Source organism: Fodinibius sp. Rm-B-1B1-1, assembly GCF_038594945.1.
In the GTDB taxonomy this organism is placed as follows: domain Bacteria; phylum Bacteroidota; class Rhodothermia; order Balneolales; family Balneolaceae; genus Fodinibius; species Fodinibius alkaliphilus.
In genome coordinates this window covers 115,344-576,716 of sequence record NZ_JBCFYD010000001.1, presented here as the reverse complement: position 1 = coordinate 576,716, position 461,373 = coordinate 115,344, and the positions used below count along the sequence as shown (strand labels likewise).

The window sequence follows — 461,373 nt, the reverse complement described above, 5'->3', positions numbered from 1 at the left end:
TCAGATATATTTGTTTGGCGACCAAAAGAGAAAGAGGATTTTGTATTAGCATTGCTTGCTTCTTCATCTGATAAGTTTGTAGAAGTAGCCACTAATTCTTCTTCAGGTACAAAAATGCCAAGAGCAAAATGGGATGTCCTCGAAAAGTATCTAATTGCTTATCCTCCTGAAGAACTATTGCAGAAATTAAACTTATTAGTTGGTAGCTCTTTGCAACAAATTAGGACACTGAGTTTTCAAAACAAGAGATTGAAAGAGACAAGAGATTTATTATTACCGAAGCTTATTTCGGGGAAGATTGATGTGGAGAAATTACATCAACTTGGGAATGAGGGGAATGTTGATTAGTCTTTTGTGGAAAAGGAAAATTCCTGAGTCCGTTTTATAAATGTATTGTTGGTTCAAACAGAACCGCGATTAACGTGTCCTCACTAAAAAACAAATAAACAAAACATAATTATGGATGAAAGCACAGTTAGTCTCTTCAATCAAATGAAAGAAGAGTGGGAAAAGTTAGAAGAAAACCACGAAGACTTCGATCAAAAGGATAATAAAGCTGCTGGTCGCAGAGCCAGAAAAGCTGCCAATAACTTGAAGAAGTTATTGACGCCCTATAAGAAAGCTTCTGTAGCCGAAGCCAAAGAAATGTAGGGAGAAGTTTGATTAAGCATTCGAAAAGGGATGCGGATTCTTCCGTATCCCCTTTCTCGTTAGTCTTAAAGGTATGGTTGAAACTTTGGGAAGAAAAAATGTGAGGATAAATACGGTTAAAGAAATTGCTCTGCTAAGTCAGCAAATGAGAAGTTGAAAGCGACAAGAGATTTACTATTGCCGAAGTTTATGAAAGAGAATAAAAATTTAAATACTAAAGAATAGTATCTATGAATTGGCCAATAAAGAGGTTGCCTGTTACGGACATTTTTCTTGATGAAAATAATATCAGAACACCTATTAGTGAGCCTAATCAGAGTGCTCTAATTCAAGATATGTTTAGCAATGAAAAAGCATTTAAAATTGCTAAAAGTTACTCAAGGAATAATGTCTTTCCAGATGAGCTCCCGATAGTTATAGAAGAAGATAAACGTTTCGTGGTGGTCGAAGGGAATAGGAGGCTGGCTGCTTTAAAGGCTTTATTAGAACCAGAGCTAGTTCCGAATTTCAAGAGTCGAATAAAGGATTTAAATAATCCGAATATTACCCATATTAATGTCGTAGTTGCACCTAATCGTGATAGTACTAATGATCTTGTTGCTAGTAAACACACTGTAAATTACAGACGTCCATGGCAACCATTAAGGAAGGCTTATTTTTTTAAAAGTTTAATGGAAAATGGCAAAAGTATTGATGAAATCAATCAAGAATATCCAGACCATGATATTACAAGGTCAATTAAAATGCTAGAAATGCATAAATTGGCAAAAAATTTGAAGATCAATGGAGAGGCAAAAGAAAAACTTTTGGATGAAAGAAAATTTCCAATCACAAACCTTGAGCGATTTTATAATGATGAGAATGTGCAACAATTTTTAGGCATAGAGTTTACAGAAAAAGGGAAGGTCAAAGGAAATATTAGTCAAAAAGATTTTTCCAAAAGATACAAACACATAGTAAAAGATGTTGCAGTAGGGGTTATTGATTCAAGGAAATATAACTCGATTAGTGAGAGGAAAGAATATTTGGACCTAATTGAGGATAAGATTAAATCTGAAGAGCCTGATGATGGAAGTTTTGATTCAGGCGATTTTGAAGAAGTTGAAAATGAAGAGAAAGACAAAAAGGAAAATAAAGAGAATAAAAAAAAGAATAGGTCTAAACGTACTCCTAGCGGATTGTTTTATGTTAAGGATCTTCCTTTTAATGCCACTAGCGCGTCTTTAAAATTAATGTATGATGAGCTACGGACATTAAGTGTTAAGAATCATCCTAATGCAATTCACGACTTTATGAGGAGTTTTTTGGAATGTAGTTTGGTTTACTACTTGAAATCAACTGATGAATATAATTCTATCGAAAAGCATGACAAACATTATCCCAGCCTAAGTGAAATGCTTAGCTATATTGCTTCAGATAAATGTAGTTCAATAGAGGATCAAGGTATTAAGGATATTGCTGAACAAATGATTAGAGATTGGAAGGATAAATATTCATTGACTAGAATGAATATGATACACCATAATGAAAATTGGACTTCTACACCTAAAGATGTACGTAGTGCATGGGGTAAAATCGAATCGTTAGTAAGACATTTGATTAGTGAATAAATATTATGAAGTCAATTATATCACGACCATCAAAGTTCTATAGTCCCCTTAGATATCCAGGGGGAAAAGCTAAATTAACCGAGTTTCTATCAAATGTAATTGAAAAGAATAAAATAAGCGGATGCACTTATATCGAGCCATATGCAGGTGGAGCTGGTGCTGCTTTGTCACTTTTAATATTAGAAAAGGTTGATCGTATTGTTATTAATGATTTTGACAAAGCTATTTATTCTCTTTGGGATATACTTATCAATGATCATAAGTATTTGATAGATAAAATTCGTGAAAAAGATATAAGTATTAAAGAGTGGAATAAACAAAGGGATATTTACCAAGATCCTGATTCAAATAAATATGAATTAGGATTTGCTACTTTTTATTTAAATCGAACCAATCATTCGGGGATAATTGAAGGTCGACCTATAGGTGGCTTTGATCAGTCTTCAAAATGGGGAATTGGAGCACGTTACAAAAAGGAAACACTTATAAAAAGAATTAAAAAAATCGCTCTATATAATTCTAGAATAGATGTAACTAATAAAGATGGCATCCAATTGATGAACGATTTTGATCATCAAAATGGGCGCCAACTATTTTATATTGATCCCCCGTATTATGTTAAAGGGAGTTCGTTGTATTTGAATCATTATGAATCTTCTGATCATAAAGCCTTAGCTGATTTTTTAAATAAAAATGTCGATTTAAATTGGATTTTAACTTATGATAATGTACCCGAAATTTTAGAGCTTTATGCGGACCGTTCAAGGAAAACATTCGATATAAATTATTCTGCTAATACTCATCGGAAAGCTAAAGAATTAATGATCTATTCTAATTCTATTTCTTTTCCAACAGAATATGAAGAGTAAGGGGTAGAAAGTTGCTATTGCATTGTAATCAGGGCAGGAGCCGATCGCCTGGAATTGCCATGCTGTATTTGGCCCAAAAAGAAGAAATAGCATCGGATTCTTCCTTGCAAGCTCGAAAAGAGTTTAAGGAGATTTATCCGCGGTGTAGTTTGGCCGGAGGAATGAGGGGATTTTTAAAGCAGCAGTGGGAAAATTACATGAATTAGAGATAAATAAATGATCGTGTAAATTTATGGCTGATTTAAGCCCAACAGATAAACAGTATTTTGAAGAGCTTTTTGGGATGGGAACAGGTTACATTCTTAGAAATGTAGATGCCAATATAACAAATGCTAAATTTCGATCTATTGTCAAAGATACTACTGACTTAGATATAATGACACAGAAGTACGAAAAGTATGGAACATCAAAAGCAAAAAGATTAAGAGCTTTCTGGGAAAAAGAATCTGATGAAAAAGTTGGTAATTTGTTAAATGAGTTGCTCGATATTTATGCTTTTAAAGTTAGTATGAATGGAGATGACCCCTCTGAGAATTCTATTTATACAAATTGCAAGGGGATTGCAGCTGGGTTATTAAATGAAGAGCAGAAAATTGATGAAGATAGAGAGTTCTTGAAAAAAGATTTTGGTAGTATCTCCTTTGATGGTCTAGGTCTTGAACAGCCTATTAAGGAAATTGTAGAAGCTCGTTTTGAAGAAGCTCAAAGGTGTTTAGGTTCAGGAGCGTCTTTGGCAACAATTTTTCTTTGTGGTAGTATTTTAGAAGGGGTTTTATTGGGTGTCGCAGAAAATAACCCGAAAGAATTTAATCAATGTGATGCAAGTCCAAAAGACGATGATGGGAATGTAAAGCAATTTTTTGATTGGTCATTAGCACAGTTCATAGATGTTGCTTATAGGTTAGACTATCTAAATCTCGATGTGCAAAAGTTTAGTCATGGTTTAAGAGATTTCAGGAATTATATTCATCCTTATCAGCAGAAAAAATCTGGTTTTGCTCCAGACAAAGAAACAGCAAAAATATGTTTACAAGTGTTGAGAGCTGCAATAGTTTCAATAAGTGAGTCAAATGGTAATTCTCCTGCAGCTGAGGTAGAATTTGCAGATTAAAATTTGAAATTAATCATGTCGAAATACTCCGAAGATCACGCAGTAGAACAGCCGGCCATTGATCTTTTTGACGAACTGGGATGGGAGACGATTAACGCCTACGAAGAGGTATTGGCGACTGAAAATGATGATGGTACATTAGGACGAGAAACTCGTGATCAGGTTGTATTACAACCACGACTTCGAGATAAGCTGGAGGAGTTCAATCCCGAGGTACCACAGGAACACATAGAAGAGGCCGTCCGCCGGTTGTCCCGGGACCGCTCTTCCATGCATAAGGTCCGTGCCAACAAGCAGATATACGAGCTGATGCGCAACGGAGTGGACCTGGAGTATCGCGATGAAGACGGCTCGCTTATCCGCAAAACACTAAAAGTGATCGATTGGCAGAAGCCCGAAAACAACGATCACCTGTTGGTATCCCAGCTATGGGTGCATGGGGATTATGGCAACAAGCGTCCCGATTTGGTGGCCTTTGTCAACGGCCTGCCGGTGATCTTGTTTGAACTCAAAAGGGGCGGCCGCAGTGTCAAGGACGCCTACCAGTATAATATCAGCGATTACAAAGATACGATTCCGCAGCTATTCTGGTACAACCAAGTGATTATTCTCTCCAACGGTGCCGACACCAAGGTGGGGACGATTACCTCACCGTGGGAGTTTTACGGGGAGTGGAAGAAGATCAGCGATGAAGATGAGCTGGGGCTGGTGAGCTTGCAAACGGCCATCTATGGTATCTGTGAGAAAGAACGGCTGTCGGATCTGATGGAGCATTTTATTCTCTTTGAAAGTGCCAAGTCCAACCCTAAGAAACTATTTGCCCGTAACCACCAGTATTTAGGCGTGAACAATGCCATTGAGGCGGTTAAACATATCGGGGAAAATGAAGGTAAGCTTGGTGTCTTTTGGCATACGCAGGGCAGTGGCAAGAGCTTTTCGATGGTATTTCTGACGCGCAAGATCATGCGCGAGCTGGTCGGGGACTGGAAGTTTGTCATTATTACGGACCGCACGGATCTCGATGATCAGATCTATTCCAACTTTGCTTCCGTAGGCGCCGTAACTGAGCCCGAAGATGAAATCCGGGCCGACAGCAAAGAAGAGCTTAAGCAGTTGCTCAGCGAAAATCATCGCTACGTGTTTACGCTTATTCACAAGTTTCACGACCGGGATAACGAAGAGTTTCCGGTGCTCAGCACCGACGATGATATTATTGTGATCACCGACGAGGCCCATCGTACCCAGTACGATAAATTGGCCATGAATATGCGCAAGGCGCTACCAAATGCGGCCTTCCTCGGCTTTACCGGAACGCCCCTGATCAAAGGTCAGGATGAAAAAACCCGGGAAGTGTTTGGCGACTACGTCAGTGTCTATGATTTTCAGCAGTCTATTGAGGATGGGGCCACAGTGCCGCTCTATTATGAGAATCGCATTCCCGAACTGCAGCTGACCAATGAAAATATAAATGAAGAGCTTGAAGAGCTGCTCGATGAGGCCATGCTTAACGAAGCGCAGGAAGAGAAGCTGGAGCGGGAGTTCCGCCAGGAGTACCACCTGATTACTCGGCAGGATCGCCTTGAAGCTATAGCAGAAGATATGGTCCAGCACTTCCTGGATCGCGGCTACATGGGTAAGGGCATGATGATCTGTATCGACCGCTTTACGACCGTGCGCATGTATGATCTGGTGCAGGAGGAGTGGGAGAAGGAACAGCGGCGCGTGAAGAAAGAGCTGGAGTCTGCTAATACAGACATGGAACGGGATAGGCTGTTGGAGCGGCTCAACTATATGAAAGAAACCGACATGGCCGTGGTGATATCCAAGTCCCAGAATGAGATTAAGGAGTTTGAAGAGGAAGGACTGGATATTCGTCCCCATCGCAAGCGGAAGGAGAAAGAGAATTTAGAAGAACAATTTAAAGATCCCGATGACGAGCTACGGCTGGTGTTTGTCTGCGCCATGTGGATTACCGGCTTTGATGCCCCGAGCCTGTCTACATTATATCTCGACAAGCCCATGAAGAACCACACGCTCATGCAGACCATCGCGCGGGCCAACCGGGTGTATGGAGATAAAAACAACGGACTGATTGTGGACTATGTGGGCGTCTTTCGCAACTTGCAAAAAGCGTTGGCCACCTATGCGACAGGACACGAGCCGGAAGATCCTGATGCTACCAATCCCGTCAAGGATAAAGAAGAGCTGGTGAATCAGCTACGGGAAGCCGTGGCCGAAGCCCGGGCGTTTTGTGAGCAGCAGGACGTGGATCTGGATAAAATCATTGAGGCCGAAGGGTTGGATATTTCAAAGTACCAGAAAGAATTTGCTCGGGCTATTGTTGAGTACGAGGAGTTAGGGGATGCGGTCGATGATGCCGTGGAAGAAGTGCTTATCAATGAGGAAAAAAAGAAAGAATTTGTTACCCATGCCAATGTGGTGAATAAACTGTATAAAGCGATCCTGCCCGATCCTAATGCCCAGGAGTTTCTGCCGGTTCGCTCAGCCCTTAAAGCAATTAAAGATCGCATCAAGATACTGGGTCCGGAAGAGAATGATGATATTTCGGATATCCGCAAGCAGATTGAGGGTAAGCTGGACGAGTCTATTGTAAGTGAACCTTACCGGATTGACGGGGATAATGATCTGGTAGATATTGGGCAGATTGATTTTGAGAAGCTTAAAGAGCGCTTTGCCAAGAAGAAACATAAGCGCGTAGCCCTGCAGAAGATGAAGACCAAGATTGAGAACCAGATTCAACAGATGGTCGAGCAGAACCGCACGCGCATGGACTTCAAGGAGCGCTTCGAGGAGATGATCGAGAAATACAATAACTACAGCATCAATTTGGATGTGCAGTTCGAGGAGTTTTTGAAACTGCAGCAGGATTTGAACGAAGAGCGTGAGCGCAGTGCCAAAGAAAACATGACCGAAGAGGAGTTGGCCCTGTATGATTTAATAACGCAGCGCGAAAAAATAGATCTGAAAGAGAGTGAAAGAAAAGAGATTAAAGAAGGGATATCAGAGCTTATCGAGAAGCTGAAACAGGAAAAGTTGGTTATGGACTGGACCAAACAGCAGCAGCGCATCGCTGATGTGAAAGTCACCATTGAAAATGAGCTGGATAACGTATTACCTGACCAATACGACCGTCAGCTCTTCGCTCAGACGTGTAACGAGGTGTTTGATCATGTGTATCAGTCGTATTGACTGCAAGTAATATTATTTGCCAATGGTTAGTTCTGGGGATTATCTTTGTTGTATGCTGGAAATGGAGCAGACGAATTGGATCAGTTATTAACACTTTTTGAAGACAAAAGTGTAAGCTTCCCTAAAAGTTGACCGTTTGAAAGTAAAAGGCTAAATATATGGAGGGAGACGGATTAATTACTGATACCATTCTGATACCAGAGCAAATAAAAGCCGTAAAATAGAGGAGAAATAAGCAAATAAAAAAGCCCGTAACTCTTTGTGAGTCATGGGCTTAGTAGAGAGTACGCCTGAGAGGATTCGAACCCCTAACCTCCTGATCCGTAATCTATGCGATATATTCCTGTGCGTGAAATGGGCTGCGATTTTGGCATTTCATGTAGTACTTTTTGTAGTACCGAAAGGGAATAAGGGGAAACGGTTTCCCGATTGGTGGGTGAATTCTTAGATTTCACAACAGGCGTTAGGTTGCCCCTCCGATTGACTTGCAGAAGGCTTTTTAGCTTTAAAGCTAAATCCCTTATCGGAATACTTATTTTGTATGCGGATGGCATTGCCAATGGCAATAAGGGCTACACCGACATCAGCAAAAATGGCTTCCCACATAGTGGCCATGCCCAAGGTGGCCAGAACCATCACCAGGACTTTAATCCCCAACGCAAACCCGATGTTTTGCCATACGATGCGATGCGTAAAGTTTGCGATCTCAATAGCCAGTGGTATCTTAGATGGCTGGTCGGTTTGAATAACCACATCAGCCGTTTCAACGGTAGCATCCGATCCAATCCCGCCCATGGCTATCCCAATGTCGGCCAGTGTAATGACCGGAGCATCATTAACGCCATCCCCTATGAATCCCACTGTTTTGGATGGGCTTAGTGCTTGCTCGACGTGGCGATATTTTTCATCAGGTAACAGGCTTCCATACGCTCGATCCAGCCCCAATTTTCGGGAAACATGATCAACCACTTCTTGGTTATCCCCGGAAAGCATCACGATTTCGTTGACTCCATGTTTTCGAAGGCTCTCAATAGCCTGCTTGCTATCCTCTTTAATCTGATCCGCAATGCTGATGGTACCAACATGGGTGCCATCCTCGGCCACCTGCACATAGGTATAAGGATCATCAAGGTCGGTAGAAGATATGCTGATACCATGCTGCTCTAATAGATCACTGTTTCCGACGACAACAGTTTTCCCGTTGACTGTTCCCTTTAATCCCTTGCCGGAAATTTCCTGCTGATTTTCTACGGGATGCAGCTGTTTCCCATTGGTACGGTTGAGAATCGCTTTTGCTATCGGATGGGTGGAGCCCTGTTCCAGGGAAGCGGCCAGTGTAAGCAATTCTTCCTGGCTATATCCATTCACGGGATGGATGTCGCGAACCTCAAAGCTGCCTTCGGTCATTGTGCCCGTTTTGTCCATGAACAAGGTTTTCATCTTTCGCAGCTGATCAAGGAAATCCGAACCCTTAAGCAGAATGCCGTTTCGGGAGGCTGCCCCGATACCACCGAAATAACCAAGGGGAATGGAAATAACCAATCCACACGGACAAGAGACGACAAGGAAAATAAGAGCGCGATAGAACCAATCCTGAAACACATAGTTTTCAACTACAAAATACGGGACGAACGTAAGAGCTACTGCCAGCCAAACGACGATGGGGGTATAGATACTGGCAAACCTCGTCATAAAGCGTTGCGTCGGGGCTTTTCGCTTGGAGGCCTCCTGGACCATCGTTAAAATGTTGGATAGCTTGGTATCCTCATAGCCGCTAGTCACTTTAATACGGACCGGTCGGTCCTGGTTGATTGAACCGGCCCATACCTCTTCACCCGATTCCCGACTCATGGGTTTTGACTCACCGGTCAGGGCTGCGGTATTAAAGGAAGCCTTTTCGGTTAGGAGTTCTCCATCCAGTGGTACTTTTTCGCCGGGTTTTACCTGGATTATTTCACCTGTTTCAATCTTGGAGGGGTGAACGCTTTCGGTGGTCCCATTTCGTTCTACCGTAGCCTTATCCGGTTGTTGATCTATCAGGCTCTTAATGGATTGCTTTGCCCGGTTCACCGCTCCATCCTGGGCGTATTCGCCTACCATGTAAAAGAGCATGACGGCCACTCCTTCAGCAAATTCGCCAATAGCAAAAGCACCTACAGTGGCAATGCCCATTAGCAAGAACTCACTGAATATAGTGCCGCCTTTTATCGATTTAAATGCTTTCATCCACACCGGCCCACCCACAACGATGTAGGAAAGCCCATACAATGGCAAGTACACGTAGGGCTGACCAGCAAACGAAAACCCGTGTTCAACAATCAAGGCCGCTGCTAAAAACAGGGCGCTGGTTACGGCTTCTTTATATTTTTTTATAAATGACATGATTACTTAGTTATGATTTTGTTTGAGCCATTCCCATGCACTCCCTGCTTGGTCGATGGGAAAGAATTGCATCTCTTCCTTGGTAATGGGATCGACGAGTTTCGTACCCCACTCTTGCCATTTTTTATCTCCAACTACCGCAATGCGGTCAAAATATCCGATGTATTCGGCATCAAGCTGTAGGTCTTTCCAAAACGCTGCGGTCTCCTGCCATCCCCCAAAATCTTCCAGTATCATGATTAAATGGGGATCATCAGATGCAGTTATAAACTTATTTAAAGCCGGTTTGAGGTCATCGAGGTCTTCTTTCGAAAGTTTACCCGATGCCTTAATGGCAAGAATGTCTTCATCAGTATGAGCATTCACTTCAATCATTAACACTCCGTGTTTTTATTCGACCTTTAATTTCTACTCCCAAAATAAATGCCGATTGCTAAGAGTGCTTGCATCTTTATGTGAATCTTGTGCAAAATTATGCGGAAAATGAGTTTAGGACAGCGTGTTTTAAGGTGTCATGTGATCAGCAGGCCCGTCAGTGGTTGATAGAAAAGTTGATTTCTGCTAACAGCAATGTTGTTCATCTTCTTGAACAGGAGGACAGGGTATCTCTCCAAAAGAGCAAAATACGCAGCAATCGCCCTTTTGGGCTTCAACACTTCGCCACAATCGGGACATTCCCAGAAAAATTGACAGGAAACCGTGGGCATTGTTTCGGTTGTTTTATGTCCACAGTTTGAACAGGTAATGGTTGATTCTAATTGCACCTTGCTCATAGCCGATCAATTGAATTTCGCTTGTTCTCCTTGATCTCTTTAAAATGGGAGGGTGACAACCCGGTTTCTTTTTTGAACTGCCTGGAGAAATGTTGCTGACTGCTATAGTCTAGTTCCAAAGCGATCTGGCCAAGCGTCTTTTCATCATAGACGATGAGCTCTTTGGCACGTTCAATTTTCTGCAGGATAAAGTACCGCTCTATAGACTTGCCTTCGACTCCCGAAAACAGGCGACTAAGGTGCTGGTAGTCTTTGTGAATGTTCTCAGAGAGATAATCGGACAGGTTCTTTTCTAATGGTTCTTCTGATCGGACTTGCCGGATAATGAGCTGTTTGATTTGCTCAACAATACGGCTGTTTTCATCATCGATGATGTCAAAGCCATTATTGCGAATTATAGATACCAGGCGCTCATATTCTTTCTTGGTAACAGCTTTAGATAGGTAAAGTTCACCAAGTTCAATCTTTTGGACCTCGAAGCCGGCGTCGGTGAGTTTTTCCTGCAGCACTTCAGCGCAATGGCTGCACACCATGTTTTTGATATGAAAATGTTTGTGATCCATAACTTAAAAGGTATGATAATTTGAGAAAACTGTCACTGCGGTCAAACAGTGACAGTCTCGGGGATAGTGATGGGACGTTGGTTATCGTATGACATCGTTATCGGTTTCCCCCGTGCGGATGCGTACAGCTTGTTCTACGTTGGATACAAATATCTTTCCGTCTCCGTAGTTTCCGGTGTGCCCCTTTTCAACGATCACCGAAATTATTTCATCAACTCTATTTGTGGGTACAACAGTTTCCAGCTTAATACGCTGGACCAGTTGAGCAGCTTCTTTTTCTTGGGCATGTCCCCAACCGCGCACGTCACTCAGCGTAATGCCGGGGGCATCCTCAAGGTTTTCAAGGGCGTCAATGACATAATCGATCATGTTGGTTCGAATAAAAGCTTTGATCTCTTTCATAATATTTTTGTTTATAAAACCTCCAAGGTCTTGTAAACCTTGGAGGTTTAGGTATTAAAATTTAGAGTTCGGCGTGTGTGACCGGTTCGGCAAACCACTTGTAGATGGTCGGCAGTACGACCAGCGTAAGCAGGGTAGAGGTAAACAATCCACCTACAACCACGGCCGCCAGCGGGCGCTGCACGTTGGAGCCGATATCATTGGCTAGCAGTAGCGGCAACAGGCCCAAACCGGTGGTCAAGGCGGTCATCAGTACGGGACGCAGGCGCAGCAGCGAAGCCCGTACGACTGACTTCTCGGTGGACATGCCTTCCTCTCGCAGCTGATTGATATATGATACAATCACCAGTCCGTTAAGCACCGCAATACCGAAGATCGCGATAAAGCCTACCGCAGCCGGTACCGACAGGTATAGCCCGGAAATCCAGAGGGCAAAGATGCCCCCGATGGTGGCAAACGGAATATTCAGGAAGATAAGTACCGCATAGCGCCAGCTTCCAAAGGTGGAAAACAGCATAAAGAAGATCAGTCCCAGGGTAATGGGCACCACCACCATCAGGCGATTCATGGCCCGCTGTTGGTTTTCAAACTGTCCGCCGTATTCGGTAAAATATCCGGCCGGTAGATCTACTTGCTCTTCGACTTTTTGGCGGATCTCGTTCACGACACTACCCATATCTCGGCCGCGTACGTTCAGTTGCACATAGGTTCGACGACTCGCTTTGTTGCGGGATATTTGCTTGGGCCCGGTAAAGACTTCTACATCTGCAATTTGGGAGAGCGGTACCAGCGAGCCTTTAGCGGTACGAACGGGTAACTCCCGCACTTGTTCAATGCGTTTGCGTTGGTTCTCCTGCAGACGCACGAAGATATCGAAGCGGCGAATGCCTTCGAATACCTGTCCGGCTACCGAACCGCCAATACCGGTTTCCACGGTATTCAGAAAGTCGTCAATGCTGATGCCCAGTCGCGCCAGCTGCTCGCGATCAGGTCGCACGAGGATTTGCGGTTTGCCGCCCTGTTGCTGGGCGCGGACATCCACAGCTCCTTCTACGCTTTTGGCGACCTCGGCAATCTCTTGGGCCTTTTGAGCCAGGGTATCAAGATCATCACCATACAAGCTGGCCACTACCTGGGCGCGGACGCCGCTGAGCAGCTCATCCGTACGAAGCTGGATAGGCTGGGAAAAGTTGGAAGCCACGCCCGGCAGATCTTCCTGCAGTTTTTCAGCCATCGCCGACTGCAGCTCTTCATAGCTGCGTCCTGCTTCCCACTCATCGAGCGGTTTTAGGTTCACCACGTTGAAGACCACGTTCACCGGCTCGGGATCGCCGCCTACTTCGGCACGTCCTACGCGGGAATAGATGCCTTGCACTTCGGGGAAGGTCTGCATCGACTCTTGAATACGCTTCGTGTATTCTTTGGTAGTCGGTAAGTTAGCGCCCGGAGGTAGTACAGAGCGAACCGCAAAGGTTCCTTCCCGTAAGGTCGGCTGAAATTCGGTTCCCAGGAATGGGAACACGGCCATGCTTGCGGCAAACAGCACCAAGGCCCCACCGAAGACCATCTTGGGGAACTGGGTTGCTTTTTCAATCAGCGGGCGGCTGAATCCTTTTACTTTGCGGACCAACCACGGCTCTTTGTCCATCCCTTTGTCCGGAAGGATAAAGCTGGAAATGACCGGGATGTAGGTCAGGGCTAGAAAGATGGCTCCGCCCAGTGCAAAGGTAATGGTATAGGCCAGGGGCTTAAACATTTTACCCTCGACGCCTTCCAGCGAAAAGAGCGGGATGAATACGATAATAATAATGCTGGTCGCAAAGATCACCGGGCGTATCACTTCGCGTGCAGCTTCGCCTACCACCCGCACCAGAGATACATTTTCGGTATCCCGTTCTTCCAGCAGGCGATAGGTATTTTCCACGATCACGGTGGCACTATCCCCGATCATACCAATGCTGATCGCCAAGCCCCCCAGACTCATCAAGTTCGCCGATATGCCCATGAGGTTCATCCCAATGAAGGCAATCAAAAATGCAATGGGAACGGTGGATATAATAATAAGTGTCGAGCGAAGGTCCCCCATAAAAAAGTATAGGATGACTAGCACAAGAATGGCCCCGATGTACAGGGCATTGCTTACCGTACCTACGGCTTTGCTGACGAGCTGTCCCTGCGAGTAAAACGGTTTCATAATCATGCCGTCGGGCAGTGCTTTATTAATGGCATCGATCTTTTGATCCACTTGGGCCAGCAAGTCTTGGGTATTTGTACCAATGAGCTTGAGCACAAAGCCACCCACCGATTCCTCTTGGTCTTTAATGAGGGTCCCCCGTTTAATCTCGGAGCCGAATTCCACCTTGGCGACATCCTTGACGTAAATGGGCGTACCGCCAGAGTTCTTGACAATGATGTTTCGGATATCCTTCAGCCCCTGCTTGTCTGGCTTAATCCAGCCGTAGCCGCGGACGAGATACTCTTCGCCTCCTCGTTCCAAAAAGGAAGCACCCACATTCCGGTTGTTGCTGTTGATGGCTTTTTCCAGGTCTTCTAATGTAAGTCCCCGTGAAATAAGGGCGTTCATATCGGCATTGACCTGGAACTGGCGGACATCCCCACCGAGAGAAAGTACGCCGGTAACGCCGGGTACGGTCCGCAGCTGGGGTTTTACGATCCAGTCCTGGGCCGTGCGAAGCTCCATCAAGGAGTGGTCGGCGGTATCGGTGTTGGTCACTTCGTACATCATGATGGTCCCGAGTCCGGTAGTAATGGGACCCAGTTGGGGTTGTCCCAACCCATCAGGAATAGATTCTTTGGCTTTGGAGAGTCGTTCCATGACCAGCCGCCGAGCAAAATAGATGTCGGTGCCATCCTCGAAGTAAATGTTTACGCGCGAGAGCCCAAAAATGGAGGTACTTTGCACGCGATCTAGCTTGGGCAGCCCGTACATCGAGATTTCAATGGGGTAGCTGATCTGCGTCTCCACATCCACCGGAGAAAGACCGGGGCTGGAGGTAAACACCTGCACCATGGTAGGCGATACGTCCGGGAAGGAGTCAATAGGGACATCCTCAAAAGAGAAGTATCCATAGACGCCAACGGCCGCCACCAGAATGAGGATCGTCAAACGATTCTTTAATACGTTGTCTATTATTTGTTGAAGCATAAGTCTGTCATTTAAGAAATTCTATATTGCAACGAGCTGTTAATGTCCGTGGGATGCGCTTCGTCCCTGAGCGGTAAGAGCGGACTTCAGGTCAAAGGCTCCGGCGATGACGGCTTGCTGGCCGGGTTTCAGGCCCGAAGCAATTTCTACATAGCCCTCATTCTCGCTGCCCAGCATGACCTTGACCGGCTTGTAGCTGCCGTCCTCGTTGCCGGGGACAAACACCACTTGCTCACCCTCAATCGTTTGTACCGCATCAATGGGAATCATCGCAACGTTCCGTTCTTTCCCTGTTGATATGCGAGCGGTACCGAACATTCCGGCTCGTAGCTTTCGGTTCGGATTCTCAACAACCGCGCGAACCGGCATGGTGCGCGTCTGCTTTTCGAGGCTATATGAGACCCAGTCTGTTTTTCCCTCAAACGTCTGTCCGGGGATGCTTCGAACCGAAAGGCTTACATTTTGGCCTTTGTCCAGATACCGGATATCCTGCTCGTAGGCATCAATCATCACCCACATTTTGGAGAGGTTGGTTACGTGGATGGGCGTCTCACTGGGACTAATCGTTTGTCCGGGCGAAATATCCCGCTCCTGGATCACCCCGTCGAGCGGACTCGTCAGGTAAAAGTTAGACAAGGGCTCATCGCTGCCCGCTTGTATATTTTCGATGTCCTTTTTTGACAACCCATAGAGGCGTAGAGCCTCAGCCGCAGAATTCAGTTCGGCTTTGGCTTCCTGGTAATTGGCCTCGGCATCCAGCAACTCGGCTTGTGAAGATATTTCCTGATCATACAGCGACTGCTCACGTTTGTAGCGTGCCTCTTCGGCTTTGAGTCGGGCCCGGAGTCGAATAAATTCGGCTTTGGCTTTCCCCAAGCCCACGCTGCTCATGAGGGCAATCGGTTCATCCTGCTTAACTCGATCTCCCAAGTCTTTTATGACTTTCACTACCTTTGCTTCGATACGGGGACCAACTTTTGCTATTTGATCCAGATCGTATCCAACGCTGGCGGGTCGTGAAATGGTTGAAGAAGCACTTCCTTCGGACAGCGTTTCCACTTTGATGCCGAGGTTACCTTCTTGCTGCTCGGTCAGATGCACTTCACGGGCATGCTTTTGGGTTTCTCCGCTGTGTTGCGATTCCTGTTGATGTTGTTCGTTTTGGGTGTTGGCTTGGGAATCTGAATCAGATCCACAGCCTGCCAAAAGACTACCTAATAGAAGTCCGGCAAGTGTTAATATTGTTAGATTCTTCATGATTGGTAATTCTATATTCGTTCAAAAATTAGTTTGCAGAAATTTCAGAGAGGGGCGTGCCGATGAGGCGTTCGACTTCGGCTACGGCCCGGTTGTATTCGGCCAGGGCCTGGATGTAGCGAGTGCGCGTGGAAAACAGCGTGCGCTGGGCATCCAGTACTTCCAGGTAATCGAACTTACCCTGCCGGTAACCGGTTTGGGCCGCCTCAAAAGCCGTTTTAGCTCCGGGTAATACTTGGTCTTGCAGCTGATTGACCTCATGGGCCGCTGCATCGAGCTTATTGTATGCTGTTCGCAGGTTCTTGTAGGTTTGTGAGACAGCCGCTTCCCTTTGGGTTTCCACGCGACTGAGCTCATACTTCGCCGCTTTGATATTCCCCTGATTGCGATCAAAGAAGGGTAGAGGTATAGATACGCCTACTATGGCGGCGCTGGCACCCAAATCCTCCGCGCGTTTATATCCACCGCTCACGGTGATGTCGGGAATGCCTTTTGCCTGTTCCAGGTTAAGAGCAGATTCGCGCTGCTGTAATTTGGTAGCCCACCGCGCCACATCCGGATTGCGCTGGATATAGGTTTGCACCTTGGCGTATTCGGGAATAGCAGAAGGCATACTCAGCTGACCTTTTAACTGCTTGAATTGTGGTTGCTCGCTTCCCCAGTAGGCAGCCAGTGAGCTACGAGCGGATTCCCATTTACTGCGGGCATTTTCCAGATCGATTTTTGCGCGGGAAAGCTCAACCTGGGCTTTGGTCTGGGCCAGCTTGGAGACTTTTCCGGCCTTCACTTGGGCAGATATGGAGTTGTACAGGTTTTGCGCCACATCAACCAGCTCTTTTTGCTGCTGCCACTGGCGCTGAGCTTCCAGTGCTGAGATGTAGGCTTTGGTCACTCCGGTCAGCACGTCCAGCCGTTGGGCTTCATAATCCCATCCGGCCAACTCTTTTGTGGCTCTTGCCAGTCGTTTGCGCTTAAGTCGGTCAGCGCCCAGCAGGATTTTCTGTCCCAATTTGACGGTTACTTCTCGGCCGTCGTAGCCTTCAAAGGGTCCCGTCCCGCCAAAGTTTTCCATCTCGGCGTTAAGAGTTGGGTTCGGAAGAAGCGAAGCCTGAATGCGTTCGGCTTCTTTGACGCGCACCTGCCAGCCGTAGCTTTGCAGCTGGGGATTTTCGAGCAGGGCTTTGGACAGCGCATCCGAGAAGGTCAGCGTATCTGAAATGGTGACCTTGGTTGTAGTATCCTGCGAGTTTACGTTCATATTTAAGGCGGGAGACGTCTCGTAGGTTTGGTCTCCCAGTGTGCTTTCTGAAGGTGGTTCAATAACGGTTTCTTCTGTGGCACAACCGGCAGCAAGCACAAGCATGCCGAGGGCCAGTAGTGGTTTAAATAATTTCATGTGTTTCCAGCCAATTTTTGTTGTTATAGAGGGGCAAGCAGAACCAGAAGGATATAACTATTCCTTACCTGATTACATTACTTGCAAGTGAAATGGCGATATGGAAGGGCTGGAACTACTTAGTTGTAGAGGATGCGAACAACCGTTTTGAGCGAAGCTGTTATCGTATCCTCAATCAAAGGAGGGCTGTAAGAAACAAGTTGAAAGACCCGTGATTGCGGGAGGTTTTCAACCTTACTGTTCAGAATTCCATCAAGAAATTTGAGTGTGCGTTCTTGATCAAACCGGGTGGTCTGTTGTTCTTTTGAGCAAATCAGAGAAAGGGAGACATCATGGTGACTGTCTTCTACATTATCAAAGGTAGGCTCTTCATGAACGTGCTGATCTTCAGCATGAACGACATCTTCCGAAGGGAAGCTGAAGATGGAACCGACTTCTGATTCGATATTGATTTGCCCATCTTCTTCAAAACAATAGACGAGACTGTCAACAAATCCGTGGATGCTAAGAAAATGCAGTCCAAACAGGAAAAGAAGGGCAAGCGTGATGCTCTTGAGGCTTTTCTTGTATGTGGATTGGATCTGATGCATTTGGAAATCTTTTAAATTAAGCCCAAAGTTAGGGAATAGCTGGGAGGGAAAAAAGCGAAAATGACTAAGAACTTAAAAGACTATTATAGGTTTTTAGTGATTGCAAAATTTTAACATGTTTTTCGAAAACAACAGAAGATAAAATAGGTTAAACCATATACGGAATATCGGAAGCATGAGAAGGATAAGCATAGACCATCTTTTTTAGTGCTGTTGCTTTCAGGTTCTGGTTCATAGCCATTGCAAAGAGGTTAATAATCTCTTCAGCCTTACTCCCTAAAATATGAGCTCCGAGTATGTGACCGGTTTCTTTATTGATGATGGTTTTAAAAGCAGCGGTTGATTCATTGGTCCGCCGGTAGGAATACCATTCATCTGTTTTTTTGAAGTTGACCTCTATGTCATTGCCCGCATCGCGAGCCTGTTGTTCGGTTAACCCGACCATAGCCAGAGGCGGGATGGTAAACACTGCGGTAGGCTGAGCCGGATATTCTGCTTTTCGGTGGTTTCCATCCAGCAGATTCGAAGCAACAACATGAGATTCAAATCCGGCTACCGGGGTTAATGGCAGGCCATTGGAATCAACGGCATCACCGGCAGCATAAACGTTGGGATTGCTAATACTTTGCAGGTACTCATTTACCTTAATTCCTTCTTTAGTTCGTTCTACGTTTCCTTCTTTCAGTTGCATATTATCTATGTCAGGAACGCGACCGGCACCGTGGATGACCAGGTTTCCTGTATAGGTTTGCGCATTACCCTTTTGAGAGGCTTCTACTCTATAAGAATTTCCATCCTTTGTAACGGACTTTACTTCGGTATTCAGATGGACCTTGATATTTAATTCTCCGGTCCTCTCCAACAGTATGTTAACTAAATCTGCATCAAAACCTTCCAGGGGGCGCTCTCCTTGATGCAGAATTTCTACCTGGGCGCCTGCCAGTGCAGCGATAAAGGCAAACTCAAAGGATATATACCCTCCGCCCACAAAAATAAGTTTGTCGGGTAGTTCGTCCAGTTCTAAGAATTGTGTACTGGTGATTAAGTGCTCAAATCCATCGATAGGAAGTGGAGCTGGTTTTGCTCCGGCGGCAATAAGAAAATTATTAGCTTTCAGGGTTTCGCCATTTACCTCAATGGTTTCTTCATCTACAAAAGATGCCCGTCCGTGAATAGGAGTAATGCCTACCCTCTCCATGCCCTTTTCTCGATTTTCCGGTACGGGCTGGGTAAAGGTGCGTTTGAATTCCATCAACTCCTGCCAATCGATGGACGTAGCACCGGAAATACCGTGGCCCTTCATCCTAAGGTTCCAATCAATTAGTTCAGCGGCCCCGACCAGCACTTTTTTGGGGTCGCAGCCCCGACGGGCGCAGGTACCTCCAAAGGGGCGCGAGTCAATTTGTGCAACTTTCCAGCCCGCTGTTGCGCATTTTCCGGCGGCCGTTGAGCCGCCCGATCCGGTGCCAATAACAATGAGGTCAAAGTGTTTAGCCATATCAGCAACAGGATTTATTGGCTTGAATAGGCGGACATGGGGTATCCCCGTATGAACAGAACACGCAGCAGTCGCCATTTTGTGGTTTTAGTACTTCTTCGCAATTCGGACACTCCCAAAAAAACTGGCAGGAATCGGTTGGCATTTCCTCCTCCGATTGATTCCCGCATTCAGGACAGGTGATTGTAGATATTTTAGTAATATTCGACATCGTTTAATTGTTCGGTTCTACATTATTAACGACAGTAAATCCGGTCTCATTAATAGCAGCTGTAATGGCCTCCCGGTTGGTCTTGCTCTGATCGTATTTAACGGTCGCCTTACCGGTATCATACGAAGCGTCAGCTTCTAGAACCCCATCTACACCGCTGGCAGCATTTTCGACAGTCGCCTCGCACCCGGTGCAGGTCATGCCTTTAATGTCCCAGGTGATGGTATGCACCTGGCTTTCCTGTACATAAACCACTTGTTTTTCTTGGCTGGGGAAAAAGGCGTCCGAATAATACGGGAATGCCAGCAGCAGGGCAGCCAGGACGGTTACCACACCCAGAAATCCTTTGGTCTGCCAGAAAGAGTGGTCCTCCTCACAGGTACATTCCGGATCCCATTGGGGCCTGAGCTTTTGATACCAGGCGAATCCCAGCAGCAGGGCGGTCAGACCAATTAAATACGGCCGAAAAGGCTCAACCCATGAAAAGGTCGATGCCACACCGCTAATACCTGCCAGAAATGCCAACACTGGAGTTACGCAGCAGAGGGATGCCACAAACGCGGCAAAAAGGCCGGCGCCCATCCATTTCGTATCAGTGTAATCTTGGTTTTGCTTGTTCATGCGGCTAACACCTCCAGGATATTGTTGTCTTTAATGTGATCAAAATTGGGTGAAAGAATCTCATTAAATAGCGGATTCAGCGAGTAAAAAATGGTTTGTCCGTCGCGCTCGGTTTCCACCAGTCCCCCGTCTTTCAGTTTTCGCAGGTGCTGGGAGATGGCCGGCACGCTCATATCCAGGATATCACTCAGGTCACAGGGACAAAGGTGCTCTTCTTTGCTAAGCAGATAAAGGATCTTAAGGCGCACGTCGTTGGCTGCCAGTTTCAGAATATTAGTTAACCGGTCAATAGATCCTTCTACTTCTTCCAGGGAATCAATACAACGGTTAATCTGGTTTAGGTCGGCGACCTCACGAATACATTCTTGCTTGCTCATAAATACTGGCTGTTGGTTGCGTTTTATTATTACAACATAAGTATTATAATTTACTTATTTAATTAAATACTTAAATAAAAATTTAAACTGTCCATACCTATTACTGAAGGTGGTTATCTTAGCTGTTTACCGGTTTCTGTCTCTCCTTCGAGGGCGCCAAGAATTGGGCAATCTCCTTTGGGTCCTTCCCCGGCGCATGAGTCGATCAGCTCAATCAGGATTTCCTTAATGTGTTGCAGGTCTTCAATCTTCTCTTTGACATCTTGGTATTTTTCTTGGGCCTCCTGTTTAATTTCCGAACAGGTGGTATCTTCATCCAAACGCAGCTCCAGTAGCTCCTTAATTTCGCTGAGGGTAAACCCTAGCTGTTGTGCCCGCTTAATAAATCGGATTTGATCGATGTGTCGCTGTGTAAAGATCCGGTAGCCGGAACGGCGTCGGTCTGGTTTGGGAATCAGTTCCCGCTCCTCATAATAACGAACCGTTTCTTTGTTGACCCCCGCCCGGTGGGCTACTTCCCCGATTTTAAACGTGGTGATGCCCTCATACTTTTGGTTCATGTCTTCTCTCATATGAAGAAAAATATAATAAATAAACTGGGGATGGCACCTAGAAAAGATGTCACCCCAGTAAAGTTTTTAATTAACCTTTTCCATCGTTTTCCCACAGCAACAAGTCGGGTTTTGCATTCCCGAGCAGTCGCTGGGTGCTCCTTTGGTAACCGTGACTTCGCATCCGCAACTGTCATCGGGACACCGGTAAACTTCTCCTTTTTTAAGTGGCATAACAATATCTTTTGTTTATTATAGAATGCAATTCACCTATAATATAAGGCCTGTACCATGGTCGAGAGTCAAATAATATTAATTATTGCTAGACGACCAGTGAAGCGCGGAGATTTTCCAGTTGCCTTCTACCTTTTTCAGGACAGCCAGTTCAAGACTGCTAAGATCTAATTTTCTATCGCTATAGGTGCCCCAGGTATGGGTTTGAGTTGAGACCCAGGCGGTATTTTTATCAATCGAAACATTACGTGATTCAACTTCACGTTTCATGGCACTCAGAAATTTTCCATCAGAATGAAAATGGTGAGACAAGTATTCCTCCTTAGTTTCGATATTTCCGCCTTCCAGGATTCGGACTGATTCTGAGAGTAGATTCTGGGCTGCTTGACTGTCGTTCTCAATAATGGCTTGGTGGAATGCATCAAGCGTCTTAATTACATTTCTCTCTGTAGGAGAATCTTGTCCTATAGCAATGGATGTTCCGATTATAAACAGACAAACTGCAGTTAGTGATATTCGTGTAAACATAATATAGTTTTAAAATGATTAATTGAGTTGCGTTAAGGTCATTCGATCAATAAGTATGGTTCCAGTTCCATTTAGCTTTAGCCCCACACTTCCGGCCTCAGGGGCATCCCCATGGCCATGAACAACCATCTCTTTGTTGATATAACCCCGGAAATGCGTGCCGTTGCCCACAGTGCGAATAAATAGCATCCCTGAAGCGGAGTAGGACTCCTCTGCAAATACTTCACGGTTGCCGTCACTAACCCGACCTTGGGATATTTTGCCATCGGAAGTTAAGGTCACAAAATCATAGTTTTGGGCATCCTGCACGTGGTTAACGAGCGAAATATCTCCCTCAAAATCAGACAGGTCCAGGTAGTAATCTACTTGCACGTTTTGGAAGGAATTATGGCCGGTAAAGAAATTCGACAGGGAGTCTCCGCTCAACTGCAGCAGATAGTTGTTGTCGCTTTTAACTACAGCGGGTTGCAGATCCTGAATAGAGCCTTCCAGCCAGTGGAAATTTTCGAGCAGTGCGCTCACCGCATTGGGCCCCATTTCCCATGACCAATTGCCGTTTTCCTGAACGGTGAACGTGGTACCTGTTTCAGCCATCAGGCTGTCGGTTGCGACAGAAGTGCTTTCCTCCTGTTGTAACAACTGCCCGGTGCCGGCGCCATAGCCAAAGACCAATTGTGCACCGTGATCGCCGGTTTCATAGAGGAAGAATACCCCAGGCAATGCAAGGACAAACAGCCCGATTCGAATGGCCTGCTGATCTATTTTTTGATACCAGTGGAGCAAGATCCGTAGTATGGCGTAGATACCGAAAAACCATACCGTCCAGAGAGCCCAGTCGCTATGTTCGGTTAAGATTGATTGCGCTCCCGACGGCAGAAACACGCTGTTGGCCGCAAGGTTGCCCGTATAGTAAGCGGCAATAGCCGAAACAGCGCCAACTCCGTAAAGGATCGTTGTTTTTAGATCATCCCACCAGTTATCGGGTAGAAAGAAGTTTAACAAGTCCATCAATACCGCCAGCAGAATAATGGCTATTGGGAAATGAACAAGGATCGGGTGAATATTGGGTGCCCATTCGGGAATTAATTCCATAACAAGAGTTTCTATTAATTATAACAGTTGCGTATATGCGAATGCTGATAATCCTAAAACATTAATGATAATAAATATGGAGACAGCAATTCTCTTGATCTTTCCGCCGCCTTCCATATCCATCATTTTCATTCCATGGGTCTGCATGTACTTTTTATGCAGCCATATAAGTATGCCGGCTATCCAGATAAAAATGAGATTCATCCAGAAGGTATAGTCAATTTTGAATTGGGTGATCTCCGATACGACCCGCCTGCTTTCGGGGACGATGTCCAGAAATGAGAAGAGTCCGTTTAAGATGAGTGCTGTAAGAACAATACTAACAAACATCACACCGGCTATATAAAGCGCTACCCGCCAGCCGTAGTATTTGGCATTGATGTGAACAAGCGGTGGTACCATCAGATCAGAATAGATGAAGCCCATGATACCGGCAAAGAGGACTCCGTTTTGATTCAAGACTGTTGCCAGGGGAATATTTCCCATAGAACCAATAAAGGTAGCAGCTGCTACAAAAGGAGCTACAAGGGCATTCTCCAAGGTTACCAGCCAGCCGGGCAGGTGCTGAGCTTCCGTCAGAAAAAGGCTCGCCCAGAACGATTCGGGGACCAGCACGGCCACAAAGCCGGCAATAGTAAATCCAATCAGGATATCCTCCCAGGCCATCTTCCAGTCATTGACAAATTTGTGACCTACCAGTTGCCACCCTTCTTTACTTTTGATGCGTTTTTTCCAGTCAAAGTCTTCGATCAGCTCGTCCCCTTCGCTTTCTACTTTCTCCCGGGCGGCCTCCAGCCAGCTGTCGGGATAGGTCCATTTGATGAGCAGGCTGCTTATAGCAATAAGTACAAGTCCCCCAATAAGTTCCGCGGCTAAAAACTGCCATCCCAGGAAGATTAAAATCAATATTCCAAGCTCAATAACAAGATTTGTGGATGCAAACATGAAAGCCACACCGGCAATAAAATGAGCTCCCTTTTTGATGAGGGCCCGTGCTGCTGCTAATGCAGCAAACGAGCAGGACGAGGAAGCCGCTCCAAAGAAAGTGGACAGTGAAATACTTTTGAAATCAGCTTCTCCCATATATTTGGTAAGCTCTTTCTTGGGGACAAAGGCCTGGATCATACCGCTCACAAAGTAGCCCAGCACAAAAGCCCAGCCGGCTTTCCAGAAAAAACCCAGTGCCGTTTTTGCTGATTCACCGTATAGACTTAAAAAATCCATAAGTAATAATGGTTGCTAAATTTTTGCTTTCAAGTGCATACGCCCAGTCGTTCAAACCGGGCGCATGGTATTAGATTATAATGGGATATTAAAGTACTTGATTAATAAATAACTATATCAGTTATAATCACTTAAGTAATTCATTTTTTCTCTTATTAAATTCCTCTTCATCAATTTCGCCCTCAGCATACCGGCGTTTAAGGATTTCCATCGGTGTTTCTTTAGGCTGAGTCTGACTGGCTGGACCAGAGTTCATTACGGCCCGGACAGCAACTATGACCAGCGCGATAACTAGAAACCACCAGATAAACATCATCCATCCACCTCCAAAGAAATTGAAATCATGCATAAGATCTCACCACTGTGTTGTTTAATATTAATTAAAGTAGAATCAACCATTAAAACCACATGCGAACGCCGCCGAGCAAACTCAGGTTACTCACATGTCCGCCTTCAGCGCGAGCCATATCGGCGGTTTCGCCCAGCTTGCGTTCCCAGTTGATGCCGATATAGGGAGCAAATTCCCGGACGAACTCGTAACGGAGCCGGAAGCCGAGCCCGATGTCGTTAAATCCGGATCCGACGCCCCATTCCGGAACATCCTGCAGGGCCACACTGGTTTCGAAGATCGGCTGACCGATCAGTCGTTGCGTAAATAGTAGGTCATACTCCGCTTCCAATGAGGCCGAAATATCACCGTCCTCGCTGACAAACATACCGCCATCAACGTGGAAGAAATAGGGGGCCATGCCTTGCAGGCCAATTACCGCAAAACCTCTGGACTTGTTGCCCCCATCTTCATAGGCCAGGTCGTATCTTATTCCTCCCTGAATGTCAAAATAAGGACCAATGGCCCGACTGTAGAGGCCTTGGAATTCCATTTCGGCTTCGCTCTCGGTGGTCAGCGCTTCGCCGTGAGATTTAAACCATAATTTGTTCAGATCTTTGCCTACATACCCTTGCACTTCCCACATCAGGGGATTGACGCCGCTAACGCTGCGGTACTCCAACTTTTCAGCAATCAGATAGACGTAGGTTTTATCGTCCATCATCAAGTCGTTGCTGAACTCAGGTGCTTTTTGGGCAAAGGCCGAACTGCCGGTGATTATGATGATAGCGAAAATAGTGAGAATGAATGATGAGGTGCGTTTAATCATGGTCATTATGGTGCAATTTTGTATGTCAGAAAGAATTCGTTCGTTAAGGCTCGTTGGATGTACTTACGAATAGTCCTGTCCGTAGATGCTGCCGTCTTCGTCGGCCACCTGGACCACGCGAAACATGCCGCGTTCCATGTGGTAGAGGATGTGGCAGTGGAAGGCCCAACGCCCTTTGTCACGTGGCGTAATGAGGGCCGAAATCCGCTGCGCAGGTTGTACGAGCAGGGTATGCTGGCGGGGATTGTATTGCCCGTTTCCGTTTTCCAGCTCCATCCACATGCCGTGTAGGTGAATCGGGTGTTCCATCATGGTGTCATTGACCAGCGTGAGCCGGAGCCGCTCGTTGTGGGTAAATTCAATGGGACCATCCACTTCATGAAACTGCTCGCCGTCGAACGACCACATGTAGCGTTCCATATTGCCGGTTAGGTGTAGTTCTACTTCACGCTGGGCATCGCGGGTGTCTTTGTTGGGACGCAGGCTTTTTAGATCGTTATAGACCAGTACTTTTCGTCCGTCGTTGCCAAGACCAATACCGGGTTCATCGAGCCGGTCAAACTGGTTTTGGGCAACGGCCGCTGCCCCCGGCCCGTGCTTGTCGGGGCCGTGTTTTACGGGGGTCTTCTTCATGGCCGGCATTTGCATATCGCTATGATCCATATCTCCGTGGTTCATATCGCCATGGTCCATACCCTCCATGTCGCCCATAGCCATCATCATGCCCATGTCTCTCATGCTGCGTTTGGGACGGGGGCGAAGCTCAGGTACCGGCGCTTCCATCCCTTCGCGCGGCGCAAGTGTGCCACGGGCGTAGCCACTACGGTCCAGGGATTCGGCAAAAATGGTATAGGGTTTTTCTTCTTTGGGTTCGACAATCACGTCATAAGTCTCAGCAATACCGATACGGAATTCTTCGATGGGTACCGCCTCCACATTTTGGCCGTCGGCGGCTACCACCGTCATCTCCAGGCCGGGAATGCGAACATCAAAGGCCGTGGTCCCGGCAGAAGCATTGATAAATCGCAGGCGCACTTTTTCACCTTTTTTGAACAAGGCGTTCCAGTTAGAATTGGGACCACGTCCATTCATCAGATACGTATAGGTCGCACTGGTTACATCCAGCAGATCCGTGGCGCTCATCCGCATCTTGCCAAAGGAGAGATAATCCTTAACAGCATTACCAAACCCATCTTCTTTGACATCATTGATAAATTCTCCGAGGTCTCGCTTCTGATAATTATAGTACCCTTCCTGCTTCACGCTGTGTGCCAATACGTCGTGGGGATCTTCAAAGGTCCAGTCGGAGAGTACGATCGGGTACTCACGGTCGTATTCGACCGGATCTTCATCGGCCGGGTCGATAATCATGGGACCGTAATGGCCGAGCTGTTCCTGCAGGCCCGAGTGGCTGTGATACCAGTAGGTACCACTCTGTCGCACTGGATAGCGATATTCAAAGGTTTCACCGGGGGCGATGCCGTCAAAACTAACGCCAGGTACGCCATCCATCTGGAAAGGCAACAGGATTCCGTGCCAGTGGATAGAAGTCGTATCATCCAGCTTGTTGGTTACTCGAAGCAGTACGTCTTGCCCTTCTTTGAGGCGAATGAGCGGGGCAGGTACCGTTCCATTAATACCGATGGCTTCTCCTCGCTTTCCATCGATCTGGTGTGCCATTTTGCCGATGGTCAGATCAATAACGTTGTCCGGTCCCTGGGGAGTGAGTACGTTTTCGTTTGTGGTGTTAAATCCGCCAAGGGCATAACCTGGCAAGATGGAGCTTACTCCTGCAAATGCCGCCATTGAGGCGGTATAACGTAGAAAGCGACGGCGTGTCATGTTATTATCTTCACTCATAGCTGGTTATATGTCCTCTTTTATTCAGTGTTATAGCAATATGATTCTGAGATAGTGCCGCAATATAAGGGGTAAACCTTAAATCAAGCTTAAAACATTATTGGTCAGCATCTTTTATCTTTAGGTCGTTATTTAAATAATCAGAAAGTTAGTAGTATGTGGATATTATTAGTCGAAGATGAAAAACAGCTTGCCCGTTCCCTCAAGCGTGGACTGGAAGAAGAAGGGCATGTAGTGGAAGTGATGCACGACGGAGAGGAGGCTGAGCTGCAGGGACTGGTCAATGATTACGACATGGTGATCCTGGACTGGCGGTTGCCCCATCGGGACGGCAAGCAAATTCTGGAGCATTGGCGGGCGGAAGAGCGGACCTTCCCCGTTCTCATGCTAACGGCCCTGGGGGATTTGGATCACAAAGTGTCAGGCCTTGATGCGGGCGCCGATGATTATATGGGCAAGCCGTTTTCGTTTGAAGAGCTGCTGGCCCGCGTTCGGGCATTGGGACGACGGTCCTCGGAGATGCAGAACGATGAGGTGGTCTCGGTAGGGCCCATTGAGTTGGATGCGCGCAAACACTGGGTAAAAGTATGCGGTATTAAGCGTTCGCTCAGGCCCAAAGAATTTATTCTGTTGGAACTGTTGCTTGGAGAGCCGGAAACGGTGTTTTCAAAGACGCAATTAGCCGAGCGGGTCTGGGGCTCGGCCTACCACGTGAGCGATAACACCATTGAAGCTACAATTTCAACACTGCGCCAGAAGTTGGCCGAATCGTTTGATGAATGCGGGAAAATATTCTTGGAGGATCATTCTCAGGTGATTGAAACGATTCGGGGTGCAGGGTATCGACTACATAGTGACCTAATTAACAACAATGAGTAGCATTGTGAGTAGCATAACAAGCTTTTTTGATCGGCTCTCAATCTCTAAAAAACTGGCATTTTGGTATGGGCTAAGTTTGTTCGTGATGCTCAGCCTGTTCGGTTACTTTTTATACGAGTCGTACCATCAGTCGATCCATCATAACTATGATCGCCACCTTCGGTTCGAGGCCGAACAACTGCTCCCGCATATCAACACCTCCGGGGATACGCTGGCTATTGACTTGTCGGGATATAGTCGCAATGCGGCACTTAAAAGTGGCGTCGAATACGGAACCTACGTGCGGCTATACAACCAGAACGGCCAACTCATTTACCGGAGTCCGAACTTTATCGATGTCGATCAGCCACTGGAAACAGAGATCCCCAATGAGACGGAAGAGTATTCCTTCAGCAGCCAATGGCAGGACCTGCCGGCACGAACACTTTTCTACCCGATCCATGACTCCGGTGGAACGTTTTGCGGCTGGCTGGAAGTGACCGGATTTGAATGGACGCTGCACGAAGAACTGAATCGGTTCAGAAGGTACCTGTTGGTTCTAATTGCCATAAGTGTGGCATTTTCTATTCTCGGGGGATACTGGCTTTCCCGAAGAGCACTAACGCCGGTAGCCTCTATCAATGAAGCAGCCAAATCAATCACAGCCACCGATTTAGACAAACGTATTCCGGTAAACTACCAGGTAAAAGACGAGCTGACCGACTTGGCCGAAACCTTTAATATGATGCTCAATCGCCTGCAAAAAGGCTTTGAACGAGAGAAACGCTTTACCTCCGACGCCGCCCACGAACTCATGACCCCACTTTCATCGATGCGCAGTAATGCCGAGATTATGCTCCGTAAACCCCGTTCCAAAGAGGAATACCAGGAAACGATAGAGCGTATGCTGAAAGAGGTTCAAAAGATGAGCGAAATGGTGCATCTGTTGCTGCAGCTTTCACGGGTAGAATCGGTACACCGCTCGAAGCCGGAGAAGGTTTGTATAAGCCGCATTACAGAAGCAGTGGCCGATCAACACCAGGAAAGTGCTCAGGCAAAGAATATCAGTATTCAAACGCAGATTGATCCTGACCTGCAAGTCCGGGCGCATGGAGCGTACATTGAAGAGGTGATCAACAATCTGATGGAAAATGCTGTGAAGTACACACCTGAAGGTGGCCAGGTAAAGCTGCAACTACAACGCAGCAGCGGCAAGGCAGTTATCCACCTGAATGATACTGGCATCGGTTTTGAGGAGGAGACCAAAAAGCATCTTTTTGAACGGTTTTACCGGGCCAATGAGTCAGAAGTACAACAGCAGTCCGGAAGTGGCTTAGGGCTGCCACTCGTAAAAGCCATTATCGAATTATATGGTGGAAAGATTCGAGCTTATAGTGAAGGAGAGGGGAAAGGAAGTACATTCGTGGTTGAGTTGCCGCTGGCAGATGGAAAGGAAATTTAATGCGGTTTGCTCGCTTCGATTTTTTTGAAAATGCCCTTCGCAGTTAAATCCTGAACCTTTTCAATACTCCAGCCAGCCTTTTCAACATTTTCGACCGTTTGCCGAGCAATGTGAACACCACTTATATAGTGTATTGGGCTGTCAAGTCTATCCATTAACGAACCTAGCATAGGATTTTCAGCACGCATGTGTTCCAACAGATGAAGTTTACCACCAGGCTTGGTGACGCGCAGGGCTTCTTTTAATCCCAAAATGGGATCTGGTACCGAGCAAAGCACAAAGGTTGCAACCACTTCGTCAAAATGATTGTCTGGAAAATCCATGTCCTGGGCATCCATCTCTTTAAGGATAACATGGTCTTTTTGTTTATCCTTCAGCAGCCCTTTTGCCCGTTTGAGCATGCCGGGAGAAAGGTCTATTCCTGTTATTTCAATCTCTTTAGGGTAGTACGGGATGTTTTTACCAGTGCCCACGCCGATTTCCAATACTTTTGGACCGTGGATCTGTTGCCAAAGTTTTTCTCGCCATTTTTTATACCAAAGATGTTCGACCGGCCACTCCATCAGATTATATATAACTGATGTAGCGTTGTACCGCTTTTTAGTAAATTGGGTTTGTTTAGGATTTGAATTATTCATTCGAATCGAGACTGTATATTAAATTTATTTTTATTCGGATTTATAGTAAGCGTATCATGAAATAACTCCCGTCATCACTGGTAAGTTTTTGGCGTATGATTCCCCGTTCTTTATCTATGATTTCAATTACATTGTAAGCAAAACCTTTAACTTTTATGCCGAGTACATACACACTAAGATCTACATCTGAGTTAATTTGATACTGTCCAGCTTGTAGCGTATCGTTAGTTATAACCTGTCGGTCGTAGATGGTTATTTTGCTTTTTCCTCCCAGAAAACCCACCAGTCCCTTGTCGATATTCATCTCAAATTCAATGGATTTCATTTCCCATCCTGGGTCTGGCGTTACAGGGTAAAAAGCATTGGTATCCAGTAGGTTGACCTTGATTTCACTACCTTTTCCATAGTTGGTAAAGGGAAAGACATTCAATAATATGCGCCGTTCGTCCGGTCTACAGGTGTAGATTGTTTTGGTGCTGTCTTGTAGCTCCCCTTTAGCATTGTATGAATAAAGTTCAACTGGAAGACGATAGGTATTGGCTTTTTCTTCTATGGTACCGACTATTAGCTTTTGATATGACTCAACCTCTTCCTCTTTGCTATAGTTGCATTTTTTGTACTCGTTGCCGTCAATTTCAAAGAGTAGCATTTGGGTATCCTGGCCAAAACTTAAAGACGGAAGTAAGATATACAAGCACAGGATGAAGAATAGTTTTAAGCAGTTCTCTGTTTTTTTATCAGGCATTAATCAGGTATAACTATTTAGTTATTCAACTGGCAAAGGAATGCACCCATATCCTTGCTCCAAGGCTTGTTTGGAAAATTGGTATGCTTCTTCAATGATCATTTCAGTCTTGCTGAAATCCAACACGCTCTTGAGACGGGTATTAATACAGAGATCCAAGAGGTACAGCTCTGTATTGGCAGCAATTTTTTGAATATCATTTCTCAATTTTTCGTGTTGGCTGACTTGGGCAGTACGAATGATCATATTAAACAGTCCATTTACCGTGTTTTTGAACTGGTGTCTACAATCGCTCAACATGCAATAGATGGCATCTGCTCCCAGGTCGTAAGCTTTGTCTATAGGGATGTTGTTGGTGATTCCTCCATCAACCATTTGATTGCCATTTATAATTTGCGGAGGAAAATATACCGGTAGGGCACAACTTGCTAGCAGGGCAGGTTGTAATTTACCCTTATCGATATAGGTGGAACCGGCTTTTTGAAGGTCGGTTGCTACTACCGTCAGCGGAATATCGAGTTCTTCAAAAGAATCGACTGGTAGATTCCTTTTCAGGAAATGTTTTATACCTGTGGGTTTGAACAAACTAGAAGCATTACCCCATTTCCATAGAAGCTCTGGGTTGAACCGGTAAAGTTTCTGTTCTGAAATTCCTTTCCATAGTTCTTTTAGTTGACTTATATCTAGTCCAGAGGCAATGAAAGCCCCGTTAATAGCCCCAATTGAAGTGCCAATAATATAATCTGGTTTTACCCCCTGCTCCACCATAGCTTGATAGAAACCAATTTCAGCAGCGCCTTGGGCCCCACCTCCGCAGAGAACAAGTGCGGTTTTATTAGACTTGGCATGCATATTATTGGTTGCCTTGTTCTTGTACATTCAACTCTTCTGCATTCCAGGGGGTTACACGGTCACTGTAGGTATTGCTAATTCGGATGATATCTTCTTGGGAAATATTCGGTTGATCTCCCTCACTTTTCGTACGCAGGTGATTGAGAATGGCCGCCATTTCCGCTGCACTGAGTCGTGCTTTAAAAGAAGGCATGTTGCCCTGATAAGATTGTCCGCTGACTTCTATTTCTCCCGAAAGGCCATGAAGAAGGATGCGAACGGGGACGGATTTATCACCAGTTATCCACTCTGAATCGACAAGTGGTGGGAAAGCACCGCCAATTCCTTCTGCATGATTGCCGTGGCAGGAAGCACAATTTTGGGCAAAAAGGGATTCACCGTTAAGTAAAGAAGGATCTCCCTCATCATTGAAGGGAACTTCCGACGTTTCATCCGTGCTGGGGCTCATTTGTCTCATCTTGGCATATCCTTCTGAAAGCCGCCTGTTCATCTCTGCCATTGATTGTTGCTCCCTTTTTTGATGCATAGTTGCCATTCGGTCGTGCATACTCATCATTTGGTTGTACCATTCACTTGTCATGTTATTCTGCATATGCATACCCATGCCTTCTGCCATCATCTTATCGCCCTGCATGTGCCGGTCCATGTGCATACTCATCATCTGGCGATGGTTGGTATCCATCTGTTGGTGCATCTGCTGCATTTGGGAATAAAGCGATTTCAATTCCGCTGGCAGAGTATCTGTTTCTGCTTCGTAGTTTGCCAGCAGCATTTTGTAATTAGACTGCAGGGAATCGTAAGCGGTTTCTAATTCCTCCCGTTGTTCCTCACTCATGTAGCCAGAGCCTCCCATTTGACAGGAGGATAGAAAAATGAGGAGTCCAATTGTTAACGCATAAAGTCCAATGTCTTTTTTATTCATCACAACCCTCTTCTCTAGTTAAAGTTAATTCATGATAAACTTCTTTTAATATGATTCATAACCATCCGTTTCTAAATCCTGCTTTTTTTAACCCATTTACAATGTATTTGGAGTCTTGCATGAGGTGCCATATCAATTCCGAACGATAGTTTTCTATCATCAAGACAACCGGCCCAAGATTGATACCATAATGATCGGAAGACGTCCACCCATTACTTGCATTTTTCCCATTTGGATAACTAAGATTGAAACTACATCTCAGACAATATTTTCCTGTGATCTCGGGATAAACATCTTGGAAATTTTGAATTGTTGGCAGTACAATTTCTGGTGCGAAGGGTAGTGAAGTGACTACAGCCCACGGGGCAACCGTACCATCATCGGGACCATAGGGTGCACCACGGGCAACATAGCCAAAGAAGGGGCGTTCAATGCCGTTGATTTTTTTTGTGTTCCAACCCGGGCCGTCGCTGGCTGTTATTCCCCAGAAATTTTCCCCGTAGCCTTTAAAGTCCAATGGATTTTGTATAGCGTATTCTCGCTGGACATACGTTGCCCGACGGCTGTTTTCAAAATAGTCGATTCCCTTTTCACGCATAAAGCCGTCCTGGATGCCACGAAAATCGATCCAGATTTGAGAATACTGATGGATAAACAGCGGGCCGCCGTAGATGAATTCATAGCCATATATTTTCTTCCATTCATAGGAAGAAGTCCAGGCTTTGTAGCTTTCCCTCGGCAACGGTTGGGACGGAGAGCCAAGAGCGAGGAAGTACAAGAGCCCAGCCTCGTCATAGCCTTCCCACCGATAGGGTAGAAAGCCGTCCTCTGGTGTCCACCCGTGGGTAATTGTGGCTTTACCGTTGCAAGCCCATTTCCAATCGACACGGCGATAAATCTTATCGACCAGGGTTCGGATTTCCTGTTCCTGTTTGGTTTCGCGGTCAAAAAAGGCGGCAGCCAGAAGCATACCAGCCAGCAGAATACCGGTATCGATCGTCGACAATTCGCACTTACCGGCACGTTTCCCAGTCTTCATATCCAGAAAATGATAATAGAAACCTTTGTGTCCGGTAGCATTTGGAGCGGGACTTTGCTTGCTGGTCCAAAAGAAGCGCAGGGTGGATAAGGTACGTTGAACTGCTTCGCTTCGTGATATCCAGTCGCGTTCAACTCCCACCACATAGGCTCCTAATGCAAAACCGACCGAAGCTATACTGGCAGGCGAACCCAACTGTGAATTGTCTGCTACCAGCCCGTTATTCGGATTAGTTTCATGCAAGAAATAATCGAAAGCGTGGCGTTGCAACCTATCCAATCTTCCACTATCAAAGTCGGAAGGTGGTTTGTGTTCTGATGGTATCTTTTCGAATCGAATATTTTCTGATTTTTTTGGCAGCTGACGAAATGCCTCTTCTGTTATCCTTTGGGTAGAAATACCGTCATAAAGTTTATCTTCTATAGCCTTAATTACCCGGTCAATCACTTTTGAATCAGCACCGGTAGCAACCAGCATACGGCGTAGCTTAGCCTCATTATAAGGTTCTTTTTCTCCGGATGCTTTTGTGACGTTTATCGTAGCCATAGGCAAAGTGGTTACTGATGGTCTTTAGCAGGTAGGGTACCATAATATTTGTGGTCAACCTGTTTTCGCCATTGATATCGATCTAAAATACTTTTGACTTCCGAAATCGGGGGCTTTTCGTGATAGGACCCATTTAAGAAGAGTACTGGCAGAATCAAGGGATTTCCCAGTTCAGATATCAACGCTTTTGCTTGCTTGGTATCAAAGCGTAAATCGATAAAGGTAAATGCTTGCTGTTTGGCCCGAAGCAGATTGACTAATTTCTGGAGGTATTCACACCATTCCTTGCAGTAAATAATTAAAGTTGAATACTTTTCGAGGTGATTATCATCGGAGTAATTCATTTGGGTACTTAATATTTATTGACATTACAGATATCCTGAGCTTCCTTCAATACTTGATTCTTCTTTCGGCTGTCCAGCCCTATGCTTGTCAGGATCTTATCATTCTCACATAACTGTTGGCAAAAAACGATATTCTGCTGAAGCAACTGCTGTTTATCTTTCTTACTAAGGGTTGAAAGACAAGTAATAGGATGGAGATTCACTTCGCTAATAAGATCTTTAAGCCCCACATTTTGAGGATAGTCCCAACTTAATAGTTTAAGGCCGATACAATTGCCATATTGCAGGGCATCCTTGGTAAAACGAGTATTGGTTACCACCCATCCCTGGTGTTGCTTGTCTTCGTGACCGGGCTGGCTACTCCAGTTTCTTTCCACATCCTTGAAACGCGATTGAATGTAAAGGGGGACTTTCACATTACATTTATGCCCTTTTCGGTTGTGAAATTTGCATTCTATCATGAAATGCTTGTTATCCTTCTCAGCGATCACATCAATTTCATGGGACACGCAATTACCATTTACAGTAACTCCTGTTTCAGTTTGGTAGCCTAACCTTTTAAGTAGTTCTCCAACAAACTTTTCAAAGGGGTAACCAGTAGGTCCCAGCTCCAATAATGCTTCTTTTAACTTATAACGTCCTGCGGAACGATCGGAATACTGTCTAAGCAGTCGAAAAGCCCTTTTGTAGATCTCCTGAGTGGAAATGCCATCATAGAGTATCTCACAGATTGCATTTGCAATTCGATCAATAATTTGTTGATCAGCACCTGCACTGTTGAGTGAACGCCGAAGTTTATTTTCATCAAATGATTCTTTTTCTCCGGATGCTTTGGTGACTGTGATCGGTGTCATATTTTAGACTATTATTGGATTGAAATAACTATAAATTTGATTGGCCCGAATTACTTGACCGTTGCAGAAACTGTTTCCATTTACCTTTGACCGGAAGGAAGGCCGGCACGTTTCGTTTGTACTGGAGATACTCTTCGCCAAACTCTTCAATTACTTTCTGTTCTTCTCTTCGGGCAAGCAAAACATAAGCGATAACGATAGCTGGGAACAGACCTACCGAGAAAATGGTGGGCCAGTGAATGACGCCTTCTCCAAAAAGTCCGATAAACAATCCAGTGTATTGGGGATGTCTGACCAGGCTATATAATCCGTCGGTTGCCAGCCTGTTTTCCTGTTTGGCATGATAAAGCTGACGCCAGCCCTGGATAAAAATACCGAATCCAATGAAAAGCAGGGTATAGCCCAGAATCATTGAGATCATCATGCCGGTTTGACCCATGCCTAATAATGTGGACCAGAGATTGGCATCTACATATCCACTGTCAATTCCCAGGAATCGCACCATCAGATAAATAGTAAGCGGGAAGCCATACATCTCTGCATATAGTGCAATGATAAAGCCTTGAATCAACCCCGCTCCCATCCACTCCCGCCAGGTTTTGGGCGCCAGATACTTGTATAAAAGCCAGGAGGCAAAAACGATAACAAAAAGTGCGATAATCCAGGCTCCTGAATGTTCTATTCCTCGTTCCATGTATTTATACCGTCAGTTATAGTAGTTTTGGTAATGAAAACGGATCATTTTCTAAATAAACCGTTGCTTAATACCCAATGATCGATTTGTTTTGTCTATCGATTTTTCGGGATTGGATTCTATGCCGGTTAGTGCTCGAATGGCATCGATGGTTTCGGGAATAATGATGGCCTGATTATCGACCAAATAGGCGTAATAGAGCTCATTGCCTTGCACCTTGAGCATATCCTCCCAGATGGCTACTTCGTACATGTCGCCATGGGGACGGCCCAGGTCCAGCATCAATTCCTTCACAGCATTATTTGCTGATAATTCATCATCCATGCGTATAAAAGCGGTTCGGGAAGAGGTGCCTAACGCTTCCAACACTTCCTCTTTGGATGCTTCCCGGGTCAATTGAACAGTCCAGTAGTGCAGATGAGAAAGTGTTTGAGGCACTTTTACCGCTGCGGTTACAACATTCAATTCGGGATCCACGCTCTGTGCATCAGGACCTTGATGACTGGGAATTTCCGGTTCGGGAACCAGCGTGTTCATGATGCCGTTTTTGTGGCTCTCCCACGGGTCAGTGGCTCGGCGCAACAGCGTACCTCGCGCTTTATTCAGCAGTCCTGCCCGTTTTAATGCGCTAAGCGTTCGTATGATGGATGTGGTATTGCAAGAGACCACACGGGTGCTTTCCCGATTTAAAGCAGAGGAATAATTATTTTCTGCGCTGAAGGAATGCCCGGTCGTCTCATGTTTCTCCCCGCCCTGCACAATATATTTTACACCCGCTGCTTTATATCGGTCGGCATTTTTAGCACCGAACTTTTTGGGAGCACAGTCCACGACTACATCGGTACTATCAAGCAGATCATCAAGATCACCGGCTATTTTGATGTTATTGCTGGTCATCAATTTCCGCCCTTCTTCGGTATTGGCATATATGGAGTATCCTTTTGATTCAGCTGATTGAATTCTCCAGTCGGCAGCTACATCTCCAATGCCAATAAGTTCCATATCATCTTGTAGGTCCACAGCTTCGGCTACTCTTTTTCCGATTACTCCATAGCCATTGACGGCAACTTTTACTTTCTTCATAAGTTTGGTCTTAAATATTAATTGCTTTGTTTTAAGATTTTTTTCCGTTCCTCAAATTCTTCCCGCTCAATTTCACCACGGGCGAACCTTCTCTTTAATATATCCATGGCATCTTCTTCCAGTTCTGTTTTGGGGCGATAGGGAATGATATTGAAAACAACCAATAGGATAATACCAACCACAATGAGCCACCATATCCAATGCATGCCTATAAAGTGATGATCGTAAAACATAATCCTTATTTTTTTAATTAACGGTTGGTAAATACAGTAAGGACTGTATTGAAACTTATAGTAAGATAGGAACGGACGCCTTAAAACAAGCTTAAATTGGGCGGGGATTATTTATTCTTCAGCTTGTGCAGTTATCTGTTGTTCAAGAAGAATCTTATTGAGATCAGACTTTGTAACTATGCCCCAAATCTTGTTGTTGCCAATAACAGGATACATGGATTGATCCTCCATTTGAAGGACATCAACGACATCCGCCAATAATAAATTGGGCTCAAGAGTTTTTACATCATCCTGAATAAGATCAATTATTGGGCGTTCTGATTTACCACCCTGAAGTGCCTGAATAACGGATCTATAAGACACGATTCCTACAAATTGGTCCCCGTTTTTAACAACAAGTTCAGAGGATCGGTTTTCAAGCATGAGAGAAGCGGCCTGTGCTACAGAAGCACTCAGGGAGATACTCTGGTAATTACTGGTCATGATATCTTTTGCTGTTATCACCTTCATAGATTCAGTCATGGAGACCTGTCGGGCTTCAGCCCCAGCGCCAAGAAATACAAAAATCCCAATAAACAGTAGGAATGGATTGTAAAAAAGTCCGAATAGTATAAAGCCTACGGCCAGTAGTTGTCCTATCGAGGCAGCAACTTGGGTGGCTTTGGCACGTTTCATTTTAAAAGCCAACAAGGCTCGGAGCACGCGGCCTCCGTCCATTGGAAATGCTGGTATTAAGTTGAAAACGACTAAGATGATATTAATTACAAGCAAATCAGACAGGAAATTACTCCCCGTTACATGATGGCTAATATCGAGTTGGCTCTGTCCGGTAACCAGTATCAACAAGAATAGTAAACCGGCAATAGCCACATTTACGGCAGGACCGGCAGCCGCAACAACTAATTCTTGCTTGGGGTCCTCAGGCATTCGCTCAAGTCTTGCTACTCCACCAATGGGTAATAAGTTGATATCCTGTGTATCGATACCATACCTGCGAGCTGCCAAGGCATGTCCAAATTCGTGTAGCGTCACACAAGCAAACAGTAAGGCCAGAAAGAACAGGCCCATTATAATTTCAAAAATTCCGTGCCCCTGTTGCAGGTGCATCCAGGAGAGCCATATAACCAACAGGATAAAGGTCCAATGAATAAAAACTTTGATGCCTGCTGGTTTACCGAGGTAGAGGGACCACTTCATGATGGTCTGCTTTCCTCTTGTGTATCCTGATCAATGCCAATATTATATATAGCCGCGATCAATGCACCGACCAGCCAACCCAGAATAAAGGTTTGTATGAGGCCAAACAGTGCATCCAATGGCGGTACACTCATGCGAATTATGGGTTCTACATCAAGCCCGTGCAATAGGCTATTAAAGAAGAAGATGGTTCCTTCTCTTCCAACTGAAACCATCAGGATAATACAGCCGATATATAGAACAGCGCCAGTAGTGCCAACGGCCATTCCCAATTTTTTTATGCTTAGCGTTTTCATAGTGACCTCCGTATTTAATGTTGATGATCTTGATGTTTGGATCCTTTTCGGTGGTGCCCAATCATCAGGATGTGGCAGGCAAACATTGCTACGACAAATAGAAAGATGGTTATATTACTGCTCAGCCCCAGCATTGGGGCGAAAAACAGAAGCAGAAGTGGAACACCACAACCAATAATCATCCAAAGGGTATGCTTGTTCATTTTTATGTGATATGGTTAGTTGTTGGTAAGTGAACTTTTGAGCCTGTTGAACTCTTCTTTCGATATCTCACCGGTTTGAAATCGTCTTCGGTGAACTTCGACGGCTGCATTTCTGATTTCAAGCCGGTGTTTGCCACGCAGGGCCAGATACCAGATCAGTAGAAAGACCCCGGCAAGAAGTAGCCACAGTACCGGGGCCCAATGGGTATTCAGTGCGTTTAGCCAGTCCATGATCAGTTGTGATGTTGCCCGTGGCTGTTGCCGTTCATGCCGTCTTTTTTGTTCATCATTCCCTGTCCATCCATCATGTTACCCTTCATCATCTGCATGCACATCATATGCATTTTCATCATGGATGAGTCACCCATCATCTCCATCATTTTAGAATGGTCCATTTCACCATCCTGCATCATGGACTGCATCATCTCCATATGCTTTTGCATGCGCTCCTTCATCTGGGGATCATTCATCATCTTCTGCATATTCCCCATCATCATGGTGTGATCCATGTCCATAGAGCCCATCATCTGTTGCATCATTTGTTGGCGCATCTGGGGATTTTGGGCCATGTGTTCCATCATCATAGTACGCATGGTGGAGTCCTGCATCATCTCCATCATTTGTTGTCTTTTTTGTGTCATGTCCCCCTGCTTCTGCTGAGCCATACCCATAGTTGTAAAGAGTAGCATGAAGGATAGAATCATTGTTAAGCGTTTCATTGTAGTCACCTTTTATTTGGATTTAATTCCAGTTTAATTCCTTGTTATAGGTTGCTGATTACCTTTTCTAATCTCGTTCGGACCTCGTCGGCAATAGGCTGAAGCCGGTCATTGGAAACGGCCTGCATCGAAGCCACCGGGTTGACGGCCGAAACTTCTACCGTACCATCTTCATTTTCCTCCACAATGACATTACAGGGGAGCATTACGCCAATTTTGTCTTCCGCCTGCAGCGCCTTGTGGGCAAAGTTTGGATTGCAGGCTCCCAGGATTTTATACTTTTTAAAATCTACATCCAGTTTCTCTTTCAGGGTATCCTTGACGTCGATTTCCGTCAACACGCCAAAGCCTTCTTCTTTCAGTAGGCCAGTTACCTTTTCTATGGCCTGATCATAGGAGAGATCGACTTTCTGTGATGTGAAATATTCCATAGTGTTTTTGGTCTTTTAAGATTCAATAGGTTTTGATGTTCTACTGTAACATACAACAACCTCCCTTAAAGCAACCTTAAAGTGCGCAAGAGTTAATTAAGAACTGTTGCACCCTCTTTACCGTCACGAATTCTTGTTACTCTCTCTATGGGGCAGACAAAGACGATGCCGTCTCCTTTGTGACCCGTTTTTCCATGCTTTTTAATAATATCGATAACTGTAGCTACATCGTCTGATTCCACTGCAATTTCAATCTTTGCCACATGCGTATGCATGGCCGGGAAGTTTAGAGATCCATGCTGATCATTGGGGTCGCTGAAACGACCTGTGCCTTCACCTTCGAAAACAGTCATGCAGCAATGCCCTTCTTTGCGGAGTGCTGTGTAAACATCTTCCAGTAGCATGGGTCGGATGTATGCTTTGACTAATTTCATCATAACCTCGGATTTAGCGTTCAATTTTAAGGAACCGTGCATTAATAGCCACGATTACGGTACTGAGTGACATGAGCACAGCGCCAAGGGCGGGGCTCAGAATAATGCCATAAGTGTATAACACACCTGCAGCCAACGGTATCGCAAAGGCGTTGTATCCCGTAGCCCACCACAAGTTCTGCACCATTTTCTTGTAGGTCGCTTTTGCAAGCGCGATTAATGACGCTACATCTTTGGGATTGCTCTGGGTAAGAATGATATCACCAGTCTCTACTGCAACATCCGAACCAGCCCCGATAGCAATACCCACATCGGCCTGCGCCAGGGCGGGAGCGTCATTCACACCGTCGCCGGTCATGGCCACTTTGAGTCCGCGCTGTTGTACTTCTCTAATTTTAGCTGCTTTTTCTTCGGGCAATACCTCGGCAAAGAAATCATCCAGTCCGAGCTCGTTGGCCACATAGGCGGCGGTTTGCCGGTTGTCGCCGGTGAGCATAATACACTGGATACCCATGTCGTGGAGGCTTTGAATAGCCTCGCGGGAATCTTCCCGGATATTATCACCAAGGGCGATCGCCCCCTGGAGCTGGTCGTCAATAATGACGAACACGACGGTTTTCCCCTGACCGGAAAGCTGTTCATACTGTTCTGTTGGATGGTCAATGTTGTGTTCACGCAGGTAGCCGGGACTTACCACTTTAATCTGTTTGCCATCTACGCGTCCTTCAATTCCCTTTCCTGTGATAGAGTTGAACTCCTCTACTTTCATCAGCCCGTCAGTAGCTTTCACGATGCCACGGGCAATAGGATGTTCAGAGTTTTGCTCCAGCGAGCCGGCCAGGCTCAAGAGTTGTTCCTTATCGTCGAAGCCATTGAATGTCAGGACATCCGTTACGCCAAACTCACCATGGGTCAGTGTTCCCGTTTTATCGAAGATGATAGCTCCGAGATTACGGGCTTCTTCAAAGGCGGTACGGTTGCGGATCAGGAATCCATTCTGGGCGGCCAGGCTGGTGGAAACGGCTACGACCAGTGGTACGGCCAGTCCCAGCGCATGCGGACAGGCAATCACCATCACGGTAACGGTACGTTCCAGGGCGAATACAAAATTTTCGGTAGTAAAGAAGGTCCACGCAAAGAAGGTGAGCGCACCGGCACCTAAAGCAATGATGGTAAGCCAAAATGCGGCACGGTTAGCCAAATCTTGTGTTCGGGACTTGCTTTCTTGGGCTTGCCGTACAAGGTCAATGACCTGGGAGAGAAAGGAGTCCTCACCCGTCCGGTTAACTTCAATCGTAAGAGATCCTTCTCCATTGATAGATCCCCCGATGACTTCATCGTCTTTTTGTTTGGACACTGGTTTAGATTCTCCTGTCATCAGTGATTCATTAACTGATGACTTACCGTCAATAACCATTCCATCGGCCGGAATCTTTTCGCCGGGTTTTACCAACACTTTATATCCCTTTTGCAATTCTTCAAGTGGGACGTCTTTGGTGGAACCGTCTTCTTGAATTACGTGCGCTTCCGACGGCATCAATTTTGCCAGTTCCTCAAGGGCTCGGGAAGCGCTCATTACGGATTTCATCTCGATATAATGACCGATCAGCATGATATCCACCAGCGTAGCCAGCTCCCAGAAGAAAACCTGTCCTTCTACCGCAAAGACTACGAGAGTGCTATATACGTAAGCGGCCGTAATGGCAACACCGATCAGGGTCATCATTCCGGGCTGGCGATCACTTACCTCGTCGTAGAGGCCCTTCAAAAATGGCCACCCACCATAAAAGAACACGATGCTAGAAAGGATGAATGAGATATAGGTATCACCGGTAAACTGGAGGGTATCTCCTAATCCCAAGAACCCCTGAATCATGTGAGAAAGAATCAGGATAGGAATGGTTAGGGCAATGGATATCCAAAAACGCTTCAGAAAATCCTCGGCCATGTGGGCGTGGTGTTCAGCATGCCCACCGGAGTGCTTGTGTTCTCTATGATTTTCGTGGTTATGTTCATGGTCGTGATGCTGATTGCCACTGTGATTATGATCGTGCTTCATGTCTTGGTGAGAATGTTCCATAATACCATCCTTAAGCTATTTATTGTGGTAACCCATAGATTATGGGCCTTGGTTTTCAGGTATTATAGGAAGAAGAGGCTTAAATTAAGCTTAAAAAGCTTAATTTTTATTTCTAAAAAATGGTAATCCCCAACACAACTAATTTGTGTTGAGCATTCCTGATGAATACGTACACGAGCTGATTGCTGCGACAGGATGAGATTGGGTTGAATCATTCTGGTATTCGTTTCAGAAATTCTTTTGCTCCTACAAATCCAACCACTCGTGACTCTTTGATTTCTATTCCGTTTTTATTCAGAAATATGATCGTGGGTACGCCAGCCACGCCAAACTTTTTGCGTATTGCTTCAGCTTCGGGGGATTCATAATCGGTGAGGTCGACTTTTATCGTTCGGTAGGATTGCAGTGCAGAGATAACTTCTTCATTGGTAAACGTGATCCGATCCAACTCCAGGCATGGCACGCACCAGTCAGCATAAAAATCGAGTACTACGGGTGTTCCTGCCTGGGCCGCTTTTTCCAGTTTATCGGGATGATATGATTCCCATTGAACTGTTGGTTTTGTCAGATTCATAGTGAATAGAACACCACCAATTATACCGGCAACACCCACTATTCGTTTAACGCGGTTAAATGTTTTAAGGTTTTGTCCGGAGGATTCCATAAATCCGAGGTAGATGCCACCCAGGATAAGTGTCGGGGGGAGGATATACAGTACGTATTGAGGAAACCAGGCCAGAGCAAGGAAAAACAGGGCAGCGCCGATCAAAACTACTCCAAATACCTTTTTGACCCACACCATCCATTCCCCGGATTTCGGAAGTTTGGACAGTAGACTGCTGAAGGTACCGAGGACGAGATACGGAAGCCCAAGACCGAATGCCATCACAAAGAAGGTAAAAAAGCCAAACAATGGGTTACCTTGGGCACCTACAAATGTCAGCAGGGCGATTACTGGTGGTCCGATGCAGGGGGCTGCAAAAATACCTACCATTACCCCAGAAAGAAAAAGACCTACAGGCCCTACAGACCGTTGGGATCCACCCAGCTTTTGCAATACCCATTGTGGTGGCTGCAACTCATAAAGTCCGAACATACTCAATGCCATAGCCAGCAGAATTCCCCCCACTGCAGCCAAAACGACTGAACTTTGTAGCCAGCTTCCAAACAGACTGCCCGTGTAGGCAGCCGCTACCCCCAGTACGCTGTACATAAAGACAATGCCCAATATGTAAATTAAAGCCTTTGTAAAAGACTGATATGCACTTATTTGTTGATCAGCACGTCCGCCAAACAGCGACACGGTGACCGAGAGCATGGGATACACACAAGGGGTTAGATTAAGCGCCAGTCCAATCAGGAAAATACTTAAGAATGCCCAGACAGCCCCGCGTTCACTGAACATAGTGGCAATGGAATTGTCAGGCAACAACGTTGAAGAATTGCCGGCTGTCGATGTTTGCCCATAGTCCTCAAATAGATCTTGATTGATGGATTTGTATCCGGTATTGGCTGCGGCCACTTCAACAGGAATGGAAATATCAAGGGTTGATGGTGGCAGACAAGAGTTATCATTGCATGCCTGAACGCGCAAGGTGCCTGTTATGGTGTACGATCCGGGGGATATATCGGGGGTAGTAGTGAGCGTAAAAAATATTGGGGCATTGCCCTGATATACATCGATAGGCTCATCGGCAAAGGCAAAGGTGAATCGTTCCGAATCGGGATATTGTATTCCGCTCATACTGAACCCCGAAAGAGAATCAAGGCTCAGCTCAGTACCGATCAAATAATCGAGCGTGGGTTTTTGCGCATTGACGTGCCAGGTATCATCGATATTCATTTCTACTGCCACAGCCATAGAGTCTCCAGCTGGGATTACATTTTGCGAGAGTTTGACTTCGGTGGATACTTTCCCGGTACTACCCACAGGCTGGGCTTGGAGCAGGGGACCAATACTGGATAGAAGAAAAGTGAAAAGTAGTGGAACGAGATTTTTTTGAATGTTCATAGGTGGTAGGGGCAATTGGGGATTAGGATTACCTTTCTTCTGCCAGAAGCTCTTTCAAACGGGGTTCAAGTTCTTTATTGGTCAGTGCTCCCACGGCAAAGTATCGGAGATTACCCTTCCGGCCGATAATATAGGTCGTCGGGATGCCCATCGTAGGACCGTATTTTTCCATAACGGTACCGTCGGTGTCGATGTACATCGGATAGGTAACGTTATACTCTTCCATAAACGGACGCACTACCGATTCGCCCTGTTCGTCAACTGAGACACCGAGCGTGACATATCCCTGGTCTTTGTATTTTTCGTATAAGGCAACAAGATCAGGAGTCTCTTCCCGGCATGGTGCACACCAGGTAGCCCAGATATTCATCAGTACGACTTTTCCTTTTTGATCGGAGAGGCGAAACGGTTCTCCACTCAGGAGCGTGATCTCGAAATCCGTGGCGGGGGCTTCTTTTTTAGCCTCATGTAACGGGGCGGAAGCAGGATCAAGGTGTTCCACTTTCTTGGCAGTGGCACTTCCCATACCATGTTCTGTAGTTTCGTTCTGTTCCGCTCCACAAGCTGTGAAAGCAATCAACAACATTGAATAGATAAAGTATTTCATAGTGTAAGCAGTTTTCGGTTGAACAATTTATTACCCCTATATTTCTATAGTGAAGGGGAGAATAAGCAGTTTAAGTTGTCGACCTCAAGGTTTTTGGGCTGCCGAATCGGCTTGCTGAGATTCCCATTTATCCTTTCGGACGATTTGACCGGTTGGCGTAATTATCTCTCTGGGTCCCGGCTCCTCCATGGGAAATTTGTTGATGCCCACTCCTGAATCTCGGTTTTCAGGGACGTAATGATTGTGTGAGCCGTGATTTACGGCTGTATACGGTTTGGGATTAAAAAAGCCCAGTGAATCTGCCAGGGCAAAGCCTGCAGCAATGAGCACTCCCAGTATAAACAGGTATTTGTATTTGTTTTTAGATGTCATAGCGTCATTTATGGTTTAATCTTTCCAAAATAGGCGACTTGGTCGGGCCCATTAAAAAAGTATACGTCAACTGGTCCGGGCTCTTCCGCCATACCCGGGGATTGAGCCGGCATGCCGGGCACGGTAATACCCTTGGCGTTGGGTTGTTTTTTAAGCAGTTCCCGAACTGCTTTGGCCGGGACATGCCCTTCTACGATATATCCCCTGACAACTACCGTATGGCAGGCACTGAGTTTATCCGGAACACCTTTTTGTTTCTTAACGGAGGCAAGCGTATCTGTCGGCTGCTCGGTCACTGAAAATCCGTTTTCCTCCATGTAGGTGGCCCACTTGGAGCAACACTTGCAGTTCGGATTTTTGTACATCGTCACATTGATCGGTTTGGGTTGTGCAAGGGCTACATCATCTGTTGTATTGGTTTTATCTTGTTTTCCCTGGGAGCAGCCAATAATGCCGATAAACAGGACGAGAACTGCCAAGAAATATGATCGTGAAGTTTGGTATTTCATTTTTAAAGGATATAGAGTTATTGAATTAAAAATCAGTGAGGTGGATTGGATACTATTTGGTTAGGAGCTAAGGCTATGTAATTAGATGCGAGGATATGGAAAGCCCTCCTAATAGTATCGCTTAGAGAAGAGTTGCTAATTCAGAAAAGTGCTGTTTATCAAGAAGATGGGAGGAGTAGAATAAGATAACGAATTATCCAGCGGAAGGTTTATGAATAGTCCTTTATCCTGTATGTGATTGGAAACCGTTTGTGTCGGCCAGATAGCTTTGGCAAACAACTTTTCCATGGGCAACGGGCTCGTCAGGTCGATAAGGGAATGGGAAAAAGATTGCTGGCAAACTGCCCTGAAAGTACAACTTTCAATTTGATCTGTACTTGCCGATTTATCAGCATTCTCTGTCTTAACCTCAGGGCAGCATTCGACAGACTTATCGGAAACACTGGCCACAAGTTGCGGGGTGGTCTCCATTTGACAGAACAGGGTTACCGCATGGTGAGCTGATGGCAAAACTATATTTGCTGCAAACGTGATCAGCAGCAACAATATAGCATGACGGTATTTCCTGATATTTCCTTTCAATGTAGAACCGCGATTATAGAATTCGGTAGGAAGATAAGAAATTAGGTAATCATAATAAATTGAGGGAAACAATAGGTCATGAGGGGATTACAAACCAGGGCTTCTTAAATCGTCTTATCTGGGTTAATATTAATTGGAGTTGACCTCTAACAAGGTAGCATACTTTGGCTTACTCATGAAAAAACACATCCAACCTCTAAAAATTAAAAGAACCAATACGGGATAGAGGGCAGGCGGGATATCCTGATGAATTAATAAAAATGTCATTGCCATGAAAACAATTCCCAAGATGACCGGTTCTGTCAACTTCCATGTTTGTAACCGGCATTTCTTTTTATGGATAACTACGTATAGAATTATGGGAGCTATTAATGTCCATACTATATTGGCATTCCATGTGGTAGTCGGATACGCAGAAAACAACCAAAGAATTAGGATGAGAAATCCAATCCCGCCCACAATCCCAAAGAGCACGCAATCAAACCAACGCCAGAGAGATTGCTTATTAGAGAAAGCAATTCCAAGTGGTATCACAAGAACGAACAACGACCAAAAAACAAGTTTAGGGGTTAAGACCGGCGGGTTAAGGACAGCTTTATTAGCGGGAGTATAAATTGTTTGATCATCGACCAAAGCGACAGAAGTGTCAGCATTTTGAATTTTGGCATTAGCAAAACGTTTTTTGAGAAGATTGGGTAAAAATAGCATTTCTGACCCTGAAGGAATTTCATCGGTTGGAAGACCCAGTACCAGATTAACACCCAGTTTAACCCAAGGCACCGGTTCCAGATAGGAATTGATAAACTCCCGGAAACTTTCCTGCTTCGGATTCAGTGGCTCTTGAAATCGAAGCGCGTCACCCGCAACTGCATTGATGGCGTCATAGACCCGTGTAGTACAGTTGTCATAAAAGAACTCATAGGAGTAGTACCGGTTTTCGGGCCGGGCGTTAGTCTGTAAATAGCGGAACAGTTGTTGGGTTTGCTCCAGGCTAAGATTGAGCCGCTGCTCAGTAATGGTGCGTCCGGCCTTCAGGTATGCTTGTTTTGCCCTTTCGTATTCGTTTACCGAAAGAAAATATTGCAGGTTGCCAAGGGCAAACTTCCGGTAAAAGCCTTCGGTATCAAAATCGAAGGTGCCGTAGTTGTAGGTGCGGTCGATGTTATTGGTCGGATCGGTAATCCGCAGGGCGGTGTGGCCGAAAATTGTATAGAGTTCATCGCCCGGTGAGGCTGTGATAAGACTTACCTTAGTCTCAGACGAAAGCTGTGCCTGCTGTGCCCAAAGCGGAGTGGTTAAAACCCCAAAAAATACTGCCAGCAGGATGCAGAACTTTTTGTATTTGTATATGAAACATTGATCAACAGTTAAAACGGGCATGACTTTATACAATCTCGAAATTGGCCATCATGCCGTTGTCTTCGTGCTCCAGATTGTGGCAGTGAAATGCGTACAGGCCTTTTTCGGCATCGAACTTGGTAAGCATACGTACGGTTTCCCTGCGTTCAACGCGGACCGTGTCTTTCCAGCCGCGCTCGTGCGGGGCCAGACTGCCCCGGCTGCGGTCCAGCACTTTAAACTGGGTGGCGTGCAGATGCATGGGATGCGGCATCCCGGTGCGGTTATTAAACTCCCAGACCTCCAGGGCGCCCTGCTGCACAGTTTGGTCCGCTCGCAGCATTTCAAAAAACTTTCCGTCGATAGCCGGCCCGCGCATCATCTCCATGGTCAGGTCGATGCGGCGGGTGCGGTCGGCGTCGGCCTCATCGGGGAACGACAGCTCCGTGAGGGCTTGCGGCAACCGGAAGGAATCTTCTTCCTTGTTGGTGATACGAAATTCCAGGAAAGCCCCGCCGCTATTCCCGGCACCATCCCTACCGCAGCACATGTTTCCACCGTCGTTATCACGGTTATTTCGCCTCCGGCCACGATTCCACCAACGATTTCCATTCCTTCCGCCGTCCATCATACCATTCATCATCCCGCCCATGCCGTTTCGGGGCTCGGCGGTCATGCGAACCTTCTTTCCTGCTTCATAGCCGCTGAAGTCCACCAGCAGGTCGGCCCGTTCGCCCGGCGTTAAGGTAATGGAAGAGATTTCATACGGTCGGTCGTGCAGCCCCCCGTCGCTTCCGATAACATAAAACGAGCTGTCGTCGCTAAAGGAAAAATCCAGAATGCGAGCATTCGAACCGTTCAGCAGGCGCAGCCGATAAAAACGATTACTTACTTCGTGGTAGGGTGCCTGCATGCCGTTAACCAGTATGGTATTTCCAAAGAACCCCATCCGCCGGTCCATTCTGTTCAGGTTGTAGGTCATCTGTCCACTGTCGTTGAATCTTTTATCCTGGACGATCAAAGGCAACTCGTAGTCTCCCGACGGCAAATTCAACGCCTGCTCCTCTTCATCTTCAATGATGAAAAGACCGCCTAGCCCCCGGTACACCTGCGGGCCGGTCAGCTTGTCGGGGTGGGGGTGGTACCAGTAGGTGCCGGCCCGTTGGTCAATATCGAAGCGGTAGTTGTAGGTTTGTCCGGGCTGGACAGCATCTTTAGGGTGGCCGTCCATGTCGGGCGGGACGATCAGCCCGTGCCAGTGAATAATGCTCTCTTGGTCGATGCGGTTTTGGTAGTCGATGGCCAGGCTTTCACCCCTCTTTACACGGATGGTGGGGCTGGGCAGCGAGCCGTTGAGGGTATAGACATCCGAAGACGTATCTCCGGCCAGGGTATGCCGGGCGGTTTCGGCGGCCAGCTCAAAATCGTTTGCGCGAATCTCTTCCGGGAAGACCAGCGAACGGGAAAAAGCGTTGTCAGGCAGTGCCAGATCGGTATTTCCGTCCGAGGTGCAGGCCAGCAGCCCTGGTGAAAATGTTGCCACTCCGGTACCAATACTCAAAAGTTTAAGGAATTCTTTGCGTTTCATAATAGTATATCCTTGCTATTTTACATATTGAAATTAGTAGAATTAAGCTTACATATAACTTGGACCATTTAAGACCGGTATATATTCTATTTAGATAACCTTAAAATTCGTATGGCACCCCACATTACAAAACAAAATACGACGGCTCCAATCACTAAGTCCGGCCACTTAGAGCCTGTAAAATAAACCAGAATACCGGCTGTAATTACGCCGCTATTTACAATGATATCATTCGAAGTGAAAATAGAGCTTGCCCTCATGTGGGCTTCCTGACTTTTAGCTTTATTTATGAGCCAAAGGGTAACGAGATTCGCGACGAGTGCTACAGAGGCAATGATAATCATCCATTGAAACAAAGGCGTTTCGCCTACGCCCATAAATCGGCGGAGTACTTCTAAAAATCCCAGAGAAGCCAATCCCATCTGGAGATAGCCGCTTATTTTTGCCACCTTCTTTTTCCTTGCAACGGTACTGCCTACCGCAAACAGGCTAAGCCCGTAAACGGACGCATCTGCCAGCATATCCAGGGAATCTGCGATCAGGCCCATCGAGTTGACAAGCCAGCCGGCCGTCATTTCTATGACAAAAAAGACCGCATTGATACCCAGAACCCACCACAATATCTTTTTCTCTTGTTTCTTATTAGAAGAAGGTATATCAATCACTTTTTTCGTCGTTTCAAAGGAAGAATTTAGATTTAATGAGTTAAGGGCATCGTCTATTTCAGATATCCCTTCCTCATGATAAACGCTCAGTGTACGATTTGGAATATCAAAGTCCAGCCATTGTATAGTTCCAATGTCTTCCAGTTTCATTCGAATCAGTTGCTCTTCGGAAGAGCAATCCATTTGCGTAATTTTAAACGTTGATTTCTTCATGGTTTGTTAACTCAGGGAATATAGTATGGTAAGGCTGTATTACTCGTACCGTGTACATTCGTAGATTCCTTTGGCGCTGTCGGCCAGCAGTTCTTCAGCAAGCTGTATGATTTTGTGCACGCGGGGATCGCTGGCCCGGTAATAGATATGGCGGCCGTCCCTGCGGCTTAGAGCAAGTCCGCACTCGCTGAGGCAGCGCAGGTGACTGGACACGTTGGGCTGGCTCAGGCCGGTCTGTTCCACGATCTCACCCACGGTGGTATCTCCCTCTACCAAAATCTTTAAAATGGAAAGGCGGGAGCCGTCGGAGAAGCCGCGGAACAGTTTCGATTTTAATTCGATGCCGGGTTCAGCTGTTATGGAAGGCATAAAAAGGTTGATTAATTATGTTTATATAAATATATAATTATATATTATTCAAAACAACATAACGATCCAATCGTTGTACCGGATATTCTTCTAACCCCAATATATTTGTAATATCAGCCCTTATGAACAGAAAAAAATTGTGGTTTTTGTTTGCGCCGGTCCTGCTGGCGGCACTCATCGATCAACTCACCAAACAACTGGTTCGTACGACCCCGTCCCTGCAGAACCTGGAAATCATTCCGGGTTGGCTGATTTTTGCCTACACCCAAAATCCGGGTATGGCGCTGGGAATTGACTGGTTTCCCACCTGGGCTATCAGCCTGATTTCCATTGTGGCGGTCGCCGGTATTTTTATATACGTAGCAAGGAATTTGAGCCAGGCAACCCCCGGGTACCTTATCTGCATGGGACTGATACTGGGCGGAGCGCTGGGGAATATCATCGACCGGCTGATTATGGCCAAAATAGAAGGCTACGGACATATCTTGCAGGGTCGCGTAAATGACTTTCTGTACTTTACCTTTTCCATTGGCGGTGATCCGGTATTCCCCTATATTTTCAATATGGCGGATGTGTTTATAAGCACTTCTATCATTCTACTATTATTGTTTAATCGGCGCCTGTTACCGGAACCATCAGAACAAAATAAGTCGTTAACCGACCATTCCCCTGCCTGAAATCAGTTATGCCTTATATCCAAACAGCTTATCAAACACCTTCCTAATAAATCCACCTATCCGAATAACTATTTTCCCACCAAATTGCTCAATTACCATCCGCAACTCATGTAGAAAAAGATCAAGCAGTCGCTCCTTTTCCTGTGGAGAGAGTTTTCTACCTTCTTCGCTGGTGGGGTTGGTGTATCGGGCATACAAGCGAAGAATCTCTTGGCATTTTTCAAACAGGGTTCGGATTTGAGCCGAGGCCGAAACGGCGATTATTCCCAATATTACCACGCCTATTTCGGCTAGGTTATTCGGAGTGAGCAGACTAGTTACCCATTCGCTGGTGGTAAGGAGCAGGATGGTGGTAAATAAAAAAGTTAGGAAGGTAATCATTGGTTATTCTTATTAGGTTTATGGGTTTTGTATTTGGAAATATCCATGGCTTTGACTTGTAGGTCGGAGCGGTCGTCATCAAACAAAGAGTTGCCTGGTAGCTTTTGATGTTGGTTCTTCTGGATCTGTTTGAGCCAATGGCGTCCCAGGTTTTTTGCCTGTTGTTTTTGTAGGCCTTCTCCCTGGCCTTGGAGTAGCTGGTCTATGCCGTTGGTTTGGGCCGCACCTGAAGAAATGGCTATCATGCCATAGAGATATCCTATGATCTCTAGGATGGAGAGGATGAGCAAAAGGGTTGTATCAATACCAGATGCAGACAGTTTTCCTGTTGATATAAGTCCTGAAACTGTGAGGCTGGCTATGCCACTTTTTACGATTCCTTTTCCCTTTTCAGGGGTTTTGCTTTTGAAAAGACTGATTAAGGTGGGAACAGCCTTAATAATTGGTTTTAGTATCTTCAGCATGAGAGGTGTCCTCCTTAATTAGAGACTTATACCGGTGGAGTTGGGTGGGAATGGTTTTGAATTCAATAGAGCGAATTCGCCTGTTGTGATCTTTGAATCGTTCATCCGCATGCTGGGCATGGGTTTCTAAGCTTTTTTCCAATCTATGGAGGTTGTCAGCCTGCACTTTCACTTTCTCATTGATGCCAATCATCAGCTGGTACCACTTTTTGATTTCAGCGGTCTGGTTATTTATGGAATCATAGATTCCGGTTAAAAACAGGCAGATGATCGTGGTGACAATCAGCTCTTTGTACTTTTTGAAAAAGCTATCCGTTTTTGAGTTGTTCATGGGGCATATCTCCATATCGCCTCATCCAGCGTTAAAGATTGCTTATTCGATTTGCAATAGAAGTGGCCGCTGGCAAGTGATTGGTAGTAATACTGGCCGTTGATTCGCAGCCACCGTAGCGGACGCTGGGAATGGCCGTTCCCTGCCCATCCGTCCACGTGCAAACCGATAGCCGGTACTTTGTTACCTTCTTTGTTGGTGTACATCCAATCAAAGTACAAGCCTACGCCATTAAATCCCCAAGTGGTGGCAAGCAACCAATGTTGGATTTCTGAAACTTGACTGGAAAGCCACTGGTCAAAAAGCAATACATCAAAAGCTAGTCCGTGGCCGTGAGATTTTTGGTCTCCCTTTCTCCAGGCAGAGCTGATAAGAGTTGGCAGCCCGTGCCATCGGCGCCATGCTAAAAACGAACGCAGAAATCCGATGTCCATGCGCTTGACGGTTCCTGGACCCTGGATTTCGAGTTCTTCGATAGAGAAGTGGTTGCCGTAACTGTCCAGCAGTGCGTTATAATCTTGGATATTCATTACTTTTTACCTCTTGTGGCTATAAGCAACAGGCCTAGGGCTGCCAGCCCGCCGACTACTTTTACTGGCGTTGGTATTTCGCTGTTGATGTACTTTTTGGCTTCCTTGATCAGATCTTCTTGGGTCTCACTGTTGGTTTTGTCTTGGCTTGATTCACCCAAGCCTGTTTGGCATCCGCAATCGCTTTGCAGGTACCCGGACCCATTCGCTAATGAGTGATCTGTGCAGCCGCAACCGCATGACTGGTCGGAGGAATGTAATGTATGTTCCATGATAGAGTTGTAATGAGTTGGTTATCGTTGAATGGAGTTAAAAGAGAAGTTTCCAGAGCAACAGGCCGGATATAGTTGCCCCACCTGCTGCGGCGTGTGTTTTCTTGATCTGCATGCCACCGATCGTTATTGACCCGTCCAGAAAACCACTGTTGGTACTTGGTGAGCTGCTTTGCGCGAACGATTTAGTTGCCAGTTTCTTCTTTTGAGAAGATGTTTTTGCCGTTGACTTCTGTTTGGGTCGGGTCTTCACGTTCGTAGTGACAGGTGGTTTCCTGGCCGGTTTAACCGTGACAGGCCGAGGGGCCGGAATGGGACTACGGTGTTCAATGACCGGATCCAGAACCGGCCTCTTCATAATGGGGGTTATTCTGGGTTTTGGAGAGGGTCTTCGAGAACCAGAAACGGTTCTGACGGGCGTCCTGATTTCAATAGCGGGACGTAGCCTTTGGTGTCGAATAGCGGGCAGGCGTCCTAAACCCTCCGGATAGGTCTCGTCGGCATCGATATAATGGGAATCAGTGGTCATAATTTCTGTGGGTTGATATAGTTGTAGGTAAGAAAGGCTACGGCACTTAATGGCAGCAGGTACGCCGACAGGCTAACGGCTTTGGAGAGGCCGAGTAGCTGGCCGATAAGCTGTTTTCGCTGCAGGACATCGCGGCTGTAGTCTCGGCCGGTGGTTACCGAATCCGGAGGTAGCCCCGCGTAAATAGCGGTCCGTACTTTATTTGGACCAGCGTTATAGGCCGCTATGGCCCGGGCGGTATTTCCGTTAAACTGCTGAAGAAGTTTTGCCAAGTACTGGGCTCCATAATCAATATTGGCTTGGTGGTCAAAGGGGCTATGGCGGTCGGTAAACTCAGGATGATATCGCCGGTCGATTTGCATAATACCGATGCCGTTCCCATGATCTCCAGTGCCATCAGCAGATAAGGCTAGTCCCATTCGGCTTTCTCGGGAAGCGATAGCGAGTAACAAGATGAGAGGGATACCATATCGCTTCGATGCTTCGGTAAAGAAAGGCATTAGCCCGCGCAGGCGCACGTAGGTAAGTTCGGTTGACAAGGAAATTGAGCTGGCCATTAGACAACCATTTTGATCTTATAGTTGACCTTGCGCATCTGTCCGGCCATGATGGTAAATTGGTCGGCTGGGGCAAGCGCCCGGCGGGCTACCAGCTTTGGAATCCATTCGTCATAGTCATCCCCACGGTTGGCGTAAATACCTACCTCTTTTATGGTGATGTCGGTAGTGCCCCGGTTTTCAAATACGCGAGCTAAGTTGAAATATGCTTCATTGTTAGCTTCATCAATCGTCACCTGGTCGTCAATGAGCATGCCGTGATGGATGAGCTCCCCGTCTCCGCTGCCATGGATGATACCTCCGAGGTTATAAGGAGTCTCTTGCGTGGCATCGGGAGAAAGGTCAGCGTCTGTCATAGAGACAAATTTGTTGCTTTGGCCCAGCCGGAGTCCCAGGTGCCACCCTTTATTGACTTCCGAAGCCCGGCGCTCTAGGGAGGTCATTGAGGTTCCCCCCCCGCCGATACACATCAGGTCCCGCCAGTTGGTATTGGTGTTTTCGACCGCTTGTTTTCGTAGTGCTCCCACAAATTCAGCGGTGAATCCCCCGTTGGAACCATTGAGGTTAGTATCCTGATTGAAGTTTTCCAGCTCAAAACGGCATTCATAATCCAAGGTCAGCGTTTTGCCATTTGGAAGGTTCAGAGCTGCAGGCAACACGTCACGGGCATAGAGGGTAGCAATAGTGTTAATTTCATGGCGGTTGACATTGATATGTGTCATCAGTCCCATTTCTGTGATAGCCAGGTCACCTCCGGAGTCGTTGGTAAATGGGGCCGATACGGTAAAGACGCTTTTCTGCTGGTCGGTAACCACCCCCGAAACCGATCGCGCGCCCCGAGCCAGCAGCGCGTCAATGGGATTATGAAGCCCTACATCAGAGATACTTACGGGGCGGCTGCCTTGTCCAATAGTTGGCAAAATGACACGAAAGGGTGGGCAGTAGCTTTCGGTAGTCGTAATGGGATGATAGTGCTTGGCAATGACTTGCGCCTGGTCGGCGACATAAGTTGCGGGATCAATGTCCGTGGGAGCGTCTTTGAGGCGGATATAATAGTCGCCGTGCGTGCTTTCAACCTGCCAAGTGCCATTGATTTGCGGGACCGAGCTGCATCCCCAGATATGTACCCACACCGGCTCCTCGCCGTTGGGATTGACCCCGTGCATGCCGTTAAATATGTATTCCAGATAGTACTGGCTATAAATTTCCAGCGCCCCATTGACGATATGCAGGGAGGTAATCTTCCCATCCTGCACGTAATCGTCCCCGGGGCTAATCAGGCGATTGGTTTTGCCGCCGTGCATCATCCCGTGGACATCACGCAGGAGGTTGCCCACGAAGGACTCGCAGTGCATCCGAAACAGATGCTGCCCGTCGATGCTAACATTGCAAAACAGGTCCATTCCCGATTTCGGGGTGCCAATGGAGAGAGTTTGATTGATAGTATTCATGGAGTTAGGTGATAATGGTAATGGGGTTAGTCGTGGCATTGCTGCTGGCGGCTCCCGTCAGCTCTGACACGTTTTCATCTGTGTGCAGTTCACTCGTTAGGGTTTGTGACGTTGCTTCGGGTTGGTGGTCCGCTCGGATACTCGTCTCCGGATAGCAGAAAAAGATATCTTCATGGTCGTCGATGGGTTGCAGTTCTAGGATGACCTGGCCAGTCGGAGACTGTGTTGTCCGCTGGACATCGTCGGGGGTAATGACCGAGTAAATTCGAGATTGACCAATTTGGCCACCTGCTGTCTTGGAACGCACCCGGAAATAGTGCCGGGCATCCAGATAGGTGATCGGGAAGTAGAGCGTATGATAACGCAGCATCTCTGACGGCTCCCGATGATATTCAGGAGTCGTAGCCAGATTTTCCGGATCCAAGCCCCAGTCCATTTGGGAGGAGGCTTTTTTGCCGGTAGCCCACGAAACCTGGATGGAGCCGTCAACCAGCATGCCGCTGACGACCCGCATTTTAAATCCTTCGCTAAACTCTTTACCGGTAATTTCGCTCATGTCAGGCGCTCCAGAAGATTTCGGTTACGAGGGCTTTCGAGGTTTCTAGGGCTCCGGAATCCTCATCCCACAGGCCCATCATGCCACCTTTGTAGAGTTCTTTGAACTGGCGTTCGTCCATGTGGAGCGTTTCGCCAGGCTTGAGTTTGAAGGTATAATAGCGCCCGTCAATACGGTTCTCATCCAGGGCAATCATAAATTCTCCATCGCTGCTATTATGGATGATGACACCCAGACGCATCGGATTCGAGTTAACCAATTTTACGGGATTGGTGGTTTGTTTTAATACCGGCGAAATAGAGGTTCCAATTCGCCTGCTTCCCTGCAAGCCCACTGAGATATTATTACCACGAAGTTCAAGCAATAGCGTATCCAGCTTTTGGGTCAGCTCGCAGAGAGATGCGATTAAGGCGTTCCACATAGTTATACCTCCAGTGGTTTGCTATCAGCTTGTTGGACAGCGTATGCTTCACAGAGGAAACTTACGTTGGCCTGCGAGGGGCCTTTGTTGGACGCATACACCTGAAATGGCATGTTTGAACCAACGATAAACGGCACGTTGGCATAGAATTGGCTGAACTCATCATTGAGCTGCTCGACAAATACTTCATTGCGGATGGTGGTATTATATACCTTTAGGCTGGCGGTGATATCACCGGGTCGGTCGCTGCTCATGGCCAGGCGTCGGGCTTCCACGTCAATGCTCTTAGCCTTGACACCCAGGTCAATATTCACAGCCCCTGACGGCAAGCTCGCTTGCCCATACAAAAAGCGTGGTTGTGGCATCGGGGAACCGATTTCCTCGTAAATCGCGGTGAGTTTAGCCAGCCCAAAATGATCGAATCCGATCACTTCAATATTGATGGTCTGTGGGGCGCTGTGGGTATTGGTAAGCTCAAAGACGAGGCTGTTGCTTTTCTGAATGATAAATGGAGCAAGCAGGCCATCGATGCGCTGGAAAAGCCGGTGGACTACAGCAAGCTGTAGGTCACGAAACAGGTACAGATCTTCATTAAGTCGAGCGGAGACAAACACCTTATTCATGTTAGGGGCATAGGGTAATATCTTTCGGACGCCGAAACTTTCTCCGCCCATGCCATTCATCATAACATGTCCGGTTTCCCCAGCTTGTAGCTGGATAGCTTTGGCCGGATTAAAGGGGCTGGACTCGGTTGGTGGAATAAAGTTCTTTACAATCTTCATCGCTGATGTATTAAAGGATTAGAGCAATATTGAATAACCGGCAACGGCCCCGGGCCGCTGCCGGTTAGAGAGGTTATTTTTCGGGCTTCATTTCAGCTACGACAATACTGGCGCGCAGGTACAGCAAGCCTTGGCCAGAAGTCGTCCAGTTTTCGTCACTGGGGAACACCGAGGAGTCCTCGAAGTGAACTGACAGTGACAAGGTCTGATTGACCGCCAGATCGAATGGATCGGCCAAGCGGTACTCGTCAGCGGATTTAAGAGAAGCGATGCGCTTGAAGACCACCGGAGCATCTACGGTATTCGCCGTGCCAGCTACCAACTGAACGTCGGTGCCGGAAAAGTTGGAATGCTTGGAGATGGGCACGCGCAGGAACTCTTTGTTGTCATTATCGGCCTGTAAAATGACGCCCGCATCTTTTAGCGAGTTGACGATCCCGCGGGCATCGATGCCGTTGGCCTCATCGTCCTCGATGAATTGCTTGGTCACCTCGAAGGAAAGCGCGAGGATACGTCGCTTGAGTTCGCCCGGGAAGGGATTACCTACGTAATTGTTGCGGGTGATTTTCCGCGTCGAGTTGGGCGGAAAGAAGTTAACGACAGCGCCGTTTTGGGTGACTTGCTGGGTATCAAAATAGGTTTTGATGCGCGCGCTGGCGGGGACAATAGCTTTTTTAGAAATTTGGTTACTCATAGTTCGTTGTTAGTTAAAAGGGTTGTAAGTGGGGCCGTTGTGGCCTACTGCTTGTTCCCGCAGGCAGTCCCTAGTCAGCAAGAGCTATGAGAAAAATGGGTTGCCAATTACACCTCCACGGTATCTTCAAATACGGTTTCGATTTGAGAGACGTGGCCGGTTTCCACGGGAAGTTGCACTGGTGGCGTGGGTTGGGGAGTTAAGTTCTCCTCATCCCACAGGTAGTCGCTTCCTTCCATAAGGCCCTGGGAGGGGGTCCAGTCGGGCATGACGAACTTGATCAGCTCCATCACGCCTTGCACGCCGAGTCCCATGGCTAGGCCACGAAGGTGTTTGTTTTTGGTGAACATGGTAAAGGCCATGCCGAGGGTGAGCGGGAGGCCAACGCGGGCCGCTTGCTGGACGGTAGCCGAGCTTCCGCCAAGGATAGCGGGTACGGCCAGCCCATTAAGCTGCGCACCAATTGCCTGGCCGCCCACAATGTATCCGGCAGTGATAAGCTGCTGCTTAAATTCGCTGACAGCTTTTTCGGTTGTTAGTTGTTTTGCCATAGTTGCAGGTTTTGGGGTTGTTGGGTTTTCGATTACATCCAAGTGAGTTGGATTTTTTGCAAATATTCGTTGGGTCATAGGTCGGTTCGATAAGGGTTAATTAAGGATGCCTCGGCCGTCAATATTCAGGTTCGTAATGATATATACGTCTCCATATTGAAAGACAGGACGCTTGCCGTCGTCGAAATAGTGGTAATAATGGTGGTCGTCTCCTTTCTTGTCGCCCGAGTAGATCACCTTGTCGCTGCTGTACATGATGCGCTCGGCGTGACCGATGGAGACGAGGTCAGCATCAGCCGGTGGAAATAGTTCGTAGTCGTAGCCGTCGGCCGGGAAATGGTGGAACTCCTGGTACATCTGTTCGGCATCTCCGTTGTCAAAGGCTCCTTTTAGAAGCTTCATGCGCTGGGTCGGGAAGGCAAACAGCGTGGTTCCCTCGGCGTCGATAACCATTGCTAGATCCTCATCCTCAGAAAGTATGCGCTGCATAAATCCTTTGGTGTCAATAAACTCCAGTTCACCAACGGAGCCCGCGTACACCAGTGGGTCGCCAAATAAGGTTTTCAGAGGCATGGGGAGAGATTTCGTTGTCTGTTTACTAGATCGATTCGGGCGTATTTTTTCCTCCGGTGAACTATCGCGATAAATACCAACCTCACGCACGCGAACGGTTCCTTTCACCCCATAGGTGGGAGCTATCCGATTCAGTTCTTCATAAAGTTCCGTACGGTCAGAAAATTTGGTCTTGACCAGCTCATTGACCACATCTTGCAATTTGGTTACGGTGTTTTGGTTGGAGGTGAGATCCAATTGGGCTTGCTCCAACTCTTTTTGGGTTTGCTGGTGGGTAGCCTCCAGTTCTCGCAAGGTTTTCTCCGATCGTTTCAGCTCTGAGGTGATTTGTTGAATACGGGCCTGGGCCGATTGCTGCCAGCCTCGTTCCAGGGCCAGGAAGAGCCCCGCCAGCTTACGCTTGATAATCGGCAGCCACCGCTCGGTCTTGTACATGCCCAGCTGCTGCTTGATCTGATCGTAGGTTACTTCGGCTTCGTCGTGGCCCGTTTTCTGTTTTTCGGCCTCGATATCTATCTCGTAATGGGCGTAAAAGTCAGATTCGTCCGCAATAATATTCCCTTTGTTGCCCGCCAGGCTTTGGCCCGATTGGACGGGCTCATCCATACCCCAGCCAAATTGGTTATTTAGCTGGTCGCCGGCCATCTGCTTGATGGAGCTCCACTTAATCTTGTTGTAGAAACTTCGATTAGGTGCGTTCGGATCAGGAATCAGGTTAAACAGCACCCGGCCATTGGCGTTATTTTTGGGCACTTCCAAAGCCAGCTCGTGGCGGAACCGGGGAATGCGTTTGCCGTCGGAAGACAAGTTGTTTTCAATGGTTCCGATCTCCCCGCTGTAGTCTAACCAGCCGATGCGAATGAGTCCTTGGTCAAGGGCTTCGGTGGCTGAAGTTGGTAGTTTTGAATCAATTAGTGCTTGTTCTCTTTGGATAGCAGACTCCATTCGCTCGGAACGTTTGGTCACGTCCTGGCTTGCTTGCCCAAGGGAAGACTCCAGACGCTGTGTCTCGCTTAGCAGGGAGTCGATGCGGGCCTTCAATACCTTGGTTTGGGCTTTGGATTGGAAGAATTCTTTGACTCGGGGATCGGAGTTGGTGGCGGCCACCATCTGCTCGTATTCCAGAGACTCTCCCTCGGAGTCGGCAGAGGTTTCCCGACCGTCGCCAAAGAAGAGTTCGTCGATCCAGCTTTGCTTCTTGCTGACCAGCTCCAGGCGGTACTGATCAAAAGAGTCCTTCATCAGATAAAAATGGATGTTCACTTTCCCGTGTTGGTTGCCCTGCCGGAGCCCGCGCCCGTTGCGCTGCTGAATCTGGGAGGGCGTGTAGGGCACGTCCATATGATGCAGGTCGGTGGTCCATTTTTGCAGGTTCATGCCTTCGGCGATGGATTGGTTGCCAATCAGCACTCGGTACTTGCCAATATTGAAATCGTCCTGCACCTCTTTTTTGAGGGCTTCCTTATCGTCGGATGAAGAGACAAAATAGTCGCCGCCTTTGGGGTTGGTGCCAATAATCGATCCGTTAATAATGGCGATTTCTTTGGCCGGAATACCTGCTTTTGCCAATTCTTGCTTAATAAGCTGGTGGTAGCTTCCGCCTTTTTGGCCTTCTACGGAGATCCAGTCGCAGAAGATGATTTGGTTGCGAAAGGATGGGGCAGCCGGATTTTCGCGGGTCCCAGACAGGGCCTCGACAATCATCACCGCTCGGTCAAAGGTTTCTTCCATGGCGTCCGACCCGTCGGAAAGCAACTCACGCTGTTTTTCGATTTTATTGAACAAGAATTGTTTGCCGACGGGCACTGCGTGGAGGTCTCCTTCGGTGGCTTCAATTTCACCGGCTACCTCTTCGAAGTATCCCAGAGATTTGAGTTCTTTAATGAGGGTGTGGCGGGGTTGGCCAAAGTATGGGTTCGGATTTTCTCTGGCTGGGGCAGATGTTACTTTGGAAAAATAATCGCCATAAATGCTTTCCGGTACTCTGCTAGGAGCAGGGTTTGCGCGGGTAGTATAACTTTGGGTGACGTTATTCACCAGTGCTCCGAGCTTCATAAACTTGCCATCTACGCCCGCGAAGCTGTGGTCATAGACGCGCAGATCGGTCGCAATTTTGCTGCCATCGCCGGTAATGACCAGGAAATTGTCTTTGGTCTGGCATCCGCGTTGGCGCATGCAGTCCAAGATGTTATCGGCCCGGAGGATGATATCGTCGAATAACAATTTGTGAATTTCGCTGGGCTCAATAACCTGCTGTTTGGTTTCGGCCTCGGGGCGCTTGAACTTTGGCTTTAACACTTTAGTTTGGCCCTGTTCATCTTTTACAAGGTTACCGTTATCATCTTTGAGCAGGTCTGGAAACTTCTCGTAGAATCCCACTAGTTGGTCATAGCTTTTGATGTCCATAACCTCGTCGATAATCGCCCGCATTTCTGGGAGGTTATAGTATCCGGCCACTACGCGCTCGGTTCGGTATTCGCCGTTGGTCTTTTTGACGATCTTTTCTTCCTCGCGGACAAACTGGTTGATAAAGTTGTCTAAGTTGGCAATCTGGTATTTTTCGAGCAGGTCCGGGGCGCAGAGGTTGAGCATGTGCCATACCTCCACCGGGGAATTCACGACTGGCGTAGCAGTCAAGACAAAGACGTTTTTAAAGCCTATTTTGGAAAACAGCCATTTCGTTTTTTGGAGGGCGTCTTCGGCTCTCTGGGAGGGTTTATTAGCGGCAATGCCGAGCTTGGCCGCTTTGGCGCTGCCCAGCGCGTTTTTGTAAAAGTGGGCCTCGTCAAAGAACAGGGCGTCCACACCGAGCTCGTCAAAAAAGATGTCGGTGTCTAGTCGCTTCGCACTTGCTACATTGCGGAGCTTGGCCTCCCATTCTTCTTTCATCTTCTCCAGGCGCGTGACCATCGACTTTTTGGCCGTGGAGCTGAGGGCATCATCTTCTTCGATAAGCTCGTCGAAACTATCAATCATCTGATCAAAGTATTCTACGCGCTCGCTGTACATATTCTGTTGCACCGATGGAGATAGCGGCAGACTCTTGAACGCATGGTCAGCAATAAAGATCGCATCCCAGTTGTAAAGCTGGGCCATAGTGAGTTCCTTGTGGCGTTCGGAGCCCGTCATTTTCATATTGAGGATTTTGGCTTCCGGGAACAGCATGGCGTACTCTTCGACCCACTTTTCCTGTACTTTGCCGGGCACCACAAACATCGGTTTGTGGCAAGCGCCCTGTTGCAGCAGAACCTGGGAGGTAATAATGGCCGAGAGCGTTTTACCGGCGCCGACGTCGTGGCAGTTGGCTCCGCGCCCGTTCCAAACCAACTTTTCGGCCACTGCGCGGTTGTGTTTGTACACCGCAAAATCTTTGACGCCATAGAAGGTGTCCGACATCCCGCGCACTCGAAGAGTGGCTCCATCAAATTGAGGGTTGATATGAGCATTATACTCGTGGTTATAGGCCTGCTCAATGAGTTCACGAATTTCGGTAGAGGCTTTGGTGCGTACCCATTGGTTGAACTTTTGGGGCACGCGCGTGAGCATCTGGTCGTTATGGGTGCGCTGTTTGGCACGGGAACGCTCGATCAAAGCTGTAAAGCCTTTTTCTTCGGCTCGTTTGAGCGTCATATTCGGGAGCACGTTGTCGTCCTCGTCGTAGAAGACCAGCGGGAAGCTGGAATCTTGAATATAGTTATTAATAATCTTGCTAAACGGCGTCTCGCCCCAACCTTGGTTCCAGTCATCGGCCGTTTCTTCTCCATTTTTAATATACCGCCCGCCTTTGCGAAGTTTCATATAGAAGCGGTTACCAAGATCGGCTTTGTCTTTGACGAGTCCGATATGTACGTCTCGGTAGCCCAGCTCATCTTTTATCCACTGGGTAAGGACTTTCGTTGGCAAGTAGGTGAAAATGTGGCGCGGATCGACGGTAATGCTATAGGCATCAATCCACTCCGGGAGAACTGCCTTTAGGGCTTCGGTATTTTTCTCCAGCTGATTGTCTTCGGCTATTTCCAGCTTGCGGCGGACATTACCGGCCAGGTATTGATAACGAAACTCGTAATTATTGGTCTCGGGATTGTAAAAGAAGTCAGGGTGATTTTCGATTGCTTTAGTAAGTTCTGTCCGGCTGGCTGTGCCTCCTTTGTAGGTGGACTGGTAGAAATCAAGGGTCAGCTCTTCGCCGATGGAGCGGCCGTACATGGCAATTTCGGCCAGGTCATTTGAGTCGGAAACCGCTGGTACGTAGTTGCGGTTGAACATCGAGTCGGCATCGATAATATCGGCATAGACCAGCTCTCCGCTGATGGGATCGCGTTTCACAAAGGTCGTAAGCTTATACAACCGGTTGTCGTAGCGAAATACCTCGCGGATATCCTCGTCTTCGTCGGGAATGCCGTAGCTATTGATGTGGCTTTCGAGTAGCTCCTTAAACTCCCCGCGAAGCGGCTCTTTTTGCTTGCTGTCTTGAGCCAGCGCCGTTACGAAATCATCGTATTTGTCTAGCATTTGGCAGGCCGAGTTTATCTTGGCACGAAGGCCGTCACCCGCTTTATCCGATCCACCTACGGTAACAGGTTTGAAATAGTGGCGCTGTTTTTCGTAGAATTTCTCATCATGGTAGACAATATTCCCGGCGTAATAATCGCGGGTCGTCTCCAGGCGCACGCCCTCATCGGGGATCCGGTAGAACGGCATCTTCCCCGGAAGCGGGTATGGGAAGCGAAGACCATCTCCAAGAACCTTACCGGTCAAAGCCTCATCAACTTGGCCTTTTACGCCCATGCGGGTCAAAAACTGCATGTCGTGCCCCTGAATGTGCTCACCTAATACCTGCTGGGGATATTTATGGTAGTACGGATTATAATAGGCCCCGTAAGACTGGTCCTTATGTTCGGTGATACTTACCGCGAGATCCTGGTAGGCAAAGAGCTGATTTAATTCGCTGCTTACGTCAGGATGGGTTTCGCCGTCAACATCGGGGTATTTCTGAAACAAGATCAGATCCGTTGTAACCAGTGTATCGGCATTGTCTTTGAATGCAGTGGACGGGAGCCGGTAAGCACCCACAAATCGGGCGCGCTGGACCATGGCCTGTCGAATGGCCGGATCCTTCTTGTCCATCGTGCCGACCGAAGTAATCACTGCTAGAAACCCGCCGGGCTGAAGAGCGTCCAGGGACTTCAGGATAAAGTAGTCGTGGATACGTGGATTAAGGGGAGCCAGTGGGTCTCGCTGGGTATGAATTTTGATATCTCCAAAGGGGACATTGCCTATGGCTCCGGTCAAGTTGTATAGCGACAGGTCGGTCTGGGCAAAGTTTTCGTGGCGGACCAGCTGGCTCGGGTATAGCAGCCCCGCAATGCGGGAGCTTACTGCAGAACGCTCGACCATCAGCATGCGATAGGTCTGGCGGTTGGGAAGGAAGCCTGCAAAATTGCCTACGCCCGCCCCGGGTTCTAAAATGTTGCCCCCATCCACGCCCATGGTTTGGAGTTTATCCCAGATGAGTTTGACCAACGGGTAGGAGGTGTAATGCTCGTTAAGCAGACCGCGTTCGGTTCCGGTTGCGTCTTCGCCATATCCGAGTCCACCGGCGCCCGTGTACCTGCGAAGCAGATCCAGGTCCGATTCGGTAATCGCCCGGTCCTCTTTTTCCAAGACGGCCAGTGCCGCCTCGTTGGCTTTCCGGCGTTCGGACTTCGAGAGTTTAATGGGGGCAAGTTTTTCCAGATGGATGCCGGAAAAACGGCTTCCATATTTGGCTTCTCCCGGCCGATCCATGGAGGGTTGGTATGATTGATCGTCTTCTTTTTCAGGTTTTTTTGCTTCCTGTTGGGCTGCCGAGAAAACCTGGTTAAAATCGACGCCGATGACTTGCCCGTGATCTCGAAATAATTCCAATGCCTGCTCGCGGTGCTCTGTGGGAAACTTATCGAGGGAAAAGGCCAGGGCCAGTTTCATCACGGTTTCAGTGAATGACTCTTGGAGCTGTTGGAGGTCGCTCGAAGGATTCTCACGGGTCGTCAATTTGCTGGTCAGTTTTTCTGGATTTCCAAGGAGGGAGTCGATAGAACTGGCTGCCTGCTCATCACCTTGATCAGCTTGCCAGGCCAGGTCGGTGAGCTGGTTCATTCGTTGGGTATTGAGTCTGCCATTTTTGTACGGCATGTGGGCGGCACTTGCAATTTGTGCCATCCGCTGCGTTTTTACCTGAATCTCGACGGGAATATCTCCGGCCTCCCCAGCCATCACGATGAAGTGATGCGCTCGATAGCCACCGACGGGTTCGGCGTATTTATCTTCATGTTCAAATACTTCTCCGATTGCTCCTGATACAATTTGTTTTACCACCTGGTTCAGCTCGGTTTGACCAGACAGTACGATCATGCATCCGGCCATATCGGTCAGCCCCTGAGTATAGAGCTCACCAGGATTAGCCTGCTTGATATTTCCTTTAATGCGCTTGCGACGCAATTTATTGATGACCGAATAGGGAGATTTTACTCGGCCCTTTACGGTGGCTTCGGGTTGCAGCCCTTTGAGCTTGCTGGTTACCTCGTCCAAGGCCTGCTGGTAGTCCCCTCGCAATTCGATCAACTGTTTGATTTCGTCGGTAAGCTTGGTTTCTTCGACAGTTTCGGTGTCGCCAGCCAGTTGTGGGTTGGGATCGTCAGCATTGGGGATCCCGTCCCCATCAAAATCGCCAAAAATGCCGGGGTAGTCCTCAGTTGTAATGTCTTCAAAAGGAGTAACAATCGGATTGTCTCGCATGGGGTTAGCCTAATACTTTGGTTAGGAAGGCGTCCAATTTAGCCTGACTTTCTTTGGCCGCTTCGATGTCTACTCGCTGCTGGGGTTTCCCGTCAGATGTACTGTTGTCCTTCTTTTTGGTAGTAGTTTTCTTTGATCGCTTAACAGGAGTTGGTTTCTTTTTAGAAGCTGGTTTCTTCTTGGTCTTTGGCGCAGGTGGGTTAGTCGCAGTAGATTTTTCTTTTTTGCCAAGCGCGCGTTCCTGGCGTTTGTACTCTTTGGCGCCTAGCACGACTTTGGCGTGGTCCTGCTTATAAATTCGGATTTCCAGGTCGCCATATTTGTTGACTAACTTTTTCCAGCACGCTTTGAGCCCGCCTCCTTTGCCTTCCGTGCATGCTTGGTATTCCAGGTGGCCGTCCAGCAGCAAGTCCATGATGTACCGCTTCTTGGGATAGTCGGCTGTGTACCGGATAGACAGGTGGGCGTTTTCGGATTCCCCGGAATGCTTGGACCCGTAGCAGGGCATTTTGCTTCCAAACATGGAGTTGATGCGTTTCCAGGATCGAATTTTGTGGAGCTTGTCGATCTCTTTGAGGGTAATCTTAAAAGGGGTATCCACCGGGTTTTCTCGGGTGTCCGACTTGCTTGCTTCTTTAGTGGCAGGGTTAGCTGGTGCTCCTTCACGGTCTTGGGCCGTAAAGGGTACGGCGATAGCAGTAAGTTCACGGTAGCGATTCTTTTCGGTTTCGGCTCCGCCTTCTTTGGTAACCTTAATTTCGATATCACACTCATGGGCGATGCTAGTGTTGCCTTTGTACTGTCCGTCTTTGGTGGCATGGGAGACCATGACGAACATGATTCCGTTTTCGCGACACCATTGGGCTAGCTCGACCGTTTCCTTCGCGTTGGCATCAATCACCGAAATGGAATCCAGGATGCAGGCGAAGGACCTGTTTTTAAGCAGAATTTCTTTGAGGGCCTGAATCGATTTCCATTTGGTAAAATTCAGGTTCCGGTGGGTAGCTCCCAGGCGTTTTACGCGGTCGACCAAGGTTTTACCAAAATGTTCTTCGGCGGGGATATATTCGATGCGGCCATGTTCGGCTAATGCGTCAGCGAGTCCCAGGCTCATCGTTGATTTACCGGCTCCTTTTTCGCCCCAGATAAAAATGACGGCATTCTTCTCGGGTTCGCCGAGCAGTCGCCCGTAGGGTTGGGCTATTGTTATGCCTTTGATATTCAGTTTTGCAAGCTGCTGGGCAGTCATGGATTCCATATTAATCTCGTTTCGTTCGTTTGATTGCGATTCCAATTCCAATAATGGCGATGGTCCCTATTACAAGGAGGGCTGGTTTGGGTAAGGCCCCTTTTGTTGGCACTTGTAGGGATTGCTGAGTAATGCCGAGCCTTTTGAGTAATATTTCATCAGCTGTTCCACTCGGTGGTAGTCTCAATTTTTGTTGGGCTTGCTTGACGGCTGCCTGTGTTTCGGGGCCAAAGATGCCATCAACGCCATATTTGGGAAGCCCGATACCTAGGGCTTTCAGTGCTGATTGCAGGTGCATGACCTGCGGACCTTTGTCGCCTATGCTAAGAGTCATGTTGAAGATCGTTTTCTGTTATATAGGGAAAGGCCGGCTACACCGATGGCAATACCGGCCGAGAGAATACCTGCATGTTTGATTATTGTCGCAGGCTTGCTTTTAGCGACCGAATCTTGGAGTCCGATCATATCGCTTACCGCCTGCAGATCGACGTGCTCGAAGTACTGATTGATGACGTCGGCATTTCCGTTGAATACTTGCTGGAAGGAGCGCCTGTCTTTGGTCAGATCAGCCAGGACAAGGGCCGTAGTAGCAGCTTGTCCTTTACGCCCGCTCAGGGCACGGTCGGCTAGCCCGATTGCTTTCTTAAATGCGTTTCGACTGGTTTGGCGCAGGTAACTGCTAAGATCACCCATCCCGTCATCGACGATCTGGTAGTCTCGGCCTTCGATTAACTCATTCATCAGATTTCTCCTTCTGTTTCGTCCCAGCCATTTGTTTTACGCTGTCTCGAACTCCGGGCATCAGAGGTGCCAGGAAGTACGCGCCCGCGCCAATACCAATCAGCCACAGGGCTTTGGTGAGCGTACTGTTGACGCCGCTGAATGCACCCACAGGGTCCGGTAGGTTGATTTCATACCAGGACTCGGTGGGCTGGGCGTACACTCCACTTTGTTGGCCTTCCTGGATATCCAGATCAAGGGTCATCACGTTCGAGGAGGCGAGTGGCTTGGCCTGTGAGATATTTGCCTCCGTAACATTGCTGTAGTGAAGCTCAAATATGACGGGATGATTTCGATCTGGTCGGAACGAGCGCCCGAAGACTAGTCGGGCTTGGCCGCGACAGCCATCCCACATACTGGTAACAATACGGGATATCGCTAAGACTGATCGGTTTTGGGGATCCAGGGCGGCAACCACTACATCCGGGCAGACGACAAAAAGGAACGAGTTCCAAAAGGTGCGGTAGATATCGACCTCCACATCTACTGAAAAGGGTACCCCGGATTTCGGGAGCCCGCGCTCGGGATGACGTCCGATGATGCGGAGTTCACCGGCTTCCGAGCTTATGATATTGCCGGATATGGAAGCCGAGCCTAACCCGTTGTCACTGTAGTTAGAATAGCTCACTGGTTACCTCCTTCGGGTTATGATTCGCAGCGCCAGGTATCCACCGGCAATCCATCCCAGCGTAGCTTTATTGCGGTTAAACCACGCGCGAATTCCTTTGACGGGATCCTCTTCGGCCAGGCGTCCGCAAAGGGTTTGCTTGGATTGACCCGTTACTTCCGCGCCTTTTGCTACTTCTTGCAGCTGGACGGTGGGTTGCAGGTACACGGTTTCTTGCGAGGCCGTTGGATTGGGATACCGCCCGTTGGGAATGTGTCCGTCAATAAAGTGAGAGATCCCAACCGGATGGGTTGTTGTCTGAATAGCTTCGGTCATATCAGGATTTCTTTTTTAACAGGGTGTACATAATACCTCCGCCTACGACGACAACGCCGCCAATAAGTAGAAGGGAGGTCATATTTCCATTTGACTTCTGGGCTTGCATCAACGCCATCTGTTGCTCGGGCGTCAGGCCAGTGCCCCCAGATTGAGGTTTTCCGCCATTTATAACTCCATCCACAGTTACGGCGGTATCGGCCGCTGTGGTTAAAAAGCTGGACAGGTCATTGAGGATACTGCCAAACTTGGTTTTCTTTGAGGTGCTGCTTGTGGATCCCACGGGAGGGAGGAAACTGTTTGTGTAGTTAAACGGCTGGGTCGTTTGCAAAAAATCTAACTGATCGTAGGAGCTGCTGTTCATAGGGATTGGGATATGCTTATTGGGATTTCAATTTTTTCTTTTTGGCGACAAACATGATGGCGGCTCCCAAAATGGCAACCCCGCCCACCGCTGCCCCTGCTATCATAGCTGTGGATGCGGTCTCTTGTTTGGCAGCCGTATCGGTGACGTTATGCTGTAAGGCCGTCATGAGCTGCTGTTTTTCCTGTTCTATTCTCTTCTTCTCAGCTAGCTTACGCTCGTGAGCTTTGCAGAGGGCTTGCGATTTTTCGCGCTTGCGCCTGCAGCTTTTGAGCTTTCCAAACATTTTGCCCTTGCAGCTTTGGTTGGCATACCGGCAGGGATCATCTTCCTCCCAACCTTCCAGTCCACCACTGGGAAGCTGGCTGGATATGATCAATTGATCATTTTCGGGTTGTATAGCAATGGGTTGCAGATAGGAACTACTCATAAACAGTTGTTAATGGTTGAGGGCCCAGTAGCTGATCCCGCCAAGCGTGAGAAGCCCGGCTGAGAGTCCGCCGTACAGGAGCCATTTTTTGTTTCGAGATTGTTGTTGGTTGGCCAGAAAGCTGTTGTCCAAACTTCCATATTTGTTCAGGTAATCAACGGCCGGTTGTCCGTGCTCTTGAATTACCATAGCGTACTGCTGGAGGATGGCGTTATCCTTTTGGGAAAATGAAATCACGTCCGAACGGACCCCTCGGACCATCAGGTAATCGCGCCATTGTCCGCGCTGGGTGCGTTCGCCCTTATCTTTGGCGCCAAACCATTTGGAAAACAGTGGTTTCATGGTGACGCCCATTTGCAGTGCTGACGAAGCCGCAGCGGTGAGGGTAACGGGATCAATGCCTAATCCATCCGGCATCCGGTTGGGCAGGTGCTTGGACTTTTTGATCAGCCGCTCGTCAAACCTGAACCCGGGATATTTAGCAACGGTCGTATCAAAGGATTTCCACCCTTCTGGGGATCGGAAAACGGTATAAATATGGTCATAGGTTCGTCCTGTTCGGCTGACAATCCGAAAGCCGGTTTGGATGCCCAGGCTTTGCAGCAGGGCCGCTGACAGAATCGCGTGGTCGTCGCAATCTCCGGCTTTTTGCCGGATGGTGACATCGGGGGATTGGATCCGCTCGATATTCCATGGATCGCGCACGTAGTTGATATTTTTCGTTATCCACTTGTAAATGGCACCCGCAATTTGATCTACATTCCGCAGGTCAGGAAGACCGGTGTTAATATTCCTGGGAACCTTGCGGGTAATTTTTAGCGCTAGTCCGCGGATATCCTCGCGTCCGGTATATTTGGTAACAAGCTGGGAAGCCAGTTCCAGGACGCCTTCGATTCCCGGGTATTGCTTGCGGTGGGCAATAATAGAGGCGGCAGCATCTCCTTGGGAGGAGTTTGCTGCCGCCTTAGTGCTCGTCACTGAACCATGGGTCGTGACTGCGTTGCGGGAAGTTGGTATGGGATAGCTGCTACTCAATAGTTGTTGATATCGTTGACATGGATATGATTACCGGCTGGATTTGACGAGCTTTTGCAGCTCAGCGATGACATCGGTGAGCAGTCGCCGGACCTGCGGGCTGACGGTCGTGCCCGTGAAACTCAACAATTGATTACAAGCGAAAGGGGCAGGGATATAGCAAAGCGTATTAGCGTGTTGCCCTAATCCATCCACAAGGGGATATATTGTTTTTGCAATGCGTTCGGCTCCTATATCCCTGCTTATCGCTTCCACAGAAAGTATCTTTGCCATCCGGACCCAGTCGGTCGCGGTGATTGGTTGCCCGCCTTGCTGCATCAAAGCCAGCTGGGATTTAATGCGCTTGGCATAGCAGGCGTATCCGCAGGGCTGGTCAGCCAAGTATTCCAAGGCCATTTTCAAAAGGGTTAGTTGTCCGGGGTTCATCGTGGAATCTTACAGGCTGATGGTTGGTTCGGTGTGGCCGTTGGTGTGGGGCGGGTCAAACATGCCATTCAGAGTGGCAGGTGTTCCAAGTTCGTCGGGCTCAGTTTCCGAGTTGTCGTCGGAGGGAAGGTGCCGAGGAGTCTGGTCCCCGACACCTTTGGGTTGGCTCGCCTCGTCGGTAGAGGGGCTATGGGGTTGTTGGGGTAGCGAGCCAGAAGTAGGTTGAAGTTGGCTTTTAAGAGATTCGGCCATGGCTTTAGCTTGCTCTTCACTGATATCCGGAGTGCCAGTCGGCGTATTTATTTGCTGATTTCTTGCGCTCTGACCCGCAAACAGTTGGGAGATTACGGTAAAAAACATCGGGGCATTTTCTTCCAGCATATCCAGCATGCGGCTTCCGGCGTCTCGGCCACCAGCTCGTTGTTCCATTTCCATGCGGAATTTCAGCTTTTCCAGCTCTCCAAGCTCTTTTTCGAGAGCCTTGAGGTTACTTCGTTGAATTTCTTTGAGGCGGTCAATTTCGTTGCGGTGAGATTCCTTGAGGTCGCCCAGCTCTTTTTGATGGGTTAGCAGCGTAGCCGTTTTGTCTTCGGATAGCTGTCGCTTGAGGCCCATGATTTCATCGACGAGTTGGCGAATCTTCCGGTCGGCGTCATGCAGCTCGCCTTCCAGGCGCAGAGCTCGTTGCTGGTAGTAATTTTCAGGAGTGGATCTGCTGGCTTTTGTAGTTTCTTGTAACAGGGTATCCGATTGCTCGTCAGGTGGATCAATGCGAAAGCCAATAACAATATCTTCGTCGATGCCGGTGTGTAGAGAATACAGCCCTGGGTCCAATTTGAATATTGCCTTGACCACATTGAAGGGCTGACGAAAATTAAAGGGGAGCTCCTTCTCAACTTGCTGGAGCCCGTCGGTGGTACCGGTGATGCGTCCAAAGATCGGCAGGCCCTGCTCCAGCTCTTGCAGGCAGGTGGCGTAATCCCGCTCTTGGGTTTCGTTAGGCATATTTTCCAGCGTTTCAGGCATCTGATTAGCGTTGGTTAGCGTAATGCAATAGCACCACTGTGATCAATAACTGATGCTAACGTAACACTAATTCAAATCAGGAAAAATACCCCGGGATGGGCTGGAACAGGGTGCGATGGGTTGTTTCCGTTTGGGACGGATTGGGAAAAGATGATCCTTTTAGTTTTGAATCACCACATCTTATCTCGAAGTTCTTTTTTGTAAATGTAAAACAACCGAAAAAATATCATGGGGAATTTGCCTCAACATCACTCATCGCATAAGCAGGAAGCAAAAAGTCTAGGAAAACTCAGAGAACTACTGCCAAATGACCTATTCATACTTAGGAGTGAAGATGGAGGAGATTATGGGGTGGACCGAATTTTAGAAGTAGTTAGTGATGGCAGCGTCACAAATATACGTGCTCATGTTCAAGTAAAAAGTCAAAAGAAGGAAACTAAAAGTGATAGTGTTCGATTCCCCGTACCGATAAATACTATTAATTATCTTCTTAATACTATACACTCCTTGTTCATTATTTATTCAGTTGATGAAGATGCTTTTTATTGGGAGTGGACACGTCAGATTGCACTTTCAGCAAACGCAAAACAAATAGATCTGGAAAGTACTAACCAAAAAACTTTTAGCTATACTTTCCAGAAGATGCTTGATACAAGTGCCTTTGAGGATATCCACAAAAAGTTGATTGCTGATAATCACCTGTTAAAAGATATTGAAGTTGATCGCCGCCCTCTTGAAAAATCTTTGATTGAATCACTTCAAGGGACTGTAACATATCGTGAATTGATACTTCTATACTTACAAGGAAAATATGAAGTAGTTATAGGATTTGTTAGAGACAATTCATTAGATAATCCGGAAATAAACTCTCTGGTATCATGGTGTTACTATCAGACTCATAATTATCAACAGGCACTTAGATTTATAGTCAAAGCGCTTCGAAAAAAGTCTTCAGATACTCAATTGTTAAAAATGAAAGCGGCTATTTTGTGTGATAAAGGGCGAAAAGAGCAACACAAGGAAATGGTTAAAGATGCAAAAGCTATCATGCTTGATATAAGTCGCGATTCATGGGGATGGGATGATTATTACAACTTTGGAAATATGTGTGCTGGCTTAGAAGACTATTCTGAGGCGTTGGAATATTATAAGAAAGCACTGCAGGGTAATCCTAATGATCCCAGAATTTGGAAAAATTTAAGCGAATGCTATTACTACCTTAAGGAACATGAAAAAGAGATGGAATGTCTCGACAAAGCCTTAGAGCTAAAGCCGGATTTAATTGAAGCCTTAATCAGCAAAGCTGCTACTTTAGGTAATATTTTCAGTGAATATCATCAAGCGATTAAGTTATTGAATAAAGCTTTACGCATTTCTGAAAATGGATATTTTGATAACAGTGTAATCTATTATTGGTTAGCTAAATTTCATGAAGATCTAGGTGAGACACAGACTGCCTTAAGCCTTGTTGGATCAGGGCAACAAATTTATCCGGGTGATAAGTCATTGAAAAGTCTAAAACTATCAATATTGATTAATTCTTGGAATAAAGATGAGCAAATAAAAAAGCAGGCAATACAACTTTTAAAAGAATTGATTTCAAGATTTCCAAAGGATTTTGGATTAAGAAAAGAATTGCTAAAAATTTATTTCGAAGAAAAAATCACAAAGGAGGCTGTATTATTAATACAAGAATCACTTGAACTTGTGGGGTTTAACTTTTCCGATGAATATGTTTCTAATTTAGAGTATGAAGACTTGAGAATTCTGTTTAACAATATGGATTCATATATGGTATATCGTGAGAGTAATAATATTGGGAAAGAGTTTTTTAAAAATTTTGATCTTAAAATAAAGACCTTACAAAAGATCGAATTTAAATTTGCAATACAATTTGCCAAGTTAGTTGATCAGATAGCCCCAGACCTTTCAAAAAGCAAACTCATTTCAGTACTTGAAAAACACCTAAAGGAATTTATCGATCTTAATAAATTTTGCAGTGAACTACTTATCAAAAAACACAAAACTGATCCAGTGGAAAGGCAGTCCGAAAAAATGACTCAATTAGTTATAGTTTTACCAGAAGTATTACTTGTCGAAGCTTCAAGACAGATGGGTTGGCTATTGGGCCAGAATAATTATGATGATAACTTTAAGGACCAGGTACTTAAAGAGTTAAATCATATAGAAGAGTGGTTTGATCTTAGCATAGAGCCAATTGTAAAAGGGGCTTACAATGTAATTCGTTGGTCAGAATAATGTTAAGTACTTCTTCAAAAGGAGGTGCATAAAGTTTTAAGTTCTATTTTACATAATTAGGAATTAAATCAACGCGAACCAAAATATTTTTATGGGTAGAAGAAATTCTGGAGATGAAACATGGCATAGACTTAAAAATTGGACTAAAGGTAGCAAAGAAGCAGAGCGACTGGCATCGCAAACATTAAGATATGAAGGATTCAAATTTTTAGATCCTTCTCATCCCCATGGTGGTCCTGATCAAGGTAAAGATATAATCTGTTATAAAAATAATAAGGTATTTTTAGTAGCAGTTACTTTTTCAAAAAATGAACTTAGTTGGTCAAAATTGAAGAAAAAGTTTAACAATGACTTCAAAAAAATGACAGATCAACAAGGTTTTATCTTTTTTACAAATCAAGAAATAACTGTTGCTGAAAGAAAAGAATTAAAAAATATAGATGAGAAAATAGAAATAGATGTTTATCACTTAGAGAGAGTTTCTCAAGCTTTAGATTCTCCACCTTGTTATGGCGTAAGGCTTGAATTTCTCGATATAGATATGACAAAGGAGGAACAAATATCTTTTATTAGTTCAAGAGATGAAGTATTACACGAAATAAATGATAGAATTAATGAAGTGATTAAAGAGAGTAAAAACAATATACCCACTGAAGAACTCAGAGAGTTTCAAAATGTTCTGAATCAGATAACTGGCTTTTCAAATGCATCACAAATATCCGTACCTGGATTATCACAGAAAGGCCATGTCTCTAAGTTGAGAGTACCATTAGATGAATTAAAAGAGTTTAAAAAAATACTCCAATCTATCGCAGGAAGTAACATCCATACACGAGCGATTATAGGAGATCCAATTAGTAGATTACAAGTTCCGCTAAGTCAATTAAAGGAGTTTAAAAAAATCCTCACATCGATTGTTGGTAAAGAAGGTATTGGAGCTCATCATTCCTTAGGTCTCAATCAAATAAATAGACTGCAAGTCCCTCTCCAACAATTAAAAGAATATGAAGAAACTCTTGATCGTATAATCGAAAAGAAAAATAAAATCGAATAAAGTTATCAGAATAACTCTTTAAAAAAGGAAGATGCTATTTGGTTAAGCCTCGCGACCTGTTTTTGTTTTAAAGTTACTGATTAACTCAATGTTCAGGCGTCACTTATTTTAATAAAGCTTATGTAAGTCAATTCTAACAAATACAAAATTATGTATATCGACTTTCATAAATATAATTATGACTTAGTACCCAATGAGCTACAAGAAAAGTTCGAGAAGAGAGATAAAGATGCTTATGAAAACATTATCAATGAGTGGATAAATGATAATATTGATGATATGATTGACCGTAAATGGGAGATTGAAGAAATCCAATATTTATCTGAGACAAGTGACTTTATTAAACTCATTCGTGAAGCAGAGAGTTTATATGAGTTAGGTTTCTATACTAGTTGTATTGCTTTGATAGGTGTTTCAGCTGAAGATTTTCTAAAATATCTAGCAATCAAACTTGGTAAACCTGAATACGAAAATGATACACAGTATCAAAGATCAAACAACCTTTTAGATGATGGCTTAATAACACAAGATATCTTCGATTCAATTGATGATATAAGAAAAATTAGAAATGACTGTTTGCACTATAATGATGACTTTAAAGTTAAAAATGAAGCAGAATTAAAGAGAGATGCTCTAAATGTATTAAATAGCTTAAAATCAGTTATTAGATCAATTCTCTTTGCTAATGACAAATTGACCCCTGAAAACTTCGTTGAGTTAATAAAAAATATTGCGAAACCCGATAATGAAGACGCAAGAAACTTTAATGAGACAATAATGAAGCTGAGGAATGTATCTTCTCATTTACTCAAATTTCCAACTGCATTCTCACCAGATCAAGACTTAGTTGTGAAGGAGGACTTTTATAAAATTCTTGATCTTGATATCGATTTCAAAGAAACAACAATTGAAGGTCAAGTATATGTGCCAGGCGCAACTGTTGTTGTTGATTTAACTGATGAATTGATTGAGTACATTAAGTCGACCAATCTTGAAGAAAATAATGTGATTTATGCGATCATAGTATCCGAGCCAAATCAATTTGGGATGACAGCTGAGTGGGATTTTTATCAATTAAAAAAAATAAATGACTTCGAAAAAATAGCGGCCGCATTCGGTGGGTAGTAGTTAAAAAAATAGTTTATTCGAATGAAGTGGGTTTTCTGATCTTGGTAGCCTAACTTTTTATGATTACCCTTTCATTTATAGTCAATTTTAATACTTAGGTCAGCAATTTTTACGTCTGACTGTTTGAAATCGAACCTTTCATGTCACGTACAAGAGAAAAAAGAGTTGGTGAACAGCTACATGTGAATGAACGTCCAGTAAAATTTACTTATTGGCCTATTCTAAGAAGGGGGCGAGGAAGAGCAACAACTCAGACACAAGTTTTTACTAATGATCCATGGGGATTAATCAGGGCATCGCTAAATGAAATTGAAAATGACCAAATAAGGACGGATGCAGAATATTATTTTGAACAATCTGTAGACTTTCAAAAAGCTTATAATAATAGTACATCCATAGCCTCAAAACCATTGCTTCTATATTATTGTATGATGAATCTGGTTAAGACTTTACTGCTCAAGCGAGGTTTTAAACCTTCTGTTGATGAAGCTAAACATGGCTTACAGGAATCTAACTCAGACTTATCTTTCGAAAATCATAAACTAGTTTATTACCGGTCATCTGGTACAACCTCCAACTTGTTTGACGATTTCTATCAATTTTTGACTAATGATCGATTGAAAAATAGAGCAATAATTAAATTATCAGATATTGTTTATCAAATTTTAAATGGTCATAGAATAATGTGTTCCTCAACACGAAGTGCAGAAAAATTTATCTCTTTAAAGGATATTACATTGTTAAATAATGATGATAATGAGCTATGGATGAATTTTAAAGTTGAGAAACATGATTTAAGGAGGTTGAGAGTTTCGGTAAAAGACTTCTTAAAGCGGACAGATTTAAAAGATAACTTCTCTCATGTTTCCAGCGATGGTATTTATTATGAATTTGAATTAGATACCCCTATAACTCACGGTGGTTGGCCTTCTGATTATTTAGAGCAATTAAGCAATAAATTAATACCACCAACATGGGTGGTATTGTCGAGTAGCAAGCCTTACAGAAAATATTATGCCTATATGGCAAATAAATCTGATAATGAGCTAGTTCTACCACAATTAGCCTCTATATATGCTTTTTCATTCTATCTAAGTTCGATTACAAGATATAGACCATCCCAATTTAAGAAGATTATGAAGTCAAACTACAGTACGTTTGTCTCTGAATTTATAAATAACCAATTAGTACAATTTGTTTACTTAGTAGCGAGTGAATTTGCAAAAAGAGATGTTGTAAAACCATCGATAGTTTAGATACTTGCTAGCAATAGGGAAACGGATATGCTTTTTTCTTCCTGGTTAGTTTCCCTAAATTTTTCAGCAAGAATTAACCCAAACAATTAAAGGCAAGTTTATTACAAATAGCTAAAATTCTGATCCAATTTAAGCCCTTATCATTCTCAGAGTTTAATTAACATAATTGAAAAAATGACTTTAGAAGAAGAGAAAAACGAGCTAACACAAGATGAATTTTTATGGATAGAGAGTGTTTATGAACAGACGAATGGGGAAGGAAAAGCAAATTCCCGAGAATTATTAGTAGACCTTTGGGATGATTTATCTGATGACTTTCACCCAACAAATGTCAATTCAAATTTTTATGTGAGTGATACGAGAAACGACAGATATCAAGAACTTACTTTATTGGGGGTCTTTTTAGTTGATCCAAATAATCAATTACTAAATGATACTGATGCAGTAATCAAAGAAGTTAGAAAGCAATTAGTTGCTAATCCTCAGCTAGAGGAAGTTAGTTCTGCAAGAATTGCTGAAAGTCTAAGTATTCAAGAGGAAAGGGTCAGGAAGATCTTTGACTATTTGAGGGACCTCGGAAACTTTTGGTCTGGAGCATCAAGTGAAAAAGATGTAGAAGGGTACTCAAAAATAAGGTTAGAAAGAGAAGGTGTTATAATAGAGTATCTCAGTTATTCTGATATAAAGGATCAAATCAATAAGAAACTAGAGAAACGCAGTAATAGTAATAGAAATGAATTTTCTATTCCTGAGAAGCAAGAAGAGGAAAAGGAGGGTATTTACAAAAATACCGTTTTTATTATGATGCATATGAATGAAGACATTCCAGGACTGGAAGATGTAAAAAATACTATTAAAGAAGTCTGTGATAAATTTGGACTAAAAGCAATCAGAGCAGATGATATTGAGCATCAAGATCGGATTACCGACGTGATTCTAAAACATATACGGAAATCTGAATACTTGATTGCGGATTTGTCTGGTTCAAGGCCTAATGTTTACTACGAAATCGGCTATGCTCATGCAATGGATAAAAAACCGATTTTATATCGAAAGAAAGGAACCGAAATACATTTTGATTTAGCCATTCATAATGTGCCGGCATACAGTAACATTACCGAACTTAAATCAATGCTTATAAATAGATTTGAAGCTTTATTGGGTAGAAAGCTTGCGGAAGGTTAAAGTGAAGTAGTCCTATCCCAGATCCCAATCAATATCTTTCAGCCGCTCAGCAACCCTTTTAATATCTTGTAGTACAGCATCATCTTCCGGAAGATCGCCAATAACCAACTCACTAAAAGTGCCGTTATAAACAGACCTGATCTTATCCCAGGTTGCTTCGGGTTTGTCAAAAAGAAGGGCTGATGCAGGATGCTTGTACAGCCAGTTGTATTTGTCGCCATAGCTTTCGATATCGTCTGCTCCCACTTGAAGCAGCATCTCATCCAGCTTATCGCTTTCAAAGAAGTCTTGAATTGCCGGTTGCTTTAACAGCATGTGAATATCGTAGGTATGGCGGACTTTATTCCCGAGATCCTCATAGGGATTTTCGGCGTGAGAAAATCGGACCAGTGACATTATCTTTTCGCAAAAGGTCCGTTCTATCGTTAGTACTTTCAAGGGGAAGGGAGCTAATCCATATTTTTCAATGAGCTCTTTCTGACCTCTCGCTTTCATCATATCGGCTATAAACGAGTGAACCTCTACTTCTTCATGAGGTTCAAAATGTCCCAGCCTTGAAACCTCAACTATGATTTTATCGCGAACCTGCCCATAGGTTTGGTCATATCCATGTTTTGCATACTCGTAGGCTACCTTTCTATTTTTCCCACGTTTCATGGTAATCCTGGGTAATTCTACTTCCTCCAAATCGGTATCATCAACCACTTTGCTAACATCCCGGACTCTTTTGTCCATTTGAGTGTTGGACAGGTCGGGATCTTCTAACACCACAAGATCTATATCCTCCGAAAACCGGTTGATCGCCTGGTAGCATTTAGCAAGCGAGGTACCGCCCTTAAATACAGCAACGTCTTTCATGTCTGAATGAAAGATCGCATGGAGGGCATAGGTTACCCAATAGTCTTTCTCGATATAGATTTCCCGAATATTCTTATGATCGGCGGTAGCTCTTATAGCGTCCCGAAAGATTTCGGCATCTTCGTGTAGGTTCATCTAGATAATATTCCAGTTTTGGGCTGTGGACAAGCTACTGCTAAGACTACCGAATTCATAACTCGACAAGGGATTCAGGCTATTCTTCAATTTAGGAAAAGCGCTGTTGAATTCCTGATCGGTAAGCAAGGCTCCCAGCAGCGCCCGCACGCGGGGAGGATATTGCAGGGCATATGTAATTAGCCTATTTCTGTCGGTAGTACTCAAATCACGTATGCGCCCTTGAAGTTGCCCGATAGCATCATCGATATCTAGGTCCGGGATTTTCTTAAAATCCTTTATGGCATCCAGGATCTCCAGGAAACGGATGTTGTCGTCAGTGGGATCCACGTAGCTTTTGACTGATTTTATCTTCAGGTTATCAATCTTGGCATTTATCCTTTTTTTATTGCAGGCCAGGGTAACGGTTTTTGGGATCTGCGTCGTAAGCCCCATCCGATTGTACAAAGATAGACCGGTGATATAGGCTATACGATTGTCGCCTTCATACGTATAGGGTTTAAGCAGCTGTTCTTCATTAGGCTTTAAATCACCAAATACCGATTTCTTGGGCTTGTAAAACAGGCCTTTGGAAATCCTTTTTACAGCACCGTTGGATATCAACCGCTCGATGGCTTTGGTAGCAGCCCCGTACTCGCTATTATCGATGTCGAGCTGGTCATATTTAAATGTGGTTCCTTCGTCAAAGGAGGAAACTTTCTCTTTTATTCTTTTTGCAGTACTCATAATGCTAGGTGTTATACTAGTGACCTTTCAACAGCTTGTATCAATATAGCATTTAATCATTAGATATGTCAAGTTATTTGCGTTGTTTACTTGACGTAGTGGATATATTTATTTTCGCTCGGCAAGAAAGCTTTGAACTTGTTACGGAATATGCTGAGTAGAAAATCTAATGCTTGTATAAGTGCAGGCTACTAATAAATCGCTATAATTTTCCTGGAACTGAAGAGGATTGGCTTATTTTTTCCTTTTGGTAGTTACTGATGTGTTTTAGAGGGGTTTGTTATTCACAAGTAAAAGCTGATACTAGTTTATTTTTATTTAACTCTTTTAAATTATTACCACATACTATTCCAACACTAAATCTGGCTCTTGTGATTGCAACATAAAATTTTGCTTTCGTTTGATCCTTTAAGTTTGTTTCAGGATCCTTTATCCATTTCAACATGCTTTTTGTAGGGTAAATCAAAACTCTATCATAAGTTTGCCCTTTGGATTCTCCAAAATTTAAAACGGGATACTCTTCTAATACTTTCTTGTTCTTACTACTCCACCGAAGTTGAATGGGATCATACTTTTCTAAATATTTAAACCGATCTTTGCTCTTAACAAGAAATATTCCATCATGTTCAGTCTCTTCACTATTTGCTGATTTCGCAGGTTCAAAATCTGGATAAAGTCTATTTGCAAAGTTACATATTTCAGGATTATTTCGGTGCGAATTTGATAGTGTTGTTCTATCTACTTCAACATTCTTATCGTCACATTCATCGTTAATAAAATCCGCAATTTTTCCATTCTGATATTTTTTGAACTTCTTCTCCCAGTGGGTCAAGTATGTAACTTGCCTCGGATCCCCCACGAGAGTTAAAGATGAATTGCTACTAAATATTTGTTTCAAAAAAGAAAGGTCATAACCAGCTAAATCTTGGGCTTCATCAATAAAGATATTCTGATATATCTTTGATATGCGATCTATTACTAATCCATTACTTTCAAGGTTACATTTGTACACAAATTTCGAAAGCTTGTCAGAATAAATCTTATTTCCTTTTGAAAAATAGTGTCTCTTGAAATTTTTTGATTCCTTAAAAGGAATTGGATTCCCTTTGTAATAGTATTTTATTCCTGATTGTTTATTAACAAATGTAAGCCCTTTTACTTTTTCCTCAAACAAGAAGCTTTGAAATGGCTTTACACCATGTTGTATTAAAAAAGAAAACCAAGTTTGAATGGTAATATCTTCTGGGATAAACCCATTTAGTTCTATAAACTTTTTCCTTATTTCTTTTTCATTTACTTGAGTATAAGTAGTAATTAAATTATTACCCTCTTCGACTGATAGCGCTTTTTTAACTATATGAGTAGTCTTACCCGCTCCTGCAGCTGCAATCAATAGTTTATTTTTACTCATCTCTCTCGAACTTAAAAGAGTTAAGTATATACTGAGGAAAGCTTATTTCTTGATCGGAATTGAAAATCATTAAGGCACAATCAGTTTTATTGTTGTACATATATTTAAGAATTCCATCCTCATCATAATCAGTGTTAAAGACTTTATTTAAAGTTTTTACGTCATTCTCTTTCAATATTTTTGGTTCAAGTGTATTGTAATTAAACTCTTTATTACTGATCGTCAGATCCCCATCATCAATTTCACTGTCAAAGCAAATATTGATGCAGTCTTTAGAATCTTTATCTAGATAATTCTTGTATTTTTTCTTTAAAGCTTCAATATCGCCATCATTATCAGTTACAACAGATACTTCTTTCTTTAATTTTTCAGCAATTTCTAAAAATCTTTTAAATGAGGTACCAACTGATATTACATCTATTCCATCCTGTATTGGAAGTTTATCATTTTCATCTAGATAGGCTCTTTGAACAATAAGTTCATCGGAATCCCCTTCAACGAGTATAGCTTTATCACATAAGATCAGTCTTAGTGTATCATATCCTGAAAGTTTCTTGAAGAAAGTCTGTGTCGATTCTTCAAGATCACTTAGCTGTGTAATCGATAACTCATGTAAAAGAAGTAAGTTTTCTAAGCCGAGTTTATTCGCGACAAAACTACTATGCGTTGAAATGAGTATCTGTTTGTCCTCACTTCCAGCCTCAATGTCATGAATAAGTTGGTTAAGTTTAGTATGAGATAAATGATTCTCTGGTTCTTCAAGCAGTATCAAATTGGCTTCTTTAGTTTTTTTATGACTCAAAGCCAATTTAGTTTTGATAACACATTGTTCTCCTTTCCCAATATGTTGAAATGGGATTTCATCCAGATAAGTCATCAAAGTATTTTTCCATGCATCTCTCGAAGAAAGTTCAACAGATAGTTCTACTTCTTTATCTGAAATATCCGATGACTCTTTGATTTTTTTATTAATTGCTTGAATGGCATCTTCATCCCGAAATACATCTTTCATTTTTCTATGAGCTTGAGAAATATCAACTATTTCTTTTGACTCCAACAAATTCCTAATAATACGAGATATATAAATATCAGATCCACTTTTATATCTAGAGTTTGATGAATCTATTAAAGCTGATTTCACAGGTAAACTTCGAGGTGTAATAGACGAGTCTCTGGCAAACGACTTCCAATAGTATTTATAATATTCTATAGGTAAAGACTTGATATCATCCTGTTGAACCAAATGTTTATACTCATCCTTATAGTTTTCATCAAACTCAATGTTGAAAGAAAAACCACATGCCTTATTACTTTTCAAACTGTTACCATTTCCTATAAACTCTGCTGCATCATCGGAATCAAAATAAACCTCAATCAAGATACTTGGAGGTTCAATAGGATCTTTTTCTAAACTTGCTAAATACTTCGTGACCTCTTGTTTATTAAAAAGGTATTCTGACAATTCACTAGAGATGTGCCTACCATTTATCCAACCAGTTAATGCTAAATGAATTGCATCTAAAATTGTGGACTTACCAGCCTCATTGTCCCCAACTATAATATTTAGCCCTTCTTGCAAATCAATTTTAAAAGTGCCACTAAAACATTTAAAATTTTTGATAATTACTTTTTCAAAAATCATCTCTTAAAGAATTATTTAGTTTTAAATATTTACACTCATTCCCACTATCCCAATCTCTACCTCAATGAATCCATGAGGAATATATTAAAGCTGATCTATTTTCTGTTTCATTGATCCTAAAGCTGTTTCCAATAACGGAAATAATCATAAACTCTGTCAGGATCGTTTAAGACATTTTGTAAGTCTAAATTCGTAAGGTCTATATTAATTCTATTACCATCTTGGCCCAATTCATTTAGAGTATCATAAATATTTAATCCCGGATCAGATGGACCCGGTAGCAAAACTATAAATTTTCTTTCTCTTTGATCGGTTTCTAATGTAAATGCTACAGCAAATGATTTTAGGCTTTCAGGTTTCGTAATTAAATTGATTCCTTCAAATTCTGATGGAAAGTCTACATCTGCAATCCCAAACCCAGGATACTTTAAGTCGTTATAATTTTGAATTTGCTCTCTTATAACGTGCATATGCGGATTGATTAAACTGGCATACCCAAACTCACTTACCAACCAAAGATAGGCTATTCTTAACTTTGCAACTCTTGCACGACTTTTCCTGTGCTCACCATAAATAGTAACTCTGATATTTTCCATTTCTGCATCACCTCTTTTGAATAAGCGGTGATAATGTTTCTCATGGGAACTTCCTTCAATCGCAAGAAGTTTAATTCCACCTTCTTCAGTATGGTGAATAGTTCCACCTATATTCCATTTGTTATCTACCTCAAATCTTGCTTTTCGCTTGATATTAGATATGCCAGAGAAAAAATCCTTTGTGAGTAATTGTTCTTTTAAATGTTTATCGAGAGAACTTCCCTGCTCATTGTTACACATCTTACAGGTTAAAAGTTTTACATTTCCCCCCAATGTTTTAGGAGGAACATCTTCCAGAGTTAGGTGATCTTCATATTCTTTTGATAGTCCATTTTTATCAAAAATCTTATGACACAGGGGACAAATGTATCCAGATGTTTTTTTCCCTTTTAAGTCAAACTTTGGATGGTTTTTCAGTAATTCTAGATTCTTGGAGAAGATATTGTAGATTTTCTCTCTTCTTTTATGCCCAGATGTTTTTTTCATTTTTATAAGTCTATTTAACTTAGACTATCTTCCACAATTCCAATCTCCTCCTCACTTAACCCATAAAGCTTATACACAAGCTGGTCTATTTCTTCTTCCAGTTCGCTGGTATCGGCTTCGGGATTTTCTTCTTTGGCAGTAAGGATTTGGTCGACCTTTTTCTCAAATTTTTTCTGATTTTTATTATTTGTCTCTTTAATTGGGAGAGTTCTAATATCAGTTAATGTTAATTGGGAGAAGTCATCTTTACTTGCCAAAGATGATCCGCCTACAACTAAATATGAAAAGAAGCTGCTGTTAATTAGCGACAGGATATATTTAATTCTAAAAGAGTCATCAATTAACAAAACATTATATATGTCTTTTTTGTTAACAAACTCTTTTTTTGTAAAAGTACCCATCATTCTGAACTGTCGACTTATTAGACGACGAATTAATATACGCTCTCCTTTGAAATAAGAGTACTCACCCGGCTTTTCTCTAAGATTATCTCCATATTTAACCCATTTATAATCTTCTTTAAGAGTATACCTGTATAAGTCTCCAATAAAGTAGCGTTTTCTATCTTTACCTTTGGTATCATATACGTCTCCATCATTTGCTAAAATACCTCGTGTTGTATCACAAATTTCTTCTAATAAGGAGGATTCCTTTAATGCTTTGTTTTTGATTTCGTAATAGGTGGGTTTAAATATGATCTCATACTTCTCTTCATTTTCCCAATAATCTGAGGGTAATATCTTCCACGATATTTCATTTAATTCGTCATCGCTTATTTTTTCTCTTGGGTGAAACTCAAATACTTCTGAGTTATAAGAATCTCGTTTTTTATTTTGGAATAAGTATATTCCAGTATCAATGTATGCGTCCTCAAATACATCATATGGCAGTATAATTGCTTGTGTTATAGTACGTTCATCTTTAAGGTGCTCTCTAAGCCATTTGTAGTTTGAACCAGTTAGCCAAGATACAGGTGTGATATATGATGTATAAGAATCAGCCTTGCCGATCATATGTCCCAATTCAATAAAAGCAGAATAGACGTCATAGTTACCTTTCACTGCATAAAACTTATTTTTCAGATACTGCTTTTCATTAGAAGTTAGGGTAGTACCATAAGGAGGATTTGCTATTAGTACGTCAAAACCTGTAAAGTTGCCATCCTCATCCAGCACCTCCGGAAATTCAAAGCGCCACTCAAATGCCTGGTCATAGAAGGTAGCATTTTCTAGCTCTTTCAACTCCTCTTCTAACTTGCCAATTTTCTTCTTGACCTTTTTAATCTTCTTCTGCTCCTTTTTGCTCTTCTTTTCCCCTTCAAAAAGGTCCAGCTTTGCCTCTTCCTTAATCAGAATCTCGCGCTGTTTCTTCAGTTTTTGTCGGACGGGGTGCAGTTCTTTTAGTCCCACCGAAAAGCTCTCCTTAATAGAATTAATCTGCTCTTTCAGTGCCCGCTTGTCCTCGCGGTCGCCGGTTTCCTTATAGCTTCGGACGGCCTGTTTGTATTCCTCAATTGTCAGATCGTCGTTATTGGCCAGAATTTGAGAAAGGTTGGCATCCAGATCAAAGCGACTGACCAGCGAATTGCTTTGTTTGATATTGATATCAATATTGGGAAGCACTTCGAGCTGTTGAAAGTCCGTACTTTCCTTGTAATAGGCATGCTTAAGCAGCTCAATCCATAGGCGGAGTCGACAGATATTGACCGAGTTGGGATTGATGTCTACCCCGAATAGGCAGTTTTCAATGAGGATATTCTTTTCCCGAAATAGCGCTTTCTGCAGTCGCTGGGTGTCGGGACCCACGGTACGTTCAATGGTTACATTTTCTTTCCACTCGGAATGCACCCGGTATTCGAAAAAGGGATCTTGTCCCACCGAAATGCTGAGCTCATCATTGTCCACGCTGATCTCCACATCCCGAATGCGGTGATTATCCTCATCCACAAAGATGCGGAGATCACTTTTAATGGCTATCAACTCATTCAGGGCTGAAACCAAAAAGTGTCCGGACCCTACGGCCGGATCACAAATCGTGATGCTGTTGACGATTTCGTTGGCCTTATCATATGGGATTTCGTGGCGGGATATCTTGGCGGCTATATCATCAATGGACCCGCAGTCCCAGTTCTCGTAGGTTTCATTAAACTTTTGCACCACCGCCCGACGAATGGTTTCGCGACACATGTATTCGGTAATATAGCCGGGCGTAAAGAACGAACCATCTTTATAGCCGTTAATCTTTTCAAAGATGCGTCCCAGCACCGAAGCGTTAATAAGCGTTTTAGCTTCTTTCTGGACCTCGGCCGTACCTTCCGTGTTAAAGTTATAGGCATCAAGAAAACGCAGTAGGTATTCGAGAGCAGACCGCTTTTCTCCTTTGAGGCGCTGGCCGTCCCGGTTGCGAATTTTACTTCGGTTGTACACCGGCATTTGTAGCCCGTCTTCCAGCTCCGATATGCGAATAGTATCTTGCTCAATATCAGCCACATCAAACAGAGAGCTGTTTAGGTAGGGGATATGCCCAAAGTGCTTGTTGATGCGCTCGGAGCGATCCTCCTGAGGGACGGCCAAAACCTGGAAGAAAAGTTTATTTAGTCCATCATATTCGTCAATGTCGCGATGGCTTAAAAACCGAAACCGGTCATCTTCCCGGTGGTATTTAAAGAGTTGGGATTCCAGTAGTTTCAGAAACAGGATCCGGTTAATCCAGGTGATTAATAGCTGAATGGCCACATTAAATAGCTGCTCCTGTTCATCTTCGCCAAACCCCGATCGGTTGGGGAGCCGTGAAATTACGTTCAGGCTTTTAAGCTGGGTGATGGTGTTTTCAATTAAGGAAGCATGCTGGCGGTTTTCCTCATCCAGCCGGGTAATGTAGTGGGTGCCTTTCTCCTTGTATTCTTTCAGGCCCATGATATAGAGCAGCTCACGGTAAAAGGCTTTGTTGAGCTCGTTGCTGTCACTGGCAAAGGGTTGTTTGAGCAGATGCGTAGGCGTAAATAGTTTAAAAACCGGCACCAACTTTTTCTGCTCATCACGGCTGAGCTCATCTTTTTCCAAAAGCCTTCGATACCTACTCAGATCTAATTCGGCTGCAGTAATATTTGCCTCAAGTTCATCCACAAATTTCGCCAGGTGATCATAGACAAACTGGGTACCGGAACTAACTTTTTGTCCCTGTTTCCACTCCTCATACCAGTTTTGAAGCTTTTTGGATTCGTAGAAATAACGTTCGAAATCTTGGGCATCAAAGATATACCAGTGGTACACATCGGTAATGATGATATGTTTGATATCTTCGTTGCCGTTATCGATGCGTTCCCGTAGATAGTAGAGAATGGATTCGTGCAATGCCTTACGGTTTAGGTCATCCCCGGTAATCATCTCCGAACTATTGGATGGCCGCTTGGCTTCAATGATGACACCCACATTCGACTTTCGGGTTTTGCCGTTATGGATGGCCAGATCTTGTCGCTCCTTGGTGTTGATGTAGTGGTCTTCCTCGAAATTGGTTTTGCTGAAGAAAGGTTTGATCAGGTTTTTCAGATGTTCTTCGGATTCGCCTTCCTCCACCGCATCGTCAGCCTGGCTCAACAGCTTTAACAGTCGCTGACGAAAGGTTTCGAATTCGGTCTCGGTAATCGACTCTTGCAGGAATGCGTTGTCAACAGCTCGTCTTGGGGATATCGTCTCTATCTGCATCAGTAATTGTTAAATAAACCAACGTTAGTTTGACCTCATTCTAAGGACTGGGAGGGGAAAGAGCAAAAAGGAATAACGCTATGGGGTTAAGTAAGCCTCATTCCAAATTTTTTGAATAGTTCTTTTAGAAAGCCTACTAGTTTACCAAAAGGAAAGCTATTTTTATTCAGATCGTGCTTATGCCAGAGACCTATAATATGTTGAACAAACCGGTAAATATTAGGACTCAAGAATTAGAGCAAAAGCCGACCGAGAATTAGACGGTCGGGAATGGGATCAAATTCCCGGTAAGGATGTAATGGGCTCCTGTAGTTTAGGTTAAGTGTTATTGACTAATCTTCAGTGTTTTCATGGTACCCAAGTTCAATATTTTTTTCCCTAAACTTATCATAGATTTCTTGAGGACTACCATTTTGCGTAATCCATTCAGCAACTATTGATAAAACCATCTTCATATCCTCAAGATACCCCATTCTGCTATCAGCCCCACGAATACCATTTTCATCTAATTTATGTCCTCGTGTCAGCAGGATATTCTTTTCTTCATATATTGTATCCCGCATTTCTTTGTAATAGTCTCCAGATGGGAGATGTTCTATAAGTAATGATTGAATACCTTTATAGTAAATATCGTGTTTCTTTTCTGGGTCATCGATATTCTCTACAGCTGTATTAATTTCATCAACTTTAATTAAATCCCCATCAGGTGATATATCTAACTGTTTTCCTTTAATATTATCAGCTTCTTGAAACAAGGAGGCTTTTTCTAAATCGTCCTCTGAAACCTCTTGTTCTTGCTTTTGGTCAGTTTTATTATTTGAATCCTCTTTATTCATAATGCTAATTAGTTGAAAGTTTGAATTTTGCTTTTGAGCTCTTTAACTCCTTGTTCTATGGTTTCTTTTTCCCACGGAATTAAATTTAAGTCTTTTACAGCCTCATCAGAATCTGGAATTAAATCGTTAAAAGCTCCCCATATGTTTGGATTCTCATCTTGATGATCCCACTGATAGAATACATATATTATTGATGGGTGTACATTATACTTTTCTGCCTGGGACTCCACAATATGCTTGTTATTAATCATAGGCTCTACATACTTCATTTTGTCATCTGAGAATAGAATTTCTCGGGCAAATTCATCTGCTTTATCTTCTTGTAGTAGAAATAGTTCTGATCGTTCTTCTCCAGTTAAATGAAAAGTATTATTCCTTTTAATATCATCTAAGTCATAAAGAACATGGTGTAGCTCATGTATGAGAGCAAACCAAATGGTTGGATATCTTTTTTGATAATTTGTAATGACTATGCATGGTTTCCCATTAACTATAAAAGTACCTCCTCGAACTTGAGTGTTTTTTAGGTAGGGTTGATAAATTACAGTAACTCCTGCATTGTACAGGGCTTGGATAACAATTTTAAATCCTTTTTTTACATCCTTAGTATAAGGTCTGATTTTAGGGATCAATTCTTTTAAGCTATTACGGTCATATTCATTAGGATTATGAATCTTTTCAAACATGGCGTAACAGGACTTAATCCAAAAAGTCCTCATTTTTTCCTGAGGTTTCTGGTTAGAATTGCTAAACATTACCCCAGTCATTAACCTATCGTAATCTGAAAGTCTATCTAAGCCGAAATACTCTAAAATCCTATTTTCGATTGATTCAAAGTCATTTATCGAATCAATGAAACCAATACTTTTTAAGGATTTTAGGTCAAAATTTTCAACAAGATAAGTTCGTTTGCTAACTGACCCCAATTCACTAACCTTGTGAGTATCATCTTGATGATAAATATTGGCTAGTTCGTTTGGCTCTATCTTTAGAAAATGACTTAACTTTAAAAGCAGAAAATAATCTATTTTTTTTGCTTCCTTTCTTAGTATCCGTTTTAAAGTATTGTAATCTATTTGTAAGACATTCGCTATCTGAGAATCAGACAAATCAAGCTCTTCCTTCCTTTGGTCATAGATTTCATGGAGGTTACGATCATGGCTTGATGACTTCAGGATATTGTTAATATGATCTAAAAAAATCTCCTCAGACATACTATCTTAATTAAATTTGAAATATTTCAATCTAAAAATACCATTATAAACAATAAAAATAAAGAAATTTGAAAAATTTCAATATTTATTGCTTTATGAGTTACTTTCAACAAATGTCCCTCATTTGAAAAGAAACTTTTAATAAAAGCAGATTTTAACAGTTAACGGGTAAAGATTTTATCCCAATTTGTTTGGCTACATAGTAGGTTGAATTTCCATCTACGATATCAAAAAAACCTTTTTCTTCACTTGGTCTAATAGAAATGGATTTTCGCCGGGGTATTATTCCATGATATGCCTGACGCATATAAATGTAAGCATTAGCAACTCCCTTTGGGCGTTTTCTTGTTGGGCGGAGCCAGCTGATAGGAACAATGGCTGTAGACTCTTCGATAATGAAGAAACGATCTAGACGTTTGGGATCCAGGCAAAACATGCGCTGGTAATTGTGTAGGTATGTCCCAACTTGTTCCATGTCGAGCCAATCGGTGAGGATTACATATACATCCTCATCATTTGTATAGCTGATCTGTATTAATTGACCTGTTTTATCTACAGAAATATGCAGTTTCTTGTAATCATGATAATGGCTGTTGATTTCATCTACTTTAGCTGCCAGATGAGCTGTTGATATAGATGGATTCACCATCTTTTGTCTGGTAATTGGCATTTCATCTATACGGTTATAGGTTTTCGCCATGGGGATTCTCCTGGATTGTCTGAATGATATAATCCACTTCTGACTTACGGCATAGCTTAACGGCTTCCCGCCCGGTACTTTTATTCCGCCCGTAACTGCGTACGGTTATCATTTTGCGATAGCCGCACCGGTAAAAGGTGGTCCGGGAGATGCGTCCCAGCTTCTCACACATATAGCTTATTGCTTCTCCGATGGTCATTAATTGGTCTTGGTTTTCATTTCCTTCGGATAAATGAGTTGGATTGTTTGGCATATTTTCTGAATTAGACATAATCTTTCTAATTTTCTAACCACCCGTGGTTAAGTGTTTAAAAGTTATGGACTTAAATTGGTTATAAATGTGGTTAGATCAATCTTATCTTTCTAACCAAAATCTAACCGTTCTAACCTGTTTCTAACTACATTTCTAACCATTATTATTATTTTATAACTAACTAATATTATTATACTTACAGTGTTTTAAGTGTGGTGTTTTTGTTGTTGGTTAGAAAATTAGACGCTATTTCTTAAAACCGGCTGAAAAGTCGCTTTTGGGATAAATACTTAAAAAGGCGCTGCTGTGTTATTGGTTGCATAAGTGTCATCAAGGTTCGGTTCGTTTATTTGTTGATGTTTATTGGTATTAGCTTCAATACGTTTACCAAAGGCTCGTAGCCAGGCCGGGGTTAAATATTGCGGTGGAATACAGTAGCCGTGCCTGACTTCCTTATTACTTGGTTTAGTAGAGAATTCAGACTTATAATAGTGCGTTGTCGCTTTTCCATTAATATCCAGGGCTTCGATCTCCTCTCGTACTGCATCCTGACTAGCGTATTCTCGTCCCTTGTTATAATTAGAGTACACATCCCATATTCCACTCCAGTAAAGAACCAAATGATTCTTTGCATTGAGTCCATAGTAATGCTTGGGCAATTCGCCATTTTCATTGATGATTTCGAGACTAGCCAGAAATTGCTGCAGCGGGGTTTGTTGAATCTCGCGTTCGGCCGAATTGGCTAAAAACTCCACGCTATATCGAAAGATCTCAGAGTTGACGCGATTTTCTTTTATTAAGTCCTGCAGTTCATTTAAATCTTCCTCACTGGACACGTGTCGGTTACTTTTAGTATCAAGAGAAGGAGTAAAAAACTCAGCGAATTCAACATCACCTGGGCGGCAAACAAATAGGTCAACCGTAATAAGGGCCGCCATATTTTCGATCTGCCGGTCTTTAATTTGAAATTGAGTTCCTTCTTTGTCGCTACGTTTGGCAAGTTCTTCCTCTACGGCTTCGGTAAGCAGGCGTTTGATCCAGTGCAGCTCGCTTTTAAACAGTGTTCGGTTAAAGTCATTGAATTTGTATAGCAGAGAAATAAAAAGTCGTTGCATCTCCCGTTTATGGTTCTCAAACCACCACAGATTTTGTACGTCTCCTCGTTTTTCTTTGGCATATTCAATCATGATACACCGTGAGCGAAAGTGGTCTTCGCTGGGTTTATAGTTGGAGATAAACATCAGCTGTGATCGTACGGGGCTCCAGGCATTCTTCGAGCGGTCGTGGGATGCACTAACGCCACGTTGTCTCAACTCGTACCACATGTTAAATACTTGTGGTGTGATTTTGCCTTTTCCGGGGACAAATTCGTCCATGATCACCGGTATCTTGCTGTGGTTCGCTAACTTATTTTCTGCTGATTTTAGCGTTGGGTTGGAATCTACATCCGTAAATGATTGGCCAAAGAAGTTCAGCATAATCTGTGATAGCTGTCCCTTTCCGGTCGAGGGATCACCATACAAATAGAGAAAGACGACATGTTTGAATACGTCATAGATTTCATCGAAGAATAGAAATGAAAGCATGTAGGAGAAAATGAGGTAGCCCTCCGCTCGTTTTTCAGGCTGTTGTCCAGCTATAAGTTCGCCAAACTTATCCCGAACGGTATCAATGAAGTATCGCAGGTTTTGGTCAGTATAAAGATGATGTTCGTCATCGGTGTAGAATCCATCAATAGGAGATTTAAGGTCCAGCTGGGGCGCGGGCTCAATTCGTCCGGGTTTCACATAAAAGGTAGTGTCCGCAGCTACCATGGGGAACAGGCCGGAATCTACATTGGGTGCGATAATATATTGTGGATCCCGAAGATGATCGTTAGGAATATTGATTAACGCATTGCGCGTCAGATAGAATTTATACCCATGATGCTCAATAAACCCGTAATAATTGAACTCATAGACCGTCTGCGGTTGCCATCGGTTACACAGAAAGCTCATAAAGAAAAGGATCTCATCATCAGACTTAAATCGTGCCGACTGATAGGAATGTTTAAAGATCTGCACCTGGAATGCTTTCTTTGAGAGAAGGTCCACGGGCTCCAATATGAACAGCTCGCTTTGCGTAAGGGTACGACTATCGGGCAGCAGCCAACTTACTTGGCACTCATATAGGGTTTCATCCCATTTTAGCGTTTCAGGATTGTATCGGATGATCTTAGAGTGAATTTCAATATCAAAATTGCCAATTTTGCGACTAGTGCCATCGGTTTCGTTGCGATACCAACCAAAATCCAGGGGATCGGAGCTGTCGACGTATTCAAACGGTTCTTTTTGAGTTTCAGAGGCTGTTGATGGTTTAATTTCGGTTGGTTGTTGCCGGTTGTTTGGTGATAGTAGTGTTAAGGGCCCTTCCTGGTTTTTGCTGCTCATTTATTTGTCGTTGAGATATTAAAATTTTGTGTTCGCTCACATGGTTGAGCTCATAGAGGTTGTCGCCATATCCGTAAATCACCCAGAGGTCGTAATCTTCCACCAGCTGGGTTTCGATCATGCGGACGATCTCCCTGCGCGGCTTTCCGTCGCCATCGATAAATTCAATGGGATCACCAAGGGTATAGCGGGTACGTATTTTGGCCATAGGTAATGCGATTGGTTTAAAAGGTTAGTCGAATTCCTTTGGCTCTGCAAAGGGCATCGATGGGAAGGTCAAATTCACTGTTTATACGGTGGCTAATTGTTTGCTCGGAAATCCCTAATGCCTGTTCCATTTTGCACAAGCGGAGATCTGAAATGTAATAGGGTTTCTTAAACCACTGTCGAAAAGTGTTGAGCTTGACATTGGGGAACAGGATCTCCCGAAACTTATCATAGGTTTCATACTGATCAAGCATTTCACCCTTGATGACATTCAGCCGGAGACGGTTTACATCATATTTGGTTATTGTTGGATACACTGCAAAATTATCTTTTTAATATTGTTGGTTAGTAGTATTATAGACCTGTTATAGGTAAAGAGTACCGTTACCAGGAGTGGTAATTTAGTGATGCGATAACATCAAAACAACTAAAAAACGTTGTGATGATGACTTTTTTTGAGAAATGAGAGATAGGAAATTCAGCTAAAACAAGGACATAAATAGAATAATACCGTGAAAGAAATTGAAGAAGATATTCTCCAGGAAAATATTCAGTATTTGTTAGATGAATATTACGATGGGAACGTATCGGAAATGCAGCGACAAACTGGAGCTAATCGCTCGGTCATATCTGAACTAAAAAATGGGACAAAAAGTGAGGTGAATAGCTCAACCTTACGTCACTTTGCAGAAGCTGGCATTAACATTAATTGGCTGTTGACCGGGGAAGGCCCTCATTTTGTGATAGGCAGTGAGGAAGAGCTTAAAACGGAGCTCAAGCAAAAGCAGTTGCTGGAAAATAGGATGGTGGAGATCAAAGAATTGGTGTCAGATATCGACCAGCAGTTAGAGGAACATCCGGAGCTCAAACTGGATCCGGATGTCATGTCAGCACTGTTGGACTTGCTAAAAAAGGCAATTTAGCAGAAAGTAAAGACTACTCGTTTTGTTTAAATAGTCGTTCGATTACAGTTCGTTCAAAGTATTTTCGCCGGGGACCTGTCTGAAAACTCGGGATGTATTTTTTATGGCCGGGAAGAAAGTTACTTCGATTTAATATAGTGCGATGGGAAATTCCATACTCTTTCTGGATTTCTTGAGCTGTCATATATTTTGATTTATCTGGTTTTACCAATATAGAATCTAAAACAAAATCCAATTTGGCTTCCAGGGTAGCTATTGTTTGGAGAAGAGAATCTTTGGGGTCTTGTTCTGTCATGATATTCCTTTGATGCGTGATTTTTTTAGCCACAAAAAGAAATGACTTTTCAGAACAAAATGCACCTCTTTAATTAAAAAAAGTTAATGAAAAAATGTCCTGTCAAAGCGCCTTAGAAAGTAGAAAAATGCTTAGGTAATAAGTCCATTCCTGTTAGCCGTGTTGAGTAGATCATTAGGTACGAGATGTACATACTTGTTGGTTACCTCCAAGCTTTTGTGACCCAACATATTTTTCACTTCTATCACGTTAAATCCATTACGCAGAAGGAACGTAGCACAGGAATGTCGAAGACTGTGGAAATGAATCGAATCTTTTAGCTTGGCCTCTTTGGTTGCAAAGTATTTGAACCGTTTCGAAACATTATCACCCATAAGAGCCTTTTCCCCATTGGGAACTGACATAGGGCTTGGAAACACAAGACCATTTTTAGGGTTTTCATTGAATTTATGCCACTGCTTTAACTCAGTATAAAGGTTGTCAAAAATAGGTACCGTGCGTTCATATCCATTTTTGGTGTCGGTAACGCGAAGAAACCGATCTTCAAGATTTACATGTTCCCATCGAAGCTGAATAATTTCCTTTCTTCTTAGCCCGGTATAAAAGGCTAAGGTGATAAGTGGAATAAACCAATGTTGTTTCTGCTGATCAGTTTTAATGGCTCCTGACTCTTGATGCTTTTTCTGATACGCTTTGAACTTTTCGAAGATCTCTTTGAGCTGTGCCTCATCTATAATTTTATCAACAAGATTATCACGAGTTTTAGGTAACCCAATATTATCGCAGGGATTGGATTCCAAAATTTCCTTATCTACTATCCAGTTAAAAAAAGCTTTGAGATGTATTAGGTAGTTCTTTTTCGAAGCGTTGGCCAGATGAGGCTTCAAGCAAAACTTTTTTATATCATTGGTATTGATCATTGTTACAGGCATACTGTATCCGACCTGTTCCATGAACTGGCTAATAACTTGCCGGTAAGTTTTTTTGGTCTGTTCTGTTACGTTTGTTTTGTCTTTTAAGAATTGTCTCTGAAGCGTATTAATGACGGGACTGGTAAGAGACGTGCCATCGAGCTCTTGCTCTTTCTCATATTCCTGGAGATTCCAATCATCGTCGAATGGATTTATTTTGCCAGCATCATAGAGCTTTTCATACTCTAGCTTTTTTTGTTCTGCTATCTTCTTGTATTTGGTACCGAGGGCATAGGTCTTTTTATAAGACTTGCCATTCAGGGTGGTTTTAAAGACGATCGAATAGTTCCCACTTCTCTTAGTTAGACTTGCCATATGTAATTTGATCGGGTTGGTTAAGAGTACACCAGAAATGTAGTACCAAATGTAGTACCGAGCAAGGAAAATAGGGGCTATTTGGGAAAAGGTTTCCCGAAAAGGAGAGATGGTAGTTAGTGTATATACCAACAAAAAACCCCGCTCATCGTGAAATAAACGGGGTTTTTGGGATAAAAAAGAAGAGTACGCCTGAGAGGATTCGAACCCCTAACCTCCTGATCCGTAATCAGATAATAACCATATTTCATAATATTTCAATTTAGTAAAGAATGTTACCTAAATCGTTGCTAAACATGATTTTATGGGTTACATTGTATTGCAGATACTTCATAACGAAACACCTTTAATCATTAAAATCCTGATACCAGCCTGATACCAGAATCAATATTTGATAGCATGCCTGATAAGGATTCAGGTAGCTTAGGGTTGGATAAATTTTAGTAGTTATGCCGAAACAACACTTGACCGCTCGATTCCTTAAAACGTTAAAGCCAGACCCAGGTAATCCAAAACGTGTTGAATATTATGACCAGCACCGGATCGAAAATAACAAGCTGAAAGCCAAGGGAGTTAAAGGTTTTTTTATTCGCTTAACCAAGGCCGGAAATATCTATTTTTATTATCGGTATTGGTTTAACGAAAAGGCCAAAAGTTATAAGATTGGCAGTTATCCGAATATCAAACTATCCGAAGCCAGGGAGGAGGCCCGAAGCCTTGCTGCTGATGTGAATGATGGGATCGACCCCCAGGCCGAAAAGAATAAGCGAAAGCACCAGCCGAAAACAACGCTTTTTGAAAAGTTGGTTAGTGAATATAAACAGCACCACCTACCAACATTAAGAGAGGCAACCCGTGAAGAGTATAAGCGGATCATAAAAAAAGAGTTGGAACCTAAGCTGAAAGGATTGAAAGTAAATGAGATAAAGGCCCCGCGATTAAGCAAAATATTGAGCCGTAAAAAGAAAGAGGGTTATCCCACAATGGCTAATCGGATACGCGCCGTTCTATCTTCTATGTTTGATTATGGTAGAACTGATCCTGAAATAGATTTAAAGGATAATCCCGTTGATGATACCCGCCGTTATAAGACTGGAGAAAATAAGCGCGATCGGTATTATGAAGATGAAGAGATTAGAACACTTTGGGAATGGTTTGAGCTATTCGACCAGCCCGTGCAATCGGTTTTTAAGATGCTGCTAATAGCAGGGCAACGGAAAACCGAAACAATGAACATGAAATGGGATGATATCAGCAAGGTAAAAAAGGATGATTTTGAGGGTATGGTTTGGACAATCCCGGCCGAAGATGCTAAGAATAAAAAAGCCCATGATGTACCGTTATCAGATTTAGCTTTACAGGTTATTGAAACCATGCGGCCGATAACTGGAGAAACCGACTATGTTTTTTGTTCACCCCGAAAGGATAACGAGCCTATCAAATGGATAAAATCATCAACTAAGAAGATCAAAGATGATAAGGAAAATGGGATAGCTGACTTTCGCCCCCATGATTTACGGCGCACGGTTGCTACCTACATGGCAGATTCAGGTATAAGCCCTATGATTATAGGCAAGGTTTTAAATCATAAAGGATTAGCTAAGGAAAACACTATTACGGCGCGTTATAACCGCGCCAGCTACTTAGAGCAAAAACAAGAGGCTCTCAATAGATGGGGTTGGAAGTTAGATAGTATCCTGAAAGAGAAAGAAGCGAACGTAACCCAAATGAAATCAGCTTAAAAAAATGAGTGAAGAGGAAAAGTATTTTACAAAACTGGATAAAGAGGATCTGGAGGCAAACCGGAAAGCGTTTAAAGAGCACCTAAGAACACCAACGGTTTACCCGGAACGCACCGTTGAAATGATGTATGATATACCAGATAAAACCCACCAAGTATCAATAGATGAAGTTACACCAAGTGAGGATATCCTTAAGCCAACGCGCCAAAATCCATTATTTGATAAGCTTCATTTTCAATCAGTACCAAAGCTGGAACGCTATATTAAGCAACACAAAGTTACATTAGAGAGGATGATAAAATATTACAGTAATTGGGAACCAACGGCGCGCGAAGAAAGCAATTTGCCAGCCCCGGGAAAAATAGCTGAAAGGTTTTACAAAAGGCCAAAAAATACACGCAAAAGTTATGATCCGGAAGAGATAAAACCAGTTATGATAGCAACCCGAGATTATATCTTAAATGAAGGGATTAAAAACATGTATGGTCATGTACATACGATTTATAAGAAGGTTGAAGATTTAGAAGGGAGTAAAAACGCACAGAAAAACTGGATCAGGTTTTATGCAGAAGAGGCAGGATTAAAACACAATGAAGGATAGGTTAGCACAGAGTAACAGCCCCTTCCATACCCTTCCAGACCTATTCCAATTATAAAGGCCATTGCCTTCCAGTTTTCACGGCTTTTAGATTGAAGCAGAAAGAAACAGCAACCACTAATAAACTGCTTCAATTATGAGTACCGATCTTAAAATTATTCGAGTTTCCGACCTTGCAGAAATGTTGAATGTATCCCGGGTTACAGTTTGGAGGATGCAGAAAAGAGGTGAATTACCACCGCGCAAAAAGTTTACCAACAGATGCGTGGGATGGAAGCAATCAACTATCGAAGATTGGTTTGATAGCCGCCCTTATGCCGATCCCGAAGTTGAAGAGAGCCAGGAATCCAATCTTGAACCCGTGCAATAAAAAAAGGCCGCTGTTTGCAGCAGCGACCCGAAGAGGAAAAAGACTATCCTTAAGGTAAGTCTTAGTACTCAAAATTGCACACCTGAAAAAAAGAGGAGGGAAGGACTATGAACGAAGAAAAAAAGAGATCACAGATACAGCAGGTTTTCAAGGCTTTAAAGACAAGGCCGAAAACCACAAAGATGATCCAAAAGCAGACTGGAATCCCCAGAGAGCATATCACGCGATACATCGCCCGGCTGGAAAAGCGGAAAAAGGTAACAACTGTTGAGCGTAAACCTTGTGAGATAACAGGTTGTACGGCGAAATACTATTCAACGGATGAAGCCTATTTCCCAGATGAAACGCAATCCCAGTTATTCCCACCGAAAACAAAAAGTAAGATCTACGAATTATGAAAACAGCTAAGGCTAAGCCCCCACAAACAGCCGAGACCGCCGAGCGTTTAGCAAGGCTTTACCATTCTGTTGAGTATGGAGCTGATACCTTTCTGGAAGTGTTCGAGGCTCTCACGGACAAATTTAGTGATCCCGAGCGCCAGGAGGTGCTACATCATTTCAACCAGAGAATTTCAAATAGCAGGAATGGGCAATAAGTATATCATACCATATAAACGATTTATTGGTTGCCTTATCCCAAACTTTCTAATGAGGAGAAAGGAAATGTCCCAAGGTGCTAAACTATGTTACGGCCGTTTGGCTCAATACGCTGGAAGGGATGGGAAAGCGTATCCTAAACAAAAGCAGTTATCCAAAGAGTTGGGAGTCTCCAGCAGGATGATCAGAAAGTATCTTAATGAATTGATAGGAGCCAATCTAATCGAGGTACAGCAGAAAGGGAAAAAGCAGCCCAATAGTTACAGGTTTTTACGGCATAGCTGGATGGACCAGGACAAGAAGTATGCTAAAAGTGAGCGGAACAATGGTTCCACACACCCCGGAACTAAAGTTCCACCCACACAGGACTATAGTTCCACCCCCGATAGGAACAATAGTTCCGGTCCATATAAAGAGAATCATAATGAAGAGAATCAGAGAAGAGAATCAACAAACTCTATAGCGCGTGAGGATTGCGAGAAGATATTTTCTGTTTATCCCCGGAAAGTCAAAAAGGTTAAAGCTCTAAAGGAAATTGAGAAAGCTATTAAACGACTGGAGGGAACCGAGGTTGATAAAAGAGTTATTAGCGAGCCAGTAGATTGGCTCTTAGAGAGAGTAAAAACTTTTGCCAGTTCCCCAGCCGGTAAAGGGGATCGGTTTACACCACACCCCGATAACTTTTTTAGGGATGAACGGTATCTGGATGATCAAAGAGAATGGTTCAAGAATGGCAAAGATGGAAACTCTAAATCACGAACGGATGAATATTTTGAACAAGGTGAGGGGTTATTTGAGACAATAGACAAAGACACCGAGGCCGTTTTTGAAGGCAGGAGGCAAGCCGAAAACATAACAGAAAACAAATATGAGGATGATATTCTTGAATCGTGAAATAACGGCATTATCTGACATCATATCAGGAGGCTATAAAATAAAAGTATTTCTATAAGCGCATGAACGACAAGGAATTAAGAAAAATAAAGAATAGTGAATATTTCCCTTTTATGGTTTTGGTATCAGGATGGTAGCAGAAAGTTAATCACAACCCCCAAATTTTAAACCAATGAGTAAAGAGTCAGAAACCAATCATGTCGAACGCTTTATTGAGCGGAATCATAAGAAAGCTGGAGTCAAAAAGGTTCCAGGTGATACACCGCTTGAAAAAAGAATCAACAAAAATAGAATCGAATCAGGCAGAAAGCCTAAATCTTAAACGCATAAATATTTATTAATTATGAGATCAACCGAAGAGATCACAACTGACATTAATAAACTGGAATCCGAAGTTAACGAGCTGGAGACCCGGCGCGATGAATTAGAGGATCAACTATCCGAGATTAAGGATGATTATTCGATGCTGATGGATGCCAAAGAAGTACAGGAAAAGATCAGCAACGTTACAACAACCCGGGAACTCATTTCCGAGGCTATCCAGGAGCGAAAAGAAAAGCTGAATGAGTTGCGCGCCGAACGTGAAAAGGTCGAGAGTAAAGAAGTAAGAGAGCAACGCCTACAACGCTGCATTGAGCTTGCACAAAAAGCAGATGCAGCCAATAAGGAGTACCGGAAACTCTTTGAGCAACTGGATGAAGATCTACTGGACAAGATGTTAGCGATTGCCAAAAAGCAAAAAGAGTGGGCTAATGCTGCAAATACATTCCTAACCATTGCCAACAAATTAGAACCAGCTATTAAAACCAGACACGAACCCGAGGATATGACAAGGGCAGAGCTGGAAGAGGCAGCGAAAAGTCTCATTGAGGAGATCGAAGAGGCAGGTAATGTTGATACCGGCGCGGCTATTACTGAAATCTATTGCGATTACAAGTATTACAGAATTGCTAAAAACAACGGCCGTGAACTGAAACCTAATACCGATCATTTCGGATGGGCAATATTCGACATGCTCAAAAAGGTGAATCGAAAGATCTTATCAGATTAACCGCCCGGGAATGGTAGTTGGTTCCAAGGGAACCAGCTGCTAACACCCCATGCAATCATAACAACGTTTAAACACCCTATAGAACTATGGCAGATGATAAACAGCGATGCGGCGCGAAATGTAGAGATGGAAGCAAATGCCGTAACTATGCAATGGATAACGGCCGTTGCAGAATGCACGGGGGAAAATCTTTAAAGGGAAAGGATTCTAAAACGTGGAAAAGTGGAATATACAGCCGTTATGCCTCCAAGTCTTTAAAAGATGTTCTGGATCAGCTGCAAGAGCTTCCGAGTGAGGAGCTTCTTAATGCAGATAATGAATTGAGGTTACTCCAGGCATTAATCATTGAATCCAAGGCCTTAAAAAATGGAACTGGAGAGCTGGAAGAGATTGAAGGTTTATCTAAGGTTATTGATAGACTTGTCAAAGCAAAGCAGCGCGCCGTTGCCTTAAAAATCGAAGAGCAACGCCTTATCCCGGCCGAAGATGTGAGTCTGTTTTTATCCTTTATTGAGGATCTATTGATCAACCGTATGGATGAAGATGAAGCCTATCAACTATTAGACGAAATGCAAAGATATCAAATTTCAGACCATGCGACTAACTGATTTAATCGAAGATCCCGGGAAACGATGGGATGCTGATAAATTAAACTTTGATGTTTTGACAAATGAAGAGCTGGAAAGGATCATTGAGCTAACGGAAGTTGGTATCCAACATGAGAGGGATCCAGAAGCAAACAGGCCAATGACTCCAAGCGAAAAGACAGAACTCAATAAAATATGCCGAAGGGCTGCTAATGCAAACAGAGATTTAATACTATGAGAATCGATCAACTTATAAAAGACCGACAACCTAAAAAGCCGATTCCAAGAACGCTGAATGGATTTTATAAGATTATCAATGACCCTAACTATGATGATCCTTTTTACAACGAAGACAAAGATGAGGAGGAAAAACCATGCGATTAGATAAACTACTTAACCAGATGCGTATCAACAGAAATAAAAGCCCTAATATCCCTCCTACCTTTTGGCTTAAACCAGTTAAAGTTCAGCGTGAGGAGTTAAAAGAAATAGGACTATCCGATGTGATGGCGATTGAATGGGTTGAAACAAACGAGGCTGATCATGCGACTGGATAAACTAATTGAGCAACGGAAAAAGCAGAAACTAAATGAGCAACCAGATAATCTTGTGATTTATGACTTGGAAGCACCCGGTAAACCGAAGCCTCCAAAAGATGCAACGAATGTTGTCATCATGTTACCAGATAACGGCCGGGACCAGTAAAATTTCAATAACAGCGATACAACCCAATGGCATAGCATGTCAAACAAAATTTTAACCGCTTAGAACTAAAATTTAAAAGCCGATTAAAGGCAATAACTAAATCAGTCAAATATTATGGCTCAATCAATCACAGTAAGTGAAATTATTCTTGAATCACCAGATGGAACGCAAATCACTTTAAGATTAGATAACGATGGATACTTAGTATTTGGTCCGGATGGTGGTAAGCGATTAATGATTGATAAATCATAAGACCTCAAATCTCTTAAATTACAAACTCGAAGACTATGGCACAGTCAAGCATAACACTGGAAAGCCCGGACGGAACAAAGACAGTAGAAATAAAACTCCAAAACGATGGCTACTTGTATTACTATGGTAGTGATGGAGAAACAGCCAAAGCCACCCGAGTAGTTAAAGATCCCCAATATACCGAACCACAGTACGACTAAATAAATAACCCCGGCGCGCTTATTGTGCAAAGATACCAGGCTTTCGGCTTTACGGCTGGAAGCCTTTTTTATTTTGCACCCAAAAGGGATTCACATTTTGTGATTTGTCATTGTATTCTTAAATGGAAAACACCCGCCAAAACAACGATTTAAGCATGCAATAATTTTAGCCGTTTTTTTGTAAAAATTGCCCTTATAATTTGTGAAGGCCGATTTTTTGCCCTATAGTTGAACTGAACGCCGCTGAAAAAGTGGTAAAAAATGAACATCAATTAAGACCGATACATCATGAATAATACAAAGAATTTACTTGACGAAATCATCAAAAATGGAAATCGAAGCGCAGCGGAAAAGCTAAATTTTCTGAATCAACGCCGGGATCTAATTTCCGAAGAGAGATTTGAAGAGCTTGAAAAAATCTGCATGGACCAAATGATCAATCCATTATTCGATCGAGACTTTGCAGCATAAAGAAAGCCCCGGACTAATTCTTTGCGGGAACGTCCGAGGCTCCTATAATCCCAAACAAATGAGATCACTATTATGAAATCTACAAAAAAAACCGACCTACAGAAAGCACTCAACAACTTCATAACCGAGCTAAAGCAACTGGCAGAAGCCTATCCCGAAAGCGACTTTGATAATTACTTAATTGAAGAGGTTGCTCCAGTATTGAAAAAGGATGATCAACTCTTTTCTACATCTGTTTTCAGCAAACTTAGGATAGCCGTTATTTTAAGCCGATCAGAATTAGAAAACAAAGGTTATCCTTTGAAAGATGCTATGAGCTTTATGAATGATGATGCTATTTGTTGGCTACTGGATCATATCTATTCATGCAATAATGCGATAAACATGCTAAGCCAATTTAAAAACGGCTATAAGATAGATCCTGAAGATTACAAATATGCGTATGATGGTTTAAACTCTGACAAAAAACAGCTTCAGAAATGGCTTAATTTTGATCTTTACGATCGTATCCAGATATATCGAAATGAAATAAAAGAACTCCAGGGAGGGCAATGATTATGATATCACAAGAACAGGTAAAAGAAATGGATAGATTGGACCTTGACGAAGAGTTGAGGCGAAAAATGGAAGTCTTAGGACTTTGTGTTCATGGGATACTAAAACATCATGAGTGTTCACCCGGTTTAGCATGGGCTTTCGAGGAGGCCGACACTTTAGTTAGTGAATTAAGAGAACGGCATTGGGAAAACACAACCCCCGGAAACGAAGATTAACTGATCATAGCCCTACTTTTGTTCAGGCTCTCACAGTAAAATGTGAGGGCTTTTTTATTTTACGCACAAAATTCCAGCTATTTCAGAGGGAAATATTACAGGGGTTACGGCTCATTTTCTGATACCATTCTGATACCAGAGTTAATAAAAGCCTTAAAAAGATAGGGTTTTTATCAAAAGAAAAAGCCCGTAACTCTTTGCGAGTCAAGGGCTTATCAGAGAGTACGCCTGAGAGGATTCGAACCCCTAACCTCCTGATCCGTAATCAGGTGCTCTATCCAGTTGAGCTACAGGCGCAGTTCAATAAGAGGCCAAAGATACGCCTATATTTATTTCATTTCAACTCTTTTTGGTATAAGAATTTTATGATAAGTCTTAACATTTTAAAACAAAATTCAGATCATATCGTAAGCCATTTCTGTTTACTTTATAAATTATATCTAAAATCCATCAACAAAGAATACATACTATGAAAAAGATATTATTGATGTTGTGTGTTGGGGTTATGTTTACAGCCTGTTCTACGACAGAGCAAACGGTAGACAAACAAACCGATGATACACAGCAGGAAAATAAATTTGAAGAGCTAACTAAGGATGCCGAAAAGCATGAAGGTTATTTTGATCTTTATCAAAAAGATGGAAGCCTTTATTTGTCAGTGTCTGAGGATCAGTTGAATGAGCAGTTTTTGATGAATTTTGAACTTGCTCGCGGTATTGGGGCAGCCGGACTTTATGGGGGGAGCATGCTTTCAATCTTTGAAGGGCTTGTAGTATCCATGGAAAAAAATGAGGGTAAAGTCATGCTGGTTCAGCATCCGCATCGCTATAATGCCGGTGGAAATGAGTCGTTGGAAAATGCACTTAATCTCGCGTATGGGACTTCAGTCCTTGAAACAGCCGAAGTAGAAGCCTTTAATGCGGATAGTTCTCAAATGCTGATTAACGTACATGATTGGTTTGTGGGAGAGCTTTCGAATATTTCTCAGCGATTAAGCTATGCTGTGGGAAGCAATGGACAACCTGGACGTGTTACGTTTGATAAAAGTCGATCACATTTAGAAAAGGTGCAGGCATTTCCTGAAAATGTAAATATCCAAGCTAAACTTACGTTTAATAATGCAAGTGGAGATGCTCCGCGAACGGTAGCGGATGGCCGATATATTCCTTTGTCATTATTTTATACCATGGTGAAGTTGCCAGAAGAGCCGATGAAACCACGGATGGCTGATGATCGCACGGGATATTTTATGACGGTGCATAAAGATTTTTCTAAAGAATCTGATAACTTTTACAAGCGCTATGTTAATCGATGGCGATTGGAGTGTGAAGACGAAGTTGCTGATGGGGAGTTGTGTACACCTAAAAAGCCTATTACCTATTATATCGATCATACCGTTCCGGAAAAGTATCGTGGTGCGATGATGGATGGAGTGGAAGCATGGTCTAAAGCCTTTGAGGCCGCCGGTTTTAAGGATGCTGTACAAGCTGAAATGTTGCCCGAAGATGCTATGGCCGAAGATATCCGATATCCTACCTTGCGTTGGAGTACCTCTGATCAGCCGGGTTATGGAGCTATTGGACCATCAGTAGTAGATCCGCGCACAGGAGAAATTATGGATGCTGATATTCTTTTTGAAGCCAGTATGTTATTGGGAGATAAGCAGACCTATCGTAATTTAGTTGAGCCGCGAACGGCCATCGATGAAATCTTTAACGTGAGTGATAAGGAGTTGGCACTTATGAGTAAAGGGGTGAAAACGGAATCCTTTTATAATGAGATGAATGCCCAGTTTGATCTTGCACAAAGTGTCCTGATGGCTAACGGCCAGCTTAAAGCTGATGACCCCGTGCCAGAGGAGTTTGTGAACCAAGCGCTTAAATGGGTGACCATGCACGAAGTTGGGCATACGCTTGGTTTGCGCCACAATTTTCGTTCTTCTATAGATACCCCGCTTGATAAACTGTATGATAAGGAGTGGGGCGAAGAAAATGGCGTGTTTAGTTCGGCTATGGAATATCCGTCGATAAATCTCCATCCCGAAAATAAATCTGAAGACGCTTACTATTACAATCCTGGTGTTGGCTCATACGATCGTTGGGTAATTTCTTATGGATATACAACTGATGATGAAAAGGCTGAGGAGATTGCCCGTCAAGCTGCACAGCCAGGACATGCTTATGGGACTGACGAAGACGCTCGTGGTGCCGGGGCGGTCGATCCGCATGTAAATGTGTATGACCTTGGGTCCAATCCATTGGCTTGGGGAAAAGAGCGAGCTGATCTGCTGAGTGGGCTTATCCCTCAAATTGCTGATATTAAACTTGAGGATAATGCACCTTATTTTGAAGCCACAGATTTATTTCAGAGTTATCTTTATCAGTATGCTCGCGTGCTTGCACCGGCCATAAAGTATATTGGTGGTCAGCACCAGTATCGAGATCACGTAGGTGATCCCGACGGACGTATGCCTTTTGAGCCAGTAGATTATAAAGAGCAAAAAGAAGCGCTTAATATGATCGTGGATTTTGCTTTTGTGGAAAATGCTGTAGTCTTACCTCAAGATATTTTCCAAAAAATGGGCGCTGACCGATGGAGTCACTGGGGAAATAGTACCACCTACGGCGGTCGCGTTGATTATCCATTACATGGTACGATGCTCGGTATCCAAGATGCCTTGCTGGAGCAGCTTTTGGATCCGGTTCGACTATCTCGAATACGAGATACTGAGGTGAAGTTTGGGGCTGACCAAACGGTGACGATTCCAGAGTTGATGACTGCTTTAACTGAGTCAATATGGTCAGAGGCACAAACTTCTCCCGGAAGCAATATCGCGAGTAATCGACGTGATTTGCAGCGAGCTTATCTTAATAAAATGGAAATGCTCGTAACAGATGCTCCTGATGAAGCTCCTGCTGATGCACGATCTATAGCCCGTCAGCAATTAAAGACATTGCATAGCTGGTTGGAAGCTCGTTTAGCACCACCGACTTATGATTTCGATGAGTATACGCATGCTCATTTGGAAGAGTCAAAAGCCCGTATCGAAGCGGCGCTTGAAGCTGGCTTAGAAATTGAAAGCTAATTGTATTCTGGATGCTGTCACATAAAGTGATAGCATCCTTTATTATACGATATAATCCCGGTGTTTAGCATCGGGATTTTTTATGCACGGAATCTTTTTCGTGCTAATAGATATGTTCCGGCTGGCAATTCTGCCGAAGCATCCCCAACACCTGTTCAAAATCACCCGGCAGCTCTGAATCAAATTCTACCATTTCGCCCGAGGTTGGATGCTCAAAGCCCAGTGTTTTGGCATGCAGGCATTGACGTTGAAGCGAGGCGAAGAGATTGTTAAACATCTGTTTGCGACTACCGGTATTGGGACCGTAACGAACCGAATCGCCGCCATACTTTTTATCCCCAAAAACCCACAGATTATTATCGGCCAGATGGACACGAATTTGGTGAGTTCGGCCAGTTTCCAGCTTAAGTTCCAGGAGCGTCAGATGATCAAAATATTCCAGCACTTTATAATGGGTGGTCGCATTTTTTCCCTTGTCCTCCGGTACAACAGCCATCCGCTTTCTGTTATGTGGATCGCGCCCGATAGCCCCGGTAATAGTTCCTTCTTTATCATCAGGCGTTCCCCAGACAATAGCCCAATAGGTACGTTCGATATCCTTTGTACGGAAATATTCACTTAGTATGCGATGGCTTTCATCATTTTTGGCCACTACAAGTAATCCACTGGTATCTTTATCCAGCCGGTGGACGATTCCTGGTCTTACGGTATCTTCTTCAGGTTCCGAAAGTTCTTCGGTGTGCCACATTAAGGCGTTAACAAGGGTGCCGCTCCAATTTCCCTTGGCAGGGTGTACAACCATGTTGCCACTTTTGTTGACCACCAGCAGATCATCATCCTCATATTCAATGTTTAAAGGAATTTCTTCGGGCGTGATTTCTGGTGGAGCAGGATTGGGAATACGTACTTCAATAGAATCTCCGACCTCAACAGGATAAGATGACTTTTCTTGCTCCCCATTTACGGTAATATATCCTTTTTTAATGGCTTCCTGAATTTTGGTGCGGGAAGTATCATCAATTTTTGATGCAAGATACTTATCCAAACGGATATCCGAATATTCATTTTCGGGAACCTGAAGATGGTATTCCTGGAATTCTTTACTGTTGTTATTAGCCATTAGGTTGTTTCAATAGGGATTTGGATTGCTTGTTCAAGAAACTACAAAATTTTTGAAATTATTTTGTAAGGATTGCCTCTCTTAAGGGTCTTACTAACGACTGTTCATTAAGATGGACTACCTTGAGGGCTCAACCCAATTAGGCTCCCGTAAAAAAGCGGGGGCCTTTTTTATTTTTGGATTGGTACAAGATATCGATAATTCAGGTTATTAAAATATAACGTTGTAGGAATTATATTTTTGCAAGTAATATTTTAGTGAAAATGGGTTAATTAACGTTAATCAGTGTCGAATTTTTTGTACTTTTAGCATCTAATTAAACCTTGATGGCTATGATACAATCTCTTTATATAAAAGATTTTGCATTGATTGATGAGCTGGATGTTTCATTTCAGAGTGGGCTTAACATCCTAACCGGACAGACTGGTGCTGGTAAGTCTATTATCATTGGAGCGTTAAATATGATTTTAGGAGAGCGCGCTGATACCGAAGTGATCCGTCAAGGTGCCGATAAAGCAATTGCCGAAGCAATTATTGCCATTGGTAAAAATGAAGAGATCAATCAGTTATTAGAAGAAAATGCTGTAGAGGTAGGTCCCGAACTAATTTTACGGCGCGAAATTCGCTCGTCGGGTAGCCGGGGATTTATTAACGATACGCCGGTAACAATTTCGGTATTGAGAGAGGTGGGAAATTATCTTGTAGATCTGCACGGCCAGCACGATCATCAGATGTTGCTTAAAGAAGAAAATCACCGTGGGGTTATTGATGGTTTTGCAGACGTAAAACCTGCTTTGGAAGCGTATAGAGAATCATATCAGCAGATGGTAGAGCTTCGCAAAGAGTTACGGAGTCTTAAAAAGCGCGAACGTGAGCTTCAGGAAAAGGTAGAGTTATACCAATTTCAGGTTGAAGAGCTTGAAGATGCTGAGCTTGATCCTGATGAGGAAGAAAAGCTCGAGGAGGAGATTAACTTGCTTGATAATGCAGAGGAGCTTGACCAGAAAGCGGGAGCTATTGTGGAGATGGGTGATCGCGATGAGGTTAATGTGATGTCGTTGCTGAATCAGATAAAGTTACACCTGGAAGACATTGCTCGCATCGAGCCCGAGTTTAAAAGCTATCTCGATGAGATTTCCTCGGCGCGGATTAGCATTCGGGAAACGGTACAATTTGCAGAGCGATATCGTAGCAAAATCGAGTTTAATGCCAATCGGTTAGAGAAACTTCGAAAACGTCAGAATCAGTTAAATAGCCTTCAGAAAAAATATCACCGCAGTATTCCTGAATTGATTGAGTATCTCCAGGAGATTAAAAAGGAGTTAAGCTTAGCTGAAAATTTTGATCTCGAGATTGAAAAGCTTCAAAAACAGATTGATGATCAGGCTGATGTGCTTGCGAAAAAAGCAAGAGAACTCCATAATGTTCGCAAGAAAGTTGGAGAACAATTATCGGGTCAGATCGAAGATGAACTAAACAAGTTGGGTATCCCGCACGCTGATTTCGAGGTCCGGGTTGATTGGATGACAGTATCGGAGTCGCAGGGCTGGATAACGGTTGGTGGTCAGCCGGTAGAATGCACTGAACATGGCTGCGATGAGATTCGGTTGTATATTTCTACAAATAAAGGGGAGGAGCCCAAGCCTTTGGCTAAAATTGCATCCGGTGGAGAAGTTAGTCGTGTGATGTTAGCCCTGAAATCGATTATAGCCCGTGAGCAAAGTCTGCCAGTGATGATTTTTGACGAAATTGATACGGGTATTAGTGGGGAGATATCCGAAAAAGTGGGCCGTACCATGCGACGACTTTCCAAGCGTTGCCAAATTATTGCTATCACTCATCAGCCACAGATAGCCAGTCAGGCGCACAAGCATTATAAAGTACAGAAGTTAGAACAAGACGGACGAACGGTATCCCAGATTATTCCATTGAATGATAACGAGCACATAACCGAAGTGGCTACGTTGATGAGCGGTGAAAATATCACAGAAGCCGCACTCGAAAGTGCACAGGAATTAATAAATAAAAACACCTTTAAGAATTAACGTGTCATTCTAAACTCGTTGATTATTTGGAGTTTCGGAATCTTAATATATCATAGGCTACAGATTCACACAGGTTAGAACTAATTCTATGAATGTAAAGCTCAACATTGATCTGCAATTATCTGTGCAGATCTGTGGCCCCAATATTTATTGTTATGGCTAAACATCATTCCGACCGTTTTGTAACGCTTGTTGATGACGCTAAAACACGTATTGATGAAATTTCTCCCGAAGAAGTCAGGGAGAAACAAAAGTCCAATGACAGTTTTGTACTGTTGGATGTCCGCGAGCAGGATGAATGGGAGAAAGCTCGTATCGCCGGTGCTGAGTATCTTGGGAAGGGTGTGATAGAACGAGATGTCGAGGAAGAATATCCCGATATAGACCAAGAGTTGATACTCTATTGTGGTGGTGGATATCGTTCTGCACTGGCAGCAGATAATCTTCAGAAAATGGGATATCGAAACGTGAAATCGCTGGCTGGTGGATTTCGTTCGTGGACCGAAGCGGGGTATCCTATCCAAAAAGAAACGATATAAAGTAGGGATGAATGCAAGAGCATCCATCCCCTAAGGCAAATGGTTAGCCGAAATTAATAGAGCTGTAGATGAAGATCAGGTGAGCTGTGTATAGAATAAGATCTTAATAGCGGTTTTTATTAATAGTCAGGATCTCCTCCATCATCATTAGATGAAGGGGTGCCGGTTTTAATATCATGATTATGCTCTTGGTTATTTACCCACACCACTTCGGTATTAGGGGCAACCTCAAGGCTCGACGGGTTAAACTGGTCATTTTCCATAGAAACAGTATCTCGCTCCACGGCTTCAGCATCAGCTGTTACAACAATTTCTCCCGTCATATCCGGGGCATGGATCGTACAGTAATAATCAACGGTTTCCTCTTCTTCAAAAGTGTAACTAAACGTTTCGCCGGGACCAATAGTGCCACTTTCAAAGCTTGCTGATTGGTTTTGGTCGCCATTATTATTGTTACCGTCGGAATCTGAATCCGTACTCGACGAATCGCATCCCGCAAACACTAAAAATAGCGATACCACAATGGTCATTAGTTTATTTCGATGGCTGTTGATAAGCATAATATATCCCCATAATTATAGGTTAGATTGCTAACGATCGTTTCTTACCTATACAGCAATTCCACAGAAAGGGTTGCCTGACAATTTGGAGATAGAATTATCCCAGTGAATGAGCAAGCAATTCAGCGGGATGATATGCTTTTTTGCCCACGCCATCATTTATTTGATGTCGGCACGAAAAGCCTGGGGCACAAATAATCGCCTCATCTGTCAGCTCTTGCAAAGCAGGGAATAATCGCTGCCCGCCAATTTTCATTGATACCTCGTAATGGTCAGCTTCATATCCAAAACTGCCTGCCATCCCACAGCATCCGGTGTCCAGTACTTTTACCTGGTATCCCGCATTTTGCAAGACAGTAGCAACAGGTTTATTGCCCACGAGCGATTTGGCGTGACAATGTCCGTGTACATAAACCTGCTGTTTTTTGGGGGATAAAGGAGCCTCCGCCAGTATTTGAGTGACAAATTCCTCAAACATATAGCTGTTTTTACCCACTATTTGTGCTGAGTGAACTTGGTCTTCGTCACATAAATCGAGGTATTCATCGCGTAACGTCAGAATTTCAGAAGGTTCCAGCCCCACAATGGGGATATCCTGTTCGGCAAAAGTAGCCAGCTTGGGCAGGTTCTGATCCAAAATTTCTTTAGCATGATCGAGCATTCCCTTGGAAATTTGTGGGCGCCCCACTTCATGAAAATCAGGGGTAATGACCTCGTATCCCTGCGATTCCAAAAACCGCACTGCCGATTTTCCGATTTTCGGTTCGTGGTAGTTGGTAAAAATATCGATAAGAAGAACGACTCTCATCTGATTGCTGGTTTTGCGATCCGATGAGTTGTTGTGGTTATTCCACCAGTTCATAAACGTTTGGTCAGCAAACGTCGGCAGATTCCGGCGCTTGTCAATCCCCAAAAACTGTTGTAGCAATTCTTTGGTAACAGGCTGTTCCATGATCCAATTTGAAAGTGTGGGAAACAGCGAAGCCAACGGATATAACGTTGCTGCTTGCGCGAAAAAGCGTTCCCCAAGCGAAATCCCATGTTCTTCGTGCCATCCCTGCATAAATTCAGCTTTCATCTTAGCCATATCTACATTGGCGGGACATTCGCTTTTACACGCTTTGCAGCTCAGGCAAAGATCCAGGGCATCATTAAGTTCTTCAGATTTAAACGCCTCTTGCTGCTTACCTGAAAAAAGTTGACGGAATAGGTTTGCTCGTCCACGTGTAGAATCTTTTTCTTCTTTGGTAACCATATAACTGGGACACATCGTGCCCCCACTGTCAGCAAGCTTTCGGCAGACTCCCGCGCCATTGCAAAGTTCCACAGCATCGGCAAAACTGTCTTCTTTACGCCAATTAAAATGCGTGTCTACATCGGGACGCTGATAGCGGGGGGAATAGCGGAGATCCTGCTCCATAGGCTTGGGATCGGTAATTTTACCGGGATTGAAAATATTTTCGGGATCCCAGATCTGTTTTACCTTTTTCAGCAGCGGCATCATCTCTGTACCCAGTACTTTCTCGATATAGGGAGCACGTGCTCGACCATCACCGTGTTCACCCGATAGTGAACCGCGATAATTGCGTATTAGATCCGCAATTTCACCAGCCATAGTTTTCATTTTTTCAATCTCATCCGGCTTTTGCAGGTTAATCACTGGACGCAGGTGCAGTTCACCGACCGACGCATGCGCATAAAACACGCAGTTGGTTTTATGTTTGTCTAAAATCTTTTGAAAATCATCTATATAATCGGGCAAGTCAGGAACGCGAACCGCCGTATCTTCAGCAAAAGTAGGGGTACGTCCTTCAGAGCCGAGTCCCATGAGTAATCCCAAGCCTGCTTTGCGCAGATTCCATACTCGCTGCTTTTTATCTTCATCAGTGATAATGGGGGTAGATTCACTAAGTCCTGCTTTTTGTAACTTTTGCGAAAGGCGTTTGGCTTTTTGTTGCAGCTCACCGATATCATTACCATCGAGCTGCACGATGAGAATCGCCTTGGGATCGCCATCTAAAAAGAAACGATTTTCGCGCTGTTCGATATTGCCTTTGGTTGCATTTAGGATAATGTCGTCAACCAACTCAACGGCGGCGGGATCTTCTTCCACAATTTCGACGGTGGCTTCAAGTGCTTTCCTGATGGTTGGAAAATGTGGGGCAAGAATGACGGATTCGGGATCTTTGGGCAGAATATTTAGCTTCGCCGAAGACGTCATGGCCAGTGTCCCTTCGCTTCCACAAAGCAATTCGGCCATATTAAACTTTCGTCCATCGGGATTGAAAGGTTGCATCTCGCAAAGACGATCGAGGGCATAGCCGGTGTTGCGACGAATAATTTCGGGATGGGGATAGTTTTCTAAAATTTCGTTGCGATGCTCACGAACGAGCGCAATTATTTCTCGATAGATGTGTCCTTCAAGCGTATCGAGTTCCATTTTGGCTGCCAGTTCCGTTTCTGAAAGTGGCTTAAAGGTAGCATGCGACCCATCACTCAGTACGGCATCAATTTCGAGCACATGCTCGCGGGTCGTTTTGTATTTGATGGAAAAAATTCCGCAGGAGTTATTACCAATCATACCGCCAATCATGCAGCGGTTAGTTGTGGCTGTATCGGGTCCAAATAGTAAATTGTATTGATCCAACTCGCGATTTAGAGTATCTCGGATTACACCCGGTTGTACGTGCGCAAACTGTTGGTCCGGATTGATCTCAACAACACGGTTCATATTACGTCCCACATCCATGATGATACCACCGCCGGTTGTTTGTCCTGCGAGGCTTGTGCCTGCTCCTCGGGCCGTGATAGGTTGACCCATTTGCCGTGCTTTTTTTACTATTTGGGCAATTTCCTGGGCGGATTTTGGAAATGCTACGCCAGCCGGTAACTCCTCATAACTGGAAGCATCCGTAGCGTAAAGACGGCGCGTCTGTTCATCGGTATGAATTTCTGTAGTAGTCTCGAGTGTTGGTATATCCATAGGGAGGAGATATACCAATATTTAAATGCCTTTGCAAGGTTAGAATACAAATCGGGAAGGGTTCCACAACCCTCAGGATTTAGATAATTAGTATGCTTTTACCTACATAAATGCTTTTTCAGCACGTTTCAGAATTTCGTCGCCGATGGCTAATCCGGCCGTTGCAGCAGGACTCGGAGCATTGAGTACGTGGATTTCATTCTGAGTGACTTCAAACTGGAAGTCGTCCAGAATTTCACCATTCGGTTTTAGGGCCATGGCTCGAACGCCCGATGGCGAAGGTTTTAAGTGTTTAGGTCGGATAGAGGGAATTAACTTTTGAAGTCCTTTGACAAATGCCCGTTTTGAAAAGGATCGATACCACTCATCCAGTCCCATTTTCCAATATTTGCGAGCTAAATTATAAAAGCCTGGAAAGTTGAGTGTTTCGATGGTTTCTTCCATATCAAAAGAGAGCTTATCGTAGCCTTCGCGTTTGAAAGCAAAAACGGCATTGGGGCCACATTCCACAGCTCCTCGAACCATTTTGGTAAAATGAACGCCCAGGAATGGGAAAGCTGGATTGGGCATGGGATAAATTAATCCGTTAACAAAGTGTTGGACTTCTGGCTTGAGCTCATAATACTCACCGCGGAAAGGGACAATTTGGATGTTAGGATGAACGCCTGCAGATTTAGCAACGTGATCACTATACAGTCCTGCACAATTAATTAAATGTTGACCGGAAAAAGAGTCCGTTGTTGTTTTAACAGAAAGGGCGCTGTTCTCTTGGTTGATATTTGTGACCTCCTGTCCGCATGCCACGCGATTTCCCTTTTGTTCGATAAGTTGACGCAGCTTTTTACAGACGCCCACATAATCAACAATGCCTGAGCACGGCACGTGAATACCTTTTACGCTATTTGTTACATAGGGCTCAATTTCAACAACTTCCTGGGGATCAATTTTTTTAATGCCTTCGATTTCATTGATCTGTCCTGTTTCAAAAATAGTATCCAGCCTCGGAATATCTTCTTCTTCGGTAGCGACAATGACTTTTCCACAGATTTCGTAATCGACCTTATGCTGTTCGCAAAAGTCCACCAATTGATGCCGTCCGTCGACACAATTTTTAGCCCGGTAGCTGTTGGGTTTGTAATAGATGCCGGAGTGAATAACACCGGAGTTATTTCCGGTCTGATGGGCGGCTACTTCATTTTCCTTTTCGAGTACCAGAATGTCTAAGTCAGGGTAGGATTCAGAGAGTTTAAAAGCAGTAGAAAGCCCAACGATACCGGCCCCCACAATGATGAAATCGTATGTTGACATGAGCTAAAAGTTTGTTCATCCCTAAAATTAGTCGCCTAAAATACAAAAACGAAGGATGGAGATAAATAAAAAAGGCCCCGATTGGTCCGGGGCCTTTTTACTTGTAAAACTTCTGTGTTTATAAATTTTCATTCTCGGGAATAGGGAATGAGCTCCACACATTATCTTCGGGGCGGTCGATGGGGAGTTCATCCAGTCGATCATACCGACGCATATCAACCCAGCGGTGCCCTTCGAAGAATAGTTCATATCGACGTTGGTTAAGCATCTCGTCGATAACTTCAGCCTGGCCTCCAGTGCCCCGGTTAAAGTCAGCAAGTCCGGCTGCATTGCGAATGACATTGAGATCATCTTCCGCCGCATCGAGGTCGCCAATATTATTGCGTTGTGCAAGAGCTTCAGCTCGAATAAGCAGGAGTTCTGCATTACGAAGGATAGGCATGGGAGCGGTTTGGGATTGATATACAAATAATCCGTAATCGCTGGTAAGCCCATCAAGTGAAGCTGGTTCATCTCTAAGCTGTACTTTTTGGTCGATACGCAGATCACCAGCTTCGGCATCTTCAACCCAGGAGTTGTGGGCTACCCAACTGTCGCCAGAGCCTGCTTGTGGATCTGCAAAAACCGGGTTGAGCAGATCGTTGGTAGCCGTTGAGAATACGTGATAGGCTCCAAATTCTAAATCTGCCGTTTCATCAATAAACGATTCAGGCAAGTAGTTAGTGAGCACGGCATTCCAGTCGGGCTGTGAGCGATATACTTCAACACGAGCACGCAGGGCGCGGTTGAATTGCCGGAAGGTTTCCGGAGTATTTAACCCGTCAAATCCACTGGAAAGATTGAATGGGAAGGTTGAGCCAGCATTGGTGAGATTTGTGGCGGCTTCGTCCAGTAAGTCAGCAATAAGCTGATACGAATTTGCCGTGCTAAGCAAATCGCCGGTGTTAAAGATATCCTCTTCTAACTGTTGCCGGATACCATTTTCGTTAGTTTGTGTTAGTGCCATCAGGTATTGATAGGCCTTCATGGTTCGTGCATACCCCAGCGTACCGTTGAGTTCTTCGTCCGAATATATGCCATTGTCGTTGAGCGTGGTTGCAGCTTGGATGGTAATATTAGCATTGCGAATAACGCGATAAAACGAAGCCCAGGTTCGCGTTATATAGAATGATCCAGCATCCAGCTGTGCATTCCCTTTGCCGAGTAAATCACCGGTATTGCGGGGTTCGGCAGAAAGGAAGCGGTACATCTCCCGTCCTATCATACCAACGTTGATATGATAGATGCGGAGTTCGGTACGTAACCCTGCTTCGGTTCCGGAAACGAGGGTGCTAATATCCGATCGTGATGGATTATCGAGAATGTTTTGCAGTTCCGAATTATTGGGGTCCGGACGGTCGTCAATATCTACGACATTGCATCCCATCCCCCAAACCATCAAAATGGTACTAAGTAGTACAATCTTTGAAAGTAGTTTATTTGATCGTTTCATAATTAAGATACCTTGCAAGGTTAAAAGTCGATTTTGAAGTGGAAATAATATTGCTTGGATGAGGGATAAGGAGCTACCTCAATACCTTGGGCAATAGGTTGATTTCCAAAATTAGAAGCCTCGGGATCGTAGCTTCGATAGGGAGAAAAGGTAAACATGTTGGTTGCTGATGCTCCCAGTCGGATACCACGCAGGCCCCCGCCTATATTTTCAAGCAGCGAGTTTGGGACATTGTAGTATAGGCCAATTTCACGGAGCCGCAGATATGAAGCATCCTGTATAAATTGATCAGTGCTAATACCCAACAGGTTTAGTCGTTTAACACCGTTTGGAGTGTCATCAGTAATACCGGCGGCTTCATTTTGATAGTCTTTGAAGGTAAGGTCGGTATCATCATAGTCGGGCGTGGTACCATTGAGGTCAAACAGCAGCTCGGTTAGGTTAACCATATCCCCCCCTTGTTTCCAGTGAAGCAGGAATGAGAAATCCACATTTCTGAAGATTTTAAATTCATTTTGCATCGACATCTGGAAGTCGGGTTCACCATCGCCCAGCTTTTTAGGGATGATAACGGGATTTCCGTCTCCATCCGTAACAAGGTTTCCATTTTCTACTTGGGGGTCGAGCCCAACTATTTGGGTGGCTGATTGTCCCTCCTCGATGCGATATACGCCGAGCGAAGTACCAAAACCTCCAACATCAAAAGCGGGAACAGGGAGGTCAGTAACTTTGGAAACGTTTTTCCAGAAATTGATATTAGCACTCCAATTGAGGTTGCGCCGATTTACGGGGAGCAGGCTTAGGCTTGCTTCAATTCCCCTGTTACGCATTTCACCGGCATTAAAACTTTCGAAGCTAAACCCGGTAGAAGGTTCGAGCTCTCGCTGCAGGAGCATATCTTCGATCTTCTTTTGATAGACCGTTAGCTCAAGAGATGCCACACCATCTTTAAGGGTGATGTCAAAGCCTCCTTCGATTTCTTTTTGCCGTTCAGGTTTGATGTCATCAACACCGCGTGTATTAGTAAGAAGTACACCCCCTAATCCCCCAATATTGTTGGGAGCCAAAGAAGTGAATTTTGCCCCGAACGTAGAAAGGTTTCCTGTTTGTCCATAAGCAACGCGAAGCTTGAAATTGTCAATGGCATCAGTCGACCAGAAGTTTTCGTTGGTGATATTCCATGCTATTGAAGCTTTTGGATACAGGTAGGTTTTATTGACATCCCCGTTGCGATCTGATTTATCGCCTCGTAATCCAACGGTGGCTATGTACGTATCAGCAAAGTTGACCTCCTCTTGGACAAAGAACCCGCGGTCGCGCTGGAAGATTCTCGTTTGATCTACGTTTACGGATACGGCCTGATCAACATTCGTTTGAGTGCCAAGTACACCGTTCGAAACATTTGATACCCGGTTTTGGTCGTTGTTGAATGAGGTGTATCCAGCTTGTGATGTGAAGGTGAGCTCTTCGTTAGCAGAAATGGTATGCACGAATAAAGCAGAGGTATTTGTGTTGAGGTTACTGGTATTGGTTTCAATCAGCGTTCCAGGGGCACCACTGGCTTGTTCAAACTGTAATTCGCTGGGGAATATAAGTTTGTTGTTTTGGCTAAAGTGATCCACTCCACCGGAAAACCGGAAGTTTAAGGTCTGGTTTGCTCGTTGGAGTATCCGGTAGTCAACTTCTACTGATGTTAAGACCCGGTTCACAAATTCACCGTTTGAAAACAGATCACGAGTTTGCAGTTGGTTGGCCGAATTAAATGGATGTTCCGGATATATGCCCGTTTCATCAGGACGCAAGTCGATAAAATTGGGAGTGGCAACCATCGATACACCAAAGGTGGTACCGGTGTTGTCGTTATTGGTCAGCCCTCGGAATGATTCAGAGTGGATATAATTAGAAGATACCTTAATCGAAAGGTCATCTGTAAACTGGTGATCCACATTCGCTCGTATCGACTGTTTTTCATATCCCGTAGTGGGAATGATACCTTCATCATCTTGTAGACTTCCGCTCACGTAAAAGCTGGTAGATTCGTTACCAAAGCTGCTGCTTATTTGCGTGCGAGCCAGCATTCCTTCTTGCCCATACATGAGCTCCTCGTAATCCAAGAAACGTCCTGCACTTTGAGCCTCATTAAAGAGAGCAAGTCCGGTCGATCCAAATGCTGCTTCAGCTGTTTCGGTGGTAAAGTCGCGTGAACCGAGCTTTTTGATGATCGTATTAAAGCCTACCGATTGAGAAACGCTAAACTCAGGTTGTCCAACACTGCCTCGTTTTGTTTGGATGATAACCACCCCGCTGGATGCTCGTTGCCCGTAAATGGCTGCGGCAGAAGCTCCTTTGAGTACTTCTATGCTTTCGATTTCATCCGGATTAAGATCAGCAATGCGATTTACCGCGTTGTCTTGGTTAGATGCACTACCGCCGGCCGCAGCTGCAGTTACAGCATTTGATCCATTGGGAATAGCATCATTATTCAGGTAGATGCCATCTACAATGTAAAGTGGTTCCGAAGATCCATTGATAGTTGTTACGCCACGCAGTTTCATGGAAATTCCACCACCGGGAGCGCCTGAGTTTGCACTGATGTTAGCGCCCGGTATTTTACCGTATAAGTCGGAACTTAGGGTTTGGGATTGGGTCGTGCCTCGTAATTCATCCGAAGAGATAGACGAGACAGCATTGGCCAGATTAGCTCTCCGGATAGTGGTGGCAAGCCCGGTAACAACAACCTCTTCGAGGTTTGCTACATCAGGTGCCAGTTCTACCGTTATGTTATCAGAGCTTGCATCTACATCTACATTTTTAGCAATATAGCCAACATAGCTAATGCGAAGCACCGCTTCGTTGCCGGGTAATTCAATGGTAAATTGACCATCAACATCAGTTGTGGTGCCTCTACTTGTTTCGGCATGGAAAATATTTGCCCCTACAAGTACGTCTCCAGTACGTTCATCTATAATAGTACCGGATACTGTAAACTGGGCTGAAACTTCATATGAAAACAGTAAGGTAAAGCCCAGTATGAGTAAGTGTTTGTATATGTGTGTCATAGTCGCAAAGTGATGTTAGTATTGGACTTACATATACAATATACTCTCAAATAAGGTAGAGTAGTACTTTTTTTACCCAGAAATAATAAAAACCGAATAAAGTTAATTTTAAAACGTTATATCCTAAAAATAGAAACTATATGGACTATTTTGTTTAATTATTTCGGAGCGTAAAGAAAATTATTAGATAAGTGTCGTGAATGCTTATTTTGGTTATTCTGTTAACGATCTACTAAAATGAATTTGAAAAGCTTTTTTATGAGAAAGAGAAAATCTTGGGTCCTTGTAATTTTATGTGCAGTAACGATGTTATCTTGTGGGAATAATGAAACTGAGACGAACAAAACTGAAAATCCCACAACGGAAGCTAAAGAAAATCTAACAGATGCTGATTATGTAGAGCAGGCAACATTTACTGATCTTGAAGGAAATGAAGTGTCAATATCTGATTTTGAAGGTAAGGTGGTGCTCATTGATTTCTGGGAGACCTGGTGCAAGCCTTGCCTGGCAAGTTTCCCGACGATGCAAAAGGTTCAAGAAGAATATCCCGATAGGTTTGTAGTACTGGCCGTAACACCTGGGTTTACAGATACAAGGGAGGATGCTCAAGAATTTGCTAAAAACAACGATTATACCTTTGAATATCTCATGGACTCCAATAACTTACATCAAAAATTAGGGGTTCAAGGCATTCCATATAAGGTATATGTGGATACAGCTGGAAATTTTATCGAAAAGTCGATGGGAACCTCAGGTCCGCAGGGTGATTATGAGAAACTTAAAAAGATTATTGAGGAACATAAGAAGATGTAGTTTTTGTTTGAATCTATTTTATAGTAATACTGTTGAGTACTACGCATAAAACTTGTATTTTTAACGACTTTCACAAAACGGAAATTAAGGATTAACATTCATGGCACAGAAGGTAAAAGAGAAACTTCCTTACAAGGTTAAGGATATTGGTTTGGCTGAGTTTGGCCGAAAAGAGATTCGTTTGGCTGAGGCAGAGATGCCTGGCTTGATGGCGCTCCGCGAAGAGTATGCGGAAGAACAACCGTTGAAGGGGGCTCGTATTGCGGGTTGCCTGCATATGACGGTACAAACAGCAGTACTTATTGAAACGCTTGTTGAGTTGGGGGCCGAGGTACAGTGGTCTTCTTGCAACATCTTTTCAACACAAGATCATGCTGCAGCCGCTATTGCTGATCAGGATATTCCGGTGTATGCCTGGAAAGGAATGAATGAGGAAGAGTTTTGGTGGTGTATTGAGCAGACACTTTTCTTTGAAGATGGCGAACCGTTGAATATGATTCTCGATGATGGTGGGGATCTTACGAAGTTGGTTCACGAAGATTATCCTGAGCTGCTTGACGGCATTAACGGAATTTCTGAGGAAACTACGACTGGTGTAAATCGCCTGTATAAAATGGCGAAAAATGGCACTCTTGGTGCTCCTGCAATTAACGTTAATGATTCGGTAACCAAATCGAAATTTGATAATAAGTACGGTTGCCGCGAGTCTTGTGTGGATGCGGTTAAGCGTGCGACTGATATTATGCTTGCTGGAAAGGTTGCTGTTGTTGCTGGTTATGGTGATGTCGGAAAAGGTTCTGCTGCTTCGCTTCGAGGCGCAGGTGCCCGCGTAATTGTTACCGAGATCGATCCTATCTGTGCACTTCAAGCTGCAATGGAAGGTTACGAAGTCATGAAGATGGATGATGCTGTTAAAGAAGCAGATATCGTTGTTACGGCAACGGGTAACAAAGACATTATTACCGAACGTCACTTCAAGAATATGAAGGATAAGACGATTGTCGGAAATATCGGTCACTTTGATAACGAGATTGATGTAGCTTGGTTGAAAGAGAATGCTGAGCGCGACAACATCAAGCCGCAAGTTGACTTATTTAAGCTCAACGAAAACGGTAAGGAAATTATTCTCCTTTCGGAAGGTCGTCTGATGAATCTTGGTAATGCTACAGGACATCCTTCTTTTGTGATGTCGAACAGTTTTACCAACCAGACATTAGCACAGATTGCACTCTGGAATCGTCCAGAAGATTTCAATCTGGAAGTAAGTGTACTTCCTAAAGATCTGGATGAAAAGGTCGCACGTCTGCACCTTAAGAAAATTGGTGTGGAGCTTGATGAGCTTTCTGATGAGCAGGCTGAATATATTGACGTTCCCAAAGAGGGACCGTATAAGCCTGACCATTATCGCTATTAATTTTCGATAGCAGTTTGTAATTTTGGCCTCATTCATTTTGCGATGGATGAGGCTTTTTTATTTGAGAATGGAAATGAAATTAATGTGTTACCCTGCCCCGAAAGTTTTCGGAATCAGGATCTAAAAAAGGTAGTTGATTTATGGCTGATAACAAGAAAGAAATTAGCATTACTGTAGAACTCGACGATAATAACGTCCCCGAAAAAATAGATTGGAATGCCACTGATAAAGAAGGCGAAGGCATTGCCAACTGCAAGGCAATGTTGTTATCGATGTGGGATCCTGAACAGCAGGATACGCTGCGATTGGATCTGTGGACAAAAGAAATGACGAAAGAAGAAATGAAAATTTTCTTTCATCAAACATTGGTAACTATGGCTGATACCTTAGAGAATTCTACCGAAGAAGAAGGTATGGCCGAAGATATGCGGGACTTTACGTCTTACTTTGCTGAAAAAATGGAAATAGTGGATTAATAGACCGCAGGTGACACCGATTAGGCGGATTCTCACAGCGAAAAGGGATGATTTTACTATCGGTGCTTATTAGCTGCATCCGTAGAAGCTGTGCTCTATTGATAAAGAATGGATCCGAAAGTTACAGCGCTGTCTCGTTCACGCTCATCCCAAAGATCGTAGCTTAAAATATCACCCTTTAGGTCTGGCATGGATTGCAAAAAGGTATAAAGCGGCGGAAATCCACAAATACGGTATGGATCATAGCCCTCTTTCATTAATGTGAGCATGGATTCACGGTCATTGTTAGAACCGTAGTCTAAAAACTTGTTGTCAAAATGTTCTACATCGTCAAACATCGTTTGGGCTGGTGATTCATCTCCAAACTTTTTGCCAAAATGAGCAAGGTCACCGCTGATCAGAAAAAAGGTTTCTTCATCATCTCCAAAACGTTTTTGAAGCAGGTTAGAAAAGTTGTCCAGCTGTTTTCCAAGCTGACCCTCTTTCATGTAATACAGGTCATCAAACCCGCGTACCACGAAAGGCACAATTTCGTAATTGTGATTCCAGAGATAGCTTAAAAAGAGCAGGTGCAGTTCGATGCTGTGCTCCATACGATGTGCACGATCATGGAATGAGATTCCTAAGTCAGAGGCGGAACGTGGGAGTTCTTCAATGGCTTCTTGATCTCGGGGAATTGTTCCCAATGGCATTTTAAAGTCTTTATCAACCAGAATGAAAGGGGCATTTTGATAAAGGTCGGGATAAAGTCCAGCATAGTGCGAAGTTGCCAGAATAATCACACGCTTGGGTTTTAAGTTCCGGATGGGCGCAAACGCTTTTACGTAACTATCTAAAGCTACGCGCGGATCGATGTGTGGTGCATAAAGTGCCTTGGCAGAGCTCGCAGGGCTAATATTTTCAGCATGTTTGGCAAAAGCCTCGTCCAAGTAATGTTGTAACTCCTCGGCATCAGCCGGGTACGAACCGCCGGCAGTTACGGATTTGTGGATGTCAGCTGACTCATAATCTGCTTCGACTTTTTCGGCATGGTTTCCAAAATAGGCAGAATCCAAAACCCGGTTTTGGTCCAATAGTTGAATAAAATCAAGCAGATCATCTTTACCTATCCCATTCCCCAAATGAGATTCTAAGTCGTTAATACTTTTCTGACCATCGAACAGTGAAAGAAGTTGTTGGGCTTCGCGCTTCAACGCAAAATCAGGGGTGGTATATCCCCGTTGATCATGAAAGTAGAGGAGCGCGGTTCCGTTGTCTTGTACAGGGATAATCTGCAAGTCACGACGTAGCGGTGGGATAGGATCAATTTTAGAACTAAATAGCTTTTCTTCACTCATGAGTAGGTAGTTTTTGGAATACCGTGTCATCCTGAATTTATTTCAGGATCTGCCATTTTAGTTATCTCAAGAGATGCTGCAACCCCGAAAGGTCGGAACACGGCAAAGTTCAGCATGATATTTTGATTATTATTCTTTCCGCATCGCCTGGCATTCACAATGGATTCCATAATTTTCACAGAGCGGATGATCGGGCGGCTCAGAAATACGAGCTTTACAGGCATTACGTCCGTGGTGAATCATCAGGTGCGATAAGTTTGTCCAGTGCTCACGTGGAAATAGTGCCATCAGATCGCGCTCAATTTTGTCGGTATTTTTTTCGTGCTCAGTAAGTCCATACCGGTTGGAAAAACGCCGCACGTGGGTATCTACGACTACACCTACATTGATATTAAATGCATTGCCCAGTACTACATTAGCTGTTTTGCGAGCAACGCCATAAAATTCGAGCAGGTCATCAATATTTTGTGGAATCTCTCCATCATGTTTTTCTACAATAGTTTGCGAAGATTGCTTGAGGGCTTTGGCTTTGTTGCGATAAAATCCGGTGGAACGAACCAACTCCTCCAGCTCTTGGATGGGAGCCTCGGCCATGGCTTCGGGCGTTGGGTAAGCCTCGAACAGATCCGGCGTAACCTTATTTACCCGAACATCGGTGCACTGTGCACTTAGGATAGTAGCACACAAGAGTTCAAATGGATTTCGGTGATCAAGCGCGCAATGGGGGTTGGGATAATGTTTGTAAAGTTGATCTAAAATTTCTTGGGCTCGTGCCTTTTCTTCGTCAGTTTTCTCGGGGAGTTTGGGAAGATCTTCGTACTGCTTGGTTTTGGCCATGTGTGATAGATGTCCTCGGTTTAGAATACTGTATTATGGGATTGCTGGTAGTGTAATTCCAGCTTATTTAAGGTGGAAATCAACAATTAAATTACCCTACCTTTAGCTTCACTAAATAAAGGAAAACTTAAGGAATGTCGCTACCAAAACAGAAAGCCAAAGAACTCATTTCCTCTCCCTATGCCTGGTTGGTACTGGGATTGTTAACACTTATCTACATTTCCAGCTTTGTGGATCGCCAGATCATTGCTGTGCTGGCGCCAAGTATTCAGGATGCACTATCGCTCAGTAATTTCCAAGTCGGCATTCTCTACGGAACAGCTTTTTCGTTTATTTATGCGCTGTGCGGTATCCCAATGGGGCGATTGGCAGATATCTATTCCCGTAAGCTCATGATTATTGCTGGATTGGTGGTGTGGAGCCTGATGACGATTGTCAGTGGATTTGCTACCTCGCTTACGTTTTTGATTGTTGCCCGTTTTTTTGTGGGGATCAGCCAGTCGGCATTAAGTCCAGCGGTTTATTCCCTGCTTTCGGATTATTTTAAACCCGAACAGCGGGGGACGGTCTTTTCCATTTATGCGGCCGGAATTTTTCTGGGGATTGGAATTTCATTTTTAGTGGGGGGGAGTATTGCTCAGGCCTATGACTGGCGCACTTCGCTGATATCAGTGGGAGCGCCCGGACTATTAATAGCTGTTGTAGCTTGGGTTGTGATCAAAGAGTTTCCCAGAGGAATTACCGAATCTCCCAAGAATAAGCGATATGATACCGAACAGTCATTTGGTGATGTGGTTCGGTACATCATCCGAAAAAAAACCGTACGCTACCATTTTCTGGGCTTCTCTTTTATGGCCTTTACGGGCTACACTATATTAGGGTTTGTGGGTAAAGTATTGACTGATATTCATGGGGCTGGATCGTTAATTCCGCAATATGGATGGTTTATGATGGCAACGGGACTTAGCGTAATGGCATCAGGTAAAGCAGCTGACTGGCTGGCACAAAAGTTTGAGGCTTCCTATCGATTTGTACCGGGCGTAGTAGCCGCGTTAGCTTGTTTGCCGTTCTATTATTTTGGGTTATTTGCTGAATCCGCGATGGTGGCACTGATCCTGATTGGATTGGCAAATATTATCTCATCATCATACAACGGCATTGCAGCAGCAATTTTGCAGTACTTGGTAAAGCCGAATATGCGAGCACTGGCCAGTGGCTTGTATTTATTTGTAATTAGTGTAGTGGGGTTTGGTATTGGGCCGCCTCTTACCGGTTGGTTGATGGATACAATTTTTACCGGTGATTATGGTACGGCCAAGGCATTGATGACGGTGTTCAGCTTTTGCGGGGTACTGGCAACAATCTTTTTCTGGTTGGCCATGCAACATTATACTCAGGATGAGGAGATAGAATAGCTGTTTTCAATACCAATTGTGGAAAACCCTGGCTATTTGTGGAAAAGTAGTCATTGACAATGAGAGCGGTAGCTGTTTTCTTAAAAATAGATTTGAAGGTGTCCCGACAGCTGTCGGGATGAAAAGGGAATCCGGTGGAAAGCCGGAACTGTTCCCGCAACTGTAATCCGCAATATTCTTTGTAGCAACCACTGTCTCAGCCCAAACGAGATGGGAAGGTGCAAAGAGTTGGTCGGTAAGTCAGGAGACCTGCCTTTAAATCAAGTAAACGAGGCCTTCGGGAGTTAGGGCGTTGTTGAAAGGCAGGTATGGAATATCCGACTTTCACTACTGTTCCTATTTGATGTCTGCCTTATCAACGTTTTAGCATCCCTCCTCATAATTGCAAGCTAAAACGGAGACCTTTATGCCTACAAAATTAATTGGACGTACTTCGGTGCGTGATAATATCAAACTGAGCGAAGACCCTTCTTATCCCATTTTTAAAGAACTGTACGAGAAACAGAAAAAAGTGGTGTGGTTCCCCGAGGAGCTGAATATCCAGCAGGATGCCCTCGACTATCATTCACTTACCGACGATGAAAAAGAATTGTTCGATACAGCGGTGGGCTATTTTTGTTCGTCGGAGCTACTGGTGCAAAATGTGTTGGTCAATTCTTTTTTTCCGCTGTTGACTGATCCGCATGCGAAGATGAGTTTCAGTACACAGCTTTTTATGGAAAATATACACAGCGATTTCTTTGAAATTGTGCTGCAATCGTTCGGGCTGGATAGAGAGAAAATGTACGATGTGGCTTTCGACGATCCCATACTGCGAAAAAAACAGAACCTTATTGTCGATGAGATCGACAAAATTAGTCACGGGAAAATTAATCCTGAAACCCTCAAAGGGCAAAAGCAGGTACTCCGAGCTATTCTGCTCAACAACATTATCCTTGAAGGGATTTTCTTCTACTCTTCTTTTGCCCATTTCTTTGCACTCAAAGATATGGCAAAAATGAAAAATGTGGTCTCAGGGGTAGAGCTGGTACTCATCGATGAGTCGCTTCACCTGCAAAACGGTATTGAAGCCATCCTGATTATGCTGGACGAAAACCCAGAAATTGTTGAGGATACCGAATATGTGCAGGACATCCGCAATGTGATTTTGGAAGGAACCTCACTCGAAATTGAATACGTGAAGCACCAGTTCGGGGACCGGACAATTCTGGGTATTTCATCGGGGGAAATGGAGCGTTATCTCAAATACATAACCGACCGCCGGCTGCAAGAGCTTGGTTTTCAGCAGGAGTTCCATATCAATGAAAACCCACTGCGATTTCTGCAGAAAGAAGACGTTAAAAAGCTGATCAACTTTTTCGAAGTCTCATCTACTGAATACACAAACTATTAACAGTTATGTCATTCTCCGTGTCATCCCGAACCTGTTTCGGGATCCATTGCAAGAGATGCTGAAACAAGTTCAGTATGACATAGAGCCTAATTACGAATAAACCTACCAATGCCATGAAACGAACAGTTATAAAACGCGACGGAACAGAAGAACCTTTCCGAACTCAAAAAATTATTAACGCCATCTTTGAAATTATCCAGGGACTGGAGGTTGAAGATGATTACGAAATCGTCTTCAAAATCATGAAAGAGCTTGATCTCAAAGTTCCCGAACGGGTTACTACCGAGGAGCTTGACCAGCTTGTGCTAAAAGCTATTGAGCAGCTTATCCCCAAGCATCCTGTTTACGATACGCTGGCCACTCGGCAGCTGTTGAAAATAGTGGACAAAGATATCAACCGGCGATTGGATCATTTTCGGGATTATTTGGCCCAAGGGTTTGAAGAAAATTTGCTGGATGAGAACCTTAAAGAGTTTGATTTTGAGCTATTAGCAGAGAGCTTAAATTTTAACCGTGATGGCTTGCTTGGGTATTTTGGGCTAACTACCCTTAAAGATCGTTACTTGATGCGAGATCGAGATGACCAACTTTTAGAGAAGCCGCAATGGTTTTTCATGCGGGTGGCTATGGGAATTGGGAATTCCAATGAAGAAGTTGTGAAGGTTTACAATAAACTTTCAAAACTGGAATACTTGCACTCTACGCCTACGTTGTTTAACTCTGGTACGACTACTTCCCAGTATTCATCATGCTATGTGAGCGTTATTGACGATTCGCTGGATTCTATTATGGACAAAGCCCGCGAAACGGCTTTCTTGGCAAAGTATGCCGGTGGCGTGGGTACGGATGTTACCCGAATTCGGGCAACGGGTTCAAATATTAAATCGTTGAATGCACCCTCGTCAGGGGCTATCCCGTTCATTAAAATTTTTGATACATTAGTAAATTCTATTCAGCAAGGCGGGCGCCGCAGGAGTTCTCAGGTGATGTCTATGCAACCGTGGCATCTCGATATTGATGGATTCCTGGACCTGCGCGAAACTACGGGAAACGCGTATTTTCGGACGCCGTCGCTGAATACCAGTCTTTGGATGCCCGACGAAATGATGCGTCGCATCAAGGATGGAGAGCCATTGTACTTTTTTGATCCCGGGGAATGTCCCGAGTTGGTGGATGCCGTAGGTGATGATTTTAAGAAAAAGTATGAAAAGCGTATTGAGCAGGCCGAGGATGGGGATTTAAAGCAATATGACAAGCGTGATAGCAAAAATTTCTTCAAAAAATACCTCTTCAAATTAGCCAAAACGGGTCATCCATGGCTGATATTCAAAGACGAACACAATCGTCATAATCCGTGCCCCAAGTATAGTGTAATCAATAGTTCGAATCTCTGTACCGAAATTTCTATTCCCAACAGTTCCGATTCTACAGCAGTGTGTACGCTGGCATCGGTTAATTTGTCGAAGCATCTAACGGATGATCAAAGCGATATTGATTGGGATAAATTTGAAGATACGTTAGAGACGATGACACGCGGACTCGATAATGTGCTCGATAAGAATTTTTACCCCTCTCAGCCGGCCGAAAAAAATACCATGGATTTACGTCCGCTGGGCATTGGTCTCATGGGATTTGCCGAAGCTCTGGTTGATCTGGGCATTCCTTATGATTCTGAAGAAGCCGTTATCCTGGCTCGAAAAATCGGTTCTTTTATGCGAAAAATAACGTATCGTACCTCTCAACAATTGGCTGATGAGCGTGGTGCTTTTGAACACTATAAGGAGATGAAAGAAGCGGGTAATCCTTATGATTACAAACCGCGACGCAATGCAGTGTTGTTAGCTATTGCGCCCACGGCTTCAATCTCTATCATATCGGGTACGACCTCATCTATCGACAGCTATTTTAGTAACCTTTATTCACGAGATACTCTTTCTGGCAAGCATATTGTTATTAATCGTCAGCTCATTGAGGATCTCGAAGAAAAAGGGTATTGGAGCGACGAGATGGCTCAGAAAATAAAAGTGAATAATGGCTCGGTACAACCCATTCAGGAGCTGGATGGTGTGATTAACAAAGATCTGTATAAAACGGCTTATGAAATTCATCCTGAGCGACAAATCGATATCGCTGCAGCGTTTCAGGAATCTATCGATCAGTCTGTTTCTAAATCACTCTATATTGCTGAGCGGATGCGCGATGATATGGAGGAGTTTTATCTGTATGCATGGGAGAAAAAACTAAAATCCACGTACTACTGCTTTATCGACAAAGTGGTAAAAGGGGAGAAATATACCGAAGAGGTCAATAAGCGGGGGTCCCGTAAAGGGTTTGGCGCGGCTTCTGGTAGTGGATCCTCAAATGGGACATCGTCGCATGCAGAAAAAGAGGGGCATAAAGAAGTCAGTGATCATGAAGATCTGGAAGCCAAAGCGCGCGAAAAATTTGGGGATGACGTTGTCGAAGAGGCGCTCAATGCCCAAGATGCTGATTCATGTCCGACCGATCCGATGTTACGCAGAATTTGTCCAGCCTGTGAATAGGTTTGGCAACTCCGGTAGCGATGTCGTCAACAGTGACGACATCGCTCTTTTTTATTTCTAAGTCAAAACGCCATAGTATATTGTTATGACATTATCTGATCGAAAAGAACGTTCTCGTACCCAAATGGTGAAAGCCGTTTTTCCTAACACGACGAACCACTATGATACTCTTTTTGGTGGTACCGCTCTTCAGTGGATGGATGAGACAGCTTTTATTACGGCTACGCGTTTTAGCCGTCAAAAAATGGTAACTGTTTCATCCGAACGTATTGATTTTACCGAATCCATTCCCGCTGGAAAGCTGGTGGAACTCACGGGCGAAGTTAGTCATGTTGGTAATACCAGCTTAACGGTTATAGTCACCATGGTAATCGAGGATATGTATTCCGAGAAGTGTTCGGAAGCAATTAAAGGTAAATTTAATATGGTTGCTATCGATGATGATCGAAAGCCTACTCCAATTTCTGTGGGATGTTAAATATCAGCTAAAGCTTGACTTAATGCCTGTAATGAATCCTTGGCATCCCCAAAAAACATCTGATTCTTCTCGTCATAAAAAAGTGGATTGTCAATGCCGGCAAAACCGGGACTTAGACTTCGCTTAAAGATAATTGTTCGTTTGGCCTCATCTACATTCATAATAGGCATGCCATAAATGGGACTACCCGGCTCAGTTTTGGCAACAGGATTTACCACGTCATTGGCGCCAATAATGAGCACTACATCCGTCGATTTAAATTCGGGATTGATCTGTTCCATGTCGTAAAGTTGATCATACGGAACGTCGGCTTCGGCTAACAATACATTCATGTGTCCGGGCATACGTCCCGCAACCGGATGAATGCCATATTTTACTTCCACGCCCTTTTTCTCCAGTTTGTCAGCTACTTCTTTGAGTACGTGTTGTGCCTGAGCCACTGCCAATCCATATCCGGGGACGATCACCACGCGATCAGAATAGGCACATTGTAGGGCTACATCATCAGGAGTTGTTTCACGGACTGTTTTGTCGGTATCATCCGCAGGGCCTCCACCCGATCCACCGTCGCCCCCAAAGGCACCAAAAAGTACATTGCCGAGCGTACGATTCATAGCCTTGCACATGATATTTGTGAGGATGAGTCCTGCTGCCCCAACCAGCGCACCACTAATAATGAGCAGGTTATTATTGATCACAAATCCAGCCATGGACGCAGCAATGCCTGAATAGGAGTTGAGCAACGAAATGACTACCGGCATATCGGCACCACCAATTGGGATTACTGTCAGGATGCCAAGTAACAGGGCAATACCAAAAAGTAGCCAGAATGTAAGTTGACTGGTGGGATCAAAAGTGAGCCAGCCAACTAATCCCAAAGTGCCCACCGTTAAGAATGCATTGAAAATATTGTGTCCCGGAAAGGTGATAGGATTGCCACTGATAAATCCCTTTAGTTTTCCAAATGCAATAAAACTTCCGGTAAAGGTGATGGAACCAATCAGAATACTAAGTCCGATGGTTATTAGATCTTGCGTGACAAAAGCAGAAGCTTCGAAGCGAGTGAATTCTCCCCATGCTACCAGTGCTGAAGCACCGCCGCCAAAACCGTTAAAAATAGCTACCATCTCGGGCATGGCAGTCATTTCTACTTTTTTAGCCGCGGTAACACCAATTGTAGCACCCACCAGAATACCAGCAATAATATAGTCGAACGAGAGAATTTGCTGATCAAAGAGCGTGACAATAATACCGATAAACATACCCAGTGCAGCAAGTTGATTCCCTGATCGGGCCGTGGCGGGAGAACCGAGTCGCTTTATCCCTACAATAAAAATGCCGGTGGCTACAAGGTAAATAAGCTGGATAACGTCTGGGAGAATAGCTTGTATTGATGGCGGTAGAAAATCACTCATTGGTGGTATCTTTTTTCTTGAACATTTCGAGCATACGATCGGTCACCATAAATCCACCAACTACGTTGATGGTTGCAAAAACAATGGCTGTAAACCCGATATGCTGGGCAATTTGGTGGTCAACCTGACCTGCTACCACGAGGGCACCCAAAATGGTAATACCTGAGATAGCATTGGCCCCCGACATTAGCGGGGTGTGTAGTGTGGGAGGGACTTTTGAAATAAGTTCAAAGCCAACAAATGAGGCCAGTACAAAAATGAAAAGATTGAAAATAAGTCCAGACATATTATTTGGTTGCTATAATTTTATTGTCATCTCGACCAACGGGAGAGATCTTTGTCTTGTAAAATATTAAGTGAACAAGGATTTCTCACTGCGTTCGAAATGACTACTCCTTATTTAATTATTTTTTAATACAGGGCTGATAATTTTTCCTTGGTGCGTTATAGTTGTATGTAGCGTGATTTCATCCTCAAAATCGAATTCTGGTTTGCCATCTTTAATTAGGTGGTCCAATAATGACAACATATTCTTAGAGTACAGTTGGCTTGCGTGATAAGCCAACATGCTGGGTATATTCAACGGGCCAATGACTTTCACCTCATTTACAATAGTTGTTTCTCCCGGTGTTGTTAGTTCACAATTGCCGCCCTGCTCCGCAGCCAAATCCACAATAACAGCTCCGGCATGCATATCGTTGACCATCTGTTTGGTAACCAACAGCGGGGCAGGCTTGCCGGGTATGAGCGCTGTTGTAATAATAATGTCCGATTTTTGGGCGTGTTCATGGATTACCTGTCGCTGGCGTTCTTGTTCATCCTCAGCCAGTTCTTTGGCATAGCCGCTTTCTGTTTCCGATTCGTCATCCAGATCGGGGACTTCTACAAAGGTGGCTCCCAAACTTTCGACTTGTTCTTTGACAGCTGGGCGAATATCAAAAGCCTCGACCTTAGCACCCAGTCGTTTTGTTGTGGCAATGGCTTGGAGTCCTGCTACTCCAGCGCCAAGCACCAGTACTTTAGCCGGAGCCACTGTTCCCGCCGCGGTCATCATCATGGGCATATAGCGGTCCAGTTCGTTGGCTGCAATAAGTGCAGACTTGTATCCCGCAATAGAACTCATTGATGAAAGTGCATCCATACTTTGAGCACGTGAAATTCGAGGAATGGCATCCATCCCCAGTGCAGTAATGTTCTGCTCTTGTAAGAAATTGACTAAATCTTCATTTTGGAGCGCCCACAGCAGGCAGATTAGGACACTTTCTGATTTCATCTTGCTGAGGTCATCTTGCGCTGGGGACTGAATGCTAATTAGAATATCTGCATCCGAAAAAAGCGTGGTGCGATTGTTGATAATGTTGGCACCTGCTGATTGATAAGCTTCATCTAAATAGCTGGAAGCTTTACCAGCATTGGACTCTACCCAGACTTCATGATTATTTTCAACGAGTTTAGAAACTGTATCAGGAATGAGGGCTACACGCTTCTCGCGCTCAGCTGTTTCTTTTGGAATAGCTATAATCACAATAGGCACCCGAAAAGTTTTAGGTTAAGGGGATAACTTATTGAAAAGTAACGGTATTGCAAATAAGGAAAATGTAAGATTGTTATGATACTGCGTATCTGAATAATTATTGGGGTAAGAATTTATTGATGAATCCTATTGGTATGATAGGAAATATTGACTCAATCATTACCTCTTATTTTTGTACATTTAGATGAAATTTCAAAAGCGAAAATATTGAGAGTTTTTCATGGAAGATATTGCAGGTAAAACATTTGATGTTGTTATCGTTGGAAGTGGGCCCGCAGGATTAACAGCGGCGTTGTATGCTGCACGCGCTGATTTAAGTCCTATTGTGTTTGAGGGACCCGAGCCCGGCGGACAGTTAATGCAAACAACGGATGTAGAAAACTACCCTGGCTACCCTGAAGGTGTGATGGGGCCCAAGATGATGCAGGATTTTCGTGAGCAAGCTCAGCGTTTTGGTGCTGATACGCGCTATGGCATGGTGACAAACATCGAGTTTGATGAGCGTCCTTATAAAATGACTATTGATGAAGAGGTGGACATTAAAGCCAAGGCAATTATTGTATCTACGGGTGCTTCGGCCAAATGGTTAGGGCTGGACAGTGAGCAGCAGCTGCGTGGAAAGGGGGTATCAGCCTGTGCTACTTGTGATGGAGCCTTTTTCCGTGACCAACACGTAGTTGTGGTTGGCGGAGGGGATACAGCTATGGAAGAAGCGACGTTCCTTACCAAATTTGCCAGTAAAGTTACGGTGTTGCACCGTCGCCAAGAGCTGCGTGCTTCGAAAGCGATGCAGCAGCGGGCTTTTAATGATGATAAGATTGAGTTTATGTGGGATACCGAGCTCGAAGAAGTGTTGGGCGAAGGTGCTGTAGATGGTGTTAAGGTCATCAATAATGAAACGCAGGAAGTTACTACACTTGATGACGTGAAAGGGGTATTTATCGCAATTGGACATAAGCCCAATACCGACCTGTTTAAAGGTGTGCTTGAAATGGATGATGTTGGATATATTCAAACCAAAGGCCAGTCAACAAAGACGGGGATGCCCGGCATTTTTGCCTGCGGTGATGCGATGGATGCGGTATATCGTCAGGCTGTTACAGCAGCGGGTACGGGTTGTAAAGCTGCGCTTGATGCCGAGCGTTATTTGGCGGAGGCGGAAGTCAGCAAAGAAGCTGTTGCCGAAGAACACTGGAAATAATTTTCAGTAGTATGCAGTGATTAGATAGCAGGTTGGATACTGTTTACTGGTCACTGTTATCTTTACCTACCGTTTTGGCTGTCTTTTCTGATGTGGGCTCTTCTTTAGTATCGGATTCCTCTGATTCTTCATCATCTCGAATCTCGATATATTCGGCCTCCACTTCGTATTCATCTTTATTTTGGTCATTTTCCTCATCGGGGTAGCGTTCTACAATAATTTTCACATCATTCATAAAGAGAGCAAACATCCCAATAGCCGAAACAATGGGTGCAATAGTTGTTAGCAGGGCGGCTCCACCAACACCGACCGTTAACTGAGATTGAAACAGCGTCTTCCCGTTTTTGTCCTGGATCATAACACGCCGGGCATTACCCTCTCGAATCAATCGTTTTACTTGTTTGATGATTTCATTAACGGTACCGGTGATTTCTTCCTTAAACGTTTTTTGTGAGTCCGAGGTATTCATAATCAGATCAGATTTTTAGGCTAAAATAACTTCTTTTTGTAAGGAATCATTTGTTCTAAGGTCTTACTACGTTAAATAACTGTAAATGATTCATGAGGAGTTTTTATGCTATCACGTGTTTATTGTGCTTCTACTATTGGAGTAGATGCCCGTCTTATTGAAGTGGAAACGAATATGTCGGGTGGAGTGCCAAAATATTTTTTGGTGGGGTTGCCAGATCGCGCCGTCAGCGAATCAAGAGATCGTATTGAGGCGGCGCTTAAAAATTCGAATGCGGAATTTCCGAAAGGGCGGAAAACGGTAAATTTGGCTCCGGCGGATTTGCCGAAAGAGGGAAGTGCTTTTGATTTACCTATAGCTGTAACACTATTAAATGTGTCCGGCCAGATAAAAACAGATAAGTTAGAACAAACATTGATATTGGGGGAGCTGGCACTTGACGGTCAGCTGCGACCAGTAAAGGGAGTGTTACCCATGGCTGTGCAGGCACGAGATAAAGGAATCCAACATATGGTTGTACCGGCAGATAATGGTCCTGAAGCTGCCGTAGTTGACGGGATTGATGTCTACGCTTTTGAACATTTGACTGAAGTAATGGATTGGTTGCGGGATGGTTCATCGTCTTCGCCACTAAATGTGAATGTTGAAAAGATGTTCCGGAAGGATGGAGACGGTGAGATCCTGGATTTTTGTGATGTTCGTGGACAGGAAACCGTAAAACGTGCATTGGAAGTAGCTGCTGCCGGAGGGCACAATGTAATTATGGTAGGACCGCCAGGGTCTGGAAAAACCATGATGGCTCGTCGCCTGCCAACAATACTTCCACCTTTAACATTAGATGAAGCTCTCGAGACGACAAAAATACATTCTGTAGCTGGGTTACTTCCTTCAGGAGAAGCATTGGTAACGGGCCGTCCCTTTCGATCTCCTCACCATACCGTTTCGGATGTGGCTTTGGTTGGCGGTGGGAGTATTCCTATGCCTGGCGAAATTTCGATGGCTCATAATGGAGTATTATTTTTGGATGAATTGCCTGAATTCAAGCGAAGTGCACTTGAAGTAATGCGTCAGCCGCTGGAAGATGGCTCCGTTAGTATATCGCGTGCGCGTATGAGTGTGAGTTATCCAAGTAGAATTATGTTGGTAGCTTCGATGAACCCGTCGCCAACGGGCGACTGGTATGATCCCACAGATCCCGGAGGCGCTTCTCCGTCACAGATGCAACGGTATTTAAGTAAAATAAGCGGTCCGCTGCTTGATCGGATTGATCTGCATATAGAGGTCCAAAAAGTAAGTTATGAAGAGTTGTCCAGCAAGGCGAAAGGGGAATCCTCAAAACAAATAAGGGAGAGAGTAGTTCAGGCCCGGGAGGTACAAACTCAACGTTTCATGGGGATTAAAGATGTGTATTGTAATGCCCAGATGAATACCAAGATGTCGCGGAAGATATGTAAGCTGGATGATGCAGGTAAGCAGATGCTCAAGAAAGCTATTACTTCATTGGGATTATCAGCCCGTGCCTATGATCGTATTTTAAAAGTGTCTCGAACCATTGCTGATTTGGAGCAGTCCCAACAAATTCAGTCCAATCATATTGCTGAAGCTATTCAATACCGAAGTTTGGATCGTGAAGGGTGGTTGGGATAATAGTGACTCTTAACTTAGGCATGTCGATAAATGTGATAAGCTATCTTTACTTGTTACTATTTAGTTCGTACTATTTTTTGTTAAACCTAAACAGAAGCGGATACAAAAGTTATGACTTATCTAAACCAGGGGATAAAGTTGCTTGTTATTGCGGCTTTATTGGTAATGACAGGATGTGCAACAAGTAGTACCTCAAATCAGTCAAGTGTCGAGGGAACAGATGGAACGGAATATATGACATTGGAGGATCATATAAGGCGCCTAAATGGTGTTCGGATTTCGGGCAGTGGCGATTATGCCAAGGTTATATTGCGTCCAAGGGGGATGTCGAATGCCAGTAGGGGGGTAAGTTCTTCTGGCAAAGGTGATCCCGGATTAGGTGACAGTGATCAGCGTCAGCCCTTGTTTGTTATCGATGGACAAAAGGCGGGTCGGAATTATCCATCTGTAGCCGATATGTTTTCTGAAGGGGAAATAAAATCGGTTCGTTTGTTGCCTGAATCGGAAGCTTCGCAATATGGCAGTGAGGGTGGTCATGGAGTCATTGAAATTATCACTAATGTTGCTGCCGACAATTAACTTTTTTTAATTATCAGAAAAATTAAGCATCGGGTATTGCAATGCCCGGTGCTTTTTTAGTTTTGTAATAGGTTTTCTATAAAGATGTGTAGGGAGAAGTAGTTTTATAGCGAAAGGACATGTGGCTTATATCGGTAAGGTAAGCACAATTCAGTAACTTTTTATTTGTCTATCCTACCAATATAAGATAGGATAAAATCCCATCTGAAAAGGGAGCTTTTGTTAATTGGTTGTCTGTCAAGCTGATGAAACTATTACTACTAAAAACCTGATATTGAGTGTCGCATAACGGTTATCTATCAATAATTATTTTATTCTTTTCACAATTTTACATATATAAAAGGGTGGTTAAATAACCATTAAGAGAGTGTTAAGTCTACGTACTTGGCACTCTTTTATAGATTTACTCTAATAATAATTTAAAATTAAACCAGGGCTATGGTAAAAAGATTACTATCTCTATTTACGTTATGCCTGATATTTTCCGCTACTGCCTTTGCGCAGTCCGGGACGATAACAGGTACGGTAACCGATGAAAGTTCAGGTGAAACACTGCCCAGTGTAAACGTCTATGTGGTTGAGTTGCAGCGAGGTGCTGCTACCAACGCACAGGGTGAGTTTACAATAGAAGGTGTTGAGTACGGTACTTATACTGTACGTGCCAGCTTCGTTGGGTATAATACTTTTGAACAAGAGGTTACAGTTGACCAATCAACGGTTACGCTTGATATTCCTCTCACTTCATCTACACAACAACTTGATGATGTTGTTGTAACAGCTTATGGGGTAGAACAAAGTATGAACGATCTCCCCTATTCTGCTCAACAGGTAGATGGTGAAATCATATCAGAAAACCGAAGTGATAATTTTGCTGCATCTTTAAGCGGCCGTGTATCCGGTCTTAAGGTTAGTCAGACAAGCGGAATGGGCGGTTCCACAAATATTGTAATGCGTGGGTATCAGTCTATTTCTGGAAATAACCAAGTGCTTTTCGTTGTTGATGGCGTTCCCTATGCGAACGAAGAATTCAACGATGCAAGTACAGAAGCTGGTTTTGCCGGGTATGACTATGGTAATACTGGAGTCGATATTAATCCGGATGATATTGCATCTGTGAACGTGCTGAAAGGACCTGCTGCGGCAGCGCTGTATGGTTCTCGTGCATCTAACGGAGCTATTGTAATTGAAACCAAAGGTGGTAAGTCTGGAAGCCGACCGGTAGAAGTTACCTTTAACTCCAGTGCTACTATCCAGAAAATTAATCCCAATACATTTATTGATCACCAGATGGAATATGGTGGTGGATATGTGCCTTCTTTTGGTGCAATAGATATTGATGGAGACGGCACTGACGAAACCATTGGTAATCCATGGGATGACGGTTCTTATGGACCTAAATTTGAAGGCCAGCAAGTGTATCAATGGGATGCTTTTGTAGAAGGAGGGCCTAACTTTATGACGGCAACTCCATGGGAAGCTCCTGAAAATACACCAATGGACTTCTTTGATACCGGTACAGATTTTACCAATAGCTTCCAGATTAATGGTGGCTTTGAAGGTGGATACTATAATATGGGATACAACCAAACCAATACGACTGGTATCCTTCCCAATGCTAAGCTTGACAAGAATAAGCTAAATTTCTCTGCCGGGTATGATGTAAGTGACAAGTTTACGGTATCTGGTAAAATTCAGTATTCTAAGACTGAAGGTCGTGCGCGACCGGCTCGTGGTTACAGTACCATGATGAGTATGTTTCGCCAATGGTGGAATACTTCAGTAGATATTGAAGATCAACGCCGTGCTTATTTCCGAAATCGTACGAACGAGACGTGGAATTGGTCGCAAGGTGATCTTGGTGGAAGTCCTATTTACTGGGATAATCCCTATTGGACTCGTTACGAAAACTTTTCTACTGATGAACGTGACCGTTATTTCGGTAACGTGGAAGCAAACTACGAATTCACTGATTGGCTGAATGTAACAGGTCGAGTAAGTATTGATAGTTATAGTCAGCTTATTGAGGAGCGTAACAATGTTAGTAGTATTGGTCACGGTTCCGATTGGACTGGTTATCACAAGAGGGTGGAAGACTTTTCGGAGTTTAACTATGACCTTCTTGCCAACTATAATAAGCAGCTGAACGAAGATGTCCGTATTAGTGGTGTGGTTGGTATGAACTTGCGTCGCAATCACAGACAAAGCACTACTGCTGAAACCAATGGTGGGTTGCTTGTGCCTGGTGTATATTCACTAAACAATTCGGCAAGTCCCATTCAATTCCCGGATGAAACCGATGAGCAGTTGGCAGTAAATGGTTATTTTGCCAGCTTGAAAGTAAATTATGGTGGATTCTTAAACATAGAGGCCACAGGCCGACGTGACAAAGCATCCAGTTTGCCTGATGGTGAAAACGTATATTACTATCCATCAGTCTCGGCTGGATTTACTTTCAGCGAGTTTATTGATGCTGATTGGTTATCGTTCGGTAAGATTCGTGGTAACTGGTCTGAAGTTGGTAATACGGCACCACCCCATAGTTTGAATGATACCTATGATCGTCCTAATAACTTTGGTCCTACAGGTCTATATACCCTTCCTAATACCAAGAATAATCCTGACTTGAAACCTGAACGTACAAAGAGTTGGGAAGTTGGAGTACAGTTGGGTGTATTGAATGATCGTGCTACGTTGGACGTAAACTATTACGACCTCAATACTATCGATCAGATTCTTGCTACTGAGGTTTCTCGTGCATCCGGTTATGCAACGAAGTTTGTTAATGCCGGTAATGTAGAAAACCGTGGTTGGGAAGTTTCTTCGACACTACGGCCTGTTGTATCACGAGACTTTACGTGGACAATGAATGTGAACTGGAGCAAAAACTTCAACGAAGTAAAAGAACTTGCCCCAGGGGTAACTAATTACCAGTTGGCTAACCCGCAGGGCTCTGTTTCTATTAGTGCTGCTAAGGGTGAACCTTTTGGAGCAATCCGTGGTACTGACTTTGTCAATCTTGACGGAGAATCCTGGAGTGAAAACGGTGGAAAACGTTTGACTGAAGGTGGTTACTATGCTATAACCTCAAACTCCAATAATATTATTGGAAACCAGAATCCTGACTGGACGGGTGGTGTTTCAAACCGCTTGAATTATCAAAATTGGTCGTTGAATGTCTTAGTTGATGTTCAATGGGGTGGAGATATTTTCTCACTCGACCAATACTATGGTCAGGGAACAGGTCAAACACCACTTACTGCAGGGTTGAATGACTTAGGCAATCCTAAACGTGATCCTTTAACCAGTGGAGATGACAGTGGTGGAGTAATCCTCGACGGTTATAAAGCTGATGGTAGTAAAAACGATGTACGTGCCCGTGCTGATCTCTATTACGGAGCTTACGGATGGGTTACAAACCCCGCAGCTGCGTTTATTTATGACGCCAGTTATGTGAAGCTTCGAGAAGTAGGTTTAACGTATAACTTACCGCAGAACCTTCTTGATAAAGTAGGTCCAATTAAGGGTGCATCCGTTTCTGCTATTGGCCGTAACTTGTGGATCATCCACAAAAACTTGCCGCATGCTGATCCTGAACAGGGAATTGTTGCGGGTAACGTGCGGGGTTATCAAGGTGGTGCTTATCCATCCACACGTAACTTCACGTTTAACTTGAAACTTGAATTTTAGGATTGAATACCATGAGAAAACTACTATTACCTTTATTAGTATTTGCACTGGTACTCAGTTCGTGCGAGGATGATTTAACCAGCTTGAATGATGATCCTAAAGCCGCGTCTGAAGTAACAGCAGATCCCTTGTTTTCTAACTCTCTCGTTAGTCTGGGAACGTTAAAAACAAGCGTTGATTACAACATTAACATGTTTATGTTTATGTCTCAGTATTGGGCAGCAACAACTTATGCTGATGAATCCCAGTACAATTTGACAGGTCGATCGATTCCTGACAGTTACTGGAGCGAAGTTTATCGCGACGTTCTAAATAACTTGAAAAGGGCATCGAGCCTTGTTGAGGAAGAGGAATTTACGCCTGCTGAAGAGAAGGCAGCGATGCAGGCTCAGATAGAAGTTATCAATGTTATGGCCTACCACCAGTTGGTAACCATCTTTGGTGATATTCCGTATTCTGACGCCTTGGATGCTGATAATGTATCGCCGGCGTACGATAATCAGGCGGAGATTTATTCCAATCTGATGAGTCGCCTAAATTCAGCTATTAGTGGCTTGGAGACTGCAGTTAATGCAGGGACTCCCGGTTTTGGCAGCTCTGCTGATGTTTTCTATGCAGGAAGCATGGAAGCATGGTTAATGTTTGCCAACTCGCTAAAAATGCGTATGGCCATTCAGGTAGCAGAAACACCAGGTGCGGTTAATTTTGACCCACAAACTGCTATTGAAGAGGCATCTCCTGCTGCATTTCAGTCTAATGACGATAATTTAGCGCTGGAATTCACAAACACCCCACCTAACAGAAATCCGGTGTGGGAAGATGTGATCAATACAGGTCGTAATGACTTTGTAGCAGCCAATACGCTAATTGATATGATGAATGACTTGGAAGACCCACGTCGTCAAATTCAATTTACGCAGGTTGATACAAATACCGTAGAAGGCGATCCTGCTGAGATGGCTTATGTGGGAGGAATATATGGTGAGTCTAATGACTACATCGACTATTCCCATGTTAAAGGGCCATTGATTGAGTCTGATTTCGAAGGGATTCTCCTTGAGTATGCTGAAGTTGAGTTCATCCGAGCTGAAGCGAATGTTCGTGGATGGTTGACCGGTACTGCAGCTGCAGCTCAAGATCACTACGAGAATGCGGTTACTGCTGATATGCAATACTGGAGCGATGCTTCAAGTGATGAAGAGATTACTCAATCTGAGATTGATGATTATCTCGATCCTTTAAGCGGTCCCGCTGCGTATCCTGCTACTGGTACTGAGCGAGAGCAAATCGAAGCTATCGCCCAACAGAAGTGGTTAGGTCAATATATGAATGACAACCTTCAGGCATGGACTGACTGGCGACGACTGGATCATCCAACATGGTTTGTTGCTGATGAAAATCCAAATGCAGATGAAGAGGATGATATTCCTACGCGCTTCACTTATCCTGTTGACGAGCAGAACTTGAACCAGTCTAACTGGAGTGATGCTGCTTCGGCAATTGGAGGTGACGAGCAAACCACACTTCTATTCTGGGATGTGGAGTACGCGAGTAGCAGATAATATAACTTAAGCTTATCGATTTACGGTAAGTATTCATTCTAAAGGGCTCCGAGCAATCGGGGCCCTTTTTTATTTGCTGTTATTTTATTGATTCAATGAAGCATAATGAATATGCTTAGCAGCACCTTGTATTTGTAATGTTTAATAATTGCGCTTTTGTCTCTATACGCAGATATCATTTTTCCAACTGCTGTTCGTCAACCGTTTACCTATAGCTTGCCAAAGAACTTTAAGGAAGTGGCAGAGGTTGGGAAAAGAGTTTGGGTTCCACTACAAAGACATAAAAAGATTGGTGTCATTGTTAATATTCATGGTGATGAACCCGATTTCAATACCCGGAATGTCCAAAAAATATTGGATGAGGAGCCGGTCATTTCGCAGGAGTTACTAAAGCTTACCAACTGGATACATCGATTTTACTATTGCGGATGGGGGGAGGTGATCCAGGCAGCATTACCACTGGGCCTAAACTTTTACGCCGAAAAGTGGTTGAAGCCTGTGAGCGGTGAAATACCCACCTATCTTGATGATGATTCCAAACAGATTGTTGAAGAAGTGTTGGAGAAAGGTTCCTATCAGCTTAAAGAAGCCGAAAAACGATGGAATGCCAAAGTAATTGATCAATTGGTTGGACAAAAGATTCTTGAAGTTCGTGAAGAACCGGCTTCAAAAATGAAGCCCAGCACTGATAATTTATGGCAATGGAAAGAGGATGAGTCAAGAGAAAATGCTTTACAGCTTATCGAAGAATATAGAGAGCAGAATAATAATTATAAATGGATTAAAGCACTAACATTACTAACTGAATTAGATCTGCCAGAATTTCAAAAACAGTTAACAGACTACGATTTACTGGAGCACTATACCTTAAGCCGAATTGCAGATGAAGGATTGATAGTAACAGAAGAGGTTGAAACGACGAACTTAAGTAAAAAGCTCGATTATGATCCCACACAACTTAATAGCTTAAATAAAGAACAACAGGGCGCATTTTCTCAGATAAGCGCATCTTTGGATGAAAATACTTTTAGTAGTTTTTTGTTGTATGGCATTACGGGCAGTGGCAAAACGGAAGTGTATATTCATGCCCTGAAAAAAGCCCTTGAGCAAGGTAAGGGAGGGTTGGTATTAGTGCCCGAAATTGGCTTGACACCTCAAATTGTAAAACGGTTTCATCTTATTTTTGGGGATGATATTGCCGTACTCCACAGTCGGCTTACCAATCGGGAGCGCTATGATGCGTGGCGGGCGTTGCAGAAGGGGGAAAAACGTATCGCCATCGGCGCGCGTTCAGCAGTGTTTGCTCCCGTGCAAAACCTTGGACTCATTGTTGTAGATGAAGAACACGATATGTCGTATAAGCAGGAAGATCCAGCCCCACGCTATAATGGACGTGATGTGGCAGTTATGAGGGGACGTATCACTAATTCAACCGTGGTAATGGGCTCGGCAACACCCAGTATGTCGTCGTTGTATGGGGCAAAAAAAGACAAAAGTACATACTTAGAGCTCACAAAACGACCGTTTGAAGCGAAGTTGCCCCAAGTGAATGTGCTGGACTTAAAACAGTACCGTTCGGCGATGAAGGGACCGATAGCAATACCCCTTTATGAGGCTATTAAAACTGCGAAAGAGAATGGGGAGCAAGCTATCTTATTGTATAACAGAAGAGGTTTTTCATCGTATCTGCAGTGTAGTACTTGTGGTGAAATTCCTGAGTGTCCAAACTGTTCAGTGAGCCTAACCTATCACAAATCCAAAAAACAGTTGCGGTGTCACTATTGTGGATATTCTGAGCGAGAGCCGCGTCGTTGTAAGGAATGCGGTAATAATACCGTGGCGCCACGTGGCAGTGGCACTCAAAAGCTGGAGCAAGAGATTACTGAGCTATATCCAGAGGCAGAAACGCTGCGCATGGATTTTGATACGACGTCGGGCAAAGATGCGCACTCCCAAATTCTAAAAGCATTTGGTCGGAAAGAAGCTGATATTTTGGTTGGGACGCAAATAGTCGGTAAGGGACTTGATTTTCCTGATGTGACGGTGGTTGGGGTTATTGATGCGGATACCGAACTTGCCTTTCCTTCATTTCGATCGGGCGAACGCATGTATCAGCTGTTGAGCCAGGTGGCCGGACGTTCGGGGCGTGCAGACAAAGAAGGAAAGGTGTTTTTTCAGACGTGGCAGCCCGATCATCCCGCCATACAAAAAGCCAAGGAACACGATTATAAATCGTTTGCCCGTCAAGAGTTGGCCTATCGGAAAATGTTGCAGTATCCACCGTATTCTCGAATTATTCGATTCATATTTAAGGGTAAAAAGGAAAATAATGTACAGCGCGTAGCCACTATTTTCACAGAGTGTTTAGCTGATGTATTGGGTAGTATGGAGGCCGTGCTGGGGCCATCACCGGCAGCTATTGCAAAGATGCAGAACTTTTATCGATGGGAAACATTTATCAAGATTGATCCATCAAATGGGGCAGCAGCTATTGAACGTATGCTAGACAAAACCTTTGATTTATTTGATGAGCAAAAACCCAAGGGGGCCAGCTCTGTTCGTATTAACGTAAATGTAGATGCACTGGAATAGAAGCTTAAAAAGTCAGGGCTTAGTTTTTTTAGCGGTTTTTCTAATCCTATCTCAGTAAGGGCAATTTTATAAAAAGTTACAACAACTCTTTTTCTCTTCTTGGATATCAGAGAGCAAATCTGAATAGCAAGAATTGACCCTTTTAATTCGGCTTTTACGTATTAATGAATGAGAGGCGATTAATGCCTCACAAATCTATTAACGTAAGCAAAATAATTATGAGATATCTGTTACAAACATTCATCATACTTTTTACTCTTGCCGTTATATCTTGCAGTAGTAACGGTACGGGACCAGATTCTGAGGCCGGAAATAATGAAGAAACCAGTACCTATAATTTAGATGTAACGGTAACCCCTTCTGAAGGTGGTTCCATTTCTCCTTCTGCCAGCGACAGCTATGAAGATGGGGAGCAGATAGAGCTGCAGGCTGACGCCAACGATGAGTATTTATTTATTGGGTGGACGGGAGATATAGAAAGTTCAGATAATCCACTTTCGCTAACGATAGATCAGGACTATTCGATTACCGCAAATTTTGAGCTGAAAAACTATAAGCTGGTGGTCAATACCGAAGGAGAGGGTACGGTTAATGAGAAAATAGTAGAGCAGCAATCCAAAGAGTACGAACATGGTACCGTTGTCGAGTTGACTGCAAGTCCGGCAAAAGGATATAAGTTTGTGGAATGGACCGGTGATGTAACAGGCTCCGAAAATCCGGTGCAAATTACCGTAGAAAACCCTCAGGAAGTAACAGCCTTGTTTGAGAAAAAGTCTTTTGGAATTAATGTCATTACTGACGGTTCAGGTGCAGTAGTATTGAATCCCGATCAGCAAGAGTACCTCTATAATTCAACGGTTGAGATTGAGGCTAATCCTGCTCACGGGTGGTCTTTGATGGAATGGCAAGGTGATATTTCTGGAACTGATACTCTTATTACTATTACGGTAGATACGGCAAAAATGATTACCGCGGTGTTTGATAGTCCATTCGCTGGGGGGACGGGAACAGAAGCAGATCCTTTTCAGATTTCGACTATCGAGCAGTTGCAGGCGATAGATAACCCTGAATATAATTCAGATTATTTTGTACAAATTGATGATATCGACGGATCTGAAACGGCAAGTTGGAATCTTGGGAAGGGTTTTAAGCCACTATATTTATCTGGTGGTGTGTATGACGGACAGGGATATATAATATCGGACTTAACTATTGATCGTGATGACAACGTAGGAATGTTTGTGAGTATAGGTGATGGTGTAGAGGTAAGAAATATAAAACTTGAAAATGTAGATATAACTGGAAGCGGCCGAGGAACTGGGGGATTAGCCGGTATGGTTAATCAGAATGGAAAAGTGTCTAATTCATCGGTAACGGGTAAGGTTCATTGTACAGACGGGAGATGTGGTGGATTGGTTGGTGATAACTATGGAAGTATTGAAAACTCATTTGCCGATGTTACGGTAACTTCTATTGAGGATTATGTCGGTGGACTTGTTGGGCTCAACTGGGGCAGCATCGAGTATAGTTATGCTATAGGTAATGTATCCGGGATTTATAATGTTGGCGGTCTGGTAGGTAAAATGACCAATAATAATGATTCCTATATCGGACACGTGAAGAAATCTTATGCCAAGGGAACAGTGACCGGTAAGGACCGTGTTGGAGGCTTGGTTGGAAGCAATAGTTCAGATACACGTATAACCTATTCCTATGCAAGCGGGGAGGTAATACCTTCAACAGCAGGAAACACATCATTGGGAGGATTAATTGGGGTTTATTATGACACGAATAGTGTTGTACAGAACTGTTATTGGGATACCGAAAGTACCGGACAAGCAGAGGGAGCCGGTGGTAATACCAGTCTTAGTTCATACAATTATGGGTTGACTACCTCAGAGATGACTGGTAGCAATGCTAAAACTAACATGTCAGAATTTGATTTTGTAAGTATTTGGCAGTCAGTAGATAGTGACTACCCGACCCTTTTCTGGGAATGATGTAATTCAAAGTTTTGGAGCAAATAAAAGGATGGCTGATTTGTTTTGGCCATCCTTTTTTATTGGCTTCAAGTTTGAAAGGGCAGTAAACTATTTAGGAAAAGGAGAGCTGGGTTAAAGAGTAAGTCTCACCAAGAGAAAAACTCATATTAAAAATTATTTGGATCCAAAATGTGTTAGGCGATACAGGTAAAGAACGCTTGCATTCTGTGCAATAAATTCGATTATTTAAACGATCAAGACCTATAAATTAATGCAGAGGTGCCTATGGGTGAATCCAGGGTAAAATTGGCTGACAGTCAGGAAGAAGTACAGCGCTTTATGAAGTATGTGCTTAAAGATTTACGAGCGCTGGATCGCATGTTAAATGAGGGGGATTGGTTCGAAACAGATCCTATTCGTATTGGTGCTGAACAAGAACTTTGCCTGGTTAATCAGCAGGCCAAAGCCTGGCCGCATAATATGGAGGTGCTTGAAAAACTGCAGGAGGCGGAAAGCGGTTCCTATACGACCGAATTTGCGAAGTTTAATCTTGAGATTAACATGGCGCCCCTTGAGTTTACGGGCAATTGTTTATCCCTGATGGAAGAAGATCTACAGCAGAAGCTGGACAGGGTACGGTCGGTTACAGAGGAGCTTGGAGCCGAGGTACTGCTGACGGGGATACTGCCAACCATTCGAAAGGTTGATGTGGATTTAAAAAATATGACGCCTCTGCAGCGCTATCGGGCGTTATGCCAGGCGATTACGAAGCTGCGTGGCGGAGATTATGATTTGCGTATCCAGGGCATGGATGAACTGCTCATGAAGTTTGATTCGCCCCTTTTGGAAGCTTGCAATACTGGCTTTCAGGTGCACTTGCAGGTAGGCCCCGGTGAGTTTGTATCTAAGTACAACATTGCGCAGCTTGTTACGGCACCGGTACTGGCTTCAACAGTAGGATCACCCATTCTTTTTGGGAAACGGCTGTGGAATGAAACGCGGATAGCATTGTTCCAGCAGTCGGTGGATACACGTACGGTGGGTGATCATCTGCGGGAAAGTAGCCCGCGTGTAACCTTTGGAAATGAGTGGGTCGATGAAAGTATCTTGGAAATTTTCCAGGAAGATACGGCGCGATATCGTGTGATGCTTAGCTCTGAGGTGACTGAAGATGTTGAGGAGCTTTTGGATGAGGGTACGCCGCCGGCGTTGCGTGCTCTCCAAGTGCATAATGGTACGGTATATCGCTGGAATCGTCCCTGCTATGGCGTGACTGATGGGAAGGCCCATCTGCGTATCGAAAATAGGGTTTGCCCATCGGGACCAACGGTTACCGATGAGGTTGCTAATTCAGCTTTTTGGCTGGGGTTGATGAATAAAATGGGGGATTACCATCCCAATGTGGCGGATGAGATGGATTTTGATGATGCGCGCATGAATTTTGTGGCGGCTTCAAAAATGGGACTCGATACCAAGTTCCGTTGGTTCGATGATCAGCGTATTAATGCGGTAGATTTAATTACGGAGGAGTTATTACCTATTGCGAAAGAAGGATTGCAGGAAGCGGGTATCGATGACGCCGATATTACGGAGTATTTGGGAATTATTGAGCAGCGGGTTACCAAAGGGCAGACGCCGTCGTACTGGATGCTGGATAATTACGCTGCACTTATGAAGGAGCATAAATCCAAAGAGCAGACGTTGGCGGCGATAACAACGGCGATGATTAAAAATCAGAAAAAAGGTGAACCGGTACATAAATGGGGGCGTGCACGTATGGAGGATTTAGAGCACTGGGAGCCGTCGAGCCTGATTGTGGAGGAGTTTATGACTACGGATTTGTTTACTGTGCAAAAAGATGATTTGTTGGAGTTTACGGCTAATTTGATTGATTGGCGGCGCATCCGATATGTTCCGGTGGAAGATGATAAGAAGCATCTTGTGGGTTTGGTGACGATGCGAATGGTATTTAATGCCTATTCGAAGTCTGTAAATCACAGCGAAGATGTGATGGAGACGGTGGAAGATATTATGATTGAAAACCCCATTACTATTCACCCGGAGGCGTCTATTATAGAAGCAATGGAAATTATGGATAGCCAAAAGATAGGATGTCTGCCGGTGGTTAAAAGTAATCGTCTCGTTGGGATAATTACGGAACAAAATTATATGAAAATAGCTCGTAGATTATTGAAAGCTTTGCATCTGAATAACGATACGAATGAGGAGTCCGACAATAGCTAACATACAAACGGAAGCAGAAAATAGGATTTTGGGAACCATTGAAGGTGATCCCGATGGTCCTACGGTAATAGTAGTAACCGGCATACACGGCAATGAGTATGCCGGAGTGGATGCCGCGCAGAATATTTTTGAGATGCTGGATGGCATTTATCCCAAAATAAATGGCCGGCTCATAATTTTACGAGCCAATTTACCGGCATTAGAGCACCAGGTCCGGTATATCGATGAGGATATGAATCGGCTTTGGTTTCCGGCCATCATTGATCAGGTCCGGAATACGCCTGAAGCTCAGATTGAGTCCAGCGAACGGCGACAGATGAAGCAATTACTCACTGTACTGGATGGCATTGAACGAGGGACGGACGGCCCAATTATTTTGGCTGATATTCATACGTTTTCGGCCGAGGGTAATATGTTTAGTATTACGAATACCGATCCCCGTCAGCGTAGGTTGTTGTCGAACTTGCACGTCCCTATGGTTTTTGGGATTGAGAAGTCCCTGCGCGGAACGGCTTTGGGCTACTATCAACAGCAGGATTTTATTTCTTTTGGCCTGGAGGGGGGGCAGCACGAAAATGAACTCACCGAATATAATATTACAGCTTCACTATTACTTTTGCTGCATGCGGTGGGATGTATTGAGAAGCAGTATGTGGCAAAAATAAAAGAATTTGAACGTCATTTGAGGAGTCACACCAAACACCTGCCGGTAGAAACGGAGTTAGTGTATCAACATATTATTGAACCAGGTGATGAATTTAAAATGCGACCGGGTTATTCGAACTTCCAACCCATTAAAAAGGGAGAGTGGTTGGCCAGTGACAGTGATGGTAAAATTATTGCGCATACGGATGGGTATATTTTGATGCCCCTATACCAGAATCAGGGCAATGATGGCTTTTTTATCATTAAAGAGAATGAAGGGTAATATTTTTGTTATTTTAACCCTCGATCGTGATTTATGGGATGTTAAAAGAAATTTCTACTTATTTGAGTTATGCAAGATTATCAATTTGTTGACGGCACGCGCTTGTCGTCAGTTATAGAAGCGCTGATCTTTGCCAGTCCGGAGCCTATTTCTGAGGAGAAGATTTGTGAAATTATTGCCAAAGGAGAAGAAAACCTGGGATTGGAAGTAGATGCCATAGAGCTTTTTGTGGAAAAGCTGAATCAGCGGTACGAAGAAAATGGTTTGGCCTTTACGATTCAAGAAGTGGCTGGTGGATATACGTTTGCCACAAAAAAGCGGTTTGAACCTTGGCTGAGTATCTTTCAGCACGAAAGTGCCTACCGAAAGCTGTCTCAGTCGGCGATTGAAACCTTGGCTATTGTGGCTTATAAACAGCCGATTACAAAACCCGAAGTTGATGATATTCGCGGCGTGGATTCGGGTTATATGTTGCGCCAGCTATTAGAAAAAGTGCTTATCGAAGTATCGGGACGCTTGGATGCGCCGGGTAAACCGCTGCTCTATAAAACGACAAAGCACTTTTTAAAGCATTTTGGTATCAACTCTATTGATGAGTTGCCAAAGCCCCGAGAGATTGAGGAAATTCTTAAAGATGATGATATGGCCGAGCACCGGCAGTTTTTATTTGATCGTCAGCTTGAGCTCGAAGAGCTAAAAGAAACGGCCGAGGATGAAGATGCTACTCGTACAGCGATGTCGTTAATTGATGCCGTGGAAAAAATTGATGAGGAGGATGTTCCTGATTTGGATGAATATACGGCTGATATATTACAGCTCGAGGATGAGGATAATGAAGAAGATGCGGAATTAGAAAATGAATTGGAAGATGAGGAAGAAAACTTAGACAATGGGTCGAAAACGGAAGAGGAGTAATCGAGGAAAAATTAAAGAGCCTGATCACCAAGTGGATCAGGATTATGATAAAGACGAGGAAATTCGTCTGAATAAATATATTGCGCACTGTGGATTTACCTCTCGTCGTAAGGCGGATGATTACATTGCAGCCGGAAAGGTGAAGGTTAATGATGAAGTCGTCACCCAGATGGGGGTAAAGGTTCTGCGGACAGATAAAGTTGAGGTTGAGGGGCAAACACTGAGCCTCGAAAAGTTTGTATATATTCTGTTAAATAAGCCCAAGGATACCATTACGACTACTGATGATCCCCGTGATCGTGATACCGTAATGGATAAGATCGAAAATGCCACGGGCAAGCGGGTATATCCTGTGGGGCGGCTTGATCGGCATACCATGGGTTTGCTTATTTTGACGAATGACGGAGATCTTGCCAATCGCTTGATGCATCCCAGCTATGAGGTACGTAAAACCTATGAAGTGGAAACGGAACGCAGACTGGGTGGTGATGAGCTGGAACAGCTGGCTGAAGGAATTGAGCTCGAAGACGGCACAGCCCAAGGGTATAATATTATCCGAAACCCTAATGGTTTTGTAATGTCTATTTTTGAGGGCCGAAATCGATTGGTACGTCGGATGGTCGAGTATTTTGGGACGGAAGTGACAAAGCTAAAGCGTGTAGAGTACGCAGGTTTGACGCTCAAAGATGTAAAAATGGGTCGCTGGCGATATCTGCGCAAAAAAGAGATTAATGGTCTGCGTAAGTTAGTGAAGCTCGATCCACTGGATTTTGATTAATTATCCAAAGATGTCATGCTGAATTTATTTTAGCATCTTTATATCGGTAAGTTGAGTCCAGTCTGGCAGGTAGTTAATAATAGTTCCCCAAAATATTTTCTAAGCAATATGGAAGTCGAAAAGATCTCAGGTTCTGTTCCATCTTCAGAAAAGTTACCGATTTATTATGATCTTTATATCCCTGATAATGCCATAAGAGAATCGTTACCCGTCATAATTTTTCTACACGGTTTCAAGGGATTTAAAAATTGGGGTGCTTTCCCCCATGCATGTGCAGAATTGAGTAAAGCTGGATTTGCAGTACTGGCTATGAACTTTTCGCTCAATGGAGTAGGTGAAAGTATGACGGAATTTGATCAACTGGAGTTGTTTGCCCGCGAAACTCTGAGTCAGGATTTGGATGATGTGGGAAGTGTTATTGAGGCGTTGCAATCCCAGAAAATAGGAAACAACTGTTCGTTAAATATCGATAAAATTGGAATTATTGGCCATTCTCGGGGTGGACACACAGCAGTAGCTGCGGCCGCGGAGTATAATCAGATAAAAAGTCTGGTGACGTGGTCGGCTGTAGCAAATTATAACGCTCGCTGGAGTGATGAGATGATCAGCGATTGGACTCAAAAAGGTGTTACGGAAATTAAAAATGGCAGAACAGGTCAGATTATGCCGGTTAAGGATGTTGTTTATAAGGATGCCCTTGAAAATGCTGATCGATTGATGGCTGTAAAACGCGCTCAGGAGTTGGAGGTCCCGGCACTGTTCATTCATTCCAAAGGAGATGAGGCCGTACCGTATAGTGAGGCTCAAAAGTTATATGATAACTGTGTGTCTGATAAAAAAGAGCTTAAGCTTATCCCCGGTTCGGGACATACCTTTGATACAGCGCATCCGTATGAAGGGGATGGTTTCCCACAGGCATTTCGTACGGTTTTAAAGAAAACAGAAAGCTGGATGCTTGCCCATCTAAAATAAGTCCCGATTTTATCAGTTGTAAAAGTAAAAAGCCGGTGAATAGTATTCGTATTATAGTTCTTGCTACAGGTTTCTTGTTTTTTGCTCTTTCTGCTACTGCTCAGGTTCCTGAACTGATAAATGACCCGGCATTTCGAGAAGATGCTAAGGTAGCAGTAGATTCTGTCTATAACTTTAATTTCGAGAGTGCCGAACAAAAGCTGCAGCCATGGAAAGAGCAGTATCCTGATCATCCCTTGTGGTCACTTTTTGAGGGCATGCAATTGTGGTGGACTGTACTGTCGGATCTGAATGATCATTCGCACGATAGGGAGTTCATTAAGCAAATGAAAAAGACTGATTATGTGGCAAGTAAATTGTTGCATGATCAATCTAAACATGTTGATGGGTTGTTGATTAAAGCGATCAGTAATGGCTACACGGCACGTCAATATGCAAATCGCGAAAAGTGGATATCGAGTATAAATTATGGCCGCGAAGCGATAAAGGCGTATAATTACTTGTTAGATGTTCAGCCCAACCTCAAAGATTTGAAACTTGCCGAGGGGCTTAAATTGTACTATCTGGATTACATTCCGGATAGGTATCCGGCTGTAAAGACGGTGTCTTGGGCGATGCCAAATGGCAATCAGGAGAAGGGGTTGCAATTTATAAGGAGGGCTTCGAAAGAGGGAGTGTTTGCCCGTGCTGAGGCCACCTATTTTTTGGGTAATATTAATTACAATTATGAGAAAGAATTTGATATAGCTGTTCGTCATTTTGAGGAGTTATATGAACAATATCCACATAATAATTATTACGTTCGTATTTTAGTTAAAAGCTATTATCGCCAGCAGCAGTTTGCGAATGCATTACAAGTAATTGAGGAAAGTGTTAATCGATGGGAGAAGAAAGAATTACCTCATAAAGGTATTTTAAAAGAAGAACTGTTGACGTGGAAGGGGCGTATTTTGGAACAAGAGGGAAATAAAAACGAGGCACTGACTTGTTTTAAGAAAGCATTCGAGATATCAAAAAAACTGCCAAATACCCAGAGTAGACCTTTTTATGTAGTGTCAGGATATTATGCCGGTAAATTACTACATGAAGAGGGAAGCACAGAGCAGGCAAAATCCTACCTTAAGAATGTTGTTCAATCGAACGTAAAAAAGAGCTATCGAGAGCAGGCTAATGAACTGATTAAAAATATCAAATAGTTTATTGGTTAATAAAATTAGGTTAGTTACCGACTCAGAAAAATATTATCATAATTTATTGACTATAATTATAAGTTTTTGAATTATAGGTCATAGTAAATAAGAAGGGCTACATACGATACGGTAAAAAAACAGGTCCCGAGGTTGCAGGACCAGCACCTTCCATTCAACCATTACCTAACACATATGAGGTTATTATGAAGATCAAAGCTACAGTAATGCTTATGCTGTCTGCTTTTCTGATATACGGACTGACGTCTGAAGCACAGGCGCAGGAACGTGAAATATCAGGAACAGTAACATCAGCAAGCAGCGGTGAACCCCTTCCGGGTGTAACTATTCTTGTACAAGGTTCACAGGGAATTGGAACCGCAACAAATGCACAGGGAAATTATTCTCTCGACGTTCCGGAGCAGTACGATGTTTTAGTATTCTCTTATGTAGGCTTTGTTAGCCAAGAGATTACCATTGGAGATCAAACTGAAATTAATGTACAGCTTCAGGAAGATGTACAGCAACTTGAAGATGTGGTTGTTGTAGGATACGGCTCTCGGATTAAAGAAGAAGTAACCGGAAATATATCATCGGTATCAAGTGAGGAAATATCACAGATGCCGGTAAACAGTGTAGAGTCTACTATTCAAGGACAGGCAGCTGGTGTCTTTGTAAATTCAAGCAATGGTAAGCTTGGCCAAGGCATTCAAATGCAGATTCGTGGATCCTCTTCAATTTCTGCAAGTAGTGAGCCGCTTTACGTAATTGATGGAGTGCCAATGGTGACTTCAAACGAATCGTTCAACGGAGCTCCTACTAATCCATTAGCTGATTTGAATTATAACGATATTGAATCGATCGATATCCTCAAAGATGCTTCTGCTGCAGCTATTTATGGATCACGAGCTTCAAATGGTGTTGTGATTATTACTACGAAAAGTGGGCAGTCTGGCCAAACAGAGTTTACCCTAAATTATCAAACGGGATTTAGTAACCCTACTCGAACCCGTGACTGGCTAAATGCCGAAGAATATGTTGAGCTTTTTACAGAAGCAGCGGCAAACTATCCGGGAGGGGACCTGTCAGGAGCCTATATTGAGGGTCAATTTGATTCATTTTCTTCGGGTACGGACTGGAGAAATGGAGAAGTGAATTCAGATTGGCAAAGTGAGGCTTTTCAAGATGCTTCAATTAATAAGTTTGATTTGAGTGCATCAGGTGGTAATGAGAAGACAACCTTTTATGTATCTGGATCTTATAGTGATGAAGAAGGTATTTTGATTAGAAATAGCTTTGAGCGCATTAGTGGTCGTTTAAACTTAGACCATAATGTAAATGACAACTTACGATTGGGAACAAATCTATCATTAACCCGATCAATCAATAATCGTGTTTCAAATGATAATGGTTTTGCTACCCCTATACAGTTGGTGGCACTTCCTCCTATAACCCCAATATATGAACCAGCAGAAGATGCGTTGCCTAATTATCAGCCGACAGATCAGCTGAATACCAATACCTTATATTTTAATAATTTGCTTTATAAGGATAATGCTAAGTATCAGGTAACCAATTTTAGAAATGTTGGTAATGCATATGCAGAATATGACGTTATCGATAATTTGGTTTGGCGTTCCGAGTTTGGTATCGATCTTTTGGAATTAAACGGTGAAGAATATTATAACAGTCAAGTATCTCGCAATACGGGGGCTCCTCTGGGATTAGGTTATAACCGTTTTGTTCGACGTGGAAATTATAATACAAACCATTATTTAACATTTAATGCTTCTGTAGCAGAAAACCACAACTTGGAAGCTATTGGTGGTTTCGAATATCAATATACCCAGCGAGACGAAACTTGGGTACAGGGCGAAAACTTTCCCAATGATGATTTCCAACAGGTATCTGATGCTGCACTACTAACAGGTGGTACGGCAACAGAAACGGCATATTCGTTTTTGTCTTATTTTTCTCGAGCCAACTACGATTATAATGGGAAATACCTATTGACGATTAGTGCTCGTGTTGATGGGTCATCACGTTTCTCAGACGAAAATCGTTATGGATTCTTCCCTGCTGCTTCGGCAGGCTGGGTGCTTTCAGATGAAGACTTCTTAACCAATTTCGAAACTATCAGTTTCTTAAAATTGAGAGCGAGTTATGGAATTACTGGAAATGCTGAAATTGGAAACTTTCCATCTCAAGGATTGTTTGGGTCAAGCACGTATTCTCGCATTTCAGGTATTCAACCAACTCAGATCGAAAATCAGGATTTAAAATGGGAGCAGACAGCCCAATTAGATTTTGGTGTTGATTTCGGATTGTTCGAAGATCGAATTACAGGTGAAGTTGACTACTATATCAAAAACACCGAAGACTTGCTTCTTAATGTAAATGTGCCCGGTGCAACAGGGTATGAAGTGCAAACAAGAAATCTGGGTAAGTTAGAAAATAAAGGGTTCGAGCTGGTCTTAAACAGTGTGAATTCGGTAGGTGAATTTGCTTGGAATACAAGTTTTAACTTTTCTATAAATCGCAATAAGGTTACCGATATTGATGGTCAGGTAATTGAAGGTGGATATATTAATCGTGCGGTTGAAGGTGAAGCGATAGGTGTATTCTTCGCAAGAAAATTTGCTGGGGCAAATCCTGCTAATGGTGATGCTATTTATTTCTTGAATCGTGAGCCAACGCAGGCAGAACTCAATAATGGTACAGTATTTCAAGTAAACGAAATGCATGGCGATCGTTATGTGACAAATAGTTTTAACTCAGCTGAACGTGTGGTCATTGGTAACCCCAACCCTGACTTTACAGGAGGATTGAGTAATCGTTTCCAATATAAAGGCTTCGATCTGAACGTATTGTTCCAGTTTGTTTACGGCAACGATATCTATAATGGCGGTGGACGTTTTCAGTCAGCCAGTGCAGATTACTTTGATAACCAAACCAAAGATCAATATACCGATCGGTGGCAAGAGCCCGGTGATATTACCGATGTACCTCAAGCCCGACTTTTTGGAGCGAATGGAACGGGAGACTCTTCACGATATCTCTCGGATGGATCATACTTGAGGCTCAAGAAAGTAACATTTGGTTATAACTTGCCAGCCAGTACACTTGAAACAATTGGTTTAAGCAAAGCACGCGTGTATGTATCCGGTGTGAATTTGTTGACGTTCACAGATTACGAAGGATGGGATCCCGAGGTGAACACGGATTACCTGTCGGGGGGCAACCTGAGTTTAGGGAATGATTTCTACTCTGCTCCTCAGGCTCGAACAATTACACTTGGCTTGAATGTTGGATTTTAAAAATAAACTATGGATTACCCAATTATGAAGAACAAACTATTACTTAGCATTTTTGCAATATGTATGCTGGTTGTTACATCATGTAGTGATTTGCTTGATGTAGAACCGAAGCAGTCTATTGATGCAGATCAGGCTTTAAATACACCTCAAAAAGTTGAAGCAGCTGTTATTGGCGCTTATGATGATTTGAGTAGCGTTGATCTTTTAGGTGGGACGGTTATTTATGGGTCCGATCTACTTGGAGATGACGGAAGTGTTACCTGGTTTGGAACGTTCTCTCAGCCTGATGAACTCTGGTCAAAAAATATCCTCACCGATAATAGTTTTGTAAGAGATGTTTGGTTACAGGGATATGAAACTATCGATGCAACCAATAATGCTCTTTCAGCACTTGATGTTATTGAGGATTCTGATATGCGTAATCGAGTTGAAGGCCAAGCCAAATTAATTCGAGGTATTGTATACTTTGAGTTAGTACGGTTGTTTGGCCGAGACTGGAGTGATGGAGATCCATCACAAAATCCTGGTGTGCCCATCGCATTAGAACCTACTCGTGATTTTGATAATCCGCCAACCAGCCGAAGTAGTGTTGAGGACGTATATATTCAGGTTATCAATGATTTGACGGATGCGAAAGCTTTGTTACCGTCAAATATCGAAATTGATAATACCGTTCTTGGGAATACCTATGTAGCTTCGGCCTATTTATCGCGTGTATATTTACAACAGCGTGAATACGAAGATGCCGGATTAGAAGCTGGTCGTGTTATCAATAGTGGTAATTATTCACTAACACCTCTCGTTTCCGGGGCATTTAATAATCCCACGAATTCTACAGAAGATGTATTCGCAGTTCAGGTTTCGGATCAAGACGGAGCCAATGATATGAATACCTTTTATGCGGGTTCACAATATTCTGGAAGGGAAGATATTGAATTGACAGGTTATTTTGATTTGTTTACCGGCTTGTTTGATTCTGATGATGATACCAGGGATGACTTTATTCATTTCGGAGCATCATTTGGCGGACCGCTTACAAGTAAATGGACCAATTTCCGTAATGGAAATATCAATATTGTTCGTTTAGCTGAAATGTATTTAACGCGTGGTGAGGCCAGTTTCAGAACTGGTAATGATATCAATGGCTTTCCGGCCGAAGATGACTTTAATATGGTTAGAAGCCGTGCTGGTCAGGAAGATATTGATGCAACCGATATTGACTTAGATTATATTTTCACTGAACGTTATATCGAGTTGGCGTTTGAAGGTCATGTGTTACATGATACTAAGCGTTTCGAACGATCGGCCAGTGGTATTCCCTGGAATGATCCGAGTTTAATTTTCCCTATACCACAGCGTGAAATTGATGCAAGTGGTGGTGAACTCGAACAAAATGAGGGATACGGTTCTTAAGATAGTTGCATATTAAATATTAACGAAAAAAAAGGCACCATCAGTTATGATGGTGCCTTTTTCTTTTCTGTAAGACTTTTTTAGTTAAAGGATTAATTCCTGTTTTGCATCCCTCGCATCATACCGCTCATGTCACGGTAGCCTTCGGGGATTTTAAACAGATCATCAGAAAGTGACTTTTCTTCGATTTTTGTTGCTTTCATTTTGATGGATTTACTGCCATTCTGGATTTCAACAATTTCCAATGGCATAGCGCCCTTTTCAGCAAAAGTTTTGGCCCATTCGGGAGCTTGATTTTTCTGCATTTTATTTTGAGGCATCATAAACGTGCCCATCCCGTTGGCCATACACGTTTCAAATGTACCGTCTTCTGATTCCATGCGCCATACTTCACAGGTTCTGCCAGCAATAGTTTTGGTCTGTCCCGTATTAGTCATTTCTGTATCAGGGGTCTCTTCCAGATCTGATTTACTGGTTTCTTTATTTGTATCCATTTCGATATAGCCCTGCATCTTTTCAATGATCATGACCATTTTTGATTCATCAGGCAACATCAGCATTGCATTTTTTTGCCCCATATGGTTTATCTCCATACGTCCTTTATTACCCTTCACCATATATGGCATTTCACCCATTCCTTGTTCAGCCATTTCAGGAATTTCAAAATGAATGACTCCCTCAAAGTCCTGCGCTTGTGTTGTTAGCGAAAAAGTTCCGGCAATAAATAATGCAGTCAGAAGTGATAATGATATTCTTTTTAGCATATTTGCGTCCCCATTAAGTGAAAATTAACTTATATCTATTATAATAGACATTAGTTTATGGTAAATCTAATAAATTTAAACTGCTGATCTTGTTCAAGACTCAGGACGTTAACAAAACATAAAACTATGATCATAGGATTAATTTCGGATTCTCACGATCATGTACCGCATATTAAAAAGGCGGTAGAAATATTTAAAAACAGAAATGTTGGATTAGTTTTGCATGGAGGGGATTTTTGCAGTCCGTTTACGATACCTCTCTTTGATGGCTTATCCCTAAAAGCAGTATTCGGGAATAATGATGGAGATCACTATTTGTTATTGCAAAAAGGCAATGACATTGGTCTTGATCACTGGGGTAGCTTTGGAGAGTTTGAGATAGACGGCAAAAAACTGGCTCTCTATCATGGTACCGATACTCCTATCACAGCAGCCCTCGAACAGTCGGGGAATTATGATGTGGTTGTATCAGGACATACTCATCAAAAAAAAGTGGAGTTTGTGGGTAAAACCTTAGCGGTTAACCCAGGGACTGCACACGGATTTGAGGGGGAGGCAACTATTGCATTATTGGATACAGAAGCTATGGATGTGCAATTTATAAAGCTCAATAAATAAAAAAGGTATCCTCAAATAAGTTGTGAGGATACCTAAAATTCTTAGTTATACTATTTGTTGAGATTGTTAACGACGGCTTCAGTAAATGATGTTGTTGATCCACTGCCACCGATATCAGGCGTGCAAACAGACTTGTCTTCCAATGTAAGGTAAACCGCCTGTCGGATGCGATCGGCTAAGTCGTTTTCATCAATGTGTTCCAGCATCATCAAGGCGGAAAGCAAAAAGGCAATGGGGTTAGCCTTGTTTTGTCCGGCGATATCAGGTGCAGAACCATGAACGGCTTCAAACATTGCAGCATTGTCTCCAATATTGGCAGCACCGGTAAGTCCAAGTCCGCCAACCAATCCAGAAGCCAAGTCAGAAAGGATGTCGCCAAATAAGTTGGTTGTTACAATTACATCAAATTGTTCGGGACGAAGTACCATCTGCATGGCCATATTATCCACAATAAGATCTTCGTACTCAATACCGGGATAGTCTTCAGCAATTTCTTCCCCAACTTCCATAAACAGTCCGCAGGTAAACTTAAGAATATTAGCTTTATGGACCAGTGTAACTTTTTTGCGCCCTTTCTTTTTGGCGTATTCAAACGCTGATCGAATAACCTTTTCGCTGGCATCACGCGTAACAACGGCAATGCTTTCGGCATGACTGTCTTCTTTAACCCACTGTTCCTTGCCGATATAAAGTCCTTCGGTATTTTCACGGAACATGACCAAGTCAACATTATCAAATTTGCTGTCAATGTGGGGAAGAGTTTTCGCGGGTCGGATATTGCTATATAGCTCAAACTTCTTGCGCATAGCAACATTTACCGAACGAAAACCGGCTCCAATAGGTGTTGTTAGTGGACCTTTTAGAGCAAGACGGTGTTCGTTGATCGCATCTATCGTTTCATCAGGCAGAGGATTTCCGAGCTCTTCCTGTGCAGCTAATCCGGCGGTGCATTCAATCCAGTTGATGTCTGCACCTGCTGCATCTAAAATGGTTGTTACTGACTTTGTGATTTCTGGGCCAATTCCGTCGCCGGGAATAAGTACGATATCGTGCATGAGAATATGTGTTTGTAAAAACTCGGAATTTAATTTATCTGCTCAATTAGCCCGCAAAGATACAAATAATAGTACTTTATGTCATAACTTATCTGCGAGCTGAAGAGAACTATTTATCGATGCGAAGTACCGCTGATCCCTCAAAATTTCCGGCGCGTAAATCATTAAGCGCTTTATTGGCTTTGTCAAGCGGATAGGTGGTTACTTGCGATGTTATTGGAATTTTTGGAGCCAGCTCCATAAACTCGAAGCCATCTTGCCGGGTAAGGTTGGCAACGGATTCAATAGAGCGTTCTTCCCAGAGATTGCTGTACGGGAAGCTTGGAATATCACTCATGTGGATGCCCGCGCAGATTACTTTTTTACCTTTTTTTATGGCCTTTAATGCTTGGGGTACAAGTGGGCCGACGGGGGCAAAAATGATGGCCGCGTCTAATTTTTTTGGTGGGAGCGTTTTAGAACCACCCGCCCATGTTGCACCTAAATCTTTGGCAAATTGTTGGCCTTTGGTGTCGCCCGGACGAGTAAAAGCATAGACTTCTCGGCCCTGATGTAAAGCGACTTGTGTTAGAATATGGGCTGCAGAGCCAAATCCATAAAGTCCCAACCGTTGTGCATCGCTGGCTTTGCGGAGTGCACGGTAGCCAATAAGTCCGGCACAAAGCAAAGGGGCAGCTTGGCTGGCCGGGTATGTTTCGGGGATGGAAAAACAGAATCTGGAATCTGCTACCGTATATTCAGCAAAGCCGCCGTCAATAGTATAGCCTGTAAAATCAGCATTATCGCAGAGGTTTTCCTGGTCATTTTGGCAAAATTCACAATATCCGCAGGTTTTTCCCAGCCACGGAATTCCAACTTTATCTCCGATACTAAATCCCGAAACACTTTTTCCTATTTGCTGTACCGTACCTACAATTTGATGGCCGGGCACTAACGGTAGGTTGGGGGCAGTAAGTTCATTATCGACAATATGTAGATCAGTTCGACAAACGCCACAGGCTTCAATATTAATTAATAGCTGGTTATCATCAGGTGTTGGCGTTGGGATTTCTTTGGAAATAAGAGCCTCTTTTGGCTCTTCCAATATCATGGCTTTCATAATATATAAACGTCAATATCGCCGTCGATTTCGTTTTTGTAATTTCTTATCTAAGCTGTATTTACCTGGTCCCAAAAGTAAGAGTGCGACAAATATAATGGCCATCTCAATACTGTGTGAATAGCTTGCAAATCCGTCTCCAGCTCCAAGGTGTTTGATGGTAGCCACTAACATGACAATCAATAAAAAACTTACGCTGGGAGTAAAGAAAAGCCCAAGTAATAAAAAGATTCCTCCGAAAAACTCGGTGACCCCCGCCATGAAACCAAAAAACATGGGGGCGAAATTTATTCCCAAATACTGCGTGGCTGAACCAACTTCCACCCAGGTCTCCGGACCGCCAAACATCTTAGGATATCCATGCAGGATAAACATAATACCAAGGCCGATACGAATAATTAATAATCCAATATTGTGATAATTACTCTTCTTATAATTTGGGGTCATCAGTAAAAATTCGTTTTAAGCGAGTTAGGTGTGTGTGCGCAAATAGTTTAGGAAGTATAGGTAGTTGAAGAAATACCCCATTTCTATGGTTAAAGTTCCTGTTTTTCTGACTTCGCAACAGGTTTAAAAAGATTCTGCTTATTTGATATCAATCACTTTCATTGTAAGAGATGAATATTATACAATCCTTTTCTAATAATATCGAACGGTTGCAGTTTTTGTTGTTTAAATAGTTGTAAATATTGATACGGGGTAACAATGGTATATTGGTATGGTGGATATATTCGGATGAGGGGATAAGTACGGGAGGATGTAATGTAATCTCTTTTAAGGTTGACGGGGAAACCATAATCTGTATAGGTTGCGGGAACTGTATAATTAACAATTGGTTAAACGATAATGTAACCATTGTCCGCTGGCTATCACGATCAGTGTCGATGGTATCGATAACGAATAATAAACTTATGGTTTAACACTATGAAAGCTTTAAAAATTGTACTGTTATTGGTGATATCTCTGGCTGTATTAGCATTGACCTCCAATATAAATCCCGAAAAAACAATATCAGAAAAAGTGGCCGAGAAGGAAGACCTATCAACTTTGTTAACTGCTTTGGAAGCGGCTGATTTAGTTGAGGTATTAAAAGGAGAAGGGCCTTATACGGTATTTGCGCCTACAAATAAAGCATTTGAAAATTTACCTGAAGGTAAGCTTGATAATCTGTTGAAAGCCGAGAATAAGGAAGAGCTTATTAAAATCCTCAAATATCATGTTGTTGCTGACAAAATTCACGCAAGTGATATTGGAGCAGAAACAATGGTTGAAACCTTAGAGGGTACTCAGTTGAAACTCACGGCTCAGAGCACATCAGGTGAATACATGGGTGAAGAAGCCGAAGCAATGAACAGAGTTATGGTTAATAATGCAGCTGTAACTGAAACCGATATTATGGCATCAAATGGTATAATTCATGTTATAGATAGTATTGTTATGCCTGCCGATATGGAAGTAATGGGAGCAGCTAATAATAATTAAGGAGAGCAATCGGCAATAGATAGGATTGCAGAGTTACAATTATAAAAGCGAGGCGCCTCCTTTTGGGGGCCTCGCTTTTTTGTTGAAGTATGTTAAGCCGTTTCTTTTTTGCGATGCGTAACTTCGGTGCCAAGTACATCTAAGAACGCACTTAACCATTTGGGATGTCCAGGCCATGCCGGTGATGTAACGAGGTTACCATCCTTAACAACTTCGGTTGGTTCCACATCTTTATAATGAGCCCCGGCAGCTTCCATTTCTGGACCGCATGCAGGGTAGGCAGTTAATGTTCTGCCGTTAATAACATCAGCTGCAGAAAGTATTTGAAGTCCATGGCAGATAGCAGCTACTGGTTTATTCTCGTCAAAAAAGTGACTAACCATATCTAATACACCATCTTCGCGGCGTAGATATTCCGGGGCACGTCCGCCAGCTACAACGAGTCCGTCGTAGTCGGCCGGCTCAATTTTGTCGAAAGTGGCATTGAGTGCAAAATTGTGACCTGGCTTTTCGGTATATGTTTGATCGCCTTCAAAATCATGTATAGCGGTTTTTACAGAATCCCCTTTCTTTTTGCCTGGACAAACCGCGTGTACGGTATGACCTACCATCTGAAGGGCCTGAAAAGGCACCATAATTTCGTAATCCTCACCAAAATCTCCTACAAGCATCAATAGTTTTTTACCAGCCATAATAATCTATATTTAATTAATGTTAATGCTGTTTGGTTATTCTTAAATCGCTATTGTAATAACTATATATGAAGGGAAAGCGTTCTCTATTGACGGTGTTTAAGATACGAGTATTTATTAATTATGGCTGCAATGGTCAATAAGTCGATTGATAAATGCTTGTTGGGCAGGATTTATTTTCTTGCGTGCTTCGAAAGGGCCGAAGTATTCGATGCGATCGATTTCAGGAAAGAATTCTGTTTTGCCCGAGTTGGGTGGCCATTCAATCTCGAACTCGTTAGGAGCAAAAATAAAATCATCTGGAATTTGGTATTCCACGCCCCAGCAATACACTGTTTTTCCGCTTTTCTGTGTGACAGATCCAAGATTAATGAATGGGCCCTCGGGAATAAATCCCAGTTCTTCTTTAAATTCTCTTTTGGCAGCATCCAGCAGGTTTTCTTGTTCTTCAACTTCACCCTTGGGAATCGACCATGCCCCTTCATCCTTATCCCACCAATAGGGTCCCCCCGGGTGAGCTAACAGCAATTCTAAGCTGGGTTTCCGATTAAAAAGTAAAATGCCCGCACTAAGGTTTGACACTTCCCAAAAAGGTTTTTGAATATTAACGATTACATTCGGTTCCAGACCCAGTTGGGGATTAGTTTGATTAGCCAGGCCACCAACCGCCAACGCTTCGTGATATAGGATACATTCTTTTTTTGTTCTATGGCATCAGCAATTTGGCGGGCCCCTTTTTGGGTATCTGCAACCCAGAACATCCCCTTTTTCTCTTTGGTCATCTCAGACTCTATAAAACCAGGTAAAATAGTGGAAATCGAAATATCAGCATCAGAGTGGTTGGCTTTTTGCCGATAGCCTTGCAGGTAAGTATTTACAAATGCCTTGGATGCATTATAGGGCACATTCAATCCCCAGCCAAATAGGGAAGCAATAGATGAGATACCTACCATATGACCCTGTCCCTGTTCCTCAAACATGTCGAAGCTATAGCTGGCTAAGTTGGCAAAGCCGCGGATGTTAATATCGATCACATGTAGATCAGCCTGACGGCTTACCGATTCTTTTTGATAGTTTGAAACTCCCGCATTGAGTACAATAATATCAAGTCCCCCCATATCTTTTTTAAGCTGATTGAGTTGATCAATAGCATCATCCAGTTCTGCCACATCCATAAATTGCGTATGTATTCGGGTATTGAGTTGTTGTTGCAGCTCTTGCAGTCGTTCTATTCGACGTCCGGTTGCTCCAACTGTATATCCCCGGGTGTGCAGCTCTATCGCCAGCGCCCGGCCAATACCCGAAGTGGCTCCAATGATGGCAACTTTTTTCTTCATCCTAATGAGCTAATGGTTTGTTGGAATTGATAAGTAGCCAGGTTGATCCACTCGGGATGGTTTTCTTTGCGGAATAGCGATGGATGAATTATTTCTGCCAGGATACGAGCGGAATTGACCAGCCGCGGACCCGGTCGGTTGAAGTAGTGATCACCGTCAGCAATATAAACCTGCTTGTTTTTGATGGCGCGAAGTTGATCCCATCCCTCAAGAGAAGTAAGCGTTGAAATTTCGGAAAGTGTTTGTTCAATAGAATATCCGCAGGGGATAATCGTGATGATATCGGGATTGAGTTGCTGAACTTTTCTCCAAGGTATCTCTGGAGAATGGGCTCCCGTCTCAGCGGCTACGGAAATACCACCTGCAATTTGCACCAGTTCGGGGATCCAGTTGCCAGCTGTCATCAGCGGGGCCATCCACTCGATAGAGAGTACGTCAGGCGGAGTTAAGTCGATGGTTTGGTTCTGTATTTCCTGTAGTCGAGATTTCATCTTTGCCATCAACTGCTCAGCTTCCTTTTCGGCATCAATAGCATCAGCAATAGTTCGGATAGATTGAACCACGGAACCGAGGTCGGTAGGAGAGACGGAAACCACTGTTACATGATCACCTAACGTTTGTCGAACAGCGTTCTCTACATCATCCAGAGAAGCTGCACAAACTTCGCAGTGATCTTGTGTTAGGATGATATCTGGCTTCAGGGATTTTAACTTTTCCTCATCCACACGATACACCGAGAGCCCTTCCTGCAATAGTGCTTTCACCCGTTGATCGATCTGGTAGCTGCTGCCATCTGGCTGAAACTTGGGTTCGGTACAGGCAGGCAGTTCCGTTATTTCTTGCGGATAATTACACTCGTGAGAGCACCCCACAAGTTGATCCGCTTTACCCAGCGCGGCTACAATTTCGGTGGTACTCGGTAAAAGAGAAACGATGCGCATGGTTATATCAGACTAATTTATTGCGTGAGGATAATGTTGCTAAATAACAGCAAAGAAGAAAAGGGAAAATCTACTCTTTCTGAAATTGTTATTAAAAATACAGGCATTGATAATGTTTGTTGACCTGGATCAGATAAATTCGCTATATTAATTTCAGTTATTTAAAAATATATTCTCACCGGTTGACGACATTGAAAAAGACATATCGATTTGCTGCAGCAATTACCGTACTGTTGTTTATAGGTAACCTGGTGATTCCTGCGGGAACAGCTGCGTTTACTTTGCATTGTGATATGGATATGTCGATACACAGCACGCAAAATTGCTGTGAGGGTTCAGAAATGAATCGCCAATACCAGTCGAACAATGTTGATGAGTGTATACTCGTAACATTTTGTGAACAAACAGTTACGACTGAACAAGCGGATGTTCCAGCTGTAATCCAGCATGTTAATGTTGTTATTGCAGCTGATCTTTCGGGTGAAGTTGAACTGTTAAATAATAAGCCGAATTATCCCCACCCAGTCCGTGATCAAGTAGTTGATCATAATCAATCCCCTCCTTTATTTCTGCTGAATAGCGTTTTTCTGAATTAGCGAGTCCTTTCGTGTTAAAGCCTGAATGTTGTTTGGGCTGACGCTACGTATCACGTAATACGCATGTTACCCATTGAGTAGACACATTTTTCGTATTGCGTATCACTCATTTTTCGAAATCGCTAATTCAGCATACATATGCTTGACAAAACCATACGCTTTTTTCTGGAAAACAAATTAATTGCCGTATTACTACTGCTCACAATGGTGGTTTGGGGTGTGGCTGTAGCACCGTTTTCATGGGATATCGATCTGCTGCCCCAAGATCCGGTGGCTGTAGACGCCATTCCAAATCTGGGACAAAACCAGCAAATAGTATATACCTCATGGCCGGGACGATCACCGCAGGATGTAGAGGATCAAATTACCTATCCGCTGACTGCTCAACTGCTTACGGTGCCCGGTGTTAAAACGGTGCGCAGTAGCTCTATGATAGGTGCCTCCAGTATCTACGTAATTTTTGAAGAAGATGTGGATTTTTATTGGAGTCGCTCCCGTATCCTTGAAAAGTTGAACTCACTCCCCGCAGGGACTTTGCCACAGGGTGTGCAGCCTTCATTGGGTCCCGATGCTACCGGACTTGGACAAATTTTTTGGTACACCCTTGAGGGGCGTGATAATAATGGTAATGCCACTGGTGGCTGGGATCTGCAAGAACTTCGCAGTATTCAGGATTATTATGTGGGGTATGCGCTTTCTTCAACGGAGGGGGTGGCCGAAGTGGCACCCATCGGCGGATATGTAAGTGAATACCAGGTAGATGTCGATCCCGAAAAAATGAGGGAATATGGCATTAGCATGACTGAGGTCTTTAAAGCCGTGAAAGAAAGTAACGCCGAAGTGGGAGCTCGAACTATCGAGATGAATAACGTGGAGTACCTGGTGCGGGGGCTGGGCTACATCAAAAATATGGAAGATATTGAGCAGGCGGTGGTCAAAGTGGCGGAGAATACCCCGATTCGTATTCAGGAGATTGCCCAGGTGAGTCGCGGCCCGTCGCTGCGCCGTGGTGCGCTTGACAAAGGTGGAGCAGAAGTCGTAGGAGCGGTTGTTACTGCACGTGAAGGTGCCAATCCCATGCAGGTGATCCAAAATGTGAAAGCAAAGATTAAGGAAATCGAGCCCGGTTTGCCCACCAAAACACTGGATGACGGTACGGAGTCTCAGGTGTCAATCGTTCCTTTTTATGATCGAAGTACGCTTATTCAAGAAACGCTTGGCACGCTTGAAGAAGCACTATCGCTGGAGGTGCTGATTACCATTATTGTGATTGTGGTAATGGTGTTGAACCTGCGCACCTCTATCCTTATTTCGGCAATGCTTCCCATAGCCGTGTTGATGACCTTTATTGCCATGAAGCTGGCTGGGGTAGATGCCAATATCGTATCACTTTCGGGTATCGCTATTGCCATTGGTACCATCGTGGATATGGGGATCGTGCTTTCGGAGAATATGTTGCAGCACATGGAGCGTGCGGCCCCCAGTGAATCTTTGCTCGAAGTTATTTACCGGGCATCCAGTGAGGTGGCTCATGCTATTATCACGGCAATTACGATGACGATTGTTAGCTTTTTGCCCGTTTTTACAATGATTGCCGCCGAGGGTAAGCTCTTTCGTCCGCTGGCCTTTACCAAGACGTTTGCGCTAATAGCGGCTATCATTATTGTGATTACGCTCATCCCTCCATTTGCTCACTGGTTCTTTTCCATCAAAGTTAAACAACGTCCCATTCGTTTGGCCTGGAATAGTTTGTTAGTGGTGGGAGGATCGCTGATCGCTTTTAGTGTGATGACGTGGGCCGGATTGGTGCTGATAGGTTTTGGGGTGATTAATGGTACTGCCCTGTTCCTCAACGATGATCGGTATCAGCGATGGTTGCCCAGGTTAAATATGGGACTAATCGTGCTGGCTGTAGCATGGTTGCTTACGCGCGAATGGCTACCAATGGGGCCCGGCGTGACCTTTGCCGGTAACTTTATAACTGTGGCCCTGTTACTTACTGTTATTATGGGTAGTTTCTGGCTGGTAATCTACTACTATCGTCCCATTTTGGATTGGTGTCTGACACACAAAAAGCTATTTCTGTCGATACCTACATCGTTGATTGTGCTCTCCATGATGATCTGGTTCGGCTTTTCGGGGATTTTTGGGTTTGTAGCTACCGGATTTGATTCTGTGGGAGTTGATATAAAAAGAAGTGCTCCCTGGCAGACAGCCGAAGCGGCTTTCCCCGGACTGGGTGAAGAATTTATGCCGCCGTTGGATGAGGGCTCTTTTTTGCTGATGCCAACGACGATGCCCCATGCGGGTATTGAGGAGGCCAAGGATGTTATGCAGAAGCTGGATATGCGAGTGGCCTCTATTCCGGAAGTCGAAAACGTGGTTGGCAAAATGGGACGTACGGAATCAGCGCTGGACCCGGCCCCTATCTCGATGTATGAAAATATCATCACCTATAAAACAGAATATAAAACGGATGGGGATGGCCATCGAATCCGATTCCGCACAGATTCGGCAGGGGATTTTGTGCGCAATGATAATGGAGAGCTTATTCCTGATCCTAACGGACAGTATTACCGGCAGTGGCGGGACCATATTGAATCGCCGGATGATATTTGGGATGAGATCATAAAAGCAGCGGATATCCCGGGAACGACTTCTGCCCCGAAATTGCAGCCTATCCAGACAAGGCAGATTATGTTGCAGTCGGGGATGCGTGCACCGATGGGGATCAAGGTGAAGGGGCCGGATCTGCAAACCATCGAAGATTTTGGACTTCGCCTCGAAGAGGAGCTCAAGCAGGTGTCGGGTATTAAGCCGTCGTCTGTTTTTGCGGATCGCATAGTAGGTAAGCCGTACCTCGAGATCGATGTAAACAGAGAAAATATTGCGCGGTACGGAATTTCTATGCAACAGGTGCAGCACTATTTGGAGGTAGCACTGGGCGGAATTACGCTGACCAATACCGTAGAGGGACGTGAACGGTACCCGGTGCGGGTGCGCTATGCCCGGGAGCAGCGTGATGATCCCGAAAAGATTAGGAATATGCTGGTTCCGACCGGGACAGGAACGCAAGTGCCATTGGGACAACTTGCTGAAATTCGGTACCGGCAGGGACCGCAGGCCATCAAAAGTGAGGATACCTTTTTGGTTGGATACGTAATTTTTGACAGTCAGGATGATGTTGCCGAGGTGGATGCCGTTGAGAATGCCCAGAATTATCTTAATGAGCAGATCGGGGCGGGTGATTTGACGGTACCCCCGGGTGTCAGCTATGCCTTTGCCGGTAATTACGAAAACCAAGTGCGTGCCTCAAAACGACTTTCTGTTATTTTGCCCATTGCTCTGCTGTTGATTTTCCTCATCATCTACCTCCAGTTCAGGTCGGTTGCCACATCCATGATGATTTTCAGCAGTATTTTTGTGGCCTGGGCCGGTGGATTTATCCTCGTATGGCTTTACGGTCAGCCGTGGTTTATGGATTTCAGCATGTTTGGCACCAACATGCGAGAGCTCTTCCAGATGGGGACGGTAAACCTGAGTATTGCAGTGTGGGTTGGTTTTATTGCCCTATTTGGAATTGCCGCTGAAGGTGGTGTGGTGATGGCTACATATCTCGATCAGATATTCGACCGTGACAAGCCCCAAACGCTGCAACAGATCAAATCGGCGGTAGAAGAGGCGGCTGGCCGACGTATTCGCCCCACAATGATGACGACAGCCACGACGATTCTGGCACTGGTCCCGGTACTAACCTCCACCGGGCGCGGTGCGGATATTATGGTGCCGATGGCTATTCCCAGCGTCGGCGGGATGTTCTTACAGATTATTACGCTGTTTGTGGTGCCGGTGCTTTACGGCATGTGGAAAGAGTGGAAGCTTGAACGCCTTAGCAGTGATACGCAGATCCAGAATGTTAATTGAGAAGAGATTTAAAATTATGAAATATGTGAAGAATAGAATATTCTCGAGTTGGTTCCGAGATAAAACTACAAAGCAAGCTATCCCCAAGTCTCCCTTTGGAGGGGGGATGAGGAAGATAATCCTTGTATCATTTATAGCGTTGTTCCCAATACTGGCTTTTTCTCAACAACCAGACAGGGGCCAATCCCCAATACATAGCTATCTGCAGGAAGCGGCACAGAATAATCCCGAATTAAAAGTAAAATACCGCCAATATTTGGGGGCCTTACAACAAGCCCCACAGGTAAGCACGTTGCCTGACCCTGAATTATCTTTCGGATATTTTATCAATCCCATTGAAACCAGGGTTGGTCCACAACAGACCCGGTTTGGCCTCACACAAATGTTCCCGTGGTTTGGGACGCTGAATGCGCGTGGTGAGGCAGCTTCGCAAATGGCAAAGGCCAAATTTAGAACGTTTCAAGATGCTCGCAATCAACTGTTTTTCAAGGTGCAGGAGCAATGGTATAAATTGTATAAGATTGAACAGACGATTTACATCCTGCGAGAAAATATTGATATCCTGGATATGTTTGAGTCGTTGGTTACCCAACAGTATGAAACCGATCAGGTAGGACAGGTTGATGTGCTGCGTGTACAGATTGAAAAGGAAGATCTTAAAACACGGCTGGAATTACAGAAAGATAACAAGCAAGTGGCTATACAGGAATTTAATGAACTGCTCAATCGTCCGGTAGAGCAAGATGTTGTTATCCCGGATTCGTTGAATCAGAAAACACTGCGGATTTCTACAGAAGAATTAGAGCAGTTGGTCAGGCAGCAAAATCCACGGCTGATGAAAATGGATTTTGAGGCGTCCTCGGCCCGTAGCAGTATTGAAGCCGCCCGTAAAGAAGGAATGCCCAAATTTAATCTTGGTATCGATTATATGATCACCGGTGAACGTGATATGGCACTTACCGATAACGGCAAAGACGCTATTGTTGCGCGCGGTGGCATTCAGATCCCGCTGTACCGGAAAAAATATCGTGCCAGGGAAAAACAGGCGGAGATTCAGTTGCGGACAGTCCAGGATCAGCAGAGGGTTATGGAGAACAGCTTACAAACGGAGCTCAATCAGGCACTGCGTGATTATCATGATGGACAGCGAAGGTTAAATTTGTACAAGGAGATTCAGATCCAGCGTACCCAGCAGACCATCGATATTTTAACCGAGCAGTATACCACCTCGTCAATCGACTTGGAGGAGCTGCTTCGGTTGCAGCGCAAGCTGTTGGATTACGAGCTGGCTCGTGAACAGGCGCTTGTTGATCAGAATACGGCGGTGACTCGCATCGAGTATCTGTACGGGAAGCACAATGCAAATCCTGAAGCAATTGAATTAGAGTAGTGAGTAGCAAATAATCCGAAATATTTCTCACTACACAATACTTATTACTTAATATTAAAATTTGAAATCATGAAATCACTTAATATCAACCAAATTGGAAAGTCAGCAGGAATATTAGTCATTGGGCTCTTGTTGGGGTGGCTGTTTTTTGGTGGATCATCATCCGATGAGCCGCAAAGTATGAATGAACATGTTGAAGAAGCTCATACCAATGAGCAGGGCGAAGTAGTGTATACCTGTAGCATGCATCCCAGCGTGCGAGAGTCGGAACCGGGGAATTGTCCCATTTGCGGGATGGAGTTGATTCCTGTAAATCAGGAAGACAGTGATCTTAATGAAGAAAATCCCTATCAGCTAACAATGACAGAAGAGGCAAAAAAGTTAGCCCAAATTCAGACGACCGAGGTGACCAGGGAAGTAGCCAGAGTAGAAGTTCGAATGCCGGGTAAAGTGATGGTGGATGAACGGAGGATTCGAAGTCTGCCGTCTCATTTTCCGGGACGGATTGAACAACTTTACGTCAATTTTACCGGGGAATATATTGAGAAAGGTCAAAAAGTAGCTTCCATCTATTCTCCGGCACTGGTTTCGGCACAAAAAGAACTGCTTGAAGCCATGAAGCATAAAGAACAAAGCTCGTCATTGTACAAAGCAGCCAGGGCCAAGTTGCTTAATTGGAAAATATCGGAAAGCCAAATCCAGGAGATAGAACGTACCGGGGAAGTGAATACACAGTTTGATATTACCTCACACATGGGGGGATATATTATAACGAGAAATATTGCGGTTGGAGATCATGTTGAAATAGGTACCGTGATGTATCAAATGGCTGACCTATCGACAGTGTGGGTGGTATTTAATGCATACGAAAAAGATCTGGCAGTCCTGAATACTGGGGATGATATTCGTTTTACCGTTGAATCCTATTCAGGCGAAACGTTTGAAGCCAAGGTTACCTACATCGATCCTACCCTTGATTCACAGTCTCGTACCGTTAAAGTACGATCTGAGGTTCAAAACAAGAATGGACGCTTGAAACCACAGATGTTGGCCGAAGGCGTGATTTCTTCGGTAATAGCCGAGGGCAGAGAGCAAACGTTAATTCCAAAATCTGCGGTACTGTGGACCGGAGAGCGATCGGTAGTTTATGTACAAAAACCTGATGCTGACCGGCCAACGTTTGAGTTTCGTGAAATTGAGTTAGGTCCACGCGTGGGCGATCGGTATGTTATTAGATCCGGAGTGAAGGCCGGAGAAAAGGTGGTTACCAACGGCAATTTCAAAATTGACAGTGCTGCACAGTTGGCAGGAAAAGCCAGTATGATGAATAAGAATCCCGCCGAAGGTAAACCGACCAGGGAGAAGTAATTTATAAAATAGAATTAAGGTACATGCTTACGAAGAGCATCAGAATCATCATAAACAGTTAGCCCGGAATGTTAAAAAGTGAATATTTGGATTTCACTGGCAGTGAGCATCCCCATGCTGGAATTGAGAGAGTGGCTTCACTTTGAGTGCTGACTTGCAGTTCGAAGAGGAAAGTATGTGGCTATGTTAAAAAAACTGTATTATCTGACATTAAAACTGAAGATGTTAGTCTAACTGATTTTACTTAGAGCTTAGCAATCTGTTTAACATGATTCCTGATTATAACGCTGCAAAACGTTCCCTCTTTCCTATTTTACTTTTCATTGGCTTGTTCTTAGGCACTGGATTGACCCTTCAAATTATGGGTGTTGATCGACCATTTCAGCAGCTTCCTGGACAGGTTGCCATTGTCCCCGCCCTGATGTTAGCGGTGATGTTAAACCCCCAACCACTGGGCGAATCCATTGCTGTGCTGGTTAAAGGAGCTGGCAACAGTAATATTATTACTATGTGTTTCATTTTCTTACTGGCCGGAGCTTTTTCCAGTGTTGCTACAGCTACCGGTGGTGTGGAGGCGGTGGTTAATGCGGGCCTGATGTTAGTTCCTTCGGGATATATATTGCCGGGATTATTTATTATTGCTGCCCTTATTTCACTGGCTATGGGTACATCTGTGGGAACCATAGCAGCACTGGCTCCTATTGCCCTGGGTTTTGCCGGGCAGATCGGTGCCAGTGAGTCGCTTATTGCCGGAGCGCTGTTAGGTGGCGCTATGTTTGGGGATAACCTTTCTATTATTTCTGATACCACCATTGCCTCTACCCGTACGCAGGAAGTGGGAATGAAGGAAAAGTTTTGGGAGAATATGAAGTTTGCCCTCCCGGCTGTGGTAGTAACAACACTCCTTTTTGTCTTTTTAGCTACCGATTCGGCCCCGATAACTCCCGAAGCTTTTAGCTGGGCAGCTACGCTGCCCTATCTGGCTATTCTTGTTTTGGCCGTTGCTGGCATGAATGTGTTTGTAGTACTACTTATCGGGATTGTGATGGCAGCCTTGCAGGGAGTTATTTTTACCGGCTATGAGCTTTCTGCACTTGGTACCGATATTGCCGCTGGATTTGCCAATATGCAGGGTATTTTTATACTGGCTATGTTTGTGGGATCGCTGGGGGAGTTTATCAAGCAGCAGGGTGGGTTGCAGTGGATTTCTGAACACGTTAATCGGTTGGCAGAGAAAGTATCAAGAACGGGGAACCGTGCCCAGCAGATGGCTATTGGGGTTCTTGTTTTTATTACGGATTTCTGTATTGCCAATAATGTGGTTTCTATTGTGGTGACCGGCGATATAAGTCGAAATTTGGCTCAGAAGCACGATATTTCCCCCAAGCGAAGTGCTACTGTATTAGATACGTTTTCCTGCGTAGCTCAGGGATTTTTGCCTTATGGAAATCAGGCTTTGTTGCTTAGCGGAACCTTTGCTATTTCTCCATGGGAGGCTGTAATCCATAATTATTTTGGGGGCATTCTGTTAGCAGTTACAATCGGAATAATCATTCTTGGTAATACTTTCAAAACCTCTTAACAATGTGGTTAGAGGCTATTTAAATAAGAATATTAGATCAAGGGAAAAGGGTGGTTAATTTAGTTAGAATATAATATCAAATAGCTCGTTAGGCTTTGTTGATAAATGAGAATCTTAACTAATAGCCTATAGACGGCTATTTTTTATCGGAATAAATAATCTCTATTTTAGTGGAGCTTATTGTAAGGCATAACTCTTAAATTTAATTCACAAACATATTTTATGACGTTTTTTAAAAAATCCGCAGCTTTGTTACTTGGATTTGTGTTAATGGCTGGTTCAGCTTTTGCGCAAGGTAATATGCAACAGCAGATGCAGCAGACACAACCCGATAGCATCACTGATGAAGAATTGGAAAAGTTTGCGGCTGTAACGCAAGATGTAAATCAAAAGGTAAATGAAGCAGTAGATTCTTTACTGGCTGATAAAGAGATGAATCCTGAACGTTTTCAGGAAATTATGATGAGTCAGCGCAATCCTCAGGATTCTGCAGATGTAACAGACCAAGAGCAGAAAACAATCGATGAGGTACAGCCCAAGTTGATGCAGACCCAACAGAAGGAGCTTATGGGTGCAATTAAGGCTAATGGATTACAACCACAACGGTTTCAGGCCATTGTTCAGGCGCTGCAAACAAATCCTGAAGTAGGGAAGCGTTACCGCAAGATTGTAGGTGCGCAACAGGGTCAGGGCCAAAACTGATCTGATAACTTTTGACGTTTTAGAGCCTATCTCGGTTTCCGAGATGGGCTTTTATTTTTTGCTTACCCACTTACTTTCTTGCGGATAAAATCGCCAGGGAAGGTTGGCATCTTCACCTGCGTATGCTACTCCCACTCGTTGTGTGGCAGTCAGTTCATCCTTAGAAAACTGATAGCCACGATCTTCAATCCATACTGTATTTTCAGTAAGATTGATGCCATCCAAATCAGTGGTAATACCCAGTGCTTGCGTAAGTCGGCCGGGGCCTGCTGTTAATGAAGGGGTTACTTTTTCTGCATTGCGGCGACGGAGCATTTCTTGTTCTCCCTCAAGTGGTTTTATAGCACGGATCAACACGGCATCAGCTTTGTCTTGCACATTGGTAACCACATTAAACAGATGATGAATGCCATAACAAAGGTAGATATATCCCACGCCCCCGGGTTGATACATCGTTTCTGTGCGATCAGTTCGTGTACCATTATTAGCATGACAAGCTTTATCGCCGCGGCCGTAGTACGCTTCGGTTTCGGTGATGATACCACTGGTTAGCGGGCGGCCATTAATATGTGTACATAAAACTTTACCGATCAGAAGACGGGCTACTTCTACAACATCCGAATGTTGATAAAAAGATTGTGAGAGCTTTTGTGTTGCCATAGGTTTACGAAATCATCGTATAGGGATTTTCATCAGCGTTTTGATCCTCCAAAAATGCGTCTTGATATGAACGGGCTACAATGGTGGAAAACACAAAAAGAATTGCAGAATAAAAGGCCCAAATACCAATGATAACCAAAACGGTATACCCCTGATAAAAGTAACGATATGAGGTAAAAGCGTAATTTAAATATGCCCCGACTCCCAATTTGGCAAGTTCAAAAAGCGTGGTATATACGACTGTTGCCAGAAGTGCTACCCTTGGTTGCATTCTCTTTTCGCTGATATATCGAAAGATAATATAAAACAGGATGAGGGTGAACAGAACCGGGATCAATAGGTTCAGAAATTCGTAAACCCAACTAACTTCAAATTGAAGGTTGGTATAGGGCAGTGTCAATGTATCGATAGATACCAGTGACACCAGGGATATGCCAAGGCTGAAAAATAAAAACACTCCTCCCACTAACCCGAAAGTGAAAAAGTTATAGACCATTTCGAGGATGGGGTGGCGCCGATCCTCAATTTCAAAAATATCGAACACGACGTGCTTAAGAGTGTGAAAAAATCCCTGTGAAAAGAACACAAGGATGACAGTTCCGATTATCCCGAACAGTCGACGGGCACCAATTAACGGTTCTAACAGTGTTTCAAGGGTGATGGCGCCCCGGTAAACGTCGCCGGATTGGGATTCATAAGTAAAGCTGGGAAAAAGCTCGCGTCCATAGCGCAGGATTTCGGCAAAAGCCTTTTCATAAGACAGAATATAACCGATGATAGAGATCATCAGCAGGATAAATGGAATGGCACAAATGAAAAGATTAAAAGTGATGGCGGAGGCATTAAAAAAGACATCTTTCTTTTTAACCAATTTTACGATGAGCCGCCAGAAATCCTTATACTTCTGCACTGATCAATGAGTACTAAATTAAGAAGATGGCGAAAGTTACAGGCTTCGCCCTTGTTTTGCTAATCTAATTTGATCACACAAATCGTACGTTACGAAATTAACCGTTAAGCACAAAAATATCTGCCGTTAATGAGTACCAAGTCCAAGTCTTTAACCCCATTGATGCGCCAGTACCATCACATTAAGGAAGAACATGAGGGCGCTATCTTGCTTTTTAGAGTGGGAGATTTTTATGAATGTTTTGCTGATGATGCCGAGTTGGTGAGCAAAGAATTAGGAATCACACTTACGAAACGAAACAACGGCGGCGACCAAACCCCAATGGCTGGCTTTCCCCATCATGCACTGGATACCTATTTGCCCAAGTTGGTAAAGAAGGGACATCGGGTAGCGGTTTGTGAACAGGTTGAAAACCCATCTGAAGCTAAAGAAGCAGGCCGAAAAATTGTAAATCGGGAGGTAACTGAGATTACGACACCCGGGGTCACGATGTCAGAAAAACTGTTGGAGCACAAGCGCAATAATTATGCAGCGGCGGTATATTGGGACGGTAAAACAGCCGGCGCGGCTTTTGCCGATGTATCGACGGGTGAGTTCTCGGTAAGTCAGGTTGAAAAGGATCGGTTGGATGATTTGCTGCAATCCATTGCCCCGGCCGAGCTACTGTTGCCGCAAAATTTAAAGAACAATGTTCCAGAGTTTCTGCTCGACTACAATATGACCTTTATTGAGGATTGGGTATATGAGGGCGACTATGGATATAACTTGCTGACTGATCATTTTGAGACCCATTCACTTAAAGGATTTGGAATAGAAGGTCTTGAAGTTGCTCATATTGCAGCTGGTGCATTGATGCATTACATCCAGGAAACGCAGAAAGCCTCGCTGGGCCATATTAAGCGCATACAAAAGTTTGAGAGTAATGATTTTATGTCGCTGGATGGATCGACGAAACGAAATCTGGAGCTGACGACGACGATCCAGAATACCGGGAATAGCGAAGGAACCTTGATTTCTATTTTGGATGATACCTGTACGGCTATGGGCGGACGCATGCTTCGCAAGTGGATTATGCGTCCACTGAAACGGATGAAGCCGATACGGGCTCGTTTGAATGCCGTAGAATCGCTGAATGTAAATCACGATGTGCGGGAAAAGATACGTGAAGAGTTGGATAAAATAGGGGACTTGGAGCGTTTGATTTCGCGCATTTGCGTGGGTAGAGCTAATCCGCGTGATTTGGTGAAGCTGAAGGATTCCCTGGCTCAAATTCCGATTCTAAAATCGCAATTTAACCATCTTGATGAGTACCTGCTCAATGATATCCTGGAACGGCTGAAACTGCTGATCGAAGTGCAGGAAAAGGTTGAAGATGCCATTGTAGAAGATCCTCCCACGAGTATTCGCGATGGGGATATTTTCAAGGATGGTTATAATGAGGAGCTTGATGAGCTTCGAAATATTGCCCGTAATGGCAAGGATTATATTGCCGATATTAAGAATGAGCTGGCCGAAGAAACGGGAATCGATTCACTGAAGATTGGCTATAACAAAGTATACGGTTATTACATTGAGGTGACGAACACGCATGCCGATAAGGTGCCCGAGCACTTTATTCGTAAGCAAACGCTGGTAAATTCAGAACGATATATCACCCCTGAGCTCAAAGAAGTCGAGGAGCGTATTTTATCTTCTGAGGAGCAAAGCAAGGGCTTGGAATACGATCTGTTTGAAGAGCTGCGCATTGAGATTGCGGGATTTGCCGAGGAGGTGCAGCAGGTGGCACAAGCTATAGCCGAGTTGGATTGCCTGCAGAGTTTTGCAGAGGTAGCCTATCACAATAATTATTGTAAGCCGGCTATTGCTGACGATCAAAAAATTGATATTAAAAAAGGACGTCACCCGGTGGTAGAAAAGACGTTGCCGCCCGGAGATCCATTTATTCCAAATGATATCCATACCGAAAATGAGGATGAACAAATCCTGATTATTACTGGGCCCAATATGGCAGGTAAAAGTATCATCCTGCGTCAAACGGGATTGATTGTATTGCTGGCACAGATTGGCTGTTTTGTTCCGGCCGAAGAGGCACACATCGGCTTAGTGGATAAGATTTTTACGCGTGTTGGAGCGTCGGATAATTTGGCAGCCGGGGAAAGTACATTTCTGGTGGAGATGAATGAAGCGGCAAATATCCTGAATAATGCTACGCGAAATTCCTTAATCCTGTTGGATGAAGTTGGACGGGGAACCAGTACCTTTGACGGACTCAGTATTGCCTGGGCGCTGGCCGAATACCTGCACAATCAGCCATCGGTAGCAGCAAAAACACTCTTTGCCACGCACTACCACGAGCTGAATGAGCTCGAAAACATGTATGATCATATTGTAAACTACAATGTGTCAGTTAAAGAGCATGACGACAAGGTGATTTTCCTCCGGAAGTTGGTGCGTGGTGGTGCCGACCACAGCTACGGCATTCAGGTGGCTGATATGGCGGGCTTGCCTTCGATTGTGATTGAGCGCGCCAAGGAAATCCTTTCGAATCTTGAAAGTCACAGCCTGGATCTAACCGACAGTAATGGTACACTTGAAGAGGGCGCGAAGAAAAAGAAAGCAGCCGTTAAAAAAGCTGCCAAAGAGATGGAGAAGCAGGGCGAAATTACACAGCCGTCCCTTTTTCAGGCACAGTTGGATCCCAATACTGAACAATTGATTGATAAGCTGGAGGCGTGTGACCCCAACCGTATGACGCCCATTGAATCGTTGATGTTGGTTTCCGAACTAAAAAAGCTGGTCGAGAAGCGAGGGTGATCTGAAAAATTTACTTCAAATACTTTTCGAGTGTGGGGATGAGTTGCTCCCCGCGCAGGCTACTGCCTTTTTCTAAAATTTTTCCATTAGGCCCAATAAGGAAATGAGTGGGATACCCATGAACTAAAAATTTAGCACTATATTTACCACTTTGATCTAAGATTTGTGGCCAGGATAATTGGTATTCTTTTAAGGCTTTGTCCAATGAAGTTTCACTCTCATAGGCAAACCCGACCAGCTGTAAGTTTTGATTCTTGAATTGATGATAAACTTTTTGAAGAAGTGGGATTTCTTCAATACACGGTCCGCACCAGCTGCCCCAGAAGTCGAGGAGCACATAACTTCCTTCCAGCTTTTCCGAACCTATTTCGTCTCCGTTGACGGTGGTCGCCTGCCAATTGGGAGCTGGTTTCCCTATTGTAATCCGTTCATTTGTACTTTTGTTGGTTGCCGGACGCAAGCGAACCCATTTTCCGTGTGGATCAATGTTGGCAATTTGCCAGTTTTTGTCTCCGAGTTTGAAGGTGGGATACGTAAAATACTTTTGCGTTTTACGCATCTGCGAAAAATCAGTGCTGTACACTTCATTAGAGCCAGAGCCAACTTCCAGAGTATCATTTTGGTTGTGGTCAATGAGCAACTGATGATAGCTGTTGAAGGGCATAAAATAGATTGCAGAAATATAAAACTGCTGCCCATTTAAAGTTGCCTGCCGGTTTTTGTATGGTAGTTTGAATGTAAGGTCAGGTGCATTGGTGTTAGGACTGGAAGAATATTTTGAGGGCAAATCATGAGCGTGCTGAATGGAAAATCTGACAGAATCGATGATTACTTGATCATTCCTAATTTCCCGAACCGGAACTTTTTCCGACCAATCGTATTTCTCTTTATCATCATGGATTTTGAATGCTTTTTCACTTGTTGAAATTTTTTTATCTCCATTTTGATCAACAAAGATAGTCCAAGGGCCTTCAGGAGCTGTTTTTGCGGCAGTAATTAGTTGAAGGTCATTGGTTGTAGCAGAAATTTTCTGATAGTAATAGACGACATCATAAAAGTTTTCGGGGATTTTTTTAACCTTTGTAGCACTTTCTTTGAAATCATAAAATTGAGCACCAGTAGATTGATCATATAGAATTGTATGGGTGCCGTCCATTATATACTTGTTATTCATAATAGTTATATCCGCTTCCTTAAGTTTGAGAAGCGGCCAATATTCCGTCAGGGACTTCGGCGGAAGGTCATGCCATGCCTCCACGGTATCTACAATCGTTTTAGATTCATCAAAAATTACATTTCGTGTGGGGCGATAGGTGTAATCAGCTTGTTCCTCGGCACTGTAAATCGATCCACGCGTATATTTATAAGATTCTTCACTGTTTTTGGGAGCTTTAATAGTGATCGTCCAGTTACCGTCGGGGTATGTTAGCGGACGAGCATATTCTTTTTGGCCGAATCCGGCTCCGTGGGTACCAGGATCCCAGTGGTTTAAAGATCCCGCCCAAAAAATAGTGGCATCTTCTGGGGTAGATTCTGGGATAATGACTTTGAAGGTTATGCTAACGCTGTCCGGTATAGATTGTTGAGCTAACGTAATGGTTGAATTTATTGTGATTGCCAGAATAAGAAACACAAAAATTCTCATTGCGAGTACATTTTTTTAGAAGGTACTATCTATATAGTATTCCATAGCTTGAAAAGCAAAATAGAAGACCCTGATTTTAAATTGTGGAATAAGAGTCTACGTTAACTCACTTATCCTGAGCATGAGTCACAACTAAGTTAATATGCTTTTAAAAACATTCGCTAAATATCGCCGTCTATAGTTGTGGATCTTTTGTGAATTAGTTTTCGAGGGTATTCATTTTTTGCTGGAAGGTGTTTTTGAAATTATGGCCAAAGTTTTGAGGGATGTTAAATTGATCCTTCTGGCTGTCGATGCGGATAATACGATCACGTAAAGAGGTTCCCTCCCATTTGGCGTGGCCGATTTGATCTTCGAACTCTCCGTGGTTACTGCGAATGCGTTTTAGTAGGTCAAGTCCGTCCTGTGGATGGTAGCCGGCGCGATACATGTAGATAATGCCCCAGTAATCGGCCGAGAATTCGTATTCTTCCAGCCGATCTTTGATGGTATATTCGTACATCTCATTTGCCAGCTGATTCAGATTTTTTTCTACCTCTTCATACTTTCCTTGTTTATCTACTTCTCGTTCAAGTTCTTGAAAACGCTCATCTGCCTGAATCTTAGCCTCACGCTGTTTTGATTCTTTAAGGCCATGATTTTGTACGATATGGGATAATTCGTGGGCAAGAAAGAAGGCCAACTCCGTTTCGGATCGCATGATTTGCAGGGCGCCTTTGGAAACAAAAATAGAGCCATTGGGCGCTGCATAGCCACTAATTTCGTTACTATCCAAAATGTATACATGGACTGGTGTTTCGTAGCGGTGAGAGTTTTCGGCCAAAACGAGAGCAATATTTGTAAGGTATTGTTGAAGCTCCGGATTTTTGATTAATCCACGCTGAGCAATAACATTGGCAATTCCCCATCCCGCCTGCTCTTGCATAGGATTTAATTCAGCAATTTCATCCGGATTGATTTCAACTCGTCCTTGCGCTTTTTCCCAACTCCAGTTCTGAAGCCTCGTATTGCGAAATTGCTGATAGTTACGGGGATTTACGAAAGTGTTAAAATCATCAAGTAAAACATCATCCTCTTTACCGGTTTGTGAAGAGGTGAAATCCTCAGCAAATCCTTTCACAGCCGCTGCCACCTGGGCGGGAGAAGCGTAAGGGTCCTGAGTGCTGTCAGCTTTATCATCAGCCAACTCATCAAATGCAGCCTGGGCGTCGGGCACAACCTCGTCTTGATCGGGTTTGGTATTTCGATCTGTCTGTTCAATATAAGCGGCACGTTGGGGGATCCATCCCTCCTTATCATTAGCTTTTACTTTAAGCCACTGTTGTTTTTTGCTGATCTCCGAAACCTCGGCTCCCGAATTGAGTCGCAAAATGAGCTCATAATATGATCCGGGCCCATTGCGCATATCTACTGTATTCTTGATGGTTAGTGTCTCGGCATATTTGATGAAGGCAGTAATCACGGTGATAAATAGTATCAGCAGTGAAACTAATATCCCTTTACGTGTCATAATATTTCCCTATTTAGTTTTTAGATGAAACACTCCATCCCAATCTTTAGGTGGCGGATCTTTCTTGAATTCGTGGCATCTCTCGATATAGGTCTGGGAGGGGCCGTCTTCCGGTTTCAGCGAAAGAACTTGGTTAAATTGTTCAATGGCTTCATCCCAGTTTTTGCTAAGATAATACTCTAATCCTTTTTGATAAATGGAAATAATTTTTTCGGTTTGTTTAGCCTCTGGATCTGATTTATCAGCCATTAATTCATAGACCCGAACGGGTTTGGTTTTACCCTTGACCACCAGCAAATCGAGCTGGCGGCAATAGAACTGGTCTTTGACATCCTCATAGGTTTGTTCGGCAATCATGGTACTGCTGCCAAACTTTTTGTTTGCTGCTTCAAGACGTGCAGCCAAATTAACTTTGTCTCCCAAAACGGTGTAATTAAAACGATTGTACGAGCCAATATTTCCGACAATCATATCACCGGTGGCAATACCAAATCGTGAGTGAATATTCGTATCCTGTGGAGCCAACTCATTTACTTTTTTCATCATTTTTAAGGTGCTGCGGCATGCCAGTTCAGCATGATTAGCTTGCCCGATGGGAGCGCCCCAGAATGCCATCACGGCATCGCCGATATATTTATCAACGGTGCCGGAGTGCTCGAATATGATATCGGTCATGGCTCCCAGGTATTCATTGAGAAATGAAACGAGTTCTTCAGGTTCTTTTTGTTCTGATATGGTTGTAAAACCTGCGATATCACTAAAGAGAACCGTCAGGCGCTTCTTTTGTCCGCCCAGTTGCAGCAGGTCGGGTTGTGCAATAAGCTGTTCTACAAATTCGGGTTGTACGTACTGTCCAAATGCAGATCGGATTTCTTTCTTCTGTTTTTCTTCGGCAAAATATTTGTGGGCGGCAGAACCACTATACGTTATTGTGCCGATGATTAGGTAAAACCCGGTCGAAAACCAGATCCGGTTGAATGCAAAAAGGGATAATCCTGCTGCGATAATTACAGCTAAGATAGCAACCATAGTGATGGCTCCCTTTGCCGGGCGCAAGTAGGCAATGGTATAGGGGATAGCCCCGGTAATCAAAAGTAGAATGAAAATGCTCATCCATAAAGGAAGCTCAGTAACATGATTTTCGCTAATCAAATTATTCAAAAGCGTGGCTTGAATTTCCATGCCTGGGAAGGCCTCGAATGAACTCATAGGCGTGCTTTTGATGTCCCCCAATCCCGCTGCCGAGGCGCCAAGGATGACAATCTTATCTTGAAAAGCGGAATGCGGTACCGGTACTTCTACTTCTGTATCGGGGTTTCGCAACTGTTGAATCGCACTTTTCACGATAGCCTGAAAGGAGTAATACGGAAAGGTTCCATTTTGAACCCCTCCTTTTTTATACCAGTTTATCAGGTAATCGCCGTTATCTTGAAGTGGAATCTCCTGTTCCCCGATACGCAGTCCATCGTTGGTCCATGCCAGTGAAACAGAATCAGGTTGAAGCTCCAGGTAGGCTGACATAGCGAGAGTGGGCACGTAGCCCTTGTGAGCCAGGCTGTCAAAAAGGTGTACTGAGCGAATGAGTCCATCTTCATCGGGACTCATCACCGTATTGCCCAAAGCGGTAGCTGCTTCTGAAAATTTATCGAGTGGCTTTGACGTTAAGATGTGCGGTTGGGTGTATGGAGGATCATTTTCGATATCAAAATCCTCGATGAGTGGCTCGTTATTCATCGAAAGATCAACGGCCGAGTCTTCATTGGCTGTTGATTTAAAAGCTAATATCGCATTATTAGTTTTATCCAGAGATTGCAAGAAACGTTGATCGCTCATTCGCCCGGATATATTCCGACGATCGAAATCGGGAGTGTCAAACAGGATGTCATAAATAACCAGTTCAGCCCCTGAATCTCGGAAATAATCGGTAACAATTTGATAGAACTCTCTCGGCCAGGGCCAATACATCCCATTCCGATTAAAGTAAGAGAGGCTCTTTTCATCGATAGAAACCAAGACAATTTTGTCATTGGGATCTTCTTGTTGCAGATACCGGAATTTATAATCCAGGATCATGCGGTCAATGCCATTAAAGACTCCGGTGTAAATACTAATTACCCCTATTAAAAAAAAGGCAAGAGCTAAGAGCGATAAGCTTACGTTTTTATCGACTTTGATAGTGATCCCCCTCGTTTGTGATTAGTAAAAAAGATGTACCCCTTGTATTTATTTCTGATTAATGTTGAAAAGAAAAAAGGAAATTGCAACTGAGGAGTCGTTTTTGGCCAATCAGTATTGAATTATATTGGCAAGGGAGACGTTTTTATTTTTTAATTCATCAATGAGAAAGAGCGTTGAAACACCTATCTTTTGTGCATTGCAATTTTTTAAGTTCTGATTATTTGTGAAAACCTCTGCCAAATATATTGCTGATCGTATCCGACTGATGATTGCCACCAAGCAGTTTCAGGTGGGCGAAACGTTGCCGTCAACACGTGAGCTTGGTCAGCAGCTGGAATCGAGTTTTCATACCGTACGCAAGGCGTATCATATTTTAGCTGATGAGGGTCTTATTCGCGGTGAGCGCGGCAAGGGTTTTATCGTGGAGCGACAGAATACGAATCTTGATAAAGCTGACCGGCTGGAAATTGGGGCCGAAAAGATGCGCAAGCTTCTGGAAGAGCTTATCGGCTATGGTCTGGATGAATCAGAAATTGATGAATTATTTCAGGAGCAGCTGAGCTTTATGGATTGGCCTGACCGTATTGAAACTTGTGCCAGCATTGGAGAAACGGATGAACTGGGGGCTATGCTTGCCAGTGCTATAAAGTCTGAGGTAGGGGTACGCAGTCAAGTACTTAACGATACTCAGTACAATGAGACCGTAAAATTTGATGCCCTTTTTGTACCGGTACAATTGGTGAACAAGTTTCGCGATTTTGGCGAAAAAGGTCGTTTGTTGCCCATTGTGTATAGTATTAATCCCAATACGTTACTATCGATTGTTGATCGTGCCGCTATAGATACTATCGGTTTGGTTACCGCTGATGATCAGTCAATTCCCAACATCATTGATCAGCTGAAATCGAGTGTAGGATTTGGCGGATCATTTGTGGCAGGGGCAACCTATGGGGAGTCGCTTCCGTTGTTTGTTCGTGAAACGGATCTGATTCTCTATACAACAGAAAGCGCCAAGCTGGTTGAGAAAAAAATTCCGGAGCGTCGCCGTATTAAATTGGAGTACACGATATCGAAACAGAGTGCTGATACCATTCGGGCGGAGTTGTGGGATCAATAGGCAATTAACAATTAGAAATAAAGAATTAGGAATTGTAGTAGCGTTTTATTTTTATCGCTTACCTTCAATTCCCAATAATTAGTAATAATTATGCGGCCTTATATTTTAGCTGAGAACAACTGGAAAGCAATCAAAGATCAGGAAGTTGAATTGGCTGTGTTGCCCTGGGGAGCCACGGAGGCTCACAACTATCACTTGCCTTATGCTACTGATATTATTGAAAGCGAGGGTGTTGCAGAAGAGGCCGGGAAAAGAGCTTGGGAACAGGGGGCTAAAATCATGGTTTTGCCTTGTATTCCCTTCGGCGTTAATACGGGTCAAACAGATATAAAGCTGGATATTAATATGCATCCCAGCACACAGGCAGCTATTTTGAATGATGTTATTGAAGTGCTGGATCGACAAGGGATAAAAAAATTGCTTGTTTTGAATGGGCACGGAGGTAACAATTTTAAACCGATTATTCGGGAGTTAGGGGTAAAGTATCCCGATATGTTTATCAGCTTTTGCAATTGGTTTCAGGCTGTGGATAAAAGTGAATTTTTTGATCATCCTGATGGCGATCACGCCGATGAGATGGAAACCAGTATGGTGATGTATTTGCGTCCAGAGTTAGTGCGACCCTTAAAGCAGGCAGGCGAAGGAAAAGCGAAAGAGTACCGTATTAAGGCACTTCGAGAAGACTGGGCCTGGGCCGAGCGCCGTTGGTCGGAGGTGACGGAGGATACAGGGGTTGGAAATCCTAAAAAGGCGACTGCCGAGAAGGGGAAAGCCTATTTTGAGGCAGTTGTGCAAAAAGTGAGCACTTTGTTTGTAGAAATGGCTGAGGCTGATCTAAATGATTTATACGAATAGACAGGTGGAAAATGTGAGACGGCAGATGTATTGTATCGGATGCATTGTGTCTCCTCTCATGTTTGCCCGGGTCGTTTTAATATAATTGGTAAGATTTTAGATAAATAGTAGATGTCTGAGAAGAAGATTAAAAAGTTAATAAATCGCGCAATTGAGGCCGTTTCTTCGGAGATTGAGACCGTGCGTGAAAAACCGGCTCGTGATGTGTTGTTTGATGGCAAGCGGCGCGAAGATCATCCGCCGAACGCTTTTTATTATGAATTTGAGTCGCGTAATACCTCTCTCCGTTTTGCCGAAGTTATCAAAGGAGAGATGGAGGATTATGATGACGAGCTGGAGTTGTATCCGGTGACAGTAGAAGACGAAAAAGTAGTGCTCGATTTTCCCCATAACTTTGGATCTACATTGCCGAAAGTACAGCTGGAGTGGGAGAACGATTTTGTGCTTCAACGGCTGCGTATGGAATTGGAGAACCTGCTTGAATCAAAAGATAAAGAGGCCCGAAAACGGATGGGACGTTTGTTTTATCCCGATCCGGAGAAGCATCATCAACCGGATGAAAATACGCGGGTATTAGATGACAGCAAGCGGAATGAGTCGCAGCATGAGTCGCTGATTAAAGCGTTGCAAAATGAGGTGTTGTATGTCTGGGGGCCGCCGGGTACGGGAAAGACTTCCACGCTGGGATTTATGATTGCCAATTACCTGATTAAGGGAAAGCGTGTGCTGTTTGCGGCTAATACCAATCGAGCGGTGGATGTAGGTTTGCTGAGCGCATTGCAGGCTCTTACATCTATTGAGAAAGAGCATCTGGAGGAAAACGTAACCCGGTTTGGTGAGATGGCGCTGGATAGTGATCGACTGGCTCAGGTGTTATTTGATCAACATGTGGATAAGAAAGAGCGGGAGGGCAAGGAGAAGGCTGGAAATTTGGATAATTTGCTGGGTGAATATCAGAAATTACAGAAGGAAATTGACAACTTGATGGAGCATGGCGAATCGGTTCCGGAGGAGCTCGATGAACGTATCAACATGCTGGGAGATCGTGTTGATGAGCATGGTGGTGAGGCGGCGCTGGAGGAGAAAATTGACCGATTAGTTACGGTTAACGAGCGTGTTGAGCTGGAGAAAATGCAGTTGGTCGCAACAACACTGGCCAAGGTTTGTACTTCGGATTTGTTTGATGGACAAACGTTTGAGGCGGTGGTTATTGATGAGGCGTCAATGGCCAATTTGCCTTACCTGATGGTGCTGGCAGCAAAGGCTAAGTCGCATATTGTGGTAGTGGGCGATCCCATGCAGTTGCCACCCATTGCGTTGACCGATGATGCCCATGCCCGTAAATTTTTGGAGGATGATATTTTTACCTTTGCATCCAATGCGGATACGACGGAAGATCTTTTTGCCTGGCATGATAAAAATCGTCCGCTTACTACGTTTTATGACACGCAATATCGCTTAAATGAGGACTTGGCCGAGGTGCTCAGTACGGTATTTTATGAAGGCCGATTGAAAACAGCTGATGCTGAGGAGCCGCTCGATCCCGCTATCACCCCGCAAGAAAGCAGTACGCCCACCGTCAATGTGATCGACAGTCAGAAATATGGTCCGGTGCTTACTCAAAACGATGAGGGACGTGGATTTAGTCCGGTGAATGAGGTGCATGTTCACATCTTGATTAAGATTGTAAAACGACTGGTGCTGAAAAATCATGTGCCGGTAGAAGAAATTGGAATTATCGTTCCGTTCAGGAGTACGGTTTATGATATCCGGAATGAGTTGTATGAGAATGATTTTGGGATGATTGAGGTCGGAACGATACATACCTTTCAGGGACGGGAAAAAGATGTGATTATTTTTGATACGGTCATGAGCGGGGAGCAACAGTATGGTCGGCGCCGACATTATTCGGTACGTCCGTTTGATGAGGAGAAAAATGGTCTGGCGGTGCCCCGCTTGCTAAATGTAGCTTTTTCGCGAAGTAAGGAACGGCTGGTGCTACTGGCTGATATGAGCCATATCAATAAAGTATATGCGGATAAGTTCTTGGGGCGGCTACTGCGGCGATTTCAAGAACAGGAAAAATAAATTGTTCGTCTGACCGATGGTGAGCCCAGCCAGCAAGTGCCCGGTGTTAATCAAAATCACCTTCTTCGTAGCGACGTGCATATCGTTTTTTATTGATGCGTTTGAAATCAGAAAGTGGCTCTTCGCTTAACGAAGCCACAATCATTTCGCGTTTGCCCAATGCTCCTTGTGTTTTAGCGACATGCCATCCGGCCGACGCCATTGCGCCTTGTACTTTGGAAGCAGCACAGTATGTTGATAGAATAACGTTTTTTCTACTCAGCGAAGCTAATTTTTTAAAGGTTTTTCCGGTCCATAATTCTGGATTTACATCCGGCGAAAAGGCATCCTGAAAAATGTAATCCGTCTGAATTTTTTCGGGATTAAAATCCTCAAATAGCCCTTTAAACAAATGAAGATTAATACTATCAGCAAAAGAAACCTGATTCATCCCATCGGATAAATTGGCAAAAATTTTGGGCAGGTGCTTGGCCAAGTTGGGATGATTAAGATGTTGTTCAAAATTTAGGTTTTGGGCTGTTTCTGTATCAATAGGGAAAGCTTCTATGGAATAGTAGTCGATGCGAACCTCAGTATCTAACTCCTGCCAGTAATCCATAAGCAGGAGAAAGTTAAGCCCGGTACCGAACCCAATTTCCAAGATGGTAATATGATCACGGTTCGTAAGCGCACCCAGCAAACCTGATTGTTCGAAAAAAACGTGTTTGCTTTCTGCTACAGCCCCATTGGGGTTGTGGTAGTGTTGGTCGAATTGTGGGGAGTATAATGTGTGAGAACCGTCGCGCGTTTCTTCAATTTTGGGTTTCTCGTTGGAAGGATCTGACATCAATTGCTGGTGTTGATCGTTACATTTCCATAGCCGCAGCTGATAACAATAGGCACTCCGCCGCCGTTAAGGGTGCCAGTGATATTTTTACGGCTCTTTTCACCATCAAAGGTAAAGGTTTCATCCAAATCTATCGAGGTTGCTTGAATTTCTAAATTGGCAGCAATATCGGAGGGAAGGGTTAACGAGACATTACCGGCCGAAGTGGAAAACCGCAGCTGATTGTTGGCTGAGCGGATTGTTGAAGAGATGTTACCACCAGATGTTTTGGCTGAAATACTGCCACTGACATCCTGAATTTCTATATGGCCGCCCCCGGTTTGGGCCTCAATAGTACCGTTTGTTTGTTCAACTTTAATATGACCTCCGCCCGTTTTTATGGATATATCTCCGGTGATATTATTACCGGTAATATGTCCGCCGGATGTTTTGACCGTTGCATCTCCTTTAATATCGGTTAAGGTGATGTGTCCCCCTGCCGTAATAATTTCTTCGATATTATTTAGCTGCGAAGCAGTAATATGTCCGCCGGATGTATTTACTTTTAGAGCAATATCTTTTGGGATCTCAAGTGTAGCTTCCAGGTTTATTCTTTGTGATAGTGAACTGCCAGTGGTTGTACTAATATTAAAATCAGCATTATCATTTATGATATTTTTTTGGATGCTTAGCTGGTTTGCAATTTCTTTTGGGCTATCAATATCACCAGTGGCGCGGAGAGTAATTTCTCCGTTTGCAGACTCGTTGCCAACAATATTTATATTTCCAAATGGGACATTAAAATTCAGTGCTGAAATTTCTTCAACTGAAAAAGAATCTCTATAGACAAAAACGCCCGAATTTACTTCGGACCATTCGTTTTCATGGATGCTATATTTTTTATTGATATATAGCTTTTTATCCCGTAACCGTACATTAAAATCACTTTGCTCTAATTTTTGAAGCTCTTTTTCAAGCTCCTGCAATTCAATATTTAAACTCTCTTTTTGGAGTTCATTTTGGCTATGCTGTTGAACGAGCTTGTCAATGTTTTTAATCTCGAATTCCAGATGTTCGAGATTTTTGAGATCCTTTAATTTTCGGAGCTCTTTTAGGTTTTCGAGGGATTCAAGATCAGTTAAATCGATAACAATGGCCCCAGGCAGCGATGGTGGGGTGGGAGGCGTAGGAGCTTCGGGATGGGATTGCAAAGCAGTTGCCCTATTGTGGGAGTCTGATGATTCCATATGTTGCATCACATAAATGCCGATGCCCACAAAGGCCAGACCTGCAATGATAATTTCCCAGGATATATTACGCTTGGTCATAATTTTTCACTAAATCTAATGGTCGATATCTTTTTTACTATTTGTAGTACGAATTGGAAAGGACATAAGTTGCAGATTATACTAATATCCTTACGATAAAATTTCTATTATTTAATGAAATTTATCTAAAGAAAATAAAACGAATGGATTTTGCTAATATAAAGGAAAGGGCAGGTGCGTATCATGATAAAATGGTGGAGATCCGACGCCATTTGCATCGTCATCCCGAATTGAGTTACGAAGAACACAAGACGACTGAATTTATTATCGAGCAACTCAAAGGGCTTAGTATTTCGGTTGATTGTCCATTGGATACAGGATGTGTGGGGATTCTTGAAGGTGGGAAGTCTTCTGATAGAGTGGTTGCCCTGCGGGCCGATATTGACGCCTTACCTATTACGGAGGAAGGAGATCATAAAAAAGAATTTATATCGCAGAATGATGGGGTTGCGCATTGTTGCGGACATGATGCACATACCGCGAATTTATTGGGTGCTGCTCATATTTTATCGGATATGCAGGAAGATATTGAAGGCACCGTGCTGCTTGTATTTCAGCCGGGTGAAGAAAAGCTGCCGGGCGGCGGACGCCTGCTTTGTGAGACGGGTTACCTGCAAAATAAAGGGGTAGATGTTATTTACGGATTGCATTCTTATCCGGGCCTGGAGCCGGGCCAGATTGCGGTAAAGGAAGGGCCGTTGATGGCACGACCCGATGAATTTAAAATTGAAGTTATTGGTCAGGGCGGGCATGCTGCAGCACCACATCAGGCCGTAGACCCGGTTGTGATGGCTTCACAAATTGTCAATCAGCTGCAAACTATTGTGAGCCGCAATGTGAATCCAACCGACCCCGCAGTAGTAACGGTTGGAAAAATAAGCGGTGGGTCAGCACACAATATTATCCCGGAAAAAGTAGAGATGCTGGGTACGGTGCGAACCTTTTCGCAGAGTAACGCGGATATGATTAAAGATCGTATTGAGGGAATTGTTAAAGGTGTTACAGAAGCTGCGGGTGGTGGATATGAGTTTGATTTTGATTATGGGTATCCGGCGGTTATAAATACGGACTGGTCAACCCAAAATGTGATTGATGCGGCTGGGAAGTTAATTGGAAAAGATAATATCCAATTGTTAGATGATCCAATCATGGCGGGTGAAGATTTCGCTTTTTATCAGCAGGAATTTCCAGGCACGTTTTTCTTTTTGGGAAGTGGCGGTGAAAAGGCAAATGCCACTTACAGTTGGCACCATCCCAAATACAATATTGATGAGGACTGCCTTACAACAGGTGCCGCATTAATGGCATCGCTTGTTTTTAAGCCAGTTACCGGGAATTAGTTATTTGTTACTGGTTAATTGTTTTGCTATCAACAAATAACTGTCAACTAATAACAAGATTATGTCACAATCCTCTTTCTGGGAGCAGGATTCTTTTTTCAAGTCCTATGATTTGGTCATCGTTGGAGCGGGCATTGTGGGATTGTCATCAGCTTTTTTCTACAAGCAAGAACATCCCGATGCAAGAGTAGCAGTACTTGAACGTGGATTTTTACCGCAGGGGGCCAGTACGCGCAACGCCGGTTTTGCCTGTGTGGGATCAGTTGGGGAACACTTGGCTGATATGGATAAAGAATCTGAACAAAATATCAAGAAGCGAATAAAGCGTCGGTATGATGGGCTGCAACTTTTGAAGAAAACACTCGGTGAAGAGGCGATTGGTTATGAGCATTGCGGGGGATATGAGTTTTTTCGATCTGAGGAGGAATTCGAAAAAGTGGCCGGGGAAATTGACCGGTTTAACGAGTGGATGAATGAGCTGATTGGAGAAGATGAAGTTTATTCTTCCGAGGAGCTGCAAGGCTATCCGGTTATTCGAAATCGATTGGAGGGGGCATTGCATCCCGGCAAAATGATGCAGGCGTTGGGACAAAAAGTGAGTGGGTTGGGCGTGGATATCAAATGGAATAGCAAGGTTGAAAAAGTAGCTGAGGATGGCGCTGTTGCTATTGCGGGCGGTCCCGAACTGCGTGCAGATAAAGTGCTGTTTGCTGCTAATGGATTTGTGCGCCGCTTGCTTCCCAATGTAGATATTAAGCCGGCACGCGGACTGATAATGGTAACAAGCGAGCAAAAGAATTTACCATGGAAAGGTATTTTTCATCATGATAAAGGATATATTTACTTCAGGAATGTAGGAGGTCGATTACTTATTGGAGGGGCACGAAACCTGGATATTGAAGGAGAGGAGACCGATCAGTTTGGGACTAATATGACGATTAAATCTCATTTAGAATCGTTTGTTTCAGAGGTGCTTAAGTTTGGTACGGATTGGAAGGTTGATTATCAATGGTCTGGGATTATGGGGTTTACCCCAACGAAAACGCCCATTATAAAACAGCTGGATGAACGCCGTTATCTTGCAGCAGGATTAAGCGGTATGGGGATCGCCATTGGGATGGAAGTGGGGCAGGGCACTGCGAAAATGATTACCTGAATTAACTTTGTAGGCTGTATGGGAACAGTTCGTTAGGTCTGATTTCTTTTGGCATCAACCACATCTTCGGCTGTTTGTTGTTGTCCCATAGGTTCTGGACTGTGGCACTGCCGAACAATTTGTTTAATACGATCCGATGGTTCTTCGGTGAGTAGTGAAACGATAATGGTAACCAAAAATACAATGACAACACCTGCTAATGCTGCTCCAATGGCGGGAAATATATCCCCGAAAACAGGGAGTATCACTCCGCCTTCACCGGTAAGGTCTTCTAAGAAACTGATGTAGCTGGGCATCACTTCGTTGAAGATGGCACTAAACCAAATTACAAGTCCGGTAATCATACCGGCAAGTGCTCCCTGACGATTCGTGCGCTCCCACCACATCCCCAAAAAGAACATCGGGAATAAAACAAGCCCGGCCAGTGAGAAAGCATAGGCAACAAGTTCGCCGACAAGAGCTGGTGGGTTGAGGGCCGTAACCGTGACAAAAGCTCCGAGAATTACAATAACAGCGCGTCCTACAAATACTTGCTGGCGCTGACTTGCTTCGGGGTTGATGATGTTGGTATAAATATCGTGGGCGGCGGCCGATGACGAGGCAATAAATAATCCGGCCGTGGTTGCGATGGCAGCGGCAATTCCTCCTGCTGCTACAAAGCCAACAAACCACGACGGGAGATTTGCGAGCTGGGCTGCAAGGACGACAATGACGTCCCCTTCGGCACCACTCATGCCATTAGCGCCATAGACGTTACCAACTGTTTCATTGTATAGGTCGGTTCCAAAAGCTGCAAAAGCGGGTGCGCTTAAATAGAGCAGACAAATGAAAAATAATCCCCAGACTGTTGACCAACGAGCAATCCGTTCATTTTCTACGGTATAAAATCGTACTAACACGTGGGGAAGTCCACAGGTACCTATGATAAGTGAGAAAGCAGTTGCAATCCACAAGTAGTAACTGCCGTTGACGAAAGGTTCAGAAAATTCTGAGCCGAGTTTGCTGAAAAGCGCGCCGTATTCAATTTGCGGAAGAAAAACGGAATAGCCTTGCGTATATCCAACGGCGTAAAGGCCAGCCAAAAATGCAACAATGAGGATGATATACTGGACAGCCATATTTTTGGTGGCACCAAGCATACCTGATAAAGCTACATACCCGACGGTGATCCCCATTAAAAGAAGAACCATCACCGTATAGTCTCCTCCAAAAATATACATTCCAACTAACCCCATGCCGCGAGCCTGCCCTACTGCGTAAACAAATCCGATGAGCATGGTCGTCAGGGCAGCAATGGCACGGGCAGTATCGGAATTAAAGCGATCGCCGACAAAATCGGGGGCAGTATACTTGCCAAAGCGACGCATTTGGGACGAGAGAAAAATAAGCAGAATAAAATAGCCGGTTGACCAACCGATAACGAAGGCCAATCCATAAAAACCCGAAAGTGCAATAAGAGCGGCCATGCCCAGATACGAGGCGGCCGACATCCAGTTAGCGCCAATAGCCATACCGTTTTCGACGATTCCAATAGAACGTCCGGCCACCCAGAGGTTATCCGTATCAGCAATGCGGTACAAATACCCGATCACCAAAAACAACACCAGCATGGCAATACTAATCAATGCCGGTACCAGCTTAAAGGAAGAGTCGAGTGCTTCGGGAAGGAGTTGAAGGAGTGAAAAAATCATTCAGTTCCCTTTTTGGTTGCGATTGATTCAGGCCCGGCCGTGTGTTGGATATCATATCTCTCATCCATCTGATCTCGTTTCCGAGCATAAATAAAGGAGAGGATTAAGGCACCCAGCGGTCCACCTATAGCCGTTAGAAAATAGTGGAGGGGAAATCCCAGGAAGGTAATATTTGCCATGATTTCTGGGATAAAAAAAGTTACCGTTACGGGACCAAAGACAATAGCTACCCAAGCTGCAAATAGCCACCAGATTACTTTGAGATGCTCCCGCATAAAAGGAGTAGATGGAGCAAAAATATTAACTTTAGATTCCAGGTAGTTAACCGAATTATTGGTATCTGATCGTTTTGACTGTTCCATCACACTATTGATCCCGGTTGATATTAATGTCCCCTGTTTTTCATTTCTACAATCATATAAAAATGTGGTGAGTATAAAAAATTGGTTGATTAGCCCTATCTATGTTAACTGGAATAAAGGAATGTGATTTGTATACATTTTTTGTACCCTTTGAAACATACTGTTTTTAATAGTCTTGGAGACCATACCTATGATAAGCCGGAAAAAATTTTTGAAGATGAGTGCCCTTGGCGGATTCTTACCTTTTAACAAATGGTCGCAAGAAAGTAATGCCCAACCACCTAAAGGCAATAAGCCCGTTGTAGTATCAACATGGAATTTTGGTAAAGAGGCTAATAAGGCGGCATGGAATATTTTATCTGGCAATGGTTCGGCGTTGGATGCCGTAGAAGCCGGAGCCCGAGTGCCGGAAGGGAATCCCGATATACGGACAGTAGGGTATGGCGGTCGGCCCGATCGTGATGGTTTTGTTACGCTCGATGCCTGTATTATGGATCAAAATGATCAGTGCGGATCGGTGGCAGCTCTGCAGCATATAAAGCATCCTATTTCGGTAGCGCGAAAAGTGAAGGAAGAATCGCCGCATGTGATGTTGGTAGCAGATGGTGCTCTTGACTTTGCTGTTTCGCAGGGATTTGAAAAGGAAGATCTGTTAACCGAAGAGTCACGAAAAGACTGGGAAGCATGGAAGGAGGATGCGGATTATAGTCCCGAAATAAATATCGAAAATCACGATACCATTGGGATGGTAGCGATTGATAGTAAGGGCAATCTTTCGGGGGCTTGTACTACCAGCGGTATGGCATGGAAAATGCATGGACGTGTGGGCGATTCGCCTCTCATTGGATCTGGATTATTTGTTGATAACGATGTTGGTGCAGCTGCCGCAACAGGATTGGGCGAAGAAATTATTCGTGTGAATGGAAGTCACCTGGTTGTCGAAAATATGCGCCGCGGCGATTCGCCCGAGATGGCTTGTAAACATGCGGTGGAGCGCATTGTTAGTAAAAATGATTCAGTGGATGGTATTCAGGTTGGATTTATTGCAGTTAATAAAGAAGGAGCCTATGGAGGTTATAGCATCCAAGAGGGATTTAGTTTTGCCGTTCGTAATTCTAAAGAGGATAAATTAGTTGATGCACCGCATTTGAATTAATAATGCTGTAGGTTGTGGCTATATGCCAGAACTGGTTAGCCTATAGAGCAGGACTAAGAAATGGGATGCCAAGGTTTAATCCGCGGAGAATAAGTATGATACCTACGAGAGCAATAAAGTAAGGAGAGAGATTTTTGAGTCGCTGCCGCCATACCGCAGAAATAAGGCCACCTGCCAAGCTTACTGCTAACATCGCGGGTATGGTTCCAAATCCAAATCCAGCCATAAAAAACATACTATCACTAACTGTTCCCAAAGTAAGGGCTGATGTGAGGGCCAGGTAAACGAATCCGCAAGGGAGAAATCCGTTGAGGATGCCAATCAAAAAAAGAGATTCGATATTTCCATTTCCGAAAAGATTTTTCATGTTGCCGGTGATCTTACCAATTAATGAAAAAGAGTAAGACTCTAATTTGGTAAGGATTACTCGAATATTTTTCCAAGCTAAAGTGAGTAAAAGTAAAATACCTACACCGATCGAAAGCCCCTGTTGGTAACCGCTGATTGAGATCATGGTACTGAGTAAGCCTACTGCGCCTCCTAATAGAGTATAGGTGATCACACGGCCAATATTATAGGCGGCTCGCGATCCTAAAAAATAAAGCTTTTCTGCCGATTTTTGAGGCAATGAAAGTGCTAATGGGCCGCACATGCCAATGCAGTGAAAGCTACCCAGAAAACCAAATGCGAGTCCGGCAAAAATCCATTCCATGGAAGTTCAATCTTTTTATAAGTTGTGAAATATTGAAAAGTAATTGTAGTGAAGAACCACAGAAATGGTTGTTATAAGTGGAAGTATATCAGCATTAAAAAATGAATCTAAATTTGAAATTCTGGTTGAAGTTATAGCTATTTAGTACTTAATTGTCCTAAACAATTGAGGCATAAAAATTAATAAAAAAAATACTTATCACTATGCCCGAAGATTTAAGCCAACCACCCGAAAGTAACGAATCTGGGAAAAATTGGGAGGAGCATAATCCGGACATCGAGCGTGAAATAACAATTGATGAATTCCAACCTTATGGCACATTGACACTTACTCTTCTCTATTTTTTGATTGTGGCCCTTATGTGGGTCTTTATGTATTTCATTGAGTTCGGCGGCAATGCACCTTCCATTATAGAATAGTTAACAAGCGAAAATTATGCATATACATAAGTTTGAACAATTTTGGATAAAGTTATCCTTTGTACTGATTGCTTTTTTCATTGCTACCGTGGTGTATGGGTTTGTAGCAATGGATCTAAAAGTAATTGGAGATCATGCCACCATCGATCCGCAAAATTTGCAGGAAACCAAGTTCGGAAATCCGGGTGTGCGTGAGGTGACGAAAAACGGGCAAACCGAATATGAGGTGTATGTCCAAACAATTCAGTTCGCGTATAGTCCAGGGACGGCTGAACCGATTGTAGTTCCTGCCAATACTCGTGTAACATTTTATATCACTAGTCCAGATGTATTACACGGTTTTGATGTAGCTGGCACAAATTTAAATACGATGGCAATACCGGGTCAAGTAGCAAAAATGACTACCATTTTTCCTGAATCAAGGGAATACGGTATTGTTTGTAATGAATATTGCGGACCAGCCCACCATATTATGGAGGGGATAATTAAGGTAGTACCTAAATCTGAGTTTGATAAAAGTAATCTGGTAGAATGACATTTATACATAAATATCCAAAAGCTGCAAAAGTTGCTAAGGCTAATTTCGTTGTCGCGTTTATAGCGCTTGCTATCGGGGGATTTTTTGGCTTTGTACAAGCGTTGCACCGGACCGATGTATTTCGAGGATTCTTTAATTCCGGCGAATATTATACGCTGTTAACAGGCCACGGTGTATTGCTGGCGCTTATATTTACCACCTTTTTTATTGCTGGGCTATTTGTATGGGGAGTGACCCGAAGTCTTGACCGCGAGCCCGAAAACATGTCCTATACATGGTCATGGTTTTGGTTAATGACAATTGGGACTGTTATGGCGACAGTGGCTATTTTGGGCGGACTTGTTCCGGATAGTTCGATACGAGCTGCGGTGCTCTATACCTTTTACCCGCCCCTGCAGGCTCATCCGCTGTTTTATATAGGGTTGGCGTTAGTATTGGTAGGATCATGGATGGCTGGAGCCGACTGGTTTTGGTCGTACCGTAAATGGCGGAAAGGTAGCCCTGATGAGAGAGTTCCCATTCTTACCTTTATGGCATTATTTACGATGCTAATGTGGTATGTTTGTACTATTGGATTAGCGTTAGAAGTGGTCGGCTTGCTGATACCTTGGTCTCTTGGTTGGGTTACTGAAATTGAGCCGTTATTACCGCGAACGCTTTTCTGGTTCTTTGGTCATGCAGTGGTATACTTTTGGTTGCTACCAGCCTACTACGTATGGTATGCAATTCTTCCCAAACTTTCCGGTGGACGACTGTTTAGCGATTCGATGACACGCATCGTCTTCATCATATTCTTGTTACTTTCAACACCTGTGGGATATCACCACCAGTATGCCGATGCAGGTATTTCCGTGGGCTTTAAATTCTATGCAATGGCAACAACTATGTTGCTGTTACTCCCCAGTTTGATAACGCTTTTTACGGTAGTAGCCAGTATGGAGCACGGCGCCCGTCAGCGTGGTGGAAAAGGATATCTCAAATGGATAGGAAAGCTTCCATGGGACAAACCTGCTTTTGTAGGATGTGCACTGGCCGGTATTATGTTTGCTGCCGGTGGTTTTAGCGGTATGATTAACGCCGGAATGAATATTAATATCCTTATTCATAATACTATTTGGGTGCCTGGTCATTTTCACTTAACTGTTGGTACGGCCGTAGCACTTACGTTTATGGCTATAACCTATTGGTTGTTACCGCAATTGACGGGCAGAAAGCTTAAATTTAAAACTCTGGCGCTGATTCAGCCCTATGCTTGGTTCCTGGGTATGACGTTGATGTCGAATGCCATGCACCGAGCTGGACTTGCCGGTGTGCCCCGTCGTACGGCCGAACCGCAATACAGTGGGTTTGAATTTGAACCTATTTTTGGAACAATGGCCGAGATGGACTGGCAGATAGCTATTGGGGGAACCATTTTAACGATTTCGCTAATCCTGTTCTTATGGGTTGTTATAGCATCATGGATGGCTGGGCAAAAATCCGATAAGCCTGTGGATGATCATATTCCCGAGCCGCTGTCTGGGGTAGAACATACGCCGGCTATTCTGGACAACATGAAGCTCTGGTTTACATTAGCGTTGATATTAGTAATTCTGGCCTACGCTTTCCCATTGTTGGAGATGGTTGCCGATGGCATCTTTGAACCTGGAGCTCTTCCTCGACCCTCATAATCGATAGTACTATTGTTAGATGAATAAAGTCCTTGTCTGTTCTAAGTGGGAAACGGACAGGGACTTTTTAATTTTAGTTAGCATTTGTTTGCAAAGTCTACGACACATACAACTATGGCAGAAGAAACTTCCAATAACTCGACCAAAAGGCTGGTCAAAATTTTAGTGATTGTAGGGATTGGCATTCCGGTGCTGGTCGAACTTATGACCTTATTTAATCTTATAAATGTGCAGATTTTTGATGATGAAAAATCAGATGAACAAGCGTCTGCTAAGGTAGAGGAGGTACGTGGTGTTAGTGAAGGCGACACTCTTTTTAAGGGTCAGCCGACACCTATTATTATTGATAGACTTCGAATAAAGGTAGATGCTCAGGATTGGCGATTTGAGATTGGTCTCCGCGCATTAGACAGCTTAACGCAAGATGAGTTACAAGTAAAAGTGGATAGTTTACAGTTGCAGAGTGAAGAAATGCTATTGGGCGATCAGAATCGTTTTTGGCAAATACAAAACCAACGGCCACTCAATATTTTGGCTGAGTGGGAATTGCCGAATGGAGATATTCCTCAAAAGTTGTTTATAAGTGCAGTTCAGGTAAATGGAGAGAATGGTCGGCGCCATGAGGTTGTGCCCTTGGATAAAATTCCTGTTCGATATAACCAACAGTAACTTATGTATTTGTGATTGCCATATCTCGTGATGAGTTGCTTACAACCAATAGGCTACTTGTGGCCATCGCAACGGCAGCAAAAAGAGGGTTGATGGTGCCGGCAATAGCCAGGGGAATCGTAATAATATTATAGAGAAAAGCCCATCCCAGGTTTTGGCGAATCCGATGTTTGGTCAGTTTAATTACTTTAAAGGTGGCGGGAATCAACTCTAACCTATCACTTGGAATAATTACATGTGCTGATTCTGCAGCGATAGCTGTAAGGTCGCCAAATGCTATACCAAGGTCAGCCTGGGCCAGTGCAGGGGCATCATTACTGCCGTCCCCAACCATCGCAATGCGGCCAAATCTTCTAAGTTCTTGAATAATATTTGATTTCGAATCGGGAAGTGTTTCAGTAAACAGGAAATCAGGATTTAACTTGTTTTGTATGGCTTCTCCGGCTTGATCACTGTCACCGGTTATGACTGCTACTTTTTTTCCGTCTTCTTGCAGGTTGTTTACGGTGGTAAATGCTTGATCGCGAAGTCGATCCCCGACTACAAGAATAGAATGGATTACCCCAGCCCAGCCCACGGCAACAGGTAGACCTGCTTGTTCTCTTGAATTATTAATTTTTTTCCATTGAGAATCAGTAAACTCAAACTGTAGTTGTTGCAGCCATTCGGGTTGTCCAACGAAAACCTGTTTTTCATCAATTATACCACTAATTCCCTGGGAGGTATTTTTAAATTCAGTCACCTTTTTTTGGACATTTTTATATGTGGCAGCAATCGGTTCAGCAATAGGGTGTGAGGAATACTGCTCCAACAGTGCAGCATAACGGAGCGATTGCTCATCATTGCCTTTATCCAACAGGTACATTTGGCCGGTTGTTAGGGTTCCAGTTTTGTCGAAAGCTACGGTGCTGGTATCGCTTTTTTCTTCAAAGACAGCCGCTGTTTTAAACATGATTTCATGCTTTAATCCACTTCGGATACCCGAAGCAATAGCCAGTGGGGTAGCCAGTCCCAATGCACAGGGACACGAAACAATAAGTACCGCAAGGGAAGCAAGCATGGCATCAGTGGTTCCGGCACCGATGAACAAGTGATAGCCAAAAGTAATGCATCCCAACATAAGTACTGCTGGCACAAACCAAGCCGCAATACGGTCAGCCAATCGCTGTTGTCCCGGTCGGGCTGATTGGATGTTCCACATCATGCGCATCAATTCATCGATTGTACTCGTGACGGATTCACCGATTTGAACTGTCAGTGCATTGGTCTTCAAAATAGTGCCGCTAAGCACCTTATCACCTTCTTTTTTGGATACCGGCATAGATTCTCCCGTCATGAGGGCCTCGTTAACTACTCCATTTCCATCGATGATTGTACCGTCAATGGGGATGCGTTCTCCGGCTTTAACTAAGATGCAAGCACCGGGAGAAAGGTCTTTAATATCCGTTTGGTAGGATTTTCCATTTTTAATGAGCCGAGCGTGCTGAATCTGTTTTTCAGTAAGTTTTTCCAGTAGGTTTTGTTTTCCTGAGCGGATCTTTTTCTCATAGTAGTTGCCAATCGAAACTACCAACACAATAGCCATGGTCACATCAAAATAAACCTCGCTGGAACCGGTAAGCAGTGCACCCACGCTATATAGATATGCACTGACGGCGGCAATGGTGATCAATAAATCCATATTGGGTTTTAAAACGGACACGGATACCCATGCCCCGCGCAAAATAGGAAAACCGGTATACCCCAAAACAAAACTGGTCATCACAAAAATATTTGAAACAAAAAACAGTTTTTCGGCTTCAGTAAGAGGAACGATCCCCGCGTTGCCAAGATAGGTGGGATATAAAAAAAGAACATATAATAGAAGCCCCATGATGCCGAAAAAACCACCGATAATGAGGCGGGCAATTTCGTTGAGTTGTTCTTCTTTTTGGGTAGATTCTACATTCCGAAAGCGGTATCCAAATTTACTCAGTTTGTGGGGAAGCTGATCCACGTTGATACGATCTGGATCATAGTAAACCTTAACCATTTCGGAAGCATAGCTTGCTTCACTTTTGTGAATACCCTCTTGTCGATTAGCCAACGTTTCCAGGAATGATTCGCAGGTGGCACAGTGCATTCCACTAACCTTGAAAAAAGTTTCTTCATAGCTGTCGGGCAATTTATCGGCTTCCTTCTCACTGTGCCTTTTTTGTATAGTTTGACGTCGTAGCTGTTCGGCTTGTTTTTCATCCATTTCCTGCAATAGCTTATATACATGCAGACAACCCGAGCAGCAGAAAAGGCCATTAATATTGGGGTCTTTGATGGGCGGATCAGGAACTTCAAGTTCGCAAAGTGCACATTTTTTTTGTTCAGCCATATCAATGTTGTAGGTCCAGAAATTCTCTGTAGATATCCAGGAACTCATTTAGCATCATAGCGGTGGCTCCCCAAAGGGGTACTTCGTGGACATCCCAATAGGGAACTTTGTAGGTGTAGGAATGGAGGTCCCAATCTTCAACAGTGATATTTTTTTTCTGTACGAGTGATTGAAGCTCTACGGTAAAAACTTCCTCTACTTCAGCAGGATTAAGTTTAAATTCGGGACGGTGATCAGTAAATCCTACAAATGGAGTAACTAAATTATTCGAGTGCTGGACATACAGGTCGCTTAGCTTTCCGATGATGGTGACAGTTTCTGGAGAAATATCTACCTCTTCCTTGGCTTCGCGCAGTGCGGTTTGCTGAAGAGATTCTCCTTCTTCAGTTCGCCCGCCGGGAAAGCTGATCTGCCCGCCATGATCAATATCACGGCTTCTTAGTGTTAAGACCAGCTCTAATTCCTGCTCTTCATTGGGGAACAGTAATGCTAAGACGCTACTTTTCTGGGCGTTATCAGGAGGCTCCATTTGACGAATATTTCCACCATCGACCGGGCGGGGAGCCATTTTAATCTGGGCTTTTTGGCCAGGCAAATTTTGGGATAATCGTCTTTTTAAGAAGGAGATTAACTCATGCATTACCATTTGGTGGGACTTATTCAAAACAGTATCCCTTTTCTGTGGAAAAGTTACGCTGCGTTATAATTTTTGAGGACAACATAAAAATTATGTTTCAAAAAACGAGTATTGGAAAAGGTAACTAAATATTTAAGTAAATCGGAATACTGCACTCCTTTGAAACAAGGGAGGACGGTTTGAAAAGTAGATGAAGGGTTAAATTTGTAACAAAATGTAAAATATATACTCGTGTTATGTAATAAGGCCACTGCCTTATAAAGTAAATCTAAACAGTTGTAAGGTTAATATAGTAATCCCTATTCGGGATGATGCCTTATTACTATTAGGACTTACAAGCATGTAAGTATAATTTTAATAAATCACATATTTTTATGTCATTTAAAAGCTTATCGAAATATACCACAATATTAGTTGTTGCTCTTTTAGTAGTAACAAGTTGTGATCAGCCGACAGAAGTAGAAAAATCAGAACCCTCGCTTGACGAAAAAGCAGAGCAGTTAAAAAAGAAACAGGGTCAAGCTATTGAAGGACAATATATTGTTGTACTGGATGATAAAATGCAGCAAGGAAAGGCACGCGCTGATGACATGAAGGCCAAGATTGCTAATGTAGCCAGTAAGTACAAAGTGTCGAATGAGGCAATTTCAAGCCGATATTCAAATGCTATTGGTGGATTTGCTGCCAAGCTTTCGGCAAAACAGCTGGATGACCTGAGAAGCGATGATGCTGTAAAATACATTGAGCAAGATCGAATTGTAATGCTTTCTCCCCCCGAAGCTACCGACTCCTTCTGGTGCATTTATTTTGGAATCGGGTGTGATACCAGCGGTGGTGATCCACAAGTTACACCTTATGGTATTGATCGCGTTGGTGGTGCAGTAGATGGATCGGGACTTACAGCCTGGGTTATCGATAGTGGGGTAGATCTCGATCATGATGATTTAAATGTGGATACCCAACGTAGTACTTCATTCGTATCAACTGAAAGTTCTGCTGATGACGGCAATGGTCATGGTACACATGTAGCAGGAACGATTGCTGCTCTTGATAATGATATTGATGTTATAGGTGTTGCTGCCGGCGCTACGGTTGTGGGGGTTAAGGTTCTTGACAGTAGTGGCAGTGGATCGTATTCCGGAGTCATTGATGGAATTGATTATGTGGCTGCTAATGCATCGTCGGGAGATGTGGCAAATATGAGCCTTGGTGGTAGTACCTCGCAAGCAGTAGATGATGCCGTACGGAACGCCGCTGACCAAGGTATAAATTTCGCTGTTGCTGCTGGAAATGATAGCGAAGATGCTAATAACTCTTCACCAGCACGTGTTGAATATAATAACGTATATACTATTTCAGCTATAGATTCGAACGATGATTTTGCGTCATTTTCGAATTATGCGAATCCGCCGATAGAATATGCTGCTCCTGGGGTTGATGTTGAATCCTTATGGAAAAACAATGGGGTGAATACGATAAGTGGTACGTCGATGGCCAGTCCACATGCTGCTGCCGTATTGCTATTAACAAATGGAAGTCCATCAAGCGACGGTACAGCAAATGGAGATCCTGATGGCACTCCTGATCCCATTATTCATCAATAAGTAAGACCTTAAAAAATTATTATAAAGATAAAGGCATCCACCCGTAAAAGGTGGGTGTCTTTTTTAATTCAAGGTTTTTGTGGGATGCGTCTAAAACAACGGTTAGGCTTCACGAAGAGGGAACATCAACTATAATTTCAGTCTGCAGTTAAAGCATTAAAAAAAATTAATCTTTAACATTGATTTAATTCGTAACAAACAGGGCCTTTTACAATCTTTAATATCTATAGCAGGATATTTGATCGCTCAATTTCTTTAGGGTAACTGATCAGAAAATAAAGTCCTGCTTAACATGTCCGTAAAATAAGCGGACTTAATTTTAATGAAATCAGGGATAAATTATGCGAAATGCATTTTTTAAAACAACCTTGGTTATTGCATTGGTAGTTTTTGGGATCACAGCATGTGATCAGCCTACGACCAATGTTGATCAAGTAGAAGAAGAAAAAGAACTAAAATCAGAAACAGCTCAGGCTATTGATGGGCAATACATTGTGGTTTTTAAGGACAAAGACTCACAAGGTAAAGCCATAGGTTCTGATATATCGAAGGTTAAAGATATACGGAACAAAATGTTTTCCGACTATAGTATTAAAAAAGAGTCGGTACTGGGTGAATATAATGTAGCCTTAAAAGGTTTTGCAGCCCACTTGAGCGAAAGCCAGTTAGCAGATCTGCGTAATGATGATCGAGTCGATTACATCGAGAAAGATCAGATGTTCACTTTAGCGCCTCCGGGAGCATGTTCTCCTTGGCCGGGATGTCGTGATGATGATGGCGGTGGAGATGACGGAAGTAATCAGGTTACTCCCTGGGGTATCGACCGTGTAGGTGGTGCCACAGCCAGCAATGGTACGGCTTGGGTTATTGATACCGGCATTGACTTAGATCACCCTGACTTAAATGTAGATACAGGTAATAGTGCCGTATTTGTAGGTAGTGGCCCCGGATCTGATACTCCAGATGACGGAAATGGTCACGGTACACATGTTGCTGGCACAATTGCAGCTATAGATAATGATCGTGATGTAGTTGGTGTAGCAGCTGGAGCTACAGTTGTAGCGGTTAAAGTTCTTGATGATCGTGGAAGCGGTTCCTATTCTGGGGTCATTGATGGTATTGATTATGTTGCTCAAAATGCCTCAGCTGGAGATGTGGCAAATATGAGTCTTGGCGGGGGCACTTCTAATGCTGTTGATGATGCGGTACGCAATGCTGCAGATCAAGGTGTGTTATTTGCTATTGCAGCTGGTAATGATGGTGACGATGCCAATAATTACTCTCCCGCACGTGTTGAGTACAACAACGTTTGGACAGTTTCTGCTACTGACGAAAGTGACGTGTTTGCTTCATTTTCGAACTGGTCAGGACCTACAGATCCGCCCGTAGAATATGCAGCTCCAGGTGTTGATATTTTATCTCTTTGGTTAGATGGTGGTACCGACACAATCAGTGGAACCTCAATGGCAAGTCCTCACGTAGCAGGTGTATTACTTGCAACCGGAGGTAGTCCTACAAGCAATGGGTCGGCTTCAGGTGATCCTGATGGTGATCCTGATCCTATCGTATCCCAATAAACGATTAGGACATTATTCGATTCTGGCATCCATCTGTAAAGGTGGGTGCCTTTTTATTTAGGATGAACTTTATTAGGCCCCTCAGAGTTCGTATTTTCTGCATTTTGTGTATCAAACTACAGATTGAATAATCTTAATTCTTTATGAAAAAGAAGTACAATGTTTACGGCATCGGTAATGCTCTTGTAGATATGGAGTTTGAGGTTAAGGATGAGTTTTTCGAAAAACACGATGTCGAGAAAGGAGTCATGACCTTAGTTGACGAAGAAACCCAGTCGAGATTAATTAATGATATTAGAAGAGAGGAGACCATTGAAAAGCCCGGCGGCTCGGCAGCAAATACTATATTTGCTGTCAGTCAGTTTGGGGGCAAGGCTTTCTATTCTTGTAAAGTAGCGAACGATCCTTTTGGTGATTTGTACCTTGAGGATATGAAAGAGGCAGGGATAGACACTAACTTTGATCGCCAAGAGCGTGAGGACGGAATTACGGGGAAATGCTTGGTAATGGTTACGGATGACGCTGAGCGGACAATGAATACTTATTTAGGAATCACCCAGAACTTATCTACAAAAGAGATTGATGAATTAGCGATTCGCAATTCGCAATACGTATATATCGAAGGCTATCTTGTGACATCAGATAGTGGTTTTAAGGCGATGAAACAGACTAAAAAGGTAGCACAAGAGAATAATGTAAAGACAGCCCTTACTTTGTCAGACCCGGCAATTGCGGAAGGGTTCAAAGATCGGTTTGAAGAAATTATTGGAGCTTCTGTCGATTTATTGTTCTGCAATGAGCAGGAGGCTAAAATTTATACGGGCAAAGATGACGTGATGGAGGCCCGTGAAGTTCTCAAAAAAGATGCCAAACGTTTTGTAATTACGCAGGGTGCCAATGGTGCTATAATTTATGACGGTGACACCTTTATTGATATTGAGCCTTATGAGGTAAATGCAGTAGATACCAATGGTGCCGGTGATATGTATGCGGGTGCCTTTTTGTATGGCATTACTAATGGAATGGGCTTTGCCGGAGCAGGAAAATTAGCCAGCCTGGCAGGTTCAAAGGTCGTATCACAATTTGGTCCGCGCTTAAAATGGCATCAGATGCAGGATATTTTGAACGATGTAAAAGATGCCGAATAAATAATACCTGACAGGAGAATGAAGAAAATTATTTTAGCATCACGAAATAAGCATAAAATTGAAGAGCTTCGAGCTACCTTAAAACCACTGGGGATTGAGCTAAAATCGACGTATGATTTTCCAGATCTCGAAGAGGTTGTTGAAGATAGGGAAACGCTCGAGGGCAATGCGTTAAAAAAAGCCCAGTATGTTTATGAGGAAACAGGCTTACCTGCTCTTTCCGATGATACCGGGCTGGAAGTGGATGCCTTAAATGGACGTCCCGGAGTATATTCGGCACGCTATGCGGGGGAAGAGGCTACGGATCAAGAAAATGTTGATAAATTGTTGGATGAGCTGTCCGATGTTCCTTTGGAACGCAGGGGTGCCCAATTTAGAACGGTGGCTGCTTTTGTTACTAATAATGGACCCAACACATTTGAAGGCATTTGTCGGGGGACGATCATTACAAAGGAAAGAGGAACCAAGGGATTTGGTTATGATCCTGTATTTGTCCCGGCATCTTACAAAAAAACATTTTCAGAGTTAGATGCTGATGAAAAAAATCGGATAAGCCATAGGGGCAAAGCCATTCAAAAAGTGGTCAACTTTTTGCAAAAACAGACTTGCTGACCTTCCGTCTAATATTTGGAACCGTTTCCATCTCTATTTTTAGCATTAATTCTATCAAGAAAGTTGTTTGATAATTTTTTTTTCGACATCTATGGCATTGATTTAGATCAAAACAAATTAATTGTTCATAGAAATGGAGAATGTTGTTGTTGGAATTGATGTAGGAGGAACGAGCACAAAATATGGATTTGTGACCCGTTCCGGCGAACTTTTGGCTTCTGATGCAATACCTACCAATTCTGAAAATTCTTATCAGACCTTTTTTACTCATCTATATAAGAAGATAGATGGACTGAAAGAAAAGCTTGGTATCCCAGTTGAAATAAAGGGAATCGGTGTTGGGGCTCCAGCTGGAAATAATGTAACAGGTACAATTGATGAGGCTTCGAATTTGAACTGGGAGGGTTCCATTCCTGTGACAGAAATATTAGAGTCAGTAGCTAACAAGAGAGTAGTATTGACTAATGACGCCAATGCTGCAACAATAGGAGAGATGTTATATGGGGCGGGACAAAATTTGGAAAATTTCATCTCCTTGACATTAGGCACTGGGCTTGGAAGCGGTATTGTGCTAAATAAAAAGCTCATCGTTGGACAAAATGGTCATGCCGGAGAAATAGGTCATACTACGGTTTTTCATAATGGGAGATCATGTACCTGTGGTCGACGAGGTTGCCTCGAAACATATGTTTCGGCACCGGGATTGATAAAAACTGTTAATGAGCTTGCCGAAACCACCGAGCTTGAAAGTGAGTTGAGAGATTTGTCAGCTAATCAATTAAATGCGAAAAGAATTACAGGAGCTGCCAAAGATGGGGACGTGCTGGCGCTAAAAGCCTTTGAGTTTACGGGACGAATATTGGGACTGAAATTAGCGGATATCGTTACCTGTATAAATCCCGAAGCAATCATACTAACCGGTGGATTGTCAAAAGCCGGTTCATTAATAGTTGAGCCTGCCAAGAAACACATGGAAGATCAACTGCTGGATATTTTTAAAGATCAGGTTGATATTTCACTTTCCACGCTAACCGAAAAAAACGCTGCTATTTTAGGAGCGGGAGCTTTTATCTGGAAAGAGCTGGAGGAAAAAGAACTTATCAAAAGTTATTAACTAAATCTTTATAGTAAGGTAATGGATAAGGTAAAAAGTACAATTAGTTTTATTGCCGTTTTTGTATTTAGTGTATCCCATTTCTTTGGTATTGCTAACGCCCAGCATCGAAGCCCATCTATAGAGTTTAATCCCCAAAATTATGTTAGTGTTAAAATAACTGATTCTTTAAAAATTGATGGGCGCTTGGAGGAACACAGTTGGAAAAAGGTGAACTGGACAGATTCTTTTTTAGATATAGAAGGTGAAACAGCAGAGCAACCTCGTTACGATACCAAAGTTAAAATGCTCTGGGATGACCAATACTTCTATATCGCTGCCAACATAGAAGAACCAAACCTGTGGGCTACGCTTGATGAAAGAGATGCGATTATTTTTCACGAAAATAATTTCGAGGTTTTTATAGATCCCGATGGTGATACTCATAATTATTATGAGTTTGAAGTGAACGCCTTGGGCACATATTGGGACCTGATGTTGACCAAGCCATATCGGGATGGAGGCAAAGCAATTGATGCCTGGGATATTAGGGATATAAAAGTAGGAATTGATCTCAAAGGAACATTGAATCATCCTTCAGACCGAGATTCAGGCTGGACAGTTGAGCTGGCTATACCGTGGAAGGCGTTAGAGGAAGCGGCGCCAGAGGGGAGAAAGCCAAAGAGTGGTGAGTTCTGGAGAGTAAACTTTTCCAGGGTAGAATGGAAGATAGCACCCCAGAACGGTGAATATGTGAAACAGAGTGATACTGAAGATAACTGGACGTGGTCGCCGCAGGGACTTATAAACATGCATTATCCGGAAATGTGGGGATACGTACTGTTTGCTGAGGGTAAGGATAATAGTCAGTTGCAAATTGATGATGCTCTCGGATTGAAAATTAAAGAGCAGATAAAGTGGTATTTAAGACAACTTTATTATCAACAACAGGAGTATTGGGATAAGAATGGAAGCTACACATCTGATTTTTCGGAGCTCAATCAAAGGGAATTGCAAAATGATATGAGTTCACAAGTAGATTTTGAACAATGGTCAGAGCCAGAGATCCATGCGACTGATCATACTTTTGAGATAAGTATTGAGCGGTTAAAAACAAAAAATAAGTGGTATATCCGAGAGAACGGACGGGTTTGGCAGGAAGAAAATTGATGCTACATATTAATGGTTCCTGGTAATCATAATTAGATGGAAGAGTAGATATGGACAGAAAACACTTTCTTAAAAAAACAGGAATGGGGATGGCAGGGTTTTTTGGAGGGTTTGGAATAACCAAACCACTATCAATAAGAGGAAAGTCAGACCATTACCAATCAAAAAATTGGGTTTGGATAACCGAATCAGAGGGAACGGTTGATGAGTGGAAAAGTCGGCTCGAGCATTTAAAAAAGGCAGGTTTTGATGCAATTCTACCGCAAGAAAATTTTGATAATATTATTCCTGCAGCTGAGGCTTTGGATATTGAAGTTCACGCATGGCTGGTAAGTTTGCAGCGCGGTAGCGATAAAAAAGTACAAAAAGAGCATCCTGAATGGTTCATGGTTAATCGCAACGGGGAGTCATCACTCGAAAAACCTGCCTACGTTGATTATTACAAATGGCTATGTCCTTCACGTAAGCCGGTTCATGAGTATCTGAAAGAGCAAGCTCAAGAGCTTCTCCAGTACTCCGAAATTCAAAGTATACATCTGGACTATATTCGATATCCTGATGTGATTTTACCCATTGACTTACAGCCCAAGTATGACATTGTGCAGGACAAGGAGTACCCACAATATGACTATTGTTACTGTTCGGTGTGTCGCCAGAAGTTTGAAGAGAAATACGGTAGTGACCCAATGGAGATAGAAGATCCTGCACATCACGAAAAGTGGCTTCAGTTTCGATACGACAGGGTTACAACACTGGTAAACAAGTTGGCTATAATGGTCCATGAGGAGAATCGTGAATTAACAGCAGCAGTCTTCCCCACACCTGATATTGCACGAAATCTGGTTCGCCAAAACTGGCCAGATTGGGATTTAGATGCAGTTCTGCCAATGATGTATCAGAATTTTTATGACAAAGGCATTGATTGGATTGGACAGGCAGTTAAAGAATGTCGGCAGGAACTTCCGAAAACTACTCGTCTATATAGTGGTTTATTCGTCCCTTCTTTAAATGAAGAGGAGATAGCCCAGGCTTTTGAACATGCGATGGGGGCAGGAGCCGATGGAATAAGTCTATTCACTGATACTGAGATGGAGAAGCCGGACTGGAAAAATTTACGACGTGTAATACGCAGGGGATAATTATCATCTCTCAGAGAAATTAAGGGTGTCAAATAGCTATGGAAGCGGTTCCAAAGTGACTGTATTTCCTTGCTATAGGAGGGAACCCTACTTTATTTAAAAATAAGAACTAATAGAGTTGGTTGAGTTTAGAAACCAGTATATCCCAATACGGGAAATTAACTGGTTGCTAAACCAAATTATAGTCAGCGCATTGCAACTGTAACTAATAGGATTGGAAAGAATAGGGATGGTAATAAGAACTCCATAATAAGTCTTTCCTGGTTATATAATCTAATACTAAAGAAGGTCAATATTATGAAAAAGAGTTATGATACTTGGTTTGCACTTCTTATAAAGCAAAATAAGTTCTCTCGGTTTATTATGGGAGGGATCTGTTTTGTGTTCTTATTAATAGGTGGTATATCACCTGCTCAGGCACAGGATTTTACGGTTTCGGGGGTCGTTTTATCTGCCGATGCGGAAGAGCCGTTGCCTGGTGTTAACATTGTTGAGGTTGGTACTCAGCAGGGGACGACAACAAATGCAGAAGGAGAGTTTACCTTACTTGTGTCAAGCTCTGAAGCAACACTCCGATTTAGTTTTATAGGGTTTGCTTCTAAGGATATTAACATCGGTGGTCAATCAGAGTTGACTGTTCGATTAGAAGAACAGACCGAGGCACTTGATGATGTGGTTGTCACGGCCCTGGGACTTGAGCGACAATCCAAATCTCTGGGATATTCTGTAAGCGAAGTTAGTTCTGAAGAATTAGTTTCTGCAACAGAATTAAATACTGCAAATTTATTACAGGGACAAATTGCGGGTGTTAATGTAAGTTCAACTTCCGGGGGACAAGGTTCAGCTTCTCGGGTAACAATTCGAGGCGCATCATCGCTGGCTGGTAATAACCAACCACTTTATATTGTTGATGGTATGCCCATCGATAATTCAAATTTAGGTTCTGCCAATATTTGGGGTGGTTTTGACGGTGGAGATGGTATCTCACAAATCAATTCTGAAGACATTGAAAATATTAGTGTATTAAAGGGAGCCAGTGCTGCCGCACTTTATGGTACGCGGGCTCGAGATGGGGTCGTTCAGATTACTACAAAATCTGGTCAGGGTCTAAGTCAAGGGCCTATCGTAAATTTTAAGAGCACACTCACTATTGAAGATCCTCTTGTTGGTTTTACTGATTATCAAGATGAGTATGGGCAAGGTAATCTGGGGCAAAAACCCCAAAACCAAGATGAGGCTCTGGCTACTGGGCTAAGTAGTTGGGGAGCACCTCTGGATGGATCTCCAGTTATACAATTCGACGGTCAGGAACGGGCGTACAAAGATCAGGGCAACCGACTTGATAACTTTTATCGTACAGGTCTTTCCAGTAAAAGTACGCTCTCACTTTCAGGAGGAAATGAGAGCTCAACGTATTATTTTTCATCTACTTATCAGAATGCTGATAATGTTGTTCCTAATTCTGGACTCGAACGTAGTTCCGTCACATTGCGTGGTACACATTCATTAGGAAAATTTGAGGCAGATGTAAAAGCCAATTACGTTAATGAAACCGCTAACAATCGGCCTTGGCTTTCTGATAGCCCGGGTAACGCTAATTTTGCAGCAGCAATATTGCCGCCCAATATTAGTATGAGCGCTCTCGAGGATAATTATATAAATGAGGATGGAACTGAAGGGGTATTCCAAAATGCGAATACTTTTGTAAATAATCCCTATTGGGTGACCAATCAGTTCGATACTGATGATACAAAAGATCGGATCATTGGGCACGTAAATCTTCAGTACGATATAGCAGATTGGGTTTCTTTAAATGCACGTACCGGTCTTGACTGGTATACACTCCGTCGGACAAGCCTTACCCCTTGGGGAACGGCATATCGACCGAATGGTGATATGAGTGAGAATGAATATCGGGTTATGGAGAGCACTACCGATGTTATTTTAAATATCAATAAGGAACTTACCTCGTCTATTGCAGTCGATGCATCCTTGGGAGGGACCAGAAGTTATAAGAGAAATGAGACGGTAGGAGTTTTTGGAAGTACGTTTAAAGTACCCAAGCTGAGAACCATTTCTAATATGGCAAATATATCTCCTACTTATGATTTCTCAGAAAGACAAATTAATTCGGTCTACGGTTCGGCAGAGTTTTCTTATAATGATTATCTGTTCTTTACGGTGACAGGACGAAATGACTGGTCTTCAACACTTCCCGAGGATGAAAACGCATTCTTTTATCCTTCTTTTAGTACCAGTTTTGTTTTCTCCGAAGCATTTTCTTCAAATATGCCTTCATGGTTGAGCTTCGGTAAAGTACGAGCTTCCTGGGCTGAGGTTGGAAGTGATACGGGCCCTTATCAATTGAATCTAACTTATGGCATTTTGGATTTTACCCATCAAGGACAGTCAGCGGCAACAATTTCTCAGGATGCGATACCTTTGGCTGACTTAAAACCAACTTCGACAGAAGAGGTTGAGGTGGGACTTGATCTACGTTTCTTTGATGATCGGCTCAATGTCGATTTTACCTGGTATGACAGGCAAACCATTGATCAGATTTTGTCAACAACTGTATCTAATACTACAGGATATGGCAGCCGGGTTATCAATGCTGGTCGTCTGGACAATACAGGGTTTGAAGTATTGCTGGAGGGCGTTCCATTCACTTCGGGTGATCTGTTCTGGGAAACTGGATTTAATTACTCTCAAAACAAGAGCAAGGTTGTAGCTCTTGCCGGAGAACAAGAAACGTTGCTTCTGGCAGAGAGCCGAACACAGAATGCAGGTATTACTGCCACTGTCGGTGAGGAGTATGGCACAATAAGAGGCTATGAATATATGCGTGATGAAAATGGAAACATTGTACATGAGAATGGCCTTCCGGTTCAGGCCGAAGAACAAACCATACTTGGTAAGGGTACTCCGGACTGGACTCTTGGATGGAATAATACGATCTCCTATAAAAACATAAGTCTCAGTGCCCTCATAGATGTGAATTGGGGCAGACAACTTTATACAGGGACTAATTCCTATGCTTATGGTGCAGGACTTCATGAAAATACTTTGGAAGGTCGTTCAGAGTGTGATGAGGCTGGTGCTCCTTATTCTCCTTGTTTTGTAGCCGATGGAGTTGACATCGATGGAGGACCTAATGAAACAGCGGTGCTTCCTTCGGCCTATTACACCGAAATCGGCAATAATATAACTGAGGAGTTTGTACACGATGCGAACTTCATTAAGCTTCGTCAGCTTCAGATAAGCTATCAATTGCCACAATCTCTGATCGCCCAGATTCCGGTCAGATCAGCAAGTATTTCAGCTACCGGTCGTAATTTGTTTTATATCTATGATTCAGTGCCAAATGTCGATCCGGAATCTTCCATTAACAGAAATAATGCTCAGGGTCTGGAATTGGCCGGTGTCCCGGGGGCACGCTCATACGGATTCAGTATTAACCTCGGATTTTAAGAGCACCAAATAAATTCTAAAAAGAATTCTATTGTTATGAATCGATCATACTTATCTAAAATAAAATATGTAGTATCCATATTGCTTATTGCAGGATTATTTGTGACCTGTGATTCAATAAGTGATTTTGGAGATATGAATGAGGATCCGACTCAGGCTAATTCTATTGAGCCTGGTATGCTTCTTACGACCGTTCAGCTTGCGGCTGCCGGTACACGATACGAGGTATGGCGGGCTCAGTTATTATATGGTTCCAATGTGTCGCAACATACAGTCAATGCATTCTTTGGCGGCGGAAATAATTATACAGAAGTTGTAGATTGGCTTACAGCTTTTTGGAATACTGCTTATTCTGGGACTGGTAATTCACAACGAGCACAGGTTAAGAACATAGAGGGACTAATTGACCAGCTTGAAATGCGAAAAGAAGAGGGCGAAGAGGTCGGTAATATGCTGGCTACGGCACGTATTATGCGAGTATTTATCTACCATCGTATAACTGATCTCTATGGTGATGCTCCCTATTCAGAAGCTGGTAAAGGGGCAATTGACCAAGAGTTTACTCCTGCCTATGATACTCAGGAAGAAATATATAATGATATGTTTACTGAGTTGGATGAGGCAGTAAATCAGTTTGATTCATCGCAACCTATGTTTGGCAGCAATGACCTAATGTTTGGTGGCGATATCACACAGTGGCAAAAATTTGGAAACTCTCTTAGATTACGATTAGCTCTTAGGTTAGTTAAGGTGAACGAAAGTAAAGCCGAAACCGAAGCTTTAGCAGCAATTGATGCACCGGGCGGGGTAATGACGAGTAATGATGATATTGCGATGATTCAACATCAGAGTGGCCCGAGTTCTGGACCAGCAGGTCTTAATACCAATGCAATCAGTGAAGCTATGAACGATGGTGGGGACCACGAGTATGTAGCCCAGACAATGGTTGATTGGTTGAAAAATAATAATGATCCCAGGTTGAGTATTTATGCTGAAACTGATAGCTCAGCGTATGTTGGATTTCCCAGCGGATATACGGCAACTTCAATTCAAGATCACAACAGTTTTAATGAGACAACTGCAAACTACGCACGGGTAAACTCAATGTTAATAGACCTCGATGATCCTACATTTTTCCAAACCTATGCTGAGGTGGAATTTATGTTGGCGGAGTTAGCTGCCCGTAATTGGACATCGGATGCTGCAGCGACACATTATGAAAACGGCGTTCGTGCAGCGATGGAGTATCTCTCGCTTTATGATGAGGAGGGAGGTGCCGATATAGCTGATAGTGATATTAATAACTACCTGGCGAACAATCCGTTTAATGCAGGCGGTTCAACTGGAGATAAGCTCGAGCAAATTAACGAACAGTATTGGGCTGCAGTGTTCTTAAACGGCATCGAAGCCTGGAGCAACTGGCGAAGAAGTGGGTATCCCGATCTGGAGCCGGCCCTTGTTGATAGCAATGATCCTCCTGCCGGAAATCAAACAAACGGTGAAATTCCTCGGCGTTTAATTTATCCTGAAGGGACAGAAGGCGTTCTAAATGCTAAGAATTACGATGAAGTAATTGAGCGTCAGGGTGAGAATGATATGGTGACCCGTGTATGGTGGGATGTTGAGTAGTTTGTACAGATATCTGTGACCCATCTTAAACTGTAATCACGCTGTTGGGATCCCAATAGATAACGGGATACCAACAGCGTTTTTTTATAAAAAGTCTCTTATGAAATTTAGATTATTTTACTGTCTCATAGCAATAAGTGTAATAATTGTCGGCAATTGCTTTGCACAATCAGCCCCTGATTCTACTGAGAAAATTACTGTTCTGTCCAAAGTGTCTGTCACTTGGAAAGTAGAAACCAACTTTCTGGATGATGGTGCTCGTTACCGAGCTTTGCTTACTTTTAAAAACAATGGTGATGAACCGTTGCCGAATGCGGGCTGGACTTTTTATTTTAATTATTTAGGTGTTATTGACAAGGAAACAGTGCCATCAGAAGTGGATATATCATTGATAAATGGGGATTTCTATAAGCTGGAGCCTACCGATCATTTTAATGGCATTTCTCCTGGTGAAGAATTTACTATACCTTTTGAAGCTCCCGGATCTAAAATAAAAGAAGGAGATGCCCCGGCGGGGTTATATTTTGTAGATCATGCAAGTGAAGAAACGATTTCTATATCAAATGCTAAAGTCCTGCCATTTACCGATGAAGAGCAGCTAAAGCGGGGGCCTGGTGACAATATGTCTATTCCTAATGCTGAGTGGCGATTCAAAAAGAATGCCTCGCTTACTCACATGCCTGTTGACAAGATTGGACAAATCATACCAACACCTACATCTATAAAACAGGGTACTGGTACATTTAAATTAGCAAAGTCTATTGGTATTGGATACCAGCCTGAGTTGAAAAAAGAGGCTCAGTTTTTGTCAAATGAACTTTCAAAGGTGTTTAATGGAGAGGTGAAAACTATTGAGGGAATATCTTCAAAGAATGATATTGCTTTGCTCTTGGATTCGGATGTTCAGCAGTCAGAAGCGTATGAATTGTCTATTACATCCGAACAGATAACAATTTCGGGAGCCGATAAATCGGGAATTTTCTATGGTATTCAGAGCCTTCGTGGATTGCTTCCTCCTAAGACATACCAAACGCCGGTATCTTTGATTGAATTGGATGCGCAAACTATTAAAGATGAGCCGCGTTTTAGCTATCGGGGCCTCCATTTAGATGTCGCTCGGAATTTCCAGTCCGCAGCTACAGTAAAAAAGCTGTTGGATGTTATGGCGTTTTATAAACTAAATACTTTCCACTTTCATCTTACCGATGATGAAGGATGGCGCTTGCCCGTAGAATCTTTGCCTGAGTTGACCGAGATTGGAGGGCGGCGTGGACATACGACCGAAGAGCAGGAGCACATAATACCGTCTTATGGTTCTGGTCCCAATCCGGAAAAATCACCGGGCAGCGGTTCATATGATCGGGAAACATTTGTAGAGCTACTCCGATATGCGGCGGAACGTCATATTGAGGTCATGCCCGAAATTGATGTGCCGGGGCATGCCCGGGCGGCTATAGTGGCAATGAAATCGCGGTATGAGCAGTATAAATCCGAAGATAAAATTGGGAAAGCTAATCGTTATCGCTTGCACGAGCCGGAGGATAGCTCGCAATATCGATCAGTGCAAAACTGGGATGACAATGTCATCAACGTGTGTCAGGCTTCAACCTATCGCTTCATGGAGACGGTTATTGATGAAATTATAGATATGTATGCCGAGGCTGGGGCCCCGTTATCTACCATCCATATGGGCGGTGACGAAGTGCCGCATGGAGCGTGGGAGAAATCTCCGGCTTGTAATGATTTGATTGAAAATGATGATGACTTGGATAATGTGGATGACCTGCCGGATTACTTTTTTGAGCGTATCCGAAAGCTGTTAGCTGAACGTGGGCTGACAATGGCCGGCTGGGAAGAAATTGCACTTGATGAAGGGGATGACGGTTCCAAGCCCGATCCAGAGTTTGCCGGGAAAGTACAGCCTTATGTATGGGCAAATATTTGGGGAAGTGGTACCGAAGATCACGCGTACAAGCTTGCAAACAATGGGTATGAGGTGGTGATGTCGCAGGCTTCAAATTTCTATTTTGATCTGGCCTACAATAACCATCCCCAAGAGCCTGGACTCTACTGGGCTGGATTTGTGAGATCACAGTATCCTTACGAATTTATCCCGTTTGATCTTTATAAAAATGCCGAACAAAACGTAATGGGTAACCCCATTCCTGACGATGCTTTTGAGGATGCAACAAAATTAACCGAAGAAGGACGCGAGAATATTTTAGGATTACAGGGACAGCTTTGGAGTGAAAAATTAATAAGTGCTGACCGGATGGAATACATGGTAATGCCTCGATTGTTTGGTCTTGCCGAACGCGCTTGGGCACAGCAGCCGGATTGGGCAACTATTGTTGATCACAATCATCGAAAAAAAGCAATGAGCAAAGATTGGAATGAGTTCGCTAACCGGCTTGGTCAGCGAGAATTACTGCGAATGGATTATTTTCATAATGGGATGAAATATCGACTGCCACCACCCGGAGCTGTTATTGAAAGTGATACGCTTAAAGCCAATTCAGCTTTTCCGGGATTGACCATCCGTTACACACTGGATGGGAGTAAGCCTTCTGTTGATTCGAATGAATATACTGATCCTGTAGTGTTGGAAGGAGATCCGGTCATTAAAATACGCACGTTTAGTTCTGATGGGCGCGGTGGTCGAACAGTTATTATCAATAAATAAATATGAAAAGGCCATACTCTTTTTAAATAGAGGCTGGAATAAGATAAAATTTATACAGGTTGTGTATTTATAGTAAGCTTTTTTAATTATGTAACCGGTTCCATTTCTGGAGTTTTATTTTCTCGGCACCCTGAAAGGAATTAATGGCCCGGTTAATGAGGCTTGACTTGTTGCCGGGTAAAGGTTTATCTGGCTATTATATTCAAAATATTCAAAGTTAGAATATGGATAATTAACGATACAAATCTTTTTGTTTAGACAGTTATGGAAAAATTAAGCATCGATGAAGTTGCAAAGCTCGCATATGTGTCACGGTCTGTCGTTTCCAGGGTGTTAAATGATCATCCCAATGTAAGTGATGAGGCTCGTGAACGAGTGTTGGAAGTGGTCGAAAAGTATAATTATAGACCCAGTTCGGTGGCTCGGGGGCTTGCAACTAATCAAAGTTATGAGATCGGCATTTTAGCACCGCGGAGGTGCGATGAAGCGTTGGCCAATGGGTTTTGGTCGTTGTTACATCTTGGAATATTTGAAGAATGTATTCAACAGGGATATTACGTTTCGATGTCTCCTATATCTTCTGATTTAGAATCTGATATTGAGGAGTATGTGCTTGATAATAAACGACTCGACGGGTTTATTCTGTTAACTCAAGAAGTGACTGATGTTGTTGCTAATAAACTTGCTGACCGTGATATTCCCTTGGTTCTTGTGGGACATGGTCCCGCTAATCCCAACCTTGTTTCTGTTGATGTAGATAATTTTGCCGGGGCATATAAAGCTACTAATCATCTTATTGAGCTTGGTCACCGAGATATTGGAATTATGCTTGCCGATCTGGATATGCAAGAGGCGGCTGACCGCTTTACTGGATACAAAAAAGCCCATGAAGATGCGGGGATAACGGTGCAAGAGGATATAATTTCTACTGGTGATTATTCCCAGCAGAATGGATACGATACGATGATGGGCTGGATTAATGAAAGAGACGATCTCACTGCTGTTTTTTGTACAGGGGATACATTGGCGATGGGAGCACTGTCAGCGCTTAACGCTGAAAACATTTCGGTGCCTGATGAGATGGCAGTGGTTGGGTTTGATGATCTCCCTTTTGCTCAATACACCATACCGTCTCTCACAACTGTAAAACAACCTATTACTAAAAAGGGTAAATGGGCAGCAAATTTGTTAATCAATCAGATAGAAGATAAAGATGGCCAAGTTGTCCACGAAAATTTGGAGCCGGAACTGATTGTTCGAGAAAGTTGTGGGGCTAATTAGAAATAAAAACCTGCAAAGTGCTTAAACTTTGCAGGTTTGTTATTCTTTAAAGGTCCAGTGACTGGTATCGTACAAAGCCCTCAATGGCTTCGTATTCGGCAAAACCAAGTTTATCATAGAGTTGTGCCGTGCCGCGGTTTCGCTGTTCGGAGCGCTGCCAGAATTCTCTTTCATCGGAACCAGGGAACAATGGACGGTCTTTCTGGGATTGGTGCTTAAAGATAGCACGTCGTTTCTTCTTTAATTCTTGCGGGCTCAGCGGTACAGCCATCTCAATCTCGTTGATATCCCATTCTTGCCATGCACCGCGGTACAACCAGATATAACATTCATTCATCCAATCCTCGTCCTCACACTCTTCGACTGCCGCCAGTATCGCTTTCAGGCAAACTTGGTGTGTTCCGTGTGGATCAGATAAGTCACCTGCAGCATAAATCTGATGCGGCTTAACGTCACGAAGAAGCTCAACAATAATATCGATATCTTCTTGTGAAAGTGGCTTTTTCTTTACGCGGCCGGTCTCATAAAAAGGCATATCTAAAAAGTGAAGCTTGTTTTCAGGCACCCCGCAATAGCGTGCTGCTGCCTTTGCTTCACCCCGGCGGATAAGTCCTTTGATATGTTTAATTTCATCGGAATCGACTTCAGCCGGTTCTTTTTGGTTTAGAAACTTTTTGATATCAGAAAGCATGGTTTTAGCTTCCTTTTGATCCATATCAAACATTTCGTTGTACTCCGAAACAAAATCCACAAAACGGATTACATCATCATCAAAAACGGCAATATTTCCAGAAGTTTGATAGGCTATATGGACGTCATGATCATGTTCCACCAGGCGAATTAGGGTACCGCCCATTGAAATGACGTCATCATCGGGATGAGGGCTGAATACAATCGCGCGTTTGGGATAAGGCTCAGCACGTTCAGGTCTGTCAGCATCCTCAGCATTAGGTTTACCGCCCGGCCAGCCTGTAATAGTATGTTGAAGCTGATTGAAAACTTTAAGATTGATATCGTAGGCTGGTCCGTATTGTGTAAGCAGATCGCCCATGCCATGTTCATTATAATCCTCATCCGTTAGCTTCAAAACAGGTTTATCAACCTGTTGGCAAAGCCAGACAACTGCTTTGCGGATCAATTTATCATCCCAGTCACAGTTGGTAAGAAGCCAGGGCGTTTTTTTACGAGTAAGGTGCTCAGCAGAGGATTTATCTAAAATTACTTGCGCGTTTTCATGTTCCTGTAGATAAGTAGCAGGTACACGTTCACGAATAGGACCTTCAACTGCTTCTTTGATGATAGGCGCTTTTCCTTCGCCCCATGCCATCATGATAATGCGATCGGCATCTAAGATAGTGCCAACACCCATAGTAATTGCCCGGCGCGGTACGTATTCTTCCCCGAAAAAATCACTGGCGGCATCTTTCCGAGTGATGCTGTCAAGGGTGATAAGCCGGGTGCGCGAATCGGGTCGTGATCCTGGTTCATTAAAGCCAATATGACCAGTACGTCCAATACCAAGTACCTGGATATCCAAGCCCCCGGCATCTTTTATTTTTTGCTCATAGTTTTTGCAGTATTTCGTCACGTTTTCTTCTGCAATGGTACCATCCGGGATGTGTACTTGCTCTTCAGGAATGTCAATATGATCAAATAAATGCTCATTCATGAACCGTACATAGCTTTGTAGCGACTGCGGTTTCATGGGATAGTATTCATCCAGATTAAAAGTGATTACATTTTGAAACGAAAGTCCTTCTTCGTTATGCATGCGCACAAGTTCAGCATACATTTGAGTTGGTGTAGATCCAGTGGCAAGTCCCAGCACCGTAGTTTCATTCTCTTTGTTACGGCTGCGGATCAGGTCGGCAATTTCTTTTGCTACGCTTTTTGAAGCATCGGTAGCATGTTCAAATACTTCGGTTGGGATATTCTCGTAATAAGTAAGACGATGTTCCGAGTCGAAAAAGTCCATTTGGTTTCTATATTTAATGTGATGTTGAAATAATTTAGCTCAGTAATCTTTTCAGACTGCTCAAATATTCAGCTTGTATCAAGAGTGAACTGTTAATATATGAATTACTGATAACGAAAAATTTTGGAAGGGCTTCCAAAAAGCGATTATTGTTCCATGTATTTCACCTATGTCTTAGAGATGGTTGACCTAAAAACGGTATTTGAATAAAGGTATGGCATTTTTCGCACTAAAATTGAAAAATATTATGCTTGGCAAATGGCTCGAACCAAAAAAGAATGCGTTGAAAGATTGTTAGATTTAGTGTAATTATTTGAGCAGTTTTTGATGGCAATAAAGCTTTGGTAGGAAAATAATAGCATTGTCATCATACATAGATATTTAAGGTAATCAGAATTTATGGTCGAAAGAAAAGAGCGATTGGTTTCGCTGGATGTATTTCGGGGAATTACAATTGCGGGAATGATCTTAGTTAATAATCCGGGTAGCTGGTCGCATATCTACGGTCCGCTCAGACATGCTCAATGGCATGGCTGGACGCCTACTGATCTCGTGTTTCCCTTTTTCCTTTTTATCGTAGGGGTGGCCATGGCCTATTCTTTTGGTAAAATGTTTGGAAAAGGCATGTCCAAGCTTGAAATCTATAAGAAAGTATTTAAGCGATCGGTACTTTTGTTTGGGATTGGACTTTTCATGACCATTTTCCCAATCGTACGATTTGATCCGCTGCAGCTGTACGATTTCTCATCCATGCGGATTATGGGTGTACTGCAACGCATTGCACTCTGTTATCTGTTTGCATCGGTTATTTATCTTGAATTTCGAAAGGTTCGCCAACTAATATATTGGGTTGCAGCCTTATTAGGTGGTTATTGGCTGTTGATGATGACCGTACCTGTGCCCGGACATGGAGCCGGGGTATTAACTAAAGAAGGGAACCTGGCCACCTATATCGATCAGCTGGTGATGGGCGGTCACTTGTGGCAACAGGGTTGGGAGCCCGAAGGTTTATTGAGTACGATTCCCGCTATTGGTACCGTAATATTGGGATTGTTAACTGGTCAGCTTTTACGATCTTCAAAATCACCCAAAGACAAGGCCATCTACATGTTTATTTATGGAAATGTAGGTCTTGTGGCAGGATTAATTATTGATCAGTGGTTCCCCATTAATAAGGGATTGTGGACCAGTAGTTATGTATTATTTACCGGGGGATTTGCGCTCCATTTTTTGGCGCTTAGCTACTGGCTCATTGATCTGAAAAAATACCAAGCATGGGCCACACCGTTTAAAATATATGGTCTCAACGCTTTGGCGGTGTATGTACTTTCGAGTCTGACTGCAAAGCTGCTATATCTTATTCCAGTGTATACCTCCGAAGGACAAACGACCATTAAGGGCTTTATTTATGATAATCTGTTGCTATCTATTGCCAGTCCAACAGTAGCCTCGCTGATGTTTGCTCTGCTATATGTGATGTTCTGGCTTTTGATAATGTGGATCTTCTATAAGCGCAAAATTTTCATCAAAATATAAGGTGTCTTTTGGCGCCGTTATGATGGGAAAGAGATTTTACCGAAGTTAATTTTTTCTTTGTCAGTATCCATTAAAAAACCTTCGCCCGATAACATTTCGTTAGCTAATACTGCAAATAGTACCGCCTCTTTGGCATCGGGATCAAAACCTATTTCTGCAAAAGATTCTATACGGCAGCCGGGTAGTGATTCTGCAATACCCTGCATCAGAGCAGGGTTGTGAAAGCCTCCACCGCTGACATAGATAGTAGTATCCGTAAGATTGGGTACCACTTTCTTTATGGACTCGGCAATAGTTTGGGCTGATAAATGAGTAAGGGTGGCAACAAGATTTTTTGGGGCCAGTTGTTCTGTTTCTAATGTATCCAGTTGCTGTTGCACCCATTCCAGATTAAATACTTCGGGACCGGTGGTTTTTGGTAGCGGTTTTTGAAAGTAGGGATCGGCTTTGAGCTTTTCTAAGCTCAATTTGTGTACCGATCCGCTTTGGGCTATTTGTCCATCCTTATCAAACGGCTTAGAAAAATAGCTCTGCATGGACGCATCAATGAGGGTGTTTCCGGGACCGGTATCTGTTGTTATAACGGGTGCTGATTTTTCCCGACTGGGCAGGTATGTGAAATTGGCGATACCTCCGATGTTCAGTAAAATTCGGTCTTTTGTTTTGTGGGTGTACAGGGCGCGATCGACAAACGAAACCATCGGTGCCCCTTCTCCTCCTGCCGCCGTGTGCTTTTGGCGAAAGTCGCTGATAGTGAGAATGCCCGTTTTGTGAGCAAGGTGATCGCCATCCCCAATTTGCAGGGTAGTGTTAGGCATATCATCTTGTTGGTGCTGAATTTTTGGGGCGTGATAAATCGTCTGCCCATGGCTGGCAATACAATCAATTTGGTTAGGTGTGATATCCCATTGATCCAAAGCCGAAAGAATAAATTCTGCATGTAGCTCAGCAAGTTTAGAGTGCAACAGGCAAACCTTTTCAAGGGAAACCTGGGGGACAGAGGAAATGGCTTTAAGACGTTTTTTGAGCTCCGGTTGATAATCCTTTGTCATAAATTTCAGTAGTTCAACGGAGGTGTTGGCCCCCGATCCAGCTACTTTAGCCAGAGCGATGTCCAACCCATCCAGCGAAGTGCCCGACATTAGTCCGATTATTAATTTCGATTCTTTGGAAGCGGTTTCAATTAGCTTTTTAACAGAAGGATTCATGTATTTATGTAATTCTTGAAAGTCAGATGGTAGATATTCTTCTTAATACTGTAATGCCAAGGTATATATTTTTTAGTACGTCATACAAAATAGCATTGCTGATAGAAAAAGATAGTACTGTAATGCTATAAATAAATCGCTATAATAATGACCGCTGATTTTCGAGATAACCCGACCGACTTGGTGTACAGCCAACGTTGAAATTAGTAATTGTAAATTCAAAAAAAGAGGTCTTGTTGGAATTTTCAGTCATAGATTACATAGTCATCGTTCTGTATTTGATTGCGGTAGCAGGGTTGGGCATTTATGCGGCCGGGCGACAGTCATCTACCTCAGACTATTTCATGGGAGGAGAGGGATTGCCGTGGTGGGCAGTAATGTTTTCGGTAGTTGCTACCGAAACAAGTACGTTGACTTTTATTAGTATTCCAGCAGTAGCTTATGGTGGTAATTTAACGTTTCTACAGATTACATTTGGCTATATAATTGGACGTATTTTAGTAAGCAAACTTTTGTTGCCAGCTTATTTTAAAGGCAAACAGACGACTGCTTATCAATTTTTAGAGCAGCGATTTGGTGCGGTAATGCGTAACGCTACCAGCACGACCTTTATGGTTACCCGTCTGCTTGCTGATGGCGTGCGGTTGTTTGCGACGGCCATTCCTCTGGCGATAATCATGCGGCTTGGAGGTGCTTTTACAGGTTGGGGCGATTTCGAAATTTACCTGCTTGCCATTACCGTTATTTCTGTACTAACGCTTGTTTATACACTTATCGGTGGAATTAAAGCTGTGGTTTGGATGGATGTGATGCAAATGGGAGTGTATGTGGGCGGTGCCGTCTTGGCAATCGGAATTATTCTGTTTGATCTACCGAACGGTTTGAGTGGGGCCATGGCAACTGTTGCTGATGCCGGGAAATTGCAATTAATAGATTTCGGATTTGACCAACCATTTGCTGATGCAATTGCAAGTCCCTACACTTTTTTTACAGCTGTAATCGGTGGCGCAATATTTTCTATTGCATCTCACGGTACCGACCAGCTTATCGTGCAGCGTTTGTTGACCACCCGAAATATAGATAACAGTCAGCGTGCCTTGGTATGGAGTGGCGTGGTTGTAGCCCTACAGTTTGGACTCTTTCTGTTTATTGGTCTGCTCCTTTATGCTTTTTATGATGCGCAGTCGGCCGAGATGTTGGGTTTAGCAACGACCGACGAAATTTTTGCCAAGTTTATTGTGGAGCAACTTCCGGTTGGCCTGTCGGGATTAATTATTGCTTCACTATTTGCCGCAGCGATGAGTAGTCTCAGTTCATCATTGAATTCTTTGGCCTCATCTACAACGTTGGATCTGTATAAGCCATACTTTGGTAAAGACAATACTCAGGCTGAGGATCTGCGGATTTCACGAATCATTACAATGGTTTGGGCGGTTATTTTAACGGGTTCGGCCTTCTTTTTTGCCTTTTTGCAGCTTCAGGAGGGCGAACGTCCCGCAGTGGTTGAACTTGGACTCGGCATTGCTTCTTACACCTATGGCGGATTACTCGGAGCATTTTTACTGGGACGGTTTTCTGAAATCCCTGATAAAACCGACGCAATGATTGGCTTTTTTGTGGGATTAGTTTCGCTGCTGTTTATGGTTGAGGGACCTATCCATAGTATATTGCCAGGAGAGCCACTGGTGATTGCATGGCCGCTTTATACCGTAGTAGGTAGTGCAATTGTAATAATAGTTGGTAATCTTTCGAACTGGGTTCGAAGCAAAAATTAAGGAACTTAACCTTTAATTCGGATCCCGAAACTTCTAATTAAAGTTTTGGGATCCTATATTCTTACGATGCATAAACTATTTGCTGCAATCATACTAACAGTATTTTTTGGTTGTTCGGGCCAGCCCGAAATCAAATCGCCGGAGTCAGGTCAGATTCCAGCTATCGATAGCCTGATTCAGAAAGAGGTCGAAGCCGATCACATCCCCGGAGCAGTGATACAGGTAAAGCAGGGTGATTCAGTGTTGCATCGCGCGGCTTATGGATACGCTCAAAAATATGACTACGATTTACAGCTGCTCGAAAATCCGGAGCCGATGACAACCGATCACCTTTTCGACCTGGCGTCATTAACCAAAGTGATGGCTACTACTTTTGGAATCATGAAACTGGTTGATGAGGGTATGCTTTCTCTGGATGACCCAGTTGGCAAATACTTCTTGGAATTTAATGAGGGCAAGAAGTCGAACATCACTATTCGGCATTTACTAACGCACAGTTCGGGATTAGCCCAGTGGCTGCCTACCTATTATCACGCCGAAAATCCCAAGGAACGGTATGAATATATAGCCCAGTTACCGCTAAAATGGGATGTAGGCCATGAACGTCATTACAGCGATCTGGGCTTTATGTTATTGGGGGATATTATAGAACAGATTTCCGGTCAGCGGTTTGATATGTATTTGCAAGAGAAATTGTATCAACCTTTAAACCTGCAATATACAACCTTCAACCCACTCGAAAAACAATACAAAAAGGTAGTAGCGACTTCGCACGGAAATCCCTTTGAAAAACGAATGGTGCATGACGAGGAATTTGGTTACACAGTGGATGTTGATCCCGACTCGTGGAATAAGTGGCGGGAATATACACTTCGGGGTGAAGTCAACGATGGTAATGCCTGGTATGCCAATGGTGGTATAGCAGGACATGCGGGATTGTTTTCGACCATTGAAAATCTGCAGGTTTTGGTTGATCTGTTGATAAATGATGGGATCTATAAAGATCAGCAAATTATTTCAAAACCTGTTATTGATACATTTCTGACCAAAGATGCCTATGGAAATGGATTGGGTTGGGCGATGGAAAAAGGAACTATCGCAGCAAAAGGGAGTCCCGATGATACCTTTGGACACACCGGTTTTACGGGGACTAATATTGTAGTTGTTCCACAAGATTCGCTCTCCATTATTTTACTCACCAACCGCCAGCATGTAGGCCGCCAAGAAGGTGGTACTTACTTTGATTTAGGTTCCCTGCGACAAGCTATTTTTGATACGGTATGGCAAAATAAAAAATAGGTGCATTTATATGGGGTTTCATATTTTTTTAGTAGGTTAGTAGAAGGACATTTTGTTAACCTACTGGGAGGGCTATGGTATATGGGACATGAAATTATGGTTGGTACCAAACGATTAGTTTTTATTGTTGTAGTCGGATTTTTACTATCTGGTTTCACGGCTGTAAAAGCACAGGGCCAATCCGAAAATCTTTTCTATTACGTTGATACCGAGGACTTTTTTGAGAATTTTAAGTCCAACAACGATTACATTTCGATTGTAGCGCCCCAAACCTATTTTATTTTCCCAATTGGTGTATTATGGGGAGAGGTTGGCAGCCGGGTGATCGATATTGCTGAAGAGAAAAATATAGATGGGATTCCCTTTTATTCCAATTACTGGTTTGCCGACTATAATGAATGCCAAGGTGGATTTGTGAATGGACGAGGAGCCTCCTATAAGAAGGTTATAGGATTGGCAGAACGCTATGATGCTGAGCTTATTTGGTTGGATGAACAGCAGTGTTACTACGCATTACGGAATCATGACAGTATGCATTTATAGAAAATACATGATCTATAGAACCTAAACTTAAGCTTCTTGAAGAGTATAGATTTCGCGGTATCTTAGTATGGTGATTAGGTCCGGAGGATTCCAATATGTGGGATCGAATACAGACGTTGACCTTCTCGCAATAAGAAATTTACTAATATCAATCACGATAACTTTGCGATGGTCGGATGACTGTCGTAATCAAACTAAAGGGACACATTTATGACATACCGGATACGATTACTATCGTTTATCTGTCTACTACTTTTGCCGTTTGCTTTGCAAGCACAAAATGTAGAGTACACTGTTACAGGTACGCTGATAGACCAACGCACTGAAGACCCCTTAACGGGAGCTAATGTAAGTATTGAAAATACCACCATCGGTACCTCTGCTGATGTAGACGGAAATTTTGAACTTACAGCAAGACTTGAGCCCGGAACCTATAATTTGCGCATGACTTTTATCGGATATCGGACGGTCCAGCGTGAGATTGAGTTCGGGGATGAGCAGGAAATTGCCTTGGGTACCATTGCACTCCAGCAGGATGTTATTGGAGCGGAGGAAGTAGTTGTAACTGGTGCTTCAGTTTTGACAGAGAAACGTCAGTTGGGTAACTCTATTTCTACAGTAAGTGCTGATGAATTGGCTTCTCCGGGAGTTACCGAAATTGATGCAGGACTATCAGGCAAAATTGCTGGTGCACTTGTGCAGCAAAACTCTGGTGATCCCGCAGGTGGAATTAGTGTTCGACTACGTGGGACAGGTACTCTTCTTGGTAGTGCAAGCCCGCTCTACATTGTGGATGGAGTGATTGTAAACAATGATTCTCCTGAATTAGTTGATGTAGGAGGTACTTCTACAAATCGTCTTGCAGATTTAAATCCAGAAGATATAGACCGCATTGAGGTTGTTAAAGGAGCCGCCGCTGCTGCTCTTTATGGATCGCAAGCTAACAATGGAGTTGTTCAGATTTTCACAAAACAAGGTAAATCTGGGAAGCCTTCGATAACTATCAAGTCAACCGTCAATGTTGACAAGGTTCGTAAGACTCTGGATGTTAATATGGCACAAAATGAAAATGGAGAATACCTGGACAACAGCGGCAACGTAATGTCTGGTAAGCGATATGATTTTCAGGATTATATCTTCAGGACTGCCGTTGGGACCAACCAATTTCTGTCTATTTCTGGTGGAGCAAATGACACCCGTTATTATATTTCAGGTTCTCATAAAAATAATGAAGGTATCGTCGACGGTTCCAATTACCAGCGTTCTACAGCACGTCTGAATCTAGACCAGGTATTGACAAATTGGGCGAATCTTTCAACTAGTCTGAGTTATTCCCACAGTAATAATCAGCAGATTCCCAATGGAGGTTTGAATGCTTCTTATGGGGCCCTAACTGGATTTATTTTTGGACCTAATACGTTTAATCCCAAACCGGATCCTGAGACAGGAGAATATCCCAATAACACAGTTTTGGCAAATCCCCTGGAAGTAATTGATACCTACGATTTCCAAAATGAAGTTAACCGTGTTATTGGTAACGCTAAGTTATCATTAACACCTCACAAGGGATTATCTATAGACCATACGTTAGGTTTAGATACTTACTCTCAAGTAGGAACTGCCTTTATTCCGGCCGGTACTTCTGCCCCGGGCTTATCAACTGGCTTTGGTCGTCGATCAGAGCGGGCGTTTTTCCAATTAAATAATGATCTGAGAATAAGCTACCAGACAGATATCAAACCATGGTTAAATTCCAGCACGTTATTTGGCGGTACTCTGCAGTATGAAAATGTTGAAACAATTGGTTTGGAAGCACAACAGTTTAGTATAGGTTCTCGAGTTGTTTCTGGGGGCGCTAACTTTGAACAACCAGGAGAATTTAGAAGTAAGACGGTTATTTACGGAATATTTGGTCAGCAGACATTTGGTTATAAAGACCGTCTTTTTGTAACAGGGGCCGGTCGGTTTGATGCTTCTTCTGTCTTCGGCAAGAGCGAACGTTGGCAGTTTTTTCCCAAGGTCAGTAGTTCTTACGTGGTTTCAGAAGAAAACTTCTGGGATGATTTTGGACTTTCTGATATCGTCACCAGTTTTAAGCTCCGTGCATCGCTGGGTGTTTCTGGAGGTCAGACCGCTATTGGAGCCTTTGATCGTTTTAACCTCTTCAATCCTACTTCTATAAACGGTAGAAGTGCTATGTTGCCTTCGTCGCAGCGTGGAGCTGTTGATGTAAAGCCGGAACGTCAAACAGAGCTCGAGCTGGGTGTAGATGCCAACTTCCTTTCTGATCGTCTAACTGTTGAGTTTACTTGGTATAAGCAGAAGACCGAAGATCTTCTCTTGTTTCGAACTGCAGCACCATCAACCGGTTTTTCTACCAAGCTGGGTAACTTCGGTGAGTTAGATAACACTGGTATCGAGCTGTTGGTTAAGGGGGTGCCAATTAATAAGCAAAATCTACAGTGGACTTCTTCATTAACATTCTCTGCCAACGAGAATGAAATTCAGGGTGTAGAAGGTGGTACGTTAATTATACCTGAATCCTTCGGACAGGTTGCTGCCATTAATGGTGAGCCTTTAGGCGTGTTTTACAGTGATGCCTTTAAGCGTGACAGTGAAGGTAATATTGAGACAGATTCTAATGGATTGCCGCTTGAAGCCGAAGGTGATCAAATTATTGGCGATCCCAATCCTGATTGGGTTGCTTCATGGATTAATGACATCAATATTGGGGGAAACTGGAACGTCCATACTCAATTTGATGCGTCCTACGGTAACGATGTGTTCAACTTTACACGTCGATTAGGAGCGCTAGGAGCTTTTGGTACGATGGAAATTTATGAACGTGAACTCGAGGGCGATCTACCCGCTGGTTATAACAGCCGCGTGTTTGGAATCTTTGAGAAGTGGGTAGAAGACGGTTCTTATCTCAAACTTCGTGAGCTGTCCGTTTCATATACTTCAAAGCTCAATGCTTTTGGCATGAAGAGTCTTAAACTAAGTCTAGCAGGACGTAATCTGTTTTCCATAGATAGCTATACAGGATACGACCCTGAAACAAATGTTGCCGGTCAACGCACTGCTGTACGGGGATTCGATTTTGTACAAGTGCCTATTCCGAGAAGCTTCATTTTTGGAGTTACTGCAAAATTTTAAACAGACGGAAATCAGATAGATTATGAATACATTCAAAAATAAATTTGTCTTTACGAAACTACTTTTAATTACAGTTATAGTAATGGTAGTAGGTTGTGATTTGAATATGACGAATCCAAACGCTGCTACGGAAGAAGATGTACTATCTAAGCAGGAAGGAGTCCGCTCTTTCACTATAGGAGTACAAGGCTATTACTCGGAGAATGCTTATCCCGATGTAGTACTAAATACCGGTGTTACCACACGAGAATTAGCTATTAATACTACTTTTTCGAGTCTCGTCGAACTGGAAGAGGGTGGGACGGCACTGCCTCCGGAAAATAGTCGTACGAACAGTATCTGGGATGGTTTGCTCAGAACAGTTAGTATGACTGGACAGATCATTGATAATGCACCTGATGTTATCATAGATGAAGCTGAACTCAGTGGGATTATGGCAACTGCTGAACTTTACCGGGCTATGGCACTTGGTTATTTAATTCAGTCTTTTGAACAGGCGCCTATTGAGACGAGTGAAGAGGTGGCATTCCACTCTCGTTCAGAGGTACTGGCCGAAGTTCTTCGCTTGCTTAAGAGTGCGCGTGATCGTATAACTCAGGAACCACCTTCTGCTGATTTTGAAAGCAATATACTGCTTTCAGGGTTCGATCTGGAAAATACGATTTATGCCATGCAGGCACGATATAATTTGCTTGCTGGTAATTACCAGCAAGCAATTGATGCATCTAACGATGTGGATATGTCGGCAACGTCTGTCTTTAGCTTTGACGGTTCTACAACACGGAATCCTATTTTTGACAACATTGCTTTTGGTGATGAAGGTCAGGAATATGCTCCGCGTGATAACTTTGGAACTCCAGTAACAGAAGCCGGGGATGCGCGGTTAGATTTCTACCTTAGTCCGGATAATGCCCAGAGCACGCCGAATGGGCTTCCGATTGATGAAGTAGAAGGATTCTTTACGAGTGCCAGCGATCCTATCCCGGTATATTTGCCCGGAGAAATGAACCTGATTCGTGCTGAAGCATACGTGAACCTAAATCGGCCGGGTGATGCTGTCACTGAGATTGACAATATTCGCACGAAGCAGCCGTCACAGGATGCTTTTGGTGTAGGTGCTAATCTGCCTGCTTATAGTGGTGGAACAAGTGATCCTGAGTTGTTTGAGGAAATCTATCGTCAGCGTAGCGCAGAAATGTATCTTACTGGTATGCGTTTTGAAGATGCACGTCGCCTGGGACGTCCGGTTCCATCCAGCGATCCGGCTCTGAGTGCAGAACGTAATAGAGTATACTATCCATATCCTACATCAGAGCGTCAGAACAATCCAAATACACCAGAAAATCCTGAAATATAAATTCCAGCATATTTTTTTCGTAGATCTTAAGCCCGCAGGTGAAAGCTTGCGGGCTTTTTTATTTAAACCAACGGGCAAATAAGTTTTAGCATTAACAGGCGTAGAAAATGTTGAAACATTTATCTTTTTTGTTGTTTTTGTAACTCAAATAGTCAGCTGCTTATTCGCAAACTAAAATCAAGTGGAGACCAAATGGGTGCAAATTTTTGATCATCTATGAATTTCAATTCTAAATATTCAACTAAATGAAATATACACTATTATGTATTGTATTACTGTGTTTTACGGCAGAGGCATTTTCACAGGAAACAGAACAAGCTGACCCCGAATCAGTTTTTGGAAAGCAAGATCCTCTGCCAGAAAAGGGAGATTTTAGCATTGGGTTTGATGCGATACCTTTTGCAGAATATATAGGGAACATTTTTAATAATACACAGAACAATTCGGTTGGGGCCGATTTTGTTGGTAATAATCAACAAATTTTCGGTAAATATTTCTTGTCTGATGATATGGCTGTTCGGGGCCGCTTACGATTAGATCAGGATGTTACGACCAATCGTAACAGAGTTATGCAGGATAATCAAGAAGTGCCGGATCCCAATGTAGAGGTAGTTGACGAGTGGACTAATAATTCCACTTTTGTTCGATTGGGGGGCGGAGTTGAATTCCGTAAAGGAGAAGGACGTGTTATTGGTGTTTTTGGTGGTGAAGCAAGTTTTATCTACGGAAGGACTTCAACCAAATACGATTACGGTAATCCCATTACTGAAGGCAATCAATCTCCCACCACTACTACTGGTTTTAGTCAAGTAAATGGAGGTCGGTTCGAGCGTCTATCAGAAGAAGCTAAGAATAAACAACTTGGTGTTGGTCTAAATGGTTTTGCTGGAATTGAATATTTTGTTGCTCCTAAAATATCGATTGGTGCCGAATTTACCCTTGGGGTAGATTTCATCAAGGACTATCGCGAACAAGATACCTATGAATATTGGGATTCTATTTCTAATTCTGTAGAAAGTCGTCAATCTGTGTTTGAAGGTGGTAATAGCTTGACGGTATTTACCGGAAATTATGGTGGTTCTATTAATCTAATGTTTTATTTCTAAAGAATTTTATCAGTATTTCAAGATTATATTTTATTATGAAAACTATTAAGATAATTTTTGTTATTACATTTGCACTTGCTGGCTTGACACTTTCTTGTGAGTCTATTTCCAACCCTGATCCTATAAATGCTATTGATTCGACACAAACGGCGACTATTCAGGGAACAGCCTATGCAAATATGGATGAAACTAATGACACGACTTTTTCAACAAAAGAAAATTACGAGCGTGCACCACAGGGTACTAATGTCAAAGTAGTACTTAATTCCAGAGATTTTGCAAGTAATATTGAACCGGGAGTAGACTATAAAAGTCTTACGTATGAGACTACTGTCAACTCTTCTGGGGATTATAGTATCGAAGTTCCTGCTTTGGGAGATCCTATAGATGCGGAAATATATTTCGACAGCTTTAAAACTTCCCAAACTCAGGTAGACAGTACAGAAGAGCAACGTAACTACAGTCCGCAACAATTTCCATATACCGTCAGAATTTCTGCTGGACTGAGCACCTTTAATGATGCTATATATAACTCAAATTAATAGAGTTGTTGAGTTAGTTTACAAAAGCCTGTCGGATGTACCTGGCAGGCTTTTATATATTATGTGCTATCTATTCCGGATCATAATTTAGGTTAGGTCCCAGCCATTTTTCAACCTCTTCCATGGTCATCCCTTTCCGCTCAGCATAATCTTCGATTTGATCCTTTGTAAAGTTCCCAACATTGAAATAGTCGGATTCAGGATGAGCAAAATAGAGCCCGCTTACCGAAGCTGCCGGGTGCATGGCGCACGATTCCGTTAGATTAATACCGGCATTTTCAGGCACATCCAACAGATCAAACAGAATACGCTTTTCAGTATGATCGGGTTGCGCAGGATATCCCGGAGCGGGACGAATACCCTCATACTCTTCGCGGATCAGGGATTCGTTACTGTAGCTCTCATGCGGAGCATAGCCCCAGATCTTTTTGCGGACTTTCTCATGCAGCAACTCGGTAAAGGCCTCTGCCAGGCGGTCGGCCAGTGCTTTGGTTAAGATTGCATTGTAATCATCGTGGTCATCCTCGAACTGTTTGACTAATTCCGGGGCGCCTATGCCAGCAGTCACGGCAAAACCACCCATATAATCTTTAATCCCTGATGATTTCGGAGCTACGAAATCTGAGAGGGCCTTGTTGGGTTGTCCTTTACGTTTTTTCGCCTGCTGACGAAGCATGTGAAAAGTAGTGAGAACTTCATTTCGATTATCATCGGTGTATAGTTCTACGTCGTCTCCTACTGAATTGGCGGGATACAATCCAAGAACGGCCCGCGCTTTTAGAAGCTTTTGGTCGACAATTTGATCAAGCAGCTCGTTGGCGTCATCAAAGAGTTTCTGAGCTTCTTCGCCATACTTTTCATCTTCAAGTACATCAGGAAATTTACCTTTCATTTGCCAGGCAATGAAAAATGGTCCCCAGTCGATGTAGTTGCGAATTTCATCCAGTGGATAGTTGTCAAAAACCTGGGTGCCCAATTCGTTAGGCTTGACAATTTTGGTAGCATTCCAGTCAATATCCGTGGCATTATCGCGCGCCTCGTCAATGGATAAATACGTCTTGCGACTGGATCGTCCCTCGTGACGTTCCCGCACTTTTACATACTCATTTTTGATCTTTTTAACGAACTCATCGTGCAGTGTTTTCGAAACAAGGTTACCTGTTACCGAAACCGATCGGGAGGCATCAAGCACATGTATTACCGGCTGGTCGTAGTTAGGTTCAATTTTAACGGCCGTATGGGTCCGTGAGGTGGTAGCTCCACCAATTAGGAGCGGTTGTTTAAAGTCTTCGCGCTTGAGCTCTTTCGCAACGTGCACCATCTCATCCAGTGAGGGGGTAATGAGTCCACTTAGCCCGATGATATCCACATTATTTTTACGGGCTTCTTCAAGAATTTTATCCGCCGGAACCATCACGCCAAGATCGATCACATCGAAATTATTACAGCGTAGCACTACGGAAACAATATTTTTACCAATGTCGTGGACATCGCCTTTTACAGTTGCCAACAGTACCTTGGCTTTGGGCTCACTATTTTGATTTTTTTCTTTCTCTTTTTCGATGTAGGGGATCAGATGTGCTACGCCTTTCTTCATCACGCGGGCACTTTTCACCACTTGTGGCAAGAACATCTTGCCCGATCCGAAGAGATCTCCAACCACATCCATCCCAGACATCATGGGACCTTCAATAACTTCAATAGGTTGGTCATATTTTTGACGTGCTTCCTCGACGTCATCCACAATATGGTCGACGATACCTTTGACCAGCGCATGCTCAATACGTTTTTCTACAGATTTGGTACGCCATTCCTGCGTTTTTTCTTCTTTTTCGGTGTCATCGTCTTTAATCTTTTCGGCATAATCCACCAATCGTTCGGTAGCATCATCGCGGCGATTGAGCAGGACGTCTTCAACGAGCTCCCGCAGCTTCTCGGGAATTTCTTCGTACACTTCAAGCTGACCTGCATTTACAATGGCCATATCCAACCCGGCTTGGATAGCGTGATACAGAAAAGCCGAGTGCATGGCTTCGCGCACTTTATTATTGCCGCGGAATGAGAACGAAATATTACTGAGTCCGCCGCTTACTTTCACCAGTGGCAGGTTCTCTTTAATCCATTCGGTAGCCTTAATAAAATCGACAGCATAGTTATTATGCTCCTCGATGCCGGTGGCAACCGTCAAGATATTGGGATCGAGAATAATATCCTGCGGGGCAAAGCCAACTTCTTTAGTAAGAATGTTATAAGCACGTTCAGCAATTTCGATACGGCGTTCGTAGCTGTCGGCCTGCCCTTTTTCGTCAAATCCCATGACGACCACAGCACCTCCAAAGTTGAGGATTTCTCGTGCATGTTCTTTGAACTCTTCTTCCCCTTCTTTAAGTGAAATAGAGTTAACCACGCACTTACCCTGTGCTGCTTTGAGTCCTGCCTTGAGCACCGACCATTTTGAGGAGTCGATCATTATTGGAACGCGCGAAATATCTGGCTCAGCAGCGATAAGTTGCAGAAAATTGACCATCACCTCTTCGGATTCGAGCATGCCCTCATCCATGTTGATGTCGATGATCTGAGCGCCGTTTTCTACCTGTTGTCGGGCAACAGATAATGCTTCCTCATACTCTTCATTTTTAATGAGTCGCTTAAACTTGCGCGATCCCATTACGTTGGTGCGTTCGCCAATGTTCACAAAGTTGGTGTCGGGACGAACAACCAGGGGTTCTAATCCACTAAGTCGCAAGTATGGTTTTTGGTCGGGGATTTTGCGTGGTTGGCATTCACTGGCTGCTTCAGCAATTGCGTTGATATGCTTGGGAGTGGTTCCACAACATCCCCCTACTAAATTCACAAAGTTCGATTCCGCATAATCGCGTAGTTGATCCGCCATAAATTCCGGCGTTTCATTATATTCCCCCATTTCATCGGGTAGTCCCGCATTGGGATAGAGGCTGGTAAAACAGGTTGCGTTATCAGCCAGCTCTTCGATATAGGGACGCATTTGTTTGGATCCCAACGAACAGTTCAATCCCACACTCAATAAGTTTTTAGTATGCGATACCGAGATCCAGAATGCTTCGGTCGTTTGTCCTGATAGCGTACGTCCACTTTGGTCAACAATGGTCCCCGAAATCATGACGGGGATTTCCTTACCTGTTTCTTCCTGGAACTTATGAATAGCGTAAATAGCAGCTTTGGCATTGAGCGTATCAAATATTGTTTCTACCAGCAGGATATCGGCTCCACCATCTACCAGGCCACGAATCTGTTCGCTGTATGCTTCCTTCAGCTGATCGAACGTAATAGCTCGATAGCCGGGATCTTCAACATCCGGAGAAAGTGATAGCGTCTTGTTCGTGGGACCAATAGCTCCGGCCACGAATCGGGGCTTATCAGGGTTTTCATCCGTAAACTCATCGGCGACCTCGCGTGCATTTTTTGCTGCTGCCACGTTAAGCTCGTAAGCCAGATCTTGCATGTGGTAATCTGCCTGCGAAATAGAAGTAGCGTTAAACGTATTGGTTTCGATGATATCAGACCCGGCAGAAAGGAATTGCCGATGAATATTTTTGATGATTTCGGGTTGAGTGATACTCAACAGGTCGTTATTGCCCTTGAGATCCCCTTTGTCGTAATCCTTAAAGCGTTTGCCGCGGTAATCTTCTTCGGTGAGATTGTGATTCTGAATCATGGTGCCCATGGCGCCGTCCAGAATCAGGATGCGATCTTTCAGCAGATCGGTGAGTTGATCAAATTTCATGTAAAAACGTCCAGGTAATTGATTATTAGGTACTTGTGGTTGCACAAAAACTTTTTAACTAAGCTACGAAGTGATTACCTTAGACACTGTTAGATTTTCGCAATGAAAATCGCGTAACCAGCAAAAAAGTTTTTGGATCCCAAAGGTACAAAGAATAGCATACTAAATGAAAGTAATTGAGCATTACGATAGAGCAACGGAACCATTAATCTCATTTGAGATCATTCCTCCAAAGAGAGGGGGTTCAGTCGACCAGGTTTTCGAGTCGCTGGATAAGGTGATGAAGTATAATCCACCTTTTATTGATGTGACTTATCATGCGGCCGAATCGTATTACGAGGAGCTGCCTGATGGGACTATTAAGCGGCATATCAAGAGAAAGCGTCCGGGGACGATTGGTCTCTGTGCGGCGATCAAGCATAAATATGATGTGGATCCCGTGCCACACTTGATTTGTGAAGGCTTTACAAAAGAGGAAACAGAAGATGCGCTTATTGAGCTTAACTTTTTGGGAATTGATAATGTGCTGGCTATTCGGGGAGATGCTCCTGATGATTCTACTCCCAGAATAAAAAATGGTACTTACAATAAGTATGCCCTTGATTTGGTGAGCCAGATTAAGGATATGAATCGCGGAGAATATCTCGAGGATATTGTAAATGCACATCAAACTAATTTTTGTGTGGGGGTAGCAGGGTATCCTGAGAAACATTTTGAGGCTCCTAATCTGGATTTTGATATCCAGCAATTGAAGAAAAAGGTAGATGCCGGTGGCGATTATATCGTGACACAAATGTTTTTTAACAATGATGCGTATTTTCAATTTGTAGAAAAATGTCGGGCTGCCGGCATTGACTGTCCCATTGTGCCGGGCTTGAAAGTGTTGACGCGAGAACGACACCTGAATTTTCTACCTAAGTTTTTTCACCTGAATATACCGGAAGCTCTTTCTGATGAGGTGCAGGCTGATCCCAATAATGCGCGTGAGATTGGTGTGGAGTGGGCAGCCCAACAGTGTGCTGAATTGTTAGAGGGTGGTGCGCCGGGTATCCATTTCTATATTATGGGTGATCCAACGCCGGCCTTGGATGCGGTAGATAAAATTCCTTTGGGTAAAACGGCCAAAGCTGGTAATTAGTGATACTCGGTTCTTTTCAGCTAAAAAAATTACTAAGCTCTTATTTGGATAAGTAATCTGATCCATTTCGCAAAGTAGTTCCCTCCATCCAAGTAGAACATATTTTTTTTAACATGGTTAAAGGAGATAGTAATCATGTTTAAAAAGGAGGGTGTTATGCCATACGATAAGCTTAGTGAGCTGCCTGATTCTGTAAAAAATAGTCTTCCAAAGCACGCACAGGAGATTTATAAAGAAGCCTATAATAATGCTTGGGATCAATATTCAAGCCCCAAAAACCGGCGCGATAAAAGCTCACAGGAAGAAACAGCACATAAGGTAGCATGGTCGACTGTTAAAAAAACATATGAAAAAGAGGGGGACAAGTGGGTAAAGAAAAAAGAGCCAAAAAAATCTTAGTGCTGGCAAAATTTATTAAAGGAGTTGGATTACCCGCAAGGATTTATAAGTCGAGTTGAAAGGGTCTTAAGATGTTTGATTGTAAGGACACGCCGCGGCGTGTCCTTACTTGTTTAAAGGATTTGTTACCTTATGAAAACTGGTTCGGTTTTATCGTCGGTATGCTCTTCGCTATAACTGTAGTCATTTCCGTTAAAGCCTAACAGTCCTTCATAGCTATCAACTTCGTTTTCAATAAGATAGCGTGACATCGTTCCGCGGTTCTTTTTTGCGTGGAAACCTATCGTTTTTAAATCTCCATTTTTAAAATCTTTGAATTTTGGAGTAATGACATCCACCTTCAGGTTGTCGGGATTCAACGCTTTAAAATATTCCTTGCTGGCAAGGTTGATAAACAGTTCACCATCTTCCATTTCATCATTCAGGGCTTCGGTGAGACTATTGCCCCAAAAATCATACAGACGGTCGTGACCGTTTATCTGCATTTTTGTTCCCATTTCCAGACGATAGGGCTGCATCAAATCCAGCGGACGAAGAATACCGTACATACCTGATAAAATACGCAAACTGTTTTGTAGGGTATCGATATGCGACTCATCAATAGTATGAGCATCTAATTCTTTATAAGCGGATCCCTTGAAAGCATAAATGCAGGGACGTGCATTATTTTTGTTAAATGGAGTAGAAAATTTTTGATAGCGTTCGTAGTTCAGGTCAGCTAAATTTTGGCTGATGTCCATGAGATCTTTTAACTCGTCTTTCGACATTTCAGCCAGCTCGTTATTTAGTGTTTCAGCCTCTTCCAAAAATTGAGGTTTAGTGGCTCGATCGATTGGTAATTCACTTTCATAGTCCAACGTTTTAGCAGGAGAAAGTACAATTTTCATAATGTTGAAATAATATTTTCAGCGTTAAATTTCTGTTTTAAATGTTAGGGGGTATAACCTAATTCCTTAATGAGATCATTCCATAATTATTCTTTTGGATAGCAGGGAAGAAGGGAGATACTTGGTCCAAGTGTTGGTCAAATAACGGAAACTTTTCTGCTGATGGTAGTTTAAACGTTTTCTATTCTCCCAAGGGACCGATATCTCCCCTTAATTCGCCCTTACGGTTTTCGAAGGAACTGATATTGATATAAAGATCTCCATCCTTCAGAAGTTTTTTTTCAGCCGGAGAAAGAACAAATTGGTTTTCCTTGCCCACAAAACGACCACTCGTTTTATCATTTTTATCTAAGGTAGTTTTTAGTCTATAAAGTTGATTGCCACCCTGGCCCCGAAGACTTACCATCAAATAGGCACCAGAAAAATTACCAGTTAAGTTTTCGAACTTGCCTTTTACAGTAAGTGTATCCCCGTGTAGCTCAACAGTAGCCATGCCCGATCCACTGGTTTGAACGGGAGGATTATGTTTATATCCAGCTAAAATAATTTTTTTGGCTTGTTGCGCTTGTACATTTGATGCAAAACATAGTAAAGATATTCCAGCTGATATGACGATAAAAAGTATGCGTTTCATAGCAAGTATCTTTTTTAATAGTTGGTAACTATATAACCGTTATGTTTCTCCAATTATTATATCAACAAAGCAATCTGCAGTGTTGTGTTATTTGTCCCTTTATACTTATTTATCAGAAAGGTAAATGGTGTCACTGCGACTTTCAATAGAGTCTGTGAGGGTTTGGAGGTAAATCTGTATATTGATGGGGTGCCGGTCTTTATATTGTAAAATAAGCTTTGATACCAGTGACAAGGCTTTTATTATGAGTTTGGAGCTGCTTCCACATTTTGAGTAACGTTTGTCGGATGAGAGCTCCAGGATTCCCGATTACTATTGTTTTGTAGATATTTGCAATTTATTTATAAAAGATGAATGCGCCAGGGATTTCGAAGAGTCAGTAAGAGAAATATAGCGTAATTTTATCACCAGAGAATAAAATTGGAAGCGGTATCAAATGAATAATTGGAGAAAATATTTATTATGCTAATTGTTTTGTTAGATTTGATACGTAATCTTTGGTAAATCTCAAATTTCATAATCTGTTAAATAGGGATGGCTAAAAAACCAACCATTTACGAAATCGCTGAAAAGGTAGGAGTTAGTACTGCCACGGTATCGCGGGTGCTAAACGATTCGCCCCGGGTTTCTGATAAGACGAAGAAACGTATTCTCAAGGCGATGCGCGATATGAATTATGCTCCGCGGTTGACGGCCCGTAAGCTGGCCAGTAGTAAGCCGGAGCTTATTGGTGTAATTGTGCCCTCATTTACAACGCCCTACTTTAATGAGGTGTTGAAGGGTATTAAGGACGAGATCAGTCGCACAAAGCTGGATATGATGATTTACAACACCGGCTCGGACAATCCCCAGTCAGGATTACGAGAGTTTTTTAGCCGCGGTATTGCTGATGCATTGATAGTACTGTCGATTGATTTGCCGGATAAAATTAATAAACAGTTGCTGGCAACCGAAGTTCGAACGGTATTGGTAAACACGACGCATCCAGACCATAGTTATTTTCAGGTGAATGATTACCGCGGTGGACAATTAGCGGCCGAACACTTGGTAACGCAGGGTTACGAGTCGATTGGAATTATTTCGGCGGCCGAGGAATCTGAAATGGCCAAAGAACGTACCAATGGATTTCAGGATTATTTGGATGACAAAGGCATTGAAATCAAAGATAAACATTTTGTCCGGGGGTCAATTAGCAAACATGCCGGTTTTTCGGAGGAATCCGGATTTGAGGCCATCCATGAATTTGATAAGCGAGGTGATTTTCCGGACGCTGTTTTTTGCCTGAATGATACCCTTGCTGTGGGCGCTATGTATGCACTTTCTCGTTTGGGGATGACCGTGCCTGACGATATTGCAGTTATGGGTTATGATAATATCAAGCTTAGCAAATATCTTGATCTTACGACTATTGACCAGAAGATGTACACCATCGGTCTTAATGCTATTAAGCAGATGACTAAACTTATTGATGAGGTTGATGCCTCAGTGGTACAAGAGGTCAGTGATCCTGTACTGGTCAAGCGTGGATCAACGGAAAATCAAGGGTAATTTATCGATGGCTTTGGAACCAAGAGGCAAGATCATCCGCTGACTTGGTATTGAGGATACGGTCTTTTTCAAACTTGGCTTTCCGAGCAATGCGTACTCCGTAGGGAATGTAATCAATGCCGTTTTTACTATGTGCGTCGGGATTAATGCTGGACATTAAATCTACGTCTTTGGCTTTGTTACCGTGGCGCCAATCTAAGTCGAGCCGGTAAGGATTCGCGTTGATTTCAATGGCTGTATTATGTTCAGCAGCCAGTTCAATAAGTTCGTTCATATCCAAGTCGCTGCCATCGCGTTGTAGTAACAAACGCCCAGTTGGATGACCAACAATATCGGTATAGGGATTTTTGATGGCATTTCGGAAGCGGGTCATCATTTTTTCACGCGACATATCCAGCCCGTTGTGCACGCTGGCAATCACAAAGTCGAACCCTTCCAAAATATTGTCTCCATAATCCAGGTTGCCATCACTAAGTATATCCGACTCGATGCCCTTGAAGATTCTAAAATCAATTCCCTCAGAAGAAAACTCCTCATTAAGTTGATCAATCTCTTCCCACTGTTGATGAATTTCATCCACCGAAAGCCCACCGGCATAAGCGGCCGTTTTGGAGTGATCTGTTATGCCAAGGTATTCATATCCCCGGTCAATACAAGCTTGTGCCATATCTTTAATGGAGAATTTACCGTCGCTATAGGTGCTGTGAGCATGTAAAACGCCCCGGATGTCATCTTTGGTGACAAGGTCCATCGACTCGTGAGATTCAAAGAATGCAACCTCACCGCGATCTTCGCGCAACTCTGGAGGCACAAAGTGCAGATCTAAATGCTGATAAATATCGGTTTCCGTTTGATAGTCAATGGGTTCGTCAAAATTTGTATTTCCCTCATCGTCTAACTTAAAAAGACCATATTCGTTTAGTGATAACCCACGTTCTCGTGCCCGTTGGCGTAGTACCACGTTGTGCTCTTTGCTACCGGTAAAGTACATGAGTGCGGCGGCAAATTGCTCGGGTTTTACGATACGTAAATCTACCTGTCGGCCATTTTTTGTTCTTATAGAACTCTTGGTATCTCCGCGGCCCAATACTTCAACGACCAGTTCGTGGTCTACAAAAGCATCAAAAAGAGCAGGAATATGTTCTTCATCAGCTCCAATCAAAATATCAACATCACCAATAGTTTCTTTGGATCGACGAAGTGAGCCAGCTATTTCTATAGCTTCAACCCCTTCGCGATCTTTGAGAAAGTTATAGATGGGTTCAGCAACCTCTGTAGCTTCATCAAGACGGCAACGCTCATCGAACTGTTCCATCCATTCGATGGATTTCAAAATCTTTTGTGCCGATTTTTCTCCCAATCCGTCGAGTTCAGCAACACGTCCGTCTTGGCAGGCTGCTTTTAGTTCATCAAGTTCAGAAATACCCAGCTGGTCATGAATTTTTGCAATGTTTTTGGGTCCCAATCCCGAGATGTCCAACCATTTGATAACCCCTTTGGGAATGCGTTCTCGAAGATTTTCGAGCACTTCAATTTTGCCCGTTTCGGCGTATGATTTGATATCTTCGGCAATAGAATTGCCGATTCCTTTAATGTCAGTTAGTGAGTCATCAGAAATATAATCATTGATATCATCATTTAATGATTCAATGGTTTGAGCTGCACGGTCAAAAGCAATAGCTCGGAATCGGTTTTCACCGGCAAGCTGCATTAATTGATAAATTTCGCGCAGACGTTCGGCAATTTCTTGGTTGGTTACAGACATAAAAGCAATTGATATTGAATTTCTTTTTTGACTGTTAAAGGTAAGAAATCCTCTTGTTTTAAGCAGTTCTGCAAATACGTAAACGGTAAGTTTCTGAAGGGAAGCTGAGCAGCAAAAATAGTACGCGGTTACTCACAATTATTCACGAATGATGCCAAAAATATTGGTTCTCCATGTTATATGGTTTTCCAGGAATTATAACAATTGTTTCAATTTGGGGGTAAATTAGGTTTATTCCTATTTGATAACTTTTAAAGTAGTAAACATGGGTTGGCTATGGATAGAATAGTATATAAGATGACAGTTCGTATCATTTCGTTGGTGATAGTGGGAATACTTGTTGGATGTTCAAGTGGACAGCAAAAATCCCAGGAGATGCAAAAAAAGTCTATCAATACGGTACTGGATGACTGGCATTTAGCAGCATCCGAAGCCAATGCAGAGCGATATTTTAGCCATTTTGCAAGTGACAGTGCTATTTTTATGGGTACGGACGCTACTGAGCGATGGACGATTTGGGAGTTTGAGGATTGGGCTTCCCCCTATTTTGATGAGGGGCAGGCGTGGGATTTTACTCCTGTTGAACGACATGTATATTTATCTGATGGAAGTAGTACAGCTTGGTTCGACGAGTCGCTGGATACTCCCAATTTGGGTCCGGTGCGGGGATCAGGGGTGCTTGTAAAAAAAGATAAAAACTGGAAGATTGCGCATTATATAATTTGTCAATCCCGATTCCAAATGCTATCGTAGATACGGTTGTGAAACAGGTTGACATGGAATTGGAAAGACAACAGAACGGCAATTAATTTTAATAACGAGTAAATGCTGTTTTACTCGTTGCTTATTACTTATCAAGAATCAATTATGACAACGTTAAAATCCCGCTTTTTTTATTCACTTTTTGTTTTACTGCTCTTTTCAACGAGCATTAACGCCCAATCTAATTTGGAATCCCCATCTGAATTTTTGGGGTATGAGTTAGGGTCTCAGTGGACGCCCCATCACAAGGTAATGGACTATTTTTGGCATGTGACTGAGCAGTCGCCACTGGTTGAGGGTCATCAATATGGAACCACCAATGAGGGTCGCGAGTTGATGTTAACTGTTATCTCGAGTGCGGAGAACATGCAGCGACTGGATGAAATCCGGACAAATAATTTAAAACGCACTGGTTTAGAAGACGGTACGCCAACTGAAGACAGTACGGCTATTGTATGGCTCAGCTACAATGTGCACGGTAATGAAACCTCCAGCAGCGAGGCGGCCATGAAGACCATTTATGAGCTTGTTCGTGCAGATAATGCCCAAGCTAAAACGTGGCTGCAGAATACGGTTGTGCTGATGGATCCGATGTTAAACCCCGATGGACGTGACCGTTACGTAGATTGGTACAAGGGCGTAGTTGGAGAACAAATGAATGTCCATCCCGATGCTCGCGAACATCATGAGCCATGGCCTGGTGGACGAACGAATCACTATTATTTTGATCTGAACCGCGACTGGGCTTGGCTTACACAAAAAGAAAGTCGTCACCGCGTAGCTGAGTATCAAAAATGGATGCCTCATATCCATGTTGACTTCCACGAACAGGGCGTGAATTCCCCTTACTATTTTGCTCCTGCTGCCAAGCCATTTCATCCAGCTATAACCGATTGGCAATCTGATTTTCAGCACACCATTGGTGAAAATAACGCCAAGTATTTTGATGAGGAAGGATGGCTCTATTTTACACGCGAAGTTTTTGATCTGTTTTATCCCAGCTATGGTGATACCTATCCAATCTTTAATGGGGCGATTGGGATGACGTACGAACAGGCCGGAAACAGTCGGGCTGGATTAGGGATTACCACCGAAGAGGGGGATACGCTTACCCTTAGCGATCGCTTGCTCCATCATTATACAACAGGCCTGTCGACGGTTGAAATAAGTTCGAGGAATGCTGAGCAACTGGTTTCTGAATTTGCTGACTATTATCAAACGGCGCAAAATAATCCCGAAGGAGAATATAAAACCTTTGTCATTAAACAAGATAATAATCCCGATAAGTTAGAGGCATTGTTTGAGTTGTTGGATGAGCATCAAATTGAGTATGGGCAGGCCCAATCCGGGGCAACCTTAAGCGGGTATAATTATCAAACAGGGAATACCGAAAGTGTTCGGGTTAGTGAAGGTGACTATTTAATTAGTGTCCACCAGCCCAAGGGCGTGCTTGCACGGACGTTATTTGAACCACGTCCCGAGTTGGAAGATTCGGTAACGTATGATATTACCGCTTGGGAACAGCATTATGCCTATGGATTGGATGGATATGCTTTAACGCATCAGCTTAATGTGGAGCCGAAGCAGTATCAAAAACCCGAAGTGCAGCAAAATTTCCCTGAAAAACCCTATGCCTATATTGCCCGTTGGGAAGATCTGGATGATCTGCGTCTGCTTTCAGATTTCTTGAAGCATGATATAAAAGTACGATTTACCAGTGGAGAGTTTAAGATCGATGATCGGATGTACGATCCCGGTACGCTTGTTTTAACACGTTCTGATAATAAAAACATGCCGGAATTTGATGAAAAAGTGCAGGAGCTTGCTCAAAATCATAACCAAGAAATACATGCTGTAGAGACCGGTTTTGCCCAGTCTGGTTTTGATTTAGGATCTTCTTCTGTGCAGTATATGAATAAGCCGAGTGTGGCTATGTTATCGGGTGAAGGAACTTCCTCAAATCAAGTGGGCGAAATTTGGCACTATTTTGATCAGCAGATTGAATACCCGTTGACGATGCTTGATACTGAATATTTTGACGGGGTAGATTTAAGTGCCTACGATGTGCTTATTTTACCTTCCGGTTATTATAGCAGTCGTATTGACAGTAGTCGATTAGCTGATGTTAAGGAGTGGATTTCTGACGGAGGAAAATTGATTGCGGTTCAGGATGCAAATAGTTTTTTGGCTGGGAAAGATGGCTTTAGCTTGACGAATAAAAACGGGGATTCCTCAGAGCCAGAGCAGGACGATTTGCTTGAAACCTACGGTAATCAACAGCGAGAATATATCTCCAGTTTTAACAGCGGTTCCGTGTATAAAATTACAATGGATAATACCCACCCGCTTGCCTACGGATATGAGGAGGAATACTTTTCCTTAAAGTTAGATGCTGATTCCTATGCCTATCTTGAAGATGGCTGGAATGTAGGAGTGGCCAAAGAGGATGCTCACATGAGTGGCTTTATTGGTCACAAAGCAAAAGATAAGGTTAAGAATACACTTACTTTTGGGGTACAACATATGGGATCCGGCTCGGTGGTCTATATGGTTGATAATCCACTGTTCCGCGCATTCTGGTATAATGGTAAGTTGCTATTTGGAAATGCGGTATTTATGGTCGATTAGTTTTAGTTAGCTTAGCAATAGATTTCACTACTTAACCTGTCAGGTTCTTATGGCCTGGCAGGTTTTTTAATGCCTCCTATGCAAAGTTCCAGCGTTGGCAGTTCTACTCCTTCCGAATACTGGAAGTGATTATGATTGGATAAGACTTGAATGACTTATACGTATTATATATTATTACTACTTAATTAGTATTAACTACTTAGTATTAATATGAGATACAAAAAGCCATCGTCGGATCTGCGTAACTATTACATATTCATTCTACAAGTATCGCTGATTGTTGTGTTAGGGATATTTATAGGGGCCAGTAAGATTCAATTCATATCTCAACAAAGTGAGGTGGATTTAACGCAAGAACAAGAAGTAGTAGAAATGGAAGAAATAACACAAACGAAACAAGAAGAGCAGCCGCCGCCTCCACCACGTCCACAGGTACCCGTTGAGGTGCCCAATGATGAAATTATTGATGATCAGGAAATTAATATCGATGCTGATATAAATATGGATGAGCCGCTTCCGGAACCCAAAGAACCAGAAGACGTAGAGGAGGAAGAGTTCTTTGTAGTAGTAGAGCAGGAGCCTGAAATGAAAGGTGGCCAAAAGTGGTTGTACGATAATATTAATTATCCTGATATGGCTCGTAAAGCCGGTATAGAGGGTAAGGTTATTATACAGTTTGTGGTGGGTAAAGACGGAAAAGCTGAAAATATAAATATACTGCGCGGTATTGGCGGGGGATGTGATGAGGAAGCGATCAGGGTAATCAAGGAAGCGGAATTTGTTCCCGGACGTCAACGTGGCAATGTTGTACCGGTTCAGACGGCTCAAACGATTAATTTTCAGTTACAGAATTAGGATTTGAAAATCCTTGCAGTTTTAGGAGTGTAGACCAAATTTTTGACAAACTAATTTTGAGGAAACCAATCAATGCCCTTATCTTTGGCATGAATAATAATCACCCAAGGTTGGGGGTGCTTGCAACAGCAGGCTGAGATCATACCCTGAGAACCTGAACCGGATAACACCGGCGTAGGGAAACCAAGGCAGTAGCGCCGTTTTTGTGTTGCTGCCGGATTGATCAGCATTTCTTGCAAGTTCATCTCCCGCTCTTATGAACTAAATAAGACGGAGGAACTTATGTTTTCCAAACTACTCAGAAGTACAGTATTTCTGTGCTTTGTATTCTTTTTTAGCACTTCTCTTTTCGCACAAACGATAACCGGCAAGGTACTCAACGAGCAGACCGAAGAACCCATCGTGGGGGCCAATGTGTATGTTGTTGATGCCAGCAAAGGCACGGTTACAGGGACTGATGGAAGTTTTAGTCTTGATCTTCAAGGAGATTCCCAAATATTAACTATTAGTTATGTGGGATATAAGACAAAGGAGGTAGAGGCTAAAAATGACCTAACTGTATATCTAAGTCCATCAGTTAGCCTCGAAGAAATTGTGATACAGGGCATTAGATCTGAAGAAAATGATCCTGTAGCACAAAGCACCGTTCAAAAGAAAGAGTTGGAGGAAGTGTATAACGGGGAACAACCCACTTTTTATCTCGAGAATCTTACCCCGGCTATCTTTTCCTACTCCGAATCAGGCACGAAGCTAACTAACTATGGTAGCATGCGACTGAGGGGCATCAGCCAAGAACGGATTAATATGACCCTGAACGGAGTGCCACTCAATGATATGATTGATCACGGCGTATTCTTTTCTAATTTCACAGATATCAGCGACAGCTTCGAATCTGTGCAGGTGCAACGAGGCGTTGGTACCAGCAGTAATGGCGTGGCATCGTATGCGGGATCTATTAATTTTGAATCTGTTAATATTGAAGACCGCGAGCAGGGGGGACAGCTCGAGTTTGGCGCTGGCTCATTCGACAGTTATCGCATGAATACCAGCCTGTCATCGGGCATGATTAACGATAAATGGTCGTTTTACGGTAGTTATAGCCGAATTTTATCGGATGGCTACAGAAATCATACCGGAACAAATGCCAACTCATTATTCTTTTCTGGCGGATATTTTGGTGAAAACGATATGATAAAGCTCAATGCATTTGATGCTGGCTCAAAAAATGGCTTGGGTTATAGTGCCGTTGCAGAAAGTGATCTGGAGAATGACCCGCGCACCAATTATTTAAACAAAAACGATAAGGACGATTTTGGGCAACGTTTAGTCCAATTGCAGCACACGCATATTTTTAGTGATGAATTTTCAACAACAGCTTCACTTTACTATGGCGGAGCAGGTGGTGACTACCTGTATACCTATCCCGATACCGATTCTACCTTGGCCCAAATTAATTATCCGTTGTATAATGATCATTACGGACTTATGATAAATGGATTTTGGGATTCTGGGGATTGGGAGATCAGCTCAGGTTTTCACGGCTATATTTTCGATCGGGAAAATGAAGAGTCATTTGCCCCGAATTTTGAAAATCCCTACTACTATGAAACCTCTAACAAGAAAGAGTTTAGCTGGTTCGCAAAAGCTGAATGGTCACATAATAATGTTAAGGTTTTTGGAGATCTGCAGCTTCGAACGTTCAAGCTTACCATCCATCCCGATTATAACTTCATTGGTATCCCCCCGGAGGGTTCTATCGTAAAGGATTGGACGTTTTTGAATCCTAAAATTGGGGTTAGTTACTTGTTAAGTGAAAATATTACAGCCTATGTATCTGCAGGTAGGATGGGGAGAGAGCCAACACGGATAGATATCTTTGGTGGACTTCGACTAGAAGAAGTTAACTATGAGCAAGCGCGAGCTGATAATTTTGATCCGGAATACGTCAATGATTACGAAGGAGGGCTAAAGCTTAATTATCAAAATCTTGCACTCCAGGCAAACTACTTTTATATGGATTTCGAAGACGAAATTGCCCCGATAGGAGAAATCATTGCTTTTGGCGTTCAAAAGCGAAAAAATATTCCGAATAGTTACCGGACGGGGTTCGAGCTTCAGTGGAATTACCTACCCACTGACTTTTTAACATTCCAGGGGAATATGACATATATGCAAGGTCAGATAGATTCATTTACGACTGGTGCGGGCAATACCTACACTGATAAAAGCCCTATCTTAAGTCCCAATTGGATTGTAAATAGTAGAGTAGATTTCACTCCGTTTGATAATTTTACGATAGGATTGACGGGCAAATATGTAAGCGAATCATTCTTGGAGCTTACGAATGATCCGGAAATGGTGTTGCCTTCGTATACCGTATTTGACGCCTCTATATCGTATGAGCTCGAACGGCTGTCATTTAGGTTAGAGTTCAACAATTTAGAGAATGAAGTTTATTATTCAGGGGGTACTCCTGTAGACACTAACAGTGATGGAGCGAATGACGAACCGGGTTATTTTGTAAATGCAGATCGTAATTTCTTCTTCACGTTACAATATAAATTATAACCCAGACGCAATATTCTGCTACAGCTGTCGTTTAAGTTTTAGAAGATAGATAGTTATGGTTTAGATGATTAGTGGAAAGGCGGGTCGGCAGGCCCGCCTTTTTTATTTTCATAGATTTCAGCTCTCTGATTTTGTTTGGGTAAAAAAGGTCAAATCTTCTTCCTTCTTCTTGCGGATTTCCGGAGTAGGTTCTGTTTGGCTGTCAATTACCTGAATGAATATTGCTCCTGTAATAATAAATACAGCTGATATAATTTCCATAGCGTTGGGATTTTCGCCAATACTGAGCCACGCAATAAGCAAAGCTGCAATGGGTACTATGTTCCCATATAGAACTACTTGCGTAGGCCCCAGCTTTTTTAGAGCGCGTACTTTTACCCATTGGCCAACACCTACGCCGATGGCACCACCCGCTAAAATAGCTATCCACGTCCAGAGACCAAGTGACAGCCATGTTACTTCAATTAACTCTGGACTTGCAATTAGAAGATAAAGGGTACCTCCAATGGCAGTACGCAATGCTACAATGGGGACCGAGCCGTACTTCCGGGCAAGCGGTTTTATGGCGTGCAGTTCTATGACTGTTAAAGCCAGTGCTATGATTAGAATGAGGTCACCCAGCCAGTAACCTTGCTCAGGTTGTAATCCATCCCAAGCCAAAATAATAGTGCCAATAACAGCAAGCGTTACTCCCAGGTAACCGAAAGCCCCCATTCGTTCCGTACTGAACAAATAGCCGATCCCGGTACTTATAGCCGGACCCAACGCCAGCCATAGGGATGCACGGGCACCATGAGTAAGCCCCAGTCCTTCGATGCCAAGCCAAGGGGCTAAGGTTGCTCCTATCACCGAAACGAATAATAGCCGGGGCCAGTGTTTGTTTTTAATTTTGGGAATAAAAGCAACTTTTTCTGAAGTGCTGTTACACTCAGCGCGATATTGCATATACATTACGATAAACATAGCAATGCCTCCCATCGCAAAGCGTGAAACGCTAAATGAGATGGGAGACATTTCTGTAAGGGCAATTTCAGCTAATATAAAATTAGCGCCCCAAAAGAAGACAAATAGTATGAGTAAACCGTGATGGGATAAGCTCCCGCTATTTACGGTCGTTCTATGAGAATCTAAATTTGAAATAGTATTCTATATATTTATTTGGATCGGTACCTTCACGGTATCCCAATGTAAAACAATGGTAGCAGATTCTTGGGTAACATCCTCGAAATAGAATAATAGCCGCTCCATGTAGTTAGCTTCTTGAGGTTCTACGGTAAAGCGCATTACATCCTGGGATTGATCGTATTGTGTTCCCCATGACATTTTCGAATTAATAATAATAGTCCATTCATTCTCATTCGGGATCGTATAAATAGAATAGGTGCCTGCCTCTAATTCATTACCTTCAATTATAACATCATCCGAAACTACCAGAGCAGTAGATTCATTGGCTCCCGTCCGCCATACTTCGTCGTAGGGAACTAATTCACCAAAAATTTTGCGATCATTAACCGCCGGACGTCCATAGGTAATGGTGATATCAGTCGTGCCCACCGTTTGACTAACTGTTGCATTGGGACTTACTCGCGGCTCTTCATTGCCTCTTTCTTGAGCCGCAGTGACTTGCGCCGAGAAAATGACGATGAATAAAATAAGAGCAAAATTGCTTAAAGATGATGTAAAAGTTTTCATAGCGATAATGGTTTATTAGAAAATTCAGCGGTGTTCAATTTTTAAACTCAAACCAGCTGGATATCGTTTATCTGTTTGCTTTGTTGATATACCGCAAAATAATTGGAATAACAAAGTGGATCCCGGAAGAGGGTTTATATTTAAATATTAAGATTTTCTAATCTCATTCTAAATTATTATATAGTAGTAATCGAGAGGTTGATTAATAATGTGCAAGGTTAAGTTGGGTTATTTTAAATGGGGCAATATTCCAAATCCCGCTTTTCGGCAGGTATAGAAAAGCTGTTCAGCAGTGGGTCAGTCATTTTATTTAGGTGCAAAAAAACGCAGGATTTTCCACTAATTTCTGTTAGTGAGAATGCCGAAGATATTTTAGGCTTTGCCCCTTCGTACTTTACGAAACACGAAAATGGCTGGTCCAATCAAATCCATCCAGATGATAAACAAGAGGTTTTATCTCAGTTTCGTAAGGTTATAAATGAAGGGGGTGGGGCTATCAATGAGTATCGTTTTAAGACAAAAGAGGGGACATACATTTGGCTCCGTGATGAGATTCAGGTGATTGAGGATGAAGGGGGCCGTGAACTCATATATGGATCGTCAATTGATATTACAGAGCGTAAGAAGGCAGAGATAAGGCTGCAGGAAAATAAAACGGAAGAGCTCAAAGAAGAAATTGCACGCCGAACTAAAGTAGAAGAGAAATTACAAAAGCGGCTGGAATATGAGAAGGTGATTTCGAGGTGCTCAAAATTACTGTTAGAGAGTAACTCTTCTGAAGCTTTAGAGCAAAGTTTAAACTTACTCCGGGAAGTAACCGGAACTGATCGTATTTTTCTCTACAAAAATAAAGAGGTGGATGACGATTTGTATTTGGAGCCGGTATTCGAAGTGACCAAGCCCGATATAGAACCTGTTGCCGAGAAATCAGACCGGCAATGGAAATATTCCGATATCCCCTGGCTTTACGAAAAGCTATCGTCCCTGCAAAAAATAAATGGTCAGGTTGATGAGTTCCCAGAGCCCGAACGCTCAATTTTTGAGGAGCAGCAGGTACAATCTATTTTGATTATCCCTTTTACAGTTGAGGGGGAATGGAAAGGACATATCGGTTTTGCTGATACGCAAGAAAAGAGAAAGTGGAGTGACGAAGAGATAACGCTGCTTAATACAATTGCTCGTATAATAGCAGCGTATGAAAAACGGAAAAGTATTGAGGAATCGTTAGTTGCTCAACGGAATTATATTGATACCATTTTAAATAGCTTACCCAGCATCTATTTGCTATTAGATACTGATATGGCGCTTGTTGAATGGAATGATTATGCTGAACAGAATACAGGCTATAGCAAAGCGGAGTTTGAGGATATGGATGCCTATGATCTAATTGCTGCCGAAGATCATGCTCTTATGGAACAAGCTGTGGAAGAGGCACGAGGAGATATGGAGCATGGTACAGAACTTCGTTTAAAGACAAAATATGGAGAAAAGAAACCCTACTACTGGCGGGGGTATTTTATTGAGTTTAGTGGAACAGAATATTTCTTGTGTGTTGGAATTAATATAATGCAGCAAAAAGAGGCAGAAGCGGAACTATTAAATGAAAAACGTTTCAATGAGGCCTTATTAGAAAGCTTGCCTGGTATTTTTTATATGTTTGATGAAGAGGGGAATTATTACCACTGGAATCAACACTTGTTGGATGAGACCGGTTATACAGCTGATGAGATGCAAGAAATAACACCCGGAGAGTTTTTCACAGATGATGAATTCGAGTCGGTAAGAGATGAAATCGGGGCTGTTTTTGAAGGTGGAAAATCCAGTATTGAAGCAAATCTAAAGACCAAAGACGGTAGAAAAATTCCCTATTATTTTACGGGGAAACATTTTAAAAGGGATGGAAAGGATTATCTTATTGGAGTAGGTCATGATATTTCGAGTCAGGTTAAGGCTCGTGAAGAACTGCGAAAAAATGAAGAGCTATTTCGAAATCTCTTTTTGAATGCTCCTGCGGGTATTGTGATGGTAGATCCGGAGAATAAGGTTCTGAATGTAAACAAAAGTTTTGAGAAGACATTTGGTTTTACTGAAGAGGAACTACAAGGTAAAGATATTGATGAGTTTCTTGTACCCCCAACCGAGCGTGGCCAGGTGCCCCGAATGCCTCTTAAGAAATATGCGTCAGAAAGTTTTCATCGTGAAGCCAAACGGTTGACTAAAGATGGAGATCTGGTTGATGTTTTTATTGCTGCTATCCCAGTTTATGTTGATGGGGAGCCTATTGCAGGGTTTGGCATGTATATCGATATCACAGAAGAAAAAGAATACGAAAAGCAGATATCCACCTCGCTTAAAGAAAAGAAGATCTTACTGCAGGAGATTCATCACCGGGTTAAAAATAATTTGGCTATTGTATCGGGACTTTTACAGCTGCAGATGTACGAATCAGATGATCCGGTAATCCATGATACACTGGAAGAAAGTGAGCGGCGAATTCAAACAATGGCCTTGATTCACGAAAAACTATATAACTCGGACAGCTTGGGACACATTTCTTGTGATTCCTATATTGGGGATTTGGTGGAGACAATTCGTAATACTATTGGGTCAGACCAAGAGGTTGAAGTATGTTTGGATATTGAGGATATAGAGTTGGATATCAACCGGGCCGTACCATTTGCGTTATTGGTTAATGAGGCCGTTACGAACTCTTTGAAACATGCTTTTGAAGGGGCTGAGGGTAATCAGATTACTATCCATATTTCGAAAGAAAACGAATATATTGGTGCTCAAATAAGTGATAATGGAAAAGGGTTGCCCGATGACTTTTCTCCCGAAGAGAGTGACACGCTGGGCATGAATTTAATTGATAATTTTGCTCGTCAACTTGATGCTACATGGAGTCTTAAAAGCAATCAGGGGACATCCCTTACGCTGGAGTTTGCTGCTACCGAAGATGGATAGGTAGGGCTATTTTTATTATTGCTTTTGTTTTACTTCATCTTTCAGAAGATGCGAAAATTCTTGTCTGAATTTCTTTAATTTTGGTGCAATAACTACTTGGCAATATCCCGCATTGGGATTGTTCTCGTAGTAATTTTGATGATAGTTCTCGGCTACCGAATAGTTCGAAAGTGGCTCAATTTCTGTTACAATAGGATCTTCCCACAAATCAGATCTATCTGTTTTTTTTAGTGATTTTTCAGCTATTTCTTTTTGTTTTTCGTTGTGATAAAAGATAGTCGAACGATATTGGGGCCCAACATCTGCCCCTTGCCGATTTTTGGTGGTGGGATTATGTGTGTGCCAAAATACCTCAAGCAATTGTTCATACGAAATTACTGAAGGGTCAAACGTAATATGTGCCACCTCGGCATGACCTGTTTGTCCTGATGAAACTTGTCGATATGTTGGATTCGGTATCTCGCCGCCGGCATAACCTGCTACAGCAGATTTTATTCCTTTTACTTCTTCAAAAACAGCTTCAACGCACCAAAAACAGCCAGCGCCAAAAGTTGCTTCTTCCATTTTTTTTGTGCCCATAGTATTAGTATTGTTATTAGATTGAGCAATCGAAGTGGCTGAGAAAAGCAGCATAAATGTGATAGCAGTAAACGGTATGATCAAGATGTTTTGGATGTTCATAGCAGTAAGTTATGTCACTAATTGGAAGTGTATAAACACAAAAACGGGTGTGCCCGTTTACTGAACTAACGAAATGCCGGCAGACGTTATTACTTCCGGATTTCTTCGTAAGCCTCGATAAATTCGTCGGGGGTATGCTTGCCAATGATGGTAGAAATGGCGTCTAACGGCAGATCAGTAACCATGTTGAACCGCAGGCAAGAACGTCCCATATCCATTTTTTTGCCAGCCTTTTCGAACTCTTCTTCCAACCATTCCTGGAGTTCTTCATCCTGGTAAACCGACATTAGATACAAGGAATTATGATTCTTTTGAGCTGCTAAACCAATATAGTTCAGTGGTTGATTATTATAGGTGTCAGGATACTTTTCAAGTGGGATTTCATAACTAATCATCCCCCAATTGATTGTTTCTTCATAGCCATCAGGAATATTATCAAGGATTAGCTTCCGAATTTCTTCGATAGGTTCGCGTCGATATTCGGGAAGCTCATCTATATATTCATCAACTGTTTTTGCCATACTTTTTGCCATGATAGAAAGAAGTTAATTAATTATTTAAATTGCCTTTTGAAAAAGGGATACGGTATTCTGTGAATATTACCGTTTTTGTTCATTGGAAATTAAGGATAATGGCCTCATACATGATATACGGCCATAAACTCAGCACGTAATATAAGTGCTATTTAGGCCAATTTCCGCCCTGAAATTGCTACAGATCAGAAGTGATTATGGTAAACGATATAGAAAAAAAATGCCTTATATAACGTCAATTTCACAAACATAATGAAATCAATTATTAGATTATGGAGTATCGATTTTTGGGACGTTCAGGATTAAAAGTTTCAGCGCTTTCATTTGGATCGTGGGTCACCTTTGGTGATCAGATTGATGAACAAATAGCGTACGAATCGATGAAAAAAGCGTATGATGCAGGGGTCAACTTTTTTGATAATGCCGAAGCCTATGCCGATGGTCAATCGGAAATCATGATGGGTAATATTATCCAAAAGGCAGGATGGAATCGATCGGATTTAGTTCTTTCGACTAAAATATTTTGGGGTGGAGATGGCCCTAATGATCAGGGACTATCATTTAAACATATAAAGGAAGGTACAGAGGCTGCTCTAAAGCGTCTGCAGACTGATTATGTGGACCTTATTTTTTGCCACCGGCCTGATAAGCATACCCCTATTGAGGAAACAGTTTGGGGGATGAATCAGATGATTCAGGAAGGCAAAGCTTTGTACTGGGGAACAAGTGAATGGTCTGCCCGAGAAATTCGTCCGGCGTATGACTTTGCCCGCCGCGAGCACTTGCGTCCCCCACTGATGGACCAGCCGCAATATAATATGTTTCGGCGCGAAAAAGTGGAGCAGGAATTTGCACCCCTCTATGATGAGATTGGCCTTGGAACAACTATTTGGAGTCCGCTTGCAAGTGGTTTGTTGACGGGGAAGTATAACGATGGGGTACCTGAAGGAAGTCGTCTCTCCCTCGAAAAGTATGATTGGTTGCGTGAAAAGCTGTTAGAAACAGAAAGCGGGCGACAGAAATTACAAAAAGTTCAAAAACTGGCTAAGATTGCTGATGAGGCAGGTATTCCCATGCCGCAGTTTGCGTTGGCTTGGTGTCTCAAAAATAAGGATGTAAGTACGGTAATTACGGGAGCTTCGAAGCCTGAACAGGTGGAACAAAATATGAAAGCCATTGAGGTAGTAGATCAATTAACATCTGATGTGATGGAACAGGTTGAGGAGATCTTGGAAAATAAACCTGAGCCAGCCCCTGATTTTCGGCGCAACTGATAATGCTTAGCAAATAATTCTGTACCCGGAGATAATACTCCGAGTATTTTTGTTTAAAAATGATATCCAACATTTAGTTTAACCGCATATCCGCCTGAAAAGTCAGGGGTTGATACAGCTACTTCAATGGGGCCCACAATAGATGTGGCTCCCATTGAGATTGAATAGCCATATTCCATACGTTGGGCGTCAATATTAAAAGTCCAGTGATTGGAGAGATGTGCCATATTTATGCCTCCACTAAGATACAAACGCCGATTTAGTCGCAATTGAAGCTTTGAACGTAATGCCATAAGATTTGGAGATCGTAGCTGCTGTGTAGCATACCCCATAAATGGCAGTTGTTTAAGTTCAAAAACGGGGTTTTGAGTTAAACCCCCTAAGTGGTAATAATAATGTAACGGTAAATTGTTGGTGGAAGAATATCCAAAGAAAAATTCATTGGATAGGTTGATACCCGGTATAAGTTTTATGGTTGAAAACCATTTTCCAGATGTTTGAATAAAGCGCGTTGAGCTTCCCCACGCAGGGTCGGAGATTTCTGTTTTAATATTTAGTGACTGTCCGTGAGTGGGAAAGTACGGGCGATTTAGGGTACTAAGGTTAACGGTGGCAAAAGGATTCAGCAGGAAGTTTGTATTCCCAAGGACAAGGGTATTACCAATAGCTTCGTTTAAATTATACAGTTGATTTTCAATTCCCAATTCAGTATCAACCTGTTGCCATAATTGAACCGATGTTGAAGCTTGAATAGTAAGCTTTTCAACATCTATACTTGAAAGAATTTGGCTTTGATTGTAATAGTTGATAGGGGATCGTTGCAAGTTAATGCTGCCATTAATATAGGCAAGGGGAGCAAGATTTACGGGAATATTATAGTCTGAATTAAATTCCAGGATTTCGCCGGCTCTGAGCTGTAAGGTGAGTCTGTCATTCCAAAAAATATTATCGGTGAACGAGGCGCCAAACAATAAGCCGGCTTTATATTGACTGTCGTAGCGCATGCTAAAGCCCACATATTCTTGTTCTTTGTGCTGAAAGTCTAAGACGAGTGTGTCACCCCCTGAATCGGGATCTTGTTGTAAACGATATGAAATTTGGCTGAACAATCCCGATCCATATAGCCTGTTAATTTTTTGTTCGAGTCTTGAGAGGGTTAGTTTGGAGGGTAAGGAGATATCAAGTGCGATAAATACTTGTTGCTGTTGGGCTAATCCGGTAAGATTATTAAACTGTATATCAGAAACAGTTATAGAATCTTTTCTGGTTGTATTAATCGGTTTAAACGACGTTGCAGAAAGATGCTGTTGTTCAAGCAAAGCCCTAATATCTGGCAGTGCTTTTCGGGCTGCCTCTTCACCTCGCTGTATTATTTCGTCGGCTCGTTCATAGCTAAATGTTGAGAATTCTTGAATATCGGGACGAATATAGATATCCGTTTTTTCTTTTTGGAGGATGTCAGACTCTTGCTGATGAAAGCCTACTGATTGAAATAATACATCAACAAAAGTGTTTAGGCTGTCAATATTTCTGATGGGTTCGCCTACATCAGAGGCAATAGTCAGGTCAGCACCAAGTTGTTTTACATCTTCAACAGGAATATTCCGGGCTACCCCGCCGTCAATATATGTTTGGCCATTGATGACAACGGGTTTAAAAATAGTGGGGATGGCAATACTTGCGCGAACGGCATCCGGCAAATATCCACTGGTAAAGGTTTGGGGTTCTCCGGTGGATAAATTTGTTGCTACGGTAGAAAAAGGTATAGGAAGCTCCGTAAAGTCCTCAACATTGTGAAAAGGCAACATCAACCGGTAAAGCATCATAGAAATGTTCTGTCCATCAATAAGTCCGGTTGGCAGTGATATGCCTTTGTCATCAAAAGGGAAGGTAAGCAGAAAGCTGTCCTTTTTTAGGACGCTATTTGAGATCTGTTGGGGATTGATCTGGTAGTTATCATTAAATAAAATGCCCCAATTTGCAGTCAGGGCTATCTCTGCTATTTCATCGGGCGAATAACCAATAGCGTATAGCGACCCCACGATAGCACCCATACTGGTACCACTGATCATATGTACGGGGATTCCTTCTTCTTCCAAAACTTTGAGTACCCCAATGTGAGCAAATCCTTTGGCACCACCGCCGCTGAGGGCTATCCCCAATGAAGTTTTTTTCTCAGTGGATTGTAAATTTGCCGTTTCCTGATCTTGTTGGCCGTGACTAATGCATGGGATAAATAAAATAAGAAGGAGTAACAAGGACCTGGATAAAATAGATTTATACATGGCGGTCCATTATAGGGGTTGGTTTGATGATGTTTATGTGGGGTAAATATATAATAATGTAGAATGATCAGCGAATTGGTAATATTAAAATACCGTTATTAAATGACTGAGAGGGTAAAGGGGCGTGGACGAAATTATTTATTGAACGTAAGCTTTTGTTCATAGAAATGGCCGCGTTGCAGGGTATCTGGGAGCATCTTGAATTTTATAGGCACTGCGTTGGATCCGGATAAAACTACAAAATGGAGATGAGGTGTGGTGGAGTATCCGGTATTGCCACTGAGGCCAATTACTTGCCCAGCATACACGTGTTCGCCAACGTTGACGAATGTACCTCTATGTTGTAGGTGGGCATATACTGCTACGGTACCATCATCATGGCAGATTAAAATCTTATTAGCTTGTTGTATAAAATCCTCATTGTCTCCTCCTTTTTTATTATTTACGCTCACAAATCCGACGATCCCGCCACGGGCTGCACAGACGAGACTGTTTGGGGGCATATCAAAATCGAAGGCATATTTTGAGTGGGGGAGATGATGTGTGAAGCTGGAATTATTGCCTTGGATAAGAAGATGAGTTTGCCCTTGAGGATAAGGGAGCATATATCGATAACTGGAGTCGTGGACCGCATTGGGGTTGCCGAGTGTTAAGTTATATTGAATTTGTTTTTTAAATTCGGCAGGGGACGTTAGAGAATCGAGCGGAAGTTGAACAAGTTGATGTTGACTTCCTTTGGGTAGAAAGTGTTCGAAGGTTTGGTTTAATGAGTCAGGTTTGGCTTTGAGGTAAACCGGGCAGGGTAAGTGATTTCTGGCCCAGAGTGTAAATTCTGTCTCTGAAATATCATCCCAAATAAATACTGCTTGTGCAGTAGTGCTTTTATATAAAGCCCCCAGAAGAATAAATAATATTGGGAGAATAATTTTACGCATAAAACGCCAGACAAAGTGGTTTCCAATGGTTATATCATACCATATTGATAAACAGTTTTGTCCTCATTTACGTTTGTCTATCAATTGAGTTTGGTCCCATTGGGAACGGGATCATCGGGAATAGCTAAAACTACCTTATCGTCATTGCGATGGAAGCCTGTAACCAAACATTCCGACATAAAGGGCCCTATTTGTTTGGGAGGAAAGTTTACGACTCCGATGACTTGTTTGCCTGTTAGCTCTTCTACTGAGTAGAGATCAGTAATTTGAGCACTACTTTTAAGGGTGCCAATTTCGTTACCAAAATCGACCCATAATTTATAGGCAGGTTTGTGAGCTTCGGGAAAAGGTTTGGCTTTTGTGATGGTTCCCACTCTAAGCTCAACTTGTTCAAACTGTTGCCAGGTAATGGTATTCATGGTAATTATTATTTTTGGAATATGGTTATATCTCGGTTAAAGATCAGTCTATCCAAAAGAAATCATCTGTTCGTGGAAATTTCATTGATGCTTCTAAAAGTTCTTTCGGTGGAATGCCAAGTTTTCGTTTTTGAAGATCTAACCAAGCTCCATCAACAATAATTTGTGCAGCTTTTTGACCGTCTTCTTTAAATATGTTGTGGGTAATGGTCCATCGTGCCGCATCTTTGCGCATGGCCTTGATGGCACAAGAAACAGTAATCTGTTCTGATAAGCTGATCTCTTTTAAGAACTTTGTTTCTTCTTTGAAAAGAATCGGTCCAAGCCCTATAGCTGCTATTTTTGGGATAGGCATTCCAAAATCATTGAACATAGCAACACGGGTTTGAGCTGCATAATCATTATATACCGAATGACGCATATGATTATTGGGATCCATATCGGCCCAGATAACTTCGTAGGTTTTGCTGTAAGATTCAGAGCTCATAAAAATTGGAGTTATATCAAGATGAAAACTCTAATCTAAAAAGAAACAATAGAAAAGCCAGTAAGTATGTTCATTAATAGAATGATAGATGAGATGGTGTAAACGGGAGAATGGGGGGAAGTGTGCTCAAATACTTTTACCGAAAATAAAGAAAGCCGTAACGCATTGATTGTTAATGCGTTACGGCTTTTATAAGTGCCCTGGACTAGAGTCGAACTAGCACTCCCAAAATGGGAACTGACCCCTCAAGCCAGCGCGTCTACCAATTCCGCCACCAGGGCAGTACTCAAAATTTCAAGGCCTCAAATATAGGGTATAATCCCGATAGTTGAAACAAAATTTAGCCTAAAATTCAGCTCTTAGCCATTACCAAGTTGTTCTTTGATATACTCATTGTCCGGATCCATTTTTTGCGCTTGCTGATAGAAGCCCATTGCTTTCTCTTCTTGTCCGGCACGTTGCAGTAAGTCGCCCATCAGGATCCAGTTTTCCACGTCCTTAGGGTTTTGTTTAATGCGATTTAACAGGTACTCATTGGCTTTGCTGGCTTCTCCATTCATGATCATATACAGCACCTTGTTGCGGTGTGCAGCTGGTGAGTCGTCCAGGTCAATGGCTTTGTCGAAATCTTCAATAGCCTGATCGAGGTTTTCGAGCTGCATATTTGCGAAGCCGCGCAAGTTATAGTAGCCACTGTTTTCATCTTCGAGATTAATTGCTTTCTCTAGGGCTTCAATACTTTTTTCCCACTGGTTTAATTTTTGAAAAACCAATCCTTCTAAATGAAAACCGTCAGAGTATTCTGGTTCTTTCTTTTGAAGTTGATGAGCAATGTCCAATGCATGGTCAAAGTCCCCTTCTTCCAGTAGCGATAATCCTTCTTCAAGCTGATCTTCGTAGTTCATGAAAAATAGCTTCTTTGGTAGTTAAGTAGAAATTCCATTTTAATAACGCCCCAAAAGATAAGGAATATTAAAGCGTTAATCAGATGATTCTGAGGTCGGTTTTTCGTCTTCCGTAATATCCTCAAATTCAGCTTCTTCGATTTGCTCAAAGTGCTGTTGTGATGAATTTCCAGATTGTGAGCTTTGTTTACCTTTATTTTGCTGTTGTTGGTACATCTGGTAGAAAAAGCTCGGTCCCTTTCTGCTTTTATTGTTATTGGATGGCAGAAAAAGTCGACTGATAACCTTGATCAAAAGGTACATCAGCAAAAAGAATAAAATAGTACGTAAAATCATTACCTCTAATCGGTGATGTGAATGTGCGTATTGCTGCGAATAGGCTGATTGAAAATTTGTTCTTCTATATAATCTAAATGTTTTTCATTACTTACGAAATCAATCTCTGATGTATTAATGATCATAAGAGGTGATTTATTGTAATGATGGAAGAAATGATTGTAAGCATCGCTTAACTCTTCCAAATATGAACGAGAAATATCACGTTCGTAATCTCGGTCTCGCTCCTGAATATTTTTCATTAGTCGATCTACATTTGACTGCAGGTAGATGACCAGATCGGGTTGAGCCGAAATACTGGACATGATTTTAAAGATGTTATCATACAGGGCAAGTTCATCATCTTCTAAATTGAGCCGGGCAAAAATACGATCTTTTTCAAAAATATAATCCGAAATTGTCATTTGCTGGAAAAGATCCTTACTCAGCATCTCTTGCTGTTGTTGGAATCGGCTTGCTAAAAACGACATCTGGGTTGGGAAAGCATAGCGCTCACGATCCTTATAAAATTTAGGCAAAAAGGGATTTTCTTCAAATTGTTCCAGCACCAGTCGTGCGTTGTGGCGTTCGGTCAAAAGTTTGGCTAATGATGTTTTTCCCACACCAATGACGCCTTCAATAGCGATAAAATCGAAGTCGTTTTTCATAGTTACCAGCGTAAGTCTGTTTTTTGGAGTCGCAGCTCAGGTGCTTTTTCCAAAAGTTCAGCAATGTTTTGTTTTGTTCCGGGATCGGACCACTGCGGCATAATTTCAGCCAAAGGTTCAAGTACAAACCGTCTTTTGTGATATTCCGGGTGTGGAATGATAAGATTATCCGTTTGAATCACCAAGTCGCCGTACGAAATAATGTCTAAATCGATGGTTCGGGCACTCCATTTGGGCTGGCTGGCCGCTCGTCCATGCTCGTGTTCAAAGGTTTTAAACTTTTTGATGAGAGTACGAGGCTTATCTTCAGTAGTCATAGCAACTACAGCATTAAAAAAGTCGCGCGTTGATGGGCCCACCGGTTCTGTTATGTAGATAGATGATTTTTGGAGATTGGTTTCAGAAAGATCCGCTAAAAAATTGGCGGCATCCCGCAGGTGCTGGTGGCGGTCGCCAACATTTGAACCAAGTGCTACAACTACCGTTGCCATTGCATTTGAATTTCGGAGTAAGCGGTTTCTACGTTTAGGGGAGGATTGAGCTTGCGAACAGCGACTTTCAACTGTCGAACATCTGAAAATTGCTCAAAAAGCTGATCACCTATTCGCTTGGTCAATGTCTCAATAAGCTTTACGGAGGGGCCTTTCATTACTAACTCAACAGTTTTAAGTACCTGCTGATAATCAATAGTATCTTCAAGCCTGTCGCTATCACCGGCATTACGCAAATCAGCATGAAAGGTAAGATCGATCTCAAAATTGTTGCCTTCTTCTCGTTCCTGCTGATAGTATCCGTGGTATCCCTTAAAACGAAGGCTTTTTATCGTCAGGGTGTCCATGATTTACAGGGTCGAGACCTCTATTTTCTGGTGCAGTTCTTCAACAATGCGCTTTTGCTTAGGGGTGGTTTGCATGCGCTCTTCAATCGTTGATATGGCATGGATAACCGTTGAGTGATCGCGACCGCCAAAATGCAGCCCAATCGTTTTCAAGCTCGAATCTGTAAACTGTTTTGCCAGGTACATCGCAATTTGGCGAGCCTCCACAATTTCCTGTTTGCGGGTTTTTTCTCGAACCTTATTGGTGTCGATGCCAAAGTAATCACAAACGTATTCCTGTATTTGTTCAATTGATATAGTGGTTTGTGATTCTTGAATCATATCCTTTAATACACGTTTAGCCATTTGCGGCTCAATCTCATCTACGTGCTGTAGCGAGGCGAAGGCAAGAAGCTTGATAATAGCTCCCTCAAGATCACGGACATTTGACTTAAAATTGTGAGCGATAAATTCAAGTACATCATGCGATAGCTCGATACCATTATCAGAAGCTTTGCGCTCCAGGATAGCGTACCGCGTTTCATATTCCGGGACTTGTAGGTCGGCACTTAATCCCCAGCTAAATCGAGAAATAAGACGTTCTTCGATATCTGGAATTTCACGTGGTGCCCGATCACTACTCAAGATGATCTGTTTCCCATCCTGATGCAGGGCGTTAAAAATATGAAAAAACTCTTCCTGGGTTTTTTCTTTACCACTAAAGAATTGGATATCATCGACAATTAATACATCAATCTGTCGATAAAACATAGTAAACTCGCTGGCGCGGTTGTTTCGGATGGCTTGTACAAATTCATTAGTAAAACTTTCTGATGATATATACAGTACCGCCAGCTCATTCCCATGTTCTTGTTTCACTCTGTTGCCAATACTTTGAATGAGGTGCGTTTTACCAAGGCCGGTGCCCCCATATATAAAGAATGGGTTGAACGAACTACTTCCTGGGTTTTCTGCAATAGCCATTGCCGCCGATCTCGCTAACCGGTTGCAGTCCCCTTCAATATATCGGTCAAAAACGTAGCTGGAGTTTAGGTTAGAATCGATTTTTGTTTTTTGAATACCGGGAATAACAAATGGGTTTTCAATCTTTCCGGGGCTGTATTCTGAGTACCCTTTAATATCCTGCCCTTGATTGTTTTCGGGAGGCATTGGTTGCTGCGGTAAACGCACCGATCGGTTATCCGTATTGCCATCAGATTTTTCGAGCACAACAGAATATTCGAGCTTTCCGTCATCGCCTAATACCTTAGCCAGTGTAGATCGCAACATTCCATAATAGTGCTCTTCCAACCATTCATACCAGAATTGGCTGGGAACTTGGATGGTAAGCGTATTTTCTTCCAGTTTTATTGGTTCGATAGGTTCAAACCATGACTTATACTTTTGGTAGCTAATATTATCCTTAATTATTTCTAAGCACTGTTCCCACGCAGCCTCGGAAGAAATATTACTCAACGTCCCTTTACCTCGTTTATAAATTAAAGTTCTTGATTAGGATGCTTACAGTTATCCACACGGATTTGTGCTGCCCCTTGTTTTGTGTGAAACGAAGATGATAATTTAGGAGACAGATGTCAAAAAAATATTCACCGCTTTGGTAAAAGTTATCCACATTGCTCTAAACATTGTAAGTGCATGGCACGCAATGATTTAGTATTTTATGCACATTTCTATCAAATTTAACTTGACAGTGCGTAATGTTGTGCTAACACAGATTTTACGGTTAGGTTATATCTAAAAAACACCCCATAAAAAGTTTTCCACAAGTTATCCACAGTGGTATTTTGGAGAAATTACTCTATTATATTTTTTTAATTATTGTAATAGGAGGGATGAAAATAAGTGAGAATTAATTGCGATTAGCAACAATAAATCGCGGTTTTTGATCATAGTCTTTTTCAACTCGCGCAGACCATTTTTGGGTATCAAAAAGGTCGAGGATCTCGTCACTGTATTTTTCGTGTAATTCTAAGTATAAATATCCATTTGGTGATAAGTGTTGGTAGGCAAAATTGATAATGCTTTTATACATCTTTTGCAGGTCATCAAAGAATAGTGCTTCGGAAGGTTCATACTCTTTGACCTGCGGTTCAAGCATATCTTTTTCTTCGGATTTTATGTAAGGAGGGTTAGATACAATGATATCGAGCGATTCTGTTGCATTGATACCTGAAGGAGTTAAAATATCACCCAGTGAAAAATTAACTGAAACGTCATTTTGAGTAGCATTTTTTCGCGCAACAGTTAGTGCATCCTCAGATATATCAATCCCAGAAACGTTCCAGTCAGGCTGTTCCATTTTTATGGCAATGGGAATACATCCCGAGCCTGTTCCGATATCTAAAAGAGAGAGAGCTTGACGGGATCCGTGATTATCGAGGAGAATTTCTACCAGCTGCTCGGTTTCGATTCGTGGAATGAGCACATTTTCGTTAACCGAAATGCGCGCATTCATGAAATCGGTAAAACCTACAATATATTGCAGCGGTTCGTGCTGGGCACGACGTTTGACCATCGGTCGTAACGCATCAAGTTCTTGAGGAGAGAGTGGCCGATCGTATTTCAGATATAAATCCAGCCTTTTAATATCTAACGTATCGGCCAGTAGCCATTCAATACTGTGGCGCGGATCGGGAATGTTTTTATTCTCGAAAAAGTCAGTGGCCCATTCCAGCATGGAAAGGACCGTCCATTCCTCAACCTTTCTACTCATTATACAATAATAAAATTATTATGAGTCGCTCTCTTCAGTTTCTTGCTCTTTCTCCTGCTGAACAGTAAGGCCAAAACGTTTACTGAAGTCTAAAATGAAGTCCGTTACTTCATCATCAATAGTACGTTTTTCCTCATCGAGTGAACTTCCTCGAAAGCCCATACGTCCACCCGTTTTCTTAAGTTCAAACCGGTTTTGCTTGCCGGTAAACTCAATAATACAGGTAAGAGTAACGCTGGAGTTTATCTGCTTTTCATACTCTTCATATACTGCAACGTGAACCTGGTCCCCATTGTCAGAAGAGTCGTATTTGTATAAATATTTAGGCTCAATATCGTTAAAAAGCTTCTCGGGCATTCTACGTAATGTATCTGCCGGCCCAAAAACAAGATACTTGCTTACTGTAGCCATAATATGTTAACTTCTATTGGTAAAAATTGATAAGATTGTAACGAGCCTGAATAAAAGTTTTTATTAACTTAGAGTCAAATTTGTTTGAAGGTTTGTAAATAATTAATTATAGAAATTATTTACATAATTTTTAGTTCGAACGATTAGTTATACTAATACCTTTTATTAAGTAGCTTAAGTTTAGACAAGGGTAGTTCTTTATGATAAAATTTGTTTCGAAAAATATTGTTGCAGTCGTAGTTGTAATATCTTTTCTGGGAGTTGGGACTGATGCGGCAATGGCACAGATCGAAGAGCCCGATGTCGTGGAAAGGGCCAATCCAAAGACACCTTTGTCGGAAGGTTATAGCAATAGTCTTGGTTTCGATGTGTTTGTTAACAATTTTGGCTTTGGTATAGGTGGAACTTATGGACGTATGGTAGCCCCATATACCGAAATTACTTTTCGCACCGGAATTACAGGGATCAGGGATGCCAGTGAACAAAATTTCCAGAGCTTTTTAACAGGTCAACAAATTATACCAAACAAGTACAAGCGGGCGTTGGGATTTCCATTCTTGTTGGGCATTAAACAGCGAGTGTTTGCCCGCCAGATTGAAGATAACATGCGTGTTTTTGTAAGTGCATCGGGTGGCCCCGCACTTGCTTTTACTTTTCCCTATTTGGTTGATAATAATAATGCTAATGGATTTCGTGATTTCCAGGTAACACCGGGTGGATTTTTAGCCCCGGTTGAACGGGTCAATGACTTTTTTAGTGGTTGGGGAGAAGGGGAATCCCGGTGGGGTTATAGCGGGGCGTTAAAAATAGGTGTTGATTTGGGTAGTAAGTTTAAATCACGGACAACTATCGAGTTTGGATATTTCTTCTACTATTTCAGCGAAGGTTTACAGATGATGGAGCCATATCGACCGTTTGGTTATGATGAAAATGGCGAACCGATTGCAGTTCAAGATGGAGAGCGCAATCCATTTTTTGAGGCTCAAAAATATTTTGGGACTCCGCAAATCAAGTTCACTTTTGGTGGTATGTGGTAAGCTCTTAAGGACAGGTGCGCAGTTCATTTGTCAGATCTTGGAACGATCGATTAGCCTTTTCTTTTCTCTTTATCAGTAAAGAAAAACCTTGTACCTTTGTCTATCATTTCCACAAGAACAAATAGATATCTACAATGAGTTTTATTGAAGAAGTTATTGGCCGTCAAATTATTGATTCAAGAGGAAATCCGACGGTAGAAGTCGATGTTATTTTAACGAATGATATGGTGGGCCGGGCTGCTGTACCATCAGGAGCATCAACAGGAGAGTACGAGGCCGTTGAACTTCGAGATACTGATTCTGATCATTATTTGGGCAAAGGAGTTACCAAAGCGGTTGAAAATGTAAATACCGTTATTGCTAATGAACTACGAGGCCTCGAGGTATTTAACCAAGTCGAAATTGATAATCTGTTGCTCGAAATTGACGGGACCGAAAATAAAGCAAATTTAGGTGCCAACGCGATCTTAGGTGTTTCTCTTGCCGTAGCCAATGCAGCTTCCAATGCGTTGGGATTACCACTTTGGCGCTATATTGGTGGCGTAAATGCGAAAGTACTTCCACTACCGATGATGAATATTATCAATGGTGGATCGCATGCCGACAACAATGTGGATTTACAGGAGTTTATGATTATGCCTAATGGGGCGAAGTCATTTTCGGAAGCAGTGCGAATGGGTTCCGAAATCTTCCACCATCTGAAAAAAGTATTAGGCGATAAAAATTACAGTACGGCTGTTGGAGACGAGGGGGGATTTGCACCTGATTTGAGTTCCAATGAAGAGGCGGTAGAAGTAATTTTAAATGCCATTGAAAAAGCAGGGTATGTGCCGGAAGATGAAGTAGTGATTGCTCTTGATCCCGCAACTGCAGAATTTTATAACGCTGACAAAGGAGTATATGAGTTCCGCTGGAGTGATGGCAGTGAGCGCACCAGTGAAGATATGGTTAAATTCTGGAGCAGCTGGGTGGATAAATACCCCATCGTTTCTATTGAAGATGCATTGGATGAAAATGATTGGGATGGCTGGAAGAAACTTACGGATGCTCTCGGTGATAAAGTACAGTTGGTAGGAGATGACCTGTTCGTGACTAACACCGAGCGTTTGGCGCGTGGAATTAAACAGGGTGTTGCCAATTCAATTCTGATTAAGGTTAACCAGATTGGTACGCTTACTGAAACGCTCGATGCTATCGAGATGGCCCATAAAAATGATTATACAGCTGTAATTTCGCACCGGTCGGGAGAAACGGAAGATACGACTATTGCTGACTTAGCGGTTGCTACCAATGCTGGACAAATTAAGACGGGTTCGATGAGCCGTACTGATCGTATTGCAAAATATAACCAGTTGTTGCGTATCGAAGAGCAGCTTGGAGAAAACGCAATCTTTATGGGAAGTGACGCCTTCGGTTTTTAACCCCATAAAAATATCGTAAGAGTATTATAGCGTGGGCATGAGCCCGCGCTATTTTTTTAGCTTGAAATAAAACGTGCGGATGAAAATCACGAGTTTAAAATTGCAGAACTTCCGAAACCATGAGGAAACTGTGGTAGAGTGGGCGCCGCATATGAATGTTATTATCGGTCAAAATGGGGCAGGAAAAACAAATTTGATTGATGCCATCCACTACCTGTGCATGAGCCGTAGTTTTGTATCCAGCAGTGATCGATATGTAGTAAGTCAGGATGCTACCTTTTTTATGATTAAGGGGCATTTTGAGGGCAATATTCGGTCTAATTTTGATGTAGGATGTTCATACTCGTGGGGCGAAGGAAAAAAGATATTTGTCAACGAAAGTCCGCTCGATCGCTTGTCTGATTTAATTGGCATGGTACCGGTGGTGGTGCTTTCGCCATCCGATAAAAAGTTAACCAGCGAGGGGCCTAAAGAGCGCCGCTCATTTATCGATTCGTTTATCAGTCAGATCTCACCGGCCTATTTGCAAGACCTTTTAGATTTTCGCAAAGTACGGAAGCAGCGCAACAAACTATTACAGGACTTCCGAGGAAGTCGGGAAGTACTTACAGCTTACCTTGAACCCTGGGATAAGCAGCTTGTAGATTATGGGGCACGGATTGCGGCCAAGCGAACCGAAGTTCTCAATCAGTTTCAGAAGTATTTGTCCAAGGAATATGAGGCGATTTCGGGCATGCGGCACGAACCAGATCTTAAGTACGAAACATTTTGTGAGCCTTCGGAAGATGTGGAGGTAGTTCGGGAGCGATATCGGGCAGAACTTGAAAAAGAACTGGATCATGAAATTGAGCGCGAGTTAACATTGGTAGGGCCACACCGCGATGAGATTGTGTTTTATTTGGATGACTTTGAGCTTCGAAAGTTTGGGTCACAGGGTCAGCATCGATTATTTGCGCTTGCTTTGAAACTGGCCCAGCTTTTGTATTTTTCGGATGAACTGGACGATTTGCCAATATTTTTGTTAGATGATGTGTTTGGTGATCTGGATGCGCAACGTACCGAGGTGCTTTTAAATGCACTTATTGAGCATGCCGGACAAACATTTGTGACAGCGGCAAATCCCATTCCCTTTGATGATTATGTAACGTTTGATGGGGAACAGAATAGGAAGTATAAGGTAGAGCAAGGCAATGTGGCTATTGCGAAACCGTAACCAAAATTTTAGTTATGGGACGTTTTAAATCAAATAAGCCAAAGTTACTGAAGGATGCGCTCAAAGATTTTTTGGATGATTACCCGCACCGTAAGCGCTTAAAGCGGGGGATGATATTGTCGCTTTGGGAGCAAACGGTAGGAGAACGTATTGCCGAGCAGACCGAGAATGTCCATTTTGAGCATGGTAATTTGGTCGTGCATGTTAAAAATCCGGCATGGCGACAGGAAATTCATATGAAGCGATTTAGCATTGCTAAAAAGTTGAATGATGAGATAGAAGAGAAAATTATTAAGGAGATTGTAGTTCGCTCGTGATATATTGAGTCAGCTGTTACGTCAACCAATGACTGATTTGGAACATCGTTATGGATACTTCAAAATTTGAGGAATACAGAGAGCAGATACTGTCGTGGTGGCAGTCGCTTCTGCAAAAATCTAATGAGGATGAAATTGCAGGAGTGGGCCGCGAACGCATTATTGTGTTTATCGTGGCATTTATCTTGGCGATGGCTTTATGGATGATGGTAAATTTGAGTCGAGATTATACGCTAAGCCTGGAGCTTCCGATACAGTTGGGATCAGTACCTGATGATAAGGCATTGGTAGAAGATATCCCCAATACAGCAACAGTGAGCATAACCGGAGAGGGATGGAAGCTCATTAATCTTTACAACAATCCACCCTCAATCAATATTGATGTGAATGATGCCCAGGTGAATTTATTTGATCAGGTACAGCAGCAGATGAATGCGCTGCCCGATGTAAATATCCAAAAAGTACAGCCACAGATATTGTCAGTGAAGTTTGATGAACGCATATCCAAGAAAGTACCTGTTCGATCAAATGTAGAGATCTCATTTCGAGATCAGTACGATTTTATAAGTCCACCAGAAATTACCCCCGATAGTATTACTATTAATGGGGCGGTAGCAATTATCGAAAATATTACAGAATGGGCTACTGATTCGGTACAGGTAGAGAATGTTAGTAGTAATATTTCTGAGACTGTGCCTTTAGCATCATCGGGTAATTTAATTAGCCTTTCTGACGATGAGGTGCAGTTTAGTGCTGATGTAGCGCAATATACCGAGGGAGAGGTGAAAGCGAATATTACAACCCGTAATTTGCCGCCAGATCGTGTCGTTAGCTATAGTCCCATTGCTCTTACGATTAAGTACGATATTCCCATCGATAAGTATACTGACATTCAAGATGAGAACCCTTTTGAGGTATATGTGCCTTACCAAGAGATTCTGGAAGACTCAACTGGTTTTATAACGCCCGAAATTACGCAGCGAGAAGAAAAATATTATATCAAGTTGCGTTCATTCCAACCCCGTCGCGTAGCCTATTATATTGTTTTGGAAAGTTAGGCTACTTCTTCGAGCTCTTCTTCAAATGGCTTGATAACTTCGTCTACACTGCGCGTATTTTCAAAGTAATCCAGTATTTTCAGTATCACCTCATCTACCAGTACATCAGGACAAGAAGCCCCTGAGGTAATTCCGATATCAAGCGGCGTTTCCTCCGTAGGCAGCCAATCAGCAGTTTGTTTCAACTCTTTATCCCACTGATTAAAATGTTGGATCTTCTTGGGCGATTCAATCTCCTCAGCATCGCGCACGTGATAGGTCGGGAAAGCCTTTTCCAGAATCTCAACTAAGTGCATGGTATTGGAAGAGTTATATCCGCCTACCACAATCGATAAATCAGCATCGGTATCGGCCAGGGCAAGTGTGGCTGACTGGTTTTCGTTTGTAGCATAGCAGAGGGTGTCTGAGGTATCGGCAAAGTGGTCCAGAATATCAGCCTCACCGTACTTTTCAATAGCGGCTTCTTTCAATATCTGCATTACCTCTTCGGTTTCCGTTGCCAACATTGTCGTCTGATTGATGACTCCAAAATGCTCAAGGTCTTTCATGGGATCAAACCCATTAGTGCTTTTATGACCAAAGTGCTCCTCAAAATCCGAAAGTGGTCGTTGTTCGGTCATGATGTCCGCCAAAATTTGTGCTTCTTCCGGATTTAAAACCACTACACACTCCGAGTGATCAGCACTGTGCGAAAATGTAGCACGCGTTTCTTCGTGGCGGTGTTTGCCATGAATGACCAGTGAATATCCCTTTTTGCCAAGCTGCTTACCACGTCGCCATACTTTTTCAACAAAGGGGCATGTGGTATTATATTCATAGGGATCGATGCCTTGTTTTTTAAGCTTTTCCTGTATCTCGATGGTCGTCCCAAAAGCGGGTACAATAACAATATCATCCTCATCGAGCGATTCTATGGGAATGAGCTCCGTACCATCAGTCTCAAAGAGAAATTCTATCCCTCGTTCCTGCAGGTCTTCATTGACTGTGGGATTATGAATCATCTCGCTCAGCAGGTAGATATTTTTATCCGGATAATTTTCAACCGTGTCGTAGGCTATATCAATGGCATTTTCGACGCCGTAGCAAAATCCGAAATGTCGGGGTACCAAAAACCGCACGGGACCAAAATCGAGGATGCTTGGCTCAAGATCCTTTTTGGTGGGATCCATCACTTTATTGGCATCTTTGACCTTGCGGATGATGGGAGATTGATAAATATCGGGGATGTTGAATTTCTTGCGAGCCATAAAATCTAATGGATTTAATTTAGCTACTAAATATACGGAGCTGATCGCGAAACATCACCACCAATAACAGTTATTTGGAAGGTAATATTCCACGTTGAATTTTGGGAGATTATTGTTGGGCAAGCTCCCGCATCCATTGTGTAAAATTTGGTGAACTGTAGTCGGCAATACCCTCTTTTTTGTAAATAATTTGTCCCTGTTTTGAGATGATATACGTGGTTGGAAGGTATTGGCTGTGAAATTCTGTCGGGAGGCCGGAAGCTGGGAAATAATACGGCACGGATAATTCTTTTCCTTCCATAAAATTGACGGCCTTTTGTTGTTCCTCATCCATCGATAACAGAATAAAACGGATATTCTCTTTACTATTTACGTTCTCGTAGAGCGTTTCGATGGTTGGCATTTCGGCCACACAGGGCGGGCACCACGAAGCCCAAACATTGACGAATACCACATCGCCTTGAAAATTACTTAGAGAAACGGTATTTCCATCTGAAGTCTCCATTTGAAAGCGAAAATCACGTTCCGAAAGCATGGGGCCCTCAGTCGTAGCAATTTTGGAGGTATCCGCATCAAAAAGGCCGGTCCAAAGCATTCCACGCTGCAGGGTGCCGAGCACTTCGGTATGCCATCCCGTAGCATAGAGGATAGCGCCAATGGCGAAAATGGCTCCCCACTCAATAAGTGATTGCTTCCATGTGTTTGAGGATTTTTCTTTCGTCATGATATAATAAATTACAACAGAAATGATAAGGGTGATACTACGGTCAAGGCTACAAATTATTTTATAGAATCATAATTCGATCTTTACTTAAAACCACTTACCTTTTTGCTCTTAGAAAATATTATCAAAAATAGGTGACCATGAAATTGATCAGATTTTTTTGCGGCATATTGTTAATAATGCTGATTGTTGCTCAAGCCGGATGGGCCCAGCAGAATAATACGAAATCAGCGGCTGATAATCCCAAGTTAGTAGTTGGAATTGTAGTAGATCAGCTGCGCTACGATTACATCCCGTTGTATTGGGATAAGTTCGAAGACGATGGTTTTAAACGATTGGTTAATCAGGGATACAGTTTTGAAAACCATCACTTTAATTATTTTCCGACTTATACCGGTCCGGGACATGCGGCTGTTTATAGTGGGGCTACGCCTTCGGTGAATGGGATTGTTGGGAATGCCTGGTATGATCGCAATATTGACGAGAGCATGTATGTAGTGTCCGATTCAACGGTTACGCCGGTGGGCACCGATAGCGATGCCGGGAAGATGTCCCCTGAAAATTTGATAAGTACAACTGTTACCGATGAGCTCAAAACGGCCAGTCCCGAGAGCAAAGTGATTGGCGTTTCTATTAAAGATCGTGGTGCGGTATTGCCGACGGGTCACCTTGGGGATGCGGCCTATTGGTATGAGGCAGCATCTGGAAATTTTATAAGCAGTTCGTGGTATGTAAATGAGTTGCCCAACTGGATTCAGAATTTTAATGACAAAGGATTGGCTAAAGAGTTTGCCAATAGTACGTGGCAAACGTTGCTCCCTATCGATCAATATACAGAGAGTAACGAAGATGATACCCCGTATGAAGGTACATTTGAGAATGAGGATAATCCGGTATTTCCGCATGATTTAGGTGCCAATCGTGGCAATGAATATGGAATTATTAGTTCAACACCGTTTGGAAATACCTTGGTTGCCGAGCTGGCGAAAGCAACAGTTGACGGAGAGTCGCTGGGTACGGGTAATGCTACCGATTTTCTGAGCGTAAGTTTTTCTTCTACTGACTACGTAGGCCATATGTATGGTCCGCATTCTATCGAGTTGCAGGATACTTATCTGCGTCTTGATCGCGATATTGCCGGCCTGCTTGACCATTTGGATAAAAAAGTTGGCAAAGGAAATTACATGGTATTTTTGACTTCTGATCATGGCGCGGTAGACGTTCCACAGGAGCTGGTTGACAAGGATTTACCCGGGGGATATTTCGACAGTGATACGGCTGTTGATGAGCTTTCGGAGTTTCTTACTACTGAGTTCGGCGATGAGGATTGGATCGAAGATTATACCAATCAACAGGTGTATTTAGATCGGGATTTAGTGAAGGAAAAAGGACTCTCGCTGAAAGTTATGCAGGATAAAGCTGCAGACTTTTTGCTGCAGTTTGAAGGGGTGCTGTCAACAAATACCGCGCATAATTTGCAATACAAAAACTACAACAGCGGTCAGCAGATGATGTATCAAAATGGATTTAATTATGGTCGTTCAGGGGATGTATTTGTTCAGCTTAAATCGGGTTGGCTCGACTCGGATTACCCAACGGGAACATCTCATGGATCGCCCTATAATTACGACACACATGTACCACTCATTTTTTACGGATGGGGCGTGCCGCAAGGAAGTACTACAGAGAAAACGGCAATCCCACAAATTGCGCCAACAGTTTCGAATATGTTAAATATTGCTCTGCCCAGTGGTTCAGAGGCTAACATTCTGCAGTTCGAGAAGTAATATTTGGCAGTATTTATTTTATCAAATAAAAGCCAAGCCAGACGAAGGCAAGCCCCAATATTAGGCTGGTGGCAACGTAGAGAAAAGCGTAACCATGGTATCCTTTTTCGAGGAGAGCGAAGAATTCATAGGAGAAGGTAGAAAAAGTGGTGAAGCCACCGCAAAAGCCAGTGGCAAGAAGCATTCTCATGTTTCGGCTAAGATCATTTCCCAAGGCCATGGCAATGATAGCGCCGATCAAAAATGAGCCCACCAAGTTTACTGTGATGGTTCCAAAGGGAAAGGAGGATTGGGCGTTGAGGGTAACATAATGGGTGATGAGATAGCGAACAATGCTTCCCAGAAATCCGCCGATACCGACTGCTAATATGGATTGTAGCATGATGACTGCTGTTAGGTTAATCCGTTTAAATTAAACAGGAGTCATCAGCTCCGACAGTAGTCGGAACGGTTGAAGGCGAACTCCATCGCCGTTTTTACTGACGTGATAATAGGAGTTTATAGATAATGGCACAAGCGGATGCTTGTTGTTAGGTCTCATCGGATGGTAGATATTAATTCTGTATTTGGATAGGTACGGTAATGTTTTTTGTGCCTACTCTTGCAAAGTCGATGGAAAGTTGGAGCGAGTCGCCAACGGCTAAATCTTGGGTTAGGTTTATGAGCATTAGATGCAGTCCGCCTGGTTCGAGCAGTAGCTTGTCACCGTCTTTGATGACTTGCTGCCCGGCGGGACGCATGCTTGTGGTACCGTCGTTGTTTTCAATAGATTCGTGCAGTTCTACGCTTTCTGCAATATCGCTACTGAATGAAAGCACGGTATCGGGGGATGCGGTGCCGTTGGAGATACGCAGATATGCCGCGCTTTTAGCTTGTTGTGAACCGGGACGTGCCCAGCCGTTGTCGAGGGCTATTTTGCCGAGAACGACTTCTTGCTTTGAGTTGGAGTCGTTCGAAGAATTCGACTCAGAACCACATCCCAAAAACAGGAAGCAGCCAGAAAGTAGAATGAGCAAAAGTTGGGGTAGGTATTTCATTCTGATCGGAGGTAGTTTATATCGTCTTTGACATGTTCGGGGGTGACGCGGTGTGCGGGATATTCGGCGCGGATGTAGCCATTGCGGTCCATGAGATAGAGGGTGTTGGAGTGCCGCATATCGTAGTTGCTGCTGTCTGGGTTGGCGTAGGTTTTTTGGGCAATAATGTCGAGCTTGTCGAGCAGTGCGTCACTATTGTTCGGGTAGCTGGTGAGCAGCGTAAATTGCTGGTTAAGGTTGTAGAGGTCTTTATATTTTTTGAGGGCGGTGGGGGAATCGCGGTCGGGATCGAAGCTAATTTCGATAAAGTTGATGTCGGTGGTGTCGTCGAGGGCGCGCTGGATATTGGTCATGTTAGCGGTGATGACGGGACACACATCGGGGCAGTTGGTGTAGATGAAGGTGATGAGAGAGAGCTCGCCTTTGAAGTCACTGGGAAAATTAACGAGGGTGCTGTCAGTGTTGCGAAGCTGGTGGGTATCGCCGCTAAGATCGTAAAGGGCATCTGGTCCACATGCTGTGATGGATGCAAGAATAAAAAGGGCGGTGAAAAATAATTTGAGGGTAGAGCTCATAGTGTTGGTTTAGTTACAGGGACTTTCGTGGTGTTCTTCGCAGGGTTCAAATTCGAATTCGAGGGTGGAGTGGTGGATATCAAAATTGGTGCTGAGAAGTTCTTTTAGGGCTGATTTTATGGATTCCATTTGTCCCATGTCGTCTTCGTCAATAACAACGTGGCTTTCAAGCAGGATGTTTTTTTCATCGAGTCGCCACACGTGGAGGTGGTGGATATCGAGCACGCCGTTGATTTGTGTCATAGCTTGGTGAACGTTGGGAATTTCGATATCGGTCGGGGTACTCTCCATTAAGATATTGATAGTCTGTCGTAGCATGTAGTAGCTTTGCCACAGGATGTATCCGGCGATGATGATAGTTAAAATGGTATCGATGATGTACAGTTGATACCAAAGGATAAGTACGCCAGCAATGATAACGCCAACCGATGAAAAGGCATCGGATAAAATATGGATATAGGCACTGCGGAGATTGAGATTTTCTTTAGAGTCGCGGTATAGCAGGATGGCGGTTATGACATTTCCCAATAGCCCAATGATGGCTACGATGAACATCACCATGCCGTCAATGGGCTGGGGATTATAGAATCGCTCGATGCCTTCCTTAATCAAAAACAGCGCGATGATGACGAGCGTAATTAAATTGATAAAAGCTCCAATAATTTCGGCTCGTTTGTAGCCAAAGGTTTTATCGCGGTTGGCTTCTTTTTTAGAAATTTTTCGAGCAACAAGGCTGATACCCAGCGAGGTGGTATCATTCAGATTATGCAGGGCATCGGAGAGTAGAGCTAAACTTCCGGAGATGATTCCACCGATAAATTCAGCAGCGGTGATAGTAAAATTGAGAATGATGGATATCCACAGGCGTCCCTCTGTTTGGTCTTCGCCGTGGTGATGATGGTGATGTCCGTGGTTGTGTGAATGTGCCATTGTTAAGTTTTATAAATCAGATAGCAGGCTAAGAGTATTTTTATAATGATGATTATAGCAATCGAAGATAAAGAAATCATGAACGATAGTATATGCTATAGACATACAAAGTCTACGGAGTTAATGCTTTTGTTTTTCTTCAAGCAATTGTTTCATGATGATTCGTGCACTTTCACGGGTAACCGTGTGCATGCTGTCACGCGGGGCATTATCGCTGATTTCGTAGGTGACAGCATCGGCACCAAAGGTGTGGAAAATCCAGTTTTTGGTGATTGGAGAATTCGGTGGAAAGGGTTCTACTTCGATGGGATATTTGGGGAACTCCTGTTTTAGGGAGTCGATCCACTGGTAAGTGAAATCGTCGGGAAACGTTTTTTCCTCTCGATTAATGGGATAAAAAAGGTTTTCATCTGTTGAGTGGAAATCAATTCCGTAATAGACTTTGCGTAGACTATCATTTTTTAGAGGCAATAAATCATTGCGAATAGCACGTGTTTCGGGCTGATTGAAATGCTCCCAGTCGCGATTGAGATCTACGCCTCGAGCATTATAGCGCCAGTGTCCCTGTTGTACGCCGTCGGGATTTGCAAACGGATATGCCAAGATTTCAAAGTTATTTCTGAAATCGCGAGCCAGTTCTGTATCGGAAGAAAGTTCATTGATAAATGTTTCTGCCCCAAGAGCTCCCGTTACTTCAGGAGGATGCAAGCGGCCGGTAATAATCATAACACCACGTGGCTTGCTGGTATCTGTATTACTGATATTTAGTTTTACAATAGGATGGTTATTGTGCGAAAAGCCGACGGTATCTGGCGTTATAAATGGCTTTTGTGATAGCGAATCGAACCACTGTTGGTATTTATCCGCGGTGTAGCGTTCTTGAGCCGATACCCAAAGCGGTTTTTTTTTGAGATTAAGCGTTAATGTAGCAGTTCCATTTGTTGTATCAGTTGAAAAACTGGTGCTGTCTATGGCTTGCCAGTGTTTGCCGTCATTACTTAGCTTGGGCAGGTATCGATGGGTGCCGTGTTCGTATGTTAGTTGTAGATCAATAGTATCGGGTTGGGTGCTCCAAATTTGAAAAGCATACCACGGGCTGTTATTAATAGCATCGCGTTCGGGATTGATGGTAACGCGATACAGTGAGTCGTTGACTTGATAGAAGTCATTCATCCGAGCACCCGGAAAATCATTGCTTACCCATATGCTCCCATCATTTACGCCAATAACACGGGTATAATGGGGGTTTGTTTCTTTATCTGAGGTTTCTGTTACTCCTTCGGGATCATATGAGTAGCCCGAAAATTCGCCAGAGGTTGAGCATCCCCAGAACAATATAAGGAACGAAAAGAAAATTAAAGCATGCAGAATCTTATTGAATGTTGCCATGAATTACGTTTAATAGTTTTACTTTATTCTTGGTATCGAAAGTACTATTCAAAATGCTTAAAATCATTTTTTGATACAGGGAATAAAGAATGATAGACTTCGTTTGAAGATCAATAAATGTTATTATTGGTTATCCTGTTTGATCATATCGAAACATAAAAATTCAATCACAGATAAAACCACGTGCGGCTATTGGGCTTGGAAAAATATGTACTGCTATTCACCATTTGTATGGTAGCGGGAGTGACTACAACTACTGCACAACGTGCTAATAATGGGAGTGAGGTTCATCCGCAAGTGTGGGAGGTTACCTTCGAAGGGAATAAAACGTATTCCAATATGGTGCTTAAAAACCAAGTCGCTACTGAGGCGCCCGGTTTTGGGGAAAAGTTGAAGTTTTGGGATAAAACGGGATTTGAGCTGGATGAGCAGGAGATAAAACGTGATGTAATACGGATTCGAAATTATTATCAACGTCGAGGGTTCATTAATGTGAAGGTCAATTATAGTATTCAAACAAAAAATAAAGAGTGGAAAAAGGAAGTTACTTTTAGGGTTAAGGAACAGTTGCCAATCCGGATAGCAGATTTAGTATATGAGGTTGAGGGAGCGACGCAACATGTTAAAGATGTTCGAGCAAGTTCAGCTTATCAAAGAACACAACGGGATCACCCGTACCAAAAAAATAATCGCTATGAAATGATTAAAGAGCCGGAGGTGGTAGGACGATTTACGGATGTTCTTAAGAATATGGGGTATGCGTATGCGGAGGTCAATATTAAGGCTGATATTGATTCCACAGCATTAACGGCAAATGTTACCATCCAATCTGATTTGGGACCACGAACATATATTGACTCGGTGGAGGTGGAAGGGATCGAGAGTATTGACAAAGATTATGTGATGCTCGAAGCTGATTTAAAGAGGGGAGAACGATATAGTATGGACAAATTGCAGGAGGCTCAGCAGCAGATTTTTGACCACCATCTATTTCGGTTTGCAACTATAAGTATTCCTGATCAGCCCAAAGATTCAACCCTGAATTTGATAATGCGTGTTCGTGAAAATGAAAAACGATCGGTAGAACTGTTAGCCGGTTTTGGGACCGAAGACAAGTTACGCGGACAGGTTAGCTGGACACATCGTAATGTAGGTCACCGGGCACACCGGTTTAATGCGACGGCACGGGCTTCGTTTATTGAACAATTTGCAACAATCAATTATTTATTTCCTTATGTCTATAATACCAAGAGCAGTGTGGTTATTTCACCTTTTGGTCAGCACATGTTAGAAAGTAATTACGAACTGTTTAGGGCTGGTGTTACGAACAGTTTTATTTATCGTTATAGCCAGAATCTGACGGCATCGGCCTCCCATGAATTTACCAAAAACCAAGAGCTGTCACGTAGTTTTGATACCACCTTGCCGGATTCTACACTGGAATATGACTTATCCTCCCTGCAGCTGAGTGGATATTACAGCCAGGGGTACGGCCGTCAGCAAGAAGGATGGGTTATTCAGCCTTATTTTGAACTTTCTGGATTTTTTGGTTTTGCTTCTTATAGCTTCCAAAAACTATCGGCAGATATTCGTCGTTTTACTCGTCTTGGAAACTCAACTATGTTGGCTACTCGTCTAAAGGGTGGGGCCATATTTAGTGCTAAATCTGATTCATTGCCCAGCAATATTCGATATTACCTGGGAGGAACGAACTCGGTACGGGGTTGGTACCGTAATCAGCTGGGGCCGAAGAATGCTCAAACCGACAGTACAGGCTTTGAACAATATGTGCCGCGTGGTGGAAGTGCCATGTTCGGATTTAATATAGAGCTACGCCAAGAATTGAATTTTTTGATTGATGGGCTTGGGATGGCCGCTTTTTTTGATGGGGGACAGCTTTGGGAGACGTTTGCACGTATTCGCAGGCGGCCTGTTCAATTTGGTGTCGGAGGTGGATTTCGTTATCAATCGCCCATCGGACCAGTACGCATCGATGTGGGATATAAATTAAATCCCACCGAGCGAGATTTGAACATTTATCAAGGTACTGATTACGGTGGCAAATGGGAGCGTATTGGTATTCATTTTAGCATAGGTCAAGCATTTTAATGAGCGAGCAAAACAATCAACATAGTGGTTTCAAAAAGTGGGGAATGCGCTTCCTGTGGGTATTTTTTGCGGTGTTGGTATTGGGATTGGTGTTGCGTCTTTCTCTGAAAACAGAATTCGTTCAAAACTATGCCCGTACTTTTATTGTAGATATGGCCAATAGTCAGCTCAATGCAGATTTTTCCATTGAGCGATTGTCTGGGGATCTATGGAAAGAAGTGACGCTTTCGGGCATTGCTTTGCAGCAACAGGATACGATTGCAACTATCGATTCTATCCACACAAGATATAATGTTTTAACCCTCTTAGGGGGAGAGATTGAAGTATCGGAGTTACAGGTTTATCGTCCGCATGTTAATCTGAGGCAGCATGAGGGACACTGGAATGTAGAAGGTCTGGTTGTTGAATCATCCGATACAACGGCCTCACCAATGATGAAATTCCAAGTCCAGGACTTTGGGTTAAATGAGGGGAATGTTTCCGTAGAATCTGATAGCCTGCCAATAGGTTCGCATTATACAATCGATCAATTAGATGTAGCGAGTAGTTTTGGATTTGATGGTAACGATTACAACCTGGAGTTGCGGGATTTAGCTTTTTATATCAACGAAACCAATATTGACCAAGGTATTGCATTCCAAGCGTCGGCAGCAGCAAAGGAGCAGCGCGTAACCCTTGAGCAGCTTATGCTGGCAACTGGAAAGTCGGTGGTAGAGGCCGATGGATTTGCTTCCGTTTCTGATACCAGTATACAGTTTGATATTCAGTCGAATCCTATTTACTGGCAAGATATAAGAGCGATTATGGACGAGTATCCCCTGCGTGAGGATGTAAGTGTCTCCTTGTCGATGCAGGGAAATCCTGAGCAGTTTACTCTATCATTGGCTATGCAGGCCGAGGGGCTTGAAGCGTTTAGCCTCGAGAGTCGTTTCGCATGGCCTTCAGAGTTCATTGTGCAAGAGGTGACTGCGTCGGCTTCAAAGGTGGATTTGGCAACGTTACTGGCTGATTCAACCTATCCGCGATTGGATCAGTTTAATCTGACATTTGATGGTCAAGTCAATCTTGGTGATTTGGATAACAGTGCAGGAAAAATGAGTTTCTCAGCCAAGGAAATTATATATGAACCGTATCGCTTGCAGCAACTGTCTGGAAATGCAAATATGGAAAACAAGTCAATAGCACTGGGGCTTACTGCAACGGAAGGCCAGCAGCATGTTACGGCTGATATTAAGGCTGCAAACATCTGGGTAGATAACCCAAAGTTAAAAACTAATATCACTGGTGAGAATATTAATCCCGGCTATTGGGTACAGGATACGACCTACAATGGTAAGCTGAACTTTAAAGTAGAAGCAAGCGGCCCGGGTTGGTATCCCGCCCAGCAACCTTGGGATTATTCGTTGGAAATGGAAGAGGGAGGTATGTTGGGGTACCAGCTTTCGAATGCTCGGGTTAAAGGACAAGTTAGCAGCAATACCTTTAGCGCTGATGGTCAGATGAAAATCCGGGATAGCTTTATTGAGATGGTTGCCTCATTGCAAGGTCTGGATGATTTGCCTTCGTATACCTACCAGCTAAAAACGGAGAATTTTAATCTTGGCATGTTCCTTGAGCAGCAGAATTTTAGTACAGCTATAAATGGTCAGTTCAAGGGAAGGGGAACCGGTTTTGATCCCGCCAATATGCAGTTGCAATCGTCTGTAGAAGTCGATTCGTCCATTATTAATGGTGAGCTATTAGATACTATCTCAGCAGATTTTGGTATTCGTGATGGTGTTGCCAAGGTTGATAGTGCTCGGCTGCAAAGCGGCATCAGCGACGGGGCGTTTAGCCTTCGGTTAAATATGTTGGATTTATATGACGAACAGAATGAACTATTCTTGGACTTGGACGTGAAAGATTTATCAGTACTGGCTCCGTTGGCCTATGTTGATACACTGCGAGCCGAGGGCAATATAACGGGGACTTTGCGTCCTATAGATAATCAGGATTTACATTTTTTAGGCAATGTCGATTTAAGCAATGTGGCTTATAATACGTTGTTTATGACCGACCGTGCAAAAGGTTCTGTTGATATCCATCTCAGTGATACACTTAGCTATCATACTGATGTAGAGCTGGAGCAACCCTCTTTTTCGGGGGTACCCCTCCAGAATCTACAAATTCAAACCCAGGGTAGTTATTTAGATAGCACGGCCAGGGGGCAGTATAATTTCCAGTTATCAAGTGCTACAGAGGGAAGAATTGAACAGTCTGGCGATTATGATATAGCACCTGATGCTATTTCCATAAATACCAATGAGTTGAATTTTATTAGTGACTATCGGACTCTTACGCTTGAAGAGTCTTTTGGATTGGAGTATCAAAACGAACGTTTACAGTTGGATACCTTGCGGATATCATCGGGTGATGGGGCTTTTTTAGAGATGGGAATTCCTACTTTGAGTGCTGATGAACAACAGGGATTTGTGAAGGGACAGGGGCTTAATGTATCTGTGATTCAAAGTAGCTTTTTTGGCAATACCTATTTTGACGGTGTTCTTTCAGGACAATTTAACATCGATCGTAAAGGGACTGACTTACAAGCAAGCGGTCATGCTTTGCTTTCGGAAGTGTCATTTCAAGGGGGAGGATTTGATTCGCTCTTAGTATCAGCGAGCGTTGCAGAGGAACGATTAGAGGGGACCCTATCCTTAAAAGATCAGGGCGAAGAATTGATGAGCGGAGATGCAAACTTGCCATTTAAATTGGGTGATCCCCAAGAGTTTGAGGAGGCTTTTTTTAATGAACCTATATCGGGGGATTTGCGAGTATGGGATATTTCTATTGAACGATTTAACAGTTTATTTGATGAAGCTATTGAAACAGAAACGCAGGGTATATTATCATTTTGGGGAACCTTGGGAGGTACGGCCGGAGATCCTGAATTTGATGCGGATGTGAGCCTCAAAAATGCGGTACTTTCTGGGGTAGCTATCGATTCTATTACGGCTGGAGCGAATTACCGGCATGTGGATGAAGTATTATCTATGGATGCTACAGTGATGTCGTTAAACCAGCCTGCAGCAGAAATTAATGCTCAATTTCCGCTATTTATTGATATGAAGACATTTGAGGTAGGTCTTCCAGAACAAAAAGATCGTATTGCCATAGATATAGAAACGAATGATTTTGACTTACGGGCAATTAACGATTTTGTAGATCCTCTTCTGCTTCGGGATGTGCGGGGACGTTTAAATGGAAACGTACAGGTGAAAGGGACGATGGATGATCTGAAAACGGATGGAAATCTGTCGTTGAATAAAGGGCGTTTTAGATTGGTACCAGCAGGTATTACAATAGATAATATAAACTCAGAAATTACTTTTACTCCTGATCAATTACGACTTTCTCGGTTGGTAGCTCAAAGTGGAAATGGTACGTTTAATGCCAATGGTACGGTGGCTTTAGAGCAGCTGGTACCCGGGGATATGAATATCAATATGCGGGCAAAAAGTTTTAGGGTAGCAAATACCTCACAATACAATGCCGTAATAAATCTTGATGCTCAAACAAAAGGTTCGTTGACAAATCCGAGGGTGACGGGCAGTTTGGATGTATTAAGGGGCTTTGTGAAGCTGGATAATTTTGGGGAAAAATCAGTTGAAACGGTTCGACTTGATACGTTGGAAGAGGTTGGGCCTTCGGTAAGCGTTTACGATTCTCTTGCGCTTGATATGGATATTGGATTTAATGAACGGTTTTTTATCCAAAATGAGCGTTATCTGGAGATGGAGGTAGAGCTGGCCGGGGAATTGGACTTGGCTAAGAAAAGTGGAGAGGATTTGCAATTGTTTGGATCAATGAATGCAGCTAGCGGATATGCTCGTCCTTTTGGCAAAGAGTTTGATATTGAAGAGGGCGTGGTCACATTTAGTGGTAATCCCGAGAATCCCCAGGTTAATATCCGAAGCCGGTATGAGCCACCGCAGACGCAAGAAGAAATTGTGATTTGGTATATCATTGAGGGGACTGTAGAGGATCCAAAATTCAGGTACGAAAGCCAGCCACCAATGGAGCTCGAGAATATTATCAGCTATACTCTCTTTGGTCAGCCGTTTTACGCCCTTGATTCATGGAAGCAGGTAGTGGCCAGTTCGGGTAGTAATACTACGGCGGCTGATGTGGCTTTGGATGTATTGCTGGATCGTGTTGAAGCACTTGCTACCCGCCAGCTTGGAATTGACGTGGTGAAAATTGACAACACGCGGGCCGGTGGTGAAACGGGGACTTCTATTACAACAGGTTGGTATCTGAATCCTAAAGTGTTTTTTGCGATCCAGAATGTAATTACGGGGTCAACGCCGGAAACTGGATTTTTGCTGGAGTATATGCTGCGCAAAGACCTCAAGCTTATTCTGCGACAGGGTAATAATATTCGTCAGGGCGTAGATCTTAGGTGGAATTATGATTATTAACTATTGCAGCAGGTATAGTCTTTACATAAAGTCTGACATACTAATGTCTTGGTGGCTGACATTGTAATGTCTTAGGGTCGGACATCCTAATGTCAGGGGGTCCGACATCATAATGTCATAGAGTACGACATTCTAATGTCGGGATCTGCTGATAATATATCTCAATCAGTAAAACCTTTAGGGATAGATTAGCTACTGTTGATCCCGTTTTCTATATAAGTTTGAGGGAAAGGAGTTCGAATTTCCTATTATTTAATAATAGGCATTACGAATTACGCAATAATTTAGAGCAACTAATTTAAGAATAGTTCAAAAACGAAAATCATGTATACAAGCGAAGATCGAGAATTAGCGAAGAAAATATTAGAGTTTAGTTGTGAGCTGGAAAAAGGACAAAATGTAATGCTCCAACTGGTGGGCTTAAACGGTATTGGATTGCTGCGGGCACTGGTAGAACACGCCCGGGAGATGGGCGTTAATCCCTATGTACAGATCGAGGATACTGAAATTCGTCGGATGCTTGTTGAGAGTGGGGATAAAGATTTTTGGAAAGGGCAGGCCGAAAATGATCAGCTGCCCCTTATGAAAAAGATGGATGCTTTTGTTGGTGTTCGTGCAGCTCTCAACATTTACGAACAGGCAGATGTCAGTAAAAAAGCCAACAAGGCGTATGCCGATCACTTTGTAGATCCGGTGCACTATAAAGAGCGTGTTAATAATACCAACTGGGTAGTACTTCGGTATCCATCCGAAGCATTTGCCATGAATGCCAAGATGCCCACCCAGCGGTTTCGAGACTTTTATTACAAGGCGTGTCTGCTCGATTATACGGAATTGGCTGAGGCGATGAAGCCGCTACAGGCGCGGCTTGAAGAAACAGATATGATTCAGCTCAAAGGAGAGGGTACCGACATTGAATTTTCGGTAAAAGGTCAGACGTGGATTCCTTGCTATGGTAAGCGTAATATCCCTGATGGGGAGCTGTTTTCATCACCCATTTTGTCGTCGGTAAATGGACATATTACCTATGCTCCCAGCGTGTATCAGGGCAAACCATTTGAGTATGTCAAGCTGGAAGTTCGCGACGGCGTGGTGATTGATTCGGATTCCTCTAACAACGAAGCACTCGATGATATCCTGGATACCGATGCCGGGGCGCGCCAGTTTGGGGAATTTAGTTTTGGGTTAAACCCCGTGATTGAGGAGCCTATGTACGATATCCTGTTTGATGAAAAAATTTATGGCTCTAATCATTTGACGCTTGGTAATGATTACGAGATTGCTCCTAACGGCAACGAAAGCAATATACATTGGGATCTGGTGTGCATCGGTGCGGATGTGTATTTAGATGGCGAAAAAATTCGCGAGGGACGTGAATTTATTGTGGATGATTTGAAGGGCTTGAATCCCAATAACTTATTGTAATAATCAATTAACAGTAATCAGTGTACAGTTGGTGAAGAAGCTCTTGTTAACTGTACACTGTATTCTGCTTTTACTCTGCCCAGGCTTCGGCATCTTTATAGACTTCAGCAAATTCGATGCTGTTCCCATCCTTACTGATAGTGGCTTCAAAATGGGTTTCACCCTCTTCCTCACGTTTAATTAACTCAGTAGCCAGCTTGTCGATAATCTTTGTTTGGATAAGTCGCTTGAGTGGGCGGGCACCATAAACAGGATCGTATCCACGCTGTGCCAGCCAGTCTTTGACGTTGTCTGATACCGACAAAGTAATATCTTTCTTGTCCAGCATCTTGTGTACACGTCGCAGTTGAATGTCCACAATTTCGCGGATATGTTCTTGCTCGAGTGGATGGAAAACAATCACGTCATCAACACGGTTCAGGAACTCCGGGCGAATCTGCTTTTTAAGTTGATCCATCAGCTGATCTTGCAACTTGTTGTACACTTCGTCAGAAAACTCACCACCCGTTTCTTCGATCTTTTCAGATATCAGGTGAGAACCGATGTTGCTGGTCATGATGATAATCGTATTCGTAAAGTCTACGGTCACACCCTTGTTATCAGTTAGACGACCTTCATCGAGTACCTGCAATAGCATATTAAATACATCAGGGTGCGCTTTTTCAATTTCATCGAGAAGGATAACCGAGTAGGGTTTCCGTCGAACGGCCTCAGTAAGCTGTCCGCCTTCATCATATCCTACGTATCCCGGAGGTGCACCAACCAGTCTGCTGACGCTGTGACGTTCCATATACTCACTCATATCAATACGGACCATAGCATCCTCATCATTGAAGAGGAAATCGGCCAGTGATCGAGCCAGTTCTGTTTTACCGACGCCTGTTGATCCCATGAAAAAGAAAGAGCCAATAGGACGTTGAGCATCCTGGAGTCCGGCGCGGGAACGGCGTACCGCATTTGATACCGTTTCCACGGCGGGATCTTGCCCCACCACGCGTTTGTGAAGCTCTTCTTCCAAATGAACCAATTTCTCTCGTTCGCTTTGCAGCATTTTACGCACCGGTATGCCCGTCCATCGCGAAACGATATCGGCAATATCTTCATATTCGACTTCTTCCTTCAGCATGGCACGGCCTTCCTGCACTTCCTCCAGCTTTTCCTGGGTTTCTTCAAGGTCTTTTTCCAGCTGATTGATAGTGCCGTATCGCAATTCCGCCACCTTCTCGTATTGGCCAGTGCGTTCAGCTTTTTCAGCTTCATTGCGAGTCGTTTCGATAGCTTTTTTCAGATCGCGTGTTTTCTTAATGAGATCACGCTCGGTATCCCACTGGTTGCGCATGGTATTGCGCGTTTCTTCAAGATCAGCGAGCTCTTTCTCAATATTTTCGATTTTTTCTTCATTCTGATCGCGTTTAAGTCCCTCGCGTTCAATCTCGAGTTGACGAATCTGTCGTTCAATCTGATCCAGTTCCTCAGGCATAGAATCAATCTCTAACCGTAGACGTGATGCTGCCTCGTCAATTAGGTCGATAGCCTTATCGGGCAAAAATCGATCGCTGATGTAACGATGCGATAATTCACTGGCGGCTACCAGGGCCTCGTCACGAATTTTAACGCCGTGGTGTAGCTCATAGCGTTCTTGCAGTCCACGTAAAATCGAGACGGTATCTTCAACCGAAGGTTCGTTGATTAATACCTTCTGCATACGTCGTTCCAGAGCACGGTCTTTTTCGATATGTTTGCGATATTCATCCAGCGTGGTAGCACCAATGGCATGGAGTTCACCACGAGCCAGTGAGGGCTTCAAGATATTGGCAGCATCCATAGCGCCTTCCGTGGCACCGGCTCCGACCAAGGTATGAATCTCATCAATAAAGAGGATGACTTCGCCATCAGAGTCATTTACTTCGTTGACAATAGCTTTGAGTCGTTCCTCAAATTCACCGCGGAATTTGGTGCCTGCCATCAGGGCGCCCATGTCGAGGGCAACAATACGTTTGGTTTTAAGACTTTCCGGTACATCTCCTTTGGTGATACGCAGGGCCAGTCCTTCGGCAATAGCCGTTTTACCAACGCCCGGTTCGCCAATTAATACGGGATTGTTTTTGGTCCGGCGCGATAGAATTTGCATGATCCTTCGAATTTCTTGGTCACGGCCGATAACCGGATCAAGCTTATTCTTTTCGGCCTGTTCGTTCAGATCACGTCCATATTTCTTAAGAGCGTTATAGCGGCTTTCTGCATTGGGATCGTCTACTTTCTGCGAGCCGCGAACATTTTCCAGCACTTTTAGTACGTCATCTTTTGTAATGCCTTTTTCTTTTAATAAGCTTCCGGCCTCAGTGTTCGATTCAATCATCCCGATAAGCACATGTTCAGAGCTGATATATTCGTCGCCCAGACCATCGGCCGATTGTTGAGCATGATCGAATACTTCTTTCGAGTCATTTGATAAATATTGACCGGATACTGAAGCTCCTTTAACTACGGGTAGTTTATCAATACGTTGCTCCAGTTCCGTTTTTAGCTGGGGAATACGGACACCCAGTTTGTTTAAAATTGTATTGATGACATTGTCAGAATCTGATAGAAAGGCCATCAACAGGTGGGTGGGACTCACCGCCTGATGGTTGTTGCTGGAGGCCAATTCTACAGCTGCCTGAACGGCTTCCTGCGCTTTGAGTGTAAGTTTATCTAAGTTCATAATAGATGGTCACTTAGTGAAAATTTCTTTTTTGTTATTTCACTATTAAAGAAGCCAATATCATACCGAATCCTAAAATATGTCTAAATTGCAGTGTTGTTAGATTGTAAGCTGATGGATTTCGAGGGAAACTGCAATTATGGTAGCTCATCTGTCATATAAGAGAAAGAATGGGTCGCTTTGGCAGTGGAGTGTCATTATATAGTGATTGAATTTGCCTTCGGTATTTCGTGTTTTGATATGTGAATTGGGAATAAATGGGAAAGAAAGTCTTATGAAAGAGACAACTCTATCAGGCGTAACAATTGTGTTGAAACGTGGTGATATAGCAAATCAACCGGATGTGGAGGCGGTGGTAAATGCAGCGAATGCTGAACTACGCATTGGCGGTGGGGTGGCTGGCGCAATTCACCGGGCGGCAGGACCTGAACTAACCGAAGAAACACGGTCGATGGCGCCGATTAAGCCGGGAGAAGCGGTTATTTCGGGTGGGCATAATCTGCCCAATGATTATATTATACATTGTTTGGGGCCGGTATATGGCAGAGATAAGCCTGAGAGCGATTTGCTTGCAAACTGTTATTCCAATGCTTTGAACTTAGCTGAAGATCATCAAATTGAGCGCATTGCTTTTCCCTCAATATCAACCGGAGCATTTGGCTATCCGATGAAAGATGCGGCCCGGGTTGCTTTTGATACGATTAAGAAACGGGTGGAGAATTTAGAGTATATTTCACATATTCGTTTTGTGCTCTGGGGCGAAGATGCTATGAAGGTCCACGAGGAGGTAATGGATGAATTTTTTGGATGATCGGACAGAAAACTCGTAAAAACTTTTATTGGGTACATCATTTAATGTTTGGCAGATGGCGATTCAAACCTTGTAGGTTTAAAAAGTACTACCCATAAATTTTGTTTAGTACACCCGCCAAACGAATCCCGGCTTTAAGCAACTGTCGGTCTAATATATCCTTGTTTTCGTACTGGTATTTATAGCTAAGTTGACGATCTTCGGGCAGGTCGTATACTTTTTCCCGCAGATCCATGGACTCATAAGCCCAGTCGAGTACATCTGTATTTTGCCAATGTTTTATTTGTTGATTGGAGGGATGGTTGACAGCAGCAGAAAGTTCAGTATAGCTGAGTTGGCGATCTTCGATCATTTCACTGTCCCAAACGCGATGTAGATTGGAATCCTCATAAAACCATTCTACTTCTGTGTCATTTCCGCCACGATCTTCACCCGTGCCCACGTGTAACGGTTGATGGATATCCCCAACCAAATGGATAATAATTTTAAGCTTTTCAGCTTCTTCGTTGGCAGAAAGGTTGCCGCTTTTTAATTCATTTATAGCGGTTTTTAAGGCATTAATTAGGTCCCCGTCGGGATTTTTTTCGGTCTCTTCGTACGTCATTCCATCAGGAATAGTCACCCAGTGCCAAGACTCCATATGATCGTAGGAAGGATCGGACCGTACTTCATCCATCCAAGTGCTGGCAATAGCCAATGACTCATGACCCAGCACGCGATCAATTTCTTTACGGGCTTCTGGAGTCAGATAATCGGCCGCAATATCTCCTACTACACGATGACCATTTTTACCCCAAATCGATTCATTATGACTATCTTCAATAGGGGTAAAAAGTAGTGCAGAAATCAGGAGGATATAAAACATAGATCAAAATAGTTTAGTATGAGTTTTAGACGGAAAGGAATATCCCTACTTTTTAGTAAAATGCTAAATCCTTTTTACAGTTTTAACATTGCTTAGATTAATGTATGAATTGCTAAACATAGGATTTATTTTATTCCACACGCTGCTGATTTTGTTTAACCTCTTGGGATGGATCTGGAAGTCAACCCGGCGGCTGCATTTAGTCACAATATTCCTCACAGCATTTTCGTGGTTTGTTTTGGGGATTTGGTACGGGTTCGGTTACTGCTTTTGTACTGACTGGCACTGGCAGGTTCGTCGTGAGTTGGGATATACCGACATGCCCAATTCATATATTAAATTTTTGATCGAGTTACTTACTGGTATCAATCTAAGCGCAAATTTTGTGGATCTAGCTACGGCAATATTGTTTTTTCTGGCGTTGGTGATGTCGCTGTATGTGAACTTTCGAAATTTCGAGAAAAAGGCTATTGTGGAGTAAGGAAATAGGGGTAAATCATTCCTTCCTATAGGTTTAGAAGGATCCCTATAGCATGAATATGTTATCGATACTTATCAACTTCCCTGTTATTTAGAGCGTGAAGATCAACCAACATTTCCGATATGAAAAAAGTTATTACCGGTATTGTTTTATTGATGATCCCTTTCAGTGCTATTTTTGGTCAACAGTCAGTCGGTTTTTCCGACACTCAAAACATTGACCCATTATTGGATTACCGACTTCCCGATTGGGGGTACTCAAACTTTTATTTTGATGTACATGCTGCTAATTTAGGTCGGGATTCGAAAAGTTCTGGAAGTAAATCATTTAACAACCGTGTTAATGCTGCTTTTAATCCAAGGTTCGATCTATTTAGAGAATCGGAAGCACGCATTGTACAGTTAAATACCTCACTGAATCTCTCTTATGGTGATCGGTTTTCCAAATTTAGCTCCGATTTTTCATCCAATGATCGCAAACAGACCTTAAACGACTTTGGAACAGAGGCTGATGTCGCTGTAAATGTTCGGGAGTATGTGAACAGGCAGGTTTTTCTATTTGGTGAAGGGGTACTTCAATTTGATTACACCAGTACGAAAGACGAATCTAAAGACGATGGAATATTGACGGGCAAGCGGCTTACCTATGATCGAAATTTTCAGGCAACGCCAAGGGTTGGTGTAGGGATAGGGAGAGTCCGTAATGTAAGTCCGGTTATCAGGGCAATGCGTTTAAGGGAGCGGACGGGCGCTTTAAATAGCGGTTTGCGTTTTAGTGAACAAGATGTTTTATCTGCTGCAGATCAGATGACTCGTTACCAGGGATATCAGCGGCGGTACGACCGGCCTTCCAAATATTTTTGGGGTGATTTAGATCAGAATACCAATATAGATTTAGGATCGCTCAATGCTTTTGATATGTTTTATCTTACCGATGTATTTAATGAAGCTATCGGCACTCGATTAGAAGGATGGGAGCTGGTCGGAGGTGTTCAATTTAATTATTCTAATGATTTAGAACGTACCGAAGAGCCCATGAATCAAATTGATCCGGTTAACCGCGATGTATCTATTAATAAAGGAATTGCCGGATTTATAGATGGCCGTTGGTATCATAACTCGTCCCTGAATCAGCAGTGGGGAGTGGTTGGCGATGTTAGACTTAGTTATCCATTAGGAGTTAGAGATACTGCTTTAGCAACACAAAGAGACTTTTCCGCTGGGATTGAAGTGAACTGGCTCTGGAATGTGACAGACCGCTTCTTGTTTCAATCGGCGATACGTAATATATATGGCAGAACAAAATTTGAAGATACGGGTGGAGTAGGAACTCCGTCCGAAATTTCAGAATGGGACAATCGGGTTTTGCTGAATTCCAGTCTTAACTATTTCTTAGAAAATAGTCTTGCGTTGAATGTTAGCGTAGGTTCACAGTTACTACACCAGGGTGACAACCAAACTGAAAGTCAATTAGATCGACGTTTCCTGAGTTGGAATGTAAATGTGGGAGCACGCTATTATTTTAATCGGAATCTATATTAATCTTATTTTTGCTCCGCCAACTTTTTAAATAGCTCTTTTTCTTTATTTGATAGTTTTTCCGGTACTTGTATTTGAATCCGTACAAAGAGATCCCCTTTGTTAGATGAATTTCGAAATTCAGGCATGCCCATGCCGCTCAAACGAAGTAGTTTGCCACCGGATGTACCTGTGGGAATATTTAACTTAGCTTTACCAGCAATGGTATCAACAACGGTTTCTCCACCAAGTACAGCGGTGTAAAGATCAATCGGGTGATCGTAATAAATATTATTGCCTTTACGCTCGTAGCCCTCGGGCATGTTAATATTTACGGTAAGGTAGAGATCGCCTCGAGCACCGCCGGGAGCTCTGCTTTGGCCCTTTCCTTTAAGTTTTAAACGCTTGCCGTCTTCAATGCCAGCTGGGATTTTCACCTTCATTTTTTCGCCCCCTACACGCAGGGTACGTGAAGTTCCTTCATAGGCTTCCTTTAATGAAATTGTAATACTGGCTTTGGTATTTTGTTTACCGTTGCGCTTTTGTTGTCGAGCACGGCCTTGGTAGCGATGTCCTTGCGAACGTTGCTGTTGAGTTTGTTCAAAAGGATTGCCACCGCCCCCAAAAATAGTTTCAAAAAAGCTGGAGAAGCCGCCGCCCATACCACTGCTTCCGCTGCGACCTCGAGTACGACCACCACCAAACAGATCATTTAAATCAAATTCCGTTTGGTAGCTACGCCCACCGTAACCACCCCGGCCTTGTTGACTTTGTCGGGCATAATCTTGCCAGTTAAATCCATCAGCAGATCCACCGGCACGCTGATATTTTTTCCAGTCTTTGCCGACTTTATCATAGAGTTTTCTTTTTTCGGGATCTTTTAAAACTTCATACGCTTCACCTACTTCTTTAAACTTTTCTTCTGCAGATGGATCATCAGGATTTTTATCAGGATGGTATTTAGCTGCCTTCTTACGGTATGCCTTTTTTATTTCATCCTGAGAGGCATTTTTACTAACCCCAAGTATGTCGTAATAGTTTTTATATTCCATAATGAAATTATGCCACTATAGAGCTTTTTTTCGTATTTCATTATGAATTATTGCAAATAAGGTGCCATAATCCAAAAGCTAACGAATTGTCAATATATAGCATTGATCTCGTCAGCTTGTCATAAAAAAAGCCCTCCGGAAAACCGAAGGGCTTTTTATCAGGGATTATGAAAACTCCTTAAAGTTCAAATGCAATGAGTTGACTGCTGCCGCTGCGGGGCACTGTAACACGTAATAGAACTACATCCTTACCTTCTTCAACAATGTTATTCATGGCATTCATAAAATCTCGCTCATTGCTTATTGGGTTGCGGTCAATTTCAGTAATTACATGGCCCCGGCGAAGCCCCTGCTGATAAGCCTCACTTTGTTGGGAAATCTGCGCTACGACAACCCCATCTTGGTCTTGGTTCAATTCCAGTTCTTCAGCAATACGGGGAGATAAATTCTCAACCGAGAACCCCAGCTTTTTCTGAAGATCTTCTGATCTGTTTTGTTGTTGTGAATTTTTGGCCATTTCATCATTAGACAGTTCACCCAAGGTTACTGAGAGTGTTCTTTTATTACCATCACGATTTATTTCCAGCTCAACTTCTGTTCCCGGCGAAGAGGTTGCTACCTTGGTACGGAAGGCGCCCCAACTACGGATGGGTTCACCATTCATCGTTTGAATAATGTCATCCTCTTTAAGACCAGCTTTGTCGGCAGGACCATCTTGCTTAACCTGACCGACTATCACGCCATATGCTTTATCAAGATCGAGGGCTTTGGCCATCGTACCATCCACTTCACCACCTGAAGTGATTCCAAGAAATCCACGAACGACACGCCCATTCTCGATGATTGATTGCATCACGCGTTTGGCAATATCAACGGGTACGGCAAAGCCAATACCGTCACTACCACCCGAACGAGATGCAATGGCAGAATTTACGCCCACAAGTTCGCCATCCATGTTCACCAGGGCACCACCAGAGTTTCCTGGATTAATAGCAGCATCCGTTTGGATAAAGTTTTCGTAACCGGCATTGCGCTGTTCCAGAATGCCAATGCGTCGTTCCTTGGCCGAAATAATTCCCATTGATACGGAGTGGGCCAAGTTGGCTTCCAGTGGACTCCCGATGGCAAGAACCATTTCGCCCACGCGAAGCTGTTCGCTGTTGCCCAATTTAATAACGTTAAGGTTTGATGCGTCAATTTTTAAAACAGCGATATCTGTAAGCGGATCGGAACCAACGATTTCAGCATCGTAGGTTTTATCATTAAAGAGAGTGATTTCAATTTTATTGGCATTTTCTACCACGTGGTTATTGGTTAGGATATATCCCTTTTTCGAGACAATGACTCCCGAGCCATGTCCTCTGCGCTCATACTCCTGGGGTTCTTGACGAGGATTGCCAAAAAATTGACTAAATGGATTGGGACGGGCTTCTACTTTCTGTGTTACTTTAACAGTAACAACCGCTTGCTTAGTCTCATCTGCTATCTTAACGATAGTATCATTAAGCTCTGTAATAGTTTTTGATGGAGCCTTGTTCTGCTGCGTTGATGTTTTTGTTCTTTGCTCTGTATTAGTAGCGACAGTATCTGACGTGAAGTTTGGAAGTGAAATCATCGATGCGGTATCCGTTTCCAAATCAACGGTATAAAAGCCAACCACCAATACTGCTACAAAAGCCCAAAGTAAATTAGATGAACGAACTTGTTTCATAATGAACTCCGTTTAACTCAGTTTAATAATGTGTTGTTTTTTTATCTGATAGTTGAATAAACATCCAAGAATGGATAAATATTGTGCGGTAAATCAGAAAAAAGAAAGCGGGAGCTACTGATCAAGGCAGCTCCCGCAGATTGGGAATCATATATTAGCTAAGATTAGCTAATTTCAATCTGTTTCTTCACTTTGCTTTCGCTCTTCTGGATAGTAATGTTCAGCAATCCATTTTCGTAGGTAGCTGAAATGCTGTCTTCATCAACATTATCGGGCAACTGGAAAGAGCGTTCAAAGGAACCGTATTTGGTTTCTACGCGATGATATTTTTTGTTATTCTCTTCATTTTTGAAGCTTCGTTCACCGCTTATTGCAAGCCGGCCATTCTCCAGACTAATATCAATATTGTCTTTGTTCATGCCCGGTAATTCAGCAGATATTTGAAACTGATCATCCGTTTCAGAAATATCGATGCTGGGTACAAAGTTATCGCGTCGTTCATTTACAACATCATTAAAGAACTCATCCATAATATCGGAAAAGTTCTTAGACGTAACGTCTTTACTTGGTCGGGTATATCTCATTAAAGTCATAGCAGACACCTCATTAAGTGGATTTGATTGAAAATATTTGTTTGATTAAAACTCACTTTTATAGCTGCAAGACCTGTACCAAGAGCTCTTAGGCAGGGAAATACTGACATTCAGCCATTGATAGGCCGCGAAATTTTCAGAGGTGTCAGCAGGAAAGAAAAAAATGTCATTATCTGGTTCGCCAAACCGACAGCCCGGCTGTATTTGTGACAGACAAGGGCAGTGGACAGAAATGCAGTTAACAGTATTTGGTGTAATAAAGTAGAAGCGAGAAAGCTGTTTTTTAAAATGAAAACAGAATTTGTCATCCTGCTAACTGCTAACTGCTAACTGCTAACTGCTAACTGCTAACTGCCGTAGCTTTGGTTCCATTCTTTGGCAATGAGAAAGGCCATTTCGAGACTCTGTTGGTAGTTGAGGCGCGGATCACAGTAGGTTTCGTAGTTTTTGTGAAGCTGTCCTTCGTGCAGGCCATTGGCCCCACCCACGCATTCCGTTACGTTATCACCGGTAAGTTCGAGATGCACCCCACCAAGATAACTGCCTAAGTCGCGATGGATGGCGAATGTTTTACGAATCTCTGAGATAATAGCATCAAAGTTTCGGGTTTTAACATCGTCATCCGTTTTAAAAGTGTTGCCATGCATAGGATCACAGCTCCAAACCACAGGCATTCCTTCGTGCTTGATTCTTTTAATAAGGTCTGGTAGTCCTTTTTCGACTTCATCCTCACCGAATCGTGTAATGAGCACAATTTTTCCCTGTTCGTGGGTAGGGTTCAGTCGCTCAATCAGTTTTAGAGTCTGGTCGAGATCATAATTAGGGCCAATTTTAATTCCAATGGGATTACGAATACCACGGAGATATTCAACATGAGCTCCTCCCAGATCACGGGTTCTGTTCCCCAACCAAACCATGTGGGCACTTAAATTGTACCAACCTTTACGACGGGGAACGCGCTGCGTTTGAGCAGAATCATAATATAGATTAAGACCCTCGTGAGAAGTATAAACATTAATTTTCTGAAGCGTATTAAATTCATTGGGCGTAATGGTCTCCATAAAGTTTACCGCTTTTTGAATGGAATTAACCATCGCCTCGTACTCTTTGTAATACTCATTTTCCTGCATGAAATCGAGTTCCCAGTATTCAGGGTGGTGCAGGTCAGCAAAGCCTTCATCAGAAAGGGCTCGCAAAAAGTTAATCGTCAATCCTGCTTTGTTATATCCCTCAATCAACCGTTGGGGATCGGGCATTCGATCTTCTTTGGTAGGGTTGATGCTATTAATGAGATCACCCCGATAATTATGAATTTTTTCACCATCTACGATTTCATAATCCCGAGAGCGCGGCTTGGCATATTGACCGGCAATACGTCCAACGCGAACCACCGAGGTTTCCATCTCGTGAATAAGGATAAAGCTCATTTGGAGCAATACCTTAAGGAGGTTTACAATTTTTGGGGATTTGCAGTCAGCAAAACTTTCGGCACAATCTCCACCTTGCAGTAGAAAGCCATTGCCGGCACTTACATCAGCAAGTTTTTTCTTGAGGGCCTCAACCTCCCAGGAAGTAATCAGTGGTGGATTGTTTTGTAATTCATTATAGGCCTTCTCCAATGCAGCTTGGTTGGGATACTTTGGGAGCTGTTTAACTGGAAATTGTTTCCAGGATTGGGGGGACCAGTCTTTGGGATTTGCTGTTTCGGGTGCCACTGATTTTTGAGAATACATTAATTTACAAACGATTATTTGTCCTTCCGATAAAACTACTAAGTTTACCGAAATTTACGGATAGGAGCAATTCTCAGAAGTTATAGGGTGTTAAAATTTTATCAAGGGTTTAGAACCAATTTTTTAGCTGATTGGTTCCAGGGCAAAAACACCGTTTTGATTAATATATCCATATTTATCACCAAGTTTTACTAACGCAAAATCCCCTTTAAAATCCCAAGCCTTGTCATAAATAGGTTCCGCTATAACTTGCCCCCGTTCATCGATGTACCCATATTTGCCATCCTTTACAATTCGGGCTCTGCCCTCCTTGAACGCATAGGCCCGATCATACTGTGGTTCGATAATAAATTCGCCGCGACGATTAATATAACCGTACTTTTTGTTTTCAAGGTTTTCTTCATCAACAGGCATGGCTGCAACTGCCTTATTTTCCGAAAAGGGATAAGCCTCAAGGAATTTAGACTCGATGATGACGGCTCCATTTTGATTGATGTAGCCCCATTGTTTAAATCCTAACATAACGGGAGCTAATCCTTCAGAAAACGATTTAGCCTTTTCGTATTGTGCGGGAATTACCATCTCTCCATCAGGATTGATGAATCCCCATTCATTATGCTCAGGTGTTTGAACTAAGGCTACCCCTTCACTAAACGTTTTGGCAGCAGTAAACTGGTTTTTGATTTTTAGGTTGCCTTCTTTGTTGATGTATCCCCATGCGCTATTACGGTGATCTTTAACAGGAGCAAGTCCTTCACTAAAGCGTTCGGCTTTATAAAAAGTAGGATCAATAATGAAATCTCCTTCCTGATTAATGAAGCCGTACTGCATTTTTACTCGTACCAAGGCCGTGCCTTCGTTAAAAGCCTCGGCGTAATCGAATTTAGGATCAATTACTATGGATCCGTTGCGATCGATATATCCTATAGACCCCAGAAAGTTTACAGCAGCTAATCCTTCAGAAAAGGTATAGGGCCAAATAGGAGTTTGCACAAACTTGAATTTAGGATCAATTTTTTTGGTGAGATTATTATCTAAAAATCCTACTTCTTGATCTTCCAGATAGGGATACAAATTGTGTTCGGCAGAACCGGTGGGTTCTGATGCTTTACATGATAATAGTAATAATGTGATTCCAGTTAAGATTATACTTTTTGAGAGAATCTTTGACATGGTAATAGTGTGCAGATCTTTTCTTTTAAACGTTATAGATAATTTTAACCCGATATTAATAGCTATGTTCCTTCTAACTATTGTAATATGGTTGGTTGTCGGGTTATGATATTCGGTAAGAGCTGGCGGGAATAGATTCAGATTGTTCTATTAGACTTCTGTAGATGATAGCCGTTGCCATAGTAGTTAGGGGATAAGTAAAAATGATACCTATTCCTAAAAGCAATGCGCCTAATATATTTAGACCTATCACGACAACTCCGAATACCAAGAGGTCGAGAGTAAGGTTTTGTGACAAATTAAAGCTTTTTTGGAGTGCAATGAATGCAGAATCACCATTCTCGATGATAAAATAGGGAAAGAACTGGAAACGAATGGCAATATAGATGCCGGGTAGAATTAGCAAGAGAAAACCTATGGAAACAGCAAGCCCAAAGATAAAACTGGCAATAAAATAGCTCAGAAAAATGCGAAAGTTATTGAACATATCAGCTACGGTTACATATGCATCTTGAACGAGAAGTAGCATTAGTTTGGTAAATCCGAGACTCAGGAAAATTTGTATTCCGGTAAGCAGTAGAGAGATTAATTGTGTTTGGATGGTCGGGTCTTCAGGGGCCCGCATTGTAAAATAGATTTGGGGAACAACAGCCAGTACAATAAATGTGAGTATAGCTCCCACAATGAAGGAGGCGTACTTTTTAAACTGATGTAAGCTAAATTTGAAAAGGGGAATTAAATCAATAGCAAGCTGCCGCATAAATCATTGAATGAATTGCCAACATTTTCCGTTAATAAAAAACGGTTTTTAAATGAAAATATATCTACAAATAGAGGCTACAAAAGATACGATTTATCCTTATCTTTTAAAGTTTTATTGAATCTCAAAAATCTGCTTTACCTTTGCGAGAAAATATAGTCATCCGCGGTGCACGCGAACACAATCTCCAAAACTTAGACATTAATATACCCCGTGAAGAGCTTGTCGTTGTTACTGGCATTTCCGGGTCGGGGAAATCGTCGTTGGCCTTTGATACCATTTATGCCGAGGGGCAGCGCCGGTTTTTGGAATCACTTTCGGCTTATGCACGACAGTTCCTGGGTATGATGGAGCGTCCCGAGGTTGATTTTATCGATGGGCTTTCTCCGGTAATTTCAATCGATCAGAAGACCACAAACCGAAATCCCCGGTCAACAGTGGGCACGGTCACTGAAATTTATGATTTTTTGCGACTGCTGTATGCTCGTATTGGTGTACCCTACTCGTGGAAATCTGGTAATAAAATGGAAAAGCAGACGGCTGACCAGGTGGTGGCTACGATCTTGGATATGCCCGAAGGTACTAAAGCATATTGTTTGGCTCCGGTGGTTCGTGGACGTAAGGGGCATTATCGTGAGCTCTTTGAGCAGACTATGAAGCAGGGATTTGTTCAGGTTCGTGTGGATGGTGAGTTTATGGACCTCGAAGAGGATATGAAGGTGGAACGCTATGAGAAGCACGATATTGAGGTGGTCGTAGACCGCTTTGTAATTAATGAAAAAAGTGAAAAACGCATTGCCGAAAGTGTGCGTCTGGCGCTGGAGATGGCGGAGGGGAACGTGATTCTTGCAGTACCCAGAGAAGAAGACGGGGAAGTTGAATTTAAAGATCATTTGTATTCACAGAATCTTTTTGATCCCGAGAGTGGATTGGCGTATGAAGATCCTGCTCCAAATATGTTTTCCTTTAACTCTCCGTATGGTGCCTGTCAGCATTGTGATGGCTTGGGTTATACTTACGATGTCAACCGCAATCTGGTAATCCCCAATAGGGAACAGTCGATTGCTGATGGTGCGATTCGATACTTAGGTGAACCGCGCGATATTTTTGCCTTTAAGCAGATAAAGGCGGTGCTTGATTCGGTAGGACTCGACTTTGAAACGCCCATCAAAGAATATACCGAAGATCAGTTGGATCTTCTTTTTGAAGGCGGTGGTGATACGAAGTACGATGTGAGTTATGATTTTCGGGATGATAATGTCACCTACAAGCACTCTTTTAAAGGGTTGCGAAATATAATTCGCGAAAAATATGAGGAGAGTAACTCGAATAAACAGCGTGATAAAGCCAAGGCATTTATGAGTAAAATCGACTGTCCCGAGTGTGGGGGCGGTCGGCTTAATAAAGAGGCGCTTTCGTATCGTATTGATGGATATACCATCGACGAAATTGTGAACATGGATATCGATACGCTGCGTGATACTATTAATAATCTACAGCTTACCGAGCGACAGCAAAAGATCGGTTCTCAGGTGCTCAAAGAAGTGCGCGACCGGGTGGATTTTCTCCTCAACGTGGGATTGAATTACCTGACTCTGGATCGCGAGGCGCAAACGCTCAGTGGCGGTGAGGCGCAGCGTATTCGCCTTGCCACGCAGATTGGAACACAGCTGGTAGGCGTGCTGTATATTTTGGATGAGCCCAGCATTGGTTTGCATCAGCGAGATAATATTAAACTCATCAAATCGCTTGAAACGTTGCGGGATCTTGGAAATAGCGTAATTGTTGTTGAGCATGATCGAGAAACCATAGAGTCGGCTGATTATGTGATTGATATGGGACCCGGAGCAGGGGAATATGGTGGGGAAATTGTGACACAGGGTAAACCAGAGGATCTTGACCCTGACTCGATGACCGCCAAGTTTTTAAAAGACGAAGAAACGGTCCCGTATCCCGATGAGCGGCGTGAGGGCAATGGTAAATCCATCCAAATAGAAGGAGCGCGCGGGCATAATCTAAAAGATATGGATGTCAATATTCCGCTGGGCAAGTTTATTTGCGTGACTGGTGTGAGCGGAAGTGGAAAAAGTTCGCTGATAAATCAAACCTTGGAGCCTATTCTTTCTTCGGAGTTTTATAATTCGAAGTCTGTACCATTGCCGTTTGATGAGATTGAAGGCATTGATAATTTGGATAAGATTATTTCTGTTGATCAAAGCCCAATTGGGCGCACGCCGCGGTCAAATCCCGGAACATATACAAAGGTTTTCGATCATATTCGAAAGCTGTTTGCAGAGTTGCCGGAATCGAAGATTCGGGGCTATGACCAGGGGCGTTTTTCATTTAACGTGAAGGGAGGTCGGTGCGAGGCGTGCAACGGTGATGGCGTTCGAAAAATCGAGATGAACTTTTTGCCGGATGTCTATGTGGATTGTGAAACCTGTAACGGTAAGCGTTATAATCGCGAAACACTTGAGATCTATTATAAGGGTAAAAATATTTCCGATGTGCTGAATATGTCGGTGAATGAAGCGCACGAATTTTTTGATTCCGTGCCGGCTATTAACCGTATTTTGGGTACTTTGGTGGATGTGGGGCTTGGGTATCTGCGTCTGGGTCAGCCAAGTACAACCCTTAGTGGTGGTGAGGCACAACGTATTAAGCTTGCCCGTGAACTTGCCAAGGTAGGCACCGGTGATACCCTGTATATTTTGGATGAACCTACAACCGGCTTACACTTTCAAGATGTGCGTATGCTGGTGGATGTGGTTCAGCAGCTGGTAGATAAAGGAAATACCGTGATTGTTATTGAGCACAACCTGGATCTTATAAAAGCCGCCGATTGGATTATCGATCTTGGTCCCGAAGGGGGTGTTGGTGGAGGTCAGATTATTGCTGAGGGAACGCCTGAAGAGGTTGCGGAAATTGAAGACAGTTATACCGGGCAGTTTCTTAAGGAGGAGTTTAGCCGCGAAAACAGGCAGGCGGTTTCAGCATCTTAATTAGTAGGGGCAGTACAAAATTTGGCAGGTTGAAATACTTTTGCCAATATTAGGTTCGTCCCGTTAATAAAATTTCGTTCTCTTATGAGTTTATTCGCAAAATGTATTACAGTTTGTTTGGTTTTGGCGGTATTAATCACGGTTTTGTTTGAAGTGTTATATGATATGCCGTTGTCGGGTAGTATCTTATTTGGAGGCTTTGCGGCCATCATATCAGCTATATTTTATGGTTGGATTGATGATATGTTCATATCAAATAACCAGGCGGGATTAGAAGAATAAGATTTTACCTGTTAGGGTGGGTAGAAAAAGGTTTGTCCCATAGGTACATTCTCCCTATTTTCTGCCACTGATGAATCAACTCCGTACATATATTATTCGCATCGTTGCTATAGCTGCTATTTGTATTGGCTTTGGTTTGTATTCGGTGCAGCAAGTCCAGGTGGACCATTCATCGCAGGCCTTTGCGAGCTGGTTAACCACGATGGCGGAGTCTACCGGTGATGTTACTCTGCAAGAGGAGCTGGAGGATATTAAGAAATCAGCCTCTGATTTAGATGAGTTTATCAAGGAAGCCTCCCAGGTTATTCAAAGTAGTAACAGGAACTTTGAGTTTTCCTTTGTAGATGCAACAGCATCTTCACACATTTACCAGCTGTTGCTTATCGAGTGGAGTCAATTTCAGACTGGTAATGCCATGGCCGGGGTTCCGGTTCCATCGATTACAAAAACATTTTCGCCAATAGTGGTAGATCAAAAAGCATCATTTGATATACCTGCTATTAGCACTGCTTTGGTAAGACAATTCTGGAAGCCTGTAGGGCTAATTGCTGATGCTCAAAAATTTATTCCCATGGCTATTAGGCCTATGGTAGAAGGTATTGCTATTGGTGCCCCATAGTATAAAATCTGATTATACAATTCTCTTTTTCTATTTCTCTTGATGTATGAGAGATGAAACATATTACTGAAACACAATTCTTAATTTTTTAAAACGATTTATTTATGAAAGGTAATGGATTTAAAGTAGGTTCTATTGTCGCCTTTCTGGCACTTACGCTCTACTATTTATGGCCAACGGTACAACATACATTGGAGCAGAATTATATCGAGGATTTGCCAGAGGCAGAACGCGCTGAATATGTAGAAGAAAATACTCAGCGGTTACAGGAACTGCGTCAGAATTCTTTGTCGTTGGGACTGGATCTTCAGGGCGGTATGCACGTAACGCTTGAAGTTGGTACGGCACAGTTTATGAAAGAGCTTGCCGGTGATAATCTCGACGAGGAGTTGGAAGAAGTTATTGATGAGGCTAAGCAACGAGCTCTCGACAATGATACTGATTTCTTACAGGAGATGATTACGTTATTTGAAGAACGTAATCCCGATGGACGGTTGAGCCGATATTATCGTTCGGATACAGAAAATATAACTCGTCGGTCTACCAACGAAGAGATTTTGACGTATCTTGAGCAGCAGCGAACGTCTGCTGTTGATCGAGCGATGGAAATTATTCGTACTCGTGTTGACCGGTATGGTGTTACGGAACCTGCCATTTTTAAGCAGGGGAATAACCGTGTTGTTGTTGAGTTGCCAGGAGTATCAAACAAACAACGAATTCGGGATCTGTTAAAAGGAACAGCTCGTCTTGAATTCCGCCTTGTAGGTCAGCCCGACCAGATTAATAACGCACAAGAACGTGTTATTAACTATTTTGACCAGCAGGCTTCTGCTGATACTTCAGGAGTATCACAACAAGGGCAGTCAAATCCATTGCTTGAGGTACTTAATCCGCGAGGCCGATCAGGATATACGTTTGGATATTCTACCGGACAAGATACGGCTCGTGTGAATGAGCTGCTGCAGCGAAAAGAAGTTCAGGAGTTAATGCCTCGAAATATCGAATTGATGTGGGGAGCATCACCCTTTACGCAAACTCAGCAAGGGCAGGATTTGTTTGAACTTATTGCCGTTCGATCCGAAGTAGAGTTAACGGGTGATGTAATTTCAGAAGCCAGCGTTAATTTTGACCAGGCAACCAATCAGCCTCGGGTATCAATGAATATGAACGCCGAAGGTGCTCGTCGCTGGGCTCGAATTACAGGGGCAAACATTGGTAAGCCTATTGCAATTGTTCTGGATGGTTATGTGTATTCTTACCCCAATGTGGAGACCAAAATTTCCAATGGGCGTTCTTCAATATCTGGATTGGAAAGCGTGCAAGAAGCCGAAGACCTTGTAAATATTCTGCTTTCAGGTGCATTGCCGGCACCGCTCGAAATTATTGAGGAGCGTACGGTTGGAGCCACGCTTGGTGAGGAATCTATTCAGGCAGGGTTCTATTCTACCCTCATAGGATTAATTATTGTAGCCTTTTTTATGATGGTTTACTACCGCACCGGAGGTGCTATTGCTGATCTGGCATTAATTCTGAATATCATCTTTATACTCGGTATTCTTGCTGCTTTTAAAGCGACACTTACCTTACCCGGTATCGCCGGAATTGTATTAACCATTGGTATGGCCGTTGATGCCAACGTGCTGATATTTGACCGGATCAGGGAAGAGCAGCGAACCGGAAAAACATTGCGAGCTTCCATTGAAGGCGGTTATTCGAATGCCATGAGTGCAATTATGGATGCTAATATTACTACCTTCTTTGTAGGCATTATCCTCTATAGTTTCGGTGTAGGACCCATTAAAGGTTTTGCAGTTACTCTGATGGCTGGTATTGTTGCGTCGCTGTTTAGTGCGATTGTGATTACCCGTGTTATTGTAGATTACTTGACGCAAGATAAATCGGCTGAAATCAGCTTCGGTTAAGAACAAAAGAAATTCAATTTATAGAATAAGGGACTTTAACTATGAGATGGTTCGAAACACCAGATTTTAATTTTCTAAAAGGCCACAAAATTGCCTATTACGTTTCAGGTATTTTACTGTTGGCCTCACTCGTTGGAATTCTAACAAAAGGTCTGCAGTACGGTATTGACTTTAAGGGCGGTAAAGAGTTCGTGCTACAATTCGAGCAGCCGGTAGATGTTATTGATATCCGTTCAGAACTTACAGAACCACTTGGTGGAACACCGGTAGTAAAACTGTATGGATCACCGGAAGAGGTGTTAATTCGTACTGATAATCCGCAGGATATTTCTGAGGTGCAGCGGTTGATTACCAATACAATGTCTGAGGTGTATTCCGATAATCCTGCAACTGTTATTAAAACGGATATTGTAGGTGCGCGTTTTGCCGAAGATCTGAAACGAGGGGCAATCAATGCTATTATTTTTGCGCTGATTGTAATATTTATTTATATCCTCATCCGTTTTAAAAACTGGACGTATTCGGCCGGGGCAGTGGCAGCTTTGTTCCACGATGTATTAATTGTGGTAGGAGTTTTTACATTCCTGGCAGATATCGTGCCGTTTAGCTTGCAAATTGATCAGGCTATAATTGCGGCCTTTTTGACAATTGTAGGTTATTCGCTTAACGATACGGTGGTTGTTTTTGACCGGATTCGTGAAAATAGCTTGCTTTATAAAACAATGGATCACGATGAGATGGTTAATAAAAGTCTTAACGATACGCTAAGCCGTACGGTTATTACTTCTGTGACCACCTTTTTTGTGGTAACCATTCTATTTATATTTGGCGGTGAAGTGCTTAAAGGCTTTTCTTTTGCACTGATGCTTGGGGTGATTATTGGTACCTACAGCTCATTGTTTGTAGCAAGTTCGACGGTTGTCGAAATTCAACGTTATAAAGAAGAAAAAGCTTAACCATTAACTCCTAATTTTAACCAGCAGGGAGCAATAAAATGAATTTTAATGTATCAGAACGATATAATTGTGTTGTAATTGAGTTTAAGGGCAATGTGATGGGCGGCCCTGATGCGGTCAAGCTTAATGAAAAACTTCATGAGCTTATTGAGGAAGACCAGACTAACGTTATTGCCGATCTTGGCAAGGTTAAATTTATGAATTCCTCCGGCTTGGGGATGCTTATTGGAGGACTTACCACTATGCGTAAAGCGGGTGGTGACCTGCGTATTGCCAATGCCACAGATAAGATTGAAAGCCTGTTGGTTATCACCAAGTTGATTACCGTTTTTAAGCACTTTAAGTCGCTCGAAGAAGCGGTGAAATCATACGGTGAATCGAAAGGGGAAGAGTAATCATTATAAATTTCAATTAGAAAAAGGGGTGATTGTCACCCCTTTTTTTGTGTCAAATAGATATTATGGCCACTCGTGTTGTTGTAGGAGCCCAATGGGGCGATGAAGGAAAAGGGAAAATAGTTGATCTGCTTAGTAGTGACGCTGATTACGTAGTTCGGTATCAGGGTGGAGCTAATGCGGGACACACTCTGGAATTTGATGACAAAAAGATTGTACTGCATCTTATCCCATCAGGAATTTTTAATGGTGATGCAACCTGTGTGATTGGTAATGGCGTTGTGATTGACCCACACGCATTGCTTGAGGAAATTGAAGAAGTGGAAGCGATGGGCGGAGATCTTAAGGGGCAATTGAAAATAAGTGGCTCTGCCCATGTTATTTTGCCTTATCACCAACTGCTTGATCGCGTAAAAGAAGAGCACCGCGGTGATGATGCGATTGGAACAACGGGAAGAGGAATCGGTCCCGCATATGTAAGTAAGGTATCGCGCGTAGGTATTCGGATGTCTGATTTATTTCATCCAAAGGCACTTCGTAAGAAAGTCCGTGATAATATTGCTGATATCAATGAAGCACTGCAACATGTCTATAAACACGATCCTATAGAAGCGGATCCCATTATTGAAAATTTGCTGGAAGCTGCCGAGCAGTTATGTCCATATATCACCAACACTTCTGCCCTGTTGCATGATGCTATCAAGAATGGGAAAGAGATCCTATTAGAAGGAGCACAAGGCAGTCTCTTGGATGTGGATCACGGAACTTATCCATTTGTTACTTCATCATGTCCCACATCTGGTGGCGCGTGTACAGGATCAGCTATTCCACCTACGGCTATTGATAAAGTGATGGGCATCTCTAAAGCGTATTGTACGCGAGTAGGAAATGGGCCTTTCCCATCAGAATTGACGGGCAAAGCAGGTGAAAAGTTGCGTGAAGCTGGGCAGGAATTTGGGGCAACGACTGGTCGCCCCCGCCGTTGTGGTTGGATTGATTTGGTTGCTCTCAAATACGCTGTTCGTTTGAACGGTATGAATGAGCTGGCCCTTACCAAGCTGGATATTTTAGATGACTTTGAAGAAATCAAGCTCTGTACCTCGTATCGTGTTGATGGGGAGGAAACGGAAGTGTTTCCTTTGGATCTTCCAGATGTCGAAAATCTGGAACCTGTTTATACGTCGATGCCTGGTTGGAACCAATCTCTCGAAGGATGTAACAGTCGTGAGGATTTTCCAGCAAAGGCCGAAGAGTATCTCCAGTTTATAGAACGCTATTTAGATGTTGACCTGACCATTTTATCGAAAGGCCCCAAGCGCTCAGAAACAATCGTCCTTTAATACTTGAGTGCAGGAAAAAAGTTTTAAGAAAACAATAATTGTTCTTGATATATATGGGTGCAATACCTTATATTTGGAACTCTTTGAAAAGCGGTTGAGAAACTCAATTTTATAAGCGGGAGTAGCTCAGCGGTAGAGCATCTCGTTGCCAACGAGAAGGTCGCCGGTTCGACTCCGGTCTCCCGCTCTCTCTAAAAGCTCTTGCAGATAATCCTGCGAGAGCTTTTTTTATTGGTGAAATGTTTGATACTTATATTATATATAGCGAATTCATTGATCAGTATTACGTGGATTTTACCTCGCGTAGGAATCAATGGGGTACCTCGCTAAACATAGGGCTTTTACAAAAGCTGACATTTCCTGAGAGATTGTTAACTACAAAACCCTGTAGGCATGACGAGCTGATCAAATAGAAGTGTGTGAATGATAACCAGTTCGATAAAAGGTAATATCCATTCCTTTCAAAGAGTCAGCATATTTTTATTCCGTATTCCAAAATTAGCTTCCATAGTTATAAACTTTTCTCTTTCTTAAAAGATCATCTAAGGAAAATAAAGCGTTATGGATATATTATATTCTAAGTTTGAAGGTCTTTTCGAAGAGGTTATGGAACGGCTTCCCGAGCTGATGTTTGCCCTGTTGACACTTATTGTGTTCCATTTTCTGGCTCGCGGGGCAAAGAGAGTATATCAGAAAGTCTTAGATCGATCGCCTATTAACTCCTCAAATGTACAGTTTTTTGGTAAGCTAATTTATGGTTTTGTCTTTATAATCGGAATATTAATAGCGTTAAATATTATTGGTCTTTATGGAGTTGCTGCCAGTATTTTGGCCAGTGGTGGAATTACTGCTGTGATATTGGGTTTTGCTTTTAAGGATATCGGAGAAAACTTTCTGGCCGGTTTTTTTATGGCATTTAGTCGACCGTTTACGAATGGCGACCTTATTGAAACTGAAGGTATTATGGGGCGGGTTAAAAATATTGAACTGCGGCATACTCACATTCGCACTGCTAACGGTTGCGATGTGTTTGTTCCAAGTTCGCAATTGCTTGCCAAACCATTATTCAATTATACACGTGACGGACTTCGTCGCGGATCATTTGTTATAGGTATTGATTATCGTGATGATGCCCAAAACGCCTGTAAAATATTGCTGGACATGTTAAAGCAGGAGCAGAAGTTGACTGTAAATCCGTCTCCCAATGTTTTAATTACAGGTTTTACTCCAAGCTATATCGAACTAACGGTGTACTTTTGGATTAAGGTTGATGTTAAGAGACAAGAAGTCTTGTTGTCGAATTTAAAATCACAGCTTATGGATAGGGCTCGAACAACACTGATTAAGCACAACTTTACGTTAAGTTCGGAAGTTTCGACCGCTGTGGATATGAATGAGTTGGATGTATACCTTCAAAATAGGGCTACTGATAATAAATAATTTTTACCACATACTGTGCTATTTTTATTACCTTTCTAATCACTGGAAACCAATTCTTTATACTTAGCTAAATGATCGATAAGCCACGCGATTATTGCGGCATTTTTGGGATGCAAAACCATCCCGACGCAGCACTACTCACCTATTATGGGCTGCATGCCCTTCAGCACCGAGGACAAGAGTCAGCGGGAATTGTAACTTCTCATTATGATGAGGATCAAGGTCGTTGGGTGATGCCAGCGCACCGCGATTTTGGATTAGTCCTTAATGTTTTTGATGACCAAGAAGTTTTTGATGATGAGTTGAAAGGCACAGCGGCCATCGGTCATAATCGGTATTCTACGACTGGAGCCTCTAAGAATCCGGCTAATATACAGCCGTTTCGCGTTCATTATCGAAGTGGCAATATTGGTATTGGTCATAATGGAAACTTGGCCAACGCGAAGCAGCTGCGGGAGCGGTTCAGAGAAGAGGGGGTACTTTTTCAGAGTACGTCTGATACCGAACTGATTTTGCACCTGATATCTCACAGCAAAAAAGAAACGCAGTTGGAACAGGTCTTGGATGCGCTTGAAGAGGTTGAGGGCGCGTACAGCTTGGTGATGTTGACGGACGAGAAACTTATTGCTGTGCGTGATCCCAATGGATTTCGCCCGCTCGCGCTGGGGAAGGTTGACGGCTCATATTGTGTGGCCAGTGAAACGTGTGCTTTCGATATTATTGATGCGGAGTATATCCGCGATATTGAGCCTGGTGAAGTACTGGTGATGGATCAAGATGCTACGGCTGATTCCGAGCCAGAGTCGTATCAGCTGAATGCGGAATATGGGACGGATACCAGTCAGTGTATTTTTGAATATGTCTATTTTTCACGTCCCGACAGCAAGATATTTGGCGAAAATGTTGATAAGGTTCGTCGAAACCTGGGCAAATATTTGGCCAAAGAACATCCCATTGATGAGGTGGTGAAGAATTCACCTTCCGACAAAAAGCCTATTGTGATTTCTGTGCCCGACTCCAGCAATACAGCGGCATTGGGATATGTCCACGAGAATCAGAAATACGGACGAGAGTGCAAGTTTGAAATTGGCTTGATCAGAAACCACTATGTAGGGCGTACCTTTATTTCACCGGGACAGAAATCCCGTGATCAAAAAGTACGAACCAAATTTAATACGGTACAAGGAGTTATTGAAGGTCGCTCAGTTATTATTGTGGATGACTCGATTGTGCGTGGAACGACATCGCGATATCTTGTGAATATGATTAGGAAAGATAATCCGGCTGAAGTACATTTTTTGGTTAGTTCGCCACCCATTATTAGTCCCTGTTATTACGGGATGGATTTTCCTACTCCCAAAGAGTTGATGGCAAATCGTTTTGATCGTGATATTGAAGCAATGGCGAAGGAAATTGGCGTAGATAGCCTTCGATATTTATCGCCGGATGGGTTGGTTAATGCTGTAAAAGAGGCCAATGTATCCCCCAAAGGATATTGTACGGCCTGCTTTACCGAGAATTATCCTGTGCCGGTTAACTTTGGTATCGAGAAAGAGGATAACGAGATCATATAATGCCATTCAAGAAATCAGCTTTCGTAACAAGTGCACCTTCACTGGATGTTTGTCCTGAGCCCTATTTCCCCGAGATCTGCTTTGCAGGTCGATCGAATGTGGGGAAGTCCTCACTGATTAATGCACTGGTTGATCATAAGGGACTGGCGCGTACCAGTAATGTGCCGGGCAAAACGCAACAGATGAATTATTACCGGGTGGATGACAAACTGTTTTTGGTTGACCTACCTGGATTTGGCTATGCCCAGGTATCAAAAGAAGAGCGGGAACGTTGGGGGCGTGATATTCGTGATTATCTGTTGGAAAGATCGACCCTTCGATTAGTATTACATTTAGTAGATATTCGTCATGAGCCCAGCGATTTGGATGAAGAATTTTTCTACTGGTTGGGAACGAATCGATTGCCGTTTTCAATCGTTTTGACCAAGGCCGATAAGTTATCGTATAATAAGCAGCAACAATCCAAGTTTCGGCTTAAACGCATCTTGGATGAAATGAATATTGAAGTACCGATTATTGTCAGCTCTACCAAAGACAATAAGGGAATTGGAGAAGTGAAGGAGTTAATAACAGAGTTTGCTGAATTTTAACAGCAATTGTATTAGCATACTGCCATGTCATATAAAGTCCTGTTGCTTGATAGTGTTGATGAACGATGCGAAGAAGTGTTTGCCGAACGAGGGGTTGAAGTTGTTCGAAATCAAAATTTAAGTGGACAAGCTTTATATGATGAGATAAAATCGTACGATGGTATTGTCGTTCGCAGCTCAACCGATGTGACTTCTGAAGTACTTAAAGCGGCAGAAAATCTAAAAGTTGTAGGTCGTGCCGGCGTCGGTGTTGATAATATAGATATTGATGCGGCAACGGCGCGTGGTGTGCTGGTGATGAATACTCCTGATGGCAATACCATTTCTACCGCTGAACATACGTGTGGAATGATTTTGGCCCTGGCTCGGAATATTCCCCAGTCGGTACAGAAAGTGAAAAGCGGTGGCTGGGACCGTAAAAAATATATGGGGATTGAAGTTCACAACAAGACATTGGGTATTGTTGGATTGGGCAAGATTGGTAGTGAAGTAGCCAAGCGGATGAAGGAGTTTGGTATGACGATAAAAGCTTATGATCCTTTTGCCTCTGTTGAGAAAGCCGAAAGTTTGGGTATCGAATTATTAGAGCTGGATGAACTGTTGGGCCAAACTGATTTTCTGACGGTACATACGCCGCTGACGGAGAAGACGAAGAATATGATTTCAATGGCTAATGCTGATAAGTTAAAAAAAGGCATCAGGTTGATTAATTGTGCTCGGGGCGGCATCTACAGAGAAGAAGATCTGGATTCGCTTATTGAAGAAGGTTATGTATCGGGCATTGCATTGGATGTATATTCCAGTGAGCCTCCTACGGACGAATTATATGAGCTATTGAATCATCCGCAGGTCATTACTACACCTCACTTGGGAGCTTCGACTGAAGAAGCCCAGGAAAAGGTGGCCGAGCAGATTGCCCATCAGATGGTGGATGCTTTAGAGCAGAAAAGCTTTAAAGGCAGTCTTAATGGAAAGTCTATTTCGTTGATTGCAAATAAAGAGGTGCAACCGTATTTACGGCTGGCAGAGAAACTTGGAAACGTGGCTATTCAGTTGGCACCCGAAAATGCTGACGAATTTTCGTTTGAATACAGCGGTACATGTACCAAATTTGCTGATATATTGACCGATTCGATTTTGAAGGGAATTCTCAAACAACAGATAAGCGAGTCGGTAAACCTTATTAATGCACGGCATTTTGCTGAGGAGCGTGGATTGAATATTCGTGAAACTACAGCCAGTCAAACCAAGACGTTTAATGATCTGATCACTATTAAGCTTGGTGAGGGCTCGGCCTATAAACAGATTTCAGCAACCGTTTTTGGAGATAATGACTATCGTATTGTAGAGATTGATGGCTTTGGTATTGAGCTTCGGCTTGAGGGGGATATCATCATGTACCAAAATGTAGATAAGCCTGGAATGCTTGCATCTGTGAGTAGCGCACTGGCTGATCAAGATATTAATATTGCAAACCTTAGCTTAGGGCGAACGAAGAAGGGAGAAAACGCGATTACAGCAGTTTCTGTGGATAAACATCTATCCGAGGAAGAGTTGAAGCCTATCCTTAACCTGGAGGGTATCCGTTCATTACAGTATGTAAGTTTACCTTTTAATGGGATAAAATAATAAGCGAGTATTGATATGCACATTGATCACATTGGCATAGCGGTTGACGATTTAGAAGAGGCGGTAGAAACCTACCAAAAGTTACTGAATGGGGAATGTTATAAGCGTGAGGTGGTGGAAGATCAAAAGGTGGAAACAGCTTTTTTTCGGACGGGAGAATCAAAAGTGGAGCTGTTGGGCGCGACTGATCCAGACTCGGTCATTGCCAAGTATGTGGCCAAGCAAGGTGAGGGTATGCACCATGTAGCTTTTGAGGTGGACGATATCAATGCTGAGCTGGAACGTCTTCGCAATGAAGGGTTTACGGTACTCAGTGACGAACCCAGCCGTGGTGCCGATAATAAGTTAGTGGCTTTTGTTCATCCCAAAGATAATAATGGGGTATTGGTTGAATTGTGCCAGTCGATATAATAAACTTATTCTTTAATATTTAGACTGGGATAAGATATAATTGATTATGCGTTTTTTACAGAGAGTCGATGTTTATAAGTTCATAGTAGCATTAATAGGACTCCTTTTCTTTCAGCAAGCTACAGCATGGGCACATGTAAAATGGTTTAGCAATTTCAGTTTTTCTGATAAGCCATTAACGTTGGATCAGGCAGTTGATGCCACCTTTATTTCACTCCTTGTATTGAGTATGATAGTCATTTCGTTGCTGGTGTATTTCGATCGCCAGCTAAAGGAAACGGTATGGTTCCGGAAAGTTGATGAGTGGTTGAGCGCTCAAAGTGAACATAGCCTTACGATCATTCGGGTTACCGCTGGCGCAGTATTACTACTCTCTTGGCAGGCTGATGCGATGCTGGTGCCGGAACTGAATATTTCTTCAGCATGGATTGGCTGGTTTCAGTTTTTGTTAGCATTGCTGTTACTTTTCCGAAAAACGGTGCCACTGGCCGGACTGGGATTAATTGTACTGTATGGTATTGGGATTTATGAGTTCGGCATTTTTCATATGCTGGATTACCCAATGTATGCCGGAGCGGGCTATTACCTGATCGTGGCTAACAGTGCTGATAAAGGTATTCGGGGAACAGGATTGCCGGCATTATATTTGACGGTTGGGTTTTCGCTATGTTGGGTAGCTTTGGAAAAAATTATTTATCCGCAGTGGGGGTTGTATGTCTTGCAGCAAAATCCACAATTGACGATGGGTTTTGATTTGGGTTTTTTCCTTATAGGAGCCGCATTTGTTGAGTTTGCGCTGGGTTATCTGCTGATCATTTGCCTGCTACAACGTCCATTAGCCCTGGTAATAACACTCGTATTTTTTACCACAACGATGGTGTTTGGAAAACTGGAAGTGATTGGGCATACGCTTATTCACGGCGCGCTGATTGTCTTTTTGTTAGAGGGACCAGGAAAAATTTATAAAGCACCTATTACTTTCCATAAGCGGTTGGGACTTCGAATGGCATTTGGAGCTGTTAATTTTCTGGTTATTCTTGCCATTCTGATTTCAGCTTATACGTATAGTGCATGGCATCAATATGACGAGTTTTCTGCTGATCAGGGTATGCATTCCGGGCAGGTTATGATTGCGGATTCATCCCAAGTTCCTGCGATTGATATTCATGTTGAGAAAGACAGCCTGTCGGGTTGGAATCTCAGACTCGATACCCAAGCGTTTTCTTTTGCCCCCGAGAAGTTTGGGACGGCTCATGTGCCGGGCGAAGGGCATGCCCATTTATACGTTGATGGAGAAAAACGAGCACGTATTTATAGTCGTTGGTATCATATTTCAGATCTTTCCCGAGGTTCTCACTCTTTGCGGGTTACACTAAATGCTAATTCACATGATAAATATGTGCATGGTGGTCGTGTAATAGCTGATACCGCAGAAATAAGGGTAGAATAATCAAGTATAATTTTATTGAGTTTTGGAACTGATAACCCTATCTTTGTGAGTCTTAATCGGGACGTGGCTCAGCCAGGTAGAGCGCACGACTGGGGGTCGTGAGGTCGCTGGTTCAAATCCAGTCGTCCCGACTATTAAGGTCTTTTGGTAGCTTTCATGAGCTGTTGAAAGGCCTTTTTTGTTTTAGAGATAATGCAAAAACGTACTGACTGTTATTGCATTGTTATTCAAAACACCACCCAATATAGTAGCAACAATATGATCATCACCCAGGCCACAATTTGAAGGCTTAATGGCTGGCTTGGAAACTCATACCCGCAGATAGGACATACTTCTGCATCCGCATCAATCTCTACTGCACAGCCGGGACATTCTTTTTTATCCATGTTTTCTATAGATCGTGAACTTACCTATCATTGGACATCCAAAAAGTAACATAAGACGATGAAGAAATGAAAATACAAACGCAGGCACTACTCGAAGATCTACAAATTGATGGTCAGGATATTGCCGTAGAAGATCGACAACCTATTTTCTTAGAGTTTTCGGCTATTGATACTGGTGGTGGATTTAAAGATCCCATGCTTGATTTCTCGGTTTCGGTTTCATCAATAGAAGTCCAAAACCATGGCGAAAGTGAGGTTAGATTGACGGTGATAAATCCGGATGACCATAATGATGAAGTTGCTTTGTCTTATAATGGAGCAATTACGATTGCTGATGAAGAAATTAATGGCAGAATTACCGAGGAACAGTTGCCTAAAGAAATGATTCGTTTCATATTTAAACTGTTTAATTAAAATGCTTCTCTAAGAGCTCGCGGCTGCGGTGTTGTACGTAATAATCTTCAACAGTATGTGATGGACGCGGACGCATTTGTTGTAATTGCTGAAGTTGTTTGCGAGCCTCTTCTCGATTATCTAATTCCAATAAAATTTGAGCGTAAAGGATGCGATTGCTTGGGTGGTTTGAATCCACGGCCAATGCTCTTTCAACGAGTTCGAGTGCTTTTTCTTTAGAGGGCCATCCCATAACGATTGGGATATGGGGAGAGTAGAAATGCACTTGGGCAAGAATACGATACCCGCCGCCCCCTTGATACTGGGGATCATTTTTGATGATGTCTTCACAAATACGCCGTAGCTTTTGGGATATCCCGCTTGTAGCAGCTTTTACGAAGCCATGGACATCGGCCCAGCGTCCGAGGTTAGCAGCATACCAGAATTTTATGGGGACGGAATTGGGAAACTGTTCTATCATTTGTTCTCCGAAGTCTTTTCCCTTTTGATAAACTTCTTTCTTTTGATCTTCAGTAAGCCCGGTATACATACCTTTAAAGTAGTAGGAGCGAAGAAGGTACGTGGCTGATTGTTCAGGTTTTATATTCTGTTGTAACGATTCTTCAAAAATCTCGATTGCTTGATTAATATTTGTAGGGTTGGCTCGAAATGAATCAGCCTCGGCATGGCGCTGTTCATAAAATTGTTTGCCACGGTCTGATAGGTCTTGGGCTTGTATAGTGGATGCAGAAAGTGAAGGCAAAACTGCACAGATTGAGAGAAAAGTAATCCGCAAAAAGGAAGGTTGGGTAACATAGAATCTTCTCATAATAGTGCTCTAATGATGTGATTAGCTTTAATAGCAGAATGAATTATCAGTTATACATAGCAATTAGTACAATGCTATCTTAACTGTTAAAGTAATCGCAAGGAACAAAAGATCCTATAACGTGCTAAAACTAATAAGTTAATCGTGCATTTTTAATGGCACGACTTAAAAGTGTAGGTCAATTAGAACGGAATAAAGGAGGGAGTTATGCTACGGTGGAGTATTACATTTTTAGTTATTGCTATTATAGCAGCGGTTTTTGGGTTTGGAGGTATTGCGGGTACGGCCGCAGGTATTGCTGAAATTTTATTTTATGTTTTCATTGTCTTATTTGTGATCTCACTTATTTTCGGCCGCCGATCCAAGGTGTGATGTTGTGAGCGGGAACAAATGGGCAGGAAATCTGTATGTATTACCTGTAACTATTCGCAACAGAGTTTTAGCGTTCGGCATGGGGATAAAACCCTAAATAAAAAGAAGTTAATATGTATATCATTGATCACGATAAGCAGATTGCCCTCATAGATGAGATGAAACAGCTGCGGAAGGATTCCAAAAAGTATGAGGTATATTACCATCATCCTTATACAAACCAGATGTGGAAGAGTTTTTTTCCCAGAGCTAATGATGAGGATTTGGGTCCTAAACTGCTGCGTCATGAGCCCGTACCTGCAGATATTAAAGAACGGTTAAATATCTGTCTGGGCGAAAATGCGCCTGAGAATGCCGTGGGTTTAGGTATCGAATGGTCGGCCCACCCAGAGCTTTGGCCAGAAATATTCCAGGCACTGGAAAGTCGGTATTCGCACTACAATCGCAAGCAGCTTAAGCTGTTTTTAGATAACTTGCATTTGGATGAAGCTAAACAAAAGATTCCGGCGGAAGATCCCAAGGAAGATTTTTATGAGCAGGATATCTCAGCCGAAGTAGTCGGAAAATTAATTTGGCGGTCCCGGAAAATTCGAATGAAACGATTTTTTGTATTAGGATAATCCCGTCAATTTCTCGCTGCGATCCCAAAGTTGAGCTGTAATTTCATTGTCATAAGCTATAGCTGAAGGTTTAGTAACCTTTTTGTTTTTGAAATACTTCCCATTTTTAGAGGAAAGGTCGTTTGAAGTGGCTAAATAGATCGTAGTTTCGGCCCCGGATTTCGGTGAACGCATAAAGGGTTTTCCAATCCAGTAGAAAAGTTTCATGGCCCATCCGGCCTCCTCGGCCAGTTGGGTGCGCACTACGCCGGGATGTAGGCTATATGCTGCGATAGTATTATCTTTGCTTCGCTTGGCTAATTCGTGCGTAAACATGATATTGCATAACTTCGAAACGCCATAGGCATTCATGGGCGAATAGTTTTCCGTAAGCTGAAGATCATTAATATCAAAACATTTAGCCCCTATTCGATGTACTTCTGAGGAAACATTGATCACACGCGTTTCATTGGCTTTTTGAAGATGATCCCAAAGTAAATTGGTAAGTAGAAAAGGTGCCAGGTGATTAACAGCCAGTGTCTTTTCGATTCCATCAACGGTTTCTTCGCGTTTGTCAGCTATAAGCCCGGCATTATTAACCAAGATATTAATTTGGTCAAATTGGTTGGTAATTTGTTGGGCGGCTAATCGAACATCGTGTTGAATGGCAAGGTCAGCCAGCACAATTTCTATACCGGTATTCCCGGTATCTTCAATGATATCCTGACGTGCTTGCTGGGCACGTTTCTCATTTCGGCATACCATAATTATGTAAGCTCCATCAGCTGCAAAGCTACGAACCGTTTCTTTACCAATGCCCGAGTTAGCTCCCGTAACTACACAAAGTTTGTTATTTAAATCCATGGTAAAATAAATTTATGGAGTGAATCTTTTATTCAGATTGTTACACAAAGACGTTAACTTTAGGCGTTTAACAAAAGAATATTCGAATATTAAATTTATACGATGATTCAAGAATATCTGAATTCAGTAGAAAAATTTATAGTCGTTGGCGATCGAGTACTTATAAAACCGCGTGATATGGAAACGCGCACGAAAAGTGGATTGGTATTACCTGCTACCGTTAAGGAAAAAGAAGAAATTCATAGTGGGTATGTGGTAAAAACAGGTCCGGGCTATCCTATTCCATCCAATGAGGTAGATGAAGCGTGGAAAGAAACAAGCGAGACGAAATATATTGGGATGCAGGCTCAGGAAGGGGATCTGGCGATTTTTATTAAGGATCAAACCCATGAAATTGAGTTTGAAAATGAAAAGTACCTGATCTGTCCTCATGCGGCTATACTACTGTTGATTAGAGATGATATGACTGTTTAGGAATGATTTAGTAGCGATTAGGTTTATTACTGTACCTTTTACTTTTAATAAACTCCGTTTAATTATGGATCGACGTCAATTTTTACTGCGCTCCTCATTATTGGCAGCTGGTACTGCCCTTCCATTTAAATCATTATTTGCAAATAGCCAGCCCAGTTTCACGAGTCTTCGTCGCAATGTGGGGTATTTTACTGAGCGTGGAGGAACCATTGGCTGGTTGGCCTCTGATGATGCCTTGGCCGTCATCGATTCGCAATATCCCGAAACGGCTCAGCATTGTCTGAACAGTTTACGCGATAAAACAGATCAGCCATTGGATCTGCTTATCAATACCCATCACCACGGCGATCACACAGGCGGAAATCCAACTTTTAAAGGAGTAGCTGAAAAGATGGTGGGGCATGAAAATGTTCCGTCGCTGATGAAAAAAGCGAATAAGGAGAGTGATGGGGAGGGTAATACGGCCTACCCAACAACTACGTATACTAAAAGTTGGCGAATGGATCTGGGGGATGAAACTGTGCATGCTAAATATTACGGGGCCGGACATACCAGCGGAGATTCGGTTATCTATTTTGAGAAAGCCAATGTCGTTCATATGGGAGACCTGGTGTTTAATCGGATGAATCCCTATACAGATCGTCCTTCGGGTGCTTCGATGCAAAATTGGATCAACATTCTTTCAACGGTGGCGGATAAATATCCTGCTGATGCAATCTATATTTTTGGGCACGCGAAGCCGGAGTACGGTATTACCGGAGAAGCGAAAGACCTTGGGGTGATGAAAAATTACTTATCAGCGGTGTTAGAGCATGCCCAGAATGGTATTGATAAGGGGAAAAGTAAAGAAGAAATTACGGATATGAAGGAACTTCCGGATTTTGAGCATTTTTTATATGCTGACTTTTGGACACTTTCGGATAATTTGGGCGTAGCCTACGAAGAATTGATGGAATAGTAGTTATGGCTGATGAGATTCAATTAATGGCAGAAGATAAATCTCAAGACAAACGACGTTGTACCTATTGTGGCGTAGAGGCACCGTTGGTGTGGGTTCACGGGCATGGACAGTGTGCAAATTGTGGTATCAACGTACAGGAGTGTTGCCAAGGAGAAACATGTCAGGTTGATTTAGAAAAGTAAAAAGCGGATTCAGACGAATGTTTCTTCTGCAATTGAAAATTGGCGTTCGCAAAGGTCGAGCTCATCAGGATTATTGGAAGCAATGATAAGCAGTTTCTCTGGCGTGTCGTATGCTTCAGCAATTTCTTGGATCAAATGACGTCCCGATGCATCCAGGTTTGATCCCGGTTCATCCAAAAGGAGAATATCTGGATCATAAAAGAGGGACGAGGCCAGTCGCAATCGCTGTTGCTGCCCGGTAGATAGTTTTCCAAATGGTTGGTCGCTTACAGCATCTAATCCCACTTTGGAAATCCATAAATCGATAGAAGATTTTATATCATTTTGGTGGCGCATTTTTGCAATAAAGTGAAGATTCTCTGCGCAGCTTAGTTCATTATAAAGATTAATATAGGGCGCAGCATATCCCAGCTTCTGTTTAAGTACTGTCGACTTGAGCGGGCTTCCGTTATATTTCCACTGTATCATGCCCCGGCTGGGAGCAAGGAGTCCAGAAAGGCACTTTAAAAAAGTTGATTTGCCTGAACCGTTCGAACCCGAAATGCCAAGTGGCTTAGATTGATGGTCGAACGTTACATTTGAGAAAATTATCTTCGGACCAAAAGATTTTTTTAGCTGTTTAACGGATAACGTAATCATATATCAAAGGTAATAATGGATTCTTAAATCCTAAATCAAAAGTTGAAATGAAATATTGTGGGCAAAACTACTCATTTATAAAAGCATATTTCAAAAGATTCTCAGGATTTAACATATTGAGCCGTTCTTCGGTTGTATTGCCTTCCGTTAGACAATATATTTTCCAAAAATTATGCGACAAATTATACAGCAAATAACACAGAATTTGACTGATCGTTTACCCGAAAACGATCAATACTATCGATTGGAAGAACTTCGGTCGTGGGGTTTCCCATCTTTTATTGTGCGGCGTATCCGGGTTGAGTTAAAGCGTAATCTTTCGGAGTCTATGATTATTCCGAAAACTGATTGGGCTAATACCCAGGCTGATGCCGTTCTTGATGCGTGGCAACAGTTTATCGATGCTATTCGCGATGAGGCGCGGTTGCCAGCCAGTTATGGACAAGCAGTGATAGAAACGGCTGTTTCGGATGTTGTAGAGATGTTGGTGCAGCCTCGAAAGAATGTTCCGGAAGTAATTTTTGGGACGAAGGATGAACTTCCAGCGACGAAGGTCATGGAACGATTAGAGGGGATTGTAATATATCGACATTTTGCCGTTTTGATATCTCGGTATCTTGAAAAGAAGAACTTAGAAACGTTGAGTAAAAAACGGTGTCGATCCATTATAACCAAAGCTGATGAAAAACTTACAGCTGGCTATTCTCCGTTAAATTGGGCACAGTTGCTGGAGCCGCTTTTCCAGTTGGTGGATGATGGAATTGATACTAATTTGTTGCGCTTGTTTTATGAGGATAAAAATATGCCTCGGATAGCGAAGAAAATCGATTTGATGAATACGACCTTGAGCAGGGCGGAATTTATTGAAACGCTTTCCTCACCCGATCTGCTCAATTTTGAAGGGTATGAAGATGATCAGTCATCTTTGTTTGAAGATCAGCCTGCTGAAGAGAAGAATGAGGTTTCTGTTACTGCTGATATAGAAGAAATGGATGAGAATAATGATTCTTCTGAAAGTGATGGCGATGGATCTCCTGCTAACAATGTACCATCAGAAGATTATTCTCCCGGGAATAACGGTCATGAAGAAGAGGAGAACACGTTAAATACAGTTTTTAAGGATGAGGATACCTCGAAACAAGAGTTTGCAGATGAAGAAAAGGAGGTTATATCAGATGAGAATGATGTAGATACGTCTGATGAGCAGGAAGAGGATATCGGGGATCAAGAGCATTCTGATGGAGTTTCTGAAGATGAAGAAGAGGAGAAAGAGAATGCTGCCGAATTGAATGTCTCTTCTCCTGATGAGGTTCAGAATAATGATATAGAGCTTGAGGAAAGAGTCGAATCTGGTGAGGAAGATAGCGGCGAAACGCCTATCTGGATGCGGTTTATGAGTGATGAGGAGATTGAGGAGTACCAAAAAGAGCAGGAGGCCGAGCTTGATGAAGATGGGTTTATTGATGAGCCGATTATTGATTTGACACAAGAGGATGCCTCGGAGAAGGAGATCAAGCAATTGATGGACATCCTTGAAAAGGATCGTCAGCTTTTTGTGGACGAGATATTCCGCGGCTCAGATCGGGCTTTTGATCAGGCTGTAGAGGATATTGCTGCATATGATAGTTGGCGGGATGTCAGCAAGTATATTGAGAAAGATATTTTCAAACGTAATTTAGTTGATATGTACTCTGAGGCAGCGGTGGATTTTACCGATCAGCTGCAGAGTTATTTTTTGGAGAAACAAAATCGCAATAAACAAGAAAATTAGATGGCTTCGGATAAAAAAGTAGAGCGACTGAAACAGAAACGTGAAGATGCACAAAAGGGCGGTGGCGAAAAACGCATTAAGAAGCAGCATGATAAGGGCAAGTTGACGGCGCGCGAACGTATTGATTTATTGGTTGATAAGGGATCGTTCGAGGAGATAGACCCTTTTGTAACTCATCGAAGTGATAAGTTTGGATTGGATGAAAAGAAGATTGACGGTGACGGTGTAGTTACAGGGTTTGCTAAAATTCACGGTCGGCCTATTTACCTTTTCAGTCAGGATTTTACGGTTTTCGGCGGGTCACTTTCGGAGACCCATGCTGAGAAAATTTGCAAGATCATGGATATGGCCATGAAAAATGGAGTGCCTGTTATTGGTCTCAATGATTCGGGAGGTGCTCGTATCCAGGAAGGTGTTTCGTCGCTGGGGGGGTATGCAGAAGTCTTCTATCGAAATAGTATGGCCTCAGGGGTGGTGCCGCAGTTTTCGGCCGTGATGGGACCTTGTGCAGGTGGTGCAGTATATAGTCCTGCATTAACCGATTTTGTGTTCATGGTTAAAAATACCAGTTATATGTTTGTTACGGGACCCAATGTGGTGAAAACGGTAACTCATGAAGAGGTGACGTCTGAAGAATTGGGCGGGGCCAGTGCGCACGGTTCGAAATCAGGTGTAGCGCACTTTACCGAAGAAAATGATGCTATCTGCTTGCAGGAGCTTCGTAAACTGTTGACGTATGTGCCACAGAATTGCGAAGAAAAACCCCCGCGAGCCGAAGCTAAAGATCCCGATCCTGCTAAAGCCAAAAAGCTTGATGATATTGTCCCGGATAATCCCAATAAGCCCTATGACATTAAGGATGTTATTGAGGGAATTGTGGATAAGGATTCGTTTATGGAAGTCCATGAACATTATGCGACGAATCTTGTAGTTGGCTTTGCACATATCGATGGACGAAGTGTGGGCGTTGTTGCTAACCAGCCATTGTCATTAGCTGGCGTGCTTGATATTGATGCCTCGCTAAAAGGTGCTCGGTTTGTACGTTTTTGTGACGCTTTTAATATCCCGCTGGTTACATTTGAAGATGTACCTGGATTCCTGCCCGGAACGGATCAGGAATGGGGTGGAATCATCAAGCATGGTGCTAAGCTGTTGTATGCGTTTTGTGAGGCAACGGTACCTAAGATGACCGTTATTACCCGTAAGGCGTATGGAGGGGCTTATGATGTAATGAATTCCAAGCATATCCGCGCGGATTATAATGTAGCATGGCCTACTGCCGAAATTGCGGTAATGGGACCAAAAGGAGCTGTTGAGATTATTTTCCGCAAAGAAATAGCCGCGGCTGATGATCCCGAAGCTAAAGAGCAGGAACTCATCGATTATTATAAAGAAGAGTTTGCGCATCCTTACAAAGCGGCGGAGCGTGGTTTTATTGACAATGTCATTCTACCCAGCGAAACACGCGAAAAATTAATTCGTGCGCTGGAAGTTTCAGAAAACAAGGTGGATAATATTCCACAGAAAAAGCATGACAATCTACCGTTGTAAAGGATATAAGGTATAAAAAAGTTTACGTCCCGTATACTTTAGAAGTGTACGGGACTTTATTTTTTAAAGTGTGTTTTCCATCAAATTGTTAAGGTTGCGATCGTATGGATTTATGAGATCACCAATTTTATTTACAAATAAGGTCTTCGGCAATCTTGGCAGATGAAAGAACGCCTGGTAATCCAGCACCGGGATGGGTTCCTGCTCCTACAAAGAAAAGATCATCGACGTCTTCGGATTTATTGTGAGGACGAAACCAAGCTGACTGGGTGAGGATAGGTTCTACTGAAAAAGCAGATCCTTTGTAACTGTTGAGCGTGTTTTGAAAATGGAGCGGATCAATATGATGCTCAACTATAATGTTTTCTTCTAAGTTTGGAAGGTAATTTTCCTCGAGGAAAGAAATAATGGCATCACGATAGGGTTTTGCTTTTTGGGTCCAGTCAGTATCGCCATCTAAATGCGGGACCGGAGAAAGTACGTAAAACCCTTCGCACCCTTCGGGGGCAAGAGAAGGATCCGTTTTTGTAGGCATATGCAAATATAAAGAAAAGTCTTCGGATAGCTTTTTGTCATGGAAGATGTCGGAAAGTAGTTCTTGATATCGTTCCCCTAAAATGATGTTATGGTGCTCCAGTTCTGAGTCCAGGTATCGTTTTTTTGTCCCAAAATAAATTACAAAAAGGGACATGCTGTATTTTGTACGCTCAATTTTTTTGTTCGTCCACGTAGAGCGTTCGGCCTCGGGGATCATATTTCGATAGGTGAAAGCGACATCAGCATTGGAAACAACTTGATCAGCAGAATGTTCGGTTCCATCCTTAAGTCGGATGCCCGTTGCCTTTCCATTGGAAATAGCAATTTCATCTACTTCAGCCTCATAATGGAAGGTGCCGCCCTGTTCTTCAATAAGCTTTGCTAAGGCATTGACAATAGATCCGGTGCCTCCCATAGCATAGTGAACGCCCCATTCGCGTTCGAGGTAATGAATCATGGCGTAGATGGAGGTGGTATCAAAGGGATTACCGCCAACAAGCAGCGGGTGGAAAGAAAATACCTTGCGAAGGAAGTCATTTTCAATATACTTAGAAATATATTTATAGACTGTTTTATGGGATTGTAGTCGAATGAGGTCGGGCACGACTTTGATCATATCCCACAAACTCAGAAAAGGTTGGTCGGCTAACTCTACAAAGCCTTTCTGAAAAATTGCTTTCGTTGTCTTTAGGAATTTGGTGTATCCTTCTTTATCGGCAGGGTTCCACTGCTCGATTTCATTTAAAACAAATTGATGATCCCCGTTATAGTCAAATTTTCGCCCTTCTGAATTAAATATACGGTAAAATGGGTTACAAGGGATAAGCTCAAAATACTCTTCTCGTTTTTTGCCGGCTGCCTCAAAAATTTCATCAAATAGAAAGGGAGCGGTGATAACTGTAGGGCCGCCATCAAACTTGAAGCCATCTATTTCGTACACGTAAGCACGACCTCCGGGCTTGTCACGCTTCTCAAAAATTTCAACGTTATGTCCCCGGGATAGAAGTCGCGAAGCTGTTGCAAGTCCACCAAACCCGCTGCCAATAACAATAATTTTTTTCTTCATCGGTATACATTATATGGGATTATAGCTGATGCTACAACCACAAACAGGAGGGCTTACATTCCAAGAATAGGTAACTTTTTAAAAATCTAATTTTCGATCTGTTTGACGTATCCGCTGAACCCTTGTCGTTTAAGTTGACGTTGTTTTTTCCGAGCGTTGTTTTTGTCAGTATAAATACCGTGATACACCCGATATAAAATATTATCTCCCATTGTTATTTTCTCTACCCGGGCTCCACGTATCTTTTTTGCGTGATTTTCGGCTTGTTGCCGGTTCTCAAATGATGCAAGTTGAACCGTATATGTAGGAACTTTGAGATCTGTGACACGTGAATTTGCCAAATTCCCTTCCAGCAAAATAAGCTCTACATTGGCTGTGCCCGGACCCAGCATGTCTATTTCCTGTGCAGCTTTCTTTGATAGGTCAATAATCCTGTTTTTTGCATAGGGACCACGGTCGTTAATACGTACCTGTACCGATTTTCCATTATCAAGATTTTTTACTTTTAGAATGGTATCAAAAGGCAGTGTGCGATGGGCAGCCGTAAGTTCATACATATCATACGTTTCGCCATTAGCAGTAAGTTTCCCATCGAAATTGGGGCCATACCAGCTGGCTATTCCATCCTCAATTTTTTTGCCTGTGCCCGTTGCTTCAGTTGCTGGTTTTGTATCATCAGGTTCTCCATATCGCGAGGTGGTACCACAAGAGGTGATGAATAGGCTGATTACTAAAGCAAGGATTGGAAATATCCGCAAGGTAGTTAGGCTTGTGTTAAGAGTGTAATCAAATATATTTTTACTGGTAATGAAAATCTACAGTAGGATTGAGGAATTCATCAAGATGATCAAACAGAATTGAAAACAGATTGTTCCAGATAAAGTAGGTGAGTGGGGGGACAATCTGTTTCTTTTGATTGAATGTTTAATAAAAAGAGCCGATGACTGGATTCGAACCAGCGACCTATTCTTTACGAGAGAATCGCTCTACCCCTGAGCTACATCGGCTTTTGAAGTGGTCAAATATAAGCACTGGGATACTTGGGAAGCAAGCTTGTTCGTAAATAAAATTGGAGATCGAGGTTGCTCTTGTCTATCTTCGATGATCAAAATATGTATCTATGGAAAATTATATAGCAAACTACCCCGCAACTTTTTACTTGGTCACAGCAAATGTGATTATTTCGCTTGTGGCACTTTATGTGTTTCCCACTCTCATCGAGAAGGGATACCTGAAACCCTATCGCACGGTGCAGAAAAACACATGGTATGAATTGCTGACATCGGGATTTTTACACGCCAATTTGGGTCACCTGTTTGTGAATATGTTTACGCTGTACTTTTTTGGTCCCGTAATGGAGCGTGTGCTGGGTAGCAGTTATTTCGCAGGATTATACCTGACCGGATTGATTGTGGCTGGTATTCCATCCATAATCAAGTTTAAGGATGATCCGAACTATGCCACGCTGGGCGCATCAGGAGCAGTGGGGTCAGTTCTGTTTGCCTTTATTTTCCTTTTTCCAATGGAAAAAATTTATCTCCTGCTCATCCCCATTCCCATACCAGCTTTTGTGTTTGCGATCCTATATTTGATATACAGCATGTATGCCAGCAAGCAGGAGCGAGGTAAAATTAATCACGAAGCACACATCGCCGGTGCGTTGTGGGGCATTTTATACCTGGTGATTTTTGTGCCGAATACGATTGATCATCTCTTAACCGTATTCGGCTTAATTTAGTACCAACTGTACAGAGGCAACGGATCTACACCAGCGAAATCTGCCAAATCTGTTTTATCCGTGTTCTATGCTATCCATTATTGTTGCGGAAATCCTTCATGAAATCAACCAGTGTTTCTACACTTTCCATTGGACAAGCATTGTACATACTGGCTCGGATACCGCCCACACTACGGTGTCCTTTTAATGTATAGAGGTCCTGTTGTTCGGCTTCAGATAAAAACTTAGCTTCCAACTCTTCGGATGGCAATCGAAAGGTGGCATTCATGAGAGAGCGGGATTCTTTTTTAACGGCGCCGCGATAAAAATCATCCCGATCAATTTCATCGTAAAGCAGTTTTGCTTTTTCCTTGTTGAAGGATTCAAAATAATCGAGTCCGCCTTTATCTTGTATCCATTCTAACACGAGGTTCACCATGTATACATTAAAGGTGGGGGGAGTGTTAAAGATTTTTTCTGCGTGTGTTTGATATTGCAAAATCGTTGGAACACCTTCTGGATCTGCTTTTTTAAGAAAATCTTTGCGGATAATGACAACTGTAACGCCGGCTGGGCCAATATTTTTTTGAGCACCGGCATAGATTAGTCCATACCGATTGACATCAATAGGCTTGGATAGAAAATCTGAAGATGCATCACAAACGAGGGGTATGCCATTAGTCTCGGGCTCTTTAGGGAACTGAGTGCCGGCAACAGTGTTGTTGGATGTAAAATGGACATATGCCGGATCATCGCTGAAATTCAGTTCGTCATCAGTAGGCACACGGTCATATCCAGATTCGCTGCTGCTGAATGGTCGGTGCACATTGCCAAAAATACTTGCCTCCCGGATGGCTTTATTTGACCAACGGCCAGTGTCGATATAGTCGGCTGTTTGTCCTTCATCCAAAAAGTTAAAGGGAACCATCATAAACTGAGAGCTGGCACCACCCTGTAAGAACATGATTTCAAAGTCATCGCCAAGCCCCAGTAAATCGCGCAAACGAGCCTTTGCCTGCCGGTCGATTTCGGTGTATTGAGCACTACGGTGACTGATCTCCATCACTGATCTGCCCATATCCTGGAAGTTGGAAAGTTCTTGCTGGGCTTTTTGTAAAACTTCTAAAGGAAGTGTTGCGGGACCTGCACTAAAGTTGTGAACGCGTTTCATACGAAATTCCTTAAATTGTTTGATTTAAAATGTGTGAACTAACAAACCTGATCCTAATTTAGGTTCAAACCAAGTAGATTTCGGAGGCATTAATAACCCTTCATCAGAGACTGCTATTAATTCTTCAATACTTGTTGGATACATGCTGATAGCAAGCTCAACCTCACCACTATCAACAAGTTTTTTCAGCTCGTCGGTTCCGCGGATGCCGCCAACAAATGAAATGTTATCATCGCGTCGAGGATCATTAATATCGAGCAGGGGAGAAAGTACAAACTCTTGCAGTCGATGAGCATCCAGCTTTTGAACGCTGTTTGGGTTATCATCTAACGGAAGTTTAAGTCCATACCAAGTGCCATTGATATAGACAGTTACCATTCCCTTTTGGGAAGGTTGAGGATCAGCATCTACAAAAAGGTCGAAGTGGTCTTGCAGTGAATCAAGAAAATTATCAGGGATTGAATGGACCACGCGATTGTAGGGTAAGATGTTCATATCCGACATAGGGAACATGACGGCCGGAAAGAAGTTATATTCTTCATCACCTGTATGGTTTGGATTTTCTTTCCGTTTTTGTTCCGCTGCGCGTGAGGCACTCTTGCAGCGATGATGGCCGTCAGCAATATAAAGGTGGGGGATATCGTCGAACGCATTAATAAAAGCGTCGGTATTTTTGACTCTCCACAACTTGTGGACAACCCCATCGGAGGCTTCAAAGTCAAAAAGTGGCTTATTTTGCATGGCTTTTTCCATTAGAGAGCCTGTTTCTCCATCATCTTTATAGGTAATCATAACCGGTTCGGCGTGGGCCTCTTGGGTTAGAATATGGCGGGTACGGTCATCTTCTTTGGTTGGACGTGTTAATTCATGTTTTAGAATAACTTCATTATCGTAATCTTCAACAGAAAGGCAGGCAAAAACACCTGTTTGTGGTCGTCCATTTCTAATGAGTTGGTACACATAGATCTGCGGCTTCTCCTCCTGGATTAACGTGCCATTATTAAGAAGCTGATGAAGATTTTCGGCACCTTTTTCATAAACTGCATCATCATGGGGGTCGGTATTGCCGGGCAGATCAATTTCTGGTCGAACAACATGTAAAAAACTTTTGGGTTTTCCTTCGGCAAGTGTGCGGGCTTCATCAATACTTACAACGTCGTAGGGAACACAAGTGATTTTTTCTACGTTTTTTGGATCTGGATGCCAGGCTTTAAAGGGTTTGATAATGGCCATTTAAAGGTTCTCTTATTATATGGGTTGGATTGATTAACGCCTTCTAAGGTACTTGGATGTAAACAATATTTAAAGATTATTTTTTAATAAGATGGATTACTTCAAAAGTTAATTATTTACGGAAAAGCACTTATTTTAAGGTCAATTTTAAATAAAAATTATTAGTTATGGACAAGAAGAATTATAACGGTGATAATTTATCTGAAGACGAACAGCAACAGCTTCTTTTTATGATGTTGGTGCAACAGCATCAACAGATTGCTATGATGGGAATGGGGAAACTGGAAAATCCGCAAACGGGAGATACGGAACGTGATTTAAAGTCAGCAAAGTTTGCAATCGATACTTTGTTGATGCTTGAGGAATTTACACAGGGTAATTTGCCCGATCAGCTTAAAAGTTATTTAACAGAAACACTGAATAATTTACGTATGAATTATGCTGATGAAAAAGAAAAGGATGGTGGTGAAGATTCTGGAGATCAAGAGGAGTGATGGAGGTTGAATCTATCAAAGCTGCTGGCGGAGTAGTTGTTAAGGAGAGTAATAGTAGTGATCCTTTTGTGCTACTCATTTATCGCCGCGGTGTATGGGATATGCCAAAAGGGAAGCTTGATGAAGGAGAAACGATTAAGGAGTGTTCTGTTCGGGAAGTTTCAGAAGAGGTAGGCACACCAGTATCTCCCAATATCATTTTTGACCTGCAGGAAACCTATCACGAATATGAACGCCATGGAATACATTATGGCAAAACTACGTATTGGTTTGCTATGAAATTCCCGGATGATGCTGAAATTAGTTTTCGTCCCGAAACTGAAGAAGGGATTCAAGAAGTAAGCTGGGAACGGTTAAGCGATGCGAAAACGCTGGTAGGATATGAAAATCTAATAGAGGTACTTAATACCTTCGAGTTGAAGTATCGGGAGTTCCGAGAAGATAAGGGGAATAGTGATAGTTAGAAATAGAAAAGGCCTGCTTGAAAAAGCAGGCCTTTGTAATATCTGTGCTGTGAGTAAAATGCTTAGTTTTGTAGCCTAAATGTAATAGGCAAACTGTACTGAACGCGAACGGGATTTCCACGCTGGCGTCCCGGTGTAAATTGAGCTTCTTTGACTACACGAAGTGCTTCTTCATCGCAGCCTCCGCCAATTCCACGTACTACTCTTGGATCTTCAACTTGTCCATCTTCGTTTACAATAAACTGGACAATAACACGTCCTTCAATTCCCGCCTTCCGGGCCATATCAGGATAGTTTATTTTCTGTTGAAGTTCTCCAAGTCCGCCCTTTAGTTCAGGCATATTTTCAACGGCAACAAAGAAATCTTCTTCCTCTTCTTCTTGGGGCTCTTCCGGTTCTGGAAGAGGTTCATCCATATTGATATCGGCATCAATATTAATTTCTTGATCCTCAACAATCTCATCATTAGGTACTTCAACGGGTACCTGTGGACGAGGAGGGGGTGGTGGCTTTTCTTCCTGTTTTGTTTGTTCAATTTCCTCCATCTCGACCACTTCTTGTTCTTGGGTCAGATCAACGTCTTGTTTTTCAGAAACCCATTCAACTTTCATGGCAGTAATGAAGATCAACAGAACAACAACCAGCCCTAACTGCCAGAAGATGGTATAGTAATTTCTTAAATCAGCCTTTGGCTTTTTTCTTTTATTCGAACCCATAATGCTGTTAACTCCAAGTTAGATTGAAATAAACTAATTTTGTTTTGTAAGTAAACAAATTATTCTCATTAATCTCCAATATAATAACAATAATTAACGCTAAATTATTTCATTTTTTTAATTCTTTTCAGAAATCAAGTCCGAAAGGTCTCATATGGCTTTTGTTTCAACGGGCTTGTCGGCGTTTTTAGGTAATACAAGCTTCAATACCCAAACGGCAATGAGACAGCCAATTACATCAAAAAGGAAATCTATGGGATCGGCATGCCTATTTACGGGTAGGCTATACTGAAGGATTTCAATTATTAATCCAAAAAGCACGCCACACGCAAAAACGATCCAAGGTTTGATATGTTTGTTCTTATAAATATTGAGATAAAGGCCCAAGGCTAAACTCCATCCCCCAAAAAGTAGTGTATGTCCTAATTTATCAAAGCTCCATAACTGGTTTTCTCCGATATAGTTTGAGGGTAAGAGTGTTAGTAACAGCATACCTATGGTTAAGCTTATGACTCCTAAAGGTAACAGGTAACTGTGTTTCGAAAGAAAAGAATAAACAAAATTGTTCGATTTCATATAAAGTCTTTTGGTTCGGGCAACTGGGTATACTCTTTTAAATAATGATCAAGTTTTTGTTTGCCATTTAATAGTCCAAGGCAACAGCTTTTGTCTGGACTATTATTCATAGCCAAATACGCCCCTACTTTTCCGGCTAAGACATCACCGCTGCCTGCTCGTGCAAAATAACGTGTGTTGTAGTTTGTTAGATAGCATTTGCCCGATGGTGTTCCAACAATTCCGGGCATCCCTTTAGAAAGTAGCGTAACGTCTTTTTGTTGTGCATATTTTCTAACGGTTGATAATCGTTCTTTTTGAGGACCGTCCTCCTCGTTATTCGTAAGCCTTGATAATTCTCCCGGATGGGGCGTTAAGACCCATTCGGATTGGTCAGGCTTAGGCCAATGATCAAGTTGTGCCAAACACCACAATCCATCGGCATCAATAACAGTGGGATAGTTATTGGCGGACAAAACCTTCTCAACGAATTCAATCGTAGTATTTTTACGGCCTATGCCTGGTCCAAAAAGTACCGCTCCCTTTTTTTCTGATAGAACCTCTATAACCTGATTGGAATGTTCTTTTTGGAAATAATAATCTTCTCTTTTGCCTACCGGTTTTTTTATGATGGATGGAAGAGTTTGCTCGTAAATGTTAAGCAGTCCGTGTGGACAAACTAAAATTACTGCACCAAGTCCTTCTGCCCAGGCACTTTGGGCAGACATGATGGCCGCACCGGTTAACCCCTCTGATCCGGCAATAATATATAGTACACCAGCATCATATTTATGTTCTCCGGGTGAAGGAGGTTGTGGCCGAAGCCACTCTTCATCCAGTAAAAAGGTATTGCAAGTGTTTTTATATTTGTTCGGAAAGGGGAGTTCACAATAATGGATTTTGCCAGCCGATTTTGGGCCGTAATTGAGATATAAACCTTGTTTTCGTCCACCAAAAGAAAACGTCGTATTCGCGTGGATAAGATGTCCCATTTTTTGACCTGAGTTAGCATGCAGGCCAGTGGGGATATCCATTGCAAAAACGGGTTGAGTTTGCTTGTTAGCCCATGTTACAGCCTTGGCATAGTCGTTTCTTACATCACTGGTAAGGCCTGTGCCAAGCATCCCATCAACAACAAAATCATGTGTGTCTGGGGATTCAAAGGTCGCCCAGTTTTCATAGATGGTTAATTTATTTTCAGAATTAAACTCTTTAAGGAGATCTAAATTTTTTTGAGTATCAGGTGAAAGGTCATCCGTACCGCTCAAAAAAACGAGTGTGGCTTCAACATTATGTTGAAGCAGATAGCGTGCTATAACCAAGGCGTCTCCAGCATTGTTTCCTTTGCCGCAAAGGTATAGGCCGTGTTTGAGGTCGGATTTTTCTAACAAGATTTTGGCAGCGGATGAACCAGCAATTTCCATGAGGGTAAAACCATCGATCCCCATTTCTTCAATAGTCCGCTGATCTATTTCCTGGCTCAGATCAGCATCGAAAAGGTAGTGCGAGTAAGGCGCCTCAAGAGTCTCTGTTACCATAGATTTGTAAATATAATTAGCTCAATTATTGTAAGCAGAATTCCGGCTATAGCTCCACTAAATAATTCTGTTAATGAATGGACGCTTAGTTTGTATCGTGCCCACATCATTACAGGTAAAAGTAGCAAAAGGTGTAATAAGGATAAAATTAATGTGACATAAGGCAAAGATGACATCCCCCAGAGATATATGAGGCTATATATTGTACCGGCTACTGCTACGGAAGCTGAATGAACGCTGACCTTCCACCGTAAATTTAGTAAGAAGGCAATGGCTAAATTAGCAATAAGCGTTAAGATAATAGCAGGAATAAGATTGTGATTGGGCTGAATAAGTTGCCATATAATGAGATAGGCTATAATTGAACTAAGGATCGAAAAGGCATACAGCACCGACCGAGTTTTTCTGATGGGCAAATCAAGGGAATGGATATACCCTTTTCTGAAAAGGTAAAGGGTAAGAAGAAAGGGAAGCAGGCTAAAACCTATTACAGCTGTACCGGTAATTAATAAGCTATTGAGCAGTGATATGTTAATCAGGAGGCAGGAACCTAATAGAATGGCCGGTGGCATAAATAAGGGATTGCCGAGGTCGGATATAAGTCGGGCAGATCCTTCCTCGGCAAAACGATCAAAAATATTGAGGGTACTGTCTACGGATGATTGTTCCATAGCAGTTGATTAATAGGCGCGTGCAAACAATACTTTTTGTTTGGACGGTTTGCCGGTTACAATACATTCTCCTTCTTCACCATCTTCGAGCGGAATACATCGGATAGTGGCTTTGGTTTCGTCTTTGATTTTTTCTTCCGTCTCGGGAGTGCCATCCCAGTGGGCATAAATAAATCCGCCTTCATTTTCGATGACTTCCTTAAACTCATCATACGAATCAACCTCATGGGTATTTTCTTCGATACGCTTTTTGGCTGATGTGAATAAGTCGTCCTGAATAGTGTCGAGCAGATTATCAGCTCGTTGGGCAATTCCATCACGATCAACAATGTTTTTATCGAGCGTATCACGTCGTGCTAATTCCACATTGTTATTTTCAAGGTCGCGTGGGCCAATAGTGAGTCGCAAGGGGATACCTGCGGCTTCGTGCTCGTTAAACTTCCATCCCGGACTCATATTTTCGCGGTCGTCTAATTTTACCCGGATGTCTAAGGCTTTAAGTTCATCAATAATTTCTTGGCAGTAATCGAGCACTTGCTCTTGCTGTTCATCGCTTTTCCAGATAGGGACAATAACCACTTGATTTGGAGCTAATTTAGGAGGTAGAACTAATCCCTGGTCATCAGAATGGGTCATAATCAGGCCACCAATTAGCCGGGTAGAAACACCCCAGCTGGTTGCCCAAACATATTCGTGCTGGCCTTCTGAGCTTTGGAATTTTACATCAAAAGCTTTGGCAAAATTCTGTCCAAGAAAGTGCGAGGTACCGGCTTGTAGAGCTTTATTATCCTGTAACAGCGTTTCGATGCAATAGGTATCAACAGCACCGGCAAAGCGTTCGGATTCTGTTTTTACTCCCGTAATTACCGGCATGGCCATATATTCTTCGGCAAAAGTGCGGTAGACCTCAAGCATCTGCTTGGTTTCGTCAACGGCTTCTTGCTTTGTGGCATGTGCCGTGTGACCTTCTTGCCACAGAAACTCCATTGTGCGCAAAAACAACCGTGTGCGCATCTCCCAGCGAACGACATTGGCCCACTGGTTTATAAGGATGGGAAGGTCGCGGTACGATTGGATCCAGTTTCGGTAGGAATCCCAGATAATTGTTTCAGAAGTAGGCCGAACAATAAGTTCCTCTTCTAATTCGGATTCGGGATCAACTTCTACACCATCATCTGAGCTTTTTAGACGGCTGTGGGTAACCACTGCACATTCTTTGGCAAAACCCTCAACATGCTGGGCTTCTTTTGATAAAAATGATTTAGGAATGAATAACGGGAAATAGGCATTCTCATGACCGGTATCTTTAAACATTTGATCCAGCGAGTCTTGCATGTTTTCCCAAAGGGCATAGCCGTTAGGACGAATAACCATGCAGCCGCGCACAGGAGAATGGTCGGCCAACTTTCCTTCACGAATTACATCTTGATACCATTGCGAAAAATCTTCGTTTTGTTCAGTTATTTTTTTTGCCATGAGAAATAAACAGATTCAATGCTTAACTATGTATTTAATTTTGTAAGCTGGAAAATAAGGCGATTTCGAAGAGCCTCAAAAAAGATAAATGCTTTTTTAAAGTGTTGAGCAAGTGACTAAAAAAGTGTTTTAATATTTAATACGAAAACCCTTATATTTGGCAACTCTTGATTTAGTCAGAAATACCGTGGTAGCTCAGTTGGTGAGAGCGTCGGATTCATAACCCGGAGGTCGGCGGTTCGAATCCGCCCCACGGTACTTGTTAGTATCCCTAAGTGGTTTATAAATAACTGCTTAGGGATTTTTTAATTAGCAACTAAGCTATATCCCCCTTATTTATAGGAAAAGTGATCTCAAATGCTGTATGACCATTTTGGCTGTAGTTTATATCCCCTTCCAGTTGCTGGGTAAGTGTCAATACCAGTGTCATGCCCAACGATTGATCTTCATCCAGTGAGAAGTTATCGGGCAGGGTATTACCATCATTGGTAACCGTTAATGTGGCTTGGTTCTCACCTTTTGTTAAGTTAATGGATATTTTCCCTTCTTCTTGATTATCAAAACCATGTTTAAAGGCGTTATTAAGGAGTTCATTGTATATTAAGGCAAGTGGTACAGCCTTAATGATATCTATTTTAAATGAGTCCAACCTTTTGTGTATTATAATATCTCTTTCCGAAATGTTGTAGGCATCAAAAATAACCGATGTAAACTCATCAATATATTCATCGATATTGATATTAGATAAATCTTTAGTCTGGTATAATTTTTCATGAATTTTTGCGATTGACTGTATACGGGTTTGTGTTTTCTCAAGTACAGTCTCTACAGCTTCTCCTGATTCTTGTTTTTGTAATTCCAAAAGGCTCGAAATAACAGCAAGGTTGTTTTTAACACGATGGTGGATTTCTACTAAAAGAGTTTTTTTCTCTTTTAAAGCTTGTTGGATTTCGACTTCGTGATTTTTCCGATCCGAAATATCTCTGACACTCCCTACAATGGCAATGGGGTTACCCTCTTCGTCTTTAACAAGCGAACGCTGATTGTTTACCCAGATGTAATGACCGTCTTTCCGTTTTATTCGGAATTCAGTTGTTTGAGTAAACTGTTCTTCTAATTGTTCCCCTTCCATTTGCTTGACTTCCCGATTGAGCCTTTCGAGATCATCAGGGTGGATAAGGTCTAAAATAAACTCTTTACCACGTCCAAGTATCTCTTCGACAGTATATCCGAGCATCTTTTCTACATAGGGACTCATATACTCATAGTCCGCTGTATCAAAGTTGAGTTGATAAATGACATCTCGAGAATATCTTAATACCTTTTTAAATTTGGTCTCGCTCTCGTAAAGTTGCCTGTTGAGCTGATTGATTTGATTGAAAAAGCGACGGGTTAACAAATAACCAATAATGATAAGAATTGCTCCAACTGTGATAATCATCCAAAAGACGGTGGTTTGAATCCAGCGTGCCGTTGCCCCCATAACGGATGAAAAACGGGTTTCAAGATCTGTTAATGTATTGTCAAGCGAGGATACTTTCGTCAGATATTGTAACTGTTTGGATTGATTCATCTCCTCAGCTTGTATTGTTTGATGAACCTGGTAGCCAAGACTGTCCAATTTAGCAATGTACTTATCGCCCTCTTCCCAAATAGCTAAAGCTTTTTTAAAGTGGCTGAATTCTTTAAAGTTCCGAGTCAACCAAATTATAAGATCAATGTCATCGGAGTGCAGATCTGATGTTTTAAATTTTTGGGTAGCCCGGAAAATATCCGGGTTTTCAGAAAGGAGTGTTTTGCGTGCTTCAGTAAAACTGTGGTGTAGTTTCAGTTTTTCGCGGAAGTTATTGTAGTAACTTGTGTCTTGATGAATACTGTAAAGTATGAGTTGATGTGTTGCTTCTTTTTGAGCTTTTGTCCATTGCCCTTCGCCAGTAACGTAAGCACGAACCGCCGAAGTTGTTTTAGTACCATAATGTCCGGCTACAAAGGTAAAAGCGGCAATTACCACAAAAATTATAATAATAGCCGTATTTGTCTTCTTGGTGTTTCCTTTGTTAAACATTTTTGTTTTAAGCCTTTTTTAGAACGAGGCTGTTCCTAATCATTTTTTGCAATAAATCTGTTGAAGATTTGTAATGTCTGTAGTTTTAATCAATATGCAGGTTGTTATTTATTTAAGCAAAAATAGATGACTGCCTGTGAGGCAGCAGGTGGGAGGTTTCGAATATGAGAAAGGCAGCAATGGTGTAGGTGCAAAAAAATTAGCAGTTATCCTGTCACAGATAACTGCTAAATATCATCTACAGACGGCTATTACCCCATTTGCAATTATAAAGTACATTATGGTGCTACCACCATCAATAGCGATAAGTTGGTATTTTGTCTACGTAAAATTACGTATTTTGTATTATTCAATGTTCACCAGCTGATGGCGGATTGAATATCGCACAAGTTCAGCAATATTATTGAGTTGCAGCTTTTCCATAAGGTTGGCGCGGTGGGTGTCAACAGTACGTGGACTTATGTATAATTTTTCGGCAATTTCTTTGCTTGTCAGTCCATCAACAATAAGTTGTAGAATTTCTCTCTCTCGCTCTGTGATGTCTTGCTGATAGTGGTTGTTACGATCAGGCGTTTTAGTTAGAAATGATTCTTTAATCATTTCAGATATGGGATCACTAAAAACCTGTTGTCCTTTTACAATAGCCCTGATGCCATGAAGAAGGTCTCTTTTCTCAGTGTTTTTTAACAGGTAGCCATTAATGTCAGCAGATAGGGCGCGGCGAAGTATCTCTTTATCAATGTGCATGGAGAGGATTAAAATTTTTGTTTCCTGCTCACATGCTCGTATTTCTTTCGCTGTTTCGATGCCATCCTTATCAGGCATCCCAATATCAAGAATACAAATATCTGGATGCGTTTCCTGAAATAACTGTAAACACTCTTCTCCTGTTGAGGCTTCACCAACGATCTCGATATCCTCGGATGATGATAAATATGTACTGATGCCAAATCGTATTATCTCGTGATCATCAGCTATTAGCACTGATATAGGAGCCATGGGTTAGCCTCACTGCACCGTCATACATTGGGTTTTACCATTATTATAAAACCAAAGTAATCAAAGCTGGGTTAATTCAGAAATAGATAGTTATTTTCTAATGAACGAGGGGCAAATAACAGTAAGCGATTGGTTCTCATATTGCTTATTTTCATAGCTTCTGAAAAATAGATATCAAAATTATAGAAAGTAGTAACTTTTATGACGTGGAAACGAACCCATCACTGTTCTGAACTATCACTCGAAAATACCGACGAAGAAGTTGTATTAAATGGCTGGGTATCGACGCGGCGCGATCTGGGCGGTGTTATTTTTATTGATCTAAGAGATCGGCACGGTATCACCCAAATTGTGTTTTATGAAACGGATGAGAAACTCCACGAAAAGGCAGAGTCTCTGCGAACAGAATATGTGGTTGGCATAAAAGGAGTTGTAGAAAAACGGGGCGAAGATAACATCAACCCGGAGTTACCTACAGGGGAGGTAGAAATTCGAGCTACGGATTTAGAAATTTACTCTGAAGCGGAAACAACGCCTTTCGAAATTAAGGATGGTATTAAAACAAGTGAGGAGCTACGTCTTAAGTATCGCTATCTGGATTTGCGTCGTCCTGAGATCCAGGAAAATATGATGATGCGATCAAGCTTCTATCAGTCTACCCGGTCTTATTTCTATGATAACGATTTTCTGGAAGTGGAAACGCCGGTACTTATGAAGAGCACTCCCGAGGGGGCGCGTGACTATTTGGTACCAAGTCGCGTAAATCCCGGTAGATTTTTTGCGCTCCCACAAAGTCCACAGACATATAAACAATTGTTAATGGTTTCTGGCTTTGATCGTTATTTCCAGATTGTCAAATGTTTCCGGGATGAGGATCTTCGCGCAGATCGTCAACCAGAGTTTACTCAGATTGATGTAGAAATGTCGTTTGTGGATGAAGAGGATGTGATGGAGGCCACAGAAGGACTCATGCAAAAAATTATGAGTGATACCGTGGATGAAGAGATTGAACCCTCGTTCGATCGGATGACATATGATCATGCTATAAAAACCTATGGAACAGACAAGCCAGATACGCGGTTCGGGCTTGAATTTACCGACCTTTCCGATTTGGTGGCAGATTCAGAATTCAAAATTTTCTCTAACACAGTTGACAAAGGCGGCGCGGTGCTTGGCATTACGGTACCCGGACAGGGAGATATAGGCCGTGGTGCTATTGACCGATTGACTGAACGCGTGCAAAAAGAAACGGGAGCCGCCGGACTTATCTACACGAAGCTTAATGAAGACGATGGCGTAAAGTGTAGCGTAGGCAAATTTTTAACGGATGAAACGGTGGATGCCATGGTTGAGCGGGCAGAAGCTGAGATAGGCGATCTGATCTTGATTCTTGCTGGACCATCCCCAGAGGTATATAAGCAAATGGGGCAGTTGCGTTTGATGATGGGTAAAGAACATAACCTTATTGATGAAGATGCTTATAACTTTCTTTGGGTTACGGACTTTCCGTTGGTAGAATACAGCAAAGAAGATCATCGTTATCATGCATTGCATCATCCTTTTACAGCTCCAAATCCCGATGATCTGGATAAGCTTAAGGACAATCCTGAAGAAGTACGTTCGCGTGCTTATGATTTAGTACTTAATGGATATGAGATTGGGGGCGGATCCATTCGTATTCACGATCGGGAACTTCAAACCCACATGTTTGAGTTGTTAGGTATTGATGAGGCAGAAGCCCAGAAGCGATTTGGCTTTTTGCTGGATGCATTTAAATATGGCGCGCCACCGCACGGAGGTATTGCGCTTGGCGTAGATCGCATTGTAATGATTCTGTCAGGAGGAACGAGTCTTCGTGATGTTATTGCATTTCCCAAAAATCAAAAGGCGCAAAGCCTTATGGATAGCAGTCCCGATTTTGTAGATCAGGAACAGTTGGATGATTTGCATATCGATTTGAAAAATTATGCAACGAGAGAAGCGCAGGAACAAGAATCTGAATAATAACTTATTACAGGATTGAAAACATTAGGAATTGACGGCTGCCGAGCAGGCTGGATTGCAATAAGTTTGGATGATGAAGGGGCCGGTTACTGGCTGTTGGAGTCTGATGAAGAATTGAAGCAATATTTAGAGGACTTTGATCGCATTTTCATTGATGTTCCTATTGGGTTAACCGATGAGGATTATATGAGAACGTGCGACCAAGAGCTACGCGATGTTTTGGGGCCCGATTACCAAGCCAGTGTATTTAATCCTCCTATTCGTCCAGCATTGTATTCGCCGACTTATGCCGAGGCCTCAATGACCAGTTATGAGATTACGGGAAAGAAAATTTCTACTCAGGCATGGAATATCACGCCGAATATTAAAACGATTGATCAGTTTTTACAGGATGATGAAGAGCTTAGAGAAAAGGTTTTTGAGAGTCATCCCGAGTTGCTGTTTCGTATTTTAAATGGCAATAATTCTATCCTGCAAAAGAAAGCAACGAAAAAGGGATTGCGTCACCGGCTTAAGCTGTTGAAAGATCGCAGTAAGTATGCCGATGACTTTTTTCGGGACATAAAGGAGGAGTATCGACGTAATCAGGTGGATGAGGATGATATCGTTGATGCGATGGCACTGGCTTGGTTTGCATTACAGTCTGTCGAAAAAGAAGAGCTGAAGACCCTACCTGAGGAGCCACCAACTGATTCCACGGGATTGCCGATGGCTATTCATTACGTTTAAGGATTTTAGGGGTATCATCATATTAAAATGGAGGAGAGATCCTCCATGTGTATTTATTTCTCCTTCTTATCCTCAAGAATATTTTTGTACTTAACACCGGCTTGATAGACGCGGTTAACTCCATTAAAGGCAGCAATACGATAGGCCTCACTAAGAGTAGGATAATTCATGACGTGGTTGATAAAGTATCGTATATCGCCATCGTATGACATGACCGATTGTCCCAAGTGGATGAGGTTTGGTGCATCATTTCCCAAAATATGAACGCCGAGTAGCTTTAGCGTATTGGTATTAAAAACCAGCTTGAGGATACCTTCGGTATTGTTGCTCATATTCGCTTTCGCGATATTTTTAAAGTAGGCACGTCCTACAGTGATATCCAAGCCCATCTCTTCGGCATCCTGTTCGGTAATACCGATATTGGCAATTTCAGGAATGCCATAAATGCCATAGGGAATTTGATCGGGTACCGAAAGCGCGGGAATGCCAAACATATTGCATGCGGCTAAACGTCCTTGTGAGAATGAAGCTGAAGCCAAGCGGGGAAATCCAATGACATCACCGGCAGCATAAATATTATCAACATTTGTTTTAAAAGTGTCATCTGTTTTGATGAAGTTATGATCATCAGTCTCAACGCCTGCTGCCTCAAGGTTCAGGCCATTTACATTTGGTTTACGCCCGCCTAAAAAGAGGACGTGTTCCGTTTCAATAACTTGCAGTCGTTGGTCTTCCGCTTTGGACTTAAACTTAACTTCGGTATGATTTCTTAACCCATTAAAGGCTACATCCTCAATCTCAATATTGGTTTTTATTGTAATACCTTTTCGGTTTAGGGAGTCACCTAAGTGCTCCTTAATTTCATGATCTAAGAAAGTGAGGTAATCTTTTCTACTACTGAGCATCGTTACACGTGTACCCAGTGCAGAAAAAATCGTAGCATATTCTATCGCATTCACCCCTGATCCTATAATGACGAGCCGTCGTGGAATGTGGGTAATTTCTAAAATAGATTCATAATCCAAAATTTTGTCATGGTCGAGCTCAAAATTTTGGGGTTCTGCCGGGTTGCTACCCGTACTAAGTAAGATGTAATCGGCGGTGTAAGTTTCTGTAGAACCGATATGCGTTTCCACCTCAACCGTATGGGCGTCTTTGAGCTGACCAAAACCACGAGCTACATCAACCTTATTTTTTATAAGGTCATTTTTAGCTTTTTGATTTTCCTTTTCAAGAATATCCTGCTTGTATTGCAGAAGATCGCTCATCTGAAAGCGTTCATAAGGCTTTTTATGCTCGTGATCGCCAAACTGTTCATTAAAATCGAGAATGTTTTTGGCCGCTTCCCGTAATGCCTTACTGGGGACTGTCCCCGTATTGATCCAGGTACCCCCCAAATACTTTTTGTGTGATTCGACAACCAGAACATTCTGATCAAATTTTGAGCTTTGCATAGCGCATGAAAATCCGGCCGGACCGGTGCCGATAATAATGATATCGTAATCTCGACTCATAATGAAAGCTAAAGACTAATACTGTGATTAAATTTCTGTTTAAAAATAGGGTAAATTTGCTATCTATGTACCATTTTCTCTGTCACAAAGGTTGAGCCTAAAATGGAACGATTCGCACCTTAAATATGATTGGTACTGTGTATTAAAGGTGCTAAATTTAAGGTATTGCACTGAAAGGAGATAACATTATTTCCGAATTATATTATTAACTACTATTTAAAACTAAAAACGAATTATTATGGCTTACGAATTACCTGATCTACCCTACGATTATGATGCGCTTGAACCACATATTGATGAGCGCACAATGAAGATCCATCACGGTAAACACCATCAGGGATATACCAATAAAGTAAATGCAGCCCTGAAAGGTTCGGAGTTTGCCGATCTGCCTATTGAAGAGGTTTTGCAACGCATTACTGAAGTCCCCGAAGATATTCGACAGGCTGTAATTAATAACGGTGGTGGTTATGCCAATCACAAGTTGTTTTGGACGATACTTTCGCCCAATGGCGGTGGTGCTCCAACTGGAGATATTGCTGATGCCATTAATGAAGAATTTGGCGATTTTAAAAGTTTTAAAGAAGCATTTAATAATGCTGCTACCGGCCAGTTTGGTTCTGGATGGGGTTGGTTGTGTGTAACGAAAGACGGTGGACTCGAAGTTATTTCTACGGCCAATCAAAACAGTCCGTATATGAATGGCCTAACACCTATTCTTGGCGTTGATGTTTGGGAGCATGCTTACTATCTGCATTATCAAAACGAACGTGGTAAGTATGTCAGCAATTTCTGGAACTTGGTCAATTGGGATCAGGTGAATGAGTATTACAACGATGCTAAGTAGTTGGCAGATATTGTAAGATAAGGGAAGGCACTCCATTTTTTGTGGAGTGCTTTTTCTTCTTACATACTTCATATTTGACCCTTATATTTTAGGGTTTAACACAAAGCAAGAATAAATTTAGATAATTATGCAATTTGGACTTGGAGCAGGCCCCGACGTTTCTTGGATGCGTGAAGAATTAACCGATTTGGGTATTGAGGAACTTGAGACGGTTGAAGACGTAGACCGTGCCATGGATGAATACGATGAAGGCACGATGCTAATGGTAATTAATTCGGTGTGCGGTTGTGCGGCAGGAAATGCACGACCCGGTGTGAAAATTGCGCTTGATGAATCGGAGATTAAGCCTGATCACATGGTGACTGTTTTTGCTGGTCAGGATAAAGAGGCAACTGCTCGTGCACGTGAATATTTTAGCGAATATCCTCCGTCGTCGCCGGCTTTTGCTTATTTTAAGGATGGTGAAATTAAAGCGATGATTCCCCGCCATCGTATTGAGGGACGAACAAAAGTTGAGATCGCTGACGATTTAAAGATGGTTTTCAAAGCATTTGACGGTGAGGAAGAAACTGAAGAAGCAGAAAGCTGATTAATTAGATCTGTTTACAGTTATTGAAATAAAAAGCCGATGAGGTATAAACTCATCGGCTTTTTTATATAAGACCTTTTCTCTAAAAGGAAGTTAGAGTCTTTTATAATTGATTTTTAATACGCCCTTTTCTCGTAAGATTGTTTGAATATCTGTTACTTTTCCAAAGGTTGCATTCCCATCAACTTTGAGTTGAACAATAGCTTCTTCGGAAAGGTCATAATTCTCAAACGTATTCTTAAAATCTTCAATAGACATTTGCTCCCCTTCGAATTCTATAGCCCCATCCGGTAATATATGTAGATCAATATTTTGTTCATTGATGGTTGATAAGGGTTCGTCGGTCGATTCTAATGAGCACGACATTAAAACTGTGAGAGTGACGATGAATAAATAGGAAAAATATTTCATAACAGGGACCATTAAATTTATTGATATCTTATCCTATATATACTAATCCACTTTTGTAAAAGCAATATCCAGCCAAATAGGGTAAGAATTTGTGCTCAAAGTTATCATTCAATAAATGAATATTGAAAGAAACTTAGATCGAGAATTTTCGTAGGGTATTCTTATGGATGATCGTATATTTAATCTCAATTGAACTATTTATATCCTTAAAAATCCGTTGTAAAAGAGGGGTTTAAAGCTGCTTTTAAAACATAATATATGGGGCGACAATTAATATATTGGTTGTTTTTAGGCGTCATTGGGTTGGCGGTTTTTTTTGTATTGCATTCGAAGATAGCTTTTAATGCGGGGGCACCGATCCAGCTAAGCAAATCAGCTATAGAGCAGCAAACAGCAAGTATTGCCCAGCAGTTGGGTTTTTCGACTGATAGCCTTCAGATGATGACAAAGAGGAGTCAGCATTTGAATTACTATAAAACCTTAAAAGATAGTGCTGATAGTAGTCTCCAATCAACAGCTGATTTAAATCGATCGGGCATTCATCTTACCGGTTGGGAGGTCAATCTTGGCACAGCCCAAGACGAGGGGGATGGTTACTCCCGTGAAAGTAACGACTTTTTAAGTACGCTTGGCCGATTAGGTATTCGATATGATCAGCAGGGTAATGTCCGTAGAATTTCTTCCTATAATGGTAACCCTAATCCTACTTTTGTTTCTGGGGATTCTCTTTTTGCCATTGCCAATCGCATTGTACGAGACGTTTTGGGATATAATTTACAGAACTACCGTTTAGATTATGTGGATGTACGGGATACGGTTTTTACATCAGAGCCAGTATCCAAACAACAACCGTTAGAACTTTCCCAAACGCGAGTGGGAAATAATATGGTTTTCAACTGGGTTAAGAGTAACGTTAGTGCTGATGGCCCCCATACAATGTCGCTTGAGGTAAAGCCAATCATCAGGGAGAATAATACGCCCAATATGGCCAATATTCGATATGGAGTGGCTGTCGAAGAGTTTAAAGCTATGGATCAATATGAACCCGAAGCACTTGATACACCAGAGAGTATCAGTACTATCGATTTGGCGACCACCTTTGGCTCTCTTGCCTTTTTAGCAATAATCGTCGTTTTCTTTGGGATCAAATATATTAATAAAGGACAGGTAGAATGGCGGCGCGCCCTGTTTATATTAGTAACGATTACTTTGGGTATTTTAGGATGGCGGGTGCTATACCTGATGAATACCATGAGCGGCTTTTGGAATCAAACCAGTGAAGCCCTGTTTATTCTCAACAACCTTATCTTTGCAGCCATTTTAGGATTGTATGGGGCCTTAGCCTATATCGGCTGGGAAGCAATGGCCAGAAATCGAAATGAGCAGCAGTTGCATCTGCTGGATGCTTATTGGCGGAAACGTTTTTTCTTTCGAGAAACAGGAGAAGGATTGTTACGGGGATATGCCATTGGGGGTATGTTATTAGGGATATTTGCGGTCGCACTTTATTTGGCCGGCACTGTTTATTATCAGTATGACAGCCAGTTTGGGTTTACTGAAGCGGGGATGACCCCAAAACTATTGACTATAAATTTAGCAATTTGGGTAAATACATGTTTGGTAGTGCTGGGACACATAGCCGTAAGTACGGGCTTTTTACAGTCTAAAATTAATAATCGCTGGATATATTACGGATCCGGTATTTTGTTGCTTGGGTTCTTATTTTCCGGATCAGGAATGTTATTCGAACTTGTAGGAGCAGAATGGTATGACTTGATTGTGTATACAGCATTAGCTGTTATTGTCCTATTAACTTTCCATAACTCAGGCTTGGTTTCCTTTGCAGCAGGATGGTGGGTATTTATGTCCATTTTGTTAATAATGCCGTATTGGGGATCGCAAAGTATGAATGTAGCGTACGTAGCATGGACACAATTCTTTATCCTGGGGGCGCCCCTTATTTATGGATTTATCGCTTACAAATATGGAAACTCGGTTTCAGAAATGGGAGGATATATTCCTGAATACCAAGAGCGGATGGCTAACCATTTGCGAGTTGAAAAAGAGATTGAAATTGCTCGCGAAAGTCAGTTTAAATTGATGCCGCTGCGTCCCCCTTCGGCACAGGGAATCGACGTGTATGGCTTTTTTATGCCGTCATTCGAAGTAGGGGGTGATTATTTCGATTATATTTTGGGCACAAATAGTACGGCTGATAGTCAAGTCTTGAATATGACAATTGCGGATGTGTCTGGGAAAGCGATGAAAGCTGCTATGCACGCAGTTTTTACCAGTGGACTATTGCTTTCTCGTCTGCATAAGGATGCCCCCGATTCAATTTTACGGGAAATTGCTCCCACATTGCACAGCCGCACTGATCGGCAGACATTTATCACCTGTATCATTGCACAGTATCATTTTGAAAATCAAATATTGAAGCTTGCTAACGCAGGACATTGTTTACCGATTTTAAAAAGAGATGGAAAGGCAGAATTTATTAACACGCCAGCCCCCAAATTTCCATTGGGATTGCGTTCTACCGTAGACTATCAACCCTATGAATTACAAATGCAGCAAGGGGATTTTTTACTACTATATTCTGATGGTCTGCCAGAAGCAGTGAATCCACAAGGTGAGCGCTTTGGATTTGAGAGTTTGCTGAGGTTAGTTGAAGAGTTGGATACCCAGCAGCGACCGAGTAATGAAATTGCCATGGATATAAAGCGAAAGGTACAGAAGTTCAGTGATTATCAATTAGCTGATGATACAACTATTATTTGTTTAAAAGTGTAAAGACTGTTATTACGTATCTTGTTAAAATTTTAATTTCTAATTTGAAATCAATCCTTTTTATATATGGCACAAGAGGATAATTTTTCTGGAATGAATGTGCCGCCCCAAATCAAAAACTTAAGCAACAATATCCAATACATTATATTGGGTGCTTTAATATTGGTGGTGGCATTTTCATCTTTTTTTACGGTAAATCCCGAAGAAGTAGGTATTGTAACTCGTTTTGGGGAATATACCCGAACGGCCTATCCGGGACTGAACTTTAAAGCACCCTTCGTTGAAGATGTACAGTACGTTCCCGTTGAACGACAACTAAAGCATGAATTTGGCTATCGAACAACTTCAGCTGATGTGCGTTCGTCATATCAGGAAGAGGGGTATGGCGATGAATCATTGATGCTTTCCGGAGATCTTAATCTGGCTGATGTGGAGTGGGTTGTGCAATATCGTGTGGATGATCCCTATAACTTTTTGTTTAAAATTCGGAATCCCGAGCAAACCTTGCGCGATATATCAGAATCGGCCATGCGGCAAATTGTTGGAGATCGGACCGTAAACGAGGTATTAACCGTTGGTCGTGCCGAAGTTGCTGCCAAGGCACAGGAAATGGTCCAAAAAATTTGCGATGAATATGAATCGGGTATCCAGATAGAGCAGATTGTGTTGCAAGATATTAATCCCCCAGATCCTGTAAAACCTTCGTTTAATGCCGTTAATGAGGCTCAACAGCGAAAAGAGACCCTGATAAATCAGGCAAAATCAGAGTTTAATAAAGTTATTCCACGGGCCAAGGGACGCGCACAAGAAACTATTCAACGAGCAGAAGGATATGCTGTGAATCGGGTGAATCGTGCTGAAGGTGAAGCTTCGCGTTTTAATCAGTTGTACCGAGAATATATAAAAGCGCCCGAAGTTACCAAGCGCAGACTGTATCTCGAAACCCTGGAGGATGTAATTCCCAAGCTGGGCAAAAAGATTATAACGGATCAAAATGGAAATAACGTGCTTCCGTTGCTGCAGATGCAGATGGATGGAGTAAATATTGATCAACCGAATACGAATTCAAATCAACAGGAGAATTAGCGATGAAGAATTGGAAAGGTATTTCATTACTTGTAGTTCTGGGGATCTTGGTGTTGGTAGCTTTGGATGGGTTTTATACCGTCGATGAAACGGAGCAGGTTATTATTACGCAATTTGGTGAGCCAATTGGAGAAACAGTAACCGATCCCGGCTTAAATATGAAGGTCCCGTTTATACAGCGAGCACACTATTTTGATGAGCGCTATCTCGAATGGGATGGCGACCGAAACCAGGTGCCAACCAAGGATAAAAAGTTTATTTTTGTGGATACGTACGCTCGATGGCAGATAACGGACCCATTACAATTTTTTAAGCGATTGCGTGATGAGCGAGGGGCCCAATCGCGGCTGGATGATATTTTAGATGGGGAAACGCGTAATGCTGTTGCCTCGCATGACCTGGTAGAGGTGGTTCGATCATCTAATCGTGATCCAAAATCAGATGCTACGATCACTGAAATCGTAGAAGATACGCTGGCCGATATCTCTGTGGGCCGTGATTCTATCCAAACAATGATACAAGGGTTAGCCAACGAGCGGGCTTCAGATCTTGGATTAAAAGTACTTGACTTTCGGTTTAAGCGGATTAACTATGTAGAAGATGTGCGCCAAACTGTCTATGACCGAATGATAAGTGAGCGTAATCGCATTGCTGATAAGTTTCGTTCCGAAGGAGAAGGGGAAGCGGCTCGTATTAATGGTGAGAAAGAGCGAGAGCTGCAGTCGATAGAGTCGGAAGCATTCCGCCGAGCCGAGGAAATTAGGGGTGAGGCTGATGCACAGGCCACAGCCATTTACGCAGATGCCTATAACCAAAGTAATACAGCGCGTGAGCTCTATAACTTTACACGAACGCTGGAGTCGTATGGGAAGTCTTTAGATAAAGAGACTTCTGTTATTCTGTCAACGGATAGTGAATTCTTCCGGTTTTTGCGTGATATGGAAAATTAAAAAGAAAGGAGTTTTAACGTATAAAAATAGCCCGGGGGTAACCCTTGGGCTATTTTTAGTTATAGGTTGTTTACGTTCCTTTATCCATAGTTTCAATCATATTGTGAGTAAGTTTTTTACTCCGTTCGGTGTCAATTTGCGCTCCCAATTTCATTAGCATGTTGTATAGCCCAATATGGACTTTGGTACTATAGATAAAGTTTTTGTCGCCACGCGGTTCGTTTTTGATAGGTAATTCGCGGGCGAAGTGCGTGATTTTTTCCTTAAATTCAGGATCACTAAAATCAAACTCATTGCCCATATATGGTTTGGCAAATGTATCTCCATAGGCTTTACAAAATTGGAAAAATTCTTCTTCTTTTTCGGGATTTTTAGGATTCGCCTTAATAATATCCAGCTTCAGATATAGCTCCCTGATTTCTTGTTCATTTTGTTTTAAATGCTTAGGTAGCAGTTTCATATAATTGTGGGTAAACTCTTCTGAGAACTTCTTTACGCATCCAAAATCGATAACACCTAATTTACCATCTTCACGGAAGAAAAAATTGCCGGGGTGGGTATCGGCATGAATAAAATTACGTTGCTCTACCTGATCGTGAAAGAAGTCCCAGAGCAGTTGTCCGAAATGATTACGTTCTTCTTGGCTGGGGTTGGAGGCTAAAAATTCTTTTAGATGTCGCCCTTCTATGAAAGACATAGTTAGTACTTTACCGGTCGAAAACTCCGCTATGTATTTGGGGGTTATAACATCACCTTCCGAAAATCGCTTGTTAAAATATTGTAGGTATTTACCTTCTTGGTGATAATCGGTTTCCTCTATCAGCGTATCTTCAATTTCTTCAAAATATTCGTCAAAATTCCCATTTCGATTAACGATACGTTTCATAAGTGTTTTAGCCATCGATAAATCGGAATGAATGGTATTGCGAACATTCGGGTACTGAATTTTAACTGCAACTTTTTGCCCGTTTTTAAGCTCAGCCTCGTGAACTTGTCCGATAGATGCAGCAGCAATAGCTTCAGTATTAAAATGGGCGAATAGGTTTTCGGGATAATCCCCGAGTTCCTTTCGTATAATTGATCGGGCCAACGCTTTGTTGATAGGTGGTACGCTGTATTGCGATTCGCTCATTACCTCAGCAAATTCTTCGGGCAGCATACCGTCATCCATACTTAATGATTGGGCAATTTTTAGTGCAGTGCCGCGAAGTTTGGTGAATTCATTGAAAACCTGGCGGGCATTATCGGCATGAAATTTTTTGCCCTCTTCTTCACTTTCTTTTTTACCTGCAGATTTTTTGAGATATCGTTTTGCATAGTTTGTGCCTACCTTAAGGCCCGTTTTTGCAAAAATTTTACCGCGCTCAAGCTTAGAGGATGGAAAATCGTTACTCATATATTATCGTATTTCAATTTTAGAACAGAGTTTTTTTACAATGGGGATATTGTTGATAAATGCCTTTCGATTAGCATTTATGAATTTGAATAGATCAAAACTTTTGTCGAGTACTGGATTGTAAACAGCCTCTTGTAATACAGCAGTAGCTTTATCGGTCAGCTCCATGGTAAGTTCTTTGTCTTCGCTGGTATCGTTGATCCAAAAGCGCAATAGTTCCAGGTACTGCCGACGTAGCAGAGAGTAGGCATATTGGTTTAGCACCAGGGTAGAAGCGATCGAGACGCGATCATCATTCTGTAAAAATTGTTTTGCTAACCGTTCAAGCTCCTTTTCAAAATCCGTTTTACAGAAACTGTTTAAGATATAATCTTCGAGCGTGGCTTCTACGAATCCCTCTTTTTCACGAAGCATATCAAAATTGGTAAATGCAAAATTTGATAGTTTCTCGCTCAGGGTATAGGATTCAAAATTATCAATTTCATCAATCATCATCTCATAGCGAATAATAAGCGAAGCATAATAGAATTCTAAAATGGCTTTTTTATTCGGAAAGTAATTGAATACCTCAGCAGGAGTGATATCCACTTTTTTTGCTACATCTTTAATATAAAATTCGCCATCGCCCTGGATGTATAAATCAGTTGCAGCATTGGCGATCATAAACTTCATTTCAAATGTATCGGGATCAAATCTATCCATGGTTATATAAATTTGTGGATGGTGTGTGTGACAACACCCCAGATTTCAAAATCGATCTCTTTTGTAATTTTTTGCAGTTGCTCATTGGTTTTATCTGTTGCCAAATACATTGAACGTGCTTTTTTAATCAGTTTGCGAACCACCATTTCACCTTCCAGTATGGCAACAATTACGTGTTTGGCTGTAGGCTTTATTGACCGGTCTATAACGAGAATATCATCCGAAAAAATTCCAATGCCATTCAGTCCATCTCCTTTAACGCGCATAAAGAACGTTGCCGCGGGACGTTTTATGATATAATCATCAAGCGACAAGGGTTTTTCAAAGTGATCGCGGGCAGGGGAAGGGAATCCCGTTTCTTTGCGAAATCGGTTATCGTCTCGTTCGGGTTGCCGATCGATATCACCAGAGTAAATGTCTGTGATTCTAAAATCTTCCATAACCTATCTGTTTAAGTTCATTTATTAATAACAAGGACTGCTTGGTATTAAGTCCCGATTTTAATATTTATGGCAAAAATTATATACAAGAACTGAATACATATTGTCATGCAAATGTTGGTATTTTTTGGCTGGCTGCTGTTGGGTTTTGCAGGGATGGAAATAATCTCCTACTTGGTTCATCGATTCATTTTCCACGGTTTGTTGTGGGATATTCATCGCTCACACCATGAGCCGACGCACGGGTTATTTGAGCTTAATGATCTTTTTTCAGTGTTTTTTGCATGCATTTCGGTATATCTAATGTATCGTGGACGTATGGCTCCCATAGAATCGATCAGCTTTGCAGTAGGGGTGGGCATCGCCGTATATGGAATGCTTTACTTTATTATTCACGACCTGTTTGCACACAAGCGGTTCATGCCTTTTAAAAGTGACAGTAAAGTCATGCGGTTGATTAGGTATGCGCACCAACGGCATCATCAGTCTATTAATAAAGAGGGGCAGGAGCCATACGGTCTGTTTTTATTTCCATATGACAAATATCAGAAGTAGGGGATTATGTAGAATTATTTTCAAGTACTTTTAGTGTTTGTTCAGCTTGCCACTGGTGTCGACGTTGATGAGCTTCAAGCAGAAGGAAGCATTCGGAGAGTGTCATTGAGAGCAGGGGAAAAATGGGGTGAGGCACCTTTTTTCGTCTTAGATCCAGCTGTTTTGTACGAGCTTTTTTGAGTTGCACGATAAGTTGATCTTGCAAGTGAAGGTACTCGTTCAGAAGCTCCGTGCGGTTATATTCCGAAGTATCGACGGGTTTCATTGGTTTGATGGTTTTTAGTTTAATCCGATAGGGCGGTTCAAAAAAGCTGATAACCTTTTGAGCAAGCCAACGCGGTGGAAAGGTTATGGTACCAGCTTGGATAGTGTGCGAAGATTCAGTTATGGCACCAGTGATGTTATCAAAATATAAATCACCATAGTTTATCAAGTGATTGTAACATTCAGCAATACTCCACCGACCTTCAGCAGGTGGTTGCAGAAAAAGCGTTTCATCAATTGATGTAACAAATTGTTCAGCAGAATCTTTGGTATTCTCAAATTGTTGGATAAACCAGTCGTAGCTATACTGTTCTGGCATAATGTTTATAACTTGTTTTAATCAATATATCGGATAATTTGTGGGCAAATGAATGTTGCCCACATTTTTAATGTAGGATTAACACATCTTGAAGCAAAAGACAATTGTGAAATTACTAACGAATATAAAAGAGTTATTAACCGAAACGTATCAGCAAATTTGGGAAGTTAATATTGGATTACATGGTGCAGCTATTGCATTTTATGCTATATTTTCGACAGCACCATTAGCAATTATTACTGTGTGGATTGTCAGTATGGTATTAGGGAGCCAGCTGGGAGAAGCCGGATTCGAACAAACCATTGAAACGATTGCAGGTCCTGAACTTACAGCATCAATCGATGAAATCGTGGTGTCAACTGCTCAAGGGGCATCCGGGTTTTGGTCATCGCTGATTGCTATTGCAACGTTACTTTTTGGGGCAACTACGCTGTTATCCCAAATAAAATACACCTTGAATCTAATCTGGGGATTAGAGGAAACCGGGTTAAATTCATTTTGGCAATTTCTGTGGGATCGGCTGGTATCATTACTTTTTATCGGGGCGTTAAGTTTACTCTTTTTAGCGGGACTGATATCCGAAAGTATTATTTACAGTTTGCAAGACTTGTTGATCCCTATTGTTGGTGATAGCAATTTATTTTTTCTGAAGTGGGGCACGTCTATTGTAAATGTAGTATTGGCAATCACCTTTTTTGCGGTATTGTTTCGGATTTTACCAGATCTAAATGTTCGGTGGAGAGATATTTTAGTGGGGGCTGCTGTAACCACTATTTTGGTAATAGCGGGTAAATCGTTGGTTGATTGGTATTTGGGATCACTGGCTCTACAGCCAATGTACAAAGCTGCAGGATCTTTTGTCGTATTTTTAGTGTGGATTTACTACAATATCCAGGTAGTGCTTGTGGGAGCTATTTTTACTCGTGTGTATACCCAAAAGTTTGGAGATGATATTGAACATTATTGGCAGCATTCCTCATAGGAGAGGAATTACATATCAGCATTCGATTTTAATTCCATGATTTTATTATACGATTCAGTAATCCGTTGTTTTGAAATTGTTCCCTCTTGAACAAGTTCCTTAATAATCTGATGCGCTTTTGGGACGATATTAGGATCATATATTGAATTGTTCCCAAAGGTCAAAATATCTACACCGGCGGTTAAGGCATTTTTGATGGTTGTTTTTAGGCCATATTCATTGCGTATTGCTCCCATCATCAAATCGTCAGAAATAACGAGTCCTTTATATTTTAGATCATTTCGTAATAAACCTTCAATTGCAGGTTTGGATAATGTGGCAGGAAAGTCTGGATCTATATTTCGATTAAAAATGTGGGCTGTCATTATAGCATCAACCAAATCTCTGTCGATAAGTTTTTTGTAGGGGATCAGCTCCTGCTCCGACCAGGTATCTGTCACATCTACTACGCCTAAATGCGAATCATTTTTGGAGCTTCCATGCCCGGGAAAGTGTTTGAGAACGGTCCATACTCCATGGTTATCAAATGTTTGGATATAGATAGATGCATGCTTTGTTACCGTTTGAGGATCAGCAGAAAAGCTGCGATCTATGCCCCCAATAATGGGGTTGTCGGGGTTAACATTAAGATCCACAACGGGAGCAAAATTCATGTTAATGCCAAGGTTAGCCAACGTTTCGGCTGACTTTCGGGCATAATGTCGAGTGCTGTCAGCATTGTCAAGTTGACCTAAATAGGCCGCCGAGACAGTTTTAGAGAATCCTTTTTCAGGTTTAAGTCGAGCTACTTTACCTCCTTCTTGGTCAATAGAGACAATTAAACGGGTACCACCTAATTGTTTTAGATCTTGAATTAATTTTTGGAGCTGTGAAGGCGATTCAATATTTCGGGTGGTGGATTTTGTTGGAACGTCATAGTCAAATAAAACTACTCCCCCTACGTGATAGTTGGTTAAATCCCGTTTTATATGATTAGTATCTGCAACAGAAGTTCCGCGGAATCCAACCAATAACATTTGACCAATTTTTTCATCCAGAGATGGTTGCGTTTTTGTTTTCTCTTGAAGAGTTTGAGCCTCTATGGTTAAGGGGTAAAGGAGCAGTAATAAGATCGAAAAGGTTATACGGTTCATGACAGTAATGGTGGATAACAAAGTTTTGGGGATAGCTCGTCCAAAGTTACTTATAACCGAAAAGAATGCATAACGTTTAGTAGTGGTAAAATCGGTGTGTGTTTTAGACCTTTAGAATATTAAAAAATTCTAATATTATTGAGGTTTCACCTCTTGATTGTCCGTGAACTAACCTTTTATAGTATGAGACTATTAATTGGAAGATTTTTGTTGAAATCTCTTGTAACAAGTGGGAGATAAAATACTCTTGAGGAATGAACTTAGAAGAGTTAAAAACTATTAGCTATCGTAAATAAGTGTATTTGTTTACGATTTAAACATTGGATAAAGTCATGATTGAAAGTTTTAATAAGAAAGAGCTGGAAGAAAAGATTGATCAATATGTCAATGGTCAGCTCTCTGCCCAAGAAGTTGATGAGCTGTGGGCTGAGTTAATTCAGGATGGTTACCATCTGGATTATCTTAAGAGCGTAGCGAATCTCAAAGCTGTAGTAAAGCAACGCAGAGAAGAGCAGAAGCGTACAAGTGCACGAAAATATTGGTATTATGCTGCAGCTGCGGTCATTGCTTTGTTGATTGGAGTATTGGCTTTTATGAATATTAACAATCAGCAACAGTCAGCAATCCAACCTATTTCGAGTATTGAGCTTGATTATTATCGGTCTGGTGATGGTACTATAACGTCTCAAACATCTGATAAGGAAGTAATACAGAATGCTATTCGATTAGCAAATACGGGGCGCGATGCAGAAGCGATATCATTACTTCAGAATGAACTTAATAAGGCTACCCAACCAGAATGGATTGCAGAGTTGAGTCTTAATATAGGATCCTTGTATTATAACCAGGGAGCTTATAATGAGGCAATTGCTTATTATAAGCAGGTTATTGAACATCAGGAGAATGATCAAGTTGATGCGTTAATGTTAGAAAAAGCTTACTGGTATATCGGTAATGCTCACTTCCACTTGGATCAGCTGGTTGATGCAAGAGCCAATATTGAGAAGGCTTATGAACTAAATGGAGCGTATCGCCGTGTTGCTAAAAGTTATTTGAATGCCCTGTCTGATTAGCAGGCATCAATGGTTTTGTCTTGTCTGTCTGAATTTTTTTAGACAGATCTATGCAGCCAAAAAAGATATTCTCTTATTCTTTAAGTGAGAAGAGTTACTTACCCCTTGAAAAAATTATTCCTCGTTGGGTGAGAAATGATAAGCCAATCATAAAAAGAAAATAGAAGATAAAAGCACCGGCCATTGCCAGGTTTGCATTTTGTTGTGGTTTAACGATGGGGTCCGTGTTTCCTATAAGCATATAGGGTCCCCAGAAATGTGGGTCGGCATTTTTTGTATTTAAGAAGTACTGTTTGGTATCTCGTAATGCCTCTGCTTTAGACTTTCCTTCGTTTAATTGGGAGTAGAAATGAACTGCAAAATCTGAGGCAAGCATATCATTAACAGACCATAGGTTTAATACCAGTGATCGAGCACCGGCATATTGAAGTGCTCGGCTAATCCCCATCACCCCGGTTCCCTGTATATATGAGCCTGATCCAGACTCACATGAATTGAGCATAATCATTTCATTGCTCAGATCAAGTTCAAACAGTTCATAGGCAAAAATTCGGTCATCGAAGGTGCTGTCCTGACCAGCATGGTTTTTGCTGAAATAGACGGTTGAAAACATAGGGTCGCGATCCGAGACCTCACTATGGGTAGCGAGGTGGATGATTTGAGAATTTGGTGCGGTCTGCTGAAAAGTAGATTTTGTTGATTGCTCATTTATATAAGTCTCATTTTGGGACAAATGAGTGAGTTTGGTTGCAATCTGATTGACTTCTGACTGGGCATAGGGAAGAGGAACTAACGATGGGTTTCGATAGTTGCTAAAGTCAGAAATCCCGTAGCCAGTATAATTTATAGGATTTTGTGAGGGAGACGACGTATTTGGATTGGTAAACTCTTCGAGAGTTGTAAGGTATTGGGTGTTAAATTTTTCAATAGCGTAGGTTACTTCTCCATAGCTATAACTGGTAGATGGACTTTCGAGCGGTAGAATATCTAATGGTAACTGATAGAAATAGCTATCCGGGACAAGAGTTATTTGTTCAATTCGGTCCGGAATCTCCTGGAGTTCTAAGAGTGAGGATATCTTGTGAAGAGAAATGAGGTCTGTTTCACCAGTCGAAATTTGTTCAACGGTAGATGTAAATAAATCCCTAAGCTCGTTATTGAGTGTTATGGTATCTAAGGTAACATCAGATCGGGATATTTTGGCAATATAAAATTGATCATTAAGCTCGGTAATATGAAATAACAGTTCTTTAGCTGACAGCTTGTTTTGAACATCTCGAATAGAGGTGGGATTGAGGTCAATATTCTTGGTTAGCTTACGATCATATTTACGCTTCTTGGTATTAAGCTGATTAATCTGTTGGCGAAGTTGAAACTGTTGACCCTCAGAAGCGGTAAGAAGCTTTTTTCGAACCGCATCAAGTTGGTTTGTTAACTGTTTATATTCGGTTAGTTCGGATTCATTAAGCAGACTTGATTTAACCAAAGGATTCTGATAGAGCGAAGCATCGTTGATTGTTTTAAGCTGATCCAGTTTTTCAACGGCCTTGCCAGGCTTATTGGTGGCGATATAAATAGAAGCAGCAAGTTCAAAGGCATCAAGGTACTCGTCTTCAACATGCCAAAAGCCGGACTTTAAATCAGTGCTTCCTTGGGCACGGACTACAACTTGATTGAGGGCCGGTTCAAGGATTTTTAGCGCTTTATTTTTACTACCTGTTTCAGTTAAATATTCTGCCTCTACCGTTTTGGCTTTAATGATTTGCTGAAATTCGAGAGTGTTAAGATTAAGAGATTTAAATTTCCGGATATTTTTATTAGCAGTATTTAAGTCACCAGTTTTAATATTTACTAAAGATTTATTTACAATTGCATCTATATAATTAGGACTATTTTGATCAGGAGTTAGTTTGATTATTTGGTTATGTTTTTTAAGTGCTTCTAAAAAGAGATTCTGTTCTTCGTAAGTATCAGCTTGGTCTTTTAGAAGGTCGATGTAATACTTAGCATTACTTTTACTATTTAATATTTCCTTAGCTTTAGCAAAATAATTATGTGCTTGTTTGTAATTCTTTTTAAATTTTGCGTAAAATGAACCGTAAAGAGTGAATATTTTACCGAGTTGCTCTCTTTTATTTTTTTCTTGTGCTAAATCTTCGGCTTTATTTAAATATCTAAGAGCATTGTCAAAATCTTTATTTGATCTGTAAAAAATGAATAGATTGTTAAAAACACTTAATTGGTGAGAGTAATTATTATTTTTTTTTGCTGTTTCTAAAGCTTGTAATTGTAGGTCTAAATATTTGTCATAATTTCCTAACCTATAATAAGCTAAGGCTAAATTATTATATAGGGATGATTTAGAAATGTTAATATTATTTTTAATAACATCATTAAGTACTTGTTCATAAATTTCTTTTGCTTTTTTAATTTTACCTATGCTATAAAGATAAACTCCTTGTAATTGTCTCGTTTGAATTCGTTCTTCTTCTTTTTCAAGATAATTAGTGAGTGGTAAAGAGTGTTGACGGACGATTTTTAAGCTTCGATCATAGTATCCCAGCCGGTACATAGAATAGTCAAGATACTGATAGAGCTTAAGTTTTAAGTTCGAATTAGGAAAGAGACTGTCACTTAAAAGGGGGTTAAATATATCAGTAGTTTTACTATAGTCATACTTCAGATACAAAGCCCTTAAATACGAAGCATGATAGAGAGCAGAATAAAGAGTATTAGATGAGTTTCCTCGACTTGACCAGTTGTCTAAAATTCGACTAGTGTATGAATCTTTTAGTTGTTTGTGTGCTCGGTAGAGAAGAAAGAGGTGAGGTAAACTAAATGATTCATTTTGAATGATATCATCCCCGATCGTTTCATCTTTTATAATGTTTTGGGCAAGTAATTCATAATTGAAGCTTGCTTGGCCACCCTCCCAACTGAATGAGGATGTGAATTGTTGATACAGGGTTGTTCTATCTTTTTCGGTGACTAAGAGTAGGTCAATAAAAAGCTTGTTAGAACCCGTTTTAAAGACAATTTTTTCGAGCTGCTGGCTGTAAGTTGGTTCAATACTTTCAAAAAGTTTTAGAACTTCATTACTCTTGTCTCCTTTTTGGACTGATTGCTCAACGGATTCTTTGATTTTGGGATGTTCAGAAACTAATACTGTTAACGCCCAAAGGTTTTCCTCGATATTTCTCTCCTGATCAATATTTTGGATATAGTGATTAGCTTGAGCCTGTGATTGTTGGACTAAATTACTATCGGCCGATGCACTGAATTGTAGAAAACCTAATAGTAAAAGTAGATACATATCCTAAAGTTAGGACTGAGGTTAATAGTCTAAGGATAATCAAAGCTATTATATTTAAATAGAAAATCCATAACAAAGTAAATTAGTTAAGGCTTTGCTTACTCGGGACGATCAACAATGGGATCCATAGTAGATTCAGAGCCAAAGTCAGGATTTTCGACCGTGGGAGTAGGTTGCTCGGGCTGCTGGTCGATGCCAGAATCGGTGACCGAAGCGCAGCTGGTGAACAGTGCAACAGAAAAGATGATAGCCAAGAGTTTGTGAGTAAAAGATTTCATAATAGAGAGAGTTTTGAATTAAGAGAGAATATTGGGAAAAAGGCTTTGCTTACTCAGGACGATCAACAATGGGATCCATAGTAGATTCAGAGCCAAAGTCAGGATTTTCGATTGTAGGTGTAGGTTGCTCGGGCTGCTGGTCGATGCCAGAATCGGTGATCGAAGCACAGCCGGTGAACAGTGCAACAGAAAAGATGATAGCCAAGAGTTTGTGAGTAAAAGATTTCATAATAGAGAGAGTTTTGAATTAAGAGAGAATATTGGGAAAAAGGCTTTGCTTACTCAGGACGATCAACAATGGGATCCATAGTAGATTCAGAGCCAAAGTCAGGATTTTCGATTGTAGATGTAGGTTGCTCGGGCTGCTGGTCGATGCCAGAATCGGTGACCGAAGCACAGCCGGTGAACAGTGCAACAGAAAAGATGATAGCTAAGAGTTTGTGAGTAAAAGATTTCATAATTGGTAGGTTTTTAGATTAAGGTAAATGTTGTAACGTTTTGATTATGTGCATGCGGCAAACGCTATATCAGCGCTCTTTGAACATACTGATAGTTGATTACAAGAGTACTCAAACTTTGATTTGTTACAAAATAAGCTGCGTTTATTCGCCACAGTGTATATTATTATTTTGTAACAAAAGTATATTATAATTTAAATTTTAATATTTAAGTATATTCAACTCCTGATTACAAGAGTATTTTTACTTTATTTGTTACAAAATATTATTATTCTAAATAAATATTATTTATCACTAATTAAAATAACTTCAATATTACACTATATTATAATATTTGCATGCTTCTTCAATAATTATATATTAGTGAGCACAAATATTACGGACGGCTTTTTATGGTTGCATTTTCGTGAATAAGATGGTTCACTAAATTTAGGTTTACACACTACCTTGAGTAACTCCAGAGTTGATTATTCGGAATTAGTCTATGCTCTTCAGCAAAATAGGGAGGGAAAGGCTAATGAGCTTCTTAAAGAAGTGATGTATAGGTTGAAAGACTATTTACAGGTAGTGCTAAATGCGAATGAGAAAGATGCTGAAGAGTGTACGCAGCAAGCTTTTTTAAATGTGTATGAGCAGATTAAAAAGGATAATATCCGTAACGAAAAGTATATATTTAGTTACCTGATACGAGCTTGTAGGCATGAATATTTTCGTTATTCTAAAGAGCAACACCGCTTCAATAATCCGGTTGAGGATCACCAAGATCACTTGGTTGATCCGGCGGAGCAGTTTCAAAACCTGATGGACAAAGATCGACAGGCTATTTTAGAAGCCTGTCTTAAAGAGCTGCGTGATAAATCTCGAAGGTTCATTGAGTATTTTATTGATAAGCCGGATGCAACGACCAAGGAAGCTGCAGCCCACTTTGATATTTCAGGGGCTAATGTAAGGACCAAAAAGTCTCGCATTCTAAGTAGGTTACACCACTGTTTTAAGAGAAAGTGGAGACAGTAAGTGAGGCATATCTAAATTTTCAGCTGCTGTTTTGGTATATCTAAAAATAACCATTAAAAAGGTATTGTTATTCTTTGTCTTTGATGGCGTAAGTGTCAGTAAGGTATCCCAAGTGTTTCGTTGATAATGGAAGGGCTTCCACCCACGGTGGTTAAGCTATTTTACAATTTTACGATAGCCGTCACTTTTCATTGCGGTCGAAATCTTGTTTATTGCTATTCAAACAAAAAGTATTAACGGAGTTGATCGGAGAATAATTTACTTCTAACGGCAAGAGTATGATCTGATTAATTTATTTAATATGAGTCTTTTCCTGACAAAATATTTATAACTCAAATTTTTTACTGCTATGTGGCTAAATATTGATTCATTCGAGGAATATAAAGAAGTGTATAACGATAGCATCAAAAACCCCGAAAAGTTTTGGGAGCATGAAGCAGGAACGTTTTATTGGCGTGAACGGTGGGATGAAACACATAGTGGGAGTTTTGAAAAGGGCAATGTAAAATGGTTCGAAGGCGGTAAGATGAACATTACCGAAAACTGCTTGGATCGCCACCTGAATACTATCGGGAATAAAACGGCTTTTATTTTTGAGCCCAATCACCCAGACTCTTTTCGCCGGACGATCACCTACCGTCAGTTGCATGAAGATGTGTGTCGATTTGCGAATGTGCTCGAATCCAAGGGCATTGAAAAAGGCGATCGTGTTGCTATTTATATGGCGATGACGCCAGAGTTGATGATTGCCGCGTTGGCTTGTGCACGGATTGGAGCGGTGCACTCTATTGTTTTTGCGGGTTTTTCTGCCCAATCGTTAGCCGAACGCATTCAGGATTGTGATGCCAAAATGTTGATTACCAATGATGGTCTGCGTCGCGGTGAGAAACATGTTCCACTTAAAGATATTTCGGACGAAGCGCTGGAAGATTGTCCCACTGTAGAGAAGGTAATTGTTTGTCAGCGTACGAACCGTGATATCAACTGGGAGGAAGGACGTGACGAATGGTGGCACCTACTCATTCGCAATGCTTCCAAAGAACATGAAGCGGTAGAAATGGATGCTGAGGATCCGCTCTTTATTCTCTATACATCCGGTTCTACGGGGAAGCCCAAAGGACAAGTTCATACTTGTGGTGGCTATATGGTTTATACCAGCTATACCTTCCGCAATGTGTTCCAGGTTGAAGAAGATTCCGTGTACTGGTGTACGGCCGATGCGGGATGGATTACGGGACACTCCTACATTTTATATGGTCCGTTGTTGAATGGTGCCACAGGAATCATTTTTGAAGGTACTCCAACCTATCCCGACCCCGGTAGACTTTGGGAGGTTTGTGAGAAATATAACGTGACTCATTTCTATACATCGCCCACGGCTATCCGTGCGTTGATGAAAGAAGATATTGAGTATGTAAATAAGTATGACCTCAGTTCTTTGGAAGTTCTTGGTTCAGTAGGTGAGCCGATCAACGAAGAGGCTTGGCACTGGTACCATGATAAAATCGGCAATGGAAAATGTCCGATTGTAGATACTTGGTGGCAAACCGAAACAGGGGGCATTATGATTTCGCCACTTGCCGGAGTTACGCCAACAAAGCCCGGATTTGCTACGTTGCCGCTACCTGGTGTTGAGCCGGCCTTGATGGATGATGACGGGAAAGAAATTCAAGGCAATGGTGTGAAAGGAAATCTTGTGATTAAGCAGCCTTGGCCTGGGATGACACGCGGAATTTGGGGAAATCAGGAACGTTATATGGAAACCTATTTTGAAGGTTATCCTGGATTCTATTTTACTGGTGATGGTTGTCGTCGCGATGAAGATGGCTATTATCGTATTACCGGACGCGTCGATGATGTTCTTAATGTTTCGGGGCACCGGTTGGGTACGGCAGAAATCGAGAATGCTATTGACGAGCATCCCAAAGTAGTAGAAGCGGCTATTGTCGGGTATCCGCATGATGTAAAAGGAGAAGGGATTTTTGCTTTTATGACATGCGAGGAGGGGATTTCTGACCCGGAAGGATTTAAGAAGGAGATCCATGATCTGGTTTCTAAAATTATTAGCCCTATTGCCAAGCCGGATAAAATTCAGATTGTAGAGGGATTACCCAAAACACGGTCTGGAAAAATTATGCGACGTATCTTACGTAAGGTAGCAGCCGGAGAAACCGATGATATGGGGGACACGTCTACACTGCTCGATCCTACAGTGGTTGAGGAGATCATTGATGGAAAGGCCTATTAGGCTACAGTTTTTTAGTAACTAAATGTAAGCACCGTTGTTTGCGCAGCGGTGCTTTTTTATTGGGCAGAGATTTAAATCGGCAAAATATATCCCAAAATGAATACCAGCAGGCTAATTACGAGAAATATCAACCGAAAGCGGGTACGGATGATGACAGGGTGAAAGAATAGGCCATAGGTGAGGGGGTGATCAATGAGCCAATCGTAATAATGATGACGATGGGCTTCGCCCAATGCTACGGTAACATGGCCGTGCAGGATAGTGATCATAAAGGGAATGGAAAAGAGGGACGAGCCAATAAAAATAAGCGTTTGGTCTAATCCCAAAAAGTTAGCGATAAACCAATAGGGCCATGCAAAAAGAATAAAAAAGGGGACGCTCAGTATCCAGTTGATGATACTTATGCGTTTAAAATTTCTAGGAGTTAGTTCTTGGTTCATGGTTTTTGTCGGCTGATGGAGTAAATTGCACATCATTTTTGGAGTCTTTCTTCCAGATATGGAAGTACCAGTAAATAGGTGTGGCAACCCCAAATACTAAAAACATGACAACGCTCCATAAAATTCGCTTTTCCGTATCCAGCGATGAATTTTGAACAAGGTGGACGATATAAAAGACAAATAGCCCCAGCGAAAGTAAGATAGCAGGAAAGATATAAGGAAGTATATAGCCCAGATATGAAAAATACATCAAAGGCATTGCCGGTTCTTGAGTAAAGAACATGGAGAAGAAATTGAAAATGATAAGGCCAAGAATACTAACAGCAAAGAGCAGGGGCAGAAAGGTTAGTATCCCCAAAATAATTTTGCCGGGTTTATTTAAGTTCATAAATGCATTGTATCTAAATTTGGCTGGCAATGAGCATCTCTATTTCGCGGTAAGGCATATCGAATATTTTAGAAAGCGACTTTTTGGTGAGGTGTTTTTTATAGACATACGTACCGTTGCGCAGTGCTGTGTTGGTCCACAGACATTCCCGGATTCCTCCAGCATCCCCAATCGCAAGCAGATAGGGGACAATGACATTGTTCAACGCATAGGTTGCTGTACGAGCAACATTAGATGGAATATTGGGCACGCAGTAATGAATAACATCATGCTTTATGAAGGTAGGTTTGGAGTGTGTTGTGGACCGGCTGGTAGCAATACATCCCCCCTGATCTATCACCGTATCAACAATAACACTACCCGGTTTCATGGAGGTTACCATGGGGTCAGTAACCAGGCACGGGGCACGTTCGCCTTCGAACATAGCAGCCCCAATAACAACATCGGCCGATTGGATTGCCGACGATAAGTATTGATAGTTTGCAGTAGCCGTGATGATGCGACGGTCGAGGGCATTTTCGAGATGACGGAGTCGCGCCAAGTCATTATCCATTACAAAAACCTGTGCGCCATATCCGAGGGCTGTGCGTGCTGCATATTCGGCCGTGATACCAGCTCCCAAAATGAGTACCGTAGCCGGAGGGATGCCCGAAATACCTCCAAGCATAATACCCTGGCCACCTTCATTTTTCTCGAGATAGTGGGCCCCAATTTGTACCGACATTGATCCGGTAATCTCGTGCATCATGCGCACAATGGGGAACTCTTTGTCATCACCTTTAATAAATTCAAAGCCAATAGCAGTGATATTTTTTTGGATCAGGAGATCAATAAATTCTTCTGTAGCGTTGCCGAGATGCAGCGCAGAAAGTAATGTTTGATCCTGCTCGAGAAGCTCCAGTTCTGATTTTGAAGGTGGAGCTACTTTAACGATCATATCTGATTTCTGATAGACTTCATCAATATTAAAGGCTATTTCAGCACCGGCATCGGCAAATTCATCATCCGTAAAATTTGCTTCTTCTCCGGCATCTTGTTCAACAAAAACCTCGTGACCATTGGCTGTTAATACGGATACTCCTCCCGGCGTTAAACATAATCGTCGTTCGTCGTTGGAGACTTCCTTTGGGACCCCTATCTTTAAGGAAATATTGGATTCCGATTTCATCAGCCGTTTTTCCAGCGTCTGAATGCCAATTTGTTCTGTTTCCAGGGGATTAATATCCATATTGAACTGTTTAGGAATAAGGATTAACGGTTAATTTAATTTACCTGTTGGCAGTAAGCAAAAAGACAATTAAAGTTTAAATCTTTTATTTAGACCCGCAGGGTTTTACAAAGGTTTCGAAATGCATTGAATAAGTGGTTCTTTGAGAAACTTTGCGGGTCTGAACGTATTAAATAATTTTGATAATGAGTATACGCCCGAAAAAAAGTTTAGGACAGCATTTCTTAACCGATGAAAATATTATCCAAAAGATTGCAGATGCCATTCCTGCGGATGAAGGAGAGCGTGTTATTGAGATCGGTCCCGGGACGGGGGCATTGACAGGAGCGTTGTTAGATCGTTTTGAAGATCTGGTTGCCGTGGAGCTGGACCAGCGGGCGATAGAGGTATTGGAGCAAAAATTTGATGATTTGGAAATCCATCACGAAAACGTGTTGGATGTTAATTGGGAGGAGTTATCTATCGGAAAAGAGAAAACGCATGTGGTAGGGAATCTGCCCTATTACATTACCAGCCAGATCTTGTTTTCGCTTCTTGAAAACCGTCACTTGTTGACTGATGCCTTGCTGATGATGCAGAAAGAGGTAGCTGAGCGGTTAGTGTCTGATATCCGAACGAAAGATTACGGCATTCTCAGTGTTCAGACGCAGCTGATGTGTACCCCCGAAATTCTGTTCCCCGTATCACGACACTGTTTTAGCCCGCAGCCCAATGTGGAAAGTGCCATCGTAAAGCTGACTTTCGATAAAGGAGCACTAAACTGTTCGGATAAAAATTTGAAGACGGTAGTTCGGACGGCTTTTAATCAGCGGCGTAAAAAGTTGAGTAATGCGCTAAAGCCAGTGGTTAGTAAAGATAAGCAGCCCAGTGGTTTTGACTTTGACAAACGAGCCGAGGCCTGGGAGCCATCCGAATATGAAAAGTTGACAGCACGTCTGGTTGATGATGGCATTTTGACCTGAAATTTCGACTACCAGAAAATCAGTTTTCAGTGATAAACATTAAGATTGGTTTATCTGAGCCTATTTAAAGCTTTATACCCGTCTTTTGTAATTAATTTCCCCTCTCCAAAAAGTTTGGTACAAAACTTGCTCACCTTATACCCTGTTGATCTGGAGCGATTTTGACAGGAAGATTTTCAAAAGTATTTGTAGCAGCTTTGCTGCATTCAAGAATTTTAAACTTCAACTAATAACTTAAAATTAGGAGTCATACTTATGGCTAAATCTAAAATTAAACCGTTAAGCGATCGTGTTCTGGTTCAGCCAGCACCTGCGGAAGAGAAGACTGAATCTGGAATCATTATTCCTGATTCTGCAAAAGAAAAACCTCAGGAAGGAACTGTAGTTGCTGCAGGTCCTGGCAAGGTAGAAAACGGTAACAAGATTGATATGTCGGTAGCAGAAGGCGACAAAGTGCTTTATGGAAAGTATTCTGGCACTGAAGTTACGCTGGATGGCGAAGAGTATCTGATTATGCGAGAATCCGACATTCTTGGAATCGTTGACTAAAGCAATTCTTTCAACATTTTTTCAAACAACAACTCAAAAAAATTAAATAGGCAATTATGTCTGCAAAATTAGTTCATTACGATATGGAAGCGCGCGATGCTCTCAAGCAGGGCGTTGACAAGCTTGCGAATGCTGTCAAGGTTACCTTGGGACCGCGTGGACGAAACGTAGTAATCGAAAAATCATTTGGTGCACCAACGGTAACGAAAGATGGTGTTACTGTAGCAAAAGAGATTGAGCTGTCCAACAAGCGACAAAATATGGGTGCTCAGATGGTGAAGGAAGTTGCTTCCAAAACCAGTGACAATGCCGGTGACGGTACAACAACGGCTACCGTTCTTGCTCAGTCTATTATCCAAACGGGACTGAAGAACGTTACAGCCGGTGCTAACCCAATGGAACTTAAGCGAGGCATCGACAAAGCTGTAAAAGCTATTGTTGCTGAACTCCGCAACATGACGAAGCCCGTTGGTGATAGCCTTGAAAGTATTAAGCAAATTGGTACTATTTCTGCAAATGGTGACGAAGAAATTGGTCAGAACATTGCGGATGCAATGGAAAAAGTTGGCCAAGACGGTGTTATCACTGTTGAAGAAGCCAAAGGTACTGAAACTTACCTCGAAACGGTTGAAGGTATGCAGTTCGACCGCGGATATCTGTCACCTTATTTTGTGACTGATTCCGAGAATATGGTAGCAGAAATGGAAGAACCTTACATCCTGATCTTCGACAAGAAGATTAGCAACATGAAGGATCTGCTGCCTATCCTTGAAAAAGTAATTCAAACCGGTAAGCCGCTGCTTATCATCGCTGAAGATATTGAAGGCGAAGCACTGGCTACATTGGTTGTTAACAAGCTGCGCGGATCGCTCAAGATTGCAGCTGTTAAGGCGCCCGGATTTGGTGATCGTCGTAAGCAGATGTTGGAAGACATCGCGATCTTGACAGACGGTACCGTTATTTCTGAAGAGCGTGGATACAAGCTTGAAAATGCTACGCTTGATTTCTTAGGTACTGCTGATCGCGTCAACATCACTAAAGACGATACAACTATCGTTGGCGGACAAGGACAAGACGACGATATTAAAGCGCGTGTAAATCAGATTAAGGGACAAATTGAGTCCAGCACTTCTGATTATGATCGTGAAAAACTGCAAGAGCGCTTAGCTAAATTGAGCGGCGGTGTTGCAGTACTCAACATTGGAGCTGCTTCTGAAGTAGAAATGAAAGAGAAGAAAGCCCGTGTTGAAGACGCACTTCACGCTACTCGTGCCGCTGTAGAAGAAGGTATCGTAGCTGGTGGTGGCGTTGCGTTGCTCCGTGCTCGTAAAGCACTTGAAAGCCTCGAAGCTGATAATAATGATCAGAAAGTAGGCTTCGATATTGTAAGCCGTGCACTTGAAGCACCACTGCGATGCATTGCTAACAATGCCGGTGCTGAAGGTTCTATCGTTGTACAGAAAGTGCTTGAAGGAAAAGACGGATTCGGCTACAATGCTCGTACTGAGAAGTATGAAGATCTTATTGAGGCCGGTGTAATTGATCCTACAAAAGTAACACGTACTGCACTTGAAAATGCAGCTTCTGTTGCTGGATTAATGTTGACAACCGAAGCACTCATCTCTGACAAGCCTTCTGAAGGCGACGATGATGATGACGGACCTGCTGGCGGCGGTGGAATGCCCGGCGGCGGTATGGGAGGCGGTATGCCCGGCGGAATGGGCGGAATGGGTGGCATGATGTAAGCCAACCGTTCTTGACAAACCGTCTTTCTTAAGACGATTTAAAGCCTCGTTTGCCTTTTGGCAAGCGGGGCTTTTTTATTTGAGCTGTTTTTGTCATGCCTTTCGTATTACTTATCCAAAGAATAATACCAAAAGAATAGGGTGATGAAATATTTAATTAAGAGAACTGATAATAGCCTAATTTTAGTATTAATATGTGCAGTTGGATTGTTTATTAGTAGCTGTGCATCTACTCAAAAAGCAGGGATACCTATATCATGGCAAAATAATTTTGATTGGGAAAACTATAATAGTGCAGAAGTTACAGAGACCGAGCATGTTATTGTGCAAAACAAAACGGATATTCTTATTTATGATGCTAAAACAGGACAAGAAGTTTTTAGCGATATAAAAGAGAAAAAAGGATTGCTGGGGCAGTTCGGCGATCACCTAAAAGAGCAGGCGCTGGGGGGGCTTTCAACTAAAAATAATGTCGAGATTAAGTACTGGCACTATACGCTTCCCGATTCAAAAGTATTGTTATTGTTTGATCGTTCCGATGATGAAGGAGGGGTTCGGGCTATCGATCTGGAATCAGGTAGGGAGCTTTGGAACAACCAAAATTTACAATGGAATCTTGAGGAGTATCGGAATCTGGCAGAAGGGATTACGGAATTAGCGGCGAAAGTATCGCTTGGCAGTGGTGCTACGGCTGGTATTGCATCTGAAGTATTATTACAGACCCGGGCCATTCAAAGTATGATCATGGAAGTTCCTGAAAAGGACGCATTTTTGTTTAGAACAGTAGATGGCGCTTTGCATCTGCTTAATTCGAAAACTGGCAGTTTGTTATGGAAAACAGGTCAATTTAGCAGTACCGGGGTAGCTGCCGTTCAATATCTTAAACAGAGTGATGATTTATTAGTAGCCGGGGATATGGGGAACCTGAAGGACCTTATTAAGACGATAGATTCAAACGAAACGGTAAAGCAGTTACATCGTATTGATGCCGAGAGTGGAGCAATGAAATGGGCTTCAAAATATAAGGGACGTGAAGATCAGTTAGCATATTTGGAGTTACGGGACCAATTAGCTTTGCTTTATTTTAGTGGTGGCTCACTGGAATTTTTTAATGTAAAAGACGGGACGCGCCTATTTGGAACACGTGATGAATTTGGGATGGGAGATGCCAAAGTTGCCAGTGCTGTATCATCAACCAATACCTTAGAAACAGTTAAAACGGCCATGCCGGTTATTGACGGAAATGAGGTTTATGCTATTAACCCAACGGGGAAGATGAATTCTTTTGCCCTGGATGATAAAGTGGTCACCAAATTTAATTACAAAACCGGTGAACTCCTGTGGACGTCACCGGTCCTTGAAAAGACCCCTGATGTACATGATATCCACCTGACCAATAAATCCGTTATTATTACGATTCCCGGTGGAGGAAATGTCGTTGGGGGATCTAAACAAGCCGGCTTATATGCTTTTGATAAAGAATCGGGTAAGCCGCATTGGCATTTTGGTGATCAGTTAGGGAAAAAATATATTCCGAATATGTTGCCGGTTGAAAGCCATATATGGACGGGGGGCGATAATGCATTGTATAAATTGAATATGGAAAATGGTGAGTTGATAACTGATCACCAGTTTGATGAATATGATCTGGGTAATATCAGTGTGATTCAGAAAACAGCCCGGAACGAGCTTGCTCTCATTGGCTCAAAGGGAATGGGGTTGTTAGACAGTGAAATGCCCGATTCGGTCTATTATGGCGATATTGATGGTCGTGTTAGAGACTGGGTGGGCAATGATAGCAGATTGTTAATAAAAGGTGAAAAAGTACTATCCAGCCGCGAAACGTTATATGTTTTCGATTTAAATGATAACACACTTATTACAGATTTGACCTTAACGTTCCCAAGTAAAAAAGTATATGGAGATTTGGCTGCCCGTGGTTATATCGCGGTTGATAATTTTAGAAAAGTGCTAACAATTAATGAGAATGGGATAAAGGCGTTTCAGCTGTAAGAAGAATTTTAGTATAAATATAAGTTGGGAGTCCCCGGTTGGTTGGCGGAAACTTTTTTATTAGAAATGATGCAAAAGCTATTTGTCTTATTTCTAAATGCAAAATAGCTCTTAATTTATGCTGTTACTTGTATAAGGTGAGGATGATAGGTTGGAGGTCCCCACTTTGGAAGCGATTCCAGACTTTTCTTACTGTTTAAGCTCAATCGTAATATTAGTATATATCTCATTCTTTAATTGATTGGATCAAATGTCATCTTTTATGATATTGGATGAATTGTTAACTGCTTTTATGAGCGAGAGTTAAATGGATATACGCTCTTTTAAAACAAAATGAATTAATGTTTTATGCTCCTTGAACCCATTGATTGGGCCATTATTGGTGCCTATTTAGTGTTTTCTTTGATCATCGGTGTGTGGGTAATGCGCAAAGCCGGTAAGAACTCAGAGCAGTTTTTTGCAGCGGGTAAAAATATGCCGTGGTGGCTGTTGGGAATTTCAATGGTAGCGACCACCTTTTCTACAGATACCCCAAACTTGGTATCCAACATTGTTCGTACAGATGGTGTTGTTGGTAACTGGGTCTGGTGGGCTTTTTTGCTTACGGGAATGCTCACCGTATTTGTATACGCCAATCTTTGGAAGCGATCTGGAGTACTTACGGACGTAGAGTTTTATGAGCTTCGCTACAGCGGTAAGATGGCAGCATTTCTGCGTGGATTTCGCGCTATATATCTTGGCTTTATTTTCAACGTCGTGGTGATAGCCACGGTATCTCTTGCGGCTATTAAAATTAGCGGTGTGTTAATGGGATTATCGCCGGTGCAAACGGTCGTTATTGCAGGTGCAGTCACTGTGGTTTATAGTTCACTGGGTGGGCTGCGCGGAGTATTGCTCACAGATTTCTTCCAGTTTTTCTTGGCCATTGGAGGAAGTCTTATTGCTGCTTATGTAGCATTGGATCATCCCCAGGTCGGTGGACTTGAAGGACTGCTTTCTCACAAAGAAGTAGTAAGTCAGCTTAATATTCTGCCTGATTTTTCTGATCCATCGCAAGCTATCGGTATTTTTCTGATTCCGCTGCTGGTACAGTGGTGGAGCGTTTATTATCCCGGCGCAGAACCCGGGGGCGGGGGATATATTGCTCAGCGTATGTTTGCAGCCAAGGATGAAAACAACTCCATTGCAGCGGTCTTCTTTTTCAATGCTGCACACTACGCCCTGCGTCCATGGCCGTGGATTATAGTTGGGTTAGCTTCTATCATTGTTTTCCCTGATGTGGCTTCTATGCAGGAGGCTTTTCCGGATGCTGCAAATGTAGCCGATGATGACATGGGATATCCGGCCATGCTCACTTTTATCCCCACAGGATGGCTTGGATTGGTCGTAGCTTCACTAACAGCAGCTTATATGTCAACGATTTCAACCCACTTAAACTGGGGATCTTCGTATCTGGTTAATGATTTTTATAAGCGATTTATTCGTCCCGAAAGTTCTGAAAAGGAACTGGTTCAGGTGGGAAGAATTTCAACGGTTGTACTGATGATTGTAGCCGGTGCACTGGCACTGGCGTTGCAAAATGCGTTGGAAAGTTTTCAGATTATCCTGCAGATTGGAGCGGGCACGGGCTTGTTGTTTATCCTGCGCTGGTTCTGGTGGCGCATTAATGCGGGAAGCGAAATTGCGGCCATGTTTATAGCATTTGCCGTGGCACTCTATTTTCAGTTTGCGCATGCTCATACAGGGTTGCCTGAAGTTACTGGTTGGGAAGAATTAATTATCGGGGTGATTGTCACGACTATTGGTTGGCTGGCTGTTACCTTTGCTACGCGTCCCACCGATAAAGAAACGCTTATTAACTTTTGTAAGGTGGCTCGTCCCGGCGGACCCGGTTGGCAAAAAGTTATTGAGCAAGCTCGTGATGAAGGGAAAGATACCGAGCCGCTCGAAGATGAAGCCTGGCGCGTTCCCCAGGGTCTGCTTTGTATGGTGTTAGCCTGTATTGCCGTGTACGGCGCGCTCTTTGCCACCGGCTACTGGATTTATGGCAAGTGGGTGTTGGCTTCTGTTATTACTATGGTAGCACTTACGGCATCTGTGCTGCTCTACAAGGCGTGGCGCAAACTGATTAAAATTCAGCCGGATGAAGAACTTTTCAAAGAAGAGGGGCAGATTGAGGAATAGTGCTCTCCTGTGTTTGGGGATATTCTTGCTATCCGCCTTTTCAGAGGTTATTGCACAGGATACGTTAAAAGTTGTTTCTTACAATATTTTCAATGCCCAGCATCCCGACAACAGGGGAGAAAGTACCTTGGCTGATATTACCGATTTTATCTCAGAAGTAGATCCTGATTTTGTAGCCCTGCAAGAAGTGGATAGCGCTACGCACCGCCTTGCAAAACTAAATGGGGGACGCTATTTCAGTTTGGCAGATAGCCTGGCTAAGCGTACCGAAATGCATGCCACTTTTGGTAAGGCGCTCGATTTTGATGGAGGAGGGTACGGCATTGCGGTGTTGAGTCGCAAGCCTATAAACACTCAAAAAGTTCAGCTGCCCAACCCCAAAGCCGGAGAACCTCGCGTACTGCTTACCGCTAAATTTAGTGCCGATTCAGGAAACTCTCTCGTTTTTGCTGCCACTCATTTCGATCATCAGTATCAAGAGAATCGTCTGCAGCAGGTAGAAGCTATCCATAAACTTCTCCGGGAAAAGAAAGAATTACCGGTAATCTTGGCCGGGGATTTTAACTTTGAGCCGAGCTCTGAGGAGTATGACATGATGCAGGAATATTGGAGGGATACCGCTATAGAGGCAGTGAACGCCCCGGCTTTTACCTATCCTGCTAACGATCCGGCCCGTCGCATTGATTACGTTTTTGTCTCACCTTCTCAACGATGGGAGGTACTGTCACACCGAACGCCTAACCTGCCTTATTCCGATCATCTGCCGGTTGTAACGCGCTTAGTCTTACATAAATAGTCAACTTTAACCGTTCTGCTTCTTCCAGTAGAACGGATATTAATATTCGTGATTTTTTCTTTCGTGTGACTTTTCCGCCTACACCAATATTTTAAGGATACAGCCAGATGACCACTTAGGCGGCAAAAAATCCCTGTAAAACTGTAAGGTTTATCCCCACAAGCGGTCTTACTAATAACCGATCAGGAGAGCAAAACTGGTCTATGCTAAATATCAGCGTAATAAGAGAGGTAAATATGTCTATTAAATACGCATTATATCCCAATCACTTAACCGACGATCCCGATGATCATCTGGCTATTGTTCAGGATCAAAAAAGTCGAACCATCGAGGATATCATTGATATAATGATTAGTCGTGGATCTACAGTGACAAAAGCCGATGCACTATCTGTCATAGAGGAGTATGAATCAGCTATTGAGAAAGTACTTAGAGACGGGGACAGCATTAAAACTCCGCTGATACGTATCAGGGCCTCGATACAAGGGGTATTCAAAGATGAATTAGATCCATTCGATCCAGAACGTCACTCTGTAAGCTTGAATGTAAATGCCGGAGCACGCATCAGACAAATTGCTGATGACATATCCGCAGAGCGTGTTCCGTCCACTCTTCCCAAGCCTTCTCCGCAGACATGTAAAGATATAGCTTCGGGTACCACTAATGAGACACTCACCCCGGGTGGCGTTGGTGAACTGCGGGGCAGTCGCCTGAAGGTAGATCCCGATGATAGCAACCAGGGCGTGTTTTTCATCGCTTCCGATGGTTCCAGAACGCGGGCCGAAGTCTATATCCGCACCAAGCCCTCTAATCTTATGTTTATGATTCCCGACACGCTGACCAGCGGCAGCTACCACATAGAAGTCTTTGCCGCTGTAAAGAACTCGTCGAAAATACGCAGTTCAAAACTCAATGACGCCTTAGTAGTTCTATAAGCTCTTTATGCAATGTGATGGAGATATACTTGCCACACCATGTTCGTCCGGTAGCAAAGAGTAGCTACTCAATCAGTGGAAGTAAAATAGGTATGAACTGGTGCTTCCCATGAAAGGATTTATTTACCTCCCATAGGAGGATACGATCACCTCTTATAGGAGGTGAATATTGCCTCCCCTAAGAGGAAGGACGTTCCCACAGGTGGAGGATAGCAAATCCTTTTGTCAGAGTGATCCAAGTGTAGCCTTGTCAGGCGTGATCTGCGTAAGCTTATGCTAATTGTGTTTGCAGTATTCCAACCATCTGCCGATTATAGCCACAGTTATAGATTACCCTTGAATAAGGTTTTATGCCTGGACAACTTTTCGAAGTCCTTTTGAAATCAATATCAGGAATTATGAGAAAAATATTACTCATTAGTATAGTTTTTCTTTGTGCAGCTCCATTGTGTGCTCAGGATGTTGAAACTTCCGGCAACCCGGTATTTGAGGGGTGGTATGCCGATCCCGAGGGCGCTGTGTTTGGTGATAAGTACTGGATCTTTCCCACCTTTTCGGCTCCTTATGCGGAGCAGGTTTTTATGGATGCCTTCTCGTCTCCGGATCTGGTTAACTGGCAGAAGCATGAACGAATTATTGATACGGCTGCCGTGGCCTGGGCTGACAGTGCCATGTGGGCGCCGTCAATTATCCAGAAAGATGATAAGTATTTTCTCTTTTTTGCCGCAAATGATATTCAAAAAGATGAGCAGATGGGGGGAATAGGTATTGGGGTTTCGGATGAACCCGGAGGCCCCTATAAAGATCACCTGGGAGAACCGTTGCTGGGCAAATTTCATAATGGTGCGCAACCCATCGATCAGTTTGTGTTTGAGGATAAGGACGGGCAGCACTACATGATTTATGGGGGATGGGGCCACTGCAACATCACAAAACTCAATGATGATTTTACGGGTTTTGAACCTTTTGAGGATGGTACGGTATTTAAGGAAATAACACCGGAAGGATATGTGGAAGGATCGTTTATGTTTACCCGAAACGATAAATACTACTTTATGTGGTCCGAAGGCGGGTGGGGTGGTCCCGATTACCGCGTAGCCTATGCCATGGCCGATTCGCCACTGGGGCCTTTCGAGCGTATTGGTGTGGTGCTCGAGCAAGATTCATCGGTAGCTACCGGTGCCGGACATCATTCCGTAATTGAAGTGCCAGAGAAAGAGGAATGGTATATTGTTTATCATCGCCGGCCGCTGGGTGAAACAGATGCCAACCACCGGGTAACCAGTATCGATAAGATGACCTTCGATGAAGATGGGTATATTGAACCGGTAACTATTACGTTTGAGGGCGTAGAACAACAGCGTTTGGAGCAGGATAAATGATCTGAACTTCAAGCTGTGAGATTGTATAAAGTCATCCCGAATTCAGAGCTGGAATGGTGCGAATCTACCGAATGCTGGGGGTAGCCATTAACTGAATAGTCCGAGCAGACACTCGAACTATTGGAACTAATGATTTAAAAAATGGGGGTTTGGGGCGAATCGCGGGAAAGAATCTCGTAAAAGCAATGCACGGTTTAGAGCAATAATTAGGTTATTAATTCTAAAAAGAAATATATCTACGATTCCCCCAACAGTTTTTTCGTCTATTTTTTGCTGACAAAAAATGGACAACAACATATTGAGTATTGTTATAGCGTTTAAGCGTAATGTTAGGTTCTGATTTATCTGAAAATGTTATAGGAGATGCTAAATTAAGGCCCACTTCCAGACTATGTAGGCTGAATACAGGATGACACAAAGATCGCTTTTTAACTACTTAATCTTTCAGAATTAACTATTCTGCTGTTTTTCCTTCTCACTCATCACCCAGTTAATGAACATAAACTCCAACCCGGCGGCCTCGTATCCATCCCAGTCTTTGATCATCTCCTGAAAGTCTTCCTCGCTGGTATTATCGGGATCGCCGCCGTAGTTCAGGATAATCCATCGGCGGTGCCCCTTTTCTTTGCCCTTCTTTTTGTTGCTGGGGAATACCGCATCGGGACGCTCGCGGAAGAGCATCAGCTGCTGGGCCGAGGTGGGGCCTACGCCGCGCACGTTTGAGATGGTATCATAAAATTCATCCGGTGCACACGTTTCCAAATGCTGCAGATCCTGCTCCCCGGAAAGCAGGTCTTCGGCAAAACCGATGATGAATTCTCCTTTTCGCTTCGTGGGACCGGGATCGAGTTGCCGGATACTCATGGGGGTGGCCTTAATAAGCTGATGGGGCCGTGGCCAGGCCGGGATATTTTCTGATCCGGTATTGATAAGCGAGCCATAGCTTTTGCGCACATTATAAACCATCTTTTTAGCGGTGGGTTTATGCGAAAGCCGCATCTGTATAATGCGATTGATCGTATCCTCAAAAAGGTTGGCCCGGGCCATGCGTTTGAATCCATAGTACTCGCTGAGTAGCGGACCTAATACGGGATCGTCCCCCGCTTGATCATAGAAGGGGCGGAGGTCAATGTTGGTACCCAAAATACGGGCTAAGCTTTTGTTGGCCTGTTCAATTTCGTCTTTGCTTAGCGATTCCGAGCTTTCGAAGTGAAACTCGGGATTTTCCGGATCCCCATTAAAAAAAGTAGTAACCAAAACATCGCGATCGTCTAATGGAATGGGGCGGGTAAATCCGTCTTCAAAAATAAGTTCGGGATCGTGTTCGTGATCAAAATACTGGTCGATATCGAGGCAAAGAAACCAGTCGTGCGGCGGTGTTGATGTGAGGGTCCAGTTGCTCATAAACTTTTATGTGGTTGGTTCCAGGCTGTTACAGCTAAAAGGTTCAATCGGATATGAATGCTCAAATGTAAGCGATTTGTCATTGAGCAGGCTCATGTTATTTTAAAGGCCAGATTCTTATTCTGACCAATCAATTTTGATCTTAACATAAGACTTTTGCTATGAAAATATTAAGAATACCTGTTCTGTTGTTCCTGCTTTTGCTTGGAACTTCTTTTGCTGATGCCCAGGACGTACCGGATGACTTTGAATGGACGCCAACTGACATGGTTAGCCTTCCGGTGGTGGGCGAAACGGCTATCTCTCCAGATGGCCAGTATGTGGCATACTCGGTAAGAGAAACGCTGATGGAAGGTGAAAAATCGGAGTATCTAACACATATTTGGGTTGCTAAAACCGACGGTTCTATGAATCGGCAATTTACGCGGGGGCAGCAGTCGGTGGGAAGTCCTGCTTTTACGCCTGATGGAAAATATCTTTCTTTTACATCTACCCGGGATGGGGAAAAGCCTCAATTGTATCGTATGCCATTGGATGGCGGAGAAGCAGAGCAATTAACCCAAACCGAAAATGGTATTGCCCGTTATCAGTGGTCACCCGATGGAGATCGCATTGCCTATACGATGACCGATCCACCCACCGAAGAAGATAAGAAGCGGGAGAAAGAAAAACGCGATGTTATTTTGGTTGATGAAGATTACAAATTTTCCCGATTGTATGTCTATGATATTCAGGAGGATTCGTCTACCCAGTTGACGGTCGGTGAACAACATGTTTCGACCTTTGACTGGTCTCCGGATGGCGATCAGCTGGTGTATGATTATGGTCCTACGCCCAAGATAGATGACAATTTTGCTACCAAGGATATTGCGTTGGTTCCGGCCGATAGCGGGGCTGTTACAACATTGGTTGAACGAGAAGGGGTTGATGGCAATCCACATTTTACTCCCAATGGAGAAACTGTTGTCTTTACTTCGCACGGTGGTTCAAAAGAGCCCATTGGATTAAGCGATTTATATCGTGTTTCTGTTGATGGTCGTTCCATTGAAGCACTTCCCCAAACACCCGACCGTAATGCCAATATTGTGGATATTACTGAAGACAGTAGGTCGGTATTAATTTCTGAAAGTAACAGAACGGTGACTTCGTTGTATCGTGTTCCGGTATATTCAGATGACAATGTCGAGCGCCTTACTCCGGAAGATGGTGTGTATCGCAGTTTTTCTGCCTCAAACGGAAACCTCGCGTTTGGCTATGAAAACTCTGATACGCCCCGGGAGGTGTACCACTCATCTCTTGCGGATTTTGGAAAAGAACAGCTTTCCAGTGTGTATGAGGAAATGGATTTCCCCAAAATGGGTAAGACCGAGCTTGTTCAGTGGGAGTCAAAAGACGGTAAAGAGATTGAAGGCCTGTTGACCTACCCCGTTGATTATGAAGAAGGGGAAGAATATCCACTTATTTTGAATGTTCATGGCGGTCCGGCTGGTGTTTATAATCAACGTTTCACAGGAGCGGGATCTATTTATGCCCTGCAGTATTTTGCAGATCAAGGATACGCCATTTTACGACCTAATCCCCGGGGCAGTACGGGTTACGGCAAAGAATTTCGGTACGATAATTTCCAGGATTGGGGATTTGGCGACTACCAGGATCTCATAAGCGGCGTTGACAAGGTCATTGATATGGGCGTAGCAGATGCTGACCAACTGGTCGAAATGGGATGGAGTTATGGTGGTTATATGACCTCATTCATTGTTACAAAAACCGATCGTTTTAAGGCCGTAAGTATGGGGGCGGGATTGTCCAACCTGATCAGCATGACGGGAACGACCGATATTCCTACATACCTGAGAGCACACATGGGTGGAAACTGGTGGGAAGAAGGTTTGAAAGAAGTATATGAGCGCCATTCAGCTATCTATCATATGGACCAAGTGGAAACTCCCGTACAAATTATCCATGGTGCTGAAGATGATCGCGTACCACCATCACAGGGGAAAGAGTTTTACCGGGCATTGCAAGAGATTGATATTCCCACAGAGATGATCATGTATCCCCGAACACCGCATGGTCCACGGGAACCGAAGTTTACGGCCGATGTATCTGAGCGCATTCTAAAATGGTTTGACATGCATCTGAAACGTGGGGAATAAAATAGAGTAATTTAGAAATTTAAAGGTCTGGCGGTTTTTATTTCGCCAGGCCTTTTCTGTTTTCAGATGGGTGTAGTTCCATTAGCTTACTTAAATAAAAACGATGGATTTTCGTCTTGTTTTAATCGATCCCGATTGATCTTTTCTTGGTACATCCGCTCTACATCTTTGAGTGTATCGGTATCCTTGGGCGATAAATCCCAACGAATAGCCTTGAATCGAGGTAGTCGTAACGAGTATTTCGCCTTGGTGCGTTTGTTTTGCTGGATACCATCAAACTCCAGCTCCACTACAATTTTGGGGATAAGTCCAAGTGTGGGACCGTACTTTTCGACCGTCAGATCTTTGATACGCTCGTTCAGCCGTTTCATTTCTTTATCGGTATAACCGCCATAGGCTTTGCCAATAGGGATGAATTCTTCTTCGTAACGTTCGTCTTCGGCCACTCGAATACCCAAGGTGAAATCGGAATAATAGCCTCTCCGTTTACCGGATCCGGCATGAGCATACATCAGTACCGTGTCGAGCGTGCCGCCCGGCTTTTTAACTTTGAGCCACGATTTGCGACGTTCCCCGTACTCGTAGGTGCTGTCTTTCTTTTTGAGCATAAGTCCTTCGTTGCCATGGGCCAGTGCCCGACCAAAGAGCTTTTCGACGTGATTAGAATCCCGAACTTCAAGCTGGTTTGTAATAGGGATTTTATACTGATTGGATAGTTGCTCTAATAGTTGACGGCGCTCGATCAGCGTATGTTCAAAGGTAGGTTTATTTTGATGATAGAGCAGGTCGTAAGCAATAAACAGGACAGGATATTGCTCCAGCACTTTTTTACTTGGTTTCTTGCGTCCCATTCGCTTTTGTAGCAGTTGAAATGGCAGGATTTCATCATTCTTGAATACACATATTTCGCCATCCAGAACTAAATCCGGCGTATTCTTTTTCAAGAAGACCTGTTTAATCTCGGGAAATGAGTGCGTGACATTATTGAGATCCCGAGAATAAATTTCAACCTGTTGTCCGCTGACATGCACTTGTGCTCGCATGCCATCAAATTTTTCTTCGGCGATGTAATCATCAAGGTTTTTGACGGTACGACTTTCGATGGGCGAAGCCAGCATGAATGAGAGGGGATGAAATAGACGAAAAGAGGCTTCAGCCAGCCGATCGTTTTTACAAAGTACGGCCGTTTTGCCGATGCTGCCAGTAATCATGTGGGCATAGCGAACGGAATCCAGTTCTTTAGCAAAAGCCTGAGCCAAAGCCGATATCACGCTTTTAGTTTCGAAGCCGATCCGTAGTGAGCCCCGCGTCATGATCCGGATAAAAAACTTTATTTCGACTGGAGTCATTTGCCGCCACGCTTCACAAAGAATTTCTTGCTTATCATCCCGTGACGAAACTTGGTGGATATCTTCGTATAAGCTCTCTATTTGATGAAGAGTCAGTTGGTTGGGTTGACGTTTGGTACGTGCAGCTTCAATATTATTCATTAGCTTTTCGATAGCTTCCGAAGCACTGCCTAATGCTGTTTTACACGGTTTAAATACTTTTTCGTAATCTATTTCGCAGAAGTCGGCTGCGCAGGTAGAATAGGTATGGCTGCCTATTGTGGCTCGCTTTCCCGAGATGGATGAGAAAGCTCCTTCTCCTAAAAAACGAGCAGCCAGACGTAAATCCATATCTTCAAGAGAGCAAAAATAATCAGCACACAACGAAATTTTAGCATTGGTACTGCGCATTTCGTTGATCTGTTGGGCTGTCTCAGCAAGTTGTTGAAAAGATGAAATGTCTGTTTTTGTCATATTAATATTAAAAGCTTTTGAACTCTAAGGGCTTAAGGCATTAAGCCCTTACAATGAGTGCCATATTTTTTGCTAATCATCTTCTTCGATCTCCATATCTAAAAAGCGGGATTCAATATTTCGTTCGTTGAGGTAATGCCGGACAACATCAGCATTGGGGGTATGTGTAATATGCACTTTCTGAGGATTTAGTTCTTCGCATAGGCGTATCAGCTCAAAAAAGTCGAGATGGTCGGATAGTGGGATCAGTTTATGGACTGTTAGTTGGCTTCGCGTTGCTTCTCGGGTAGCCCATCCCGAACAGTAAGCAATGCGTTTGTTGCGGATGTTAGAAGCAAAGCCGTTGTTGAGGGTTGAATTCGTAGTGATAAGGATTTTTCCCTCACAAGTATCGCGATTGTAGGATTCATAATCTCCCAAGTTAATACCCGCCTCTTCGTATACATCACACATTTTATATCCCGCTCCGTGAATTTGCACTTTATGTCCAAGTGGAGCCAACAAGTGCATCACTTCCTGTGCTTTGCCAAGGTTATATGCCAGAAAAACAGGAGTACATTCGTCGCTCAGGGTATTGGCAGCAAACGAACGTATTTCCCGGCCGAGTTTTTTATAGGAGTCCCATTTGTAGATAGGTAGCCCAAAAGTAGCTTCGGTAATAAAATGATCGACTTGGTTGGGAATGGAAAATCCCTCTGAAGCGGGAGACGGCGGCGTGCGATAGTCGCCGGTGTATAGTACCGACCCTTCATCCGATTCTACGTACACCATTGCTGAACCTAAAATATGTCCGGCTGGATAGAGTGTAACTCGTGCTCCATCAGTTTCGATGGACTCTCCAAAATCCATAACCGTGGCATTACCTTTATAGCCGCGGCGCTGCATTAGTTTGAGCGTATTGGGGGAACAGTATACGCTGCTGTTGCGATTACGCGGCATGTGATCGGCATGAGCGTGCGAGATAAAGGTGTGTTGCGTGTTGGTGCCACTGTAGTCGAAGCCGATATTGAGATCCGGAAGCAGAATACCGTGATATCCCGCCTTGCTAATGTTCATGAAGGTGGTTGTCGTGTTATTACAAAATATGCCAAGAGTAATATCGCAAAGCCCACTGCCACCATTATGGCACCACTTCTTTTAATGATATCAGGTAGTTGCTTGCTGTTTTTAATGAGCTTTCGATTTTGCTTCCAGCGGACCAATTGAAGTCCGCCGATATATACAACCAATAAACTCCAAATACTGAAGAGGAGTTCAATCCAAGAGAAGGGAAAAAATGACAAGATTAATCCCGGCAGGATAAATAAAAATAGATATTTCAGAATGCGGATAAATAGGGTGGGCGGGTCTTCATTCTCTGCTGCCTCTTTTAGATATCTTGTAGCTTGTTCTTTTTTAAGGATGAGATAGCCGCCGCTTCCAATAAGTAGAAATGCTAAAACAGAATAACAGAGTGTAAACCACTTGAGGGCAAAGTTCGAAAAATCCATGGATAGAATTATTCGTTGGGCAGGTTTTCTTGTGCTATAGGCTCCTCTTCTTGAGGATATAGGATCGAGGCTACGACAGAGAGGGCAAGTGCTCCCACGACGAATGTCAGGGCATATGGTGTGGGAATGTGATATATATCAGAAAGCAACATTTTTATGCCTACAAAAACGAGAATCAGTGACAATCCATAATGCAGGTAATGAAACAATCGCATAATTCCGGAAACGGCAAAATAAAGAGCTCGGAGACCTAAAATAGCAAAGGCGTTGGAACTATAGATGATGAATTCATCGCGCGTGATGGCTAAAATTGCAGGGATGGAATCAAGGGCAAAAATCAGATCAGTGGTTTCGATAACCACCAATACAATAAACAGGGGCGTGGCAATAAGGCGACCCATTTTTTGAATGAAGAATTTGGATCCATGGTAACTTTTGGTGGTCGGTAAAATACGGCGGACTAATTTAAGTACTGGGTTCCGTTCGGGATGGACCTCTTTATCTTTTTCCATCGCCAGTTTAATTCCTGTAAAGACAAGAAAGCCTCCAAAGACGTAGATAATCCAGTGGAAACGTTCAATGAGGGCTACGCCAGTAAAAATAAATACAAGTCGCATGACCAACGCTCCAAAAATGCCCCAGAACAATACTTTGTGCTGGAATTCATCCGGTACTTTAAAGTAGGTGAAAACCAGCAGGAATACGAAGATGTTATCAACGCTCAGGGATTTTTCAATCAGGTAGCCGGTATAGTAGTCGAGGGCGGTTTGGGAGCCCATATAATAATATACGCCAACACCGAAAATGAGAGCCAGCACAATCCAAACGCCCGTCCAGTACAGAGCCTCTTTGATACTAACGGCCTCATCCTCTTTGTGAAGTACAACCAGGTCAACAATGAGCATCGCTATGATAAACACATTGAAGATCGACCAAAGCAGAAATGAGTGTTCCAAGTCAGAGCTACATTTTGAGTTTTAAAAATAAGCCTCAAATGTAGGCATTCTCATATAGAATTGACAGCATTTAGCTCGTGGAAATTACTCTACCAAAAGCCCTTCCTCCTCATTTTTAAGTTCATCAGGAATTACGGCCATAATTTCTTCTTTAAAGGCCTCAATAATATTCTGCTTTAGGTATTCTCGTCCATATACAACGCGAATTTTTCGGCGCGGCACCGGTTTGTCAAATTCGCGCAAGTGTGCTTTAGCACATTGCTCGTCGATCTGGTTTTTTGCCAAAAAGGGCAGTAGCGTCATTCCAAAATTTTGCTCAACAAGTTGTTTCAGGGTTTCCAGGTTTCCACTCTCAAATTCAATTTTCGGATCGTCGAGTTTATCCTTACGAAATTTCTTGCACAGTTTTACCGTTTGATCGCGGAAGCAATGTCCTTCATTAAGTAGCCATAGGTTTGAAACTTCCAGATCGTCGACAGACAGTCGTTCCTTTTTTGCAAGTGGGTGATCTTCGGATACGTATCCCAGAAACGGTTCATAGTACAGATCCTCTTCAAAAATGTTACCTCGATCGCTGGGGGTTGCAATGATGCCAATATCCAGAAGATCTTGATTCAACAGATCTAACAGTTCATCGGTAACGACTTCTTCAAAAATGAGTCGCACATTGGGATATTTTTCGCGAAAATTGCGCAGAAACAGTGGCAGCAAGTATGGCGCAACCGTGGGAATGATTCCAATACGGAATGTGCCGCGGAGCTCGTCATCAGTTAAAGCTGCCAGATCTTCAATATGCTTAGATTGTTTAACAATCTTTTTTGCCTCCGCGATGATTTTTTCACCAATTTCGGTAGGTATAACGGGCGATTTTGAACGATCAAAAATGGTTACGCCCAGTTCATCTTCGAGCTTGTGAATCTGCATGCTGAGCGTGGGTTGTGTTACATAGGATTTTTCAGCAGCCGTGGCAAAATGGCGATAGCGATCAACAGCGATGATATATGAAAGTTGCGTAAGGGTCATAGTAAAACTATTTGAAACAAATTTGGAACAATCTATTTGACGGAATTATACAAACTTTAGAACTTTAATTCGTGAAAGTTCGAGATTTGCATTCATATTAGTACATTAGCCGTGAATAACTTAATCAACTGAGCGTTAACGAGTTAAATTAAAATCAGAGTAAGAGCAATTATGCAGCAGGCGCATGTATTTATCGAAGGACGGGTACAAGGAGTAGGATTTCGTCATTTTGCACAAGTGAACGCTGAAGAAGTAGGCGTTTTCGGTTGGATTAAAAATCTGCCTGATGGTAGGGTGGAGGCCGTTTTCGCCGGACCTATGGATCATATTAGAGAGATGGTCAACCGTTGTGAAGAAGGCCCGGGACCCAGCCGCGTTGATAATATTGATGTAACGGTAGAGGAGACTGATGAGGAGTATGATGACTTTGAGGTCCGCTACCATTAAAAGTTGTGTATGCGTCTATTTATAGCAATTCCCATATCGGATGCTGTAAAACAGAAAATAGGTGATCTGCAGCAGCCTATTGAAGGGATTCGCTGGCAGGAAAATGAGCAGATGCATCTAACCCTGAAGTTTGTAGGGGAAGCGGATATGCAGCTTAAAAAATCATTACAAAAGCGGTTAGATGAAATCGAACATCCCACTTTCACTATTGACCTGAAGGGGTTTGGGTATTTCCCGGAGCGTGGACGTCCTAAGGTTTTGTGGATAGGTCTTCGAGAAAACTCATCCCTTAGGGTATTACAACAAAAAGTGGAGCAGAAATGTCAAGCTGTAGGTATTGCTCCCGAAGATCGTCCGTATAAACCACATGTTACGATGGCTCGAGTTCAGGGAGCTTCTAAGCGGACTGTTAATGCTTTTATCAATGAGCACAAGAAATTCACAGTTCGTGATATGATGATCAATCAATTTGTGCTGTATAAAAGCAAGCTTCAGCCGGATGGGGCTCAACACAGCCGCTTGCAAACCTTTTTACTAAATGACGGTACATGATTCTTCATCAATAATTCGTAACCAATGGTGCGTATTTTGCAGTCATTTCTGTGGATTCTTATAAGCCTTGCTGCCGGATATTTTTTGTTGGTTTTACTGATGTACGTGTTACAGTCGCAGCTGGTTTATCATCCGCAAAAAAAGATTACCTATACGCCGGATGATATTGGGTTAAGATATGAGGATATAACGTTTGCTACGGACGATAATATCAGTCTGCACGGCTGGCATATTCCTGCCGAACGTTCGGGTGTAACTGTCCTCTATTTCCACGGCAATGCAGGGAATATATCAGGACGTCTACAAACGATTCAGTTATTGCACGAGCTGGGGCTTAATGTATTTATTTTTGATTATCGAGGATATGGTAAAAGCAAGGGGACACCAACGGAGCAGGGAACATATCAGGATGCTGAGGCTGCCTGGAACTATCTAACTGCGCAAAAGAATTTAGATGGCAATAAAATTGTAATAATGGGACGTTCGCTGGGAGGGGCTGTAGCGTCATGGTTGGCGGCGCGTAAAAATCCAGGTGCTGTTGTAATTGAATCAACATTCACATCGGCGGCAGATTTGGGAGCAGATATTTACCCCTGGCTGCCTGTGCGTTGGATGCTCAAGTTTGAGTATAATACGCTGAAAAATATGAAGCAGATACAAGTTCCACTGTTTATGGCCCATAGCGTAGATGATAAAGTCGTGCCGTATCATCATGGCGAACAACTTTTTGAGGTTGCTAATGAGCCCAAGAAATTTGTAGAGCTGCGGGGTTCACATGGTTCCGGGTTTTGGGAAACCGGAGATACGTATCGACAGGCACTCCAGAAATTTTTAACGGCTCACCTTAAAAATCAGTAAGTGTTATGGATATTGTAAGTAAGGAGATTGAGGTGCACGCAGAAGCAAATTCGGATATCAAAAATATAACTGGACAGATTAAAGATTTTGCTAATGAGAGTGGGTTTTCAGAAGGGCTTATTCATATTTTTCCCATAGGTTCTACGGCTTCTATTTCTACTATTGAGTTCGAGCCGGCACTGGTTCAGGACATGAAAGATAAGCTCGAGGAGTTTGCTCCACACGATCAGGCCACACGTCATGGTGAAACCTGGGGCGACGATAATGGTTTTTCGCACATGCGAGCGACCATGATGGGGCCAGGAATAACAGTGCCATTGCATAAAGGGGAACCCGTCTTGGGGATGTGGCAGCAGGTGGTGATTTTTAATCACGATAACAAGGCCCGCGATCGCAGAATTTTTCTGCAGGTGATGGGAAAGTAAGCTATCGGGCCTTGGACTGATACTGTTTTACAACATTACGTAATAGATCGGGTTTGTCAGTAAAAATGCCATTTACTCCTGCTTCTATCAGTTTTTGCATACGTCTTTTACTATTGACGGTATAGATGAAAGTTGGAATCTGATATTCGTTTAGGTTAGCCATCCATTTCCTACTCAATTGATGATAATGGCAGTTGAAGGCCTCAACGTTGTATCTTTCAACAAGCTGATGGGGTAGTAAGCGATTGGATTGCGTTTTGCTATACAGGAGCGCAGCTGGAATTTTGGGTGCTAACTCTTTGAAACGAATTAGTGCGCGGTAGTTAAAGCTTGAAAAGAGTACATGATTTTGCATGTCAAATTCTTGGACCAGCTGTACTACTTTTTTCTCAATACCATCAACAATAGAATCCGAAACAGCTTCGGACTTAATTTCGATATTGAGGGCAATGGTACCGGAGGCAAAAGCAAGAACTTCTCGCAGTGTCGGGATGGTCTGATCTGAAAATTGTGGGGCAAACCATGAACCGGCATCTAATTTTTTGAGTTCATCAAGTGTAAAATTGCTCAGCTGCCCACGCCCGTTGGTGTGTTTGTTAAGTCGTTTGTCATGAAAAACAACTGGTATGCCATCTTTGCTTAAAGCAACATCCAGCTCAATCATTTCAGCATTCATTTCTACCGCTTTGCGAAATGCAATCATAGTATTCTCGGGATAGCTGGCACTGGCCCCGCGGTGTGCGATAATAATAAAATCGTCGCCATCATCATTAAAAAGTGCTGGCAAGTTTTGCTCTTGCGGCATAGTTGGTTGAGCTACAGAATTAATAGTTATAAAACAGCACAATATAAAAAAGAAAAGAGGTAGCTTACGTATCATTCTCAATTTGCCACTGAAGGTACCCGATCAGTTCATCAATCTGATTTTTCTGGTAGAAAATGAGTCCCATATTGATAGCAAACACTACAAAAATAATGATGAAAAATGTTTGTCCCAGTTGGGTAATATCAAAATAAAAGGAGTAGCCGAAAAAGAGGATAGCAGCAATATTGACAACGAGCTGAATCCATTTATTGCGCTTTTTCTTGTACAGCGCTTCCACTTTTTCGTTGTCGGAAAGCGAAAGCTCGTCTTTTTTGAGATGTATTTTTAGATATGATTGTAGCTTGTCCTGTGTCTCCGAATCGCTAAAATCTGTCATACTAATTTTTGTGTTCCATAATGCGCCGCATTGCATTACGCAGCAATGCATTGGGATCGTATTTTCTGGTAACCGTAATATAAAGAAGATATGCTCCAATGATAGCAGATATACTGGCAAGCATAATCATTGATGTCGAAAGCCAGTGCGGTTCGATGAGTCCCAGAATTGACACAGTGATAACTCCCAATCCCAGTATAACCTGTGATATACCGGCGATTAGATGGAATAGGTAGAGGGTTTGTGATTCCTCAACAAAATGAGATATCGATGAGCCTCTAATAGATTCTTTAGGTGTAGGTGATTCGGAGGGCGTAAACCATTTATTATTTTGGTCCTTATTTTTCATTGATATACCCGTATGTTTAAGAGCCGTTGGTTACTTATAAGTTAAACGAAATTCTGAACTTTTCAATTCCTTGCTCATAATGTCGAACGATGATCAAAATATTTATATCTATGGCCGTAATCCGATCAAAGAAGCATTAACAAATGAAGCCGAACGCGTTGAAAAAATATTTGTGCGCGATTCGCTGCATGATTCTCAGCTTCCTGAATTGTTTAATTTAGCATCCCAACACCGTATACCCATATCGCATGTGCCGGGTTCCAAGCTTTATGATTTAGTAGGTAGTGTAAATGATCAGGGCGTTGTGGCCTTGATGAGCCAAATTTCTTATCAGGATTTTGGAAACTGGCTCGACTCTGTTGATACGTCGACTTATCCGGCCGTTCTGCTGCTTGATGAAATTGAAGATCCAGGCAATTTAGGTGCTATACTTCGCACTGCTGCCGCAGCGGGAATAGAAGCAGTATTGGTACCGAAACATCGCCAGGCGCCTGTCAATGCAACCGTGCATAAAACTTCAGCTGGCACAGCGGGACGTATTCCCATTGTGCGCGTTGGGAATCTCAACCAAGCGATTATGGAGCTGAAAGACGAAGGATTTTGGATAGGAGGGCTTGATATGGACGGTGAGCAAAAGCTTTGGGATCTTGAAATAGATCGTCCCCTGGCATTTGTGGTAGGCAGCGAAGGTTCGGGCATTAGCCAAAAAACACTGGAGCACTGCGACTACAAATTTCGCATTCCTATGGAGAATAGAGTTGAGTCGCTAAACGCATCAGTCAGTGCAGCCCTGCTTTGCTACGAGTGGAAGCGCAAAAGTCAGTCGTAAATTAGGTATTGTTGTCGCTGCTTATGAAATGATGAGGTCGTTTTCTCCCAACTTTTTTGGTAGGACTGGTTCTGGATTTGTTGTAATAAACTATCCCGATTAATACCACTCAACTTCTGTATAAAGTCGTTTAGTTCGGCATTGTGAGTAGCATCCATCATCGTGGATAGTAGCTCTACGCCAAGTTCAACAGGGTTAAAGGCATTGGGATTGGTAACTTGTATAGCAACTCCATGACTTCGTTTATCTTGGTGTTTGGGATTGGGAGCTTTGCCGGGCATAGACGTGGCCGTAAAAGAGCGCCGTTCAATATTGACACCCGAAAATTGTCGTCGAAGTTGTGCAATATGAGAAGTGGTAAGTTTAGTTGACGGAGAACCGACTCGGAGGAACGGATCGTTGGTTCCACGTCCTTCAGATAGGTTTGTGCCTTCAAATAAAACCGTCCCAAGATAGACATAGGCGTGATAAAAGGTGGGTAGGTTCGGAGATGGAGGTATCCATTCCAATCCGGTATCTGGCCACTTCATAGAGCGGTTCCATCCTTTCATAGGGATGACACGGATATCAGTGCTGTCAGCGTTTTCAATCCAACCTTCCCCAACCATCATCTCGGCTAATTCACCGAGTGTCATACCGTGTACCATAGGAATGGGATACTGTCCCACAAAAGATTGATGCTCGGGTTGCATCATCCAGCCAGAAATGAGTTCTCCACCGGCGGGATTGGGACGATCTAAAATCCATACGGGGATATTTTCGGCGGATGCGGCTTCGATAATATTACCCAGCGTAGCATTGTAAGTATAGAAGCGGGCGCCTACATCCTGTATATCCAAAAGCAGGATATCGACTTTTTTAAGCATCTCCGGGGTAGGAGTTCGCGTTTGGCCGTAAAGTGAGTAGACGGGCAATCCAGTGGATTGGTCAACGCCGTCTTCGATCGTTTCGCCAGCACCTACATCACCACGGAACCCGTGTTCGGGCGCAAAAAGCGCGGTTATGTTGATGTCATGGATAAGGAGGGTATCCACCATGTGCGAACTTTCCACACGGGCGGTAGGATTCATAACGAGTCCCACGCGTTTATTTTGGAGCTCGCTGAGATGGTCGTCGAGCAATACGTGAGCCCCCACCGTTACCGCCGGTTTTTGTGAGAAGATGTCGGAACATCCGGCCAGTAGTAAAAACCAGCAAAGGCTAAATAGCGTGGTGGAGACTCTCATATATGCTCACAAATGTTGTTAGGCTTTGTTGGCCACAACTTCTGCTTCCGTAAAGAAGTAGGCTGCTTCTTTTTTGCCGTTCTGAACAGAATCGGAACCGTGGATAATATTTTCTCCCACGCTGTCAGCAAAATCGGCACGTATCGTTCCTTCTTCGGCTTCACTGGGATCGGTAGCGCCAATAAATTCGCGGAAATCTTCAATAGCGTTTTCTTTTTCCAGAATCATGGGTACACAGGGGCCACTGCTCATAAATTCAACAAGCTCATCAAAAAATGGACGTTCTTTGTGAACAGCATAAAATCCACCTGCTGTGTCTTTCGTTAAACGCGTCATTTTCATAGCGACAATGCGAAAGCCAGCTTCTTGAATGCGGCGGGTCACTTCGCCAATAAGGTTTTTGCGTACACAATCAGGTTTAAGAATAGTAAGGGTTCGTTCTACTGCCATAAACTAATATTAGAAATTTGTAACAATTAAGGGTTTCTATGCTCTATTAAGTAAAGGACGTAAATATAACGCTTACAGTACTAATTCACGAAGTCAATTACGGCTGGTTTTTTGGGTAGGTTAAGTAACAGGGATTCATGATCAATAAACGGACGGAACATATTAGGTGGAATTGGAAGCTCAAGTCTCGACCTAAGGAGATTTGGCCTTTTGTTACGGATACGAACCGTCTGTTTAAGGATTTAAAACAACCCAGTGTGCAGCAGGCTCATATCACGCAGTCGGTGAAGCCGGGATTTGTGCAACTTTCCTATAATGGACTTAATCGTTATGAAGTATGGGAGGAGGAGCCTTACGAATGGGAATACCCTTACCGATTTGGAGTGGTTCGGCACTATCAATCCGGTCCGTATAAAGATTTGAAAATCCAGGTTGATATAAAAGAGCATTCGATGGGTTGTGAGCTGGTTGTCGATGTTTGGGCTACTCCTCGATCGAAGGTGCTGTCCTTCTTTACGACGTTGAAATTGCGAACGTTGGTCAAAGGAAGGCTGAAAAAGGTTCTTAATTTGTATGACCAATTAGCGATTAGCCAACGAAGGCATTATCAGGTTGCGAAACCAAAAAAGTTAGTCCGGGGCGGTAAAAAGCGGTTAAGTCAGATAAAGGAAAAGCTGCATAATAGTCAGGTTGACGCAGCAGTGTTGGGGAAACTGGTTGAATTTATTTGTCGGGCTGATGATTTGGATCTACAGCGAATATCTCCCTTTGAACTGGCTGACCAGTGGGGGATATCAGAGAAAAAAGTATTTGAAGTTTTTATTCACGCAGCCAAAGCTGATTTGTTGAACTTTAACTGGAATCTGTATTGTCCGCATTGCCGGAGTGTGCAGGAATCGGTTAAAACACTCAATCAAATTTATGAGCCCATATATTGCAATCATTGTGAGCAGGAATTTAAGGTCAATTTTAATAAAACCATTCAGCTTAGCTTTACGCCCCATCCGCTTGTTCGAAAAATTAACCCGGAGCAATATTGTGCAAGGGGGCCGCAGGAGAAATCGCACATAAAGGTGCAGCAGTACCTGAGGCCAGGACAGAAACGCTATATAATGACCGATATGCCTGCGGGAACTTATATTTTGCGAACGAATCGGTCGGATGGTACTGCTACCGTGCATGTAAGTGATAAAGGCAGTGAAACGGTGCATATCAATATTGGATCACAGGGATTACGGGGTGAAGAGGTGGGTATGAGCTGTAATCCCAATCTGAGTATTGAAAACACCAGTGACAAAAATCAGCTTATTACACTTGAGCACAAAGAATGGAATGGACAAGGTGTAAGTGCAGCGCGAGCTACTTCGTCGCAGTTGTTTCGGAATGTATTTGCCGATGAAGTGCTGCGTAAAGGCGAAAAAATATCGGTTGATAACCTTACCCTCATGTTTACGGACCTATATGATTCTACAGCCATGTATAATGAGGAGGGGGACGACAAGGCGGTGAGTCATGTCATTGACCACTTCGATATTCTGCATGAGGTTGTAGCCAAAGAAGATGGCGCTATTGTAAAAACCATTGGTGATTCGGTAATGGCCGTGTTTTGTGATCCAACTCAGGCGCTTCGATCCTATTTGCGTGCCCAGCTTATGATTGCGGAGGATGATCGTTTTAATGATGACTTTCAGCTTAAGGCTGGTATCCATCACGGGAGTTGTGTAGCAGTAAACCTCAACAGCCGCATCGATTATTTCGGTTCAACAGTAAATATTGCATCCCGTTTTGTTGATTTTGCATCTGAAGATGAACTAATTGTTTCGGGTGATATTTTTGAACGACATGAGCTACAAGCGGTACTTGATGAATTTGGTAAGCATGATCGAATTGAAGATGTTAGTACCCAGCTGAGAGGATTCGATAAAGAATCGTTTGCCATTAAGAGGATTCAAATCAGTGATTCTCCCTTACGGTTGGCTATTTAGCAGTTCTCTTTGTTACCTAAATTATTGTTTGAGAGCCAGCTTTACTTCTCGTAGCTTATCTGCCTAACCCTCATTATTTAAAAAATAAGTTTTTATATGAACGCCCCCAGAAATACGAAACAGCCAGTGGCTCCCGGTTCCAAAATGAAAGAGAAAAAAAATATTGCACTCATTGCTCATGATCACCGAAAGAAAGATCTGATTGATTGGTGTGATTTTAATAAGGGGTCGCTCTCCAAACACAACCTTTTTGGGACGGGGACGACGGGAAAGATGATCGCTGAAACAGTTGGGTTAGATATCAATCGATTTAATAGTGGACCGTTGGGAGGTGACCTGCAAATTGGCGCGGCCATTGCGGAAAATAAGATCGATATGATGATTTTTTTCTGGGACCCGCTACAGGCTCAGCCCCATGACGTGGATGTAAAAGCCTTGTTGCGAATTGGAGTGCTTTATAATATTCCCATGGCGTGTAATCGCTCGTCGGCCGATTTCCTGATTTCGACAGAATTAATTGATGAGGAATATGAACGATTTATTGTAGATTACAGTGAACGTTTTACCAAAGATGTAAATAAGTAATTAATGGCAGATTCTTCTCAGCACAGTCAAAACCGATTAGCAAATGAATCCAGTCCGTACTTGTTGCAACATGCCGATAATCCGGTGGATTGGTATCCGTGGGGAGAGGAAGCTTTCCAAAAGGCCGAAAAAGAGGATAAGCCAGTACTCGTTTCTATTGGCTATGCTACCTGTCACTGGTGTCATGTAATGGCGCATGAGTCGTTCGAGGATGAACAGATTGCTGAATTGATGAACCGAGCGTTTGTGAACATTAAGGTAGATCGCGAAGAGCGCCCTGATATTGATAATACGTACATGTTGGTTTGTCAAATGCTGACGGGTAGTGGGGGATGGCCGCTCAATGTATTTTTGACGCCGGATAAAAAGCCGTTCTATGCTGCTACTTATATACCCAAAGTTGGTCGACAGGGGCGGCCGGGCATGCGAGAGCTTATTCCCTGGATGTCGCAGCTTTGGGAGAATAAGCGAGATAAAATCATCAATTCTACCGATGAAATTGTTACGGCTTTCCAAAAGTCGAACGATTTTGAGATTACGGATGATCTTGATGACACGCTGTTAGACGAGGCCTATAACCAATACGAGCAACAGTTCGATAACCAATACGGTGGCTTTGGGTCTTCACCCAAGTTTCCCAGTCCCCATAATTTGATGCTTCTGCTTCGCTATGCGGATCAAAATCCCGATTCAAAGGCGTTGCCGATGGTAGAGCAAACGCTCACGAAAATGCGTATGGGTGGACTGTTTGACCAAGTGGGTGGTGGATTCCATCGCTATTCTACCGATCGTGAGTGGCTCGTTCCTCATTTTGAGAAGATGCTCTACGATCAAGCGATGATGCTTATGGCTTATACCGAAGGTTGGCAGTTGACGGGTAATGAGCTGTTTAAGCAGACGGTGGATGAAGTTTGTGAGTATTTGACACGGAAAATGCGGGATAAAGACGGGGGATTTTATTCCGCTGAAGACGCCGACAGTGAGGGCGAAGAAGGCAAGTTTTATGTGTGGAGTATTGATGAGGTTCGAGAAGTGCTGTCAATGACCGAAGCAGAATTGGCGATTGGGGTTTTTAATATGACTGAGGAGGGTAATTATCGTGATGAAGCGTCGGGGCAACGGACGGGCAAAAATATCCTGCATCTGCAAAAGCCTATACAAGCGCTTGCCGATGAGCGTGACATGGATGTGGAGGCGGTGCAATCTGAAGTGAAGTCAATCAAGAAAAAATTGTTAGAGGTTCGGCAAGATCGGGTGCATCCCCTGTTGGATGATAAAATTCTTACCGATTGGAATGGGTTGATGATCGCGGCGCTGGCCAAGGCCGGGGCTGTTTTGGGTAATGAGGATTATCTGCAACAGGCTGAAGAATGTTGGTCCTTTATTGCCGATGAGATGCTAACAGATAACGGCCGTTTGATGCATCGTTACCGGAATGGGGATGTAGCGATCAACGGTCATGCCGATGACTATGCATTTGTGATATGGGGATTGCTGGAGCTCTATGAGGCCACGTTGGATACTGAATATTTAGAGCAAGCTATTTTGCTTAATGAACAGTTTATTGATGAGTTTTGGGATGCCGACGATGGCGGATTCTATTTTACTTCGGAAACGGCTGAAGAATTATTGGGCCGAAAGAAAGAAATTTATGATGGGGCGATGCCTTCGGGTAATTCTATTGCAGTAATGAATTTGCTGCGATTGGGGCGTATTACGGGACGTACGGAGTGGGAGCAGATGGCCGAGGATGCCTTAAAGTTATTTGGTAATAGTATTAAACAAGCACCAACGAGTTTTGGGGTTGCCCTGCAAGCAGTCGATTTCATGTATGGTAACAGCCAGGAGGTTATTCTTGCAGGAAAGCTTGGTGATTCACAAACGGACGAGCTTGTGGATATTTTGCGAAGTCGATTTTTGCCCCGGACTGTGGTTATCTTTAACGATTCCGAGGATGGTATGATAAATTCGTTGGTACCTTACTTAGCTGATTTCGGGATGAAGGATGGCAAGCCCACCGCTTATGTCTGCCAAAACTATGCCTGTGAGTTACCAACGCACGATCCTCAACAAATGACGGATCTGCTGAGCAGGTCGTAAGTGCTCCACATCTATATTATTACCTTCCTAAAATACGTTTAACTGGTTTATCTAATTTGTTTTAGGGCAGGGGCGATCCGATCTATTAAGCTCAAAATGTACGACATTGTGATGTCGGAATGTATGACATCATAATGTCCGACCCTATGACATTACAATGTCGTAACCAAAGACATACTAATGTCAGGAAGTATGACATACCAATGTCGGTATCCATGACATATGAATGTCTTGTAGCATATGACTAAGAGGACAGGATAATTCTCTCCTTAAGATAGTGTTAACTTTGTAAAGCTGTTGAGTGATTTATGTTAGCCATTTCTCTCTGGCGGGCAACCAATTAGAGGGTTTTATTTAGCCTCTAATGTTATTACTGAAATATTTGGCGGTGCTTCGTAGCGGATGGGTGCCAGGGTAAAGCCGAGGCCATTGTTGACGTTTATGGGAATGCCCTGCTCGTGGTAAAGTCCCTGTACGTATTTGGTTTCTTCTTCAGAGGCTGAGAAGTTCATCCCAAAGAAGGGAACGTGAATTTGTCCGCCGTGGGTGTGTCCGGCTAACATCAGGTTATAGTTGTGTTGCTTCGCAGCATCTATTAAATGATCTTTTACTTGGTGGGAGGCAAAAATTTTCAGGGCACTGTTTGGACTTGAGGCGGCAAGCGAATCAACCGTATCAGGGTTCGAACTTTTACTATAGACTTCGGTTACGCCGGTGACGGTGATCTTGGTAGCACTGTCAATGGAAATGGTTAGATTTTGATTTTGCAATAGTGGGATATCCTGCTTTTTAAGGGCTGGTTCTACGTTATTGAGTCCGGCCCAGTAATCGTGATCTCCAACGACGCCAATGGTACTGTACGTTGCTTTGGCTTTCCCCAATTCCTGTGCAGACATTTCGATAAAATCGGTTCCGTATGAGATCAGGTCGCCGGTAAAGATGATCAGATCAGGTTGTTGGACACTGAGTTTGTCAATGTAATTTTGAATCTCATCTCGGCCGGTGTATTCATCGCCCTGGATATCGGTGATGTGTGCAATTTTGAATCCTTCGAGTGATGCGGGGAGGTTTTCTATCGGAATGGAGATATGCTCAGCTTTAACCTGGGTTGTGTGGAGGTAGGTTTTTTGGGAAGTAAATAGGAATACCCCTGCAAGTAGAGCCACGAGTATTTGAGGGTATCGCTGGCTGACTATATTTTTATTCCCAGAAAAAACGTCGCTGATAACTTTGATAAGGTCGGTGATTAGGACCCAGGTTACGAGTTGAAATACAAAGACGAGTCCGAGCCAGAACCAGTAGGCCAACGGTTGGGGGTAGTCGAGCAGGTCGATGGAGCCGGTTAGGTAATAGTCGATCACTGCGGCTACGGGATAAGTATAAAATGAGAGTAGTACCAAGGGGAAGGCGGCGCGTTTTATACGATGGGATTTAAAGGTTGCGTAATAGCGAAATGATAGGTAAAGTATTGCCGGCAGCATGATTAGTGCTACCAGGAGTGTCATACGTAAAAGCCAGGGCACGTTAAAAATTTTTGATTAAATGGATTGCCAATTTTGATAATATTCATCAAATATAGGGTTTGCGATGGCTAAACAACAAGAAGATCATGAAACGTTCAAGCGACTTTGTGCGGATTATGTACTAAATATTTTAGAGCAGGATGATCGGTTGCGCTTCGAGGAGATGTTGGATGAGGCGACGGATGAAGAGCGGGAGATCTATCAGCAGATGCGCACGAAGGTGAATGAATTGATGTTTGGGGATACTGAAAATCCTTCACTGGAAGGGATGCGGGAGCAGTTGCTTGCGGAGGTTGAGGATTCGGATGTTGGAGAACCCCGGGAGGAGCCGCAGGATAAATCGGAAGAGGCGATGACCGAGCAGTCTGAGGAATTGGATGAAGATAAGGGCACATCATCCGCTGTTTCTATGGGGATAATTGTGGCGGTGGTATTGGGGTTTATCTGTCTGAGCCTGATATTTTATTCGTTTTCGCTACGATCGGAGATTAGTTCGCAACAGGAAGTTATAGCCAGCCAAGAGCAGGCGGTGGCTGACCTTGAAGATGAGGTGAGTGAGTTACAGGAGCGGCTGGAAATTCTTGATTCGCGCCAGTTACATTCGGTAAGGATGCTTGGGATGGAAGCGGCCCCCTTTGCTTATGGGAATGTGTTATGGGATGCTCAGCACAAGAATGTGTTGGTACAAGTGGATGAGCTTCCTACCCCTTCTACGGGTAAACAATATCATTTATGGGCTATTTATAATAATGGCTCGACGCCAATCACTACTTTTTCTGTTGATGAAGAAGGCAGTGCTTTGTTTATGGCCCGTAATCTTGCTGAAATTGATCGGGATACGGGATTTTCATTTGCCGTAACGCTTGAGCCAGCGGGCGAAGCTGACCAACCCAATGGAGAGATGTATTTGATGGGTAGTTTTGGTGAATAAGTTGAAGAGTAAGTTTTGAGTAGAGAGTATTACGGTCTTAATACTCTCTACTCATTTCCCAAATACTAACTTATTGCTGACTCATTTTCTGGAACAGGTAATCTTGGAGACTCAGAACTTTAACGCCCGAAGGAATTTGAACCATGGCCTGGGCGACAGAGGATTGATTGACTTCGGTCGCCTCCAGTTTTGAGACCATTTTGTCATTTTCAAATACTTCGACTTTGAGTGGAAAGTACTTTTCGTTAAAAATGAGATTTGTAGGCAGGCTACTGATAATTGCTTCAGCACCGCCGCTCCAGGATTCGGCTAACATACCCCAGTTGACATCGAGCTCGTTGGTCATCCATACTTCGGTATGTTGGTTGGGCTCTTCTTTATCCCGAAAAATAAATTTATCTGCTTGGTAGCCATGAATGTTTTGAGACTCTTGGGTTCGCTCATAGTCCACATCATCGGCGCGGTCAGCAGCTTGATTGGTGCTTTGTCCGTTGCCAAACATGTTCATCATCGAGGTGATATCTTGTTTGGAAATTTGAAGCGCAGAATTATCGCCCGTCAGAAATACAAAATCTTCGTAATCGAGACGCACTAAAACACCTTCCGTTTGTATGGATTCCATAAATCCATACTGCTGATCGCCTTGCAATAATATCCTATTTGGGGTAATAAACAGGGTAAAGTTGTCATCTTGTTGCTCGGTGCCTTCTGAATTGTAGTCGTAACTGTTGAAGGTGATTTTACCTTCGAATTGTGCAGAAGCTGGTTGCTGACTAAAAGCTGCAACTAAAAGCATAGCGGATAGGTAGTAGGATGCCTTTTTCATAGTAAAACTTTTTTATAATAATTTGTTAAGCTGCGGACGGCATTAGCGCGAGCGTTGAGTGATCAAAACACTGCTTTTACACCATCAACAGGTATAAAGTTTCGATAAAATAATAAAGCCTGCTCGAAATAAATCAAGCAGGCTCTATAACGTTTTTTGTTACCAAAGATTATGCTTCTTGCAGAACATTGGTATCTACATTTACTTTGTGGATCCAACCTCCGCCTATAACATCATCCCCTTCGTAGCAGACGACTGCCTGACCGGGCGTAATGGCTTCACGTCCGGTGGGAAAAGTAACTTCAATTTCGTCGTCGCCTAACTGTTTAAGCTGACCCACGACGCCGTCATCGTTATAGCGGATCTTTCCGGTAACCTCCATTTCGCCGCCGGGTACATCTCCATACTTACTCAAGTTGATGTTTTTCGCTTTGCAAGTTGTGGCAACGAGATCTTCTTTTTCACCAATGGTAATCACATTTGTTTCGGGATTGATATCCGTAACATATACACGTTTTCCGAGCGCTAAATCTAATCCTCGGCGTTGGCCAATGGTGTAAAAGGGATATCCTTCGTGTTCGCCAACGATGTTTCCATTTTGATCAACAAACTTACCACCTTTAACGCGGTCTTCAAGACCATCGACGCGATCTTTGAGGAAACGGCGGTAGTTGTCATCAGGCACAAAACAGATTTCGTAGGAGTCCGGCTTATCTGCTACTTTCATAAGTCCAAATTCCTCAGCCATGTCCCGGATTTCCGTCTTCTCGTAGCCTCCCAGGGGAAAGATAGTACGAGCCAAGTGTTTTTGCTCAACGCCCCAAAGTGCGTACGATTGATCTTTTTTGGGATCAAGCCCCTTGGAAATGACATAACGTCCATTTTCTTCGCGTACATTGGCATAATGCCCCGTAGCAATATAATCGCAGCCAAGATTGTCGGCGCGACGTAGCAAGGCTGCCCATTTAATATGAGTGTTGCAAAGCACACAGGGGTTGGGCGTACGTCCGTTCATATAGTCATCTACGAACCGGTCAATTACCCAGTCGCCGAATTCGTCACGGATATCAACGATAAAATGTTTAAAGCCATGTTTGACAGCAATTTGTCGTGCGTCGTTCATGGATTCAAGCGTGCAACATCCGGTCTCTTTATCCGATTTGCCGCCTACGCGAGAATAGTCCCACGTTTTCATCGTAATTCCGATAACATCATATCCTTGTTCTTTGAGCATAACAGCTGCCACGGAAGAATCTACGCCTCCGCTCATAGCTACTAATACTCGTCCTTTGCTACTCATTGTACTGAATCAATTTGAAAAGTGTGAATGAACCCCAAAGATAAGGGTTTTTTATGTATTTGTTATGAAGAGAATGCTCGGGCTCTTGAAACTATCAATAGAGGGTAGTTATTGCATATAAAGATAGGGTTTCCAGTCATCCTGTACGCCTCCTAAAATGGATTGCAGAAAAGTGATATGGATCGGTCGAAATGGCTTTTGGCTGAGCGGCATTTGTGCCTCTTGGGGGGTTCGATTGCCCTTTTCAACATTGCATGAGTTACAGGCCGTAACCAGGTTCTCCCAGGTGTCTTTTCCTCCCCGACTTTTGGGAAGTACATGATCAATAGTGAGGTTTTTAGAGGACCCACAATATTGACAGGTTTTGTGATCGCGTTTCATAATATTGTGACGCGAAAGCACAATTTTGTTGTAGGGAATATTAATATAGCGTCGCAGTCGGATTACAGAAGGGTAGGCATAATCCTCCGCTACTGTACTAATAGTTCGCTCAGGATAATCGTGCAGAAGTTCGGCTTTATCTAAAAAAAGCAGTTTTACCGAACGGTGTACCGAGCAAATACTTAGTGGTTGATAATCTTTATTTAATACCAGAACATTGGCGTCCATAGCATTTATGTTACGTTAATAACTACGAAATTAACTTCAAAAAGGGTTAATAACGTTCATCTGTATCTTTAATGTGTAGAATCAACATTAAATTTTATTCAAATGCAACAGGCAGGAGATTGCTAAATTATTAAGGATTTATTTTAGAGATTCATAATCAACCAAAGAATTGCAGCAGATCCATAAATCTAACTTATATCATCTTGTAATTTTTTTTACCTTTCTGTCTTTTAAATTTGACGGTTACAGTCAAAAATATGAGATGATGTAATTTTTTATTGTAACAAGATCAGTTTTTAATTCTAATTTATGCCTTACAACAAAAATATGTATACCACCGGTTATTATAAGGAGCCCGGCCCTAAGCTTGATGAAGAGTCCCCATTTGAATCAATGTTAGAGCGTTTCCGTTTTGCCGCGGAAGTTTTGGAGCTTGACGAAGGAATGTTTCAGTATTTGGCAAGTCCTGTTAAGCAGGTTACCGTATCAATACCCATTGTAATGGACAGCGGTGATATCCGTGTATTTGAAGGGTATCGCGTTATTCATAATAATTTGCTTGGTCCGTCAAAAGGAGGTATCCGCTATGCACCGGATGTAACGCTTGAAGAAGTGAATGCACTCGCGGCTTGGATGACCTGGAAGTGCGCTATTGTGAATGTGCCTTTCGGTGGAGCCAAAGGTGGTGTGCGCGTAGATCCCAAGCAGCTTTCTGATGGGGAGCTGGAGCGACTTACACGTCGATATACGGCTAATATGTTGGAAGTGTTTGGACCTGACCGTGATATTCCTGCTCCCGATATGAATACCAACGAGCAGGTTATGGCATGGATTATGGATACGTACAGCATGAATGCTCATAAGACTGAAACGGCGGTTGTTACCGGGAAACCAATTATTTTAGGTGGATCACATGGTAGAAAAGAAGCAACCGGACGTGGTGTGGTAACGGTTACATTAGCTGCTCTTAACAAAGTTGGAATTTTGCCTAACAAATGTACGGTGGCTGTACAGGGTTTTGGTAACGTCGGTTCTGTTAGTGCCAAATTAATGTATGAGCAAGGCGCTAAAGTTATTGCTATTAGTGATATCAGCGGTGGCTATTATAATGAGAATGGAATTGATATTCCCGCGGCTATGGAATATGCCGAGAAGAATGATAACTCTCTTGAAGGATTTCCAGAAGCGGAAAAAATCACGAACGAAGAACTCTTGCAAATGGAATGCGATGTGTTGATTCCTGCTGCCAAAGAGGATCAGATTAACAGCAAAAATGCTAAGAATATTAATGCAAAAATTATTGCTGAAGGGGCTAACGGTCCAGTTACAGCCAATGCCGATTCTATTCTTGAAGATAAAGGTATAATGGTTGTGCCTGATATCCTTGCTAATGCCGGCGGGGTTACCGTTTCCTACTTTGAGTGGGTACAAGATCGCCAGGGTTATTTCTGGACAGAAGAACGGGTTAATCGTCGCCTGAATCGCATGATGCGCAATGCTTTTGATAACTTGTTTGAAGTACGCAACCGATATGATATTACGTTGCGACAGGCTGCTTATGTTTTTGGAATTAATAAGGTAGCCATGACGCTGCGAATGCGCGGTCTTTACGCTTAATAAGCTATCCAATTTGGGGATGTTTGCTCAATAAGGCATCCCCATTATTTTCTATCCTGATGTCAAAACCTGATACCAAACAACTTACCTTGGCGTCCAAATTTGAGGAGATGCAACGGTTGGAAGCTTATATTGATGAGCTTCAGGAATGGATTGGTTTTGATGAGGATGATTCGGGACGTATTATGCTTACGCTTAGTGAGGCAGTGAACAACGCCATTATGCACGGGAATAATGAAGATCCCGATAAAAAAGTAGTGGTAAAATCTCGACTTGATCAGAGTAGTCAAGTACTTATCATAAGTGTTGAAGATGAGGGAGAAGGCTTTGATCCGGATGAAATTCCAGATCCCTTGAAAGATGAAAACTTGTTGAATGAAGGAGGGCGCGGGGTTTATTTAATTGAACAATACGCCGATGACCTTGAATTCTCTAAAGGAGGTACTAAAGCTATTATTCGCTTCCGATTAGCGGATTGACAGTTGATGGATTATAATATGCAAAAAGGCGATGGAATTAAGATCCATCGCCTTTTATAATGGGGTAGCCTAAAAAGAGATTAGTTGGTTACTTGTGCTTCCAACTGCTTTTTTAATTGTGCTTTGGGTACAGCTCCAACAATTTGATCAACGACTTCACCGTCTTTGAAAATCAAAAGAGACGGGATACTTCGAATGCCATACTTTGTTGATATTTCGGGGTTGGAATCTACATCAACCTTACCAACCTTCGCTTTGCCATCAAACTCTTCGGCCAGCTCTTCAACAATAGGTCCTACCATTTTGCAGGGGCCACACCACTCGGCCCAAAAATCAACTAATACGGGTTGATCTGAATCGGCGTTAAGGACTTCATCTTCGAATGAATCGTCAGTTAGTTCTAATGCTTTACTCATAATCGTATCTTCATCTTCATTAATTGTTATTTTATAGCCTTGAATCTGGATACCTAATATCTAATAATATCATCCAATTATCACATCGTTTCTTATTATGGATGATATCACCAAAACTTATCTTACCGTCCATTACCGTTTTGACGATGCAATGCAATGGCTTCTTTGCCAATGATGGACTTTAATCCATCAAGCAATTCCTCATTGGGATCAACGACAAATTTTCGCACATGCATCGCAAATGGACGTTTGGCTTCACTGCTTAACACATTGAAACGTACATTCGTTTGCCCCTGATTATTTTTGAAAAGCTGTGCCATTTTTTCGAGGTCTTCATCATCTACATAGTTGGTATCGATATCCAGCTTTAGTTCGATCTGGTCCTGATATTTCTCTCGCATGCTTTCAATACGTTCAAAGTTATTGGCAATAACCTGTAATTTCCCCCGAGATGAATCAAAGTTCCCATCTACGACTACGCGGGTATCTTCTTGGATCATCCCCAGGCAGCGGTCATACACCTCGTTAAACGTAACAACTTCCACCTTGCCTTTGCGATCTTCCATCTCAAGAAAGGCAAAAGGACGACCCTTTTTATCCGTAACACGATTTACTTTTGTGATAATCCCCGCTACGCGGATTTCTGTCCCGTCATTAAGCTGATTTAGTTCATCCGAATCCAACGTATGTGAGCAGAACATTTGTACATCCTCCTGGAATTTGTCTAACGGATGTCCACTCAGATAAAAACCGATAAGCTCACGCTCTTTGTTGAGTCGCTCAATATTGGACCATTGTTTAACGGGTTCCAGCTTGGGTTCATCAATTGCGGAAGTGTTGTCTCCATCACTACCAAAAAGATCGGACTGATTGGAGTTTTCCATCTCCTGCACGCGAGAGCCGTAGCTGAGCAAGATATCCATGTGCTGGAGCAGCTGGCGTCGATTGGGATTAAGCTCATCAAAAGCCCCGGCCTGGAACAGGCTTTCCAGTGTTCGTTTGTTACATACGCTGGAATCAACGCGGCGCGCAAAATCATAAATGGAGTCAAACGTACCGTTTTCTTCTCGTTCCTTTACAATCTCTGCTACCACATTCGAGCCTACTCCCTTAATAGCTTCCATTCCGTATTGAATACGTCCATCAACAGCCACAAATTTACCCTGACCACTATTAACATTGGGAGCATCCACGGTGATGCCCATGCGATTACATTCCTCAATAAACTTCGAGACTTTGTCAATGTTGCCCATATTATGGCTAAGCACCGCTGCCATATATTCAGACGGATAATTAGCCTTAAAAAAGGCCGTCTGATAGGCAACGACCGAATAAGCCGCCGAGTGCGATTTATTAAAGCCGTAATTTGCAAACTCGGCCATGATGTCGAACAGTTCCTCCGCTTTCTTTTCGGAGACCCCGTTTTCGATTGCGCGCTCGGTAAAGATAGCGCGCTGCTTATCCATCACCTTTTTCTTCTTCTTACCCATAGCTCGTCGCAGTAAATCTGCTTCACCGAGGGAGTAGTTGGCGATCTTTTGAGCCGCCTTCATAATCTGCTCCTGGTAAATCATAATGCCGTAGGTCGGCTTCAGGAGTTCTTCAAGGTCAGGATGGGGGTATTCAACCTCGGATCGGCCATGCTTACGGTCGATATATTCCGGGATAAACTGCATGGGACCCGGACGATAGAGCGCGTTCATGGCAATGAGGTCATCCAGCTCAGTCGGTTTCAGCTGCTGCAGATACTTCCGCATGCCATCCGACTCAAACTGGAAGGTGCCAATCGTGTTTCCTTTCTGATACAGTTCAAAGGTCTTCTCATCGTCTTCGGGGATCTCATCCAGCTCGTAGTGAATGTCGTGGTTCTTTTCGACGTACTTAATAGATGTTTTGAGGATCGATAACGTCTTTAATCCCAAAAAGTCCATTTTCAGCAAGCCACACTCCTCGGCGTGTGGTCCGTCGTACTGTGTAATCAGTTCCTTGTCTTTCGACAGTGCCACCGGCACATATTCACTGATTTCACCTGGTGCGATAATAACGCCTGCTGCGTGAATTCCTGTTTGACGAGCTGATCCTTCCAGTGTTCGTGCAAAACGCATCATCTTTTGCACTTGCGGGTCGGGATGCTCAAAAAGCTGCTCAATATCTTTTGCCGACTCAGGATTTTTTGATGGGTCCAAAACCTTATCAAAGGTATTAACGCCCGGCTGATCGGGAAAGAGTTTGGTAATGCGATTGACTTCTTCAAGCGGCACGCCGAGTACACGTCCCACGTCACGAATGGCCGTTTTGGCTTTCATTGTTCCATATGTGACAATCTGAGCCACCTTTTCACGACCGTACTTTTCAACAACGTAATCGATCACTTCTTGCCGGCCATGGTCATCAAAGTCGATATCAATATCCGGAGGACTTACGCGTTCGGGGTTCAGAAATCGCTCAAACAGCAGATCATGCCGCATGGGATCTACGTTGATGATCCCCAAACAATAGGCCACAACCGAACCTGCAGCTGAACCACGTCCAGGTCCAACAAATACGTCGCGTTTTCGGGCTTCAGTGGTAAAATCCTGCGTAATAAGAAAGTATCCCGAAAAGTCCATTCGACTGATAATACCGAGCTCCTGCTCAATACGCTCACTGATTTCCTGCGTAATTTCTCCATAACGTTTTTTTGCACCTTCATAGGTCAAGTGACGAAGGTAGTCATCCATCGAATCAAACTGGTCGGGGATACTGTAATGCGGGAGCAATAGTTCAGAACTCAGGTCGATGTTGTCAACCTTTTCGATAATTTCATTTGTGTTATCAATAGCCGAGGGGAGATCACTGAAGAGCTCCTCCATCTCTTCAGGCGTTTTCAGATAGAAGTCGGTATTCAGGTTGTTATCATCATCCGTAAATCGAAAACGATTGGGGTCATTGATATCAGCGTTAGTTTGCAGGGCCAGCAGAATATCGTGGGCTTCCGAATCCTCTTCATTAACATAATGGCAGTCGTTCGTGGCCACCATTTTAACATTATACTCCTTCGACCATTTGACCAGTATTTCATTACAGCGATCCTGATCGTTAAGCCCGTGGCGCTGCAGCTCAATGTAATAGTCATCTCCAAATACATTCAGGTACCACTCAAAAAGCGCGCGCGCCTCTTTTTCTGTTTTGTTGATGATATACTGATTAATCTCACTGGCAATGCAGCAGGTGGTGGCAATAAGGCCTTCGGAATGCTCGGCCAGCGTGGGTTTGTCGATACGCGGTTTGTAGTACATGCCGTCGGTATAGCCCAGTGAACACAACTTGGACAGATTTTTATAACCCGTCATATTTTTGGCCAGCAGTACCTGGTGGTAACGGGTGCGATCTTTCTTATCCTCCATCCCCGAGGGCGTAATGTAAAATTCGCAACCAATAATCGGTTTTACATCGTGCTTATTGGCGGTATTTACAAATTCGGGCACTCCAAACATATTACCGTGGTCGGTAATAGCAATGCCCGGCATGCCATGGTTTTTTGATTTTTTGATCAGCTGTTCGATGCTCGCGGCACCGTCGAGCATGCTAAATTGTGTGTGATTGTGGAGGTGTGAAAAGTTCATTCAGGCAGCTTGTCTGTTGATCCTTAGATTGGAATAATAATACTATTCCTAAGCCACAAAATTAAGGTTCATTTTCGGATAAATTTTCAAAAAAATATTTATTACTGTTTGAATGGTGAGCGGAAACATTCTATTTTTGGTTTTACCTCAACTAACTGATTTGATATGTCCACCAAATACATCTTCGTAACAGGCGGAGTTACTTCTTCACTTGGAAAGGGAATTATTTGTGCCTCGCTGGGGCGATTGCTGGTTGCACGCGGGCTCAGCGTGACCGTTCAAAAGCTTGACCCCTATATCAATGTTGACCCCGGCACGATGAATCCCTATGAACACGGGGAGGTCTATGTAACCGAAGATGGGGCGGAGACCGATCTCGATTTGGGGCATTACGAACGATTTCTGGATATCAAAACATCCCAGGAAAACAATGTTACCACTGGACGCATTTATAATGATGTGATTTCGAAAGAGCGTCAAGGGGCGTACCTGGGAAAGACCGTTCAGGTTATCCCACATATTACTGATGAAATTAAATCACATATTGTGGCGTTGGGGGAATCTGACGACTATGATGTGGTAATTACTGAGATTGGTGGTACGGTGGGTGATATTGAAAGCCTGCCGTATATCGAGGCTGTTCGTCAGCTTCGTTATGATGTGGGGCGCGAAAATACGCTTTCCATCCATTTAACATTGGTACCATATCTGTCAGCAGCGCGTGAGCTTAAAACCAAGCCCACGCAACACTCCGTAAAAACGCTTTCCGAAAGTGGATTGCAGCCCGATATTATTGTGGCGCGATCGGAATATGAGCTTGATGATACCATCCGCAATAAAATTGCGCAGTTTTGTAATGTGGAGTATGATGATGTCATTGCCTCGCTGGATGCCGAAAGTATTTACCAGGTTCCCTTTTTGATGCAAGGAGAGGGGCTGGATAAGCGCGTTATCGAAAAGTTGAAATTAGATGCTGGCGAACCAGATCTTGAACGTTGGAAAGGGTTTGTAGAAGCCATTCGCAATCCATCCACGAAAATTACTATTGCGTTGGTGGGTAAATATGTGGAGCACCACGATGCTTATAAATCTATTGTTGAGGCGTTTATTCATGCCGGTGCCGTGAATGATTGCGAAGTTGATATCCGCTGGTTGCAGTCGGATGATCTTACGGAAGAAAATATAGCTGAAAAGTTAGAAGATGTTTCAGGAGTATTAGTTGCGCCTGGTTTCGGAGATCGAGGTATAAAAGGAAAAATTGCAGCAGCAAAATATTCTCGAGAAAACGATATTCCATATTTTGGGATCTGCCTTGGCATGCAGTGTGCTGTATTGGAATATGCCCAAAATGTATGTGGGTGGGATACGGCAAGTAGCACCGAATTTGATGAGGAAACCGAATACCCCATTATTGATCTAATGCCCGATCAGAAAAATATTGAAGACAAGGGCGGGACCATGCGTCTGGGCTTATATGATTGTAAGATTAAAAAAGATTCCAAAGCGTATGAGGCCTATGGCAAAGATCTTGTGCAAGAGCGTCATCGTCACCGTTATGAGGTTAACAATAACCTAAGGTATAAGTTGGTCGAAGATGGTATGAAGCTGGTTGGATTTAATCCCGATCGAGACTTAGTTGAAATAATGGAGATACCGGATCATCCCTGGTTTGTAGGTGTACAGTTTCATCCCGAGTATTGCTCAACGGTGAATAATCCCCAGCCGCTTTTTGTGGATTTTGTAAAAGCCAGTCTTAAGCATGCCAAGGAGCATGGTTTGAGTACACCTATAAAACGCAAAAAAGTTGTCATTGAATAATGAGGTAGCTGATATGTCACCGGATCAAACATTTGCCAACAAATTACGTGTTCGCGTTTGTGGAGTATTGATTCAGGATGACAAAATTTTGCTTGCCCAACTTCATTCTCCGATTACAAATAAATTAGTTTGGATGCCTCCCGGTGGTGGACTCACCTTTGGGGAGTCGATGAAAGGCTGTCTTAAAAGAGAATTTAAAGAAGAGACCAATCTCACGGTTGAAATACATGAGCTGGTACATGTCAATGAACTTTTAAAGAAATCATACCATGCCGTAGAGTGTTTTTTTGAGGTTAAGAAAATAGGTGGTGACGAAAAGCTTGGGAAAGATCCGGAGCTCTCTTGGGATCGGCAGATGTTGCATGATTTACAATGGGTTGCTATTGATACACTTCCCGAAATCGATTTTGCTCCCTCCAGCCTGAAAGAAAAAATACGGAATTGGGATCGGCGGTTTAACTATCCCATCTTTTAACAGTTTCTTACTAACCTGGCAGGTAATCTGTTTTTTATCCTAACGGGATTATTATAAATTTAGGGGCTTAAATTTCAACCACATCTACAACTTATGATTGCTTGCCGACTATCGTTGCTTTCAGTTTTTTTGCTCGTTTTAACAGTCGTTTCGTGTGAAAACGCATCCGATTCAACAACGACGGTGATCCAAAATGTTAAAGGCTATACCGAATATGAGGGGGAACTCATACAGTTTGAGGCATTGGAATTTAAAGGTGGCAAAGTAGTTGATGTTTATAGGGATACAACGTTTTCATCTACTGGAGATATCGAGGTTATTGATGGGGAAGGGAAATTTATCCTTCCAGGATTAATCGACGCTCATGCCCATGTGATGGGACTTGGCAATATGTTGATGAACGTGGATTTAAGCGGCATAAGGTCGTTAGATGAAGCTCTTAATCATATTGAGCAATATGCTTCTGAAAATCCAGAACTGGAATGGGTTGAAGGACGTGGTTGGAACAATACTTATTGGGGAGATGGTGATTTTCCCACAGCTAAAGATCTTGATAACGTTGTAAGTGATCGCCCCGTTTGGTTGAGTCGTGTTGATGGTCATGCCGGATGGGCAAATACCAAGGCCATGGAAATAGCTGGTATTACAGCCGATACCGAAGCACCGGAAGGCGGTAAAATTATCCGTGATGATAATGGGGAGCCGACTGGGGTTTTTGTTGATGAAGCTGAACAGCTTATTGCATCAGAAATCCCAGAGCCTACGGCTGAAGAGCAACAGGCAGCATTTGAACAAGCTTTGCAGCAGATGCGGAGTAAAGGGTTGACGAGTGTTCATGATGCCGGAGTATCCGCAGAAGTATGGGAGATGTATAAAGAGTTTGCTGATTCGGGGAATTTAACAACTCGTATTTATGGAATGATAAGTGGTGCGGGAGATACCTTTGATGAGTTAGCCCAAAACGGGCCTGTTACTTCTTATGCTGGAGATATGTTAGCTCTTCGGAGCGTTAAGATTTATGGTGATGGAGCATTAGGAAGTCGCGGTGCAGCAATGTTGGAGCCCTATTCCGATGATCCCGGGAACACCGGATTGCTGTTTCATAGCCAGGAGGAGATGAACCAGATGGTAATGAAAACGATGTCGAATGGCTTTCAAACGAATGTGCATGCTATTGGTGACGCAGCCAATCGTCAGGTGCTTAATGCTTTTGAACATGCCAAAGACAGCCTTGGAGATCAGGGGCTTCGAAATCGAATAGAACATGCTCAGATTGTATCAACGGAAGATATTCCGCGTTTTAATAAATTGAATGTAATTGCGTCGATGCAGCCTACTCATGCCACCAGTGATATGAATATGGCAGAAGATCGGGTGGGCGCATCCCGAATGGTTGGTGCCTATGCCTGGCAGACATTTATCAGTCAAGGTACTACGGTCGCTTCGGGATCAGATTTTCCGGTGGAACACGTGAATCCTTTTTATGGTTTATATTCAGCGGTAACCCGGCAGGATCATGACGGTAATCCCGACGGTGGTTGGTACCCCTCAAAACGCATGACAAGGGGACAGGCTCTTCGCTCATTTACTATCGATGCAGCTTATGCAGCACATCAAGAAGGTATGCTGGGTAGTTTGGAGCCGGGTAAATGGGCTGACTTTATCGTTGTTGACCGCGACTTTTTTGAAGTGCCCGATAATGAAATATGGCAAACAAAGGTGCTTGAAACATGGGTGGCCGGTGAAAAAGTATATTCTGCAGAATAAACGATCAGAGAAGTATCTATGAACATCCGATTAGAACAGCTTAATCCGACTATTGGAGATATCGATGGAAATTTACATCGTATTGAAGATGCCACGGTCAGGGCTGAATCGGACGGGATTGATTTGCTTGTATTGCCCGAGCTTATTGTCTGCGGATATTCGCCCATGGATTTATTAGAGCGACAAGCTTTTTTAGATGCCATTTACCGAGCTAATACCCACATAGTAAATCAATCCCAAGAAACAGCCGTGCTGTTTGGGACAGCGACACCTAATGAAGGGGACGGACGGAAGTGCTTTAACAGTGCTATTTTAGCGCACAATGGGGAGCGGGTTGCAGAAGTGCATAAAGCACTGCTCCCAACTTATGATGTATATGATGAGCTTCGTTATTTTGAACCCGATGCCACTTTTGAGTGTATCGATTTTGGAGAAACAAAAATTGGCATTACCATCTGTGAAGATATTTGGCATAATTTTGAATTGCCTTATCTTACCTATGATGTGAATCCCAGCAAGGAGTTAGTACAGCAGGGAGCCCAGGCTATCTTTAATTTATCAGCCTCTCCATATGCTCGAAATAAACCTGCCAAAAGAAAAAAGATGCTGCGGCAACGTGCGGAGCAATTTCAAGTACCAGTATTTTATGTGAATCAAGTAGGTGGGAATACCGAATTGGTTTCAGATGGTGATTCCATGGCTATTAATGGCCGTGCAGAAGTGGTAGGTCGTGCTCCACTTTTTGAAGAAGCATACATAGACATTAGCTGGTCAAGTAATGCTAATGTTCAAAATGTGGAAAACGCTCCATGTGAAGTTCCTGCCAAAATAGAACAAATGTTTGGCGCCCTTAAGCTTGGCTTGCAGGATTATTTACAGAAAACTGGTATTGCTGATAAAGTGCTATTAGGATTAAGTGGGGGGATTGATTCGGCACTTGTTGCTGTAATTGCTAAGGAAGCGTTGGGAGCAGAAAATGTGGTAGGTATTACAATGCCATCAGAATTTTCATCAGAAGGGAGTGTAAGTGATTCCAAAAAATTGGCTGATAATCTGGGAATCAAATTGCATGAAATAGCCGTAAGCGATATTTATGATCAGTTTAATGAAGCACTAAATCCATTTTTTGAGGGTACGGATTTTGGAGTGGCGGAAGAAAATTTACAGCCTCGGATTCGGGGTACATTGCTGATGGCATATTCCAACAAGTTTGGATATATGTTGTTAAATACGGGCAATAAGTCAGAATTGGCGACTGGTTATTGTACTCTATATGGAGATATGGCCGGAGGGTTAGGCGTTATTGCTGACCTTTATAAGTTGGAAGTGTATGAGATGTCTCGTTGGTTAAATGAGGAATATTATGGTTACGAGGTTATTCCATCAGCAATTATAAATAAACCACCAAGTGCTGAATTGCGGCCTGACCAAAAAGATGCTGATAGTTTGCCGAAATATGATATTTTAGATCCTATATTAGAGGCTTATATTGAAAAACAGCTTTCTATAGGTAAGATTGCAGCACAGGGGTTTGATCTGCAACTCGTAAAAAAAATAGCTACACTTGTAGATCGTAACGAATATAAGCGTTTTCAAGCCGTTCCGGCCCTGAAGGTAAGTGACAAAGCTTTTGGAACAGGACGTAGATGGCCGTTGGTGCAACGTTGGACCCAGAGTCGAGATTGACGTTATAGAGCGCATAACAAGGAAGGACGGAATAAGATTAAACACTACAACATCGCACTTTATGCAGAATAAGTTACCAGTATTACTCATATTTATTTTTATGTTTGGGACTCTTCCCGGGCTGGCACAACAGCAAGAACAAGAAGTACAGCTCGAAGAAGTACCGATGCCTGCCAAACTGCTTCCCTATAATAATCCTATGTTATCGAATGATGAGGATTTCGCTGTGGGTGAACGACAGCCTGGTCCCGAGCTCGATGACTTTCAAAAGGAAGTGATGCGCCGCATTGCAGACATTTATCGTATGCATGTGAATGCGTTGGAAGCACAAGTTCAAGATGACCCGCTGAGTGCAGAAACGCATATCACAGATGCTCTTAATGCTATGCAAGCACTTCTTGATACGTATCCCGAGGTACAATCCAATGAACGTTTTAGTGCATTGTACCGCTCGGTGATGACTGAATATCGATCGTTTTATGGAGTTGAAGATTCTACAAAACAGGTAGAGGGAGAAATTTTTGCGATCCAGGAAGAGTTATACTCTGAGGAAAGTAACTGGATGAATGAAAACTATTCATTGCCAGAAGATATTACTACACCTAAAACAGAGGTTCCGCTGGTTCAAAATCGCCAGGTTAATCGCCATCTGATGTATTATACGATGAAGCGCCCAGAAGTGATGGAGACATGGCTTACCCGTACAAAGAAGTATTTTCCAATGATGGAAGATATTTTTGAAGAAGAAAATGTACCTCAGGAATTGATTCACTTAGCAATGGTAGAGAGTGGATTAAACCCGCAGGCACGAAGTTGGGCATCGGCCGTTGGAATGTGGCAGTTTATTCGGGCAACAGGTTCAATGTATGGGCTTGAAGTTAATTGGTGGGTCGATGAACGCCGGGATCCTGAAAAGGCTACCCGTGCTGCTGCTCGACATTTAAAAGATCTATATAATATTTGGGGCGACTGGCACTTGGCTATAGCTAATTACAACATTAGCCCACGAGGGTTGAAACGAGCTCTCAGGGCAGCCGGAGAGGAAGACTATTGGGCAGCATTGCCGTATTTACCGCGCGAAACCCAAGGTTATGTACCAGGCTTTATAGCTGCTACTATGATTGAGATGAATCCTGAGCAGTTTGGTTTTACAGGGCAATATGAATCTGAAGAATACGATTACGAGCTTTTTGAAGTAGCTCCTTTAATGCCACTGGATGAGTTAGCCAAGGCAGCTGGCATCAGTACTGAAAAACTTAAGGAGTATAATCCCGAGTTACTCCGATGGGCTACCCCTCCGGGCAATAGTTACCCGTTGAAGTTACCGGTTGGGAGTAAGGAGCAGTTTGCTGCTAATTATGAGGATATCCCTAAAGAAGAACGCAGCCAAAATGTTGCGATGCATACCGTAAACAGAGGGGAGACGTTGGGATATATTGCTCGAAAATATGGTACATCAGTTCGGGCGCTGTACGAGACGAATGAAAGTTTATCGAATACCATTTATCCGGGACAAAAAATTGTGGTTCCGTTGGCTCCGGGAAGTGATGAAAAGATTGCGGCCAGTCGACCCACCCACCAGCCGCGCGGCCAAACTTCGACCAATACGCGACGCAGAAACCAATCGAAAGCTCCCGCTAATTCTATAGGAGTTACGTATAAGGTTAAAAGTGGAGATACGATTGGGCATATTGCTGAATGGTATGATGTGCGGGCTTGGCAGATACGGTCGTGGAACGGAATATCTAACTATATACGACCGGGGCAAAACCTGACTGTTTATGTGCCGGAATCGAAGAAGTCGTATTACAGCCAGATAAATAGTATGTCTTTTAGTAAAAAGCAGGAGCTTGAAAGTCAGCAGCGGTCTGGTACGAATATTACGGAAGAGTACATCGCCTCAACTTCAAATAATAGTAGTGATGGCGGAAATGTTACGTATACGGTACAGTCGAATGATACGTTAATACAGATAGCAAACTCGTTTGGCGTTTCTGTAGGTCAAATTCAGCGGTTGAATAATCTCAATGGGTCACGAATTTATGTTGGTCAGCAGTTGAAAATAAAATAGGGTGATCGGCAATGCGTAAGATGAGGAAATTTTTAATAGCCGGATTGCTGGCGCTTACATCATTAGCGCTTATTGGCGTTGCACGTAATCCGGATATCTATTTTCTCATCAAAAAAAACTTTACCATTTTCAGTGAAGTTTACCGAGAGGTTTCACTGCAATATGTGGATAAGGTTGATCCAGAAAAGCTGATGCGTAAGGGTATCAATGCGATGTTGGAATCACTGGATCCTTATACGGTATTGGTTGATGAGGCCGACCGGCAAAATATGGAAATTCTCAGCCGTGGTAGTTATGGCGGAGTTGGTATCGAAGTTGATTATCGCGGAGGGGATATCGTGGTTGTGGCTCCTATTGAAGGCTATGCTGCTCACCGCAAAGGCATTCGATCAGGTGATGTAATTACCAGAGTAGACGGTGTATCTGTTAAGAATTTAATGCCGGAACAGGTGCAAGAACTTATTGATGGTGAGTTGGGCTCTACCGTAACAATGACTATCGAGCGATACGGAATGGAGGAGCCTTTGACATTTGAGCTGGAACGCCAGCGTATTGAAGTGAAAAATGTGGCGTATGCAGGATTTATATCCGAAGATAAAAATGTTGGATATATTCTGTTAAATAGATTTTCGAAAGGTACCGCTGATGAAGTTCGCATGGCTATTGATGAGCTTTCTGCCCAGAAAGAGCTTAGTGGTGTGGTGTTAGATTTGCGGAATAATCCTGGAGGATTGCTGGAAGAGGCAGTTGCTACCGTTGGAAAGTTTGTGTCGGAAGGTACGAGGGTGGTGGAAACGCGCGGTCGTTTTAGTCAGCATGATAATGTTTTTGCCACGGAAGAATCTCCTGTAATGCCTGATATGCCGTTGGTAGTATTGCAAAATGGGGGAAGTGCCAGTGCTTCAGAAATTGTGGCGGGTGCGTTGCAGGATCTTGATCGCGCAGTTATTATGGGAGAGCAAAGTTTTGGTAAGGGATTGGTGCAGACCGTTCGGGAGCTTTCATACAATACGGCGCTAAAGATGACTATATCAAGGTATTATATCCCCAGCGGACGTAGTATTCAGTCGGTAAGATATACCCATGATGACAATAACAGTGCAGTAATGACTCCGGATTCGCTTCGTAAAGAGTTTAAGACGAGAAACGGTCGTACAGTCTATGATGGCAATGGTATTAGTCCGGATTTGATTGTTTCTGATAAGGAGCCGTCGCTATTAGAAACCTCATTGTTAAGGCAGAATATATTTTTTGAGTTTGCCAACCGGTATGCTGCTGATAACGATTCTTTGGGGCAACCGTTTGGAGCTGACGATCTGTATCAACAGTTTATGCGTTTTGTTGACGAGCAGCCGTTTGATTATCAGGCACCATCAGAAAATCACCTTGTAAAGGTAGATTCGCTACTGGCAGATGCAGGTGAAAAATCAGAGGAGCATATCCAGGAGTTAAAAGATATTGCTGCCAGAAAGAAAGAACAGCAGTTTATTGATGAACGTCCTCAATTGGAGAAACGATTGTATCTGGAATTAATAGCACGATATAAAGGACAGCAGGGGCAAACAGCCGCATGGTTGCCACATGATGAGCTGGTGAATAGGGCTGTTGCTGTTTTGCAGGACGAAAATAAATATAATAGAATTTTAGCAGAAATTAACTGAGAAGTGTCTAAGGCTGATTTACATATACATACTACGGCATCGGATGGGCGTTCAACGCCCCGGCAAATTTTAGAAAATGCTGACAAGCATAATCTGGAAATTATTTCGATAACGGATCATGATACGATTCGGGGATATCAAAAAGCTGCAAAAATAGCAGATGAATATGACGTTCGGTTGTTACCCGGGGTTGAAATTACCTCTGATTTTAATGGACGAGAGTGTCACCTGTTGGCATATTGTTTTGATCCCAACCATCCTAAAATAAAACAACTTATTGCCCAGCATTATAAATCGCGATTGGCACGTGCAAAATGGATTGTTAATGAACTCTCGAAACAGGGGTTAGAAGTTGATATTGAAGAAGTGAAAGCCGAGGCTAATGGGAGTAATATTGGTCGCCCACATATAGCTGCCGTACTTATTGATAAGGGCTATGTTGCTTCGTTTAAAGAAGCATTTATTCGATACCTAAGTGATCAGTCGTTGGGAACGATTTACAACCAGTATTATAGTCATCACGAAGTGATAGCAGCTGTTAAAGAGGCTGGGGGAGCTATTGTCGTTGCTCATCCTGGAAACTTGTATTCCGATGAAGAACTCAACGAGCTTGTGACAGCGGGTATTGACGGGATAGAATTTATACATCCCAGCCATGACTACAGCAGGCAAAAGCAGGTTGAGGAGTTTGCTGATGACCATACCTTGCTTAAAACTGGTGGTAGTGATTTTCACGGTGGGGATAAGGAGTATCAGAAATTTTTTGGCGTTGTAACGATTAATACCAAATATGTACATCGGTTACTGCGCATGACAGATCAACGAAAAGCGATTAATGTTTAGATATGGCAATTAATATTATACAAGGAAGTACCGATGACCATCATTTCACCGTTGGAATTGCCGTGACAAAATGGAATTCATTTATTACGGACGAACTGCTGGATGGTGCTATAGATACCTTGAGGAGTAAGGGATTTTCTGACGCACAAATTATAGTGGCGCGTTGCCCCGGGGCGTATGAATTGCCATATACAGCTCATAAATTATTGGACCATGTAGATGGTGTAATCACGCTTGGAGCCGTAATCAGAGGGGATACGCCCCACTTCGACTATGTTTGCGATGCGGTTAATCATGGTGTGACAGATCTCAATTTAAAGGGAAATAAGCCAGTGGTTTTTGGCGTTTTAACTACAGATAATGTAGCTCAGGCTCAGGAACGGTGTGGGCTCAAAGGGGAAAAAGGGAATAAGGGTGCTGAAGCTGCACTGGCCCTTTTAGAAATGATATCGCTGACAGAACAGTTAGAAGAATTATAATTTTATTAGCTTGAAATAACGGGGATAAAACTCTAATATTGATAGCTTAATAAAACACGGATATTACGTATTGAAACCAATATCGCTTACAAATAAAGAACAGGACAGCAGTGATAAGGAGTTACAGTCAGCACTGAGTGAGCAGGGGCAAATCCCTGAACACATTGCCATTATCATGGATGGAAATGGTCGTTGGGCCAAGAGTCGCGGTAATATGCGTTCTTATGGTCATAAGGTTGGCGTTGATTCTGTACGTGATATTACTGAAGCCTGTGCGCAAATTGGTGTTAAATATCTTACGTTATATGCTTTTTCGACCGAGAATTGGGGTCGTCCAAAGATGGAAGTTAGCGCTCTTATGCGATTATTGGCTCGTTCGTTGCGTAAAGAAGCCGATAATTTGAACGAGAATGACATCAAACTCGAGACAATTGGCCAGATCGACCGTTTCCCGGAAAACTGTCAGCGTGAGTTAAGTGAGGCCATTGAGCTGACGAAGGATAATGAACGACTGCAGCTTTGCCTTGCGCTTAGCTATTCCGGGCGGTGGGATATCACAGAAGCGGTCAAAAAGTTGGCCCAATCAGTTAAAGATGGTGATGTTGAGCCCAATGAAATTGATGATGAGTTGATTAGTGCGCATCTATCAACGGCAGATATTCCTGATCCGGAACTTATTATTCGAACAAGTGGTGAATATCGGCTCAGTAACTTTTTATTATGGCAGTTGGCATATTCAGAATTATATATAACAGAAACATACTGGCCTGACTTTCGCCGCGAAGAATTATATAAAGCTATCCAATCATTCCAACAACGTGAACGTAGATTTGGCAAAATTTCTGAAAGTGAACAAAAGAAATCCTCAAGTCTATACGTTCCAGAGCTGACACCTTAACCTTTCATACAAATATCGTAAGCTCAATTTTGTTTCAAGAACTAACCCACGTGAAGAAATTATTAGTTACTCTTTTCGTTTTCTGCTTTATTTATAATCCTGGCTTTTCTCAGGATACCCAAATTAATATTGAAAACCCGATGAACAACAGGCCTCAACAGTTCGAGGTGCTGAATGTGGAAGTTGAAGGATTAACAACTTCGCGCGAAGGGTTTGTCATTGGAACAAGCGGTCTTCAGGTCGGGACACAGATAACCATTCCGGGAGAAGATCTCTCAAGAGCAATTAAAAGCTTGCACCGCACGGGACTGTTTTCTGATGTGGAGATAGTGGAAACAGGTCGAGAACCAGGAGGTATTAACCTTAAAATTATAGTCCAGGAACAACCCCGGTTGGAAGGATTTGAAATTCATGGTACCAAGCGTTCCCATCGCAAAGACCTGGAAGAAGAGATCTCATTGATGAGGGGTTATGCCGTAACCGAATCATCGCTGGCACAGGCCAAAAATACGATTCAAAGGTATTATGATGATAAAGGATATTGGTATACGGATATTTCCGTACGAAAATCTCAGCCTGATACTGTCCGTAATCGTGTTACGGTGCATTTTGATATAGATCCGGGCGAAAGATTAGAGGTCAAAGAGATTAGTTTTAATGGAAATAAAGAGTTCAACGATCGGCAGCTAAGAAAACAGCTTGATGAGATATCAGAAGATCGTTGGTGGAAATTCTTCTCCAAAAAGCTTTTTAAGGAGGAAGATTTCGAGACAGCCAAAGAGAATCTTAGAGAATTTTACGGTGAGCATGGCTTTCTTGACTTTCGAGTTATGGCTGACACCGTTCATACCTTTTCATATACCCAACGTCGCTTATTATTTTTAACGAATCCGGCGGAAGGAATAAAGGTAAACTTAACTGTTGATGAGGGGCCGCAATACAAGGTCCGCGATATCTCTTGGGAGGGAAATACTGTTTATGAAGATGAACGGCTAACGCAGGTATTGGGCTTTGAGAAAGGGGATATCTTCAACCAGAAGAAATTCCAGAATAAAATGGAGTTTTCACAGGAAGGTACAGATATCACCAGTTTGTATCGAGATATTGGATATCTATTCTTTAGAGTAGAGCCCGAAATTGATGTTGTAGGCGAAGATTCTGTAGATCTCAATATGAATATTTACGAAGATGAGATTGCCTATATTCGTGAGGTCTCATTTACTGGTAATACTAAAACGCACGATGATGTAGTGCGGCGTACGTTGCGAACCGTTCCCGGGCAAAAGTATAGCCAGCAGGCTATTGTTCGAACCATCCGTGAGTTGGGACAATTAGGTTATTTTAGACCTGAAGCTATTCAGCCAAACTTATCCCCAGATCGAGAAAACCATAAAGTTGATATCAATTACCAGCTTGATGAGTCGCAAAGTACAGACAATTTTGAGTTTTCTGGTGGATTTGGTGGACAGGGTATTGGTTTGATTTTATCTGCTCGATTGAACTTCAACAATTTCTCAATACAGCGGGCTATTAAAGGTGAAGGTTGGAATCCTATTCCTTCAGGCGATGGGCAAAAGTTATCGCTTGGTGTGCAAGTTACCGGTAGTGGATATCAAAGCTACAGTCTTGGATTTCAAGAACCGTGGTTAGGAGGTAGACCCCTTTCGCTGGGTGTTAATATGAGTTATGACCTCATTAGTTATCGAGGGATGTCGTCACGAAATGAGATGTTGTCCGGAAGTGTATCATTAGGACGACGGTTAAACTGGCCGGACGATTACTTTACCCATCGATCTGTCCTTTCATATCAATTGTATGACGTGGCGGGTGGAGCTTCATTCCTTGCGGAGGGAACATCGAGCATAATGAGTATAAAGCAGGTGTTGGAACGAAACTCTGTCGATAATCCTATTTCACCATCAACAGGATCAAAGTTTAGTATATCCGGAGAAATCGCACCGCCACTTCCCGGCTTTTCCCAGTTCTATAAATTGAAAACTCAATATCAGAACCATACGACTATTGCCGGAGACTTAGTAATGACGAATTCGGTAGAATATGGTTATTTGGGATATTTGGGAGACAGCCAGCGAAGTGACTTCCAACGGTTTAAGTTGGGGGGTACGCAGATGCAGCAGCGTCAAAGTTTCTTGGATGATAATATTGACCTGCGTGGATTCCCGGGTGGACGTAATGGTTCTATTTCACCCATCAAGAATGGGGAGCCTGTAGGTGGACGTCTGTATACCAAGTATTCGGTGGAGCTACGTTATCCTGCAATAACCGAGCAGCAGGCTCAAGTTCACCCGTATTTATTCTTGGATTCAGGTAATGCATTTGCCAATACAAGGGAATTTTCGCCTTTTGATGTTAAACGAGCAGTTGGTGTGGGTACGCGGATTTATCTGCCTATCCTTGGATTGGTTGACCTGAGTTATGGATATCGCTTGGATGGTATCAATATCCCTGGGAATCCCGTTCAACCCGGTGAATGGCAGTTCCTGTTTAATATTGGAGCTCCATTTGAATAATGAGAAAAACCTGTTTACATAGCGTAATTATTTTTTGCCTGCTGTGGATTGGTTGTAATACGGCAGTCGCACAGAATCAAAAAATAGGCTATGTAAATACGGATCAGATTTTATCTCAGATGTCGGAGTATGAGGGTATTCAACAACAGCTGAGTGACCTGAGTGCCGAATGGAATAAAGAGCTTGATGAGATGGAGCAGGAAATTGAGCAGTTGAAAGAAGATTTTGAAGCCAAGGAGATTTTATATACCGAGGAGCTTAAGAAGCAGAAACAGCAGGAGATCCAAAATAAAATACAGCAGCGCCGGCAGTATTTGGATCAGAAGTTTGGTGCAGAAGGTGAATATTTTCAAAAGCAGCAGGAGTTACTTGAACCGATCCAGCGAAAAGTTTTTGAAGCGATTAACAAGGTTGCTGCTGATCAAAATTTTGATTTTGTCTTTGATCGAGCCCAGAACTCGAACATGCTTTTTAGTAATCAGGAATGGAATTTAAATGAAGAGGTACTACAAGAGCTTGGTATTACGTTAAATGAACCAAGCAATTAATAAAAATAGTTTTTATACTCACAGGCTTTAATACTTGAATCCCAAAGATAATTGATGTAATGGTTAAAAAATTAGCAAGTTCATTTTTTCTATTTCTGTTTGTTCTTAGTGCTTCGGCATTTGGACAGCTTAACATAGGATATTTAAACGCCCAAGAGGTGTTAAGTGAAATGCCGGAACGTCCGCAGGTAGAGCAGCAGTTGAATGATTTCGTTCAACAAAAACGACAAGAGCTGCAAGAACGTACGGTAGCATTTCAAGATTCTGTTGCGCAATTTCAGCAAAATAAGGAGAGTATGTCGGATGCAGAAATCCGTCAGACTGAAGAACGGTTGGCCCAGATAGAAGCGGAAATGACACAATTTCAACAGGGGCTACAGCAACAGATTCAACAGCGTAGGGCAAGCTTGTTAGAGCCTCTTTACGAAAAGATGGATCAAGCAATAAATGCCGTTGCTGAACGTAACGATCTTGACTTTGTAATTAATAAAGCAACCGGAAACGGTGACAATGTGATTTATTATGCTGCCAGCGAGAATCTGGATATCACCGAACAAGTATTACAACATATCAACGAAACGTCTGATTAGAATTAATTGAAAACTTACTACATTATGTTAAAACGACTACTATCTATATCACTACTTTGTTTTTTTGCGGTTGGCTTTTCAGGTCATTCAACTGCACAAGCGCAGCAGATGGAAATTGGCTATGTCGATCCACAGGCAATTTTGAACAAAATGCCTGAAATGAAAGCAGTACAACAGCGACTGCAAAATTTTGTGGAGCGCAAACGAGAAGAGTTTGCCAATAAGCAGCAGAATTTTCAGCAGCAGGTTAGTGAATATCAGCAGAAGGCTGATGTTATTAACGAATCCGCTCGACAACGCGAAGAAGAGCGACTTGGAAAGCTGAATGCAGAACTGCAGCAATATCAGTCGCAAATTCAGCAGGAAATTCAACAAAAACAGCAAGAGCTGGTTAGTCCATTGTTAGATCAGATTGACAATGCTGTTGGCACGGTTGCCGAAAACATGGGACTTACCTATGTCATTAATACAACAACCAGTCAAGGCGATATGATTATTCTTTATGCATCTGATGAAGCTCAGGAAAAATATAACATTACGAATCAAGTAATGGCGGAATTAGATATCTGATTTTCTGATTAGATTTTGTGTAAAGGCAGCTCATTATTGGGCTGCCTTTTTTTATTTAACTCTTTTTTTTCTATTTCGGATGTAATCTTCAAAGATGTAGCCCCCTAAGTTATCAAGAGAAGCAAAATATGCTCGTCCTTTGTTTGCTTCGGTTAACTCGCGAACAAAGTCTTGCAGATAAGGGTCACGGGCAATCATAAAAGTAGTAATATCAATGTCGTCACGCCTACATTTTACGGCTTCATCAAGTACCCGATTTACAATTTTACGGTCTAATCCAAAACTGTTTTTGTACATTTTTCCATTTTCAATGATACAAGAAGGTTTGCCATCTGTAATCATAAAAATTTGTTTGTTGGCGTATTTACGTCGGTGCAGGGTATGTCGTGCTAACTCTAAAGCCTGTTTGGTATTTGTGTGATAGGGCCCCACTTTTAAGTATGGGAGATCTTCAATATCTACCTTCCACGCTTCGTTGCCAAAAGCTACAATATCCAGTGAATCTTTTGCATAATTATTCAGAATAAGTTCCGATAATGCCATAGCTACTTTTTTGGCTGGGGTAATACGATCTTCTCCATAAAGAATCATAGAGTGGCTTAAATCGATAAGAAGTACCGTAGCTACCGAAGTATAGTGATCGGTGTCGTGAACGCGAATGTCATCCTCTTGCAGGCTCATCTGATCAATGTTGCTATGTTTTAGCATATTCATCATTGTGCCGACGCTGTCGATGTTGGCAATATCATCTCCCTGTTGCCATTTTCGCGTTTCGGGCTGACGTTCTAATCCTTTACCGGTATGGTTCGTTTGATGATTACCTACGCCACCTTTCTTAAGGTTGTCAAAAATTTCTTCCAGTGACCGTTGACGGAGGCTTCGCTCTGTTTTTCGCGTAATGACATATGTTTGTTGATTATTATCCTGCTCAATATAGCCGCGCTTTTTTAGTTCATCCACGAAATCTCCAATATCATAATCGTCAAATTGATCTGTCAGATCATATTCATTGTCGATATCGGTAAGCCAACGCAGAGCCTGTTGTACATCTCCGCTTGAAATAGTGAGCAGTTCCTGGAAAGTATCCCACAAGGTATCGAAAGGAGAACTTCCATCCATTTTGGCAAACCGATCGTCCCATTGTTGGTACTTGAAATGCATAGCAAAAAGATTGACTTTAGCTTGAGACTGATAAAACGAAACAGGTTTAATTTTAATTCATTTTAATGAATAATACAGGTAATGAAAATGGTTCAGAAATGATGGACCGAATAGAATTTGAACGTCGGCTTTGGGATGAGGATTATGAACGGGTAATGGGATTAGATGAGGTCGGAAGGGGTTGTCTATCGGGACCCGTGGTGGCAGCAGGCGTTATTTTTGAGCCGGGTACTTTTTTTGATGCTATTCGTGACAGTAAAAAGTTAAGTCTTGAAGAGCGCAAAGAGTTGACTGAACATATTAAAAGGGAGGCCCTTTATTGGACTATTCAGTGGTGTAGTCCTGATGAAATAGATGAACTAAATATTTTACATGCTTCCATAAAGGCGATGCATAAGTGTGCTGAAGCGAACGATGCAAACCCCGATTATTTACTCGTAGATGGTAATCGATTTAGCTCTGGACTATGTCCTCATAAATGTATTGTAGGGGGCGATGATCGTTCGATGAGTATTGCCGCTGCCTCTATTATTGCCAAGGTATATCGCGATGAATGGATGATTCGTCTTCATGAGGAGTATCCTTATTACGGATGGGATACAAACGTAGGGTATCCTACGGCCAAGCATTTTGAAGGACTAAAAGAGCATGGAGCTACTAAATTACATCGGCAGAGTTTTAATCTTCGTACCGATAAATCTTTTGAAGAGTAGGGCTTACCGATAGATGCTAAACTGCCGTTTGTAAAAATCGAGATTAAGGCAGATTCCAATCATTAAAGTGTTGGTAATCAGGGCAGAACCACCATAGCTGATAAAGGGCAGGGGAATCCCGATAACAGGGAGAAGACCCGTAGCGGAGCCTATATTAATAAAGAAATGTGTGAAGAATATAGCCAGTACCCCTACCATTACTAATTGTGCAAACGGATGTTTATGCGTAGCTGCTAATCTAAGCAAGTGTAATGTTAGGGCAAGTAAAAGAAGGACGGTAAAACTGGCTCCCAGAAAGCCAAACTCTTCGCCTATAACACAGAATATGAAGTCAGTCCATTGTTCAGGAAGAAATCGTAGTTGAGTTTGGGTTCCTTCAAGAAAACCCTTGCCGTATAATCCGCCAGATCCAATGGCAGTTTTCGCCTGGATTACATTCCACCCTGCCCCCTGAGGGTCAAATGAGGGATTTGTGAATGCTTCTATACGGGCACGCTGGTGTGGTTGCAGCACTTGTTGTAAGGCTACTTGAATGCCGATTATGAGTAAGATACCTGTGACAAAAGAAGTGAACGTGAGCCAGGTTCGACGCTGAATAATGAATATGGCAAGGGTGATTACCACAGCAGCTACGAGTCCCCAGTACCAAGATATAATGGTTAGATATCCAATAATAGCCGGTGATATAATGAATAGGGAGATACCATAGGGTAGACCTGACCAGAAAAGTACAATGGGAATTAAAGCAAAAAAGATAATGGCTGTCCCGGTATCATTTTGTAGAAGTACCAAGATTGCAGGCAAAAGTATCAGGCCTACTGCAATAATAGCTGACTTTAAATTTTCAGCTGATATATCACGGCGACTGGTTAAGTAATTGGCTACAGCTAAGATAGTAGCAATTTTCATTAACTCACTTGACTGTAGATTAAATGGCCCCAATACCAACCAGCTTCTTGCTCCATTAACTTCTTTGCCGATGAAGAGTGTAAGAATCATTAATAAGATCCCAAGCCCATAAAAGATATATGACCCCTCTTGAAATGACCGGGGATTAACAAATTGAAGGGCTATTAAGAGCAGTATAGCTATCCCAAAGGAAATGAGTTGTTTATAAAAATTGACTTGAATATAGCCGGGCAAAAATTCAGCCACAGGGCCTTGCGTAGCACTATAAATAGCTATGAGCCCCACGATTATGAGACTAGCCCAAATTAAAATAAGTGACCAGCTAAGTTCCTTGAGATTCACCATCTAAATTCTGTTCCTCTTCGTCATCAGTTTCTTGTTTACGGGGTTCGAAAGTTTTTACATAATCATATACATAAGATCGATCGATCTCTCCGGTCAAATATTGTTCAATCATCAGAGAGGCTATAGGTGCAGCCGAAATGGAACCATAGCCGCCATTTTCGACCAACACAGCGACAGCAATTTTGGGATTTTCGACAGGAGCAAAACTGATAAACCAGCCATGATCTTGCCCATGTGGATTTTGTGCCGTACCGGTTTTTCCAGCAACGGTTACGCTATCCAAATCAGCGTAGTATCGCCCACTGCCATCGGTGACAACGCGGCGCATGCCGTCTTTGACTACCTTTATTTCTTCAGGATCGACCCACGGAATTTTTTCTTTTTGGGGGGCAGTGAGCATCATGGTACCGTCACTTTCTTCTATAGCACTTACCAGATGTGGTTGTAATTTATATCCCCCGTTACCAATTTGAGCTGCCACCAAGGCCATCTGTAATGGTGATACAGCCATGAAACCCTGGCCTATGCCTAAATTGAGCTGGTCGCCAATGCCCCATTGCCCTTCGCCTAATACGCGATTGAAATACGCGCTATCGGGGATGGTTCCAGTAACTTCGTTTGGGATATCAATTTTATTGAGTCTACCCAGCCCAAAAGAGGTGGCTAATTCATGCCATTTGTCGAGCCCTTTCTGGGTGGCAATTCGATCCATCAACCAAAAGAAAAAGGTATTGCTGGATTCTTGTAGTGCCTTGCCAACATTATACTTTCCGGGATCAGCCAAATCGTTGTATCGACGTCCGCGAGAGTAATAGCCTGGATTATTAATTTCTGTTTCTGGGGTGATGATATCGAGTTCTAACCCCATGAGTGCCATAAGGGGCTTAAAAGTAGAGCCGGGGGGCTGTTTGCCTGATATTGCACGATTGTAAAGGGGATTGGTGGTATCGGTATTGATACTTTGCCAGTATTCTGAATCTATTCGCCCTGATAATTTTCGAATATCATATTCAGGGGCACTTACCATGCTAAGGATAGCTCCGTTATCTGGATTTATAGCTACTGCTGCTCCCTGTTTGCCTTTCATCAGGTCTTCAGCCAATAATTGTAATTCGGTGTCAATAGTGGTGTACAGATCGGATCCTTTTTTGGGGGCTTCATCGATTGCGCCGTCCCGATACGATCCCAGGTTTTGTCCCATGGCATTAATTTTGATATACTCGGTACCGAGCTTGCCCCGTAAATGTTCTTCATAGGCCATTTCAAGTCCGCTTTTACCCACCTTATCCCCAAGGTGATAGTTCTGTGTCCGTAAGTATTCCTCTTTCGAAACTTCGCGTAGATAGCCGAATATATGTGATGCGTGCAGGCTATCAATAGGATAGTCTCGTTTGCTTTCAATTTGATGGCCCACGCCCGGGAGTTGCCAGATACTTTCCTGCAAAATAGAGAATGTTTCAAAATCGACTTCGGTAAAGATACGTGAAGAGCGATAATAGGAGTAGGTGCGGGCTTCTTGTATTCGTTTTTTAACCTCTTTTACCGGCACATCCATAAGTTCAGCTAAGATGGGGGTATTTTTTGAATCATAACTGGCCGGGGTAATGGTAATTGAGTAAATGGGCTCATTATCAACAAGTAGGTTTCCATTGCGATCGTAGATGAGCCCACGAGCAGGATTAATAACTTCCTGACGCAACGAGTTTTCTCGACTTAATGGGTTGTAGGTGTCGTACTCAAGGATTTGCAGTTGAAATAATCGGCCTAAAATAATGAGCCCTAACAAAACAATGCATACCTGTAATACGCGCAGGGAAATCTGGGTACGTATTTTTTTTCGGTATTGCATCGATTAAATCATTTCGTTCTGAATAATTGTATAAAACTTGCTACAAAGGCTGTATATAAGCTACTGCCAATTAAATGTTGCCAGAAGAAGAGTTCTCCAGTGTAGTTTTGGATAACTGCATTCAAGCCTAAAAATATTAGGTTATGTAGTAATGAAGCTATCACAATGGTCAAAAACACTTGCCCAATAAGCAGTTGTTTTTGAGTTCCTTTTGGGATAAAGTTGTAACTAACAAATACCAATAACGTTTTTGCAAACATATTTAGTCCCCAAAAATCTAATAAGGCGTCTTGGAGAAATCCTAAGCCAGCAGCCATTAGCAAAGCCGAGGTTCGATCTTTTTGACCCATATACCAGACTAAAAATATCAGAACCAGATCGGGCTGAACCTGCATGATTTTTAAGTGCCGGAAAAGTACAATCTGTACTAACAGAAACCCCAGCCCGATGCCAAAATTTTTAAATCGTTCAAGATTCATTGTAAAAGATTTTGATAATCTTCATTTAGTTTTTGAATAGTAGTGTCTGGCTCAAATTTTACGACAAATCCTTCAGCAATTTCAAAAAGATTAACAAAAGGTGCTACGTAAACACGTTGGGTTTCTTTGCCTTCTTGTGGCTCGGTTCGTATAACTTTGCCAATGGGTATGTCAGGTGGAAATTGATTGCTATATCCGGATGTGACAACTACTTCGCCTGTATCAACATTTGTTGTTTGGGGTACATAATTGAGCTGTAGTTCCGTGATACTTTCTCCATCCCATGAGATAATACCATACCCATTTGACTGCTTAAGCTTAGCACTAACTCGGAAAAGGGGGCTAAAAAAGGGCATAATCTGGGAGTATCCGTTGGCAGTTAAAATCACTTTGCCAACTAATCCGTCAGCTGATACCATCGGCATTCCGTTGGCAATACCATCTTGCTGGCCGGCATCAATAGTCAGTGAATTTGTTACTTGGTTAAGCTCCTTGCCAACAACTTGTACAGGATATAAGCTTAAATTGCTCTCACTACTAAACTGTAGTAGCTCGCGGAGTTCTTTATTGCGTTTTGCCACTCCACGCAGGCGACTGAGCTCATCTAATAGCAATACATTTTGCTTTCGCAGATAGGTGTTTGTTTTTAGTGCTTGCCGGTATACCCGCACATTCGAAAGGGGTTCTTCCAGGTAGCTGAAAATTGTTATAGATGCTTTACGTAAGTTATTAAGCCCGCTTTGGTATCGGCCAATCATAAGAGCAATGGCCATAACCAGGATAAGTGCTGTTATAATATGATCTTTAGCATCAGCTATACGTGGAAGTCGAAATCGCATTCACACCTATGGGCTTTAGGAAATGACAGTTCTATAGTATTCAATATCTTCGAGTATGGCACCCGTTCCGCGTACAACAGCTGTTAATGGATCCTCAGCAATGTGTACAGGTAGATCTGTGGTTTCCATTATTAATTTATCCAGATTTTTGAGGTTGGCGCCACCACCGGTAAGCATAATACCACGATCGAGGATATCGGCCGATAATTCCGGAGGCGTTTGCTCCAGGGATTTGGTAATTGATTCAACAATAGTATTTACTGATTCAGAAATAGCCTCCCGGACATCTTTGGATGATACATGACGAATGCGCGGCACGCCGTTAACAAGATCGCGGCCTTTCGTTTCCATATCCAGTTCTTCGTCGAGCGGTGCAGCCGAACCGATTTCGCATTTAATTTTCTCTGCTGTTCGCTCACCAATAAGCAGATTATGGTTACGCCGGAAGTAGTTAATAATATCATCATTAAGCTCATCACCACCCAAACGAACCGATTGGGCATAAACAATACCCGAAAGGGCAATAACGGCAATTTCTGTTGTTCCACCACCGATATCTACAATCATGTTACCAATGGGTTCATGGACATTTAGCCCTATTCCGATAGCAGCAGCCATAGGTTCATCTACAAGATGAACTTCTTTGGCGCCAGCATGTTCAGCGCTGTCACGAACGGCACGACGTTCAACCTCAGTAATACCGCTGGGTACACATACGACCATTTGTCGGGTGCTTGAATACCATTTCATTTTAACCTTGTTTATCATGCCGCGAATCATTTGTTCGGCGACTTCAAAGTCGGCAATAACACCATCACGAAGCGGACGAACAGTACGGATGTTTTTGTGTGTTTTTTCGTGCATCAGCCGTGCTTCGTGGCCGGTTGCTACCGGCTCGTTTTGTGAGTTAAGTGCTACAATAGAAGGTTCGTTAAGTACGATACCTTCGCCGCGTGAGTAGATGAGCGTGTTCGCTGTTCCAAGGTCGATAGCAATGTCGGTGTAAAGCCAGTCGAACCAGCCTGCATTTTGCTGGTTCTTTTGTTGGTTCGGTGCGTTTGTATCCATGATTATGTTATGTAGATGAGCTAATTGTAATCAAGTTGATCGCCTGATAATATTTCAATTAATGAAAATACAATTTTACAGATCTATTTGCGAATTAATGAGGATTAAAAGTAAAAACCAAATTGTTGATTAATTTAGTGCCTAAAATGGCGATTTCCTGTAAATACCATCGCCATATTTAACTTATTAGCAGCTTCGATAACCTCTTCATCTCGAATACTGCCTCCAGGTTGTATTACACTGGTGGCTCCTGCTTCTGCCGCTGCTTCTACGCCATCAGCAAAGGGAAAGAAGGCATCAGAGGCAATAGCTGTACCTTCGAGTGATAGTCCTTCTTGTTTTGCTTTGGCAATGGCAATTTCAGAAGCTTCAACCCTACTTGTTTGTCCGGTACCGATACCGATAGTTTGACCATCCTTAGCATATACAATGGCATTCGACTTTACATGTTTCACCACTTTCCAGGAAAAAAGAAGATCTTCGATTTCCTGATCGGTTGGCTTTCTTTCGGTGACGGTTTTTAGTTCTTTCTTGCTGACGGTTTTGATGTCAGCTTCTTGGGTTAACGTTCCACCGAAAATTGATTTGAATTGTAGTTCCCGATTAATATTAGGTAGTTTTTTAATCTGGATAAGTCTTCGCTTCTTCTTTTGCTTCAACAGTTCAAGAGCTTCTTTGCTATAGGAGGGAGCAATGATAATCTCCGTAAATATTTCATCAATGTTTTGTGCTGTTTCGAGATCCAATTCTTTATTTACAACCACAATTCCGCCAAAGGGTGACATCGTATCGGTAGCAAAAGCTTTATCCCAGGCTTTGTGTAATGAGTCTGCAATAGCAACGCCACAGGGTACAGTGTGTTTAAAAATAGCACAAGCGGGTTTATCGTTCTGAAAATCTGCAATAAGATTCAGGGCTGCATCCACATCTGTGAAGTTATTATAGCTGAGCTGTTTGCCATGAAAACAATCAATAAACTCGTTCTGTGTACCATAGACGGCTGCTTTTTGGTGTGGGTTTTCCCCGTATCGCAGCGATTGTGATTTTTGAAGGGAAATGTTCAGCTGTTGCGGTAGCTGCTCTTCATCTTTATCCAAATCATTAAAATAATTTGCGATATTTGCATCATAGTGAGCTGTGTGGTTAAATGCTTCTTTTGCCCAGCCCTGGCGTGTTTTAAACAAGATTTTTCCTTGCTGATCGAGTTGTGTAGTCAGCTCGGAATATTGTTTTGGAGAAGTAAGTACACAAACATGTGCAAAATTCTTGGCTGCCGCACGAATCATTGTTGGTCCGCCAATATCAATATTTTCAGTGGCAGTTGCGGGCGTGCAGTCAGCTTTTGCAACGGTTTCTTCGAAGGGGTATAAATTGACTACAACAAGTTCGATAGGTTTGATGTCCAGCCGACTCATCTCATCTACATCAGGTTGATGGCTGGTTCGTCCCAGTAGCCCGCCGTGAATGATGGGATGGAGCGTTTTCACACGTCCATCGAGGCACTCTTCAAAGCCGGTGACTTCACTAACATCAGTTACAGGAATATCAGCTTCGCGGATTTTTTGAGCGGTACCGCCAGTAGAAATAATTTCTACATCAGCTTTATGTAGCTGGCTGGCAAGTTCAACGATTCCGGTTTTATCCGAAACAGAAAGTAAAGCTCTATTTATTTTAAGGGGAACTTCGGGGAGGGATTCAAGTGGTTGTAAAGACACAGTTAGTAATTATTGGGGGTTGGATTTATTGTTGAGTTGATTAGCTAAATCTGAAATTACCTTTGGAAAAAGTTCATGTTCTTCTTTTAAAACTCGTTTTGCCAGGGTTTCAGGAGTATCAGATTGTTTTACGGGAACTTTCCGCTGTCCTAAAATAGGTCCTTTGTCGTATTCTTCAGTAACAATATGCACCGTACATCCAGACTTTTTTTCCTCATCCTCAATGACAGCACGATGTACATTCATGCCGTAAAATCCTTTGCCGCCATATTTAGGTAATAGTGACGGATGTATGTTTATGATACGGTTTTGATAAGCTTCAATAATCTGTGGTGGAATTTTGATCATGTATCCGGCAAGTGCAATAAGATCAGTATTCCAATCTTGGAGTTGATTGAGAAGCGTGTCAATATATTCTTGGTCGGAAGAGAAGTCTGTGGGAGACAGACAGCGGTAGGCGATATTATTTTTTTGGGCACGTTCAATAGCCTGAATACCCTTTTTGTTGGTAATAAGGCCCTGAATTAGCCCATTAATTTGTCCGTTGTGAACGGCATCAATAATGGCTTGAAAATTTGTGCCCGATCCCGAGGCAAAGACAACAATATTGATCACAGTGTTGCGGCAAGTAAGAAGTTATCTGGTTGCTCGCAAATATATATAAAAAAGTGCAGAGATTAAGGAGCTAATTCGGTGAGTTAGTCCGCTTCAGGTGATTGGCTGACACGGAAAACATAATAATTATTAAAGCTCCAGCTAATCTGATTGAAGGTGATCTTGATAATAGTGGCAATGGGGATGGCTACTAACATTCCTAAAATACCGGCAGTTTCGGCACCGATCATAATAATAAATAAGATGGCTACCGGATGAATATCTGCGGAGCGAGAAAATATCATGGGTTGCAAAACGACATTGTCGAGTATTTGTACGGCAAGGATGGCCAGTACACAAGGCAATACGAGTGAGAAGTTTCCAACTTCAATAATAGAAACGATAATTGATAGAATATATCCGATAATAGGTCCAAAGTAAGGAATGGTATTGGCAATACCCACTACAATACCAACCGACAAGGAGTTATTGAGGCCAACGATAGAGAGTCCTACCCAAGATGTGAAAGCAATGATGAGGCTTTGTAACATCACACCCCGAAAATAAAGTCCAAGTCGACTTTCAATTTTGTCAATTAAACTGAGCGTTGTCTCAAAATATTTATTGGGAACAACTTTGAGGAGATCACGACGAATTTTTGTACCGTCCTTCAGAAAGAAAAAGGTAGCCAGTGGGATTATTAAGGCGGCATAAAAAATATTAGTAAAGATACCAATGATATTACTTAATGCTGACGGTATTTCTCCAACATCAAAAAGCTCTTGCAATACCGAAGCTATATTCGAACTCAAAAATTCTTCGGGGATAAAAGTAAATTTTTGACTAAGCTGATGGTCAATCTTTTGTGTAATGTTTTGAATATTCTGGATGTTAAGCTGGTTGGCCAATTCCACCATTTGATTGGCAACGATGGGGATGACGTTGGTAGAGATCCAGACCAAAATCAATACAAGTGAACTCATGGTTAGCGTAATCGAAAAGGTACGGTTCATACCCGCCGATTGCATTCGATTGACCAGTGGATCTAAAATATAGCTAAAGATCATGGCAATAATAGCATACCCTACAAGGGTACCATACCGATATAACAGGTAACCCACCACGATAATACCGGCAAGTCCTAATACCGATTTTATAACGCGTTCAAGGGTGATATTTTTCATTGCTCAATGGCTTTCATTAAATCATCTATATGTTTAAAGATATCGGATGATCGGTATCCCTTACGTGCCAGATGATCAACAACTTTTTTCTTTCTTTTATAGGGATCTTCTTCTCTCAAAAAGCGCCTTTTTCCCTTTAAAACCAAATGTAATAAAAGCTCTTTAATATTTTTATCTGCAAATACTTGCTGGATACTTTGCTCAGCCATACTGCTTGAAATACCCTTTTTATACAGGTGAGCCTTAATTTTATTTGGTCCCCATTTGTTGAGATGGCTTTTATCTTTGACGAAATTTTCAGTAAAACGTTGCTCGTCCAGGTATCCTTTTTCTTCTAATTCATCCAGTACATTTTCAATAACATTTTTGGGATACTCTTTGCGGATAGCTTTGGTAAAAAGCTCCTTTCGTGAATGATCGCGACTGCCCAACCGCTTCATCATATACGATTTGACCTTAAAACGTCCTTCTTCGCGCTCCAGTTTTCTAAGTAGTGCATGTGTTACAGTATCACCCTTGGTAAGGTTAAATTTGAGGAGCGTCTGATCAGAAACTCCAATCAGAAACTCCTCATCAACAAAAATGGAATAGCGTTCTTTATTCTTTTTTTGAACGTTGATAGAGCTTATTACCCCGGGCAAAAGTTCGTCAGACTTCGCTTCCATCATTAATCGTCGCTGTCAGACTCTTCATCTTTATCATCCGATTGTTCTTCACCATTCTCGGACTCTTCGGCATCTTCAGGCGGATTCATCTGCTCCCGAACCTGCTTCTCAATTTTGTCTGTCAGCTCAGGATCAGACTCCAGGAATTCAATAGCATTGTCGGTACCCTGTCCAATGGGTTCTCCACCATAGCGATACCAGCTTCCTCGTTTTTCGATGATATCAAATTCTACAGCCATATCCAGTATCTCAGCCATCCGTGAAATACCTTTGCCGTACATAATGTTGAACTCTACCTGTTTAAAGGGCGGTGCAACCTTATTTTTAACTACTTTCACCTTTGTTCGGTTACCAACTACGTCGTCGCCCTGTTTGAGTGATCCAATGCGGCGGATGTCGAGCCGAACAGAAGAGTAAAACTTGAGTGCACGTCCACCGGATGTAGTTTCGGGATTACCAAACATGACCCCGATCTTTTCACGAATCTGGTTAATGAATATAACAGCTGTACGTGTTTTGTTGATGATACCTGTAATTTTACGCATGGCCTGAGACATCAATCGAGCCTGCAAACCCATGTGGGAGTCTCCCATTTCGCCTTCGAGTTCGGCGCGGGGTACGAGGGCAGCCACAGAGTCAACAACGATGACGTCGAGAGCAGCAGAACGAATAAGTGTTTCGGTAATTTCAAGAGCCTGCTCACCACTGTCAGGTTGGGATACGAGGAGTTCATCGGTATTAATTCCCAGATTTTTAGCATAGCGGGGATCAAAAGCATGTTCGGCATCTACAAAAGCGGCATAGCCCCCGGCTTTTTGTGCTTCTGCAATAACGTGAAGAGCAAGAGTGGTTTTACCACTGGCTTCCGGACCGTAAATTTCAGTTACACGACCGCGTGGTATACCTCCAACGCCGAGCGCATAATCCACCATAATTGAGCCAGTGGAGATACTGGGGACATTGGATCGGGCTTCTTCTCCAAGCCGCATTATCGTGCCTTTTCCGTGCTGTTTTTCGATTTGGCCAATAGCCATTTCCAGTGCCTTTTCGCGATCTTTATTGTCAGACATAAATGAGAGAGTAATTAGGTTTTTGAATTTTCACAGGTCAATATATTAAATATTAATGACAACGTAGTGTCAGCTATCTTTAAGGATTTTGCGGAACCACTAAGGCACGAAGCTCATGAAGTTAAGAGATATATGTTGATAGTGTCTTAGTGGTAGTCTTTTTAGTAAGACCATTTAAGAACCTGATCCTTACACTATGGATTGATTTTGGATATAATGCTGTCTAATTCTTCTATCGCCTGTTTAATTTGATGAGAGGTAATATAAGGAGCCACGCCAAAGCGCAGGATGTCACCACGGGCATCGGTAAACACCCCCTTGTCCATGAGCTTTGTTCTAATAGTTCGGGCAAATGGAGATCGAAAAGCCAAAAATCCGCCAATATTTTCTATGGGTTCTTCATGGGCAATTTTAATAACGTCAGTGTCAAAATTATAGTTTGAAAACGTATTTCGCAGTAACGCTATCTGTTGCTGATATTGTTTATGTAGCACCTTAGGAGTTAAATTCATCTGATCAAAAAATGCTACAACTCTTGCTGCCCTGAATTGTGATGTTGTATCAAACGTTCCACTGGCAAACCGTTGGTGGTCATCTGCGTAAGAAACTCGATCGCTTTTAGCTTTGTCAAGTTGACTGAAGGAAGCAAACCATCCCGTAATGGCAGGGCGTAATTCACAATCTTTTGGATAACGTAAAAAGCAGTTTCCTTCGCCCCATTGCAAGTACTTATATCCGCCAATCAAAAAGTAGCAGTGATTAAGGTCTTCATCAGAAATAGACAGGGGCATAACATTAGTACCATGATAATCATCAACTAAAAAAGGGATGTTATGCGCTTTTGTAATTTTGGCTATTTCGCCGATATGTTGATTGACAATCCCGCTATTGAAATAGACGCGAGATAGCATTACAGCTGAAACGTTGTCATCAATAGCATGTTCAATTTGATTCACGATATCATCAGCATGACCATCAACAGTAATAATTTCGACTCCTTCTTCTTTCAACCGTTTAAGCTGACGTGCCATCGAGTGAAATTCACTGTCAGTAGTAATAATTTTAGGTTTTTGCTGCAGGTCAAAGCTTGAAAGCCACGATACCAACAGTTGATGCGTATTTTGTCCGAGGCAATACATGCCATCCGGATCATCATAATAATTGCGCAGGTAATTACGGAGTGTTTCAATTTTCTCAAAAGCAGGGTTCCATTTGTTGTCGATTTCTGAGGCAGCAACTTCAAATGCTTCCTGCAGTCCCTCGCGTGCAACATCGGGCCAGGCCTGGTGCGAATGGCCCGTAAAAAGAAGCCGGTTACTTACATCAAATTGCGAATAGTGTGGGGCCAGTTTTTGAGCCAGCTGATTAATATCGTGTGACATTTGGATAGGAATTAAATTTCTGATCGTATTTCCCAGAGATCGGGAAAAATGCGTTGGTGTAATGTTTTGCGCAGGTAGTCGACACCGCTTGAACCGCCGGTGCCCATTTTATTACCAATGGTACGTTCAACCATTTTTACGTGGCGGTAGCGCCATTCTTGCATCCCCTCGTCAAAATCCACAAACAACTCGCAGAGCATAGCCGTTTCCTGATCGTTTTGCATAATATGGAGCAATACATCCTGGTTTTCTTCAGAGGGATCGTACAGCAATCCATTGCTATGTTTGCGCTCCGGCATTTTGGCATCGTATCCTTTTTGCTGAAGAAATTTGCAAAAACACTCCCAGAGCGTGGGTTCAGCCATGCGTTCTTTCATTCGCTCAACATATTGGGGCTGGTCTTTATGAACTTGGAGAATATGCTCTGATCGATGTCCGCATATCATCTCTACTTCTCGGAATTGCACCGACTGAAATCCGCTGGCTTCATCTAAAAATCCACGGAAGCTATCAAATTCAAGTGGTGTCATGGTTTCCAGGATGTCAATTTGGGCAACCATAGTTTTGAGGATGGTTAATATCCGCTTCATCGTTTTAACAGCCCCCCAGGTTTTTCCGGCTTTTAGATCCTCCCGGAGTTTATCCATTTCGTGTAAAATCTGTTTAAACCATAGCTCATAGGTCTGGTGAATAATAATAAAAAGCATCTCGTCGTGTTCCTCCGGCTCTGACTGTAGTTGCTGGAGTTCCAAGAGTTCGTCAACTTTAAGGTAATTGCTATAGGTTAGTTTCATCCCGATATATGATTTTTATACATTTATACAGCAGCTAATAATAGGTAGAATTTGGCATAGTCTCTATCTTATATAGAGGGTTGTAGGATGGCGTCAAAATTGCTTAGATTTGGCGCGGAAATTACAATGGAAAAGTGACTAATGAGTATTTTAATTGCTGACAGCGGTGCAACGAAAACAGAATGGTGTTTGGTTAATGAAGGCCAGGCTGACACCTACTTTACAGAAGGGCTTAATCCCTACTATCATACTACAGAAAGTATTGAAAAAGTTATCCATGAAAATTTATTACCAGAACTTGATGAACCTGTTGAAGAGCTGTTCTTTTATGGTGCGGGTTGTGATGGGGAGAAGAAATATCAGACCATAAAAAAAGCCCTTGATTTGTGCTTTCCTGATGCGAATAAAAATATATATCACGATCTGCTTGGAGCAGCAAGAGCTTGTTTTTTTAATGAGCCGGGGATTGCCTGCATTCTTGGCACTGGTTCTAATTCGTGTTTGTATGATGGCGAAAAAATCATTGAACATATTCCATCATTGGCATTTATTCTGGGGGATGAGGGTAGTGCCGGTTACTTTGGGAAAAAACTGATTAATAAATATTTCCGTTTTGAAATTCCCGATGATTTGAAAAAGGATCTCGAGGAAAATTATAATATGTCGCTTGAGCATATTAATAAGGGGTTATATGATGGGGAGCAAAAAAGTAGGTTTATTGCTTCTTATGGTGCTTTTTTAGGGGAGCATAGCGATCATCCCTTTGTGAAAGAAATGCTGTATGAAGGATTTGATAACTTTATTTCGCGCATTGTATTAAACTATACCAATGCTCAGGATTACGAAGTACGGTTTATTGGTTCGGTTGCCTTCGCCTACCAAGAGTTGATTAATGAGATTTTGGCAGAATATGGCTTCAGTTCTGGCCAGTTCATAAAAAATCCTATGGAGCGACTTGTAACCTTTCATACTGATCCAAAACTGAAAGAATCGTGATTGATACCCATTGTCACCTCTATCTGGATCAATTTTCTGATGATCTTGACCAAGTGCTGAACCGCGCAGCAGATGAGGGAGTGTCTCATATTTTTTTGCCGGCTATTGATTTGGCCTCTCTCCCTAAAATGGATGAATTATCGCATCCGGAGATATCTTTCCACAAAATGGCGGGCATTCATCCCACAAGTGTCAACGATGGCAAAGGGACGGATGAAGAGACCTTGATGGAGCTTTGTAGTCGCGATGATTTTGTGGCCGTGGGGGAAACGGGTTTAGATTATTACTGGGATGAGAGTTACAAGCAGGAGCAGCAGCAAAGTCTGCAGATGCATTGCCGGGTAGCTAAAGCGGTACAAAAACCCATAGTGCTGCATAATCGAGATAGTACGGCGGACCTTTTAGATGTTATTGAAGCAGAGCAGGATGGCAGCCTGTCGGGAGTTTGGCATTCTTTTACCGGAACGGCGGACGAAGGAAAACGAGCCATAGACTTGGGACTTAAATTGGGGGTTGGTGGCATTTTTACCTTTCGTAATGCTAATGTTGATCAGGCCGTGGCCCAATTGCCTCTTGAAGATATGATCATTGAAACCGATGCCCCTTATTTGGCTCCGCATCCCAAGCGTGGAAAGCGCAACGAACCTTCCTTTGTAATACATACCGCAGCACGTCTGGCCGAAGTGATGAATCTGTCGATCGAAGAAGTGGAAAGGGTTACGGATAGAAACGCCCTCAGCCTTTTTAGGATGAGCTAATTTTCAAAAACCCTAAATCATTGAGGAGCGGAAATTTCTCAAAATAGTTGGCAGGGAGTTCGGTATGAGTAAATTGTTGCCGTAGCGGGAATTCCGCACGTAGTTTGTTGAATAGCTTTCCCCGCTCCTCAGGATGGTTTTTAATGATGTCCGTTAACTGTTCTTCATATTTTTTTATGGGATGTAATTCCTTTAGCAGGGATGAAATGGAATCAAACGATGACAGGTCGTTATCAAAAGTTGTTGGATTTGTTTCGGCTAATTTTTGAGAGCGCTCCAGGTCAAAATGGGCAATCAAATCATTTGCAATAAATTTAGAGGCATTTTCTTTGGCTTGCACGGAGTATCCCGCGATATGAGGCGTTTTTAGAAAAGAAGTCCCCGCCGTATCCAAGTGGATATCAGGTTCATTTTCCCACGTATCGATAATGATATCTCGGACTTTTCCTTGCTTCATCGCGGTAAGTAGGGCTCTTTCATCCACCACTCCGCCTCGGGCTGCGTTAATGATGAGGTGAAAAGCATTATTGGATAGCTTTTCTTCGTCTAACCAATGGTAGGTGGCATATTTGCCGGTTTTATCAAGTGGAGTATGAAACGAGAGAATATCACAGGCCAGTACTTCATCGCGCGATGCAGAATTAAAGTGCTTTTCGCGTTGTGCCCGTGGAGGATCGTAGGACACTATTTGTAATCCTAACTCTTCAAGTATTCGACTTACTTGCGTGCCTGCATTACCTGCACCAACAATCCCGATAGATAACTCATGAAGGGGGGTGTTCCTTTTTTCTGACCATATTAATAGTGCCGTAGCTACATATTCGGCCACTGACCGAGCATTGCATCCCGCGGCATCGGCAAAGTGAATGTTATGGGTTTTAAGATACGATTGATCTACATGGTCGGTACCTGAAGATCCTGTGCCGATAAATTGTAGCTGATCAGGAATATTAGGAAGCGTCTGTTTGTTGATGGGGATAACCGTACGAATGAGCATCGCATGGGCTTGTTCAACCTCGGTTGGTAAACCCTGAGCCGGATCAAAAAGTTGTAAATTTACACTTTCAGGTAGATAAGCCTGTATATTATATAGATATTTATCGGCTAAAACGTTGATCATCAGAGGATTTTGAATAGTAGACGTTGAAGAAATTTAGCTCACAAGAAAAATAATTTAACGGCAAAGCTCCATGAGTTCCAAAGAGTACAATATTGTTTCCTTAATTCGAAAAAAACGAGACACCCAACAACTTAATAGAGATGAAATCTCTTATCTGATTGAGGAATACACAAAAGATGAGGTGCCCGATTATCAGATGAGTGCCTTTTTGATGGCTTCGTATTTAAATGGATTGGATGAAGATGAGGCTTCGGCGCTTACGCATTCGATGTTGCACTCGGGACGGGTGCTCGATTTAAGCGATATTCCCGGTAAGAAAGTAGATAAGCATTCCACAGGAGGGGTGGGGGATAAGCTTTCGCTTATTTTAGCACCCATTGTAGCCAGTTGTGGCGTGCCGGTACCGATGATTTCTGGACGCGGTTTAGGTCATACAGGGGGGACCCTTGATAAGATGGAATCGGTACCCGGCTTTAATGTAGATATGACGTTGGAGCGGTATCAGCAAATTTTGGCTAAATGCAATATGGTTATGGCCGGTCAGACCGAGGAAGTGGCTCCAGCCGACAAGCGCCTGTATGCACTGCGTGATGTGACGGCAACGGTGGAGTCTATTCCGTTAATTGCCGGAAGCATCATGAGTAAAAAGTTGGCTGAGGGGATAGATGCGTTGGTACTGGATGTGAAGTTTGGTTCCGGAGCGTTTATGAAGACACGGGAAGAGGCGGAGGAATTGGCCGAAGCACTGGTAGCTATTGGTGAGGATTTTGGGAAAGAAACGGTAGCTTACTTGACGAATATGAACCAGCCGTTAGGGTACAAGATTGGTAACTGGCTGGAAATGGAAGAGTCAATGGATGGGCTACAGGGGAAAGGGCCTGATGATGTAATGGAAGTTACCCATATGCTTGCGGGGACCATGATTATGCTTGGAGGTAAGGTCTCTTCTGTAAAAGAAGGTATTAAAATGAGTCATCAAGCCATAGAGAATGGACAGGCTTTTGAAAAATGGCTGGAGCTGACCGAAGAGCAGGGGGGCGATACAAGCGTTTTAAAAGATTTTTCAGCCTATGACCATACCGAATACTCTTTTGAATTTTCCGCACCGCAATCAGGATATATATCAGAGATTGATGCCTATAGCATTGGTATGGGATCATTGGAGTTAGGAGCCGGCAGGAAGAAAAAAGATGATATCATCGATCCGGCAGCGGGTATTGAGCTAAAGAAAAAGATAGGTGATCAGGTAAAAAAGGGTGAAACATTGGCGGTTGGTTTTACGAACAACAAACAGTTAACAGAAACGGCAATTAATAAACTCGAAAATGCGTTTACTATTCGTGAGCAATCAGTTGAAAAGCTAAAGATGATTACACACCGCGTTGATAAAAACGGAGTTCACGAAATGTAAGGCGGTTATTAATTGCAATATCACTAAATTAACATAACTTTACAGTACTTGGGGTAACCAACAGTACCTTAGGGCAGGGCAAAGTTTAATAAAAAAGAAAAATACTATGTTTAAACGATTCATTCGTGCAATTAAGTCGCTATTTGGTGGGTTTGTCAGTTCCATGGAAGATCCTAAACTTATTTTAGAGCAGAATATCCGGGATCTTAATGATCAAATTCCCCAGATGAATGAGAATATTGCCACGGTTAAGGCAAATAAAATAATGCTCCAGAAAGAGGTAGATAAGCTGGAGAAAAAGATCAAGGATTTAACGGCAAAAATTAAATCTGCTATTCAGGCTGACCGGGATGATATCGCCGAAGGGTATGCCATGCAGCTTGAGAAGGCCAAAGAAAATCTTTCTACTTCTAAAGAGCAGTTGAAGTTTGCTGAGCAGGCGTATGAAAAGGCGCTGAAAGTGAAGAAGGCGTTTATGCGTGAAAAAGATCGTAAGATCCAAGAAGCTAAAGAAGCTATGCGTGCCAGTGAACGGGCCGAGTGGCAGGGCAGGATTGCCGATGCGCTTGAGCAGTTTGAAACAGGAGGGTTAGATCAGACGCATGACGAGATGGTGAATCGGCTAAATGAGCAAACGGCCAAAAATGAAGCTCGTATGGAGCTGGCGCTTGATAGTATTGATACTGAAACGATGGAAATTGAGGCTAATGCTGAAAAACTACGTGCTCATGAATTGGTTGAGCAATTTAAATCCGAAATGGGCAAAACAACGGCATCAGAAAAAGAAAAGAGCGTAGGTTCTTCTGATGGTGAGGGGGAAATCGATATTGATGAAAAATCCTCCGAAAAGCAATCCGATAAAACCATTGGTAGCAAGGAGCGTTCTAAATCTTAATGAGGCAGGATGATGAGTGAATCCAATCGGAAGGAGCGGGACCGTCTTAAGGAGGAATATAAGGCGCATTACCGTAAGATACGGGAGATTAAGGAGCAGGGCGCTCGAGCTAAGCGTACCCAGAATATTACACACGCATTAAAAAGCTTGGATAAAAGCGAACTGTTAGATGCCTTTGATGATCTTCTGTATTCTGTAAAACATAAGGTAGCATCGGTAGAAGCCCGTTTGGATTTAGCGATGGATTCTCTGGGTGAAGAGCCTGAGAATATGGTAAGCCAGGAAGAAGTGGATGAAGAGTTAAGGAAATCTAAAGCAAAAGATACGCTTCGCCAGGTGAAGATGGAGATGGGACTTTTGTATAAGGAAATTGAAAAACAAGCCAGCGATATAAAGGTGAATAAAACGATTGGCAGTGGAGAAAAAGAGGAGCCTGCTCACCAAGGGAAAGATAATATTGAAGAAGACTAAGCCATTATGAGCAACGAAAAATCCATTAATTTCACACGCGAAGCTTTTCTCCACCCTGTTAACCTGGGAGTGCTGTTGATTGCTACGGTTTCTGCTTTTGCCCTAAGCGATATGGGGTTAATTTCGAACTTGGTCCTTACTATGACGTTTGGAGTTGAATTGATGTATTTAGGGATTGTGCCGCGCCTGCCCCGATTCCGAAAAAACGTGAAGCTCAAAAAAGTACGGGAACAGAATCCGGCGGCGCGCGAAAAGTCAACATTTCAAGAGCTCGATAAAAAAAGTCAAAAGCGCTTTTTGGTACTCAAGCATCTTGCAAAATTGATTAAAGAGAATTTTGATAAGCTCCCCTACAGTTCTCAGGGGTTGTTGGAAAATATCCGTGATAAAGTAGAGGAGTTGCTTTCTAATTACTTAACGCTGCTTGACCTGCACAAGCGTTACCGGTTGTATATGGACACGTCGGTAGAAGAAAGCTTGAAACGAGAAGTGGAGGTTGAAGAGCGTGAAATGCAGGGTATGGAATCACAACGATTAAAGAGAACGACGGCACGTCGGGTGGGGATCCTTAAGAAGCGTCTTAAAAAGTTTGAGGTTGCCAAAGAAAAATACCTGATATGTGAAACCCATCTCGAAACGATCGAGGACGCCATCCGCTACATTTATGAGGAATCTATGACGATGAGTAATCCCGAAGAAATTGGATTCCAACTTGATAATCTTCTGGAAGAGGTTGAAGAAACATCACAGCTGATTGATGATCTTGATCGAGATATCTTTCCATATAGTTCCGATTTTGATGATATTGATTTGGATAATGATTTTTTAGATTTGGATGACGAATTGGAACCTAAAACAGAGACTGAATCGAAGGTAGAGTCTTCGAATCGAGTTAAAGAATAAATTATTTTTATGAGCGAATCCTACAATACAATTACGTTGGAAATTGATGAACGGGGAGTTGCAACAGTAACGATTAATCGTCCAAAAAAGCTAAATGCACTGAATGATAAGGTGCTAAACGAACTGGCTGATGTTTTTAAAGCTATCCAGGTAGATGATGATATCAAGGCTGTAATGGTAACAGGAGCCGGTGATAAAGCGTTTGTAGCTGGTGCTGACATTAAAGAGCTTCGGGAGTTGGATAACCGATCTGGCCGGATGGCTTCTCAAAAGGGGCAACAGATTTTTCAGCTTATTGAAGATACGCGAAAACCAGTGATAGCAGCTGTAAATGGTTTTGCGTTAGGCGGAGGTGCTGAATTGGCTATGGCATGTCACCTGCGAATAGCGGGCGAAAATGCAGTGTTTGGACTTCCCGAAGTAGGGTTAGGGCTGATTCCAGGTTATGGCGGTACGCAGCGGTTACCTGAACTGGTTGGTAAGGCTCGTGCCTTGGAGATGATTTTAACAGGGAAACAAATATCAGCTGACGAAGCCAAACAGATGGGATTGGTTAATGAGGTGAGTGAAAATCCGGAAGAAGCTTCAATGCAGTTGCTACAGACTATCCTCAAAAAGGGACCAATAGCAATTCGTGAAGCTATTAAAGCAGTCTATCATTCGGGGAATCGTTCGGGTTATCAGATTGAGGCTGATATTTTTGGTCAGCTTTGCGAAACCGATGATTTTATCGAGGGGACATCAGCATTTCTTGAAAAGCGAAAGCCAGAGTTTTCAGGAAAATAGCGTTTTTGGCGCCTTTTTTAGCATAGAAAAGTTTAGAATTAGAAATTACTTGCGTGACTGAATTATTACTAATAGTCCTGACTATCATTCTCAGTGGATTTTTTTCCGGATCTGAAATTGCTTTTGTGAGCTCAAACAGGTTAAAGCTTGAGATCGAGTCCCGAAAAGGATCTTGGACGGGACGGGTTGTCAATGATTTTGTTCGGAATCCGGAAACTTTTCTAACCACTACACTTGTCGGTAATAATATTGTTAATGTAGTGTATGCTACATTAATGGCTATTTTTTTGGTCGCTCCAATCACAGAGGTGTATCAAGCATCGGTGGGGCAAATGCCCTCCGAAGCAATGGTGTTAGTAATTCAGACAGTTATAGCATCGGTTGTCATAATGTTGTTTGGAGAAATTTTACCCAAAGCCCTTTTTCGCATTCACGCCGACTGGTGGATGAAAATTATTGCCGTACCCCAAAAGGTATGTAATGTACTTTTTAAGCCACTTATATTTTTGGCCGACAAGTCATCAGATTTTATTATCAGGCTTATCAATCCAGAGGTGGACCGGTCTGGGCAGATATTTCGTCGCGAAGATGTAGAGTTGATTTTTCAGGAGCTGCGCGATACGGGCGGGCATGATCTCGATAGAGAGGACTCCGAAATCTTGCATAATGTGCTTGAGCTTTCGAACAAGCGTGTAAAAGAGTCGATGATTCCTCGTACTGATATTGTAGCCGTGGAAAAGAATACCAGTATTGAAGAAACACTCAAAACATTTATTTCGTCAGGGTTCTCAAAACTTCCCGTTTATCAAGAATCTATTGATGATATCATTGGGGTTATCTTTGCTTATGATTTATTTAATAATCCCGAAAATCTAAGTGAAATTATTCGGCCGATTAAGTTGGTTCCGGCATCACAAAAGTCGAAAGATCTGCTGTCAGAATTCAGAAATTCCAATATTTCAGTAGCAATTGTAATTGATGAGTATGGAGGTACCTCCGGAATGGTTACTATCGAGGATCTGCTCGAGGAGGTTGTTGGGGATATCCAGGATGAGTATGATACGGAAGATCACATCATGAAAAAGCTGACGGGCAATAGCTATATCTTAAGTGGCGGGGTTGAGATTGAAGATCTGATGCAGAAGTTTCCTGAAATAGATCTCCCGGAAGAATCCAGCGAGTATGAAACAATAGCTGGATATATTATCAATGAGCTTGGCCGGATTCCCAAAGTAAATGAAGAGCTTTTGATTGACGACAAGAAAATTATTATTAGCAAAGCAACACCAAGTCGTATCGAAACTGTTAAAGTGATTGTCATGGAATAATCCATGCTAAGCACTACCTGACAACCAAAAACTGATAACTGTATGTTTGATCATTATCCCAAGTGGGCCCAGGAATTTGCCCAGAAATATCTTAGTCGTACAATAAATCAGTTTATCCTGCATGGAAATGTACATGATTTGGTGCCCCTGCATCGGAATAGTCAAACCGATTTTGTTCGCCTGAAATCCTTTTTATCAGAAGAGTTTTTCGGCGCGCGTGATTATGTGATTTTCTACGATCGCTCATCGGGTATTTATTTTCGGGATGGAGAGTCGAAAAAGGATTTTAATCAAGCTTTATCGGGCCGGGATTCGTTATTGGGTACCGATTATGCCAATAAAATGCCCAAGGATCCAGTGCGCGTTTTTTCACTGTTGGAGCAGTATTTCCGGGTACGTATTGATGATAAAAAGAGCATTGCCCTGATTATTGATTATGCGGATACTATCGTGCCAATGAACGAAGCTGGTGCCAGTGGTTCAGAAGATCGCACCTCAATGGTGTATCTGTCTCGATGGGCGCATGATCCCATGTTTTTAGCAGCAGATTTTACAACGGTTTTACTCACCGAAAATCTGGCGGATCTAAATAAGACGCTGGTACAAAATCCCTATACTACGGATATAAAAATAAATATTCCTGATGAGCAGCAGCGTCAGCAGTTTATCAATTTTGAGGCTACTGATGAAGAGTTTGATGCATTTTCTGATGTCAGTGAAAAAGTAGTAGCCCAGCAAACAGCGGGACTTAATTTTATTAATATTCGCAGCATCCTTTCCAATGCCCGAGAAAACAAGGAGAAAATCACTCATGATCGTCTCTCTGAAGCAAAGAAAGAACTGATTGAGGCTGAGGCTTATGGTTTACTCGAGTTTGTGGAAACCGATTATACGCTCGACAACGTTGCCGGCCATGCCAAGGTAAAAGAGCACCTTCGTCATGCTGTACAGGCGCTCAAAAGTGGTCGCCAAGATGTACTCCCCATGGGGTATTTGGTGTGCGGACCTGTTGGTACCGGAAAAACGTTTTTGGTGACTTGCTTTGCGAGCGAAGTGGGTATTCCGATGGTGAAGCTGAAAAACTTTCGCAGCCAATGGCAAGGAGTAACCGAAGGAAATCTCGAAAAAATTTTGGGCTTGCTTAAAGCAATGTCGCCTGTTGCAGTGATGATTGATGAGGCTGATGCTTACCTTGGTGATCGTGACGCCAGTGGTGACAGTGGCGTTTCCAGTCGCGTGTTTTCACAAATTGCTACCTTCATGAGCGACACCCGAAATCGTGGTGAAATTATCTGGTTTTTGATGACGGCACGTCCCGACCTGATGCCGGTAGATCTCAAACGGCAGGGCCGAGCGGAAGAGCATTTGGCTTTATTTCCACCACATACCAAAGAAGAACGGGTAGAGCTTTTCAATGCCATGAAAAAGAAAACCGGGCTACAGCTTACCGAAGAATATATCCCACAGGTTATTGAGCAAGGGTTAAAAACCTTCTCAGGTGCAGATATGGAAGCCGCCCTTACACGAGCAAAATTCCGAGCAGCGGCACAAGATTTGGATAAAGTCACACCCGAAATTTTAGATGTAGCCCTTAACGATTTTCTTCCGCCTACCTATCCCGAGGAGATTGAACTACAAACGCTCAGTGCCGTGATTGAATGTACCTCTAAAGAACTGTTGCCCGAGCGATATCAGGAAATGGACCGAGGCGAAATTCTTGAAAAAATTGAGGAGCTAAAATACCGGATCGGCTAACTTTCCGCACAAGAAGAACCTTCCCAAACGCATTATTCTTTTTTAAAGTCATTTCTGCGATATCCGTAACCTATTGGAATCGTTATAGTTATATTAATTATATTTTTAACTATAAATTTTAACCAAATGGTTGAATCGTATGGTTAATAGTCGTAAAATGGTATTGAATTAAAATGAAAGAAGATATGTCAGACAAAAACTTAGATACTCAAGAACAAATTTTTGAAGCAGCATGTCGTGTATTTCAGCGTAAGGGATATGCTGGGGCGCGCATGCAGGAAATTGCCGATGAGGCCGAAATCAATAAGTCGATGCTTCACTATTATTATCGAAGCAAAGACAAACTTTTTCAAGAGGTGTTTCAGCGGGAGATAAAACGGTTATTTCCGGTGATTTTTGGTGTATTGGACTCTGACCGAAGTCTGCCTGATAAGATCGATGAGTTGATTGACACTTATTACTCCTTTCTGGAAGATAATCCTTATCTCGTTCAGTTTGTGTTGCATGAGATGCATCAGCATGCTGATCGTTTTAAAGATTTCATAAAGGAGGAAAGCATTCGTCCTCCCAAAAGTTTTCTTGTCCAGATTGAGGGTGAGGTAAAACAAGGAAATATGGATCCTGTAAACCCCAAACAATTAATGATAAGCATCATTGGACTCATCCTGTTTCCATTTATCGCACGTACGATGATAGAAACTATCTTTGCTATGGAAGAGTCGGATTTTCTGGAATTCCTGAAAGAGCGGAAAGAGTTTTTGTCTGATTTTATTTTGAATGCCATTAATTACAAAAAGCCATGAAAGTGTTCCTTGTCTTATTTCTGTTTTTTGGAAGTTTTCAACAGCCGGTGCCAGCAGATTCTATTAGTCTGCAGTATTGCTACGAGCAAGCCGAAGAGAATTATCCCATTGCAAAAAACATGGAACTTCAGGAGAAGATTACAGATCTGAATGTTAGCATTGCCCAAACGGGATATTATCCACAAGTAAGTGTAGATGGAAAGGCAAGTTATCAATCTGAAGTGACCGACATTTCCTTACCGGGAGGGATGGGACCACCGGCAGTGAGCAAAGATCAATATGAAGCCTCGGTAAGTGTTACTCAAAAAATATTTAACGGTGGGGCCGTTGGAATCCGTAAAAAAATTGAGAAAACAAAGGGGAAGCAAGAGATACATTCCACGGAAGTTGAATTGCATCAGATTCGCTCGCAAGTAGATCAGGTATACTTTGGAATACTACTATCACAGCAGCAGAGTAAGGTTAATGGTTTGCTTATTGAAGAGCTTCAGGAGCGTTTGAAATCCGTCCGGTCTCAAGTAAAAAATGGAGTATTACTATCAAGCCAACAATATATTTTGGAAGCTGAACTTATTAAAGCTCGTCAAGATTCAGCAAGTATTGAGTCTAATATCAGGGCGAACTATCAAGTTTTAAGTGAGCTTATTGGGCAAGAGGTGGATTCATCAATAGCATTAATACTTCCAGAATTAGAGGTGGGTTACCAGTCATTGCAACCAATGCGTGCGGAATATGATCTCTTTGAAAGCACCCGAAGAATATTGAAACAACAGAAGGAGCTGGCAGAGACAAAAAAGATGCCCAGCATTTCAGCTTATGGTTCTGCAATGTATGGCAGGCCGGGACTGAACTTCCTGAATGATGATTTTCACGATTACTACATGGTAGGCCTGAAGTTACGTTGGAATTTGTTTGACTTCCTAAATTCGAATCGCGAAATGCAAGCTTTGCAAATACAACAGCGTAAAGTGACTCGGAATCAACAAGCTTTTACAAAGCAACTCGAAGCTTCTATAGGTCGAATGGATGAGCAAATTTCATCTCTCCGCGAGAACATAGAACGCGATAAAGAGATCATAGGGCTCCGTAATAAGATTGTGAAAGAAAGTGCGAGTCAGCTTGATAATGGGGTTATAACCGCCACTGAATATGTTACAGAGTTAACACAAGCAAACAAGGCAAGACTCTCTCTTTTTATAAATCGTGTACAGCTTGCAGAGGTACAAGTTAAATATCTAACAACTCTTGGAGTTCCTCTCCAGAGTGTTACTACTGATAAGTAAACAGAATGTATGTGAGATTCTATATAGTTATCAAAAATAAAAGAGGCACTGCAAATGTTGGGTTTACAGTGCCTCATAGTCTAATAAATCAGAGCATTGAAAAATGCTCATCAACTGTCAAAATGTACGGAGGTATATTATGCGAATCAACAAACAAAAAATACTCGCTCTAACTATTCCTGTAATACTGGTTTTATCCACATTGATGGGGAGTGAAGCCAACGCCCAATCTGCTCCCTTAAGCTGGGGATTTAAAGCAGGAATAAACGCATCTACCATTTATGGGGATAATGTAAATGATGTGGAAGCTCAAGCTGGTTTTAACGGAGGTATTTATTTGAACTACCGGTTTAACAATTGGTCTCTTCAGCCCGAGGTATTTTACAGTATGAAGGGAGCCGAATTAGATCAGGGGTTCTCGGGACAAACAGATTATGAGTTTGGATACTTATCCGTTCCGGTCCTTGTGAAATATCATTTTGTAACGAAATCTTCCCTGGAGCCTACTCTATATGCGGGACCTCAAATGGGATTTAGTCTATACGGAGATGCCGACGACCAGGAAATCGATGATAGCCTTGCAGATACAGAGTTCAGCTTGGCATTTGGAGGGGGGCTGGATCTATTAACAGCAAAGCACCCTTCTGATTTTATACAAAAAGTGGGATTGGATCTGCGATATACGTTGGGACTTACAAATCTATTTGATGTAACGGGAGATCCAGAAGCCAAAAATAGCGCTTTTAGTGCTGCTGTAATACTTGGATTCTAATACCCTACCCAATAACCCTCTTACTCGGCAGGGTGGAATATCCTTGCCGGGTAATTTTAAACTGAGATGGAAAGGTTATGTATCTAATTAGTTCGAGAAAAAAGATTACCGATGGAAAGAGGTTTAGCGAGGAAGATCGGCTTCGGTACATTAAGGGGCCGAATACGCAAATTAGCGTCTCGAAGGATATTTTTCTGTCTGAGGTTGTCTCCCAAAACGTGTTGCTGATTGTTCATGGTTTCAATAACCCATTTCGGCATGTGGTGCAGGAGTATCTCCGACTTAAAACGCGATGGTCGCATCTCTTAGAAAACCAGTACGATTATATTTTGGGATATACTTGGCCAGCTGGAAACTCTGAACTGGATTATTTTCAAGCTAAGAAAAATACTGACAAAGCTGCCCAAAGGATCCGGAATTGGTTAATAAGGCTGACAAATGCGAATTGTACCATCGATATTATGGGTCATAGTTTGGCAGCGATGGTAGGATATAAAACTCTAAAAAGGGAAGCCCCAATAAAAATAAGGAATGTGTTTTCTTTTGGGGCTGCTATCTCGAAAGACCTCTTGTTAAACAAAGGTATCCCATCTCAACTCTTAGAAAAGATAGAAAGTTTTTACGCCTTCTATAACCGCAATGATAGTATTCTAAAATATTGTTTTCGCCTTATTGAATGGGAACAGGCTCTTGGATATGCAGGCTTATCTGAATTGGAAGAGATTCCGAAAGTAGATAGCAAAATCCATGTTGTTGACTGCAGCGAGGTAATCTATAATCACACTGATTATACTCGGTCATTGCTTGTGAGCAGGTTTTTAGCAGATGTATTAGAAGGTAATACTATTGATCAGATTACAATACTTGGCGATTATGGAAGTCCCAAACCAGTAAACCAGAGAACTTTAACAAATGTGGCAAGAGGAAATTAGAATGATAACGTTTTTAACGAAATCTATTTCAAAAATGGAAGCTCGGACAATTTTTATAAACAGCTCCCCAAGCCCGATACGGTTCATGCAAAAGTTACCTTTGGCATTAATTGTATTCACTTTATTACAAATTATCATTTCGGGATGCAATAATAATGGTAAATCTGATGCCTATGGACAGTTTGAGGCAACAAAGACCACCATTTCTACAGAAATAGGGGGCAAGCTGTTACGCTTTAACGTTGAAGAAGGGGATGATCTGAAAGCGGACCAGCACGTTGGGCTGGTGGATACCACAAGGTTGGTGTTACAAAGAGATGAATTGGACGCTCGGTTGGAATCTATCGATGCTCGGATTGACAATATCAATGCACAGGTGGAGGTACAAAAAAGTGAATTGGAAACAGCGCAAAATGATTTGAATCGGATCAAGGTACTTCATAAAGATGGTGCGGCTACGCAGAAGCAATTAGATGACGCCCAGGCCCGGGTTCGTACCATCAAAAAACAGATTAACGCACTGCAAACACAAAAGCAGTCGGTACGTGCAGAAATAAATGCGATCCAGGCACAAATTGCTCAGCTCGAGGATAAGATTGCAGACACTCAGATTATTAACCCAATTAATGGCAAAGTGCTGACTACCTTTGTGGAACCGTACGAGCTGGTTCAAAATGGGCAACCACTGTACCAGATTGCGAGCCTGGATACACTGGAATTACGGATTTATATCAGTGGGGCACAATTGCCTTCTGTAACGTTAGGTCAGAGTGTGGAAGTATTGGTGGATAAAAATGCTGAGGAAAATCAGGCGATGGGCGGACGAATA

Annotated in this window: 416 protein-coding genes, 6 tRNA genes, 1 pseudogene and 3 riboswitches (2 of these 426 running past the window's edge); of the genes and pseudogenes, 204 read left to right on the top strand and 219 right to left on the bottom strand. The window is 42.9% G+C overall.

Going from position 1 to position 461,373, the window contains the following annotated elements:
* The 6 genes from AAFH98_RS02615 to AAFH98_RS02590 form a co-directional block, all read left to right on the top strand.
* A protein-coding gene (locus AAFH98_RS02615) for a restriction endonuclease subunit S (RefSeq protein ID WP_342521112.1) crosses the window boundary here: on the top strand, positions 1-348 show its 3' end. Its footprint begins 918 nt before the window's first position; the window shows 348 of its 1,266 coding nt (coding positions 919-1,266); the start codon falls outside the window, past its left edge; its stop codon occupies positions 346-348.
* 111 nt (positions 349-459) lie between these two features.
* Positions 460-651, top strand: coding sequence for a histone H1 (locus tag AAFH98_RS02610; RefSeq protein WP_342521111.1), 192 nt, complete (start codon positions 460-462; stop codon positions 649-651).
* 230 nt (positions 652-881) lie between these two features.
* Positions 882-2,261 carry a hypothetical protein gene (locus AAFH98_RS02605; RefSeq protein ID WP_342521110.1) on the top strand — a complete coding sequence of 460 codons (1,380 nt, stop codon included), beginning with the start codon at positions 882-884 and terminating at the stop codon, positions 2,259-2,261.
* 5 nt (positions 2,262-2,266) lie between these two features.
* The gene (locus AAFH98_RS02600; RefSeq protein ID WP_342521109.1) at positions 2,267-3,130 is read left to right on the top strand and encodes a DNA adenine methylase; all 864 of its coding nucleotides are present in this window, start codon (positions 2,267-2,269) and stop codon (positions 3,128-3,130) included.
* A 232-nt stretch (positions 3,131-3,362) separates the two neighbouring features.
* Complete coding sequence (locus AAFH98_RS02595; protein ID WP_342521108.1) at positions 3,363-4,241, top strand: hypothetical protein; 879 nt, start codon at positions 3,363-3,365, stop codon at positions 4,239-4,241.
* A 15-nt stretch (positions 4,242-4,256) separates the two neighbouring features.
* Positions 4,257-7,451, top strand: a complete 3,195-nt coding sequence (locus tag AAFH98_RS02590) for a type I restriction endonuclease subunit R (RefSeq protein ID WP_342521107.1) — start codon at positions 4,257-4,259, stop codon at positions 7,449-7,451.
* A gap of 444 nt (positions 7,452-7,895) precedes the next feature.
* Here the strand turns inward: AAFH98_RS02590 and AAFH98_RS02585 are convergent, their stop codons facing one another.
* The 21 genes and pseudogenes from AAFH98_RS02585 to AAFH98_RS02490 all read right to left on the bottom strand — a co-directional run bounded on the left by AAFH98_RS02585 (position 7,896) and on the right by AAFH98_RS02490 (position 27,333).
* Positions 7,896-9,833 (bottom strand): heavy metal translocating P-type ATPase, encoded by a 1,938-nt coding sequence (locus AAFH98_RS02585; RefSeq protein WP_342521106.1) that lies wholly within the window; start codon positions 9,831-9,833, stop codon positions 7,896-7,898.
* Between the two features lie 6 nt (positions 9,834-9,839).
* On the bottom strand, positions 9,840-10,208 hold the full coding sequence (locus tag AAFH98_RS02580; RefSeq protein ID WP_342521105.1) for a SpoIIAA family protein: 369 nt from the start codon (positions 10,206-10,208) through the stop codon (positions 9,840-9,842).
* Positions 10,209-10,394: 186 nt separating this feature from the next.
* A pseudogene (locus tag AAFH98_RS15045) lies at positions 10,395-10,606 on the bottom strand (GDCCVxC domain-containing (seleno)protein).
* Positions 10,603-11,169, bottom strand: coding sequence for a helix-turn-helix domain-containing protein (locus tag AAFH98_RS02575; protein WP_342521104.1), 567 nt, complete (start codon positions 11,167-11,169; stop codon positions 10,603-10,605). The pseudogene AAFH98_RS15045 and the gene AAFH98_RS02575 overlap by 4 nt, the downstream one beginning before the upstream one ends.
* A gap of 81 nt (positions 11,170-11,250) precedes the next feature.
* Positions 11,251-11,571 carry a P-II family nitrogen regulator gene (locus AAFH98_RS02570; RefSeq protein ID WP_342521103.1) on the bottom strand — a complete coding sequence of 107 codons (321 nt, stop codon included), beginning with the start codon at positions 11,569-11,571 and terminating at the stop codon, positions 11,251-11,253.
* Positions 11,572-11,632: 61 nt separating this feature from the next.
* Positions 11,633-14,737 (bottom strand): efflux RND transporter permease subunit, encoded by a 3,105-nt coding sequence (locus AAFH98_RS02565; RefSeq protein WP_342521102.1) that lies wholly within the window; start codon positions 14,735-14,737, stop codon positions 11,633-11,635.
* Positions 14,738-14,776: 39 nt separating this feature from the next.
* Positions 14,777-15,994, bottom strand: coding sequence for an efflux RND transporter periplasmic adaptor subunit (locus AAFH98_RS02560; RefSeq protein WP_342521101.1), 1,218 nt, complete (start codon positions 15,992-15,994; stop codon positions 14,777-14,779).
* A 28-nt stretch (positions 15,995-16,022) separates the two neighbouring features.
* Entirely contained in the window at positions 16,023-17,390 is a 1,368-nt protein-coding gene (locus AAFH98_RS02555) for a TolC family protein (RefSeq protein WP_342521100.1), read from the bottom strand.
* 119 nt (positions 17,391-17,509) lie between these two features.
* Complete coding sequence (locus AAFH98_RS02550) at positions 17,510-17,980, bottom strand: hypothetical protein (RefSeq protein ID WP_342521099.1); 471 nt, start codon at positions 17,978-17,980, stop codon at positions 17,510-17,512.
* A gap of 148 nt (positions 17,981-18,128) precedes the next feature.
* A complete protein-coding gene (locus AAFH98_RS02545; RefSeq protein WP_342521098.1) occupies positions 18,129-19,478 on the bottom strand; it encodes a dihydrolipoyl dehydrogenase family protein in 1,350 nt (449 codons plus the stop codon).
* 1 nt (position 19,479) lies between these two features.
* The gene (locus tag AAFH98_RS02540) at positions 19,480-19,689 is read right to left on the bottom strand and encodes a GDCCVxC domain-containing (seleno)protein (protein ID WP_342521097.1); all 210 of its coding nucleotides are present in this window, start codon (positions 19,687-19,689) and stop codon (positions 19,480-19,482) included.
* A gap of 3 nt (positions 19,690-19,692) precedes the next feature.
* On the bottom strand, positions 19,693-20,310 hold the full coding sequence (gene merTP, locus AAFH98_RS02535) for a mercuric transport protein MerTP (protein WP_342521096.1): 618 nt from the start codon (positions 20,308-20,310) through the stop codon (positions 19,693-19,695).
* Entirely contained in the window at positions 20,307-20,687 is a 381-nt protein-coding gene (locus tag AAFH98_RS02530) for an ArsR/SmtB family transcription factor (protein ID WP_342521095.1), read from the bottom strand. The genes merTP and AAFH98_RS02530 overlap by 4 nt, the downstream gene beginning before the upstream one ends.
* A gap of 113 nt (positions 20,688-20,800) precedes the next feature.
* On the bottom strand, positions 20,801-21,247 hold the full coding sequence (locus AAFH98_RS02525; protein ID WP_342521094.1) for a MerR family transcriptional regulator: 447 nt from the start codon (positions 21,245-21,247) through the stop codon (positions 20,801-20,803).
* Between the two features lie 78 nt (positions 21,248-21,325).
* The gene (locus tag AAFH98_RS02520; protein ID WP_342521093.1) at positions 21,326-21,472 is read right to left on the bottom strand and encodes a hypothetical protein; all 147 of its coding nucleotides are present in this window, start codon (positions 21,470-21,472) and stop codon (positions 21,326-21,328) included.
* Between the two features lie 78 nt (positions 21,473-21,550).
* The gene (locus tag AAFH98_RS02515) at positions 21,551-22,000 is read right to left on the bottom strand and encodes a nuclear transport factor 2 family protein (protein WP_342521092.1); all 450 of its coding nucleotides are present in this window, start codon (positions 21,998-22,000) and stop codon (positions 21,551-21,553) included.
* 18 nt (positions 22,001-22,018) lie between these two features.
* Positions 22,019-23,092, bottom strand: coding sequence for a DUF2231 domain-containing protein (locus AAFH98_RS02510; protein ID WP_342521091.1), 1,074 nt, complete (start codon positions 23,090-23,092; stop codon positions 22,019-22,021).
* Positions 23,093-23,110: 18 nt separating this feature from the next.
* Entirely contained in the window at positions 23,111-24,316 is a 1,206-nt protein-coding gene (locus AAFH98_RS02505) for a permease (protein WP_342521090.1), read from the bottom strand.
* A 127-nt stretch (positions 24,317-24,443) separates the two neighbouring features.
* Positions 24,444-24,665: an SHOCT domain-containing protein gene (locus tag AAFH98_RS02500; protein WP_342521089.1), complete on the bottom strand. Its 222-nt coding sequence runs from the start codon at positions 24,663-24,665 to the stop codon at positions 24,444-24,446.
* Positions 24,666-24,714: 49 nt separating this feature from the next.
* Positions 24,715-25,473, bottom strand: a complete 759-nt coding sequence (locus AAFH98_RS02495; protein ID WP_246068375.1) for a copper resistance protein B — start codon at positions 25,471-25,473, stop codon at positions 24,715-24,717.
* Positions 25,474-25,536: 63 nt separating this feature from the next.
* Positions 25,537-27,333: a copper resistance system multicopper oxidase gene (locus AAFH98_RS02490; RefSeq protein WP_142715544.1), complete on the bottom strand. Its 1,797-nt coding sequence runs from the start codon at positions 27,331-27,333 to the stop codon at positions 25,537-25,539.
* A gap of 156 nt (positions 27,334-27,489) precedes the next feature.
* Between AAFH98_RS02490 and AAFH98_RS02485 the strand changes: the two genes are divergently transcribed.
* Positions 27,490-28,212, top strand: coding sequence for a response regulator transcription factor (locus AAFH98_RS02485; RefSeq protein ID WP_142715545.1), 723 nt, complete (start codon positions 27,490-27,492; stop codon positions 28,210-28,212).
* A 4-nt stretch (positions 28,213-28,216) separates the two neighbouring features.
* Positions 28,217-29,653: a sensor histidine kinase gene (locus AAFH98_RS02480; protein ID WP_342521088.1), complete on the top strand. Its 1,437-nt coding sequence runs from the start codon at positions 28,217-28,219 to the stop codon at positions 29,651-29,653.
* On the opposite strand, the gene AAFH98_RS02475 is transcribed toward AAFH98_RS02480, so the two are convergent.
* From AAFH98_RS02475 to AAFH98_RS02345, 27 genes are all read right to left on the bottom strand, one after another.
* The gene (locus tag AAFH98_RS02475) at positions 29,650-30,291 is read right to left on the bottom strand and encodes a class I SAM-dependent methyltransferase (protein ID WP_142715547.1); all 642 of its coding nucleotides are present in this window, start codon (positions 30,289-30,291) and stop codon (positions 29,650-29,652) included. The genes AAFH98_RS02480 and AAFH98_RS02475 overlap by 4 nt on opposite strands.
* Positions 30,292-30,331: 40 nt before the next feature.
* Positions 30,332-30,985 (bottom strand): hypothetical protein, encoded by a 654-nt coding sequence (locus AAFH98_RS02470; RefSeq protein WP_342521087.1) that lies wholly within the window; start codon positions 30,983-30,985, stop codon positions 30,332-30,334.
* A gap of 72 nt (positions 30,986-31,057) precedes the next feature.
* A complete protein-coding gene (locus AAFH98_RS02465) occupies positions 31,058-31,915 on the bottom strand; it encodes a patatin-like phospholipase family protein (protein ID WP_342521086.1) in 858 nt (285 codons plus the stop codon).
* Entirely contained in the window at positions 31,890-32,810 is a 921-nt protein-coding gene (locus AAFH98_RS02460; protein WP_342521085.1) for a c-type cytochrome, read from the bottom strand. Before AAFH98_RS02460 ends, AAFH98_RS02465 begins: the two co-directional genes overlap by 26 nt.
* A 55-nt stretch (positions 32,811-32,865) precedes the next feature.
* Positions 32,866-34,395: a glucoamylase family protein gene (locus tag AAFH98_RS02455; RefSeq protein WP_342521084.1), complete on the bottom strand. Its 1,530-nt coding sequence runs from the start codon at positions 34,393-34,395 to the stop codon at positions 32,866-32,868.
* Positions 34,396-34,406: 11 nt separating this feature from the next.
* Positions 34,407-34,739, bottom strand: coding sequence for a glutaredoxin family protein (locus AAFH98_RS02450; RefSeq protein WP_142715551.1), 333 nt, complete (start codon positions 34,737-34,739; stop codon positions 34,407-34,409).
* A gap of 8 nt (positions 34,740-34,747) precedes the next feature.
* The gene (locus AAFH98_RS02445; protein ID WP_342521083.1) at positions 34,748-35,593 is read right to left on the bottom strand and encodes a restriction endonuclease; all 846 of its coding nucleotides are present in this window, start codon (positions 35,591-35,593) and stop codon (positions 34,748-34,750) included.
* A 28-nt stretch (positions 35,594-35,621) separates the two neighbouring features.
* Positions 35,622-36,287, bottom strand: coding sequence for a methyltransferase family protein (locus tag AAFH98_RS02440; protein ID WP_342521082.1), 666 nt, complete (start codon positions 36,285-36,287; stop codon positions 35,622-35,624).
* 51 nt (positions 36,288-36,338) lie between these two features.
* Entirely contained in the window at positions 36,339-37,370 is a 1,032-nt protein-coding gene (locus AAFH98_RS02435; RefSeq protein WP_342521081.1) for a type II glyceraldehyde-3-phosphate dehydrogenase, read from the bottom strand.
* Positions 37,371-37,387: 17 nt separating this feature from the next.
* The gene (locus tag AAFH98_RS02430) at positions 37,388-37,603 is read right to left on the bottom strand and encodes an SHOCT domain-containing protein (protein ID WP_342521080.1); all 216 of its coding nucleotides are present in this window, start codon (positions 37,601-37,603) and stop codon (positions 37,388-37,390) included.
* Between the two features lie 111 nt (positions 37,604-37,714).
* The gene (locus AAFH98_RS02425; RefSeq protein ID WP_342521079.1) at positions 37,715-38,800 is read right to left on the bottom strand and encodes a site-2 protease family protein; all 1,086 of its coding nucleotides are present in this window, start codon (positions 38,798-38,800) and stop codon (positions 37,715-37,717) included.
* A complete protein-coding gene (locus AAFH98_RS02420) occupies positions 38,797-39,096 on the bottom strand; it encodes a DUF5676 family membrane protein (protein WP_265767936.1) in 300 nt (99 codons plus the stop codon). Before AAFH98_RS02420 ends, AAFH98_RS02425 begins: the two co-directional genes overlap by 4 nt.
* A gap of 14 nt (positions 39,097-39,110) precedes the next feature.
* Entirely contained in the window at positions 39,111-39,299 is a 189-nt protein-coding gene (locus AAFH98_RS02415) for a hypothetical protein (RefSeq protein ID WP_342521078.1), read from the bottom strand.
* Between the two features lie 15 nt (positions 39,300-39,314).
* A complete protein-coding gene (locus tag AAFH98_RS02410) occupies positions 39,315-39,530 on the bottom strand; it encodes an SHOCT domain-containing protein (RefSeq protein ID WP_342521077.1) in 216 nt (71 codons plus the stop codon).
* 2 nt (positions 39,531-39,532) lie between these two features.
* Positions 39,533-40,003, bottom strand: a complete 471-nt coding sequence (locus tag AAFH98_RS02405) for a hypothetical protein (protein ID WP_342521076.1) — start codon at positions 40,001-40,003, stop codon at positions 39,533-39,535.
* Positions 40,004-40,062: 59 nt separating this feature from the next.
* Complete coding sequence (locus AAFH98_RS02400; protein ID WP_342521075.1) at positions 40,063-40,449, bottom strand: DUF302 domain-containing protein; 387 nt, start codon at positions 40,447-40,449, stop codon at positions 40,063-40,065.
* 92 nt (positions 40,450-40,541) lie between these two features.
* Positions 40,542-40,907, bottom strand: a complete 366-nt coding sequence (locus AAFH98_RS02395) for a P-II family nitrogen regulator (protein ID WP_342521074.1) — start codon at positions 40,905-40,907, stop codon at positions 40,542-40,544.
* Positions 40,897-42,963, bottom strand: coding sequence for a heavy metal translocating P-type ATPase (locus tag AAFH98_RS02390; RefSeq protein WP_342521073.1), 2,067 nt, complete (start codon positions 42,961-42,963; stop codon positions 40,897-40,899). Before AAFH98_RS02390 ends, AAFH98_RS02395 begins: the two co-directional genes overlap by 11 nt.
* Positions 42,964-43,174: 211 nt before the next feature.
* Positions 43,175-44,974: a protein-disulfide reductase DsbD family protein gene (locus tag AAFH98_RS02385; protein ID WP_095606396.1), complete on the bottom strand. Its 1,800-nt coding sequence runs from the start codon at positions 44,972-44,974 to the stop codon at positions 43,175-43,177.
* A gap of 28 nt (positions 44,975-45,002) precedes the next feature.
* Complete coding sequence (locus tag AAFH98_RS02380) at positions 45,003-45,560, bottom strand: TlpA disulfide reductase family protein (RefSeq protein ID WP_342521072.1); 558 nt, start codon at positions 45,558-45,560, stop codon at positions 45,003-45,005.
* Positions 45,561-45,665: 105 nt separating this feature from the next.
* A complete protein-coding gene (locus AAFH98_RS02375) occupies positions 45,666-45,953 on the bottom strand; it encodes a hypothetical protein (RefSeq protein ID WP_095606394.1) in 288 nt (95 codons plus the stop codon).
* An 8-nt stretch (positions 45,954-45,961) separates the two neighbouring features.
* Positions 45,962-46,462, bottom strand: coding sequence for a DUF411 domain-containing protein (locus AAFH98_RS02370; protein WP_342521071.1), 501 nt, complete (start codon positions 46,460-46,462; stop codon positions 45,962-45,964).
* Between the two features lie 135 nt (positions 46,463-46,597).
* Positions 46,598-46,933, bottom strand: a complete 336-nt coding sequence (locus AAFH98_RS02365) for a hypothetical protein (protein ID WP_342521069.1) — start codon at positions 46,931-46,933, stop codon at positions 46,598-46,600.
* Positions 46,934-47,173: 240 nt separating this feature from the next.
* Complete coding sequence (locus tag AAFH98_RS02360; protein ID WP_342521068.1) at positions 47,174-48,424, bottom strand: Lnb N-terminal periplasmic domain-containing protein; 1,251 nt, start codon at positions 48,422-48,424, stop codon at positions 47,174-47,176.
* Positions 48,425-48,428: 4 nt separating this feature from the next.
* Complete coding sequence (locus AAFH98_RS02355) at positions 48,429-49,970, bottom strand: multicopper oxidase family protein (protein WP_342521067.1); 1,542 nt, start codon at positions 49,968-49,970, stop codon at positions 48,429-48,431.
* An 86-nt stretch (positions 49,971-50,056) separates the two neighbouring features.
* A complete protein-coding gene (locus tag AAFH98_RS02350) occupies positions 50,057-50,848 on the bottom strand; it encodes a cation diffusion facilitator family transporter (protein ID WP_342521066.1) in 792 nt (263 codons plus the stop codon).
* 39 nt (positions 50,849-50,887) lie between these two features.
* Positions 50,888-51,217: an ArsR/SmtB family transcription factor gene (locus AAFH98_RS02345; protein WP_073067830.1), complete on the bottom strand. Its 330-nt coding sequence runs from the start codon at positions 51,215-51,217 to the stop codon at positions 50,888-50,890.
* Between the two features lie 146 nt (positions 51,218-51,363).
* On the opposite strand from AAFH98_RS02345, the gene AAFH98_RS02340 reads away from it, so the two are divergent.
* Positions 51,364-51,894: a signal peptidase II gene (locus AAFH98_RS02340; RefSeq protein WP_342521064.1), complete on the top strand. Its 531-nt coding sequence runs from the start codon at positions 51,364-51,366 to the stop codon at positions 51,892-51,894.
* Positions 51,895-51,900: 6 nt separating this feature from the next.
* Here AAFH98_RS02340 and AAFH98_RS02335 read toward each other — a convergent pair whose 3' ends face one another.
* The 24 genes from AAFH98_RS02335 to AAFH98_RS02220 form a co-directional block, all read right to left on the bottom strand.
* Positions 51,901-52,275 (bottom strand): hypothetical protein, encoded by a 375-nt coding sequence (locus AAFH98_RS02335; protein ID WP_342521063.1) that lies wholly within the window; start codon positions 52,273-52,275, stop codon positions 51,901-51,903.
* Complete coding sequence (locus AAFH98_RS02330; protein ID WP_342521062.1) at positions 52,272-52,739, bottom strand: hypothetical protein; 468 nt, start codon at positions 52,737-52,739, stop codon at positions 52,272-52,274. Before AAFH98_RS02330 ends, AAFH98_RS02335 begins: the two co-directional genes overlap by 4 nt.
* Positions 52,711-53,070, bottom strand: coding sequence for a hypothetical protein (locus AAFH98_RS02325; RefSeq protein ID WP_342521061.1), 360 nt, complete (start codon positions 53,068-53,070; stop codon positions 52,711-52,713). Before AAFH98_RS02325 ends, AAFH98_RS02330 begins: the two co-directional genes overlap by 29 nt.
* Positions 53,067-53,504: a hypothetical protein gene (locus AAFH98_RS02320; RefSeq protein WP_342521060.1), complete on the bottom strand. Its 438-nt coding sequence runs from the start codon at positions 53,502-53,504 to the stop codon at positions 53,067-53,069. Before AAFH98_RS02320 ends, AAFH98_RS02325 begins: the two co-directional genes overlap by 4 nt.
* A 95-nt stretch (positions 53,505-53,599) precedes the next feature.
* A complete protein-coding gene (locus AAFH98_RS02315; protein ID WP_342521059.1) occupies positions 53,600-53,761 on the bottom strand; it encodes a hypothetical protein in 162 nt (53 codons plus the stop codon).
* 148 nt (positions 53,762-53,909) lie between these two features.
* Complete coding sequence (locus AAFH98_RS02310; protein ID WP_342521058.1) at positions 53,910-54,125, bottom strand: hypothetical protein; 216 nt, start codon at positions 54,123-54,125, stop codon at positions 53,910-53,912.
* Between the two features lie 272 nt (positions 54,126-54,397).
* Entirely contained in the window at positions 54,398-54,958 is a 561-nt protein-coding gene (locus AAFH98_RS02305; protein WP_342521057.1) for a transglycosylase SLT domain-containing protein, read from the bottom strand.
* Positions 54,958-56,448 carry a glycosyltransferase family protein gene (locus AAFH98_RS02300; protein ID WP_342521056.1) on the bottom strand — a complete coding sequence of 497 codons (1,491 nt, stop codon included), beginning with the start codon at positions 56,446-56,448 and terminating at the stop codon, positions 54,958-54,960. Before AAFH98_RS02300 ends, AAFH98_RS02305 begins: the two co-directional genes overlap by 1 nt.
* Positions 56,414-56,965: a hypothetical protein gene (locus AAFH98_RS02295; RefSeq protein ID WP_342521055.1), complete on the bottom strand. Its 552-nt coding sequence runs from the start codon at positions 56,963-56,965 to the stop codon at positions 56,414-56,416. The genes AAFH98_RS02300 and AAFH98_RS02295 overlap by 35 nt, the downstream gene beginning before the upstream one ends.
* Position 56,966: 1 nt before the next feature.
* Positions 56,967-57,386: a hypothetical protein gene (locus AAFH98_RS02290; protein ID WP_342521054.1), complete on the bottom strand. Its 420-nt coding sequence runs from the start codon at positions 57,384-57,386 to the stop codon at positions 56,967-56,969.
* Positions 57,387-57,388: 2 nt separating this feature from the next.
* Positions 57,389-58,168, bottom strand: coding sequence for a hypothetical protein (locus AAFH98_RS02285; protein ID WP_342521053.1), 780 nt, complete (start codon positions 58,166-58,168; stop codon positions 57,389-57,391).
* Between the two features lie 73 nt (positions 58,169-58,241).
* Positions 58,242-58,862, bottom strand: a complete 621-nt coding sequence (locus AAFH98_RS02280; protein WP_342521052.1) for a hypothetical protein — start codon at positions 58,860-58,862, stop codon at positions 58,242-58,244.
* 107 nt (positions 58,863-58,969) lie between these two features.
* Positions 58,970-59,413, bottom strand: a complete 444-nt coding sequence (locus AAFH98_RS02275) for a hypothetical protein (protein WP_342521051.1) — start codon at positions 59,411-59,413, stop codon at positions 58,970-58,972.
* 96 nt (positions 59,414-59,509) lie between these two features.
* A complete protein-coding gene (locus tag AAFH98_RS02270) occupies positions 59,510-66,763 on the bottom strand; it encodes a helicase-related protein (protein WP_342521050.1) in 7,254 nt (2,417 codons plus the stop codon).
* 4 nt (positions 66,764-66,767) lie between these two features.
* On the bottom strand, positions 66,768-68,021 hold the full coding sequence (locus AAFH98_RS02265; RefSeq protein ID WP_342521049.1) for a P-loop NTPase family protein: 1,254 nt from the start codon (positions 68,019-68,021) through the stop codon (positions 66,768-66,770).
* A 1-nt stretch (position 68,022) separates the two neighbouring features.
* Positions 68,023-68,346, bottom strand: coding sequence for a peptidoglycan-binding domain-containing protein (locus tag AAFH98_RS02260; RefSeq protein WP_342521048.1), 324 nt, complete (start codon positions 68,344-68,346; stop codon positions 68,023-68,025).
* The gene (locus tag AAFH98_RS02255) at positions 68,343-68,753 is read right to left on the bottom strand and encodes a hypothetical protein (RefSeq protein ID WP_342521047.1); all 411 of its coding nucleotides are present in this window, start codon (positions 68,751-68,753) and stop codon (positions 68,343-68,345) included. The genes AAFH98_RS02260 and AAFH98_RS02255 overlap by 4 nt, the downstream gene beginning before the upstream one ends.
* Positions 68,746-69,420: a hypothetical protein gene (locus AAFH98_RS02250; RefSeq protein ID WP_342521046.1), complete on the bottom strand. Its 675-nt coding sequence runs from the start codon at positions 69,418-69,420 to the stop codon at positions 68,746-68,748. Before AAFH98_RS02250 ends, AAFH98_RS02255 begins: the two co-directional genes overlap by 8 nt.
* Before the next feature lie 3 nt (positions 69,421-69,423).
* Positions 69,424-69,735, bottom strand: a complete 312-nt coding sequence (locus tag AAFH98_RS02245; RefSeq protein WP_342521045.1) for a hypothetical protein — start codon at positions 69,733-69,735, stop codon at positions 69,424-69,426.
* Position 69,736: 1 nt separating this feature from the next.
* On the bottom strand, positions 69,737-70,099 hold the full coding sequence (locus AAFH98_RS02240; RefSeq protein ID WP_342521044.1) for a hypothetical protein: 363 nt from the start codon (positions 70,097-70,099) through the stop codon (positions 69,737-69,739).
* Positions 70,100-70,115: 16 nt separating this feature from the next.
* Complete coding sequence (locus AAFH98_RS02235) at positions 70,116-70,529, bottom strand: hypothetical protein (RefSeq protein WP_342521043.1); 414 nt, start codon at positions 70,527-70,529, stop codon at positions 70,116-70,118.
* A 9-nt stretch (positions 70,530-70,538) separates the two neighbouring features.
* Positions 70,539-71,507: a transglutaminase-like domain-containing protein gene (locus AAFH98_RS02230; protein ID WP_342521042.1), complete on the bottom strand. Its 969-nt coding sequence runs from the start codon at positions 71,505-71,507 to the stop codon at positions 70,539-70,541.
* 87 nt (positions 71,508-71,594) lie between these two features.
* Complete coding sequence (locus tag AAFH98_RS02225; RefSeq protein ID WP_342521041.1) at positions 71,595-71,837, bottom strand: hypothetical protein; 243 nt, start codon at positions 71,835-71,837, stop codon at positions 71,595-71,597.
* A gap of 162 nt (positions 71,838-71,999) precedes the next feature.
* Positions 72,000-73,016, bottom strand: a complete 1,017-nt coding sequence (locus AAFH98_RS02220) for a hypothetical protein (RefSeq protein WP_342521040.1) — start codon at positions 73,014-73,016, stop codon at positions 72,000-72,002.
* A gap of 228 nt (positions 73,017-73,244) precedes the next feature.
* On the opposite strand from AAFH98_RS02220, the gene AAFH98_RS02215 reads away from it, so the two are divergent.
* From AAFH98_RS02215 to AAFH98_RS02195, 5 genes are all read left to right on the top strand, one after another.
* A complete protein-coding gene (locus tag AAFH98_RS02215) occupies positions 73,245-75,275 on the top strand; it encodes a tetratricopeptide repeat protein (RefSeq protein ID WP_342521039.1) in 2,031 nt (676 codons plus the stop codon).
* Between the two features lie 91 nt (positions 75,276-75,366).
* Positions 75,367-76,329 carry a hypothetical protein gene (locus AAFH98_RS02210; RefSeq protein ID WP_342521038.1) on the top strand — a complete coding sequence of 321 codons (963 nt, stop codon included), beginning with the start codon at positions 75,367-75,369 and terminating at the stop codon, positions 76,327-76,329.
* Positions 76,330-76,479: 150 nt separating this feature from the next.
* Entirely contained in the window at positions 76,480-77,454 is a 975-nt protein-coding gene (locus tag AAFH98_RS02205) for a DUF4145 domain-containing protein (protein WP_342521037.1), read from the top strand.
* 143 nt (positions 77,455-77,597) lie between these two features.
* On the top strand, positions 77,598-78,713 hold the full coding sequence (locus tag AAFH98_RS02200; RefSeq protein WP_342521036.1) for a YaaC family protein: 1,116 nt from the start codon (positions 77,598-77,600) through the stop codon (positions 78,711-78,713).
* Positions 78,714-78,887: 174 nt separating this feature from the next.
* The gene (locus AAFH98_RS02195) at positions 78,888-79,898 is read left to right on the top strand and encodes a hypothetical protein (RefSeq protein ID WP_342521035.1); all 1,011 of its coding nucleotides are present in this window, start codon (positions 78,888-78,890) and stop codon (positions 79,896-79,898) included.
* Between the two features lie 12 nt (positions 79,899-79,910).
* Here AAFH98_RS02195 and AAFH98_RS02190 read toward each other — a convergent pair whose 3' ends face one another.
* The 13 genes from AAFH98_RS02190 to AAFH98_RS02130 all read right to left on the bottom strand — a co-directional run bounded on the left by AAFH98_RS02190 (position 79,911) and on the right by AAFH98_RS02130 (position 95,412).
* Positions 79,911-80,891 carry a nucleotidyl transferase AbiEii/AbiGii toxin family protein gene (locus AAFH98_RS02190; RefSeq protein ID WP_342521034.1) on the bottom strand — a complete coding sequence of 327 codons (981 nt, stop codon included), beginning with the start codon at positions 80,889-80,891 and terminating at the stop codon, positions 79,911-79,913.
* Entirely contained in the window at positions 80,892-81,617 is a 726-nt protein-coding gene (locus tag AAFH98_RS02185) for a type IV toxin-antitoxin system AbiEi family antitoxin domain-containing protein (RefSeq protein ID WP_342521033.1), read from the bottom strand.
* A 280-nt stretch (positions 81,618-81,897) separates the two neighbouring features.
* Entirely contained in the window at positions 81,898-83,028 is a 1,131-nt protein-coding gene (locus AAFH98_RS02180; RefSeq protein WP_342521032.1) for a UvrD-helicase domain-containing protein, read from the bottom strand.
* Positions 83,021-84,670, bottom strand: coding sequence for an ATP-dependent nuclease (locus AAFH98_RS02175; protein WP_342521031.1), 1,650 nt, complete (start codon positions 84,668-84,670; stop codon positions 83,021-83,023). Before AAFH98_RS02175 ends, AAFH98_RS02180 begins: the two co-directional genes overlap by 8 nt.
* A 116-nt stretch (positions 84,671-84,786) precedes the next feature.
* Positions 84,787-85,752, bottom strand: a complete 966-nt coding sequence (locus AAFH98_RS02170) for an HNH endonuclease (protein ID WP_342521030.1) — start codon at positions 85,750-85,752, stop codon at positions 84,787-84,789.
* Between the two features lie 14 nt (positions 85,753-85,766).
* Positions 85,767-89,456, bottom strand: a complete 3,690-nt coding sequence (locus tag AAFH98_RS02165; RefSeq protein WP_342521029.1) for a DUF7149 domain-containing protein — start codon at positions 89,454-89,456, stop codon at positions 85,767-85,769.
* Positions 89,457-89,788: 332 nt separating this feature from the next.
* Positions 89,789-90,292 carry a hypothetical protein gene (locus AAFH98_RS02160; RefSeq protein WP_342521028.1) on the bottom strand — a complete coding sequence of 168 codons (504 nt, stop codon included), beginning with the start codon at positions 90,290-90,292 and terminating at the stop codon, positions 89,789-89,791.
* A gap of 8 nt (positions 90,293-90,300) precedes the next feature.
* Positions 90,301-91,506: an ImmA/IrrE family metallo-endopeptidase gene (locus AAFH98_RS02155; protein WP_342521027.1), complete on the bottom strand. Its 1,206-nt coding sequence runs from the start codon at positions 91,504-91,506 to the stop codon at positions 90,301-90,303.
* A gap of 154 nt (positions 91,507-91,660) precedes the next feature.
* Positions 91,661-92,176: a hypothetical protein gene (locus tag AAFH98_RS02150; protein ID WP_342521026.1), complete on the bottom strand. Its 516-nt coding sequence runs from the start codon at positions 92,174-92,176 to the stop codon at positions 91,661-91,663.
* Between the two features lie 13 nt (positions 92,177-92,189).
* Positions 92,190-92,477 (bottom strand): hypothetical protein, encoded by a 288-nt coding sequence (locus AAFH98_RS02145; protein ID WP_342521025.1) that lies wholly within the window; start codon positions 92,475-92,477, stop codon positions 92,190-92,192.
* Between the two features lie 272 nt (positions 92,478-92,749).
* A complete protein-coding gene (locus tag AAFH98_RS02140; RefSeq protein ID WP_342521024.1) occupies positions 92,750-94,888 on the bottom strand; it encodes a hypothetical protein in 2,139 nt (712 codons plus the stop codon).
* A complete protein-coding gene (locus AAFH98_RS02135) occupies positions 94,815-95,096 on the bottom strand; it encodes a hypothetical protein (RefSeq protein ID WP_342521023.1) in 282 nt (93 codons plus the stop codon). The genes AAFH98_RS02140 and AAFH98_RS02135 overlap by 74 nt, the downstream gene beginning before the upstream one ends.
* A gap of 16 nt (positions 95,097-95,112) precedes the next feature.
* Positions 95,113-95,412, bottom strand: coding sequence for a hypothetical protein (locus tag AAFH98_RS02130; protein ID WP_342521022.1), 300 nt, complete (start codon positions 95,410-95,412; stop codon positions 95,113-95,115).
* A 195-nt stretch (positions 95,413-95,607) separates the two neighbouring features.
* Between AAFH98_RS02130 and AAFH98_RS02125 the strand changes: the two genes are divergently transcribed.
* On the top strand, positions 95,608-96,018 hold the full coding sequence (locus tag AAFH98_RS02125) for a helix-turn-helix domain-containing protein (RefSeq protein WP_342521021.1): 411 nt from the start codon (positions 95,608-95,610) through the stop codon (positions 96,016-96,018).
* A 13-nt stretch (positions 96,019-96,031) separates the two neighbouring features.
* On the opposite strand, the gene AAFH98_RS02120 is transcribed toward AAFH98_RS02125, so the two are convergent.
* Positions 96,032-96,313, bottom strand: a complete 282-nt coding sequence (locus AAFH98_RS02120) for a hypothetical protein (protein ID WP_342521020.1) — start codon at positions 96,311-96,313, stop codon at positions 96,032-96,034.
* A 131-nt stretch (positions 96,314-96,444) separates the two neighbouring features.
* The gene (locus tag AAFH98_RS02115) at positions 96,445-97,599 is read right to left on the bottom strand and encodes a tyrosine-type recombinase/integrase (RefSeq protein WP_342521019.1); all 1,155 of its coding nucleotides are present in this window, start codon (positions 97,597-97,599) and stop codon (positions 96,445-96,447) included.
* A gap of 449 nt (positions 97,600-98,048) precedes the next feature.
* Between AAFH98_RS02115 and AAFH98_RS02110 the strand changes: the two genes are divergently transcribed.
* The 18 genes from AAFH98_RS02110 to AAFH98_RS02025 all read left to right on the top strand — a co-directional run bounded on the left by AAFH98_RS02110 (position 98,049) and on the right by AAFH98_RS02025 (position 105,838).
* Entirely contained in the window at positions 98,049-99,341 is a 1,293-nt protein-coding gene (locus tag AAFH98_RS02110; protein ID WP_342521018.1) for a tyrosine-type recombinase/integrase, read from the top strand.
* A 4-nt stretch (positions 99,342-99,345) separates the two neighbouring features.
* Positions 99,346-99,942 carry a hypothetical protein gene (locus tag AAFH98_RS02105; protein WP_342521017.1) on the top strand — a complete coding sequence of 199 codons (597 nt, stop codon included), beginning with the start codon at positions 99,346-99,348 and terminating at the stop codon, positions 99,940-99,942.
* A 133-nt stretch (positions 99,943-100,075) separates the two neighbouring features.
* Positions 100,076-100,309: a helix-turn-helix transcriptional regulator gene (locus AAFH98_RS02100; protein ID WP_342521016.1), complete on the top strand. Its 234-nt coding sequence runs from the start codon at positions 100,076-100,078 to the stop codon at positions 100,307-100,309.
* A 107-nt stretch (positions 100,310-100,416) separates the two neighbouring features.
* On the top strand, positions 100,417-100,707 hold the full coding sequence (locus AAFH98_RS02095) for a hypothetical protein (protein ID WP_342521015.1): 291 nt from the start codon (positions 100,417-100,419) through the stop codon (positions 100,705-100,707).
* Entirely contained in the window at positions 100,704-100,904 is a 201-nt protein-coding gene (locus tag AAFH98_RS02090; protein WP_342521014.1) for a hypothetical protein, read from the top strand. Before AAFH98_RS02095 ends, AAFH98_RS02090 begins: the two co-directional genes overlap by 4 nt.
* Positions 100,894-101,799 carry a helix-turn-helix domain-containing protein gene (locus tag AAFH98_RS02085; RefSeq protein ID WP_342521013.1) on the top strand — a complete coding sequence of 302 codons (906 nt, stop codon included), beginning with the start codon at positions 100,894-100,896 and terminating at the stop codon, positions 101,797-101,799. Before AAFH98_RS02090 ends, AAFH98_RS02085 begins: the two co-directional genes overlap by 11 nt.
* A 172-nt stretch (positions 101,800-101,971) precedes the next feature.
* Positions 101,972-102,121 carry a hypothetical protein gene (locus tag AAFH98_RS02080; RefSeq protein WP_342521012.1) on the top strand — a complete coding sequence of 50 codons (150 nt, stop codon included), beginning with the start codon at positions 101,972-101,974 and terminating at the stop codon, positions 102,119-102,121.
* A 21-nt stretch (positions 102,122-102,142) separates the two neighbouring features.
* Positions 102,143-102,850: a hypothetical protein gene (locus AAFH98_RS02075; RefSeq protein ID WP_342521010.1), complete on the top strand. Its 708-nt coding sequence runs from the start codon at positions 102,143-102,145 to the stop codon at positions 102,848-102,850.
* An 86-nt stretch (positions 102,851-102,936) separates the two neighbouring features.
* A complete protein-coding gene (locus AAFH98_RS02070) occupies positions 102,937-103,458 on the top strand; it encodes an HGGxSTG domain-containing protein (RefSeq protein ID WP_342521009.1) in 522 nt (173 codons plus the stop codon).
* Positions 103,445-103,675, top strand: coding sequence for a hypothetical protein (locus tag AAFH98_RS02065; protein ID WP_342521008.1), 231 nt, complete (start codon positions 103,445-103,447; stop codon positions 103,673-103,675). Before AAFH98_RS02070 ends, AAFH98_RS02065 begins: the two co-directional genes overlap by 14 nt.
* A complete protein-coding gene (locus AAFH98_RS02060; RefSeq protein WP_342521007.1) occupies positions 103,672-103,821 on the top strand; it encodes a hypothetical protein in 150 nt (49 codons plus the stop codon). The genes AAFH98_RS02065 and AAFH98_RS02060 overlap by 4 nt, the downstream gene beginning before the upstream one ends.
* Positions 103,812-103,994 carry a hypothetical protein gene (locus AAFH98_RS02055; protein ID WP_342521006.1) on the top strand — a complete coding sequence of 61 codons (183 nt, stop codon included), beginning with the start codon at positions 103,812-103,814 and terminating at the stop codon, positions 103,992-103,994. The genes AAFH98_RS02060 and AAFH98_RS02055 overlap by 10 nt, the downstream gene beginning before the upstream one ends.
* Positions 103,981-104,142 (top strand): hypothetical protein, encoded by a 162-nt coding sequence (locus AAFH98_RS02050; RefSeq protein WP_342521005.1) that lies wholly within the window; start codon positions 103,981-103,983, stop codon positions 104,140-104,142. Before AAFH98_RS02055 ends, AAFH98_RS02050 begins: the two co-directional genes overlap by 14 nt.
* 114 nt (positions 104,143-104,256) lie before the next feature.
* Positions 104,257-104,394, top strand: coding sequence for a hypothetical protein (locus AAFH98_RS02045; RefSeq protein WP_342521004.1), 138 nt, complete (start codon positions 104,257-104,259; stop codon positions 104,392-104,394).
* Between the two features lie 35 nt (positions 104,395-104,429).
* The gene (locus AAFH98_RS02040; RefSeq protein WP_342521003.1) at positions 104,430-104,594 is read left to right on the top strand and encodes a hypothetical protein; all 165 of its coding nucleotides are present in this window, start codon (positions 104,430-104,432) and stop codon (positions 104,592-104,594) included.
* A gap of 288 nt (positions 104,595-104,882) precedes the next feature.
* Positions 104,883-105,065, top strand: a complete 183-nt coding sequence (locus AAFH98_RS02035) for a hypothetical protein (RefSeq protein ID WP_342521002.1) — start codon at positions 104,883-104,885, stop codon at positions 105,063-105,065.
* A 72-nt stretch (positions 105,066-105,137) separates the two neighbouring features.
* Positions 105,138-105,620 (top strand): hypothetical protein, encoded by a 483-nt coding sequence (locus tag AAFH98_RS02030; protein ID WP_342521001.1) that lies wholly within the window; start codon positions 105,138-105,140, stop codon positions 105,618-105,620.
* Between the two features lie 29 nt (positions 105,621-105,649).
* Positions 105,650-105,838 (top strand): hypothetical protein, encoded by a 189-nt coding sequence (locus tag AAFH98_RS02025; protein WP_342521000.1) that lies wholly within the window; start codon positions 105,650-105,652, stop codon positions 105,836-105,838.
* A gap of 223 nt (positions 105,839-106,061) precedes the next feature.
* Here the strand turns inward: AAFH98_RS02025 and AAFH98_RS02020 are convergent.
* Positions 106,062-106,135, bottom strand: a tRNA-Arg gene (locus tag AAFH98_RS02020).
* Between the two features lie 172 nt (positions 106,136-106,307).
* Here AAFH98_RS02020 and AAFH98_RS02015 point away from each other — a divergent pair.
* Positions 106,308-108,923 (top strand): zinc-dependent metalloprotease, encoded by a 2,616-nt coding sequence (locus tag AAFH98_RS02015; protein ID WP_342520999.1) that lies wholly within the window; start codon positions 106,308-106,310, stop codon positions 108,921-108,923.
* Between the two features lie 103 nt (positions 108,924-109,026).
* Here the strand turns inward: AAFH98_RS02015 and AAFH98_RS02010 are convergent, their stop codons facing one another.
* A complete protein-coding gene (locus tag AAFH98_RS02010) occupies positions 109,027-110,043 on the bottom strand; it encodes an RluA family pseudouridine synthase (protein WP_342520998.1) in 1,017 nt (338 codons plus the stop codon).
* Positions 110,044-110,375: 332 nt separating this feature from the next.
* On the opposite strand from AAFH98_RS02010, the gene recN reads away from it, so the two are divergent.
* Positions 110,376-112,088: a DNA repair protein RecN gene (recN, locus tag AAFH98_RS02005; protein WP_342520997.1), complete on the top strand. Its 1,713-nt coding sequence runs from the start codon at positions 110,376-110,378 to the stop codon at positions 112,086-112,088.
* 155 nt (positions 112,089-112,243) lie between these two features.
* A complete protein-coding gene (locus tag AAFH98_RS02000) occupies positions 112,244-112,627 on the top strand; it encodes a rhodanese-like domain-containing protein (RefSeq protein ID WP_342520996.1) in 384 nt (127 codons plus the stop codon).
* 119 nt (positions 112,628-112,746) lie between these two features.
* Here AAFH98_RS02000 and AAFH98_RS01995 read toward each other — a convergent pair whose 3' ends face one another.
* The 5 genes from AAFH98_RS01995 to AAFH98_RS01975 all read right to left on the bottom strand — a co-directional run bounded on the left by AAFH98_RS01995 (position 112,747) and on the right by AAFH98_RS01975 (position 122,029).
* Positions 112,747-113,187 (bottom strand): plastocyanin/azurin family copper-binding protein, encoded by a 441-nt coding sequence (locus tag AAFH98_RS01995; protein ID WP_342520995.1) that lies wholly within the window; start codon positions 113,185-113,187, stop codon positions 112,747-112,749.
* 97 nt (positions 113,188-113,284) lie between these two features.
* Positions 113,285-116,170: an FAD-binding and (Fe-S)-binding domain-containing protein gene (locus AAFH98_RS01990; RefSeq protein WP_342520994.1), complete on the bottom strand. Its 2,886-nt coding sequence runs from the start codon at positions 116,168-116,170 to the stop codon at positions 113,285-113,287.
* 102 nt (positions 116,171-116,272) lie between these two features.
* Positions 116,273-117,478, bottom strand: a complete 1,206-nt coding sequence (lhgO, locus tag AAFH98_RS01985) for an L-2-hydroxyglutarate oxidase (RefSeq protein ID WP_342520993.1) — start codon at positions 117,476-117,478, stop codon at positions 116,273-116,275.
* A gap of 118 nt (positions 117,479-117,596) precedes the next feature.
* Entirely contained in the window at positions 117,597-118,970 is a 1,374-nt protein-coding gene (locus AAFH98_RS01980; RefSeq protein ID WP_342520992.1) for a RagB/SusD family nutrient uptake outer membrane protein, read from the bottom strand.
* Between the two features lie 20 nt (positions 118,971-118,990).
* The gene (locus AAFH98_RS01975) at positions 118,991-122,029 is read right to left on the bottom strand and encodes a SusC/RagA family TonB-linked outer membrane protein (RefSeq protein ID WP_342520991.1); all 3,039 of its coding nucleotides are present in this window, start codon (positions 122,027-122,029) and stop codon (positions 118,991-118,993) included.
* A gap of 258 nt (positions 122,030-122,287) precedes the next feature.
* Here AAFH98_RS01975 and AAFH98_RS01970 point away from each other — a divergent pair, with 258 nt between their 5' ends.
* The 3 genes from AAFH98_RS01970 to gldC all read left to right on the top strand — a co-directional run bounded on the left by AAFH98_RS01970 (position 122,288) and on the right by gldC (position 124,732).
* Positions 122,288-122,842, top strand: coding sequence for a TlpA family protein disulfide reductase (locus AAFH98_RS01970; protein ID WP_342520990.1), 555 nt, complete (start codon positions 122,288-122,290; stop codon positions 122,840-122,842).
* Positions 122,843-122,942: 100 nt separating this feature from the next.
* Positions 122,943-124,256 carry an adenosylhomocysteinase gene (ahcY, locus tag AAFH98_RS01965; protein ID WP_342520989.1) on the top strand — a complete coding sequence of 438 codons (1,314 nt, stop codon included), beginning with the start codon at positions 122,943-122,945 and terminating at the stop codon, positions 124,254-124,256.
* A gap of 140 nt (positions 124,257-124,396) precedes the next feature.
* Complete coding sequence (gene gldC / locus AAFH98_RS01960; RefSeq protein WP_342520988.1) at positions 124,397-124,732, top strand: gliding motility protein GldC; 336 nt, start codon at positions 124,397-124,399, stop codon at positions 124,730-124,732.
* A 95-nt stretch (positions 124,733-124,827) separates the two neighbouring features.
* Here gldC and amrB read toward each other — a convergent pair whose 3' ends face one another.
* Positions 124,828-126,069, bottom strand: a complete 1,242-nt coding sequence (gene amrB / locus AAFH98_RS01955; RefSeq protein ID WP_342520987.1) for an AmmeMemoRadiSam system protein B — start codon at positions 126,067-126,069, stop codon at positions 124,828-124,830.
* Between the two features lie 129 nt (positions 126,070-126,198).
* The gene (gene nth / locus AAFH98_RS01950) at positions 126,199-126,906 is read right to left on the bottom strand and encodes an endonuclease III (RefSeq protein ID WP_342520986.1); all 708 of its coding nucleotides are present in this window, start codon (positions 126,904-126,906) and stop codon (positions 126,199-126,201) included.
* Positions 126,907-127,040: 134 nt separating this feature from the next.
* Here nth and AAFH98_RS01945 point away from each other — a divergent pair, with 134 nt between their 5' ends.
* The 4 genes from AAFH98_RS01945 (at position 127,041) to AAFH98_RS01930 (ending at position 132,735) form a co-directional block, all read left to right on the top strand.
* Complete coding sequence (locus tag AAFH98_RS01945) at positions 127,041-128,321, top strand: spinster family MFS transporter (RefSeq protein WP_342520985.1); 1,281 nt, start codon at positions 127,041-127,043, stop codon at positions 128,319-128,321.
* A gap of 79 nt (positions 128,322-128,400) precedes the next feature.
* A riboswitch (cobalamin riboswitch) is annotated at positions 128,401-128,592 on the top strand.
* Positions 128,593-128,727: 135 nt separating this feature from the next.
* The gene (locus AAFH98_RS01940; RefSeq protein WP_342520984.1) at positions 128,728-129,714 is read left to right on the top strand and encodes a ribonucleotide-diphosphate reductase subunit beta; all 987 of its coding nucleotides are present in this window, start codon (positions 128,728-128,730) and stop codon (positions 129,712-129,714) included.
* A 113-nt stretch (positions 129,715-129,827) separates the two neighbouring features.
* Entirely contained in the window at positions 129,828-132,257 is a 2,430-nt protein-coding gene (locus AAFH98_RS01935; RefSeq protein ID WP_342520983.1) for a ribonucleoside-diphosphate reductase subunit alpha, read from the top strand.
* 85 nt (positions 132,258-132,342) lie between these two features.
* Positions 132,343-132,735: an acyl-CoA thioesterase gene (locus tag AAFH98_RS01930; RefSeq protein ID WP_342520982.1), complete on the top strand. Its 393-nt coding sequence runs from the start codon at positions 132,343-132,345 to the stop codon at positions 132,733-132,735.
* Here the strand turns inward: AAFH98_RS01930 and AAFH98_RS01925 are convergent.
* The 3 genes from AAFH98_RS01925 to AAFH98_RS01915 all read right to left on the bottom strand — a co-directional run bounded on the left by AAFH98_RS01925 (position 132,732) and on the right by AAFH98_RS01915 (position 135,684).
* The gene (locus tag AAFH98_RS01925; protein WP_342520981.1) at positions 132,732-134,150 is read right to left on the bottom strand and encodes an NAD(P)(+) transhydrogenase (Re/Si-specific) subunit beta; all 1,419 of its coding nucleotides are present in this window, start codon (positions 134,148-134,150) and stop codon (positions 132,732-132,734) included. The two genes, AAFH98_RS01930 and AAFH98_RS01925, sit on opposite strands and share 4 nt — an antisense overlap.
* A complete protein-coding gene (locus AAFH98_RS01920; protein ID WP_342520980.1) occupies positions 134,143-134,436 on the bottom strand; it encodes an NAD(P) transhydrogenase subunit alpha part 2 in 294 nt (97 codons plus the stop codon). The genes AAFH98_RS01925 and AAFH98_RS01920 overlap by 8 nt, the downstream gene beginning before the upstream one ends.
* Positions 134,437-134,550: 114 nt before the next feature.
* The gene (locus AAFH98_RS01915; protein WP_342520979.1) at positions 134,551-135,684 is read right to left on the bottom strand and encodes a Re/Si-specific NAD(P)(+) transhydrogenase subunit alpha; all 1,134 of its coding nucleotides are present in this window, start codon (positions 135,682-135,684) and stop codon (positions 134,551-134,553) included.
* Between the two features lie 220 nt (positions 135,685-135,904).
* Between AAFH98_RS01915 and trxB the strand changes: the two genes are divergently transcribed.
* A complete protein-coding gene (gene trxB, locus AAFH98_RS01910) occupies positions 135,905-136,885 on the top strand; it encodes a thioredoxin-disulfide reductase (protein ID WP_342520978.1) in 981 nt (326 codons plus the stop codon).
* Between the two features lie 43 nt (positions 136,886-136,928).
* On the opposite strand, the gene AAFH98_RS01905 is transcribed toward trxB, so the two are convergent.
* Positions 136,929-137,354, bottom strand: coding sequence for a DUF4342 domain-containing protein (locus AAFH98_RS01905; RefSeq protein WP_342520977.1), 426 nt, complete (start codon positions 137,352-137,354; stop codon positions 136,929-136,931).
* 105 nt (positions 137,355-137,459) lie between these two features.
* On the opposite strand from AAFH98_RS01905, the gene AAFH98_RS01900 reads away from it, so the two are divergent.
* The 14 genes from AAFH98_RS01900 (at position 137,460) to AAFH98_RS01835 (ending at position 161,157) form a co-directional block, all read left to right on the top strand.
* On the top strand, positions 137,460-139,001 hold the full coding sequence (locus AAFH98_RS01900; RefSeq protein ID WP_342520976.1) for a YifB family Mg chelatase-like AAA ATPase: 1,542 nt from the start codon (positions 137,460-137,462) through the stop codon (positions 138,999-139,001).
* Between the two features lie 111 nt (positions 139,002-139,112).
* Positions 139,113-139,580: a hypothetical protein gene (locus AAFH98_RS01895; RefSeq protein ID WP_342520975.1), complete on the top strand. Its 468-nt coding sequence runs from the start codon at positions 139,113-139,115 to the stop codon at positions 139,578-139,580.
* A gap of 438 nt (positions 139,581-140,018) precedes the next feature.
* Complete coding sequence (locus AAFH98_RS01890) at positions 140,019-143,267, top strand: SusC/RagA family TonB-linked outer membrane protein (RefSeq protein ID WP_342520974.1); 3,249 nt, start codon at positions 140,019-140,021, stop codon at positions 143,265-143,267.
* A gap of 11 nt (positions 143,268-143,278) precedes the next feature.
* Entirely contained in the window at positions 143,279-144,829 is a 1,551-nt protein-coding gene (locus AAFH98_RS01885) for a SusD/RagB family nutrient-binding outer membrane lipoprotein (RefSeq protein WP_342520973.1), read from the top strand.
* Between the two features lie 156 nt (positions 144,830-144,985).
* Entirely contained in the window at positions 144,986-147,421 is a 2,436-nt protein-coding gene (gene priA, locus AAFH98_RS01880; RefSeq protein WP_342520972.1) for a replication restart helicase PriA, read from the top strand.
* A 218-nt stretch (positions 147,422-147,639) separates the two neighbouring features.
* Positions 147,640-149,421 (top strand): InlB B-repeat-containing protein, encoded by a 1,782-nt coding sequence (locus AAFH98_RS01875; RefSeq protein ID WP_342520971.1) that lies wholly within the window; start codon positions 147,640-147,642, stop codon positions 149,419-149,421.
* A gap of 267 nt (positions 149,422-149,688) precedes the next feature.
* Complete coding sequence (locus AAFH98_RS01870; RefSeq protein WP_342520970.1) at positions 149,689-151,647, top strand: glutamate-cysteine ligase family protein; 1,959 nt, start codon at positions 149,689-149,691, stop codon at positions 151,645-151,647.
* A complete protein-coding gene (locus AAFH98_RS01865) occupies positions 151,625-152,575 on the top strand; it encodes a succinylglutamate desuccinylase/aspartoacylase domain-containing protein (protein ID WP_342520969.1) in 951 nt (316 codons plus the stop codon). Before AAFH98_RS01870 ends, AAFH98_RS01865 begins: the two co-directional genes overlap by 23 nt.
* Before the next feature lie 69 nt (positions 152,576-152,644).
* Positions 152,645-153,490 carry an SMC-Scp complex subunit ScpB gene (scpB, locus tag AAFH98_RS01860; RefSeq protein ID WP_342520968.1) on the top strand — a complete coding sequence of 282 codons (846 nt, stop codon included), beginning with the start codon at positions 152,645-152,647 and terminating at the stop codon, positions 153,488-153,490.
* Entirely contained in the window at positions 153,465-154,268 is an 804-nt protein-coding gene (locus AAFH98_RS01855; RefSeq protein WP_342520967.1) for a pseudouridine synthase, read from the top strand. The genes scpB and AAFH98_RS01855 overlap by 26 nt, the downstream gene beginning before the upstream one ends.
* Positions 154,269-154,376: 108 nt before the next feature.
* A complete protein-coding gene (locus tag AAFH98_RS01850; protein ID WP_342520966.1) occupies positions 154,377-155,240 on the top strand; it encodes an alpha/beta hydrolase family protein in 864 nt (287 codons plus the stop codon).
* Between the two features lie 35 nt (positions 155,241-155,275).
* Positions 155,276-156,436: a tetratricopeptide repeat protein gene (locus tag AAFH98_RS01845; RefSeq protein WP_342520965.1), complete on the top strand. Its 1,161-nt coding sequence runs from the start codon at positions 155,276-155,278 to the stop codon at positions 156,434-156,436.
* Positions 156,437-156,633: 197 nt separating this feature from the next.
* Entirely contained in the window at positions 156,634-159,744 is a 3,111-nt protein-coding gene (locus AAFH98_RS01840; RefSeq protein ID WP_342520964.1) for a SusC/RagA family TonB-linked outer membrane protein, read from the top strand.
* A gap of 24 nt (positions 159,745-159,768) precedes the next feature.
* Positions 159,769-161,157, top strand: coding sequence for a RagB/SusD family nutrient uptake outer membrane protein (locus AAFH98_RS01835; protein WP_342520963.1), 1,389 nt, complete (start codon positions 159,769-159,771; stop codon positions 161,155-161,157).
* A gap of 92 nt (positions 161,158-161,249) precedes the next feature.
* Here AAFH98_RS01835 and AAFH98_RS01830 read toward each other — a convergent pair whose 3' ends face one another.
* On the bottom strand, positions 161,250-161,921 hold the full coding sequence (locus AAFH98_RS01830; RefSeq protein ID WP_342520962.1) for a DUF4412 domain-containing protein: 672 nt from the start codon (positions 161,919-161,921) through the stop codon (positions 161,250-161,252).
* A gap of 126 nt (positions 161,922-162,047) precedes the next feature.
* On the opposite strand from AAFH98_RS01830, the gene AAFH98_RS01825 reads away from it, so the two are divergent.
* On the top strand, positions 162,048-162,539 hold the full coding sequence (locus AAFH98_RS01825; RefSeq protein WP_342520961.1) for a metallophosphoesterase: 492 nt from the start codon (positions 162,048-162,050) through the stop codon (positions 162,537-162,539).
* Positions 162,540-162,589: 50 nt separating this feature from the next.
* On the opposite strand, the gene AAFH98_RS01820 is transcribed toward AAFH98_RS01825, so the two are convergent.
* The 3 genes from AAFH98_RS01820 to AAFH98_RS01810 all read right to left on the bottom strand — a co-directional run bounded on the left by AAFH98_RS01820 (position 162,590) and on the right by AAFH98_RS01810 (position 165,140).
* Entirely contained in the window at positions 162,590-163,594 is a 1,005-nt protein-coding gene (locus AAFH98_RS01820) for an isocitrate/isopropylmalate dehydrogenase family protein (protein ID WP_342520960.1), read from the bottom strand.
* A 109-nt stretch (positions 163,595-163,703) separates the two neighbouring features.
* Positions 163,704-164,693 carry a zinc-dependent alcohol dehydrogenase family protein gene (locus AAFH98_RS01815; RefSeq protein ID WP_342520959.1) on the bottom strand — a complete coding sequence of 330 codons (990 nt, stop codon included), beginning with the start codon at positions 164,691-164,693 and terminating at the stop codon, positions 163,704-163,706.
* A gap of 12 nt (positions 164,694-164,705) precedes the next feature.
* Positions 164,706-165,140 carry a DoxX family protein gene (locus AAFH98_RS01810; protein ID WP_342520958.1) on the bottom strand — a complete coding sequence of 145 codons (435 nt, stop codon included), beginning with the start codon at positions 165,138-165,140 and terminating at the stop codon, positions 164,706-164,708.
* Between the two features lie 477 nt (positions 165,141-165,617).
* Between AAFH98_RS01810 and AAFH98_RS01805 the strand changes: the two genes are divergently transcribed.
* A complete protein-coding gene (locus AAFH98_RS01805; protein ID WP_342520957.1) occupies positions 165,618-166,175 on the top strand; it encodes a fasciclin domain-containing protein in 558 nt (185 codons plus the stop codon).
* Between the two features lie 92 nt (positions 166,176-166,267).
* Here the strand turns inward: AAFH98_RS01805 and AAFH98_RS01800 are convergent, their stop codons facing one another.
* The 4 genes from AAFH98_RS01800 to AAFH98_RS01785 all read right to left on the bottom strand — a co-directional run bounded on the left by AAFH98_RS01800 (position 166,268) and on the right by AAFH98_RS01785 (position 169,145).
* Positions 166,268-166,867: a DJ-1/PfpI family protein gene (locus tag AAFH98_RS01800; RefSeq protein WP_342520956.1), complete on the bottom strand. Its 600-nt coding sequence runs from the start codon at positions 166,865-166,867 to the stop codon at positions 166,268-166,270.
* A gap of 117 nt (positions 166,868-166,984) precedes the next feature.
* Complete coding sequence (locus AAFH98_RS01795) at positions 166,985-167,449, bottom strand: NUDIX hydrolase (RefSeq protein WP_342520955.1); 465 nt, start codon at positions 167,447-167,449, stop codon at positions 166,985-166,987.
* A 29-nt stretch (positions 167,450-167,478) separates the two neighbouring features.
* Positions 167,479-168,204 carry an SDR family NAD(P)-dependent oxidoreductase gene (locus AAFH98_RS01790; protein ID WP_342520954.1) on the bottom strand — a complete coding sequence of 242 codons (726 nt, stop codon included), beginning with the start codon at positions 168,202-168,204 and terminating at the stop codon, positions 167,479-167,481.
* Positions 168,201-169,145 (bottom strand): cobalamin-binding protein, encoded by a 945-nt coding sequence (locus tag AAFH98_RS01785; RefSeq protein WP_342520953.1) that lies wholly within the window; start codon positions 169,143-169,145, stop codon positions 168,201-168,203. The genes AAFH98_RS01790 and AAFH98_RS01785 overlap by 4 nt, the downstream gene beginning before the upstream one ends.
* Positions 169,146-169,327: 182 nt before the next feature.
* Between AAFH98_RS01785 and AAFH98_RS01780 the strand changes: the two genes are divergently transcribed.
* From AAFH98_RS01780 to AAFH98_RS01755, 6 genes are all read left to right on the top strand, one after another.
* Positions 169,328-169,741, top strand: coding sequence for a hypothetical protein (locus tag AAFH98_RS01780; RefSeq protein WP_342520952.1), 414 nt, complete (start codon positions 169,328-169,330; stop codon positions 169,739-169,741).
* Between the two features lie 138 nt (positions 169,742-169,879).
* Complete coding sequence (locus tag AAFH98_RS01775) at positions 169,880-173,665, top strand: efflux RND transporter permease subunit (protein ID WP_342520951.1); 3,786 nt, start codon at positions 169,880-169,882, stop codon at positions 173,663-173,665.
* Positions 173,666-173,681: 16 nt separating this feature from the next.
* Complete coding sequence (locus tag AAFH98_RS01770; protein WP_342520950.1) at positions 173,682-175,055, top strand: TolC family protein; 1,374 nt, start codon at positions 173,682-173,684, stop codon at positions 175,053-175,055.
* Between the two features lie 69 nt (positions 175,056-175,124).
* A complete protein-coding gene (locus tag AAFH98_RS01765) occupies positions 175,125-176,423 on the top strand; it encodes an efflux RND transporter periplasmic adaptor subunit (protein WP_342520949.1) in 1,299 nt (432 codons plus the stop codon).
* Between the two features lie 268 nt (positions 176,424-176,691).
* Entirely contained in the window at positions 176,692-178,005 is a 1,314-nt protein-coding gene (locus AAFH98_RS01760) for a Na+/H+ antiporter NhaC family protein (RefSeq protein WP_342520948.1), read from the top strand.
* Between the two features lie 222 nt (positions 178,006-178,227).
* A complete protein-coding gene (locus tag AAFH98_RS01755; RefSeq protein ID WP_342520947.1) occupies positions 178,228-178,707 on the top strand; it encodes a DUF4168 domain-containing protein in 480 nt (159 codons plus the stop codon).
* A gap of 51 nt (positions 178,708-178,758) precedes the next feature.
* Here the strand turns inward: AAFH98_RS01755 and AAFH98_RS01750 are convergent, their stop codons facing one another.
* Both AAFH98_RS01750 and AAFH98_RS01745 read right to left on the bottom strand, forming a co-directional pair.
* Complete coding sequence (locus AAFH98_RS01750; protein WP_342520946.1) at positions 178,759-179,367, bottom strand: DNA-3-methyladenine glycosylase; 609 nt, start codon at positions 179,365-179,367, stop codon at positions 178,759-178,761.
* Positions 179,368-179,371: 4 nt separating this feature from the next.
* On the bottom strand, positions 179,372-180,277 hold the full coding sequence (locus AAFH98_RS01745) for a YihY/virulence factor BrkB family protein (RefSeq protein ID WP_342520945.1): 906 nt from the start codon (positions 180,275-180,277) through the stop codon (positions 179,372-179,374).
* Positions 180,278-180,406: 129 nt separating this feature from the next.
* Between AAFH98_RS01745 and mutS the strand changes: the two genes are divergently transcribed.
* Positions 180,407-183,091, top strand: coding sequence for a DNA mismatch repair protein MutS (gene mutS, locus AAFH98_RS01740; protein ID WP_342520944.1), 2,685 nt, complete (start codon positions 180,407-180,409; stop codon positions 183,089-183,091).
* Between the two features lie 10 nt (positions 183,092-183,101).
* Here the strand turns inward: mutS and AAFH98_RS01735 are convergent, their stop codons facing one another.
* The 3 genes from AAFH98_RS01735 to AAFH98_RS01725 form a co-directional block, all read right to left on the bottom strand.
* Complete coding sequence (locus AAFH98_RS01735; protein WP_342520943.1) at positions 183,102-184,736, bottom strand: redoxin domain-containing protein; 1,635 nt, start codon at positions 184,734-184,736, stop codon at positions 183,102-183,104.
* Between the two features lie 199 nt (positions 184,737-184,935).
* Positions 184,936-186,246: a M48 family metalloprotease gene (locus AAFH98_RS01730; protein ID WP_342520942.1), complete on the bottom strand. Its 1,311-nt coding sequence runs from the start codon at positions 186,244-186,246 to the stop codon at positions 184,936-184,938.
* Between the two features lie 9 nt (positions 186,247-186,255).
* Complete coding sequence (locus AAFH98_RS01725) at positions 186,256-188,352, bottom strand: CHASE2 domain-containing protein (protein WP_342522051.1); 2,097 nt, start codon at positions 188,350-188,352, stop codon at positions 186,256-186,258.
* Positions 188,353-188,647: 295 nt separating this feature from the next.
* On the opposite strand from AAFH98_RS01725, the gene AAFH98_RS01720 reads away from it, so the two are divergent.
* From AAFH98_RS01720 to AAFH98_RS01710, 3 genes are all read left to right on the top strand, one after another.
* Positions 188,648-189,541: a GntR family transcriptional regulator gene (locus AAFH98_RS01720; RefSeq protein ID WP_342520941.1), complete on the top strand. Its 894-nt coding sequence runs from the start codon at positions 188,648-188,650 to the stop codon at positions 189,539-189,541.
* Between the two features lie 90 nt (positions 189,542-189,631).
* A complete protein-coding gene (locus AAFH98_RS01715) occupies positions 189,632-190,396 on the top strand; it encodes a creatininase family protein (RefSeq protein ID WP_342520940.1) in 765 nt (254 codons plus the stop codon).
* 111 nt (positions 190,397-190,507) lie between these two features.
* On the top strand, positions 190,508-192,484 hold the full coding sequence (locus tag AAFH98_RS01710; protein ID WP_342520939.1) for a DEAD/DEAH box helicase: 1,977 nt from the start codon (positions 190,508-190,510) through the stop codon (positions 192,482-192,484).
* A gap of 46 nt (positions 192,485-192,530) precedes the next feature.
* On the opposite strand, the gene mnmC2 is transcribed toward AAFH98_RS01710, so the two are convergent.
* Together mnmC2 and AAFH98_RS01700 are read right to left on the bottom strand one after the other, a co-directional pair.
* Positions 192,531-193,310: a tRNA (5-methylaminomethyl-2-thiouridine)(34)-methyltransferase MnmC2 gene (gene mnmC2 / locus AAFH98_RS01705; RefSeq protein ID WP_342520938.1), complete on the bottom strand. Its 780-nt coding sequence runs from the start codon at positions 193,308-193,310 to the stop codon at positions 192,531-192,533.
* Complete coding sequence (locus AAFH98_RS01700; protein WP_342520937.1) at positions 193,310-194,617, bottom strand: DUF4097 family beta strand repeat-containing protein; 1,308 nt, start codon at positions 194,615-194,617, stop codon at positions 193,310-193,312. The genes mnmC2 and AAFH98_RS01700 overlap by 1 nt, the downstream gene beginning before the upstream one ends.
* Positions 194,618-194,760: 143 nt before the next feature.
* Here AAFH98_RS01700 and AAFH98_RS01695 point away from each other — a divergent pair, with 143 nt between their 5' ends.
* A complete protein-coding gene (locus AAFH98_RS01695; protein ID WP_342520936.1) occupies positions 194,761-195,957 on the top strand; it encodes a M20 metallopeptidase family protein in 1,197 nt (398 codons plus the stop codon).
* Positions 195,958-196,018: 61 nt separating this feature from the next.
* Positions 196,019-197,113 carry an NAD(P)/FAD-dependent oxidoreductase gene (locus AAFH98_RS01690; protein WP_342520935.1) on the top strand — a complete coding sequence of 365 codons (1,095 nt, stop codon included), beginning with the start codon at positions 196,019-196,021 and terminating at the stop codon, positions 197,111-197,113.
* Positions 197,114-197,145: 32 nt separating this feature from the next.
* Here AAFH98_RS01690 and AAFH98_RS01685 read toward each other — a convergent pair whose 3' ends face one another.
* A complete protein-coding gene (locus tag AAFH98_RS01685) occupies positions 197,146-198,804 on the bottom strand; it encodes a sodium:solute symporter family transporter (RefSeq protein WP_342520934.1) in 1,659 nt (552 codons plus the stop codon).
* Entirely contained in the window at positions 198,801-199,166 is a 366-nt protein-coding gene (locus tag AAFH98_RS01680; RefSeq protein ID WP_342520933.1) for a DUF4212 domain-containing protein, read from the bottom strand. Before AAFH98_RS01680 ends, AAFH98_RS01685 begins: the two co-directional genes overlap by 4 nt.
* Before the next feature lie 217 nt (positions 199,167-199,383).
* On the opposite strand from AAFH98_RS01680, the gene AAFH98_RS01675 reads away from it, so the two are divergent.
* Positions 199,384-200,322 carry an isoaspartyl peptidase/L-asparaginase family protein gene (locus tag AAFH98_RS01675; RefSeq protein WP_342520932.1) on the top strand — a complete coding sequence of 313 codons (939 nt, stop codon included), beginning with the start codon at positions 199,384-199,386 and terminating at the stop codon, positions 200,320-200,322.
* A gap of 40 nt (positions 200,323-200,362) precedes the next feature.
* On the opposite strand, the gene AAFH98_RS01670 is transcribed toward AAFH98_RS01675, so the two are convergent.
* The gene (locus tag AAFH98_RS01670) at positions 200,363-201,034 is read right to left on the bottom strand and encodes a sulfite exporter TauE/SafE family protein (RefSeq protein WP_342520931.1); all 672 of its coding nucleotides are present in this window, start codon (positions 201,032-201,034) and stop codon (positions 200,363-200,365) included.
* A gap of 203 nt (positions 201,035-201,237) precedes the next feature.
* Here AAFH98_RS01670 and AAFH98_RS01665 point away from each other — a divergent pair, with 203 nt between their 5' ends.
* The 4 genes from AAFH98_RS01665 to AAFH98_RS01650 all read left to right on the top strand — a co-directional run bounded on the left by AAFH98_RS01665 (position 201,238) and on the right by AAFH98_RS01650 (position 204,330).
* Positions 201,238-201,453, top strand: coding sequence for a hypothetical protein (locus tag AAFH98_RS01665; protein ID WP_342520930.1), 216 nt, complete (start codon positions 201,238-201,240; stop codon positions 201,451-201,453).
* Positions 201,454-201,469: 16 nt separating this feature from the next.
* Complete coding sequence (locus tag AAFH98_RS01660; RefSeq protein WP_342520929.1) at positions 201,470-201,988, top strand: cupredoxin domain-containing protein; 519 nt, start codon at positions 201,470-201,472, stop codon at positions 201,986-201,988.
* Complete coding sequence (locus tag AAFH98_RS01655; protein WP_342520928.1) at positions 201,985-203,661, top strand: b(o/a)3-type cytochrome-c oxidase subunit 1; 1,677 nt, start codon at positions 201,985-201,987, stop codon at positions 203,659-203,661. Before AAFH98_RS01660 ends, AAFH98_RS01655 begins: the two co-directional genes overlap by 4 nt.
* Before the next feature lie 114 nt (positions 203,662-203,775).
* Positions 203,776-204,330, top strand: coding sequence for a hypothetical protein (locus tag AAFH98_RS01650; RefSeq protein WP_342520927.1), 555 nt, complete (start codon positions 203,776-203,778; stop codon positions 204,328-204,330).
* 1 nt (position 204,331) lies between these two features.
* Here the strand turns inward: AAFH98_RS01650 and AAFH98_RS01645 are convergent, their stop codons facing one another.
* Together AAFH98_RS01645 and AAFH98_RS01640 are read right to left on the bottom strand one after the other, a co-directional pair.
* The gene (locus AAFH98_RS01645) at positions 204,332-206,695 is read right to left on the bottom strand and encodes a heavy metal translocating P-type ATPase (protein ID WP_342520926.1); all 2,364 of its coding nucleotides are present in this window, start codon (positions 206,693-206,695) and stop codon (positions 204,332-204,334) included.
* A 1-nt stretch (position 206,696) separates the two neighbouring features.
* Positions 206,697-207,263 (bottom strand): NUDIX hydrolase, encoded by a 567-nt coding sequence (locus AAFH98_RS01640; RefSeq protein WP_342520925.1) that lies wholly within the window; start codon positions 207,261-207,263, stop codon positions 206,697-206,699.
* Positions 207,264-207,706: 443 nt separating this feature from the next.
* Here AAFH98_RS01640 and AAFH98_RS01635 point away from each other — a divergent pair, with 443 nt between their 5' ends.
* The 11 genes from AAFH98_RS01635 to AAFH98_RS01585 all read left to right on the top strand — a co-directional run bounded on the left by AAFH98_RS01635 (position 207,707) and on the right by AAFH98_RS01585 (position 224,739).
* Entirely contained in the window at positions 207,707-208,936 is a 1,230-nt protein-coding gene (locus AAFH98_RS01635; RefSeq protein ID WP_342520924.1) for a S8 family serine peptidase, read from the top strand.
* A 341-nt stretch (positions 208,937-209,277) separates the two neighbouring features.
* Positions 209,278-210,513: a S8 family serine peptidase gene (locus tag AAFH98_RS01630; protein ID WP_342520923.1), complete on the top strand. Its 1,236-nt coding sequence runs from the start codon at positions 209,278-209,280 to the stop codon at positions 210,511-210,513.
* A gap of 143 nt (positions 210,514-210,656) precedes the next feature.
* Positions 210,657-211,661, top strand: a complete 1,005-nt coding sequence (locus AAFH98_RS01625; RefSeq protein WP_342520922.1) for an adenosine kinase — start codon at positions 210,657-210,659, stop codon at positions 211,659-211,661.
* 18 nt (positions 211,662-211,679) lie between these two features.
* Complete coding sequence (locus AAFH98_RS01620; RefSeq protein WP_342520921.1) at positions 211,680-212,273, top strand: XTP/dITP diphosphatase; 594 nt, start codon at positions 211,680-211,682, stop codon at positions 212,271-212,273.
* A 133-nt stretch (positions 212,274-212,406) separates the two neighbouring features.
* The gene (locus AAFH98_RS01615; RefSeq protein ID WP_342520920.1) at positions 212,407-213,387 is read left to right on the top strand and encodes an ROK family protein; all 981 of its coding nucleotides are present in this window, start codon (positions 212,407-212,409) and stop codon (positions 213,385-213,387) included.
* Between the two features lie 21 nt (positions 213,388-213,408).
* Complete coding sequence (locus tag AAFH98_RS01610; protein ID WP_342520919.1) at positions 213,409-214,536, top strand: carbohydrate-binding family 9-like protein; 1,128 nt, start codon at positions 213,409-213,411, stop codon at positions 214,534-214,536.
* A 50-nt stretch (positions 214,537-214,586) separates the two neighbouring features.
* Positions 214,587-215,675 (top strand): family 10 glycosylhydrolase, encoded by a 1,089-nt coding sequence (locus AAFH98_RS01605; RefSeq protein WP_342520918.1) that lies wholly within the window; start codon positions 214,587-214,589, stop codon positions 215,673-215,675.
* Positions 215,676-215,972: 297 nt separating this feature from the next.
* Positions 215,973-219,146 carry a SusC/RagA family TonB-linked outer membrane protein gene (locus tag AAFH98_RS01600; RefSeq protein WP_342520917.1) on the top strand — a complete coding sequence of 1,058 codons (3,174 nt, stop codon included), beginning with the start codon at positions 215,973-215,975 and terminating at the stop codon, positions 219,144-219,146.
* 36 nt (positions 219,147-219,182) lie between these two features.
* Positions 219,183-220,775 (top strand): SusD/RagB family nutrient-binding outer membrane lipoprotein, encoded by a 1,593-nt coding sequence (locus AAFH98_RS01595; protein WP_342520916.1) that lies wholly within the window; start codon positions 219,183-219,185, stop codon positions 220,773-220,775.
* Between the two features lie 100 nt (positions 220,776-220,875).
* Positions 220,876-223,458: a family 20 glycosylhydrolase gene (locus tag AAFH98_RS01590; protein WP_342520915.1), complete on the top strand. Its 2,583-nt coding sequence runs from the start codon at positions 220,876-220,878 to the stop codon at positions 223,456-223,458.
* Between the two features lie 264 nt (positions 223,459-223,722).
* Positions 223,723-224,739, top strand: a complete 1,017-nt coding sequence (locus AAFH98_RS01585; protein WP_342520914.1) for a LacI family DNA-binding transcriptional regulator — start codon at positions 223,723-223,725, stop codon at positions 224,737-224,739.
* 46 nt (positions 224,740-224,785) lie between these two features.
* Here the strand turns inward: AAFH98_RS01585 and nagB are convergent, their stop codons facing one another.
* The gene (gene nagB, locus AAFH98_RS01580) at positions 224,786-226,714 is read right to left on the bottom strand and encodes a glucosamine-6-phosphate deaminase (protein ID WP_342520913.1); all 1,929 of its coding nucleotides are present in this window, start codon (positions 226,712-226,714) and stop codon (positions 224,786-224,788) included.
* Between the two features lie 399 nt (positions 226,715-227,113).
* On the opposite strand from nagB, the gene AAFH98_RS01575 reads away from it, so the two are divergent.
* The gene (locus AAFH98_RS01575) at positions 227,114-228,250 is read left to right on the top strand and encodes an acyltransferase family protein (protein ID WP_342520912.1); all 1,137 of its coding nucleotides are present in this window, start codon (positions 227,114-227,116) and stop codon (positions 228,248-228,250) included.
* Positions 228,251-228,267: 17 nt separating this feature from the next.
* Here the strand turns inward: AAFH98_RS01575 and AAFH98_RS01570 are convergent, their stop codons facing one another.
* Positions 228,268-229,458, bottom strand: coding sequence for an anhydro-N-acetylmuramic acid kinase (locus tag AAFH98_RS01570; protein WP_342520911.1), 1,191 nt, complete (start codon positions 229,456-229,458; stop codon positions 228,268-228,270).
* Between the two features lie 236 nt (positions 229,459-229,694).
* On the opposite strand from AAFH98_RS01570, the gene AAFH98_RS01565 reads away from it, so the two are divergent.
* The 7 genes from AAFH98_RS01565 (at position 229,695) to AAFH98_RS01535 (ending at position 239,236) form a co-directional block, all read left to right on the top strand.
* Positions 229,695-231,233 carry a sodium:solute symporter gene (locus AAFH98_RS01565; RefSeq protein ID WP_342520910.1) on the top strand — a complete coding sequence of 513 codons (1,539 nt, stop codon included), beginning with the start codon at positions 229,695-229,697 and terminating at the stop codon, positions 231,231-231,233.
* Positions 231,234-231,299: 66 nt separating this feature from the next.
* Positions 231,300-232,532: a serine hydrolase domain-containing protein gene (locus AAFH98_RS01560; RefSeq protein WP_342520909.1), complete on the top strand. Its 1,233-nt coding sequence runs from the start codon at positions 231,300-231,302 to the stop codon at positions 232,530-232,532.
* A gap of 81 nt (positions 232,533-232,613) precedes the next feature.
* Entirely contained in the window at positions 232,614-233,075 is a 462-nt protein-coding gene (locus AAFH98_RS01555) for a glycoside hydrolase family 18 protein (protein ID WP_342520908.1), read from the top strand.
* A gap of 210 nt (positions 233,076-233,285) precedes the next feature.
* Positions 233,286-236,231 (top strand): SusC/RagA family TonB-linked outer membrane protein, encoded by a 2,946-nt coding sequence (locus AAFH98_RS01550; RefSeq protein WP_342520907.1) that lies wholly within the window; start codon positions 233,286-233,288, stop codon positions 236,229-236,231.
* 22 nt (positions 236,232-236,253) lie between these two features.
* Positions 236,254-237,588: a RagB/SusD family nutrient uptake outer membrane protein gene (locus AAFH98_RS01545; protein ID WP_342520906.1), complete on the top strand. Its 1,335-nt coding sequence runs from the start codon at positions 236,254-236,256 to the stop codon at positions 237,586-237,588.
* A gap of 245 nt (positions 237,589-237,833) precedes the next feature.
* Positions 237,834-238,694, top strand: coding sequence for a hypothetical protein (locus AAFH98_RS01540; RefSeq protein ID WP_342520905.1), 861 nt, complete (start codon positions 237,834-237,836; stop codon positions 238,692-238,694).
* 35 nt (positions 238,695-238,729) lie between these two features.
* A complete protein-coding gene (locus tag AAFH98_RS01535; RefSeq protein WP_342520904.1) occupies positions 238,730-239,236 on the top strand; it encodes a hypothetical protein in 507 nt (168 codons plus the stop codon).
* A 70-nt stretch (positions 239,237-239,306) separates the two neighbouring features.
* Here the strand turns inward: AAFH98_RS01535 and metH are convergent, their stop codons facing one another.
* On the bottom strand, positions 239,307-242,999 hold the full coding sequence (gene metH / locus AAFH98_RS01530) for a methionine synthase (RefSeq protein ID WP_342520903.1): 3,693 nt from the start codon (positions 242,997-242,999) through the stop codon (positions 239,307-239,309).
* A 166-nt stretch (positions 243,000-243,165) separates the two neighbouring features.
* On the opposite strand from metH, the gene AAFH98_RS01525 reads away from it, so the two are divergent.
* Both AAFH98_RS01525 and AAFH98_RS01520 read left to right on the top strand, forming a co-directional pair.
* The gene (locus AAFH98_RS01525; protein ID WP_342520902.1) at positions 243,166-244,137 is read left to right on the top strand and encodes a methylenetetrahydrofolate reductase; all 972 of its coding nucleotides are present in this window, start codon (positions 243,166-243,168) and stop codon (positions 244,135-244,137) included.
* Positions 244,138-244,293: 156 nt separating this feature from the next.
* Positions 244,294-244,536, top strand: coding sequence for a ChaB family protein (locus tag AAFH98_RS01520; RefSeq protein WP_342520901.1), 243 nt, complete (start codon positions 244,294-244,296; stop codon positions 244,534-244,536).
* A gap of 125 nt (positions 244,537-244,661) precedes the next feature.
* On the opposite strand, the gene yaaA is transcribed toward AAFH98_RS01520, so the two are convergent.
* On the bottom strand, positions 244,662-245,423 hold the full coding sequence (gene yaaA / locus AAFH98_RS01515; protein ID WP_342520900.1) for a peroxide stress protein YaaA: 762 nt from the start codon (positions 245,421-245,423) through the stop codon (positions 244,662-244,664).
* 181 nt (positions 245,424-245,604) lie between these two features.
* Positions 245,605-246,057, bottom strand: coding sequence for a CHRD domain-containing protein (locus tag AAFH98_RS01510; protein ID WP_342520899.1), 453 nt, complete (start codon positions 246,055-246,057; stop codon positions 245,605-245,607).
* 534 nt (positions 246,058-246,591) lie between these two features.
* Here AAFH98_RS01510 and AAFH98_RS01505 point away from each other — a divergent pair.
* Positions 246,592-247,605 carry a LacI family DNA-binding transcriptional regulator gene (locus tag AAFH98_RS01505; protein ID WP_342520898.1) on the top strand — a complete coding sequence of 338 codons (1,014 nt, stop codon included), beginning with the start codon at positions 246,592-246,594 and terminating at the stop codon, positions 247,603-247,605.
* Position 247,606: 1 nt separating this feature from the next.
* On the opposite strand, the gene polX is transcribed toward AAFH98_RS01505, so the two are convergent.
* Positions 247,607-249,370 carry a DNA polymerase/3'-5' exonuclease PolX gene (polX, locus tag AAFH98_RS01500; RefSeq protein ID WP_342520897.1) on the bottom strand — a complete coding sequence of 588 codons (1,764 nt, stop codon included), beginning with the start codon at positions 249,368-249,370 and terminating at the stop codon, positions 247,607-247,609.
* Positions 249,371-249,646: 276 nt separating this feature from the next.
* On the opposite strand from polX, the gene AAFH98_RS01495 reads away from it, so the two are divergent.
* The 4 genes from AAFH98_RS01495 to AAFH98_RS01480 all read left to right on the top strand — a co-directional run bounded on the left by AAFH98_RS01495 (position 249,647) and on the right by AAFH98_RS01480 (position 256,183).
* Entirely contained in the window at positions 249,647-250,123 is a 477-nt protein-coding gene (locus AAFH98_RS01495; protein ID WP_342520896.1) for a nuclear transport factor 2 family protein, read from the top strand.
* A gap of 114 nt (positions 250,124-250,237) precedes the next feature.
* The gene (locus tag AAFH98_RS01490; RefSeq protein ID WP_342520895.1) at positions 250,238-252,760 is read left to right on the top strand and encodes a M14 family metallopeptidase; all 2,523 of its coding nucleotides are present in this window, start codon (positions 250,238-250,240) and stop codon (positions 252,758-252,760) included.
* Between the two features lie 210 nt (positions 252,761-252,970).
* Positions 252,971-253,615, top strand: a complete 645-nt coding sequence (locus tag AAFH98_RS01485) for an energy transducer TonB (RefSeq protein WP_342520894.1) — start codon at positions 252,971-252,973, stop codon at positions 253,613-253,615.
* Between the two features lie 102 nt (positions 253,616-253,717).
* Positions 253,718-253,813: riboswitch (TPP riboswitch) on the top strand.
* 84 nt (positions 253,814-253,897) lie between these two features.
* Positions 253,898-256,183 carry a TonB-dependent receptor gene (locus AAFH98_RS01480; RefSeq protein ID WP_342520893.1) on the top strand — a complete coding sequence of 762 codons (2,286 nt, stop codon included), beginning with the start codon at positions 253,898-253,900 and terminating at the stop codon, positions 256,181-256,183.
* A 117-nt stretch (positions 256,184-256,300) separates the two neighbouring features.
* Here AAFH98_RS01480 and AAFH98_RS01475 read toward each other — a convergent pair whose 3' ends face one another.
* On the bottom strand, positions 256,301-257,257 hold the full coding sequence (locus AAFH98_RS01475; protein WP_342522050.1) for a DMT family transporter: 957 nt from the start codon (positions 257,255-257,257) through the stop codon (positions 256,301-256,303).
* A 72-nt stretch (positions 257,258-257,329) separates the two neighbouring features.
* Entirely contained in the window at positions 257,330-257,875 is a 546-nt protein-coding gene (locus AAFH98_RS01470; RefSeq protein WP_342520892.1) for a DUF2911 domain-containing protein, read from the bottom strand.
* Positions 257,876-258,112: 237 nt separating this feature from the next.
* On the opposite strand from AAFH98_RS01470, the gene AAFH98_RS01465 reads away from it, so the two are divergent.
* Positions 258,113-260,839: a PAS domain S-box protein gene (locus AAFH98_RS01465; protein WP_342520891.1), complete on the top strand. Its 2,727-nt coding sequence runs from the start codon at positions 258,113-258,115 to the stop codon at positions 260,837-260,839.
* Positions 260,840-260,854: 15 nt separating this feature from the next.
* Here the strand turns inward: AAFH98_RS01465 and msrA are convergent, their stop codons facing one another.
* Together msrA and AAFH98_RS01455 are read right to left on the bottom strand one after the other, a co-directional pair.
* The gene (gene msrA, locus AAFH98_RS01460; protein WP_342520890.1) at positions 260,855-261,418 is read right to left on the bottom strand and encodes a peptide-methionine (S)-S-oxide reductase MsrA; all 564 of its coding nucleotides are present in this window, start codon (positions 261,416-261,418) and stop codon (positions 260,855-260,857) included.
* Between the two features lie 191 nt (positions 261,419-261,609).
* Entirely contained in the window at positions 261,610-262,053 is a 444-nt protein-coding gene (locus tag AAFH98_RS01455) for a DUF1801 domain-containing protein (protein ID WP_342520889.1), read from the bottom strand.
* A gap of 272 nt (positions 262,054-262,325) precedes the next feature.
* On the opposite strand from AAFH98_RS01455, the gene AAFH98_RS01450 reads away from it, so the two are divergent.
* Complete coding sequence (locus AAFH98_RS01450) at positions 262,326-263,327, top strand: potassium channel beta subunit family protein (RefSeq protein ID WP_342520888.1); 1,002 nt, start codon at positions 262,326-262,328, stop codon at positions 263,325-263,327.
* 53 nt (positions 263,328-263,380) lie between these two features.
* On the opposite strand, the gene AAFH98_RS01445 is transcribed toward AAFH98_RS01450, so the two are convergent.
* From AAFH98_RS01445 to AAFH98_RS01385, 13 genes are all read right to left on the bottom strand, one after another.
* A complete protein-coding gene (locus AAFH98_RS01445; protein ID WP_342520887.1) occupies positions 263,381-265,612 on the bottom strand; it encodes a patatin-like phospholipase family protein in 2,232 nt (743 codons plus the stop codon).
* A 134-nt stretch (positions 265,613-265,746) separates the two neighbouring features.
* A complete protein-coding gene (locus AAFH98_RS01440) occupies positions 265,747-266,547 on the bottom strand; it encodes a M23 family metallopeptidase (RefSeq protein WP_342520886.1) in 801 nt (266 codons plus the stop codon).
* 80 nt (positions 266,548-266,627) lie between these two features.
* Positions 266,628-266,966 (bottom strand): tRNA-binding protein, encoded by a 339-nt coding sequence (locus AAFH98_RS01435; RefSeq protein ID WP_342520885.1) that lies wholly within the window; start codon positions 266,964-266,966, stop codon positions 266,628-266,630.
* Positions 266,967-267,009: 43 nt separating this feature from the next.
* Complete coding sequence (locus AAFH98_RS01430; RefSeq protein ID WP_342520884.1) at positions 267,010-267,453, bottom strand: acyl-CoA thioesterase; 444 nt, start codon at positions 267,451-267,453, stop codon at positions 267,010-267,012.
* A gap of 196 nt (positions 267,454-267,649) precedes the next feature.
* Positions 267,650-267,734: transfer RNA gene (locus AAFH98_RS01425), tRNA-Leu, on the bottom strand.
* A 78-nt stretch (positions 267,735-267,812) separates the two neighbouring features.
* Positions 267,813-268,358 carry a tetratricopeptide repeat protein gene (locus tag AAFH98_RS01420; RefSeq protein ID WP_342520883.1) on the bottom strand — a complete coding sequence of 182 codons (546 nt, stop codon included), beginning with the start codon at positions 268,356-268,358 and terminating at the stop codon, positions 267,813-267,815.
* Between the two features lie 75 nt (positions 268,359-268,433).
* A complete protein-coding gene (locus tag AAFH98_RS01415; protein WP_342520882.1) occupies positions 268,434-268,694 on the bottom strand; it encodes a hypothetical protein in 261 nt (86 codons plus the stop codon).
* Positions 268,695-268,699: 5 nt separating this feature from the next.
* On the bottom strand, positions 268,700-269,341 hold the full coding sequence (locus AAFH98_RS01410) for a deoxynucleoside kinase (protein WP_342520881.1): 642 nt from the start codon (positions 269,339-269,341) through the stop codon (positions 268,700-268,702).
* A gap of 2 nt (positions 269,342-269,343) precedes the next feature.
* Positions 269,344-269,832, bottom strand: a complete 489-nt coding sequence (gene folK, locus AAFH98_RS01405) for a 2-amino-4-hydroxy-6-hydroxymethyldihydropteridine diphosphokinase (protein ID WP_342520880.1) — start codon at positions 269,830-269,832, stop codon at positions 269,344-269,346.
* On the bottom strand, positions 269,820-270,179 hold the full coding sequence (folB, locus tag AAFH98_RS01400) for a dihydroneopterin aldolase (RefSeq protein ID WP_342520879.1): 360 nt from the start codon (positions 270,177-270,179) through the stop codon (positions 269,820-269,822). The genes folK and folB overlap by 13 nt, the downstream gene beginning before the upstream one ends.
* A gap of 3 nt (positions 270,180-270,182) precedes the next feature.
* Entirely contained in the window at positions 270,183-271,634 is a 1,452-nt protein-coding gene (dnaA, locus tag AAFH98_RS01395) for a chromosomal replication initiator protein DnaA (protein WP_342520878.1), read from the bottom strand.
* A 394-nt stretch (positions 271,635-272,028) separates the two neighbouring features.
* On the bottom strand, positions 272,029-272,892 hold the full coding sequence (prmC, locus tag AAFH98_RS01390; RefSeq protein ID WP_342520877.1) for a peptide chain release factor N(5)-glutamine methyltransferase: 864 nt from the start codon (positions 272,890-272,892) through the stop codon (positions 272,029-272,031).
* An 18-nt stretch (positions 272,893-272,910) separates the two neighbouring features.
* A complete protein-coding gene (locus AAFH98_RS01385; RefSeq protein WP_342520876.1) occupies positions 272,911-273,303 on the bottom strand; it encodes a hypothetical protein in 393 nt (130 codons plus the stop codon).
* A gap of 200 nt (positions 273,304-273,503) precedes the next feature.
* Between AAFH98_RS01385 and AAFH98_RS01380 the strand changes: the two genes are divergently transcribed.
* From AAFH98_RS01380 to AAFH98_RS01360, 5 genes are all read left to right on the top strand, one after another.
* Complete coding sequence (locus AAFH98_RS01380; RefSeq protein WP_342520875.1) at positions 273,504-274,340, top strand: hypothetical protein; 837 nt, start codon at positions 273,504-273,506, stop codon at positions 274,338-274,340.
* 134 nt (positions 274,341-274,474) lie between these two features.
* Positions 274,475-275,761: a phosphopyruvate hydratase gene (eno, locus tag AAFH98_RS01375; RefSeq protein WP_342520874.1), complete on the top strand. Its 1,287-nt coding sequence runs from the start codon at positions 274,475-274,477 to the stop codon at positions 275,759-275,761.
* 79 nt (positions 275,762-275,840) lie between these two features.
* Complete coding sequence (gene recF, locus AAFH98_RS01370) at positions 275,841-276,974, top strand: DNA replication/repair protein RecF (protein WP_342520873.1); 1,134 nt, start codon at positions 275,841-275,843, stop codon at positions 276,972-276,974.
* A 14-nt stretch (positions 276,975-276,988) separates the two neighbouring features.
* A complete protein-coding gene (locus AAFH98_RS01365) occupies positions 276,989-277,291 on the top strand; it encodes a DciA family protein (RefSeq protein ID WP_342520872.1) in 303 nt (100 codons plus the stop codon).
* A 50-nt stretch (positions 277,292-277,341) separates the two neighbouring features.
* Positions 277,342-278,349 carry a CdaR family protein gene (locus AAFH98_RS01360; protein ID WP_342520871.1) on the top strand — a complete coding sequence of 336 codons (1,008 nt, stop codon included), beginning with the start codon at positions 277,342-277,344 and terminating at the stop codon, positions 278,347-278,349.
* Here the strand turns inward: AAFH98_RS01360 and AAFH98_RS01355 are convergent.
* Both AAFH98_RS01355 and AAFH98_RS01350 read right to left on the bottom strand, forming a co-directional pair.
* Positions 278,346-279,596: a 4-hydroxy-3-methylbut-2-enyl diphosphate reductase gene (locus AAFH98_RS01355; protein ID WP_342520870.1), complete on the bottom strand. Its 1,251-nt coding sequence runs from the start codon at positions 279,594-279,596 to the stop codon at positions 278,346-278,348. The two genes, AAFH98_RS01360 and AAFH98_RS01355, sit on opposite strands and share 4 nt — an antisense overlap.
* A 109-nt stretch (positions 279,597-279,705) precedes the next feature.
* The gene (locus tag AAFH98_RS01350; protein WP_342520869.1) at positions 279,706-280,320 is read right to left on the bottom strand and encodes a TlpA family protein disulfide reductase; all 615 of its coding nucleotides are present in this window, start codon (positions 280,318-280,320) and stop codon (positions 279,706-279,708) included.
* 140 nt (positions 280,321-280,460) lie between these two features.
* On the opposite strand from AAFH98_RS01350, the gene pafA reads away from it, so the two are divergent.
* Positions 280,461-282,107 carry an alkaline phosphatase PafA gene (pafA, locus tag AAFH98_RS01345; RefSeq protein ID WP_342520868.1) on the top strand — a complete coding sequence of 549 codons (1,647 nt, stop codon included), beginning with the start codon at positions 280,461-280,463 and terminating at the stop codon, positions 282,105-282,107.
* Positions 282,108-282,120: 13 nt separating this feature from the next.
* Here pafA and crcB read toward each other — a convergent pair whose 3' ends face one another.
* The 5 genes from crcB to AAFH98_RS01320 all read right to left on the bottom strand — a co-directional run bounded on the left by crcB (position 282,121) and on the right by AAFH98_RS01320 (position 286,038).
* A complete protein-coding gene (gene crcB / locus AAFH98_RS01340) occupies positions 282,121-282,489 on the bottom strand; it encodes a fluoride efflux transporter CrcB (RefSeq protein WP_342520867.1) in 369 nt (122 codons plus the stop codon).
* A 28-nt stretch (positions 282,490-282,517) separates the two neighbouring features.
* Positions 282,518-282,588, bottom strand: a riboswitch (Fluoride riboswitch).
* Between the two features lie 73 nt (positions 282,589-282,661).
* Positions 282,662-283,144 carry a copper chaperone PCu(A)C gene (locus AAFH98_RS01335; protein ID WP_342520866.1) on the bottom strand — a complete coding sequence of 161 codons (483 nt, stop codon included), beginning with the start codon at positions 283,142-283,144 and terminating at the stop codon, positions 282,662-282,664.
* Entirely contained in the window at positions 283,141-283,719 is a 579-nt protein-coding gene (locus tag AAFH98_RS01330; RefSeq protein ID WP_342520865.1) for an SCO family protein, read from the bottom strand. Before AAFH98_RS01330 ends, AAFH98_RS01335 begins: the two co-directional genes overlap by 4 nt.
* A gap of 9 nt (positions 283,720-283,728) precedes the next feature.
* Positions 283,729-284,649 (bottom strand): cation diffusion facilitator family transporter, encoded by a 921-nt coding sequence (locus AAFH98_RS01325; RefSeq protein WP_342520864.1) that lies wholly within the window; start codon positions 284,647-284,649, stop codon positions 283,729-283,731.
* Between the two features lie 120 nt (positions 284,650-284,769).
* The gene (locus AAFH98_RS01320; RefSeq protein WP_342520863.1) at positions 284,770-286,038 is read right to left on the bottom strand and encodes a M14 family metallopeptidase; all 1,269 of its coding nucleotides are present in this window, start codon (positions 286,036-286,038) and stop codon (positions 284,770-284,772) included.
* A gap of 183 nt (positions 286,039-286,221) precedes the next feature.
* Between AAFH98_RS01320 and AAFH98_RS01315 the strand changes: the two genes are divergently transcribed.
* From AAFH98_RS01315 to AAFH98_RS01305, 3 genes are all read left to right on the top strand, one after another.
* On the top strand, positions 286,222-288,147 hold the full coding sequence (locus AAFH98_RS01315) for a BamA/OMP85 family outer membrane protein (RefSeq protein ID WP_342520862.1): 1,926 nt from the start codon (positions 286,222-286,224) through the stop codon (positions 288,145-288,147).
* Positions 288,147-292,607, top strand: a complete 4,461-nt coding sequence (locus tag AAFH98_RS01310) for a translocation/assembly module TamB domain-containing protein (protein WP_342520861.1) — start codon at positions 288,147-288,149, stop codon at positions 292,605-292,607. Before AAFH98_RS01315 ends, AAFH98_RS01310 begins: the two co-directional genes overlap by 1 nt.
* Positions 292,608-292,931: 324 nt before the next feature.
* Positions 292,932-294,032 (top strand): aminopeptidase, encoded by a 1,101-nt coding sequence (locus AAFH98_RS01305; RefSeq protein WP_342520860.1) that lies wholly within the window; start codon positions 292,932-292,934, stop codon positions 294,030-294,032.
* A gap of 70 nt (positions 294,033-294,102) precedes the next feature.
* Here the strand turns inward: AAFH98_RS01305 and clpB are convergent, their stop codons facing one another.
* Positions 294,103-296,736 carry an ATP-dependent chaperone ClpB gene (gene clpB / locus AAFH98_RS01300; protein WP_342520859.1) on the bottom strand — a complete coding sequence of 878 codons (2,634 nt, stop codon included), beginning with the start codon at positions 296,734-296,736 and terminating at the stop codon, positions 294,103-294,105.
* A gap of 274 nt (positions 296,737-297,010) precedes the next feature.
* Between clpB and AAFH98_RS01295 the strand changes: the two genes are divergently transcribed.
* Positions 297,011-297,547 carry a macro domain-containing protein gene (locus AAFH98_RS01295; RefSeq protein WP_342520858.1) on the top strand — a complete coding sequence of 179 codons (537 nt, stop codon included), beginning with the start codon at positions 297,011-297,013 and terminating at the stop codon, positions 297,545-297,547.
* Between the two features lie 88 nt (positions 297,548-297,635).
* Here the strand turns inward: AAFH98_RS01295 and AAFH98_RS01290 are convergent, their stop codons facing one another.
* Entirely contained in the window at positions 297,636-298,412 is a 777-nt protein-coding gene (locus AAFH98_RS01290; protein WP_342520857.1) for a S1/P1 nuclease, read from the bottom strand.
* A gap of 100 nt (positions 298,413-298,512) precedes the next feature.
* On the opposite strand from AAFH98_RS01290, the gene AAFH98_RS01285 reads away from it, so the two are divergent.
* The gene (locus AAFH98_RS01285; RefSeq protein WP_342520856.1) at positions 298,513-298,893 is read left to right on the top strand and encodes a DUF2784 domain-containing protein; all 381 of its coding nucleotides are present in this window, start codon (positions 298,513-298,515) and stop codon (positions 298,891-298,893) included.
* Between the two features lie 122 nt (positions 298,894-299,015).
* A complete protein-coding gene (locus AAFH98_RS01280) occupies positions 299,016-300,434 on the top strand; it encodes a hypothetical protein (protein WP_342520855.1) in 1,419 nt (472 codons plus the stop codon).
* A gap of 2 nt (positions 300,435-300,436) precedes the next feature.
* Here AAFH98_RS01280 and AAFH98_RS01275 read toward each other — a convergent pair whose 3' ends face one another.
* The 6 genes from AAFH98_RS01275 to AAFH98_RS01250 all read right to left on the bottom strand — a co-directional run bounded on the left by AAFH98_RS01275 (position 300,437) and on the right by AAFH98_RS01250 (position 307,432).
* A complete protein-coding gene (locus AAFH98_RS01275; RefSeq protein WP_342520854.1) occupies positions 300,437-301,462 on the bottom strand; it encodes a J domain-containing protein in 1,026 nt (341 codons plus the stop codon).
* A gap of 178 nt (positions 301,463-301,640) precedes the next feature.
* Positions 301,641-303,173, bottom strand: a complete 1,533-nt coding sequence (locus AAFH98_RS01270; protein WP_342520853.1) for a Do family serine endopeptidase — start codon at positions 303,171-303,173, stop codon at positions 301,641-301,643.
* A gap of 164 nt (positions 303,174-303,337) precedes the next feature.
* On the bottom strand, positions 303,338-303,766 hold the full coding sequence (locus AAFH98_RS01265) for an Hsp20/alpha crystallin family protein (RefSeq protein ID WP_342520852.1): 429 nt from the start codon (positions 303,764-303,766) through the stop codon (positions 303,338-303,340).
* A 347-nt stretch (positions 303,767-304,113) separates the two neighbouring features.
* On the bottom strand, positions 304,114-305,499 hold the full coding sequence (locus AAFH98_RS01260; RefSeq protein ID WP_342520851.1) for a 3-deoxy-7-phosphoheptulonate synthase class II: 1,386 nt from the start codon (positions 305,497-305,499) through the stop codon (positions 304,114-304,116).
* 123 nt (positions 305,500-305,622) lie between these two features.
* Positions 305,623-306,672: a WG repeat-containing protein gene (locus AAFH98_RS01255; protein ID WP_342520850.1), complete on the bottom strand. Its 1,050-nt coding sequence runs from the start codon at positions 306,670-306,672 to the stop codon at positions 305,623-305,625.
* Positions 306,673-306,775: 103 nt separating this feature from the next.
* A complete protein-coding gene (locus AAFH98_RS01250; protein ID WP_342520849.1) occupies positions 306,776-307,432 on the bottom strand; it encodes a hypothetical protein in 657 nt (218 codons plus the stop codon).
* Positions 307,433-307,575: 143 nt separating this feature from the next.
* Here AAFH98_RS01250 and uvrA point away from each other — a divergent pair, with 143 nt between their 5' ends.
* The 15 genes from uvrA (at position 307,576) to AAFH98_RS01175 (ending at position 323,173) form a co-directional block, all read left to right on the top strand.
* Entirely contained in the window at positions 307,576-310,434 is a 2,859-nt protein-coding gene (uvrA, locus tag AAFH98_RS01245) for an excinuclease ABC subunit UvrA (RefSeq protein WP_342520848.1), read from the top strand.
* 84 nt (positions 310,435-310,518) lie between these two features.
* Positions 310,519-310,716 (top strand): hypothetical protein, encoded by a 198-nt coding sequence (locus AAFH98_RS01240; protein WP_342520847.1) that lies wholly within the window; start codon positions 310,519-310,521, stop codon positions 310,714-310,716.
* Positions 310,717-310,786: 70 nt separating this feature from the next.
* Positions 310,787-311,335 (top strand): hypothetical protein, encoded by a 549-nt coding sequence (locus tag AAFH98_RS01235; protein ID WP_342520846.1) that lies wholly within the window; start codon positions 310,787-310,789, stop codon positions 311,333-311,335.
* Between the two features lie 104 nt (positions 311,336-311,439).
* Positions 311,440-313,257, top strand: a complete 1,818-nt coding sequence (secD, locus tag AAFH98_RS01230; RefSeq protein ID WP_342520845.1) for a protein translocase subunit SecD — start codon at positions 311,440-311,442, stop codon at positions 313,255-313,257.
* A gap of 41 nt (positions 313,258-313,298) precedes the next feature.
* Entirely contained in the window at positions 313,299-314,213 is a 915-nt protein-coding gene (gene secF / locus AAFH98_RS01225) for a protein translocase subunit SecF (protein ID WP_342520844.1), read from the top strand.
* 38 nt (positions 314,214-314,251) lie between these two features.
* Positions 314,252-314,608: an STAS domain-containing protein gene (locus tag AAFH98_RS01220; protein WP_342520843.1), complete on the top strand. Its 357-nt coding sequence runs from the start codon at positions 314,252-314,254 to the stop codon at positions 314,606-314,608.
* Positions 314,609-314,673: 65 nt separating this feature from the next.
* Positions 314,674-315,948: an adenylosuccinate synthase gene (locus tag AAFH98_RS01215; protein WP_342520842.1), complete on the top strand. Its 1,275-nt coding sequence runs from the start codon at positions 314,674-314,676 to the stop codon at positions 315,946-315,948.
* A gap of 115 nt (positions 315,949-316,063) precedes the next feature.
* Positions 316,064-316,135, top strand: a tRNA-Gly gene (locus AAFH98_RS01210).
* Between the two features lie 374 nt (positions 316,136-316,509).
* The gene (locus AAFH98_RS01205) at positions 316,510-317,388 is read left to right on the top strand and encodes a mechanosensitive ion channel family protein (protein WP_342520841.1); all 879 of its coding nucleotides are present in this window, start codon (positions 316,510-316,512) and stop codon (positions 317,386-317,388) included.
* Between the two features lie 71 nt (positions 317,389-317,459).
* A complete protein-coding gene (purF, locus tag AAFH98_RS01200) occupies positions 317,460-318,962 on the top strand; it encodes an amidophosphoribosyltransferase (RefSeq protein WP_342520840.1) in 1,503 nt (500 codons plus the stop codon).
* On the top strand, positions 318,962-319,552 hold the full coding sequence (gene yihA, locus AAFH98_RS01195) for a ribosome biogenesis GTP-binding protein YihA/YsxC (RefSeq protein WP_342520839.1): 591 nt from the start codon (positions 318,962-318,964) through the stop codon (positions 319,550-319,552). The genes purF and yihA overlap by 1 nt, the downstream gene beginning before the upstream one ends.
* Positions 319,553-319,576: 24 nt before the next feature.
* Entirely contained in the window at positions 319,577-321,181 is a 1,605-nt protein-coding gene (gene serA / locus AAFH98_RS01190) for a phosphoglycerate dehydrogenase (RefSeq protein WP_342520838.1), read from the top strand.
* 15 nt (positions 321,182-321,196) lie between these two features.
* Positions 321,197-321,592: a methylmalonyl-CoA epimerase gene (gene mce / locus AAFH98_RS01185; RefSeq protein ID WP_342520837.1), complete on the top strand. Its 396-nt coding sequence runs from the start codon at positions 321,197-321,199 to the stop codon at positions 321,590-321,592.
* A 46-nt stretch (positions 321,593-321,638) separates the two neighbouring features.
* Positions 321,639-323,042: a hypothetical protein gene (locus AAFH98_RS01180; protein ID WP_342520836.1), complete on the top strand. Its 1,404-nt coding sequence runs from the start codon at positions 321,639-321,641 to the stop codon at positions 323,040-323,042.
* A gap of 57 nt (positions 323,043-323,099) precedes the next feature.
* Positions 323,100-323,173, top strand: a tRNA-Pro gene (locus AAFH98_RS01175).
* 96 nt (positions 323,174-323,269) lie between these two features.
* Here the strand turns inward: AAFH98_RS01175 and AAFH98_RS15040 are convergent.
* Positions 323,270-323,428, bottom strand: coding sequence for a zinc ribbon domain-containing protein (locus AAFH98_RS15040; protein WP_407935474.1), 159 nt, complete (start codon positions 323,426-323,428; stop codon positions 323,270-323,272).
* 66 nt (positions 323,429-323,494) lie between these two features.
* On the opposite strand from AAFH98_RS15040, the gene AAFH98_RS01170 reads away from it, so the two are divergent.
* Positions 323,495-323,842, top strand: coding sequence for a hypothetical protein (locus tag AAFH98_RS01170; RefSeq protein WP_342520835.1), 348 nt, complete (start codon positions 323,495-323,497; stop codon positions 323,840-323,842).
* Here AAFH98_RS01170 and AAFH98_RS01165 read toward each other — a convergent pair.
* Positions 323,835-324,650 (bottom strand): tetratricopeptide repeat protein, encoded by an 816-nt coding sequence (locus AAFH98_RS01165; RefSeq protein WP_342520834.1) that lies wholly within the window; start codon positions 324,648-324,650, stop codon positions 323,835-323,837. The two genes, AAFH98_RS01170 and AAFH98_RS01165, sit on opposite strands and share 8 nt — an antisense overlap.
* A gap of 207 nt (positions 324,651-324,857) precedes the next feature.
* Between AAFH98_RS01165 and AAFH98_RS01160 the strand changes: the two genes are divergently transcribed.
* Positions 324,858-325,022: a DUF1328 domain-containing protein gene (locus tag AAFH98_RS01160; protein WP_342520833.1), complete on the top strand. Its 165-nt coding sequence runs from the start codon at positions 324,858-324,860 to the stop codon at positions 325,020-325,022.
* Between the two features lie 113 nt (positions 325,023-325,135).
* Positions 325,136-325,642, top strand: coding sequence for a hypothetical protein (locus AAFH98_RS01155; RefSeq protein WP_342520832.1), 507 nt, complete (start codon positions 325,136-325,138; stop codon positions 325,640-325,642).
* Here AAFH98_RS01155 and AAFH98_RS01150 read toward each other — a convergent pair.
* Positions 325,634-326,485 (bottom strand): SDR family oxidoreductase, encoded by an 852-nt coding sequence (locus AAFH98_RS01150; protein ID WP_342520831.1) that lies wholly within the window; start codon positions 326,483-326,485, stop codon positions 325,634-325,636. The genes AAFH98_RS01155 and AAFH98_RS01150 overlap by 9 nt on opposite strands.
* A gap of 102 nt (positions 326,486-326,587) precedes the next feature.
* On the opposite strand from AAFH98_RS01150, the gene AAFH98_RS01145 reads away from it, so the two are divergent.
* The 3 genes from AAFH98_RS01145 (at position 326,588) to AAFH98_RS01135 (ending at position 328,102) form a co-directional block, all read left to right on the top strand.
* Complete coding sequence (locus tag AAFH98_RS01145) at positions 326,588-326,959, top strand: co-chaperone GroES (RefSeq protein ID WP_342520830.1); 372 nt, start codon at positions 326,588-326,590, stop codon at positions 326,957-326,959.
* Between the two features lie 64 nt (positions 326,960-327,023).
* Positions 327,024-327,917, top strand: coding sequence for an MBL fold metallo-hydrolase (locus AAFH98_RS01140; RefSeq protein WP_342520829.1), 894 nt, complete (start codon positions 327,024-327,026; stop codon positions 327,915-327,917).
* A gap of 5 nt (positions 327,918-327,922) precedes the next feature.
* Positions 327,923-328,102 (top strand): hypothetical protein, encoded by a 180-nt coding sequence (locus AAFH98_RS01135; protein ID WP_342520828.1) that lies wholly within the window; start codon positions 327,923-327,925, stop codon positions 328,100-328,102.
* A gap of 9 nt (positions 328,103-328,111) precedes the next feature.
* On the opposite strand, the gene AAFH98_RS01130 is transcribed toward AAFH98_RS01135, so the two are convergent.
* On the bottom strand, positions 328,112-328,741 hold the full coding sequence (locus AAFH98_RS01130) for an ABC transporter ATP-binding protein (RefSeq protein WP_342520827.1): 630 nt from the start codon (positions 328,739-328,741) through the stop codon (positions 328,112-328,114).
* Positions 328,742-328,913: 172 nt separating this feature from the next.
* Between AAFH98_RS01130 and AAFH98_RS01125 the strand changes: the two genes are divergently transcribed.
* Both AAFH98_RS01125 and AAFH98_RS01120 read left to right on the top strand, forming a co-directional pair.
* Positions 328,914-330,512: a hypothetical protein gene (locus AAFH98_RS01125; protein ID WP_342520826.1), complete on the top strand. Its 1,599-nt coding sequence runs from the start codon at positions 328,914-328,916 to the stop codon at positions 330,510-330,512.
* Complete coding sequence (locus AAFH98_RS01120) at positions 330,513-332,063, top strand: acyl-CoA carboxylase subunit beta (protein WP_342520825.1); 1,551 nt, start codon at positions 330,513-330,515, stop codon at positions 332,061-332,063. It abuts the gene before it with no gap.
* A gap of 127 nt (positions 332,064-332,190) precedes the next feature.
* Here AAFH98_RS01120 and AAFH98_RS01115 read toward each other — a convergent pair whose 3' ends face one another.
* From AAFH98_RS01115 to AAFH98_RS01105, 3 genes are all read right to left on the bottom strand, one after another.
* Complete coding sequence (locus tag AAFH98_RS01115; RefSeq protein ID WP_342520824.1) at positions 332,191-333,666, bottom strand: phytoene desaturase; 1,476 nt, start codon at positions 333,664-333,666, stop codon at positions 332,191-332,193.
* An 86-nt stretch (positions 333,667-333,752) separates the two neighbouring features.
* Positions 333,753-334,424, bottom strand: coding sequence for a septal ring lytic transglycosylase RlpA family protein (locus AAFH98_RS01110; RefSeq protein ID WP_342520823.1), 672 nt, complete (start codon positions 334,422-334,424; stop codon positions 333,753-333,755).
* Positions 334,425-334,601: 177 nt separating this feature from the next.
* A tRNA-Thr gene (locus AAFH98_RS01105) sits at positions 334,602-334,673 on the bottom strand.
* A 113-nt stretch (positions 334,674-334,786) separates the two neighbouring features.
* Between AAFH98_RS01105 and AAFH98_RS01100 the strand changes: the two genes are divergently transcribed.
* Entirely contained in the window at positions 334,787-335,404 is a 618-nt protein-coding gene (locus AAFH98_RS01100; RefSeq protein WP_342520822.1) for a rhomboid family intramembrane serine protease, read from the top strand.
* A 70-nt stretch (positions 335,405-335,474) separates the two neighbouring features.
* Here the strand turns inward: AAFH98_RS01100 and serC are convergent, their stop codons facing one another.
* Together serC and AAFH98_RS01090 are read right to left on the bottom strand one after the other, a co-directional pair.
* The gene (serC, locus tag AAFH98_RS01095) at positions 335,475-336,554 is read right to left on the bottom strand and encodes a 3-phosphoserine/phosphohydroxythreonine transaminase (RefSeq protein WP_342520821.1); all 1,080 of its coding nucleotides are present in this window, start codon (positions 336,552-336,554) and stop codon (positions 335,475-335,477) included.
* A 24-nt stretch (positions 336,555-336,578) separates the two neighbouring features.
* Positions 336,579-337,787, bottom strand: a complete 1,209-nt coding sequence (locus AAFH98_RS01090) for a DUF1015 domain-containing protein (RefSeq protein ID WP_342520820.1) — start codon at positions 337,785-337,787, stop codon at positions 336,579-336,581.
* 167 nt (positions 337,788-337,954) lie between these two features.
* Between AAFH98_RS01090 and AAFH98_RS01085 the strand changes: the two genes are divergently transcribed.
* Together AAFH98_RS01085 and AAFH98_RS01080 are read left to right on the top strand one after the other, a co-directional pair.
* Complete coding sequence (locus AAFH98_RS01085; protein WP_342520819.1) at positions 337,955-338,281, top strand: DUF1844 domain-containing protein; 327 nt, start codon at positions 337,955-337,957, stop codon at positions 338,279-338,281.
* Positions 338,281-338,745, top strand: a complete 465-nt coding sequence (locus tag AAFH98_RS01080) for an NUDIX hydrolase (RefSeq protein ID WP_342520818.1) — start codon at positions 338,281-338,283, stop codon at positions 338,743-338,745. Before AAFH98_RS01085 ends, AAFH98_RS01080 begins: the two co-directional genes overlap by 1 nt.
* A 62-nt stretch (positions 338,746-338,807) precedes the next feature.
* Here the strand turns inward: AAFH98_RS01080 and AAFH98_RS01075 are convergent, their stop codons facing one another.
* The 5 genes from AAFH98_RS01075 to proS form a co-directional block, all read right to left on the bottom strand.
* Entirely contained in the window at positions 338,808-339,461 is a 654-nt protein-coding gene (locus AAFH98_RS01075; protein WP_342520817.1) for an energy transducer TonB, read from the bottom strand.
* Between the two features lie 150 nt (positions 339,462-339,611).
* A complete protein-coding gene (locus tag AAFH98_RS01070; RefSeq protein ID WP_342520816.1) occupies positions 339,612-340,037 on the bottom strand; it encodes a VanZ family protein in 426 nt (141 codons plus the stop codon).
* Entirely contained in the window at positions 340,034-341,554 is a 1,521-nt protein-coding gene (locus AAFH98_RS01065) for an NAD(P)H-hydrate dehydratase (RefSeq protein WP_342520815.1), read from the bottom strand. The genes AAFH98_RS01070 and AAFH98_RS01065 overlap by 4 nt, the downstream gene beginning before the upstream one ends.
* Positions 341,548-342,225, bottom strand: a complete 678-nt coding sequence (locus AAFH98_RS01060; protein ID WP_342520814.1) for a hypothetical protein — start codon at positions 342,223-342,225, stop codon at positions 341,548-341,550. Before AAFH98_RS01060 ends, AAFH98_RS01065 begins: the two co-directional genes overlap by 7 nt.
* A gap of 9 nt (positions 342,226-342,234) precedes the next feature.
* Positions 342,235-343,701: a proline--tRNA ligase gene (gene proS / locus AAFH98_RS01055; protein ID WP_342520813.1), complete on the bottom strand. Its 1,467-nt coding sequence runs from the start codon at positions 343,699-343,701 to the stop codon at positions 342,235-342,237.
* Between the two features lie 184 nt (positions 343,702-343,885).
* On the opposite strand from proS, the gene AAFH98_RS01050 reads away from it, so the two are divergent.
* Positions 343,886-343,959, top strand: a tRNA-Met gene (locus tag AAFH98_RS01050).
* 58 nt (positions 343,960-344,017) lie between these two features.
* Here AAFH98_RS01050 and AAFH98_RS01045 read toward each other — a convergent pair.
* Both AAFH98_RS01045 and AAFH98_RS01040 read right to left on the bottom strand, forming a co-directional pair.
* A complete protein-coding gene (locus tag AAFH98_RS01045) occupies positions 344,018-345,766 on the bottom strand; it encodes a sensor histidine kinase (RefSeq protein WP_342520812.1) in 1,749 nt (582 codons plus the stop codon).
* A gap of 345 nt (positions 345,767-346,111) precedes the next feature.
* A complete protein-coding gene (locus AAFH98_RS01040) occupies positions 346,112-346,765 on the bottom strand; it encodes a response regulator transcription factor (protein WP_342520811.1) in 654 nt (217 codons plus the stop codon).
* Positions 346,766-346,966: 201 nt separating this feature from the next.
* On the opposite strand from AAFH98_RS01040, the gene aspS reads away from it, so the two are divergent.
* Both aspS and AAFH98_RS01030 read left to right on the top strand, forming a co-directional pair.
* Entirely contained in the window at positions 346,967-348,769 is a 1,803-nt protein-coding gene (gene aspS / locus AAFH98_RS01035) for an aspartate--tRNA ligase (RefSeq protein WP_342520810.1), read from the top strand.
* Between the two features lie 15 nt (positions 348,770-348,784).
* Complete coding sequence (locus tag AAFH98_RS01030; protein WP_342520809.1) at positions 348,785-349,498, top strand: DUF429 domain-containing protein; 714 nt, start codon at positions 348,785-348,787, stop codon at positions 349,496-349,498.
* Positions 349,499-349,551: 53 nt separating this feature from the next.
* On the opposite strand, the gene sthA is transcribed toward AAFH98_RS01030, so the two are convergent.
* A complete protein-coding gene (gene sthA / locus AAFH98_RS01025) occupies positions 349,552-351,012 on the bottom strand; it encodes a Si-specific NAD(P)(+) transhydrogenase (RefSeq protein ID WP_342520808.1) in 1,461 nt (486 codons plus the stop codon).
* Between the two features lie 238 nt (positions 351,013-351,250).
* On the opposite strand from sthA, the gene AAFH98_RS01020 reads away from it, so the two are divergent.
* Positions 351,251-351,859: a superoxide dismutase gene (locus tag AAFH98_RS01020; protein WP_342520807.1), complete on the top strand. Its 609-nt coding sequence runs from the start codon at positions 351,251-351,253 to the stop codon at positions 351,857-351,859.
* Between the two features lie 127 nt (positions 351,860-351,986).
* On the top strand, positions 351,987-352,448 hold the full coding sequence (locus AAFH98_RS01015) for a BrxA/BrxB family bacilliredoxin (protein WP_342520806.1): 462 nt from the start codon (positions 351,987-351,989) through the stop codon (positions 352,446-352,448).
* 93 nt (positions 352,449-352,541) lie between these two features.
* On the opposite strand, the gene AAFH98_RS01010 is transcribed toward AAFH98_RS01015, so the two are convergent.
* Complete coding sequence (locus tag AAFH98_RS01010; protein ID WP_342520805.1) at positions 352,542-352,859, bottom strand: biopolymer transporter ExbD; 318 nt, start codon at positions 352,857-352,859, stop codon at positions 352,542-352,544.
* Positions 352,860-353,117: 258 nt separating this feature from the next.
* Between AAFH98_RS01010 and AAFH98_RS01005 the strand changes: the two genes are divergently transcribed.
* The 3 genes from AAFH98_RS01005 to hflC all read left to right on the top strand — a co-directional run bounded on the left by AAFH98_RS01005 (position 353,118) and on the right by hflC (position 357,685).
* On the top strand, positions 353,118-355,652 hold the full coding sequence (locus AAFH98_RS01005; protein WP_342520804.1) for a PP2C family protein-serine/threonine phosphatase: 2,535 nt from the start codon (positions 353,118-353,120) through the stop codon (positions 355,650-355,652).
* A gap of 63 nt (positions 355,653-355,715) precedes the next feature.
* Entirely contained in the window at positions 355,716-356,735 is a 1,020-nt protein-coding gene (hflK, locus tag AAFH98_RS01000; protein WP_342520803.1) for an FtsH protease activity modulator HflK, read from the top strand.
* A 2-nt stretch (positions 356,736-356,737) separates the two neighbouring features.
* The gene (gene hflC / locus AAFH98_RS00995; protein WP_342520802.1) at positions 356,738-357,685 is read left to right on the top strand and encodes a protease modulator HflC; all 948 of its coding nucleotides are present in this window, start codon (positions 356,738-356,740) and stop codon (positions 357,683-357,685) included.
* A gap of 70 nt (positions 357,686-357,755) precedes the next feature.
* Here hflC and AAFH98_RS00990 read toward each other — a convergent pair whose 3' ends face one another.
* The 3 genes from AAFH98_RS00990 to AAFH98_RS00980 are packed head-to-tail and all read right to left on the bottom strand — an operon-like array spanning position 357,756 to position 360,223.
* On the bottom strand, positions 357,756-359,081 hold the full coding sequence (locus tag AAFH98_RS00990; protein WP_342520801.1) for an ABC1 kinase family protein: 1,326 nt from the start codon (positions 359,079-359,081) through the stop codon (positions 357,756-357,758).
* A gap of 3 nt (positions 359,082-359,084) precedes the next feature.
* The gene (locus AAFH98_RS00985; protein WP_342520800.1) at positions 359,085-359,783 is read right to left on the bottom strand and encodes a hypothetical protein; all 699 of its coding nucleotides are present in this window, start codon (positions 359,781-359,783) and stop codon (positions 359,085-359,087) included.
* A gap of 2 nt (positions 359,784-359,785) precedes the next feature.
* Positions 359,786-360,223 (bottom strand): LexA family protein, encoded by a 438-nt coding sequence (locus AAFH98_RS00980; protein ID WP_342520799.1) that lies wholly within the window; start codon positions 360,221-360,223, stop codon positions 359,786-359,788.
* Between the two features lie 108 nt (positions 360,224-360,331).
* Here AAFH98_RS00980 and AAFH98_RS00975 point away from each other — a divergent pair, with 108 nt between their 5' ends.
* Complete coding sequence (locus tag AAFH98_RS00975) at positions 360,332-360,778, top strand: sterol desaturase family protein (RefSeq protein WP_342520798.1); 447 nt, start codon at positions 360,332-360,334, stop codon at positions 360,776-360,778.
* Between the two features lie 4 nt (positions 360,779-360,782).
* Here AAFH98_RS00975 and AAFH98_RS00970 read toward each other — a convergent pair whose 3' ends face one another.
* A complete protein-coding gene (locus tag AAFH98_RS00970; RefSeq protein ID WP_342520797.1) occupies positions 360,783-361,361 on the bottom strand; it encodes a DinB family protein in 579 nt (192 codons plus the stop codon).
* Positions 361,362-361,467: 106 nt separating this feature from the next.
* Between AAFH98_RS00970 and AAFH98_RS00965 the strand changes: the two genes are divergently transcribed.
* Positions 361,468-362,343 (top strand): YihY/virulence factor BrkB family protein, encoded by an 876-nt coding sequence (locus tag AAFH98_RS00965; RefSeq protein WP_342520796.1) that lies wholly within the window; start codon positions 361,468-361,470, stop codon positions 362,341-362,343.
* 8 nt (positions 362,344-362,351) lie between these two features.
* Here AAFH98_RS00965 and AAFH98_RS00960 read toward each other — a convergent pair whose 3' ends face one another.
* Positions 362,352-363,476 carry a glycoside hydrolase family 3 protein gene (locus AAFH98_RS00960; RefSeq protein WP_342520795.1) on the bottom strand — a complete coding sequence of 375 codons (1,125 nt, stop codon included), beginning with the start codon at positions 363,474-363,476 and terminating at the stop codon, positions 362,352-362,354.
* A gap of 332 nt (positions 363,477-363,808) precedes the next feature.
* Here AAFH98_RS00960 and AAFH98_RS00955 point away from each other — a divergent pair, with 332 nt between their 5' ends.
* Positions 363,809-364,549, top strand: coding sequence for a tetratricopeptide repeat protein (locus AAFH98_RS00955; protein ID WP_342520794.1), 741 nt, complete (start codon positions 363,809-363,811; stop codon positions 364,547-364,549).
* 94 nt (positions 364,550-364,643) lie between these two features.
* On the opposite strand, the gene AAFH98_RS00950 is transcribed toward AAFH98_RS00955, so the two are convergent.
* The 4 genes from AAFH98_RS00950 to AAFH98_RS00935 all read right to left on the bottom strand — a co-directional run bounded on the left by AAFH98_RS00950 (position 364,644) and on the right by AAFH98_RS00935 (position 368,598).
* Positions 364,644-367,862 (bottom strand): CHAT domain-containing protein, encoded by a 3,219-nt coding sequence (locus tag AAFH98_RS00950; RefSeq protein ID WP_342520793.1) that lies wholly within the window; start codon positions 367,860-367,862, stop codon positions 364,644-364,646.
* Positions 367,863-367,960: 98 nt separating this feature from the next.
* Positions 367,961-368,140: a hypothetical protein gene (locus AAFH98_RS00945; protein ID WP_342520792.1), complete on the bottom strand. Its 180-nt coding sequence runs from the start codon at positions 368,138-368,140 to the stop codon at positions 367,961-367,963.
* A gap of 49 nt (positions 368,141-368,189) precedes the next feature.
* Complete coding sequence (locus tag AAFH98_RS00940; protein WP_342520791.1) at positions 368,190-368,369, bottom strand: hypothetical protein; 180 nt, start codon at positions 368,367-368,369, stop codon at positions 368,190-368,192.
* Between the two features lie 49 nt (positions 368,370-368,418).
* Positions 368,419-368,598, bottom strand: coding sequence for a hypothetical protein (locus AAFH98_RS00935; RefSeq protein WP_342520790.1), 180 nt, complete (start codon positions 368,596-368,598; stop codon positions 368,419-368,421).
* A 447-nt stretch (positions 368,599-369,045) separates the two neighbouring features.
* Here AAFH98_RS00935 and AAFH98_RS00930 point away from each other — a divergent pair, with 447 nt between their 5' ends.
* The gene (locus AAFH98_RS00930) at positions 369,046-369,612 is read left to right on the top strand and encodes an RNA polymerase sigma factor (protein ID WP_342520789.1); all 567 of its coding nucleotides are present in this window, start codon (positions 369,046-369,048) and stop codon (positions 369,610-369,612) included.
* 349 nt (positions 369,613-369,961) lie between these two features.
* On the top strand, positions 369,962-371,860 hold the full coding sequence (gene acs / locus AAFH98_RS00925; RefSeq protein WP_342520788.1) for an acetate--CoA ligase: 1,899 nt from the start codon (positions 369,962-369,964) through the stop codon (positions 371,858-371,860).
* A 71-nt stretch (positions 371,861-371,931) separates the two neighbouring features.
* Here acs and AAFH98_RS00920 read toward each other — a convergent pair whose 3' ends face one another.
* The 3 genes from AAFH98_RS00920 to AAFH98_RS00910 are packed head-to-tail and all read right to left on the bottom strand — an operon-like array spanning position 371,932 to position 373,916.
* Positions 371,932-372,300 (bottom strand): hypothetical protein, encoded by a 369-nt coding sequence (locus AAFH98_RS00920; RefSeq protein ID WP_342520787.1) that lies wholly within the window; start codon positions 372,298-372,300, stop codon positions 371,932-371,934.
* Entirely contained in the window at positions 372,278-372,688 is a 411-nt protein-coding gene (locus AAFH98_RS00915) for a hypothetical protein (protein WP_342520786.1), read from the bottom strand. Before AAFH98_RS00915 ends, AAFH98_RS00920 begins: the two co-directional genes overlap by 23 nt.
* A gap of 13 nt (positions 372,689-372,701) precedes the next feature.
* Positions 372,702-373,916 carry an alanine dehydrogenase gene (locus AAFH98_RS00910; protein ID WP_342520785.1) on the bottom strand — a complete coding sequence of 405 codons (1,215 nt, stop codon included), beginning with the start codon at positions 373,914-373,916 and terminating at the stop codon, positions 372,702-372,704.
* A gap of 185 nt (positions 373,917-374,101) precedes the next feature.
* Here AAFH98_RS00910 and rsmA point away from each other — a divergent pair, with 185 nt between their 5' ends.
* From rsmA to AAFH98_RS00870, 8 genes are all read left to right on the top strand, one after another.
* Positions 374,102-374,878 (top strand): 16S rRNA (adenine(1518)-N(6)/adenine(1519)-N(6))-dimethyltransferase RsmA, encoded by a 777-nt coding sequence (rsmA, locus tag AAFH98_RS00905; protein WP_342520784.1) that lies wholly within the window; start codon positions 374,102-374,104, stop codon positions 374,876-374,878.
* 255 nt (positions 374,879-375,133) lie between these two features.
* A complete protein-coding gene (gene groES, locus AAFH98_RS00900; protein WP_342520783.1) occupies positions 375,134-375,427 on the top strand; it encodes a co-chaperone GroES in 294 nt (97 codons plus the stop codon).
* 56 nt (positions 375,428-375,483) lie between these two features.
* Positions 375,484-377,172 (top strand): chaperonin GroEL, encoded by a 1,689-nt coding sequence (gene groL / locus AAFH98_RS00895; RefSeq protein WP_342520782.1) that lies wholly within the window; start codon positions 375,484-375,486, stop codon positions 377,170-377,172.
* 144 nt (positions 377,173-377,316) lie between these two features.
* Positions 377,317-379,185, top strand: coding sequence for an outer membrane protein assembly factor BamB family protein (locus AAFH98_RS00890; RefSeq protein ID WP_342520781.1), 1,869 nt, complete (start codon positions 377,317-377,319; stop codon positions 379,183-379,185).
* Positions 379,186-379,533: 348 nt separating this feature from the next.
* Entirely contained in the window at positions 379,534-381,369 is a 1,836-nt protein-coding gene (locus tag AAFH98_RS00885) for a sodium:solute symporter family protein (RefSeq protein WP_342520780.1), read from the top strand.
* Positions 381,359-382,165: an endonuclease/exonuclease/phosphatase family protein gene (locus AAFH98_RS00880; protein ID WP_342520779.1), complete on the top strand. Its 807-nt coding sequence runs from the start codon at positions 381,359-381,361 to the stop codon at positions 382,163-382,165. The genes AAFH98_RS00885 and AAFH98_RS00880 overlap by 11 nt, the downstream gene beginning before the upstream one ends.
* Before the next feature lie 236 nt (positions 382,166-382,401).
* Positions 382,402-383,100 (top strand): DNA-binding domain-containing protein, encoded by a 699-nt coding sequence (locus AAFH98_RS00875; protein WP_342520778.1) that lies wholly within the window; start codon positions 382,402-382,404, stop codon positions 383,098-383,100.
* A gap of 398 nt (positions 383,101-383,498) precedes the next feature.
* Positions 383,499-384,482, top strand: a complete 984-nt coding sequence (locus AAFH98_RS00870; protein WP_342520777.1) for a glycoside hydrolase family 43 protein — start codon at positions 383,499-383,501, stop codon at positions 384,480-384,482.
* A gap of 450 nt (positions 384,483-384,932) precedes the next feature.
* Here AAFH98_RS00870 and AAFH98_RS00865 read toward each other — a convergent pair whose 3' ends face one another.
* Positions 384,933-385,886 (bottom strand): DNA-3-methyladenine glycosylase family protein, encoded by a 954-nt coding sequence (locus AAFH98_RS00865; protein ID WP_342520776.1) that lies wholly within the window; start codon positions 385,884-385,886, stop codon positions 384,933-384,935.
* Between the two features lie 161 nt (positions 385,887-386,047).
* Here AAFH98_RS00865 and AAFH98_RS00860 point away from each other — a divergent pair, with 161 nt between their 5' ends.
* Entirely contained in the window at positions 386,048-388,042 is a 1,995-nt protein-coding gene (locus AAFH98_RS00860; RefSeq protein ID WP_342520775.1) for a S9 family peptidase, read from the top strand.
* 86 nt (positions 388,043-388,128) lie between these two features.
* Here the strand turns inward: AAFH98_RS00860 and AAFH98_RS00855 are convergent, their stop codons facing one another.
* The 5 genes from AAFH98_RS00855 to AAFH98_RS00835 form a co-directional block, all read right to left on the bottom strand.
* On the bottom strand, positions 388,129-389,844 hold the full coding sequence (locus tag AAFH98_RS00855) for an ATP-dependent DNA ligase (RefSeq protein ID WP_342520774.1): 1,716 nt from the start codon (positions 389,842-389,844) through the stop codon (positions 388,129-388,131).
* Positions 389,845-389,916: 72 nt separating this feature from the next.
* Positions 389,917-390,900 carry an MBL fold metallo-hydrolase gene (locus AAFH98_RS00850; RefSeq protein ID WP_342520773.1) on the bottom strand — a complete coding sequence of 328 codons (984 nt, stop codon included), beginning with the start codon at positions 390,898-390,900 and terminating at the stop codon, positions 389,917-389,919.
* A complete protein-coding gene (locus tag AAFH98_RS00845; protein WP_342520772.1) occupies positions 390,897-391,334 on the bottom strand; it encodes a hypothetical protein in 438 nt (145 codons plus the stop codon). Before AAFH98_RS00845 ends, AAFH98_RS00850 begins: the two co-directional genes overlap by 4 nt.
* Before the next feature lie 8 nt (positions 391,335-391,342).
* On the bottom strand, positions 391,343-392,290 hold the full coding sequence (locus tag AAFH98_RS00840) for a TerC family protein (protein WP_342520771.1): 948 nt from the start codon (positions 392,288-392,290) through the stop codon (positions 391,343-391,345).
* An 84-nt stretch (positions 392,291-392,374) separates the two neighbouring features.
* Positions 392,375-393,313 carry a hydrogen peroxide-inducible genes activator gene (locus AAFH98_RS00835; protein ID WP_342520770.1) on the bottom strand — a complete coding sequence of 313 codons (939 nt, stop codon included), beginning with the start codon at positions 393,311-393,313 and terminating at the stop codon, positions 392,375-392,377.
* A 171-nt stretch (positions 393,314-393,484) separates the two neighbouring features.
* On the opposite strand from AAFH98_RS00835, the gene AAFH98_RS00830 reads away from it, so the two are divergent.
* From AAFH98_RS00830 to AAFH98_RS00815, 4 genes are read left to right on the top strand one after another with little or no spacing between them, the layout of a single operon-like run.
* On the top strand, positions 393,485-393,760 hold the full coding sequence (locus tag AAFH98_RS00830) for an acylphosphatase (protein WP_342520769.1): 276 nt from the start codon (positions 393,485-393,487) through the stop codon (positions 393,758-393,760).
* Between the two features lie 9 nt (positions 393,761-393,769).
* A complete protein-coding gene (thpR, locus tag AAFH98_RS00825; protein WP_342520768.1) occupies positions 393,770-394,312 on the top strand; it encodes an RNA 2',3'-cyclic phosphodiesterase in 543 nt (180 codons plus the stop codon).
* Between the two features lie 24 nt (positions 394,313-394,336).
* Entirely contained in the window at positions 394,337-395,170 is an 834-nt protein-coding gene (locus AAFH98_RS00820; RefSeq protein ID WP_342520767.1) for an alpha/beta hydrolase, read from the top strand.
* A gap of 5 nt (positions 395,171-395,175) precedes the next feature.
* Positions 395,176-395,595, top strand: a complete 420-nt coding sequence (locus AAFH98_RS00815) for a secondary thiamine-phosphate synthase enzyme YjbQ (protein WP_342520766.1) — start codon at positions 395,176-395,178, stop codon at positions 395,593-395,595.
* Position 395,596: 1 nt separating this feature from the next.
* Here the strand turns inward: AAFH98_RS00815 and AAFH98_RS00810 are convergent, their stop codons facing one another.
* From AAFH98_RS00810 to AAFH98_RS00800, 3 genes are all read right to left on the bottom strand, one after another.
* Positions 395,597-396,400: a glycerophosphodiester phosphodiesterase gene (locus AAFH98_RS00810; RefSeq protein WP_342520765.1), complete on the bottom strand. Its 804-nt coding sequence runs from the start codon at positions 396,398-396,400 to the stop codon at positions 395,597-395,599.
* Between the two features lie 64 nt (positions 396,401-396,464).
* Positions 396,465-396,797: a hypothetical protein gene (locus AAFH98_RS00805; protein ID WP_342520764.1), complete on the bottom strand. Its 333-nt coding sequence runs from the start codon at positions 396,795-396,797 to the stop codon at positions 396,465-396,467.
* A gap of 1 nt (position 396,798) precedes the next feature.
* Positions 396,799-397,146, bottom strand: a complete 348-nt coding sequence (locus tag AAFH98_RS00800; RefSeq protein ID WP_342520763.1) for a hypothetical protein — start codon at positions 397,144-397,146, stop codon at positions 396,799-396,801.
* Positions 397,147-397,225: 79 nt separating this feature from the next.
* Between AAFH98_RS00800 and rlmB the strand changes: the two genes are divergently transcribed.
* Positions 397,226-397,975 (top strand): 23S rRNA (guanosine(2251)-2'-O)-methyltransferase RlmB, encoded by a 750-nt coding sequence (rlmB, locus tag AAFH98_RS00795; RefSeq protein WP_342520762.1) that lies wholly within the window; start codon positions 397,226-397,228, stop codon positions 397,973-397,975.
* Here rlmB and AAFH98_RS00790 read toward each other — a convergent pair.
* Positions 397,966-399,201, bottom strand: coding sequence for an exo-beta-N-acetylmuramidase NamZ family protein (locus AAFH98_RS00790; RefSeq protein ID WP_342520761.1), 1,236 nt, complete (start codon positions 399,199-399,201; stop codon positions 397,966-397,968). The two genes, rlmB and AAFH98_RS00790, sit on opposite strands and share 10 nt — an antisense overlap.
* Before the next feature lie 18 nt (positions 399,202-399,219).
* Entirely contained in the window at positions 399,220-399,651 is a 432-nt protein-coding gene (gene ndk / locus AAFH98_RS00785) for a nucleoside-diphosphate kinase (protein WP_342520760.1), read from the bottom strand.
* Between the two features lie 137 nt (positions 399,652-399,788).
* Between ndk and AAFH98_RS00780 the strand changes: the two genes are divergently transcribed.
* From AAFH98_RS00780 to AAFH98_RS00770, 3 genes are all read left to right on the top strand, one after another.
* On the top strand, positions 399,789-401,636 hold the full coding sequence (locus tag AAFH98_RS00780; RefSeq protein ID WP_342520759.1) for an adenylate/guanylate cyclase domain-containing protein: 1,848 nt from the start codon (positions 399,789-399,791) through the stop codon (positions 401,634-401,636).
* 144 nt (positions 401,637-401,780) lie between these two features.
* Positions 401,781-402,221, top strand: a complete 441-nt coding sequence (locus AAFH98_RS00775; RefSeq protein WP_407935483.1) for a methylglyoxal synthase — start codon at positions 401,781-401,783, stop codon at positions 402,219-402,221.
* Positions 402,222-402,224: 3 nt separating this feature from the next.
* Entirely contained in the window at positions 402,225-404,321 is a 2,097-nt protein-coding gene (locus AAFH98_RS00770; protein WP_342520757.1) for a thioredoxin domain-containing protein, read from the top strand.
* Between the two features lie 350 nt (positions 404,322-404,671).
* On the opposite strand, the gene AAFH98_RS00765 is transcribed toward AAFH98_RS00770, so the two are convergent.
* A complete protein-coding gene (locus tag AAFH98_RS00765; RefSeq protein WP_342520756.1) occupies positions 404,672-405,844 on the bottom strand; it encodes a metallophosphoesterase in 1,173 nt (390 codons plus the stop codon).
* Between the two features lie 64 nt (positions 405,845-405,908).
* On the opposite strand from AAFH98_RS00765, the gene AAFH98_RS00760 reads away from it, so the two are divergent.
* Entirely contained in the window at positions 405,909-406,775 is an 867-nt protein-coding gene (locus AAFH98_RS00760) for an anti-sigma factor (RefSeq protein ID WP_342520755.1), read from the top strand.
* A gap of 70 nt (positions 406,776-406,845) precedes the next feature.
* Here AAFH98_RS00760 and AAFH98_RS00755 read toward each other — a convergent pair whose 3' ends face one another.
* The 3 genes from AAFH98_RS00755 to AAFH98_RS00745 form a co-directional block, all read right to left on the bottom strand.
* Entirely contained in the window at positions 406,846-407,601 is a 756-nt protein-coding gene (locus AAFH98_RS00755; protein WP_342520754.1) for a hypothetical protein, read from the bottom strand.
* A gap of 169 nt (positions 407,602-407,770) precedes the next feature.
* Positions 407,771-408,901, bottom strand: a complete 1,131-nt coding sequence (gene mnmA / locus AAFH98_RS00750; protein ID WP_342520753.1) for a tRNA 2-thiouridine(34) synthase MnmA — start codon at positions 408,899-408,901, stop codon at positions 407,771-407,773.
* Between the two features lie 108 nt (positions 408,902-409,009).
* Entirely contained in the window at positions 409,010-409,510 is a 501-nt protein-coding gene (locus AAFH98_RS00745) for an HNH endonuclease (protein WP_342520752.1), read from the bottom strand.
* Positions 409,511-409,819: 309 nt separating this feature from the next.
* Between AAFH98_RS00745 and AAFH98_RS00740 the strand changes: the two genes are divergently transcribed.
* Positions 409,820-411,127, top strand: a complete 1,308-nt coding sequence (locus AAFH98_RS00740) for a Glu/Leu/Phe/Val family dehydrogenase (RefSeq protein WP_342520751.1) — start codon at positions 409,820-409,822, stop codon at positions 411,125-411,127.
* A gap of 59 nt (positions 411,128-411,186) precedes the next feature.
* On the top strand, positions 411,187-411,606 hold the full coding sequence (locus tag AAFH98_RS00735) for an ATP-binding protein (protein WP_342520750.1): 420 nt from the start codon (positions 411,187-411,189) through the stop codon (positions 411,604-411,606).
* Between the two features lie 80 nt (positions 411,607-411,686).
* Here the strand turns inward: AAFH98_RS00735 and trxA are convergent, their stop codons facing one another.
* Both trxA and dnaE read right to left on the bottom strand, forming a co-directional pair.
* Positions 411,687-412,022 (bottom strand): thioredoxin, encoded by a 336-nt coding sequence (trxA, locus tag AAFH98_RS00730; RefSeq protein WP_342520749.1) that lies wholly within the window; start codon positions 412,020-412,022, stop codon positions 411,687-411,689.
* A 122-nt stretch (positions 412,023-412,144) separates the two neighbouring features.
* Positions 412,145-415,627, bottom strand: a complete 3,483-nt coding sequence (gene dnaE / locus AAFH98_RS00725) for a DNA polymerase III subunit alpha (protein ID WP_342520748.1) — start codon at positions 415,625-415,627, stop codon at positions 412,145-412,147.
* A 165-nt stretch (positions 415,628-415,792) separates the two neighbouring features.
* Between dnaE and AAFH98_RS00720 the strand changes: the two genes are divergently transcribed.
* From AAFH98_RS00720 to AAFH98_RS00660, 13 genes are all read left to right on the top strand, one after another.
* Positions 415,793-417,445: a CTP synthase gene (locus tag AAFH98_RS00720; protein WP_342520747.1), complete on the top strand. Its 1,653-nt coding sequence runs from the start codon at positions 415,793-415,795 to the stop codon at positions 417,443-417,445.
* A 13-nt stretch (positions 417,446-417,458) separates the two neighbouring features.
* On the top strand, positions 417,459-417,920 hold the full coding sequence (locus AAFH98_RS00715) for an NUDIX domain-containing protein (protein ID WP_342520746.1): 462 nt from the start codon (positions 417,459-417,461) through the stop codon (positions 417,918-417,920).
* 93 nt (positions 417,921-418,013) lie between these two features.
* Positions 418,014-419,687, top strand: a complete 1,674-nt coding sequence (locus AAFH98_RS00710) for an amidohydrolase (protein ID WP_342520745.1) — start codon at positions 418,014-418,016, stop codon at positions 419,685-419,687.
* Positions 419,688-419,705: 18 nt separating this feature from the next.
* Positions 419,706-421,373 carry an NAD+ synthase gene (locus AAFH98_RS00705; protein WP_342520744.1) on the top strand — a complete coding sequence of 556 codons (1,668 nt, stop codon included), beginning with the start codon at positions 419,706-419,708 and terminating at the stop codon, positions 421,371-421,373.
* A gap of 61 nt (positions 421,374-421,434) precedes the next feature.
* On the top strand, positions 421,435-423,444 hold the full coding sequence (locus AAFH98_RS00700) for a LysM peptidoglycan-binding domain-containing protein (RefSeq protein WP_342520743.1): 2,010 nt from the start codon (positions 421,435-421,437) through the stop codon (positions 423,442-423,444).
* Positions 423,445-423,464: 20 nt separating this feature from the next.
* Positions 423,465-425,105, top strand: coding sequence for a S41 family peptidase (locus AAFH98_RS00695; RefSeq protein ID WP_342520742.1), 1,641 nt, complete (start codon positions 423,465-423,467; stop codon positions 425,103-425,105).
* A gap of 3 nt (positions 425,106-425,108) precedes the next feature.
* Positions 425,109-425,948: a PHP domain-containing protein gene (locus AAFH98_RS00690; protein WP_342520741.1), complete on the top strand. Its 840-nt coding sequence runs from the start codon at positions 425,109-425,111 to the stop codon at positions 425,946-425,948.
* Between the two features lie 8 nt (positions 425,949-425,956).
* Positions 425,957-426,427 (top strand): 6,7-dimethyl-8-ribityllumazine synthase, encoded by a 471-nt coding sequence (gene ribH / locus AAFH98_RS00685; RefSeq protein WP_407935482.1) that lies wholly within the window; start codon positions 425,957-425,959, stop codon positions 426,425-426,427.
* Between the two features lie 70 nt (positions 426,428-426,497).
* On the top strand, positions 426,498-427,325 hold the full coding sequence (locus tag AAFH98_RS00680; RefSeq protein WP_342520739.1) for an isoprenyl transferase: 828 nt from the start codon (positions 426,498-426,500) through the stop codon (positions 427,323-427,325).
* A gap of 50 nt (positions 427,326-427,375) precedes the next feature.
* A complete protein-coding gene (bamA, locus tag AAFH98_RS00675) occupies positions 427,376-429,856 on the top strand; it encodes an outer membrane protein assembly factor BamA (protein ID WP_342520738.1) in 2,481 nt (826 codons plus the stop codon).
* Positions 429,856-430,404, top strand: a complete 549-nt coding sequence (locus AAFH98_RS00670; protein WP_342520737.1) for an OmpH/Skp family outer membrane protein — start codon at positions 429,856-429,858, stop codon at positions 430,402-430,404. Before bamA ends, AAFH98_RS00670 begins: the two co-directional genes overlap by 1 nt.
* A 59-nt stretch (positions 430,405-430,463) precedes the next feature.
* Positions 430,464-430,994: an OmpH/Skp family outer membrane protein gene (locus AAFH98_RS00665; protein WP_342520736.1), complete on the top strand. Its 531-nt coding sequence runs from the start codon at positions 430,464-430,466 to the stop codon at positions 430,992-430,994.
* 24 nt (positions 430,995-431,018) lie between these two features.
* A complete protein-coding gene (locus AAFH98_RS00660; RefSeq protein ID WP_342520735.1) occupies positions 431,019-431,564 on the top strand; it encodes an OmpH/Skp family outer membrane protein in 546 nt (181 codons plus the stop codon).
* A 51-nt stretch (positions 431,565-431,615) separates the two neighbouring features.
* Here AAFH98_RS00660 and AAFH98_RS00655 read toward each other — a convergent pair whose 3' ends face one another.
* Positions 431,616-432,725: a vWA domain-containing protein gene (locus AAFH98_RS00655; protein ID WP_342520734.1), complete on the bottom strand. Its 1,110-nt coding sequence runs from the start codon at positions 432,723-432,725 to the stop codon at positions 431,616-431,618.
* A gap of 101 nt (positions 432,726-432,826) precedes the next feature.
* On the opposite strand from AAFH98_RS00655, the gene AAFH98_RS00650 reads away from it, so the two are divergent.
* Positions 432,827-433,438: a ribonuclease HII gene (locus tag AAFH98_RS00650; protein ID WP_407935481.1), complete on the top strand. Its 612-nt coding sequence runs from the start codon at positions 432,827-432,829 to the stop codon at positions 433,436-433,438.
* Positions 433,439-433,441: 3 nt separating this feature from the next.
* On the opposite strand, the gene rodA is transcribed toward AAFH98_RS00650, so the two are convergent.
* The 12 genes from rodA to AAFH98_RS00590 all read right to left on the bottom strand — a co-directional run bounded on the left by rodA (position 433,442) and on the right by AAFH98_RS00590 (position 446,331).
* Positions 433,442-434,692: a rod shape-determining protein RodA gene (gene rodA, locus AAFH98_RS00645; RefSeq protein ID WP_342520732.1), complete on the bottom strand. Its 1,251-nt coding sequence runs from the start codon at positions 434,690-434,692 to the stop codon at positions 433,442-433,444.
* Positions 434,670-436,541 (bottom strand): penicillin-binding protein 2, encoded by a 1,872-nt coding sequence (gene mrdA, locus AAFH98_RS00640; RefSeq protein ID WP_342520731.1) that lies wholly within the window; start codon positions 436,539-436,541, stop codon positions 434,670-434,672. The genes rodA and mrdA overlap by 23 nt, the downstream gene beginning before the upstream one ends.
* A gap of 8 nt (positions 436,542-436,549) precedes the next feature.
* Entirely contained in the window at positions 436,550-437,020 is a 471-nt protein-coding gene (mreD, locus tag AAFH98_RS00635) for a rod shape-determining protein MreD (protein WP_342520730.1), read from the bottom strand.
* Complete coding sequence (gene mreC, locus AAFH98_RS00630; RefSeq protein ID WP_342520729.1) at positions 437,017-437,859, bottom strand: rod shape-determining protein MreC; 843 nt, start codon at positions 437,857-437,859, stop codon at positions 437,017-437,019. The genes mreD and mreC overlap by 4 nt, the downstream gene beginning before the upstream one ends.
* Positions 437,860-437,874: 15 nt before the next feature.
* Positions 437,875-438,927, bottom strand: a complete 1,053-nt coding sequence (locus tag AAFH98_RS00625; protein ID WP_342520728.1) for a rod shape-determining protein — start codon at positions 438,925-438,927, stop codon at positions 437,875-437,877.
* A gap of 134 nt (positions 438,928-439,061) precedes the next feature.
* Positions 439,062-440,642, bottom strand: coding sequence for a bifunctional phosphoribosylaminoimidazolecarboxamide formyltransferase/IMP cyclohydrolase (gene purH / locus AAFH98_RS00620; RefSeq protein ID WP_342520727.1), 1,581 nt, complete (start codon positions 440,640-440,642; stop codon positions 439,062-439,064).
* Positions 440,643-440,651: 9 nt separating this feature from the next.
* Positions 440,652-441,257 (bottom strand): phosphoribosylglycinamide formyltransferase, encoded by a 606-nt coding sequence (purN, locus tag AAFH98_RS00615; protein ID WP_342520726.1) that lies wholly within the window; start codon positions 441,255-441,257, stop codon positions 440,652-440,654.
* Between the two features lie 83 nt (positions 441,258-441,340).
* Entirely contained in the window at positions 441,341-442,420 is a 1,080-nt protein-coding gene (locus tag AAFH98_RS00610; RefSeq protein WP_342520725.1) for an AI-2E family transporter, read from the bottom strand.
* Complete coding sequence (locus tag AAFH98_RS00605) at positions 442,417-443,088, bottom strand: regulatory protein RecX (RefSeq protein WP_342520724.1); 672 nt, start codon at positions 443,086-443,088, stop codon at positions 442,417-442,419. The genes AAFH98_RS00610 and AAFH98_RS00605 overlap by 4 nt, the downstream gene beginning before the upstream one ends.
* Entirely contained in the window at positions 443,088-444,155 is a 1,068-nt protein-coding gene (recA, locus tag AAFH98_RS00600) for a recombinase RecA (RefSeq protein ID WP_342520723.1), read from the bottom strand. Before recA ends, AAFH98_RS00605 begins: the two co-directional genes overlap by 1 nt.
* Positions 444,156-444,349: 194 nt before the next feature.
* Positions 444,350-445,537, bottom strand: a complete 1,188-nt coding sequence (locus AAFH98_RS00595; RefSeq protein ID WP_342520722.1) for an aminotransferase class V-fold PLP-dependent enzyme — start codon at positions 445,535-445,537, stop codon at positions 444,350-444,352.
* A gap of 11 nt (positions 445,538-445,548) precedes the next feature.
* Positions 445,549-446,331 (bottom strand): tryptophan 2,3-dioxygenase, encoded by a 783-nt coding sequence (locus tag AAFH98_RS00590; RefSeq protein ID WP_342520721.1) that lies wholly within the window; start codon positions 446,329-446,331, stop codon positions 445,549-445,551.
* 141 nt (positions 446,332-446,472) lie between these two features.
* On the opposite strand from AAFH98_RS00590, the gene AAFH98_RS00585 reads away from it, so the two are divergent.
* Together AAFH98_RS00585 and AAFH98_RS00580 are read left to right on the top strand one after the other, a co-directional pair.
* Positions 446,473-447,327: a hypothetical protein gene (locus AAFH98_RS00585; RefSeq protein ID WP_342520720.1), complete on the top strand. Its 855-nt coding sequence runs from the start codon at positions 446,473-446,475 to the stop codon at positions 447,325-447,327.
* Entirely contained in the window at positions 447,324-448,085 is a 762-nt protein-coding gene (locus AAFH98_RS00580) for a TatD family hydrolase (RefSeq protein WP_342520719.1), read from the top strand. Before AAFH98_RS00585 ends, AAFH98_RS00580 begins: the two co-directional genes overlap by 4 nt.
* On the opposite strand, the gene AAFH98_RS00575 is transcribed toward AAFH98_RS00580, so the two are convergent.
* A complete protein-coding gene (locus AAFH98_RS00575) occupies positions 448,072-449,205 on the bottom strand; it encodes a 4-phosphoerythronate dehydrogenase (RefSeq protein ID WP_342520718.1) in 1,134 nt (377 codons plus the stop codon). The genes AAFH98_RS00580 and AAFH98_RS00575 overlap by 14 nt on opposite strands.
* A 70-nt stretch (positions 449,206-449,275) precedes the next feature.
* Between AAFH98_RS00575 and AAFH98_RS00570 the strand changes: the two genes are divergently transcribed.
* The 12 genes from AAFH98_RS00570 to AAFH98_RS00515 form a co-directional block, all read left to right on the top strand.
* Entirely contained in the window at positions 449,276-450,616 is a 1,341-nt protein-coding gene (locus tag AAFH98_RS00570) for a thymidine phosphorylase (protein WP_342520717.1), read from the top strand.
* Between the two features lie 106 nt (positions 450,617-450,722).
* A complete protein-coding gene (locus AAFH98_RS00565) occupies positions 450,723-451,511 on the top strand; it encodes a PspA/IM30 family protein (RefSeq protein ID WP_342520716.1) in 789 nt (262 codons plus the stop codon).
* A 12-nt stretch (positions 451,512-451,523) separates the two neighbouring features.
* Entirely contained in the window at positions 451,524-451,982 is a 459-nt protein-coding gene (locus tag AAFH98_RS00560; protein WP_342520715.1) for a hypothetical protein, read from the top strand.
* A 6-nt stretch (positions 451,983-451,988) separates the two neighbouring features.
* Positions 451,989-452,885 (top strand): hypothetical protein, encoded by an 897-nt coding sequence (locus AAFH98_RS00555; protein ID WP_342520714.1) that lies wholly within the window; start codon positions 451,989-451,991, stop codon positions 452,883-452,885.
* Between the two features lie 9 nt (positions 452,886-452,894).
* Positions 452,895-453,671 carry an enoyl-CoA hydratase/isomerase family protein gene (locus AAFH98_RS00550; protein WP_342520713.1) on the top strand — a complete coding sequence of 259 codons (777 nt, stop codon included), beginning with the start codon at positions 452,895-452,897 and terminating at the stop codon, positions 453,669-453,671.
* A 53-nt stretch (positions 453,672-453,724) separates the two neighbouring features.
* Positions 453,725-454,999 carry a hemolysin family protein gene (locus AAFH98_RS00545; protein ID WP_342520712.1) on the top strand — a complete coding sequence of 425 codons (1,275 nt, stop codon included), beginning with the start codon at positions 453,725-453,727 and terminating at the stop codon, positions 454,997-454,999.
* A gap of 42 nt (positions 455,000-455,041) precedes the next feature.
* Complete coding sequence (locus AAFH98_RS00540) at positions 455,042-456,754, top strand: ATP-binding protein (protein WP_342520711.1); 1,713 nt, start codon at positions 455,042-455,044, stop codon at positions 456,752-456,754.
* Positions 456,755-456,939: 185 nt separating this feature from the next.
* Positions 456,940-457,557 carry a TetR/AcrR family transcriptional regulator gene (locus tag AAFH98_RS00535; RefSeq protein WP_342520710.1) on the top strand — a complete coding sequence of 206 codons (618 nt, stop codon included), beginning with the start codon at positions 456,940-456,942 and terminating at the stop codon, positions 457,555-457,557.
* Entirely contained in the window at positions 457,554-458,840 is a 1,287-nt protein-coding gene (locus tag AAFH98_RS00530) for a TolC family protein (protein ID WP_342520709.1), read from the top strand. Before AAFH98_RS00535 ends, AAFH98_RS00530 begins: the two co-directional genes overlap by 4 nt.
* 139 nt (positions 458,841-458,979) lie before the next feature.
* Entirely contained in the window at positions 458,980-459,612 is a 633-nt protein-coding gene (locus AAFH98_RS00525; protein WP_342520708.1) for a porin family protein, read from the top strand.
* Positions 459,613-459,689: 77 nt separating this feature from the next.
* Positions 459,690-460,544, top strand: a complete 855-nt coding sequence (locus AAFH98_RS00520) for a DUF726 domain-containing protein (RefSeq protein ID WP_342520707.1) — start codon at positions 459,690-459,692, stop codon at positions 460,542-460,544.
* A gap of 85 nt (positions 460,545-460,629) precedes the next feature.
* Positions 460,630-461,373, top strand: the 5' portion of a protein-coding gene (locus tag AAFH98_RS00515) for an HlyD family secretion protein (protein ID WP_342520706.1). The gene runs 159 nt beyond the window's last position; 744 of the gene's 903 nt are visible here — the first part of the coding sequence; it begins with the start codon at positions 460,630-460,632; the stop codon falls past the right edge of the window.

Coding starts and splice junctions, on each gene's coding strand:
- AAFH98_RS02565 (WP_342521102.1), bottom strand. CDS start 14,737: ATGCTTCAACAAATAATAGACAACGTATTAAAGAATCGTTTGACGATC.
- AAFH98_RS00520 (WP_342520707.1), top strand. CDS start 459,690: ATGTATCTAATTAGTTCGAGAAAAAAGATTACCGATGGAAAGAGGTTT.
- hflC (WP_342520802.1), top strand. CDS start 356,738: ATGAAGAATTGGAAAGGTATTTCATTACTTGTAGTTCTGGGGATCTTG.
- AAFH98_RS01810 (WP_342520958.1), bottom strand. CDS start 165,140: ATGACCCCAAATTATAAGAAGAGTAATTATCACAATATTGGATTATTA.
- AAFH98_RS02510 (WP_342521091.1), bottom strand. CDS start 23,092: ATGGAATTAATTCCCGAATGGGCACCCAATATTCACCCGATCCTTGTT.
- AAFH98_RS02540 (WP_342521097.1), bottom strand. CDS start 19,689: ATGTCGAATATTACTAAAATATCTACAATCACCTGTCCTGAATGCGGG.
- AAFH98_RS02460 (WP_342521085.1), bottom strand. CDS start 32,810: ATGAATAAAAAAGACATTGGACTTTATGCGTTAACAATTGGACTCCTC.
- AAFH98_RS00745 (WP_342520752.1), bottom strand. CDS start 409,510: ATGGACGCCAATGTTCTGGTATTAAATAAAGATTATCAACCACTAAGT.
- AAFH98_RS01215 (WP_342520842.1), top strand. CDS start 314,674: ATGGCCACTCGTGTTGTTGTAGGAGCCCAATGGGGCGATGAAGGAAAA.
- AAFH98_RS02100 (WP_342521016.1), top strand. CDS start 100,076: ATGAGTACCGATCTTAAAATTATTCGAGTTTCCGACCTTGCAGAAATG.
- AAFH98_RS02290 (WP_342521054.1), bottom strand. CDS start 57,386: ATGTGGAACGCCTTAATCGCATCTCTCTGCGAGCTGACCCAAAAGCTG.
- AAFH98_RS00950 (WP_342520793.1), bottom strand. CDS start 367,862: ATGTATCTACTTTTACTATTAGGTTTTCTACAATTCAGTGCATCGGCC.
- AAFH98_RS01695 (WP_342520936.1), top strand. CDS start 194,761: ATGGATTTTGCTAATATAAAGGAAAGGGCAGGTGCGTATCATGATAAA.
- AAFH98_RS02185 (WP_342521033.1), bottom strand. CDS start 81,617: ATGAGTACTGCAAAAAGAATAAAAGAGAAAGTTTCCTCCTTTGACGAA.
- AAFH98_RS02245 (WP_342521045.1), bottom strand. CDS start 69,735: ATGACCGAAGCTATTCAGACAACAACCCATCCGGTTGGGATCTCTCAC.
- AAFH98_RS00720 (WP_342520747.1), top strand. CDS start 415,793: ATGTCCACCAAATACATCTTCGTAACAGGCGGAGTTACTTCTTCACTT.
- AAFH98_RS01205 (WP_342520841.1), top strand. CDS start 316,510: ATGGATATATTATATTCTAAGTTTGAAGGTCTTTTCGAAGAGGTTATG.
- AAFH98_RS01850 (WP_342520966.1), top strand. CDS start 154,377: ATGGAAGTCGAAAAGATCTCAGGTTCTGTTCCATCTTCAGAAAAGTTA.
- AAFH98_RS00915 (WP_342520786.1), bottom strand. CDS start 372,688: ATGAACTTAAATAAACCCGGCAAAATTATTTTGGGGATACTAACCTTT.
- AAFH98_RS02165 (WP_342521029.1), bottom strand. CDS start 89,456: ATGCAGATAGAGACGATATCCCCAAGACGAGCTGTTGACAACGCATTC.
- AAFH98_RS01805 (WP_342520957.1), top strand. CDS start 165,618: ATGAAAGCTTTAAAAATTGTACTGTTATTGGTGATATCTCTGGCTGTA.
- AAFH98_RS01700 (WP_342520937.1), bottom strand. CDS start 194,617: ATGACCAAGCGTAATATATCCTGGGAAATTATCATTGCAGGTCTGGCC.
- AAFH98_RS02500 (WP_342521089.1), bottom strand. CDS start 24,665: ATGCATGATTTCAATTTCTTTGGAGGTGGATGGATGATGTTTATCTGG.
- sthA (WP_342520808.1), bottom strand. CDS start 351,012: ATGAGTCGAGATTACGATATCATTATTATCGGCACCGGTCCGGCCGGA.
- AAFH98_RS02075 (WP_342521010.1), top strand. CDS start 102,143: ATGAGATCAACCGAAGAGATCACAACTGACATTAATAAACTGGAATCC.
- AAFH98_RS02450 (WP_142715551.1), bottom strand. CDS start 34,739: ATGAATTACTCCGATGATAATCACCTCGAAAAGTATTCAACTTTAATT.
- AAFH98_RS01800 (WP_342520956.1), bottom strand. CDS start 166,867: ATGGCTGGTAAAAAACTATTGATGCTTGTAGGAGATTTTGGTGAGGAT.
- AAFH98_RS00740 (WP_342520751.1), top strand. CDS start 409,820: ATGCCTTACAACAAAAATATGTATACCACCGGTTATTATAAGGAGCCC.
- AAFH98_RS01685 (WP_342520934.1), bottom strand. CDS start 198,804: ATGATTTTTTCACTCCTTCAACTCCTTCCCGAAGCACTCGACTCTTCC.
- secD (WP_342520845.1), top strand. CDS start 311,440: ATGAAAGGTAATGGATTTAAAGTAGGTTCTATTGTCGCCTTTCTGGCA.
- AAFH98_RS02415 (WP_342521078.1), bottom strand. CDS start 39,299: ATGAACAAGCATACCCTTTGGATGATTATTGGTTGTGGTGTTCCACTT.
- AAFH98_RS02355 (WP_342521067.1), bottom strand. CDS start 49,970: ATGAAACGCAAAGAATTCCTTAAACTTTTGAGTATTGGTACCGGAGTG.
- lhgO (WP_342520993.1), bottom strand. CDS start 117,478: ATGTCAACATACGATTTCATCATTGTGGGGGCCGGTATCGTTGGGCTT.
- AAFH98_RS00575 (WP_342520718.1), bottom strand. CDS start 449,205: ATGATCAACGTTTTAGCCGATAAATATCTATATAATATACAGGCTTAT.
- AAFH98_RS02035 (WP_342521002.1), top strand. CDS start 104,883: ATGAATAATACAAAGAATTTACTTGACGAAATCATCAAAAATGGAAAT.
- recA (WP_342520723.1), bottom strand. CDS start 444,155: ATGTCTGACAATAAAGATCGCGAAAAGGCACTGGAAATGGCTATTGGC.
- AAFH98_RS02225 (WP_342521041.1), bottom strand. CDS start 71,837: ATGGCAAAGATACTTTCTGTGGAAGCGATAAGCAGGGATATAGGAGCC.
- AAFH98_RS01675 (WP_342520932.1), top strand. CDS start 199,384: ATGAGTGCCCTTGGCGGATTCTTACCTTTTAACAAATGGTCGCAAGAA.
- AAFH98_RS02065 (WP_342521008.1), top strand. CDS start 103,445: ATGCGACTAACTGATTTAATCGAAGATCCCGGGAAACGATGGGATGCT.
- AAFH98_RS01525 (WP_342520902.1), top strand. CDS start 243,166: ATGAAAGTAATTGAGCATTACGATAGAGCAACGGAACCATTAATCTCA.
- AAFH98_RS00560 (WP_342520715.1), top strand. CDS start 451,524: ATGAGTGAATCCAATCGGAAGGAGCGGGACCGTCTTAAGGAGGAATAT.
- AAFH98_RS01485 (WP_342520894.1), top strand. CDS start 252,971: ATGAGATACAAAAAGCCATCGTCGGATCTGCGTAACTATTACATATTC.
- AAFH98_RS00605 (WP_342520724.1), bottom strand. CDS start 443,088: ATGATGGAAGCGAAGTCTGACGAACTTTTGCCCGGGGTAATAAGCTCT.
- folB (WP_342520879.1), bottom strand. CDS start 270,179: ATGGACACCCTGACGATAAAAAGCCTTCGTTTTAAGGGATACCACGGA.
- AAFH98_RS02115 (WP_342521019.1), bottom strand. CDS start 97,599: ATGGCAAGTCTAACTAAGAGAAGTGGGAACTATTCGATCGTCTTTAAA.
- AAFH98_RS02350 (WP_342521066.1), bottom strand. CDS start 50,848: ATGAAGAAATCAACGTTTAAAATTACGCAAATGGATTGCTCTTCCGAA.
- AAFH98_RS01440 (WP_342520886.1), bottom strand. CDS start 266,547: ATGCGTAAAATTATTCTCCCAATATTATTTATTCTTCTGGGGGCTTTA.
- AAFH98_RS01495 (WP_342520896.1), top strand. CDS start 249,647: ATGGATAGAATAGTATATAAGATGACAGTTCGTATCATTTCGTTGGTG.
- AAFH98_RS01680 (WP_342520933.1), bottom strand. CDS start 199,166: ATGGAACAGTCAAAACGATCAGATACCAATAATTCGGTTAACTACCTG.
- metH (WP_342520903.1), bottom strand. CDS start 242,999: ATGAAATTTGATCAACTCACCGATCTGCTGAAAGATCGCATCCTGATT.
- AAFH98_RS02525 (WP_342521094.1), bottom strand. CDS start 21,247: ATGAACCAAAAGTATGAGGGCATCACCACGTTTAAAATCGGGGAAGTA.
- AAFH98_RS01365 (WP_342520872.1), top strand. CDS start 276,989: ATGGGACGTTTTAAATCAAATAAGCCAAAGTTACTGAAGGATGCGCTC.
- AAFH98_RS00920 (WP_342520787.1), bottom strand. CDS start 372,300: ATGAACCAAGAACTAACTCCTAGAAATTTTAAACGCATAAGTATCATC.
- AAFH98_RS00700 (WP_342520743.1), top strand. CDS start 421,435: ATGCAGAATAAGTTACCAGTATTACTCATATTTATTTTTATGTTTGGG.
- recF (WP_342520873.1), top strand. CDS start 275,841: ATGAAAATCACGAGTTTAAAATTGCAGAACTTCCGAAACCATGAGGAA.
- AAFH98_RS02585 (WP_342521106.1), bottom strand. CDS start 9,833: ATGTCATTTATAAAAAAATATAAAGAAGCCGTAACCAGCGCCCTGTTT.
- AAFH98_RS01605 (WP_342520918.1), top strand. CDS start 214,587: ATGGACAGAAAACACTTTCTTAAAAAAACAGGAATGGGGATGGCAGGG.
- amrB (WP_342520987.1), bottom strand. CDS start 126,069: ATGAGTGAAGAAAAGCTATTTAGTTCTAAAATTGATCCTATCCCACCG.
- AAFH98_RS02285 (WP_342521053.1), bottom strand. CDS start 58,168: ATGAAGATTGTAAAGAACTTTATTCCACCAACCGAGTCCAGCCCCTTT.
- AAFH98_RS01630 (WP_342520923.1), top strand. CDS start 209,278: ATGCGAAATGCATTTTTTAAAACAACCTTGGTTATTGCATTGGTAGTT.
- AAFH98_RS00590 (WP_342520721.1), bottom strand. CDS start 446,331: ATGAAACTAACCTATAGCAATTACCTTAAAGTTGACGAACTCTTGGAA.
- AAFH98_RS01735 (WP_342520943.1), bottom strand. CDS start 184,736: ATGAGAATTTTTGTGTTTCTTATTCTGGCAATCACAATAAATTCAACC.
- acs (WP_342520788.1), top strand. CDS start 369,962: ATGTGGCTAAATATTGATTCATTCGAGGAATATAAAGAAGTGTATAAC.
- AAFH98_RS00705 (WP_342520744.1), top strand. CDS start 419,706: ATGAACATCCGATTAGAACAGCTTAATCCGACTATTGGAGATATCGAT.
- rsmA (WP_342520784.1), top strand. CDS start 374,102: ATGAGTATACGCCCGAAAAAAAGTTTAGGACAGCATTTCTTAACCGAT.
- AAFH98_RS02530 (WP_342521095.1), bottom strand. CDS start 20,687: ATGAGCAAGCAAGAATGTATTCGTGAGGTCGCCGACCTAAACCAGATT.
- AAFH98_RS00650 (WP_407935481.1), top strand. CDS start 432,827: ATGGACCGAATAGAATTTGAACGTCGGCTTTGGGATGAGGATTATGAA.
- eno (WP_342520874.1), top strand. CDS start 274,475: ATGAGTTTTATTGAAGAAGTTATTGGCCGTCAAATTATTGATTCAAGA.
- AAFH98_RS01480 (WP_342520893.1), top strand. CDS start 253,898: ATGTTTTCCAAACTACTCAGAAGTACAGTATTTCTGTGCTTTGTATTC.
- aspS (WP_342520810.1), top strand. CDS start 346,967: ATGACGTGGAAACGAACCCATCACTGTTCTGAACTATCACTCGAAAAT.
- AAFH98_RS02265 (WP_342521049.1), bottom strand. CDS start 68,021: ATGGAATCCATGACTGCCCAGCAGCTTGCAAAACTGAATATCAAAGGC.
- AAFH98_RS01180 (WP_342520836.1), top strand. CDS start 321,639: ATGCGTTTTTTACAGAGAGTCGATGTTTATAAGTTCATAGTAGCATTA.
- AAFH98_RS01100 (WP_342520822.1), top strand. CDS start 334,787: ATGGAAAATTATATAGCAAACTACCCCGCAACTTTTTACTTGGTCACA.
- AAFH98_RS01045 (WP_342520812.1), bottom strand. CDS start 345,766: ATGTTTAACAAAGGAAACACCAAGAAGACAAATACGGCTATTATTATA.
- AAFH98_RS00870 (WP_342520777.1), top strand. CDS start 383,499: ATGAGAAAAATATTACTCATTAGTATAGTTTTTCTTTGTGCAGCTCCA.
- AAFH98_RS01265 (WP_342520852.1), bottom strand. CDS start 303,766: ATGACTTTAATGAGATATACCCGACCAAGTAAAGACGTTACGTCTAAG.
- AAFH98_RS02570 (WP_342521103.1), bottom strand. CDS start 11,571: ATGAAAGAGATCAAAGCTTTTATTCGAACCAACATGATCGATTATGTC.
- AAFH98_RS02580 (WP_342521105.1), bottom strand. CDS start 10,208: ATGATTGAAGTGAATGCTCATACTGATGAAGACATTCTTGCCATTAAG.
- AAFH98_RS02490 (WP_142715544.1), bottom strand. CDS start 27,333: ATGAGTGAAGATAATAACATGACACGCCGTCGCTTTCTACGTTATACC.
- AAFH98_RS00935 (WP_342520790.1), bottom strand. CDS start 368,598: ATGAAATCTTTTACTCACAAACTCTTAGCTATCATCTTTTCTGTTGCA.
- thpR (WP_342520768.1), top strand. CDS start 393,770: ATGCGTCTATTTATAGCAATTCCCATATCGGATGCTGTAAAACAGAAA.
- AAFH98_RS01865 (WP_342520969.1), top strand. CDS start 151,625: ATGAGGAGTCCGACAATAGCTAACATACAAACGGAAGCAGAAAATAGG.
- AAFH98_RS02000 (WP_342520996.1), top strand. CDS start 112,244: ATGGCTAAACATCATTCCGACCGTTTTGTAACGCTTGTTGATGACGCT.
- AAFH98_RS01450 (WP_342520888.1), top strand. CDS start 262,326: ATGGAGTATCGATTTTTGGGACGTTCAGGATTAAAAGTTTCAGCGCTT.
- AAFH98_RS02030 (WP_342521001.1), top strand. CDS start 105,138: ATGAAATCTACAAAAAAAACCGACCTACAGAAAGCACTCAACAACTTC.
- AAFH98_RS01940 (WP_342520984.1), top strand. CDS start 128,728: ATGCCTACAAAATTAATTGGACGTACTTCGGTGCGTGATAATATCAAA.
- AAFH98_RS01560 (WP_342520909.1), top strand. CDS start 231,300: ATGCATAAACTATTTGCTGCAATCATACTAACAGTATTTTTTGGTTGT.
- AAFH98_RS00980 (WP_342520799.1), bottom strand. CDS start 360,223: ATGGAAGATTTTAGAATCACAGACATTTACTCTGGTGATATCGATCGG.
- AAFH98_RS02370 (WP_342521071.1), bottom strand. CDS start 46,462: ATGAAATACCAAACTTCACGATCATATTTCTTGGCAGTTCTCGTCCTG.
- AAFH98_RS01650 (WP_342520927.1), top strand. CDS start 203,776: ATGGCAGAAGAAACTTCCAATAACTCGACCAAAAGGCTGGTCAAAATT.
- AAFH98_RS02430 (WP_342521080.1), bottom strand. CDS start 37,603: ATGTTTTACGATCATCACTTTATAGGCATGCATTGGATATGGTGGCTC.
- AAFH98_RS02300 (WP_342521056.1), bottom strand. CDS start 56,448: ATGCCACGACTAACCCCATTACCATTATCACCTAACTCCATGAATACT.
- AAFH98_RS01290 (WP_342520857.1), bottom strand. CDS start 298,412: ATGTTTTATATCCTCCTGATTTCTGCACTACTTTTTACCCCTATTGAA.
- AAFH98_RS00660 (WP_342520735.1), top strand. CDS start 431,019: ATGTTAAAACGACTACTATCTATATCACTACTTTGTTTTTTTGCGGTT.
- AAFH98_RS01470 (WP_342520892.1), bottom strand. CDS start 257,875: ATGAAAACTTTTACATCATCTTTAAGCAATTTTGCTCTTATTTTATTC.
- AAFH98_RS01665 (WP_342520930.1), top strand. CDS start 201,238: ATGCCCGAAGATTTAAGCCAACCACCCGAAAGTAACGAATCTGGGAAA.
- AAFH98_RS02170 (WP_342521030.1), bottom strand. CDS start 85,752: ATGAAAAAAACATCTGGGCATAAAAGAAGAGAGAAAATCTACAATATC.
- AAFH98_RS00565 (WP_342520716.1), top strand. CDS start 450,723: ATGTTTAAACGATTCATTCGTGCAATTAAGTCGCTATTTGGTGGGTTT.
- AAFH98_RS02360 (WP_342521068.1), bottom strand. CDS start 48,424: ATGCCCGTTTTAACTGTTGATCAATGTTTCATATACAAATACAAAAAG.
- AAFH98_RS01145 (WP_342520830.1), top strand. CDS start 326,588: ATGATTCAAGAATATCTGAATTCAGTAGAAAAATTTATAGTCGTTGGC.
- AAFH98_RS02375 (WP_095606394.1), bottom strand. CDS start 45,953: ATGACATCTAAAAACAAATACAAATACCTGTTTATACTGGGAGTGCTC.
- AAFH98_RS02595 (WP_342521108.1), top strand. CDS start 3,363: ATGGCTGATTTAAGCCCAACAGATAAACAGTATTTTGAAGAGCTTTTT.
- AAFH98_RS00945 (WP_342520792.1), bottom strand. CDS start 368,140: ATGAAATCTTTTACTCACAAACTCTTGGCTATCATCTTTTCTGTTGCA.
- ndk (WP_342520760.1), bottom strand. CDS start 399,651: ATGGCAGTAGAACGAACCCTTACTATTCTTAAACCTGATTGTGTACGC.
- AAFH98_RS01380 (WP_342520875.1), top strand. CDS start 273,504: ATGATAAAATTTGTTTCGAAAAATATTGTTGCAGTCGTAGTTGTAATA.
- AAFH98_RS01125 (WP_342520826.1), top strand. CDS start 328,914: ATGCGACAAATTATACAGCAAATAACACAGAATTTGACTGATCGTTTA.
- AAFH98_RS00800 (WP_342520763.1), bottom strand. CDS start 397,146: ATGAAAAATAAGGACCAAAATAATAAATGGTTTACGCCCTCCGAATCA.
- AAFH98_RS02295 (WP_342521055.1), bottom strand. CDS start 56,965: ATGAGCGAAATTACCGGTAAAGAGTTTAGCGAAGGATTTAAAATGCGG.
- AAFH98_RS00970 (WP_342520797.1), bottom strand. CDS start 361,361: ATGCCAGAACAGTATAGCTACGACTGGTTTATCCAACAATTTGAGAAT.
- AAFH98_RS01990 (WP_342520994.1), bottom strand. CDS start 116,170: ATGGATATACCAACACTCGAGACTACTACAGAAATTCATACCGATGAA.
- AAFH98_RS02545 (WP_342521098.1), bottom strand. CDS start 19,478: ATGGCTAAACACTTTGACCTCATTGTTATTGGCACCGGATCGGGCGGC.
- AAFH98_RS02330 (WP_342521062.1), bottom strand. CDS start 52,739: ATGCTGAAGATACTAAAACCAATTATTAAGGCTGTTCCCACCTTAATC.
- AAFH98_RS00885 (WP_342520780.1), top strand. CDS start 379,534: ATGCTCCTTGAACCCATTGATTGGGCCATTATTGGTGCCTATTTAGTG.
- nagB (WP_342520913.1), bottom strand. CDS start 226,714: ATGGACTTTTTCGACTCGGAACATCGTCTTACTTATTACGAGAATATC.
- AAFH98_RS01975 (WP_342520991.1), bottom strand. CDS start 122,029: ATGACACACATATACAAACACTTACTCATACTGGGCTTTACCTTACTG.
- AAFH98_RS00940 (WP_342520791.1), bottom strand. CDS start 368,369: ATGAAATCTTTTACTCACAAACTCTTGGCTATCATCTTTTCTGTTGCA.
- AAFH98_RS01920 (WP_342520980.1), bottom strand. CDS start 134,436: ATGTCTGGACTTATTTTCAATCTTTTCATTTTTGTACTGGCCTCATTT.
- AAFH98_RS02150 (WP_342521026.1), bottom strand. CDS start 92,176: ATGCCAATTACCAGACAAAAGATGGTGAATCCATCTATATCAACAGCT.
- AAFH98_RS01165 (WP_342520834.1), bottom strand. CDS start 324,650: ATGAGAAGATTCTATGTTACCCAACCTTCCTTTTTGCGGATTACTTTT.
- AAFH98_RS01140 (WP_342520829.1), top strand. CDS start 327,024: ATGGATCGACGTCAATTTTTACTGCGCTCCTCATTATTGGCAGCTGGT.
- secF (WP_342520844.1), top strand. CDS start 313,299: ATGAGATGGTTCGAAACACCAGATTTTAATTTTCTAAAAGGCCACAAA.
- AAFH98_RS00865 (WP_342520776.1), bottom strand. CDS start 385,886: ATGAGCAACTGGACCCTCACATCAACACCGCCGCACGACTGGTTTCTT.
- AAFH98_RS01510 (WP_342520899.1), bottom strand. CDS start 246,057: ATGAAACGCATACTTTTTATCGTCATATCAGCTGGAATATCTTTACTA.
- AAFH98_RS01005 (WP_342520804.1), top strand. CDS start 353,118: ATGGGGCGACAATTAATATATTGGTTGTTTTTAGGCGTCATTGGGTTG.
- AAFH98_RS01520 (WP_342520901.1), top strand. CDS start 244,294: ATGCCATACGATAAGCTTAGTGAGCTGCCTGATTCTGTAAAAAATAGT.
- AAFH98_RS00610 (WP_342520725.1), bottom strand. CDS start 442,420: ATGAAAAATATCACCCTTGAACGCGTTATAAAATCGGTATTAGGACTT.
- AAFH98_RS01635 (WP_342520924.1), top strand. CDS start 207,707: ATGTCATTTAAAAGCTTATCGAAATATACCACAATATTAGTTGTTGCT.
- AAFH98_RS02200 (WP_342521036.1), top strand. CDS start 77,598: ATGTCACGTACAAGAGAAAAAAGAGTTGGTGAACAGCTACATGTGAAT.
- hflK (WP_342520803.1), top strand. CDS start 355,716: ATGGCACAAGAGGATAATTTTTCTGGAATGAATGTGCCGCCCCAAATC.
- AAFH98_RS01875 (WP_342520971.1), top strand. CDS start 147,640: ATGAGATATCTGTTACAAACATTCATCATACTTTTTACTCTTGCCGTT.
- AAFH98_RS01250 (WP_342520849.1), bottom strand. CDS start 307,432: ATGCGGCAGCTTGCTATTGATTTAATTCCCCTTTTCAAATTTAGCTTA.
- AAFH98_RS00815 (WP_342520766.1), top strand. CDS start 395,176: ATGGATATTGTAAGTAAGGAGATTGAGGTGCACGCAGAAGCAAATTCG.
- AAFH98_RS02420 (WP_265767936.1), bottom strand. CDS start 39,096: ATGAAAACGCTAAGCATAAAAAAATTGGGAATGGCCGTTGGCACTACT.
- prmC (WP_342520877.1), bottom strand. CDS start 272,892: ATGAGTAGAAAGGTTGAGGAATGGACGGTCCTTTCCATGCTGGAATGG.
- AAFH98_RS02345 (WP_073067830.1), bottom strand. CDS start 51,217: ATGCCTTCCATAACAGCTGAACCCGGCATCGAATTAAAATCGAAACTG.
- AAFH98_RS01785 (WP_342520953.1), bottom strand. CDS start 169,145: ATGCGCATCGTTTCTCTTTTACCGAGTACCACCGAAATTGTAGCCGCG.
- AAFH98_RS02485 (WP_142715545.1), top strand. CDS start 27,490: ATGTGGATATTATTAGTCGAAGATGAAAAACAGCTTGCCCGTTCCCTC.
- AAFH98_RS01840 (WP_342520964.1), top strand. CDS start 156,634: ATGAAGATCAAAGCTACAGTAATGCTTATGCTGTCTGCTTTTCTGATA.
- AAFH98_RS01715 (WP_342520940.1), top strand. CDS start 189,632: ATGCGGCCTTATATTTTAGCTGAGAACAACTGGAAAGCAATCAAAGAT.
- AAFH98_RS01585 (WP_342520914.1), top strand. CDS start 223,723: ATGGAAAAATTAAGCATCGATGAAGTTGCAAAGCTCGCATATGTGTCA.
- AAFH98_RS01420 (WP_342520883.1), bottom strand. CDS start 268,358: ATGAACTACGAAGATCAGCTTGAAGAAGGATTATCGCTACTGGAAGAA.
- AAFH98_RS00875 (WP_342520778.1), top strand. CDS start 382,402: ATGTCTATTAAATACGCATTATATCCCAATCACTTAACCGACGATCCC.
- AAFH98_RS02400 (WP_342521075.1), bottom strand. CDS start 40,449: ATGGAATATTTCACATCACAGAAAGTCGATCTCTCCTATGATCAGGCC.
- AAFH98_RS01355 (WP_342520870.1), bottom strand. CDS start 279,596: ATGGCTCGCAAGAAATTCAACATCCCCGATATTTATCAATCTCCCATC.
- AAFH98_RS01570 (WP_342520911.1), bottom strand. CDS start 229,458: ATGAATCCTTCTGTTAAAAAGCTAATTGAAACCGCTTCCAAAGAATCG.
- AAFH98_RS00710 (WP_342520745.1), top strand. CDS start 418,014: ATGATTGCTTGCCGACTATCGTTGCTTTCAGTTTTTTTGCTCGTTTTA.
- AAFH98_RS00955 (WP_342520794.1), top strand. CDS start 363,809: ATGATTGAAAGTTTTAATAAGAAAGAGCTGGAAGAAAAGATTGATCAA.
- AAFH98_RS00850 (WP_342520773.1), bottom strand. CDS start 390,900: ATGAACATTAGCAAGGCGGGATATCACGGTATTCTGCTTCCGGATCTC.
- AAFH98_RS00595 (WP_342520722.1), bottom strand. CDS start 445,537: ATGTCACACGATATTAATCAGCTGGCTCAAAAACTGGCCCCACACTAT.
- pafA (WP_342520868.1), top strand. CDS start 280,461: ATGAAATTGATCAGATTTTTTTGCGGCATATTGTTAATAATGCTGATT.
- AAFH98_RS00570 (WP_342520717.1), top strand. CDS start 449,276: ATGAGTTCCAAAGAGTACAATATTGTTTCCTTAATTCGAAAAAAACGA.
- AAFH98_RS01465 (WP_342520891.1), top strand. CDS start 258,113: ATGGGGCAATATTCCAAATCCCGCTTTTCGGCAGGTATAGAAAAGCTG.
- AAFH98_RS00735 (WP_342520750.1), top strand. CDS start 411,187: ATGTCAAAACCTGATACCAAACAACTTACCTTGGCGTCCAAATTTGAG.
- AAFH98_RS01285 (WP_342520856.1), top strand. CDS start 298,513: ATGTATGAATTGCTAAACATAGGATTTATTTTATTCCACACGCTGCTG.
- folK (WP_342520880.1), bottom strand. CDS start 269,832: ATGGCAACGGTAGTTGTAGCACTTGGTTCAAATGTTGGCGACCGCCAC.
- AAFH98_RS02425 (WP_342521079.1), bottom strand. CDS start 38,800: ATGAAGTGGTCCCTCTACCTCGGTAAACCAGCAGGCATCAAAGTTTTT.
- AAFH98_RS00845 (WP_342520772.1), bottom strand. CDS start 391,334: ATGGATTTTTCGAACTTTGCCCTCAAGTGGTTTACACTCTGTTATTCT.
- AAFH98_RS02025 (WP_342521000.1), top strand. CDS start 105,650: ATGGATAGATTGGACCTTGACGAAGAGTTGAGGCGAAAAATGGAAGTC.
- AAFH98_RS01555 (WP_342520908.1), top strand. CDS start 232,614: ATGGGACATGAAATTATGGTTGGTACCAAACGATTAGTTTTTATTGTT.
- AAFH98_RS01280 (WP_342520855.1), top strand. CDS start 299,016: ATGAAAAAAGTTATTACCGGTATTGTTTTATTGATGATCCCTTTCAGT.
- AAFH98_RS01020 (WP_342520807.1), top strand. CDS start 351,251: ATGGCTTACGAATTACCTGATCTACCCTACGATTATGATGCGCTTGAA.
- AAFH98_RS02600 (WP_342521109.1), top strand. CDS start 2,267: ATGAAGTCAATTATATCACGACCATCAAAGTTCTATAGTCCCCTTAGA.
- AAFH98_RS01540 (WP_342520905.1), top strand. CDS start 237,834: ATGAAATATACACTATTATGTATTGTATTACTGTGTTTTACGGCAGAG.
- mnmA (WP_342520753.1), bottom strand. CDS start 408,901: ATGAGTAGCAAAGGACGAGTATTAGTAGCTATGAGCGGAGGCGTAGAT.
- AAFH98_RS00775 (WP_407935483.1), top strand. CDS start 401,781: ATGAAAGAGAAAAAAAATATTGCACTCATTGCTCATGATCACCGAAAG.
- AAFH98_RS01620 (WP_342520921.1), top strand. CDS start 211,680: ATGAAGAAAATTATTTTAGCATCACGAAATAAGCATAAAATTGAAGAG.
- AAFH98_RS01890 (WP_342520974.1), top strand. CDS start 140,019: ATGGTAAAAAGATTACTATCTCTATTTACGTTATGCCTGATATTTTCC.
- AAFH98_RS02405 (WP_342521076.1), bottom strand. CDS start 40,003: ATGATTCTATCCTTCATGCTACTCTTTACAACTATGGGTATGGCTCAG.
- AAFH98_RS00835 (WP_342520770.1), bottom strand. CDS start 393,313: ATGACCCTTACGCAACTTTCATATATCATCGCTGTTGATCGCTATCGC.
- AAFH98_RS00550 (WP_342520713.1), top strand. CDS start 452,895: ATGAGCGAATCCTACAATACAATTACGTTGGAAATTGATGAACGGGGA.
- AAFH98_RS01155 (WP_342520832.1), top strand. CDS start 325,136: ATGTATATCATTGATCACGATAAGCAGATTGCCCTCATAGATGAGATG.
- AAFH98_RS01615 (WP_342520920.1), top strand. CDS start 212,407: ATGGAGAATGTTGTTGTTGGAATTGATGTAGGAGGAACGAGCACAAAA.
- AAFH98_RS02505 (WP_342521090.1), bottom strand. CDS start 24,316: ATGGATTTTTTAAGTCTATACGGTGAATCAGCAAAAACGGCACTGGGT.
- AAFH98_RS01010 (WP_342520805.1), bottom strand. CDS start 352,859: ATGAAATATTTTTCCTATTTATTCATCGTCACTCTCACAGTTTTAATG.
- AAFH98_RS02385 (WP_095606396.1), bottom strand. CDS start 44,974: ATGAACATTCAAAAAAATCTCGTTCCACTACTTTTCACTTTTCTTCTA.
- purF (WP_342520840.1), top strand. CDS start 317,460: ATGATCGATAAGCCACGCGATTATTGCGGCATTTTTGGGATGCAAAAC.
- AAFH98_RS01015 (WP_342520806.1), top strand. CDS start 351,987: ATGCAATTTGGACTTGGAGCAGGCCCCGACGTTTCTTGGATGCGTGAA.
- AAFH98_RS00755 (WP_342520754.1), bottom strand. CDS start 407,601: ATGAAAAAGGCATCCTACTACCTATCCGCTATGCTTTTAGTTGCAGCT.
- AAFH98_RS01790 (WP_342520954.1), bottom strand. CDS start 168,204: ATGAAGAAAAAAGTTGCCATCATTGGAGCCACTTCGGGTATTGGCCGG.
- AAFH98_RS01855 (WP_342520967.1), top strand. CDS start 153,465: ATGGGTCGAAAACGGAAGAGGAGTAATCGAGGAAAAATTAAAGAGCCT.
- AAFH98_RS01660 (WP_342520929.1), top strand. CDS start 201,470: ATGCATATACATAAGTTTGAACAATTTTGGATAAAGTTATCCTTTGTA.
- AAFH98_RS01830 (WP_342520962.1), bottom strand. CDS start 161,921: ATGCTAAAAAGAATATCATTATCACTTCTGACTGCATTATTTATTGCC.
- AAFH98_RS01040 (WP_342520811.1), bottom strand. CDS start 346,765: ATGGCTCCTATATCAGTGCTAATAGCTGATGATCACGAGATAATACGA.
- AAFH98_RS00555 (WP_342520714.1), top strand. CDS start 451,989: ATGAGCAACGAAAAATCCATTAATTTCACACGCGAAGCTTTTCTCCAC.
- AAFH98_RS02550 (WP_342521099.1), bottom strand. CDS start 17,980: ATGCATCAGATCCAATCCACATACAAGAAAAGCCTCAAGAGCATCACG.
- AAFH98_RS02195 (WP_342521035.1), top strand. CDS start 78,888: ATGACTTTAGAAGAAGAGAAAAACGAGCTAACACAAGATGAATTTTTA.
- AAFH98_RS01295 (WP_342520858.1), top strand. CDS start 297,011: ATGAAAGAGACAACTCTATCAGGCGTAACAATTGTGTTGAAACGTGGT.
- groES (WP_342520783.1), top strand. CDS start 375,134: ATGGCTAAATCTAAAATTAAACCGTTAAGCGATCGTGTTCTGGTTCAG.
- AAFH98_RS00910 (WP_342520785.1), bottom strand. CDS start 373,916: ATGGATATTAATCCCCTGGAAACAGAACAAATTGGCATTCAGACGCTG.
- AAFH98_RS02575 (WP_342521104.1), bottom strand. CDS start 11,169: ATGGATCACAAACATTTTCATATCAAAAACATGGTGTGCAGCCATTGC.
- AAFH98_RS00770 (WP_342520757.1), top strand. CDS start 402,225: ATGGCAGATTCTTCTCAGCACAGTCAAAACCGATTAGCAAATGAATCC.
- AAFH98_RS01995 (WP_342520995.1), bottom strand. CDS start 113,187: ATGCTTATCAACAGCCATCGAAATAAACTAATGACCATTGTGGTATCG.
- AAFH98_RS02515 (WP_342521092.1), bottom strand. CDS start 22,000: ATGTTTACACGAATATCACTAACTGCAGTTTGTCTGTTTATAATCGGA.
- AAFH98_RS01305 (WP_342520860.1), top strand. CDS start 292,932: ATGTATACAAGCGAAGATCGAGAATTAGCGAAGAAAATATTAGAGTTT.
- AAFH98_RS02215 (WP_342521039.1), top strand. CDS start 73,245: ATGGGGAATTTGCCTCAACATCACTCATCGCATAAGCAGGAAGCAAAA.
- merTP (WP_342521096.1), bottom strand. CDS start 20,310: ATGAACAAGCAAAACCAAGATTACACTGATACGAAATGGATGGGCGCC.
- AAFH98_RS02255 (WP_342521047.1), bottom strand. CDS start 68,753: ATGAATGAGTTAATCGAAGGCCGAGACTACCAGATCGTCGATGACGGG.
- AAFH98_RS01235 (WP_342520846.1), top strand. CDS start 310,787: ATGAATCAACTCCGTACATATATTATTCGCATCGTTGCTATAGCTGCT.
- AAFH98_RS01900 (WP_342520976.1), top strand. CDS start 137,460: ATGCTATCACGTGTTTATTGTGCTTCTACTATTGGAGTAGATGCCCGT.
- ahcY (WP_342520989.1), top strand. CDS start 122,943: ATGGCACAGAAGGTAAAAGAGAAACTTCCTTACAAGGTTAAGGATATT.
- AAFH98_RS01220 (WP_342520843.1), top strand. CDS start 314,252: ATGAATTTTAATGTATCAGAACGATATAATTGTGTTGTAATTGAGTTT.
- AAFH98_RS01835 (WP_342520963.1), top strand. CDS start 159,769: ATGAAGAACAAACTATTACTTAGCATTTTTGCAATATGTATGCTGGTT.
- AAFH98_RS00695 (WP_342520742.1), top strand. CDS start 423,465: ATGAGGAAATTTTTAATAGCCGGATTGCTGGCGCTTACATCATTAGCG.
- AAFH98_RS01645 (WP_342520926.1), bottom strand. CDS start 206,695: ATGGCTGAACAAAAAAAATGTGCACTTTGCGAACTTGAAGTTCCTGAT.
- AAFH98_RS02060 (WP_342521007.1), top strand. CDS start 103,672: ATGAGAATCGATCAACTTATAAAAGACCGACAACCTAAAAAGCCGATT.
- AAFH98_RS02010 (WP_342520998.1), bottom strand. CDS start 110,043: ATGGCTAATAACAACAGTAAAGAATTCCAGGAATACCATCTTCAGGTT.
- AAFH98_RS02110 (WP_342521018.1), top strand. CDS start 98,049: ATGCCGAAACAACACTTGACCGCTCGATTCCTTAAAACGTTAAAGCCA.
- AAFH98_RS00585 (WP_342520720.1), top strand. CDS start 446,473: ATGAGTATTTTAATTGCTGACAGCGGTGCAACGAAAACAGAATGGTGT.
- AAFH98_RS01925 (WP_342520981.1), bottom strand. CDS start 134,150: ATGAGTGATTTTCTACCGCCATCAATACAAGCTATTCTCCCAGACGTT.
- AAFH98_RS00715 (WP_342520746.1), top strand. CDS start 417,459: ATGTCACCGGATCAAACATTTGCCAACAAATTACGTGTTCGCGTTTGT.
- AAFH98_RS02590 (WP_342521107.1), top strand. CDS start 4,257: ATGTCGAAATACTCCGAAGATCACGCAGTAGAACAGCCGGCCATTGAT.
- AAFH98_RS01760 (WP_342520948.1), top strand. CDS start 176,692: ATGATTCCTGATTATAACGCTGCAAAACGTTCCCTCTTTCCTATTTTA.
- AAFH98_RS00540 (WP_342520711.1), top strand. CDS start 455,042: ATGTTTGATCATTATCCCAAGTGGGCCCAGGAATTTGCCCAGAAATAT.
- AAFH98_RS02210 (WP_342521038.1), top strand. CDS start 75,367: ATGGGTAGAAGAAATTCTGGAGATGAAACATGGCATAGACTTAAAAAT.
- AAFH98_RS01945 (WP_342520985.1), top strand. CDS start 127,041: ATGTCGCTACCAAAACAGAAAGCCAAAGAACTCATTTCCTCTCCCTAT.
- mreD (WP_342520730.1), bottom strand. CDS start 437,020: ATGAATCTTGAACGATTTAAAAATTTTGGCATCGGGCTGGGGTTTCTG.
- AAFH98_RS00985 (WP_342520800.1), bottom strand. CDS start 359,783: ATGGATAGATTTGATCCCGATACATTTGAAATGAAGTTTATGATCGCC.
- AAFH98_RS01730 (WP_342520942.1), bottom strand. CDS start 186,246: ATGACACGTAAAGGGATATTAGTTTCACTGCTGATACTATTTATCACC.
- AAFH98_RS01670 (WP_342520931.1), bottom strand. CDS start 201,034: ATGGAATGGATTTTTGCCGGACTCGCATTTGGTTTTCTGGGTAGCTTT.
- AAFH98_RS02205 (WP_342521037.1), top strand. CDS start 76,480: ATGTATATCGACTTTCATAAATATAATTATGACTTAGTACCCAATGAG.
- AAFH98_RS01150 (WP_342520831.1), bottom strand. CDS start 326,485: ATGGATTTAAATAACAAACTTTGTGTAGTTACGGGAGCTAACTCGGGC.
- AAFH98_RS01885 (WP_342520973.1), top strand. CDS start 143,279: ATGAGAAAACTACTATTACCTTTATTAGTATTTGCACTGGTACTCAGT.
- mnmC2 (WP_342520938.1), bottom strand. CDS start 193,310: ATGTCAGATCCTTCCAACGAGAAACCCAAAATTGAAGAAACGCGCGAC.
- AAFH98_RS01270 (WP_342520853.1), bottom strand. CDS start 303,173: ATGAAACAAGTTCGTTCATCTAATTTACTTTGGGCTTTTGTAGCAGTA.
- AAFH98_RS02475 (WP_142715547.1), bottom strand. CDS start 30,291: ATGAATAATTCAAATCCTAAACAAACCCAATTTACTAAAAAGCGGTAC.
- AAFH98_RS01765 (WP_342520949.1), top strand. CDS start 175,125: ATGAAATCACTTAATATCAACCAAATTGGAAAGTCAGCAGGAATATTA.
- AAFH98_RS02190 (WP_342521034.1), bottom strand. CDS start 80,891: ATGAACCTACACGAAGATGCCGAAATCTTTCGGGACGCTATAAGAGCT.
- AAFH98_RS02455 (WP_342521084.1), bottom strand. CDS start 34,395: ATGGCTACGATAAACGTCACAAAAGCATCCGGAGAAAAAGAACCTTAT.
- AAFH98_RS01330 (WP_342520865.1), bottom strand. CDS start 283,719: ATGAGCTCTACCCTCAAATTATTTTTCACCGCCCTTTTTATTCTTGCA.
- AAFH98_RS01710 (WP_342520939.1), top strand. CDS start 190,508: ATGTCTGAGAAGAAGATTAAAAAGTTAATAAATCGCGCAATTGAGGCC.
- AAFH98_RS02365 (WP_342521069.1), bottom strand. CDS start 46,933: ATGGAGACCACCCCGCAACTTGTGGCCAGTGTTTCCGATAAGTCTGTC.
- AAFH98_RS00810 (WP_342520765.1), bottom strand. CDS start 396,400: ATGCCGCAAGAGCAAAACTTGCCAGCACTTTTTAATGATGATGGCGAC.
- AAFH98_RS01870 (WP_342520970.1), top strand. CDS start 149,689: ATGGGTGAATCCAGGGTAAAATTGGCTGACAGTCAGGAAGAAGTACAG.
- AAFH98_RS02235 (WP_342521043.1), bottom strand. CDS start 70,529: ATGAGTAGTTCCTATCTGCAACCCATTGCTATACAACCCGAAAATGAT.
- AAFH98_RS02160 (WP_342521028.1), bottom strand. CDS start 90,292: ATGAATAAAGAGGATTCAAATAATAAAACTGACCAAAAGCAAGAACAA.
- AAFH98_RS02070 (WP_342521009.1), top strand. CDS start 102,937: ATGGCAGATGATAAACAGCGATGCGGCGCGAAATGTAGAGATGGAAGC.
- AAFH98_RS02335 (WP_342521063.1), bottom strand. CDS start 52,275: ATGATTACCTTCCTAACTTTTTTATTTACCACCATCCTGCTCCTTACC.
- AAFH98_RS01170 (WP_342520835.1), top strand. CDS start 323,495: ATGAAAATACAAACGCAGGCACTACTCGAAGATCTACAAATTGATGGT.
- AAFH98_RS02090 (WP_342521014.1), top strand. CDS start 100,704: ATGAAAACAGCTAAGGCTAAGCCCCCACAAACAGCCGAGACCGCCGAG.
- AAFH98_RS00890 (WP_342520781.1), top strand. CDS start 377,317: ATGAAATATTTAATTAAGAGAACTGATAATAGCCTAATTTTAGTATTA.
- AAFH98_RS00990 (WP_342520801.1), bottom strand. CDS start 359,081: ATGAGTAACGATTTTCCATCCTCTAAGCTTGAGCGCGGTAAAATTTTT.
- AAFH98_RS00790 (WP_342520761.1), bottom strand. CDS start 399,201: ATGAGAGTCTCCACCACGCTATTTAGCCTTTGCTGGTTTTTACTACTG.
- AAFH98_RS01600 (WP_342520917.1), top strand. CDS start 215,973: ATGAAAAAGAGTTATGATACTTGGTTTGCACTTCTTATAAAGCAAAAT.
- AAFH98_RS01610 (WP_342520919.1), top strand. CDS start 213,409: ATGGATAAGGTAAAAAGTACAATTAGTTTTATTGCCGTTTTTGTATTT.
- AAFH98_RS02240 (WP_342521044.1), bottom strand. CDS start 70,099: ATGAACAGCAGCTCCTACGATCAGTTAGATTTTTTGCAAACGACCCAG.
- mrdA (WP_342520731.1), bottom strand. CDS start 436,541: ATGCAATACCGAAAAAAAATACGTACCCAGATTTCCCTGCGCGTATTA.
- AAFH98_RS01625 (WP_342520922.1), top strand. CDS start 210,657: ATGAAAAAGAAGTACAATGTTTACGGCATCGGTAATGCTCTTGTAGAT.
- AAFH98_RS01430 (WP_342520884.1), bottom strand. CDS start 267,453: ATGAGCTCTGAATCTTACAGCAAAACCTACGAAGTTATCTGGGCCGAT.
- AAFH98_RS01455 (WP_342520889.1), bottom strand. CDS start 262,053: ATGGCAAAAAGTATGGCAAAAACAGTTGATGAATATATAGATGAGCTT.
- AAFH98_RS02120 (WP_342521020.1), bottom strand. CDS start 96,313: ATGACAGAACAAGACCCCAAAGATTCTCTTCTCCAAACAATAGCTACC.
- AAFH98_RS02085 (WP_342521013.1), top strand. CDS start 100,894: ATGGGCAATAAGTATATCATACCATATAAACGATTTATTGGTTGCCTT.
- AAFH98_RS02180 (WP_342521032.1), bottom strand. CDS start 83,028: ATGAGTAAAAATAAACTATTGATTGCAGCTGCAGGAGCGGGTAAGACT.
- mreC (WP_342520729.1), bottom strand. CDS start 437,859: ATGCGATTTCGACTTCCACGTATAGCTGATGCTAAAGATCATATTATA.
- AAFH98_RS02260 (WP_342521048.1), bottom strand. CDS start 68,346: ATGACTCTTAGCATAGGCGACAAAGGTCCGCAGGTCATGCACCTGCAA.
- AAFH98_RS01690 (WP_342520935.1), top strand. CDS start 196,019: ATGTCACAATCCTCTTTCTGGGAGCAGGATTCTTTTTTCAAGTCCTAT.
- AAFH98_RS02275 (WP_342521051.1), bottom strand. CDS start 59,413: ATGGCAAAACAACTAACAACCGAAAAAGCTGTCAGCGAATTTAAGCAG.
- AAFH98_RS02135 (WP_342521023.1), bottom strand. CDS start 95,096: ATGGCCAAAATACGTACCCGCTATACCCTTGGTGATCCCATTGAATTT.
- AAFH98_RS01415 (WP_342520882.1), bottom strand. CDS start 268,694: ATGATTTTACGTACTATTTTATTCTTTTTGCTGATGTACCTTTTGATC.
- AAFH98_RS01130 (WP_342520827.1), bottom strand. CDS start 328,741: ATGATTACGTTATCCGTTAAACAGCTAAAAAAATCTTTTGGTCCGAAG.
- AAFH98_RS02610 (WP_342521111.1), top strand. CDS start 460: ATGGATGAAAGCACAGTTAGTCTCTTCAATCAAATGAAAGAAGAGTGG.
- AAFH98_RS01640 (WP_342520925.1), bottom strand. CDS start 207,263: ATGGCTCCCCGCCCGGTCGATGGTGGAAATATTCGTCAAATGGAGCCT.
- proS (WP_342520813.1), bottom strand. CDS start 343,701: ATGGCAAAAAAAATAACTGAACAAAACGAAGATTTTTCGCAATGGTAT.
- AAFH98_RS01310 (WP_342520861.1), top strand. CDS start 288,147: ATGAGCGAGCAAAACAATCAACATAGTGGTTTCAAAAAGTGGGGAATG.
- recN (WP_342520997.1), top strand. CDS start 110,376: ATGATACAATCTCTTTATATAAAAGATTTTGCATTGATTGATGAGCTG.
- AAFH98_RS01825 (WP_342520961.1), top strand. CDS start 162,048: ATGATCATAGGATTAATTTCGGATTCTCACGATCATGTACCGCATATT.
- AAFH98_RS01410 (WP_342520881.1), bottom strand. CDS start 269,341: ATGAAAAACGACTTCGATTTTATCGCTATTGAAGGCGTCATTGGTGTG.
- AAFH98_RS00760 (WP_342520755.1), top strand. CDS start 405,909: ATGGCTAAACAACAAGAAGATCATGAAACGTTCAAGCGACTTTGTGCG.
- AAFH98_RS02560 (WP_342521101.1), bottom strand. CDS start 15,994: ATGAAGAATCTAACAATATTAACACTTGCCGGACTTCTATTAGGTAGT.
- AAFH98_RS02320 (WP_342521060.1), bottom strand. CDS start 53,504: ATGGACATCGGATTTCTGCGTTCGTTTTTAGCATGGCGCCGATGGCAC.
- AAFH98_RS02270 (WP_342521050.1), bottom strand. CDS start 66,763: ATGCGAGACAATCCGATTGTTACTCCTTTTGAAGACATTACAACTGAG.
- AAFH98_RS01980 (WP_342520992.1), bottom strand. CDS start 118,970: ATGAAACGATCAAATAAACTACTTTCAAAGATTGTACTACTTAGTACC.
- AAFH98_RS01445 (WP_342520887.1), bottom strand. CDS start 265,612: ATGTATAAATCTATTTTATCCAGGTCCTTGTTACTCCTTCTTATTTTA.
- dnaE (WP_342520748.1), bottom strand. CDS start 415,627: ATGAACTTTTCACACCTCCACAATCACACACAATTTAGCATGCTCGAC.
- AAFH98_RS02080 (WP_342521012.1), top strand. CDS start 101,972: ATGAGTAAAGAGTCAGAAACCAATCATGTCGAACGCTTTATTGAGCGG.
- AAFH98_RS01255 (WP_342520850.1), bottom strand. CDS start 306,672: ATGTCAAAGATTCTCTCAAAAAGTATAATCTTAACTGGAATCACATTA.
- AAFH98_RS00780 (WP_342520759.1), top strand. CDS start 399,789: ATGATCAATAAACGGACGGAACATATTAGGTGGAATTGGAAGCTCAAG.
- AAFH98_RS02145 (WP_342521025.1), bottom strand. CDS start 92,477: ATGTCTAATTCAGAAAATATGCCAAACAATCCAACTCATTTATCCGAA.
- scpB (WP_342520968.1), top strand. CDS start 152,645: ATGCAAGATTATCAATTTGTTGACGGCACGCGCTTGTCGTCAGTTATA.
- AAFH98_RS01085 (WP_342520819.1), top strand. CDS start 337,955: ATGGACAAGAAGAATTATAACGGTGATAATTTATCTGAAGACGAACAG.
- AAFH98_RS01160 (WP_342520833.1), top strand. CDS start 324,858: ATGCTACGGTGGAGTATTACATTTTTAGTTATTGCTATTATAGCAGCG.
- AAFH98_RS01320 (WP_342520863.1), bottom strand. CDS start 286,038: ATGGCAACATTCAATAAGATTCTGCATGCTTTAATTTTCTTTTCGTTC.
- AAFH98_RS00530 (WP_342520709.1), top strand. CDS start 457,554: ATGAAAGTGTTCCTTGTCTTATTTCTGTTTTTTGGAAGTTTTCAACAG.
- AAFH98_RS02555 (WP_342521100.1), bottom strand. CDS start 17,390: ATGAAATTATTTAAACCACTACTGGCCCTCGGCATGCTTGTGCTTGCT.
- AAFH98_RS00855 (WP_342520774.1), bottom strand. CDS start 389,844: ATGACAAAAACAGACATTTCATCTTTTCAACAACTTGCTGAGACAGCC.
- AAFH98_RS01490 (WP_342520895.1), top strand. CDS start 250,238: ATGACAACGTTAAAATCCCGCTTTTTTTATTCACTTTTTGTTTTACTG.
- AAFH98_RS02380 (WP_342521072.1), bottom strand. CDS start 45,560: ATGTTGTTGATTGCTTTCACAGCTTGTGGAGCGGAACAGAACGAAACT.
- AAFH98_RS02040 (WP_342521003.1), top strand. CDS start 104,430: ATGGCACAGTCAAGCATAACACTGGAAAGCCCGGACGGAACAAAGACA.
- AAFH98_RS02605 (WP_342521110.1), top strand. CDS start 882: ATGAATTGGCCAATAAAGAGGTTGCCTGTTACGGACATTTTTCTTGAT.
- clpB (WP_342520859.1), bottom strand. CDS start 296,736: ATGAACTTAGATAAACTTACACTCAAAGCGCAGGAAGCCGTTCAGGCA.
- AAFH98_RS01335 (WP_342520866.1), bottom strand. CDS start 283,144: ATGAAATACCTACCCCAACTTTTGCTCATTCTACTTTCTGGCTGCTTC.
- trxA (WP_342520749.1), bottom strand. CDS start 412,022: ATGAGTAAAGCATTAGAACTAACTGACGATTCATTCGAAGATGAAGTC.
- AAFH98_RS01115 (WP_342520824.1), bottom strand. CDS start 333,666: ATGAAGAAAAAAATTATTGTTATTGGCAGCGGGTTTGGTGGACTTGCA.
- AAFH98_RS00820 (WP_342520767.1), top strand. CDS start 394,337: ATGGTGCGTATTTTGCAGTCATTTCTGTGGATTCTTATAAGCCTTGCT.
- AAFH98_RS02055 (WP_342521006.1), top strand. CDS start 103,812: ATGCGATTAGATAAACTACTTAACCAGATGCGTATCAACAGAAATAAA.
- AAFH98_RS01120 (WP_342520825.1), top strand. CDS start 330,513: ATGGCTTCGGATAAAAAAGTAGAGCGACTGAAACAGAAACGTGAAGAT.
- AAFH98_RS02015 (WP_342520999.1), top strand. CDS start 106,308: ATGAAAAAGATATTATTGATGTTGTGTGTTGGGGTTATGTTTACAGCC.
- AAFH98_RS01275 (WP_342520854.1), bottom strand. CDS start 301,462: ATGGAATATAAAAACTATTACGACATACTTGGGGTTAGTAAAAATGCC.
- AAFH98_RS01060 (WP_342520814.1), bottom strand. CDS start 342,225: ATGGAACAATCATCCGTAGACAGTACCCTCAATATTTTTGATCGTTTT.
- AAFH98_RS02140 (WP_342521024.1), bottom strand. CDS start 94,888: ATGAGCAGCAAAAACCAGGAAGGGCCCTTAACACTACTATCACCAAAC.
- AAFH98_RS01935 (WP_342520983.1), top strand. CDS start 129,828: ATGAAACGAACAGTTATAAAACGCGACGGAACAGAAGAACCTTTCCGA.
- AAFH98_RS01325 (WP_342520864.1), bottom strand. CDS start 284,649: ATGGCACATTCACACAACCACGGACATCACCATCATCACCACGGCGAA.
- AAFH98_RS01655 (WP_342520928.1), top strand. CDS start 201,985: ATGACATTTATACATAAATATCCAAAAGCTGCAAAAGTTGCTAAGGCT.
- AAFH98_RS02520 (WP_342521093.1), bottom strand. CDS start 21,472: ATGCCACTTAAAAAAGGAGAAGTTTACCGGTGTCCCGATGACAGTTGC.
- mutS (WP_342520944.1), top strand. CDS start 180,407: ATGAGTACCAAGTCCAAGTCTTTAACCCCATTGATGCGCCAGTACCAT.
- AAFH98_RS01820 (WP_342520960.1), bottom strand. CDS start 163,594: ATGCACGATATCGTACTTATTCCCGGCGACGGAATTGGCCCAGAAATC.
- AAFH98_RS00830 (WP_342520769.1), top strand. CDS start 393,485: ATGCAGCAGGCGCATGTATTTATCGAAGGACGGGTACAAGGAGTAGGA.
- AAFH98_RS01075 (WP_342520817.1), bottom strand. CDS start 339,461: ATGGGTTCGAATAAAAGAAAAAAGCCAAAGGCTGATTTAAGAAATTAC.
- AAFH98_RS02305 (WP_342521057.1), bottom strand. CDS start 54,958: ATGGCCAGCTCAATTTCCTTGTCAACCGAACTTACCTACGTGCGCCTG.
- AAFH98_RS01080 (WP_342520818.1), top strand. CDS start 338,281: ATGGAGGTTGAATCTATCAAAGCTGCTGGCGGAGTAGTTGTTAAGGAG.
- AAFH98_RS02495 (WP_246068375.1), bottom strand. CDS start 25,473: ATGATTAAACGCACCTCATCATTCATTCTCACTATTTTCGCTATCATC.
- AAFH98_RS01550 (WP_342520907.1), top strand. CDS start 233,286: ATGACATACCGGATACGATTACTATCGTTTATCTGTCTACTACTTTTG.
- AAFH98_RS01775 (WP_342520951.1), top strand. CDS start 169,880: ATGCTTGACAAAACCATACGCTTTTTTCTGGAAAACAAATTAATTGCC.
- AAFH98_RS02440 (WP_342521082.1), bottom strand. CDS start 36,287: ATGGAACGAGGAATAGAACATTCAGGAGCCTGGATTATCGCACTTTTT.
- AAFH98_RS01895 (WP_342520975.1), top strand. CDS start 139,113: ATGACTTATCTAAACCAGGGGATAAAGTTGCTTGTTATTGCGGCTTTA.
- AAFH98_RS00960 (WP_342520795.1), bottom strand. CDS start 363,476: ATGAACCGTATAACCTTTTCGATCTTATTACTGCTCCTTTACCCCTTA.
- crcB (WP_342520867.1), bottom strand. CDS start 282,489: ATGCTACAATCCATATTAGCAGTCGGTATCGGCGGATTTCTGGGAAGC.
- AAFH98_RS02445 (WP_342521083.1), bottom strand. CDS start 35,593: ATGACACCGATCACAGTCACCAAAGCATCCGGAGAAAAAGAATCATTT.
- AAFH98_RS01385 (WP_342520876.1), bottom strand. CDS start 273,303: ATGGCTACAGTAAGCAAGTATCTTGTTTTTGGGCCGGCAGATACATTA.
- serC (WP_342520821.1), bottom strand. CDS start 336,554: ATGAAACGCGTTCACAACTTTAGTGCAGGTCCCGCAACACTTCCTTTA.
- AAFH98_RS01505 (WP_342520898.1), top strand. CDS start 246,592: ATGGCTAAAAAACCAACCATTTACGAAATCGCTGAAAAGGTAGGAGTT.
- yaaA (WP_342520900.1), bottom strand. CDS start 245,423: ATGAAAATTGTACTTTCTCCTGCTAAAACGTTGGACTATGAAAGTGAA.
- AAFH98_RS02390 (WP_342521073.1), bottom strand. CDS start 42,963: ATGGAACATTCTCACCAAGACATGAAGCACGATCATAATCACAGTGGC.
- AAFH98_RS01750 (WP_342520946.1), bottom strand. CDS start 179,367: ATGGCAACACAAAAGCTCTCACAATCTTTTTATCAACATTCGGATGTT.
- AAFH98_RS02045 (WP_342521004.1), top strand. CDS start 104,257: ATGGCTCAATCAATCACAGTAAGTGAAATTATTCTTGAATCACCAGAT.
- AAFH98_RS02410 (WP_342521077.1), bottom strand. CDS start 39,530: ATGGACTGGCTAAACGCACTGAATACCCATTGGGCCCCGGTACTGTGG.
- rodA (WP_342520732.1), bottom strand. CDS start 434,692: ATGGTGAATCTCAAGGAACTTAGCTGGTCACTTATTTTAATTTGGGCT.
- AAFH98_RS00665 (WP_342520736.1), top strand. CDS start 430,464: ATGGTTAAAAAATTAGCAAGTTCATTTTTTCTATTTCTGTTTGTTCTT.
- AAFH98_RS00525 (WP_342520708.1), top strand. CDS start 458,980: ATGCGAATCAACAAACAAAAAATACTCGCTCTAACTATTCCTGTAATA.
- AAFH98_RS00655 (WP_342520734.1), bottom strand. CDS start 432,725: ATGCATTTCAAGTACCAACAATGGGACGATCGGTTTGCCAAAATGGAT.
- AAFH98_RS00975 (WP_342520798.1), top strand. CDS start 360,332: ATGCAAATGTTGGTATTTTTTGGCTGGCTGCTGTTGGGTTTTGCAGGG.
- AAFH98_RS01590 (WP_342520915.1), top strand. CDS start 220,876: ATGAAATTTAGATTATTTTACTGTCTCATAGCAATAAGTGTAATAATT.
- AAFH98_RS01595 (WP_342520916.1), top strand. CDS start 219,183: ATGAATCGATCATACTTATCTAAAATAAAATATGTAGTATCCATATTG.
- AAFH98_RS01815 (WP_342520959.1), bottom strand. CDS start 164,693: ATGAAAGCCATGATATTGGAAGAGCCAAAAGAGGCTCTTATTTCCAAA.
- polX (WP_342520897.1), bottom strand. CDS start 249,370: ATGTCTGTAACCAACCAAGAAATTGCCGAACGTCTGCGCGAAATTTAT.
- AAFH98_RS01350 (WP_342520869.1), bottom strand. CDS start 280,320: ATGACGAAAGAAAAATCCTCAAACACATGGAAGCAATCACTTATTGAG.
- groL (WP_342520782.1), top strand. CDS start 375,484: ATGTCTGCAAAATTAGTTCATTACGATATGGAAGCGCGCGATGCTCTC.
- AAFH98_RS02105 (WP_342521017.1), top strand. CDS start 99,346: ATGAGTGAAGAGGAAAAGTATTTTACAAAACTGGATAAAGAGGATCTG.
- AAFH98_RS00860 (WP_342520775.1), top strand. CDS start 386,048: ATGAAAATATTAAGAATACCTGTTCTGTTGTTCCTGCTTTTGCTTGGA.
- AAFH98_RS01135 (WP_342520828.1), top strand. CDS start 327,923: ATGGCTGATGAGATTCAATTAATGGCAGAAGATAAATCTCAAGACAAA.
- AAFH98_RS01070 (WP_342520816.1), bottom strand. CDS start 340,037: ATGAAATCGAACAATTTTGTTTATTCTTTTCTTTCGAAACACAGTTAC.
- AAFH98_RS01065 (WP_342520815.1), bottom strand. CDS start 341,554: ATGGTAACAGAGACTCTTGAGGCGCCTTACTCGCACTACCTTTTCGAT.
- AAFH98_RS01435 (WP_342520885.1), bottom strand. CDS start 266,966: ATGAATACCATTACCTGGCAACAGTTTGAACAAGTTGAGCTTAGAGTG.
- AAFH98_RS00805 (WP_342520764.1), bottom strand. CDS start 396,797: ATGACAGATTTTAGCGATTCGGAGACACAGGACAAGCTACAATCATAT.
- nth (WP_342520986.1), bottom strand. CDS start 126,906: ATGGCCAAAACCAAGCAGTACGAAGATCTTCCCAAACTCCCCGAGAAA.
- AAFH98_RS01930 (WP_342520982.1), top strand. CDS start 132,343: ATGACATTATCTGATCGAAAAGAACGTTCTCGTACCCAAATGGTGAAA.
- AAFH98_RS01535 (WP_342520904.1), top strand. CDS start 238,730: ATGAAAACTATTAAGATAATTTTTGTTATTACATTTGCACTTGCTGGC.
- msrA (WP_342520890.1), bottom strand. CDS start 261,418: ATGGGCACAAAAAAAATGGAAGAAGCAACTTTTGGCGCTGGCTGTTTT.
- AAFH98_RS01770 (WP_342520950.1), top strand. CDS start 173,682: ATGAAATATGTGAAGAATAGAATATTCTCGAGTTGGTTCCGAGATAAA.
- AAFH98_RS02435 (WP_342521081.1), bottom strand. CDS start 37,370: ATGAAGAAAGTAAAAGTTGCCGTCAATGGCTATGGAGTAATCGGAAAA.
- AAFH98_RS00535 (WP_342520710.1), top strand. CDS start 456,940: ATGTCAGACAAAAACTTAGATACTCAAGAACAAATTTTTGAAGCAGCA.
- AAFH98_RS02465 (WP_342521086.1), bottom strand. CDS start 31,915: ATGTACAAGAACAAGGCAACCAATAATATGCATGCCAAGTCTAATAAA.
- trxB (WP_342520978.1), top strand. CDS start 135,905: ATGGAAGATATTGCAGGTAAAACATTTGATGTTGTTATCGTTGGAAGT.
- rlmB (WP_342520762.1), top strand. CDS start 397,226: ATGTCGAACGATGATCAAAATATTTATATCTATGGCCGTAATCCGATC.
- AAFH98_RS02280 (WP_342521052.1), bottom strand. CDS start 58,862: ATGAGTAACCAAATTTCTAAAAAAGCTATTGTCCCCGCCAGCGCGCGC.
- AAFH98_RS01360 (WP_342520871.1), top strand. CDS start 277,342: ATGGATACTTCAAAATTTGAGGAATACAGAGAGCAGATACTGTCGTGG.
- AAFH98_RS01970 (WP_342520990.1), top strand. CDS start 122,288: ATGAGAAAGAGAAAATCTTGGGTCCTTGTAATTTTATGTGCAGTAACG.
- AAFH98_RS02220 (WP_342521040.1), bottom strand. CDS start 73,016: ATGCCTGAAACGCTGGAAAATATGCCTAACGAAACCCAAGAGCGGGAT.
- AAFH98_RS02175 (WP_342521031.1), bottom strand. CDS start 84,670: ATGATTTTTGAAAAAGTAATTATCAAAAATTTTAAATGTTTTAGTGGC.
- AAFH98_RS01260 (WP_342520851.1), bottom strand. CDS start 305,499: ATGTATTCTCAAAAATCAGTGGCACCCGAAACAGCAAATCCCAAAGAC.
- AAFH98_RS00670 (WP_342520737.1), top strand. CDS start 429,856: ATGAGAAAAACCTGTTTACATAGCGTAATTATTTTTTGCCTGCTGTGG.
- AAFH98_RS02095 (WP_342521015.1), top strand. CDS start 100,417: ATGAACGAAGAAAAAAAGAGATCACAGATACAGCAGGTTTTCAAGGCT.
- AAFH98_RS01090 (WP_342520820.1), bottom strand. CDS start 337,787: ATGGCCATTATCAAACCCTTTAAAGCCTGGCATCCAGATCCAAAAAAC.
- AAFH98_RS01575 (WP_342520912.1), top strand. CDS start 227,114: ATGGTCGAAAGAAAAGAGCGATTGGTTTCGCTGGATGTATTTCGGGGA.
- AAFH98_RS01905 (WP_342520977.1), bottom strand. CDS start 137,354: ATGAATACCTCGGACTCACAAAAAACGTTTAAGGAAGAAATCACCGGT.
- AAFH98_RS01240 (WP_342520847.1), top strand. CDS start 310,519: ATGAGTTTATTCGCAAAATGTATTACAGTTTGTTTGGTTTTGGCGGTA.
- AAFH98_RS02325 (WP_342521061.1), bottom strand. CDS start 53,070: ATGAACAACTCAAAAACGGATAGCTTTTTCAAAAAGTACAAAGAGCTG.
- AAFH98_RS01755 (WP_342520947.1), top strand. CDS start 178,228: ATGACGTTTTTTAAAAAATCCGCAGCTTTGTTACTTGGATTTGTGTTA.
- AAFH98_RS02050 (WP_342521005.1), top strand. CDS start 103,981: ATGCGACTGGATAAACTAATTGAGCAACGGAAAAAGCAGAAACTAAAT.
- mce (WP_342520837.1), top strand. CDS start 321,197: ATGCACATTGATCACATTGGCATAGCGGTTGACGATTTAGAAGAGGCG.
- AAFH98_RS15040 (WP_407935474.1), bottom strand. CDS start 323,428: ATGGATAAAAAAGAATGTCCCGGCTGTGCAGTAGAGATTGATGCGGAT.
- serA (WP_342520838.1), top strand. CDS start 319,577: ATGTCATATAAAGTCCTGTTGCTTGATAGTGTTGATGAACGATGCGAA.
- yihA (WP_342520839.1), top strand. CDS start 318,962: ATGCCATTCAAGAAATCAGCTTTCGTAACAAGTGCACCTTCACTGGAT.
- gldC (WP_342520988.1), top strand. CDS start 124,397: ATGGCTGATAACAAGAAAGAAATTAGCATTACTGTAGAACTCGACGAT.
- AAFH98_RS00625 (WP_342520728.1), bottom strand. CDS start 438,927: ATGGATACAAACGCACCGAACCAACAAAAGAACCAGCAAAATGCAGGC.
- AAFH98_RS02155 (WP_342521027.1), bottom strand. CDS start 91,506: ATGTCTGAGGAGATTTTTTTAGATCATATTAACAATATCCTGAAGTCA.
- AAFH98_RS01545 (WP_342520906.1), top strand. CDS start 236,254: ATGAATACATTCAAAAATAAATTTGTCTTTACGAAACTACTTTTAATT.